The organism is Agrobacterium tumefaciens, assembly GCF_009649785.1.
GTDB lineage: Bacteria > Pseudomonadota > Alphaproteobacteria > Rhizobiales > Rhizobiaceae > Agrobacterium > Agrobacterium tumefaciens.
Genome location: NZ_WJOK01000003.1, coordinates 1 through 342,304, shown reverse-complemented (window position 1 = coordinate 342,304; position 342,304 = coordinate 1). Strand labels below are relative to the sequence as shown.

295 protein-coding genes, 1 tRNA gene, 1 rRNA gene and 2 pseudogenes are annotated in these 342,304 nt (G+C 59.1%); 125 read left to right on the top strand and 174 right to left on the bottom strand.

Features of this window, described 5'->3' with window-relative positions; all coding sequences use genetic code 11:
* Nucleotides 1–82: 82 nt before the first annotated feature.
* Together GH784_RS05315 and GH784_RS05310 are read right to left on the bottom strand one after the other, a co-directional pair.
* On the bottom strand, nt 83–601 hold the full coding sequence (locus GH784_RS05315) for a helix-turn-helix domain-containing protein (RefSeq protein ID WP_013761537.1): 519 nt from the start codon (nt 599–601) through the stop codon (nt 83–85).
* 282 nt (nt 602–883) lie between these two features.
* Nucleotides 884–2,008, bottom strand: coding sequence for a glycosyltransferase family 4 protein (locus tag GH784_RS05310; protein ID WP_003510798.1), 1,125 nt, complete (start codon nt 2,006–2,008; stop codon nt 884–886).
* A gap of 515 nt (nt 2,009–2,523) precedes the next feature.
* On the opposite strand from GH784_RS05310, the gene GH784_RS05305 reads away from it, so the two are divergent.
* From GH784_RS05305 to GH784_RS05285, 5 genes are all read left to right on the top strand, one after another.
* On the top strand, nt 2,524–4,050 hold the full coding sequence (locus GH784_RS05305) for an ABC transporter substrate-binding protein (protein ID WP_026330678.1): 1,527 nt from the start codon (nt 2,524–2,526) through the stop codon (nt 4,048–4,050).
* Between the two features lie 233 nt (nt 4,051–4,283).
* Entirely contained in the window at nt 4,284–5,225 is a 942-nt protein-coding gene (locus tag GH784_RS05300) for an ABC transporter permease (RefSeq protein WP_026330677.1), read from the top strand.
* Nucleotides 5,225–6,100, top strand: a complete 876-nt coding sequence (locus GH784_RS05295; protein ID WP_019564634.1) for an ABC transporter permease — start codon at nt 5,225–5,227, stop codon at nt 6,098–6,100. Before GH784_RS05300 ends, GH784_RS05295 begins: the two co-directional genes overlap by 1 nt.
* 1 nt (nt 6,101) lies before the next feature.
* Complete coding sequence (locus tag GH784_RS05290) at nt 6,102–7,325, top strand: amidohydrolase/deacetylase family metallohydrolase (RefSeq protein ID WP_038493995.1); 1,224 nt, start codon at nt 6,102–6,104, stop codon at nt 7,323–7,325.
* Between the two features lie 82 nt (nt 7,326–7,407).
* Nucleotides 7,408–7,902: a RidA family protein gene (locus GH784_RS05285; RefSeq protein WP_019564632.1), complete on the top strand. Its 495-nt coding sequence runs from the start codon at nt 7,408–7,410 to the stop codon at nt 7,900–7,902.
* Nucleotides 7,903–7,908: 6 nt separating this feature from the next.
* Here the strand turns inward: GH784_RS05285 and GH784_RS05280 are convergent, their stop codons facing one another.
* On the bottom strand, nt 7,909–8,745 hold the full coding sequence (locus GH784_RS05280) for an IclR family transcriptional regulator (RefSeq protein WP_038493992.1): 837 nt from the start codon (nt 8,743–8,745) through the stop codon (nt 7,909–7,911).
* A gap of 89 nt (nt 8,746–8,834) precedes the next feature.
* Between GH784_RS05280 and GH784_RS05275 the strand changes: the two genes are divergently transcribed.
* Nucleotides 8,835–10,031, top strand: a complete 1,197-nt coding sequence (locus tag GH784_RS05275) for an aminotransferase class V-fold PLP-dependent enzyme (protein ID WP_065703082.1) — start codon at nt 8,835–8,837, stop codon at nt 10,029–10,031.
* Nucleotides 10,032–10,079: 48 nt separating this feature from the next.
* On the top strand, nt 10,080–11,915 hold the full coding sequence (locus GH784_RS05270; RefSeq protein WP_038493986.1) for an ABC transporter ATP-binding protein: 1,836 nt from the start codon (nt 10,080–10,082) through the stop codon (nt 11,913–11,915).
* A gap of 6 nt (nt 11,916–11,921) precedes the next feature.
* Here GH784_RS05270 and GH784_RS05265 read toward each other — a convergent pair whose 3' ends face one another.
* Nucleotides 11,922–12,551, bottom strand: a complete 630-nt coding sequence (locus tag GH784_RS05265; RefSeq protein ID WP_038493983.1) for a glutathione S-transferase family protein — start codon at nt 12,549–12,551, stop codon at nt 11,922–11,924.
* A 1-nt stretch (nt 12,552) separates the two neighbouring features.
* Nucleotides 12,553–12,918 (bottom strand): ArsR/SmtB family transcription factor, encoded by a 366-nt coding sequence (locus tag GH784_RS05260; RefSeq protein WP_003510774.1) that lies wholly within the window; start codon nt 12,916–12,918, stop codon nt 12,553–12,555.
* Nucleotides 12,919–13,130: 212 nt separating this feature from the next.
* Between GH784_RS05260 and GH784_RS05255 the strand changes: the two genes are divergently transcribed.
* From GH784_RS05255 to GH784_RS05240, 4 genes are read left to right on the top strand one after another with little or no spacing between them, the layout of a single operon-like run.
* The gene (locus tag GH784_RS05255; RefSeq protein WP_038493977.1) at nt 13,131–13,997 is read left to right on the top strand and encodes an ABC transporter substrate-binding protein; all 867 of its coding nucleotides are present in this window, start codon (nt 13,131–13,133) and stop codon (nt 13,995–13,997) included.
* A complete protein-coding gene (locus GH784_RS05250) occupies nt 13,994–15,121 on the top strand; it encodes an LLM class flavin-dependent oxidoreductase (RefSeq protein ID WP_025595728.1) in 1,128 nt (375 codons plus the stop codon). The genes GH784_RS05255 and GH784_RS05250 overlap by 4 nt, the downstream gene beginning before the upstream one ends.
* A gap of 31 nt (nt 15,122–15,152) precedes the next feature.
* Nucleotides 15,153–16,985: a TRAP transporter large permease gene (locus GH784_RS05245; protein WP_038493975.1), complete on the top strand. Its 1,833-nt coding sequence runs from the start codon at nt 15,153–15,155 to the stop codon at nt 16,983–16,985.
* Nucleotides 16,986–17,001: 16 nt separating this feature from the next.
* Nucleotides 17,002–18,000, top strand: a complete 999-nt coding sequence (locus GH784_RS05240) for a TRAP transporter substrate-binding protein (RefSeq protein WP_003510767.1) — start codon at nt 17,002–17,004, stop codon at nt 17,998–18,000.
* A gap of 58 nt (nt 18,001–18,058) precedes the next feature.
* On the opposite strand, the gene GH784_RS05235 is transcribed toward GH784_RS05240, so the two are convergent.
* Nucleotides 18,059–19,570: an aldehyde dehydrogenase (NADP(+)) gene (locus tag GH784_RS05235; protein ID WP_013761523.1), complete on the bottom strand. Its 1,512-nt coding sequence runs from the start codon at nt 19,568–19,570 to the stop codon at nt 18,059–18,061.
* Nucleotides 19,571–19,815: 245 nt separating this feature from the next.
* On the opposite strand from GH784_RS05235, the gene GH784_RS05230 reads away from it, so the two are divergent.
* Complete coding sequence (locus tag GH784_RS05230; protein ID WP_034501960.1) at nt 19,816–20,169, top strand: antibiotic resistance protein VanZ; 354 nt, start codon at nt 19,816–19,818, stop codon at nt 20,167–20,169.
* 28 nt (nt 20,170–20,197) lie between these two features.
* Here the strand turns inward: GH784_RS05230 and uxuA (GH784_RS05225) are convergent, their stop codons facing one another.
* The 7 genes from uxuA (GH784_RS05225) to GH784_RS05195 all read right to left on the bottom strand — a co-directional run bounded on the left by uxuA (GH784_RS05225) (nt 20,198) and on the right by GH784_RS05195 (nt 27,257).
* Nucleotides 20,198–21,406, bottom strand: a complete 1,209-nt coding sequence (uxuA, locus tag GH784_RS05225) for a mannonate dehydratase (protein WP_065703034.1) — start codon at nt 21,404–21,406, stop codon at nt 20,198–20,200.
* Between the two features lie 16 nt (nt 21,407–21,422).
* A complete protein-coding gene (locus GH784_RS05220) occupies nt 21,423–22,469 on the bottom strand; it encodes an L-idonate 5-dehydrogenase (RefSeq protein WP_038493962.1) in 1,047 nt (348 codons plus the stop codon).
* 72 nt (nt 22,470–22,541) lie between these two features.
* Nucleotides 22,542–23,948 carry a TRAP transporter large permease gene (locus GH784_RS05215; RefSeq protein ID WP_003510762.1) on the bottom strand — a complete coding sequence of 469 codons (1,407 nt, stop codon included), beginning with the start codon at nt 23,946–23,948 and terminating at the stop codon, nt 22,542–22,544.
* Nucleotides 23,949–23,952: 4 nt separating this feature from the next.
* Complete coding sequence (locus GH784_RS05210) at nt 23,953–24,525, bottom strand: TRAP transporter small permease (RefSeq protein ID WP_013761519.1); 573 nt, start codon at nt 24,523–24,525, stop codon at nt 23,953–23,955.
* Nucleotides 24,526–24,586: 61 nt separating this feature from the next.
* A complete protein-coding gene (locus GH784_RS05205; protein ID WP_013761518.1) occupies nt 24,587–25,561 on the bottom strand; it encodes a sialic acid TRAP transporter substrate-binding protein SiaP in 975 nt (324 codons plus the stop codon).
* Between the two features lie 61 nt (nt 25,562–25,622).
* Nucleotides 25,623–26,339 carry a FadR/GntR family transcriptional regulator gene (locus GH784_RS05200; RefSeq protein ID WP_013761517.1) on the bottom strand — a complete coding sequence of 239 codons (717 nt, stop codon included), beginning with the start codon at nt 26,337–26,339 and terminating at the stop codon, nt 25,623–25,625.
* A 231-nt stretch (nt 26,340–26,570) separates the two neighbouring features.
* Nucleotides 26,571–27,257 (bottom strand): HAD family hydrolase, encoded by a 687-nt coding sequence (locus GH784_RS05195; protein WP_065703032.1) that lies wholly within the window; start codon nt 27,255–27,257, stop codon nt 26,571–26,573.
* 410 nt (nt 27,258–27,667) lie between these two features.
* Between GH784_RS05195 and minC the strand changes: the two genes are divergently transcribed.
* Genes minC through minE form a run of 3 tightly spaced genes read left to right on the top strand, consistent with a single transcriptional unit; the run spans nt 27,668 to nt 29,506 of the window.
* Nucleotides 27,668–28,396, top strand: coding sequence for a septum site-determining protein MinC (gene minC / locus GH784_RS05190; RefSeq protein WP_003510754.1), 729 nt, complete (start codon nt 27,668–27,670; stop codon nt 28,394–28,396).
* 37 nt (nt 28,397–28,433) lie between these two features.
* The gene (gene minD, locus GH784_RS05185) at nt 28,434–29,249 is read left to right on the top strand and encodes a septum site-determining protein MinD (RefSeq protein WP_003510752.1); all 816 of its coding nucleotides are present in this window, start codon (nt 28,434–28,436) and stop codon (nt 29,247–29,249) included.
* Nucleotides 29,246–29,506, top strand: a complete 261-nt coding sequence (minE, locus tag GH784_RS05180) for a cell division topological specificity factor MinE (protein WP_003510750.1) — start codon at nt 29,246–29,248, stop codon at nt 29,504–29,506. The genes minD and minE overlap by 4 nt, the downstream gene beginning before the upstream one ends.
* A 45-nt stretch (nt 29,507–29,551) precedes the next feature.
* On the opposite strand, the gene GH784_RS05175 is transcribed toward minE, so the two are convergent.
* The 3 genes from GH784_RS05175 to GH784_RS05165 all read right to left on the bottom strand — a co-directional run bounded on the left by GH784_RS05175 (nt 29,552) and on the right by GH784_RS05165 (nt 33,764).
* Entirely contained in the window at nt 29,552–30,454 is a 903-nt protein-coding gene (locus GH784_RS05175; RefSeq protein ID WP_003510747.1) for an amino acid ABC transporter substrate-binding protein, read from the bottom strand.
* Nucleotides 30,455–30,521: 67 nt separating this feature from the next.
* Entirely contained in the window at nt 30,522–31,415 is an 894-nt protein-coding gene (locus tag GH784_RS05170; RefSeq protein WP_060642281.1) for an amino acid ABC transporter substrate-binding protein, read from the bottom strand.
* 30 nt (nt 31,416–31,445) lie between these two features.
* The gene (locus GH784_RS05165; protein ID WP_153793229.1) at nt 31,446–33,764 is read right to left on the bottom strand and encodes an EAL domain-containing protein; all 2,319 of its coding nucleotides are present in this window, start codon (nt 33,762–33,764) and stop codon (nt 31,446–31,448) included.
* Between the two features lie 346 nt (nt 33,765–34,110).
* On the opposite strand from GH784_RS05165, the gene GH784_RS05160 reads away from it, so the two are divergent.
* Complete coding sequence (locus tag GH784_RS05160) at nt 34,111–35,469, top strand: amidase (protein WP_153793228.1); 1,359 nt, start codon at nt 34,111–34,113, stop codon at nt 35,467–35,469.
* 46 nt (nt 35,470–35,515) lie between these two features.
* On the opposite strand, the gene GH784_RS05155 is transcribed toward GH784_RS05160, so the two are convergent.
* Genes GH784_RS05155 through GH784_RS05145 form a run of 3 tightly spaced genes read right to left on the bottom strand, consistent with a single transcriptional unit; the run spans nt 35,516 to nt 38,528 of the window.
* Nucleotides 35,516–36,157, bottom strand: coding sequence for a ThuA domain-containing protein (locus tag GH784_RS05155; RefSeq protein ID WP_003510737.1), 642 nt, complete (start codon nt 36,155–36,157; stop codon nt 35,516–35,518).
* Between the two features lie 17 nt (nt 36,158–36,174).
* Nucleotides 36,175–37,275 carry a Gfo/Idh/MocA family protein gene (locus GH784_RS05150; RefSeq protein ID WP_013761510.1) on the bottom strand — a complete coding sequence of 367 codons (1,101 nt, stop codon included), beginning with the start codon at nt 37,273–37,275 and terminating at the stop codon, nt 36,175–36,177.
* A gap of 53 nt (nt 37,276–37,328) precedes the next feature.
* Nucleotides 37,329–38,528 (bottom strand): ROK family transcriptional regulator, encoded by a 1,200-nt coding sequence (locus tag GH784_RS05145; RefSeq protein ID WP_003510733.1) that lies wholly within the window; start codon nt 38,526–38,528, stop codon nt 37,329–37,331.
* A 196-nt stretch (nt 38,529–38,724) separates the two neighbouring features.
* Between GH784_RS05145 and GH784_RS05140 the strand changes: the two genes are divergently transcribed.
* The 6 genes from GH784_RS05140 to GH784_RS05115 all read left to right on the top strand — a co-directional run bounded on the left by GH784_RS05140 (nt 38,725) and on the right by GH784_RS05115 (nt 45,424).
* Entirely contained in the window at nt 38,725–40,026 is a 1,302-nt protein-coding gene (locus GH784_RS05140; RefSeq protein ID WP_153793227.1) for an ABC transporter substrate-binding protein, read from the top strand.
* A 69-nt stretch (nt 40,027–40,095) separates the two neighbouring features.
* Nucleotides 40,096–41,034, top strand: coding sequence for a carbohydrate ABC transporter permease (locus tag GH784_RS05135; protein ID WP_003510729.1), 939 nt, complete (start codon nt 40,096–40,098; stop codon nt 41,032–41,034).
* Nucleotides 41,027–41,875 (top strand): carbohydrate ABC transporter permease, encoded by an 849-nt coding sequence (locus tag GH784_RS05130; protein WP_003510727.1) that lies wholly within the window; start codon nt 41,027–41,029, stop codon nt 41,873–41,875. The genes GH784_RS05135 and GH784_RS05130 overlap by 8 nt, the downstream gene beginning before the upstream one ends.
* Nucleotides 41,876–41,892: 17 nt before the next feature.
* Nucleotides 41,893–42,966, top strand: coding sequence for an ABC transporter ATP-binding protein (locus tag GH784_RS05125; protein WP_003510725.1), 1,074 nt, complete (start codon nt 41,893–41,895; stop codon nt 42,964–42,966).
* Between the two features lie 146 nt (nt 42,967–43,112).
* Entirely contained in the window at nt 43,113–44,165 is a 1,053-nt protein-coding gene (locus GH784_RS05120; RefSeq protein WP_003510723.1) for a sugar phosphate isomerase/epimerase family protein, read from the top strand.
* 71 nt (nt 44,166–44,236) lie between these two features.
* Nucleotides 44,237–45,424 carry a Gfo/Idh/MocA family protein gene (locus GH784_RS05115; RefSeq protein ID WP_013761506.1) on the top strand — a complete coding sequence of 396 codons (1,188 nt, stop codon included), beginning with the start codon at nt 44,237–44,239 and terminating at the stop codon, nt 45,422–45,424.
* A gap of 119 nt (nt 45,425–45,543) precedes the next feature.
* Here GH784_RS05115 and GH784_RS05110 read toward each other — a convergent pair whose 3' ends face one another.
* From GH784_RS05110 to GH784_RS05100, 3 genes are all read right to left on the bottom strand, one after another.
* Nucleotides 45,544–45,792: a hypothetical protein gene (locus GH784_RS05110; RefSeq protein WP_115062629.1), complete on the bottom strand. Its 249-nt coding sequence runs from the start codon at nt 45,790–45,792 to the stop codon at nt 45,544–45,546.
* A gap of 115 nt (nt 45,793–45,907) precedes the next feature.
* Nucleotides 45,908–47,179: a glycerate kinase type-2 family protein gene (locus tag GH784_RS05105; protein ID WP_115062628.1), complete on the bottom strand. Its 1,272-nt coding sequence runs from the start codon at nt 47,177–47,179 to the stop codon at nt 45,908–45,910.
* A gap of 4 nt (nt 47,180–47,183) precedes the next feature.
* The gene (locus GH784_RS05100) at nt 47,184–47,537 is read right to left on the bottom strand and encodes a DUF1304 domain-containing protein (protein WP_019564609.1); all 354 of its coding nucleotides are present in this window, start codon (nt 47,535–47,537) and stop codon (nt 47,184–47,186) included.
* 228 nt (nt 47,538–47,765) lie between these two features.
* Here GH784_RS05100 and GH784_RS05095 point away from each other — a divergent pair, with 228 nt between their 5' ends.
* Genes GH784_RS05095 through GH784_RS05085 form a run of 3 tightly spaced genes read left to right on the top strand, consistent with a single transcriptional unit; the run spans nt 47,766 to nt 53,234 of the window.
* Nucleotides 47,766–48,530 carry an ImuA family protein gene (locus tag GH784_RS05095; RefSeq protein WP_153793226.1) on the top strand — a complete coding sequence of 255 codons (765 nt, stop codon included), beginning with the start codon at nt 47,766–47,768 and terminating at the stop codon, nt 48,528–48,530.
* Entirely contained in the window at nt 48,445–49,962 is a 1,518-nt protein-coding gene (locus GH784_RS05090) for a Y-family DNA polymerase (protein WP_194842947.1), read from the top strand. Before GH784_RS05095 ends, GH784_RS05090 begins: the two co-directional genes overlap by 86 nt.
* Nucleotides 49,959–53,234 (top strand): error-prone DNA polymerase, encoded by a 3,276-nt coding sequence (locus GH784_RS05085; RefSeq protein ID WP_153793225.1) that lies wholly within the window; start codon nt 49,959–49,961, stop codon nt 53,232–53,234. The genes GH784_RS05090 and GH784_RS05085 overlap by 4 nt, the downstream gene beginning before the upstream one ends.
* 112 nt (nt 53,235–53,346) lie before the next feature.
* Here the strand turns inward: GH784_RS05085 and GH784_RS05080 are convergent, their stop codons facing one another.
* Nucleotides 53,347–54,285, bottom strand: coding sequence for an AraC family transcriptional regulator (locus tag GH784_RS05080; protein ID WP_013761499.1), 939 nt, complete (start codon nt 54,283–54,285; stop codon nt 53,347–53,349).
* A 182-nt stretch (nt 54,286–54,467) separates the two neighbouring features.
* Between GH784_RS05080 and GH784_RS05075 the strand changes: the two genes are divergently transcribed.
* On the top strand, nt 54,468–55,685 hold the full coding sequence (locus tag GH784_RS05075; RefSeq protein ID WP_112192450.1) for an MFS transporter: 1,218 nt from the start codon (nt 54,468–54,470) through the stop codon (nt 55,683–55,685).
* Nucleotides 55,686–55,812: 127 nt separating this feature from the next.
* Here the strand turns inward: GH784_RS05075 and GH784_RS05070 are convergent, their stop codons facing one another.
* The 5 genes from GH784_RS05070 to ytfQ all read right to left on the bottom strand — a co-directional run bounded on the left by GH784_RS05070 (nt 55,813) and on the right by ytfQ (nt 61,147).
* Nucleotides 55,813–56,547, bottom strand: coding sequence for a FadR/GntR family transcriptional regulator (locus GH784_RS05070; RefSeq protein WP_013761497.1), 735 nt, complete (start codon nt 56,545–56,547; stop codon nt 55,813–55,815).
* A 17-nt stretch (nt 56,548–56,564) separates the two neighbouring features.
* Complete coding sequence (yjfF, locus tag GH784_RS05065) at nt 56,565–57,545, bottom strand: galactofuranose ABC transporter, permease protein YjfF (protein WP_003510704.1); 981 nt, start codon at nt 57,543–57,545, stop codon at nt 56,565–56,567.
* Nucleotides 57,542–58,588 carry an ABC transporter permease gene (locus GH784_RS05060; RefSeq protein WP_112192451.1) on the bottom strand — a complete coding sequence of 349 codons (1,047 nt, stop codon included), beginning with the start codon at nt 58,586–58,588 and terminating at the stop codon, nt 57,542–57,544. Before GH784_RS05060 ends, yjfF begins: the two co-directional genes overlap by 4 nt.
* On the bottom strand, nt 58,585–60,108 hold the full coding sequence (locus tag GH784_RS05055) for a sugar ABC transporter ATP-binding protein (RefSeq protein WP_153793224.1): 1,524 nt from the start codon (nt 60,106–60,108) through the stop codon (nt 58,585–58,587). The genes GH784_RS05060 and GH784_RS05055 overlap by 4 nt, the downstream gene beginning before the upstream one ends.
* A gap of 79 nt (nt 60,109–60,187) precedes the next feature.
* Nucleotides 60,188–61,147 (bottom strand): galactofuranose ABC transporter, galactofuranose-binding protein YtfQ, encoded by a 960-nt coding sequence (gene ytfQ, locus GH784_RS05050; RefSeq protein WP_003510698.1) that lies wholly within the window; start codon nt 61,145–61,147, stop codon nt 60,188–60,190.
* Nucleotides 61,148–61,667: 520 nt separating this feature from the next.
* On the opposite strand from ytfQ, the gene GH784_RS05045 reads away from it, so the two are divergent.
* A complete protein-coding gene (locus GH784_RS05045; RefSeq protein WP_003510695.1) occupies nt 61,668–63,479 on the top strand; it encodes an IlvD/Edd family dehydratase in 1,812 nt (603 codons plus the stop codon).
* 270 nt (nt 63,480–63,749) lie between these two features.
* Here GH784_RS05045 and GH784_RS05040 read toward each other — a convergent pair whose 3' ends face one another.
* The 7 genes from GH784_RS05040 to GH784_RS05010 all read right to left on the bottom strand — a co-directional run bounded on the left by GH784_RS05040 (nt 63,750) and on the right by GH784_RS05010 (nt 70,243).
* Nucleotides 63,750–63,944, bottom strand: a complete 195-nt coding sequence (locus GH784_RS05040) for a hypothetical protein (RefSeq protein ID WP_013761494.1) — start codon at nt 63,942–63,944, stop codon at nt 63,750–63,752.
* 158 nt (nt 63,945–64,102) lie between these two features.
* Nucleotides 64,103–65,221 (bottom strand): pyridoxal-phosphate-dependent aminotransferase family protein, encoded by a 1,119-nt coding sequence (locus GH784_RS05035; RefSeq protein WP_153793223.1) that lies wholly within the window; start codon nt 65,219–65,221, stop codon nt 64,103–64,105.
* A gap of 3 nt (nt 65,222–65,224) precedes the next feature.
* Entirely contained in the window at nt 65,225–66,010 is a 786-nt protein-coding gene (locus GH784_RS05030; RefSeq protein ID WP_153793222.1) for an ABC transporter ATP-binding protein, read from the bottom strand.
* Complete coding sequence (locus GH784_RS05025; RefSeq protein ID WP_153793221.1) at nt 66,007–66,810, bottom strand: ATP-binding cassette domain-containing protein; 804 nt, start codon at nt 66,808–66,810, stop codon at nt 66,007–66,009. Before GH784_RS05025 ends, GH784_RS05030 begins: the two co-directional genes overlap by 4 nt.
* Nucleotides 66,807–67,637: an ABC transporter permease gene (locus GH784_RS05020; RefSeq protein ID WP_153793220.1), complete on the bottom strand. Its 831-nt coding sequence runs from the start codon at nt 67,635–67,637 to the stop codon at nt 66,807–66,809. The genes GH784_RS05025 and GH784_RS05020 overlap by 4 nt, the downstream gene beginning before the upstream one ends.
* Complete coding sequence (locus GH784_RS05015) at nt 67,634–68,623, bottom strand: ABC transporter permease (protein ID WP_111828843.1); 990 nt, start codon at nt 68,621–68,623, stop codon at nt 67,634–67,636. The genes GH784_RS05020 and GH784_RS05015 overlap by 4 nt, the downstream gene beginning before the upstream one ends.
* 9 nt (nt 68,624–68,632) lie before the next feature.
* The gene (locus GH784_RS05010; RefSeq protein ID WP_111828844.1) at nt 68,633–70,243 is read right to left on the bottom strand and encodes an ABC transporter substrate-binding protein; all 1,611 of its coding nucleotides are present in this window, start codon (nt 70,241–70,243) and stop codon (nt 68,633–68,635) included.
* A gap of 375 nt (nt 70,244–70,618) precedes the next feature.
* On the opposite strand from GH784_RS05010, the gene GH784_RS05005 reads away from it, so the two are divergent.
* Together GH784_RS05005 and GH784_RS05000 are read left to right on the top strand one after the other, a co-directional pair.
* Nucleotides 70,619–73,327: a DNA translocase FtsK gene (locus GH784_RS05005; RefSeq protein ID WP_111828845.1), complete on the top strand. Its 2,709-nt coding sequence runs from the start codon at nt 70,619–70,621 to the stop codon at nt 73,325–73,327.
* A gap of 91 nt (nt 73,328–73,418) precedes the next feature.
* Entirely contained in the window at nt 73,419–74,495 is a 1,077-nt protein-coding gene (locus GH784_RS05000) for an Ldh family oxidoreductase (RefSeq protein WP_038493899.1), read from the top strand.
* A 45-nt stretch (nt 74,496–74,540) separates the two neighbouring features.
* Here the strand turns inward: GH784_RS05000 and GH784_RS04995 are convergent, their stop codons facing one another.
* The gene (locus GH784_RS04995; RefSeq protein WP_013761485.1) at nt 74,541–76,535 is read right to left on the bottom strand and encodes a putative bifunctional diguanylate cyclase/phosphodiesterase; all 1,995 of its coding nucleotides are present in this window, start codon (nt 76,533–76,535) and stop codon (nt 74,541–74,543) included.
* Nucleotides 76,536–76,851: 316 nt separating this feature from the next.
* Between GH784_RS04995 and GH784_RS04990 the strand changes: the two genes are divergently transcribed.
* The 6 genes from GH784_RS04990 (at nt 76,852) to GH784_RS04965 (ending at nt 84,430) form a co-directional block, all read left to right on the top strand.
* Nucleotides 76,852–77,898, top strand: coding sequence for a class I SAM-dependent methyltransferase (locus GH784_RS04990; RefSeq protein ID WP_013761484.1), 1,047 nt, complete (start codon nt 76,852–76,854; stop codon nt 77,896–77,898).
* A gap of 143 nt (nt 77,899–78,041) precedes the next feature.
* On the top strand, nt 78,042–78,866 hold the full coding sequence (locus GH784_RS04985; RefSeq protein ID WP_019564590.1) for a bifunctional allantoicase/(S)-ureidoglycine aminohydrolase: 825 nt from the start codon (nt 78,042–78,044) through the stop codon (nt 78,864–78,866).
* Nucleotides 78,867–79,041: 175 nt separating this feature from the next.
* Complete coding sequence (locus tag GH784_RS04980; protein ID WP_194842946.1) at nt 79,042–80,547, top strand: sensor domain-containing diguanylate cyclase; 1,506 nt, start codon at nt 79,042–79,044, stop codon at nt 80,545–80,547.
* Between the two features lie 263 nt (nt 80,548–80,810).
* Nucleotides 80,811–82,334 carry a sugar ABC transporter ATP-binding protein gene (locus tag GH784_RS04975; RefSeq protein WP_003510667.1) on the top strand — a complete coding sequence of 508 codons (1,524 nt, stop codon included), beginning with the start codon at nt 80,811–80,813 and terminating at the stop codon, nt 82,332–82,334.
* Nucleotides 82,335–82,385: 51 nt separating this feature from the next.
* Nucleotides 82,386–83,387: an ABC transporter permease gene (locus GH784_RS04970; protein ID WP_111828846.1), complete on the top strand. Its 1,002-nt coding sequence runs from the start codon at nt 82,386–82,388 to the stop codon at nt 83,385–83,387.
* Nucleotides 83,388–83,476: 89 nt separating this feature from the next.
* Nucleotides 83,477–84,430: a substrate-binding domain-containing protein gene (locus tag GH784_RS04965; protein ID WP_003510665.1), complete on the top strand. Its 954-nt coding sequence runs from the start codon at nt 83,477–83,479 to the stop codon at nt 84,428–84,430.
* Nucleotides 84,431–84,637: 207 nt separating this feature from the next.
* Here GH784_RS04965 and GH784_RS04960 read toward each other — a convergent pair whose 3' ends face one another.
* Entirely contained in the window at nt 84,638–85,531 is an 894-nt protein-coding gene (locus tag GH784_RS04960; protein ID WP_003510664.1) for a LysR family transcriptional regulator, read from the bottom strand.
* A gap of 537 nt (nt 85,532–86,068) precedes the next feature.
* Here GH784_RS04960 and odc2 point away from each other — a divergent pair.
* The 7 genes from odc2 (at nt 86,069) to GH784_RS04925 (ending at nt 92,928) form a co-directional block, all read left to right on the top strand.
* Complete coding sequence (gene odc2, locus GH784_RS04955) at nt 86,069–87,202, top strand: ornithine/lysine decarboxylase (protein WP_003510663.1); 1,134 nt, start codon at nt 86,069–86,071, stop codon at nt 87,200–87,202.
* Nucleotides 87,203–87,395: 193 nt separating this feature from the next.
* A complete protein-coding gene (locus tag GH784_RS04950; RefSeq protein WP_013761478.1) occupies nt 87,396–87,965 on the top strand; it encodes a GNAT family N-acetyltransferase in 570 nt (189 codons plus the stop codon).
* A 201-nt stretch (nt 87,966–88,166) separates the two neighbouring features.
* Nucleotides 88,167–89,408 carry an MFS transporter gene (locus tag GH784_RS04945; RefSeq protein ID WP_111828847.1) on the top strand — a complete coding sequence of 414 codons (1,242 nt, stop codon included), beginning with the start codon at nt 88,167–88,169 and terminating at the stop codon, nt 89,406–89,408.
* 88 nt (nt 89,409–89,496) lie between these two features.
* Nucleotides 89,497–89,898: a MarR family winged helix-turn-helix transcriptional regulator gene (locus GH784_RS04940; protein ID WP_003510658.1), complete on the top strand. Its 402-nt coding sequence runs from the start codon at nt 89,497–89,499 to the stop codon at nt 89,896–89,898.
* A gap of 98 nt (nt 89,899–89,996) precedes the next feature.
* Nucleotides 89,997–91,292, top strand: a complete 1,296-nt coding sequence (locus GH784_RS04935) for an MFS transporter (protein WP_111788571.1) — start codon at nt 89,997–89,999, stop codon at nt 91,290–91,292.
* A 281-nt stretch (nt 91,293–91,573) separates the two neighbouring features.
* Nucleotides 91,574–92,272, top strand: coding sequence for an OmpW/AlkL family protein (locus GH784_RS04930; RefSeq protein ID WP_112492903.1), 699 nt, complete (start codon nt 91,574–91,576; stop codon nt 92,270–92,272).
* A 212-nt stretch (nt 92,273–92,484) separates the two neighbouring features.
* Entirely contained in the window at nt 92,485–92,928 is a 444-nt protein-coding gene (locus GH784_RS04925; RefSeq protein WP_003510652.1) for a glyoxalase superfamily protein, read from the top strand.
* Nucleotides 92,929–92,976: 48 nt separating this feature from the next.
* On the opposite strand, the gene GH784_RS04920 is transcribed toward GH784_RS04925, so the two are convergent.
* The 4 genes from GH784_RS04920 to ugpB form a co-directional block, all read right to left on the bottom strand.
* On the bottom strand, nt 92,977–94,038 hold the full coding sequence (locus tag GH784_RS04920; RefSeq protein WP_013761452.1) for a sn-glycerol-3-phosphate import ATP-binding protein UgpC: 1,062 nt from the start codon (nt 94,036–94,038) through the stop codon (nt 92,977–92,979).
* Complete coding sequence (ugpE, locus tag GH784_RS04915) at nt 94,038–94,886, bottom strand: sn-glycerol-3-phosphate ABC transporter permease UgpE (protein WP_003510648.1); 849 nt, start codon at nt 94,884–94,886, stop codon at nt 94,038–94,040. Before ugpE ends, GH784_RS04920 begins: the two co-directional genes overlap by 1 nt.
* A gap of 10 nt (nt 94,887–94,896) precedes the next feature.
* Nucleotides 94,897–95,778 carry a sn-glycerol-3-phosphate ABC transporter permease UgpA gene (gene ugpA / locus GH784_RS04910; protein WP_003510646.1) on the bottom strand — a complete coding sequence of 294 codons (882 nt, stop codon included), beginning with the start codon at nt 95,776–95,778 and terminating at the stop codon, nt 94,897–94,899.
* A 68-nt stretch (nt 95,779–95,846) separates the two neighbouring features.
* Nucleotides 95,847–97,157 (bottom strand): sn-glycerol-3-phosphate ABC transporter substrate-binding protein UgpB, encoded by a 1,311-nt coding sequence (gene ugpB / locus GH784_RS04905; RefSeq protein ID WP_025595901.1) that lies wholly within the window; start codon nt 97,155–97,157, stop codon nt 95,847–95,849.
* Between the two features lie 355 nt (nt 97,158–97,512).
* Here ugpB and GH784_RS04900 point away from each other — a divergent pair, with 355 nt between their 5' ends.
* The 3 genes from GH784_RS04900 (at nt 97,513) to GH784_RS04890 (ending at nt 99,426) form a co-directional block, all read left to right on the top strand.
* Complete coding sequence (locus GH784_RS04900) at nt 97,513–98,619, top strand: CobW family GTP-binding protein (protein WP_149915987.1); 1,107 nt, start codon at nt 97,513–97,515, stop codon at nt 98,617–98,619.
* Entirely contained in the window at nt 98,616–98,894 is a 279-nt protein-coding gene (locus GH784_RS04895) for a hypothetical protein (RefSeq protein ID WP_076845917.1), read from the top strand. Before GH784_RS04900 ends, GH784_RS04895 begins: the two co-directional genes overlap by 4 nt.
* Nucleotides 98,895–98,988: 94 nt before the next feature.
* Nucleotides 98,989–99,426 carry a YqaA family protein gene (locus tag GH784_RS04890; protein WP_076845918.1) on the top strand — a complete coding sequence of 146 codons (438 nt, stop codon included), beginning with the start codon at nt 98,989–98,991 and terminating at the stop codon, nt 99,424–99,426.
* 83 nt (nt 99,427–99,509) lie between these two features.
* Here the strand turns inward: GH784_RS04890 and zigA are convergent, their stop codons facing one another.
* Entirely contained in the window at nt 99,510–100,715 is a 1,206-nt protein-coding gene (gene zigA, locus GH784_RS04885; RefSeq protein ID WP_003510636.1) for a zinc metallochaperone GTPase ZigA, read from the bottom strand.
* Between the two features lie 358 nt (nt 100,716–101,073).
* On the opposite strand from zigA, the gene aztA reads away from it, so the two are divergent.
* From aztA to GH784_RS04840, 9 genes are all read left to right on the top strand, one after another.
* A complete protein-coding gene (gene aztA, locus GH784_RS04880) occupies nt 101,074–101,889 on the top strand; it encodes a zinc ABC transporter ATP-binding protein AztA (protein WP_076845920.1) in 816 nt (271 codons plus the stop codon).
* On the top strand, nt 101,882–102,748 hold the full coding sequence (gene aztB / locus GH784_RS04875; protein WP_003510628.1) for a zinc ABC transporter permease AztB: 867 nt from the start codon (nt 101,882–101,884) through the stop codon (nt 102,746–102,748). The genes aztA and aztB overlap by 8 nt, the downstream gene beginning before the upstream one ends.
* 30 nt (nt 102,749–102,778) lie before the next feature.
* The gene (gene aztC / locus GH784_RS04870; RefSeq protein ID WP_065661668.1) at nt 102,779–103,762 is read left to right on the top strand and encodes a zinc ABC transporter substrate-binding protein AztC; all 984 of its coding nucleotides are present in this window, start codon (nt 102,779–102,781) and stop codon (nt 103,760–103,762) included.
* A gap of 423 nt (nt 103,763–104,185) precedes the next feature.
* Nucleotides 104,186–104,878 (top strand): FadR/GntR family transcriptional regulator, encoded by a 693-nt coding sequence (locus tag GH784_RS04865; protein ID WP_003510624.1) that lies wholly within the window; start codon nt 104,186–104,188, stop codon nt 104,876–104,878.
* Nucleotides 104,875–106,047 (top strand): PLP-dependent transferase, encoded by a 1,173-nt coding sequence (locus tag GH784_RS04860; RefSeq protein WP_003510623.1) that lies wholly within the window; start codon nt 104,875–104,877, stop codon nt 106,045–106,047. Before GH784_RS04865 ends, GH784_RS04860 begins: the two co-directional genes overlap by 4 nt.
* Before the next feature lie 37 nt (nt 106,048–106,084).
* Nucleotides 106,085–107,344, top strand: a complete 1,260-nt coding sequence (locus tag GH784_RS04855) for an ABC transporter substrate-binding protein (RefSeq protein ID WP_003510621.1) — start codon at nt 106,085–106,087, stop codon at nt 107,342–107,344.
* Nucleotides 107,345–107,496: 152 nt separating this feature from the next.
* Entirely contained in the window at nt 107,497–108,441 is a 945-nt protein-coding gene (locus GH784_RS04850) for a carbohydrate ABC transporter permease (protein ID WP_003510618.1), read from the top strand.
* A 3-nt stretch (nt 108,442–108,444) separates the two neighbouring features.
* Nucleotides 108,445–109,275, top strand: coding sequence for a carbohydrate ABC transporter permease (locus tag GH784_RS04845; RefSeq protein ID WP_003510396.1), 831 nt, complete (start codon nt 108,445–108,447; stop codon nt 109,273–109,275).
* Nucleotides 109,276–109,279: 4 nt separating this feature from the next.
* Nucleotides 109,280–110,356: an ABC transporter ATP-binding protein gene (locus tag GH784_RS04840; RefSeq protein ID WP_025595914.1), complete on the top strand. Its 1,077-nt coding sequence runs from the start codon at nt 109,280–109,282 to the stop codon at nt 110,354–110,356.
* Between the two features lie 10 nt (nt 110,357–110,366).
* Here the strand turns inward: GH784_RS04840 and GH784_RS04835 are convergent, their stop codons facing one another.
* The 7 genes from GH784_RS04835 to GH784_RS04805 form a co-directional block, all read right to left on the bottom strand.
* Nucleotides 110,367–111,365, bottom strand: a complete 999-nt coding sequence (locus GH784_RS04835; RefSeq protein ID WP_013761442.1) for an ABC transporter ATP-binding protein — start codon at nt 111,363–111,365, stop codon at nt 110,367–110,369.
* 12 nt (nt 111,366–111,377) lie between these two features.
* A complete protein-coding gene (locus tag GH784_RS04830; protein WP_003510506.1) occupies nt 111,378–112,202 on the bottom strand; it encodes a carbohydrate ABC transporter permease in 825 nt (274 codons plus the stop codon).
* A gap of 12 nt (nt 112,203–112,214) precedes the next feature.
* Nucleotides 112,215–113,087 carry a carbohydrate ABC transporter permease gene (locus tag GH784_RS04825; protein WP_013761441.1) on the bottom strand — a complete coding sequence of 291 codons (873 nt, stop codon included), beginning with the start codon at nt 113,085–113,087 and terminating at the stop codon, nt 112,215–112,217.
* A 172-nt stretch (nt 113,088–113,259) separates the two neighbouring features.
* Nucleotides 113,260–114,573 carry an ABC transporter substrate-binding protein gene (locus tag GH784_RS04820; RefSeq protein WP_013762306.1) on the bottom strand — a complete coding sequence of 438 codons (1,314 nt, stop codon included), beginning with the start codon at nt 114,571–114,573 and terminating at the stop codon, nt 113,260–113,262.
* Between the two features lie 143 nt (nt 114,574–114,716).
* Nucleotides 114,717–115,670, bottom strand: coding sequence for a sugar-binding transcriptional regulator (locus tag GH784_RS04815; protein WP_003518080.1), 954 nt, complete (start codon nt 115,668–115,670; stop codon nt 114,717–114,719).
* Nucleotides 115,671–115,931: 261 nt separating this feature from the next.
* Entirely contained in the window at nt 115,932–117,782 is a 1,851-nt protein-coding gene (locus tag GH784_RS04810; RefSeq protein ID WP_065705826.1) for an ABC transporter ATP-binding protein, read from the bottom strand.
* Nucleotides 117,783–117,830: 48 nt separating this feature from the next.
* On the bottom strand, nt 117,831–118,994 hold the full coding sequence (locus GH784_RS04805) for a M20 aminoacylase family protein (protein ID WP_003518084.1): 1,164 nt from the start codon (nt 118,992–118,994) through the stop codon (nt 117,831–117,833).
* Nucleotides 118,995–119,299: 305 nt separating this feature from the next.
* Here GH784_RS04805 and GH784_RS04800 point away from each other — a divergent pair, with 305 nt between their 5' ends.
* The 3 genes from GH784_RS04800 (at nt 119,300) to GH784_RS04790 (ending at nt 123,009) form a co-directional block, all read left to right on the top strand.
* On the top strand, nt 119,300–121,009 hold the full coding sequence (locus tag GH784_RS04800) for a peptide ABC transporter substrate-binding protein (RefSeq protein ID WP_003518085.1): 1,710 nt from the start codon (nt 119,300–119,302) through the stop codon (nt 121,007–121,009).
* Between the two features lie 76 nt (nt 121,010–121,085).
* Nucleotides 121,086–122,096: an ABC transporter permease gene (locus GH784_RS04795; RefSeq protein ID WP_065705823.1), complete on the top strand. Its 1,011-nt coding sequence runs from the start codon at nt 121,086–121,088 to the stop codon at nt 122,094–122,096.
* The gene (locus GH784_RS04790; protein ID WP_013762302.1) at nt 122,089–123,009 is read left to right on the top strand and encodes an ABC transporter permease; all 921 of its coding nucleotides are present in this window, start codon (nt 122,089–122,091) and stop codon (nt 123,007–123,009) included. Before GH784_RS04795 ends, GH784_RS04790 begins: the two co-directional genes overlap by 8 nt.
* A 36-nt stretch (nt 123,010–123,045) precedes the next feature.
* Here GH784_RS04790 and GH784_RS04785 read toward each other — a convergent pair whose 3' ends face one another.
* From GH784_RS04785 to GH784_RS04720, 14 genes are all read right to left on the bottom strand, one after another.
* The gene (locus GH784_RS04785) at nt 123,046–123,396 is read right to left on the bottom strand and encodes a ribbon-helix-helix domain-containing protein (protein ID WP_003518088.1); all 351 of its coding nucleotides are present in this window, start codon (nt 123,394–123,396) and stop codon (nt 123,046–123,048) included.
* A gap of 71 nt (nt 123,397–123,467) precedes the next feature.
* Nucleotides 123,468–124,034, bottom strand: coding sequence for a DJ-1/PfpI family protein (locus tag GH784_RS04780; RefSeq protein ID WP_019566944.1), 567 nt, complete (start codon nt 124,032–124,034; stop codon nt 123,468–123,470).
* Between the two features lie 95 nt (nt 124,035–124,129).
* Nucleotides 124,130–125,527 carry an amidase gene (locus tag GH784_RS04775; protein WP_065658495.1) on the bottom strand — a complete coding sequence of 466 codons (1,398 nt, stop codon included), beginning with the start codon at nt 125,525–125,527 and terminating at the stop codon, nt 124,130–124,132.
* Between the two features lie 53 nt (nt 125,528–125,580).
* On the bottom strand, nt 125,581–126,402 hold the full coding sequence (locus GH784_RS04770) for an ABC transporter permease (RefSeq protein WP_013762300.1): 822 nt from the start codon (nt 126,400–126,402) through the stop codon (nt 125,581–125,583).
* Nucleotides 126,399–127,349: an ABC transporter permease gene (locus GH784_RS04765; protein WP_003518092.1), complete on the bottom strand. Its 951-nt coding sequence runs from the start codon at nt 127,347–127,349 to the stop codon at nt 126,399–126,401. Before GH784_RS04765 ends, GH784_RS04770 begins: the two co-directional genes overlap by 4 nt.
* A 229-nt stretch (nt 127,350–127,578) precedes the next feature.
* Complete coding sequence (locus GH784_RS04760; RefSeq protein WP_003518093.1) at nt 127,579–129,114, bottom strand: ABC transporter substrate-binding protein; 1,536 nt, start codon at nt 129,112–129,114, stop codon at nt 127,579–127,581.
* 186 nt (nt 129,115–129,300) lie between these two features.
* Nucleotides 129,301–130,203 carry a LysR family transcriptional regulator gene (locus GH784_RS04755; RefSeq protein ID WP_013762298.1) on the bottom strand — a complete coding sequence of 301 codons (903 nt, stop codon included), beginning with the start codon at nt 130,201–130,203 and terminating at the stop codon, nt 129,301–129,303.
* A 67-nt stretch (nt 130,204–130,270) separates the two neighbouring features.
* Nucleotides 130,271–131,020, bottom strand: a complete 750-nt coding sequence (locus GH784_RS04750) for an ABC transporter ATP-binding protein (protein ID WP_003518095.1) — start codon at nt 131,018–131,020, stop codon at nt 130,271–130,273.
* A complete protein-coding gene (locus tag GH784_RS04745) occupies nt 131,017–131,853 on the bottom strand; it encodes an ABC transporter ATP-binding protein (protein ID WP_003518096.1) in 837 nt (278 codons plus the stop codon). The genes GH784_RS04750 and GH784_RS04745 overlap by 4 nt, the downstream gene beginning before the upstream one ends.
* The gene (gene nikC, locus GH784_RS04740; RefSeq protein ID WP_003518097.1) at nt 131,850–132,782 is read right to left on the bottom strand and encodes a nickel transporter permease; all 933 of its coding nucleotides are present in this window, start codon (nt 132,780–132,782) and stop codon (nt 131,850–131,852) included. The genes GH784_RS04745 and nikC overlap by 4 nt, the downstream gene beginning before the upstream one ends.
* On the bottom strand, nt 132,779–133,846 hold the full coding sequence (locus tag GH784_RS04735) for an ABC transporter permease (protein WP_003518099.1): 1,068 nt from the start codon (nt 133,844–133,846) through the stop codon (nt 132,779–132,781). Before GH784_RS04735 ends, nikC begins: the two co-directional genes overlap by 4 nt.
* Before the next feature lie 18 nt (nt 133,847–133,864).
* Nucleotides 133,865–135,505: an ABC transporter substrate-binding protein gene (locus GH784_RS04730; RefSeq protein ID WP_003518100.1), complete on the bottom strand. Its 1,641-nt coding sequence runs from the start codon at nt 135,503–135,505 to the stop codon at nt 133,865–133,867.
* 50 nt (nt 135,506–135,555) lie between these two features.
* On the bottom strand, nt 135,556–136,611 hold the full coding sequence (locus tag GH784_RS04725) for a dipeptidase (RefSeq protein ID WP_003518101.1): 1,056 nt from the start codon (nt 136,609–136,611) through the stop codon (nt 135,556–135,558).
* A 205-nt stretch (nt 136,612–136,816) separates the two neighbouring features.
* A complete protein-coding gene (locus tag GH784_RS04720; protein ID WP_035252713.1) occupies nt 136,817–137,524 on the bottom strand; it encodes a phosphoribosyltransferase in 708 nt (235 codons plus the stop codon).
* Between the two features lie 208 nt (nt 137,525–137,732).
* Here GH784_RS04720 and GH784_RS04715 point away from each other — a divergent pair, with 208 nt between their 5' ends.
* The gene (locus GH784_RS04715) at nt 137,733–138,905 is read left to right on the top strand and encodes a M20 aminoacylase family protein (RefSeq protein WP_065705843.1); all 1,173 of its coding nucleotides are present in this window, start codon (nt 137,733–137,735) and stop codon (nt 138,903–138,905) included.
* Between the two features lie 74 nt (nt 138,906–138,979).
* Here GH784_RS04715 and cml read toward each other — a convergent pair whose 3' ends face one another.
* The 9 genes from cml to GH784_RS04670 all read right to left on the bottom strand — a co-directional run bounded on the left by cml (nt 138,980) and on the right by GH784_RS04670 (nt 149,029).
* Nucleotides 138,980–140,170 (bottom strand): CmlA/FloR family chloramphenicol efflux MFS transporter, encoded by a 1,191-nt coding sequence (gene cml / locus GH784_RS04710; protein ID WP_025595074.1) that lies wholly within the window; start codon nt 140,168–140,170, stop codon nt 138,980–138,982.
* A gap of 213 nt (nt 140,171–140,383) precedes the next feature.
* A complete protein-coding gene (locus GH784_RS04705; RefSeq protein ID WP_065705821.1) occupies nt 140,384–142,177 on the bottom strand; it encodes an adenine deaminase in 1,794 nt (597 codons plus the stop codon).
* Nucleotides 142,174–143,094: a nucleoside hydrolase gene (locus GH784_RS04700; protein WP_003518107.1), complete on the bottom strand. Its 921-nt coding sequence runs from the start codon at nt 143,092–143,094 to the stop codon at nt 142,174–142,176. Before GH784_RS04700 ends, GH784_RS04705 begins: the two co-directional genes overlap by 4 nt.
* Nucleotides 143,095–143,096: 2 nt before the next feature.
* Nucleotides 143,097–144,122 carry an ABC transporter ATP-binding protein gene (locus GH784_RS04695; RefSeq protein WP_003504741.1) on the bottom strand — a complete coding sequence of 342 codons (1,026 nt, stop codon included), beginning with the start codon at nt 144,120–144,122 and terminating at the stop codon, nt 143,097–143,099.
* Complete coding sequence (locus GH784_RS04690) at nt 144,115–144,894, bottom strand: ABC transporter permease (protein ID WP_003504740.1); 780 nt, start codon at nt 144,892–144,894, stop codon at nt 144,115–144,117. Before GH784_RS04690 ends, GH784_RS04695 begins: the two co-directional genes overlap by 8 nt.
* Nucleotides 144,891–145,718, bottom strand: a complete 828-nt coding sequence (locus GH784_RS04685) for an ABC transporter permease (protein ID WP_003504739.1) — start codon at nt 145,716–145,718, stop codon at nt 144,891–144,893. Before GH784_RS04685 ends, GH784_RS04690 begins: the two co-directional genes overlap by 4 nt.
* 169 nt (nt 145,719–145,887) lie before the next feature.
* A complete protein-coding gene (locus GH784_RS04680) occupies nt 145,888–146,910 on the bottom strand; it encodes an ABC transporter substrate-binding protein (RefSeq protein WP_003518109.1) in 1,023 nt (340 codons plus the stop codon).
* A complete protein-coding gene (locus GH784_RS04675) occupies nt 146,907–147,974 on the bottom strand; it encodes a LacI family DNA-binding transcriptional regulator (RefSeq protein ID WP_153793218.1) in 1,068 nt (355 codons plus the stop codon). Before GH784_RS04675 ends, GH784_RS04680 begins: the two co-directional genes overlap by 4 nt.
* A gap of 128 nt (nt 147,975–148,102) precedes the next feature.
* Entirely contained in the window at nt 148,103–149,029 is a 927-nt protein-coding gene (locus GH784_RS04670; RefSeq protein ID WP_003518111.1) for a LysR family transcriptional regulator, read from the bottom strand.
* A 96-nt stretch (nt 149,030–149,125) separates the two neighbouring features.
* Between GH784_RS04670 and GH784_RS04665 the strand changes: the two genes are divergently transcribed.
* Complete coding sequence (locus GH784_RS04665) at nt 149,126–150,313, top strand: acyl-CoA dehydrogenase (RefSeq protein ID WP_003518112.1); 1,188 nt, start codon at nt 149,126–149,128, stop codon at nt 150,311–150,313.
* Nucleotides 150,314–150,401: 88 nt separating this feature from the next.
* Here GH784_RS04665 and GH784_RS04660 read toward each other — a convergent pair whose 3' ends face one another.
* Nucleotides 150,402–152,504, bottom strand: coding sequence for a TonB-dependent receptor (locus tag GH784_RS04660; RefSeq protein WP_065705816.1), 2,103 nt, complete (start codon nt 152,502–152,504; stop codon nt 150,402–150,404).
* A gap of 271 nt (nt 152,505–152,775) precedes the next feature.
* On the opposite strand from GH784_RS04660, the gene GH784_RS04655 reads away from it, so the two are divergent.
* Complete coding sequence (locus GH784_RS04655) at nt 152,776–153,552, top strand: IclR family transcriptional regulator (protein WP_065705812.1); 777 nt, start codon at nt 152,776–152,778, stop codon at nt 153,550–153,552.
* 2 nt (nt 153,553–153,554) lie between these two features.
* On the opposite strand, the gene GH784_RS04650 is transcribed toward GH784_RS04655, so the two are convergent.
* Entirely contained in the window at nt 153,555–154,856 is a 1,302-nt protein-coding gene (locus GH784_RS04650; RefSeq protein WP_065658487.1) for an NtaA/DmoA family FMN-dependent monooxygenase, read from the bottom strand.
* A gap of 200 nt (nt 154,857–155,056) precedes the next feature.
* Between GH784_RS04650 and GH784_RS04645 the strand changes: the two genes are divergently transcribed.
* The 7 genes from GH784_RS04645 (at nt 155,057) to GH784_RS04615 (ending at nt 163,203) form a co-directional block, all read left to right on the top strand.
* Entirely contained in the window at nt 155,057–155,872 is an 816-nt protein-coding gene (locus tag GH784_RS04645) for an ABC transporter ATP-binding protein (protein WP_065658486.1), read from the top strand.
* The gene (locus GH784_RS04640; RefSeq protein WP_065705810.1) at nt 155,869–156,882 is read left to right on the top strand and encodes a FecCD family ABC transporter permease; all 1,014 of its coding nucleotides are present in this window, start codon (nt 155,869–155,871) and stop codon (nt 156,880–156,882) included. Before GH784_RS04645 ends, GH784_RS04640 begins: the two co-directional genes overlap by 4 nt.
* 11 nt (nt 156,883–156,893) lie before the next feature.
* Nucleotides 156,894–157,958 (top strand): FecCD family ABC transporter permease, encoded by a 1,065-nt coding sequence (locus GH784_RS04635; protein ID WP_019566927.1) that lies wholly within the window; start codon nt 156,894–156,896, stop codon nt 157,956–157,958.
* A gap of 23 nt (nt 157,959–157,981) precedes the next feature.
* A complete protein-coding gene (locus GH784_RS04630) occupies nt 157,982–158,935 on the top strand; it encodes an ABC transporter substrate-binding protein (protein WP_019566926.1) in 954 nt (317 codons plus the stop codon).
* A gap of 232 nt (nt 158,936–159,167) precedes the next feature.
* Nucleotides 159,168–160,007, top strand: coding sequence for a siderophore-interacting protein (locus GH784_RS04625; protein WP_038495885.1), 840 nt, complete (start codon nt 159,168–159,170; stop codon nt 160,005–160,007).
* A complete protein-coding gene (locus tag GH784_RS04620; RefSeq protein WP_038494938.1) occupies nt 160,000–160,278 on the top strand; it encodes a phosphopantetheine-binding protein in 279 nt (92 codons plus the stop codon). Before GH784_RS04625 ends, GH784_RS04620 begins: the two co-directional genes overlap by 8 nt.
* Nucleotides 160,279–160,347: 69 nt before the next feature.
* Complete coding sequence (locus tag GH784_RS04615) at nt 160,348–163,203, top strand: condensation domain-containing protein (protein WP_111802269.1); 2,856 nt, start codon at nt 160,348–160,350, stop codon at nt 163,201–163,203.
* Between the two features lie 286 nt (nt 163,204–163,489).
* On the opposite strand, the gene GH784_RS04610 is transcribed toward GH784_RS04615, so the two are convergent.
* Nucleotides 163,490–164,836, bottom strand: a complete 1,347-nt coding sequence (locus tag GH784_RS04610) for a condensation domain-containing protein (RefSeq protein WP_111795975.1) — start codon at nt 164,834–164,836, stop codon at nt 163,490–163,492.
* A 50-nt stretch (nt 164,837–164,886) separates the two neighbouring features.
* On the bottom strand, nt 164,887–169,326 hold the full coding sequence (locus tag GH784_RS04605) for a non-ribosomal peptide synthetase (protein WP_111795976.1): 4,440 nt from the start codon (nt 169,324–169,326) through the stop codon (nt 164,887–164,889).
* Nucleotides 169,327–169,407: 81 nt separating this feature from the next.
* On the opposite strand from GH784_RS04605, the gene GH784_RS04600 reads away from it, so the two are divergent.
* The 10 genes and pseudogenes from GH784_RS04600 to GH784_RS04555 all read left to right on the top strand — a co-directional run bounded on the left by GH784_RS04600 (nt 169,408) and on the right by GH784_RS04555 (nt 181,820).
* A complete protein-coding gene (locus GH784_RS04600) occupies nt 169,408–170,583 on the top strand; it encodes an isochorismate synthase (protein ID WP_065705798.1) in 1,176 nt (391 codons plus the stop codon).
* An 18-nt stretch (nt 170,584–170,601) separates the two neighbouring features.
* Nucleotides 170,602–172,221: a (2,3-dihydroxybenzoyl)adenylate synthase gene (locus tag GH784_RS04595; protein ID WP_065705796.1), complete on the top strand. Its 1,620-nt coding sequence runs from the start codon at nt 170,602–170,604 to the stop codon at nt 172,219–172,221.
* 73 nt (nt 172,222–172,294) lie between these two features.
* Nucleotides 172,295–173,164 (top strand): isochorismatase, encoded by an 870-nt coding sequence (locus GH784_RS04590; RefSeq protein ID WP_025595093.1) that lies wholly within the window; start codon nt 172,295–172,297, stop codon nt 173,162–173,164.
* Between the two features lie 13 nt (nt 173,165–173,177).
* A complete protein-coding gene (dhbA, locus tag GH784_RS04585) occupies nt 173,178–173,933 on the top strand; it encodes a 2,3-dihydro-2,3-dihydroxybenzoate dehydrogenase (RefSeq protein WP_013762274.1) in 756 nt (251 codons plus the stop codon).
* Nucleotides 173,934–173,963: 30 nt separating this feature from the next.
* On the top strand, nt 173,964–174,677 hold the full coding sequence (locus GH784_RS04580) for a 4'-phosphopantetheinyl transferase family protein (RefSeq protein ID WP_065705795.1): 714 nt from the start codon (nt 173,964–173,966) through the stop codon (nt 174,675–174,677).
* A 129-nt stretch (nt 174,678–174,806) separates the two neighbouring features.
* The gene (locus GH784_RS04575; protein ID WP_025595095.1) at nt 174,807–176,720 is read left to right on the top strand and encodes a PhoX family protein; all 1,914 of its coding nucleotides are present in this window, start codon (nt 174,807–174,809) and stop codon (nt 176,718–176,720) included.
* A gap of 163 nt (nt 176,721–176,883) precedes the next feature.
* Nucleotides 176,884–177,279: a (R)-mandelonitrile lyase gene (locus GH784_RS04570; protein ID WP_003518141.1), complete on the top strand. Its 396-nt coding sequence runs from the start codon at nt 176,884–176,886 to the stop codon at nt 177,277–177,279.
* Nucleotides 177,280–177,498: 219 nt separating this feature from the next.
* Nucleotides 177,499–179,130, top strand: coding sequence for a SulP family inorganic anion transporter (locus GH784_RS04565; protein ID WP_376909215.1), 1,632 nt, complete (start codon nt 177,499–177,501; stop codon nt 179,128–179,130).
* A pseudogene (locus GH784_RS04560) lies at nt 179,114–179,730 on the top strand (ParB-like protein). The gene GH784_RS04565 and the pseudogene GH784_RS04560 overlap by 17 nt, the downstream one beginning before the upstream one ends.
* Nucleotides 179,727–181,820 (top strand): mechanosensitive ion channel domain-containing protein, encoded by a 2,094-nt coding sequence (locus GH784_RS04555; protein ID WP_065705791.1) that lies wholly within the window; start codon nt 179,727–179,729, stop codon nt 181,818–181,820. Before GH784_RS04560 ends, GH784_RS04555 begins: the two are co-directional and overlap by 4 nt.
* Before the next feature lie 24 nt (nt 181,821–181,844).
* On the opposite strand, the gene purU is transcribed toward GH784_RS04555, so the two are convergent.
* The 6 genes from purU to GH784_RS04525 form a co-directional block, all read right to left on the bottom strand.
* The gene (gene purU / locus GH784_RS04550; RefSeq protein ID WP_065705836.1) at nt 181,845–182,729 is read right to left on the bottom strand and encodes a formyltetrahydrofolate deformylase; all 885 of its coding nucleotides are present in this window, start codon (nt 182,727–182,729) and stop codon (nt 181,845–181,847) included.
* Between the two features lie 90 nt (nt 182,730–182,819).
* The gene (gene glyA / locus GH784_RS04545; protein ID WP_019566911.1) at nt 182,820–184,088 is read right to left on the bottom strand and encodes a serine hydroxymethyltransferase; all 1,269 of its coding nucleotides are present in this window, start codon (nt 184,086–184,088) and stop codon (nt 182,820–182,822) included.
* A 17-nt stretch (nt 184,089–184,105) separates the two neighbouring features.
* A complete protein-coding gene (gene soxG / locus GH784_RS04540; protein ID WP_065705789.1) occupies nt 184,106–184,660 on the bottom strand; it encodes a sarcosine oxidase subunit gamma family protein in 555 nt (184 codons plus the stop codon).
* 13 nt (nt 184,661–184,673) lie between these two features.
* The gene (locus GH784_RS04535) at nt 184,674–187,664 is read right to left on the bottom strand and encodes a sarcosine oxidase subunit alpha (protein WP_153793217.1); all 2,991 of its coding nucleotides are present in this window, start codon (nt 187,662–187,664) and stop codon (nt 184,674–184,676) included.
* Complete coding sequence (locus tag GH784_RS04530) at nt 187,661–187,981, bottom strand: sarcosine oxidase subunit delta (RefSeq protein ID WP_065705784.1); 321 nt, start codon at nt 187,979–187,981, stop codon at nt 187,661–187,663. Before GH784_RS04530 ends, GH784_RS04535 begins: the two co-directional genes overlap by 4 nt.
* An 11-nt stretch (nt 187,982–187,992) precedes the next feature.
* Entirely contained in the window at nt 187,993–189,246 is a 1,254-nt protein-coding gene (locus GH784_RS04525; RefSeq protein WP_003518155.1) for a sarcosine oxidase subunit beta family protein, read from the bottom strand.
* 100 nt (nt 189,247–189,346) lie between these two features.
* Here GH784_RS04525 and GH784_RS04520 point away from each other — a divergent pair, with 100 nt between their 5' ends.
* Nucleotides 189,347–190,378: a GlxA family transcriptional regulator gene (locus tag GH784_RS04520; RefSeq protein WP_019566906.1), complete on the top strand. Its 1,032-nt coding sequence runs from the start codon at nt 189,347–189,349 to the stop codon at nt 190,376–190,378.
* A 129-nt stretch (nt 190,379–190,507) separates the two neighbouring features.
* Entirely contained in the window at nt 190,508–191,386 is an 879-nt protein-coding gene (locus GH784_RS04515; RefSeq protein WP_065705782.1) for a hypothetical protein, read from the top strand.
* Nucleotides 191,387–191,394: 8 nt separating this feature from the next.
* Here the strand turns inward: GH784_RS04515 and GH784_RS04510 are convergent, their stop codons facing one another.
* A complete protein-coding gene (locus tag GH784_RS04510; protein ID WP_003518158.1) occupies nt 191,395–192,432 on the bottom strand; it encodes a LacI family DNA-binding transcriptional regulator in 1,038 nt (345 codons plus the stop codon).
* A 139-nt stretch (nt 192,433–192,571) separates the two neighbouring features.
* On the opposite strand from GH784_RS04510, the gene GH784_RS04505 reads away from it, so the two are divergent.
* The 6 genes from GH784_RS04505 to GH784_RS04480 all read left to right on the top strand — a co-directional run bounded on the left by GH784_RS04505 (nt 192,572) and on the right by GH784_RS04480 (nt 198,745).
* Complete coding sequence (locus tag GH784_RS04505) at nt 192,572–193,606, top strand: Gfo/Idh/MocA family protein (RefSeq protein ID WP_060642867.1); 1,035 nt, start codon at nt 192,572–192,574, stop codon at nt 193,604–193,606.
* 12 nt (nt 193,607–193,618) lie between these two features.
* A complete protein-coding gene (locus tag GH784_RS04500; RefSeq protein WP_013762259.1) occupies nt 193,619–194,521 on the top strand; it encodes a sugar phosphate isomerase/epimerase family protein in 903 nt (300 codons plus the stop codon).
* Between the two features lie 68 nt (nt 194,522–194,589).
* Nucleotides 194,590–195,822, top strand: coding sequence for an ABC transporter substrate-binding protein (locus tag GH784_RS04495; RefSeq protein WP_153793216.1), 1,233 nt, complete (start codon nt 194,590–194,592; stop codon nt 195,820–195,822).
* A gap of 114 nt (nt 195,823–195,936) precedes the next feature.
* Nucleotides 195,937–196,839 (top strand): carbohydrate ABC transporter permease, encoded by a 903-nt coding sequence (locus tag GH784_RS04490; RefSeq protein WP_003518164.1) that lies wholly within the window; start codon nt 195,937–195,939, stop codon nt 196,837–196,839.
* Nucleotides 196,836–197,663 (top strand): carbohydrate ABC transporter permease, encoded by an 828-nt coding sequence (locus GH784_RS04485; protein WP_065705780.1) that lies wholly within the window; start codon nt 196,836–196,838, stop codon nt 197,661–197,663. Before GH784_RS04490 ends, GH784_RS04485 begins: the two co-directional genes overlap by 4 nt.
* The gene (locus GH784_RS04480; protein WP_065705778.1) at nt 197,660–198,745 is read left to right on the top strand and encodes an ABC transporter ATP-binding protein; all 1,086 of its coding nucleotides are present in this window, start codon (nt 197,660–197,662) and stop codon (nt 198,743–198,745) included. The genes GH784_RS04485 and GH784_RS04480 overlap by 4 nt, the downstream gene beginning before the upstream one ends.
* Before the next feature lie 70 nt (nt 198,746–198,815).
* On the opposite strand, the gene GH784_RS04475 is transcribed toward GH784_RS04480, so the two are convergent.
* Nucleotides 198,816–199,481, bottom strand: a complete 666-nt coding sequence (locus GH784_RS04475; RefSeq protein ID WP_065663440.1) for a transglutaminase-like cysteine peptidase — start codon at nt 199,479–199,481, stop codon at nt 198,816–198,818.
* A 258-nt stretch (nt 199,482–199,739) separates the two neighbouring features.
* Between GH784_RS04475 and GH784_RS04470 the strand changes: the two genes are divergently transcribed.
* Together GH784_RS04470 and GH784_RS04465 are read left to right on the top strand one after the other, a co-directional pair.
* The gene (locus tag GH784_RS04470) at nt 199,740–200,756 is read left to right on the top strand and encodes a DUF1402 family protein (protein WP_003518169.1); all 1,017 of its coding nucleotides are present in this window, start codon (nt 199,740–199,742) and stop codon (nt 200,754–200,756) included.
* Nucleotides 200,757–201,057: 301 nt separating this feature from the next.
* Entirely contained in the window at nt 201,058–202,617 is a 1,560-nt protein-coding gene (locus GH784_RS04465; protein ID WP_019566897.1) for a TerC family protein, read from the top strand.
* A gap of 113 nt (nt 202,618–202,730) precedes the next feature.
* Here the strand turns inward: GH784_RS04465 and GH784_RS04460 are convergent, their stop codons facing one another.
* The 7 genes from GH784_RS04460 to GH784_RS04430 form a co-directional block, all read right to left on the bottom strand.
* On the bottom strand, nt 202,731–203,357 hold the full coding sequence (locus GH784_RS04460) for a dual specificity protein phosphatase family protein (protein WP_013762253.1): 627 nt from the start codon (nt 203,355–203,357) through the stop codon (nt 202,731–202,733).
* A 49-nt stretch (nt 203,358–203,406) separates the two neighbouring features.
* On the bottom strand, nt 203,407–204,318 hold the full coding sequence (locus GH784_RS04455) for an inositol monophosphatase family protein (RefSeq protein WP_065705776.1): 912 nt from the start codon (nt 204,316–204,318) through the stop codon (nt 203,407–203,409).
* 65 nt (nt 204,319–204,383) lie between these two features.
* Nucleotides 204,384–205,472 carry an ABC transporter substrate-binding protein gene (locus GH784_RS04450; RefSeq protein WP_035200115.1) on the bottom strand — a complete coding sequence of 363 codons (1,089 nt, stop codon included), beginning with the start codon at nt 205,470–205,472 and terminating at the stop codon, nt 204,384–204,386.
* Between the two features lie 73 nt (nt 205,473–205,545).
* Nucleotides 205,546–206,646 carry an ABC transporter substrate-binding protein gene (locus GH784_RS04445; RefSeq protein WP_035200113.1) on the bottom strand — a complete coding sequence of 367 codons (1,101 nt, stop codon included), beginning with the start codon at nt 206,644–206,646 and terminating at the stop codon, nt 205,546–205,548.
* 64 nt (nt 206,647–206,710) lie between these two features.
* Nucleotides 206,711–207,838: an ABC transporter substrate-binding protein gene (locus GH784_RS04440; RefSeq protein ID WP_019566893.1), complete on the bottom strand. Its 1,128-nt coding sequence runs from the start codon at nt 207,836–207,838 to the stop codon at nt 206,711–206,713.
* A gap of 44 nt (nt 207,839–207,882) precedes the next feature.
* On the bottom strand, nt 207,883–209,016 hold the full coding sequence (locus GH784_RS04435) for an ABC transporter ATP-binding protein (RefSeq protein WP_003518184.1): 1,134 nt from the start codon (nt 209,014–209,016) through the stop codon (nt 207,883–207,885).
* On the bottom strand, nt 209,016–210,869 hold the full coding sequence (locus GH784_RS04430; protein ID WP_003518186.1) for an ABC transporter permease: 1,854 nt from the start codon (nt 210,867–210,869) through the stop codon (nt 209,016–209,018). Before GH784_RS04430 ends, GH784_RS04435 begins: the two co-directional genes overlap by 1 nt.
* A gap of 518 nt (nt 210,870–211,387) precedes the next feature.
* Here GH784_RS04430 and GH784_RS04425 point away from each other — a divergent pair.
* Entirely contained in the window at nt 211,388–212,374 is a 987-nt protein-coding gene (locus GH784_RS04425; protein ID WP_003518188.1) for a LacI family DNA-binding transcriptional regulator, read from the top strand.
* Between the two features lie 48 nt (nt 212,375–212,422).
* Here the strand turns inward: GH784_RS04425 and GH784_RS04420 are convergent, their stop codons facing one another.
* From GH784_RS04420 to GH784_RS04405, 4 genes are all read right to left on the bottom strand, one after another.
* Nucleotides 212,423–214,066, bottom strand: coding sequence for a Na/Pi cotransporter family protein (locus GH784_RS04420; RefSeq protein ID WP_065705774.1), 1,644 nt, complete (start codon nt 214,064–214,066; stop codon nt 212,423–212,425).
* 97 nt (nt 214,067–214,163) lie between these two features.
* The gene (locus tag GH784_RS04415; protein ID WP_065705772.1) at nt 214,164–215,846 is read right to left on the bottom strand and encodes a metallophosphoesterase family protein; all 1,683 of its coding nucleotides are present in this window, start codon (nt 215,844–215,846) and stop codon (nt 214,164–214,166) included.
* Complete coding sequence (locus GH784_RS04410) at nt 215,840–216,448, bottom strand: dual specificity protein phosphatase family protein (RefSeq protein WP_065705770.1); 609 nt, start codon at nt 216,446–216,448, stop codon at nt 215,840–215,842. Before GH784_RS04410 ends, GH784_RS04415 begins: the two co-directional genes overlap by 7 nt.
* 53 nt (nt 216,449–216,501) lie before the next feature.
* The gene (locus GH784_RS04405; protein ID WP_019566887.1) at nt 216,502–217,341 is read right to left on the bottom strand and encodes an inositol monophosphatase family protein; all 840 of its coding nucleotides are present in this window, start codon (nt 217,339–217,341) and stop codon (nt 216,502–216,504) included.
* Between the two features lie 215 nt (nt 217,342–217,556).
* Between GH784_RS04405 and GH784_RS04400 the strand changes: the two genes are divergently transcribed.
* Both GH784_RS04400 and proP read left to right on the top strand, forming a co-directional pair.
* Nucleotides 217,557–217,853, top strand: coding sequence for a PRC-barrel domain-containing protein (locus tag GH784_RS04400; RefSeq protein ID WP_003518197.1), 297 nt, complete (start codon nt 217,557–217,559; stop codon nt 217,851–217,853).
* 185 nt (nt 217,854–218,038) lie between these two features.
* Nucleotides 218,039–219,559 carry a glycine betaine/L-proline transporter ProP gene (gene proP, locus GH784_RS04395; RefSeq protein ID WP_025595114.1) on the top strand — a complete coding sequence of 507 codons (1,521 nt, stop codon included), beginning with the start codon at nt 218,039–218,041 and terminating at the stop codon, nt 219,557–219,559.
* Nucleotides 219,560–219,624: 65 nt separating this feature from the next.
* Here the strand turns inward: proP and GH784_RS04390 are convergent, their stop codons facing one another.
* The 9 genes from GH784_RS04390 to GH784_RS04350 form a co-directional block, all read right to left on the bottom strand.
* Entirely contained in the window at nt 219,625–220,350 is a 726-nt protein-coding gene (locus GH784_RS04390) for an SDR family oxidoreductase (RefSeq protein ID WP_065705833.1), read from the bottom strand.
* 55 nt (nt 220,351–220,405) lie between these two features.
* Nucleotides 220,406–222,016 (bottom strand): FGGY-family carbohydrate kinase, encoded by a 1,611-nt coding sequence (locus tag GH784_RS04385; RefSeq protein ID WP_013762242.1) that lies wholly within the window; start codon nt 222,014–222,016, stop codon nt 220,406–220,408.
* Between the two features lie 25 nt (nt 222,017–222,041).
* Complete coding sequence (locus tag GH784_RS04380; protein WP_065705768.1) at nt 222,042–222,773, bottom strand: SDR family oxidoreductase; 732 nt, start codon at nt 222,771–222,773, stop codon at nt 222,042–222,044.
* A gap of 38 nt (nt 222,774–222,811) precedes the next feature.
* Nucleotides 222,812–223,789 (bottom strand): ABC transporter permease, encoded by a 978-nt coding sequence (locus tag GH784_RS04375; RefSeq protein WP_003518202.1) that lies wholly within the window; start codon nt 223,787–223,789, stop codon nt 222,812–222,814.
* Nucleotides 223,779–225,281, bottom strand: a complete 1,503-nt coding sequence (locus GH784_RS04370; RefSeq protein ID WP_065705766.1) for a sugar ABC transporter ATP-binding protein — start codon at nt 225,279–225,281, stop codon at nt 223,779–223,781. The genes GH784_RS04375 and GH784_RS04370 overlap by 11 nt, the downstream gene beginning before the upstream one ends.
* Before the next feature lie 71 nt (nt 225,282–225,352).
* Nucleotides 225,353–226,264, bottom strand: coding sequence for an ABC transporter substrate-binding protein (locus GH784_RS04365; protein ID WP_013762239.1), 912 nt, complete (start codon nt 226,262–226,264; stop codon nt 225,353–225,355).
* A gap of 96 nt (nt 226,265–226,360) precedes the next feature.
* Nucleotides 226,361–227,245: an AraC family transcriptional regulator gene (locus GH784_RS04360; protein WP_003518205.1), complete on the bottom strand. Its 885-nt coding sequence runs from the start codon at nt 227,243–227,245 to the stop codon at nt 226,361–226,363.
* A gap of 378 nt (nt 227,246–227,623) precedes the next feature.
* Complete coding sequence (locus tag GH784_RS04355) at nt 227,624–228,661, bottom strand: NAD(P)-dependent alcohol dehydrogenase (RefSeq protein WP_065705764.1); 1,038 nt, start codon at nt 228,659–228,661, stop codon at nt 227,624–227,626.
* A gap of 295 nt (nt 228,662–228,956) precedes the next feature.
* The gene (locus tag GH784_RS04350) at nt 228,957–229,547 is read right to left on the bottom strand and encodes a TetR/AcrR family transcriptional regulator (protein ID WP_065705762.1); all 591 of its coding nucleotides are present in this window, start codon (nt 229,545–229,547) and stop codon (nt 228,957–228,959) included.
* A gap of 121 nt (nt 229,548–229,668) precedes the next feature.
* Here GH784_RS04350 and GH784_RS04345 point away from each other — a divergent pair, with 121 nt between their 5' ends.
* The gene (locus GH784_RS04345) at nt 229,669–230,895 is read left to right on the top strand and encodes an MFS transporter (RefSeq protein ID WP_065705760.1); all 1,227 of its coding nucleotides are present in this window, start codon (nt 229,669–229,671) and stop codon (nt 230,893–230,895) included.
* Between the two features lie 84 nt (nt 230,896–230,979).
* On the opposite strand, the gene GH784_RS04340 is transcribed toward GH784_RS04345, so the two are convergent.
* The 6 genes from GH784_RS04340 to GH784_RS04315 are packed head-to-tail and all read right to left on the bottom strand — an operon-like array spanning nt 230,980 to nt 237,035.
* Entirely contained in the window at nt 230,980–231,822 is an 843-nt protein-coding gene (locus tag GH784_RS04340) for an amidohydrolase family protein (protein ID WP_060642853.1), read from the bottom strand.
* A 25-nt stretch (nt 231,823–231,847) separates the two neighbouring features.
* Nucleotides 231,848–232,837, bottom strand: coding sequence for an aldo/keto reductase (locus GH784_RS04335; RefSeq protein ID WP_065705758.1), 990 nt, complete (start codon nt 232,835–232,837; stop codon nt 231,848–231,850).
* Nucleotides 232,834–234,027, bottom strand: coding sequence for a mannonate dehydratase (uxuA, locus tag GH784_RS04330; RefSeq protein ID WP_065705756.1), 1,194 nt, complete (start codon nt 234,025–234,027; stop codon nt 232,834–232,836). Before uxuA (GH784_RS04330) ends, GH784_RS04335 begins: the two co-directional genes overlap by 4 nt.
* A gap of 3 nt (nt 234,028–234,030) precedes the next feature.
* Nucleotides 234,031–235,503 carry a mannitol dehydrogenase family protein gene (locus tag GH784_RS04325; protein ID WP_065705832.1) on the bottom strand — a complete coding sequence of 491 codons (1,473 nt, stop codon included), beginning with the start codon at nt 235,501–235,503 and terminating at the stop codon, nt 234,031–234,033.
* A 19-nt stretch (nt 235,504–235,522) separates the two neighbouring features.
* Complete coding sequence (locus tag GH784_RS04320) at nt 235,523–236,263, bottom strand: SDR family NAD(P)-dependent oxidoreductase (protein ID WP_003518213.1); 741 nt, start codon at nt 236,261–236,263, stop codon at nt 235,523–235,525.
* 22 nt (nt 236,264–236,285) lie between these two features.
* The gene (locus tag GH784_RS04315) at nt 236,286–237,035 is read right to left on the bottom strand and encodes a GntR family transcriptional regulator (protein WP_019566872.1); all 750 of its coding nucleotides are present in this window, start codon (nt 237,033–237,035) and stop codon (nt 236,286–236,288) included.
* Between the two features lie 151 nt (nt 237,036–237,186).
* Between GH784_RS04315 and GH784_RS04310 the strand changes: the two genes are divergently transcribed.
* From GH784_RS04310 to GH784_RS04295, 4 genes are all read left to right on the top strand, one after another.
* Nucleotides 237,187–238,227, top strand: coding sequence for a sugar ABC transporter substrate-binding protein (locus tag GH784_RS04310; protein ID WP_019566871.1), 1,041 nt, complete (start codon nt 237,187–237,189; stop codon nt 238,225–238,227).
* A gap of 139 nt (nt 238,228–238,366) precedes the next feature.
* Nucleotides 238,367–239,407, top strand: a complete 1,041-nt coding sequence (locus GH784_RS04305; RefSeq protein ID WP_019566870.1) for an ABC transporter permease — start codon at nt 238,367–238,369, stop codon at nt 239,405–239,407.
* A gap of 10 nt (nt 239,408–239,417) precedes the next feature.
* Nucleotides 239,418–240,395, top strand: coding sequence for an ABC transporter permease (locus GH784_RS04300; RefSeq protein ID WP_019566869.1), 978 nt, complete (start codon nt 239,418–239,420; stop codon nt 240,393–240,395).
* A gap of 4 nt (nt 240,396–240,399) precedes the next feature.
* Nucleotides 240,400–241,941 carry a sugar ABC transporter ATP-binding protein gene (locus GH784_RS04295; protein WP_153793215.1) on the top strand — a complete coding sequence of 514 codons (1,542 nt, stop codon included), beginning with the start codon at nt 240,400–240,402 and terminating at the stop codon, nt 241,939–241,941.
* 55 nt (nt 241,942–241,996) lie between these two features.
* On the opposite strand, the gene GH784_RS04290 is transcribed toward GH784_RS04295, so the two are convergent.
* The gene (locus tag GH784_RS04290; RefSeq protein WP_065705754.1) at nt 241,997–242,983 is read right to left on the bottom strand and encodes a GlxA family transcriptional regulator; all 987 of its coding nucleotides are present in this window, start codon (nt 242,981–242,983) and stop codon (nt 241,997–241,999) included.
* 140 nt (nt 242,984–243,123) lie between these two features.
* Here GH784_RS04290 and GH784_RS04285 point away from each other — a divergent pair, with 140 nt between their 5' ends.
* From GH784_RS04285 to GH784_RS04260, 6 genes are all read left to right on the top strand, one after another.
* Nucleotides 243,124–244,374 carry a sarcosine oxidase subunit beta family protein gene (locus GH784_RS04285; protein ID WP_003518227.1) on the top strand — a complete coding sequence of 417 codons (1,251 nt, stop codon included), beginning with the start codon at nt 243,124–243,126 and terminating at the stop codon, nt 244,372–244,374.
* A gap of 10 nt (nt 244,375–244,384) precedes the next feature.
* Nucleotides 244,385–244,675, top strand: a complete 291-nt coding sequence (locus tag GH784_RS04280) for a sarcosine oxidase subunit delta (protein ID WP_003518230.1) — start codon at nt 244,385–244,387, stop codon at nt 244,673–244,675.
* Nucleotides 244,672–247,596: a sarcosine oxidase subunit alpha family protein gene (locus tag GH784_RS04275; protein WP_065705752.1), complete on the top strand. Its 2,925-nt coding sequence runs from the start codon at nt 244,672–244,674 to the stop codon at nt 247,594–247,596. Before GH784_RS04280 ends, GH784_RS04275 begins: the two co-directional genes overlap by 4 nt.
* Nucleotides 247,589–248,164 carry a sarcosine oxidase subunit gamma gene (locus GH784_RS04270; protein WP_065663424.1) on the top strand — a complete coding sequence of 192 codons (576 nt, stop codon included), beginning with the start codon at nt 247,589–247,591 and terminating at the stop codon, nt 248,162–248,164. The genes GH784_RS04275 and GH784_RS04270 overlap by 8 nt, the downstream gene beginning before the upstream one ends.
* A 236-nt stretch (nt 248,165–248,400) precedes the next feature.
* Nucleotides 248,401–248,721, top strand: coding sequence for a hypothetical protein (locus tag GH784_RS04265; RefSeq protein ID WP_236768969.1), 321 nt, complete (start codon nt 248,401–248,403; stop codon nt 248,719–248,721).
* 204 nt (nt 248,722–248,925) lie between these two features.
* Complete coding sequence (locus GH784_RS04260; protein WP_013762224.1) at nt 248,926–249,444, top strand: hypothetical protein; 519 nt, start codon at nt 248,926–248,928, stop codon at nt 249,442–249,444.
* Nucleotides 249,445–249,608: 164 nt separating this feature from the next.
* On the opposite strand, the gene nadE is transcribed toward GH784_RS04260, so the two are convergent.
* The 9 genes from nadE to GH784_RS04215 form a co-directional block, all read right to left on the bottom strand.
* Nucleotides 249,609–250,607, bottom strand: a complete 999-nt coding sequence (nadE, locus tag GH784_RS04255) for an NAD(+) synthase (protein WP_065705748.1) — start codon at nt 250,605–250,607, stop codon at nt 249,609–249,611.
* The gene (locus tag GH784_RS04250; protein WP_065705746.1) at nt 250,604–252,136 is read right to left on the bottom strand and encodes a class I adenylate-forming enzyme family protein; all 1,533 of its coding nucleotides are present in this window, start codon (nt 252,134–252,136) and stop codon (nt 250,604–250,606) included. The genes nadE and GH784_RS04250 overlap by 4 nt, the downstream gene beginning before the upstream one ends.
* An 18-nt stretch (nt 252,137–252,154) precedes the next feature.
* Nucleotides 252,155–252,418 (bottom strand): acyl carrier protein, encoded by a 264-nt coding sequence (locus GH784_RS04245; protein WP_003518245.1) that lies wholly within the window; start codon nt 252,416–252,418, stop codon nt 252,155–252,157.
* Nucleotides 252,415–254,367, bottom strand: a complete 1,953-nt coding sequence (asnB, locus tag GH784_RS04240; RefSeq protein ID WP_065705743.1) for an asparagine synthase (glutamine-hydrolyzing) — start codon at nt 254,365–254,367, stop codon at nt 252,415–252,417. The genes GH784_RS04245 and asnB overlap by 4 nt, the downstream gene beginning before the upstream one ends.
* A complete protein-coding gene (locus tag GH784_RS04235) occupies nt 254,367–255,269 on the bottom strand; it encodes a hypothetical protein (protein WP_233285234.1) in 903 nt (300 codons plus the stop codon). The genes asnB and GH784_RS04235 overlap by 1 nt, the downstream gene beginning before the upstream one ends.
* Before the next feature lie 466 nt (nt 255,270–255,735).
* The gene (locus GH784_RS04230; RefSeq protein WP_019566858.1) at nt 255,736–258,525 is read right to left on the bottom strand and encodes a bifunctional aconitate hydratase 2/2-methylisocitrate dehydratase; all 2,790 of its coding nucleotides are present in this window, start codon (nt 258,523–258,525) and stop codon (nt 255,736–255,738) included.
* Nucleotides 258,526–258,863: 338 nt separating this feature from the next.
* Nucleotides 258,864–259,421 (bottom strand): fasciclin domain-containing protein, encoded by a 558-nt coding sequence (locus GH784_RS04225; protein WP_003518253.1) that lies wholly within the window; start codon nt 259,419–259,421, stop codon nt 258,864–258,866.
* A gap of 262 nt (nt 259,422–259,683) precedes the next feature.
* Nucleotides 259,684–260,940, bottom strand: coding sequence for a Zn-dependent hydrolase (locus GH784_RS04220; protein WP_065705830.1), 1,257 nt, complete (start codon nt 260,938–260,940; stop codon nt 259,684–259,686).
* Between the two features lie 19 nt (nt 260,941–260,959).
* On the bottom strand, nt 260,960–261,802 hold the full coding sequence (locus tag GH784_RS04215) for a BtpA/SgcQ family protein (RefSeq protein WP_065705741.1): 843 nt from the start codon (nt 261,800–261,802) through the stop codon (nt 260,960–260,962).
* Between the two features lie 24 nt (nt 261,803–261,826).
* On the opposite strand from GH784_RS04215, the gene GH784_RS04210 reads away from it, so the two are divergent.
* Nucleotides 261,827–262,723, top strand: a complete 897-nt coding sequence (locus GH784_RS04210) for a ribokinase (protein ID WP_065705739.1) — start codon at nt 261,827–261,829, stop codon at nt 262,721–262,723.
* Nucleotides 262,724–262,754: 31 nt separating this feature from the next.
* Here GH784_RS04210 and GH784_RS04205 read toward each other — a convergent pair whose 3' ends face one another.
* From GH784_RS04205 to GH784_RS04180, 6 genes are read right to left on the bottom strand one after another with little or no spacing between them, the layout of a single operon-like run.
* Nucleotides 262,755–263,525: a glutamine amidotransferase gene (locus tag GH784_RS04205; RefSeq protein WP_026331026.1), complete on the bottom strand. Its 771-nt coding sequence runs from the start codon at nt 263,523–263,525 to the stop codon at nt 262,755–262,757.
* 25 nt (nt 263,526–263,550) lie between these two features.
* Nucleotides 263,551–264,618 (bottom strand): phosphotriesterase family protein, encoded by a 1,068-nt coding sequence (locus tag GH784_RS04200; protein ID WP_083211720.1) that lies wholly within the window; start codon nt 264,616–264,618, stop codon nt 263,551–263,553.
* A gap of 4 nt (nt 264,619–264,622) precedes the next feature.
* Nucleotides 264,623–265,627, bottom strand: a complete 1,005-nt coding sequence (locus GH784_RS04195) for an ABC transporter permease (RefSeq protein WP_003518264.1) — start codon at nt 265,625–265,627, stop codon at nt 264,623–264,625.
* On the bottom strand, nt 265,624–266,433 hold the full coding sequence (locus GH784_RS04190; RefSeq protein WP_013762213.1) for an ATP-binding cassette domain-containing protein: 810 nt from the start codon (nt 266,431–266,433) through the stop codon (nt 265,624–265,626). Before GH784_RS04190 ends, GH784_RS04195 begins: the two co-directional genes overlap by 4 nt.
* Nucleotides 266,430–267,383 carry an ABC transporter substrate-binding protein gene (locus tag GH784_RS04185; protein WP_019566852.1) on the bottom strand — a complete coding sequence of 318 codons (954 nt, stop codon included), beginning with the start codon at nt 267,381–267,383 and terminating at the stop codon, nt 266,430–266,432. Before GH784_RS04185 ends, GH784_RS04190 begins: the two co-directional genes overlap by 4 nt.
* Nucleotides 267,384–267,418: 35 nt before the next feature.
* Complete coding sequence (locus GH784_RS04180) at nt 267,419–268,444, bottom strand: LacI family DNA-binding transcriptional regulator (protein WP_065705737.1); 1,026 nt, start codon at nt 268,442–268,444, stop codon at nt 267,419–267,421.
* 527 nt (nt 268,445–268,971) lie between these two features.
* On the opposite strand from GH784_RS04180, the gene GH784_RS04175 reads away from it, so the two are divergent.
* Nucleotides 268,972–269,259 carry a hypothetical protein gene (locus GH784_RS04175; protein ID WP_065705735.1) on the top strand — a complete coding sequence of 96 codons (288 nt, stop codon included), beginning with the start codon at nt 268,972–268,974 and terminating at the stop codon, nt 269,257–269,259.
* A gap of 111 nt (nt 269,260–269,370) precedes the next feature.
* Here the strand turns inward: GH784_RS04175 and GH784_RS04170 are convergent, their stop codons facing one another.
* The 5 genes from GH784_RS04170 to GH784_RS04150 all read right to left on the bottom strand — a co-directional run bounded on the left by GH784_RS04170 (nt 269,371) and on the right by GH784_RS04150 (nt 275,581).
* Nucleotides 269,371–269,640 carry a DUF1488 family protein gene (locus tag GH784_RS04170; RefSeq protein WP_003518274.1) on the bottom strand — a complete coding sequence of 90 codons (270 nt, stop codon included), beginning with the start codon at nt 269,638–269,640 and terminating at the stop codon, nt 269,371–269,373.
* Nucleotides 269,637–269,930: a hypothetical protein gene (locus GH784_RS04165; RefSeq protein ID WP_065705733.1), complete on the bottom strand. Its 294-nt coding sequence runs from the start codon at nt 269,928–269,930 to the stop codon at nt 269,637–269,639. Before GH784_RS04165 ends, GH784_RS04170 begins: the two co-directional genes overlap by 4 nt.
* A 607-nt stretch (nt 269,931–270,537) precedes the next feature.
* On the bottom strand, nt 270,538–272,490 hold the full coding sequence (locus GH784_RS04160) for a putative bifunctional diguanylate cyclase/phosphodiesterase (protein WP_065705731.1): 1,953 nt from the start codon (nt 272,488–272,490) through the stop codon (nt 270,538–270,540).
* Nucleotides 272,491–272,648: 158 nt separating this feature from the next.
* On the bottom strand, nt 272,649–273,329 hold the full coding sequence (locus GH784_RS04155) for a DUF2161 domain-containing phosphodiesterase (RefSeq protein WP_065658436.1): 681 nt from the start codon (nt 273,327–273,329) through the stop codon (nt 272,649–272,651).
* A 308-nt stretch (nt 273,330–273,637) separates the two neighbouring features.
* Nucleotides 273,638–275,581, bottom strand: coding sequence for a methyl-accepting chemotaxis protein (locus tag GH784_RS04150; protein ID WP_025595143.1), 1,944 nt, complete (start codon nt 275,579–275,581; stop codon nt 273,638–273,640).
* A gap of 516 nt (nt 275,582–276,097) precedes the next feature.
* Here GH784_RS04150 and GH784_RS04145 point away from each other — a divergent pair.
* Genes GH784_RS04145 through GH784_RS04130 form a run of 4 tightly spaced genes read left to right on the top strand, consistent with a single transcriptional unit; the run spans nt 276,098 to nt 281,405 of the window.
* A complete protein-coding gene (locus GH784_RS04145; RefSeq protein WP_065705729.1) occupies nt 276,098–277,693 on the top strand; it encodes a peptide ABC transporter substrate-binding protein in 1,596 nt (531 codons plus the stop codon).
* A gap of 53 nt (nt 277,694–277,746) precedes the next feature.
* Nucleotides 277,747–278,670, top strand: a complete 924-nt coding sequence (gene oppB, locus GH784_RS04140) for an oligopeptide ABC transporter permease OppB (protein ID WP_003518321.1) — start codon at nt 277,747–277,749, stop codon at nt 278,668–278,670.
* Complete coding sequence (locus GH784_RS04135) at nt 278,663–279,793, top strand: ABC transporter permease (RefSeq protein WP_003518322.1); 1,131 nt, start codon at nt 278,663–278,665, stop codon at nt 279,791–279,793. Before oppB ends, GH784_RS04135 begins: the two co-directional genes overlap by 8 nt.
* 1 nt (nt 279,794) lies before the next feature.
* On the top strand, nt 279,795–281,405 hold the full coding sequence (locus GH784_RS04130) for an ABC transporter ATP-binding protein (RefSeq protein WP_153793214.1): 1,611 nt from the start codon (nt 279,795–279,797) through the stop codon (nt 281,403–281,405).
* Nucleotides 281,406–281,577: 172 nt separating this feature from the next.
* On the opposite strand, the gene GH784_RS04125 is transcribed toward GH784_RS04130, so the two are convergent.
* Nucleotides 281,578–282,414 carry a helix-turn-helix domain-containing protein gene (locus tag GH784_RS04125; protein ID WP_065705725.1) on the bottom strand — a complete coding sequence of 279 codons (837 nt, stop codon included), beginning with the start codon at nt 282,412–282,414 and terminating at the stop codon, nt 281,578–281,580.
* A gap of 135 nt (nt 282,415–282,549) precedes the next feature.
* Between GH784_RS04125 and GH784_RS04120 the strand changes: the two genes are divergently transcribed.
* Both GH784_RS04120 and GH784_RS04115 read left to right on the top strand, forming a co-directional pair.
* Entirely contained in the window at nt 282,550–283,593 is a 1,044-nt protein-coding gene (locus tag GH784_RS04120; RefSeq protein ID WP_065705723.1) for a fatty acid desaturase, read from the top strand.
* A gap of 20 nt (nt 283,594–283,613) precedes the next feature.
* A complete protein-coding gene (locus GH784_RS04115; protein ID WP_065705721.1) occupies nt 283,614–284,360 on the top strand; it encodes a phosphate/phosphite/phosphonate ABC transporter substrate-binding protein in 747 nt (248 codons plus the stop codon).
* Nucleotides 284,361–284,383: 23 nt separating this feature from the next.
* Here GH784_RS04115 and GH784_RS04110 read toward each other — a convergent pair whose 3' ends face one another.
* From GH784_RS04110 to GH784_RS04085, 6 genes are all read right to left on the bottom strand, one after another.
* Nucleotides 284,384–285,874 (bottom strand): HAL/PAL/TAL family ammonia-lyase, encoded by a 1,491-nt coding sequence (locus GH784_RS04110; RefSeq protein WP_065705719.1) that lies wholly within the window; start codon nt 285,872–285,874, stop codon nt 284,384–284,386.
* Between the two features lie 79 nt (nt 285,875–285,953).
* Nucleotides 285,954–286,697, bottom strand: coding sequence for a histidine utilization repressor (gene hutC / locus GH784_RS04105; protein ID WP_035252724.1), 744 nt, complete (start codon nt 286,695–286,697; stop codon nt 285,954–285,956).
* 104 nt (nt 286,698–286,801) lie between these two features.
* Nucleotides 286,802–287,716 carry an ABC transporter substrate-binding protein gene (locus tag GH784_RS04100; protein ID WP_003518329.1) on the bottom strand — a complete coding sequence of 305 codons (915 nt, stop codon included), beginning with the start codon at nt 287,714–287,716 and terminating at the stop codon, nt 286,802–286,804.
* Nucleotides 287,717–287,777: 61 nt separating this feature from the next.
* Nucleotides 287,778–288,455: an ABC transporter permease gene (locus GH784_RS04095; protein ID WP_065705717.1), complete on the bottom strand. Its 678-nt coding sequence runs from the start codon at nt 288,453–288,455 to the stop codon at nt 287,778–287,780.
* Nucleotides 288,452–289,102, bottom strand: coding sequence for an ABC transporter permease (locus tag GH784_RS04090; protein ID WP_019566836.1), 651 nt, complete (start codon nt 289,100–289,102; stop codon nt 288,452–288,454). Before GH784_RS04090 ends, GH784_RS04095 begins: the two co-directional genes overlap by 4 nt.
* Complete coding sequence (locus GH784_RS04085; RefSeq protein ID WP_019566835.1) at nt 289,099–290,211, bottom strand: ABC transporter ATP-binding protein; 1,113 nt, start codon at nt 290,209–290,211, stop codon at nt 289,099–289,101. Before GH784_RS04085 ends, GH784_RS04090 begins: the two co-directional genes overlap by 4 nt.
* Nucleotides 290,212–290,714: 503 nt before the next feature.
* Here GH784_RS04085 and GH784_RS04080 point away from each other — a divergent pair.
* A complete protein-coding gene (locus tag GH784_RS04080; RefSeq protein WP_003518333.1) occupies nt 290,715–290,918 on the top strand; it encodes a cold-shock protein in 204 nt (67 codons plus the stop codon).
* Nucleotides 290,919–290,979: 61 nt separating this feature from the next.
* Here the strand turns inward: GH784_RS04080 and GH784_RS04075 are convergent, their stop codons facing one another.
* From GH784_RS04075 to GH784_RS04000, 17 genes are all read right to left on the bottom strand, one after another.
* A complete protein-coding gene (locus GH784_RS04075; RefSeq protein ID WP_236768968.1) occupies nt 290,980–292,737 on the bottom strand; it encodes a putative bifunctional diguanylate cyclase/phosphodiesterase in 1,758 nt (585 codons plus the stop codon).
* A 66-nt stretch (nt 292,738–292,803) separates the two neighbouring features.
* Complete coding sequence (locus tag GH784_RS04070) at nt 292,804–293,790, bottom strand: GlxA family transcriptional regulator (protein ID WP_003518336.1); 987 nt, start codon at nt 293,788–293,790, stop codon at nt 292,804–292,806.
* 299 nt (nt 293,791–294,089) lie between these two features.
* A complete protein-coding gene (locus GH784_RS04065; RefSeq protein ID WP_035252727.1) occupies nt 294,090–294,395 on the bottom strand; it encodes a putative quinol monooxygenase in 306 nt (101 codons plus the stop codon).
* 138 nt (nt 294,396–294,533) lie between these two features.
* Nucleotides 294,534–295,139: a nucleotidyltransferase family protein gene (locus tag GH784_RS04060; protein ID WP_233284964.1), complete on the bottom strand. Its 606-nt coding sequence runs from the start codon at nt 295,137–295,139 to the stop codon at nt 294,534–294,536.
* A gap of 32 nt (nt 295,140–295,171) precedes the next feature.
* Nucleotides 295,172–296,131, bottom strand: coding sequence for an XdhC family protein (locus GH784_RS04055; RefSeq protein ID WP_065705713.1), 960 nt, complete (start codon nt 296,129–296,131; stop codon nt 295,172–295,174).
* Nucleotides 296,121–298,319 carry an aldehyde oxidoreductase molybdenum-binding subunit PaoC gene (gene paoC, locus GH784_RS04050; RefSeq protein ID WP_003518345.1) on the bottom strand — a complete coding sequence of 733 codons (2,199 nt, stop codon included), beginning with the start codon at nt 298,317–298,319 and terminating at the stop codon, nt 296,121–296,123. The genes GH784_RS04055 and paoC overlap by 11 nt, the downstream gene beginning before the upstream one ends.
* A 5-nt stretch (nt 298,320–298,324) precedes the next feature.
* Nucleotides 298,325–299,275, bottom strand: coding sequence for an FAD binding domain-containing protein (locus GH784_RS04045; RefSeq protein ID WP_003518347.1), 951 nt, complete (start codon nt 299,273–299,275; stop codon nt 298,325–298,327).
* Nucleotides 299,272–299,910, bottom strand: a complete 639-nt coding sequence (gene paoA, locus GH784_RS04040; protein ID WP_003518348.1) for an aldehyde dehydrogenase iron-sulfur subunit PaoA — start codon at nt 299,908–299,910, stop codon at nt 299,272–299,274. Before paoA ends, GH784_RS04045 begins: the two co-directional genes overlap by 4 nt.
* Before the next feature lie 218 nt (nt 299,911–300,128).
* A complete protein-coding gene (locus tag GH784_RS27090; protein ID WP_173995255.1) occupies nt 300,129–300,305 on the bottom strand; it encodes a hypothetical protein in 177 nt (58 codons plus the stop codon).
* Between the two features lie 193 nt (nt 300,306–300,498).
* Complete coding sequence (locus GH784_RS04035; RefSeq protein ID WP_141566664.1) at nt 300,499–300,807, bottom strand: hypothetical protein; 309 nt, start codon at nt 300,805–300,807, stop codon at nt 300,499–300,501.
* Between the two features lie 112 nt (nt 300,808–300,919).
* Nucleotides 300,920–302,518, bottom strand: coding sequence for an MFS transporter (locus tag GH784_RS04030; protein WP_065687457.1), 1,599 nt, complete (start codon nt 302,516–302,518; stop codon nt 300,920–300,922).
* The gene (locus GH784_RS04025) at nt 302,515–302,958 is read right to left on the bottom strand and encodes a DoxX family protein (protein WP_065705711.1); all 444 of its coding nucleotides are present in this window, start codon (nt 302,956–302,958) and stop codon (nt 302,515–302,517) included. Before GH784_RS04025 ends, GH784_RS04030 begins: the two co-directional genes overlap by 4 nt.
* Before the next feature lie 173 nt (nt 302,959–303,131).
* A complete protein-coding gene (locus GH784_RS04020) occupies nt 303,132–305,114 on the bottom strand; it encodes an amidohydrolase (RefSeq protein WP_013762172.1) in 1,983 nt (660 codons plus the stop codon).
* On the bottom strand, nt 305,114–305,401 hold the full coding sequence (locus GH784_RS04015) for a XapX domain-containing protein (RefSeq protein WP_003519470.1): 288 nt from the start codon (nt 305,399–305,401) through the stop codon (nt 305,114–305,116). The genes GH784_RS04020 and GH784_RS04015 overlap by 1 nt, the downstream gene beginning before the upstream one ends.
* 62 nt (nt 305,402–305,463) lie before the next feature.
* Entirely contained in the window at nt 305,464–306,153 is a 690-nt protein-coding gene (locus GH784_RS04010; protein ID WP_013762171.1) for a hydrolase, read from the bottom strand.
* A gap of 723 nt (nt 306,154–306,876) precedes the next feature.
* Complete coding sequence (locus GH784_RS04005) at nt 306,877–307,794, bottom strand: LysR family transcriptional regulator (protein WP_003519232.1); 918 nt, start codon at nt 307,792–307,794, stop codon at nt 306,877–306,879.
* Between the two features lie 57 nt (nt 307,795–307,851).
* Nucleotides 307,852–308,784, bottom strand: a complete 933-nt coding sequence (locus GH784_RS04000; RefSeq protein ID WP_003519234.1) for a VOC family protein — start codon at nt 308,782–308,784, stop codon at nt 307,852–307,854.
* Nucleotides 308,785–308,904: 120 nt separating this feature from the next.
* On the opposite strand from GH784_RS04000, the gene GH784_RS03995 reads away from it, so the two are divergent.
* Nucleotides 308,905–309,804, top strand: a complete 900-nt coding sequence (locus tag GH784_RS03995; protein WP_003519235.1) for a LysR family transcriptional regulator — start codon at nt 308,905–308,907, stop codon at nt 309,802–309,804.
* Here GH784_RS03995 and GH784_RS03990 read toward each other — a convergent pair.
* The 3 genes from GH784_RS03990 to GH784_RS03980 form a co-directional block, all read right to left on the bottom strand.
* Nucleotides 309,791–310,501: a gamma-glutamylcyclotransferase gene (locus GH784_RS03990; protein WP_025595163.1), complete on the bottom strand. Its 711-nt coding sequence runs from the start codon at nt 310,499–310,501 to the stop codon at nt 309,791–309,793. The genes GH784_RS03995 and GH784_RS03990 overlap by 14 nt on opposite strands.
* 75 nt (nt 310,502–310,576) lie before the next feature.
* Nucleotides 310,577–311,557, bottom strand: a complete 981-nt coding sequence (locus tag GH784_RS03985) for an alpha/beta fold hydrolase (protein ID WP_013762167.1) — start codon at nt 311,555–311,557, stop codon at nt 310,577–310,579.
* Between the two features lie 187 nt (nt 311,558–311,744).
* Nucleotides 311,745–312,536: an alpha/beta fold hydrolase gene (locus GH784_RS03980; protein WP_013762166.1), complete on the bottom strand. Its 792-nt coding sequence runs from the start codon at nt 312,534–312,536 to the stop codon at nt 311,745–311,747.
* A 144-nt stretch (nt 312,537–312,680) separates the two neighbouring features.
* On the opposite strand from GH784_RS03980, the gene GH784_RS03975 reads away from it, so the two are divergent.
* Nucleotides 312,681–313,148, top strand: coding sequence for a MarR family winged helix-turn-helix transcriptional regulator (locus GH784_RS03975; protein ID WP_003519242.1), 468 nt, complete (start codon nt 312,681–312,683; stop codon nt 313,146–313,148).
* A 21-nt stretch (nt 313,149–313,169) separates the two neighbouring features.
* On the opposite strand, the gene GH784_RS03970 is transcribed toward GH784_RS03975, so the two are convergent.
* A complete protein-coding gene (locus GH784_RS03970; RefSeq protein WP_065705709.1) occupies nt 313,170–313,949 on the bottom strand; it encodes an SDR family oxidoreductase in 780 nt (259 codons plus the stop codon).
* Nucleotides 313,946–314,269, bottom strand: coding sequence for a nuclear transport factor 2 family protein (locus GH784_RS03965; protein WP_013762164.1), 324 nt, complete (start codon nt 314,267–314,269; stop codon nt 313,946–313,948). Before GH784_RS03965 ends, GH784_RS03970 begins: the two co-directional genes overlap by 4 nt.
* A gap of 47 nt (nt 314,270–314,316) precedes the next feature.
* Here GH784_RS03965 and GH784_RS03960 point away from each other — a divergent pair, with 47 nt between their 5' ends.
* Complete coding sequence (locus tag GH784_RS03960) at nt 314,317–315,270, top strand: LysR family transcriptional regulator (RefSeq protein WP_112155600.1); 954 nt, start codon at nt 314,317–314,319, stop codon at nt 315,268–315,270.
* Between the two features lie 71 nt (nt 315,271–315,341).
* Here the strand turns inward: GH784_RS03960 and GH784_RS03955 are convergent, their stop codons facing one another.
* Genes GH784_RS03955 through GH784_RS03945 form a run of 3 tightly spaced genes read right to left on the bottom strand, consistent with a single transcriptional unit; the run spans nt 315,342 to nt 317,915 of the window.
* Nucleotides 315,342–316,313 carry an alpha/beta fold hydrolase gene (locus tag GH784_RS03955; protein ID WP_065705705.1) on the bottom strand — a complete coding sequence of 324 codons (972 nt, stop codon included), beginning with the start codon at nt 316,311–316,313 and terminating at the stop codon, nt 315,342–315,344.
* A 24-nt stretch (nt 316,314–316,337) separates the two neighbouring features.
* Nucleotides 316,338–316,856, bottom strand: a complete 519-nt coding sequence (locus GH784_RS03950) for a Dps family protein (RefSeq protein WP_003519251.1) — start codon at nt 316,854–316,856, stop codon at nt 316,338–316,340.
* A 39-nt stretch (nt 316,857–316,895) separates the two neighbouring features.
* Complete coding sequence (locus tag GH784_RS03945; protein WP_065705703.1) at nt 316,896–317,915, bottom strand: cupin domain-containing protein; 1,020 nt, start codon at nt 317,913–317,915, stop codon at nt 316,896–316,898.
* 332 nt (nt 317,916–318,247) lie between these two features.
* Here GH784_RS03945 and GH784_RS03940 point away from each other — a divergent pair, with 332 nt between their 5' ends.
* From GH784_RS03940 to GH784_RS03920, 5 genes are all read left to right on the top strand, one after another.
* Complete coding sequence (locus GH784_RS03940; protein ID WP_236768967.1) at nt 318,248–319,855, top strand: ATP-binding protein; 1,608 nt, start codon at nt 318,248–318,250, stop codon at nt 319,853–319,855.
* Nucleotides 319,848–320,489 carry a response regulator transcription factor gene (locus GH784_RS03935; RefSeq protein ID WP_003519256.1) on the top strand — a complete coding sequence of 214 codons (642 nt, stop codon included), beginning with the start codon at nt 319,848–319,850 and terminating at the stop codon, nt 320,487–320,489. The genes GH784_RS03940 and GH784_RS03935 overlap by 8 nt, the downstream gene beginning before the upstream one ends.
* A 91-nt stretch (nt 320,490–320,580) precedes the next feature.
* On the top strand, nt 320,581–320,952 hold the full coding sequence (locus tag GH784_RS03930) for a response regulator transcription factor (RefSeq protein WP_003519258.1): 372 nt from the start codon (nt 320,581–320,583) through the stop codon (nt 320,950–320,952).
* 28 nt (nt 320,953–320,980) lie between these two features.
* Nucleotides 320,981–321,286: a UBP-type zinc finger domain-containing protein gene (locus GH784_RS03925; protein ID WP_065687461.1), complete on the top strand. Its 306-nt coding sequence runs from the start codon at nt 320,981–320,983 to the stop codon at nt 321,284–321,286.
* Nucleotides 321,287–321,343: 57 nt separating this feature from the next.
* Complete coding sequence (locus tag GH784_RS03920; protein WP_019566813.1) at nt 321,344–323,017, top strand: FAD-dependent oxidoreductase; 1,674 nt, start codon at nt 321,344–321,346, stop codon at nt 323,015–323,017.
* A 96-nt stretch (nt 323,018–323,113) separates the two neighbouring features.
* Here GH784_RS03920 and GH784_RS03915 read toward each other — a convergent pair whose 3' ends face one another.
* Together GH784_RS03915 and GH784_RS03910 are read right to left on the bottom strand one after the other, a co-directional pair.
* The gene (locus GH784_RS03915) at nt 323,114–324,229 is read right to left on the bottom strand and encodes an FAD binding domain-containing protein (protein ID WP_065687463.1); all 1,116 of its coding nucleotides are present in this window, start codon (nt 324,227–324,229) and stop codon (nt 323,114–323,116) included.
* Between the two features lie 10 nt (nt 324,230–324,239).
* Nucleotides 324,240–325,463, bottom strand: coding sequence for an MFS transporter (locus GH784_RS03910; RefSeq protein ID WP_065705702.1), 1,224 nt, complete (start codon nt 325,461–325,463; stop codon nt 324,240–324,242).
* 156 nt (nt 325,464–325,619) lie between these two features.
* Here GH784_RS03910 and GH784_RS03905 point away from each other — a divergent pair, with 156 nt between their 5' ends.
* Nucleotides 325,620–327,905, top strand: a complete 2,286-nt coding sequence (locus GH784_RS03905; protein WP_065705700.1) for an FdhF/YdeP family oxidoreductase — start codon at nt 325,620–325,622, stop codon at nt 327,903–327,905.
* Between the two features lie 218 nt (nt 327,906–328,123).
* Entirely contained in the window at nt 328,124–328,705 is a 582-nt protein-coding gene (locus tag GH784_RS03900) for a TetR/AcrR family transcriptional regulator (RefSeq protein WP_065705698.1), read from the top strand.
* Between the two features lie 40 nt (nt 328,706–328,745).
* Here GH784_RS03900 and GH784_RS03895 read toward each other — a convergent pair whose 3' ends face one another.
* The 4 genes from GH784_RS03895 to GH784_RS03880 all read right to left on the bottom strand — a co-directional run bounded on the left by GH784_RS03895 (nt 328,746) and on the right by GH784_RS03880 (nt 332,871).
* A complete protein-coding gene (locus GH784_RS03895) occupies nt 328,746–329,750 on the bottom strand; it encodes an NADP-dependent oxidoreductase (protein ID WP_065705697.1) in 1,005 nt (334 codons plus the stop codon).
* Between the two features lie 111 nt (nt 329,751–329,861).
* Complete coding sequence (locus GH784_RS03890) at nt 329,862–330,686, bottom strand: oxidoreductase (RefSeq protein WP_003519271.1); 825 nt, start codon at nt 330,684–330,686, stop codon at nt 329,862–329,864.
* A 253-nt stretch (nt 330,687–330,939) separates the two neighbouring features.
* Complete coding sequence (locus tag GH784_RS03885; protein WP_111782736.1) at nt 330,940–332,034, bottom strand: alkene reductase; 1,095 nt, start codon at nt 332,032–332,034, stop codon at nt 330,940–330,942.
* Between the two features lie 48 nt (nt 332,035–332,082).
* Nucleotides 332,083–332,871: an SDR family NAD(P)-dependent oxidoreductase gene (locus tag GH784_RS03880; RefSeq protein WP_003519273.1), complete on the bottom strand. Its 789-nt coding sequence runs from the start codon at nt 332,869–332,871 to the stop codon at nt 332,083–332,085.
* A gap of 112 nt (nt 332,872–332,983) precedes the next feature.
* Between GH784_RS03880 and GH784_RS03875 the strand changes: the two genes are divergently transcribed.
* Nucleotides 332,984–333,532 carry a TetR/AcrR family transcriptional regulator gene (locus GH784_RS03875; protein WP_003519274.1) on the top strand — a complete coding sequence of 183 codons (549 nt, stop codon included), beginning with the start codon at nt 332,984–332,986 and terminating at the stop codon, nt 333,530–333,532.
* Between the two features lie 48 nt (nt 333,533–333,580).
* Here the strand turns inward: GH784_RS03875 and GH784_RS27355 are convergent.
* The 3 genes and pseudogenes from GH784_RS27355 to GH784_RS03865 form a co-directional block, all read right to left on the bottom strand.
* Nucleotides 333,581–333,730, bottom strand: a pseudogene (locus tag GH784_RS27355) (IS3 family transposase); the annotation flags it as partial.
* Nucleotides 333,731–333,902: 172 nt separating this feature from the next.
* Nucleotides 333,903–337,013, bottom strand: a complete 3,111-nt coding sequence (locus tag GH784_RS03870; RefSeq protein WP_065705694.1) for an efflux RND transporter permease subunit — start codon at nt 337,011–337,013, stop codon at nt 333,903–333,905.
* Nucleotides 337,013–338,125, bottom strand: coding sequence for an efflux RND transporter periplasmic adaptor subunit (locus tag GH784_RS03865; RefSeq protein WP_065705693.1), 1,113 nt, complete (start codon nt 338,123–338,125; stop codon nt 337,013–337,015). The genes GH784_RS03870 and GH784_RS03865 overlap by 1 nt, the downstream gene beginning before the upstream one ends.
* A 98-nt stretch (nt 338,126–338,223) precedes the next feature.
* Here GH784_RS03865 and GH784_RS03860 point away from each other — a divergent pair, with 98 nt between their 5' ends.
* From GH784_RS03860 to GH784_RS03845, 4 genes are all read left to right on the top strand, one after another.
* Nucleotides 338,224–338,811 carry a TetR/AcrR family transcriptional regulator gene (locus tag GH784_RS03860; RefSeq protein ID WP_003519277.1) on the top strand — a complete coding sequence of 196 codons (588 nt, stop codon included), beginning with the start codon at nt 338,224–338,226 and terminating at the stop codon, nt 338,809–338,811.
* Nucleotides 338,812–338,975: 164 nt separating this feature from the next.
* A complete protein-coding gene (gene fabF / locus GH784_RS03855; RefSeq protein ID WP_025595181.1) occupies nt 338,976–340,259 on the top strand; it encodes a beta-ketoacyl-ACP synthase II in 1,284 nt (427 codons plus the stop codon).
* Between the two features lie 57 nt (nt 340,260–340,316).
* Nucleotides 340,317–341,321 (top strand): cell division protein FtsZ, encoded by a 1,005-nt coding sequence (gene ftsZ, locus GH784_RS03850; protein WP_013762144.1) that lies wholly within the window; start codon nt 340,317–340,319, stop codon nt 341,319–341,321.
* Between the two features lie 103 nt (nt 341,322–341,424).
* The gene (locus tag GH784_RS03845) at nt 341,425–341,643 is read left to right on the top strand and encodes a hypothetical protein (protein ID WP_236735685.1); all 219 of its coding nucleotides are present in this window, start codon (nt 341,425–341,427) and stop codon (nt 341,641–341,643) included.
* A 203-nt stretch (nt 341,644–341,846) separates the two neighbouring features.
* On the opposite strand, the gene GH784_RS03840 is transcribed toward GH784_RS03845, so the two are convergent.
* A tRNA-Met gene (locus tag GH784_RS03840) sits at nt 341,847–341,923 on the bottom strand.
* Between the two features lie 288 nt (nt 341,924–342,211).
* A 5S ribosomal RNA gene (rrf, locus tag GH784_RS03835) occupies nt 342,212–342,304 on the bottom strand; the annotation flags it as partial.

The window sequence follows — 342,304 nt, the reverse complement described above, 5'->3', positions numbered from 1 at the left end:
ATGAAATACTAATCGTGTATCGGAAGTATTGAATGAGGTTAAAAATCTGTCTATTGTGGCAGTTGTATAAATATGCTTAATATTAAAAACTTGAAGATTCGTATTTGCCGAGTCCCGATCCTGGTGTTGTTATACGCTCCCTGAAGCGTAGCAGAAGTACGGGTAAAATTGCCTCTACCATCTGGACGTCGCGAATGTCCGATATGGTTTTGGCCAGTTCGTTATAAATAAGCGCGGCCTCCGTTATTGTAGACCGTGTAGGCGACTTTTGGCGACACTCCGCGAAGATCGTCTCGACCCGGTCGCTGATTTTTTGCAGCAGGGCAACGTCGTAGGCAAGAGTAGGTGCCGCTGGCGCCGTGTCAAACATGTCGCCCATACCGGCCACGAGCCAACTTATATTGATGCCGAACCGCTCACGATAGAGCGCCAAAACGCCAGCGTCGGGAATACGGTCGCCCCGTTCATAGTAACCAAGCATTGCAACTGTCAGGCCTAGTGCCTCAGCAAATGGCTCACGCTCGTCAAATTTCAGTGCTTCGCGGACCTCGGTCAGCCGTTTTCCCAACGGCGTCTTTGGCTCGACGCGTTTCCTGCTCATAATTCCGCATAAATATCACGATTTGGTATTTACTAGATACCAATTTGTGATATTCCTCTGTTTGTACAAAGACCAAATCACTCATGAGGTAAGGCCGGTCAGGGCCGCCTCGCTCACAACGAGGAATCATTATGCACGGCGACTGCATTGCGGACAAGGCGACGGCGAGCCTGCGCTGGATAAGAGAAGGCCGGTGACGCCACTCGCTTTACCTATGAGTGTCTCTGTCGACGTCAATAGAATATATCCAATATGGATATATTCGACCTTGAAAATTGCATGTCAGGCCCGTTCGGCCAGCGCAAAATTCACGGTATCGGCAAATTCTCGCAGGAAGCGTTCACTTGAAAAGCGGGCGGCGTTGTCGACACAGGCGTTCTTGTCGAAACTGTCGGAGTTATCGACAAACTCCTGCACCGCAGCGCAGATGGCTTCAGGCGTTTGCTCGCGGAAATAAAGGCCGGTCGGCTGATTGGAGGCGCCGAGAGGAACAACGGTCTCTAGTACACCGCCTTTTCCATAGGCGATGACGGGTGTTCCCAGCGCTTGCGATTCAACCGGGACGATGCCGAAATCGTCTTCGGCGGCAAATACGAATGCCTTGGCTTCCGCCATGTATTTGTGAAGCTCGTCATTGCCGACGAAACCGAGGATCTCGACATTGGGAGTGGCGATTTCCTTGATGCGTTTCATGTCCGGGCCGTCGCCGATGACGACCAGTCGTCTATCGGGCATTTTTGCAAAGGCTTCTACGATGAGGTGGACCTTCTTGTAAGGCACCAGCCGCGAAGCCGTGACGAAATAATCGCCTTTCAGGTCGGAAGGGGAGAGATGGGAAGTATCCACGGGCGGATAAATAACCGTAGAGTCGCGTCCGTAGCATTTGCGAACCCGGCTGCGAATGAATTTGGAATTGACCGTCATGAGATCGACGCCATTGGCGGTGCGGATGTCCCACATGCGAATATAGTGAAGAACGGCACGGGCGATCCACGAGGCGAAACCGCGACTAAGCTTCGATTCTTTCAGGTACTGGTGCTGGAGATCCCAGGCGTAACGGATGGGGCTGTGAATATAGGAGACGTGAAACTGGCCGGGTCCGGTGATAACGCCCTTGGCGACGGCGTAGCTTGAGGAAATCACCAGATCGTAGCCGCTGAGATCAAATTGTTCGACGGCCAGCGGCATCAGCGGCAGATAGGAGCGATATTTTTTACGAGCGAAAGGCAGTTTCTGGATGAAGGAGGTGTTGACCGGCCTGCCACCGAGAAAGCCCCGGTCTCGATCGCTCATGAAATCGACAAGGCAATAGAGATCCGCGTCAGGATAGATCTCAAGAAGGTTGTGAAGCACTTTTTCGGCCCCACCTCTGTCGGTGAGCCAGTCATGCACGATTGCCGTCTTCATGATTTCCTCAATAATTTCAACGTAATAAAAATTTATAACCCGCCCCGGAATAAAGCTCGGCGGTTTAGAATATCTGGTCTGTCTGCAGCCCTTAAAAACACGGCTGGGAAGGCGAATAACGTAACGATTAATAAGAATGCGAGATTATGTCTGTCGTAATCTGGTCTTGGTCTGATCCTCAATAGCACTTTGTTCGCAAATGCGAAATATCAAAGCCTCTTAATTCCTCCTCTTCGTTTTCCAGTTGAAAGCCAGCCGTAGTTTCCGCAGTTCCGGCTGGCAGCAGCGGTGTTTGCCGCGCGCCGTGTTTCGGGCGAAATAGCCTGTTTTCCATCGACTTACGTTCCGTTTCCGCCTCTTGCGAAGGCCCGTCTTCCATTTCGCCTGTCTTGGAAACCCTTCCTCGCACCGCATTGTCATTGACAAGGCGTCTTATCGAGTTATTCTGTTATAAAGATTGCTATAACATAATAATGGAACTCATAAGGTCGGAACCAAGAGCTGGGAGCTTAACAATGAGACGTAAACTTGCATTTCTCGCCACTGCTGCTTTGATGCTAGCGCCGGGCGTGATGATGGCTGCGGAAAAGGGCGGTGTCATCAATGTCGCCACGATCGGCGAGCCGCCGACACTCGATCCCATGGCCTCGACGGCCGATCTCGTAGGTATTGTCACGCAACATATTTTCGAAACGCTCTATACCTTCGACAAGGGGTGGAAGGTGACGCCGCTTCTGGCGGAAAGCCTGCCTGACATCAGTGCGGACGGCAAAACCTACACGATCAAGCTGCGGAAGGGCATCAAGTTCCATGACGGCAGCGATATGACCTCGGAAGATGTCGTCGCCTCGCTTGGCCGCTGGATGAAGATCGCATCACGCGGAAAACAGGTCGCCGGTTTCATCGACAATATCTCCGCGCCTGATGCCGAGACGGTGACAATCACCCTCAAGCAGCCCTATGCGCCGCTAACCTCGCTGCTTGCTTTCAACAACTCCGCAGCCATCATTCTGCCCGCTGAAAAGCAGGCTGAGCCGATGACAGAATTTGTCGGCACCGGCCCTTATATGCTGAAGGAACGCAAGGCGGACCAATATATCCAGCTCGTCCGTTTCGACGGCTACAAGTCTCGTGACGGTGAAAGTGACGGATATGGCGGTGCGCGCCATCAGTATCTCGATGAAATCCGTTTCGTTCCGGTTCCCGATCCGAATACCCGTGTCGAGGCCGCTGTTTCCGGCCAGTATGACTACGTCGATTCCATTCCGGTGGAATCCTTCGCCAAGGTGAAGTCCTCCTCGGCCTCGCAGCCGTTGATGCTGAAGCCCTTCGGTTATCCGGTCTTTGTATTCAATACCAAGGAAGGTTTGTCTTCCAAGCTTGAGGTCCGCAAGGCGGTGACCGAAGCGTTGAACATGGAGGACATGCTGGCGGCGGCGTTCGGCAGCACGGATTTCTATGCGCTTGATGGCGCCTACTATCCGTCCAATTTCTCCTGGCATTCGGAAGAGGGCGTCGAAGGCAATTATAATGTCGGCAACCCGGAGGCCGCAGCCGAAAAGCTGAAGGCCGCCGGATATAATGGCGAGCCGTTGCGCATCCTCACCAGCCGTCAGTATGAGTTCCACTACAAAATGGCGCAGGTGGCAGCGGAGTATCTGAAGCTTGCCGGTTTCAAGGTGGATATGCAGGTGGTGGACTGGGCGACGCTGACGCAGCGCCGTGCCGACCCGAAGCTCTGGGATATCTACATCAGCCACAGCCCCTTCCTGCCGGAGCCGGCGCTGATTGGCGCGCTTTCCACAGGTTCGCCGGGCTGGTGGGACACGCCGACGCGCAAGGCGGCGGTGGACGCTTTCACCTCGGAGGCTGATCCGGAGAAGCGCGTTGCTCTCTGGGCCAAGGTGCAGAAGACGATTTATGACGAGCTGCCGCTCATCAAGATCGGCGACTTCAACGCCGTGGCGGCGAAGTCCAACAAGCTTGATGGCGTCGATCCGGCTCCCTGGCCCTATTTCTGGAATGCTTCGGTTACGAAGTAAGACCGCTCCGCACTCCGTGACCCCGGACTGAATCCGGGGTCCAGCGCGATCAAGTCTTTGACCGCAAGAGGACGCCTTCACCACGCAGACGCGCGGTGGCTGGATGCCGGATCGGATCCGGCATGACGGAGGCGGGAGTTTTCCAGCCATGAGCGCCGGGGTTACCGGCACTCGTCGACAACTCTGTTCAACCGCGTGAGAGCGGCCCATCACGCGCTTCGGAGCATTCATACGTGATACGGTATATTTTCCAGAGACTTGCCGGAATGATCGTGGTGATGTTTCTCGTCGTCACCATCGTCTTCCTCATCCTGCGCGTCACGCCCGGTGATCCGGCGGCGGTGATGCTTGGGCCGGATGCCTCGGCACAGGACATTGCGGAATTGCGCACCAGACTTGGCCTAGATCAGTCGCTTGGCGTGCAATATGTCTACTATATCGGGCAATTGCTGCGCGGTGATCTCGGCCAGTCGATCTTCCTCAACATGCCGGTTGGATCGGCGCTTCTGGATCGGGCGGAACCGACCTTCTTCCTGACGATCTTTTCGCTGTTGATCGCCAGTGCCATCGCGCTTCCCATCGGCATCTATGCCGCTTACCGGCGCGGTTCCTTCGTGGATCAGGCAGCGACAACCATTGCGATGCTGGCGGCGAGCATTCCGAGCTTCTGGCTTGGCCTGATCCTCATGCAGTTCTTCGCCGTCCGGCTCGATATGTTCCCGGTGTCGGGATATGGCGGTCCGGGCGCAAGCTTCCTCGAGCGCATGTATCACCTGACCTTGCCAGCCATCGCACTCGGCCTCGTTTCTTCCGCCCTCATTCTGCGCTTTACCCGCGCCTCGATGCTTGATGTTCTCGGCGACGACTATGTCCGTACCGCCAGAGCCAAGGGCGTCAAGGAACGCCGGGTGGTGATGAAACACGCGCTGAAGAACGCACTCATCCCCATCCTCACCGTGCTTGGTCTCACCGCCGCCGTGCTGATTTCCGGCGCGGTCGTTACGGAAACCGTGTTTGGCCTGCCGGGCGTCGGCAATCTCGTCGTGTCAGCCGTGTTGAGGCGCGATTATCCGGTCATTCAGGGCGCGCTTCTCGTCATCGCCGGGCTTTACGTCCTCATCAATTTTGCCATCGACATGCTGTATCTGCTGGTCGATCCGAGGGTTCGTTACTGATGGCCGATATCACCTCCACCGCCCAGCCGGCGCGCAACCCGACCATCCTGTTCATTCGGCGTCTGTTGAAGCGCAAGACGGTCGCAGCCGGTCTGATCGTGCTGCTCGTCTTCGTGCTGCTCGCCGTTTTCGCGCCGATGATCGCGCCTTATTCGCCGTCGAAACTGTCGATCGTCAACCGTCTGAAACCGCCGAGCGAACTCTACTGGTTCGGCACCGACGAGTTCGGCCGTGACGTTTTTTCCCGTACCATCTTTGCGGGAAGGCTGTCGCTTCTGGTGGGGGCCGCCGTGGTGGCGCTCTCGGCGTTGATCGGCATCACGCTCGGCCTGCTTGCCGGTTTCTTCCAGAAACTGGATACGCCGATCGCGCGACTGATCGATGCCATGATGGCGTTTCCGGATATTTTGCTGGCCATCGCGCTAGTGGCCGCACTCGGGCCGTCGCTGACGACGGTAATCATTGCGCTTGCCGTCGTCTATTCGCCTCGCCTTGCCCGCATCGTGCGCGCCTCGACGCTGGTTATCCGGGAATTGCCGTATGTGGAGGCGGCCAAGGCGCTCGGCATCTCCACCTTCCACATCATGACGCGGCATGTGCTGCGCAATCTGATCTCGCCGATCCTCGTGCAGTGCACCTTCCTTTTCGCCAGCGCCATGTTGGCCGAGGCCGGCCTTTCATTTCTGGGGCTGGGTGTCAGCCCCGAAATTCCGACCTGGGGAACCATGATCTCCGCCGGCCGCCAATATATCGGCCAGGCGGACTGGATGACCTATTTCCCCGGCTTTGCCATCATTCTTTCCGTGCTCTCGCTGCAAATGGTCGGCGACGGGCTGCGGGACATGCTCGACCCAAGACTGCGAAGGGATTTGTAATATGACGTCCGGTGAACAGGCAAAAACGCCTTTTCAAGCTCCCATTCTTCTCTCCAATGTGAAACCCGTCGGCTTCGAAAAGGGGGCGCCACAGGCCCAGACCGATATCCTGATCGGCGGCGATGGCAAGGTCGTGGCGGTTGGGCCTGCCCTTCAGGCGCCGGCGGATGCGCAGCGCATCGACGCAAAGGGCGCATTCGTCTCGCCCGGCTGGGTGGATCTGCACGTGCATATCTGGCATGGCGGCACCGATATCTCCATCCGCCCCTCAGAATGCGGGGCCGAGCGCGGCGTGACGACGCTGGTGGATGCCGGTTCGGCAGGGGAAGCAAATTTCCACGGTTTTCGCGAATATATCATCGAACCATCGAAGGAACGCATCAAGGCCTTCCTCAATCTCGGCTCCATCGGGCTTGTCGCCTGCAACCGGGTGCCGGAACTTCGCGATATCAAGGATATCGACCTCGACCGCATCCTTGAATGTTATGCCGAGAACAGCGAACATATCGTTGGCCTCAAGGTGCGGGCGAGCCATGTCATTACGGGTTCCTGGGGTGTTACGCCGGTCAAACTCGGCAAGAAGATCGCCAAGATCCTGAAAGTGCCGATGATGGTGCATGTGGGTGAACCGCCTGCGCTCTACGATGAGGTGCTGGAAATTCTCGGTCCCGGCGATGTCGTGACCCATTGCTTCAACGGCAAGTCCGGCTCCAGCATCATGGAAGACGAGGACCTGTTCAACCTCGCGGAGCGCTGCGCGGGGGAAGGCATCCGGCTGGATATCGGCCACGGCGGTGCATCCTTCTCCTTCAAGGTGGCGGAAGCGGCGATCGCGCGCGGCCTTTTGCCCTTCTCGATCTCCACGGATTTGCATGGCCATTCGATGAATTTCCCCGTCTGGGATCTGGCGACGACCATGTCGAAGCTGCTTTCGGTCGATATGCCCTTCGAAAATGTCGTCGAGGCCGTCACCCGTAATCCGGCCTCCATCATCCGCCTCGACATGGAAAACCGCCTCGATGTTGGCCAGCGCGCGGATTTCACGGTTTTCGATCTTGTCGATGCCGATCTGGAGGCGACCGATTCCAACGGCGACGTTTCGCGTCTCAAGCGGCTGTTCGAGCCGCGCTATGCGGTGATCGGTGCGGAGGCCATTGCCGCCAGCCGCTATGTCCCGAGAGCGCGCAAGCTCGTGCGCCACAGCCATGGCTATTCCTGGCGCTGAACCGACTGGAGCGGCGGGGAGGGATGCTCTCCGTCTTCCGCAAAGAATAGGGATACCCGTCCCGGTATTATGAGGAATTCGCGTGAAACAGTCTTCGCTTGAGGCAGATGGGCGTCATTCGCCCTACGACCGGCTTGCCGCGCTCGGCATCTCGCTGCCGCCGCCACCGCCGCCGATCGCCAATTTCGTCACGCATGTGGTGGAAGGCAACATGCTCTATCTTTCGGGGCAAGGCCCGAGGGAGGAGAACGGACACCTGTACGCCGGCAAGGTCGGAGCCGAGATCGGGCTGGACGAGGCGTACCAGCATGCGCGTTTAACCGGCATCAATCTTCTTGCCGTCATGCATGAGGCGCTTGGGGATCTGTCGCGGGTGAAGAAGGTGGTCAAGCTGCTCGGCATGGTCAATGCCGTCAGCGATTTCCGCGATCATCCAAGCGTCATCAACGGTTGTTCGGATCTCTTCATCGATGTGTTCGGCGATGCGGGGCAGCACGCCCGCTCCGCCGTGGGGTTCGGTTCGCTGCCGGGCAACATCACCGTCGAGATAGAAGCCATCATCGCCCTTAGGGATTGAGGCCGTTCAATGGTTGCGCCAGCCCATCAGCTTCTCGATCCTTTCGGCCGAAACCCTGACCTGTTCGGTATAGTGGTTTTCGTCCGCCAGCACCTTCTGTTCCGGCAGCACGATGGAGATCGTTGCCACGCATTCTCCATTGGTGTCGCAGATCGGCGAGGCGATGCAGGCAACAGCGTAGTCGGATTCCGCAACCTGTATCGACAGCCGGTCACGGAACGCCGTGCCTGCCGATTGAGAAAGCGCTTCCGGGTTGATTTCCGCACGGCCGGTGGGCGACGTGCGGGCGCAGCGTTTGAAAAGCTCGACGCGCTCCTCTTCCGGCAGATGGCCAACGAGCAGGCGGCCGGATGCCGTCCAGTTCAATGGAACACGGGTGCCGACGCGCGAGGCAACCTGGAAATGGCTGGGGCCATCCGCCATGGCGAGCACCAGCATATGGTCACCGTCGCGACCGCAAAGCTGCACCGTCTCACCCGCATGGCGGCACAGATCATGCATTTCGTGGGTGGCGACACCCATGAAATCCAGCGAACGGGCATAGGCAAGGCCGTAGTGATAAAGCCGTGCGCCGAGCCATATGTTACCGTCGGCGTTGCGCGCGAGCATGTTCTTTTCGACCAGATCGTCAACGATCACATAGACGGTGGAAAGTGGCGCCTTGATCGCCTTGGCAATGGCGTAAGCGCCAGCTGGCGATCCGGTTTCGTAAAGGTAATCAATCACCTGAAGAGCGCGATCAATGCCGCTGACACGCGAGCGCTTGGCCACCTTCGCGCCCGGGTTTTCCTCGGTCGCGGACAAGGCGTGTGAAGACAATTCGTCCAGTTTATGGGCGTCCAATTTCGGGCTCCTCATGAATTTTGAGAAGCTATTACATTATTATGGCATATATGTCGATGCCTATCGCATCGCAAAGACAGGAGAAAGACATGACCGAGGATATCAGAAGCAGGATCGGCCTTCGCCCGGTCATCAACGTCTCGGGCACCATGACGTCGCTCGGTGCTTCCATCGTCGTTCCAGAGGCGGTTGAGGCCATGGCGGCGATCCTGCCGCAATTCGTAGAGATCAACGATCTGCAGCGTAAGGCAAGCGCGATCATCGCGAGACTGACGGGCGGCGAGGCTGGTTTCGTCACTGCTTCCTGCTCTTCCGGCATCAGCCTTGCTGTTGCCGGCGCCATCACCGGCAACAATCTCCTGGCCATCGAAAAGCTGCCTGATATCGCACCGGAAAAGAATGAAGTGCTGGTGCAGATGGGGCATGTGGTGAGCTACGGCGCGCCGGTGGATCAGGCGATCCGGCTTGGCGGCGGCAAGGTGGTGCTGGTCGGGCAGGCCACATCGACCCATCGCTTCCACATGGAAAACGCCATCACCGAAAAGACGGCGGCGGCGGTCTATGTCATCTCGCACCATGTCGTGAATTATGGCCTGCTGCATCTTTCCGAATTCGTAGAGATCGCCCATGCCAAGGGTGTTCCGGTAATCGTGGATGCGGCGTCCGAATATGATCTGCAGCTGTTTCTGGCCACCGGCGCAGATATTGTCCTCTATTCCGGCCACAAGTTTCTCGGCGGCCCCACCTCCGGCATCGTGGCCGGAAGTAGGGAACTGGTGCGCAACGCCTTCCTGCAAAATATGGGCATTGGCCGCGGCATGAAGGTCGGCAAGGAAAGCATCTATGGCGTTATGGCGGCACTGGAAGCCTGGGAAAAGCGCGACCATGCCGGCATCCGTGAGCGCGAGACCGGATATCTCAATCTCTGGAAGGAAACGCTGGATGGCCGCCCGGGCGTGACCGCGCTCATCGAGCCGGATCCGACCAATAACCCGCTCGACAGGCTGCGCGTGATCATCGATGCCGAAGAAGCGCATATCACTGCCTGGGACCTGACGACGGCGTTGGCCAGGGGCAATCCTCCCATCATCACCCGCGACCAAGAGGTAGAGCATCGCTATTTCTATCTCGACCCATGCAATCTGCATCCCGGACAGGAAACCATCGTGGCGTCTCGTCTGGCCGAGGAACTGGACAAGGCGCGTGCCTCCAACGAGGTGATTGCAACACCTTTCGAAGACCGGAGCCGACACCGCTTCGACGGCATGCTGCGCTGGCCGGACTAGGCTTGACCGCTTGCGCCGCCAAAACCTAACGACAAGAAGGGAACGATCATGACCATGCCGCAGGCCGCACCCGTTGGTGCCGAAGATGCCGTGCTTTCCGTCCGCAATCTCACCACGTCCTTTCACGTGGATGGCGGCTGGAAACCCGTGGTTCGTGATATTTCCTTTGATGTCGGGCCGGGTGAAACGGTCGCGATCGTCGGTGAAAGCGGTTCGGGTAAAAGCGTCACCTCCCTTTCCATCATGCGGCTGCTGGATCGTGAAAGCAGCAGGGTGGAGGGTGAAATCCTGCTTGGAGGGCGCAACCTGCTGTCCCTCTCCGAAGATGCCATGCGGCAGGTGAGGGGAAACGAGGTCGCCATGATCTTTCAGGAGCCGATGACCAGCCTCAATCCGCTGTTCACCATCGGCGACCAGATTTCCGAGGCCTTGTTATGCCACCAGCCGATGTCGAAAATCGACGCGAGGGCGGAGACGGTTCGGCTGCTCGAAAAGGTCCGTATTCCTTCAGCCGCATCGCGTTTCGATGAATATCCGCATCGCTTTTCCGGCGGCATGCGCCAGCGCGTGATGATCGCCATGGCGCTTGCATCCCGGCCGAAGCTGCTGATCGCCGATGAGCCGACGACCGCACTCGACGTGACCATTCAGGGCCAGATCCTTGACCTCATCAAGACGCTTCAGGAGGAGGAAGGCACGTCGGTTCTGTTCATCACCCATGACATGGGCGTGGTGGCTGAGATCGCCGATCGTACCGTTGTCATGTATCGCGGCGAGCAGGTGGAAGTTGGCGCGACCGCTGATATCTTTCATCGCGGCAAGCATCCCTATACCCGCGCGCTTTTGTCCGCCGTTCCGGTTCTGGGTTCCATGACGGGTGAGGAAAGACCGCTCAGGTTTCCCATCGTCAACACCACCACAGGCGAAACGCAGCAGCCGGCGCGGCCGGGCGATACCGTCGATTCGAGTGCCCAGCCGGTGCTCAAGGTAGAAGGGCTGACCAAGCGCTTCGATATTCACTCCGGCCTTTTGGGACGGCTCAGCGGCCGCGTGCATGCGGTGGAGAATGTGTCCTTTGATCTCAGGGCCGGCGAGACATTGTCGTTGGTCGGCGAAAGCGGTTGCGGCAAATCGACCACCGGGCGCGCCATCATGCGGCTGATCGAGCCGGATGCCGGCTCAGTGATGGTTAATGGCGAGAATATTCTCGCCCTCGACAAATCAGGCATGCGCGAGATGCGCAAAACGGTGCAGATGATCTTTCAGGACCCCTATGCCTCGCTCAACCCGCGCATGACGGTGGGTGCGGCGATTGCCGAACCGTTTCTGGAGCACCGCATGGGAAGCGCCCGCGAGGCGAAGGATGTTGTGGCCGATATGCTGGCGAAGGTCGGCCTTTCGCCCGATATGGCGGCGCGCTACCCTCATGAATTTTCCGGCGGCCAGCGTCAGCGCATCTGTATCGCCCGCGCGCTTGCGCTCCAGCCGAAGGTGATTGTCGCCGATGAGAGCGTTTCGGCGCTGGACGTTTCGATCAAGGCGCAGGTCATCAACCTGATGCTGGATCTGCAGCAAAGCCTCGATCTCGCCTTCCTGTTCATCAGCCATGACATGGCGGTGGTGGAGCGCGTCAGCCACCGGGTAGCGGTAATGTATCTCGGCGAGATCGTTGAAATCGGCCCACGTGCGGCGGTGTTTGACAATCCGCAGCATGATTACACCCGCAAGCTGATGGCCGCCGTGCCGGTGCCGGACCCGGAACGCAGAAACACCCGGCGAAATGCCGCGAATGACGAGCTGAAAAGCCCGATCCGCGCGATCGATTACGTGGTGAAACCGCGTGAGTACCGTGAGGTCTCGCCCGGCCACCTTGTCGCCTGCTAAAGCGGGTTAAAGACCAGGTACGTCTGATGTCGCGAAAGGCACGCGGTAACCGCGCCGGAAGGTTTCGCGCTGTCCGAACTGGCGATACCATTGCTGTACCTCCGGAAAATCGTCGAGGTCAATTTTATGGCGCGCGAAACGCGAGACCCATGGCCAGATGGCGATATCGGCTATGGAAAAATCACCGGCGATGAATTCCCGGCCCGTCAGGCGCTGGTTCAAAGTGCGGTAGAGGCGCTCCGTATCCGAGGCGAAACGCGCCTCGGCAAAGGGTGCATGTCCGGTATTGTAGGTCAGGAAATAATGGGCATAACCGAGTGTCGGGCCAAAATTGGCGGCCTGCCACATCAGCCATTCGGTGACTGCCAGCCGCGCAGCAGGGGAGGCAGGCAGAAGACGCCCGGCCTTTTCGGCGAGATAGATCAGAATCGCGTTCGATTCCGCTAGAACTGTGCCGTTATCGCGGTCGATGATTGCCGGTATTTTCGAGCCGGGATTGACGCGGGTATAGTCGGCTGAGAATTGTTCGCCTTTTTCAATGTCGATGGCGTGGCTGATATAGGGCAGGCCGAGTTCCTCCAGCGCAATCGAGATTTTCAGGCCGTTCGGGGTGATCCAGGTGTAGAGGTCGATCATGCTAATCGAACATCGCCTCATCTAGTGGCAAAGCTCGCCTGCCTTTCTTGCCGGTCACATCAGAAAGATCAGTATAAAGACCGCGCAATGTCGCAACGAGTTGGATGATGCGCGGATCGGTGACGCGATAAATCACCTGTTTGCCTTCCCGCGAGCCCTCGATCACACCGGCATCGCGCAATTCGGCAAGCTGCTGGGAAAGTGTCGGTTGCTGAATGCCGAGTTCATATTCCAGTGCGGAAACGGAAGCCTCCGTTTCCATGAGATAGCAGACGATGGCCAGGCGATTGGCGTTGGCGACAAGCTTTAAAAGCTCGCTCGCCTCCACCACGCTGCGGCAGATGAGATTGGAAACCGGTTTCGTCACGACTACAGGTCCATTTTTCAAACTATAAAAAAGTAAATTGTATTGCGATAAATTTCAATAGTTTGATTAGGCCGAGTTTGACCGCGTCAGGAAATTTTTTAAAATCTACAGGATTGATAGATTTCTCTTTCGCTTTCCCGCAGAGGATCGCCAAAACGTTCCTCGAAAACATTCTATAAAAAAGTAGATTGATTAAGAAATGAGGTGTCGACATGAAAATCGGGGTCCATCCCAACAATCTGCATTTGCGGCTCGCCCGGCTCTGGCCCGGCGCGTTTGATGAATTCGATCCGGAATTCGTGCCCTACCGCGAGGGGCGCGATACCGCAGCGCTTTTGGAAAAAGGCGAAATTCATTTCGGCGGCACGGGCTCGACGCCGCCAATCGAGGCGGATGCGCGGGGGCTTTCCGCAGCTTATATCGCTGCCTCGGCACCACGCCCCGCAAACGGCGCGATCCTCGTGCGGCGCGACAGCCCTATCCGCTCTGCGGCCGACCTTTCGGGAAAACGCATATCGCTGATTGACGGGTCTTTTCATACCTATCTTCTTGCGCGTAGCCTGGAAGGGGCGGGGCTTGGCCTTGCGGATGTAATACGCATCGAGAGCGGTGACAGCGATAGCCTGCGCGATCTCGTGGAAGGCCGCGTCGATGCCTGGGTGACGATGTCGCCACGGCTCGAAAAAGCCCTGACCCATGACGGGATCAGTCTTCTGGTCCATTGCGGCTCCACCATTCCCAACCGTTCGCTGTTCTGGACGCTTGCGCGTCACACTGTGGCGCTGGAACAACGCGATGCGATTGCCGCCGAACTGGACCGCGTTGGCCGCGCCGTCATGGCGGATATAGACAGAGCCGCGGCCCTTCTTGCCGCCGAGCCGGGCAGCGAAGGCGATGCGCAGTCCTGGGCAAAGGTGCTGCGCTCACGCGATCTTTCGGTGGTGCCCGCCGCCGAAAATATCCTTGCCGAACAGCAGGAGGAGGCCGATACGCTTTACAGGCACGGCCATTTCTCTCTACCGGTTCTGACCGGGCAGAGACCGGCCCCACAATCAGCCAGCGCGGGAGGCGACAGATGAACGTTTTCTGGTACATGTGCGCGCCCGATGGCGCCTATCCCTGGCAACCGGAAGGATCCCGCAAGGTTGATCTCGGTTATTACAAGCAGCTTGCTCTTGCTTATGATCAGCTTGGTTACACAGGCGCCCTCTTTGCCACCGGCGCGCATGATGTGTGGGTTCTGGCTGGCGCGCTGCTTTCCTATACCGAGCGGCTGAAGTTTCTGGTCGCGATTCATCCGGGTCTTGTCGCGCCAACGCTGCTCGCCAAGATGGCGGCGACGCTTCAGGAATTTTCGCGCGGACGCCTGCTGATCAACGTCGTCTCGGGCGATGCCAAGATGCTCGGTGCATATGGCATGACCATGCCGCATGACGAACGCTACGATATGGCGGATGAATATCTGCAGATCTGGCATCGTCTTTTTGCCGGTGAGACGGTCGATTTCAAGGGCCGCCATTTCCAGACCGAAGGCGCAAAGTTGGCACTGCCGGTGGGGCAAGGCATAGAGCCACCACCGCTATGGTTCGGCGGCTCTTCGGACAAGGCGATCGAGGTTGCCGCCAAACATGTCGAGACCTATCTTTCCTGGGGCGAAACGCCCGACCAGATCGGCGCGAAGGTCGATCTCGTCAAGGCGCGGGCGGAGAAACTCGGCCGTGAGCTAGAATACGGCATTCGCCTGTACGTTATTGTCCGCGATACGGATGAAGAGGCATGGGCCGCCGCCGCCGATCTTTACGGGCGCATGGACGAGCGTGCCATTGCAGCCAACCAGCGTTTCGTCGGCAAGACCGATTCCGTCGGCCAGCAGCGCATGACGGCGATGCATGGTGGACAGAAGCCTGAGAACCTGCGTGATCTCGAAATTGCCCCCAATCTCTGGGCCGGCATCGGTCTTGTCCGGCCGGGACCGGGCACCGCAATTGTCGGCTCGCCCGATACGGTCATCCGCACGCTGGAGGCCTATAAAAAGGCGGGCGTGAATACCTTTATTCTGTCAGGCATGCCATTGCTGGAAGAGGCCTTCCGTTTCGGGGAAAAGGTTCTTCCGCGTCTTGATGTATCGCGGGAAGTCTCGTCAGCCAAACAATTCACCTGGTCGACTTTGTTCGACCGCGACCTCTCGGCAAAGGCATCGTAAACATGGCCTTCCGGGAGTGGAGAAAAAAGACATGACGGCTGGTCCGGCACCAACGATTGCACAACGGCGCATCGGCCCTCAGCGTGCGGCGGAGCGGACGCTTGCCGTTCTGGACAAGGCGCTTGGCGCGGTCGCCGCCGCAATCCTTGCGACTCTTCTCGTGGTGGTGCTGGTCAATGTCACCCTGCGTTATCTGTTTCACACCGGCTTCATCGGTGCGGAAGATCTCGGCATCTGGCTGCATGTGGCGATGATCGCGGTCGGCGCGCCGCTCAGTCTCAAAAGCGCGCTTGCCATGCGGCTCGATGTTTTCGTGCGGTTTTTGCCTGAGCGGTTCCATGCCGCCACCGAAGTTCTGGCGGATGCCTTCTCCTTCATCGCAGCACTGATCCTCGCCTTCGGTGGCGTTGAAATCGCGGCGATGCTGGGTGGTACGTCTCCGACGCTCGGTCTGCCGGAATGGGTGCGTTTTGGCTTTCTGGGTGCAGGCGGCGCGTTGATCCTTCTTTACCTGGCGCTTCAGCGTGTCAGTGAGGGCAAGACATTTGCCGTTCTAGTGTCTCTCACCATTGCAATTGCGGCCTATGTCGGCCTGCCGGAAGTCTTCGTAGATACGAGCCTGCCGCCCAGCCTGTTTCTGGCGCTGACGGCGGCGGTGGGGCTGGTGCTGGCAGCACCGCTCGCCCATGCCTTTCTCGCCGCAGCCTATGTGGCGATCGCCTTCGGCAGTACCTTGCCGGAGCCGGCCATCGTTTCCTCAACGGTAACAGGCATGTCGAAATTCCTGCTGCTCGCCATTCCCTTCTTCCTGCTGGCCGGAAGCCTGCTGACGGAATCGGGCGTTGCCAACCAGCTGGTTCGGTTCGCCGCCTCCATGGTTGGACACCGCCGGGCAGGGCTGGCGCAGACGACGCTGTTGACCAGCGTGCTGTTTTCCGGCGCATCCGGCTCCTCTGTCGCCAACGCCGCCTTCGGCGCTTCAACGTTCCAGCCGGAACTGGTCAAACACGGCTATCCGCCGGCGCAGGCGGGCGCGATCATCGCTGCAACGTCGGTGCTCGACAATGTCATCCCGCCCTCCATTGCCTTTCTCATCCTCGCAACGGCTACCAACCTGTCGGTGGGTTCGTTGCTGGTTGGCGGCTTTTTCGCCGGCGGGCTGATGGCGATCTGCCTTGCGGTGGCTATCCATTGGAGCGTGCGCAGCGTCGATACCCTGCCGCGCGCCACGGGCACGGAACGCTGGCGCTCGGCTATCGCCGCCATACCCGCCTTCGGTCTCGGCGTCATCGTGGTGGTCGGCATCCGCATCGGCGTCGTCACTACCACGGAGGCGGCCGCACTTGCCGCACTCTACACGCTGCTTCTCGGCTTCGGGTACCGGCTGGGCGCGGGGCGTATCTTCTCAACTTTCCGGCAATCAGCCGGTGAGGCGGCGGCCATCGGTCTCCTTATCGGCACGGCAGGCCCCTTCGCCTTTCTTCTGGCGGTCGATAATGTCTCCGGCCTCGTCACGGATTTCGTGACATTGCTTGGCGGCAGCAAGATCGCGGTGCTTCTGCTTTCCAACCTCATCCTGCTCGTGGTGGGGCTGGTGCTGGATATCGGTGCGGCCATCCTTCTGTTTGGACCGATCCTGTTGCCCGCGGCCGTTGCGGCCGGTATCGATCCCATCCATTTCGGCGTCATTCTCGTGGTCAACCTGATGATCCATGGCCTAACACCACCTCTCGGCATGCTGATCTTCGTCGTCAGCGGTGTCACCCGCATTCCGGCGACAGCGCTATTCCAGGCCGTCGTTCCCTATCTCCTATCCCTTCTCGTTTCCCTCGCCATTCTGTGCGCCTGGGCCATTGTCTTCTAAATCCGGGGTTTTATTCATGACTATTATCGATCGTCGCAATCTCCTGAAACTCTCCGCTGCGGGTGCGGCAGCACTTGCCACGCCCGCCTTCGTGCGCAACGCAAATGCCAGGACCCGCAACATTACGGTCGCCTCCCTGTTCGCGGACGACAAGCCGGAGACGAAAATCTGGGTGAAGATCAGCGAGCTGGTGGAGGCAAAGCTGCCCGGCCGTTTCCGCTTCAACATCGTCAAGAGCGGTGCGCTGGGCGGCGAAAAGGAAGTGGCGGAAAATATCCGTCTCGGATCGGTTCAGGCGAGCCTTTCCACGGTCTCTTCGCTCTCCGGCTGGGTGCCGGAACTGCAAATCCTCGATCTGCCCTTCCTGTTCCGCGATGCAGACCATGTGCGCAAGGTGGTGACGGGCGAGACCGGCAGCGAGCTGAAGACCAAGCTTGGCGCGCAGCAATTCGTGGCCGTAGACTTCATCAACTACGGTGCGCGCCATCTCCTGACCAAGGAGCCGGTAACCCGGCCAGAGCAGCTCAACGGCAAGAAGATCCGCGTCATCCAGAGCCCACTGCACACCAAGCTGTGGAGCGCCTTCGGCACCACGCCGGTCGGCATTCCCATCACCGAGACCTATAATGCACTGTCAACCGGCGTAGCCGACGCCATGGATCTGACGAAGTCCGCCTATGCCGGGTTCAAACTTTACGAGGTTGTACCCTACATGACCGAGACCGGCCATATCTGGGCATCGGGCGTGGTTTATTATGGTGCGGCTTTCTGGAACCAGCTCGATGACGAAGAGAAGAAGGCCCTGACCGAAGCATCAAGCGAAGGCGCGCTCTATTTCAACCAGCTGATCGTCGAGGACGAGGCGAAGTCTGTGGAGCTTGCGATTTCGAAGGGCGGCAAGGTGTTGCAGCCGGAAGCCTTGGATGAGTGGCGCAAGGGTGCGCAGGGCGTCTGGCAGGATTTTGCCGGCACTGTCGGCGGCATCGAGAAAATACAGGCGATCCAGTCGGCCTGATACCGATGCACTATTGTGAATGGGGAGGGCGCAGGAGCGCCCTCCCCATTTTTTTTGATCAGCGGATATCCTGCGGCAGAACGTCCGAAGGAATATTCTGGTAGGAAACAGGGCGCGTGAAGCGGCGGATCGACATGGTACCGACCGAGGTCGCGCCGAAGTTCGTGGAAGCCGGGTAGGGGCCGCCGTGAACCATGGCTTCGGAGACTTCAACGCCGGTCGGGAAGCCGTTGGCGAGAACGCGGCCGGCCTTGCGCTCGAGGATCGGCAGCAGCTTGCGGCCGAGTTCGGCGTCACCTGCGTCAAGATGCATGGTCGCTGTCAGCTGACCTTCGAAGCTCTTTGCCACTTCGATCATTTCTTCAGCGCTGTCGACCGTCACGATCAGGCCGAGCGGTCCGAAGACTTCTTCGGCGAGCGCGTGGTTGGCAACCCAGTCCTTGCCCGAAACGCGGAACAGGTAAGGCGTTGCGTTACGCAGATCGCAGGTGGTGGTCAAAACGTCGCGCACGCCGTTGCCAGCTGCGATGCGGTCGCGACCGTCACGATAGGCAGCGGCGATACCGTCGGTCAGCATGACCTGCGGGCCGACTTCGGAAAGGGCCGCCCGTGCGGTTTCCGACACAGCATCCGCCTGCGAGGCAAGCACCACGGCAATGCCGGGATTGGTGCAGAACTGGCCAGCACCCATGGTGAGCGAACCTGCCCAGCCCTTGGCGATGGCTTCACCGCGCGCGGAAACGGCTTCCGGCAGCAGGAACATCGGGTTGACGGAACCGAGTTCGCCGAAGAACGGGATCGGTTCCGGACGCTGGGCGCAGAGATCGAACAGTGCGCGGCCACCGGCGAGCGAGCCGGTGAAGCCGACTGCCTTGATGCGCGGATGCTGGACGAGCGCGGAACCGACATCGCGGCGGCCGCCCTGGATCAGCGAGAAGACGCCGGGATGCAGATTGTGCTTCTTGACGGCGGCGAGAACGGCCTCGGCAATGATTTCACCGGTGCCGGGATGGGCGGAATGGCCCTTGACCACAACCGGGCAGCCGGCTGCGAGAGCGGCGGCGGTATCACCACCGGCGGTCGAGAAGGCGAGCGGGAAGTTGGACGCACCGAAGACCGCAACGGGGCCGATCGGACGCTGCATCAGACGGATATCCGGGCGCGGCAGCGGCTGGCGATCCGGAAGCGCTTCGTCGTGGCGGCGGTCGAGATAGTCGCCCTTGCGGATATGCGATGCGAAAAGGCGAAGCTGTCCGGTGGTGCGGCCGCGTTCACCCTGCAGGCGTCCTGCGGGCAAGCCGGTCTCGGACGTGCCGATTTCAGTGATGGCGTCGGCGCGGGCCTCGATCTCATCGGCGATGGTGTCGAGGAATGCGGCGCGCTCTTCGCGGGTCGTGTAGCCGTAGCTCCAGAAAGCCTCTTCGGCTGCTTCTGCGGCCGCATTCACCAGATCGACGGTGCCGACCGAAAAATCAAAAGCTTCGCCATGTGCAGGCTCGCTGCGGAATTTCGCTTCCGTGGCGACCCATTCTCCTGCAACCAGATGTTTGCCGTGCGGCTTGAAACTCATTGTGCTCTTCCCTGAAAATCTGATCCTGTGTGGAAAATCCACCCGATACCGTAAAACCGGACCGAAGGGCGACAGCCTGAAAGGCCATCAGCCGCGATCCTTGTCCGGTTGCTCTCTGCCTTAGCCCGAGTAAGGCTTCAGCGAAAGCCGGTTTGTGCAGTATCTGTCCAAAAAGTGTGATTTATTGGGCGGTGGAAGAAAAAGACGATCTTCCGTTTATGCGCGCAGCGCTCTATTGTGACGCCATGATGACAAATAGACTTCCGAAATACATCGCCTGGTCGGTTCTGCTGCTGATCGTGATCGTTACAGTTTGCCCGATCGGGCTTCGGCCGCATACGCTGACGACCGTCGGCATCGACCGCGCCGCCGCCTTTGCCTTCTGTTCGGCTGCCTTCGTGCTGGCCTATCCGCGTTACTGGCTTGCCATCATTGTCGCGGGTGTCGTGGCGGCTTTCGGCATCGAGGCGCTGCAATTTCTGTCGCCCACACGGCATCCGCATATGACAGATGCAGTTGTGAAAGCCGTTGGCGCCATTGCCGGTGGGCTTGCCGCCTTTTCGTATCTTCAATTCAGGACGCGATTGACCGCAAGCTAAGAGGCTGCCGGCGGCCAATCGTGACGGCTTAATTAGCCTGCTTCGCCAATCCGAAACGGCCATGCGACAGCGTGCGCTCGATGCCGCGAAGCTCTGCCAGCCCCTTCAATCGGCCGATGGCGGGATAACCCGGCTGCGCCCCGCGCGTCAGGTCATCAAGGATTTCCTGGCCATGGTCGGGCCGCATCGGAATGGTGTGGTCTGCACGGCCCTCCGCGCGACGGCGGGATTCTTCCGACAGAAGTGCTGCGATAACGGCGACCATATCCGTTCCACCTTCCAGATGCTCGTCCTCGAAGAAGGAGCAGGGCACGGTGTCCGTGTCGCGCGTGACGTTGCGCAGATGCACGAAATGGATGCGGTCTGCAAAACGGCTGGCGATGAAGGGCAGGTCGTTATCCGCCCGCGCGCCGAGCGAGCCGGTGCAGAGCGTAACGCCATTGGCCCGGCTGTCGACTTGCGAGAGCATATGGGCGTAGTCGGACTCCGTTGAAAGAATACGCGGCAGGCCGAGCAGCGGCCATGGGGGATCGTCGCCGTGGGCGCAGATGTTGATGCCGACCTCTTCCGCGACCGGCGTCACTTCTGACAGAAAATCGATCAGGTTCTGCTGCAGTTTTTCGCGGTTTATGCCGTGATATGAGCGCAGCTTTTCGAGAAGCTGGCTGAGCGTGTAACCATCCGCCGAACCCGGCAGGCCCGCGCCGATATTACGTCCGAGTGCGGCGATCTTCGTATCCGGCATGTCGGCGAAACGTTTTGCCGCTTCCTCGATCAGCCACTCCGGATAATCGGTCTTTGCGTCGGGGCGTTTGAGAATGTGAATGTCGAAGGCGGCGAAATCGGAAAGGTCAAAACGCATGGCTTTTGCGCCGTGCTTCGTTTCCCAGCGCAGATCGGTGCGGGTCCAGTCCAGCACCGGCATGAAATTGTAGCAGACGGTGCGAATGCCCGTGGCGGAGAGGCGGCGCAGCGTCTCCTGCCAGTTGGCGATATGGTTTTTCCAGTCGCCCGTCTGGGTTTTGATCTCCTCGGAGACCGGCACGCTTTCCACCACGTCCCAATAGAGCCCACCGGCCTTGATCGCCTCATGCCGCTTGGCGATTTCATCCACCGGCCAGACATCGCCGGTGGCGATGTGGTGCAGCGCGCTTACGATGCCTTCCGCCCCTGCCTGAGCCGCATCCTGAACCGTGACCTTGTCCACCGGGCCGAACCAGCGCCATGTATATCTCATTTTCTGTCCTCAAATATCATTCTGCGGAAAATGTCAGCTGCACCTTGCAGGCGGCGGAGCGGTCTCCAGCCTGCTCGAATGCGGATTTCGCTTCTTCAAGCGGGAAGCTGTGGGAAATGATCGGCCGCACATCGATCCCGCGCGTGGAGATCAGGCGGGCGGCAATGGCGAATTCGTCGTGGAAACGCTGCGAGCCGCGCCAGAGGATTTCCTTGCCCACCAGCGCATTGAGCGGAATGGTTATGTCACCGGTGACGCCCACCTGCACGACAGTGCCGCGCGGACGTACACAGGCGAAGGCGGCGCGAAGCGCAGGTGCCGCGGCGGAGCAATCGAAAACGACGTCGAAATACCCCTTATTGTCCTGATAGGGTAAAAGTGCTTCTGCGTTTTTCGCGACATTGATGGTGCGGTCCGCCCCCATGGCGGGCGCGCGCTCCAGCGCCGCATCGGTCAGGTCGGTGGCGAGAATGATGCCGGCACCGGCATGGCGGGCGGCGGCAATCGTCAAGAGGCCGATCGGCCCGGCGCCCGTTACCAGCACCTTGGCGCCGGTCAGATCACCCGCTTGTGCGACGGCATGCAGGCAGACCGCAAGCGGTTCGGTGCAGGCGGCTTCGGCGGGCGAAGTGGTGTCTGAAAATGTCGCGCATTGTTTTGCGGGAACAACGAGCCGATCACGGAACATGCCCTGTTCGTGCGGCAGGCGCATGGCGCTGCCCATGAAGCGCATATCGAGGCAATGGATCGGTTGGCCCTTCAGGCAGAAATGGCAATGGCCGCAAGGCTGCGAGGGATTGACGGCGACGAGTTGGCCGAGTGCGAGCCCGCTGACGCCTTCGCCCAGCGTATGCACCCGCCCCGATGCCTCATGGCCGCAGATGATCGGCTCGCGCACCCGCACAGGCCCGAAGCCGCCGTCCTGATAATAATGTAGATCGGAACCACAAATGCCGCCCGCCGCCATGGTCAGCAGCACTTCACCGGGGCCGGGCGCCTGCATGTCCTGCGTTTCAACGCGGATATCTTCACGGCCGTATAGACGTGCCACGCGTGTCTGCATCACCGTGCCTCTCATCGTATGTGTATTGGATGAATGAAACCCGCGCGGCTAGCCGCGCGGGCATTGCGTCGATTAGCGGATTAGGCCCATCTCGGTCGGCAGCCACAAGGTGATTGCCGGGATGAAGGTGATCAGCAGCAGCGCCACGAACAGCGGCACCAGCCATGGCAGAATGGCGACGGTGGTGCGCTCGACGGAGAGTTTCGCCACGCGTGAGAGCACGAACAACACCATGCCGAGCGGCGGATGAAGCAGCCCTATCATCAGGTTGAGGGTGATGATGAGGCCGAAATGCACCGGATCGATATTGAACTGCAGCACCAGCGGCAGCAGGATCGGCACGAGGATGGTGATTGCCGCGATCGTGTCTAGGAAGCAGCCGACGAACAGCATCAGCAGGTTGACCAGCAGGAGGAAAATCCACTTGCTGTCGGTGATCGTCAGGATCGCCGCCGATAGCAACTGTGCTGCCTGGCTCACCGTCAGAAGCCATGCGAAGATTGATGCCGCCGCAACGATGAAGAGAACCGATGCCGTGGTCTCTATCGTGTCGAAGGTCGATTTTGCCAGCGACTTGAACGTCATCGTCCGGTAACGGACAAGTCCGAGGAACAGAGACCACAACACGGCTGCGACAGCCGCCTCCGTCGGCGTGAACCAGCCCATCGTCATGCCGCCGATCAGGATCACCGGCGTCATCAGGGCCATCACGGCAGAGAAGTCGAAATACCAGTCGCAGGCGAGCAAGACCACCAGCACGATCAGGATCGACAGGTTGAGCGACAGGCCAAACAGCGTCAAGAGATAGATGCCGAGCGGGACCATCATGACGACGAGCACTTCAAGCGAAGCGCCGAAGATGGTTCTGAGGTTGAACGGCGTATCGGAACCCCAACCCTTGACGTAGGCGAAAACGGCAACGGTGATCATCATCAAAAGCGTCATGACGACGCCCGGAACGATGCCGGCCATGAACAGTGCGCCGATCGAGACGTTTGCCATCATGCCGTAGATGACGAAGGGCAACGATGGCGGAAAGATCGGCCCGAGCGTTGCGGAAGCGGCGGTGACGCCGACGGCCGCTTCGACCGGATAACCATGATCCTTCATTGCCTTGATTTCGATGGTGCCGATGCCGGCGGCGTCGGCGAGGGCCGTGCCGGACATGCCGGAAAAGATTACCGAGCCGATGATGTTGACCTGTGCCAGACCACCTTTCATCCAGCCGACCAACGCCACGGCAAAGGAATAGATGCGTCCCGTCACCCCCGCCGTGTTCATGAGATTGCCGGCAAGGATGAAGAAGGGAACGGCGAGAAGCGGGAAGCTTTCCACGCCCGCAATCAGACGCTGCGCCGCGATGATATCTGGCGCGACATTATACGAGACGATGTAGAGAAGCGATGCCGTGGCCATTGAAATGGCGACCGGCAGGCCGATCAGCATCAACAGAAGAAACGAGCCGATAAGAATAAGCATATGTTCAATCCCCCGCGCTCTGGAATTCTTCCGGCCGTTCCAGAACGGAATAGCCACGCTGCATATTGGCGATGAAGACCTGCACCGAACGGAAGAACATCAGGACGAAAGCGGCCAGAACCGTATAGAAAACGATGTTGCGCGGCAGGGCGACGGTGACCATTTCCTCGTCCGCGACGATTTCCAGATACCGCCACATCAGCCACGAGGTGTAGGCGAAGAACACGATGCGCAGCACGTCGACAAGGATCGACATGACGCGGGCAACCTGCGGCGGAACGTAGTGATAAAGCACATCCACCTGGATGTGGCGTGACATGCGCACGCACATGACCGAACCTAGAAACACCACGCCAATCAGGCAGTTGACGGCGATTTCTTCCGTCCAGGCATAGCTGTCGTTAAGCACGTAACGGGTAAAGAATTGAAGGAACACGCAACCTGTCATCAGCCAGAAAAGGCCAAGCGTAACCCAGTCCTCGAAGGCGTAGACCTTCAGGTCGACTTCGGGCGGCGCCTCGTCAAACGTGTGGGCGAGTTCTTCAGGCGTGACCTGAGTATGAATTTCCTGCGACATTGAGATATCCCGTCTGGAGAGAAAGGGCGGTGCGGCAACGGAGGCCGCACCGGATCTTGGCTCACTTGACGGCGCGAATGGCTTCCCAGTCGGCCTTGTCGTAACCGAAGTCCTCGAACTTCACCTTCTCCATGACGTTCTTCTCAAAGTCCGCCTTGTCCACCTCTGCGACGTTCAGGCCGCGCTTTTTGAACTCTTCCACGAGGCTTTTTTCGCGTCCTTCGATTGTCTTCGTGGTCCGCACGGCGGCTTCCTGCATGACGTCCGTGAAGATTTTCTTGTCTTCATCGGAAAGCTTGGACCACAGGTTCTTCGAGATCACCGTGTTGAGGTGGTCGACGATGTGGCCGGTCAGCACGATGTTCTTCTGCACTTCGAAGAACTTCTTTGCCTCAATGGTGGTCAGCGGGTTTTCCTGTGCATCGACCGTGCCGTTCTGAAGCGCCAGATAGACTTCTGCGAATGCGATCGGCGTCGTGTTGGCGCCGCAGGCGCGTGGCATGGCGAGATAGGCCGGAACGTCGGGAACACGCATCTTCAGCCCCGCCATGTCGGCGCAGTTGGCAATCGGCTTGTTCGACGTGGTGTGGCGCGTGCCGTAATAGCTGACGGCGGCGATGTGGTTGCCGGTCTTGTCCTCGTAACCCTTGGCAAGACGCTTGAAGATATCACTCTTGGTATAGGCGATCAGATGGCTCGGGTCGCGGAAGATATATGGAAAATAGGTGACGCCGATCGGCTTGAAGTCACGTGCGGCAAAACTGGAGCCGGAGATGATGATATCCACCGTGCCGATCTTCAGGCCCTGGTTGATATCCGCTTCCTTGCCGAGCTGCGAGGCGGGGAATACATCCACCTTGTAGCGGCCGTCGGTGCGCTTGGCGATTTCTTCCGCAGCCCAGACCGAATCCGTGTGAAACGGTTCGGAGGTCTCGTAGACATGCGCCCATTTCAGCGTTGTTTGCGCCTGTGCCGCCAAAGCCGAAAGCAAAATGGCAGCGGTTGCGCCCATCAAAGTCGACAATCTGATTTTCATTCTTAACTCCTCCCGAATTAAAGCCAGATTTCTGTTTTTCCCGTCGCCGGTTTCGGCGCGGTCACTCTTCTCCGATCGTTTCCTCCCCGAAACTCTCGGAAAATCTCTTTTGCGACAGCGTCAGATGCTGGCGCATCGCCTCGCGTGCGCCTTCCGGATCGTTCGCCGCGATCGCGTCGCGGATCACCCGGTGTTCCTGAACGGCAAGAATCCATGTGTGAGGACCCTCGAAATAGCTGGCGAGCTTTTCGAAATAGGGCGAAAGGCTGCGCTCGTCATAGATCAGGCCGGTAAAGCGGTTCAGCGCCGAGTTGCCGATGATGTCGGCAATGGCGGTGTGGAAGGCGCGGTCCAGGTTGAGGGCCTGCGGCGAATTGTCGAGCGCCCCGGCCATGCGTTCGATGATGTCGTCCAGCCTGGCGATGCATTCAGACGTGGCAAGCCGCGCGGCCTCCTCGGCAATAGCGCTTTCAATGATGCAGCGCGCCTGCAGGATTTCGAATGGGCCGTGCGCGTCCGGCACGGGTGACTTTGCCTTGTTAGCCGTTCGCGACGTGTTCACATACACGCCCGAACCCATGCGGATATGGATATGGCCTTCCACTTCCAGAACGATCAGTGCTTCCCGCACCGTCGGGCGGGACACGCCAAAACGTTCCGCCAGATCGCGCTCCGCCGGCAGGCGCTGACCGTCCGTCAGTTCCCCGCTCTCGATAAGCAAGCGAATTTGTTCCGCGACCAGCCTGTAGAGGCGGCGCGGCTCCAGAGCCACAAACATGATGTCCTCCCAGCGCGAAAGTCTCCCCCCTTCGCGCAAGCGGTAAGATGGTCTTACCAATTTTATTAGGTAGGATTTATGCGGTGCTGTCAATTGGCCGGTAGAGGAAAACTACACGGCGAAAGACTGGGGACCGGTGCAGCAGGCTCGGCGCAATGGATTGGATTTTACGAAACGTGATTGATCCTCGGGGCAGACCCGAGGATGACACCGCATGTTTGGGTTGGCTTTTCAGCCCTTGTTACTTGTGAGCTTCAAGCCGCCGCCGTCGCCGATAGTGACGTCCAGCTCACCGTACCCACCGATCGAAAGGTGCGGCGTTTCGATGGGATGCGAATGAGTGGCGTTAATGACTACGACCGTTGCGCCCATGCTTTCCCCCGCCAGAATGCCGGCGGGCGCATCTTCGAAGACGACGCAGTCTTCAGGTCCGACGCCGAGCTTCGCAGCAGCCTTTCTGTAACCCTCCGGGTCAGGCTTGCCGTTCACAACGTCCTCGGCGCAGATCATCACTGGAGGCGGTGTGAGGCCTGCCGCAGCCAACCGGAGTTCGGCAAGGGCGCGGGCGGCGGAGGTGACGATGGCCCATTTTCCGGCCGGCAGTTTCCCAAGAAATGCGGCTGCCTGCGGAATCTGGAGGATGCCGTCAACATCGTCCATTTCCTTTTGCAAAAGCATATCCGCCTGTTCCTGGATATCGAGGCCGGGAACTGCCTCGCGACGCACAACCTCGGATGCGCGCATGCCATGGATGCGCTGCAGGAAAGCCTCCGGCTCTATGCCGTTGTCTACGGCCCATTCGCGCCAGACCCGCTCCACCACCGCAATGGAATTCAGCAGCGTTCCATCCATGTCGAACAGGAAGGCGCCATATTCGCGCGAGGAGATCTGGGCGGTCGCCGGGACTTTGCTGTGCATCGCATTCTTCCGTTGGATGTGTCGGGTTGGCCTCGTGTCTATAGCATCGGCAGGCATAACGGAATCGTTTTTCCGCTCATCAAGCAAATGGCGACCCATCCGCCAGTGGCAGACATCGTGCCGGAATCGGGCAGTTTGCACGGACTGCGACTCGGGGCATGGTCAGGCAGGGGAGGCGGCGTCCGCATACGGTCATGCGGGCGTCAGGTTGCAGCAAGGATCAACTGCTATTGTGAGTTTTCGAAAGAAGTCAAAGTTCGCAAAATCAAAAGCTAAACGGAGCTTATGAATGTTGTGCATGAGATTTTTCGCAGCGGAATTCTCTTAACGAAACCGTCGTTTAAGGGGCGTTGTTAACCATTTGTTAACCATATTCGAGGTACCTAATTGTCAACGATTTGTTTACCAAGATGACCAAAGTGCTAACAGACCAGCGTTCGATCCGTATCAAAGGCCGCTCCTTCCTCGCGGTCGTTCTGTCCCCTGAAGCTCCGCTCGATCAATGGCTGGAACGGCTGGATGATCTTGCTGCACGTTCAGCCGGGTTCTTCCTGTCGCGTCCGGTGGTTCTGGATGCGTCTGAGCTGTCGCTGGACAAGGCAGGGCTGAAGGCTCTGCTGGCAGCGCTGACGGAACGTAATGTCGGCATCATGGGGATCGAAGGTGTTCGCCCCTCGATGATCGAGCCGGGCATGCCGCCGTCGCTGAAGGGCGGAAAGCCCGCTTCAGATGTCGAGGTCGAGCCCGTCGCCATTGCCGCCGAATTGCCCGAAGAAAAGCCGCGCGCTTCGGGCGAGGTTCGGGCCGTGGTCCAGTCGCTGGTCATCAACGAGCCGGTGCGCTCCGGCCAGTCGATCATGTTCCCCGAAGGCGATGTGACCGTCATCGGTTCGGTCGCCTCGGGTGCGGAAATCATCGCGGGCGGGTCGGTGCATATTTACGGGGCGTTGCGCGGTCGCGCCATGGCCGGTTCGCTTGGCAATGTTTCGGCGCGCATCTTCTGCCGCAAGCTGGAAGCGGAGCTACTGGCAATCGACGGCGTCTACAAGGTTGCCGAGGACATTGACGACAAGCTGCGCGGCCAGCCCGTTCAGCTGTGGCTGGAAAACGATACGATAAAGGCCGAAAAACTTGGCTGACGACATAGAGAAAACAACACAGGAACAGGAGAGCCGTATGGGGAAGGTAGTCGTTGTTACTTCCGGCAAGGGCGGGGTTGGCAAGACCACCTCGACCGCAGCGCTTGGCGCCGCATTGGCGCAGAACAAGCAGAAGGTCGTGGTTGTCGATTTTGACGTCGGACTGCGTAACCTCGATCTCGTCATGGGTGCTGAACGCCGGGTGGTCTACGATCTCGTCAACGTCATCCAGGGCGATGCCAAGCTGACGCAGGCGCTGATCCGCGACAAGCGCCTCGAGACGCTGTTCCTGCTGCCCGCCTCGCAGACACGCGACAAGGACAATCTGACGCCGGAAGGCGTGGAATGGGTAATCGCCGAGTTGAAGAAACATTTCGACTGGGTCATCTGCGACAGCCCGGCCGGTATCGAACGCGGAGCGACGTTGGCCATGCGCCATGCGGATGTGGCCGTCGTGGTCACCAATCCGGAAGTCTCCTCGGTGCGTGACAGTGACCGCATCATCGGCCTGCTCGATTCCAAGACGCTGAAGGCCGAACGCGGCGAGCGCATGGAAAAGCACCTGCTTCTGACGCGCTACGATTCGGCCCGTGCCGAGCGCGGCGACATGCTGAAGGTCGACGACGTTCTGGAAATCCTCTCCATTCCGCTGCTCGGTATCATTCCCGAAAGCACGGATGTGCTGCGTGCTTCCAACGTCGGTGCACCGGTTACGCTCGCGGATGCCCGTTGTGCACCTGCCATGGCTTACTTCGACGCTGCCCGCCGCCTGTCAGGCGAGGACATTCCGGTGGTCATTCCGGGCGAAAAGCGGGGTATCTTCTCCAAGATCTTTGCTAGGAGGGCTGCATGAGCATTTTCGGCCTATTCCGTAAACAAAAGTCGGCACCGCTTGCGCGCGAGCGACTGCAGGTGCTGCTTGCCCACGAAAGGGCGTCGTCGGGAACCGATCTCGTCGCCGTCCTCCGGGAAGAAATTCTCGCCGTCATCGCCAAGCATGTGCAGATCGATAACGATCGGGTGCATGTGAAGATGGATCGTGACGAGCACGTCTCCATACTGGAGATCGATGTCGAGATACCGTTGAGCGCCGACCTGCGCGCCGCGTGATGTTTTCTCCGAATACCGCCGCCCCTTGCAGGGCGGCGTTTTTCTTTACTCGGCCGTCGTATCGACCGGCATTCTAAATGCCTCGGCCAGATCGTCGGGAAGCGGGCGCTTGAGGTTTATGCCGTTCGGCGGGATCGGCGCGTTGAACCACTTGTCGTAGATCGCGTTGATTTCGCCGCTTGCATAAATTTTCCCAAGGGCTTCGTTGACGGCGTTCTTGAAGGCGGTGTCGCCCCGTCGGAGCATCAGGCCATAGGGTTGTGGTGGGGCGAGATATTCGTTCGAGATGGAATAGTCTTCTGGCTTGCCCGTTTCAGCGACGAAGGACCTCAGAAGAATATCGTCCATGACGAAGGCCGAGGCTCGATCTTCCGTCACCATGTCGAAACTGCCTTCCGTACTGTCATTTTGCAGGACGGCGATGTTCAGTCCCAGTTTGCGGTTAAGCACATTCAGCTGACTGATATTGATCGTTCCCGTCGTCACCACCACGGTTCGTCCGGCAAGATCGCTGACGCTTGTCATGTTGCTTGATTTCAGCGCGACATAACGCGTGCCGGTGATGAAGTGGCTGTAGGAAAACCACACTGCCTTGCGTCTTTCCTCCGTATTCGTGCTCGCCACGCATTCCATGTCGATTGTGCCGTCATTGAGAAGCGTGATGCGGTTGCTGGGGGTGCGCTTGACGAAATCGATTTTCAATTCCGGCAGGCCCAACTTCTTCTTGATGGAATCCGCCACCTTCAGGCACAGTTCGATGCTGTAACCGATCGGCTCCGGACCAATTCCCATATAGGAAAAGGGAAGATTTCTGTCGGCAAAGCCGAGCCGGATGGTGCCGGTTCTGGCAATGGTTTCGAGTGTAGGCGGTTGGGTCTCGTCGGCGGCTGCAATGGTGGGTAAAAGACTAAAAACCCCAAGCATGAGCCACAATGTCGATCTCTGCATCGCGCATCTCCAGCCAAAATTATCTGTCAAAACATTTTCATAAAATAGAGGTGGGGTTTTTACTCCCTCAGTCCCGGTATTCGCTCGGATGGTCATAGGCTTGTTTTAACGAGGCGGTCATCGGCAGGTTCAGGTTCATGCCATTGGGCGGAATGGGTTTGGTGAACCATTTTTCGTAAAGGCCGTGAATGGTGGGACCGGTGAAGATCTGCCGCAGGCTTTCGTTGACCGCCGCCTTGAAGGCCGGGTCGTTGCGCCGAAACACCAGGCCGTACGGTTCGGGTGCGCTCAGCGTTTCGTCCGAGAGCGCGTAGAGGTCGGGATTCTCCGATGTTGCCGCCAGCGCCGCCAGCAATATGCCATCCATGACGAAAGCAGAGGCCTTGCCGGCAACGACGAGTTCGAAGGCTTCCTCATTGGTTTTTGTGGGCATCACCGAGATATTTAGGTTCTTTTCGCGGTTCACCGCATTCAGCTGCTCGATGTTGACCGTGCCGGAGGCGGATGTGACGGAGCGTCCGGCCAGATCGGCAAGGCTCTTCAGATTGTCCTGTTTACGGGAGAGAAATTGCGTCGCGGTCATGAAATTCGGATAGGAGAAATCTACCATTTTCCGGCGTTCGCTGTTGTTGGTCGTCGCCGCGCATTCAATATCGATCTTGCCGCTACGGACGAGAATGAACCGGGTTGCGGGCGTGGCCTTTACATATTCAATGTCGAGTTTGTCCAGCTTCAGTTGCGTGCGGATGTCCTCGCTGATCGCGCGGCAAAGATCAGTCGAGAAGCCGGTCACTTCTCCATCCGGCAGCTGATAGGAAAACGGCGGTTCGGCCTCACGATAACCGATGCGGATTTTCGCGGTCTTGGCAATCTGCCGAAGCGTATCGCCTTCGCCGGCGGCCTGCACCGGAGTTGTGGGGATAAAGCATGTGAGGAAAAGGCAAAATACTGAAATGCGCATTTTATGTCCTTTTGGCTGTCAGCCGCGTTCTCAAATCGCTTTTTGTGGCGGGTAATAGGTTTCCTGCATCGGTCGCCCGACGTCGCTATATTCGTCGTTTCCGGTTTGGGCGATGACGGCACGGTTCTTGAGTATCCGGGCAAGCGGCGCCGGCTCGGCAAAATAATAGCCCTGTGCCTCGTCGCATCCGGAAAGCTTGAGGGCCTCGACCTGTTTCTTGTCTTCCACGCCCTCGGCGGTGACTTTCAGGCCGATCTGTTCTGCCATGTCGATGATGGTGTTGACGATGGCCGAGCACATTGGATTTTCCGGCAGGCCGGAAACGAATTCGCGGTCGATCTTGATCTTGTCGAAGGCAACATGCGTCAGCGTGCTCAACCCGGCATAACCGGTGCCGAAATCATCAAGCACGAGGCGGACGCCCATTTCCTTCAGCAGCTTTAAAGCCCTGGCGCTGTTGTCGCGCTCCAGCATTGCCGTTTCCGTCACTTCAAGCTCGAGCCGCTCGGCCGGGAAGCCGGAGGCTTTCAGCGCGCCGTCAACGATCGGGACAATATCGTCATTGCAAAGCTGCACGGCGGAAAGATTGACGGCAAGTCGGATATCCCTGGGCCAGGTCATGGCGTCCATGCAGGCCTGCGCCAAAACCCATTCGCCCAGAGGTTTGATGAAATTGTTTTCTTCGGCAAGCGTTATGAAGCGATCCGGCGTGATGATGCCAAGCTTGCTGTGCCGCCATCTGGCAAGGGCCTCGTAGGCGACAATGCGGCCGCTCTCCAGATTGACCACGGGCTGGTAATACAGCTCGAATTCGTGGTTTTCGAGCGCGGATTTCATGTCTATTTCGAGCGCGTGCTTGTGCTGCGCCGCCATGTCCATGCCAGGCTCGTAAAAGACAAAAAAGCCGCATCCCATGGATTTCGCCCGGTAGAGACCAAGGTCCGCATGTTGCAGAAGCTGGGTGGCGGAGTTGCCGTGATCGGGCGCGCAGGCGATGCCGATGCTGGTATCGACGCTTATATGGCTACCTTCGAGGCTGAAGCTGCGCGAGACCGCATGGACCACGCGCTTTGCCAGCGCGCCCGCATCCTCGCGACAATTATCGCTCACCGCTTGTATGATCGCAAATTCGTCGCCGCCGAGCCTGCTCACCATGTCGTTTTCACCGAGCACGGAGGAAATCCGCGAGGCCACGGCCACCAGCAGTGCGTCGCCTGCCGCGTGTCCCAACGTATCGTTGACGGCCTTGAAGCGGTCGAGATCGAGCAGCATGACGTTGAACGGCTGGCCTGACGTGGAAAGATGTTCGAGACGGTTCTCCAGCGTCTTCATCAAGAGCACGCGGTTGGGAAGCCCCGTCAGCGCATCGTGATGGGCCATATGTTCCAGTTGCTGCGCCATGTCGCGGATCTGCCTGAGCCGTCCACGTTCCAGAACGGCCTCCCGCAGGGTTTCGATGGCGGTGGCCATGTCGCCGATCTCGTCCCGTCGATCCTGAAACGGCGTGACGACATCGGTTTCCTCACGGGCGATCCTGAGTGTCGCCTGCACCAGCGCCGGAACGGGTTTCAGAAAATGCCTGGCAATCAGCGTCACGAGAACGCCGGTGACGGTCAGAACAACGATCAGGGCGACGAGCGAATTGTAGATGAGCTTGCGCTGCGCGCCATAAAGCGCGTCCGAACCGCCGATGCTGACGGCGACCGCGCCAATCGGCTTTTTCGTTTCCGTGCTGATGATCGGCAACAGGCCGATATAATGGCTGGAATCGCCAATCGTCGCAAAGCCGGTGGCAAAACGCGCGGCGACCGCATCTCTGGAGAAGATGGGATCGGTGGCAATCGGTTTTTCGGCGTCGTCGGCGGCGTTGTCGAAGGCCGCCGCGATTTGACGGAATCCGGAATCGGCCTCATCGTAGCGGAAAAGCCAGACGGCATTCTTGGTCTGCGCACCGATGAGGGCGAGAACGTCGCTGGGGTTGAAGCCGGTAACGAGGATGGAAGCGTCGTCGCCAATCGGCTTGTCGGTCAAGATGCCGTTCACCTGTCCGTCCGTGTCGGCGGTGACGCTGACATAGGTATAGATGCTGCGCAGGGTGGCGCTGGCAATCTGTGAATTGACGCGGGCCTGGTTGAGCCATTGCTCGCTGGCGGCGGCAACGAACATGTACCAGCCGACGAGCGCCCCGATGCTGTAGGAAAAGATCACGCCGCCGAGAAATATCAGGGTTATCTTGCTGGCGAGCGAACGCCGCCGCGAAAAGCGGCCCGGCACCGGCTGCGTCGTTGAGCGAAGCGTGTCACCGGTTTCAGTCTGTCTATCTATCCCCCGATAGGCAGTCTCTTCCATTCGCGATATTCCCCCGCGATGTCGCGTTATGATTGTTTTATGGAATTTTTATAGGGCATGTATTTCAATGGTGTCTGCTAAATAATTCAACAAAGTTTAGATGCGATTAAGAATTAATCCGTCTTTTTATAGTCGCCGCTTATATAAGGCGCCGAAAATATGTACCTCAGGTTGAAATATTCGATGGCTTGTGATGGGACATCGACGCCAAATACGCCGATGCATTGGGGCCCCTTTTCGCGCTCATCAACCGGGCTTTATGGTTGCAAGGGTACCGCGATTGACCTTGCCAAGCTGCCGATAAACGGCATGTTGTGCGTAACATGCCGGTTTCAGGGAACATATCATGGCTCACAAGGGCAAAAACATCGCGCAGCTTTCCATTCTCATCCAGAGCGGCCATCTTGATCCGCGCGCCTTGGCGGAAGAGACCCTTGATGCAATCGGGAAATCGGAAGACCGGGCGATCTTTGTCGGCTTGACGGCGGAGCGGGCCATGGCGGAGGCGGAAGGCGCCTTGAAACGCATTCGCGAGGGTCGATCCTGCGGCGTGCTCGACGGCATTCCAGTGGCCTGGAAGGACCTTTTCGATCTCGAAGGCACTGTGACCACGGCTGGATCGACGGTGCTTTCGAATGATGCGCCTGCGTCCCGTGACGCGGATGTGGTGAGCGCGCTGAAGGACGCCGGGATGGTCTGCATCGGCCGTACCAATATGAGCGAGTTCGCGTTTTCCGGCCTTGGCATCAACCCGCATTACGGAACGCCGCGCAATCCCGCTTCCACGGATGGCCACCGGCTGCCGGGCGGCTCTTCTTCCGGCGCGGGTGTCGCGGTTGCGGCCGGCCTGGTGCCGGTGGCGATCGGTACGGATACCGGCGGATCGGTGCGCATTCCCGCCGCCTTCAACGGTGTGGTGGGGTACAAGGCGAGCCGCGGCCGTTACTCGATGCGCGGCGTCTATCCGCTGGCTAAAAGTCTCGATTCGCTCGGCCCACTCACTCGCACTGTGCAGGACGCCGTGTGGGTAGATGCCGCCATGCGTGGCAAGGCGGCTTTTGACGCGGCGCGTACGCCTCTGTCCGGCTTGTCGCTCGTCGTGCCGGAAACAGTGTTTTTCGATGGCATCGAGGAGGGCGTCGCGGTCGCTTTTGAGCAGGCAGTAGAACGGCTTTCCCGCGCCGGCGCTTCTGTACGGCGGCAGGCATTCCCGGTCTTTTCGCAATTATTCGATCTTATCAAGGAAAAGGGTGCGCTGGTAACGGCGGAAGCCTTCGCTCTGCACAAGGCGCGGCTGGAAGGTGCTGATGCGGCTCGGATGGACCCGCGCGTGGTTGCGCGAGCAAGACTGGGCGCGAATATCTCCATGCCGGATTACATCGCCATCATCGAGGCGCGCGAACGCATGACGGCGGCTCTTTCGGGCATGATTGGCAAGAATGAGCTGCTGATATCGCCGACATTGCCTCATGTCGCGGCCAAGGTCGCACCGCTTGTGGAGAATGATGAGACCTTCTTTGCAATGAATGCCAAGACCCTGCGCAACACCCAGATTGGCAACTTCTTCGATCTCTGCGGCGTTTCCATTCCCTGCGGCACGGGCGAGGCGGGCATGCCCGTTGGCCTGCTGCTATCAGGCCTGCACGGCACGGATGACCACGTTCTGGGTGTGGCGATGGCTGCGGAAGAAATTATCCGGGGTTGATGATAGGGAAAAGGCGGCCTTGTTTGGCCGCCTCTCAATGCACGCTTCAACGTGCCGCCCAGTTGGCGCCGCGGCGGAACATGGTCTTCATCTGCGGCACGGAAAACTCCTTGGCCTGATGACCGAGCGCCGAATAGAAGACGCGGCCCTTGCCGTATTTGCGTTTCCAGACCACCGGCATCACTACACCGTCGATCCACCAGGCGTGGTCGCCGGTGAATTTTGTCGTCGCCAGCACCTCGTTGGAGGGATCGACATGCATGTAATATTGCTCCGATGTGTAGGGGAAATCGGAAATTCCCTCCATCAACGGGTCGTCGGGGCGGGTGATGTTGACGTGATAGTCGATGATATTGCCGGGATGGGCGACCCACTGGCCGCCGATCATGAACTGGTATTCGACGCAGTCGCGGAAACTGTCGCCTGCACCGCCATGAAAGCCGGCAATGCCGACGCCGTTTTCGACGGCGGCGGTGAGGTTCTTGATCTCTTCCTTCTCGATCTTCGACATTGTCACGATCGGCACGACAAGGCTCAGGTCATGCACGGACGGATCTGCAAAAGCCTCCGTGCTGTGTTCGACATAGACCTTGAAACCATCCTCTTCCAGAATATCCTTGACGATTGTGGCGCATTCCTGCGGCTCGTGGCCGCTCCAGCCGCCCCAGACGATGAGTGCTTCGCGCATTTATTTCCTCCTCGGGATTATTTGCCGAGCTGGCCGTCGACCAGCGAAGTTTCAAGGGGAGCAGGGCGCTCCACCTCGGTGGTGATGGAAACGGTGGTGCCGCTGTCCGATGCCGTCTGGAAGGCTTCCATGACCTCCAGCACGTGCAAGGCAAGATCGCCATTGGCGCGGTGCGGGCGGTTTTCGCGGATCGCATGGGCCATGTCGGCCACGCCGATGGAGCGGTAGTTGCCGTCAGCATAGGGCGAAGACAGTGCCTGCGGCTCGAACTGGCCGCCCTTTTTCAGCAATTGCACCTCACCGCCGAAATGATTGGGGTCGGGCACGATCAATGTGCCTTCCGTTCCGTAGATTTCCAGCGGTACATGTTTGTGGCCCGCCACATCAAAGCTCATGCCCACCTGCACCACCGCGCCGTTCTTGAATGCCAGCACGCCGGAAACATGGGTGGCGACATGGACTGGGATTTTCTCGCCATTCTTAGGTTCGCTGGTGATGAGGCGTTCGTTGCGCGGCGCGATGGCGAAACCTGCCACCTTGGCGACCGGGCCGAACAGGTTGACGAGATCGGTGATGTAATAGGGTCCCATATCCAGCATCGGCCCGCCGCCGACTTCGTAATAAAAGGCGGGGTTGGGATGCCAGCGCTCATGGCCGGGGCACATGAAGGTAGCCGTTCCGCCAACCGGCTGGCCGAGCACGCCTTCGTCTATCAGGCGGCGCGCGGTCTGGTGCCCGCCGCCGAGGAAAGTGTCCGGTGCCGAACCGATGCGCAGGCCCTTTGCCTTTGCCGCGTCCGCAAGCCGTTTACCCTCCGCGAAATTGATGCCGAGCGGCTTTTCCGAATAGGCATGTTTTCCCGCCTCAAGTGCGCGCAGGCCCACCTCCACATGCGCCTTGGGAATCGTCAGGTTGACGATGATTTCCACGGAGGGGTCAGACAGAAGTTCGTCGATACTTCTTGCCTGAAGGCCGAACTCGTCTGCCCGCGCTTTCGCTGCCTCCTCGTTCATATCCGCCAGTCCGCGAATGTCGAGAATGGGAAACGACGCCATCGCCTTGAGATAGGCGCTGGAGATGTTGCCGCAGCCGATGATGCCGATGCCGACCTTGTTCATGTGATTTCCTCCCGTAAATCAGAAATGCCTAAGCCCACTCTCAACCTTGCCGGCTAGAGCGCCGGCCCTGTGGTGTTCCATGGCGATTCGTAAAGCTCGTAAAGTGCGACGGCTGCCGCCCCCTGCGCCCACAGTTCGTCGCTTGCAACGTCGAAAACCAGCTCTGCGACGCCTGCCAGCGATGGCGGCACGGCGGCGTTGTAACTGTCGCGGATGCTGGTAATGAAGGGCTCGCCGAGCTCGAGACTGGAGCCGGTGATGATGACCCGTGGCGGCGCAAACAGCGTGACGATATTGGCAAGCGTCAGGCCAAGGGCTGCACCGGCGCGCAAGGCTGCCGCTATAAGATCGTTGTCTTCCGCCGCAATCAGCGCATGGGCATGCTGCATGCCGCGACCAAGCCGGATAGCTTCTGCAAAACGCCCGTCCACCGGGCGGGAACCGAGAATGGCGTTCTCGCCCGCCTGGCTCGCCAGCCGCACGGTTCCTTCACTGGCAAGGCCGATCACGAGGTCACCGAGATTGTGGCTGAGGCCGCCTGCACCACGAAACAGCTGGTTTTGATGCATCACGCCAAGCCCGAGTGTCTGCTCGAGCGAGATCAGCACCATGTCCTCAAGATCGCGCGCATGGCCGAACCAGTGATGGGCAAGCGTGATGGCGTGGGCGTCGCTTTCGATGATGGTGGGGGAATTCAGCCGTGAGGTCATTTCCTCGGCAAAATCGACGTTTACTTCCCGCAGGATAGGGCTGCTGCGGATCCTGCCGGTGCGATGTTCGATGACGCCTGGCAGGCCAAGGCAGACCATGTCCACATCTTCCAGCGACAGTCCGGCATCGACCACGCAACGCCTCACCCCGTCTTCCACCAGATCGGCAATGACGCCGATCGGTTGGCGGTCTACACGGATCGGCAGGGCGAGGGTGGACAGCACGTTGCCGCAAAAATCGGTGACGACGAAGACCATGCGGCTTGCCGCAATCTTGGCGCCCACCACGCGCGCCGCATCCGGGTTCAGCTCCAGCATCACCCGCGGCCTGCCGCGTGCGCCCTCCGTGCGGATATCGCCGATATGGCGGGTAAGGATAAGCCCGTCATCGAGCAGCGATGCGGTGATCGCCGATACGGTGGTGGTGGAAAGCTGCGTTCTTTCGCTGATTTCCACCCGGGAGATCGGTCCGTGGCGGCGGATGCTGTCCAGCACGCTTAGCCGGTTGATCGCGCGCATCAGTTCTGGGTCTGCGGTCTTCATGGGGTCCTGCTGCGATCAATGCCGGTTCGAAAACCAATTTATGTCGGATTGCGGATTAAATAACGGTGTCAGGGAGGGGTGTGTCAAGCCATTCGCTCAAAAAATCAGCATGGCGCCTTGACAATGAGCGAGTGCTAAGGTGAATTAATCCGCATTGGGGAATAAATGAGGAAATCCCCGAGGGAGGATCACGATCATGACGATTAGGCACGCAGGCGCAAGCCTGGGCGGCAGGCTGATAGGCTTTGCCACAACGACAAGCATTGCTCTCATGCTCGGCGCCGCAAGCGCCTCGGCCGCAACGGTCGTTAAATGGATGCATGTGGAGCTGGACCCGAAATCCGTGGCCGTCTGGGAGGAGATTGCCAAGGAATATGAGGCCAAACATCCTGACGTGGACGTGCAACTGCAGTTTCTGGAAAACGAGGCGTTCAAGGCAAAATTGCCTACCCTGCTGCAGTCCAACGACGTTCCCGATTTCTTTTATAGCTGGGGTGGCGGTGTTCTTGAAGAGCAGTCCAAAACCGGTGCGCTGAAGGACCTGACGGAAGTTTTCGACGCCGATGGTGGCAAGCTGCGCCAAGCCTATAGCGCGGCCGCAATCGATGGTCTGTCGTTTGACGGCAAGGTCTGGGCCGTGCCTTACCGCGTCAGCCTCGTCAGTTTCTTTTATAACAAGGAGCTGTTTGCCAAGGCGGGCGTAAAAGCGGAAGACATCAAGACCTGGGACGATCTCGGCGCCACCGTCAAGAAAATCAAGGCAGCGGGCATCGTTCCGATTGCCGGTGGCGGCGGCGAAAAATGGCCGATCCATTTCTACTGGAGCTATCTCGTCATGCGCAATGGCGGGCAGACCGTGTTCGACGCCGCCCGCAAGGGCGAGGGTGAAGGCTTCATGGATCCCTCCATCATCAAGGCGGGCGAGCAACTGGCCGAGTTCGGCAAGCTCGAACCCTTCCAGCCCGGCTATCTCGGCTCCACCTGGCCCCAGGCGCTCGGCGTCTTCGGTGATGGCAAGGCCGCGATGATCCTCGGCTTTGACAATACTGAAGCCAACCAGCGCAAGAATGCCGGTGACGGCAAAGGCCTTGCGGCAGAGAATATCGGTCGCTTCGCCTTTCCTGCCGTCGAAGGTGGTGCTGGCAAAGTCACCGACACGCTGGGCGGTCTGAATGGTTGGGCAGTCACGAAAAACGCTTCCAAGGAAGCGATCGATTTCGCGGCCTTCCTGACCAGCAAGGAAAGTGAAGAGAAGATGGCGGCTGCGGGCATGATCCTGCCGGTTGCGACGGGTGCGGATGGAGCGGTCAAGAACCCGCTGCTGGCAGATTCGGCCAAGCAGCTTGCAAGCTCTACCTGGCACCAGAACTTCTTCGACCAGACACTGGGCGCTGCCGTTGGCCGCGTGGTCAACGATGTCTCCGTCGAAATCGTTTCCGGCCAGATGAGCGCCGAAGAGGGCGCCAAGCAAATTCAGGATGCTTTCGAGCTTCGCTGATTTCGGTTCCATGACGGCGCCGCGCGGGACGCGGCGCCGCAGTATCTGCCTGAATGAAAGCGGATAGAGATGACGGATATTTCCATGACTTCTGCGTCCATACCGGCGCGCGGCGCGTCGAAGACGAAGCGCAAGCAAAGCTCGGTCGCGCATGACCGTGCGCTGACCCTGCTGGTCTTCCTTCCGCCCGCATTGCTGCTCTTTACCCTGTTCGTCATCCTGCCCATGGGCGAGGCGGCATGGTACAGCCTTTACCGCTGGAACGGTTACGGCACGCCGACCGATTTCGTGGGCTTGAAGAATTTCCAGGTCCTGTTCGGCAATGCCGCCTTTTCGCAGGCTCTGCTCAATAACGGCCTCATCATCCTGATTTCCGTGCTGATCCAGATCCCGCTGGCGATCTGGCTTGCCATGATGCTGGCGCACCGCCTTCCGGGCGTCGTTGCCTTTCGGCTGGTTTTCTTCCTGCCCTATGTCCTTGCGGATGTCGCGGCCGGCCTGATCTGGCGCTTCGTTTATGATGGCGATTACGGCCTTTTCGCTGCCATCTCCAATTTCTTCGGCTTCGCCAACCCTTACGTCCTGGCCGACAAGGATGTGGCGATCTACGCCGTGCTTGGCGTCATCGTCTGGAAGTATTTCGGTTTCCACATGATGTTGTTCATCGCCGGCCTTCAATCCGTCGACAAGAACGTGCTGGAAGCTGCCGAAATCGACGGCGCCTCCGGCTGGCAGAAGTTTCGATACGTCACCTTGCCGATGCTCGGCTCAACGGTGCGCCTGTCCGTCTTTTTTGCGGTGATCGGCTCGCTACAGCTGTTCGACATGATCATGCCGCTCACCGGCGGCGGTCCGTCCAACTCCACGCAAACCATGGTCACCTTTCTCTATACCTACGGCGTCATGCGCATGCAGGTGGGGCTTGGCAGCGCGGTGGGTGTCGTTCTCTTCGTTATCTGCGTGACGCTCGCCTTCGGTTACAAAAGGATTTTCATGCGCCATGACTGAACCATCCACTTCCGTCCGCATGCCGCTGCAAACAAAGCTCTATCTTTATATATCGCTGAGCCTGATCGCGGCCATCGTGCTCATCCCGCTTCTGACGACGGCGCTTGGCGGCTTCAAGACGCTGGGGGATCTGCGCGTCAACCCGTTCGGCTTGCCAGCCGAGTGGCAATGGGCCAATTACGGCGATATCCTCTTTGGCAAACGCTACTGGCTGCAGATATTCAATTCGCTGGTGATTGCGCTGTTGACGGTCTTTTTGACGCTGACCGTCTCGGCCATGGCCGCCTTCACCTTTGCGCATGTGAAGTTCTTCGGCTCGTCTTTCCTGCTGAATTACTTCCTGCTGGGACTGATGTTCCCGGCGGCGACCGCCATCCTGCCGCTGTTCATCCGCATCCGCGATCTCGGTCTGCTCGATACCTATTGGGGCGTGGTTCTGCCGCAAGTGGCTTTCGGGCTCGGCATGAGCATCCTTCTGTTTCGCAATTACTTCCGCAATCTGCCGGAAGAGTTGTTTCAGGCCGCTTTCGTGGATGGTTGCGGCTATCTGCGCTTCTTCTGGCACATTTCGATGCCGCTCTCACGACCCATCGTGGCGACGGTTGGGATCGTTTCCTTCGTCGGCAGCTGGAACAGCTACATTCTGCCGCTGATTATGCTGAACTCGGAATCGAAATATCCCTGGCCACTCGGCATCATGGTCTATCGCGGCGAATTCGGCACGGAATGGCAGCTCGTGCTCGCCTTCATCACGCTGACGATCCTGCCGACCGTCATCGTCTTCTTCCTCGCACAGAAACACATCATCGCGGGCCTGACGGCCGGTGCCGTCAAATCGTGACTTGAAAGGAGCAAAACATGGCTTCCGTCGAACTTAGGGATATCCGCAAGTCCTATGCCTCGCTCGATGTCATTCACGGCATCTCGCTCGATATAACCGATGGCGAATTCATTGCGCTGGTCGGGCCTTCGGGCTGCGGCAAATCTACCCTGCTGCGCATGATCGCCGGGCTGGAGGAAATCACCGATGGGGATATCCTCATTGGCGGCACCGTCGTCAATTCCATGACGCCGCGCGAGCGCAATATCGCCATGGTATTCCAGTCCTATGCGCTTTATCCGCATATGACGGTCGCCGAAAACATGGGCTTCAACCTGAAGCTTGCCGGGCAGCCGAAAAACGTCATCGATGAGCGCGTTGCGGAAGCCGCCCGCATGCTCGATCTCGGCAAGCTTCTGGACCGCAAGCCCTCGCAGCTTTCTGGTGGCCAGCGCCAGCGCGTCGCCATGGGCCGCGCCGTGGTGCGCAACCCGGCCGTCTTCCTGTTCGATGAGCCGCTGTCCAATCTGGATGCCAAGCTGCGCGTGCAGATGCGTAGCGAAATCAAGGCTCTGCATCAGAAAGTAGGTACGACCTCCATCTACGTCACCCATGACCAGATCGAGGCAATGACGCTGGCCGACCGGGTGGTGGTGCTCAATCACGGCCGTATCGAGCAGCAGGGCACGCCGCTCGAACTTTATAAGACACCTGCCAATCTCTTCGTTGCAGCCTTCATCGGCTCGCCGGCCATGAACCTCATCGAAGGCGTGGTCGACGGCGAGGGCGATCAACCTGCCGCCCGGCTGAAGGACGGGACGGCGATCCGCATTGCCGCCTCAAGAAATGTCAAGCGCGGCCAGTCGGTGACGATTGGGTTGAGACCGGAACATATCGGTTCGACCGTCGGCGGCGATATTTCGCTGTCCGGCAGGACGGTGTTGGTCGAGCCGACAGGCGCGCAGACGCATGTGGTCTTCGAACTGGCGGGCGATCAGGTTACGGCGGTGGTGGATGGCGAGCAACTGGTCAAGGTCAACACCCCCTTTGCCGCCACCGTGCATCACGAGCGTGTGCATGTGTTCGACAGGGCAAGCGGTCTGGCGCTTTAGACGTGTTTCGTTTTTTAGTGGAATAACGAAATTCTCTCGATCCCCGGCATTTGGGGCTTGTCTGAAAATTATGAGCGGTTAGCTTGGCAAATTGGGAGCCAAAGCGGTTTTACCGCTGAACTGTATCGATACAGGAGGAGATTTTTATGAAAACGATCAAGGGACCGGGTCTTTTTCTCGGTCAGTTTGCCGGTGATGCTGCGCCTTTCAATACATGGGACGGCATTACCAAATGGGCGGCAGAAAAGGGTTATGCCGGCGTGCAGGTTCCCACCTGGGCCGGGCAGTTGATCGATCTGAAAAAGGCTGCGGAATCCAAGGATTATTGCGATGAATTTGCGGGTGTCGCCCGCCAGAACGGCGTCGAGGTAACCGAGCTTTCCACCCATTTGCAGGGCCAGCTGGTTGCCGTTCACCCCGCCTATGACGAGGCCTTCGATGGTTTTGCAGCACCTGAAGTGCGCGGCAATCCCAAGGCTCGCCAGCAATGGGCGGTGGAACAGGTGAAGCTTGCCCTGAAGGCTTCGAGAAATCTCGGCATCAACGCACATGCGACCTTTTCAGGCGCTCTTGCCTGGCCCTTCATCTATCCGTGGCCGCAGCGCCCGGCCGGTCTGGTGGAAACCGCCTTTGACGAGCTGGCAAGACGCTGGACGCCGATCCTTGATTACGCCGATGAGCAGGGCGTGGATGTCTGCTACGAAATCCATCCCGGCGAAGATCTGCATGATGGCGTGACTTTCGAGATGTTCCTGGAGCGTGTGAAGAACCACAAGCGCGCCAACATGCTCTACGACCCGTCGCATTACGTGCTGCAATGCCTTGATTATCTTGACAATATCGACATCTACAAAGACCGCATCAAGATGTTCCATGTCAAGGACGCTGAGTTCAATCCGACCGGCCGCCAGGGCGTGTATGGCGGTTATCAGGGTTGGGTCAACCGTGCGGGCCGCTTCCGCTCGCTGGGTGACGGGCAGGTGGATTTCGGTGCGGTATTCTCGAAAATGGCTGCCAATGATTTCGACGGATGGGCAGTGGTTGAATGGGAATGCGCGCTGAAACATCCTGAAGACGGTGCCCGGGAAGGGGCCGAGTTCGTCAAGCACCATATCATCCGCGTCACGGAAAAAGCCTTTGATGATTTCGCATCTGCCGGCACCGATGATGCGGCCAACCGGCGCATGCTTGGGCTTTAAAAGCATTTCCAGGAAAAGTGTGAAGCCGTTTTCCGTGTGGGAATGCGCTTAGAAAATGCCGAGGAGACATTATGGCTATTGAAGGAAAGACAACCGACAAGGCGAACACGCGGATTCGACTGGGCATGGTGGGTGGCGGTTCGGGTGCATTTATCGGCGGCGTTCACCGCATGGCCGCGCGGCTCGACAACCGCTTCGATCTCGTGGCCGGGGCCTTGTCCTCGACACCGGAAAAATCCCTCGCCTCCGGCCGCGAACTCGGGCTTGCTCCAGAGCGTTGCTATGGGTCATTCGAAGAAATGGCAGAGAAGGAAGCGCTTCGCGAGGATGGTATCGAGGCGGTAGCGATCGTCACGCCCAACCACGTACATTATCCTGCGGCGAAGGCGTTTCTGGAACGCGGCATCCATGTCATCTGCGACAAGCCGCTGACCTCCAATCTGGAGGATGCCAAAAAGCTGAAGGACGTGGCGGACAAGGCGGACGCGCTGTTCATCCTCACCCATAACTACACCGGTTATCCTATGGTGCGGCATGCGCGTGAACTGGTGGAAACCGGTGCGCTCGGGAACATCCGTCTGGTGCAGATGGAATATCCGCAGGATTGGCTGGCTGAGCCGTTGGAGCAGACCGGTGCGAAACAGGCCGTCTGGCGCACCGATCCGGCGCAATCCGGTGTCGGCGGCTCCACAGGGGATATCGGCACCCATGCCTATAATCTCGGCTGCTTCATTTCCGGTCTGGAAGCCGATGAACTGGCAGCGGATGTACATACCTTTGTGGAGGGGCGCCGTCTGGACGACAATGCGCATGTGATGCTGCGCTTCAAGCCAAAGGACGGCAAGCAACCAGCCAAGGGCCTGCTTTGGTGCAGCCAGGTGGCTGTCGGGCATGAAAACGGACTGAAGGTCCGCGTTTACGGCGACAAGGCAGGCATCGAATGGACGCAGGCTGATCCGAACTATCTCTGGTTCACGAAGCTTGGCGAGCCGAAACAGCTCATCACCCGCGGCGGTGCTGGCGCCGGTGCTGCGGCCGCGCGTGTCACGCGCATTCCCTCGGGCCATCCGGAAGGATATCTCGAAGCCTTCGCGACCATCTATACCGAAGCGGCCCACGCCATCGAAGCCCGCCGCACCGGTTCGGAGCTCGACAAGGCGGTCACCTATCCGACCGTCGATGACGGTGTCAAAGGCGTTGCTTTTGTCACCGCCTGCATCGAATCCGGTAAGAAGAATGGCGGCTGGGTGAAGCTGTAAGATCGACATGGCGTCGCGGCGTATTTCTTCCCCCTGCGGGGGGAGAAGGGCCGGATGAGGGGGCAAGCTCTCGGCGTATCTCTGCCTGCTTTCCCCTCACGACCCACCTGAAGACGCGATCAATTTGCGCGTGTCATCTGCTGCTGCATCCGTTCAGTCACGGGGCAACCGTCCTGTATTCTCGTCCAGGACGAGACGTTGAGTTTCATTTCGCAGCGCGCGAGATAGGAGCTGCCATCGACCCTGAGGCAGGATGTCTGGCCGAGTTCGAACATGACACCGCGATTTCGGCATTTGCAATTATGGGCATCCGCCAAGGTGGGGATCAGGGCCAGGGCTAGACCAATTACGAGCACTCCAAAACGCATGGCTGAGGCTCCAAAAGACAGGCCACCAGATTATACCTGTCCGACGGTATAGTCAAAACAGCCACCCTCAACGATGCGCACCGCACGGCCATAACAGGCTCGAGCTCTCCCGCTTTCACCCGATCAAAATCGCCCTGATATCATTCACATTCGTCAGCGTCGGACCGGTCACGACAAGGTCGCCAACCGCCTTGAAGGCGGTGTAGCTGTCGTGTCCCACCAGCGACTGGCGCGGATCGGTACCAGCGTTGCGCATACGCGCAAGCGTATCGGGCGTCACCAGTGCGCCTGCCGCATCCTCAACGCCGTCTATGCCGTCGCTATCGCCAGCAATGGCCCAGATACCGCCTGCACCCTTCAGCGTCAGCGCAAGGCTCAGTAGAAATTCCGTGTTACGCCCGCCCTTGCCGGCCAGCCCTTTGCCGATCGTCACCGTGGTTTCTCCGCCGGAAAGCAGCACGGCCGGGCCTTTGACTGGCAGGCCCTTGCGGCTGGCGGAGAGGGCGATACCCGCCATCACCGCGCCGACATCCTTTGACTCGCCCTCCAGCGAATCCCCGAGGATGAGCGGCGTAAGGCCAAGCTTCACCGCCTCGTCCGCCGCCGCCTGTAGGGCGAGCGAGGGTGTCGCGATCAGCCTGATGTCCTCTTCTATATCGCCTGCCTTCGGCGTTTCCTCCCTCTTTTCCAGCACTTTGCGCACATTCTCGGGAAGATCGAGCGCATAACGGGAGACGATTTCCCGCACATTGTTGATATCGCTCGGATCGGCAACCGTGGGGCCGGAAGCGATTTCGGAGGGATCGTCGCCCGGTACGTCTGAAATCAACAGCGAAACCACTCTGGCCGGTTTGGCGGCCAGCGCCAGTCGTCCGCCCTTGATGCGGGAGAGGTGCTTGCGCACGGCATTCATCTCGGAAATCGTCGCACCGCTGGCAAGAAGTGCGCGGTTGACGGCCATCTTGTCCGCAAGCGCCATGCCTTGTGCAGGTGCGACCATCAATGCCGAACCGCCGCCGGAAATTAGCGCGATCACCATGTCGTCTGCGGTCAGCCCTTCAACGGAGGCAAGAATGCGTCTTGCCGCTTCCGCACTCATGTCGTCGGGCACGGGATGGGAGGCCTCGATGATTTCGATGCGCCCGGCCGGAACGGCATGACCGTAACGAGTTACGACGATACCGGAGAGGTTCACATCCGCCCAGGCCTTATCAAGCGCTGCGGCCATGGCAGCCGAGGCCTTGCCCGCGCCGACCACCACGCACCTGCCCTTGGGCGGGGAAGGAAGATGATGTTGCAGCACCTTTGCGGGATCTGCACTCGCCACTGCCGCCATAAATATGCGGTTGAGGGCGTCTTTTGCGCGGAGGTCGTTCCATGCGGTCATAGGTTCATACTCCGATCCAGAGGAAGCCGAGCGCAAACAATGCCGGCAAAGCCTGAATGAACAGGATTTTCATATTGGCGGTAATGGCGCCGAAAATGCCGGCTATCAGGACACAGGTGAGGAAGAAGACCTTGAAACTCAGTCCTTCATCGCCCTGCGTGAGCCCATAGATCAATCCGGCTGCCAGAAAACCATTGTAAAGCCCCTGATTGGCGGCAAGCACCTTGGTCTGTCGCGCAAAATCCGCAGAAAGGGCGAAGGCCTTGCGGCCGGCCGGCTTTTCCCACAGCAGCATTTCCAGAATGGTGATGTAAACATGGATGGCCGCAACCACGGCAATCAGAATGCTGGCGATCATCGGCGGTTTCCTCCAAACCCTGATGTCCGGCGCGTCAATTATCCGCAAAAAGGGAGAGGCGACCGGACAATCCGTTTTAACGGGGGTACACATGGCCGCAAGGCCATAATCCCTCTCTTCCCGCGCAAACCTGTTGAAGAGCCACACAGCATTGCTTGACTCTTTGCTGAAATAAGAACAAAACAGGAACAATAAAACTGAAAAACCGGAATTGAAACCTGTCATGCCATGCAAAAGCGCGCGGAACAGTTGCTCGTTGTCGAAGAGCTGCGTGAAAGGCTGGAAAGGATCGGTGGCGGTCCTCACCGCCTGCACGAGGCCTTGCCTTTTGGCGTGGATGCCATCGATCACCATTTGCCTGGAGGCGGGCTGAAGCTCGGTTGCCTGCATGAGGTGAGCGGCGGCGGTAATGGCGCCGCCGATGGTTCGGCAGCGGCGCTTTTTGCGGCCGGTGTGGCAGCAAGGCTGTCCGGCAAGGTCTTATGGTGTGTTACCCGCAGGGATCTGTTCATGCCGGGATTGACGCAGGCGGGCCTGTCGCAGAACCGGGTCATCATCGTCGAATGCCGCGATGAGAAAGGCGTGCTCGACTGTTTCGAGGAAGGCTTGCGCTGCAACGGTTTTGGCGCCGTGATGGGCGAGCTTGCGAAGTTGCCGATGAATGCCTCGCGACGGTTGCAACTGGCGGCGGAAACCTCTGGTGTCACGGGCATCGCCATCCGCCGCTTCCGGCGCCCCGCCGATGCGGCGTTGTTTGGCGAGCCGACGGCCGCTGTCACCCGCTGGCGTGTCTCTGTCCGGCCATCTTCGCCCCTGCCGGTGCCGGGGGTGGGCAGGCCACGCTGGTTTCTGGAACTCTTGCGATGTCGCGGCGGCGAAAGCGCTGCATTTGAAGTGGAAGCCTGTGATGCAAAGGGTCGTCTCGCTTTACCTGCCGACATGGTCGACGGATCGCTACCGGCGTCTTTCGGGGCAGAACGCGCCGCCGGTTGAAAAGCCGCTGGTCATGATCGGCCGTCAGGGCAGCCGCCGCCTGGTGCTGGCGCTGAACAAGGCAGCAAAGGCGGCGGGCATCCGGCCCGGCACACCCGTCAGCAAGGCGCAGGCTTTGGTGCCGGGTCTCGTCGTCGAGGATCTGGATGCGGCGGCGGATGCCCGCGCCTTGCAACAACTCGCTTTTCATTTCCTGCGTATCTATGCCCCGATCGTCGCCGCAGATCCGCCTGATGGGCTGGTTCTGGATACGGCAGGTGCGGACCATCTGCACGGCAATGAGACGCTGATGTTGAGCGGCATGGTGAACCGCCTGCATGCCGCAGGCTTCGCCGCCCGCGCTGCCATTGCCGATAGCTGGGGGGCGGCCCATGCGCTTGCCCGGTTTGGCCGTGAGGAGATCGGCATCGTATCGCCGGGCGGGCAGCGGGCGGCGATCAGCGGGCTGCCGCTGGCGGCGCTCAGGCTGGAGGAGCGTATCGTTTCCGGATTGAAGGTGCTCGGTTTTCGCACCATAGGCGAACTTGCCGAGGCTCCACGGGCGCCGTTGACCCTGCGTTTCGGCCCGGAAGTGGTCAGGCGGCTCACTCAGGCTTTTGGCGAGACTGGCGAACCTATCGAGCCGGTGCGCATTGCCGAACTGGTGGAGGTGCGCCGCGCCTTTCCCGAGCCGATCGCGGCGGCGGAGACAATTGCCCGCTATGTGCAAAAGCTGGTTGCTGAGCTTTGCGTCTCGCTGGAAAAGCGCGGCCTTGGCGCACGTCGCGTCGATCTGCTGCTGCACCGGGTGGATAGCGGCTTGCAGGCCGTGCGGGCCGGCACCTCCAGACCGGTGCGTGATGTCAAACAGCTTGTCCGGCTTCTGACCGACCGGATCGACACCATCGATCCCGGCTTCGGCATCGAGTTGATGGTGCTGACCGCCACCCATGCCGAGCCGCTTGTCGCCGCGCAGGCCCGGTCCTCGCTTCTGGAGGAAGGGCGTGCGGAAATCGCCGATACGGTCGATGTCATCCTCAATCGTGGCCACAGGGTCTATCGTTATGCGGCGGTGGCAAGCGACGTGCCGGAACGTTCTCTTGCCAGCGTTTCGGCGCTGGCACCTGAGGATACCCTCGGCTGGCCTTGCCACTGGCCGCGCCCGGTCAGGCTTTTTGCAAGGCCGGAACCCATCGAAACTCTGGCGCTGCTTCCGGATCATCCGCCGCGTTATTTTATCTGGAAAGGCGTGCGCCATAATGTGCGGCGCGCTGATGGGCCGGAACGGGTGTTTGGCGAATGGTGGAAACGCGACCGCGAAAAGGCCGCCGTGCGCGATTATTTCACTGTCGAAAACGAAAGCGGCGAGCGCTTCTGGATTTTCCGCTCAGGTGATGGCGAACATACCGAGACGGGCTCACAGGGCTGGTTCATCCATGGGGTCTTCGCATGAGCACGCCGCGCTATGCCGAGCTTCAGGTGACCACGCATTTCTCCTTCCTGCGCGGTGCAAGTTCCTGTGATGAACTGTTCGAACAGGCAAAAAATCTCGGTATCGAGGCACTCGGCATCGTCGATCGCAATAGCCTTGCGGCCATTCCCCGCGCTTATGAAGCGGCCGATAATCATGGCATCCGGCTCGTCATCGGCTGCCGGCTCGATCTGGATGACGATCTTTCCGTGCTTGTCTATCCCATGGATCGCCCGGCTTACGGGCGGCTTTGCCGGCTGCTTTCCGTCGGCAAGAAGAGGGGTGGCAAGGGTAAGTGTCGGCTCACATGGGACGATCTCGTAGCTTATGGCGAAGGCCTTATCGTGGTGCTGCTCGCCGATCTGGCTGACGATCTCTGCGCGCTTCGCCTGCGCCGGTTGAAAGCTGCTTTTGCTGACCGGGCCTATATGGCGCTGAGCCTGCGAAGACGACCCAACGACCAGATGCGGCTTTTCGAATTGTCGAATATGGCTGCAGCCGCTGATGTGCCGACTGTTGTTACCAATGACGTGCTGTTTCATGTGCCCGAGCGTCGCATGCTGCAGGATGTCGTTACCTGCATCCGGCACAATTGCACCATTGACGAGGCGGGTTTCCGGCGCGAGCGACATGCCGACCGCTATATGAAGCCGCCTCAGGAAATGCACCGGCTGTTTGCCCGCTACCCGGAAGCACTGGTCCGCAGCCTCGAAATCGCGAAGCGTTGCACCTTTTCGCTGAAGGAGCTGGTCTATCAATATCCTGAAGAGCGCAGCCTGCCGGGGCTGACGGCGCAACAGGCGTTGGAAAAGCTCGTCTGGGAAGCGGCGCCGGGGCGTTATCCGGATGGTCTGCCGGAGAAGGTGGAAAAGGCGCTGCATCATGAGTTGGGGCTTATCGGCAGGCTGGAATATGCACCCTATTTTCTGACGGTAAATGCCATCGTCCAATTTGCACGGGGGGAAAATATTCTCTGTCAGGGGCGCGGCTCAGCCGCCAATTCGGTGGTATGTTATGTGCTCGGCATCACCGCCATCGATCCTCTCAAGGTTGATCTACTGTTCGAACGTTTCGTTTCGGAAGAACGGCGCGAGCCGCCTGATATCGACGTGGATTTTGAGCATCAAAGGCGCGAGGAGGTCATCCAGTGGGTTTATAACACTTATGGTCGCGACAAGGCCGCGCTGTGCTCGGTCGTCACCCGTTATCGCGGGCGCGGGGCGCTGCGCGATGTCGGCAAGGTTCTGGGCCTGCCGGAAGATTTGACCAAACTTCTGTCCTCGCAGGTCTGGCGCTGGAGCGAAGGGGTGGGCGAAAAGCAGGTGCAGGAACTGAACCTCAATATGGAGGACCGCCGCCTGAAGCTCGCCTTCGAGCTGGCCAACCAGCTTGTCGGCACGCCGCGCCATCACAGCCAGCATCCGGGCGGCTTCGTTCTGACCCATGACCGGCTGGACGAGTTGGTGCCGATCGAACCCGCCGCCATGGACGACCGGCAGATCATCGAATGGGACAAAGACGACATAGATATCGTCAAATTCATGAAGATGGATTGCCTGGCGCTCGGCATGCTCTCCTGCATGAGACGCGGTTTCAACATGCTGGAGGAGCGCACGGGCGTTAAATACGATCTCGCCACTGTCCCACAGGATGATGACCCTACCTATGCCATGATCCAGAAAGCCGACACGCTGGGTACCTTCCAGATTGAAAGCCGGGCGCAGATGTCCATGCTGCCGCGGTTGAAGCCAAAGATATTTTACGATCTCGTCATTCAGGTCGCCATCGTTCGTCCCGGTCCCATTCAGGGCGATATGGTGCACCCCTATCTTCGTCGCCGTGACAAAAAAGAAGAAGAACATTATCCCAAAGAGGAGCTGAGAGGCGTGCTGGGCAAAACGCTGGGTGTACCGCTGTTTCAGGAGCAGGCGATGCGCGTCGCCATCGAATGCGCCGGTTTTTCACCCGGTAAGGCGGATCAGTCGCGTCGCGCCATGGCGACCTTCAAGAATGTCGGCACCATCTCCAAATTCCGTCAGGATATGATCGATGGCATGGTGGATCGTGGTTATGAGCAAGAATTCGCCGAACGCATCTTCAAGCAGCTGGAAGGGTTCGGCAGTTATGGTTTTCCAGAAAGCCATGCGGCCTCCTTCGCGCTGATCGCCTATGCCTCCTCATGGCTGAAATGCCATCATCCCGATATTTTCTGTACGGCGCTTCTCAATTCGCAACCCATGGGGTTTTACGCCCCGGCGCAGATTGTGCGTGATGCGCGCGATCATGGCGTGGAGGTGCGCCCGGTTTGCGTCAACAACAGCCGGTTTGATTGCACGCTGGAGCCCACGGGCAAGAAGAATGCGAATGGTAAAGAGCGCTACGCCGTGCGGCTTGGCCTGCGCATGGTGAAGGGGCTTTCCAACGATCATGCAGCAAAAATCGTCGCCTGCCGTCAGGATCGCGATTTCGTTTCCGTGGACGATCTCTGGCGGAGGGCAGGTGTTCCCGCCGCTGCCCTAGTCTGTCTCGCCGAAGCCGATGCCTTTCTGCCGTCGCTGTCGCTTTCCAGACGCGAGGCGCTGTGGGCCATCAAGGCGTTGCGGGATGAGCCGCTGCCGCTTTTTGCTGCCGCTGCCAGTCGGGAAAACGCTGTGGTGGATGAGCTTTCCGAACCCTCCGTCGCGCTGCGGCCCATGACTGATGGCGGCGAGGTGGTGCAGGATTATGGCCATGTGGGGCTGACCCTGCGCGAACACCCCATGTCCTTCCTGCGGCGCGATCTTTCCCGCCGGCGCATCGTCAGCTGCGCGGAGGCGGTGCGCGTCCGTGATGGCACGTGGCTGGAAACGGCGGGGCTGGTTCTGGTGCGCCAGCGCCCAGGCTCGGCAAAGGGAGTGATCTTCATGACTCTGGAGGATGAGACAGGTATTGCCAATGCGGTTCTGTGGGTCAAGACCTTCGAAAAATACCGGCGCGTGGTGCTTTCCGCCGGCATGGTCGGTATTTACGGCAAGATCCAACGGGAAGGCGAGGTGGTGCATCTGGTCGCCCACCGGCTGACCGATCTGTCAGAGGCGCTGGCAAGCGTGGGTGAGCGCAACCACCCCTTTCCTCTGCCGCATGGGCGCGGCGACGAGTTCCACCACGGTATTCCGCCGGACGATCATCGCAACATCAGGAAACGTCCACCGCCTGCTACCCACTATGGAGATGAGTTGGAGAGGATAAAGGTCATTTCCCGCAATTTCCATTAGAGCATTTCCAGTAAAAGTGCGTAGCGGTTTTACGTCCAGAAAATGCGTAAAAACAAAGAGATAGAGCGCGTCAAAAGTTCCTGTTTAAACCGGACGTGCTCTAAGATGCGCTCTATGCCGCATCTTCCAGACCAGAGGTATCCTTCCTGCGGAACTGGCTGGGCGGCGCGCCGATCACGCGTTTGAAGGCGCGGCTGAAGGATGCCTCGGAATCGTAGCCGAGCTTTTCCGCCGCCAACGTGACACGCATACCCTCGCGCAGCCACAGTCGCGCCTGATGCATGCGTATGCGAACGACATAACGGGCTGGGCTTTCACCCACCACACGGGTGAAGCGTTCTGCAAAACTCGAGCGGGATGCACCCATCAGGGAGGCAAGCTCTTCCACGCTCCAGTCTTTCTCGGGGGTAAGGTGGATCGCTGCAAGCACCCGTCCGAGTTCGGGATTGCGCACGGCGGCAAGCCAGCCGCTGGAATCGCCGCAACCATATTCTACCCATGTGCGGATCAGTGTTGCCGTCAAGACATCGGCAAGCCGCGCCAGAATGCCACCGGCACCAACACGGTTCAGTTCCACTTCGCGCGCCATGGCTTCCAGGAGATGCGGAATGGCCGGATCGCTTTTGGCGAGATCGCTGGTCAGCATCACATCCGGCATCAGTTGCAAAAGCGGATGCAGATTATCCATGTTGAAACGCATCGAGGCGGTAAACGCTACCGTGTCGCCGCCGGCACCGGCACATTCCATGTCGAAAATGCCCTGACATACTTCCTTTTTACCGAACCGGTCGAAGAGGGCAGGTGTTACATCCTCGCCGCTGCCCAGCACATGGGCGTGGCCACGGGGAAGAAGCACTGCATCGCCGCACGTAAGCGTCAGCCATTCTCCGGAAGGTTTGCGTAATTTTGCCTGGCCCACGCCAATAAAATGAAACCGCGCCGCCTCCTGCTCGGGAAAGGCCGTCGCCCAGGGCGTTGCCATGCGGCAGCGGCCATATTCCACGCCGTCAAGCCGCAGACCACGCAGCATTTCCGTCAATGCATCATTCATGGCAACTCACAAATTCGGACGTTTGGTTAAGGAATGCGGATTTTTTAGCATGGAAACGCCGAGCTGTCACGCGTAGCTTACGACCATCGATTTGTGAGGCGACTCACCGGGCTCCCACCGGCTTCATCGTTTTGCCATTCCGTTTCAGGGCTCGTTCCCAGAATGCGCATCAGGAGATTTTCATGAATAACCGAACAATCAACGAACTTGAATATGCGCCACACAGACAAGAGCCGGATGCGAAGTGGGCGGCGGTGGTTTCGCTTTCGCTCGGTGTCTTCGGGCTGGTAACGGCGGAATTCCTGCCGGTCAGCCTTCTGACGCCACTGTCGACCGATCTCTCCATCAGCTCCGGCATTGCCGGCCAATCCATCACCGTCACGGCACTGGTCGCAGCGGTTGCCGGTCCTGGCGTCGTCATCGGCACGCGCAGCATTGATCGCCGGTGGACCCTGCTTGGCCTCACGACGTTGCTGATCATTTCCAGCACATTGGCCGCTTTTGCCAACGGTCTTTTCATGCTGTTTACATCGCGCGTTTTGCTCGGCATCGGCCTTGGCGGCTTTTGGGCCATGTCGGCGGCGCTGGCGCTAAGGCTTGTTCCGCTGGATAAGATGCCGCGCGCCATGGCCATCATCCTAACCGGCGTTTCGGTTGCCACCGTTTGCGCAGCCCCTGTCGGAGCGTGGATCGGCGCGACGCTTGGCTGGCGTGCGGCCTTTGTCGTCGCCGGCGTGCTGGGTGTCATCGCACTTGTCGTGCAGTTGCTCACCGTTCCCTCGCTGCCGCCGGCCGGTGCGCCCGGCCTGTCCACCATGTTCCGGCTATTGCAGCGCCCGCAGGTCAGGATCGGCCTTCTGACGACGCTATTCATCGTTGCGGGTCACTTCGCCGGCTTCACCTATGTTCGGCCTTTCCTAGAAGATGTTCCGCAGCTTGGCGTCGAAGCGATCTCGCTCGTTCTTCTGGCTTACGGCGTGGGCGGTTTTTTCGGTAATCTCTTCGGCGGCTTCCTCGCCGAGAAGAACACGGCATGGGCCGTGACGTTTGCCGCCACCCTGATTGCCGCATCCGCTTCCGTGCTGGTGATTGCCGGTGCATCTCCCGTTGTCGCTGGCTTTGCCATTGCCTCCTGGGGTTTCGCCTTCGGTGCGCTTCCTGTCAGCGTACAGAGCTTCATCACCCGCGTCGCCTCAGATGAGGCCGAAAGTGCGGGCGCGTTGCTGCTCACCACCTTCCAGATAGCCATTTCCAGCGGCGCTGTTCTGGGCGGACTGCTGATCGACCTTCAGGGTGCGACCATGGTCTTCGTTTTCGTCAGCATTGCAGCACTCCTCGGCGCATCGCTCATGGCATCGCGCCGTGGCGTGGTGCCGCATATTGAAGCGTCGCAGGGGTAAGATACTTGCCGGAAGAAAAAGGGCCCGCATCCGTGCGGGTCCGAATTTTATGATGAAAAGCCACCCCCTCCGTCATGCCGGCATCAGGCCCGGGGTGACAGAAGTGATGTCGATAGGCTTTTCGCCTTCAAGGCGTCTTGATTGCCTTTCGCGTCCGGTCCTTGCCGACCTCGATTACATGGCGCATGGCTTTCACGGCGGCGTCCGCATCACGGGCGGCGATGGCGTGCACGATCCGCAGATGGTTTGCGGCGATCTCGGCGATGGTTCCGGGCGACGAGGCCGGGGATGAAAGCTGGAATGAGATCGCAAGGGCGGCCTCGATCAGCCCGCTTGCCGAACGCATGAAGGGATTGCCGGACATGTGCGCCACGGCGAGGTGGAATTCGAGATCGACCTTGGCGATGGTTTCCGGCGTATGCTGCGGATTGTCGAACTTGGCGGCAATCACATAAAGGGAAACGATATCGTCATTCGATGCCTGAAGCGCGGCAGCTGCCGCTGCCGCCGGTTCGAGCGCGAGGCGGATTTCCGCCAGATGTGTCACGAATTCCTGGTCTATTCCGGCTTCGCAGCGCCAGCCCAGCACATCCGGGTCAAAGAAGTTCCAGCTCGAACGGTCGAGAACGCGGGTGCCGACCTTTGCCTTGGGTTCGACCAGCCGCTTGGCCGCCAGCGTCTTCATCGTCTCGCGCAATACGGTGCGCGAGACCCCGAAACGGAGAGACAGTTCGGCATCGTTAGGCAGCAGGGATCCTTCCGCAATCCTGCCCGAGACGATGGCGCTGCCGAGTTCGGAGACCACATGCGCGTGGCTGTTCCGGCGTTTTCGCCCGCTTATCGTCGTTTCGAGCAGCCCCAATAAAGCCTCCGTGTTGGTTATGCCGGATGTGGTCCGGCCAGTCTCCTGTTTGAATACCAGATGATTGCGCGCTGCAACACGATGAAGACAAAAAGCAGCACGCCAATAACGATTTTGGTCCACCAGGATGACAGGGTTCCGTCAAAAACGATGTAGGTCTGGATCAACCCCTGGATCAGCAGTCCGACGAAGGTTCCCGCCACCAGCCCCATTCCACCCGTCAGAAGCGTTCCGCCAATGACAACAGCTGCAATAGCGTCCAGCTCCACGCCCACCGTCGCCAAGGAATAACCCGATGAGGTGTAGAGTGTGTAGACGATGCCGGCGAGGCCGGACAGGAACCCGGAAAGTGCGTAGATGCCGATTGTCGTTGTACCGATCGGCACCCCCATCAGTTCGGCCGATTGCGGGTTACCGCCAAGTGCGTAGACATTGGCGCCGAAGCGGGTGCGGCTGGCAATCAGCATGCCGGCGGCAAAGACGAGAAGCATGACAATAGCAAGTGCTGTCAGCCTGCCGCCGCCGGGAAAGCGGAAATAAAATCCCTGTATCGCATCGATGAAGGGATGCGAGATCGGTACGGATTGCGTCGAGATCAGATAGGCCGCGCCACGCGCCAGGAACATACCCGCCAACGTCACCACGAATGGCGGGATCGACAGGAAGCGTATCATCGCCCCCATCAGGCAGCCGAACAGCGTTGAGATCACGAGCACGATGGCGAAGGCCAGCAGCGGGTGAATATTATAGGTGCCGACCATGACAGCCACGAAAACGCTGGTGAAGGCGATGACGGAGCCGATGGACAGATCGATGCCACCCGACAGGATCACGAAAGTCATGCCAACGGCAGCGATGCCGAGAAAGGCATTGTCGGTCAATAGATTGCCGATCACCCGTGTCGACAGGATCGCTGGATATTGCAGCACGCACAGAAGATAGGCGATAAGGAAGATCGTCAGTGTGGTGAGGAACGGAAGATTGCGGCTGTGGATCATCGCGCGGTACCTTCCTTGGTCATTCCGTTAGCCGTGGCCGGTTTTGCGTGTGGCTTTGGCGTTTTGACAAAGCCCAGGACCGCCATGATTGCCGGCGATTGCAGTGTGAGCACCACCATGATGATGCCAGCCTTGATGATGAGGTTGAATTCTGGCGGGAAACCGGAGACCAGAATGCCGGTATTGATGGTCTGGATGATGAGCGCGCCGATCAGCGATGCGGTGATGGAGAAGCGGCCGCCATTCAGCGATGTACCACCGATCACCACCGCCAATATGGCGTCCAGTTCCAGCCACAGCCCGGCATTGTTGGCATCCGCGCCGCGAATGTCGGCGGTCACGATCATGCCGGCGATGGCCGCGCAGAGACCGGAAACGGCGTAGACGAAAAACAGCAGGAAGCGTGCCCGCACACCGGCAAGTGCCGCCGCGCGGCGATTGATGCCGGTTGCCTCGATCAGAAAGCCGAGCGCGCTCTTGCGCACCAGAAGGCCGATTACCATCGCCGCCGCCAACCAGATGATGACGGGCAGGGGAATGCCTGCGAAGGAGCCGGAGCCGATGGCGGAAAAGCTGTCGTCGTTGAAGGTGAGAATGACACCTTCGGTGATGAGCTGGGCGATGCCGCGCCCCGCCACCATCAGGATCAGCGTGGCGATAATCGGCTGGATGTCGAGAAGGGCGACCAGCACCCCGTTCCACAGGCCGCAGGCAATGCCGACAGCAAGCGAGATGGCGATGACGGTTGGGATGGAATGGCCGTTGCTGATGAGTGTTGCCGCCACCGCGCCACAAATGGCGATAACAGCACCGATCGACAGATCGATGCCTTTGGTGGCGATCACCAGCGTCATGCCAATCGTCAGGAGCGCCACTGGTGCGGCACGCACGAGAATATCCATCAGACTGCCGTAAAGCCTGCCGTTCTGGAACGAAACATGCAGGAAGCCCGGCGAAACGATTGTAATCGCTGTCAGAATGACGAAGAGAGCGATCAATTGGGGAGCAAGCCTTTTCAGGCGCCTTGTCACAGCCACCATCATGCCGCCTCCGTTCTGGCCGCATCCGCAATTGCCCGCATGATGTTGTCGGCCGTCACCTCGCCGCCCTTCAATTCGCTGACATGCCGGCGGTCGGACAGCACGACGACCCGGTGGGCAACGGCGGTCAGTTCTTCCAGTTCAGACGAGATGACGACGAGCGACATGCCCTCGGTGCAGAGTTTTTCGATCATTTTGAGGATTTCCGCATGGGCGCCGATATCGATACCACGGGTCGGCTCATCGAGGATCAGAAGACGGGGATGGGTTGCAAGCCAGCGCGCCAGAATGGCTTTCTGCTGGTTGCCGCCGGACAGGAATTTTATCGGCCGGTCAGGATCGGCCGGGCGGATGTCCAGCGATTTGATGAAGCTTTCGGCCAGTTCCGCCTTCTGCCGGCGCGAAAGCGGTCGCGCCCACCCCTGGCGGGCCTGGAGAGCCAGAGCAATATTGTCGGTCACGGAAAAGTCGCCGATGATACCGTCAGTCTTGCGCTCCTCCGGGCAGAAACCGAACCCGGCCGTGATTGCGGCTTCAGGCGAAGAAAGAGCGATGGTCTTTCCGTCTATCGTGGCCTTGCCGGTATCGGGCTTGTCGATGCCGAACAGCAGAAAAGCCGTTTCCGTTCGTCCCGACCCCAAAAGACCGGCGACGCCGACGATCTCTCCCGGCCGAATGCCGAGGTCGAAGGGGGCGATGCTGCCGCGTTTGCCGTACCCCTCGAAACGGATCGGCGGTTCGCCCTCGGCAACCGTGTCGTCAGTTGCCTGATGCTCGTGGGTGATGTGCTGAAGCTCGCGGCCCAGCATCATCGCAATTAGTTTGGACCTCGGCAGGTTGCCGATGTCGCGCGTGCCAACGAGGCGGCCGTTGCGCAGAACCGTGACACGGTCGGCGATATCGTAGACCTGGTTTAGGAAGTGGGTGATTATGACGATGCCGATGCCGCGGGCGCGCAATTTTCGCAGCACGCCGAACAGCATCTCGACCTCATGGGCATCGAGGCTGGCGGTCGGCTCGTCCAGCACCAGAACCTTGCCGGAAAGATCGACGGCGCGGGCAATGGCGATGATCTGGCGGATAGCCACGGAATAGCTGGAAAGCAGGGCGTTGACGTCGATCGAAAGCCCGTATTGGGACAGCAGCGCCTGCGATTGTCTCTGCATCGAGGCTCTGTCAATGAGCACGAAGCGATGCGGTTGGCGGCCGAGAAAGAGGTTTTCGGCGACAGTCAGATTTTCGAGAAGGTTTACTTCCTGATAGACGGTGCCGATACCGAGGGCCTGCGCTTCGCCGACATTGGTGGGCGATATCTCGCTACCTTCCAGAAAGATGGAGCCGCTGTCGCGGTGGTAAACGCCGGTCAGTATCTTGATGAGTGTTGATTTCCCCGCGCCGTTTTCGCCGAGAAGCGCGTGAATTTCACCGCGCCCGAGCGAAAAATCGACGCCGTCCAGCGCCGCTATCCCGAGAAAGGATTTACCGATGGCGCGTGCTTCCAGAAGTGGTGCCGTTTCGGACATTGCGCAGGCCCTGCATGAAAGAAGCTGTGACGGAGCGGCACGCATGACATGCCGCTCCTTCCGAAGATAAGGGGGTCTATTAGTAACCCAGACCCTTCTTCGCCTCGTAGACCTTCATCGGGTCGTCAGACGCTGTGTAGAGCTTGGATTCGGTCTGAATCCACTTCGCCGGTGCCTTTTTGTCTTTCAGATAGGCTTCGAGAGCGTCGAAGGCAGGACCGGCCATGTCAGGTGTCAGTTCCACCGTCGCATTCGCTTCACCGGCGGCCATGGCCTTGAAGATGTCAGGTACGGCATCGATGGACACGACCTTGATGTCGGATCCCGGCTTCAGGCCGGCTTCCTTGATCGCCTGGATCGCGCCGACGGCCATGTCGTCATTGTGAGCGTACACGGCACAGATATCCTTGCCGCCGCCTTCGGCCTTGATGAAGCTTTCCATCACTTCCTTGCCCTTGGTACGGGTGAAGTCACCCGTCTGCGAGCGCACGATTTTGATGTTCTTGTGCGAAGCGATGGCTTCTTCGAAGCCCTTCTTACGGTTGATGGCGGGCGAAGAGCCGGTTGTGCCCTGCAATTCGACAACCTTGCAGTCCTTCGCGCCGACATCCTTGACGAGCCAGTCGCCGGCAACCTTGCCTTCGTGAACCTGATCCGAGGTGACCGCGGTCAGGTAAAGATCATCCGGCGCTTCGATCTGGCGATCGAGCAGGATGACGGGGATTTTTTCTTCCTTTGCTTCCTTCAGCACGGCATCCCAGCCGGTTGCGACGACAGGTGCGATCAGGATCGCATCGACGCCCTGCGCGATGAAGCCGCGAACGGCCTTGATCTGGTTTTCCTGCTTCTGCTGTGCGTCGGCGAATTTCAGCGTAACGCCGCGCTTTTCGGCCTGCTGCTTGGTGACAGTGGTTTCAGCGGCGCGCCATCCGGATTCGGAGCCGATCTGCGAGAAGCCTACGGTCAGCGATTGTGCGGAAACACTGGATGCAAGGCATGCGGAAACGGCGACAGTGATTGCCGCAAGAGCTTTTCTCATCTTATCCTCCCAGAAATGATGTCAGCGTGACAACGTCACTATGAGCATATAGTAATACTCTTGAAAAGGGGTTTTTTAGCGGATTTCCAATTCACGTCATGCCGATTTCGTGGAGGTGCAGCATTAAACAATTATAAATCAATGGCTTATTGTGTGTATTCTAATTTCTGCGCCGCGCAAAACTCGCCCGCAATATAGTCTGATCCGGCTTGACAGGCCGCGCCGCTATCTAATAGTAATACAAATAAGCAAGTCAGGTCGTGACGGAATGTGGGGCCTCGGGTCAGTTACAATCCGGCAAGGCAGGGAGGGAAGAGGCCATTGCGCAACGTCGGTATGGTCGTAAACACCGAAAAATATTCGGCTAAAGCTGAAGAACGGCTCCAGGTCACTCGTCTGGCGCTCGTCTGTCGGTTATGCGTGCTTCCGAGAAGCTGATTCCATTTTCCTTGCGCACAACATAAGCTTGTCGCATTTCGTAATATTTTACCGTTGGCCACTTCCGGCTGGAGACCGCATCATGACCAAATCCGACAATCTGCCCGCAACCCAAGGCAAGCTTCGTTCGCGCGCGTGGTTCGATAACCCCGCAAACGCTGATATGACCGCGCTTTATCTCGAGCGTTACATGAACTTCGGTCTCAGCCAGGCCGAGCTTCAGTCCGATCGCCCTATCATCGGCATCGCGCAGACCGGCTCGGACCTTTCGCCCTGCAATCGCCACCATCTGGAGCTGGCGCATCGCCTGCGCGAAGGCATTCGTGAAGCGGGCGGCATTGCCATTGAATTTCCGGTGCATCCGATCCAGGAAACCGGCAAGCGCCCGACGGCGGGTCTCGATCGCAACCTCGCCTATCTCGGCCTCGTGGAAGTGCTTTACGGCTATCCGCTCGACGGCGTTGTTCTGACCATCGGCTGCGACAAGACCACGCCTGCCTGTCTTATGGCGGCGGCCACCGTCAACATTCCGGCCATCGCCCTTTCCGTCGGCCCCATGCTGAACGGCTGGTTCCGTGGCGAGCGCACCGGTTCCGGCACCATCGTCTGGAAAGCGCGTGAACTGCTGGCCAAGGGCGAGATCGATTATCAGGGCTTCGTCAAGCTCGTCGCTTCTTCCGCACCTTCCACCGGCTATTGCAACACCATGGGCACGGCGACGACGATGAACTCGCTTGCCGAAGCACTCGGCATGCAGCTGCCCGGCTCGGCCGCTATTCCGGCGCCTTACCGCGACCGTCAGGAAATCTCCTATCTCACCGGCCTTCGCATCGTCGAAATGGTCAAGGAAGACCTTAAGCCTTCCGACATCATGACCAAGGATGCCTTCATCAACGCCATCCGCGTCAACTCGGCCATCGGTGGCTCCACCAACGCGCCGATCCATCTGAACGGCCTTGCACGCCATGTCGGCGTTGAACTGACGGTCGATGACTGGCAGACCTACGGTGAAGACGTGCCGCTGCTCGTCAACCTGCAGCCGGCCGGTGAATATCTCGGCGAGGATTATTACCATGCCGGCGGCGTTCCGGCTGTCGTCAACCAGCTGATGACCCAGGGGCTCATCATGGAAGACGCCATGACCGTGAATGGCAAAACCATCGGCGACAATTGCCGTGGTGCCATCATCGAAGACGAAAAGGTCATCCGTCCCTATGACCAGCCGCTCAAGGAGCGCGCCGGTTTCCGTGTTCTGCGCGGCAACCTGTTCTCCTCTGCCATCATGAAGACGAGCGTGATCTCGGAAGAATTCCGCAAGCGTTATCTCTCGAACCCGAACGACCCGGAAGCCTTCGAAGGCCGTGCCGTGGTGTTCGACGGTCCGGAAGATTACCATCACCGCATCGACGATCCGTCGCTGAAGATCGACGCCAACACCGTTCTCTTCATGCGCGGTGCCGGTCCGATCGGTTATCCGGGTGCGGCGGAAGTGGTGAACATGCGTGCGCCGGACTATCTCTTGAAGGAAGGCGTCAATTCGCTGCCCTGCATCGGTGACGGCCGCCAGTCCGGCACGTCTGGCAGCCCGTCCATCCTCAACGCTTCTCCGGAAGCAGCGGCAGGCGGTGGTCTGGCGATCTTGCAGACGGGTGACCGCGTTCGTATCGATGTGGGTCGTGGCAAGGCCGACATCCTTATTTCCGGCGAGGAACTGGCCAAGCGTTACGAAACGCTCTCCGCCGAGGGCGGCTTCAAGTACCCCGATCACCAGACGCCATGGCAGGAAATCCAGCGCGGCATCGTCAGCCAGATGGAAACCGGCGCGGTTCTTGAACCGGCCGTGAAGTATCAGCGCATTGCCCAGACCAAGGGTCTGCCGCGCGACAACCACTAAGGCAGGGCCGTTTACGGCTCTTTGATGGAAAGGGCTTTGCCCTTTCCATCGTCATGCCCGGACTTTGTCCAGAGCATCTGCAAATATTTGATTTTTCGAGATTTTGTAAATCCTTGGGTCAAGCCCGAGGATGACGTCGCATATGTTTAAAGTGTACTGCACGGATCGACTGTTTCACCGTGTTTGAGGCTACGCTGAACACATTTCGGCTCAAGGCCGCAGGACGGGAAAACGACGTTTCGACCGCCCCGTCAGCCTGCGCTTAAAAAATTAAATCACAGGATAAAGCGACCAGAAGAACAGTTCGTATTCCTGATCACGGTCGTCATCGTTGGACTGGTCGTCCGGTCTGCGTGGCGTCCTGTCCTGCAAATCCTTCTCGACCCGCTCGTTTATGGCGGGCGTTCTTCGGCCGATGCCAAAGAGGTCAAAGGAGAGCATGTTGAACCCTGCTACCATGGCCATTTCCCTTCTTCACGCGAGTTAACAGTCCGTTAAGTTTCGCGCGTTGCCATGATTTCGTCAAGATTGGCCAAGGAATTTGTCTACCATTTTTAACAACAATGGCGTGACTGACGTTCCGCCAGCACCCGATTTCGCGCAACGAACGTTTATCGGCGCTGTCAGAGACCCTTCGAGGAGGTGCCGGAATAGCTTTTTTCGGCCGCTTCCAGCGCGGAATCGGTATCTGCGGCATGGCCGAGGCTTCTCAGGGCGCTTGAAACAGCGGTTATATTGGCTTGCACCGAATCCGGATTGGCGCGCCGGCCGGTGTGATTGAGCCTTATCAGCCGTTCCGCACCGGGACCGACACCGCCCGAGACATCCGCACCTTGCTCCCTGGACGCAGCCGCCAGAAATGCGCCGGCATCCACCGTGTCCGGCAAGATCGCTGTCGAAACCAGAGCAGACGCGGCAGTCTCCTCCACCCACGTCGACATGCCAAGGGCCTTGATGCCGTTACGAGTGGCTGTCGCCGCTCGTTCGTGGCGTTCATTGGCGGATGCCAGACCCTCTGCCTCTATCCGGTCGAGTGCCGCCTCCAGCGCATAGAATTCCAGCGGCGCAGGTGTTCCCGGGAGCGCGCCGCGGCCGGTATCGAGCCAGAGTTTCTTCTGGTCGAGAAGTGAAAGCATGGAGTTCTCAGGTGCATTGCCATGTGAAAGAAGTTTCCAGGCACTTTCGCTGACGGAGATGGCGGATAAGCCCGCCGGGCCTGCCAGCGCCTTTTGCGGGCCGATGACCGCAATATCTATGCCGAGCTGGTCAACCTCGAAGGCATGGCCGCCGATGGAAGCGACGGCATCGACGACCGTGACGATGCCTCTGTCTTTGGCGAGCGCGGCAATGGCGGGCAGGGGGTTGAGAATGCCGCTTGCGGATTCCGCGTGCACGATAGCGAGAAGATCAAAACCTGGCCCTTCGTCCAGCGCTCTCTCGACCTCGTGAAGTGATATCGGCTTTGCCGGAGCGGTGGTCAGGTTGCGAACCGTTGCGCCACCACGCTCCAGCCAGCCCCCAAACCACGCGCCATAGGGACTAGTGACGATATTGAGCGCTCTCAGACCAGGCCGCGCGAGGCTGGTGGCCGCAGCTTCAAGCGCAAGCACTGCTTCCGCCTGTACCAAAAGCACATCGTTATTCGAGCCCATCAGCGCCGCCAGCCGGTCGGCGAGAGCGGCGTAACGGTCTGCTGGAAAGGCGGGCGGGTCGAGCAGCAATGCGTAATCCGGGGCAGGCATGTCTTATCCTTGCGTGGTGGTGGTCAGGCGCGGCGCAGCCTCGATCAGGGTTCTGGCAGTCGAGGATTGCGGCGTGGAAACGATGTTTGCTGTCCTGCCGATCTCGACGATCCGACCCGCCTCCATGATGGCGACGCGGTGGCAGACGGCGCGGATGACCGCGAGGTCGTGGGAAACGAAAATACAGGCGACGGCCGTCTCTCGCTGTATTTCGACCAGCAGTTCGAGAATTTGCCTGCGTACGGAGACATCGAGCGCTGAAACGGCCTCGTCCAGAATGAGAAGGGATGGTTTGAGCGCGATGGCTCTGGCAATTGCCACGCGCTGCCGCTGGCCGCCGGAAAGCTCGAACACCGAGCGGTCAGCATAGCTGGCGGGCAGCCCGACTCGCTCGAGAAGGCGGCGGATTTCTGCCGGGCGTTCGCGTCGTTCGACGATGCGATGAATACGAAGCGGTTCGCCTATGGCATCCTCGACGCTGGCGCGCGGGTTGAACGCGCCATGCGTATCCTGAAACACCATCTGCATATGCCGCCGCGCCGCGCGCAGTTCGCCGCCATCAAGCGCCAGCCAGTCGCGAGTTTCAAAACGGACCGTGCCTTCGTCGGCCGGGATCAGCCGCATCAGGATGCGTGCCAGTGTGGATTTTCCGCAGCCGGAGGGGCCGGCAAGCCCAAGCGTCTCGCCGGGCTGAAGCGAAAAGGATATATCGGACAGTGCTTCCACCGTGCGTGCGCCGGTCCGGTAGGTTTTCGAGAGGTTCTCTACGCTCAGAAGGGCTTCGTTCATGATGCGGCCTCATTGATCAGAGGCGGTGTCGAAAGGTCGAGATAGTCGGAGAGCAGTGCGCGCGTATAGTCGTGCGCAGGCGCGGATAACACCCGCCTGGTGGTGCCGTGCTCCACCAGCCGTCCGGCATGCAGAACGGCGATCTCGTCGGCAAGGCCGGAAGCAAGACCAATATCATGGGTGATGAAGACCAGCGTTCTTTCTTCTTCACGCACCAGCCCATCCAGCAGTGCGGCAATCGCGGCCTGGCTTACCGTGTCGAGCGCGCTTGTCGCCTCGTCGGCGATCAGGATTGCGGGGTGCGCGGCAATGGCGGCTGCAATCGCCACACGCTGTCTTTGCCCGCCGGAAAGCTGGTGCGGATAGGCGCCGAGGAGATGGGTGGGATGCGGCAACCGCACCCGTTCCAGAAGATCGCGGGCAAGATCTCGTGCCTGCTTCCATGAAAGGCCAAGATGCCGGACAGCGCCTTCCGCCACCTGTTCACCGATGGTGAGAACCGGGTTCAGCGTCGCACCGGTATCCTGGAAAATATAGCCGATATCGCGACCCGGCTGCGGCCTGTCTGTGAAAAGACCGCTGTCGCGGCTCCAGGAAATATCGCCGGAAACCCGTGCGCTCACAGGCAGAAGCCCGGCAATTGCCTTGGCGAGCGTCGATTTGCCCGAACCGCTTTCGCCGATGATCGCCAGCCTTTGTCCCTGCCGGATCGTCAGCGAAATATCCCGCAGCGCCGGTCCGTCGCCGGCCGCATAGCGGACGCTGAGATCGTCGATCCTGCAGAGTGCATTGCCGCTCATGGCGTTTCTTTCCTCGTCGCCATCGCTTTGTTGATTCCCTCCGCGAGAAGATAGACGCCGAGAACCGTGACCAGAAGACCGATGCCGGGGATGACGGAGAGAAACGCCGCCGAGCGCAGGACGTTGCGTCCTTCCGCGATCATCGAACCCCAGGTGACGATATTCGGATCGCCGAGGCCGAGGAAGGACAATGCCGCCTCGGTTAGGATAGCGGCGGCGACGATGATGGCGGCGAGCGCCAGAACCGGCGGCAGCGCATTGGGAAGTATTTGCCGAAACGCGATCTCCAGCGGATGCATGCCGATGGCGCGGGCGGACTGCACATAATCCCGCTCGCGGATACTCAACACCTGCGCCCGCATCAGCCGTGCTGGATCCGCCCAGGCGCCAAGCGCAATCGCAAGGATGACGATGGGCATGGATGGGCCGATGGTGCTGACGAAGGCGAGCGCCAGAAGGAAATTCGGCACGATCTGGAAGGCGTCGGTAACACGCATCAGCGCCTCATCTACGAGGCCACCGGCAAATCCGGCAATTGTGCCGACGACGGTGCCGATCATGAGGGCGGCAGCGGCAGCGCCGATGCCGACGAGCAGGGATGCCTGCGCACCGTGGGCAAGTCCCGCCAGTACATCGCGGCCCAACCGGTCGGTGCCGAGGGGGGAGGCGGCGTCGGAGAAGGGCGCGATGAGCGGCTCACCGACGATCGACAGCGGGTCACCGGGAAACAGGAGGGGAGCGGCGACCGCCGTCACAGCTAGCAGTGTCAGGATGATGGCACCTGCCGCACCTTCGAAACTGCGCAGGAGCCGGAGAGTGAAACTCATGTCTGTTGCTCCCCGCTGCCGATGCGCGGATCGAACACGGCATAGAGAATATCAACGACGAGATTGATCAGGATAACGAAAACGGCGCTTGTCAGAATAATGCCCATCAAGAGCGGTGTGTCGCGGCCGCTGACGGCTTCCTGCGCAAGCCGGCCAAAACCGGGAATCGCAAAAACGCTCTCGATCACCACGCTGCCGCCGAGCATGGTAGCCGCTTGCAGGCCAAGCACGGTGACGAGGGGCAGAGCGGCGTTGCGTGCGACATGGCGCAGCACGATCCGCCGTCTCGAAAGCCCCTTGGCCTTGGCGAAGAGCACGAAATCCAGCGGCCAGACCGCCGCCATGGCAGTACGCATGACGCGCAGGAAAAGAGCCAGATAGATCAGCCCGAGACTGGCGACCGGCAGGACAAGATGGCGGGCAATATCGAGCGCCCGTACAAATCCCTGTTTTCCGGATGCGATGGTTTCGATGCCGGATGTTGGCAGCCACCTCAGTTGCACGGCAAAGACGATGGCGAGCACAAGGCCGAGCCAAAAGCCCGGCGTGGCGTAAAGCGCCAGCGACAGGGCCGAGAGTACCCGGTCGGTCAACCCGCCGGGACGGGCGCCTGCCAGGATGCCGAGCGCGGTGCCGATGATGAAAGCAAGCGAGGTGGCACTGCCCATCAGGAGCAGCGTGTTCGGCAGCCGTTCGAGGATCAGCCCCAGCACCGGTCGGTCAAACGCAAGCGACCAGCCGAAATCAAGTCGCAGCACCGAGCTGGCGTAAAGCCAGAAGCGGGCCAACACCGAACCGTTCAGACCATATTGCTCGCGCAGGGCATCCCGCAGTCCGGCGTCGCCGCCGCCGATGGAGACGAGATAGGCGTCAACCGCGTCACCGGATGCGTTTTCAAGCAGCACGAAGGTAAAGACCAGAACGATCAGCAGCACTGGAATGGCGCTGATCACCCTTCGCCGTAGCAATGTCGCCGCGCGCCTCACGGCGCTTCCTCAGGTGCCGACCACCGTATCCGCCCAGTTGGAAACGGCCCAGCGTGGATTGCTCGCGACGTGTTTGACAGTATCGCGCGCAACCGTGATGAAACCCCATTCGGCGACATTGATCAGCGGCAGATCGGCGGCGACCTGCTTCTGGAAATCCTTGTAGAGTACCGTGCGGGCTGCCGTATCCACGGTTTCCGCCGCCTTGTCGATCAGTGCATCGAGCGCCTTGTTCTCATAGCCTCCCTGATTGGAGAAGCCGACGCCGGCTGGAATACCGGAGCGAACGAGAATGGTGGTGGAGATCGCCGGATCGCCACGGAAGACCGGGGGCGCGATGGCGAGATCGAAGGCATGGTCGGTATAGACGGCCTTCTGGTGCGCGGCGGCATCATTGTTGACCAGCTCGGCATCGATGCCGATTTCCTGTAGCGCCTGGCGAAGATAGGAACCGAATTGCTTGGTTTCATTGAAGTAAGGCGCCGGCAGAAGCTTCAGTGAAAACCGCGTTCCGTTCGCTCCGCGTGCATAACCCGCCTCGTCCAGCAGGGCGTTCGCCTTGGCGACGTCGAAATCGTATGTCTCGACGTCTCCCGTGTAAAACTGGGGTGCATTTTTCGGTACGGGGCCGGTCGATGCTGTGGCGTAACCGAGGAAGACCTTGTCGATGACGAATTTCTTGTCGATGGCGTGGGCGATCGCCTTCCTGACCTTGAGGTCGGCCAGCTCCTTGCGGCGGTGGTTGATTTCCACGACGAGCTGATAGGTGAGGGCTTCGTAACCCTCCGGGATGACCTTGATGCCCGGCTCCTTCGCGATGCGGGCAAGATCGGCAAGCGGCACGGCGGAAAAGGCTGCGAGGTGGATTTCTTCGGCTTCAAGCGCAGAAGCGGCGCCCGCCCGGTCGGGCAGAACGCGATAGATGATCTCATCTAGTTGCGGCTGGTTCGTGCCCCAGTAATTGGGATTGCGGGTCAGGCGGTAATATTCGCCGGGCTTATATTCCGCAAAAACGAAAGGTCCGGTGCCGACTGGTTTCGTATTGGCCGGATTGGTGGCGATATCGCTGCCTTCATAAAGATGTTTCGGCACGACGCTGGTGACAACCGGCAAAGCGTTGCGGATGAGCTGGAAGGGTGTCGGCTTGGAGAAGCGGAAAATGGCCGTGTGGTCATCAGGCGTATCCACTTTTTCAAGATTGGCAAAGACCAGCCGCCCAAGGTTTTGCAGCGGCTTCCAAACCGAAAGTGCGGAAAAGGCCACATCTGCGGAGGTGAAGGGTTTGCCGTCATGCCAGGTCACGCCTTCGCGCAGCTTGAACGTGGCACTCAAACCGTCCTCCGATCCATGCCATTCCGTCGCAAGCCTTGGTTCCAGCCCGTCCCTGCCATTGAAGGAGGCTTCCGCCAGCGGCTCAACGATCTTGCTCGAGATATAGAACACGCCGTTGGAGGCAACGATGGCCGGATTGAGGTTCTTCGGCTCCGAATCGGCCGCAACGATCAACCGCCCACCGGGCTTTGACTGCTGCGCGGCGGCAATGCCCGCAAGTCCGGTGGTTGCGGCAAGAAGGAGCGAGGTCTTGAGAAGCGAGCGGCGGGACAGGTGGACAGGCGACATGAGGTTCACTCCGGAATGAGGGCGGGCGGGCCTTTCCGCTGGGCCGCGGCCTGCCCGATCTTAAGACTGCAACCGCAGCAGTGTCCACGTTAATTCACGGGCTTTACAGCAATGATTTTACGTTGCGCGACCGCTTGCGGAAACAATATGCTTCAAGGCACCACTCCCCTTTTCTTAAGCCGCGCCCGTTGCCGTAAAACGGCGATGAAAAACTGATTTAACGCAATAAATATAGAGGCTTGGAGTGCCGATTCCTTGCTGGTGCATGTCACGTCTCACCTGTGCCTCAAGCGAAATTCTGCCTGCGTGACCCGGTTTGGAAAGGGGTAATTAACCTTTATTTTCTATTTCAGGGAGACCGAAATATGTACGTTTATGATGAGTGTGCACGCTGCCATGAGCTTCTCCCGATCCAGATTCCAGAATTCGTCCAATAGCGTAGGGGAGGGGAGCGATAAGGCTCGTCATGCCGGCGGCAAGGCCGTTGCCGGTCAGGAGCAGGCCGCGGCAATGAAGGCGGGTGTTGTGCCCCGGCCGAATGCCGATGTCAGTGCTGCCGACGCCATCGAAGGCCGCGCTGAAATGCCGGGCTGGCAGAATGCTTTCGTGCTTGGCCCGAATGTGCGTTTCACCCGCACGCCGGAGAGCGCCTTTAGCCGGCGCATGCCGGTCGAGACGCCGCATCTTGCGGAAGAGGAGGCACCCGCCGACATCCTGTCTGAAACTGCCGAGCCTGAGATGGTCGTGCAGCCGGAGGCTACTGTACAGGAGCCTGCACTTGCGACGGTGGTAAAGTCGCCGGAGCCGCGCATTCAACCGCCACGCATGCCGTTTTTGCCGCAGCCGCCGGATGCGCGGGGCGCAAGGGCGCTGACCTACAAATTGCGACTGGAGCTTGCGCGCAAACAGGCGGAAGAAGCCGCTGCAGCAGCGCTGATGCCGCCTCAGCCGGTTGATGCAGCCGCCGTCTTCGAAGCGCCGGTACCGGGAACCGATTCACCTGTTCAGCCGCTGCCCGCCGCGTCGGTCGCATCTGCCGAACAGGTTGCAACGCCGCAGGCATCCATTCCCGCCTTTGCCGCCCATCTGCCGGATGAGCTTTTCTGGGAAGTGATGACGCTCGATCTGCCGGATGACGCCGGCGAAGGCCTTCCCGCATCTGCGCGCACCGTTCTCGCAAACCCGTTGCTGACAGCGCCTGCGATTGCCCCGACGCTGGCATCCGCATCTCCGGTCGCACCGGCAATCCGGCTTTCGGCCGTACCGCCGGTCATCAGGATTCCGGGTGGTTCAGCGATCAGGCTTTACCGCGAAATCGGCGTGCATCATCCTGCAATTGCAGCCCCAACTCAGGTCGTTGAACAAGAGATCGCTTCGCAGCCGGTCGTGGAGACGGTCGCAGTTGCTGAGCCGCAGAGGCCTGTTGAGCAGGTTCAGCTGGCCGAAAGAATCGTTGCCGAGCCGCGTTTCACGCCCCGCGCGCCCATCCAGGCCTCGCAGCCGATGTTCCGGGAAGCGCCGGTCTTTGCAGACGGCGAATATGAATACCCCTCCATCGATCTTCTGCAGCAGGCCCGCGTCCAGCAGACCACGACCATGACGCCAGAGGCGCTCGAGCAAAGCGCCGGCCTGCTGGAAAGCGTGCTGGAGGATTTCGGCATCAAGGGCGAGATCATCGATGTGCGCCCCGGCCCAGTTGTGACGCTTTACGAATTCGAGCCCGCCCCCGGCGTGAAGTCCTCGCGCGTTATCGGCCTGTCGGACGATATCGCCCGCTCGATGTCGGCACTCTCGGCGCGTGTCGCCGTCGTGCCCGGCCGCAATGTCATCGGTATCGAGCTTCCCAATCCGGTGCGCGAGACGGTCTATCTGCGCGAGCTTATCGAAGCGACCGATTACAGCGAGACCCGCCAGAAGCTGGCCCTTTGCCTTGGCAAGACCATTGGCGGCGAACCTGTCATCGCCGAACTGGCGAAGATGCCGCATCTGCTCGTTGCCGGTACCACCGGTTCGGGCAAGTCGGTCGCCATCAACACCATGATCCTGTCGCTGCTCTACCGGTTGAAGCCGGAGGAATGCCGGCTGATCATGGTCGATCCCAAGATGCTTGAGCTTTCGGTTTATGACGGCATTCCGCATCTTCTGACCCCTGTCGTCACTGATCCGAAGAAGGCGGTCATGGCACTGAAATGGGCCGTGCGCGAAATGGAAGACCGCTATCGCAAGATGTCGCGTCTCGGTGTGCGCAATATCGACGGTTACAACGCAAGGGCCGCTGCCGCCCGCGCCAAAGGGGAGACGGTGTTCTGCAACGTGCAGACCGGCTTCGACCGCGCAACCGGCGAAGCTGTCTACGAGCAGGAGGAAATGGACCTCACCGCCATGCCCTATATCGTCGTCATCGTCGACGAGATGGCCGACCTGATGATGGTCGCAGGCAAGGAGATCGAAGGCGCGATCCAGCGTCTTGCGCAGATGGCGCGCGCTGCCGGTATCCATCTCATCATGGCCACCCAACGCCCCTCGGTCGATGTCATCACCGGCACGATCAAGGCCAACTTCCCCACCCGCATTTCCTTCCAGGTGACCTCGAAGATCGACAGCCGCACCATCCTTGGCGAACAGGGTGCCGAACATCTGCTCGGCCAGGGCGACATGCTGCACATGATGGGTGGCGGCCGCATCTCCCGTGTCCACGGTCCGTTCGTGTCGGACGAGGAAGTGGAAAAGGTCGTGGCGCATCTGAAGACCCAAGGTCGGCCTGAATATCTCGGCACCGTTACGGAAGACGCCGACGAGGCTGACGACGAGGCGGAAGAGGAAACGGCGGTCTTCGACAAGACATCGATGGGCGACGACGATAGCGACGATCTCTATGAAAAGGCCGTTAAGGTGGTGATGCGCGACAAGAAATGCTCCACCTCCTATATCCAGCGCCGCCTGTCGATCGGATACAATCGTGCCGCCTCCCTGGTCGAGCGTATGGAGCAGGAAGGCATTGTCGGTCCCGCCAACCATGTCGGCAAGCGCGCCATCATCGCCGGTGAGCGCGACACCTACGAGGCGATTGGCGGCGACGACTGATTGATCCATTCGGGGCGCGATATTCGATTGCAAAAACGCGCCCCGTGACTAGCTTGTGCGGCATGGATTCTGGAATCGGGAGGTTCCCCTGATGTCGCACAGCAATGAAAATGTCACCGTCCTCGCAAGGCTGGATGAACTGGAGCGGTTTTGCCGTTCCGTTTTCCTGGCTGTCGGCACCGATGATGAAACCGCCGATGCGGCGACCCGCGCCATGATGCATGGCACACGGCTGGGCGTAGACAGCCACGGCGTTCGGCTTCTTGCTCACTACGTCGCAGGACTTGAAGGCGGGCGTCTCAATCCGCGGCCGCAGATCAGCCGCGTGTCCGGCTTCGGCGCAGTGGAGACGATCGATGCCGACCATGCCCATGGCGCCCGCGCTACCTATGCGGCCATGGACAGCGCCATGGCGCTTGCTGGGAAATTCGGCATCGGCGCCGTTGCGATCAGGAATTCCTCGCATTTCGGCCCCGCTGGCGCTTACGTGCTGGAGGCGGCGCGGCAGGGGTATATCGGCATTGCCTTTTGCAACTCCGACAGTTTCGTGCGCCTGCATGACGGCGCGATGCGTTTCCACGGAACCAACCCCATTGCAGTCGGCGTGCCGGCAGCCGATGACATGCCCTGGCTTCTGGACATGGCCACCAGCGCCGTGCCCTATAACCGGGTTCTGCTTTACCGCAGCCTGGAACAGCAATTGCCGGAAGGAGTTGCGTCTGATGGCGACGGTATCGACACGCAGAACCCCAATGCCGTTGAAATGCTGGCTCCGCTGGGCGGTGCCTTCGGTTTCAAGGGAGCGGCGCTTGCGGGAATGGTGGAAATCTTTAGCGCCGTTCTCAGCGGCATGAAGCTCAGTTTCGATATCGCCCCAATGTCGGGGCCTGATTTTTCCAAGCCGCGCGGGCTTGGGGCCTTCGTCCTGGCGTTGAAGCCGGAAGCCTTCCTTGAACGCGAAGTGTTCGACGAGGGCATGAAACGCTATCTCGAGGTACTGCGGGGATCGCCAGCGCGGGAGGACTGCAAGGTCATGGCGCCGGGCGATCGTGAATGGGCGGTAGCGGCAAAGCGGGAGAGGGAGGGCGCACCTGTCGATCCCGTCACGCGTGCTGCGTTTTCGGAACTTGCAGCAAAATTCTCGATCATTCCGCCCGCATATCACTAAGACGGGGCCTGTCGGTGACGGTGGCTTGCCGCCGCCATCGCATCGTCAGGCGGGGCGCTGTAGCATTTTGGGCTGCGGGTAGGGGGTAGTCGCCACGTTCAGCCTTTCGGCGACGACCGGGCGTCCGATATAATAACCCTGCGCATAATCGATCTCTAGCTGGCGCACGAGCCTCAGTTGCTCTTCCGTCTCCACGCCTTCGATCAGGATCTTGTGGCCGCGATTGCGGATGAGACGGATCATGTCCTGCAACATCGCCCGGCCGCGGGGTGTCTTGCTGTCATGCAGGAAGGAGCGGTCAATCTTTACGGTATCGAAATCCGTCATCCGCAGCCAGGAAAGGCCCGCAAATCCGGTTCCGAAATCATCCAGCCATATATTGATGCCGAGCGTCTTCAGATCGTTCAGACAGCGTAATACATCCGAATGCATCTCCATATCCAGACCCTCGGTGATCTCGAAGGCCAGCCTGCCGCCGGCAATCCCAGCCTCAACGAGGATCGCTGCGACCGAAGTGGCAAAACCAGGGTTCTTCAGCTGCATCGGCGATACGTTGACGCTGACCACCGATACCTTGTCATCGGCCAGTATCTGCCGGCAGGCGGTCTTTATGGTCCAGAGACCGAGCTCCATTATCGTGCCGGTGCGTTCGGCAATCGGGATAAAGGTGCCGGGCGAAACGGAGCCACCGTCGAGCAGGCGAAGCCGCATCAACGCTTCGGCTCCCGCCGTCTCGTTGGTCGATATGTTGAGGATCGGCTGATAAACGAGAGAAACGAGGTTTTCCGCGACAGCGATTTTCAGAAGTGCGGCGATATTTTCGGTTTCGTCGCTGGTCTGCGGATCGTCCGGATCGAACAGCTTCATGCAATTGCGGCCATTGGCCTTGGCGATATAAAGCGCCCGGTCCGCCTCGTTGATGATCTTTTCGAGCTTGCCATCCGGATTGGGACGGGTGAAAGACGCGCCAATGCTGACGGTGACTATGAAGGTTCCGTCCCGACGCTGATCGTGCGAAAGCGACAGGTCTTCGACGGTGTGGCGGATGGTTTCGGCAAGCTCACCCACCTGCTGTCTGGACTTGAACGGAGCGAGTACTATGAACTCCTCACCGCCATAACGGCCGATGGAGGCGCCATGGTCGATAATCGCGTCCTGCAGGGCGTTGCCCACCGTCACGAGGCACTTGTCGCCTTCCTGGTGGCCGTAGCGATCATTGTATTTCTTGAAGAAATCCACGTCGATCAGAAAGACGGCGAAACCTTCCCCCTTCTTGCTCCAATTGTCCCACAACAGGCGCAGATGCTGGTCGATGGCGCGGCGGTTCTGCAGGCCTGTCAGGGAATCGGTATTTGAAAGCCGCAACAGCGCCTGCCCGCGCTCGTCCGCCGCTTTCTGCTGGGCCTTGGCTTCCAGTGCGTTGAGAAAGACGTGGTAGCGTTCCCGGTTCAGGTTCCAGTTCACGTAAGAGGTGAAGACGAAGCAGGAGATATAGAAGGTGCCGAAAGCGAGCTTGTAGAACGCATCTTCGGGAAACTGCGTCGCCGCCAGAAAGTAGGTGACAAGAATGATGCCCGATGACACGAGCGAAAGATGGAAGCGGAAGGTGAAAAACAGATTGGCGCCCATCATGAAGATCGCCCCGAAAACCATGTAATAGGACATGTTTTCGAGATTGTCGGTCAAGAGCGAGGGCACAAGCCAGCCAATATAGCCCATGACGAGCGCAGTGGCGCAGGTGAGGTCAAGTGCGGCGGTGCTCGCGCCCATGCGCAATTGAATTTCGAGCGTCAGCAGGGACGTCAGGACGACGATAACTCTTGCGATTATGGTGTAAAAGGCGACGTCGGGCACCAGAATGATGTCGGTAATGGCAAATAGCAGATAGATGAAAACAGCCGTCCACAGGCCCCGCCTGATCGAACCCCGGCGGCTACGCTCACCTTCCTGCTGGTAAAGGGCAAGAAGTTCATCAGAAAACCGGGCGTCCGGCCGCCGATATTCTTGCTGTCCACTCACCTCGCCTAACGTGTGCTTCATGCACTTTCCCATAGTGTTGCGTATACTTTATCAAGTAACTGCTTATTCGACCTTTGCGTGTACTTTCACGCTAAGCGCGATTTCCTGCCGATTTCTCTCCATGCGGGCGGAAACATGAAAAGCAAGAGCGCATCATACGCTCGCAACATTAAGTTTCACTAAATCGCGTATCCGCTTTCTCCTCCGGTCCACGAGTGTGACCAAAAAAATACGCTAATAAACTAATGTATCCCTACACTGCTCAAAAATCGAAAGCGAGTGGCCTTCCGTCTCCCAGAAACGTATAGTTAACAATGTGTTAATACTGGAGGCTGAAGTGAGGCAGGTAAAGAAAAGAAATCTGGACGGGGCAAGTCTGATCACTCCTGATACTGTCGCAAAAGAGATTTTTGCGCGGAAAACGGAAGCGTTCGATGAGCATTTCGCAGTTGCGAAAGCAGAGATCGCGATCATTCTCGAATTGGCACAACAGCAGTTCGAAAATGGTGTTTCAGCACATGAGATAATACATCGAACGGCAGGCGCACTGCATGGCCTGCGCGAAAAGCTCCACTCAAGCGTGTGGGCTGAACTGATTCCTCTGGTGCAGAATCACTCCGTGTCGGACTATTTTCTGGAAGATCCCTTCACGCGCTGGTCGTTCGAAAAGCCGCGGGGCTATTCGGGCGATGCGCAGCTTCTCGACTTCATCTACGGTCACGACAGCGTTGCGGATAAGGTGAAGAACGCAACGCCGCTTGGCGCGGCTCTCTACGATTATACGAAGGACGCCAGTTCCTCGGTCGCTGTCCGCGAGCGGCGGGATTTGCTGACCCGGTTTGTTGACGAGGCTGCGGCCCGGCATGGAAGCGAAACGGAAATCCTCACCATTGCATCGGGACATCTGCGCGAGGCGGATGCATCCGTGGCCTTGAAAGAGGGCAAGATCCGGCGCTGGGTGGCGCTCGATCAAGATCCCCTGAGTGTCGGTTCCGTTGCCCGCGATTTCAACGGCAGCTGCATCGAGGCGATTGACGGTTCGGTGCGTGACATCGTCCTGCGTTCGCACGAGCTCGGCAAATTCGATCTGGTATATGCCGCCGGTCTTTACGATTACCTGAATGACAAGGTGGCGATCAAACTCACGCGGCGCTGCATGGAGATGCTGAAGCCCGGCGGAATGTTCCTCTTCGCCAACTTCTCCGAAGACATTGTGGTCGATGGTTACATGGAGACCTTCATGAACTGGGCGCTGCTGTTGCGTTCGAAGGCGGATATGTGGCGGATCGTCAACGCCAGCGCCGATCCCGCAAGTATCGAGGCGGAGGTATTTTTCGGCGAAAACCACAATATCGTCTATGCCACGATGCGCAAAAAGGCCTGAGCCCAACCTCGTTTCGCATGTCCGCGCGAAATAGGCCGCCCGCATTTTACCATGCGGGCGGCAAGCCCTGTGCACGCCAATAATTATTTGATTAAACGTCGCTACAGGCCTAAGAATTCGCGCGAAATGCGTTGCAGAATGGAATGGCTGAAATGAAGAAATATTATTCGGATATGGGCGGTCTGCCGGGTCAGACGGAACTGCTGTCTAGCAAGGCTGTTTTCAAGACTGCCTATGCGGTCATCCCCAAAACCGTCATGTCCGATATCGTGACGAGCGTGCTCCCGCACTGGACAGGGACCCGGGCCTGGATCATCGCCCGACCGATGACCGGTTTTTCCGAGACTTTTGCGCAATATATCGTTGAAGTGCAGCCTGGCGGCGGCAGTGAGCGGCCGGAGCCGGACGCAAGGGCGCAAGCGGCGATCTTTGTCGTTGATGGTGAAATGACCGTGGAGTTTGAGGGCGTGCAGCATGCATTGCGGACCGGCTCCTTCGCCTTCCTGCCCGCCGGCTCGCGCTGGCAGCTGCGCAATTCCGGCACGGCACCGGTCAAGTTCCACTGGGTCCGCAAGGCGTTTCAGGCGGTGGACGGGCTGGAGCCGCCGCCGGCGATCTTCACGCATGAAGATGAACACGCTCTGTCGGCGATGCCCGATACGGACGGCAAATGGGCGACTACCCGGTTTATCGATCCCGACGACGTGCGTTACGACATGCACCTCAACATCGTCAGCCTGGAGCCGGGCGCTACCATTCCTTTCATGGAAACCCATGTCATGGAGCACGGTCTTTACGTGCTGGAAGGAAAGGCGGTTTACCGGCTGAACGAGGATTGGGTGGAAGTGCAGGCGGGTGATTTCATGTGGCTGCGCGCTTTTTGCCCGCAGGCTTGCTATGCAGGCGGGCCGGGCCGTTTCCGCTACCTGCTCTACAAGGATGTGAACCGCCACGTGAAGCTCTGGTAACGGGCGGAATCTTGGCGAAACCGAGATTTATCGCGCAATCCGTTGGCTTGCGCGATAAAGGCTTGCGTTGGATCGAATATCCCTAATAAATCCAGATATGCGGTCAGTCATCGCTGTCTCGCACGATTTCGGCATTCGGCATCCGCCCTTATTTATCCTGAAGAAGACTGCCCGTATGATTGAAACGATCGATACCAATATCTTCAATCTTGCCCCTGTGGCGATGTGGATCGAGGATTTCAGCGAGGTGAAAAGCCAGTTCGATATCTGGCGGGCGCAGGGCGTCGAGGACATCCGGGCGTTTTTGCTGGAAGATCTGTCGCGGGTGGCGGCGTGCTCGCAGAAAATCCGCGTTGTGCAGGTTAATGCCAAGACACTTGAACTGTTCGAAGCGCGGGACAAGGCGCATCTGATCGATAATCTGCACCGGATTTTCCGCGATGACATGCTTGAAAGCCATGTGAACGAGCTTTCCGAGCTTTGGGCTGGAAAAACCGAATTCATCAGCAACGCCGTCAATTACTCGATTGGCGGAAAGCGGCTGGATATCCAGCTGCGCGGTGCGGTCATACCCGGCTACGAACAGACACTCGGGCGGTTGCTGCTGACCACAGAGGATGTGACGGAACGTGAGGAGGCTCGCCGCAAGGAGCTTTTCAACCGCCGTTATGCTGAAGGCATGTTCCAACATTCGCCCGTTTCCCTCTGGGTGGAGGATTTCAGCCGGGTTCGGCGTCTGATCGAGGAGGTCAGGGAACGCGGCATCATCGACTTCCGGGTGTTCATGGATGTGCATCCCGAATTCGTGCGCCAATGCATGAGTGAAATCCGCGTGATCGACGTCAACCGGGCAACACTGGACCTGTTTTGTGCACCGGACCGTCAGGTTCTGTTGCAGCAGCTTGGCGATATTTTCCGTGGTGAAATGGAAAAGCCCTTCCGCGAACAGCTGATGGAGCTGTGGAACGGCAATCTTAACCATCATCGCGAAGTGGTGAACTACGCGCTGGATGGTTCAGAGCGGCACGTGCTGCTGCATTTCTCCGTTTTTCCGGGCCACGAACGCGACTGGTCACTGGTGCAGGTGGCGCTGACTGATATTACGGCGCGGAAAAAGGCGGAAGCCTATCTCGAATATCTCGGCAAGCACGATGTGCTGACCAAGCTGCACAATCGCGCCTTCTATTCGGACGAAATGAACAGGCTGGAACGCAGCACGATCCGGCCCGTTTCGGCCATCGTCATCGATCTCAATGGCCTCAAGGACGCCAATGATAAGCTAGGGCACGACGCAGGCGACGCGCTGTTGCGGCGCCTTGGCGAAGTCCTGAACGGTGTCGTTACCGCGCCGAACCATGCTGCGCGCATTGGCGGTGATGAATTCGCCATCCTTTTGCCCGGCGCAGACAAACAGATCGCCGCGGCGATGGTGGATACCATTTACGAACTGCTGAAGATCAACAACCAGTTCTACTCCAATGCGCCGCTTAGTCTTTCGCTGGGCGTGGCAACCAGCGAAGCCGGCGAGACGATGGAATCGCTGGTGCGCCGTGCCGACATGCATATGTACGAGCAGAAAAACGCCTATTACGCCGCGATGCGCAACAGGTCTGCCGACAACAGCGATACAACGAAGGCCTCCCCGCAACCGGAAGCCAGCTCACTGAAGCGCCTTCTCTAGCCACAGGCATCTCGTGGGTGCCTTGCCTCACTGAGGATTTCCAACGCTCTGCGGGACCATGGCCGCCTGTTTTTTAGCCTTTTGGCGCCATCGTCCTGGTCAAATTTGAGTGTATTCTAAAAGACCAGCGAAATTTGCTTTACGTACCTCAAAACGGACGTTAGCTTCTTCCCAAGAGCTTTGGGAGGAGTTCGTGCATGATGATTTCAAGTAAAATCGAGGGGCAAGATCCGTTCATTCGCACCGGGTACCGGTGACGACACATGGCTTTTGCTGAGGAATCTCCAGATCAGGTCCTTATACGGACTGTCGGGTTGTCCAAGTCTTTCGGTCCCGTCCAGGTTCTGAAGGATATAGAGATTGCCGTGCGCGCCGGTGAAGTTCACGCCATCATTGGCGAGAACGGGGCTGGCAAATCGACGTTGATGAAACTGCTTGCGGGCAATGAGAAGCCTTCGAGTGGGGAAATCAGGATCGATGGCGAGGCAGTTACGTTGAGCGGACCTGTCGACGCCGAACATCGCGGCATCGTTCTCGTGCATCAGGAAATATTGCTGGCCCCGGATCTGACGGTGGCTCAGAACATCTATCTGGGCCGCGAATTGTGCAAAGGCCCGATGATGGACGACCGCGCCATGCGTGCCGGCGCCCTGAGGGCTATCGCCGATCTCGGCGGTACGATCGATCCCGATGCCGTCGTCGGCAGCCTGTCGATTGCCCAGCGCCAGCTGGTGCAGATAGCCCGCGTTCTGCTCGTGCCGCATCGCGTCGTCATTTTCGACGAGCCGACCGCAAGCCTCACGCCCATTGAAACCGATGCGCTGTTGAACGTTATCAGGGACATAAGGGCAAAGGGCGTGGCCGTGCTCTATATTTCGCACCGCCTGCCGGAGGTGAAGGAGATTGCCGACCGTGTGACCGTTCTGCGCGATGGCAGGTTGGTCGGCTCCCACCCAATATCGGCGCTTGAGCCCGCCGATATGGCGCGGTTGATGGTGGGACGCGATGTCGCCAAGCTCTATCCGGACAGGAACGCCGGCGGCGAGCACGAGCCTGTCTTACAGGTGGAGCATTTCACCGTTCCCGGCTATGCGCAGGATGCCGGTTTCAGCCTGCGAAAGGGCGAAATCCTCGGTTTTGCTGGTCTCGTCGGCGCGGGCAGAACGGAGCTTATGGAGGGCGTGCTTGGCCTGCGTCCAGGGCGGGGGACGATCCGCCATCTCGGAAAGCCTGTGCATTTTGCAAAGGCGGAAGACAGTCTGAAGGCCGGTATCGTTTATCTGAGCGAGGATCGGAAGGGCAAGGGATTGCTGCTGACGAAGGACTTGCGGGTCAATCTCACACTCGCCTCGCTGAGGAAATTCAGCCGCCTGTTCCAGATCGATATCCGTCGAGAGAAGGCAGCGCTCGATGATGCGGTGCGTGATTTCGATATTCGCACGGGAAGTAAGGACTTGCTCGCGGGCCAGCTGTCCGGCGGTAACCAGCAAAAGCTGCTGCTCGCCAAGATGATGCTGCTCGATCCATCGATCGTCATCATCGACGAGCCAACACGCGGCATCGATATCGGCACCAAGGAACAGATCTACCGTTTCATAGCAAAGCTTGCAGACGAGGGCAGGTCGATCATCGTCGTGTCCTCGGAGATGCCGGAACTGATCGGCATCTGCGACCGCGTCCTTGTAATGCGCTCCGGCAGGATCGTCGGCGAGGTGACGGGGGAACGCATGACCGAAAACGATATCGTGGCACTCGCGACTGGCGTGCACACGCAGGAATTCGCCTGAGGGCTGATGTCCCGGCAGATTGGCCTGAAGAAAAGACAATTGAGGGGAAATATGACTGAGGCCGCACTTGATAACGGCAAAACGCCGAAGACCTCGAAAGACTGGGACCTGCGCGCCGTTGCGCCCTTTGTGGCGCTGGCTTTGCTGCTGGTTCTCGGCACCGTCGCCAATCCGAATTTCATCGGTATCGACAATCTGCTGAACGTGGTTACCCGCAGCGCCTTCATCGCCATCATTGCGCTCGGCGCCACATATGTCATCACATCCGGCGGACTTGATCTCTCCGTCGGCGCGATGGTGGCTTTCGTTGCCAGCCTGATGATCCTGTTCATGAACAGTGGCGTTATTGCCAATCCGCTGGTGATGCTACTGGCCGCCATGGCGCTGGCCATCGCCATCGGCGCCGCTTGCGGGCTTGCAAACGGCCTCATCACCACCATCGGCCGCATCGAGCCCTTCATCGCCACGCTTGGCACCATGGGCATTTATCGTGGGCTGACCACCTGGCTGTCGCAGGGTGGCGCGATCACGCTGCGCAACCCGGAAATCCAGACGCTTTATCGCCCGGTCTATTTCGGCAATGTGATCGGTGTGCCGGTGCCGGTCATCGTCATCTTCGTCACTGCCGCCATCGCCGCTTTCGTGCTTTACCGTACTCGTTACGGTAGGCATTTGACGGCGGTAGGTTCCAGCGAGGATGTGGCGCGTTACTCCGGTATCTCGGTCGTTCGCGTCCGCACGATTGCCTATGTGGTTCAGGGGCTTTGCGTCGCCGTTGCCGTCCTGCTTTACGTGCCGCGTCTTGCCTCCACTTCGGCCACTACAGGCATGTTGTGGGAGTTGCAGGCAATCACCGCCGTCGTCGTCGGCGGCACGGCGCTACGGGGTGGTGTGGGCCGCATCTGGGGTACGATTTGCGGCGCCTTCATTCTGGAAATCGTGGGCAACATCATGATCCTGTCGAACTTCGTCAGCGAATATCTGATCGGTGCCATTCAGGGCGCGATCATCATTATCGCCATGCTGGTGCAGCGTTCGCTCAGCCGCAGATAGCCGGACGATCGATGAGACATCTGGCCGCGCAATCTGGGGCATGCGCGGTTTAAACAGGAGGAACGCCCCGGTCTTGGGAGGAAGAGACTATGCGTAGAAAATTCATCGGCGTGGCATTTGTCGCGCTGGCTGCCGTTCTTGCGGGTTCTGCCCATGCGCAGGAGAAGAAGGTAACGATCGGGGTATCCATTCCGGCGGCCGACCACGGCTGGACGGCGGGCGTCGTTTACCATGCCGAACGGGTGGCAAAGCTTCTGATGAAGGAGCATCCGGGTCTGAACGTCATCGTCAAGACCTCGCCGGATGCCGCCAACCAGGCAAACGCGCTTCAGGATCTTGCCGTGCAGGGGCTGGACGCACTGGTCGTGCTGCCGTCTGATCCCGATCCGCTCGTCAACGCCATCAAGGAGATCAAGGACAAGGGCACCTTTGTCGCGCTCGTCGACCGCGCGCCGAGCGTCAACGACAATTCGATCCGCGATCTCTACGTTGCGGGTAACAATCCGGCACTCGGACAAGTGGCAGGCGAATACATCAAGAAAACCACGCCTGATGCGGAAGTGGTGGTCATTCGCGGTCTGCCGATCCCGATCGACCAGCAGCGCCAGGATGGTTTCGACAAGGGAATTGCCGGCTCCAGCGTCAAGGTTCTCGACCGCCAGTACGGCAACTGGAACCGCGACGACGCCTTCCGCGTGATGCAGGACTACCTGACCAAATACAAGAAGATCGACGTGGTCTGGTGTCAGGACGACGACATGGCGGTTGGCGTGCTGGAGGCAATCCAGCAAGCGAAACGCACCGATATCAAGTATATCGTTGCTGGCGCCGGTTCCAAGGACATGATCAAGCGCGTAATGGACGGCGACAAGCTAATTCCGGTCGACGTGCTCTATCCGCCGGCGATGGTGGCGACCGCCATGCAGCTTACGGCTGGTCATTTTTACGATCAGGTGCCGGTTGCTGGCGAGTATATTCTCGACGCTACGCTCATCACCAAGGACAATGCCAAGCAGTTCTACTTCCCGGATTCGCCGTTCTGATAAGCGGTTTCCGGCTAAGCAACGCCCGCTGAAAGGCAGGCGTTGCATCCGCACTCCTGCACCCCGGACCAGATTCGGGGTGCAGCGCGATCAGGTCGTTGATCGTGATAGAGGCATTCATGGCGCGGGCGCGCCGCGGCTCGACGCCGGATTAAATACGGCATGACGAGGGGAAGGTCGGCGGAAACTATACCGCTCCCCCGCTCTTCATCCATTTTTCCTGAACCACGCCGAGAGATAATCCACGAAGCTGCGCACTTTGGCGGGAAGGTAACGGCGGTGGGGGTAGACGGCATATATGCCGCGGTCTTTGGAAATATAGTCGTCGAACAGGGTCACAAGCTCGCCGGACTGGATGAAGGGTCTTGCAATAAAGTCCGGCACCATGGCGATGCCAAGCCCTGCGCGGGCGGCCCGGAGTGTCGCCTGCGGGCTGTTCACCTCGATCGGTCCACTGATGGTAACGGAGTTCGAGCCGCCATCCGCTTCAAGATAACGCACGGTGTTGTGGAAGCGGGTGTTGGTGTCGATGATGAAGGGCACGCGGGAAAAGTCCTGCGGACCATTGAGCGGGCCGTGTCTGGCGACAAAATCCGCCGTTGCTACTGCATAGACCCGGAAATCGGAGATCTTGCGGGCGATGAGGCCTGAATCTTCCAGACGCGTTATGCGAATCGCAAGGTCGAACCCTTCCTCGATCAGATCGACGAATCGGTCATCGGCGACGATTTCCAGAGACAGTTCCGGATTTTCCTTGGCGAAATCGATGAGGCTCTGGCCAACATCGGCGTCGATGAAGGTGCGCGGAACGGATATTCTGAGCTTGCCCTTCAGGTCGGCATTCTTCTCGCGCACCAGATCGGCGAGGTTGTCGATCTCCTTCAAAATGTCAGAGGCGGTGCGGTAATACGTATGGCCGGCCTCCGTCAGCGAGAATTGCCGGGTGGTGCGGTTGAGAAGCAGTGCACCGAGATCATCTTCCAGTTCCCGGACATATTTGGACAAAAGCGCCTTGGAACGCCCGGTCTTGCGGGCAGCGGCGGAAAAACCCTCCGCTTCGACAACGTCGATAAAGGCGCGGATGCGGGTGAGCGTGTCCATGAGAATCCTCCGGTTCGTTCCATATAATTGAACGCTGAGGCGTGACTGTTCAACCCGTAAAATGGTTGCCGAAAAAATCCGCTATATGGTGAAAAAATCCTCTTGATTATGACGGCGAATATTCTTATCTCCCGTGCTGCCCAAAGTCGCACGTGCCCATGTGTGTCCGCCGAGTCCTCGATGTGGTGAGGAGTTCGGTAAGGTACCTGGAACTAACCCCTCCAGTCGCTATTCCGGCCAACCGGGAAATGCGAGGACATATGAAGCAACGACGGTGCGGGCCTTTCTGGTTCTCTGCCGGCTTTCCATCAGCCGGGGTACTGAAGAGGCACACCATCATTGCCTGAAGTGCGGTCGGGTCATTCCCTCCAATCGATGGCAGACAAAGCCGAATGATGCTCTGGCAGGGCGTCATTCATATTTGCGCCTTGAGCGTATGCTATCGATTCTGCGCCTCCACCGGCTGATTCGTATGCATATCTCGAGCGTCCTTTGTCCTCCGGATTTTCCGGAGCCGGTTTTATAGGGAATATATCGATGACGACTGCACGCATTCTCGATTTCATCAAGACCCGACGTCCCGAAGGCCCTTGCCTCGTCGTCGACCTCGACGTCGTGCGCGACAATTTCAACGCGTTCCGGCATTCCCTGCCGAACAGCGCGATCTACTATGCGGTCAAGGCAAACCCGGCTCCCGAAATCCTGAAGCTGCTTGCTTCGCTCGGCTCGAACTTCGATTGCGCCTCCGTGGCTGAAATCCAGATGGCGCTTGATGCAGGTGCAACGTCCGACCGGATCTCGTTCGGCAACACCATCAAGAAGGAACGCGATGTCGCCCGCGCTTACGCGCTCGGCATCGATCTCTTCGCCGTCGACAGCCATGAGGAAGTCGAGAAGGTTGCCCGTGCCGCTCCCGGCGCACGCGTCTTCTGCCGCGTGCTGACGGACGGTGAAGGTGCCGAATGGCCGCTGTCGCGCAAGTTCGGCTGCGTACCGCAGATGGCTGTTGATGTTCTGGTCTACGCACATCAGCTGGGCCTCGAATCCTACGGCGTTTCCTTCCATGTCGGTTCGCAGATGATGAATCTCGACGCATGGGATGCAGCGCTGGGCGATGCCAAGCGCGTTTTCGCTTCGCTGTCCAAGCAGGGTATACACCTGCAGATGGTCAATATGGGCGGTGGTTTCCCGACCAAGTACCTGCGCGACGTTCCTGCTGCCGAAGAATACGGCCAGGCTATCGACACGGCGCTGCGCAAGCACTTCGGCAACCAGATCCCGAAGACGATCATCGAGCCGGGCCGTGGCATGGTGGGTAACGCTGGCGTCATCAAGGCGGAAGTTGTTCTCGTGTCGCGCAAGTCCGACAACGACAACCATCGCTGGGTGTTCCTCGACATCGGCAAGTTCGGCGGTCTCGCCGAGACGATGGATGAGGCTATCCGCTACCCGATCCGCACCGAGCGCGATCAGGACGAGATGGAGCCTTGCGTTCTGGCCGGTCCGACCTGCGACAGCGCCGACGTGCTGTACGAAAAGAACATGTACCCGTTGCCGGTCTCTCTGACCATCGGCGACGAGGTTCTGATCGAAGGCGCAGGTGCCTATACGACGACCTATTCGGCGGTTGCCTTCAACGGTTTCGAGCCGCTGAAAGCCTACGTCATCTGATCCGAACGCCGCCCGCTGAGTAAGGCGGCGTCTCGAACAAGCTTCCGTTCCGGCTTTGCCGATTGTGCTGTTGCGCAAATCCCTGCTTGCTGCTCCTCTTCCAGCCGAGGAAAGCGTGTCGGCGGGCCGGAACGGCTCCACCATTTTTGATCAAGGGCCGCGTGTGGGCGGTTGTGTGATGGAGGGCCGAGAGATGGCCGCTCTTCTGAATTCGGTACGTGCATTTTTCACCCCGCAGACATTTCATGTCGATCAGGAAAATCCGGGCGATGTCGTTGCCCGTGAAAACCTGCTCGATCGCGCCATGGGCGCTGGCCGCCGCCGCAAGTCTTCCGAAAAGCTGCGCGCCGGCCGCGTCCCAGCGGAAGGTCTGGCGCTCGTTGCCCGTGACGAGGACGGCCATGTCATCGGCACGGTGCGCCTGTGGAATGTCGAAGCTGGCATTTCGCGCGAAGGCCGCGCTGTCGAAGCGCTGTTGCTTGGCCCGCTTGCGGTTGATGCTGCCCATGAAGGCAAGGGCATCGGTTCGGCGCTGATGCGTGCGGCAATCTCCGAGGCAACCAAACGTGGCCATGGTGGCATTCTTCTGGTGGGCGACGCCGCCTATTATGAGCGCTTCGGCTTTTTTGCCGATAAGGCCCAGCACCTGATCATGCCCGGCCCGTTCGAGCGCAGCCGTTTTCTGGCGCTTGAACTCAAAGCCGGCTGGCTGGAAGGTGCGGCTGGTATGCTGGTTGCAAGCGGCCGCAGGCTCTCTGCCTGAGACGATATCCGTATCTAATGCCCCGGCTGAACGGCCGGGGTTGATCCGGCTGAAATTGGATTGCTGCAAAATGTTCTTTTATGCAAAGCTGCGGGTTCGGACGTGATACCGGTTCGGGCGGCGACAAAGTTGCATTTGGCTTTTTTGGACATTGCATCGGATATGTCTGCACCCGCGTGATTTCAAAAGCGGAGATCAGCTATGCAGGCAGCTTTACTCAGAACGAACCGTGACTACCGTCTTCTGTTTTCCGCGAGCGCCGTATCCAATCTTGCCGATGGCATTTCGATGGTGGCGATACCTTGGCTTGCAACCCTGCTGACCAGCGATCCGCTCTTGATCTCTATGATTGCGGTGGCGCAACGGCTGCCCTGGCTGCTGTTCGCGCTTCCCGTCGGTGTCTGGACGGATCGAAGTGACCGGCGCCTGCTTATGGTGCGGGCCGATGTGGTTCGGCTTGCGCTGATGATCTGCGCGGTCGGCATGATCTCCACCACTGCAAACCTGCCGTCACCGGCAGAATCGGGATCGGCGGCTATTTTTTCACTGGCGGTAATCGCTTTCCTTCTCGGTTGCGCTGAGGTCGTGCGGGACAATGCAGCCCAGACGATATTGCCTTCACTTGTCGCACCGAGCGATCTCGAACATGCTAATGGTCAGATGTGGAGCGCCGAAGAGGTCACTGGCCAATTCATCGGCCCGCCACTGGCAGGCTTGCTGATTGCCGCGGGCATTGCCATTCCCTTTGGTCTGGATGCCAGTTTTTACGCGGTTTCGGCGGCATTGGTTTGGCTTATCGTGCTGCCTCCACGCAAACCGTCCAGCATAGCCTCTTTCTGGCCCGCATTGCGAGAGGGGTTTGGCTGGATGCGGCGCAATACGATGATCCTGCGGCTTGCCATCATGCTGGGGGCAGTCAACGCCGTATTCGTTGGAGGAATGACGGTCCTCGTTCTCTATGCGCAGGAGGTGCTCGATCTTTCCGCGACAGCCTATGGCGTGCTGTTGACGTGCGGCGCGGTTGGCGGTGTTCTTGGCGGGCTGGCTTCGCCGTGGTTCGCCCGTAGACTGGGCGCGAGGACAAGCCTCGTTCTGGCGCTATGCACATTTGCGCTGTTCAATCTGGTGCTCGGCCTTTCGAGTTCCGCGCCACTGGTAGCAGTCGGCCTATTTCTCGAGGCTGCGGCGGGTATGTTGTGGAATGTGGTGACCGTGAGCTACAGGCAACGGCTCATTCCGGACGAGTTGCTTGGACGCGTCAATTCCGTCTATCGGTTTTTCGGTTGGGGTGCGATGTCGTTCGGCGCATTTGCCGCTGGCGTTCTGGTCACCATTGCCGAACCGGCCTTCGGCCGCATCGAGGCGCTGCATATGCCCTATCTGATTGGAGCCGCTGTTTGTGCGGTTCTGGCGGTCTACGGTCTTCTCCGGCTGCGTTTCTGAGGTGCCGCGGCGCTGTAGTCGGTCATTGTCCCTGCATGATCTTATAGTGCCTCTTGCATTTGGCATTTTGCGGGTATATACCCGAAAAATGCCAAACGATAGTTGTCACTGCATCCTGCTGCGCAAAGCATCCCGTAAGGTCTCGTCCTACTACGATGAGGCGCTGGCGCCGCTTGGCGTCAATATCGGCCAGTTCAGCCTGTTGCGGAACATCAACCGCATGGCGCCGGTGTCGCTCACCGATCTCGCCGCGCGGGTGGAACTGGACCGCTCTACCGTTGGCCGCAATACCAAGGTGCTGGCCCGGATGGGGCTGGTGGCCATCGGCCATGGCGAGGATCAGCGCGAAGCGATGCTGACCGTGACGGAGCAGGGGCAGGAGATACTGAAAACAGGCGCGCCCCTCTGGGACGGAGTACAGGACGAAATCGAGGCCAGGCTTGGCCCGGAAAAGACCGCTCAATTGCAGGAACTACTCGCAGCCCTGTAATTTTTTTGATGATAAAACGGGTATCTGCCCGCAATATAGGGTATATACCCGTAAAATTTCGGCCGCTGGCCGCTGGCCGCTGGAAAGGGATTTTGAACATGCTCTCCACACGCCTTGCCAGCTGGATGGCCAACAGAAACATACATTATGGCTGGCTTGTTGCCGCAACCACCTTTTTGACGATGCTGGCAACCGCCGGCGCGATGGGATCGGCCGGGGTGATGATCCAGCCGCTGCATCAGGAGTTCGGCTGGGACATTGCCGATATTTCATCTGCCATGGCGGTCAGGCTGGTGCTCTTCGGCCTGCTCGGGCCCTTTGCCGCTGCCTTCATGAACCATTTCGGTATTCGCCAGGTCGTGTCGACGGCCCTTGCGCTGATCATGGGCGGCATCGTCGCCTCGTTCTTCATGACTGAGGTGTGGCAGCTGTTGCTGTTATGGGGCGTGGTGATCGGTGTTGGCACCGGCATGACGGCACTGGTGCTGGGCGCGACCGTGGCATCGCGCTGGTTTTCAAAGCGCCGGGGACTGGTGATCGGCCTGATGACGGCCAGTAACGCCACCGGCCAGCTGGTTTTTCTGCCTTTGCTCGCGGCACTGACGGAGGCCTATGGCTGGCGCACCGCGCTGACGCTATCCGTTGCGGTGATTGCGATCGCCATGATTCTCGTGCTGCTCTTGATGCGTGACCATCCCGCCGATGTCGGCCTGCCAGCCTATGGCGAGACGGTGGTGGTAAAACCGCCGAAACAGGACCACAAGTTTCTTGCAACACTGGCATCCCCGATACTGACGTTGAAGAGCGTGTCCGGAAACCCGGTTTTCTGGGTGCTTTTCGGAACGTTCTTCGTCTGTGGACTTTCCACCAACGGCCTTATCCAGACACACTGGATTTCCATTTGCGGTGATTTCGGTATGGCGGCGGTCACGGCGGCCGGCACGCTGGCGGTGATCGGCATTTTCGATTTCTTCGGCACCATTTTTGCCGGCTGGCTCTCTGACCGTTTCGACAATCGCTTCCTGCTCTTCTGGTTTTACGGTCTGCGCGGGCTGTCCCTGATCTATCTCTCCTTCTCGGGCTTCAGCTTCGTGGAGCTTTCGGTCTTCGCCGTGTTTTACGGGCTGGACTGGGTGGCAACCGTGCCGCCAACGGTGAAGCTTGCCGCTGAGAGTTTCGGCCGCGAAAAAGCGGGCCTGGTTTTCGGCTGGGTGTTTGCGGGGCATCAGTTGGGGGCCGCCACCGCTGCCTTTGGCGCAGGTTTCTTCAAGAGCGACTTCGACACATACATGCCCGCACTGCAGATTGCCGGCGTGATGTGCATGATCGCTGCTGTCTCGGTACTGCTTCTCAAAAAGCCTGGTTCCGCGACTTTGGCACCGCAGGCCGCCTGAGATTGCAAAGGAGAAGGCTTGTGAAACAGGCCAACTTCCGACTGCCGGGCCCGCTATTTTGACCGTTGTCATGGCTATCCGTTGCGTATTTGTCACACCAAGCACCGGCTAGCTGCCCTGGCTTATCGTTCGCCTTTCGGTTTGATCCATCTCAATCCGCTCACCTCTCCCTTGGCGATAGTGGCCGTAGCGGCTGCGGCAAGCGAGGATTCGCGAATGCCCGCCGCCATCAGCCGGTTTCCCGGGCTTGCCCGGCTGCGGCGCGCGATAGGAGAGATGGAATGACGAACAGGAAGAAAAAAACCGCCTTGCTTGCCAGTGTGACGGTGAGCGTCGCGGCGATGCTGATGTCGGCCAACGCGATGGCGGCAGATCTGGCCCCGCCGGCACCAGCCCCCACCGCTGAAGAGGCGATTGCGGCGGCGAGCCCATGGATGCTGCGCGTGCGTGGTCTCGGGGTCATTACCCATGACAGCGGCAGCGTTGACGGTGTGCCGGGTGCAGGTCTCTCCTATTCGGATACGGTCATTCCTGAACTCGACATCAGCTATTTCTTCACCCCGAATATCGCTGCCGAACTCATCCTCGGCACCACATACGCCAAGATCAACGGCGAGGGTGTGCTGGCCGGCACGCCGGTGGGCAAGACATGGTTGCTGCCGCCGACGCTGACCCTGCAATATCACTTTACTGATTTCGGCGCCTTCAAGCCCTATATCGGCGCGGGCGTGAACTATTCGATGTTCTACAACCAGTCCGAAAAAACCGGCTTCAGCAATCTTGATGTCAAGAACAAGTTCGGCGCGGCCGTGCAGGTGGGTTTCGACTATATGCTGGACGAACATTGGGGCGTGAACTTCGACGTGAAGAAGATTTTCCTGAAGACCGACTGGACCGCAGAACTTGGCGGCACGCCAATCAGTGGCAAAGCGAAACTCGATCCCTGGTTGATCGGTGCGGGTATCACCTATCGCTTCTGACCCCTTGGCCTCGCGCCGTCGCTGCCTTTGACGGGCGGCGCTTTCTGAGCTATATGGACGGCCACGGGCAGAAGAGCCCCGGCCGTCCGCAGGCGTTTACGCCCTTGGTGAAGCTCTTTTTGGAATAACGGTCATCCCCATGTTTTGCATGTCGTCGATGGCAACGCGGACCCCTTCGGAAAAATACGGCATGCGCATGTTGGAGAACCGTTATGAACGTGTCCAAACCGCTTCCCGCGCTTGAGGGATTGAAAGAGCAGGCAAAACGGCTGCGCGCAGCCCTTGAAGGGCAGGGGCAGGCAATCACCCATTCAAAGGCGCTTGAACTCATCGCCGCGCAATATGGCTTCCGCGACTGGAACACCCTGCATGCCACGGCGGGAAACCGTCCCGCATTCAATCCCTATCTTCTTGGTTCGCGGGTGGAAGGCCTCTATCTAGGCCAGCCCTTCGTGGCCTCCGTTCTGGGCGTGCAAACGCTAGGCGGCGACCCGGAACGCTACCGGCTGACCCTGCATCTCGACGATCCCGTGGATGTGGTGACCTTCGAAAGCTTCTCGGCTTTCAGGCAGCGTATCCACTGCAATATCGATACGTCCGGACGCACGGTGGAGAAAACCTCCAACGGTAGGCCACAGGTTGAGCTGGTCTGGTAGTCCGAGCACCCGCCGAGAGGCGGGTGTCTCCTTGTCCTTCGTAAGACCCTAAATCCGCTTCCCCGCCGCATCGAACAGATGGAAGTCCTTCGTCTGGGCGGCAATCCGCAGGTTCTCGCCGATACCAAGCTGCGAGCGGCCGGGAACGCGGAAGACGATGGTGGTGCCGTCTGTGAAGGAGCCATGCACGTAGCTTTCCGCGCCCACCAGTTCCACGGCGTCCACCCGCACGGTGCCAGTGAAAGCGGCATCGGGAGCTTCTGTTTCCGCGAGCGTGATGTCTTCCGGACGGATGCCCAGTGTTGCGGTGGTTTGCGGCAGCGCGCCTGATCCATTCACCGACCACCCGGATGCACCGTTAGCCGATGGGGTGCCGTAGGGCAGGAGGTTCATGGAGGGCGAACCGATGAAGGTGGCGACGAAGGTGGTGGCCGGTTTTTCGTAAAGCTCGATCGGAGTGCCGATCTGCTCGATGCGGCCGGCATTCAGCACCACGAGGCGGTCGGCCAGCGTCATGGCTTCCATCTGATCATGGGTTACGTAGACGCTGGTGGTGGCGAGAGAACGTTGCAGGCGGCGGATTTCGACGCGCATCTGCACGCGCAGCTTGGCATCGAGGTTGGACAGCGGCTCATCGAACAGGAATGCGGCGGGCTTGCGCACGATGGCACGGCCCATCGCCACGCGCTGGCGCTGGCCACCCGAGAGCTGGCGCGGCCTGCGCTCCAGATATTGTTCGATTTCCAGCGCCTTGGCTGCCTCGGTGATACGCCGGTCGATCTCGTCCTTCGGCGTGTTGCGGTTCTTGAGGCCATAGGCGAGGTTCTGCCGCACCGTCATATGCGGGTAAAGCGCGTAGTTCTGGAACACCATGGCAATATCTCGGTCTGACGGTTCGAGATCGTTGACGACGCGGTCGCCGATGACGATCTCACCGCCCGATATGCTTTCCAGCCCGGCGATCATGCGCAGCAATGTTGATTTTCCGCAGCCGGAGGGGCCGACCAATACGATCATCTCGCCATCGGCTATATCCATCGATACGCCCTTGATGGCGTCGACATTGCCGCCGTAAACCTTGCGGACGTCTTTCAGCGCAATTTTTGCCATTACTTCTCGGTCTCCACCAAACCTTTGACGAACCAGCGCTGCATCAGCACCACAACGATAATCGGGGGGATGATGGCGAGGATCGCCGTCACCATCACATAATTCCAGGGCGTCGAAGCGTCGGTGAAATCCACCATGCGCTTGAGGCCGATGATGATCGTGTTCATCTTGGCGTCGTTGGTCACGAGCAGCGGCCAGAGATACTGGGTCCAGCCATAGATGAACAGGATCACGAAGAGAGCGGCGATATTGGTTTTCGACAGCGGCAGCAGAATATCGCGCATGAAGCGGAACGGCCCTGCATTGTCGATACGAGCCGCCTCGACCATTTCGCCGGGAATGGTCAGGAAAAACTGCCGGAACAGGAACGTCGCCGTCGCGGACGCCATCAGCGGAAGCGTCAGTCCCGCATAGGTATCGATAAGCCCGAGGTCGACGATGACCTTGTATGTGGGCAGGATGCGCACCTCGACCGGCAGCATGAGCGTGATGAAGATCATCCAGAAGAAGCCCATGCGAAATGGAAAACGGAAAAATACGATTGCGAAAGCCGACAGGAAAGAAATGACGATCTTGCCGATGGCAATGGCGAGCGCCACCACGAAGCTGTTGAACAGCAGCCGTTCAAGGCTGACGCCGACCACTCTTTCGACGCCGCCGACCATGGCATCTGTATAGTTTTCACCAAGATGGTCGCCGGGCAGCAGCGACATCGGTGGGCGAATGATGTCATTCGACGTCATGGATGACGCGATGAAGGTGTAGTAGATCGGGAAGGCCACGATGATGATGCCGAGAACCAGCATCAGATGGGCGATCACGCGGGCGACCGGGCGATTTTCAATCATCAGGAAATCCTCAGCCGTAGTGCACGCGCTTCTCGACGAAGCGGAACTGGAAGGCGGTCAACGCAATGACGATCACCATCAGGATGACGGATTGCGCGGCGGAAGAGCCGAGGTTCAGGTTAACGAAGCCATCATTGTAGACCTTGTAGACCAGTGTTTCTGTCGCCTTGGCAGGGCCGCCGCCAGTAACTGCGTGGATGATGCCGAACGTATCGAAGAAGGCATAGACGGTGTTGACGACCAGCAGGAAGAATGTTGTCGGCGCCAGCAGCGGGAAAACGATGGTCCAGAAGCGCCGCGAACCGCGTGCGCCGTCAATGGAGGCCGCCTCCAGCAATGATTTCGGAATTGCCTGCAAGCCTGCGACAAAAAACAGGAAATTGTAGCTGATCTGCTTCCATGCGGCGGCTGCGACCACGAGCAGCATGGCCTGATTGCCGTTGAGCAGCGGGTCCCACATGATGCCGTTGCGGCGCAGGATATAGGAGAAGGTTCCCATGGCCGGATTGAACATGAACAGCCAGAGCATGCCAGCGACGGCGGGTGCCACAGCATAGGGCATGATCATCATGGTGCGGTAAAAACCCTTGCCGCGCACCACGCGGTCTGCCGCCGTTGCCAGAAGCAATGCCAGCCCCATCGAGACGAGTGCGGTCAGGACGCTGAAAATGACCGTGACGTGCAGCGCGTTCAGATAGCTTTCATCCGAAAGTACGGCGGAAAAATTGGCCAGCCCGACGAAATTGCTGTTCAGCCCGAAGGCATCCTCGCGCATGGTCGACTGGTAGAGCGCCTGACTTGCGGGCCAGAAGAAAAAGATCACCGTCAGGATGATCTGTGGCGCGACCAGCAGATAGGGCAGGATCTTGTTGGGGAATACGACGCTTTGCACGGCGATCTCCTGATGAAATGGGAATACCGCCCGCACCGGGTGAGGATGCGGGCGGGGGCAGGGATCGTTTAGTTGCCGGTTGCCTGCTTGATGGCCGCATCACCGCGCGTGACAATCTTGTCGAGTGCGGATTTCGCGTCCTGCTTGCCGGCCAGCATCGCCTCGAACTCTTCGTTCATGATGTCGCGGACCTGCGGCAGGTTCACGAGGCGCACGCCCTTGGAGTTTTCTGTCGGTGGCTTGCCCATCATCTGCAGAAGTGGCGTTTCGCGGCCGGGATTCTTGTCATAGAAGCCGGATTTCTTGGTTTCCTCATAGGCCGCGATCGTTACCGGCATGTATCCGGAGACCTGATGCAGACGAGACTGGATCTTGGTCTGGGAAAGGAAATGGAAGAACTCGGCCACACCTTTATATTCGGCATCGCTCTTGCCGCCGAAGACCCAGAGGCTCGCGCCACCGGGAATGGTGTTCTGCGGACCATGACCCTCGTAATAGGGAAGCTGGCCGATACCGTAATTCATGCCGGTCTTGATGATATCCCCAAGGCCGCCGGAGGATTCGGTAAGGATGCCGCATTCGCCGGACATGAACAGCTGCTTGGCTTCCGAAGTGCGCCCGCCGTAACGGAAGGTGCCGTCTTTCGCAAGGTCGGCAATGGCCTGGAAGTGTTCGACGAAGAGCGGCGCGTTGACGGCAAGCTTCACATCGGTGCCGCCCAGCCCGTTTTCATTGCTGCCATAGGAGACGTTGTTCCATGCGGCAAAGTTTTCGGTCTGGATCCAGGTCAACCATGTTGAGGTGAATCCGCATTGGGCAGCGCCGCTTGTCTTGATCTTCTTGGCAGCTTCGAAAACCTCCGGCCAGGTCTTCGGCGGATTTGCCGGGTCAAGGCCTGCCTTCTGGAAGGTGTCCTTGTTGTAATACAGGATCGGTGAGGACGAATTATAGGGGAAGGACAGCATGGTGCCGTCAGGCTTGGAATAATAGGCGACGATGCCGGCCAGATATTCGTCCTTGTTGAAGGTGTAGCCGCCCTCCTTCAGTACTTCCGCCACCGGTTTGATTGCGCCGGCAGCACCCATCATCACGCCGGAACCGGCGTCGAAGACCTGAATGATCGCCGGCGGCTGCTTGGCGCGGAAGGCCGCAATGCCGGCATTCAGGGTTTCCGGATAGGTGCCCTTGAAGACGGGCATGATCTTGTAGTTTGTCTGGCTATCGTTGAACTCTTTCGCGAGCGCGTCCACGACCTCGTTATTGGCGCCGGTCATGGCATGCCACCACTGAATTTCCGTCGCGGCGAATGCGTTCGATGTGACAAAAAACGAAAGCGCAGATGCCGCAGCAAGACGGTAGCTGAGTTTTTTCAAGGCGATTCCTCCCATTTTAAAAACAGTAAAAGATACAGCCCCTTATTGCAGCCTATCCTCCTCGATATAGCTGCGGGCGAGCTTTTCTGTATTAGCGGCCTGATTTAAAGCGAACTCTAATGAAAATGCAATAGATGGTGGAACGAAAAAAACGAAAGTGAACGAAACGGTTTTATTATTCCATTTTGGGTCCGCTTTGGTTTTTTCGTGTGCTTGTGGGCATGGCTCGGGACGGGATACCGGAAGCAGTCTGCGGATGCCATGTTCAAGAGCAATTTCTAACAAGAAGTATTGATATGTTATTACATTACGTATTAAATCTCTCCAAGATTTGCTGCTTGAAGGTGCGGATGTGTTGGGAATGAAGCGGAAGAAGGCGGTTGCACCAGAAGACGTCTCGTCCGTCACCCCATCCACCGGAACGGTGCCTGTCACACTGCTTACCGGCTTTCTGGGGGCGGGCAAGACCACGCTTCTGAACGAGCTTCTGAGCGAACCGGAAATGCGTGGTGCCGCCGTCATCGTCAACGAATTCGGTTCGGTGCCCATCGATCACGGCTTGGTCCGCACCGGTTCGGAGCGTTATTTCAGGACCACGACCGGCTGCATCTGCTGCACCGCCACCAGCGATATCCGCACCTCGCTTTACGAGTTGCATCTGGCCTTTCTGGAAGGGTTGGTGCCGGAAATATCGCGTGTCGTCATCGAAACCACTGGCCTTGCCGATCCTGCGCCGATCATCAACAGCCTGATTCCCGGTGGTACGCCTGCCGCCGGCCTGCGCGACCATATCGTCGCCCGCCACTTTCATCTCTCCGGTGTCGTTACTGTTTTCGACATTACCTCCGGCCAGGCGATGCTCGACAGTTTCATCGAGGGCTGGAAACAGCTTGCCTTTGCCGATCACATTGTTTTGACCAAAACCGATCTCACTGACGGGGCGGCGAGGGGCTGTGAGAGCCTCTCCGATCTCAATCCTGCCGCGCGTCTGCATGACCGCAACGCGCGCGACTTCAATCTGATGTCGCTGTTTGCGCCGGCGGATTATTCCTTGCGTAACAAGCCGGAAGACGTAACGGGTTGGCTTGCCGCCGACAGGCTGAGCCTGCATGCGGCGCACGTGCACGATATCAATCGTCATGGTGCGGGGGTCGAGGCGTTCGATTTGACGTTCGAAGGCGCTTTCGATCCGCAGGCGATCGTCACCTTTCTCGAACTCGTCACCAGCAACGTGCATTCCGGCCTGCTGCGGCTCAAGGGAATTTTCGGTGCGACGGATGATCCGGACCGTCCAGTGGTCGCCCATGCCGTGCAGCACCGGCTTTATCCGCTGAGCCGTCTGGAAAGCTGGCCGGATGGCAACCGTGCAACACGTGTTGTCCTCATCGGCATGGATATGCCGCAGCAGCCGATCCGCGATCTTTTTGAGGCATTGGCCTCGCAGGCAGCAAGAAGGGTTTTCCGATGACGGCAAGAGCAAATCCGCTTGCACGCAGCGGCTCTGCGATAGTCTCTAAGGCCCGTCTTGTGAAACACTGGACGCGGGAACTGCTTGCCCTCCGCGAAGACGAGATCGTTTCCGTCAACGAGATTGCCTGCGTACAGCCGGATTGCCCGCCGAAGGAAACGGTAATCCTCGTTTTGTCCGCATCCGGCGAAACCCGGCAATTCTCAGTTCACCAGGCGCTGCTGGATATAGAGCGTGATGATATCGTCAGATCCGTCGCCGCCAATCCGCCGTAAGGCCATCTGTATCGAACGCCGTGGCGCTTGACGACAGGTGCCGTCATCCGGCACTTCAGGAGCAGCGGGATTCGCTAAATGTGAAGGGTACGGAATGGCCGATCTGGCGGTATATGCGGGTTTGTTTCTGACGGCTTTTGTCGCGGCAACCATCCTGCCCATGCAGTCGGAGGCCGCACTTGCCGGCCTGATTATTTTGAAGTCCCAGCCGGTCTGGCTGTTGGTTACTGTTGCCAGTGCCGGCAATGTCGCCGGATCCCTCGCCAACTGGCTGCTCGGCCGTGGCATCGAACGCTTCCGGCATCGGCGGTGGTTTCCTGTGGGGGAAGCCGCGCTGCAACGTGCCCAGAACTGGTACAGGCGTTACGGCAAGTGGTCGCTGCTGCTCAGCTGGGCGCCGCTGATCGGCGATCCGCTGACGGTTGCGGCCGGCATCATGAAGGAGCCGCTGCCGGTTTTTCTTCTGCTTGTTACCATTGCCAAGGTTGGGCGTTATCTCGTGCTGACGCTGGTGACGCTGAATTTTCTTTGAATTGCGTTGCCGATACCTTCTCCCCGACGGGGAGAAGGCGAAAGAGGCATCCACTCGTCAAAAAGGTCGGAGTTGAGAACCAATCAAGCCGCCTGCCGGTCCCAGCTGGCGAAGGGGTCGGGCAGGTGTCGCCATGCGTCCGGGGTGAAGGCATCTGTGTCGATCAGGCACGCATCGAGCTGCGCGCGGATGCGCGCTTCGCTCATGGGATCGGAACCGATGAAGACGATTTCCTGCCGGCGGTCGCCAAAGACCGGGTCGAGATAGGGCTTCATCATGTCGAGGAACTGCTGCTCGCGCGGCCATTGCTCGCTCGGCACGGCGGACCACCAAAGGCCCATCTTGCCGGTGCGCACCAGTGCGCCGGCCTGGCTTATCTCCCCGACATAAGCTGGCCGCGTGGCCAGCCAGAAGAAGCCTTTGGCGCGCACCACACCGGGCCAGGCGCGGTCGATAAAACGTTGGAACAGCACGGGATCGAAAGGCTTTCTGGCGCGGTAAACGAAGGAGCGGATGCCATATTCCTCGGTCTCGGGAATGTGGTCCTTGAAACCGTGCAACTCCTTGAACCACAGCGGGTGTTCTTCGGCCTTGGCGAAATCGAAGCGGCCGGTGCCCAGCACCTCCTTCAGTTCCACCTTGCCGAAATCGGCCTCAATGAGTTTCGCATCCGGGTTCAGCCCGACGATGATCTTGCGGGCGGCGTCCCGCTCATCCGGCGTGGCAGTGCCGATCTTGTTGAGGACGACGACATCGGCAAATTCGATCTGCTCGACCAGGAGGTCTACGATGGTTCGGTTGTCCCCTTCGCCCGCCGTCTCACCACGGTCGGCAAGAAAGTCAGAGGAACCGTAGTCGTTGAGAAGATTGGCGGCATCCACCACCGTCACCATCGTGTCCAGATGCGCGACATCGGAAAGGCTGCGACCGTTTTCATCGCGAAAATCGAAAGTGGCGGCCACTGGCAGCGGCTCGGCAATGCCGGTGGATTCGATCAGCAGATAATCAAACCGGCCCTGCTCGGCGAGCGCGCGTACCTCATTCAGAAGGTCGTCGCGCAGCGTGCAACAGATGCAGCCATTGGTCATTTCCACAAGCTGTTCCTCGGTGCGCGAAAGATTGGCGCCGCCATCTCGCACAAGTGCCGCATCGATATTGATCTCGCTCATGTCGTTAACGATCAACGCGACCCGCAGACCGTCGCGGTTGGCGAGAATATGGTTGAGAAGCGTTGTTTTTCCGGCACCAAGAAAGCCGGAGAGGACAGTGACGGGAAGTTTTTTCGACATGCGGGCCTCGTTTTATTAGCGGTGGTAGCGTGGGAGTCATCGTCGTCACGACTTGCGGTAGAGAACGACGGGGCTAGTGGTCACATCGCTTGTTGCTTGTAACGTAATAACATTACATAAGCGCAGCGTGTCAACTGGCTTTAGAAAAATTGCTTGCCGGATGCTTCCTTCGGCTTGTCCCGGGAATCCAGAACCTGGCACGACCATACCCCCGAGGTGATCCTGGAGGTTTCGTCCAATGTGAGATGGAACCTACCTTTCCGATAGTTAATGTTATTTCATTACATATTCGTTTGACGAATGTAATAACATTACATATGAGGGGGTCATCAAATGACATCATGCCCCGGAGGGATCGATGAACGATCCGTGCCTTGCCTTTAAAAATCTGACACTCGGATATGCCGGCCGCGCGGCGGTGCATCATCTGGATGGCGATATTGCCAAAGGGTCGCTCACGGCGGTGATCGGCGCCAATGGGTCGGGAAAATCGACGCTGATGAAGGGCGTCGCCGGCATTTTGAAGCCACTTGGCGGTGAATGCCGGGTTACTCCAGGCGTTTCCGTCGCCTATCTACCGCAGCAGTCTGAACTCGACCGTTCCTTTCCGGCACAGGTGCGCGATCTGGTCGCGCTTGGTCTCTGGCCCAAACGCGGCCTGCTCGCTCGCCATCGCCAGTCGGACCGGGCGGCCATGGCCCATGTGCTGGAAGCGGTCGGACTTTCTGGCTTTGAAAAACGCAATATCGATTCACTCTCCGGCGGCCAGATGCAACGCGCCCTTTTTGCCCGCGCCATGTTGCAGGATGCGCAACTGATTTTGCTGGATGAGCCCTTCAACGCTGTCGATGAGCGCACCGTCGCCGACCTCATGGTGCTGATCAAAGCATGGGTTGCCGAGGGGCGCACGGTTCTGGCCGTTCTTCATGACTACGAGCTGGTGCGTCAGCATTTTCCACAAACACTTCTGCTTGCCAGACGGTTGGTGGGCTTTGGCCCGACACGGGAGGTTCTAAGGCCCGAAATGATGCAGCAGGCACGACGGTTTCACGAGGCATGGGACGGCGACGCCCCATGGTGCGAACCCGCAGCAGCGACGGTGAACGCCGACCTGGCGGAAAAGCCGCAGGATTTCCCCAAACACCCGCAGGCGCATTCGCATATCCATGTCTGATTTCTTCATCGAGCCATTCATCCAGTATGTCTTCATGCAGCGTGCGCTTGCCGGTGCCTTGATCCTTGCTGTCAGTTGCGGGCCGGTCGGGGTGTTTCTGATGCTGCGCCGCATGAGCCTGACGGGTGATGCCATGTCGCACGCCATTTTGCCGGGGGCGGCGGTGGGCTTTCTGTTTTACGGGTTGGAGATTTTGCCGATGACCATCGGCGGGCTGGTCGTCGGTCTTCTGGTGGCACTGGGTGCCGGTGCGGTTTCGCGCTTCACCATCCAGAAGGAGGACGCCTCGCTTGCAGCCTTTTACCTCATTTCTCTGGCGCTCGGCGTGCTGCTCGTCTCCTGGCGCGGCTCCAGTGTCGATCTCATGCATGTGCTTTTCGGCACGGTGCTGGCACTGAACAATGAAGCGCTCGGCCTCATCGGCGGTATCTGCGTCGTAACGCTGACGGTGATGATGGTTTTCTGGCGCGCGCTGCTGGCGGAATGCCTCGATCCCCTGTTTCTGCGCTCGGTCAGCAACTGGGGGAGCCCCGTGCACTTCCTCTTCCTCGCCATCGTCGTCCTCAATCTGGTCGGCGGGTTTCAGGCGCTCGGAACCCTGCTTTCGGTTGGCCTGATGATGCTGCCCGCTGCCGCCAGCCGCTTCTGGTCCAATCGCGTCGCGCCAATGTGCTTCATCTCGATCGGCATCGGCATGGTCTCGTGTTTTGCAGGCCTGCTTCTGTCCTATCACGCGTCGTTGCCATCAGGTCCGGCGATCATCCTGTCCGCAGGCGTCATCTATGTCCTGTCCATCGTCGTCGGCACACGCGGTGTGCTTCGCGATCTTCTCGGTTCCGGTCGTCACAGAACGGCCTGAAAACAGCGTTTGAAAAAAGGAGAACCCTTCATGTTCCAAACCCTACGTCTTGCTACCTGCGTAAGCCTTCTCTCCCTTTCCCCGGTCCTGATGGCGCAGGCTTCTGCGGCTGAACTCAAGGTCGTGGCCAGCTTCTCGATCATTGCCGACTTCGCGAAGAATGTCGGCGGCAACCGCGTCGAAATCACCACGATCGTCGGACCTGACGGCGACGCGCATGTCTACGAGCCGCGCCCGGCCGACGCCGTTGCTGTCAGCAAGGCGGATGTTGTGCTGGTGAACGGCCTTGCATTCGAAGGCTTCCTGAAGCGGCTGATCGATACCAGCGGCACAAAGGCGCCGGTGGTGGAACTGACCAAGGGCGTGAAACCCCTCAGGATTTCCGACGAGCCAGCCGGTCACGCACATCCGGAAGCCGAGGAAGAGGCGGGTCACGACCACAAGGCAGAGGAAGCGCATGACCATGAGGGACACAATCACGGTGAATTCGATCCGCATGCCTGGCAGTCAATCAAGAATGCGGAAATATACGTGAAGAACATCGCCGGCGCATTTTGCGAGGTCGACAAGGCCGGTTGCGCAACTTACACCGCCAATTCACAGGCCTATATCGCCAAGCTCGCGGCTTTGAACGAGAAGGTGAAGACCGAGATCGCCGCCATTCCGCCGGAAAAACGCAACATCATCACCTCACATGATGCCTTCGGTTATTTCGAGCATGCCTATGGTCTCGAATTCCTGGCGCCGGAAGGTATCTCGACGGATTCCGAAGCGTCTGCCGCCGACGTCGCCAAGCTGGTGGATCAGATCAAGCACGACAACGCCTCGGCGATCTTCGTCGAAAACATCACCGACAAGCGGTTGATGGACCAGATTGCCAAGGAAACCGGCCTGAAAGTTGGCGGAACGCTTTATTCCGACGCGCTCTCGACAGCCGACGGCCCGGCCGCAACCTATATCGATATGGTCAACCACAACATCGATACCATCAAGGCGGCCGTGCTTAGCCAGTAAGAAGACAAAACGGGCGAGGGTGGCACCAGCCACCCTCAGACACCTGACTAACGTATCCCCACACTCGATGTCATCCTCGGGCCCGTTCCGGGGATCCAGTCACGTATCGTAAAATCAATAGCTGGCAGATGCTCGCGATAGGCCCGAGCGCGACGGAGGAGAAGTTTTTTCCTTCTGTCCTAGGCCCCACGGTCGATTGTGCCGTCTCGCAAATTTTGCCCAGCCGGTAAGCCTTCTCCAGCGTTACCAACGCCCAAATCTCTAATTTCCTTCTATTTTTCCCGGAATACGCGGTTCAACAGGGATGTGATCTCCCTGTTTAGGCTGCTTGCGTTCCCCGTTGACAATCGACCGACCGTTTGAAATGGTAAGATGTCAGACCAATTCAAAGGGTAACTCTTGGATAGATCCAGCCGCGAACTAATGCAGCCTATTCCACCCAGCGACCGTGTGCGCCAGGTCGAGGCGGCACTCTCCGATTACGTCGAGAGGGCGGGACTGAAGGCTGGAGATCGGTTGCCGGCCGAGCGAGAGCTGATGGTGGCGCTGGGTGTCGGCCGTTCCACCATTCGCGAGGTCATCCGTAAGTTTCAGGCGCTGGGCGTTATCGACAGCCGCAAGGGCAGCGGCAATTATCTGCTTAAGCCGATTTCCGCCGCAACCGTGCATATGCCTATCTCCATCGATGCCGAAAGCCTGCGCGATGCGTTGTTGATGACGTTGGAAGTCCGGCGTGGCATCGAGGTTGAGGCCTCGATGGCTGCGGCGCGCCGGCGCACGGTGGAGGATATCGCCACGATGGAAGCGCGGCTCGATGAGATGGAGCGGGTGCATCTGGCTGAAGGCACGTCCGGCAAGGCCGACCTTGCCTTCCACCTCTCCATCTATGACGCCACGCATAATTCGCTGTTCAAGCAGCTGCTCGAGCAGATGCGCGAAGGTTTCGAACGTTTCTGGCTGAAGCCTTTCGACCGGCCGGACTTTGCAAGCCGCTCCTTCCCTTTTCACCGCACGCTGTTCAACGCCATCGCCGCCGGCGATGCGGAGACCGCCCGTGAAGAAACACTGAAAATCCTCGCTGTCGTCGAGGAGGATATCAAGGACATGTCGAAATGAACCAAGGCAACGATCTCTTCGATCCCGCCTCTCTGATCGTCGCCCATGACGAGACCCACGCTTTCGAAGCTGTGGTCCCGCCGCTTGTGCAGACTTCGCTTTTCACCTTTTCCAGCTACGACGAAATGGTTTCCACCTATCGCGGCGAAAAGGTGCGGCCGGTCTATACGCGAGGGCTCAACCCGACCGTCAGGATGTTTGAGGAAATGCTGGCAAAGCTTGAGGGCGCGGAAGATGCGCTTGGCTTCGCCAGCGGCATGTCGGCCATTTCCTCCACCGTTCTCTCCTTCGTTTCGCCGGGTGACCGCATCGTCGCGGTGCGCCATGTCTATCCCGATGCGTTTCGCCTGTTTGGCACCTTCATGAAGCGCATGAATGTCGAGGTGGTCTATGTCGACGGCCGCGACGAGGCGGCGGTTGAAAAGGCTATGCCCGGCGCGAAGCTCTTCTACATGGAAAGCCCGACCAGCTGGGTGATGGAGGCCCATGATGTCGGTGCGCTCGCCGCGATCGGCAAGCGCCATGGCGCCGTCACCGTCATCGATAATTCCTGGGCAAGTCCTGTCTTCCAGCAGCCGATCTCGCTCGGTGTCGATCTCGTCGTGCATTCGGCGTCGAAGTATCTCGGCGGGCACAGCGATGTGGTCTCCGGCGTGGTTGCCGGTTCAAAGGCAATGATCGACCGCATTCGTGCAGAGACCTATCCCTATCTCGGTGGCAAGATGTCGCCCTTCGATGCGTGGTTGCTGATCCGCGGCTTGCGCACCCTGCCGCTGCGCATGAGGGCGCATCAGGCATCGGCGTTGGATATTGCCAGCCGCCTGCAGGCGCTCGATGTGGTGGAAAAGGTTTGCCATCCTGGATTGGCGAACCGCCTGCCGCCCGGCCTCAACGGTACGTCTGGCCTGTTTTCCTTCATTTTCAAGGAAGGGGTGGATGTGCGCGCTTTTGCCGACCGCCTCAAACTTTTCAAACTGGGTGTTTCCTGGGGTGGGCATGAAAGCCTGATCGTCCCGGGTGAAGTGGTGCTTGAACAGAAGGCGCAGCCAAACTCCGCCCACACGTTCGGCATCAGCGCGCGTTCCGTGCGCCTGCATGTCGGACTGGAGGGCACAGAAGCGCTCTGGAACGATCTCGAACCCGCGATCAAGGCGGCCTCGGCCGTCTGACGCGTCTCAAAACTGACGACAAAAAGGGGAGAACGACATGAAAAAACTGGTAGCAGCAGCAATCTTCACCGCCCTGATGACCGGAACGGCGCTGGCGGATACGACCTTGAAACTGGTCGAGGTCATTACAAGTCCCGAACGGACGGAAACGCTGAAGGGCATCGTCTCGAAGTTCGAAACTGCCAATCCCGGCACCAAGGTGGAGATCATCTCGCTGCCCTGGAGCGAGGCCTTCCAGAAATTCGCCACGATGGTCTCCGCCGGAGATGTGCCTGATGTCATGGAAATGCCCGACACCTGGCTTTCGCTTTATGCCAATAACGGCATGCTCGAAAGTCTCGAACCCTACCTCGCCAAATGGGAATACACCAAGGGTCTGAGTGAACGCACGCTGGAACTCGGCCGTGATGTGAAGAACACGGCCTATATGCTTCCCTACGGCTTTTATCTCCGGGCCATGTTCTACAACAAGAAACTGCTGGAACAGGCTGGCGTGAAGGAGCCGCCGAAGACGCTCGACGAATTCGCCGATGCCTCCAAGAAGGTCGCAGCACTTCCCGGCAAATACGGTTATTGCCTGCGTGGCGGGCCGGGCGGACTTAACGGCTGGGTCATGTTCGGCGCGTCCATGGCGGGATCGAACGAGTTCTTCACCAAGGACGGCACCTCCACCTTTGACAGCCCTGGCTGGGTGAAGGGCCTGACCTATGTGATCGATCTCTACAAGAACGGGTTGGCGCCGAAAGACAGCGTCAACTGGGGCTTCAACGAGATCGTCGCGGGCTTTTATTCCGGCACCTGCGCCTTCCTCGATCAGGATCCGGACGCCCTTATCGCCATTGCCCAGCGCATGAAGCCGGAAGATTTCGGCGTCATGACCATGCCGAAGGGACCTGACGGCAAGACCTTCCCGACCATCGGTTTCGCCGGCTGGTCGATCATGTCGGCATCCGCCAACAAGGACCTCTCCTGGAAACTGGTCGAGACGCTGGAAGGGCCGGAAGGCAATATCGAGTGGAACAAGAAGACGGGTGCGCTGCCGGTGCACAAGTCGGCGGAGAAGGACCCCTTCTACGCCAGCGAGCAGTTCAAGGGCTGGTTCGACGAACTGGCGGACAAGAACGCCGTGCCGACGAAGATGCCGACCTATCTTGAGGAATTCGCATTCTTCAAGGATTCGCTTGTTATCAAGACATCGCAGGAAGCGCTTCTTGGTGATATCTCACCGGAAGACCTCGCCAAGCAATGGGCTGACTATATGACGAAGGCGCAGCAGAAGTTCCTCGCCTCCAAATAAACCACACGGTTGGCCGCGCGAGATTTGAACCCGCGCGGCCGTTCTTGCGGGCTGTCACAAACGGCAGGCCCCATTTCAAAACGTGCGGACCGGCTGGCCAGAAGCGTTAGAAAAACCTGTCCGCCCCGCCGTCCGATCAGGAGCGATCAATCATGTCCTATGCCCATGGCGCCGGACCCGTGGCCGCGCGCAACCGCGCCGGCAAGCCGGCAATGCAGCGTTTTGCCGACTGGGCCGAACCCTGGCTCTATAGTGCGCCGGTTCTCGTGCTCATTGTTGCCGTCATGCTGGTGCCGCTGGTGCTCGGCCTGTCCTATGCGTTTCGTGACGTGCAGCTGCTCAATCCTTTTTCCGGCGGTTTCGTTGGCTTGAAACATCTGGAGGCACTGTCGCAGGATGCGGCCTTTTACCGGGCGCTGAAAAATACGCTGTGGTGGACGGGGGCTTCGGTATTCCTGCAGTTTTTCTTCGGTCTCATTTTGGCGCTGCTGCTGGACAAGCCGTTCGCGGGCAGGGGGCTGGCCCAGGCGCTGGTGTTTCTTCCATGGGCCGTGCCAACCTTTCTTGCCGGTCTCAACTGGGCGTGGCTGTTCAATCCGGTCATAGGACCGCTGCCGCACTGGATGGTCTCGCTCGGGCTTCTCTCCGCGCCCAACAATATTCTTGCCGATCCGCAGCTTGCCATGTGGGGGCCGATCATCGCCAATGTCTGGTGGGGCATTCCTTTCTTCGCCATCACATTGCTTGCCGCACTTCAGGCGATCCCGCGTGATCTTTACGAGGCCGCTTCCATTGACGGGGCAAACCCGTTGCAGCGCTTCACCTCCATCACCCTCCCATTTCTCGCACCCACCATCGCCATCACCGTTTTGCTGCGCACCGTCTGGATCGCCAATTTTGCCGATCTCATCATCGTCATGACCAATGGCGGACCGGCAGACCGCACCCAGATCGTTGCGAGCTACATCTTCACGCAGGCCTTCCGGCGGCTCGATTTCGGTTATGCCTCGGCCATCGCGCTGGTACTTCTGGTGCTGCTTCTGGCCTATTCCATGCTCATCGTGCTCCTGCGCCAACGCCTTATCGAGAAGGACTGACCGATGACATCAAGGATATTCCTCACCCTTGCCCATCGCCTGGCGATCCTCGCCTATATCGTCTTTGCGCTGTTTCCGCTGTTCTGGCTGCTCAAGGTCTCGGTCACGCCGAATGACCTGCTTTATAGCGAAGGCGTGCGAATGTGGCCGTCGCACGCGACGCTCGATCATTATCGATATGTCATAGAAAACAGTGCCTTCCCGACATTTTTTAAGAACAGCGTCATCGTTGCCGGCTCCACGGCACTTGCCGTTACGGTGCTCTCGTCACTGTCCGGTTATGCGCTGTCGCGGTTCCGCTTCAAGGGCAAATACTGGATCGTGGCGCTGATGCTGATTACCCAGATGTTTCCGCTGGTCATGCTGGTCGCGCCGATCTTCAAGATGCTGTCGCCGCTCGGCCTCACCAATAGCCTGACGGGTCTCGTCATCGTCTACACCGCCTTCAACGTGCCGTTTGCCACTTTCCTAATGCAGTCATTCTTCGACGGTATTCCCAAGGATCTGGAAGAGGCGGCGATGATCGACGGGGCAAGCCGCTTCACGGCATTCCGCCAGATCATCCTGCCGCTGACATTGCCGGGCATCGCCGCGACGCTGGGCTTCGTCTTCACCGCCGCGTGGAGCGAGTTGCTGTTTGCGCTGATGCTGATTTCGGGCAACCAGAGCGCCACATTCCCGGTCGGGCTGTTGACCTTCGTTTCAAAATTTTCCGTCGATTTCGGGCAGATGATGGCGGCGGGTGTTCTGGCGCTCATTCCGGCCTGTCTCTTCTTCCTGCTCATTCAACGTTATCTCGTGCAGGGCCTGACGGCCGGCGCGGTGAAAGGATAATCCCATGGCTTCCATCGAGCTGAAGAATGTCGGCAAGACCTATGGCGACCTTGCGGTCCTGCACGGGGTCGATCTGAAGATCGAGGACGGCGAATTCATCGTCCTCGTCGGCCCATCCGGCTGCGGAAAATCGACACTGCTGCGAATGATTGCCGGTCTGGAGGAGATTTCAGCGGGCGAATTGACCATCGACGGTGAGCGCGTCAACGACCGCAAGCCGAAGGACCGGGATATCGCCATGGTGTTCCAGTCCTATGCGCTTTATCCGCATATGAGCGTCGCCGACAATATGAGCTACAGCCTGCGCCTGCGCCGCAGCACCAAGGAAACAATCGCGGCGGCCGTGGCCGGTGCTTCGGCGAAACTCGGTCTCGATCCCTATCTGGCGCGCCGTCCGAAAGCGCTTTCCGGCGGCCAGCGCCAGCGCGTCGCCATGGGCAGGGCCATCGTGCGCCAGCCTAAGGCTTTTCTGTTCGATGAGCCACTCTCCAACCTCGATGCACGGCTTCGCGAGCAGATGCGGGCCGAAATCAAGCGCATGCATGCTGATCTCGGCGCCACCTCGGTTTATGTCACCCATGACCAGATCGAGGCGATGACGCTAGCATCCCGTATCGTCGCGATGAATGCCGGCCATGTGCAGCAGATCGGCGCACCGCTCGATCTCTACGATCGCCCAGCCAATCTGTTCGTCGCTGGTTTTATCGGTTCGCCGGGCATGAATTTTCTGGAAGGACGGCTCGGGCGTGAGAATGGCGGTAGTTTCGTCGTGCTCGGCGATGGCACACGCCTCGAACTCGGCCGCGACGTGAAGCTTGCCGATGGTGAGCCGGTCACACTCGGTATCCGGCCGGAACATGTCACCGTCTCGCCTGCGGATGGTGCTGTCGAGGCGACCGTCGATCTCGTCGAGCCGACGGGTCTCGGCATCATCCTGCACCTGACCGTGCATGGATTGCCCTTCAAGCTGTTTTCGTCTGATCGGGCGCTGTTGCAGCCGGGCAAGTCCATGCGGGTCGGTTTCCCGCAGGAACGGCTTCATGTTTTTGACCGAAACGGTGTCAGGATCGACGAGGCCTGAACTTAAGGCGTCATATCGCGATGCCCTTGTCATCGAACCTGTGGATTTTGGCATCATCTGGTGTGATGAAGACGGTATCGCCGTGTTTGCATTCGAATTCACCGTCGGTTCTGGCAGTGATGGGGCCGATGCCGGGGACGTCGAGGTGGAGGAAGGTGTCGGAGCCGAGATGCTCGGCAACCGTGACCTTGCCCTGCCACAGGCCGGTTTCTTTCGACAGCGTCAGGTGCTCGGGCCGCACGCCGGCGGTGGTCGCACCCTTTTGCCGGGCGTAGTCGCCGGTCACCAGGTTCATGCGCGGCGAGCCGATGAAGCCGGCGACGAAGAGGTTGGCGGGCGAGCGGTAAAGCTCCATCGGCGAGCCGACCTGCTCGATATTGCCGCGGTTGAGGACCACGATCTTGTCGGCCATGGTCATGGCCTCCACCTGGTCGTGGGTGACGTAGATCATCGTCGTCTTCAGCGTGTTGTGCAGCTCGGAGATTTCCAGCCGCATGGTACCGCGCAGCGCCGCATCGAGGTTGGAGAGCGGTTCGTCAAACAGGAACGCCTTCGGTTCGCGCACGATGGCGCGGCCGATGGCCACGCGCTGGCGCTGGCCGCCGGACAGTTGCGAGGGCCGGCGTTCGAGATAATCGGTGAGGTTGAGGATGCGGGCGGCATCGTCGACCTTCTTGTCGATGACAGCCTTGTCGAGCTTGGCCATCTTCAGCGGGAAGGCGATGTTGTTCCTGACGCTCATATGCGGATAGAGCGCATAGGACTGGAACACCATGGCAAGGCCGCGCTCGGCCGGGGCCTTTTCGGTGGCGTCGTTGCCGTCGATGACTATTCTGCCGCCGGAGACGTCTTCCAGCCCGGCAATCAGGCGCAGCAGCGTTGACTTGCCGCAGCCGGAGGGGCCGACGAAGACGACGAACTCGCCGTCATGGATATCGAGATCGATCGACGGGATGACTTTTGCCTCGCCGAAGAGCTTGGACACGTTCTGAAGGGAAATGCTGCCCATTATTGTCGTTCCTTATTTCACGGCGCCAAAGGTGAGGCCACGCACGAGTTGTTTCTGCGAGAACCAGCCGATGACGAGAATGGGGGCGATCGCCATCATCGAGGCGGCCGAGAGCTTGGCCCAGAACAGCCCCTGCGGTGAGGAGAAGGAGGCGATGAAGGCCGTCAGCGGTGCCGCATTGGTGGTCGTCAGCCGGATGGTCCAGAAGGATTCGTTCCAGGCAAGAATGACGTTCAGGAGCAGCGTCGAGGCAATGCCCGGAACCGCCATTGGTGTCAGTACATGCACGATCTCGTTCCAGAGCGAGGCACCATCCATGCGGGCTGCTTCCAGGATCTCGCCGGGGATTTCGCGGAAGTAGGTATAAAGCATCCACACCACGATCGGCAGGTTGATGAAGGTGAGCATGACGGTCAGCCCAATGCGGGTATCGAGCAGGCCGGCATTGCGGAAGATCAGGTAGATCGGCACCAGCACCGCCACCCCCGGCATCATCTTGGTGGAGAGCATCCACATCAAAATGTCCTTGGTGCGTTTGGTCGGCGAGAATGCCATGGCCCAGGCGGCGGGAATGGCGATCATGAGCGCGATGATCGTCGAGCCGAGCGACAGCACGACCGAGTTCATGAACGGCTTGAAGTAATCGCGCTGGGTCTGCACGGTGATGTAGTTTTCGAGCGTGCCCGAGGGAATGAGGCTGAAGCCTGCGATCGCCTCCGGCTCGGTCTTGATCGAGGTGAGGAAGGCGTAAAGGATCGGGAAGAACAGCAAAAGCGCCACGGCCCATGCCGCGATGGTGAAGCCGATCTTTGCGCGTGTCGTTGTCTTGCGGGCCATGATCGCTTCTCCTTAACGGTCGAGGTTCTTGCCGACGGCGCGCATCAGGAAGATGGCGACGATATTGGCGAGCACGACGGCGATGATGCCACCGGCCGATGCGCCGCCGACGTCGTAGCCCAGAAGCGCCGTGCGATAGATGAGGAAGGCAAGGTTGGTCGAGGCGTAGCCGGGGCCGCCATTGGTGGTGACGAGGATTTCCGCGTAAACGCCGAGCAGGAAGATCGTCTGGATGAGGATGACGACGGTGATGGCGCGGGCAAGATGCGGCAGCGTCAGGTAGATGAAGCGGTTGATGAAGTTGGCGCCATCCATCTCGGCCGCTTCCTTCTGCTCGCCATCGAGCGACTGCAGGGCGGTGAGCAGGATCAGCGTGGCAAAGGGCAGCCATTGCCAGGCGACGATGATGATGATGGAGAGCAGCGGAAACTGCGCGAACCAGTCGACCGGCTGCAGGCCGAAGAAGCGCGACAGATCGGCAAGCACGCCGTAACCGGGATGCATGATCATGTTCTTCCACACCAGCGCCGCAACAGGCGGCATGACGAAGAAGGGCGAGATGATCATGATGCGCACGATGCCCTGACCGAAGATGTCCTGGTCAAGCAGAAGCGCAATCGCAATACCGCCGATGACGGTGATCAGAAGCACGCCGCCGACGATGGCAAGCGTGTTGAAGATCGACTGGAAGAAGGCCGGATCGGTATAGAAATACTGGTAATTGAACAGGCCCGCAAAGCTGACATTGGCAGGGTTGAGCAGATTGTAGTTCTGGAACGAAAACCACAGCGTCATCGCCAGGGGCACGATCATCCACACCAGCAAAAGCAGCACCGAAGGCGCAAGCATAACCCGCGCCAGACCGCTCGTGTTTCGTGTTGCCATTGCACTAACCTCCCCATGGGCTCGGGCATCACGAAATGCCCCCGGCATATCCGGAAGAACCGGCTCATTCCAGTTTTGATTTGAAAGGCTTAAAGGCCGCCGCGCAGCTCGCGGCTTGCGCCCCCAAGGTCCGCTGCCCGGCATTGGCGCCGGACAGCGATCTTCAGGAGGATTACTTGATGTAACCGGCGCGGGTCATTTCACGCGTCGCTGTCGACTGGGCGCTGGCAAGCGCATCGTCGACACTGGACTGGCCGGCAACGACCGCCGAGAACAGCTGACCGACCGTGGTGCCGAGCGCCTGGAATTCAGGGATCGCCACGAACTGACCGCCGGTGTAAGGCACGGGCTTTACGGTGGGCTTGGTGATGTCGGCGGCATCCATCGCAGCAAGCGTCGGCTTGGCGAAGGCGGCTGCTTTTTCATAGTCAGCATTCTTGTAAAGCGAGGTGCGGGTACCCGGAGGCACGTTTGCCCAGCCTTCCTTGGCAGCGACGAGTTGGGTATATTCCTTGCTGGTTGCCCAGGAGATGAACTTCTCGGCTGCATCCGCCTTCTGCGAGCTCTTCGGGATAGCAAGGTTCCATGACCACAACCAGTTGCCGTGGTTCTTCAGCTCGCCATGCGTCGGGAAGAGCGCATAACCGACCTTGTCGGCAACGGTCGAATCCTTCGGGTTTGAAACGAAGGAAGCAGCCACCGTGGCGTCGATCCACATGCCGCATTTGCCCTGCTGGAACAGCGTCAGGTTTTCGTTGAAGCCGTTGGAGGAAGCACCCGACGGACCGGCATCCTTCATCAGATCGACGTAGAACTGAAGAGCACTCTTCCATTCCGGCTGATCGAACTGCGGCTTCCAGTTCTCATCGAACCAGCGGCCGCCAAAGGAGTTGGTGAGCGCGCTGATGAAGGCCATGTTCTCGCCCCAGCCAGCCTTGCCGCGCAGGCACATGCCGTTGATATCCGTCTTGCGATCGGTAATCTTGCGGGCAGCGTCACCGATGAATTCCCAGGTCGGGTTTTCAGGCATCTTCAGGCCGGCTTTTTCAAACAGGTCCTTGCGATACATGATCATGGCGGATTCGCCGTAGAACGGCGCCGCATAAAGCTTGCCTTCGCTGGAAAGACCACCACGGATCGCCGGCAGAATATCATCCACGTCGTATTTGTCGCCAAGCTTTTCGAGCGGCAGCAGCCAGCCCTGCTTGGCCCAGATCGGCACTTCATAGTTGCCGATGGTCATGATGTCGTACTGACCGCCATTGGTGGCGATATCGGTCGTCACGCGCTCGCGCAGGACGTTTTCTTCAAGCGTGACCCATTCCACCTTGATGTCGGGGTTCTTGGTGGTGAAGTCGGAGGTCAGACCCTGCATGCGGATCATGTCGCCGTTGTTGACGGTGGCGATGGTCAGCGTTTCGGCGGAAGCAAGGGTCGAAAAGGCGAGTGCCGAGCATGCGCCCAGCAAAATGGTCTTCAATGTCATATCTTCCTCCCAGAAGAAATTTATGAGCATTCGCTTTGCTCTGGGGCATTTACTCACCCGCAGCCAAAAAAAGTCAAGCAACATCCTGTGCTGCGGCGCACATGGAAAAATCAAGTAATTGATTTTAATGGATTAATTTTTGCTCAGTGTGTGAGCAAATATTCACTTGTCGCTTCGTCGGTGATGAGGCCGTTCAAAAGACCACCCCTCAGTGCCGCGAGAATCGAGGCATTCTTGCGCGCGCCCTGCGCCATACCGATGACCGTGCAGGTCTCTCTGGACGGAATGGGAACGGAGGCGACGCGCTCGTTGACGGAATGGTCGAGAATGCGGCCGTTGGCATCATACATCCAGCCGCAGATTTCGCCGATCGCACCGCTTGCCATCAGGGCCTTCATCTCGTCGACACCGAGAAAACCATCAACGCAGAGCGGTGCATTTTCTCCCAGTTCGCCGACGCCGACGAAGGTGACATTGGCGGCTGCACCCAGCGCCAGCGTGGAGCGCACCATGGACTGGTCGTGCAGCAGTTCCCGCTCTTCCGCAGACGAGCAGAGAACCGGCAGCGGCATCGGGAAATGCCGCGCCTTGATGGCATCGGCCATACTGAAGATGACGTTGTAATAGGCGGCCGATCCATCCGGCCCGATATTGCCTGTCAGTGACACGATGCGGTGCTGCGGACATTCCATCGGCGGCAGTTGGTCCACAGCCGCCTTCAGCGTACGGCCGGTGCCGATGGCAAGCACGATGGGATCGGCATTTTTCAGCCAGCGCTCGATTTCCGCCGCGCCGGCCTCGGCAATGCCGACCGTGGAGGAAACGCCAGCGGGATCGCTCGGCACCACCTCGATATATCTAAGGTCGAATTTCTGCTTCAGCCGCTCCGCCTTTTCGAGACAGGCGGCGATGGGATGATCGAGCCGGACCTTGATCAACCGCTCGGCGACGGCCAGCGATACCAGACGCTGCGCCGATTGCCGGGATATGCCCATGGCAGCGGCGATCTCGTCCTGCGTGCGGCCCGCGACATAATAAAGCCAGCCAGCACGCGCCGCATCATCCAGCCGTCCATGTGCGTCGTTCCGTCTGGCCATGCCGCCGCCCTCTAAGAATTATGCTCGAGCATTTGCTGGCATTTTTTCAGGCCGCCTGTCAAACGGCGCAGCGACTGAGCGAAGCGTTTGGCGGCACCGGGCACCTCTAAAGAAGATGCAAAACATTTCCTCCGTCATGCTCGGGCCTGTCCCGAGCATCTGCAATGCACCGATTTACGAGACATTGGCAGATCCTCGGCACAAGACCGAGGATGACGTCGTGAACACAGAGGCACCTATCCCTGCGCAGTTTCCTCTATATCAAGCCGCTTCCTGCACCAGATGCCCTGCCGAAACCTCGCGGTAATGGCGTTGCGGCGGAACATAGTTCACAGGACGGATCGGGCTTTTGATCTCGTCCGTTGCCATGTTGCGCCTGATCTGGCGCCGGGCCGGATCCGGCACCGGAACGGCGGACATCAGCTTTTGCGTATAGGGGTGCTGCGGATTATCGAAGACGGCGGCGCGTGGGCCGATTTCGACGATCTCGCCGAGATACATCACCGCGACACGATGGCTGACACGCTCCACCACAGCCATATCGTGGGAAATGAACAGGAAGGCGAGGTTGAGGCTCTGTTGCAGATCGAGCAGCAGGTTACAGACCTGCGCCTTGATGGAGACATCAAGCGCCGACACCGCTTCATCGGCAACGATGACCTTGGGGTCAAGCATCAGCGAACGGGCAATGGCGATGCGCTGGCGCTGGCCGCCGGAAAACTCATGCGGGAAGCGCCGCATCATATCCGGGCTGAGGCCAACCTTCTCCATCAGGTCCGCCGCCTTTTCACGCGCCTGCGCCTTCGGTCCAAGCCGGTGTTCGATGAAGGGCTCCATGATCGCCGTCCCGATGCTCATGCGCGGATCGAGACTGGCGAAGGGGTCCTGAAAGATCATCTGCACGCTGCGGCGCATGGTGCGCAACGTCGTCTTGTCGAGTTTCATCACCTCGTAACCGTCGAGCGTCACGTTACCGGAGGTCGGTTCGATCAGCCGGGTGATCGACCGCCCCGTGGTGGACTTGCCGCAGCCGGATTCACCGACCAGCGATAGTGTCTCGCCCTCAGCCAGATCGAAGGAGACCTTCTCCACCGCATGCACGGCACCGGACTTGCGACCGAGAAGACCGGAGCGGATATCGAAGCGGGTCGTCAGGTCCCGGACCGAAAGAATGGGCGTGCGACCACCGGAAACCGTGTTCCTGACCTCTTCGACCGGTTGGCTTTCGCCGGTCTTGATATCGATGATCGGAAAACGGGCGGGCAGTACCCGCTCTTTCATCGAACCGAGCTTCGGCACCGCCGAAAGCAGGGCGCGCGTATAGGGATGGTTCCCGCGATGGAAGATATCGTCCGTTGTGCCGGTTTCCACCACGTCGCCGCGGAACATGACGATGGTGCGGTCAGCCACTTCCGCCACCACGCCCATATCATGGGTGATGAACAGGACCGACATGCCCTCCTCTTCCTGCAATTGCTTGATAAGGTCGAGAATCTGGCCCTGAATGGTCACGTCGAGCGCCGTCGTCGGCTCGTCTGCAATCAGGAGCTTCGGCTTGGAGGCAAGCGCCATGGCAATCATCACGCGCTGGCGCATGCCGCCGGAAAACTGGTGCGGATAGTCGTCGAAACGGTTCTTCGCATTGGGAATGCGGACTTTTTCCAGAAGCCTGACAACCTCGGCCTTGGCAGCAGATGAGGAAATATCCTGGTGCACGGTCAGCGCTTCGGCGATCTGCTTGCCGATCGGGAAGATCGGATTGAGGCTGGTCATCGGCTCCTGGAAGATCATCGAAATGTCCTTGCCGCGAACCTTGCGCATCTCCTCTTCCGGAAGTGCCAGCAAATCGCGCCCGCCGAGCATGACCTTACCCTCGATGCGGCTCGTTTTCTTATCGAGAAGCCGCATGATCGACAGCGACGTCACGCTTTTGCCCGAGCCGCTTTCGCCAACGATCGCCACCGTCTCGCGGGGCGCAATGTCGAAACTCATATTGCGGACCACCGATTTCCAGCCGCCATCAACGCGGAAGGACGTGGTCAGATTTTGAACCGAAAGAACCGGACTTACCGAACCGCCGGTCTGTTCCATGGATGTTGCCGCCAAAAGCATGCCGATCTCCTGAAAAGCGAAAGGCGGCCATGAAGGCCGCCGGATGTCTTACGCAGCAAGCGCGGTTTCGGCCATCGAGACCCAGTAGCTGATGCCGTAAGGCAGGGCCTCGTCGTTGAAGTCATAGGCGGCATTGTGCAGCCCGGCCGTGTCGCCGTTACCGATGAAGATGAAGGCGCCGGGGCGTGCTTCCAGCATGTAGGAAAAATCTTCCGCGCCCATATGCGGGTTGGGATTGGTGTTGACGGCGTTTGCGCCCGCCACGCCTGCCGCCACGCTGGTTGCGAATTCGGTTTCGTCATTGTGGTTAAAAGTAACGGGATAACCGCGATCGTATCTCACCTCCGCCGTCGCGCCATGCGCCATGGCGGTGGCTGTCGCCACTTCCTTCAGCCGTTTTTCGGCGAAATCGCGGGTTTCCGGCAGCAGGGTGCGCACCGTGCCGGTCAGCGTCACCGAACCGGGAATGACATTGCCCGCTGTGCCGCCGTGGGTAGTGGCGACGGTGACGACCAGCGATTTCAACGGGTCCGTTTCCCGCGAGACGATGGATTGCAGGGCGATGATGATATAGGCCGAGGTCAGCACCGGATCGACGGAAAGATGGGGGGCCGCCGCATGGCTGCCCTTGCCGGTAATGACGATCTCGAAACTATCCGCCGCCGCCATCGTCGAACCCTTGCGGATGGCGAAATTGCCGACCGGAATGCCCGGCTCGTTATGCATGCCATAGACCTGAGAAATGCCGAATTTCTCCATCATGCCGTCGTTCAGCATGGCAAGTGCCCCTGCGCCACCCTCTTCAGCCGGCTGGAAGATGACGGCCACGGACCCTTTGAAATTACGGGTCTCGGCCAGATATTGCGCCGCGCCCAAAAGCATGGCTGTGTGCCCGTCATGGCCGCAGGAATGGGCCTTGCCCGGAACCTTGGAAGCCCAGGGCTTGCCGCTGGTTTCGAGGATCGGCAGCGCATCCATGTCGGAGCGGAAACCGATGGTCGGGCCGTCCCCGTGCCGCCCCTTGATGATGCCCACCACGCCGGTCTTGCCAATGCCGGTTTCGACGATATCGCATCCGAAGGATTTGAGTTTCTCCGCCACGAATTTCGAGGTTTCGAAGACGTCGTAGAGCAGCTCCGGCGTCTCGTGCAGGTGGCGCCTCCAACCGGCTACTTCTTCCTGCATCTCGGCCACACGGTTCAATATCGGCATTCCCATTTTTCCTTTTTTTGTTCCCCGCCGGGTTGTCGGGAACCATATTGCGTTTGGAATTTCTGCTTTTGCAAGTATGAATTTCGCTAGATGAGTGAAAAATAGGCCCGAAGCCAATCGGCTCAAATTTTGTTCATCAATCAGAGTTTGGGGCTTGCATTTCAAAAAAACTGACAATAGCATCATTAGGAACGGAAGAATATTCGTTAGCAAAGTCAAACACTTAAAACAAAAGACTTGCAAATGACGTTGAGGAAAAGCGTCAAACATTCAAACAGATAAAATCTTCAAAGGGGAAAATCACAATGAAGAAGCGCAGCGTTCTCTTTGCCAGCACGGTGGCGGCCTTGGCCATGGCAGGCTCTGCCGCCCATGCCGAGCGTGGCAGTGACGGCGAACTGAAAATCCTTTTCTGGCAGGCTGTATCGACACTCAACCCATATCTTTCCGCTGGCACGAAGGAAGTCTACAGCTCGTCCATGGTGATCGAGCCGCTGGCGCGCTACGACGAAAAAGGCGAGCTGGTGCCGATGCTGGTGAGCGAAATTCCGACGGTCGACAATGGCGGCATCGCGAAAGATCTGCTCAGCATGACGTGGAAACTGAAGAGCGACGTCAAATGGTCTGATGGCACGCCCTTTACCGCTGACGACGTCATCTTCACCTGGAAATATTGCATCGCACCGGACGGCGGCTGCGCGCAGGCGGCACAATATGAAGGCGTGAAGAACGTCGAGGCGATCGACGCCCACACCATCAAGATCAGCTTCAACGAACCGAAGCCCTACCCCTACTCCGCATTTGTTGGCGCACAATCGCCTGTCATCCAGAAGAAACAGTTTGAAAAATGCGTCGGCGCTGCGGCTCCCGGCTGCACATCCGCCAATTTCGGCCCCATCGGCACCGGCCCCTTCGTGGTCAAGGATTTCAAGCCGAACGACGTCATCAGCTTCGTGGCCAACCCCAATTATCGCGATCCGGCCAAGCCCGCCTTCGCCACGGCTACCCTGAAGGGCGGCGGCGATGCAGCTTCCGCTGCACGCGCCGTTCTTGAAACCGGCGAATTCGACTACGCCTGGAACATGCAGGTGGAGCCGGAAATTCTGGCCACCATGGTAGCTGCCGGCAAGGGCAAGCTGGAAACTGCCTTCGGCACGCAGGTCGAGCGTATCAATCTCAACTGGTACAACGCCGATCCTGCGCTGGGTGACAAGCGCTCCACCAAGGAAGGCGGCCCGCATCCGGCCCTTTCCGACCCGGCCGTGCGCCGCGCGCTCTCGCTTGCAATCGACCGCGATATTATCGATGAGGCAGGTTATGGCGAGGCAGGCAAGCCGACCTGCAATATCGTGCCGGCCCCGGAAGCCGTCGCTTCGACCAAGAATGACAGCTGGTGCCTGAAACAGGATCTGGAAGGCGCAAACAAGCTGCTGGACGATGCGGGCTGGGTAAAGGGCGCCGATGGCATCCGCGCCAAGAACGGTGTGAAACTGTCCTTCCTCTACCAGACCTCCACAAACTCCGTTCGCCAGGCCACGCAGGAACTGGTGAAGGACATGTGGTCGCAGATTGGCGTTGCTTCCGAACTGCGCAATGTCAGCGCCTCCGTCTTCTTCGGCGGCGATCCGGCAAGCCCCGACACCTTCCAGAAATTTTTCGCCGATGTTGAAATGTACACCAACAATTTCGACGGTACAGACCCGGAAAAATATCTGGCGGAATGGCTATGCGACAAGATCCCGGCTCCGGCTAACGGCTGGCAGGGCCAGAACATTCCGCGTTATTGCAACCCGGAATTCGACAAGCTGGTGGGCGAACTCTCCAAGACCGCAGACCCTGCCAAGCGCGGTGAGATTTCCAAGCAGCTGAACGATATGCTGACCGAAGAAGGCGCGCATATTCCGCTCATCCATCGCGGCAGCGTCTCCTCGCATTCGCTGACACTCGAAGGCGTTCGCATGAACGCCTGGGATTCGGAACTCTGGAACGTCGCGGATTGGTCCCGCAAAAAGTAACCCGCAAATGCGCGGTCGCCCCTGACGGGGGGACCGCGCTCATTTTGCGAGACCCTGACGGTCTGGAGACTTTCCGATGTTTACCTTTACGCTCCGGCGGCTTGCCTTTGCCGTACCGACGTTGCTCATCATCAGCTTCGTCATCTTCGCCCTGCTCGATCTGGCGCCGAATGATCCGACCGGCGACCTGCCGCTGACCATTCCGCCCGAAGTGCGCGAGCAGATCCGCGCCTCGCTCGGTCTCGACCAGCCCTTCTTCATCCGTTACATGCTGTGGCTGCAGCAATTCTTCATCAATGAACCGCTGAACCTGTTCGAGAAGCTGACAGGCTGGCAGATCGGCGACGGCAGCCGCATGCGTGTGCTGTCCTGGGCAACGCGCAGCCCGGTGGTCGATCTCGTCATCCAGCGCATGCCGCAAACGCTTTGGGTCGTCGGCCTTGCCTATCTCTTCGGCGCGCTTCTGGCGATCCCGATCGGCGTCATTTCCGCCTACAAGCAATATTCGATCTTCGATCAGATCGGCACCTTCGTCTCGATGGTGGGTTATTCGGTTCCCACCTTCTTCACCGGCGTGCTGCTGGTCGTCATCTTCAGCTCCTATCTGCAATGGTTCCCTTCCGTCTACGACACCAATCTGCAGGTGACTGACTGGGGAAGCCTCGTGGCACAGATCAAACAGATGTTCATGCCGGTTCTGGTGCTGACCCTTTACAACGTCTCGCAGATCAGCCGTTTCGTGCGCGCCTCGATGCTGGACAATCTCCATCAGGACTATGTACGCACCGCGCGTGCCAAGGGCGTGAAGGAAAAATCCGTTCTGCTCGTTCACGTCCTGCGCAACAGCCTTATACCCGTCGTCACCGTCATCGCACTCGGCGTGCCGACGATCTTTTCCGGCGCCATCATTACCGAACAGATTTTCCGTGTGAACGGGCTTGGCCAATTGCTGATCACCGCCGTTCAGGGTGCGGATATTCCGCTGGTGCAGACGCTGACCTTCATTTTCGCGGTGCTTATCGTGCTCTTCAACCTGATTGCCGACGTGCTTTACGGCATTCTCGACCCGAGGATCCGCTATGACTGACGCCACCCTCGCAGCACCAGCCGTCGCCGCCACGCCTGTGCAATCGGCACTTGCCGATATCTGGAAACAGTTCCGGGTCCACAAGGGCGGCGTGGCAGGCCTGTTCGTTTTCATCTTTATTTTGCTTGCGGTCTATGTCGGCCCCTATATCCACACTGTCGCGCCCAATGCCATCAATGTGAAGGAACGCAACCAGTGGCCGTCGCTGGCGCATCCCTTCGGCACCGACAATCTGGGCAAGGACATGCTGGCGCAGGTGCTGGCGGGCGGGCGCATCTCGCTTGCCGTCGGCATCACCGCCATGCTGCTGGCGCTGTTTCTCGGCACGCTGGTGGGGGTGCTGTCAGGCTATTTCCGAAGACTTGACGGGCCGCTTATGCGGCTGACGGACCTTTTTCTGGCCCTGCCGCTGCTGCCACTGCTGCTCGTCATTCTCATGCTGTTCCGCGATACGCTGCGTGCCGCTTTCGGGCCGGAAACCGGTATCTTCATCCTCATCGTCTTCGTGATCGGGGTAACCAGCTGGATGCATACCGCACGCATCGTGCGCGGCGACGTGCTGACGATCAAAAGCCAGGAGTTTATCATGGCGGCGAAATCGAGCGGCATGCGCGAATACCGCATTATCCTGCGCCATATCCTGCCGAATGTGTTGAGTTCGATCATGGTCTCAGCCACGCTCGGCATCGCCTCGGCCATCATCACGGAATCGGCGCTGTCCTTCCTCGGCCTCGGTTTTCCGTCCGACTTTCCGACCTGGGGACGGCTGTTGTTCGATGGCGCTAACTTCCTGCAGCTGACGCCCTCGCGCGTGCTGTGGCCTGGACTGGCAATCTCGCTGACGGTTCTGAGCGTCAACTACATCGGCGACGCCGTGCGTGATGCGCTTGATCCAAGGGCGCTTAAGAGCTGAGGCGAAGGGCGCGGTGGCTGCGCCCTTCCCTTTATCTCAGTGATAATTCATCTTTTCCGCGTCGAGAATGCTGTCTGCATCCAGCGCAGCAATCGGAATGTCGCTGCGCGCCGGAATATCGCCGGAAAGCTGCAAGGCCAGATAACGCCCGCAGCAGACTCGTAAAAACGAGGTGAAGTTGCCGAGATCATGCCCGGCATCGATCGATTCATTATAAAGCTTGGCAATGAGCTGCGCGCTGTTCATGCCATCGCGGCGTGAAATCTCGTCCAGAGTCGTCCAGAAGAAGTTTTCAAGTCTGACGCTGGTGACCATGCCATCGATCCGCAAAGACCGGGTATGGCTTTCCCAAAGCGTCGGGTCTGCCTTGATGAAAAGCTTGCACATGGTGTCCTCCCTCAGCAAGCTGCAGAAGATAGACGGGAAACGGGACCGGTAAAAGCCCCATTCCGCCGGCCTTATCTGCCGAGCACCACCATGAATTGCGAAAGCCATGCCGGATGCGCCGGCCATGCGGGCGCCGTCACCAGCTTGCCGTCGGTAACCGCCGCATCGATGGCGATATCGGCATAGGTACCGCCCGCCAGTTCCACCTCGGGGCGGCAGGCCGGATAGGCCGAGCAGGTGCGGCCCTTGAGGACACCCGCAGCCGCCAGCAATTGGGCACCGTGGCAGACAGCCGCGACCGGCTTGTCAGCCTCGAAGAAATGCTTCACGGCGGCAAGCACATCCGCATTCAGCCGCAGATATTCCGGCGCGCGACCACCCGGAATGACCAGCGCGTCGTAATCCGCGACCATGATATCGGCAAAAGTTGCGTTGAGCGCGAAATTATGGCCGCGTTTTTCTGAATAGGTCTGGTCGCCCTCGAAATCATGGATCGCGGTCGCGATCGTCTGGCCAGCCTTCTTGCCGGGGCAGACGGCATGCACCGTGTGACCAACCGCAAGCAGCGTCTGGAACGGCACCATGGTCTCGTAGTCCTCGGCGAAATCGCCGGTGATCATCAAAATCTTCTTCGGCATGCTTGCTCCTCCCATTTCGAATGCCCGGGGCACCGTAACAGGAGGGGTGGAGAAGCGGGTATTATGGCTATACTACAGGGCCGATAAAGACGGGATCAGCGCGCTTTGGGCGGCTCCGGCCAGCGACGAACACCGCCGCCCCAATCCTCGAAGGCGTTGGAAAGCTTGAGAACGAGCAGATCCGCGTAACGCGGGCCGACGATCTGCAAGCCGATGGGCATCCCGGATTTCGAGAAGCCGCAATTGATCGAGGATGCCGGCTGTTCCGACATGTTCCAAGGGACGGTGAAGGCGATATGTTCGAAGGGTCGCTCGGGGTCGTTGGTGGGCGAGGCCCAGTCGGCCGGATAGGAGACGACGGGATTGACGGGTGAAATCACCACATCAACTGACTGCATCAACCGCCCGCAGGCTTTGCGCATTTCCATGGTCTGGTTGAAACCGAAAACGGCACGCGCGCCGGAAACATCAGCGCCCTTCTGCGCCCATTCGTGAATATAGGGAAGGATCGCCGCGCGTCGTTCGTCACTCAGCGCCGCCATATCGCCCCAGAATTTCGCCCGCCAGAAATCATCCAGCCCATCCAGCATGTCCCGAGACAGCACCGGCTCGACCGGGACCACGATGGCACCTGCATCTTCGAACAGCTTTGCGGACGCCAAAACAGCATCCCGCACCTCATCGTCCAGAGCCAAGCCGCAGCCGGCATCCAGCATCAGGCCGATCCTCAGGCCCTTTACGTCGATATCGAGGTCCATCCAGTTGATATCGTTGGGCGGCAGCGCGGTGCCGTCACGCCAGTCCGGGCGGGAAAGCGTGGCCATGGCATAGGCGGCGTCAACGACGGTGCGGGTCATCGGCCCGGCGCAGCGGCCTGTATAATAGGGATCGACGGGTATGCGGCCCTGGCTGGGCTTGAAGCCGAACAGCCCCGTCCACCCCGCCGGTAGCCGCACCGAGCCGCCAATATCCGTACCGATATGCAGCGTGCCGTAACCCGCAGCACCGGCAGAAGCCGCACCGGCACTGGAGCCGCCGGGGTTCTGTGTCGGGTCCCACGGGTTGCGGCTGAGCTTGTGGAAACTGGAAAGACCCGATGACAACATGCCGTAATCCGGGCAGGTGGTTTTGGCGTAAATGATGGCGCCGTCCTCGCGGCAGCGGGCCGCAACTGGCGCGTCTTCCAGAGCCGGCACCAGTTCCACCGCTTTGGTGCCAAGCGGAACTGGCTGGCCTTTGGTGGCGATCAGTTCCTTCAGCGACACCGGAATCCCATCGAGGGCCCCGAGCGTTTCACCTTTTTGCCAGCGCATCGTCGAGGCCAGCGCCTGCTTGCGGGCATCCTCGGGATCATAGGCGTAAAGCGCGTTCACCGTGGGCTCGAATGCGTCGATACGGGCCTCTACCGCCTGCCAATATTCCGATGGCGACAGCTTCTTTTGCCCGTAAAGCGCCAGGATTTCGAGCGTGTTGAGGTGTATGAGATCGGTCATAAGCTTCGTCTCGTCAGAAAACAGATAATATGGGCGATATCGGCTTGAAGCGGTCAGCTGGTATCGCGTGGGTCCAGCAGGTCGCGCAGGCCATCGCCAAGCAGATTGAGGCCGAAGACCGCGAGCGCAATGGCAAGGCCGGGCATGATGGCAAGCCAGGGTGCAGCACCTAGATAGGTCTGCGCATCGGCCAGCATCCGCCCCCAGGTGGCGGCCGGCGGAGGCATGCCGAGACCGAGGAATGAGAGTCCCGCTTCGGTGAGGATGGCAAGGCCGAGCTGGATGGTCACCTGCACGATGATCTGGTTGGAAATATTCGGCACGATATGAAACAGCGTGATCTTGGCGCGGTTCTGGCCGATGCTGGTGGCGGCGGTGACATATTCCCGCGACCATATCTGCAAGGCCGCACCCAGCGTCAGCCGCGCAAAGACCGGCACCATGAAGGTGGCAATGGCGATGATGGCGGTGAACCGCCCCGTACCGATGAACGCGCCGAGCATCATGGCCGACAAAATCGGCGGTACGGCGAAGATGATATCGCAGGCGCGCATCACCAGGGTTTCAGTGAAACCGCGCAGTGCCGCGACCGATACGCCAAGCGCCGTGCCAATGAGCGCGCCGATCGCAACGGCGGCGATGGAGGTGGAGAGCGAATTCCATGCCCCCGCCATCAGCATGGACAGCACATCGCGGCCAAAATGGTCGGTGCCAAGCCCGCCATAGGCAAAGGGCGATTTCAGCTTCTGGGCAATCTGTATCTTCGTCGGAGAAACCGGCGTCCAGACCAGCGAAAGCAGGGCAACCGCGACAAGAAAGAGAGTGACGGCGATGCCAAGGACGAAAGCGGGGCGGCGGCGGATCAGTCGCATCATCGTGCACCTGCCCGCAGTCTTGGATCGATAAAGAGATAGGCGATATCGACCAGAAAATTCATGACGATGACAAGCGCCGAGAAGAACAGCACGACGGACTGCATGACGACGATATCCCGCTGGGTCAACGCCTGATAGGCAAGCCGCCCGAGGCCCGGCAGGTTGAAGACATTCTCCACCAGCACTGCCCCGGCAATCAGGAAGGTGAATTGCAGGCCGATCATGGTGACAACGGGGATCATGGCGTTCGGCACCGCATGTCGCCACAGCGCTACCCGCTCGCTCAGCCCCTTGGCGCGGGCGGTGCGCACGAAATCCTCGTTCATTACCTCAAGTACTGCCGAGCGGCAGACGCGGGTGAGGACGCCTGCCTGCGACAGCGCAAGTGCAATGGCTGGAAGCACAAGCGCGATAAATCCGGCAGAAAAACTCGGACGCCAGCCGGGAAAACCGCCTGATGGCATCCAGCCGAGCGTGGTGGAAAAGACGATGATGAGCAGCAGCCCAACCCAGAAACCGGGAACGGCAATGCCGACATGGGAAAACAGCCCGGCTGCGAAATCCACCGGCCCGTTTCGGCTTCTCGCTGCCGCGACGCCGAGCGGAATGGCGATGGCGACCGATAGGCAGACCGCGAGCAGCGCAAGCGGCAGGGTGACGGCAAGCCGCTCGACAATAAGCCCCGCTACCGGCACGCCGTAGGTGTAGGATTGTCCGAGATCACCCCGGAATACGCCTGCAAGCCAGTGGATGTAACGCAATGGCAAGGGCTGATCGAGACCCATCTGCTTTTGCAGCGCGAGAAGCGTATCCGGGCTCGCCGACGTACCGAGCATGATGGCCGCCGGATCACCCGGCAACAGCCCCATGATGATGTAGATGATGAGCGACACCGCAAACAGCGTGACGATGAGGCTTGCAAGGCGCCGGACGAGAACGGCTAACATCTGGCATTCTTTCCTTGCGTTGTTTCGTTTCGGGATGTGGCGGATGGATTTATTGTCATCCCCGCACACTCTTCCCTCACCCCTGTGCTTGTCACTGGGATCCAGCCGAAGCGTGCCTGCGCGGCGGAAAGTTTCCTTTCAGCCCAACGACTTGGGCTGGCTGGATTTCTGTGACAGGCACGGGAATGAGGTGGTGGGTAGGAATGCGCCTCGCCGTTCACAACAAACGTCACTCTTCCCAATGCACATCCGTCAGCACATTGGACGGAATGGGTTCGTTTTCCCACAACCCCTTCAACTTCTTGTCCCAGACGCCGAGTTTCGGCATCACGAACAAGAACAGCGCCGGCACATCTTCGGCGAGGATTTTCTGGGCTTCGCCGTAAAGCTTTTCCTGCTCGGCCGCATCCGCCGTCTTTTCGACATTGGCGATGACCTCGTTGAAGGCAGGGTTCTTATAGTTGAAATAATAGGGATCACGGGAGTAGATATCGATATCCATCGGCTCAGCGTGGGCGACGATGGTCATGTCGTAATCCGCGCCCTTCAAAACATCCGCCACCCATTTTGCCGGAAATTCCGTGGTCTCGATGGTCATGGTGACACCGATTTCGGCCAACATCGCCTGGAGGATTTGCGAGGTCCGCTGGGCATAGGCCATTTGCGGGGCCTTGATCGTGAAGCTGAAACCGTCGGGGTAACCCGCTTCGGCAAGAAGCGCCTTTGCCTTGTCTATATCGTAAGAATGAACACCGGTCGTATCGATGTAACCGCGATCGTTCGGCGTGTAGTGGCTGCCGATGGCCGTGCCGTAACCCGACCATGCGCCTTCAATCACCGTGCCGCGGTCCACCGCCATCATCAGCGCCTGGCGCACGCGCTTGTCGTTGAAGGGTTTGCGGGCATTGTTCATGCCAGCCACGACCTTGAGTTCCGTATTGCCGACGAAGGTACCGAGACGCGCATCGCCGTCGAAGGACGTCATCAGTTCCGGCGCGCCGAATTCCGGGAAGGCATCGATATCGCCGGATTTCAGTGCCGCTGCCTGCGCCTGCGGATCGGAAACGAAGCGGAAGGTGGCCTTTTCAAGTTTCACCGCCACCGCCTTGTCCCAATAGGCCGCGTTCTTCTCCAATTCCACCTTGTCGCCCTTGGCCCAGTTTGCGAACTTGAACGGGCCGGTGCCGATGGGCGTGGTACGGTTATTGTCAGCGCTCTTCGGCGCAACCATGACGGAGGCCGGCCAGCCGAGCCAGTAGATCAGGCTGCCCGCCGGCTGCTTCAGCTTCAGTACCAGCGTCGCGGCATCCGGCGTTTCTATGCTCTCGATGGCGGTGAAGAAGCGTTTTTGTGGGTTTACCGACGTTTCACCGCGCGCCCTGTCGAGCGAAAATTTCGCAACAGAGGAATCGAAGGCCTCGCCGTCGTGGAAAGTAACACCCTGGCGCAGCTTGAACGTATAGGTCTTGCCATCGGCTGAAATTTCCCAGCTTTCGGCAAGCTGCGGTTTCACCTTGCCGTCGTGGTCGATGGTGACGAGACCTTCGAATATGTTCTGCCAGCTGACCTGACCGATGGCGACGGGTGCCGCAATTGTCGGGTCGAGACCCGTCGGCTCCACTGTCATGCCCAGCGTCAAGGCGGTCTTTGGCGCGGCCGCGGCGTCCGTCATCGAAAGCGGCATCCAGAGCGCCGTCCCCAGTGCAAGCGCAAGCGCGGCGCGCCGCGTAACTTTCAGCGGCTGCGAAAAATAAGTGCGTGGCATCATTGTCCCCTGTCTGGCGGCCGAGGCATTTTTGCCTTTCGAAGACCGCCCGTTGCAAAAAGAGTGTCATGTTGCAGGCGCACACACAATCGTGATTTTTGTGTGCTCCGTGTAGCTGAAATGGCTACACGGAAATACGGATGGAAATCAACCGGGATGGACAATTCTCCAGGCTGACGAATTCCCCTACCCCGCTGTCGCCTCGCGCATGAAACGCTCGATGAAATCGGCAAGCTTGGAGGCGGCGAAGGATAGTTGCCGGTCGGGCGCCACGCAGAGATCGATCTGGGTGTGGATGCCCTTCTTGCCGGAAAGCGGAACAGCAACCATCTGGCCGCTGCGGATTTCACGCGCTACCGACAAGGCAGGCAACAGCGTGGCCGCCGCATGGCCCAGAACAAGTTCCTTCAGCATTTCCAGCGAACTGGTGATAAAGACGGGATCAAGCTCGATACCGGCATCGGCAAACAGCGTATCGAAGGCCTGACGCGCCGCGAAACTCTTGTCCGGCAGGGCAAGCGGCAGGCTGGCCAGTTCCTTCAGCGAGACTTCCGCCTGCGCGGCAAGCGCATGGCCGGTCGGAAAGATAGCATCGTAACTGATACGGGTGCGCGAGCGCACTTTCACGCCGGAGACCTTGGGCGCAAAAAGGCTGACGACCAGATCCGCTTCGGCTGCACCCAGTGCTTCCATCGCCTGGCGCGCGCTGGTGATGTGCACCTCGAAGCGCAACTGCGGATATTTGAGGCTGAACTGCGCCAGCACCGGCGCCAGAAGGTTCGCAACCGTCGCGCCATTGGCATAAACGGTGACCCGGCCGCGCTGAAGCCCCTTCAGGTCATCGATCAGCTGGTGCACATGATCGAGTTCGCGCAGCGTCTTGCCGGCGCGGGCAGCCAGCAATTCCCCCGCCGCCGTCAGCTTCACGCCCCGGCTGGAACGCTCCACCAAAGGCGAGCCAAAATAATATTCGAGGTTCTCGATCTGGCGGCTGACTGCCGTCGGCGCGACATTCAGGTTTTCGGCAGCGGCGCGCATGGAATTGGTGCGGACAAGTTCGTCGAAATACATCAATGCGCGCAATTGCATGGTCGGGATACCCTGTTTTGGCCGACACTGTCCGTCATGCCGGGCTTGACCCGACTATAGCGGCAGCTCAAGCGCGCTTGAAGCCCTCGCTCGCCACCAGCAGCTGCCTGGTATAATCCGCAGTAAACTCGCGGCTTTCCAGCGCTTCCGCCTCCAGCATTTCCACCACCTTGCCGCTTTTCATCACCGCAAGGCGATCGCACATGTGGCTGATGACGCCGAGATCGTGGCTGACCATAACGAAGGTGAGGTTGCGGTCCTTGCGGGCCTGTTCCAGCAGATTGAGGATTTCCGCCTGGATGGACGCGTCGAGCGCCGAGGTCGGCTCATCCAGTAGCAGAATCTTCGGCTCGACGATCAGCGCGCGGGCAATGGCGATACGCTGCCGCTGACCGCCGGAAAGCTGGTGCGAATAGCGGAAGCGGAAACCGGTGCCGAGACCCACCTCATCAAGCGCGCGCGCGATCCGATGCTCGCGATTGTCGAGACCATGGATGACGAGTGGTTCCAGCAGCAGCGCATCCACTGTCTGGCGGGGGTGCAGGGAACCGTAAGGGTCCTGAAACACCATCTGCACATCGCTATAGAAGCTCTTGTCGCGGTGCTTGCTCGAATAGGAGCGACCGGCCACCATCAACGAGCCTTCGTCGAAATGGTTGAGGCCGGCAATCGCCCGAAGCAGCGTCGACTTGCCGGAACCGGACTCGCCGACGATACCGAAGGACTCACCCTCGGCCACATCGATGCTGACGCTGTCGAGCGCGATATATCCGTCGAAATCGACCACCATGTCTTTGATAGAAAGAACCGTGCTCATGCGCGCCACTCCGCCTTGCGTTCCAGAACCGGCAGCGGATGCCGGTGGCCGCCAATTTCCGGCAGGCAGTTCAAAAGACCCTGCGTATAGGGATGCTTCGCCTCTTTAAGATTGGCAGAAGACAGCTCCTCAACGACCTTGCCCGCATACATGACGAGAACGCGGTCGCAGAAAGACGACACCAGCCTCAGATCGTGGCTGACGAAAATCAGCCCCATGCCGCGGTCGCGAACCAGCTTGTCGAGAATATCGAGCACTTCGAGCTGGACCGTCACGTCGAGCGCGGAAGTCGGCTCATCGGCGATCAGAAGTTCCGGGCCGCATACCAGCATCATGGCAATCATGACGCGTTGGCCCATTCCGCCGGAAACCTCGTGCGGGTAAAGATCGAACACGCGCTCGGGATCGCGGATCTGCACCGCCTCCAGCATGGCGAGCGTGCGTTGGCGCGCCTCGCCGGAACCGATGCTTTCATGGGTACGCAGCGTTTCCATGATCTGGCGGCCGATGGGCATGACCGGGTTCAACGAATATTTCGGGTCCTGCAGGATCATGGCCAGGCGCTTGCCGCGCATGAGCCGCCGCTCCTTTGCCGAAGCACCGAGAAGATCGACATCTCCGAAGCGCAACACATCGGCCTCGATGCGCGCACTTTTCGGGGTCAGCCCCATAATGGCGCGGCCGGTCTGCGATTTGCCGGAGCCGGACTCGCCGACGATGCCAAGGCGTTCGCGTCCCAGCGTGAACGAGACGCCACGCACCGCCTCCACCAGCCCGGTGCGGGTGGGGAAGGAAACGCGCAGGTTCTCGACGGTCAGAAGCGGCGCGCTCATTGGTTCGCCTCCTTGGGGTCCAGCGCATCGCGCAGGCCATCGCCCAGAAGGTTGAAACCGAGGCTGACGATCAGGATCGCAATACCCGGCATGGCGGCAACCCACCATTGATCGAGAATGAAGCGGCGTCCGGAAGCAATCATCGCGCCCCATTCCGGCAGCGGCGGCTGTGCACCGAGGCCAAGGAAGCCGAGACCGGCTGCTGTGAGGATGATGCCCGCCATATCGAGCGTGACACGCACGATGAGCGACGACATGCAAAGCGGCATGACGTGTTTCAGAACGATGCGGAACGGCGACGCGCCCATGAGCTTGACCGCCGCGATGAAATCGGAATTGCGGAAGGTCATGGTTTCGGCGCGCGCGATGCGCGCATAAGGCGGCCATGAGGTGACCGCGATGGCGAGCACCGCGTTTTCAATGCCCGGTCCAAGTGCGGCCACCAGCGCAAGCGCCAGAACCAGCTTCGGAAAGGCCAGAAAGATATCGGTGATGCGCATCAGAACGGCATCCACCCAGCCGCCGGCATAACCCGAAACGGTGCCGACGATGAGTCCGATGGGTGCGGCGATGATGGCCACCAGAAGCACGACGAACAGGGTCAGCCGCGAACCGTGGATGAGGCGCGAGAGAATATCACGCCCCTGATCGTCAGTGCCGAGCAGGTAACCTTCTGTCCCCGGAGGCAGAAGCCGGGCATTGCGCAGATCGCCCTGCACCGGATCGTGTGGTGCAAGCACATTGGCGAACAGTGCGACAAGCAGCAGCGCAATGATGATGCCGAGGCCAAGCAGCGCCAGCCGGTTTTCCGAAAAGCGCCGCCAGATGACATAGGCACGGCCTAGCCGTGCCTGCCTGCGCGAGGCAGGCCGGTCGGAGAGCAGCCATTCGCGGCTGTAGGGTTTGAGTGTATCGGTCGAAATCGTCATCGGCTGCGCGTCCTTGGGTCGAGCGTCCGGTAAAGCAGATCGGAGAAGAGATTGATGCCGACGAAGATGGCGCCGATCACGATCGTGCCGCCAAGAACGGCATTCATATCCGCATTCTGCAGGGAATTGGTGATGTAGAGGCCGAGCCCCGGCCACGCGAAGATGGTTTCGGTCAGCACCGAACCCTCCAGCAGACCGGCGTAAGATAGCGCAATCACGGTCACCAGCGGCACGGCGGCGTTGCGCAGAGCGTGAAACCAGATGATGCGCGTTTCAGAAAGCCCCTTGGCGCGCGCCGCAACGATATATTCCTGGGCGAGCTCATTCAGCATGAACGAACGCGTCATGCGGCTGATATAGGCCAGCGAAAAATAGCCGAGCAGCGAGGCGGGCAGGATGATGTGGCGGAACAGATCCCACAATACGTCCCATTGCCGTTGCCAGATCGCGTCGATCAGGAAGAAACCCGTGACCGGCGTAAAGGTGAATTCGTAGACGATATCCATCCGGCCGGGATAGGCGACCCATTGCAACCGGGCGTAAAACACCAGCAGCGCCAGGAGGCCAAGCCAGAAAATCGGCACGGAATAGCCGATAAGGCCGATGACGCGCACGACCTGGTCGGCAAAGCTGCCGCGCTTGACCGCGGCAAGCACGCCGAGCGGAATGCCAAAAACGGCGCCGATGATGGTGCCGAGCGTGGCAAGCTCTATGGTTGCCGGGAAAACCCGCTTGATATCCTCCATCACCGGGTTGGTGGTGAGGACTGAGATGCCGAAATCACCCGACAGCGCCTGCTTCAGATAGATGAAGAACTGCTGCCAGAGCGGCAGGTTGAGGCCGAGCTGCTCACGCACGCGCTCGACCACATGCGCAGGCGCGCGGTCGCCGACGATCGCCAGTGCGGGATCGATCGGCACAACGCGGCCAATGAAAAATGTGACCGCCATCAGCCCCAGAAAGGTGGTGATGACGGTGACGGCGAAGCCGAGAATGGCCTTCGCGCGGGCGTTGGCACGGCGTTTGCCCTGCCTCGCCCGGCTATTTGCTTCAACGATGCTCAAGAGACCGATCCTTCCGGATCATTCCTTGGAGATCGTATAGACATAGTTGGTGTCGAAGCTCGGTCCGAGCTTCAGGCCCTTGAGCTTCGCGGAGTATCCCGCCACTTCCGTCTGCTGGAAGATGATGACGAACGGGCCTTTTTCGAGAACTTCCTTCTGGAGGTTCTGATAGATGGCGGCGCGCTTGGCATTATCCTTTTCCAGAAGTGCCGACTGCGTTTCCTTCGTCAACTCCGGAACGTCCCAGGCGTTACGCCAGGCAAGCGTCTTGTTCTTGCCTTCTTCGGAGTTGTCGTAGTTGATCGTGAAGGTCTCGGCATTCGAGTTCGGGTCGAAATAGTCCGAACCCCACTGGCCGATGTAGATATCGTGCGTGCGGGCGCGATACTTGGTAAGCGTCTGCTTGCCGTCGCCGGGAATGATTTCCAGCTTGATGCCAGCCTGCGCCAGCGTCTGCTGTACGCTTTCGGCAATGCCGGTCACCGGCTGCGTGTTGCGCACATCCATGGTCACGGTGAAGCCGTCCTTCAGACCAGCCTTCGCCAGCAGTTCCTTGGCCTTGGCGACGTCGAGCTTGTATGGGTTCTCGTCAAGCGCGCCGAGCTGGCCCTTTGGCAGGAAGGTCTGGTGGATTTCGCCGATGCCCTTGATGATCGTCGCGCCGATCGCGTCGTAGTCGACGAGATATTTAAAGGCCTCAACGACCTCAGGCTTCTTCAGGTTCTCGTTCTTCTGGTTGAGGCTGAAGTAATAAACGGTGCCCTTGGGCGCGGAGGTGACGGCAAGGCCTTCCTTCTTGGAAACGGCTTCCATATCACCCGGCTCGAGGTTGCGGGCAACGTCGATATCACCGTTTTCAAGCGCCAGGCGCTGGCCGGAGCTTTCCTTCATGTGACGATAGACCACGCGCTTCAACTTCGGCTTCTCACCGTAATAGTTGGGGTTGGCCTCCAGAATGACGGCTTCGTTGGCCTTCCAGCCAAGGATCTTGTAGGGGCCGGAACCGGCATAACCTGTTTTCAGGAACGCATTGCCGAAATCGGTGTCGTATTTGTAATCGGCGCTCGGCGTGACGGGCTTGGCCTTTTCGGTCACCAGCTTCTTGTCGACAACTGCGGCAACGGTCGCGGTCAGAACGTTCAGCACGAAGCTCGGTGCGTAGGGCTTGTCGACCGTCAGTACGAAGGTGTTGGCATCCGTCGCTTTCGCCTTCTCAGTGACGTTGTCGCCCTTGAGACCGAACTGCGTCAGAAGGAATGCTGGCGACTTGTCGAGCTTGATGGCACGTTCAAAGGAAAAGGCAACATCATCTGCCGTCACCGGATTGCCGGAGGCGAATTTCAGGCCGGTCTTCAGCTTGAAGGTATAGGTGAGACCGTCTTCAGAGGTCGTCCAGCTCTCGGCCAGATCGCCGATCACCTTGGAGGTGTCGTTGAGATCGATGGAAACCAGCTTGCTGTAGGTGTTGCCAGTAACTTCAGCTGCCGAAAGCTCGAATGCCTCACCCGGATCGAGCGTGATGATGTCGTCGATGGCGAAACCTTCAACCAGCGTATCGGCCGGCGTGGCGGCAAAAGCGTGCGGCGCAGACAGCATCATCAGCGACAGAGCAGCGCTGGTGCTGAGGATACGCATGGACTTGTTGAGCGATTTGATCATAGGATCTCCCCTTTTGTTATGAGATTGATTTAGTTCGCTTTTATTTGCCTTCAGGCCGGCTCGTGCCAGGCCTGGGATAGGACGCGCAGCCAGTTTTCCCGGCATATTTTAGCAAGTTCTCCATCACCGTAGCCCGCCGATTTCAGCGCCGCAACCAGATTGTGGTTGCCGCTGGCATCGGCAACGCCAACGGGTACCGTCGCGCCGTCGAAATCCGATCCGAGCGCCACGCAATCGACGCCCATACGCTCCACCATGTAGTCGATGTGGCGCACCATGTCGGAAAGCGGCGTGTCGGCAATGTCGCGCGCATCCGCCCGCAACATGGTGACCGCGTAGTTGAGACCCACCAGACCGCCGCTCTCCTTGATGGCATCCATCTGCCGGTCAGTAAGATTGCGGGCGACGGGGGTGAGCGCATGTGCGTTGGAATGGCTGGCGATCAAAGGCTGGTTCGTGGTCTTCGCCACATCCCAGAAGCCCTTTTCGGTGATGTGGGCGAGATCGATGAGAATGCCGAGCCGGTTGCACTCCTTGACCAGCGCAAAACCGGCATCGGTAAGGCCGGGCGCGGTATCGGGCGACATTGGATAGGAGAAGGGAACGCCGTGACCGAAAATATTGTGCCGGCTCCAGACCGGACCGAGCGAACGCAGGCCGGCGGCATAAAAAACCTCAAGCGCATCGAGATCGGCACCGATCGCCTCACAGCCTTCCATGTGCAGCACGGCCGCGAAAATATCCTCGGCAAAGGCCTTGCGGATATCGGCCGTCGAGCGGCAAAGGCGCCAGGCGCCGGCACGGTCAAGCCTGAGCGCGATCGCAGCCTTTTCCATCGCAATATCGAGCGAGGGCTGGCGTTCGAGCGGCGCCGCAAGCGGTGTATCGTAATGACCCTGCGCGTCCGGCTCCTGCAGGACCAGATCGCCGGAGGGAATGTAGATGGCGCAGATGCCGCCGCCGAGACCGCCTGCACGTGCACGCGGACCGTCGATATGGCCTTCGCGGGTACCGTTCTTGAATTCAGCCACCGGATCGCCACCGGCCTTGCTGTTGCGCCACAACCGAAGCAGCACATCATTATGACCGTCGAACACTGCATGCATGTCAAGAAATTCCAGTAAGCGGCAAAACCAAAGGGGGCGGGCAGACGCCGGAATAACACCGCGCGAGAGCAAACCGGCGCATTTTTCGCCGACTGCTATAGTCTGTCAGAAACGATCTTAGGACGATCTCTCACGGCTCCGCAAGACGCAAATTAGGCAACGATGAAATTATCACCACTTGCCTTTTGCCGGGAATTGCGCAACGTCAAGCCTGCCAGCCGCCTACGGCTTTTTTCAGCAGCGGCGTCGCGAAAACACCCCTCACCCGCTCCGGCCATTCCGGCCCGAAAGCAGCGATTTTTTGCACCCAGCGATCCGATTGCAGCATGGCAGCGCCGATTGCCACCGGCTTGATGCCGGATGAGGCGAGAAGCGAAAGACCTGAAATGATGGAACTGCCGCTGGAGATGACATCGTCCACCAGCGCCACCCGCCTGCCCTCGATGAGTGGCAACATGCGCGGATCGATGTAAAGCCGTTTTTCCTGCTTGGTGGTGATGGAGGACATCGGCACCGACAATTCCTCCAGATACCAGAATTTGCGCGAAGTGCCGAGCGGCACATATCGTGAATGGCCGAGGTGACGGGCAACGGCTGCGGCAAGCGTGAGCCCCAGAGTCGGCAGGCCGATCACGACATCTGGCTTGAGGGGGCGAAGCTTTTCCGCCAGGTCGGCGGCCAGCACTTCCAGCACGTCAAAAGAGGCCTGATTGACGATGAGCGAGGCGAGCGCATGTTCGCCATCCGCCAAGGGCCGGATCGGCAGGCAGATCTGCCGCCCGTCATCCAGCTCCGCCGGAAAGAAAGCCGAATGCGGGCCTGTCGTATCGAATGAACGGGGCGGAAGAACATCCTGCCAGAACTCATGCGGCGCGGCGGGGGATGATGCGGCGGGCGATGCGGATTGCGGCATCGGTTTTCCTTTCAGAAGCGGGACGGCAAAAGCGGAAGTGATTTTCATCCGCGCCATCCCCGTTCGGCATATCAGGCATTTCGACAACCGCAGGCATGCGGCGGGTTCATTTCATTGGGTTTTTCAGCTAGAAGGAAACAAAGCAACAGGCATTCGGACAAGCCCACCTATGGCGTGGGTTTTCCCCATATTCAAGGACAAGCTACCCATGAGACTGCTGGACCGCATCGGCGAGGACCTGCCATTCCTGACGGAGCTTCGCCACGACCTCCACGCCCATCCGGAACTGGGCTTTGAAGAGGAGAGAACCAGCGCCATCGTCGCCGATCTTCTCGAAAGGGCGGGAGTGAAGGTGCATCGCGGCTTGGGCGGCACCGGCGTGGTCGGCACGCTGCAGGTGGGCAACGGCACCCGCAGCATCGGTCTTCGCGCCGACATGGATGCGCTGGCCATGCCGGAAATTCCCGACCGGCCCTATAAATCGAAGTTCCCCGGCAAGATGCATGCCTGCGGCCATGACGGCCACACCGCCATGCTGCTGGGCGCTGCGCGTTATCTCGCCAGTACCCGCGATTTTTCCGGCACCGTCCATTTCATCTTCCAGCCGGCCGAGGAAGGCCGTGGCGGCGCCAAGAAAATGGTTGAGGACGGGCTTTTCGACCTGTTTCCCTGCGATGCAGTTTATGGCCTGCACAACATGCCGGGGCTTGGCATTGACGAAATGGCCGTGGTGGAAGGACCGCAGCTTGCCTCTTCCGATAGCTGGCGCGTCACCTTCAGGGGCATTGGCACCCACGGCGCCAAGCCGCATCTCGGCCGCGATCCGGTAACGGCGGCGGGCACCTTCCTCGCTTCGCTGCAAAGCATCGTCGGCCGCGTCGTCGATCCGCTGCAACCTGCCGTCGTCAGCGCCTGCTCGGTGCAGGCGGGTGACCCCAAGGCGCTCAACGTCATTCCCGATATCGTCGAAATCGGCGGCACCGCACGCGCCTACGCGCCTGAGGTGCGCAGCCAGCTTGAAACGGAAATCGGCAGGCTCGCCAAGGGTACGGCGGCGATGTTCGGCATCGAGGCAAGCTATGAATTCATCCGCCGCATTCCGCCCGTCATCAACGATGCCGATGCGACGAAACGGGCGCTGCGAGCCGCCAAGACCGTCTTCGGCAACAAATCCCGCACCGCCTTCCCGCCCTCGACCGCCGGCGACGACTTCGCCTTTTTCGCGGGCGAAGCCCCCGGCTGCTACGTCTGGCTCGGCAACGGCCCGGCGGTGGATGGCGCGCTGCACCACAACACCTCCTACGACTTCAACGACGCGGCAATCGTTCCCGGCGTCGCTTTCTGGGCAACACTGGTGGAGCAGGAACTGGCGGCGGAATAAGGCCGAAAGCCACTTTTTGCATTCCCAAATCTGAAAAGCCGGGCAGCGGCAGACGCGCTGCCCGGCTTTCTCGCTCAGATATTCCGGCGGTTCAACAAATATAGCGCCGTCAGGACAAGGCAGGCCATGATCGATGAATAGGCGATCACCGGCCATGCCGCATCACCCGGCAGAATGACGACAGCCAAGGTGCCCGCTATTCCCACAAACAGACTTTGAATGCAGAAATAGAAGGCGACGGCTGTTCCAGCCATGTGCCCGAACTCCTCCAGCGCGCCATTGGCGGTGACTGAAACCGTAAAAACGATTCCGACCGCCATGACCCACATCGGTACGATAAACGTCAAAAATGACGGAACCGCCCCGACTTCACCTGCAGTGAACAGAAACGCCCCCACCAACAACAGGGCCATGCCCCTCACGAGACTGCCCTGCACACCCCATCTGGCAACGAAAAACTTCGCAAAACGGGTGGTAACGATCATTGCGATTGCGACGGTTGCAAAAGCCAGGCTGAACTCCACCTCGGAGAGACCTGCCCTGCCGATCATGACGAGCGGAGCGGTGGAGAAGAATACGAAAAACGTTCCCATGGCAGTGCTGAACCCAAGCGTATAGGTCCAGAAGCGACCACTGCCCAACATGCGCAAAGGCGATGGGCGTGACATCGTTGCCGTCGCCGGTCGGGTTTCGCTCCAGTTCATCCCTGCGGCAACCGTCGCAATGAAAGCTGCCGCGCCCAGGGTGACGAAGATGGCACGCCAGCCGAATTCATTGGCGATGACCGCCCCGACAATCGGACCGAGTGCCGGGACGAATGCGAGAATGGAGCTGAACGTTCCGTATATCGTCGTTGCTTCTGGACGATCCGCATAGACGTCGCGAACGGTGGCGAAAGTGGCGACCAATGCCGCCGCCGCTCCAGCCGACTGAAGGAACCGGAAAACGATAAAGGCGCTCGCCGTTGTCACAGCTGCGAGGCAGAACGAGGCCACGACGAACAGCAGGGCACCGCCGATCAAGACGGGCCGGCGGCCGATGCGGTCGGAGATGGGGCCAAACACGATTTGCCCAAGGCCGAGCATCACCATGTAAACGGTGAGCGTGAGTTGAACCACCACCGGTGTCGTGCCGAGGGCTTCCGGCATGATGGGGACGACCGGCAGGTAAATATCCATGGCCAGCGAGGCGAGAATATCAAAGGGAGCCATGAGCAGCATTGCTGCCAACAGCGATCTCCCCCAAACGGGAGTTGGAATAGACATTAGAATTGATCCGCTCAAATGAGGACATTTGGCGGCGTCTGCCCGAAGAAACAGGGATCGTTCGACAGAACGCCGCAACAACGAAATATCGTCGTTGCGGCTTACTTATCTGATGACTTCGAGGCACCCATGTTCAACATCCATATAGAGCGACAGGTAAACAGGGGTTGGATTTAGCAATATGCCGGCTTTTTGGCAACGCTCGACCCTGGTTTACCCCACCACCGCAATCACCGGGCTTTCCATCACCCGTCCCGTCAACACATCGGCAATGCCCATATCCGTCTGGTGCGGGCCGATATTGCAGGCGAGCGTGGCGCCGAAGCAGGCCTTGAAGACGAGATAGGGCGGCTGCCACTCCACCACCTTGCCGACAGCGGTGCGTAATTCCTCTAAAGCCTGTGCCACGTCTTCAAGCGGCGCATCGGAAACGAGGCCTGAGAGCGGCAGGGGTAAAAGCGCGGTCACCTTACCCTCAGAGGCGACAGCCATGCCGCCGCCTGTCGCAATCACCGCATTGGCGGCCAGCGCCATGTCTTCGGGATTACCGCCGAAGACAGTGAGGTTGTGGCTGTCATGCGAGACGGTGGTGGCGAAGGCGCCGTTCCAGCGTCCCCAGCCGGTAAGGAAGCCGGTCCTGGTAACTGGCTCGGCTTTGCCGTGGCGGTGGGTGACGGAAATCATCGTGGCGCCTTCGGGGGGAACGACGAAACCATCCTTCACCTCGGCTTCCACCTCGCCCCATTGCGTGAAGCGTGGGCGGTCGATGGTGGCAAGGCGCACCCTTGCGCCCTCGCAGGCAACCCGGAAATCATCGGCTGCGCGCAGCGGCAGCTTCATCGAGCCTTCGAGCGCCGCCGCATCGCAGGCTGGAATGTCGACGAGCATATGCCCGGCTTCCGCAACCGCCCTGCCACCGGCCAAGACATGACGGGGTGAAAAACCACTCAAATCCTCGAAAACGACGATATCGGCACGGCGACCGGCGGCGATGAGGCCGAGATCGGCACGGCCAAGCCTTTGCGCAGCATTCAGTGTTGCGGCGCGCAGCGCCCATTCCGGCTTCAGGCCATAACGGACAAGGCGGCGCACCACATCATCCAGCCCGCCGCCCCGCAACAGATCGTCCGGGAAAACATCGTCAGTGCAGAGCGTCAGCGTCTGCGGCAGGTGGCCGAGCGCATTCAGCGCCTCCACAAATTCCGGCAGCAGATGATCGTGCGAGCCGCGCAGCTCGATGGTCAACCCCGCCCGAAGCTTCGCCATCAAGTCTTCAGCCGAGACCAGCTCGTGATCGGAAGAAACGCCTGCCACCATGAAGGCGTTGAGATCGGCGTCCTTCAGGCCGCGCGCATGGCCACAGATCAGCTTTTCCGAGACAAGACCGGCCTGTACGATGCCGCTCATGCGCGGATCGCGTTCGATGACGCCGCGCATGTTCATGATTTCCGCAACCCCGCCAATCTGCGGCCATGACAGGATATCAGCGAGAATTCCGGCATCGAAATCAGCGCCGCCGCGCTCCAGCCCCGGTGCTGATGGCACTGAGGAGGGTGCAAGCAGAATGGCGCGCAGCGGCAGGTTTTCGATGGATTTCGCCGCCCAGCGCACCCCTTCGACACCATGGACATTGCCGAATTCATGCGGGTCCCAGACGATAGTCGTGACGCCGCGGGCAACCACTGCTGCCGCATAGGCAGCGGGCGTTATCATCGAGCTTTCGATGTGCATATGCGTGTCGATCAGGCCGGGCGAGACAAAGGCGCCCGACGCGTCGACGAGCTGCGCAGCATCGCTGCGGCTTGCCGGTTCGTGAACGCTGGCGATTAGCGGACCGACAATGCCGATATCAGCGGCGCGAATCTCCCCCGTCACCACATCCACCAGCGTTCCGCCGGTAATGAGAACATCGAAAGCCGCATCGCCGCGCGCAGCGGCAACCGCGCGGGCGCGCAGCGCATCGTCGTTAAGATCGACCGGCTCGCGTATCGGGGATTGTGCACTCATCGGGCAGCCTCGCGGCGCAACGCCTCGAGAACCGCAGCCTTTGCCGCTTCGGCATTCACGGTGTCGGCGAAATGCGCGTTGAAGGCGGCAACCTTGTCGGCACGCGGCTCAACCACCGTTCGCCCGCGCGTTAGCGCCGCGTGAAGCTCGACATCGATCCGCGTATGGCGCCAGCCAAGCAGCTCGGAGGTGAAGCCGACAGCGGCAACGGGATCGTAAAGCGCCATGGCCGGTCTGCCGCGTCTCGTGGCGATGCCGATGAAACCTTCCAACAGGTCGGCAATCAGGCCGGCGTTTTTGCCGCCAGCATTTCGGATCGGCAGCACATCGGCTGGCGAGGCGGTGACCTTGCGGCAGGCGTCCAGATCGACCATGCGCAGCGGCAGGTCATGGGAAAGCACGATGGCCAGCGCTTCCGGATCGGCAAAGGCGTTGAATTCGGCAGATGCGGTGTGGTTGCCGCTCGTCACGCCGCCACCCATCCAGGTCAGATCGGAAATTTTCGCGGCAAGATCGGGCCGGGCAAGGCAAAGGGCGGCGATATTGGTAAGCGGGCCGAGCGCGAGGATACGCTTTTCGCCTGCCCCCTCAAGCCAGCCGCACAGCGCAGTGAAAGCGTCGCTTTGCGGCAAAGCGGGGGCATCCGGCAGGCTACGGCCGACGGTCGGAATGCCGCTGTCACCCAGAATGCATTGTGCGGTTTCGAGCGCGCCAAGGACGGGTTTGGCACGGCCCTGATGGAGCGGCATGGACCAGCCGAAGGCGGCGACCGCGCCTGCGGCGTTGCTGCAGACAACATCCAGCGTCGCATTGCCGAAGACCAGCGAAATGCCGTCTATGGCAAGGCCTGCCGATTGCACCACCATGATGGCGGCGATATCGTCAAAGCCCATATCAGTATCGATCCACACACCCATGATCAGCCAAACACCTTGAGGCTTGCCGCCTTTTCGACCGGAAGGTCGAAGGCGAGCGTATCACCGATCGTATGGGCGGTCAGCGCAGCGTCGGTCTCCGCCTTGATGGGACCAAGCAGCGTATCCAGCAGGTACTCACGGGTATTTCCGGCAAAGGATGTGCCGCGCACGGTTCCCTGGAAAGGACCTGAACCAAGGGTGACCATGCGCGGCCGCCAGGCCAGTCCAGATGCTGAAGGGACTGGTCCGGTAAGCGGTGTTGTGCCGTTTTCGGTTTTCAACGCGCCGCCTTCCAGCGCGAAGATATTTTCAAAGCCGACGAAATCCGCCACGAAGGCGGAAACCGGCGCATTATAGATCTCTTCCGGCGTACCGATCTGCTCAATCTTGCCGCCCTTCATGACGACAATACGGTCGGCCAGTGCGAGCGCCTCGATCTGGTCATGGGTGACGAAGATCATCGTCACACCGGTTTCCTTCTGCACGCGCTGCAATTCGGTGCGCATTTCAAGCCTGAGGCGCGCATCAAGGTTGGAGAGCGGTTCATCGAGCAGCAGCACCTTCGGCTCCATGACCATGGAGCGCGCCAGCGCCACGCGCTGCTGCTGGCCGCCGGAAAGCTCGGCCGGCTTGCGCGATGCGAAGTTCGATAATCCCACGGACTTCAGGCCGGAGGCGACCTTGTCATCAAGCGCCTTGCCGTTCATGCCCTTGAGTTTGAGGCCGAAGGCCACGTTTTCGTAAACCGTCAGGTGCGGAAACAGCGCATAGGACTGAAACACCAGCCCGACAGCGCGCTTGTTGGCGGCGACGCGGGTGATATCGGCGCCGTCGAGATCGATGCGCCCGCCCGCCACCGGCATCAGCCCGGCAATGGCGCGCATCGTGGTGGTCTTGCCACAGCCGGAAGGACCGAGCAGCGCGAGAAGTTCACCCTTGCGGATATCGAGGTCGAGATCCTTGACGGCGATGCTGTTGCCGTAGGCGAGCGAGACTTTTTGAAGCGAAAGGTAATTTGCGTCAGACATAACGGGAGAACCCCAGAAAACGTTCGGCCAGGAAGACGATGCCGATGGAAAGGAAGGCGAGCAGCGATGAGAGTGCAGCGACAGACGGATCGAAGACGATTTCCATGTAGCCCAGCATGTCGATGGGCAACGTGCGCACGCCCGGACCCGACAGGAACAGCGACACGGGCACCTGATTGAAACTCGTCACGAAACCGAGGATGAAGGCCGACAGGATACCACCGCGAATATTGGGCAGCACCACACGGAAAAATGCGCCAAACCGCGACGAGCCGAGCAGCACCGCCGCCTCCTCGATATCCGAACGCAGATTGTTGAGGCTGGCCGAAACCACCCGTACCGCATAGGGCAGGATGAGCGCCGTGTGCGCGAGAAACAGGGCAAGCGTGATGCCGATGCCGAAGGGCACGACGAAATAGCGCAACAGCGCCAGACCGACGATGATACCCGGCACGATGATCGGCGCCGAAACGATCGTGCGCACGGTTTCCGCAAAGGGCAGCTTGTAGCGCGACATGGCGTAGGAAGCGGGAATACCGAGGACGAGCGCCGTGAATGTGCCGCCGATGGCAAGGAACATCGACATCGCGAAGCTTTCGCGGAAACTTTCGACGGTGAAGACCTTCGCGATCCATTTCAGTGAAAAGCCCTGCGGCGGAAAGGCGAGCGTGTCGCCGGCCGAAAACGAGGCCGCAACGATGATGAGGAACGGCCCGATCAGGAAGCCGACAACGAGCAGGAGCGTGAGCGGAATGAAGAGCTGCCGGGTCATTTCTTGTTCCTTGCGGTGGCGATGCGCTTCAGCAGGATATTGGCGGCAAAGCTCATGACGATCAGGATGAAGGCGATGACGCTGGCGGCGACGAAATTGTTGGAGACCGTCACCTGCTGATAGAGCAGGGTTTCCAGCATCAGCACCTTGGAGCCGCCGAGAATGGCCGGCGTGATATAGGCCGTGAGCGAACCGGTGAAGACCAGCGTGCCGCCGACAACAAGCCCCTCCTTGGTGAGCGGCAGGATGACCTTCCAGAACACCTGCAGCCAGTTTGCGCCGAGAACGCGGGCGGCTGCGATCGTATCCTTGGGCATATTCTCCAGCGCACTGATGAGGGAAATGATCATCAATGGCAGGAACAATTGCAGAAGGCCGATGAAAACAGCCGTTTCGGAAAACAGTATACGGATCGGCGCATCGCTCAGTCCTACCGCCTGAAGCGCCTGGTTGACGATGCCGGTTCTGCCGAGAATGACGATCCAGGCATAGGTTCGGGCAACCGGCGAGATCATCAGCGGCAAGACGACCAGATTGACGACATGTCCTTTCGCGCCCTGCGACAGATTGACGATGGCGAAAGCCGCCGCATAACCCACCACCGCAGATACAATGGTGACGAGCGCGCCAAGCTTCAGGGTGCGCAGGAAAACCGCCCTGTTCAGCGGATCGGAGAAGAAATCGGCGTAAGCGGACAATGTCCAGCCGTCAGTGGTGTGAAAGCCCTCCGACAGAAGCATGAAGACCGGCACAAGAAAGACCGCCGCCGCGAAAATAGCGGCGGGCAATGCAAGCGCCAGCGCTTCGGCCCGGTTCTGAAACATCGCTTTATTCCCTGAACGGCCTGCGGCCGATTGTTACTGCAAGCGGTCATGGCCAGCTTGCGGAATTGAGAGGTGGAAAAGCGGTCAGGGGACGACCAAACCGCTTTTCCGGGAATGGAGCCGCCCTTTCGGACGTTTTAAATGCCCCATTCCAAACCTTGATAAGGACTTACTGGCCGACCTTGGCGTTCCACTCCGACAGCCACTTGTCACGGTTGTCGAGCGTCACGGCGGAAGGAATGAGCTGCAGGCTTTTTGCGGTTTCGTCGCCATAGGTGATATTGTTCGCCACCTCGTCGGACACCTTGACTTCCTTGTTGGTGGGGCTGTCCACGAGCTTTTCGGCCAGCGCCTTCTGAACGTCGGTCGAGAGCCAGAAATCCATGAACTGCAGTGCCAGATCTTCGTTCTTCGTGCCCTTCGGCACCACGAGCACGTTCATGCCGCCGGTCTGGCCTTCCTTGGGCGTTGCCCAGGCAAGCGGCAGATCGAGCTTGGTAAAGGGCGCCCAGGAGAAGCGGCCGATGGGGGCGGCCCAGATTTCTTCCTGCTGCATGAGCTGCACCAGCTGCGACGATTTCACGTAGAACGTGACGATATCGTCCTTCTTTTCGCCCACGGCTTCGATAGCGCCGGAGAGATCAGGCGTATCCTTGCCGATGGCCTTGCCCAGCATGTAAAGCGCCGGCGGGCCCTGATTGGTAGTGACATTCGGGAAAGCGACGTGGTCGACGATGCCGTCCTTCAAAAGATCGGCCCAGCTATCGATCTTCATCTTGTCTGTGCGGTAAACGATTGACGTGGCGTAGAAATTGACGCCGACGCTCATGCCGTCGCCATTCGGATCCTTGGCGATGTCATAGAGCTTGCCGATATTCGGCACCTTGGCGGCATCGATCTTCTGGATCAGGTCCTTGCGGGTGGCGGAAAGCGCATCCGCCATGGAAACAATGGCGAGATCGACCACCGGATTGGCCTTGTTGGCCTCCATCTTGGCGAGGCGCTCAACGCTGTTGCCGGTCTCGACGACCAGCTTGCAGCCGCATTGCTTTTCGAACGGTGTATAGACCAGTTCCTTGAATTCGTCCTGCGCGAAGGCGTAGACCGAGATCGTCAGCGTCTTGTCCTGCGCCTGCGCGGCACCCATCGTCAGCATCAGGGCGGTGCCCGATGCAAGAATGATTTTTTTCATGGTGTGAGTTCTCCTGCTGTCGTGTTTTTGGCTTCAATCGCATCATGCTTTTTTTCGCCGGTGGAGCCGCGCATGATCAGCGCCATCGGTACTTTCGAGATTTCTGCCGTGACCTCGGCAGCTATGCCGTTTTCGATGCCCGCCTCGCCATCGATCGCGCGCAACAGCGCATCCACGGCCAGATCGGCGATGCGGCGCATATCCATGCGCATCGTCGTCAGCGGCGGCGTCACCACGGCGGAGAAAATCAGATCGTCGAAGCCGGTGACACTCGCCTCTTCCGGCACCTCGATGCCCTCGCGCTGCAATTCAGTGAGCGCGCGCAACGCATGCAGGTCGGATACGGCAGCAAAGGCAGTGAAACCATCCCTCACCTTTTCGGTAAGGCCGAGACGGCAACCCGCACCATCCACCTTTTCAATGGCGTCTACCCACAGCGTCTCTGTGACGCAGGCCTTGCCCAGACCATCGCGAATGCCGCCGCGGCGGTCGTTCTGCACATTTGAGTCGCGGTTCTTGCCGATCAGCACCACCTTGTCGTGTCCGAGGGCTGCCAGATATTCGCCGATCTGCCGGCCGCCATCCCAGTGGTCAGCGGCTACGGTGTTTCCGGGCGTCGAGGGGCTGTCGATCACCGCCACCGGGCAATCGACATCCGCGATACGCGTGCCGCGGCGGGGAACGACGACCATGCCATCCACTCCACGCTCGATCAGCCGGTTGATGGCGTCCGTCTGCATGGCGATCTCGCCGCGGGAGTCGGCGATCAAAACACCATAACCGGCATTGACGGCTGCCTTTTCGATGGCCTGCGCGATCTGTGGGAAGAGTGGATTGGCGATATCCGGCAGCACCAGCCCGAGAACTCCTGACCTGCCGGTGCGCAGCGCCCTGCCCGCGGAACTCGGCACATAACCAAGTTCGCTTGCGGTCTTGCGGATGCGCTCCACCAGTTCCGGCGAAACACGGCCCTTGCCCGACAGCGCATTGGACACGGTTGCAACCGACACGCCGAGTGCCGCTGCTATCGCGCTCAGATTGGTGGCAGGCCGTGAAGACGCCATGATGGTCCGAAAGGGCTGATTAAACGTTTAATCACGATAATCGACCAAAACCGTCGTGTCGAGTCCGGCCAGAGACAAAACCGGGCAAAAATCGAGGCACGAAACCTAAGTGCCCGAAAAAAGTGCGCTTATTTTTCCAGTGGCAGATTGCCAGCCGCACGATAGGCCTCGACCTGCCGTACCAGCCAGTCGCGAAACAGCACGACTGGAACGTGGTTGGCTCGGGATAGCGGCGCGACCGCATAATAGGAACTCGGGCTTTTGGCCTGATGATCGTAGGCTTTCACCAGTTGCCGCGATTTCAGTTCGTTATCGATCAGGAAAAGCGGCATCAAAGCCACGCCAAGTCCGGCGATACAGGCCTGTGCCACGCTGGAAAACTGCTCGAACCGCATGCCCTGCGGCAAGGCAAGCGAATGGCCGAGGCTCTCGAACCAGTGGCTCCAGGCACCCGGCCGCGAGGCCATGTGCAGCAGAGGCAGGCCGGCAATGTCCTCACCCTTTTCGACCGGATGCGCCTTCAGGAATTCGGGGCTGCATACCGGCGCAACCATCTCATGCATCAGAAAGGTGCTTTCCGCCCCCGGCCAATCCGCCTGCCCGATGTGGATCGCCATATCCAGTTGCTCACGCTCGAAGTCGAACTGGCCGATGCGGGTGGCGAAATTGATGGTGATTTCCGGATGACTGGAGACGAAATCAGGAATGCGCGGCAGAAGCCAGCGGGTGCCGAATGTCGGCAGCATCGCTAGATTGAGCGTGTTGCCATGCGTTTTGGTCATGATCTGCAACGAGGCGGCACGTATCTCGCCAAGGGCTGCGGCAATCGATTTCGCGTAAGCACCACCCTCGGTCGTCAGTGACACACCACGCGCGCCGCGCTCGAACAGGCGCACGCCAAGCTGTTCTTCCAGTGACATAACCTGACGGCTGATCGCCCCTTGCGTCAAGGCAAGTTCATCCGCAGCGGCTGAAAAGCTGCCAAGCCGGGCAACGGAATCAAAGGCGGCAAGCGCACTGGTGGAGGGCAGGAGTTTGCGGCTGAGAGACGTCATGAGCCATTACTATATGTAATGCAAAAATGAGTAAACATGGCTTGTGCCATCAGGGGCTAACACGAATAATCCGGCCAGCAAATCCGGAGGCATAACGTGAGCGAACGCGCAGCATTCAATTGGCAGGACCCTTTTCTGCTGGAAGACCAACTGACCGACGACGAGCGGATGATCCGCGACGCCGCCGCAGCCTTCGGCAAATCGGAACTTATGCCGCGTGTGTCCGAGGCCTATCTTTCTGAGACCACCGAACCGGAACTGTTCCGCCTGATGGGCCGCACCGGCCTTCTGGGCGTCACCCTGCCGGAAGAATATGGCGCCGCAAATGCCAGCTACGTGGCCTATGGTCTCGTGGCCCGCGAGGTGGAGCGGATCGACAGCGGTTATCGCTCGATGATGAGCGTGCAGTCCTCACTCGTCATCCATCCGATCTTCGCTTATGGCTCGGACGAACAGAAGAAGAAATACCTGCCCGGCCTCGTCTCCGGCGAGCTGATCGGCTGTTTCGGCCTGACCGAACCGGATGCCGGCTCCGATCCGGGCGGAATGAAGACCCGCGCCGAAAAGATCGCCGGCGGATATCGCCTGCGTGGTTCGAAAATGTGGATTTCCAATGCGCCCATCGCCGATGTCTTCGTCGTCTGGGCGAAATCCGAAGCCCACGACAACCAGATTCGCGGCTTCGTGCTGGAAAAAGGCATGAAGGGTCTGTCTGCACCGAAGATCGGCGGCAAGCTTTCGCTGCGCGCCTCCATAACAGGCGAGATCGTCATGGATGGCGTGGAAGTGGGCGAAGATGCGCTGCTTCCGAATGTTTCCGGCCTGAAAGGCCCGTTCGGCTGCCTCAACCGCGCCCGCTACGGCATTTCCTGGGGAGTGATGGGCGCTGCGGAAGATTGCTGGTTCCGCGCCCTGCAATATGGTCTCGACCGCAAGCAGTTCGGCAAGCCGCTGGCCGGCATGCAGCTTTACCAGAAAAAGCTCGCCGACATGCAGACCGAGATCGCTCTCGGCCTCCAGGCATCGCTGCGCGTCGGCCGCCTGATGGACGAGCACAAAATGGCGCCGGAAATGATCTCCATCATCAAGCGCAACAATTGCGGCAAGGCGCTGGATATCGCCCGCCAGGCCCGCGACATGCACGGCGGCAACGGCATCCAGATCGAGTACCACGTGATGCGCCACGCCCAGAACCTCGAAACGGTCAACACCTACGAGGGCACGCACGACGTTCACGCGCTGATCCTCGGCCGGGCGCAGACGGGCATTCAGGCGTTTTTCTGAGACCTTCTCCGCATCATTTCCTTCATGAAAAAAAGGCCTTCGAAAATCACTTCGAAGGCCTTTTTACTTTTCCGGTTCAGGCAATCGCTTAGAACGTGCCTCTGACACCAATGCCGAACATGCGCGGTTCGGTCATGCTGGCCTCGATGCCGCCAATGCCGCGGTTCTGCTGCATATAGGTCGGCGCACGCTCGTCGAAGACGTTCTTCACGTAAGCGTAGACCTCCATCTCCTCCTGGAACTTGTAGCTCGCACGCACATCGGCGATGGTGTAGGGGTCGATCGCATAGGCAGCCGTGTTGGCCGTATCGGAATAATAACCATCGATATGACGCACCTGACCCGAGACGGTGAACTTGTCGGTCACATCCCAGCTTGCCCCGATGCTGAACATGTAACCAGGCGATTTCGCGAATTCATTGCCTGCATAGCTGGCATTGCTGGAAATCTGGTCGATTTCGGTCTTCAGCACGCCGGCACTTGCCTTCAGCGTCACATTGTCGAGAACCTGATAGTCGGCGCCGACTTCCAGACCATAGGCATGCGCTTTCTGCGCATTGATGGTGTAGGATTGAGTAATGCCTGACGAGATAACGACCGGAATATTGTACTGGGCGTTCTTGTAATCCATGTAGAACAGGTTGCTGTTGAGCGTCAGCCTGTCATCCAGCAACTTCGCGCGGGTGTAGAGTTCGTAGTTCCAGATGGTTTCCTTCTCGAAGGGCAACCATTGGCCCGACGAGATGTTCAGCGATATGCCGCCGGGATTGTAACCACGGCTGATCATGCCGCCAACGGTCCAGTCATCGTTGATCGCATAGGCAAGCGAGGCCTTGGGAAGCAATTCGGAAAAGGTCTCGTCAAAATCAACCGCGACGTTGGAATAGACGGAGCGGCCCGCGCGCTGAATACGATCGGTCTGGTAACGCAGGCCGCCGGTAAGCGTCCACTGGTCGGTCAGACGGTAGCTCAACTCGCTGAAAATGCCGAGATTGTCCTTGGTATCGTCAAATGTCGAAAGGGTTCTTCTGTTTGCCGGGTTCAGAAGATAGAGAATTTCATCGGCCTGCGTATGGGCGTAATAGATGCCCGCGACGCCACTCAGAACGTCTTCCTGGTCACCGAAGGTCACACGGGTCTCGTGGGACACATTCTTCTGATCGATATTGGCGTCGCCATTATTGACCACACCCACCCTGCGGCGCGCGTCTGAGGCGGAAAATTGCGTCTGGTTGAAGAGTTTTACGCCGTTTTCAAAGTCGTAATTGATGTCGAGAATACCGGTGTGGGTATTCTGGCTCCAGCTCGGCATGGTGGTGGTGACGTGGTTGAGATCCTCGAAAGGACGCGACGCCGCTTCCTGACTCGGCCGGTTGGCGGCGTTATAGGAATAAGTCAGCTTGGTCGTCAGGCCCGGAATTTCCGGCGGTTCCCACAGAAGCTTGAAACGCGCGTTGAATTCCTTGAAATCCTGGTTGGTGCCTGCGTGGGCAAAACCGGAATTGATGTAATCGATAAAGGTATCGCGACCCGAATAATCGATTGCCAGACGCGCCGCCAGCTCGTCTTCGATCAACGGGCCTGAGACCGCAAAGGACGCCCGCTTCTGGTGATAATTCCCGATTTCGGCCTGATAGCTTGCTTCCGGCGTAAACGTCGGGTCCTTGGTATTGACGAGAATGGCGCCGGCAATGGCGTTAGCGCCCTGCGATGTGGTCTGCGGCCCACGGAAGACCTCGATGCTTTCGACATCCCAGATGGACGTCGCGCCATAGATGAACTCGTTATAACCGAGATAGTGACCATCGACATTGATCGTGGCGCGCGGCACGGTGCCGGCGAAGAACGCCGTTGCTCCGGTGTTCGGTCCCTGCGTGTCGAGACCGCGAATGATCGGGGCGCTGACATTGTCGGTATAAACAACGTTTGGAATGTCCTTGATCGCGTCTGAGACGGTTGGATCGCCGGTCTTTTCCTTTTTCAGTTCATCGCTGGATTTGACCGAGACGGAAGACGCCGTGTTCTTCATGTCGCGCGCGACTTTTTCGCCGGTCACCACAATCGGCTTGAGAACGGTCGTTCCCGAGGCCTCGACCTGTTGCTCCTGGGCGAAAATCGGCGTCACAAACAGGGCGGCCAGCGTCAAAACGCTGACCCCGCCCATCAAACGGCCGCTAGAACGAAACCCCATAACACACCCCTAATAAACATGAGTATCAAAGTCATATTCAAGTAACGGAAGCGTTATCCGTTTCGCAATAGAGAATGCGTTCCGTATTGTGGACGGATAGGGTTCCGTAACGGGATGTGCCATATTTACAACAAAGTTTATCGACTGGCCGTTGTCATGTAACTCCCCGCCTCAAGGGGAAGGCGTTGAAATAACTCAGAAATCGATTCCGATTTCCGGTCGGATGCGCTAGGCATGTTCACGACATAAATCGGGGAGCGACTTGGACGCCATGGATGACGAGCCGGACAATCTGCCTGAAAACGACGGAGAGAAGCGCTCTGCCCTCATTCAGTCGGTCTCTATTGCTGCCCGTTTTCTCGACCTTCTGGCAAAATCGGACGGGGCGCTTGCACTGGGCGAACTCGCCAAACGCGCCGGCACAGGCCGTTCCACAGCTCATCGTTACCTGCAAAGCCTCGTGCGGGAAGGACTGGTGGCACAGGACCCTGCAACCGGCAGCTACGACCTCGGCCCAACCGCGCTCTCGATAGGCGTCAGCGCGCTCAGACGAATCAATCCGGTCGAAACCGCCGGTCGACAGATGAAAGCACTGGCCTCGCAGATCGGCGCCAGTTGCGGCGTGGCGATCTGGACCGATCGCGGCCCGACCGTGGTGCAGTGGCACAGGAGTGCCAGCTTCTCCATCAGCACCGTGGCGCTGGGGGATGTTCTACCGCTGGATAACAGCGCCTGCGGGCTGCTTTTTCAGGCTTATCTGCCACCGGATAGGACAGCGCCGGTGCGCAAGCTGCAGCCGCCCGCCTTTCGCGGGTCCCGCCCAGACGCTAAAGTCCTGCACGCCATTCGTGAGACAGGCGGGGCGGAACTCAACGAACACCTGTTCTCCGCCCTGACCGGCAAGGCCGCCCCGGTTTTCGACGCACAGGGCGAAATCTGTTGCGTCGTCACCACCGTTTCTTTCCTCGCGACCGCCGAGACCGAGCGGCACTTTCCGCAGCTTCTTGAAGCGGCCGGAAAGGCGACGGCAGAATCCGGCGGCTCGTAAACCTATCCGGCCAGGTGGTCGGCGAAGGTGCTGCCGGAATAGGCGGTGCGGAACAGCCCGGCATCGCCGAGCCTCGGAAGCAGCCGCTCCAGCACCAGCCGCATCGACGCGACCGAACCGCCGGGCACCGCGACAAAGCCGTCTATCGCGCCGGCCGCCACCCATTCGCGGATGCTTTCAAAAGCATCCTCAACCGTGCCGATGATCTGCCAATGGCCCGACCCCATCACTTCCGGTCGCCGCAACAATTCGGCAACGCTCAGCGTTTCCCGTTCGATCAACCGGCGGAGCAGATTGGCATGGGTGCGGCTTCTCGGTGTCTCGGGCGGCGGCGGCAAGTCAGAAGGGGTGACGATCCGCGTGAGCGACCAGTCGGAAAGGTCAAGACCCGTCAGATTTTGAATGGATGCAAATATGCGGCCATGGTTGGCCCTTGCGTGGGTCTCCGCAAATAGCTCCAGCGCCTCCTTCTTGGTGTCCGCCAGATAAAGACTGAGACCCGGCATCAGCTTCACCACATCCGGTGAGCGCCCATGCCGCTCCGCTCTTTGCCGTAAATCCGCCCGAAGCTCGATTGCCGCCTGCATATCCGGCGTCGAGGCGAAGACCGCATCCGCAACGGAGGCTGCGAAATCGCGGCCTTCGGGGGAAGCTCCAGCCTGCACCAGTGGAATACGGCTGGAATGGGCCGGCAGGTTGAGCGGGCCTTTGACGCTGAAGTGCTTTCCTTCATGCGCGATTGGCTGGACCAGCGACGGATCTGCAAAACGCCCGCTCTCTTTGTCCAGCTTCAGCGCCTCGTTGGGAAAGCTCGCCCAGAGCTGCTGTACTACCTGCGTGAACTCGGCGGCGCGTTCATAACGCTCCTGTGGCGATGGCATTTCTTTCAGGCCGAAATTTTCGTGGCCGTCCAGCGCCGTGACGATGTTCCATCCCGCCCGGCCATTGCTCAGCCAGTTCAGCGATTGCAGTTGGCGGGCAATCACATAAGGCGGCAGGAATGTCGTTGAAACCGTGGATAACAGGCCGACATGGCTGGTCTCCCGTGCGATGGCGGCCAGAAGCATGTTCGGGTCCATGCTCGCAAATCCGCCGCCGGTCTCCAGCCCCTCAGTGCGCAGAAACAGCGTGTCGGGCCGGAAGACAAAATCCACATGCGCAGCCTCGGCGCGCTTTGCAAGATCGACGAAATAATCGCTGGAGAAAACCCCGTCTATACCGCTGTCTTGACGCCGCCATGCCTCGCCGCTGAGCCAGGTTGGCGCCAGCGACATGCCGACGTGAAGCTTGAGCGCGACTGACATGAAACACCTCGAATGAAAAAATCATCACGAAATCCGCGATGTGAATCGGCAAATTTCGATTTGTGGAGAATTTTACTATAGTTTAGTGTCGCTTCAAGACCAGCCTGTCGCGCTTGCCGGTACAGAACCCGATTTCCGCAAGTTCGATATGTGAATTCAACAGCTTAGGTAGGACGTGCGTCGAGTCGACGCATGGCCCTATGAATAACAGGAGTTGTAATCCGGTGCTTGATGCCACGGACCTTCATGCGAGTTACGGACACATCGCCGTATTGCAGGGCCTGTCTGCCCGCTTTCAAACCGGCCGCGTCACAGCGCTGGTCGGACCCAACGGCTGTGGCAAGTCGACGCTGTTGAAGACCATCATGGGCTTCGTGCCTTTATCATCAGGCAGGATAAGCCTCGGTGACCGCCTGATCGGCGCGATCGGACGCCGCGAACTCGCCCGCCGCATCTCCTATCTGCCGCAGGAATGCCATTGCCCTGACTATATGACGCTTGGCGAATTGATCGAGCTTGCGGGTTATGCACGTTACGGGCTTGGCGGCGGTCCCTCCGAACGCGACCGGGCGCTTTTTGCCGAAGCGCTGAAGACCGTCGGGCTGGAAGACAAGGCCAGGGCGCAGGTCAACACGCTGTCCGGCGGCCAGCGCCAGCGCGCCTTCATCGCCATGGTGCTCGCTCAGGACACGGAGGTGATCCTGATGGACGAGCCGGTCAACCATCTCGACATGAAATATCAATATGCCGTCCTCAGCCTCGTGCGCGAACTGACGGACAGGCACGGCAAAACTGTTATCGTCGTGCTGCATGATCTCAACCTCGCCTCAACCTTCGCCGACGACGTCATCATGCTGAAAGCCGGACGGGTTCTCGCCTCCGGGCCTGTTGCGAATACCGTCACATCAGCCAATGTGGCCGACGTCTTTGATCTCGAGGCCGACATATTTTCCCGGCAGGGGCGGCTCATCTGCGTGCCGCGGCTGGAGCGGCAGGAACAGGCCATTCCGGCATGACATCTAAAATAATGCTGATCTTTGCCGCCGCGATCTTGCTGGCCGTTGTTCTCGTCACCAACTTCGTGCTGATGACTGGCGACCTGCCACTTGCCGAAATCGCGACGACGCTCGTGCACGGCGAGGCCGAAACCTATGAACAGTCGGTTCTCCTCTATCAGCAAATCCCGCGCTCACTGATTGCGATCTATGTCGGCGCCACCACGGCCGTCAGTGGCTGCGTGCTGCAGGGGCTTGCCCGCAATCCTCTCGCCTCGCCCTCCACCCTGGGCCTGAATGCCGGTGCGACGCTTTTTGTGGTCGCCGGTGCGCTGGTGTTCGATTTCTCTCCCGAAATACAGGGGCTCATCGCGCTTATCGGCGCCGGCTTCGGCTTTGGCGCCTGCTTCCTCGTTGCCCGGCTGGCCGGGCGGTCAAACGATCCGCGCGGCCTGTCGCTCATCCTGTCCGGTGCGCTTGTCTCCATGCTGCTGATCGGCATCACCAATGCCCTCCTTTTGTCAAACCCCACACGTCGCGCCGAATTCCTGAGCTGGGTCGGCGGCAATATCAACCACGTCTATGCCGAGCGCCTCACCGATTTCTGGTGGATTGGCGCCATTGCGATGGTGATGCTCTGGTCGGTTGCCCGCCCGCTGACGCTGGTACTGCTGGGTGCGGAAAAAGCCGCTTCCGCCGGCGTCAACGTCACGCGCGTTTCCCGGATCGCACTTTTCGCCACAATGCTGGCGTCCGGCTCGGCCGTGGCCATCTGCGGTCCCATCGGCTTCGTCGGCCTCATCGTTCCGCATATGGTCCGGCCGCTGGTCGGGGTGAATTTCACGCTCGCTTTGCCCGCTTCAGCCCTTGTCGGGGCGATTCTGTGCGTGCTGGCCGATCTGGGCGCGCAAACCCTGTTCAGGCCGTATGTGGTCAATACCGGACTGTTCATGGACCTGCTCGGCGGCCTCGTCTTCATCGTCATAGTCAAGCGCTTCTATCTTTCACCTTCGGCCAATAAACTGTCATGAAGAGGGCTGTCATGAAAAGGCAATTGGCCACCGATGGCAAAGCGGTCCTGCGGCTGCCGAGCGGGATGCAGATCGGCATCGGCAACCTAAAGGCCGGCCTTGCACTGATCCTGCTGGCGTTGGTGCTGGCCGCCATTTCCATTAGTCTCGGAAATACACAGACCGGTCTCATTGACCTTCTGCACGGCGTTGCCGGCGGGCATTTGAGCGACGATCAGGCCTATGCGCTGTGGACGGTACGGCTGCCGCGCATCCTGCTTGGTTTCATGGCCGGATGGAGCGTTGCGCTGGCCGGGGCCATGCTGCAATCGGTCGCCCGCAATCCGCTTGCCGATCCCGGCCTGTTCGGTCTGAGCCAGGGATCAATGACCACCATAATGCTGCTTCTGGTGCTGGTGCCGGCGGCGCCCAAGACCATGGTGGCGCTTGCGGCCGTCGGCGGCGGCCTTGCGGTAGCTTTCCTGCTCATCGCGCTCGTGGGGCGCGAACGTTCCAGCGGGCTCGCCATCCTGCTGATGGGCATCGCAATCGAATCCGCCCTTTCATCAGTCTCATCAGTGCTTTTGCTCTACACACCAACGGAAACATCGCTGTCGCTTGCAGACTGGATGGCGGGTTCGCTGTTTCAGGCGAGCTGGCCGATCATCCTCGTGTTCGCGCCTCTTTTCGCGGTCAGCCTTGTGGGCATTTTCCTCATCGGCCGGGCGCTTGCAGTATTTGATCTCGGTAACGAGATGGCCATGGCGCTCGGCGAAACGGTCAAACGTTCGCGCCCGCTCGTCATCGTTTTTGCGGTCATCCTCAGCTCCGCTTCCGTCACCGCTGTCGGCCCCTTGACCTTTCTCGGCGTCATCGCCCCGCATCTCGCCACCTTCCTGTCGCCCGCCGTCGGTCGCGCCAGGCTTTTCCTGTCGGGGCTGACGGGCGGCATTCTGGTGGTGACCGCCGATACGCTTTCGCGTGGGCTGGTGGCCGATACGCCGATGCCGATAGGCCTTGCGCTGACGCTGATCGGCGTGCCGCTTTTCATCCTCACGCTGCGCCTGCAGGCGCTGCGCAGAACTAACCGCCACTGAAGAAATTGAACAAAGGGTATGCCATGCGATTTGCCATCCTCGTAGCAGCACTTCTGACCGCCGGAAGCAGCCTTGCCGCAGAGCGAACCGTCACCGATGCCGCCGGCCGCACGGTCTCCATCCCCGAGCAGCCGCAGCGCATTGTCGTCATGCACGAACCGCTGCTGGGCGTGCCGCTGATGGATCTTGGCGCCAACGTGGTAGGCGCCTATGGCCGCAACAGCGACGGCAAATTCGCCACTGCCGTTGATTTCATCGACACCGTTCTCGGTGAAGGCCGCACGAAACCGAAAGGTTTCGGCGCGGTGGGTCAGATCGATCTGGAAAAGCTGAGAGCGCTGCAACCTGACCTGATCGTCGCCACGGAAATGGACAGCGGCAAGGCCGAGCAGCTTTCCACCGTCGCGCCCGTCTATCTGCAGAAGGTAAGCACTGGCCACACCTATGGCTTCAGCGTCGAAGAGAATCTTTCGGGTCTCGTTGGCAGAAGTGACGCTTTTGCCGAGCGCCGGAAGACCTATGACGAGAAACTCGCCACCGTCAAAAAAGCACTCGGCGAAGACGCAAAAGGCAAGACCTATCTCGCAATTCTGCTGACCGACCAGATCAACGCGGTCGGCGATATGTCCGGTGCGGTGCAGGCGCTCGAGGATCTGGGTTACGCACGGCTGAAAATCGACAACGCCACCTCGTCGGGTGGGCTGGGTTCCACCCTGACGATGCCGCTCAGTGCCGAGGCTTTTGGCAAGCTCAACCCTGATCTGCTGGTGGTGATGAACAGCTATAACAGCCCCGCCCGAGGCGAAGCCGGAACGCGCGCCGCACTCGAAAAAATCATTCCCGGCTGGGAACGCTTCGTCAAACCGGCGCGTGACGGCCGGATCATCTTTCTCGATTCCAGCCGGGTCACGACGCCGTCCATCCCAAGCGCGCTGCACACGCTGGACGCGGTGGAAAGCTGGGCAGGCCGCCGTTAAACGCCTTTTCGACAAGCGCAATTCCGGCGCAAACCATGCGCCGGACATAAACTTGAGTTTTTGAAGAAACTTATATTGCGACCGCCGGAACCGCCTGTTATGGTTCGCGCATCTTGACACAACGACGTCGGATCTCCCGCCGGAAAACTCCGGTGCGCGATTGTCCGGCATGCCGATCCGGGACAGCGAAACTGCCGATCCCCATCGGCGATATCCCAGGGAAGACAGCAACATGAGCATTGCACAAAGCATTGAAACCGGCGTTCAGGACCGGACCCCCAAACGCCATCGTTACGCCGTCAAGCTACGCTGCCTTGACGTGGCCCGGGTGGAAAAACTCAGCCGGTCCATGGTGCGCATCGTATTGACCGGGCCTGAGCTTGAAGGCTTTGCCAGTCTCGGTTTTGACGACCACGTCAAGATGTTCTTCCCGCTTCCCGGCGAAACCGAACCTAACCTGCCGGTGATCGGCCCGAACGGCCTCGAATTTCCCGAAGGCGCGCCGCGCCCGCTCGCACGCGATTACACGCCGCGCAGCTTCGATGCCGAGAAGGGTGAACTCGCCATCGATTTCGCCACGCACCATGATGGCCCCGCCAGCAACTGGGCAAAATCCGCCAGGGTGGGTGACAAGGCATGGATTGCAGGCCCGCGCGGCTCGTTCACCATTCCCTTCACCTTCGACTGGCATCTGCTGATTGCCGACGATACCGGCCTTCCCGCCCTTGCACGGCGACTGGAAGAAATGCCCAAGGGCACCCGCGTCGTCGCCCTGATCGAAGTTGAGACGGAGGCTGATCGCCTGGACCTCGCCACGAAAGCTGACGCGTCGATCATCTGGGTAACGCAGGAGGCCGCGGGCGGCGCCGATCACGACGCCCTGACGGAGGCGCTGCGTACGCTTGAACTGCCTGAGGGCGATTTCTTCAGCTGGGTCGCCTGCGAATCGAAAGCGGCGAAAGACCTGCGCGCAATCCTGATCGGCGAGTACGGCGCGAACCCCAAATGGACGCGCGCTTCCGGCTACTGGCGGCGCGGAGCAAGCGGCGTTCACGATCATTTCGATGAATGAACCGGCAATCGCGGCGGCTGGCAAGCTGGAGGCGGACATGATGACGACGGAACTCAAAGCCCATCTCGCCAAGGTTCTGGACGATGAGGTGGGGCATATCGGCCCGAACGCCAACCTGTTCGGCTGCGGACTTCACTCCCTCGCTCTCATGCGCCTGATCCCGCCGCTTTCGCAGCTCGCCGGCACGCGACTTCACTATGACGATCTCGCCCGTCAGCCCACGCTTACCGCCTGGCAGGCGCTGATCGAGCAGTCGCGCGCGGGCTGCTGATCCCCGCAAGAGGGGACTTTCCCCGCCAAGCGCGACCTACCTCAACATTATACTTCCAAGGAGAGGACCATGGCAGCAGATAATTCGCGCATGCTTGCGCGCCGCATCGAACAAACCTTCGACAATGCGGACGAAGCCCCACGGAGCGGATCGCAGCCAAGCCAATATGAGGAGCGGGTCTGGTTCCAGCAGTTTCAGGACCCCGATCAGGTCTTCCGGCATATTCTCACCTACCGCATCGGCGGCGAGAGCGACCTTCTGCGCCTGACATCGGCACTGGAGACGGTTTGCGAGGCATGGCCCGAACTGCGCGTGCGGTTTTCCTTTGGAGAAGACGGCACCCTTGCCAAGAGCGTAGAGGCCCCTTCGGCATCTCTCGTGCAACTGTTTCAGACGGCATCGAAAGACGAAGCGGTGGCCCTTCTGCACGACCTTCAGGCAAGCCCGTTCGACGCGGAAATCGATCCGCCGTTTCAGGCCATCGTGCTCTTGAGCGAAGGAGAGGTACTGCTGGCGCTTCTGGTGCATGGCCTGCTTGGTGAATCCCTCTCACCGCAGATTTTGCTGGGCGCTATTGCCGCAGCCTATGCTGGCGAGGCACCAAAGCCGCTTTCGCCACGCATCACCGAAAACGCCATCGTCAATCCAGTTCCGCTCCCCTGGCTGCAAGGACCGGCCTCCGGCACGCCCGTCGTCTCTCTCCGAAATAACGGGACCAAGCCGGCGAGCCACTGCCACGGCGTCGATCTTCCGGCTGCCCTTCTCGACCCAAACGGCTCGGCCGCACCGGACGCGCTTCTGGCACGCACCGGTGCCCGTTTCGCGCTTTTTCTGGCGACCAATGGCGATCTCGACACTGTTACCCTGCGCCTGCCCCTGCAACCCGGGAACGAGGCCGGCCTGCCGCTTCCGGCAGATGCGGTCGCCCGCGTCTCGATCTCACGTAGCCAGTCGCCGCAGGAGGCCGAAAAAGCCGTGCTGGCTGGGTTGGCCCGACATGGCGAACACAACGACGAGGTTGCCACCTTCACGCTTCAGACCCTGCCAACATCGGCTGAAACCTCATCCGTCGAGCGGCTCCGGTTCGAGCGCCTGCCACTCCCCTCTCTCCAGTCCGGCCTTGGCCTGACGCTCGCTGCTGGCAGCACGGTTGATGGCCACATCCGTCTGGAACTGACCGGCGGCAAGGAGGCCTCGCCGCATGCGACGGCATTTCTGCTGGAGCGTTTCATCGCCCATCTCGAAGGCGGTGCGGATTTTTCCGGCATTACGCATCAAACCTCGTCCGCAGGGCCGGAGGCTGCAGCATCCCTGCCCGCCGCCTCCCGCTCCAGCGACGACGAGACTGCCGCGGCAATTCTTGCCGAATTCCGCGAAGCGCTTGCGTCGACAGACATGGGACCGGATGACGATTTCTTCGATTTTGGCGGCCATTCGCTGATCGCGACCCGCATCATCGGACGCCTTTTGAGCAATCACGGCATCGAGCTGCGTTTCAACGACCTGTTCAGCTATCCCACCGCCGCATCGCTCGCAAAACAGGCGACGCGTCTCGAAACCGCCGCCCCTGCACAGGCGGAAGCAACCGCGACCGGCTCGCTGACGGCACCGCTTTCTCTTGCGCAGATGTCGCTCTGGAAAGCCTATGCCGCCTTCGGTTTCGGCGAGATTTTCAACATCCCCTTCGCGCTCGATTTCCTCGATCCGGTGGATGAGAGCGCTTTCGAATGTGCATTCCTCGATATTATCGAGCGTCATCCCGGCCTGCGAACCCATTTTTACGTCGAAGATGGGACGGTTCTGCAAAAGATCGTGCCGATGCACGACCTGCCCGGCTATAAGTGGTTCTGGACGAGTGAGGAAAGCGAAGGCGTGGACCGGCATACGGAAGCGTCCTGGCGGTTCGACCTTGCCCGCGAATTGCCGATGCGGCTGCGTTTCCTGCGCAATCCCCAAACCGGCGGCCAGGTGCTCTCTTTCCTCTTCCACCATATTGTGCTGGACGAATGGTCGGTGAACCTGATGATGGACGAGCTGACCGAAGCCTATAGGGCAAGAGCCACGGGCAAGGCCCCTGTCTTTGCGAGCAAGCCCGCACCCTTCCATGAATTCGCCAGAAAACAGGTGGCATCCGGCGTCAACGGCGACCACCTTGCCTACTGGACCGATATGCTGCGGGACGCACCGAAAGGCCTGGTCCTTACCGGACAGAACAGCACGCCGACAGATGCTGCACACGACGAGGCGCCGGCGGGCGGCTGGATCGAGTTCAAGCTGGAAAAACACGTCAGCGACGGACTTTACGCCATCGCCAAGCAGAACAGCGCCTCCCTGTTCAACGTCGTTTATGCCGCCATCGCCGCGTCGCTGCGCCATCTGGGCGGGCTGAGCGATCTCGTGGTCGGCACATCGGCGTCCGGGCGCACCGACAGCGGCTATTTCGATACGATCGGCTATTTCACCACGGTCGTTGCCCATCGTGTGCGTTTCCGCGAGGAGATGACGGTCGGCGAACTGATTTCCTCGGTGAAGAACACGGTCAATGGCTCTCTGGAACACAGCGAAATTCCAATCGATCTCGTCGAAGAGGCGCTCGGCATGACGCCCGGCCGCGACCATCTGTTCGAGGTATTCATCCAGATCCACGCCAAGAACAAGCTGAACGGCACGCTTTCAGGGCCGGACGGCAAAACCGTCGAGTTCCGGCAGATCGATCCCGACAAGCACGAATCCATGCTGGGGCTGCAATTCGAGGTAATGGAAGAAACGATTGGCGGCGAACGCTCCATCCGCGTGTTGATGAGCTACCGCTCCGACCGCTACGGCCCCGAGGATGTCGACCGGCTGCGCACGACCACCAGCGGCGTCTTCAGCCGTTTCGCCGAAGCAGGCGCTTCGGGCCGTGTGCTGACCACGCTAGCCTGAGTGCTGGCCAGGCTTCGCAATAAACCCGGCTCCGCATGGCGGCGCCGGGTTTTGCTTTTTAACAAATGTCCGGAAAGCTCTCTTCCGTCATGCTCGGGCCTGTCCCCACTGGATCCTTGGGACAAGCCCAAGGATGACGTTGGGTGGGAGGACAGCATGTCACCCCATCAGGCAGGGTTTTGCATAACGGAGCCGGGTTTATCACATCCGCACCCAGTCACTCCCGACCAAATGCAGAGTGACGGCAGAGAGATTTCCGTCCCCTTCTTGCAGAGCACCCGGCTTCTCAAACCGCCAGACGGAAGGCCGCGGAAACCTCTTCGGCCGGAGCCGCCAGCGCCTCGTCGCGCAGCATGGCATCCAGAAACAGCGGCATCTCCTCGCGGTAACGCGCGAAATCGTCGGCTTCGGTCAGTGCGGAATCCGCGTCGATATGCAGGTTCAGATCACTGCCGTCATCCTCGCCACGGAAGGTCAGGTTGAACCCGTCGCCCGGACCATTGGCGAGAATGTGCCTGATAACGGCAAGCCCTGCAAATACCGGCGCGCTGAAGGGCAGGACGTTGATAAGCGGTGAGAAGAAAAACCGCCGGCCCTTTGATATGTTGCGATCGGCGGCGATCTGTTCGATGCGGTAGCGGCCATGCAGGCGCTGCCGGCGCAGATTGGCGGCATTGCGCGCAAGGAAGCTACCAAGGCTCTCCTGCGGTTCTATTGTCAGATGGAAAGGCAGGATATTGACGAGCATGGCGGGCATATGCGCGCCGACGCTGCCCCAGCGGCTCATGAAGGGCAGCCACAGCGTCAGCACATCGCGATCCGGGCGCGGCAATACGCGGTGAAGATAAAGGCCTGAAAGCAGCACCAGCAGGTCCGGCCAGCCTATCTCCAGTGCGCCGGATATCTGTTGCAGTCTTGTGCTGAAACCTTCCGGCAATCCCGCATCGGCATGCAGGCCGCCGCCACCGTAATCCTCGCAATCCTTGTCCAGCACGGGCAGATCCACCGGCGGCGCGAGATAGGCCGTCCAGAACTCGCGGTCCTTTTCGAAACGGCGGCTTTGCCGGTAAGCGTCCTCTTCGGCAAGAAAACTGGGGAAAGGATGGAAATCCGGACCCGCCTCGCCCTTGCCGCAATAGTGCCCGTAAAGCTGCCCGCAGCGCTGCTCCACCAGCGTCAAACCATAACCGTCGACGACGATATGATGGGCACGGATATACCAGAGGTAGCGATCGTCGGCGATGCGGTAAAGCACCTGGGCGGAGAGCTTGTCGGTTCGAAGATCAAGCCCTGCCTCGACATCCGCGTTCATGCGCCCCAGCGCTTCCTCGAAAGGCGCCGGATGGGCACGGAGATCGACAAGCTCGACCATCGGAGCGTGGAGCGGATCGCAGCATTGCTGCGGCGTCTCGCCATCCTCACCGACGCGAAAACGGATCGACAGAACTTCCGATTCGCGCACGGTGCGCCTGATTGCCTCAAGCAGAGCGCCTTCGTTCACGGCACCGGAAAGCTCGATGTAATGGGCGACGGTAGAGACCGGTTCGTCGGGATGGAAGGAAAACTCCTCCCAGAAATCGAGTTGCGGCTGGGTCAGGGGAAGCCAGCCACTGGCAGGATCGATATGCGCCATCTGTTTTTCCTTGGATTATTCCTGTGATTTTCTGGCCGCAATGATGCGGTTCATGCCGCCGAGGCGGGTAAAAGCGAACTGACCTGTTTGGCGTTTCGGCAACGCAGGAGTTGCTGCGGCGAAAGCTCCACGCCGAAGGCGCTGCGAATTTCGGCCGAGACGGTTTTCAGATGCGAAGGCAAAAGGCCAAGCGCCAGCAAATCGCTGCTCGTGTCCACATTTTCCGGGTTTTTGCCCAGCACGCCGAGATAGATATCCAGCACGCGGCGATCACCCTGATCGGCGACTTTGATTGTTACAGCCGCAGGTGCCTTTGCCGGTTCCGCTGCCGTCAGCAATTCGCGGGCGCGGCGGCGATCCGGCTTGCCATTGGCCGATAGCGGCAGATCGGCCACATTGAGAAAGCGGCCGGGCACATGCGATTCCGGCAGATGCCTGCGGGCGAAATTGCGCATATCGGCGGCGGAAAGCTCAATGCCAGGCATCGGAACATAAAGCACGCCGATAGCAGCCTCCCCCTTTTGCTCGGCACCGTAATCCACCACCAGTACACGCTGGATGGAGGGGTGGCGGATAAGTTCATTTTCCACATCCGGCAGCGAGACCCGCACCCCGCGCACCTTGACGTAACCGTTGACGCGGCTGGCGAACATGATCTTGCCATCCGGCCGGTAACGGCCCCGGTCTCCGGTGCGGAAGGCGCGCACCGCATGTCCACCGGGATCGCTGACCGTGACGAAATCCGTCTGGGTAATGGCACCATCTTCAAGATAGCCGATCGCCACATTCACGCCCACTGTGTGGATGCGTCCGACAACGCCCGCCGGGCAATGGCCGCCCTGATCGTTGAGGATGAAATATCGATTGCTGGGTAGAGGGTGTCCATAGGGTATCGCCGTGGTATCGGCTGCCACGATCTCGTGCCAGATGCTCCAGATGGTCGTTTCCGTCGGCCCGCCCAGCGATATCAGCCGAAGCTCGGGTTTCAGCCGGCGCAACTCCTCGATGACCACGGGCTTGATGTAATCACCGCCCTGCGCAACGAGCCGGAGCGAGCCGAGCTGGTCGCCACGACGGCAGGACAGGAGCATCTCAAGGATCGCCGGCACCGAGCACCACAGCGTAACGCCGTGTTCGGCCACCAACTCGTTCCAGCGGACCGCATCCTTTTCCTCGCCGGGTTCCGGCAGCACCAGCGTCGCACCGGCGGCAAGCGCGCCGAATACATCGAAGACCGACATGTCGTGGTGCAAGGGCGTAACGGAGATAAAGACGTCATTCTCCGTCACCGTCCATTCCGAAAGCGTACTGTCGATGACATTGGCCGTGGCCCTGTTAGAGAGCACGACGCATTTCGGTTTGCCTGTCGTGCCGGAAGTGTAGAGGTAATAAGCGGGTGCTTCGCTTGCTGAAAGTACCGCCAGTTCCGCCGGGTTAACGGGCACGCCGGAGGCGGCTGGCGCTGCGAGAAGCTCCTCGGGACCGACAGCGTCGAATCCTTGCGGAACGGAACGGGCGACGATCATGGCCGGGCGGCAATTGGTCAGCAGATAGTGCAGGCGATCTTCCGGCGAGCTCGCATCGATCGGCACCCAAATGGCGCCGATAAGTGCAGCGGCCAGCGTGACGGCCGTGTGCTCCGGGCTGCGCGGCAGGCACACCGCTACGACATCGCCCCGGCCAATGCCGCGCGTCTTAAGGCCCGCCATCGCCCGCGCCACCGCGTCGCCAAGTTCGTGATAGGAGATGCGCCGTTCGCCGTTGATCAGGGCCGTGCGCGATCCGTCTCCTTCGAAAAGATGCGAGGCGATCCGTTCCAGGAATGGCGGGCAGACGAAGTTCCGCTCGTCGCCATTCAGCCGATAGTGAGACAGGTCGACGATCTCGCGGAAATTCATCGAAAACGTCCCGCTGGCGGTGATCGCGGTAATCGCACGCTCTATGGCGCCGAGAATGCCAGCCACCATTCCGGCATCGATCGCCTGCTCCGCATAATCGATATCGAGGACGAGATCGCCATCCGGGTTTTGCGAAAACCGGAAATCCAGCGCCACCTGTGGTGTCTGGGTCAGCCCGTCCGTCCAACGAAGCGTGGAAGCTTGCGAAAGCGTCGGCCATGAGAGGCCGTTGGTGATGACGACAGGCAGGGCGAGCCCGCCGGGATTGGCGTTGAGAAGGATGCGATTGAGATCGATCCCCGAAAAAGCCAGATGATTGAGGCCCTCAAGCACATCGGTTTGCAAAGCTGCGGCACGCTCCACAAAATCGCCCTTGGCCGCATCCCATTTGACCGCGATGAAGCTCGAGCGATTGGCAAAGGTGCCTTCCACCTGCGGGGCGACGGGAATGCCGACGACGAGGGCACCTTCGTTCAGCCAAAGCGACAGCACATCGAGGATTACCGCCGTCAGCGCAGAATTCTTGAACAGCCGCTCTTTTGCGCCGATCCGTGAAAAGGCGGTAAAGCGTTGTTTTTCCACGGTCAGGCTCTGGCGGCTGTAACGCGAAACGGCAATGGTTTCGAGCGGGGCTTTCCACGGCAGTTGCGAGGGCACTTCCGCACCCTCAAGTTTCTCAGCCCAGTATGCGGCATCCTCGGCACGGGCCGCTGCTACATCTTGCTGCGCGACGGTGGCTGCGACGGCTGATGCGGGCGGCACGACATCATCGAAGAGTTCCGCCGCAAGGCTGGCTATTCCCCGTCCGTCGAGAATGAGGGCGTCGAAGCGCAGGAAGACCGCCACGCTGTCCCCCACCGCAATTTCCGGCAGACGAAACACCGTGACCTGCCAGGGAGAGGCGGCAAGATCGAAATGGGCATGGGAGAAAGCCTGCCGCACGGTGCCGATCCGCTGTTCGGCTTCGGAAGCGGACAGGTGCGAAAGATCAACAATATCAAGGTTTAGCTTCGGCTCATCCGAGATCACCTGCACCAGACGCCGCTCATCGATGTGGGTGCGCAGGCTTTCATGCCGCTCGACCATTGCGGTAAGGCGCGAGCGAAGCAATGCCGGATCGATATTGCCGCGATATTCGCGGAACTCCTGCATCGCCACGCCGCTCAGCGGCAGATGGGTACCGCGACCGAGCAGATAGGCCTTTTGCAAGGCTGAGAGTGGCCGTTCCATGGATTTTCCTTTTGTCTGCGCTGTCGCTTCAGGCGCTTGCAAGCCAAATCGCTCCACGGTCTCGGAAACGAGATCGGGGCTGGCGGCGAGGTGGCGAAGAAGGGCGGTATAGGCGTCGAACAGGGCTCGCAGCCAGCTTTCCGGCAGTGCATCGAGCCGCACATCCCAGTTGATCAAAAGCCCGCCATCGAGCGCTGCGACCTGCGCATCCAGCGCAACTCCAGGCCCCTGCGAGACGGTGTGGATCATCGGGCCGAACACGCGCCCCACATTTTCCGAAAACAACTCGCCCCCGGGCAAATCGACACCCGCGGTAAAGACAACCGGTGAGGTCTGCAAACCGCCGCGCAGGCGGGAAAGGTCGCGCATGACGCTGACCCCGGGATAGGACTGGTGCGCCAAAAGCCCGTTCATCTCTCCGAACAGCCGTCCAAGCAGTCGCTCAAGGCTCTCCTCAGGCCGGATATCAACGCCAAGAATGAGCACATTGGAGAATTCGCCGACGATGCCATCGACCCCTTCCACCCGCGGCGCGCGCCAGAAAGCCGGCACGGAAAGCCGGAACTTTTCCGTATTCGTCGCCTGCGAAAGCACCACTGTAAAGACACCAAGCAACAGGGTCGACGTGGTCACGCCGCAGCGCCGCGCCACCCGTTCCAGACTGCTGCGTTCAGCCGGAGAAAGTCTTGCTGCAAGGCGATCGGTGTGAACGGCGCGTGACGGGTCCTCGGGCAAAAACGGCAATGGCGGTGCCTCCGGAATATCGGCAATATGTTGCCGCCACCACAGCCGGTCCCTTTCACGCTGGGCTTTGAGTTCCGGATCGGATGCAAGACGTTCCGCCCAGCTGAAAAACGATGGTGGTGTATCCCCCAATGGCTCGAGTTCGTCCGCGTCGGCTTCATAAAAGCGGGCGAGATCTTCCAGCACGATACGCATACTGGCGGGATCGATGGCCAGCATGTCGGTATCCAAATGCAGCCTGGCGCGACCTGCGGGCAGCAGGCTGAGCGACACTGCCGCCGGCGGGGCAACACGCAGATCGATCTGGCGATGGCTCCACGCCTCACGTTTGGCGGCAAGACGGTGCGCAAGCGCCTCATCATTGAGAGCCGCCATGTCCTCCACGTCGAGGCGGAGCGGCCGGCCGGCGGGGTCCGCCGTCTGTCGCCCTTCCGCATCAATCCTGAGGTTGAGCATGGGGTGACGCCGGCAAAGCCTTTCGACCGCGACGGCCAGTCTTTCCGCCTCCAGCCCCCTGCCTTCGAACTCGAGATAGAGATGCGGCGTAACTTTTCCGAGTATCCCGTCCGCCTCTCGGCCGACCCAGTAGGCAACCTGCATGGGGGTTAAATTTAGCATGTGAATTTGCACCGATTGACAAAACATGATTATCATAATCAAGTATAAGCCACCGTCAACCACTCGCACAGGAGGCATCCCATGAAAACGGGAGCACTCAGGACGAATGACGTCGATTCCGACGAAATTACTGATTTTGATAGAGAATTTCTGTTCACTTCTGGCTCGGGCGAACTGCGTGCCAGAGGCATTCGCGAAAGGATAACGATTCCTGCCCATGGCGCCGAAGACGCGGGAAGCCCTTTGCAGAAGGCGATAAAGGCCGCTTTCGAGAGGGCGCGCAGGGCCGGACAGGACAATCCCATCGCCATTGGCGCCATCCCCTTCGACGTCAACGAGCCATCCTGCTTATACATTCCCAACAACCATGAGTGGAATCCAAAGGATACCGCTTCGATCTCGACTGATTCGGCCATGCCAGCGCTTGTCGGCCAGAACAGCCTGCCCGATGAAAATGGTTTCAAGCGCGCCGTCGAGCATGCCATCGTCAATTTCCGCCATTCCGATGTCCGCAAGGCGGTGCTTTCCGTCATGCGTGAACTGACCTTCGCCTCCGAGGTCAATGTCGAAAGATTGCTGGCCAGCCTCGCCAAACAGAACCGCGAGGGTTACCAGTTTCGCATTCCGCTGCCCGATGGCGGCGATCTGATCGGCGTGAGCCCCGAACTCCTCATCCGCAAGCAGGGTGAAAAAGTCATCTCGAACCCGCTCGCGGGCTCGGCAAAACGCATGGCTGACCCGGTGGCGGACAAGGCCAATGCAGACCGGCTTTCGGCTTCGGAAAAAGACCATTACGAGCATAGCCTCGTGATCGAGGATATACGCTCGCTGCTTACGCCTTGCTGCACTGAAATCGACGTTCCCGAAAAGCCCTCCCTCATCAACACGGCCGCTCTCTGGCATCTTTCAACGCGCATCGAGGGTCGCCTTGCTGATCCCGAGACCAATGCGCTGCAACTCGCGTGCCTGCTGCATCCCACACCTGCTGTTTGCGGTTTCCCCACCGAGCGTGCCCGCAGGCTTATTCGCTTCGTCGAGCCTTTCGAGCGTGGGCTGTTCACCGGCATGGTCGGCTGGACGGATGCCGAGGGTAACGGCGAATGGGTGGTGACAATCCGTTGCGGCACCGTGCAACGGCAAACCGTGCGGCTGTTCGCAGGCGCCGGCATCGTTGAAGCCTCGGAACCCGAATCCGAGTGGGCCGAGGTGCAGACCAAGCTCAAGACCATGCTGAACGCCTGCGGTCTTTCTGCCTAATTTTCCCAGGGACACACCATGACAATCGAATTTGAACGCTGGCCCGAAGATCTGGCGCGCCGATACCGCGACCGCGGCTACTGGATCGACAGACCGCTCAGCGACATCCTCACCCAGCAGGTGGAACTTCGGCCGGACGCGACCGCGCTGATCTGCGGCGACCGCCGCTTCACCTATGCCGATCTCGACCGGCAATCTTCCAATCTTGCCGGGCATCTGGCTGCCGCCGGGATCGGCAGGGGCGATACGGCACTGGTGCAATTACCAAATATCGCGGAGTTCTATCTCGTCTTTTTCGCTCTGATGAAAATCGGCGCTGCACCCGTCAATGCGCTTTTCAGCCATCGCCGGCTGGAAATGACCTCCTATGCGGAACAGATTACGCCAAATCTGGTGATCGGCTCGCGTTCCCACGAGCTTTTTGCCAATGACACGTTTCTGGAGGCGCTGAAGCTTACCTCTCCGCAGCTTGCCGTGACGCTGCTGCTTGGTGAGGCGGAACCGCAGCGCAGCCTCGAACAATGGCTCTCATCACCCGCCGAAAATGCGCCGCATTACGGCCCTTCGGCAGCCGATGAGGTAGCGTTGTTCCAGCTTTCCGGCGGCAGCACCGGAACACCGAAACTGATCCCCCGCACGCATAACGACTATGACTACAGCGCCCGGGCCAGTGCGGAAATCTGCGAGCTGACGCCGCAGACCCGTTTCCTCTGCGCCATTCCGGTGGCGCATAATTACCCCATGAGTTCGCCGGGTGCGCTTGGCGTGTTCCACGCTGGCGGCACCGTGGTAATGGCGGCCAATCCCGAGCCGCTTGCCTGCTTTGACCTCATCGAAAAACATGGCGTCGACATTGTGCCTCTGGTGCCGCCGGCCGTGGCACTGTGGTTACAGGTGGCGCCCGCCCATCGCGAACGGCTGAAATCCCTCAAGCTGCTGCAGGTCGGCGGCGCAAGCTTTGCTGAAGCTTTAGCCCGTCAGGTGCCGCAGGTGCTGGGTTGCACCCTCCAGCAGGTCTTCGGCATGGCGGAAGGTCTGGTGAACTATACCCGCGCCGGTGATCCCGACCATATTGTCTTCACCACGCAAGGGCGGCCGATCAGCCCGGATGACGAGATCCGCATCGTTGACGAGGACGGCAACGACGTCCCAGAAGGCGAAGCCGGCATGCTGGCGACGCGCGGCCCCTATACGTTTCGCGGATATTACCGCGCCGCCGAGCACAGCGCGCGCGTCTTCGACAACCAGGGTTTTTATTATTCCGGCGATGTCGTTCAGCGCACGCCCGAAGGTTACCTGCGGGTGGTTGGCCGGGTGAAAGACCAGATCAATCGCGGCGGCGAGAAGGTCGCATCGGAAGAGGTGGAAAACCTGATCCTGCAGCATCCGGATGTGACGCATGCCGCACTGGTGGCGATGCAGGACGAACTCCTCGGTGAAAAAAGCTGCGTCTTCGTCGTTTCCCGCAATCCCGCTCTCAAGGCACCGGCCATCCGCCAGCATCTCTCTGCTCTGGGTGTTGCGGATTACAAGCTGCCGGACCGGGTGCGTTTCATCGACACCATGCCGCTTACTGCCGTCGGCAAGATCGACAAGAAACGTCTGCGCGACATGCTCGCAGCGCCAATCCCGGCGTAATTGAGCGTGCACGCCTCAACCATTTGAAAATTGCGTGTCGCCCATGCCGATGCGCCAAACCATCGAGGTCAACATGACGATCCCCACCATTTCCGATTATCCGATGCCGGTCGCAGCAAGCTTTCCGGCCAACAAGACCAAATGGCAGCCGGACGCCAAGCGCGCCGTGCTGCTCATCCACGACATGCAACGTTATTTCCTGCGGTTCTACGAGGCCGACGGCACGTTGATGACAACCCTCATCGACAATCTTGCAAAGGTAAAGGCATGGGCGGTTCAGAACGGCGTGCCGGTCATATACACCGCCCAGCCGCACGACCAGCCTGCCGCCGACCGCGCGCTTCTGAACGACATGTGGGGACCGGGCCTGACCGTGGTCGACCCGGAGTTGCAGAAGGTCGTGGACAAGCTTGCGCCGACGCCCGACGATGTGGTGCTGACCAAATGGCGCTACAGCGCCTTCCAGCGTTCAGACCTTGCCGAGCGCATGAAGGGGTGGGGCCGCGACCAGATCATCATCGGCGGCGTCTACGCCCATATCGGCTGCATGATGACGGCTGTTGAAGCCTTCATGAAGGATATTCAGCCCTTCATGCTGGGTGATGCCGTCGCCGATTTTTCCGAAGCCGAACACCGCATGGCGCTGCAATATGTGGCAACACGCTGCGGCGTGGTGATCGACACTGAAAGCCTTGCCGGCGCGGGAGAGACCACCGATATCAGCGAATGGCTGAAGGCCCGCGTCCTGCAAATGGTGGAGGACGAGAGCGACATCGACCCGGATGAGAACCTGATCTTCTATGGGCTGGATTCGCTGCAGGTGATGAAGCTTGCCGGCGAACTGAAGGAACGCGGCGTCATCGTGGGCTTCGAAGAGCTTGCCCGCGTACCGACGCTTTCTGCCTGGTGGGCGCTGATCGAAGAAAAGCGGCTCGCGGCCTGAGCGGACGGACAAGATGATGCAGAACAGATTTAACGGGCGGCGCGTGCTGGTGACGGGTGCCGCGCAGGGCATCGGCCGCCGCATCGCCGAGCGTTTCACCGAGGAAGGGGCCGAGGTCATCGGCCTTGACCTCATTGCCGATGCAACCGATGCAACCTTCCGCCAGATCACGCTCGACATCACGGACGCGGCGGCAGTGGAGGCGGCGAGCAAGGCGATCGAGAAGGAATGGGGCGGGCTGGACATTCTCGTCAACGCCGCCGGCATCCTCCGGCTCGGCGACAGCGAAAGCCTGACGCCGCAGGATTGGAACGCCTGCATGGATGTCAATGCTGCGGGGCCGTTCTACCTGCTGCGGCAATGGAGCGGCGTCTTCAAGCGGCAGCGGCGCGGGGCAATCGTCAACATCGCCTCCAACGCCGCCGTTGTGCCGCGCATCGGCATGCTCGCCTATTGTGCTTCCAAGGCCGCACTCGTCAGCCTCAGCCATTGTGCAGCACTTGAACTCGCGCCCTATGGCGTGCGCTGCAATGTGGTGTCACCCGGCTCCACCGATACGCCGATGCTGGCCGGCATGCTGAACGATCCCAGCGGCAAACAGCGACTGGTCGCCGGTCTTCCCGAGCAGTTCAAGCTCGGCATTCCGCTGGGCAAGATCGCGCGGCCGGACGACATCGCCGACACGGTGCTGTTCCTTGCCTCCGATCAGGCAGGCCATGTGACGATGCAGCAGATCGTGGTCGATGGCGGCGCCACGCTTGCCGCCTGAGCATCGGTCCGCGTGATGAGGATGACAGATATGGCCAACGCGCCGGCGTTTCACGGCGAAGCTGTTTCCGGCGATCCACCCCAGGCCATCTGGCCTTGGCCGGACGACAGATGCGATTGTCATTGCGTCACCCTTCATTACAGCGCCGAAGAAGGGCGCGGCGGCAAGGTCCCTCCCTTGCCGCCGCAGCTTTTGCGCGCTGCGCCCAGACGCAAGGCGGAATTTATAGCCGGGCGCAGATGTGCTGCCGAAGCCATACGCCGTCTGACCGGCCGCGCCGACTTTCCCGGCATGGGAGAGGATCGCGCCCCTATCTGGCCCGAAGGCGTGGTCGGCGCGATTTCCCACAGCCACGAGCGGGCAATTGCGCTTGCCGGCTCTTCCGAGCGGTTCTGCGGCATTGGCATCGATATCGAAAGGCTTCTGAGCGAGGAGGAAGCTTGCGATATTGCCCCGCAGGTACTGACCGCAAACGAACGCCTCAGTCTTGGAAACGACATCGATCCCTTCATGACCGGGCTGATCTTTTCGGCCAAGGAAAGCCTGTTCAAAGCGCTTTATCCGACCGTCAGACGTTTGTTCTTTTTCGAGGCGGCGGAGTTATCCGGCTATGAAGAGTGCGGTTCAGCATCCCTTCGGCTGACGACCGACATCAGCGGCGAGTGGCGCAAGGGAACGGACATTGCTTTCCACTTCTGCCGCTTCGAAGGCTTTTTGCTCACCCGTATCCTTCTCCCGCATTAAGGGAAAAATACAGAATCCTTTTCTGTGAAGATCATATTTAAAGTCGTTGTTCCCGTCATTTGTGTGAAACACTGAAACGGTACGCACCGTGTTGGAATGATTCCAAACATGCAACGGTGGAGACACGATATGACCGACATCGATACGAGCAAGCTTTCCTGGGATGCGTGGGACGAGCTGCAAAACCCGCCGCCGGCCGAAACCGATTTCGACCGCGTGGTCGAGACCGCGATTTCCCGCCGCGGCTTTCTCGGTGGCGTGCTTGCCTTCGGTTCGGCCGCAGCAGCCATGGGCACGCTCGGCAACCTGATGACCAGCACCTCGGCGGAAGCGCAGGAAGCGGCAGCCGGCCGTTTCCCCTTCAAGCCGGTGGCTGCCGCGACCGACCACACCATTCACGTGCCGGAAGGCTACAGCTGGAAGCCAGTCGCCAAGTGGGGCCAGCCGCTGTTCTCCAACGTGCCCGACCTCGACCCTACCAAGGGTGTCAGCGTTGAAAACTCCGACAAGGTCTTCGGCGAAAATACTGACGGCATGGAACTGTTCATGGTTGGCAATCACCAGCTGATCGCCGTCAACCATGAATATGTAAACCCCGAAACCAACCTGCCGCATGCCGAAAAGGGCAACCCGAAAACGGCCGACGACGTCAAGATCCTGCAGAACATGCAGGGCGTCACCGTCATGGAAGTTGCGGAAGGCACCGGAGGCTGGGAAATCGTTCTCGACAGCCCGTTCAACCGCCGTATTCACCACAACACCCCGATGAAGCTTTCCGGCCCGGCCGCAGGCTCGGACCTCGTCAAGACCGCCGCAGATCCGAAGGGTGTCGACTGTCTGGGGACCTTCAACAATTGCGGCGCCGGCCGCACGCCCTGGGGCACCTACCTCACCTGCGAGGAAAACTTCAACGGCTATTTCGGTACCACTGATGCCGCCTTCAAGCTGCCGGATGACTACAAGCGCTACGGCATCGTCGCCGAGACCCGTTACGCCTATGAGAAGTTCGATGCGCGTTTCGATGTCGCCAAGAACCCCAACGAGCCGCGCCGCGCCGGTTACGTGGTCGAGATCGATCCTTCGGACGCCTCCTCCACCCCGATCAAGCGCACCGCCCTCGGCCGCATCAAGCACGAAAACGCCGCCGTGGTGATTGCCCGTGACGGCCGCGTGGTGGTTTACATGGGCGATGACGAGCGTGGCGAATTCCTCTACAAATTCGTCTCCAACGGCATTTACGTGCCCGGTGGCGACACCTCGAAACTGCTAGACGAAGGCACGCTCTACGTCGCCAGGTTCTCGGACGACGGCGCTGGTGAATGGTTGGCTCTCACGCCTGAGACGACAGGCATGAAGATCGATGAAATCTGCGTCTTCACCCGTCAGGCCGCTTCCAAAGTGGGCGCGACAACGATGGACCGCCCGGAATGGGTCGCCATCAACCCGGTCGCCATCGAAGCCTATTGCGCCCTTACCAACAACAGCCGTCGCGGCGAAATGAAAGACGGCAAGTTGCGCGCCAATGCTGGCGGCGACGCCATGGCGATCAATGCTGCCAACCCGCGCGAAAAGAACGAATACGGCCAGATCGTGCGCTGGTACCCGGAAAACGACGATCACGCGGACGGCAGATTCAAGTGGGACCTGTTCTGCATGGCCGGCAACCCCACCGTTCACAAGGATGCCTATGCAGGCTCTTCGAACATCAACGAAGGCAACATGTTCAACTCGCCCGATGGCATGATGTTCGATTCGACCGGTCTTCTCTGGATCCAGACCGACGGAGAGGACAGCAACGAGGGCAACTTCGCCGGCCAGGGCAATAACCAGATGCTGGCAGGCGATCCGGCGACCGGCCGTATCGAACGTTTCCTGACCGCGCCGAAGGGTTCTGAAGTTACCGGCCAGACATGGTCCGGCGACAAGCGTACCCACTTCGTCGGCATCCAGCACCCCGACGCCCCCTTCCCGGATGGCGAAGGCAAGCTGCCGCGCTCCACCGTTATCGCCATCAAGCGTGACGACAACGCGCAGATCGGCTGACGCTTTGGCTTAGGCGGAACCGGGTCTCGGCATAGCGGAGATCCGGTTCCTGTCACCCGTGACCAAGGGTCGATGCGGCCTGACTGAATTTTCACTCGCCAGTGGACAAGAGAGGCATTACCGCTTCAAATCTCCCCACACGATACCAGTCAGGAGAATGACCATGGAAATATTGCGCGCGGGAACACGGGCCTCAACCAAAGGCCCCGAGGCATGGTTTACCGGCACGGTCCGTATCGATCCTCTGTTCAACCCGTTCGATGCAGAGCGGGTTCAGGGCGCTCAGGTCACCTTCGAACCAGGCGCGCGAACCGCATGGCACACGCACCCGCTCGGACAGACCCTGATCGTGGTTTCAGGGTTTGGAAGGGTGCAGCGCGAGGGTGGCCCCGTGGAAGAAATCCGCCCCGGCGATACCGTGTGGTTCGCACCGGGCGAAAGGCACTGGCACGGGGCGGCACCCGATGTCGCCATGACGCATATCGCGCTTCAGGAAGTGAAAGACGGCAAGGTCGTGGACTGGATGGAGCACGTCACGGACGATCAGTATGGTGGCTGAAGTGGCCTGGCCGAAATGGCGCTCGTCCTGCCTGCCGGACGATCTCCAGCGTTAAGCAACATCCGGAAGAGCCGAAATATTTCGGGGGCGCGATTTTAACTTTGACTCGTATGCGCATTGGGTGAACCTTCATCGCGTCGCGGGAACATGGTGGAGAATCGTGATCTTAACCGGTGGAATTGTCCTTGCCCTTATCACCGCCAATGCGGTTGCAATTCCATGCCCATGACACTCAACCGCCGCGATGTGGTGGCGGGGTTGTCGATTGCCGGCCTGATGTTACCGGAAGCGATCGCCTATTCGGGGATTGCCGGCGTTCCAGCCCAGCACGCCATCCTTGCCGCCATCATGGGCTGCATCGTCTATGCCATTTTTGGCCAGAGCCGTTTTGCGGTCGTCTCGCCCACATCGTCCTCCGCCGCAATCCTGGCGGCAATGCTTGCGACGCTCTCGGTCACACCAGCGCAAAAGATGCTGCTTGTTGCCATTACTGTCGCTCTGGTGGGCCTGCTGTTTCTGCTTGCGGCTGCCACGCGGCTCGGCGCCCTGTCGAGTGTCATCTCACGCCCCGTGCTGCGCGGTTTTGCCTTCGGCCTCGCCATTCTGATCACCATAAAGCAATTGCCGAGCCTCTTCGGGATAAAGGCGCAGTCGGGCGAGCCGCTTTCCATTCTCCTGCAAATCCTCTCCCGCCCGCAGGACTGGAGCCTTGAAAGCATCGCCGTCGGCGTTGTGGCACTCGCCGTGCTGCTTCTCCTGCGCAGGCGCCCCGCCATCCCCGGTAGCCTCGTCGTCATCGTGGCAGGAATTGCCATCTCGATCCTGCTCAACCTTCAAAGTCGGGGCGTCGCCGTCGTCGGCCAGATCGATCTTGCCGGCATATGGGCGGGCCCGTTTTCGGTGTCGCTCGACGATGTCGCGCATGTTGCCCGCTTCGCGCCGCCACTCGTCCTCATCCTCTTTGCGGAATCATGGGGCACCATCCGAAGCTTTTCGCTTCGCCATGGCGAAATTGTCGATTCCAATCGCGAACTCAGAGCATTCGGGCTTGCCAATATCGCCAGCGCCGCCATGCAGGGTATGCCGGTTGGTGCGGGTTTTTCCGCAGGCGCAGCAAGCGAGGCGGTTGGGCCGCAAAGCCGGCTTGCCTCTGCCATCGCCGCAATCGGCCTGGCGGTCTTCAGCCTGCTCGCCGCCAGATGGTTCGCTTTCATCCCGGAAGCAGTCCTTGCCGCCGTGATCGCCGTGGCGCTGTTGCATGCGCTCGACCCCGCGCCCATCATCCGTTTATGGCGGCTCGGCAACGACGCCTATCTGGCACTTGCCGCCGCAGCCGGCGTACTTGCCTTCGGTGTGCTGAACGGCATGCTTGTCGCCGTCGCCCTTTCCTTCGCCGTCTTCGTTCGCCGGCTTTCCTTACCGCATGTCATGCATCTTGGCCGGCTGGGCGATAGCCACGACTTTGTCGACATGGAACGCCACCCGGATGCGAAGGATGTGTCAGGCATGATTATTCTCCGGCCCGCACAGCCGCTTTTCTTCGGCAATGCGGAACCGATCCTTGCCGCCGTTACCAAATACATCGTTGCGCGGCCGGAACTGCACATCGCGATTGTCAGCCTTGAGGAAACATTCGAACTGGATTCCACCGCGCTTGATGCGTTGCTGGAGTTCGATGCAGCGATGCAGCGCAGCAGCATCGTGGTCTATTACGCGCGCATGCACGACCATGTGAAGGATCTGCTGCTTGTCGGCGGCGGATCCGACATGGTGGCGCGCAGCAATTTCAGTGTCGATGATGCCGTGACGGCGGCCATGCATCGGGAGGACAGCCTTGCCACACAATCTTGAACCGCATCTGACCCCGGTTGAAATCACCTCACTCAAACCAACGCAGATGACAGTCGGTCTGCGCGAGGTGGAGGACAAGCGCCGGCAATGGGCCGCCATCCGTGAGGAAAAGGGAGCCGACTTCCTCGGACACCACATGGTACCCGTCGTCCTTGGTCACAAACAACGTCTTTATCTGGTGGACCACCACCACCTCGCTTTGGCCTTGCATGAGGAAGGCGTGAAACATGTCCTGACCAGTATCGTTGCCGATCTTTCCCATCTCGGCCGGCAGGAATTCTGGTCGTGATGGACCATCGCAACTTCGTCTATCCTTTCGACGTGGATGGCGTGCGCCATCCCATCGAAAACCTTCCCAAACGGATCGTCGATCTCAAGGACGATCCCTTCCGCGCGCTGGCCGGCGCGGTTCGCGACGCTGGCGGTTTTGCCAAAATAGACGCTCCCTTCAGTGAATTCCTCTGGGCGGATTTCCTGCGCCGCCGGGTGGGAGACAAGAAGCTGCGACATTCCTTCGAGGACGCTGTGGAGGAAGCGATGCAACTGGCACGCTCGCGCGATGCGCGGCATCTGCCTGGATGGTGTGGAGCGGACCGATGACAACCCTTCCCTCCCTTTTCCGAGTGATGGCGGCTGCCATCGCAGTTTTCGTACTGGGCGCGGCGAGCCTAGCTGCGCAGGAACTACCGCCGCCAGCGAGACCGGCCCCTACGGAACAGACGACAGAGCAGAAAGTCGACCAGTTGCTACAGCTTCTGGGACAGGACGATGTTCGTGCCCTTCTCACACAGAAGCTTGCGGCCGCCGGGACAGAGCAGCCGCCAGAACTGACGCCGCAGAGCCAGTTGAGCGATCTCGACCAATGGGCAAGCAAGCGGCGCGAACACCTAGGCCGCCTCGCAAGGGACCTGCCCGGCATGTCCACGCAGATCATCGCGGCGCTGGGAAGGCTTTGCGACGAGATCAGAAACTACGGTGCAGCCGTCTTCTTGCTGCACGTATCCATCCTGTTCGGTGCGGGCCTTGCCGGCGGCGTTGCCACGAACCGGATCATAGCGATGCAGGCCTCCCGCAGGAACGGCGCGGATATCGGCAAGGAGGCCTCGTCTGTCGTATCGCGGAGGCTTTTGCCCGTCTTCGGCTACGGCATTGCTGCCACCGCCATGTTCCTTGCCATCCAATGGTCACCTTTGCTGAGCGCCGTTCTCCTGCCCTGGCTTGCAACCAGCATCGTGTTGCCGCTGCTTTTTGCCTTCACGCGCCTGCTGCGGCGGGTCGTTGGCCGTGAGGCCTATGCCCGGCGCGATTTCTGGATCGTCCGCTGGACATGGCTCCTGACACTTGCCGGCATTTTCTGGTCCCTGCTCAGGACGCTCGAAAATCTCGATGTCCCGCGTGAAACGCTCGGGCTTCTGTCCTCCGCCATGGTCGGGCTCCTGTTCCTGCTCGCATGCATCTGGATCTGGCGTCGCCCGGTCGGCGATCCGGGTTCGGAGCGGGCAAGGGCAATCGACGTCGCGTTGATCTTCAGCCTCATCATCCTCTTCGGGCTGCGGCTTGCCGGTGCCGGGGTCCTGTTCTGGATCGGGCTTTATGCGCTGGTTCTGCCCGGCCTTGCCTCGACGCTTGGCATCGCGGCGCGAAAGCTGGCAACCGACATCGGCACCTATGGGGAAAGCGATCTTCGCCCGGTACTGGTCGAGCGAGGCGTGCGGCTTGCAATCGTCGGGACTGCCATCCTGTGGCTGATCTTCCTCGTGCGCGCGCATCCGAATTCCCTGCCCGATGGCGCATTGCTGACGTCGATCGTCGTCGGCGTCCTGCACGGGGCGCTGATCCTGCTTCTTGCCGATCTCGTCTGGATCGCGATCAAGTCGATGATCGCACGGCGGCTGGAGTTGAGTACACCCGCCGGCAACCCGATGAGCGGCCAACCGGGTGTGGGCCAGCCGCAAGATGACCGGCTTTTGACCATTCTGCCGATCCTTCGCAACATGCTCGGCATCATCATCGCCGCGGTTGCGGTCATGACGGCACTTTCGGAACTCGGCGTCAATATCGGGCCGCTGCTGGCGAGCGCCGGCATCTTCGGCATCGCCATCGGTTTCGGTTCGCAGACGCTGGTCAAGGACATCATCAGCGGCGTGTTCTACATGATCGACGACGCCTTCCGCGTCGGCGAATACATCCAGAGCGGTTCCTACCGCGGCACGGTGGAATCCTTCAGCATCCGCTCGGTCAAACTGCGGCACCATCGCGGCCCGATTTTCACCGTGCCGTTCGGATCGCTCGGCGCCGTCGAAAATATGAGCCGCGACTGGTCGATCGACAAATTCCTCGTCACGGTCGCCTTCGATACTGACATTGCCAAGGTCCGGGCCATTACCAAGGAGATCGGTAAGGCGCTGAAGGAAGACCCGGAATTCGGACAGTTCCTGATCGAAACCGTCAAGCTGAAGGGCGTCGAGCAATTCGGCGAATATGGCATGACGCTTGGTTTCGGCATGATGCTGCGCGCCGGCGGGCAATCCTCCATGGTGCGCCGCAAGGCCTATTCGATGCTGAAGGATGCCTTTGCGCAAAACGACATCCAGTTCGCCAGCATGGCGGGCGCCTATCCCACATCTACACGAAGCGCGCGGCCACAGGAGCCCGAAGCAAGCGACGGGACGGGGCCGGTGGAAGAATAGGCCTCCGGCAACCGCGCCCCAACCTTAGCCCATTCGTTCGGACATATATTCGCCCGGCGAAGCTGGAAACACCACGGTCTTGTTGCCGTTGAGGAAGACACGGTGATGGATATGGGCATGAATGGCGCGCGCCAGAACCTGGCTTTCCACGTCCCTCCCGAGGCTCACATAATCCATGCCGCTCTGGGCATGGGTGACGCGGATCGTGTCCTGTTCGATGATCGGGCCTTCATCGAGATCAGCGGTGACGTAATGGGCCGTCGCGCCGATCAGTCGCACGCCGCGCTCATAGGCCTGCTTGTAAGGGTTTGCGCCCTTGAAGGAAGGCAGGAAGGAGTGGTGGATGTTGATGATGCGGCCAGACATTTCCTGGCACAGCCGTTCCGACAGAACCTGCATGTAGCGCGCCAGCACGACGAGTTCGGCGCCTGCATCGCGCACCACCTGCAGTATGGCCGCCTCGGCTTCCGGTTTCGTCTCCGGCGTGACGCGAATGTGGTGAAAGGGAATATCCTCGTTCACCACCTGCTTCTGATATTCGAGGTGATTGGAGATGACAGCGACAATCTCCACAGGCAATGCACCAATGTGGGAACGATAAAGCAGATCGTTCAGGCAATGGCCGAAGCGTGAAACCATGATCACGACTTTCGTTTTCCGCGAGAGATCATGGACATCGTATTCCATGTCGAAATCGGCGGCGACGGAAGCGAACCCTGCGACGAGAGCAGCGGGTTCCATCCCTTCCTCCGAAACGAAGCTCAGCCGCATGAAAAAGCGGCCCGTTTCCAGGTCGGTGAATTGCGAACTGTCGTTGATGTTGCAGCCGGACCGCGCGAGATATCCGGACACGGCAGCAACGATGCCGCTGCGTGCCGGGCACGAGACTTTCATGACATAGCTGGTCAAATCCTGCTCCCCTTGATGGATCAGCGATCGGGCACATTGGCGGTGATGCCGCCCTGCCCGATCATGGCTAACGAGACCGATAATAGCGTGTTACGCGCCGTAGATCGGGAAGTCCTCACACAGCGCTGCAACCTCGGCCCGCACGTTCGCCTCAATCTCAGCATTGCCTTCGGCACTGACAGCCAGCGCGTCGATGACGCGCAGGATCAGCACGCCGATCCGCTCGAATTCGGCCACGCCGAAGCCGCGCGTGGTACCGGCCGAGCTGCCGAGCCGGATGCCCGAGGTGACGAAGGGCTTTTCCGGGTCGTTGGGAATGGAGTTCTTGTTGCAGGTGAGACCTGCCCGCTCAAGAGCGATTTCGGCAACCTTGCCGGTAACGCCCTTCGGACGCAGATCGACCAGAACCATGTGGCTGTCGGTTCCACCAGACACGATCCCCAGACCGCCATCCGTCAGCACTCGCGCCAGAGCCTGAGCATTGGCTATGACCTGACCGGCGTAGTCGGCAAAGTCCGGCCGCAGCGCCTCGCCGAAGGCAACGGCCTTGGCAGCGATGACATGCATCAGCGGGCCGCCCTGATTGCCGGGGAAGACGGCCGAATTCAGCTTCTTTGCCAGATCGGCATCGTTGGTCAAAATGACGCCGCCGCGAGGGCCGCGCAGGGTCTTGTGGGTGGTGGAGGTGACGACATGGGCGTGCGGCACCGGATTTGGATATTTGCCGCCGGCGATCAGGCCGGCATAATGGGCCATGTCGACCATCAGCCATGCGCCAACCTCGTCGGCGATCTTGCGGAAGCCTTCGAAATCGATCTGGCGCGGATAGGCCGAGGCGCCTGCGACGATCAGCTTCGGCCTGGTTTCCAGCGCCTTTGCCCGAACCTTTTCCATATCGATCAGATGCGTCTCTGCATCCACCTCATAGGAGACGACATCGAACCACTTGCCCGACATGGTAACCGGCGAACCGTGGGTCAGGTGGCCGCCATGGGCCAGCGAAAGCCCCATGATCCGGTCGCCCGGCTGAAGAAGTGCCAGAAACACCGCCTGATTGGCCTGCGCGCCGGAATGCGGCTGAACGTTCGCAAACTCCGCGCCGAAAAGTTGCTTCAGCCGGTCGATGGCGACCTGCTCGACCTTGTCGACGAATTCGCAGCCGCCATAATAGCGTTTGCCGGGATAACCTTCGGCATATTTGTTGGTCAGCACCGAGCCTTGCGCCGCCAGAACGTCGGCGGACACGATATTCTCCGAAGCGATCAGTTCAATCTGGGTTTTCTGGCGATCGAGTTCCTCGGCGATGGCGTCGGCAATCACCGTATCCGAAACGGCATTATGGGACAGACGGTTGAGCATTGTTTCCTCCTCAAGGATCAGGCGATTTCGGCGGCAAGTTCCTTGCAGCCGGTTTCAAGCAAATGGCCGAGATGCGGCGCGAAACTGTTCCAGATATCCATACGGAAACCATCCGGCGCATCGCGCCACAGCACCACGGTCACGCCATCGAAAATCGTTCTGCGGGCCTCGCCAACCGGAATGGTGTCGATGTCGCGGGCACAGCCGAGTGTCAAAAGCTCGGCGGCGAGCGGCCCCTTGATCGCGAGCGTCACTTCCCTTCCTGAAATATCGACGAGACTATGCGGATGGCCGGCATAAATGCCAGCGCAGGCCGCAATCACCCTGTCGACCGCGCCAACGGGAGCAAGGATCGTCCATTCGTCGGGACCAAGGCGCACGGCCTCGATTTCGCCTGCAGCAGTGCGAGCGCCGATCCGGTCGGGCAAGGTCAGGCCAAGGGCTCTATTGAGCGGGACCAGATCGCCGCGCGCACGCAGCGACAGCCGCCCCTGCGCGGCCAATATGCTGACCCGGGCTGCTTTGCTCTCGGCCAGCGTGCCGGGAACGGGGGAGGAAACGCGCATGTTCATTGTCATCTCCGGGTCAGATCTTCAGGCGGGTGTTTTCGGGATCGACAAAGACCATCCCGGTGATTTTTGCGGCAATCGTGCGTTCGGGCATCGGAATATAGACGGTCTCTCCCATCCGCTCATGGCCGCCCTCGATCAGCGCCAGCGCAATCGGCTGGCCAACCGCATCCGAATGATAGGACGAGGTGACATGACCGACCATTTTCATCGGGATAGGCTGCTTCGGATCGAAGACAATCTGCGCGCCCTCTTCAAGCTTCGAGCGGTCTTCGGTCAGAAGACCGACGAGGTGACGACGGCCCTTGGCGACGAGATCGGGGCGCGCGAGGCCACGCTTGCCGACGAAATCCGGTTTGGTCTTGCCCACGGCCCAGCCCATCGCGGCATCATAGGGCGTGACCGTGCCGTCGGTATCCTGGCCGACGATGATGTAACCCTTTTCGGCACGCAGCACATGCATGGTTTCCGTGCCATAGGCGGTGATGCCGTATTGCTGGCCGGCCTCCCACAGGATTTCCCAGAGCTTGCGGCCAAGCGGCGCGGGCACGTTGACTTCGAAGCCGATCTCGCCGGTGAACGACACCCGGAACAGCCGCGCCGGCATGCCGGCCACCGTGCATTCCGCGCAGGACATATGCGGGAAAGCCTCTTCCGTCAGCTCGACGCCCTCGACCAGCGGAGCGAGCAGCTTTGCCGCATTCGGGCCGTTCAGCGCAATGGTAGACCATTGCTCGGTGGTGGAAGTCAGCCAGACGTTGAGATCCGGCCATTCGGTCTGGAGGTAATCCTCCATCATGTTCATCACCCTTGCCGCACCGCCGGTGGTGGTGGTGACGTGGAAGCGATCCTCGGTCATGCGGCCGATGACGCCGTCGTCGCGAATGAAGCCGTCATCACCCAGAAGCAGGCCGTAACGGCAGCGGCCGGGCGCGAGCTTCGACCACGGGTTGGTGTACATGCGGTTCATGAACTCGACCGCATCCGGCCCGACGACCTCGATCTTGCCGAGCGTCGAGGCGTCGAACATGCCGAGGCTTTGCCGCACCGCCCGGCATTCGCGGCCGACTGCCGCATCCATGTCTTCACCTGGTTTGGGGAAGTACCAGGCGCGCCGCCATTGGCCGACCGGTTCGTAAACCGCGCCATGCTCCTCAGCCCAGCTGTCGATCTGCGTCTTGCGCGTCACCTCGAAATGCTGGCCGCGATGATAACCGGCGAAAGCGCCGAAGGTCGTCGGCGTATAGGGTGGGCGGAAGGTCGTCAGGCCTACTTCCGGCTGGCGTTTGCCGAGCGCTTCTGCCGCGATGTTGAGGCCGTTGATATTGGACATCTTGCCCTGATCGGTCGCCATGCCGTTGGTGGTGTAGCGCTTGACGTGCTCGATGGAGCGCATGCCCTCGCGCACGGCCAGCCGCAGATCCTTTGCGGTCACGTCGTTCTGGTAATCGACGAAGGCCTTGGCCTTGCCGGCATCGCGATCGCTCGGCAATTCCGTCAGCGATACGCCGCTGCCGGTGCGGTCGTGCTCCACCGCATAGTCGCGGGTATCGCCCGTCTTGCCCAGGGCTGCAGCGATCTTCCGGCCCTGCTCGGCGCCATCCTTCAGCACCGCTTCAATGCCCCAAAGCCCGCGCCCGGCGCCGGCAATTGCACAATCCTCATTGGTCATGGCCGGCAGGAAGGTGGTCCGCTGATCGTCCCAGGCAATCTTGCCCTGCGTATGGGAAAACAGATGCAGCGACGGCGTCCAGCCGCCAGACATCAGCAACGCATCACAGGCGATTTCCTGCCCCGCGCCGACCGCGGAGCCATTCACCGGATTGACGCGGACTGATTTCACACGCAACCGGCCCAAAGTCGCCGTCACGGTATGCGACAGCCGCACCGGAATGCCGAGCGCGCGCGCCTCGTTCACCAGTTCCTCGCGCACCTTCGAACGGGTATCGACGATGGCCTGCACCCGCGCGCCTGCGCCATGAAGATCGAAGGCGGCATACCAGGCGCTGTCATGGCTCGTCACCACCACCGGCCTGTTGCCTACCTTGACGCCATAGCGGTTCAGATAGGTCTGGGCGGAGCCCGCCAGCATCACGCCCGGCCGATCATTGCCATGGAAGACCAGCGGTTTTTCGAGAGCCCCCTGCGCCAGCACCACATGGCGCGCCCGCACCCGCCACAGGCGTTCACGCGGCATGTCCTTGGTCACGGTTTCGAGATGGTCGGTCAGCTTTTCGCAAAGGCCGATCATGTTCTGGTGGTAGTAGGCAATCGCCGTCGTGCGGGTCATGACCCTGACGCCGCGCTCCTTCAGCGCCTTCAACTCGTCCGCCAGCCAGTTCCATGCTGGCTGGCCGTCAATCTGCGCCTGCGGCTCGGACAGCAGCGTCCCGCCGGCTTCGGCATTTTCGTCCACTAGCACGACCTTGAGACCATCGACCGCCGCTGCGCGCGCCGCAGCCAGACCCGCAGGACCGGCGCCGACGATCAGCACGTCGCAATGCAGGTTGCGCGAGGCATAGGTATCGGGGTCTTCTTCCGTGGGCGAGACGCCGAGACCGGCCGCCGCGCGGATGAAGGGCTCATAGACCTTGTTCCAGAAGCTCTTCGGCCACATGAATGTCTTGTAGTAAAAGCCCGCCGAAAACAGCATATAGGCCATGTCGTTGACTGCGCCGATATCGAATTTCAGGCTGGGATATTTGTTCTGAGAGGTGGTTTCCAGCCCGCTCCAGATTTCCTGCACCGTGGCGCGGGTATTTGGCTCGAACCGGCCGGAGCCGCGGCGGGTGCCGATCAGCGCATTCGGCTCCTCGGAACCCGCCGCTACAGGGCCGCGCGGGCGGTGGTATTTGAACGAGCGGCCCGTGAGATGTACGCCATTGGCGAGAAGCGCGGAGGCGACCGTATCCCCCTTTACGCCGCGATAGGTCTTCCCATCGAAGGTGAAGCTTACCGAGCGGGCGGCATCCACCCGGCCACGGCCGGAAACGCGATAGGAGTTCATTTCGACACCTCGGAGCTGGCTGGTGCGCTGGATAGGGAGGAGAGATCAGGACGCGGCTCGCCTACGCGATAGGTTGTCAGGAAACGGTCGCTCACCGTGTCGCGCACCGCATTGAAGAAGCAACCGCAGCCATGCAGGTGCCGCCAGCGCTCGAAATGCGGACCCCTGGCGTTTTCGCGGATGAACAGGAATTCTTCCCACTGTTCATCACTCTGAGACGAGGGGTCGGCCGCGCGCACGACATGGGCCTGCCCGGCATAGGTGAATTCGGCTTCGGGCAGCGTTTCATGGCAATAGGGGCAACGGATCAGCAGCATGGGTTAGCTCCTCAGTGCGCCACGGCAGCGGCGGCGGCCTCGTCGATCAGGCGGCCGGAGCGGAAACGCTCCAGCGTGAAAGGCGCGTTGATCGGGTGCGGTTCGTTTTTCGCGATGGTCCAGGCGAAGGTGTGGGCAGCGCCCGGCGTGGCCTTGAAACCACCCGTGCCCCAGCCGCAATTGACATAAAGCCCGTCGACCGGCGTCTTGCCGAGAATGGCCGAGCGATCCGGCGTGACATCAACAATGCCGCCCCATTTGCGCAGCATCCGCATGCGGTTGAAGATCGGGAAGATTTCGACGATGGCGGCGATCGTATGTTCGATCAGCGGCAGGCCGCCGCGCTGCGAATAAGAGGTATACTGGTCCGTACCCGAACCGATCACCAGCTCACCCTTGTCGGACTGGCTGATATAGGCGTGGACGGCATTCGACATGACCACGCAGGGGAATATCGGCTTGATCGGCTCAGACACCAGAGCCTGCAGCGGATAGCTTTCGAGCGGCAGGCGCACGCCTGCGGTATCCATGACAACGGACGTATGGCCAGCGGCGGAAACCGCAACTTTTTTCGCCTTGATGAAACCTCGCGCCGTCTCGACACCCGCGACGGACCCGTCGGCATTGCGGCGAATGGCGGTGACCGGGCAATTCTGGATGATATCGACGCCACGGGCGGCAGCACCGCGCGCATAACCCCAGGCAACCGCATCGTGGCGCGCCGTGCCGGCACGTTCCTGAAGCGCACCGCCCATCACCGGGTAGCGGGCGTTTGGCGATATGCTCAGCGGCGGACAATATTCCTTGCATTCTTCCGGGGTAAGCCAGCGATTGTCGACACCGTTCAAACGGTTGGAATGGATGTGGCGCTTGAAGCTCTGCACATCGTGGACATTATGGGCGAGCATCAGCACCCCGCGCCGCGAATACATGACGTTGTAGTTCAGTTCCTGGCTCAAGTTCTCCCACAAATCGACGGCGTGATCGTAAAGACGCGCGCTTTCGTCGTAGAGATAGTTGGAGCGGATGATGGTCGTGTTGCGGCCGGTATTGCCGCCGCCGAGCCAGCCCTTGTCGATGACAGCGACATTGGTGATACCGTGCTGGCTGGCCAGATAATAGGCCGCACCCAGACCGTGCCCCCCGGCGCCGACGATGACCACGTCATATTCGGCTTTTGGCTGGCTATCGGGCCATTGCTCGTCCCAGTTCTTGTGGCCGGTCAGGGCATTCCGCAGGAGATTGAAGGCATTAAAACGCGTCATGAGCGGGCCTGCTGGTTGGAACTCTCGGTATTCAAAAGCCTACGGAGATTTACAGCGGCCGGGCTGGACAATCGCGTCTGTTTGCGTGAATATTTGCGCCATGAGCTCTCATCGCGCCAAGAAACGCCTCAGCGTCGCCTTCCTGCTCGCCGACCGGTTCACGCTGTCGGCCTTCGCCAATTTCGTCGATGTGCTGCGTCTTGCTGCCGATGAGGCTGACCGTTCCCGGCCGATCCTGTGCGAATGGTCCGTGCTGTCGGCGACCCTTGGCAATGTGCAATCGAGCTGTGGTGTGAAGGTGCAACCGGATACGCGGCTCATCGACGCGGTGCATTACGACTATATCGTTGTTGTCGGCGGATTGATCAGCGACCACAGCGCCCTGCCGCCGGAGGCATTGCGGTTCCTGAAAGACCGTGCGGCAGCGGGCACTCCCCTTATCGGGCTCTGCACCGGCGTTTTCATTCTACATGAAGCCGGCCTGCTGGATGGTTATCGCTGCTGCGTGAGCTGGTTCCATCATCAGGATTTTCTCGACCGGTTCGACGCCGAGCAGATGGTCTCCGACCAGCTCTTCGTCATAGATCGTAACCGCCTGACCTGTTCGGGCGGCCATGGTGCTGCGCATCTGGCGGCGTTCCTTGTGGAGCGCCATGTCGGCCAGTCGGCCGCCATCAAAAGCCTCAATATCATGATGATCGACAGTGCGCTCAGCGGCGAAAAACCCCAGCCCGGCCAGCAGAGCACCAGAACGGCAACCGATCCCCTGGTCAGAAAGGCGATCCTGCGCATGCAGCAGAACATCGAGGTTCCGAGAACCGTGCTCGAACTTGCGCGCGATCTCGGCCTTGGCCGACGCAGCCTCGAACGGCGTTTCCTTGGAGACCTGAAAGCAACGCCCTCCAAGGTCTATCTTGAGCTGCGGCTCGACCGCGCCCTTTCCCTCCTGCGCACCACGCGTGACCCGATCACCCAGATTGCGCTCGCCACCGGGTTTTGCGACGCCCCACACCTTTCCCGCACACTTCGTGCCGAGCGCGGCTTCAGCCCCAGCGAATATCGCAAAACGCAGATTGGCCACACGACAACGGACGAAGAATTCGCAGTCGGCGTGTTGTTGCCGCAACCTTGAGGCTTTGCTGTTCGCCTGCGAAAAGTCGGGCCCTGCAAAAAATAGATCAACGTATTTGATATGGTCAGACTTGCCCGTACCGGTATAAAAGTCCTCGATCCTGTTTAGGGGAGCCGTGGGGGGAATGGGATGAATTCAGAGCGTCGTGGCGTTCTCGCGCTTTTAGGTGGCCTTGTGCTGGGAAGACCGTCTGTCGGCAAGGCCGCGAGCAACCTTCCGGCAGTTGCCCAATCCCGCTCCGAATACAAACCCCGCCATGTCCTTTGTTTTCTCGGCCCGGAAAATGGTCTGGCAGCGCTGCGGCAGAGCGCTCGCGCCGCTATCGATAAATTTGCCGGCGATTTCAGTCTCGATGAGGATTATTCGCAGGATGAACCGGACGACAGGATGGAACGCTCCTTCAATGTCTGCTGGGATCGTGTCGAGCCGGACGCCTATCAGGAGAGTGACGAGGAGGCAGTCGCAGGCCACGGCTCGGTTCTTTATGTGCTTGGCCCGTCAATGGCCGCGGAAACAGCCGTGGCGACCTGCGGTAAAGCCCTGATGTTCGTGCACCACATGCTCGATAGTGGCGCAGTTGCCGTAAAGGGTGAAAGCGCCGGCGTTGCCCATGGTGTGCAGCGGTGGAAGGAACTCTTCGAACAGTCGCGCCGTAACGCGGCAGCAAACGACGCCCTGGCATTCGCCAGAACCTGCCGTCTAGCCTTCGCGCGCCGGCCCATCGGCGGCGATGCCGACGGAATGGGGAGCGTCGGCTTTCATCTGGTCGGATTGCCTGACGTGGAGATACACTTCACCCGAAAAGACCAGCAGCAGCCCTCAACCAATAGCGAGCAGCTGAAGATCGCCGCGCTGATTGACGATATTGCCGATCAAATGACCCGCAACGGGGTTGAAGCGGCCGTGAAGGATCGTCGTGCCGACCTGTCCGATGACACGCGGTATGAGGAGGACGAATATAAATTCAATCCGTTCGGCGTTGCGACCATTCGAGACCACAAGCTTTGACGCCACGCCTATAATGATGCGGGGCCTGGGTCGCTCTCTCCGGCGACAAGCTGCATCGGCCAGACGCAGTAACGCGCCTGATTTGGGTAAAACGGCGCATAGGCCGGCATTGTAGACAGAAGCGTCTGGGCTACCATTACGCCGAGATCGTGCAGGGACATGCGGAAACTGGTCAATCGCGGTTCGAGAAACTGGCCGCGTGGACCATCGCGAAAACCGATGACCGCAAGATCCCGTCCCGGTTTCAGTCCCACTTCCGCCAGACGGCGATAAAGGCCAAGGGCCATCAGCTCATAGATCAGCACAAGCGCGGTTGGCCGCGGCCGCATCTGTAGCCACTCGCTGGCGGCGTGATATCCGCCCTGCTCGCTCGATTTCGCCCGGATGACCAGAGAGGGATCGTAAGCAATGCCGTTCTCCTCCAGTCCGCGCCGGTACCCGTCCATGAAAACATAACCGAGATTGACGTCGCTATCGGGTGCGGCAACCGCAATGGTGCGATGGCCGGCAGCGGCGAGCCGGTTGACGGCACTGCGCGCAACCTCCTCGAAATCGAGATCGATCCACGCATGATCGGCGCTGGAAGAGGTGCGGCCGAGCGTTACGAAAGGCAAGCGGGTCTGCTTTAAAAAATCGACACGCTTATCGACACGGCGGGTCGAGGAAATGATCATCGCATCCACCATGCGGCGCGCCACCATGCGCTTGAGATATTCGTCCGGGTCTTCCTCACCGGGACACGGCAGAACGATAAGATCGAGATTGTGAGCGGAAAACACGCTTTGCAAACCATCCGTCACTCCCATGAAGAAGTTGTCGGAGTTCTCCACCGTCTGCGCGTCGCTGCCGGTCATCAGGCCGATGACGTTAGTCGTCCCCTGCCTGAGGCTGCGGCCTGACTGGTTTGCGACATAGCCAAGTTTTTCCGCCGCCTCCAGAACACGCCGCCGCGTCTCCTCGTTAACGTCGGGCTTGCCGTTCAAGGCACGGGAAACGGTGCCTATCGATATCTCCAGATAATCGGCAAGCTGACGAATTCCTTTCATGCACTCCCCCTCCTGAGCCGGGTACGAAATATGCGTCCCCAATAACGGTATTGACATATCTAACATGATCATCCTAGTGTCGTAAACGTTTACGACGCTCTGCGCAAAGAGGAGTTTGCCCAGAGACCGGGGAGAGAAGATGACATATAATGCCGTTTTATGCGGGTGCGGAGCTATGGCCAAAGGTTGGCTGCGCGCCATTCAATCGACGCCGGACATTCTCGGCGCGATCAAGATAGTCGGGTTCGTCGATCTGAACGAAGACACGGCACGCGCGCTTGCCGAAGAATTCTCCCTCACCGACGTCATCATCGGCGTCGATCTCCGCGATGTTCTCGCACGGACCAAAGCCGACATCCTGTTCGATGTCGTCATCCCGCAGGCACGGTATGCCGTGGTTGAAACCGGTCTTGCAGCCGGGTGCCATGTGCTCAGCGAAAAGCCGCTTGCGGCCTCGATGGAAGAAGCCGAAAAGCTGGTGGAACTGGCGGAAAAGGCCGGAAAAATTCATGCTGTGGTGCAAAACCGGCGCTTTATCTCCGGCATCCGACGGCTGCGCCGGGCCGTGGAAGACGGTATTATCGGTGATTTGACGGCCATTCACTGCGACTTTTTCCTCGGACCCCATTTCGGCGGTTTCCGCGAGGAGATGAAGAACGTTCTTCTTCTCGACATGGCGATCCACACTTTCGATGCGGCGCGTTTCGTCGCCGATGAAAAGCCGCTCTCCGTGTTTTGCGTGGAGAAAAATCCGGCAGGCTCCTGGTACGCCCACGGGGCAAGCGCCAATGCCATATTCGAATTCTCCAACGATGTGGTGTTTACCTATCGCGGCTCCTGGTGCGCGGAAGGCGAAAGAACCAGTTGGGAAGCCCGCTGGCGGCTGATTGGCTCCAAGGGCATGATCCTCTGGGACGGCGAAGACAATTTCTCCGCATCCGTCGCCGGCGAAGAGCCGGGTCTTCTACGCGGATTCAAGACCGTAAACGTTTCCGACAGTATTTCCGAGAAGGATACGCACGGCCACGCCAGCGTCATACTCTCGTTTCTTCAATCCATCCGTACCGGCCAGATGCCGGAAACGGCCTCCTTCGACAACATCAACAGCCTGGCAATGGTGATCGGCGCGATTGAAAGCGCCCGCATCGGCCAGCGCGTTTCCATCGCAGCATAAGGACCGACAGACGTGAGCAATCCGGCAAAATCCATCCGCATCGGCACCATGGTCAGCGCCACCAAGGGACAGGCAGCTGAACGCATCGGGCAGATAGCCGATCTTGGTTTCGAGAGCTTCGAACCGTTCTTCTGGCAGACGACCAACGGCCAGGACCTTGCCGAGCTTGGCAAGCGTTCACTTGACGCGATCGGTGACCGCGACATCACCATCGGCACGCTCGGCATGTTCGGCAATCCGCTGGAGGAAACGGAAATCGACCTTCAGACCTTGCAGGGCTGGAAAGACTGCATCGACAATGCCCATCACTTCGGTGCCACCTGCGTTGCCGGTTTCACCGGCCGCCTGCGCGGAAAGCCGCTGCCCGAGAGCCTGCCCCGTTACAAGGAAATCTGGAGCGAGCTTGCCAAACGCGCAGCGGACAAGGGCGTGAAGATCGCCTTTGAAAATTGCGCCATGGACGGCAACTGGCAAACCGGCGACTGGAACATCGCCCATAATCCGGATGCGTGGGAACTGATGTTCAACGAAACGCCGGACGAGAATATCGGCATCGAATGGGAACCCTGCCACCAGATGGTTTATCTCATCGATCCGCTGCCGCAGATCCGCAAATGGGCGGACAAGATTTTCCACGTGCACGGCAAGGATGCGACCATTCGTTGGGATGTCATTCGTGAGCATGGGATTTTCGGCAAGGAAAAATTCGTCTTCATGCGCACGCCGGGCTTCGGCGACAGCAACTGGACGGACATTATTTCGGAACTGCGCCTGGCCGGCTGGTCCGGCTCGATCGACATCGAAGGCTGGCATGACCCCGTCTATCGCGACGCGCTGGAAATGACGGGGCAGGTACACGGCCTGAACTATCTGAAACATTGCCGGGGCGGCGATTTTGTCGTCGATCCCACCTGAGGAATGGAAGCCTTTGGGAGAAGGCTTCCAGTAATTGCAGAGACGATAACCAAGAGGAGGAGATTATTATGGGTATCGCGAAATGCATGATCGCCGGTGCGCTTGTTCTGGCAGGCGTATCCGCCGGTGCGATGGTGGCGCATGCGGAAGATGTCACCTTGACCCTGTGGTCGCTGGACAGGGACATCCAGCCGGCACCCAACCTCGTGAACGAGTTCAACAAGCTCAATAACGGCATCAAGATCGAATACCGGCAATTGCAGTTCGATGATGTGGTGAGCGAATCCATGCGCGCCTACTCGACCGGCAACGCGCCCGATATCATCGCCATTGACAACCCAAACCACGCCATGTTCGCCGCACGTGGCGCGTTTCTTGACGTGACGGATATGATTGCGAAGTCGGACGTCATCAAGACGGCAAACTATTTTCCGGGCCCGCTGAAATCCGTAACATGGGACGGCAAATATTTCGGCGTTCCGAAGGCGACGAATACGATCGCACTCTATTGCAACAAGGACCTGTTCAAGGCAGCCGGTCTCGATGCGGCAAAACCGCCGCAGACCTGGGACGAGCTTGTGGAAGCTGCCCGCAAGCTGACCAACCCCGCCAAGAATGTTTACGGCATCAGCTTCAGCGCCAAGGCCAACGAGGAGGGCACCTTCCAGTTTCTGCCATGGGCGCAGATGGCCGGCGCCACCTACAAAAACATCAATACCGATGGCGCGGTGAAGGCGCTTGAAACATGGAAGACCCTTCTCAGTGAAAAGCTGGCCTCGCCGGATACGCTGACGCGCAGCCAGTGGGATTCCACCGCCACCTTCAACGCCGGCAACGCGGCCATGGCGATCTCCGGTCCTTGGGAAATCGACCGCATGCTCAAGGACGCCAAGTTCGACTGGGGCGTGACGCTACTGCCGGTTCCGACGCCGGACGCGCCGCGGTCTTCGGCCATGGGCGACTATAACTGGGCGATCTTCTCCAAGAGCAAACATCCCGCCGAAGCCTTCAAGGCCATCGAATTTTTCGCCTCGCAGGACAAGGACATGTTCAAGAACTTCGGGCAATTGCCGGCGCGTTCCGATATTCCCGTTCCGCCCACCGGCAACGCGCTGAAGGACGAAGCGCTCAAGACCTTTATCGAGCAACTCAAATATGCGCAGCCGCGTGGTCCCTCGCCTGAATGGCCGAAGATTTCCAAGGCGATCCAGGACGCTATCCAGGGCGCCCTGTCGGGTCAGATGACGCCGAAGGCCGCGCTCGATCAGGCCGCTGAAAAGATAAAGCTGATCGAAGGCTGATCTGTCTGGGCGGGCGGCCGGGTTCACCCGGCCCCATCCAAGGGGTTCCTCCCGGTGGGGCTGCCTGCTGCTTTATGCAGCGGCGGCCCCGATCGGAGCTTGTGAGGATGTTTCATGAAAAAACTGTTTTCCAGCGTCAGCGACGGTCGTGGTTTCGACCTCATCCTCGTCGCATTTCCTTTGGGCTTCCTGTTCGTCATGGCGGGCCTGCCGCTCATCTACAACATCGTCATGAGCTTTCAGGAAGTCGACATGTTCAGCCTGGGCACCTTCGTGCGCCCCTTCGTCGGCTTCAAGAATTATATCGACCTGTTCCGGCAACCGGAAACATTGCCGATCCTTTTCAACACCGTCACCTTTGTCGTCACCTCGATTGCCGGGCAATTTGCCATCGGCTTCGGTCTGGCGCTGTTCTTCTGGGTTAACTTTCCCGGCGCCACCTGGCTGCGCGGGCTGTTCCTCGTTTCCTGGGTCATGCCCGGCCTCGTCGTCGGCGCGATCTGGAACTGGATATTGTCAGGCGATTTCGGCGTGCTGAATTTCTTCCTGCGGGAAAGCGGCATGATCTCAGGCAATATCTTCTGGCGATCGGACGCGAATTTTTCGCTCTGGGCCGTGGTCATCGCCAATATCTGGCTCGGCACCTCGTTCAACATGATCCTTCTTTCTGTCGGCCTCGCCTCCATCCCCGGCGATCTCTACGAAGCGGCGGAGCTGGATGGCGCGAACGCCTGGCAGCGTTTTTACACCATCACCCTGCCGATGATGCGTTCCACCATCGGCGCGATCATCTCGCTCGGCCTGATCTTCACGCTTCAGCAGTTCGATCTTTTCGCCGCCATCACCGATGGCGGGCCCAACAACAGTTCCAACGTGGCGCAATATTGGGCCTGGGATCTTTCGTTCCGGCAATATGATTTCGGCAAGGGCGCGACGATCTCCGTCATCATGATCGTTTTCGTCATGCTGGCTTCCGTCGTTTATGTGCGCTCGACACGGCATGAGGTGCGCGGATGAGTATCACGACCCGCAACCGGTTGATGCTGGCAATCGCCATCGTGCTTGCCGTCATCTATCTCTTTCCGCTCTACTGGATGTATCTGACCTCGCTGAAAAGCGGCTCGGAGATGTTTGCGAACCCGCCGGGCTTCTGGCCGGCCGATCCGCAATGGCAGACCTATGCCTATGTCTGGGAAAGCCGCAATATGGGCCGTTATCTGTGGAATTCGGTGCTCATCGCTTCAAGTGCCGTGGCGCTCATCACCGTGCTTGGCGTTGGCTGCGCCTATGTGCTGGCGCGCTATCGCAACGTCTGGGTTGATATCGGCCTCTTCCTCATCCTCATGCTGCAGGTTCTGCCGGCGTCCCTTATGATTACGCCGATCTTCGTCGGCTTCTCGCAAATGGGTCTGCTGGATTATCCCCGCCTGTCGGTCATTCTCGCCATTGCGGCGAAAAGCATGCCCTTCTTCGTGGTGCTGGTGCGCGCAACCTTCATGGCGGTGCCGCAGGAGCTGGAAGAGGCAGCGCTTGTGGACGGCAATTCCCGCGTCGGCGCCTTCTTCAACATCGTGCTGCCGCTTGCCAGAAACGGCATTCTCGTCAGCGCCATTCTCATTTTCATGCAGGCATTCGGGGAATTCGTCTATTCGAAATCGATGATCCAGGCGGCTGAATTGCAGCCTGCCAGTGTCGGCCTCAATTCCTTCATGGGCCCCAACACCAGCGAATGGAACAACATCATGGCCTATGCGACCATGTATGTGACGCCCATTCTTGCCCTGTTCATTCTCTTGCAGCGCCGCATCGTTTCCGGCCTGACATCGGGAGCGTTAAAATGACCCTTCAGATCGAACTTTCCGGCGTAAACAAATATTACGGCGCCTTCCACGCGCTGAAGAACATCCATCTTTCCATCAAGAAGGGCACCTTCGTCGCCCTCGTCGGCCCGTCCGGTTGCGGAAAGTCCACCTTGCTGCGTTCGCTGGCGGGGCTGGAAACCATATCGAGCGGCGACATGCGTATTGCAGGCACTTTGATGAACGGTGTGCCGCCGCGCAAGCGCGATGTGGCGATGGTGTTCCAGTCCTATGCGCTCTACCCGCACATGACGGTGGAGGAGAACCTGACCTACTCGCTGCGCATGCGCGGCGTGGCAAAATCGGAAGCCCGCAAGGCGGCAGAGGAGGTTGCAGCCACCACAGGCCTGTCAAAGCTGATGAAGCGCTATCCGCGCGAACTTTCCGGCGGGCAGCGCCAGCGTGTGGCGATGAGCCGCGCGATCATCCGCAACCCGCAGGCATTCCTGTTCGACGAACCGCTCTCCAATCTAGACGCGGCCCTGCGTGTGCACATGCGCAAGGAAATCCGAGCGTTGCACGACCGCTTGCACGCCACCTCGGTCTATGTCACCCATGACCAGATAGAGGCTATGACGATGGCGGATCACGTCGTCGTCATGCGCGACGGCGTGATCGAACAGCAGGGCACGCCACTGGAATTATACGACCGCCCGGTCAATCGTTTTGTTGCTGGCTTCATCGGTTCACCGGCAATGAATTTCATTCCGGCAACGGTCAGCCCGGACGGCGCGGCGCTTCAGCTTCGTTTCAGTGAAGGCGAGCCGCAGCAGTCCATCAAAAACCCGGCTCCCTTATCGCCCGGCAAGCGTGTCATCGTTGGTATCAGGCCGGAACACATCCGATGTCGAACCGCAACCGGCGCGGCGCTGACGTTACCTGTTTCGGCCGTGGAAACCACAGGTTCGGCCACCTTCCTCACCCTTGGCACATCGACCGAAGTGGTCATCGCTATACAGGGACGCAGTGAGGTCAGGAGCGGCGAAGTCGTCGGCCTCGACATCAACCCGACCGACCTGCATTTATTTGATGAAGAAACCGGAGCCGGCCTCGGAGGCCGGTGAAACGAACCATGGGGCATATCCGGACCGGGCGGCCCTTCGGGGCTTTCCGATCCGCAACGAGGTGAAAGCTTCAGCGCCCCATGATGATGTCGAGGATGTTGCGGCGCGCGGTTGCGGAGGTGGCGGTGGCCCGGCCAACCTCGCGGGCGGCGATGGCGGGCGAACCGGAGCCTTCAATATCCACCCACCGACCGGCATGTTCCGTGGATTGACGCTTGAGATAGGTATAGGGCGTTTCGTCCCAGCGAAAGATCTTCGATTTCATATTGTCGAGAATGAAATCTCCGCGGTCCGTTCTTACCGTGAGGATGGCATGGCCATCGCCTTTTTCGTCCCGGACAACGGTGATCAGCAGATCGGAAACCGGGAAACCGGCATCCATAAGCCGTTTCCGTTTCTCCAGCGTGAGGTCCTCGCAGTCTCCCGCGCCGTTATAGGGATACTCCCAATAGTCCTCGTAACCCCACACTTCCATGTCGGAACGCTGGTCGATTTCGATATTGACTGCGCTGTTGATCGAAACAAGGGTAGCCCAGACATCAGGCGTAAGACTGAGCGGCGGCATTTCCCTGACCGGCTGACATTCATCCGTATGCCGCTTGCAGAAATCGTAATGCCCGATGGGCTGCGACGTGAACTTGCCAGTCTGCATCGAAGGAGACGCCTGCACCGGCGCAGCGAAACCCGCGACGGCCAGAATGAAACATGCTTGCAGCAATTTGATGAGATGGGTCATGTTCGTCTCCTGACGACATGACCTACCGGTGGCGATTTGAGTTCACATGAAACAAAATGCTCGACTTTTAACGAACCCGATAATTCCGCTCCCTATGGTCCCGACAAGGAGCGGCGTTGACTGGGATAACGCCGGGGTAGCCACGGCATCTGAACGGCCAGCAACGGTAAAGTGAGCAGCGGGAACTTGCCACGCCGGGGCGGCCTGCCTATGAAGAGGCCGTCACGCAATAGTAATCCATATATTAGAGAACGCTGCATGAGCCTGTTTGCGAAGACCACCCGCGCGGCCGCTGTCATTCTGGCACTGGCCTGCCTGCCCTCAAATGCCGCAGCGCAGCAGATGGTCGTCGTACCTCCCGGAAACCGCTCCGCCCAACAGCCGGAAATACCTCAGGCCTCGGCGATCAGGACCAGGGCGTTTTCCACGACCTATGAGGAAAAATTCCGCAAGACGGTCGATCTTCTAAACAGCGAACCCGGTCTACTCGGCAAGATCAGGAAGGCGGGAGCGGCCTATGGCATCGATCCTATCCACATCGTCGGCGCCATCGTTGGCGAACACACTTTCAACGTCACCGCCGTGGACCGCCTTCAGACATATTACGTCAAGGCCATTTCCTATGCGGAACTCGATATAAAATTCAGCTATCAGGGCGTTGCCCTGAAGACGTTTCTCGAGCGTCCGGAATTCCGCTCCTGCGCGACGCTTGCCACGACATCCGAGCAATGGAGCTGCCGCGATATCGTTTGGGATGCAAGTTTCCGCGGCAAGGTCGTCGATGGCGTGAGCTATGAAGCGATTTCGTTCCAGCGGGCCTTCTTCCAGCCCTTCTATGCCGGACAGACCTTTGGTCTTGGCCAGATCAGCCCGTTGACGGCGCTGCAGGTTACCGATCTCGTAAACAGAACCAGTGGTCTGCCGAAACTCTCCGCCGACAGGCCGAAAGAGATCTACCGTGACGTCATGGATCCTGACCGGAGCATCATCTACATCGCCGCTATCCTTCGAGATTCCATCGACGCCTACAGGGAAAAAGGCTTCGACATTTCCGGCAATCCCGGCATCACCGCCACTCTCTACAATGTCGGCCAACCCCGGCGTCGCGCCGAACGCCTGCGGACGGCCGTGGATGCAGGCGCAAAGAACCTGCTGCCGGTTGAAAACTACTATGGATGGCTTATCAACGAGCGCCTCGACGTTCTGAGAGGCATCCTCGATGGCAAGGCCATCGACAAGCGAACCACCTCGGATATCGGTGAAAAAACGCGATAATGCCCTTGCAGGGAGGATTGCAAATCTGCCTCGCAAAGGATGATGCACGCAAAACGCTTCCCCGACCGCCCGGAATCTGCTACTGCCACGTGCATATGAATTGACTGATAGTGGGATAATTCCGCGATATGCCTGACGAAGGCGACAGTACCGACGATAGTCGACACCGAACGAGGCTGGCTTGCGTAAAGCGAAGCCAGCCTCGTCCTTTCTTGTTTTCTTCAACGAAACGGGTTTCAACCTCGGATGTTCAGTCCGGGGCTTTTTGCTTTCGCGCCCGTTCCCATAAAGGCCCCTGACCATGGAATTCCTCGCAGATCCAAATATCTGGATCGGCCTCGTTACCCTTATCGTCCTCGAAGTCGTCCTCGGTATCGACAACCTCGTTTTCATCGCGATCCTCGCCGACAAGCTGCCGCCGCATCAACGCCACAAGGCGCGGATCGTCGGTCTGTCGCTGGCGCTTGTCATGCGCATTCTGCTGCTGTTTTCGATTTCATGGATCGTGACGTTGACGCGGCCGCTATTTCAGGTCGCGGACTTCTCCTTCTCCGGGCGCGACCTCATCCTCATTCTCGGTGGTGCGTTCCTGCTCGCCAAGGGAACGATGGAACTGCACGAACGGCTGGAGGGCGCGCATAAGCCAAAACAGGGCAAGGTCGTCCATGCCGTCTTCTGGCAGGTGATCGTGCAGATCGTCGTGCTTGATGCCGTGTTCTCGCTCGACAGCGTCATCACCGCCGTCGGCATGGTCAACAATCTCTGGGTGATGATTACCGCCGTCTGCGTGGCCATGGCCGTGATGATGGCAGCATCGAAGCCGCTGATGAGCTTCGTGTCGAAACACCCCACCGTGGTCATTCTCTGCCTCGGCTTCTTGTTGATGATCGGCTTCAGCCTGATCGTCGAAGGCTTCGGCTTCCACCTTCCCAAGGGTTACCTCTATGCCGCAATCGGCTTTTCCGTGCTCATCGAGGCGGCAAACCAGATTGGCAGGCGCAATCGCGAAAGACGTATCACCGCCGGTGATATGCGTGAGCGGACGTCCGATGCCATTCTGCGGCTTCTGGGCGGCCGTGTCGGCGAAGAACAGTCCCTTGGCGAGACAGCCGACGTCATCGCGGCACAGGCGGCACGAAGCGACCTGTTCAAATCCGAGGAAAAGGACATGATCCGCGGTGTCCTTACGCTTGCCGAGCGCCCGGTAGTATCAATCATGACGCCACGGACGGAAATCGACTGGCTCGATGTCGACGCCGACCACGATACGCTAAGGAACCGCCTGCTGGAACTCGACCATTCCCGCCTGATGCTCGCGCAGGGCAAGCTGGATTCGTTCCTCGGTGTCGCCGCAACAAGGGACTTGCTGCGCGATCTTCTGCATGACGGCAAATTGAACCTAGAGCGCTCGCTGCGCCAACCCCTCGTCGTGCATGAAAGCGCCACCGCGTTGCAGGTCATGGAGCAGCTGCGCAAATCCCCGCTCCAGATGGCCGTCATCGTCGACGAATACGGCACGCTTCAGGGAATAACGACGCCTACCGACATTCTCGAGGCTATCGCCGGCGAATTTCCGGATGAGGGCGAGGAATCGCAGATTTCGGAACGGGCAGAGGACGGTTCCTGGCTGCTGGACGGCGCTGTCGACGTGAGACGGGTATCCTATCTGCTGGATATCGATCTGGTGGACGAGGACGATCGTTACTCCACCGTCGCCGGCTACATCCTCTGGCGCCTCAATCGCCTTCCCGAGATCGGCGAACGTGTTTCCGGCGACGGGTTCGAGTTCGAGATCGTTTCCTGCTCGGACAGAAACATTGAAAAGGTCCGGGTCTGGAACACCACGCTTCCCGAGGCGTGAGCTGGAAAAATCCCGAACCCGTTTCGAAATGGCGACGTGACGTGCAAGCCACGGCCCGTCTCCACATTTGCGTCACCAAGCAAGCGGCCGACCGGTGAAAACCGTCCTCCGCTCTAGTGGGCGGCATCGATCGTGGTAATCCAGCCGGCGGCGCGGCGGGCTGCTTCCGCAAGCACCGGTTTCGGCGCCTTGTACCATTCGTTTTCAGGCAGCTCACGCTTCACGCGTACGAAGCTGATGGCATCGTCGAGCGTCGGGAATTCCACCGGCAACGTCATATGCAGAAAGAGCGCAACAACGGCGACGGAACGCGAGCGGCCGCCGCGGCAATTGATCAGCACGCTGCCGCGCTCGCGCCGGGGATAGGACGGCTTGTCGGGCAGTATCTGTTCGAGCGCCGCCCGCAGGATGTAATGGGCCGCAACCATCTGGGTATCGGGATTTCCATCGCCGTCGATCAGGCCGATCTTGTAATAACGTATTTCGCCGGGTCCATAGACGCTGCCTTCATGATCGGAAACGATCTGCGGCTGCTCCACGAAGTTGAAGTCGAGATTGACGGCGCAATTGACGACGGTGGTGATGCCGTTTTCACGCAGAAGCTTCAGATCGCTGGCGCCTTCCTTACCTGAAATGAAGAGATCGACGCCATAAAGAGGATGCCGCTCATAGATGCGGCTGAGCTTCGGCAATTCGCCGGTTTCCTGTTCGCGGGATAGGGTCTTTTCCGGTTGCGGCATGTCTTGTCTCCATCGGCGCCGATGTGGCGGCCGTCATGTCCTTGCTTGTTCAGGCGTTTGCAGCCGTCTGGCTTGGCGAGATCGCTGCCCTGGCTATGCGGCTTGCGGATATGGATCGCGCCACCCGCTGCAATGTCTGGTAATTCGCCCCCTCGCCCGTAGCGATATAGCCGGGGCAGAGAAAATCGGCCGACCCCTCCGCCACCTTCCCCAAGGTCAGCGGCTCGTATGTTCCCCCGGCATTCTTGAGAATGAGGATGGCTGCTGCCACATCCCAGGCGTTGACGCCGAAGCCCGCAGCAGCATCTGTCCAGCCAGCCGCCACATGCGCGATGCTGAGTGCAGCGCTGCCGGGCCGGCGCAGCGTCGAAAAGGTCTCGACAAGCGCACCGAAATTGGAAAGCGCCGCATCCCGCCCATCCAGCCGGAAATCGCGCGAGACCGGATAGCCCGTGATAAGCGTCGCCCGGGTTTCATCTGCGACGCTGCGGGAGCGCAGCCTGTCGCCGTTGAGATAAGAAGCCTCGAGGTCGGCGGAAAACATCTGGTCAGTCACGGGGTCGTACACCACGCCGGCAACGGCTTCCCCACCGATGACGGCGGCAATCGATACGCACCAGAAGGCAAGGCCACGGGCAAAATTCGCCGTGCCGTCAATCGGATCGACATACCATTGCACCTCGCCGTTGCCGATCTGGCCACCCTCTTCGCCCATGATCGCCGAATTCGGCTCCCGTTCGAGAATGACGGCGCGGATCGCGGCTTCGGCGCGTTTGTCGTGAATGGTGACGATGTCGTGGAGATCGACCTTGTAATCCACCGCCATATCAGAGCGGAATGCCACCAGCAGCGGATCGCGCACGGCACGCGCCGCCGCTTCGGCGATTTTCATCAGCCGCACCGAGCGGGAAAGCGCCTCCTCATTTCCAGATTTGTTTTCAGTCGAAGAAGGGCTTTGCATCGGCGTATCCAGTCTATTTTTTTCGCAAAGGAGGGACCGGCGCGGCAGGACCGCGCCAGCCTGGATTATTTCCTGTAGTTGACGCGCCAGACATCCTGCCATTCCTCGCGACGATCGAAATCGTTGAGGCCGGTGGCGGACTCATAACCCATCAGCCTGTCGGCAACCTTCATCAGCCCCGACGGCTCGTCAGCCGGCATCTTGATGTCGATATTGGTCGGCAGCTTGCCGTCCTTCATCTGCGGTGCGATGCCCTCTTCCGTCAGTATGTAGTGGACGAAGAGTTTCGCCATGTTCGGACTTTTGGTCTTGGAGGCGATGAGCCCAAGCTTGATGTAGGTCCAGCCGACCCAGGGATCGAGACCAGTGCAGAGGCCGAGCTTGTAGCCCTTGTCGGCATTGTCGCGGAACTTGGCAGAGCTGAGCAGGCCGAAGAAGGGCTGCTTCTGGCCGGGTGCGCCGACGGCCTCTGCCACCGGGTCATCGCCATCAGTGGCAAGCGGGCCGTTCTGCGCCAGCGCCTTGATCCAGGCTGCGGCCGCATCCTTTTCGATATCCTTGCCAAAATGGGCCTTGTAGGCGGCCGCCACCTTCTCGTTGCCGTGGGCTTCGAGCTGGTTGAACCAGTCCGTATAGGTGCTCTTGCTCAAGGGATCGACCATGGCGACCTTGCCTTTCCATTTCGGCTCGGTCAGTTCCCAGATGTTGGTCACCGGGCATTTATCATAGGCTTCCGTATTGTAAGCCCAGACATTGGCGTTGGTGGAGATTGCCAGCGGGTTCTGGAACTGCGCCGGGATTTTCGCAACCATGTCGCCCGGCAGGTAATTCTCGACAAAACCCGCCGGCAGAAGCTGCGCGAGCGCCGATGGCGCGTCGGTGATCAGCACCACGTCGCCCTGCACATTGCCGGACTGGCTTTCGCGGATGATCATTTCCAGCTGGCTGTTGGCGGAAACCTTCACGCCTGTCGCCTTTAACCCGTATTTGGCGCTGAACTTGTCGGCCATCTCCACGATCTTGCCGGTGCTGTCGTAGATATTGATCGGCTTTTCCTGCTTCGCCGCCGCCAAGATAGCATCGAGATCGAAGGTTTCTTCGGCTGCAGCCCCCATTGCGGATATGCCTGCAACGGCGATGGCTATCGCCGTCATCGGTAAAAATCTGCTTCTTCTCATCGTTCCCCTCCCAAGGAAAAGGCAAGGCAGGCTCGCGCCTGCCCTGCCGTTATTTTTTGTAGTTCACACGCCAGAAATCCTGCCAGCCTTCGCGCTTGTCGAGGTCGTCGGCCGCCGTTGCGGCATCAAAGGCCATCAACTCGTCGAGATGATCGGCTACCCGCGATGGTTCGTCCGCCGGCAGACCGATTTTCGTGTTGCCGGAGATTTTGCCATCGACCGTCTGCGGCGCGATGCCCTCTTCCGTCATCAGATAGTGAAGAAAGAGCTTTGCAGCATTCGGGCTTTTGGTCTGCCCGGCAATCAGGCCGAAGCCGGGATAGAGGAACCCGGAAAACGGTTTGACACCGCTGCAAAGACCGAGCTTCAGCCCCTTGGCCTCATTATCGCGGTATTTCGCCGCCGAGGTGATGACGAAAAAGGGATCGGTCTGTCCCGGAGCGCCGGCCGCATCGGCAACCGTGCTCGAGTCCGTCAGCAGGGGAGCGTTCTCGGCAAAGGCCTTCACCCAGGCAGCCGTCGCGCTTTTTTCACCCGTTTCCAGCTTCTTGCCGTAAAGCTCCTCATAGGCCTTGGCGACATCGGCATCATGATGGGTTTCGATCTGGTTGAACCAGTCGGCATAAAGCGGCTTGTCGAAGAGATCGAGCATGGCAAGCTTGCCCTTCCAACGCGGCTCCGTCAGCTGCCAGATGTTGGTGACCGGGCATTTGTCGTATTTCTCGGTATTGTAGGTCCACACATGCGGATCCGAAACGACCACGAGCGGATCGCGCAGCTTTTGCGGAATATCGCTTTCCATATCCGGTGGCGACCAGCTGGTGGCAATGCCTTCCGGCAGAAGTTCCCCCATTGCGGAGGCGACATCCGTTGCGACGCTGACATCGCCGACGACATTGCCGGCGCGGTGTTCGCGGATCATCAACTCGACCTGAGTTGCCTCGTTCACTTTCTTGCCGCTTGCCTGCACGCCATATTTGGCGGTGAAGGCCTGTGCGGTGTCGACGATCTTGCCGGTCACCGCATAAACGGTGATCGGTTTTTCCTTCTTCGCGGCGTCGATGAGCGCATCGAGATTAAAGGCGTCCTGCGCGTGGGCAGCACCGCCAAGCGCCAGCGAGAAGATAAGGGAAAGGGCTGAAGCCGCCATCCGCCGCCGCCGCTCGCCACCACATCGGTTCTTGGTCATGATATTCACTGTGTCGGTCCCCCCGTTATTTCTTGTAATTCACACGCCAGAAGTCCTGCCAGGTTTCGCGCGCATCCCAGTCTTCCAGGCTGGTGGCCATGCTGTAGGGCAGAACGCGGTCGAGCACGGCGCCGATACCCGAAGGTTCGTCGGCGGGCAGTTTTACGTCTTTGTTGGTGGACATCTTGCCGTCGATCGCCTGCGGCGCGATGCCTTCAGCAGTCATGACGTAGTGAATGAAGAGCTTTGCAGCATTGGGGCTATCCGTGCCCTTGGTGATCAGGCCGACACCTGGATAAAGCCAGCCGATCCACGGCTTCAGCTCCTTGCAGAGGCCGAGTTTCATGCCCTTGTCGGCATTATCGCGAAACTTCGCCGAGCTGATGAGGCCCATGAAGGGCTGCTTCTGGCCAGGCGTGCCAACGGCTTCCGCCGCCGCTGCATCGGCATCGGTCAGCAGCGGCGCGTTGGCGGCAAGTGCCTTGACCCAGGCCGCTGTCGCGCTTGACTCTGCGGTCTCGAGGTCCTTGCCGTAAAGCGCCTTATAGGCCGCCTTCACCTCCCCATCGCCATGCTTAGCCATCTGGTTGAACCAGTCGACATAGGATGCCTTGCCGAGCGGATCCTGCATCGCCACCTTGCCCTTCCACTTCGGGTCGGTCAGTTCCCAGATATTGGAAACGGGGCATTTGTCGAAAAGCTCGGTATTGTAGGCCCAGACATTGGCGCTGGTGACGACGGTCAGCGGATCCTGATATTCTGGCGGAATATTGCCAGCGAGATCCGGCGGCAACCAGCTTTCGACAAAGCCCATTGGAATAAGCTGTGCCATCGCCGCCGGGGCATCGCTTATGATCGAGACGTCACCCTGAATATTGTTGGCCCGCGCCTCGCGGATGACCATCTCCAGCTGCGCTGTTGCCTTTACCTTCGCACCCTCCGCGCCCACGCCATACTTCTTGGCGAAATTCTTCGCCATTTCCACGATTTTGCCCGTGCTATCATAGACGGTGATCGGCTTTTCCTTTTTGGCAGCCTCGATCAGAGCGTTGAGGTCGAAAGGCTCCCCCGCCTTCGCCACGCCGCCAAACGTTGCCAGAATTGCCGTTGCGCACAGGAGACGGCTAAGGCCGCCCGTCATTTTCCGCTTCATACTGCTCCTCCTTCAGCAAGCGATTGTCAGTCTTTTCGTCGTTGTCAGTTGTAGCTACTGCTCCTCAGCACGGCGTCCGCTTCGGTAATTCGTTGCCCTTTTGCGTCGAACACATGCAGGGCGTCGGGAGGCACGTGGAAAAACACACGGTCGCCACTATCGACGCGCGGCAGGGCATGGGTGGTCAGGAACAGCGTGTGGTTCTCGCTCCTCAATTCGAGAATCCAGCTGCCGCCCGTCGGAAGCACGCCGGTCACCGTCATTTCACCGAAGAGGCTGCCCTGCGGCACATCCTCAGACCTTGCCGTGTAACCCATCGCCTCCGGCCGCATGCCGACCGAGGCGATGCCGCGCAACTGCGGATAACGTGTTGCGAAATAAGCCTCCGCATTGTCGGCGATATCAGACACGCCGGGCTGGCCGAAGGTCAGAATATTGATCGGCGGACTGCCGACGAATTCGGCGACGAAGCGGTTGGCCGGACGGTCGTAGATATCGTTCGGCGTACCCATCTGCTGGAGCGTGCCCTCGTTCATGACGGCGATTGTCGTTGCAAGTGTCATTGCCTCCCACTGGTCATGCGTCACGAAGACGATGGTGGTCTTGAACTCCTTGTGCAGTCGCTTCAGCTCGGCGCGCATTTCCAGCCGCAGCCGGGCATCGAGGTTGGACAGCGGCTCATCCAGAAGCAGCACGCCGGGATTGACGGCAAGCATGCGGGCCAGCGCCACACGCTGCTGCTGCCCACCGGAAAGCTGTGACGGATAACGGTCGCGGTACTTGGCAATGTCGAGCGCCTGCATGACGCGCTCGACGCGTGCCTCCCGCTCGGCTTTCGGCAGCTTGCGCAGGCGCAGGCCGAAATCGGTGTTGCGCTCGATGGTCAGATGTGGCCAGAGCGCGTAGCTCTGGAAGACGAGCCCCATTTCGCGCTTTTCCGGCGGCACGAATATGCCGTCATTGACGGAATCTATTACCCTGTCGCCGACACGGATTTCACCGCCGGAGAGGTTTTCAAGACCCGCGATCATGCGCAGCGTCGTGGTCTTGCCGCAGCCGGAAGGGCCAAGCAGGCACATGAATTCGCCGTCGCGGATTTCGAGATCGAGATCGGAAACCGCATTTGCGGAATTCACGCCGTAGTTCTTCTGCGCCCCGCGCAGGTTGATGGTAGGCATCAGCTTCCAAGTCCTTCTGCAAGATTTGTGCGGGTCAGCTTCTGGGCCAACAGGGTACCGAAATAGGCAATGCCGGCGATGATCAGCACCACGGCATTCGCGGCCTGCGTATAGTGGTAGTCGACCAGCCGCAGCGAATAGGTGGTCAGAACATCCGTGCTCGGCACCGCGAGTATCACGAACAGGCTCAAGCCCTTGATGCCCGAGATGAAGGGCAGGAGAACCCCCGTCACCAGCGATCCCTTCTGGATCGGGATGACGATCGAGACCATGCGGCGGAACCAGCCGGCACCGGCGATCTGTGCTGCCTCTTCCGGGTCCTTTCCGAGCTGTGTCATGGCCGAGATACCGGCGCGCGAGGCATAGGGCATCTGGTCGGCAATCAGTGCGAGGATAAGGATCGTCACCGTGCCGTAGAGCGCCGGCATCGGTCCGCGTGGAACCGCAAACAGCGAGAGATAGGCGGCGGCAAAGGCGATGCCGGGCACGAGATAGGGCAGGAACGTGACCTGACGCAGATAGACCGACAGGGCGCGCACCGGCGTGCGGATGACGACGTACCCGACCAGAAGACCGAGGACGCCAGATGTGAGCGAGGCAAGACCAACGATCATCATCGTGTTCTTCGCTGCTGCCCATAAATCGGGGCTTAAAAGAACGCCGGTCTGCAAGGCCACCGTGTTGAGATTGCTGCCGATCCAGTAATCGAGCGTGAAATTGTCGAACGTGAATTTGGCCGGCATCTTCATGACGGTCGAGAGAGCGAGTGTGAGCAAAGGCAGGCCGACGCTGAGAATGAAGACAGCGGCCGCAAAGCCCGTTGCCGGAAGACGCATTTTGCCGAGGCGGCTTTGCCGGTTCATCGACCCCTTCGAGCCGATCGTCACGAAACGGCGGGCTTCGCGAACCAGGCGGGCATCGATCATCAGCGTGATGATGCCGATGAGCATGATCGAGGCGGCAACGACACCGGCAACGCCGGTCTGGCGCGAGGCGATGCTGCGGAACAGCGATGTCGAGAGGACTTCGAACTTCACGGGAAGCCCGAGAACATAGGGTACGCCGAATTCGCCAAGGCACTTTGCAAAGATCAGCACCATGGAAGAGAGCAGCGCCGGGCGCATCAAGGGCAGGATGACCTGCAAAGCCACCTGATAACGATGAGCGCCGAGAATGCGGGCCGAATCCTCCAGCTGCGAGTCGAAGCGGCGCAGCGCCGAGCCGAACAGCAGGATAACGAAAGGTGTGTAATGCAGGGCAAGGATGATGGTGATCGGGAAGCGCCCATAGGCCACCCAGTCCGGCGGTGTCAGGCCCATCGCCTCGAACCAGCCGGGTTGGCCGCCAACGGTGCGGTTCTTGAACAGCGTCGTCCAGGCGAGAGCGAAGGTCCATGCGGGCAGCATGTAGGGCACGATCAGCGCGGTCGCGAACCAGCGGCGACCGAACATGTCCGTGCGGCTGATAAGCCAGGCAAGCACCGTGCCGATAACAAGCGAAAGCGCAATCGCCCCCAAAGCGACGGTGAGCGTGTTGAAGAGCGGATGCCAGAAAAGATCCGTTGCGACGGGCGAGAAGAACGCCCTGTCGAGATAATAGAGCGTGAGGTCACCGACATCCTTGCCAAGACGCCGTTCGTGGCCGAACTGGACACGGACGGCATCCAGAACGATAGAGATGATCGGAACGACGATCAGATAGGTGAAAAGTAACGCCGTTAGCACGCCGATGAGCGTCGTCGGCTCCCTGAGCGCGACCTTGAGGCGATATCGCCAGGCCTGCCATGCCGAAGGCGCGGTCGCCGGGGGACGCCCCAGTGCCTCCGCCTTCGTTGATTCGCTTAAAAGAGCCATTATTCCTCCCCATATGGCCGCAACATTGCTCCGACACGCCGGCAAGCATCTGCCTGCGCGCAACCTGCGGAACAGGCGGCGCGTGCGTCGAACATGAGCAATGCGTCAATGCTTCAGCAGCGGGCACATCAGGCCCGCGAGCAACGATGATCCAGCTCCTCCCGGAAACATCGCCGGCAAGCAAAACGTGGAATAAATATTCCATATAGCGCTTAACCTTGGAATGCATGATCCATCCTAAACGGCATTTTGTCAACGAAAAAATGCACACGTGATCATTGATATATGCCATTGTTTTTAAACGGTTTTATTGAACGTGTTTTGCAAATTTTTTTATCGACGCACAAGCAGTCATTTTTTCCCGCAGAATGAAAATGGAAAGGACGATATATTTGCCGGCGAAAGCGAGAACCGCCTTCCATCAGCAAAAGCGCTTCGCACCTGAAATATTTCGATTGGAATAGTCGACCCTTATGGCCTGTGATATCAGACATGAGGTTTTGCAACGGGGAAGTTGAATGGCGAGAGGGTTCGTGACGGCCGAAGAGGTGGCGAAAAAGGCTGGTGTCTCGCGCTCCGCCGTCTCGCGCACATTCACCCCCGGCGGCAGCGTATCGAAGGCCGTCCGGCGCAAGGTGCTGAAAGCCGCGCATGAGCTTGGCTACCGCGTCAACCGTCTGGCCCAGGGCCTCAATAATGACCGATCCAATCTCATCGGGGTGGTCGGTGCCAATCTCAGCTCGCCGTTTATTTCAAAACAGCTCGACCTCCTCAGCATCGGCCTTCTGCGTCGCGGCTTGCAATGCCTGCTGCTGAATGCGGCCGATGCACGCAAGGATATCGCGCCGCTGATCGAACTGCTTTTCGAGTTTCGCGCCCAGGCCATCGTCGTACTCTCCGGCGAGCCGCCAGCATCTATCGTCGACGAATGCATTGCCAATGGCGTGCGCCTCATCCTCATCAACCAGCGCCTCGACCGGACCGATACGAACATGGTGCTGAGCGACGATTCCCACGGCGCCGATCTCGCCGCCATGCGGCTTGTGGCGGCAAAATGCCGGAAGGTCGCGGTCGTTTCCAGCGGCAGCCAGACACCGGCACAGCTGCGCCGCGCCGGCGCTTTCACCCAGCGCATGAGCATCGAGGGTATCGAGGTCGTTCCATGGTCGGGCGGTCCGACGAGTTATGACAGCGGCTATCAGGCAGGCTGCGAGTTGCTGACGGACAAGACAATAGACGGCGCCTTCTGCGTGACTGATCTGCTGGCACTTGGCTTCATGGATGCAGCAAGGCTAGAGATGGGCCGCCGAATTCCTGAAGACCTGTCGATTGTCGGTTTCGACGATATTCCGCAGGCGGGCTGGAAAAGCTATCAGCTGACGACCGTTGCCCAATCCTTTGACGCGCTGACCGAGAAGGTCCTGACCGCCCTCGACAGCGACGAGCCCGAGACCCGGCTTCAGGTCGTGCCCGTTGAGATGGTCGAAAGGATCACCGCGCGCTAGAAGAGCACTCCTGGGCAAAAACCACAGCGCCGTTTTACTGGCATGGCTTCAACCCGCCTGCTTGATCCGGCTTTCGATCAGGAGACCGCTTTCATCGAGGATCGGATGTGCGACGGCGGCGATATGGGCGTTGATGCGCTTCAGATCGCGCAGCATGTCGAGATGCACTGAGCTTGTCTGGATGCTGTCGGTCAGGCCGTCGCGCAGGCGCTGGAGATGTCGCTCCGATGACTGTTTTTCCAGCCGGCGCACGTCTTCCTTCACCTCCACCAGCCGACGGGCAAGGTCGGCATTGCGGGTGGCGAAAACGGATTGCGCCATGCGGATATTGTCGAGCGTGATGGAGAATAGACGTTCCAGCTCGCTTTTGCCATCATCGGAAAACCTGAGACCAAGATTGATCTTCTTGGCGATTTCCGGGCGGATGCCCTTCTCGATGATATCGCCGATATGTTCGAGATTGATGGCATATTCAACGATATCCATCGCACGTCGCTGATCCTTCTGGCACAAACCGTCCTGGCCCACCTTCGAGACATAGACCTTGATGGCATGCTGGATACTATCGACCCGGCCTTCCAGCGTACTGATATCATTGAGCTTGGAAAGATCGCTGTCGCGCATGGCGTCATTCGCCTGACGCAGCATGCGCTCGATCAGGTCACCAACCAGCATGACCTCGCGGCTTGCACCGGCAAGCGCCGCAACCGGTTGACCCAGATCATGACTGTCGAGATAGCTGCGGCGGCTTTCGGTTCCCTCTTTTTCCGGCAGCAGCGCGGTCGTCATCCGCAGCAACAACGGCGATAGCGGCCATGCGATCGCGGCAACAGCAAGATTGAAAAGGAGATGCGCATCGACCGCTAGATTGGCGTGCGAGAAAGGCGACATGTCGAGCAGTGCCGCGCCGTACCCGGCAAGAGGCAGGGCTGCGACACAGCCGGTGGTCCGGACGATGAGGTTGCCAAGCGCCACCCGGCGCGCCGCGACCGGCGCCTTCAACGTCGCCAGCACCGGCGGAACCGCGCCGCCGAGATTGGCGCCGAGTACCAGCACGATAACGAGGCTTGTTTCAATGCCGCCGCTTGCCGCAAGCGAGAGTATGAGGACGACGATGGCAAGGCTCGATGATGCCAGCACGGCCAGCACCGCGGAAAAGATCAACGCGACCGGCCAGGCATTGCCGAGCATGGAAATGAAGAGGTTAAGCGCCGGCGACTGCCGGATCGGATCCGTCGCCGCGGAAAGAAGATGCAGGGAAAGCAGCATCAGGCCGACACCGGCAAGGGCAGCACCCGCACCCTGCCGCTGCACCGACTTTCCACGCAATAGAATGACACCGGCAAGGATCAGCATCGGCGACAGCCAGCCAAGACCGAGTGCGACAATCCACGCGGTCGTCGCAGTACCCACATTCGCGCCGAGCAGCACGATTTGCGCCATCGCCGGTGCGATCAAGTCTTTTTCAACGAAGGAGGCAACCATCAGCGCCGTGGCTGTCGAACTCTGCAGGGCGATCGTCGCCACGAGACCGGCGATGAAGGAGCGAAACCCTCCCCGTGTACCGGCGGCAAGCCCGATGCGAAGCTTGGCGCCGAAGGCACGCGACATTCCGTCCTTGATCTGCCCAAGGCCGAAAAGCAGCAGCGCCACCGCGCCGAACAGATTGATGCTGACAACGACCGATTCCACTAGATCACCTCGCCTGTCCTGCTTGCCGCCACTCTTCCCCGAGGGGACGTTGATCTGCCCCGTTCACATCGTGGATTGCGTCGAAAAAACCTACGGATCACACCGCAACGGATTGGAGTTGCGGTGTGAGACGGAGCTCCAGATGCCGCAAACCGCCTTCGGCACGGTCGAGAAACAGCCCAAGGGCACCGAAGAAGATTTCGATAAAACTCTTAACCGAACCGTCGTGGTGATCGGGCTCACGGCCGAACCGCTCCGCCAGCATCCGGTAAAGGGAAAGCCGTTGAGGCGCGATATGGACAAGCGCCAGCCCCGCGCCCTGACGCAGGCAATACCAGTCAGCAATAAGCTCGAACATCGGCAGATCGGAGGAAAGCCCGGCATCATGCGAGGCAAGGCTTTTTTCACCAAGCAGGCCGATAACCTCGGATATGGTTTTATCCGCAATCGCCGCCACGATCCCGGCTGGCCACTCCTTGGTGAAATAACGATGCCTGATAAGCGCGCGTTTGTGGCCAAGCAGGAAATCACCATAATTGCCGGCCGCAAATGCGCGGTCCTCATCCTCGCCCGCAAGTGCCATTTCCTGCGCATACCCCCGGCAAATGCGGCTGTTAATCGGCAGCGCGGCCATTTCCACCGTCTCGATGGAAATCTCGTGCTGCTGGGGATGGACGACCTTGAAGGCGGGTGGAAAGGCAACCAGAGACGGCACGGCGATATTGGTGAGCGAGGTTTCCCCTTCCCCACGCCGGGTTACGCCTTCCACATGCAGATGCCCGCTGAAATGGACTTGGAACCCGGCCTCAACCAGCGCATCCTCAACCGCCTTGCGCGGCGTGCGACGCACCACGTTGGTTTCGCCGAACAGCGCACTTTCGGCACCGCTTGCGCCATCGAAGGGATCGAGCGCCGGATAGTGCGAAAAGCCGAGCAAAGTCTTGCCGAGCGCCTGCGCTCTTTTGCGCACATCGGCAATCCAGTCGATGATGAAGGGCTTGCAGCGCAAAAGCGCATTCCAGCCGCCAGAGGTACTGTCGGTGAAAGCCGCTTCCTCACCCGTCTCGAAAGTGCCGTCAAGCGGTTCGAAAATATTGGCGTCGATCATGAGCAGCCAGAGGCCCGGCTCCGGCTCAACCAGATAAGATGCGTCCATCAGCCAGTAGATATTGGTGCCATCGGGGGAACGCACCTCGTAGAGACGATCTTCCGTCGCATCGGAAAGCCCGAACGGTGTTTCCCAATGCAGATAGTCCGGCTGGCGGAAATATCCGAAAGCCCCCATCGGGCCAAGGCCAACGGGGTAGCCTTCGCAATACATCCGGTCGCTGATCACCACCCGATCACCGGCCCGCCGCGCATCGCTTGAAACGGAAAGGCATTTGCCGTTCTCCGTTAGAAACTCCTTGGTATGATGTCGGCCACGCGGGCCGAAAATATCGTGGTTGCCGGGCAGCGCATAAAAGGCGGTGCCATGGGTATCACGATGACGCTCCAGAATACCCTTCAGCGTTTCGGATGTCGCGCGCTGGCCGTCGTCGGTATAATCGCCAAGCAGCACCACATGGCGAATGCCCCGCTGCCGCACTTCTTCGAGTGCAGCATGCAGCGCATCGGCGCTTTCGTTGAAAACACGGGTGGATTCGCGTGTATCCGACCAGCTACGCATGGTGATGCGTTCTCCATCGACCTCTATTCCGGGAAAACCGAAATCGGCCGCCGTGTCATGGAAATGGGCGTCGGCAATGACGGCGACGGAAGGAAGCGTGCGTTTCAGCATGGTTGGACAGTCTTTCTGCCTTCGACCATATCGATCCAGTCGGAAGCGCGGCGGGCAGCAGCATAAAGCATCGGTTTCGGTGTCTCGAACCATTCGTCCGGCCGCAATTCCCGCTTCGTGCGGATCACAGCCAGTGCATCGTCGAGGTTAGGGTAAAGATGCGGCTGCTGCTTGTGCAGGAAAAGCGCGACCAGCGATACCGAGCGGCTGCGGCCGCTGCGGCAATTGACGAGCACATTGCCGCCATCGGGAAACGGATAGGTTTCGCGCTTCGGCATGGTCTGCCGCAATGCGCCGTCGAGAATATAATAGGCCCCCAGCATCATCGTGTCCGGACTGCCTTCGCCGTCGATAAGACCGAGCTTATAATAACGGATGTCGCCATACCCCACCGCGCACCTGTCGCCATCTTCCGCCGACGCCTGCACGAGATTGATATCCAGATTGACGGCGCAGTTGACGACGGTGGTAATGCCGTGCCGGTGAAGGAGCCCAAGGTCGCTCGCACCATCGCTGCCGCCGATATAGAGCGCAACGTTACGCTGGCCGAGCCCTTCCGCAATCAGGCTGATCGCAGGCCGGGCATAAACGGGTCCATCCATCTCATTCCTCCACATGCACCAAGCACCCTTCACGGACGGGCGCTCGTCTAAACTCAGGCCGATACGGCCCGCTGCCGATCCGAAGGCTGCCGCTCTGCCAAAGGTATCTTCGATGCCCGACTGACGCCGCTTGCAACACCGCTGGCTGCGGCCAGCACCGGCCCGCCATCTTCAAGACTACCGATCTCCAGGAAAGGGCAGACGTCGCCGCCAGCTTCGCTGACGAGTAGCAGTCCCGCAAGACAATCCCATGAATTCATGTGCAATTCGAGATAGGCATCGGAGCGGCCATCGGCCACATAGGCAAGCGCCAGCGCACCGGAACCGGCGCGGCGCACATTGGTGCCCATATCGAGCAGGTTCTTGACGACATCAAGATAGGTGGCGTTCGCGATACGGGTCGACCAGCCCATTTCGATCGAGGCCGCATCGAAACGTTCCGTCTGCGCAACCTGGATCGGCTGCCCGTTACGCGTTGCCCCCTCGCCGCGTCGGGCGAAATAAAGTTCATTCAGAGCCGGATTATAGATAGCGCCGATTTCGGTTTGCCCGTTTTCGACATAGGCGATGGAGATGCAGAAGTGCGGAATGCCGCGGGCGAAATTTGCGGTGCCGTCCACGGGATCAACGACCCAGACGCGATCACCGATCACACCGCCGCCCTCCTCGCCGAAAAAACTGTCCTTAGGAAAGCAGGCCGAGATCGCGCCGCGAATATGCGCTTCGGAGGCTGCATCCGTCACCGTCAGAAAGTCCTGCGGGCCCTTCATCGAGAAGCTGCGTGTCGCCTCGCCCTGAAAGCCTTTCAGCACCAGTTCCCCGGCGGAAAGAATAACGCTGCGGCACAGTTCGGCACGGGCTGCCAACGTATCCGGATAAGGCATCAGGTCCATGCGGAATAACCATCTCTCAAAAGATTGAACACGCGTTCATATTGCACACGTGTTCAATCTTTTCAAGCGTGATTTTGCGGCGGGCGGTCCGCTGGAGTTCATACCAGTCTCCTAAGCGTTCAGACAACCGGTTTAGCCCAAAATCCCCCAGACGCGATGGAACGGTTTTGCACTGCGGGAGTTTCCATATCGCAACCCAAGCAGGAGGAAGAAAAATGGATCATGCCAATCACGTACGCCTCGTTGAAACCGAACTGACCCCGTCGGTTCTGGAAGGTGCAACAGTTTATGGCGCAGATGACCACAAGGTCGGCAAGGTCGATCACGTCCATGGCGTCGGCGCGGCAAGCACCGCGATCATCGACGTCGGCGGCTTTCTCGGCATCGGCGCAAAGCCCGTCGCAGTACCGCTCAGCGATCTCGATTTCATGCGCGATGAAGACGGCGATGTCCACGCGATTACCTCGTGGACCAAGGATCAGCTCAAGGAAATGCCTGAGCATCACCACTAATCTTTAAAAAACGCCCGGCTACCAGCCGGGCGTTCTTTTTTCTCCTGTCGGACGACCCCGCCCATACTCCCCATAAGATGAGCTAAGGCCCGATTGTTCTGCCGACCGATGGAACGCTTAAGCGTATCGAGCATTTTCATGGCGCTCAAAAAATTCGGGCGCAATGCAGTTCAGGGGGACAGTGATTGAACAACCAGATACAGGCCACTCCGCTGAGCATCGACGACGTCACCGTCATCGATGACGAGAAGGTCAAAAAAGCAGTTACGGCAGCCGCTCTCGGTAACGCGATGGAGTGGTTCGACTTCGGCGTATACGGCTTCGTCGCCTATGCCGTCGGCAAGGTCTTCTTCCCTGACGCGTCACCCGCCGTTCAAACGGTGGCGGCGCTCGCAACCTTCTCCGTCCCCTTCCTCATCCGCCCTTTGGGGGGCGTATTTTTTGGCGCCATGGGCGACAAATTCGGGCGTCAAAAAGTCCTCTCCCTGACAATCATCATCATGGCCGCGAGCACCTTCTGTATCGGCCTCATCCCCGGTTATGCCACCATCGGCATATGGGCACCCATTCTGTTGCTGTTATGCAAGCTTGCCCAGGGGTTTTCCGTTGGCGGCGAATATACCGGTGCGGCCATTTTCGTGGCGGAATACGCGCCTGACCGGAAGCGCGGTTACCTTGGAAGCTGGCTCGACTTCGGCTCCATCGCCGGCTTTGTGCTTGGCGCGGGGCTCGTCGTGCTGCTCAGCACCGCGATGGGTGAAGCCAAGTTCCTCGACTGGGGCTGGCGCATTCCGTTCTTTCTGGCGGCACCCCTCGGGCTGATCGGGCTTTATCTGCGCCACGCGGCAGAAGAAACACCAGCCTTCACCGAACGCCTGCAGCGCTCTGAAGAAGAAGACCGGCAGTCGCTGAAAGAGCGCCCCATGGTTCCCATCGCCGAGATCGTGAGCCAACATTCCCGCTCGCTGGCAATATGCATAGGCATGGTCCTCGTGACCAACGTCACCTATTACATGCTGCTCACCTACATGCCGACATATCTGTCGAAGACGCTGAATTACAGCGAGGACCATGGCGTCCTCATCATCATCGCGGTTATGGTTGGCATGCTGTTCGTCCAGCCCGCCATCGGGCTTTTGAGCGACCGGATCGGACGCAGGCCGTTTCTGGCGGTTGGCAGCACGGCGATCCTGTTTCTTTCACTGCCGGCATTTCATCTCATCGCCAGCGGACAGGTTGTTCAGATTTTCTTCGGCCTGCTCATCCTGGCGGTCGCACTCAACTGCCTGATCGGGATAATGGCATCCACCCTCCCGGCCCTTTTCCCGGCCCGCATCCGCTACAGCGCGCTGGCTATCGCGTTTAATATTTCGATCATCGTTGCCGGACTCACGCCGACGCTCACTGCATGGTTGGTGGAGGTAACGGAAAATATCTATATGCCGGCCTACTATCTCATGGTCGCGGCCATCTTCGGCATTGTGACGACATTTTTCCTCAAGGAAACCGCCAACCGGCCGCTTTATGGCGACACGCCGAATGCGTCTAGCCGAAAGGAAGCGAAGTCGCTTCTTGCAGAGCAATATCTGCACATCGAGAAAAGCGTCGAGGAGATAGACGACGAATTGCTCAAACTTGAAGAACAGAAGGAAATTCTTCAAGCAAAACGCAACCAGCTGGTTGGCAGACATCCGGATCTGACCTGAGCGGATATCCAGTCCTGGAACAGGATGCGCGGCGATGCATTTGCACCCCGCGCATCCCTTAAACGTCAGACGGCAAGGAACCCGCCATCGATGGGCAACACCGCGCCGGAAATCATGCTGCTATCATCTGACAGAAGCAGTGCGATGCTCTGTGCCACGTCTTCGGCCTCGGCAAAGCGCTGCAGCGGATGGCGAACCATCATTGGTGCGCTCTTGGCCGGATCGTTCCATGCTTCGGCAGCCAGTTCAGTGAGCGTGATTGTTGGTGCGACGGCGTTGACACGGATGCCGTGCGGCCCGAGTTCCTTGGCAAGAACGCGGGTTGCGCCTTCAAGCCCCGCTTTCGAGGCCGCGTAGCAGAGATGATCCTGAAAACCGCGATGACCGGCAATTGACGTGATGTTGACGATTGCGCCACCGCCACCCTTTGCGACGCGGGCGCGGGCGAATTCCTGACAGGCAATGAGCGCTGCACGCAGATTGATGCCGAGCACAGCCTCATAACCTTCGTCGCTCATATCAAGCACGCTTTCGAGCACGTTGATGCCGGCGCTGTTGATGAGAAAATCGCATGGACCCGCCTCGACCATCGCGGCCCGCGTCGACGCCACATCTGCGAGATCGACACGGATCGAGCGTCCGCCGATTTCGCTTTTCAGGCTGTCGAGATCGGACTGGGTCCGGCTGATTGCCACGACCTCAGCACCGCGCGCGGCCATCAGGATAGCGCAGGCACGGCCGATGCCCTTGCCTGCGCCGGTGATGATGACGGATTTTCCGGAAAACTGCATGGAATCCTCTTTATTTTGCGGCCAAAACGGCCGGACGATGGAAGCTTGTGGCGCTTCAGGAATGGTTTGCGGAACGAATGGCGCGCGCCGCATTCTGCAGTGCCAGAAACGCGTCGTAGCGTGACTGGTGCACTTGGCTGAATGCAGCGTCCGGTGCCGAATATTTGGCAATACGCGACATGGCGGGCATTGCGGAAATCAGGTCGGGATAGGCCTTGGCAGCAACCGCGCCGAGCATCGCCGATCCCAGAAGCACCGGCTCCTCGCATTCAGTGAGTTCAACCGAAAGCCCCGTCGCATCCGCCAGCAATTGTCTGGCAAGCGGATGCGCGCCCGCGCCGCCGCTGACACTGATCGTTTCCACGGGAGCGCCATGACGCGCCTGCGTCTCGATGATCTGGCGAAGCCCGTAACCGAGGCCGAGAAGCCCCGCCACGTAAAGCGCGACAAGCGAATCCACCCCCGTCTCGGTGCCGTAACCGGCAATGACGGCACGGGCATGAGGATCGGCGAAGGGCGCGCGGTTGCCGAGGAACTCCGGCACCACGTGAAAATTCTCGGCAATCTTCACGGCAGCGGAAGCAGACGTGGCCAAAGCCAGTGCACGGTCGGCAAGCCATGCAGGTAATGACTTGCCTTCTTTTTCGGAAAGCGCCTTTGCCTCTGAAAATGCCGGGTGCAATTGCACCAGATAATCAATGGCCGCACCGGCGGCGGATTGGCCGCCTTCATTGAGCCATGCGCCGGGAACCATGGCGGAATAATAGGGACCCCAAACACCCGGCACGAAAGCCGGCTCCGAGGTGGTTGTCATGGTACAGGAAGAGGTACCAAAGACGTAACCGAGGCACCGCGAAGCGTCGCCGCCCGCAGCCACCGTGCCGACACCCCCGGCATGCGCATCGATCAGACCGGCGGCAACGGCGGTTCCAGCAACCAGCCCCATGGCTTTTGCGGCTTCATCGGTCAAACCATTACCCAGCGCCGTGCCTGGATGAACGACGCTTTCACCGATACGGCGGAATCCCTGCTCCGCCAGATCGCCAAGCCCGATGCGGGTGAAATATTCCGCATCCCAACGTTCCTCATGGGCGAGATAAGTCCACTTGCAGGTAACCGTGCACGCGGAACGATCGAGCGCGCCTGAGGCTTTCCAGGTCAGGAAGTCCGTCAGGTCAAAGAAGTGCTCGGCGCGCGCATAGATATCCGGCCTGTTTTCGCGAAGCCAGAGCAGCTTGGGCGTCTGCATTTCCGGGGAAATCCGGCCACCGACATATTTCAGAACGGCATGTTCGCCCGCATTGATCCGCTCCGCCTGTTCGACGGCGCGGTGATCCATCCAGACGATGATATCGCGCTCTGGATGATCCGGCGCGCCGACCGGAAGGGTCTCATCCTCAGGCCCGCGCACCACGAGCGAGCAGGTGGCATCGAAACCGATGCCAACCACGGCTGCGGGATCTATGCCGGCGCGCGAGACACTTTCCCGCACGCTGTCGCAAACGGCTTTCCAAACCTCACCACTCGATTGTTCGGCTATGCCGCCGTCTTCACGATGCATCGTGATCGGGCGCTTGGCGGTGGCGAGAAGCCTGCCCGCCACATCAAAGACACCGGCACGGGCAGAGCCGGTACCGACATCGACGCCAATCAGGTAGGAAGCCATTTGCGATACTCCTTGGGAGTGTAGTTTAAACGCGGTCGAAGTTGGTGGGCAGCACCAGCATGTCGCGGATGGTGACGGTGCGCTTGCGGGTCAGCATGTAAACAACCGCATCGGCCACTTCACTCGCGTCGATGAGGCTACCCGATTCCTTGGCGTTGCGAAGATTTTCTTCCGGCCAGTCTGCCAGAAGGGCCGAGACGACCGGGCCGGGAGAGACCTGCGCGACGCGCACACCATGCGGGATCATCTGGCGACGCATGCCCTGCACGAAGCTGGTGATCGCCCATTTCGAACCCGAATAGACCGGTTCCCAATAGGTCGGGAAATGTCCGGCGATCGAGCAGGTGACGATGATGTCGCCGGTCTTGCGCTCCGACATGTGCGGCACGACGGCCTGTACATTCTTCATCACGGCATTGACGTTGAGGTTCAACATCTTGTCGATGGCTTCCGGCGTGGTTTCGGTGAGATCGCCACCGATATAAGTGCCTGCGTTGCAGTAGAGAATGTCGATGTGATCGACCTTCTCAAGGATTTCCGGGATCATGGCATTGCAGCTGTCTGCATCCAGAAGGTTCGTGACCTGCGCGATGGCGCGCTTGCCGAGTTTACCGACAAGTTCATTCAGGGCTTTCTCGTTCCAGTCGACCATGACGACGGTTGCACCGTTTTCCAGTAGCGCCTCGGTGGTGGCGAGGCCAATACCGGACGCGGCGCCGGTGATGACCGCGATCTTGCCTTGCAGCAATTCAGACATTTAATTCTCCTGCTTCTTTGAAGATATGACGTGTGGGCTCAACGCCAGTCGCGCCCGATATAGATGGCGAGCAGAATGATGCCGCCCTTGATGACATCCTGCAGATAAGGGTTGATACCCATGAGATTGAGGCCGTTATTCAGGATGCCGAGCAGCACCGCGCCGATAAGGGTACCAAGAATGAGCCCGCGTCCGCCGGCAATCGCCGTGCCGCCGAGAACCACGGCCGCAATGGCATCCAGCTCGAAACCGACACCCGCATTGGGCTGTCCGCTCATGAGCCGGCCGGTCAGAATGAGAGCTGCAAGCGCTGCCGTCACGCCTGAGATACCATAGACGGCAAGCTTGACGCGCCGGGTCTTGACGCCGGAGAGGCGCGCGGCCAACTCGTTGCCGCCGAGTGCATAGACATGACGACCGAAAGCCGTACGCTGCAAAAGCACCCAGGCCACGGCGTAGATCACCACCATGATGATAACAGGCACCGGCACGACGCCAACGCGACCGACGCCAAACCAGGAAATCCAGCTCGGAATGCCGCTGACGGGATAACCGCCGGAATAGATGAGGCCGAGACCGCGCGCCATTCCCATCGTCGCAAGCGTGACGATGATGGCCGGCATCTTGCCCCAGGCGACAAGTGCTCCGTTGAAGATACCGATGCCAAGTCCGATGAACAGCCCGGCCGGCAAGGCGAGCGACGCAGGCAGGCCGGTATTCACCATCAGGCCGGCAGACAACGTGCCGACAAGCGCCATGACCGCGCCGACCGACAGGTCGATGCCGCCTGTGAGGATGACGAATGTCATGCCCACGGCCAGAATGCCGACGACTGAAACCTGTCGCAGCACGTTCATGATGTTGTTCACGCTGAAGAAATTGTCGCTCGCAAGACCCATCAGGATCGATACGACAATCAGGCCCGCCAGAGGCAGGGCGAGTGGCGAGCGCAGCATGCTGCCAAGGCCGAAACCGCTCGTCTTTTCGGCAATGCCGGTATTTGCATCAAGCGACATGTTCAACCCTCCCGGTGGTGGCGTTTGTCATTATTGTTTCTGAATTGATGTCTGCGCCCTCGACGGTGGCGACGATGCCCCCGGAGCGGAACACGCAGACGCGGTCCGACATGCCGATCACTTCCGGCAGCTCCGAAGAGATCATGATGATAGAATAGCCCTTGGCTGCGAATTCGCGCATCAGCGCATAGATTTCCGCCTTCGCGCCGACATCGATGCCGCGCGTCGGTTCGTCGAAGATCAGGACGCGCATGTCATGGTTCAGCCAGCGGGCGATAACGATCTTCTGCTGGTTTCCACCGGACAGCGTGTCCACGCGGGCATAGGGTCCCTGTGCCTTGACCTGAACCTGCGCCATCGCCTTTTTCGTGTGCTCCAGCTCTTTTTTCAGGTCGATAAACCAGTGAGCCTTCTGGTACTTGCGATAGTTGTTGAGGGAGATGTTCTGCAGGATGGAGAAACTGGTGATCAGACCCTCTTCCTTGCGGCTTTCCGGCAGCAGGCCAATGCCGCGCATCAGCGCCTCATCCGGGCCGGAAAAGCGGGTCTCGACGCCATCGACCTTGATCTTGCGGCGCGAAGCGGAATGCGCGCCAAGCATGGCCAGCACCGTTTCCGTGCGCCCGGAACCGACAAGCCCGGCAAAACCGAGTATCTCACCCTGCCGCAGGGTAAAGCGCGAGACCGGCCCGCCTTTTTTCAGTTGAAGCTCTTCGACCTCGATCACGTTGCGCGCAGCTGTATCGATCTTCGGTTTGGGCGGAAAATTGGCCTCGATGCGCCGGCCGACCATCATCTCCACCAGACGGTCATTATCGACGTCAGAGGTGAGGCAGGAGGCGATGAGTTCGCCATCACGCAGGACGGTGATGCGGTCGCAGATCTCGAATATTTCCTCGAGATGATGGGAAATGAAGATGATAGCGACACCCTGACGCCGCAGCTCGCGCATGACCTTGAAGAGATGCTCGGTCTCGGACGGGGTAAGCGTCGCAGTCGGCTCATCGAGAACGAGAATACGGGCATCGAGTGAAAGCGCCTTGGCAATTTCCACGAATTGCTGCTGGGCAACGGAAAGGCGGTGCACCGGCACATCGAGCGGAACGTCCACGGCCAGACGGCTCATGATTTCGGCGGCACGTTTACGCATCGCACGCTTGTTCAGCAGGCGCAGCGGTCCGCGGATTTCGCGTGCCAGAAACATGTTTTCGACCGCATCGAGATAGGGGATCAGGCTGAATTCCTGAAACACGATGCCGATACCGGCGGCAATCGCCTCGTCGTAATTGGCGAAGCGGCGGTCCTTTCCATCAATGCGGATCGTGCCCTCCGAGGGCTGCAAAATGCCGCACAGGATTTTCATCAATGTCGACTTGCCAGCGCCGTTCTCTCCCAGAAGCGCATGCACCTCGCCGGCGCGCGCCTGCAGGTCAACGCCGCGCAGGACCTCGATCTTGCCGAAGCTTTTTCTTATTCCATTCAGTTCCAGCATTTTACCCTCCTCGATGGTCGGGACATGTCCCGCCCCCACACGAGGCGGGGACGGGACCTGGGGAGGAATTCTTACCAGCTGAAGTCGCCGGCGTTCTTGCTGTCAACGACCATGACGTCGATCGGTACTTCCTTCGGAACGACGCGGGCGCCCCACTTCTGGGCAAGCGCCATGGCAAGGCCAACGCGCACCTGGTCACGCGGGAACTGCGCGGTCGTTTCGATGAAAGGGCCGCCGTCGGCAATTGCCTTCACAGCTTCGGGAGCACCATCAACCGAGGTCAGCTTGATGTCCTTGCCGGAGCCCTGGATCGCAGCGAGTGCACCCATTGCGCCGCCATCATTCACCGAGAAGATACCGGCGAGGTTCGGACGGGACTGGATCATGTTTTCAACGACGCCGAGCGCAACGGAGCGGTCCTGACGACCATTCTGCGTGTCGACAAGCTTGATGTCGGCAAATTCGGCAAGCGCTGCCTTGCAGCCTTCGACGCGCTGCAGGATCGGCACGACCGGGATACCGTCGAGGATTGCAACTTCACCCTTGCCGCCGAGCGCATCACCGAGATGCTTGCAAGACTTGTAGCCTGCGTCACGGTTCTTCGAGCCGACGAAGGTGTCGACCGGGCCGTTTGCGTTGGCGTCGACAGCAACGACAATCACGCCGGCAGCTTTGGCAGCGTGCACGGCGGCTTCGATGCCGGCGCTGTCGGTCGGGTTCAGAAGCAGGATGTCGATCTTCTGCTGCAGCATGTCTTCCACGTCGGAAATCTGCTTTGCCACATCGTGGCCGGCGTCGGTGACGACAACATCAGCGCCGATGCTTGCCGCGGCTTCCTTCAGCGCTTCCTGCATGGACACGAAATAGGGGTTGTTCAGTTCCTGGAACGTCATGCCGATTTTCAGCTTGTCCTGTGCCAATGCCGGAGCGGCCATCATTGCAAGTGCGGCCGATGCCATCAGGAACTTGGATTTCATTCTCATAGTAACTTCCTCCCGTTTGGAAAATCTGGGCAATAAGAGCCCGTTTCCGGACAGTCCTCTGCCCGAATTGGTGAAAAATCCGCGATGTATCTTGGTTTAATCCGCCATGACCGCTGCCTTCTGGGCCGCGAACACCGTACGAAACCTCGATGGCGACATTCCCTTCAGCTTCAGGAAATGCCTGTTGAAATTCGAAAGGTTTGAAAAGCCCACGTCGTAGCAGACTTCCGCCACCTTCACGTCCTGATCCACCAGAAGCATCTGGCAGGCCAGATCGATGCGCAGCTGATTGCGATAGCGCACCAAAGTCGTTCCCGTATGTCGCTTGAAGGCACGGGAAAAGGCACTCTGGCTCTGGCCAACCATGTCGGCCAGATCGATTTCCTCGACCTGTTCGGTCAGGTGCTGGCGCAGATGCGACAAGGCGCGGTTGATGCCGCTATCGCCGATGCCCGTCAGGTCCAGCTCGTAGCTCAGGCTCGCCAGCACCTCGGGCGCCGGCGCATTGACCAGCAGATCGAGAATTTCCCAAAAAATCGCAAGACGCTTCAACCCCTGCGCCTCGATCAAACGCAGTATCAGCGGGCGAACGCGATCGCTGGTCTCATCGTCGAACAGAATGCCGCGGCGGCTGCGGTCCAGAAGGGCGCGAACTACCTCCATCTCGGACATGGAAGCGCAGGCATCCTCGATAAAAGCTTCCGGAAACTGGATGACGAGAGAGCGCGTGGGAACGATCTCGTCCGGCTCGATCTCGCTGATCCAGTTTTGAGGGAGATTTGGGCCAGTCATGATTAGCTGGCCCGGGCCGAAGCGACCGACGAAATCGCCAATGTAGAACGTGCCTGACGTCGCCACGACCAGATGAATTTCATATTCGGGATGGTAATGCCAGCGCACGGTGCGGAACGGATAGCCATGCCGCCAGGCGGCGAAGGATTCGCCCTTGCGGATATGTACCAGTTCCAGATCGGGCTGCATCGATGTTTCCTCCCATCGGTCACGTCCGCCGTATTCGCGGAGCAAAGCCATTCCTCTTTATGGCTCGTCCCAGGCGTTGATGGGGAGCATATGGCCTGCGGCACATTTACTTCCACATCATACCGGGGAAATTACCGATACTTTTTTGACTGTTTTTTGTCAGAAATTGAAGAGTGCCGTGCATCCGCCGACAACTAAGCCAGCGGTTGCGCCCATTTTTTCGCGCAGTTGCACGCCATACGCCCAGAAAATGCGCATCTTAAAGATCGATGTGATGATTTTTTAAAGCTCGACCCGCCGATCACCAGCAGGTCGAGCTTATACTTTTCCGAAGGGTTTTTGACGCCCCTGCATCGGCAGGCGGCTTGCCGGAAGGGATTATTGCGGCATCAGAATTTGCAGCTTCACGTCCGTTTCCCTTGCCTCCACCGCACGATCAAAACCGGCAATGCTGTCTTCGAAGGGAATGGTCGCGGAGATCAGCGGCTTCAGATCGACCTTGCCGGACGCGATGAGAGCGATCGCACGGTCATACACATTGGCGTAGCGGAAAACCGTCTCCACCCGCAGCTCTTTTGCCTGCAAGCCGACGATATCGACCGGCACCGGATCGACCGGCATACCGACGAGGACGATGGCGCCGCCGGGACGTGCGAGTTTCGCCATACCGAGCACGGCGGGTGCAGCGCCAGAGCATTCGAAAACGACATCGCAACCCCAGCCATCCGTCGCATCAGCCACGGCCTGCGACAGGTCACGTTCGCGGATGTTGACGGTCTCGATGCCGTCATAGGCTGCGATGATATCCAGCTTCGGCTGGGCAAGATCGGCAACGATAACCTTTGCGCAACCGCCGGCTAGCGCCGCCAGCGCAACCATCATGCCGATCGGACCGGCGCCCGTCACGATGGCAACATCGCCGGGCTGAATACGCGCCCTGAGCGCTGCCTGCATCCCGATGGCGAAGGGTTCCACCATGGCGCCTTCGGCAAAGGAAACGTTGTCGGGCAACTTGTATGTAAAGGCGGCGGGATGAATGACTTCCGGTGTCAGGCAACCGTGAACGGGTGGCGTTGCCCAGAAGCTGACCGCCGGATCAACATTGTAAATGCCAAGTTTGGAGGCGCGCGACGTCGGATCGGGAATGCCCGGCTCCATGCAGACGCGATCACCCGGCTTCAGATGCGCAACCTCGGCACCGGTCTCGATTACCGTTCCGGAAGCTTCATGGCCCAGCACCATCGGCGCATGCACAACGAAATGGCCGATCTTGCCATGGGTATAATAATGGACGTCCGAGCCGCAAATCCCGACGGTATGGGTACGGATGCGCACATCCTTGGGTCCGAGCTTGCCGGGAATGTCGAACTCCCTGAGCGAGAGCTTTCCTTTTTCTTCCAGCACCAGTGCTTTCATCTCATCCTCCGTAGTTTGCGAAAGGCCTTAGAGCGAATTCAAACAGCGTGATGCGATGCAATTTCGACAAAAGTAAACAGAAATCAGCCGGATCGGCCGGTTTTTCTTCAAGGAGGAAAAACTGTATCGATGAGCCCGCAATTTCTTATCATCCCTGGCGCGCCAACGAGTCTACGGGGGAGAGAGACAGCACGATTCGCTCAGCGCGCTTCGGGGAATATCGCCGGCTCAGGGTTACCCACTCAGCCGGAACGAGATTGACACTGATGTGTACGCAGAACCGGCGACAAGCGGATCAGCGTGTGATCCTCAGCCCTTCCAGAAAGGTGCGGAAACTGTCGACGGCGCGTTTCGAGGTCGTTTCGGGGTCGTCGGAATTCGCGATCCACTGGGCTGCACTGCTGCTCGCCGCATTGATGAAACGCGCACAGGCCTCCGGATCAATGTCGACGATCGTCCCTTCCTGCTTCAGCGCATCGAGACTTCGCGCAACGGCCGAGATACAACCATTGGCATTTGGCCAACGTGAAGGGTCGCCGAGAACGGCTGGCCCATCACGGAACATGATCCGCTGGATTTCCGGCTCCAGAGCCATGAGAATGTAACCGACATTTTCCTCAACGAAACCCTCCCAACGCGTCGCGGCCCTAGACGAGATGTCACAGAGCCTTTTCGTCATCTCGGCGTCGATCTCACCCACAACCGCCAGCAGCAGGCCTTTCTTGTCGCCAAAATGATGATAAAGCGCGCCGCGGGTCAGCCCTGCTTCGGCAGTGAAGTCGTCCATCGAAGCGTCGGCATAGCCGATGCTGCCAAATGCCTTGCGGCCAGCGACCAGAAGCTTCGCCCGCGTCTCGGCAATCATTTCACTGCGAGGTTTGCGCATTTTTTCTCCGAATTCTACATACGTCGCGTATACTAGTTGACATACGCGACGTATGCAATTATTTCATTTGCATACGCCACGTATGTTTGTGGTGGGTACTCCCTAAACAAGGTGCATCCCGATGTCTAATCCATATAGAGAAATTTTCCGGGCTCCGGGCGCCAAAGGCTTTTCCGCCGCAGGCTTCTTTGCCCGTCTTCCGATTGCGATGGCACCGATCGGCATCGTCGCCATGCTTTCCCAGACCCATGGTGAATATTGGCTTGCCGGTGCGGTCTCGGCAACCTTCGCGCTGACCAATGCCGCGGTTGCGCCGCAGATTTCCCGATTGGTGGACCGCAAGGGCCAGAGCAGCGTCCTTGTCCCGGCCACCATCATATCGGTCATCGCCTTTGCTATCCTGATTATCGCGACCAACCAGAGATGGCCTGCCTGGACGCTCTTTCTTTCGGCCTTCCTCGCCGCGGCCATGCCGAGTATTCCCGCGATGATGCGCGCCCGCTGGACGGAAATCTTCCGTGACCGGCCTGAGCTGAACACTGCTTTTGCATTTGAATCCGCCGCCGACGAACTTGTCTACATCGCCGGCGCCTCGCTCTCCGTCGGTCTCGCGGTCTCACTCTTTCCGGAAGCAGGTATGATGATCAGCACCGCCTCGCTGGCACTCGGTACCTTTGCCTTTCTGCTGCAACGATCGACCGAACCCAAGGTACGCAGTTTTGAAAGTGGCAGCAGGCAACATTCGGCTATCCGGCTGCGTTCGGTCCAGATCATCACGGTCGCCCTGATCTTCGTAGGGTCCACTTTCGCCACAGCCGAGGTAAGTGCCGTTGCCATCACCAAAGAACTCGGTCAACCGGAAGCTGCCAGCCTCGTCATCGGCGTCTATGCCATCGGTTCGTTTGTCGTCGGCCTGCTTCTGGGCGCGATCAACCCCAAAATGCCGCTGCAACGGCAATTGCTGATCGCCGTCAGCGTCCTTGCGCTCACCGCGCTGCCGCTCCTCTTTGCAAGCACGACAGTTTCCCTGCTTGCCTTCGCCGTATTCCTCAGCGGCGTTGCAATCTCTCCCATCTTCATCACGGCATTTGGCCTGATCGAGCGCCGCGTCCCGGAATCGATGCTGACGGAAGGCGTGACCTGGGTGATGACCGGCATCGGTATCGGCATGGCGCTCGGCGCCTTCATTTCCGGCTGGGTGATCGATAATTTCGGCCCGAGCAACGGCTTCTGGGTATCGATTGCCGCCACCCTGTCGACAGTCACCATTATCAGCCTCGGTCAGCGCAGCCTTTCTGGAGAGACCAACCGCTCTGCGACGACAACCGCAGCGCAGCCAGCCGAGTAAAGCACAGGCGTATGAAGCGCGCGCCGGCGCGCTTCTTGGCATATCCGGCCGACGCAATGCACAATCGGCATGAAAAGCTGCAAGCTATGTCGCCAAATAAAACAGTCTGGCATTGCGGTGGCCGATCGATGCCTGCTCGTCGGGCGAGAGCGTTGAAAGAAGCTCACTCGTCATACCGATCCATTCCGGTAGACCCGAGCCGAGATCGACCACCGGCCAGTCGCCGCCCCAGACCATTCTCTCAGGTCCGAACAGGTTGATCACGGTTTCCACATAGGGTGTCACGCTTTCCAGCGTCGCGCATCCCGGTGCACAATAGGCGGTGATGCCGGAGAGTTTGACGAAGAGATTGGGCAGCGTCGCCAAGTCGGCCATACGCCCGCTCCACTCCCGAAAATCGTTTCCGGCAATGTCCGGCGTGCCGCAATGGTCGAGCATGAAGCGCACATCGGGGCAGGCCCCGACAAGTTCGGCGGCAATGGCAAGCTGGCGGGAATGAAAACACAGATCGACCGGCCATCCGGCCTTTCCAATCGTGCGCACGTTTCGTCGGTAATTTTCCTCGCGGCTGAGGTCGTCGGGCATAACGTGGAGAATGCGCCGGAAACCGACCACGTTGAGGTGGCGGCACTCCTCCAGCCAGGCTTCGAAACCATTATCCGTTTCCGGTCGGCAACTGGCGATCTGGCCGAACATCGGCAAGCCACCCTCGCCGATCATGCTGGCGATGAGGCGAGCCTCAGCCTGATAGTCGCCGTCATCCACCCCGCTTTCCATGAAGATCGTACCCACTACGCCACATCCCTCGACAAGCGCTGCGTAATCAGCCTGGGTGAAGCTTCCCGCAAGGCTGGGCTCCCCTCGTGTCCAGGCATAACCGAGCTTGCCTCGCAAGATCAGATGCTGGTGAGTATCGATCAGATCCATGGCGTCCTCCTCCCTGTCGTTGCGGTCAATTTTCGAGGGCGAGCGCGTCGAAACCCGCCCAGGCGGCGTCCGGCACGGCCGTTTCGAAAATAGACAGGTTGCGCAAAAGGCTGTCCGGTTTTGCGGTGCCGATCAGGACACTTGCGACATCGGCATTTTGCAGCGGAAAATGCAGGGCAGCGGCCGCAAGTGCAACCCCGTGCCCGGCAGCGTGGAGCTCCATGGCGCGCACCCGCTCCATGACATCTGCTGCTGCTTCACTATAGTTGAAAGTCGCACCCGGCCTTGCACCCGTCGCAAGAATGCCAGAGTTGAAGACGCCGCCGATGACGAGCGAGGTGCCGGTTTCCGCACAACGCCCCAGCAGCTTTGCTGCAGCCGACCGGTCGAGCAGCGTGTAACGACCCGCCAGAAGAATGCAGTCGATCTCGTCTATCTCCATGAGGTTCAGACAAGCCGGAACCTCATTCACGCCAAGACCGAACGCGCCGATCCGGCCTGTCGCCTTCAACTCGTGCAGGGCCTCGATGCCGCTTTCGGTGAATATCCTGAAATGATGGCGATAGGCCTCTTCCCCAAGCGTGGTCTCCTCCAGATCGTGGACATAGAGAATATCCACTGAACCGAGACCAAGCCGGGCGAGGCTTTGCTCATGCGAGCGCATGATGCCATCATAGCTGTAGTCGTATTCCACCACGAAAGGCAGTGCATCGACAAAACCGTAATCCGGTGTCACGCCCGCTTCAGCCGGTTTCAGAATCCGCCCGACCTTGGTGGACAGCACGAATTCGTCGCGTGGTTTCCCCTGAAGAAAATCCCCGAGGCGGCGTTCGGAAAGGCCCTGCCCGTAATAGGGTGCGGTATCGAAATAGCGGATGCCGGCGTCCCAGGCGGCTTGCAGCGTCTCCATCGCATCTTCGCGGCTGACGCTGCGATAGAGATTACCGATACCGGCCGCGCCGAAGGAAAGTTCGCTCAGCGACAGCGCCGTGCGACCAAGTTTGCGGGTTTTCATGCGGCACCCTCCTCGCGGCGAAGCTGGCGCTCAATGGTGCGGATGACGCCGCGGAGTTCGCCGAGCCCCTTCATGCGGCCAATGTAGGAATATCCGGGATTGGTCTTTTTGGTGATGTCATCACCCAGCAGATGGCCGTGGTCAGGCCGCATTGGAATATTGGTGCGGCGGCCAGCCTTGGCGGCGGCCCGCTCCTCGCGCAACAATGCCTCGATGACTCCAATCATGTCCGTTCCGCCATCCAGATGATCGTCCTCAAAGAAGGAACCATCCGGCTCAACGGTCACATTCCGAAGATGGGCGAAATTGATGCGAGACGCGAACTCCCGTGCCATCGCCACAAGATCATTGTCGCTGCGGGCGCCGTAGGAGCCGGTACAAAGGGTGATGCCATTGTTCGGGCTTTCAACGGCCGAGAGAATGGCGCGAATATCTGCAGGTGTCGACACAACGCGCGGCAGGCCGAACAGGGAGAACGGTGGATCATCAGGGTGGATGCCGAGATGCACGCCCACCTCTTCCGCCACCGGCACGACCTCTCTCAGAAAGGCCAGAAGATTGCCCTGCATGGTCGCGCTGTCGACGCCATCGAACGAAGCAATCAGAGCGGCGATGGATTCGCGCGTCTGCACCAGGGCGCCGCCCGGCAGGCCGGCGATGATGTTACGCTCGAGAAGCGACTGGTCATCTTCGCTCATTTGCGCAAAACGCTTTTCGGCTCGCGCCACGAGCGCAGGATCGTAATTTTCAGCAGCACGAATACGCTTCAGGATGAAGACGTCATAGGCGACGAAATCCGCCATTTCGAAGCGCAGCGCCAATCCGGTATTGCGTGCCTGCCAGCGCAGGTTCGTGCGTGTCCAGTCCACCACCGGCATGAAATTGTAGCAGACGACGGGAACACCCGCGCGACCGAGACGGGAGAGTGTATCTTTCCAGCGCGCAATCGCCTTCGGCGCATCGGCATCGCCGCGCTTGATGGACTGTTCCATCGGAATGGATTCGCAGACACTCCATTCCAGACCGGCCGCCTCGATCATCGCCTTGCGTTTGGCGATCTCTTCGGCCGGCCACGCCGTGCCGTCGGGGATCTGGTGCAGCGCCGTTACAACGCCGCTGGCGCCGGTCTGCCGCACATGCTGCAAGGTGATGGGGTCCGATTCACCGAACCAGCGCCAGGTTTCCTTCATATTCTACTCCTCCGAAAAATGCCGTTCGATGGCGCCGAGTGCGCCGTATTGGACGATGTCGCGATAGACCGCCCGAAGCGCCGTTACGAATGCCTCATCCGCCTGCCATTCAGGCCCGAAGACGCGACGGAATGTTAAAAACCGGTCGATGACCGCGTCCTGCTCTTCGCCGTTGCCGGTGGGTGCACTCCATTCGGAAAATGCCGGATCGGCCATGACAATTGCCTCTCCCCGCTCGTTCAGCGCTGCGCAGGACCGTATCCACATGGCAACAGCAAAAAGAGCGGCCGTATTCGGCGCGCCTGCGGCACGTAGCTCCGCAAGCGGCGCGAGAATGCGCTGCGGCACTTTCTGTGAAGCGTCAGAGGCGATCTGGGCGGCGCGATGACGAAGGGCGGGGTTGGCGAAACGCTGGCGCAGACCGGCAACATAGTCCGGTCCGCTGACGGCCGGGCTCAATGTCGAACCAACCTCCCGCCAGTAACGGTCGACGTAACCGCGTACACGCGCATCGGCATAGATATCGGCGATCGTCTCAAGCCCGCTGCATTGGCCGATTGCGGCCATGGCGGTGTGAGCGCCGTTCAGCATCCTGAGCTTCATATGCTCATACGGCTCGACCTCATCAACGATTTCGGCACCTGACAGCTCGATGCCGGGGCGACCGTGCGGAAAGCGATCCTCGATTACCCAGCGGAAGTAGGGTTCCGCAATTACCGGCCAGGCATCCTCGCAGCCGAGACGCGCCGTCACACGCTCGCGGTCAGTTGCGGTGGTGGCGGGCACGATGCGGTCCACCATGACGCAGGGGCAGGAGAGATTTTCCGCGATGAAGGCAGCGAGATCATTATCGGTGAGACCAGCCATCTCCACCAGAAGACGGTGCAGGATGCGACCGTTGGACGGAAGATTGTCGCAGGAGAGCAAAGTCAGCGGCACAGCCCCGGCGGCCCGCCGGCGTCTTGTCGCTTCCAGCAGAAAACCGAGCGCGGAGCGCGGCTTTTGCGGATGCGCCAGATCATGAACGACATCGGGATGGTCACGAAGAAGCGTGCCCGCCGACAAATCGGCGAGGTAACCCTTTTCCGTGACCGTCAACGTGACGATTCTGACCCGCGGATCGGTCATGGCTTGCAGCAGCCGCTCCGGATCCTCAGGAGCGACGATGGTCTCGAGGATTGAACCGACAATCCGCAGCGTTTCGTTTTCACCGTCACGCAGGCAGAATGTATAGAGATTGTCCTGCGGCGCGATGGCATCGCGAGTATCGGGGCTGCGCAGCGAGGCAGCGACAATGCCCCAGCCGGTTTCGCCACGCGCCAGGCAATCGTCGATGAAGACCGCCTGATGGGCGCGGTGAAAAGCGCCAACGCCGAGATGCACGATACCCGGTGTCACCGCTTTGCGGTCATAGGCGGGCAAAAGGACGTCGTTTGGCAGATGCGGCAACGCAAGGGACGAGAGGCGTTCTGTCATGGTCATTTATCTCCGTATCTCAGCCGAATTGCAGGCCGCCATTCATGTCAACGACAGTGCCGGTCATGAAGCCGGACAGCGGCGAGGCGAGGAAACCTACGGTATGGGCCACCTCCTCCGGCTGGCAGAACCGCCCGACCGGAATGGCTGCAAGCTGGCGCTGGCGGTCTTCCTCTGACAGTTGCTCCATGATCATCGGCGAAACCACATAGGCCGGCGCGACTGCATTGGCGGTGACGCCGAAAGGGGCAAGTTCGCGAGCGGACGAGTAAGTGAGGCCCACCAGCGCCGATTTCGAGACCGAATAGGCCGTGCCCGCCGTCAGGCCACCGGACTTCCAGGCATAGGACGAGATGTTGATCAGCCGCCCCCAGCGGTTTTCCTTCATGGCGGGAACGACGGCCTGCGTCAGCAGCAGGGCGGCATCGAGATTGACGGCCATCAGCCTGTGCCAGTCATCAAGCGTGGTCGCTCCCAGCTTGTGCGGCGACAGCACACCGGCATTGTTGACGAGAATGTCTATGACCTCGAAACGGTTGGCGACATCTTTCATGACGGCCTGCAGCGCAGTCGCATCGCCGAGATCGACGGCGACGGGATCACAAGCACCGCCAAACCCCTCCGCAAGCGCCGCAACAGCTTCGATGTCGCGATCGAAGGCGATTACCCTCGCCCCTTGCGCGACCAGCGCCGCAACCACGGCACGGCCGATGCCGCCACAAGCGCCTGTCACGAGCGCCGTCTTGTGTTTCAGTTCCATTCTGTCTCCTCCACGTCCACTATCAAATGGACAAATGCTTCCGCTCTTCTTCAGGCAACTGTTCGTAGATCACGAAAACCATATCCAGATGCGTCACCAGCGCCTTTTCCGCACCTTCGGCATCGCCACGATCGAGAGCATCCACGACTGCCAGATGCTCTTCGATGACGGCGGGCAATCGTTCCGGCTTTGCCCAATAACGATGGAACCGCGACAGGGTCACCTTGGCGGCAAGGATCGCCTGCCAGACACCTTCGCGACCGGAAAACGTGCCGAGCAGGCGATGAAACGCCTCGTCGGCATGGAAGAAGCCGGATGCGTCGTTGGCGGCAATCACTCTTTCCTGCTCGGCGATGACGTCGCGCATCGTACGGCTCATTTCTTTCGTCCACTTCGGCGCGACTTCGCGCAGCAAAGCCACTTCGAGTGAACGGCGGATAAAATGGCTGTCCTGAATTTCGCCAAGCCTGATCGGCGCAACAAAGCTGCCGAGTTGCGGATAGACGTCCACAAGACCCTCTTCCGACAGGCGCTGGATCGCGGCACGCACCGGGGTGCGCGACACCGAAAACTGACGGCAGATCGAGTTTTCACTGATCGGCGCACCGGGCGCTAGGCGGACCTCGACGATCGCCTGACGCAACGCCGCATGAACCTGATCGGCAACCGAGCCATAACGATTGACCACAAGCTCCACGCTTTCGATTCCGGAGCCGGGGGCCTCTTGATGAGAGCCGCGCCCAGTGAAACCGGCAGTGGTGTTTTTCGTCATGAACGCTCCCCTTCAAAAGGCGGTCGTGAAAATCTCATTGCTACTTGGATACAAGTATACTAGTGTCCATGGTGCTTACGCAAGTCGGCTGTTGGGAGAAAGAGCGATTAAGGGAGGTTCCAGTCGCTTTTTTTAAGGAGCAGGCCGTTTCATGGAGGAGAAAAACATGACGTATTTCATGCGCAGCCTCGTCGCTGCCGCAATCATCGGCGCGGGAGCGTGCGGTGTCGCGCAGGCGGCGGACGCCAGCAAGATCGCCCTCGTTCCGGGCGGTCCGCACCCTTATTTCGCCGCCTGGGAACAGGCCGGCAAGGACGCGGCCAAGGACTTCGGCCTGGCTGGCGCCGACTATAAGGTGCCGCAAAAGTGGGAACTGGCACAGCAGAACCAGCTTCTCGAAAGCCTTCTGAGCCAGGGTTATAACGGCTTCCTGATTTTCCCAGGCGATCCCGTCGGCGCGGTCTCGACAGCAGAGGAACTGACCGGCAACGGCGCGAATGTGATTGCTGGCGCCGGATGCTTCAAGGACCCCTCGCCCGCCGCCTTCTGCCTTGGTACCGACACCGGTAATTCCGCTTATCTCGGCACCAAGGAGCTGATCAAGGCGATGGGAGCGGGCAAAAAACGCATCGCTCATTTCACCGGCTTCCTTGTTGACCCCAACACCCAGCTTCGTATCGATGCCGTAAAAAAGGCAGCTGACGAAGCCGGCGCCGAGGTCGTTCAGGTCATCGCCGATATCGACGCGCCGGAACCGGCGGAAGAAAAGATCAGCGCCTACCTGGCCGCCCACGCTTCCGAAGTGGACGGTATCGTGACCACAGCCTGGGTTCCTGCTGTCGTTGCCTCCAACGCACTGCGCAAGATCGGCGACAAGCGTATCCACATGGTCGGCATCGACCACGACGAAGTCGTGCTGAAAGCGATCAAGGACGGTTTCGTCGACGGCACGATGCTTCAGAACCCCTATGGCCAGGGTTATATCGGCGCGTTTGCACTGAGCAAACTTCAGGCCGGCTGCAAGGTGAAAGAAGATGCGCCGTTCAAATCCAATGCGCTGACGACCAAGTTCATCGATTCCGGCACCGCCTATGTCGATGCCGCCAAGGTGGACAACTACATCGATGCCATGCGCGCCGAGACTAAAAAGCTGCTCACCAACTTCGATACGACCTATCTGAGCTGCAACTAATCATGCCTTGAGCAATTGCCGGGCGGCAAACGACCGCGCCCGGCAATCTGCCCCGCCAGAAAATATTCTTTCAGGCGGCAGCGCAATGACCAGGCGACCCGCGCAGGCGCTTCGGGCGAACCAATACCGGGACAGTTTCATGACCGTGAACGATACTTTGCTCACAAAGGGCTCGCAGGAGGGCGACAGACGAATGGGGTCCAGCCTTTCGCAAGGCCGCTTTTTTCTGACCAATGAATTTGGCCTCATTCTGCTGATCGTCGTCTTCGCCGTCATTTTTGGCGTCGCGGCCAGCGGCTTCCTTTCGCCTTTCAATCTGTTCACGCTTGGTCGCAGTGCCGCGATCAACATCATGATCGGCCTGTCGATGATGGCGGTGATCGTGACTGGCGGCCTCAATCTTGCCGTTGGAGCGATCGGCGTCTCGGCGGCCATGGCCTGTGGTTATCTGATCGAGGTGCTTGGCGTGCCGTGGCCGCTCGCCCTCATTGGCGGTCTCGCCACCGGCGCGGCGCTCGGTTTCGTCAATGGCTGGACCGTCATCCGCACGGGGCTGCACAGCTTCATCATCACGCTTGCCACCATGAGCATCTTTTTCGGCGTGATGATCTTCCTGACGCGCGCCGAGGCCTACCGTGGCCTACCGCCGATCTTCGCCGCCTTCGGAAAAATGAAGCTCGCGACCTATTTCTCGCCGCTGCTTCTCGTCACGCTCGCAACGGCGCTTGCCCTGTCCTTTCTCTACCGACGCACCGTTCTTGGCCGCGAAATGCTGGCGGCAGGCGCACGCCCGGAAGCGGCGGAACTTTCCGGCATTCGGGTCGACCGTATCTTCATTGCCTGTCACATGCTGTCGGGCCTGCTTGCAGCACTCGCCGCCCTGATGCTGGTGACGCGCACGGGCGCCGCCATTCCTTCCATGGCAGGCCAGCTTGGGCAGGACTGGCTTCTGCCAGCATTTCTCGGCCCGGTTCTCGGTGGCACGCTTTTGCAGGGCGGCAAGGTTTCGGTGCTCGGCACCTGTCTTGGCGCACTTTTGGTCACCATGCTCACCAGCGGCCTGCTGCTGCTTCAGCTCGGTGAATTCTGGGTCCAGACATTTCTCGGCCTGCTGCTGTTGCTAGCGGTTTTGATGGACAAGGCGCGGCGAAGCTATCTCGCCCGACGTAACCTGGCTTGAGGACTGGACGATGAAGACCGACAACACCCTTCTACGCCTTGCCAGAACCGACTGGTTCGGCCCTCTATTGGTCACGGTGCTGGCAATCGCGCTTATCCGCAGCTTCAGCCCCAACTTCCTCTCTTCCTTCAACATCCAGATTTTGCTTCTTGCAATCGCGGTCAATGCGCTCATCGCCTTTTCCCAGATGATCATCATTGCCATTGGCCAGATGAACCTGTCCGTGGGCGCAATCGGCGGACTGGCGGCAATATCCTTTGCGGGACTGATGCAGGTCTGGGGGCTTCCGGCACCGGTGGCCGCCATTGCTGCGGTACTGATCGGTGTTGTCTGCGGCATGCTCAACGGTCTGCTGATCGCCATCACAGGCATTTCCGCCTTCGTCATCACACTGGCGACCCTGTCGATCTACAAGGGTATCAACCTCGGCATCACCCGGGCGGAGCCGTTCTACGGCGTGCCGGAATCGGTGAAAGCCTTCGGCTCGGCACTGCTCGTTGGCCCGGTTCCGTGGCTCGCCGCACCCACCATCATCATTGCATTCGCGCTGTGGTTCATGCTGCGCCGCCAGCCGATAGGCCGCTTCATCCTTGCCATTGGCGGCAACAGCCATGCGGCAGAGCTTTCCGGCATTTCGATCCGCACGACAATGATTGTGGCGCACGGCATTTCCGGCCTCCTGGCGTCGGTCGCCGGCATTCTGCTCGTATCCCGCCTGCAGATCGGCCAGCCGTCCATTGGCGATGACTGGCTCATCCTGTCCTTTGCCGCACCCGTTATCGGCGGTGCCGTACTGGCTGGCGGGCATGTCAGCGTGGGGGCGACCCTGCTCGGCGTCGTCATCGTTGCCATCATCACGCAGGCACTCGTGCTGTTCTCCATCGATCCGTTCCTCGTGCAGGTGGTGCTTGGCGCAATGATCCTCGCCGCCGTCGGCATCAACCGCCTGCGCGAAACGCATCTCGGCAAAAAGACAGGAAAGGCCTGACATCATGGACAAGCAACCTGTTTTTCAGGCGCGCAACATCGAAAAAGTGTTTCCCGGCGTTCGGGCGCTCAAGGGCGTCAATCTTTCGCTGGAGCCGGGATCGATCCACGCGTTGCTAGGTGAGAACGGCGCCGGCAAATCGACGTTGATCAAGGTCATTACCGGCGTCCACCATCAGAGCAGTGGCCAAATCCTTGTCGATGGGCAGGAAGTACGCTTCGGCAACCCGCGCGAGGCCATTGCCCGCGGCATCGGTGTCGTCCATCAGGAACGCAACCTCATCCCGCGCTTCTCGATTGCCGAGAATATCCACATGGAAAAGCTTGGGGCGCACTATCTCAAACCCATCGACTACGCCGCGCTGAACCGCGACGCACGCCGCTGGCTGCAGGCTCTCAATCTGGAAGTCGATCCGGCGATGCCGGTATCCGAGCTTTCCGTTGCGCAAATGCAGCTCGTGGAAATTGCGAAGGCGCTTTCCCTGCAAAGCCGGGTTCTTTTGCTCGACGAACCCACGACATCGCTGACCCCGAGCGAAACGGACAACCTCTTCCGCATTCTGCGCCGCCTGCGCGATGATGGCGCAAGCCTGGTCTTCTTCAGCCACAAGTTGGAGGAGGTTCTCGACATTTGCGACCGGGTGACGGTGCTGAGGGATGGCGAAAACGCCTGCGAAAGCCGGTCGATGGAAGGTCTCGGACGCCAGGACCTGGTGCGCCTGATGATTGGCCGTGCCGAAGGCGGCGGTGGCTGGCGCAAACGCGCGGTCGAGCACAATCCGCTGGTGCTTGAACTCAAAGGTGTTTCTACCGCAATCGGCCATCGCGATGTCAGTCTTTCCGTGCGCAAGGGTGAAATCGTCGGCCTTTACGGGCTGGTGGGCGCTGGGCGCACCGAATTGGCAAAATCGATCATGGGTAAATTCGCCGTCACGGAGGGCGAAGTCCGGATCGAAGATCGCCCGGCCCGCATCCGCTCCGTTGCCGAAGCCATCCACGAATACGGCGTCGGTTACGTCAGCGAGGACCGCAAGGGTGACGGCCTCATTCTCCAGCATTCCGTTCTCGCCAATGCGGGCGTTCCCATCTGGCGCAAGCTCTCAAACGCATTCGGCGTGCTTTCCGACAGCCGCATCCGTGCGGCGGTCACCCCTTTCCTGCAGAAACTTGAGGTGAAGACGCCGAGCCTGAGCCAGACCGTGGGTAATCTTTCCGGCGGCAACCAGCAGAAGATCAGCGTCGCCAAGTGGCTTGCCGCCGACGTGAAGCTGCTGATTGTAGACGAACCTTCTGTTGGCATCGACATCAAGACCAAGGCCTATCTGCACGATCTGCTGCGCGAGCTTGCAGACGGCGGCACCGCCATTCTCGTCATTACCAGTGACATGCCGGAGATGGTGGCACTGGCCGACCGCATTGTTGTCATGGACCGCTATCGGGTTAAAGGCGTGGTCGAAAACAATGGCGTCTATGCCGATATGAGCGAGGGTATCATGGGCTTGATCCATGATGCGGAGCGCGAAACGGCCCTTTCACGTCAGGCATGACGCACGGCCTTGCCGAAGTGTCATCGCAAAAACCGCACGCTGTTCCGGTAGGGCGTCAGGTACCATCGGACGGCTGCTCGAAATCTCTCCCGGCACGACGCCTTCTGCTGGGCGGGACGCCGTATTTCTGGGTGTAGCAACGGGTGAAATGGGCAGCGGTCGAGAACCCCGTCAGCAAGGCCACGTCAACGATCGAAAGCGAGGTCTGCTGCAGCAGCTCATCCGCCTTTGCCAGCCGAAGACCACGGTAAAAAGACATCATGGACTGGTCGAAATGGCTGGAAAACAGACGGTGGAGCTGGCGAATACTGCTGCCGCACAATTGGCCCAGCTGCTCCGGCGACAGGGGATCCGCAACATGGGTCGTCATGAGTTCAATTGCAGCTTCGAGTACCGGGTGGTGGACGTTGAAACGTTGGCCGGCGCGGCCCAACTGAGGCTCATCGGCCGTTCTCAAACGCGGATGTATGAACCATTCGCTGACATCGCGCGCGAAGGCAGAACCATGGTCTTTCGCAATAAAAGCCCCCATCATGTCAATGGCGGCAACGCCGCCCGCGCAAGTGTAGCGATCGCGATCGATGACGTAGAGCGCACGCTCGATCAGGAGATCGCTGGCATATTCACTAAGCGGATCGATGTGGGTCCAGTGAACGGTAAAACGTCTGCCCGTCATCAGACCGGATTTAGCAAGGATCGCCGCGCCGCCGGAAATGCCTCCGAGCTTGACACCCCGCTGGTTGAGCGTGCGCAGGTTGCGCACAAGTGCCGGATCTTCATAGAGCATGGGATTTCCGCCCGCGACGATGAAGACCAGATCCAGCTTCTCAGACAAAGCCCGCGAAACGGGCGCGGTATCAAAACCTCCGCCTGACGTGGATGCGCCAAACCCGCCATTCGCCGAATAAAACCGGCAATGGTAGAGCGTTTTGCCGGCAAGGTGATTGGCCGCGCGCAGCGGCTCAACCGCCGCAGCCAACGACATCAGCGCATAACCCTCAATGAGTATGAACCCGATCGACATCGACCCTTCGGCGTGCATGACCTGCTCCAAGACAATCCCCAGGGCAAGCTTAGCCGACTTGGCCAAAATGGACAATAATGCGTCCGTCACGGATAAAAAAATCGTGCGGTATCGCGCTATAAACTTGGACAACCGCCCTGTTTTCGAGGAACACAGATTTGCGCTATTCGGCTCTCCAGGTTTTCAAACAGGCCCTGACCGGCCACAAGGGCTGGCGCCCACTGTGGCGGAACCCCGATCCGCAACCTCATTACGATTTCATCATTGTTGGCGGTGGCGGTCATGGACTTGCAACGGCCTATTATCTAGCCAAGACCTTCTCCAAGTCGCGGATCGCCGTTCTGGAAAAAGGCTGGCTGGGATCAGGAAACATCGGGCGCAACACCACGATCATCCGCTCAAACTATCTGCTGCCCGGAAACGAGCCATTCTATGAGTTTTCGATGAAACTCTGGGAAGGGCTTGAACAGGAATTCAATTTCAATGCGATGGTAAGCCAGCGCGGCATTGTGAACCTGTTCCACACCGACGCGCAGCGCGATGCCTACCGCCGTCGCGGCAACGCCATGCTGCTGGCCGGTGCGGACGCGCAACTGCTGGCGCAAGACGATCTCCGCGCTATGATCCCGTTTCTCAATTTCGACAATGCACGCTTTCCGATCAAGGGCGGCCTTTACCAGCGCCGCGCTGGAACTGCCCGCCACGATGGCGTTGCCTGGGGTTACGCGCGTGGCGCCGATCTGGCAGGGGTCGATCTTATCCAGAACTGCGAAGTCCAGGGATTTCGCATCGAGGATGGAACGATCAAGGGCGTGGAAACCAGCCGTGGCTACATCGGTGCCGGAAAGGTCGGCGTCGCCGTGGCGGGATCGACCGGCCGCGTCATGGCCATGGCGGGCATGCGTCTGCCTATTGAAAGCCATGTGCTGCAAGCCTTCGTTTCGGAAGGGCTGAAGCCGACCATACCGGGCGTCATAACCTTCGGAGCAGGCCATTTCTACGTCAGCCAGTCCGACAAGGGTGGCCTGGTCTTCGGTGGCGATATCGACGGCTATAATTCCTATGCCCAGCGCGGCAATCTGCCCGTCATCGAAGATGTCGCCGAGGGCGGCATGGCGCTGATGCCGATGATCGGCCGGGCGCGCCTGCTGCGCATATGGGGTGGCATCATGGACATGTCGATGGACGGTTCACCGATCATCGACCACACGCCTGTGAAGGGCCTCTATCTCAATGCCGGCTGGTGTTACGGCGGCTTCAAGGCGACGCCGGCCAGCGGCTATGCATTCGCGCACCTGCTGGCCACGGATACCCCGCATGATACGGCCAAGGCCTACCGGCTCGACCGGTTCGAAAAGGGCTATGTCATCGACGAAAAGGGCGCCGGTGCCCAACCGAACCTTCACTGAGGCTTGAACAATGCTGATCCCTCACCCACTGCTCGGGCCGCGCGACGCTCAGGAATTCACCTATCTCGGCGATGCCGCCCTGTTGCGTCGACCGGACGGAATGGCCGAGAGCGCTGCGAAAGACTTCAACGATTATGTCTATCTGCGTGACAATCCCGCCGGCCTGCATCGGGAACTGTGGTTTCACGAACAGGGTGATCGCAGCTGGCTCGTGGTCACGCGAAACACCGTCACCCATGAAATCCTCGGAGCGGAACTCGCAAACGAGGTGGCGCTCCGTCAGAAGGCAGATGAAGCATGAGACTGAAGGACGGCTTGATCGACCGCAGCAAGGTGCTGCATTTCACCTTCGATGGAAAGAATTATCAGGGGCATCCCGGCGACACGCTCGCCTCGGCACTTCTGGCAAACGATGTCCGCCTGATGGGGCGCAGCTTCAAATATCATCGCCCCAGAGGCGTGATCTCTGCCGGCTCAGAAGAGCCGAATGCGCTGGTCGAATTGCGCACGGGATCGCGGCTGGAGCCGAATACCCGCGCCACGACGGTCGAACTGTTCGACGGGTTGGAGGCGAAAAGCCAGAACCGCTGGCCGTCCCTGTCTTTCGATGCCCTTGCGATCAATGATCTGTTTGCCGATTTCCTGACCGCAGGCTTTTACTACAAAACGTTCATGTGGCCGAAGGCGTTCTGGGAAAAGCTCTATGAGCCCGCCATTCGCAAGGCTGCGGGACTTGGAAGCCTGTCGATGAAACCGGACCCCGACAGTTACGACAAGGGGTTCCTTCACTGCGATCTGCTGGTCATCGGCGCCGGAGCGGCCGGTCTGGCTGCTGCCCTGACCGCGGCGCGTGCCGGTGCCAAGGTTATTCTGGCGGACGAGGACAATCGCCTCGGAGGTCGCCTGCTTGCAGAGAGCCACCTGCTCGACGGCGCCCCTGCAACCGACTGGATCGGAACGCTAGAGGCGGAGTTTTCAACCCTGCCGAACCTGCGCGTCATGCGCCGCACCACGGTTTTCGGCTCATTCGACCATGGCATATTCGGTGCGGTCGAGCGGGTTTCCGACCATCTTGCCGCACCTAAGGGCGTACGCCAGTCCCTCTGGCGCATCACTGCAAAGCGCACGGTGCTTGCCGCCGGGGCGACAGAGAGGCATATCCCGTTTAAAAATAACGACCGGCCGGGGATCATGCTTGCCGGTTCGCTGCGTGCCTATGCCAATCGCTGGGCAGTCAGTCCGGCAGGCAGGGTCGCAATCTTCACCAATAACGATGACGGCCATCGGACCGCTGTCGACCTGGCTGCGAAAGGTGTCGAGATCGCCGCAGTCATCGATCCGCGCCCGGATGCGCGGGCGCTTGCGGAATACCGCCTGATTGCGGGGGCGACAGTTACCGGCAGCAAAGGCAGGCTGGGGTTGGTTTCCATCGATGTCCGCAAGGATGGCTATGACGAAACCATCGATTGCGGTGCGCTTGGTATCTCCGGGGGCTGGAACCCCAATGTTCATCTTACATCGCACCAGCGCGGTCGCCCGTTATGGGATGACGGGCTACAGGCATTCCTGCCCGGTGACGTACCCTCGCATATGCTCGTTTCAGGGGCCGCGGCCGGCAAAGGCAGCACGGGGGCGGCGCTGATCTCCGGTGCATCCGCTGCCATAACGGCTCTGGAGCAAATGGGGATCGCCGCATCCAGGCCAGCCCTGCCGGAGGCCGAGGATACGCAAATCGGCATCAAGCCCCTGTGGCATGTGCCGGGGAAAGGGCGCGCCTGGGTCGATTTTCAGAACGACGTCACGGTCAAGGACATCAAGCTCGCCCATCAGGAAAACATGCGGCCCATCGAGCATCTCAAGCGCTGGACAACGCTTGGTATGGCAACTGACCAGGGCAAGACATCGAATGCCACCGCATTGGCGATCATGTCCGAACTGACGGGCAAATCGATACCGGATACGGGTACGACGATTTTTCGCCCTCCCTATACGCCGGTTTCGATGGCGGTACTCGGCGGCGGCGACACCGGCGCACATTTCCGTCCGCGCCGCCTGACACCCAGCCATGCCTGGGCTGAAGCGCATGGCGCCGTTTTCGTCGAAGTCGGTCAATGGATGCGTGCCCAATATTTCCCTCAAGCCGGGGAGACCCATTGGCGGCAATCCGTCGACCGCGAGGTTCTGGCCACCCGAAAGGGCGTCGGCATCTGCGATGTGACGACGCTTGGCAAGGTGGATGTTCAGGGCGCCGATGCGGCTGAATTTCTCGACCGTCTCTACTGCAATGCAATGAAGAGCCTCAAGGTCGGCATGGTCCGTTACGGCCTGATGCTGCGGGAAGACGGCCACGCCTATGATGACGGCACCTGTGCCCGTCTGCGTGAGGATCATTATATCGTCACCACGACCACGGCCCAGGCCGGCCCGGTCTATCGTCACATGGAATTCGCCCGCCAATGCCTGTGGCCGGAATTGGATGTGCAATTGATCTCGGCAACGGATGCCTGGGCACAGCTCGCAGTCGCCGGTCCGAACGCCCGCCGCCTTATCGAACGCATTGTCGATGGTTTCGACCTTTCCAACGCAGCCTTTCCCTTCATGGCCTGCGCCGAACTGACGGTTTGCGCGGGATTGCGAGCACGGCTGTTCCGGATCTCGTTTTCAGGGGAACTTGCTTACGAGATTGCAGTCCCCGCCCGTTACGGTAATGCCCTGATGTCCCGGCTGATGGAGATCGGTGCGGATTTTGGAGCCACCGCCTACGGGACGGAAGCGCTTGGTGTCATGCGTATCGAAAAAGGCCATGCTGCCGGAAACGAGTTGAACGGCCAGACGACGGCGCAGATGCTGGGCATGGGCAGGATGGTTTCGGCCAAGAAAGACGCGATTGGTACCGTCATGACTCGCCGCGAAGGGCTTGTCGGCGAAAGCCGGGTGCTCGTCGGCCTGCAGCCGCTTGCGGCAACGGACCCTGTGGTGTCAGGTTCACATCTGTTTACCCGCGGCGCCAGCCAGAATACCGAGACCGATCAAGGCTGGATCACATCCGCCTGCTATTCGCCCAACCTCGGTTTCAGCATCGGTCTTGGTTTCCTTGCCGATGGTGCAAACCGTATCGGAGAGATCGTCGTCGCGGCCAACCCCTTGCAGGGACAGTCGGTCGAATTGCGTGTGGTCTCGCCCCATTTCATCGACCCTGAGGGAGAGAGACTCCGTGCCTGATTTGAAGCCGACAACCGCACTCGGCGCGCAAACTTCGCGGCGCGCCCGCCATGGCACGCTGCGACTTGAGGAAAATTCGGGGCTTGCCCTCGCATCGCTCAGCCTGCGCCGCAACGTCAAAGAACCGGTGCCTTTTGACCTCACCTTGCCGGGTCCCGGAAAATGGGTCCAGCAAGGCACGGTTTCAGCTTTTTGGACGGGGCCGGGCCAATGGCTGATTGAGGCCGCAGACCGGGCCGAAACGGATTTCGCCGCAGAACTCGCGAGCCTTTGCCCTTCCTGTTCCGTGACTGAACAGACCGATGGCTTCGTCGCCTTCGAAATCGAGAGCGACGCAGGCGAGGCGCCGATTGTCGCGCTCATGCAGAAGCTGGTGAACCTCGATCCCTCGGTATTCGGGCAAGGGGCCGCCACGCGCACAGGCATGGAACATATGAGCGTTTTCGTCATCCGGCGCGCGCCGGACCGCCTTGCCATCCTCGGCATGCGCTCCGCTGCGGAAACACTGTGGCATGTGATCGAGACTGCGATCCGTCGTCAGGCGGAACTTCTTGGCGCTGCCGCATAAAGCCGGACTGCAAAGCCACCAGACCGTTTTTTGCCAATCGTCGACGTGTACGGGCGAACTGTGTCGTGTTGACATGGGCGCATCGGGATCATCTCGAACGGTTACCGTTCTGAGCCATCAGTGAATAATCGCTCTGACGACGGCGCAAATCATATTGTCGCAAAAATCGACTAGATGGGCTATCGCCGCCTGTGAAAACGGCCGGACTAGTGCAGCGGAAATATGAGGTTATCGTAGTGACAAGCGACAATGTTCAATATTTTTCGGCAACACTCTATTTTGACGACGGCGCGACCAGAGCCTGGACTACCGGTCTCGAGCATTTCGGCCAAGCGAATTTGCTCTTCGACACGTCGTCGGATAACCAAACGGAGGCTCTTCTTGCCGTATTTGGGCTTGGACATCTCGCCGTCCACGGAAAATGCTTCAAGGCGGGCGAAGCCGTAACCTCATTCGACCTTCTTGCCCGGTTTGAATCCGCCGAAATGGGCGGGCAGCCCATGCTGCAGATTGTCAAACACCAAGCCGGCCAAACTGTATTGAATCGGCCAGGCTAGCAACAACAGAGCATTTTCATTCCCACTATGGAAATGCCGTCTTCCGCCCCGCTTTCCTTGCGGTCGGATGACGAGTTTTGTTCTGGCGAGCTGGGGAAAACGCTTCGCGTATATCGACAGGGCGTGAATTATGGTGCTCCAAGGAATGGCAAAGCCTGACGCAATCTCTTCAAACGCACGACGGGCAAATTCTAAGGGACGCCAATGTTTGCATTCACACCTTTCCTTCGCGGCACCGTCGTAATGTCCGTAGCCATTACTGCGCTTCATGCCGGTAGCGCTTTGGCTGCCGAAATCGATCCCGCATTCTATGATGCGGCCCTGTGCAATCCGCCCTATTCGATGACATCGGCGACCGAAATTTATGATGCCGCCGAAAAACTTGCAAAGGCCGACACATCATCTTTGGGTGCGGCTATCTATAAGCTTCCGAACCAGATCGGCCGCGATGGGTTTGAGAGTGACGAAGTCTTCTTCGCCAATGGTGCAGTCGGTGTTTTGATCAAGGGCCAGCGTGCCGATGCTCTGGCAGCGAAATATGATTTGAAACCGGAAACTTCAGACCTGATGGGTACATCGAGCAAGGGTTATGCCCGGCAGCTTCCGCAGGACCAGCAGCCGCCTGAAGGTCTGGCTGGACCGGGAAAAGTCTCCATTGTGGCGCGCGAAGGTGCGGCACTTGGCGACAAGACCCTGTTGGCGTGCGAATTCGCAGCGGACTGAATGGTGGCGAAGCACTGCCAATCCTAACGGCTTGACTAACAAATGTAATTACCGCCCGCATACCGCTTTCGCAGCTCTTCTGCTGGCGGGCGGCTACATATTCATATCGAGGTTTGTTTCATACGCCAGCCTGATCGCCCAGGCCGGCGCCGCTTGGAACAATCTCAGGATTTCGCCTGAGCGCCCTCATGGAAATGGATAGGGGCGTGGTGCAGATAGTGCGCAACCTTTCGCTTGGCGGCGATATCGGTCCAGACGAACCGGACATTGTCCTCCGTCAACCCGGTCGCCGTGGCGATCTCGGTTGCAGGCACGCCGTGTTCCAGACCGTAGAGGCAGATATCCATCTTGTCGTAAGGAAGCGCGAAATAGAACTCTTCCTGCGTCTGCGGCATGGAATAGGTATCCGTTGTCGGCGGGCGGGAGCGGATTTCCTGCGGGACGCCGAGATGGGCCGCGAGTTGATAGACCTGTGATTTGTAAAGATGGGCGATCGGCTTGATGTCGGCAGCGCCGTCGCCGTTCTTGACGAAGAAGCCCTGGTCGTACTCCAGCCGGTTCGGGGTTCCGAGCACCGCGAAGTTCAGGCGGTCGGCGTGATAATATTCGAACTGCTTGCGCGTGCGCTGCTTCATATTCGTCGCCGCAACGATGCCGAGATAGGCTTTTGCGGAGAGACGAACCTTGCGCGTTTCGCCCGATGGCGAACGGACGACCAGCGAGGAAATATTATAGGCGCCGGTGCTCATGGCGTTGTCGAAGACGATCTTGGAGGCCCAGCCCGGCCCGTATTCAGGAACAACCTCGCGGATGAAGCCATCGCGCCTTTCATAACAACCCATGGCGGCAAGCGAAGGGCCGATATCTTCCAGCACGCAGTCCATACCCAGCTTCGTCGCCAAAGCCTGCCCCAAGCGCAGGCTTTCCGGGTCGGAATCGTTTTCCGGCATGAACAGGCCAATAACATTTGCTGCCCCGAGCGCGTGAACGGCAAGTGCGGCGCAGACGCTGGAATCGATACCGCCGGAAATGCCGAGCACCAGCCCACGCTTGCGCAGGTTGAAACGAAGCGACTGGCGGATTTTTTCGGCGATACGCTCTACCTCCGCCGCCGCATCAAGTTCAAGCGGCGAGAAAGGCAGGCTCTGTGCATTGTTCGTCATCGATTGTTCTCCGTATCTTGAGCAGCGAGGCGGCGACTGACCTTGCCGGTATCCGTCGTCGGCAGGAAATCGCGAAATTCAACCAGTGTTGGCACCATGTGGGTTTCGAGGTGCAGAGCGCAGTAGCGCATGACGTCTTTTGCGGTGATCGCCTCGTCGGATGCGATCACGATCGCCTTCACCGCCTGACCGAAAACCTCATGCGCAACGCCGACGACCAATGCGTCCGAGACGCCCGGCATGGCTTGCAGAACGGCCTCGACCGCCTGCGGCGCAACCTTTTCGCCACGCGACTTGATGATATCGTCCTTGCGGGCAACGAAGGTGAGATAACCCTCGGCATCGCAGGTAAACAGGTCGCCGGTGTGAAGACGCGTCCGGCCCGTTGCGGCATCAACGCGCAGCGCGCGCGCTGTGGCAGCCTCGTTGCGCCAATAACCACGCATGACGTGCGGCCCGCTGACCACGAGTTCGCCGACCTCTGCGGGCAACAGGCTGTCTCCGTCCTCGTTCACCACGGCGATGGCAGTGCCCGGAATGGCGATGCCGACAGAACCGCGTTTCCTGTCGAGGTCTTCCGGCGGCAGAAAGCTGATACGGGTACACTCCGTCTGGCCATACATGCAAAACAGGTGCACATGCGGCAGAAAGGTCCGCAGCCAGTCGCTATGGGTGGGCGATAGGGGTGCAGCGGCAGCGGTGACGTAGCGCAGGCTTTCAAACAGCGCCGGCGGCAGATCGCGCGTCTGCATCATGATGGACAGCATGGTCGGCACCAGCGCGAAGCCCGTTATCCGCTCGTCGCGGATACGCTCGAAAATCAGATGCGGATAGGCGAAGGATTTCTCGATCACCAGCGTGCCGCCGACGAAAACGCTGGAAAGCAGCTGGTTCAGGCCATATCCGAACGAAAGCGGCAATACTCCGAGCAGAATATCTTCCGGCCTATTGCCGAGATAAAAGGTAATCGAACGGACGGCCGCATCCATGTTATCATGTGCCAGCATCACGCCCTTTGGCTCGCCGGTGGAGCCAGATGTATAGATGATTACTGCCAGATCGGTATCGAGCAGGTTTTGCGGCAGCGCGCCTATCGGTTCCTCGAGCATCGCGTCAAAATCGACACTATCGGCCGTTGGGTTCGGCGCGCCGGAAACGATGCGCAACAACGGAGAAGAACCGGCCGCATCCGAAACGACCTTTTCCAGCCGGGCCTCGGCAACCACGGCAAAGGGCGTACAACTGTCCAGAATTTGCGAAAGGCGTGCGGCCTTGGACGATGGGTTGATAGGGCAGGCAACAGCGCCCGCCATCCAGCAACCGAAAACCGCAACCGCCATGCGCCAGCCATTGTCCAGCACAAGAACGACACGGTCTCCCGGGTTTGCGCCTCGCGCTATCAGAGCAGTGGCGAAAGCCTCGCTCATCGTCTTGAGTTCGCCGTAACTCAGGCGCGTCTCACCGGCCACCAGCGCCGTCTTGCCGGCATGGCGCTCCGCACTTCGATGCAGGTAGTGGTCGATACGCAATTGGCGCTTCCCGAAATTTCAGGCGGTCTGCTTGCGACCGATGAAGGCGGCGATGTTGTCGATCGTATCGAGATTGGCCGGTACGATATCGCCGTCGGCAACGCGGACGCCATAGCGTTCCTCGATGAAGCTCACCAATTCGAGAATTCCCGTGGAATCGACCATGTCATTGTCGATCAACGAAAGATCATCGCCAAACGGCCGGCTTTCGTCACCGAACAGAAAGTTTTCGATGATGAAACCGCGAATTTCGGCTTTCATGCCGGTGCTTTCATTGGTCATTTGGAGCTTCCTTCGATTTTTTGCGATGACATTGTGGAATTATGGGTCGTGGCAGCGTGCAGAAGCTGGGTCGAGAGTATGCCGACGAAGGCGGCGTTGTCGCGAAAGCCGGTCGCCTGTTTTTGCCGCACCTTTGTCGTCAGCTTTTCCACCGCCTGGGCATGGAACAGGCCGGTGGTCCTCACTTGACCGGTGGAAAGTACGGTTTCGAGATAGCCGGCATCCGCGAAGGCTTCTGCGTCGGGCGCGCGATAGGGCTGCTTGGGTCGGTTTAATATTGAATCGGGCACCAGCTCGGCTGCCGCCTGTTTGAGGATATATTTTTCCTTCAGACCGCGCAGTTTCGCCTCGGGATGGAGCGCTGCGGCAAAGTCCACCACACGGGGATCGAGGAACGGAAACCGGCCTTCCACTCCATTTGCCATCATGACCCGGTCTCCCTGACTGGACAGAATATAGCCGGGCAAGAGAAATGCTGTCTCGAGGTACTGCGCCTGATGAAGCGGATGCCAGCGGCGGAAATCCTCCGGCAACTGCGCGGCAAGATCGGCCGCAGCGTCGTAGTCGCCAAGCTGCGCTTTCAATTCCGCTGAAAAGAAGATTTTCGCCGCCGCCGTCGAGCGCAAGCGCGGCCGATGGGAAAACAGCGGCTCGTCGGTGGCTTCTGCGCCGAAGGAGAAGAAGCGTGCCAGATAATCCGGCGTCTGCTGTTTCAGCCCCGGAAGGTAGGGATAAAGCCGCTGGAACAGTTTCGGCCGGCGAGCCGATTGCGGCTGGCGGCTGCAAAAGCGCCGTACCCGCGCTTCGCGGAAAATATCGTAGCCAGCGAACAGCTCATCAGCACCTTCACCGGTCAGCACCACCTTCATGCCCCGTTCGCGCACATGCCGGGAAAGCAGGTAAAGCGGCACCGGTGCTGTGCGAAGAATGGGCGTCTGCACGTGCTCCATGACCTCAGGCATGTATTGCGCTATGTCCGCAGTTGAGCACTCCGTGGTTTCGGATGCGACGCCAAGATGCTGGCTCATTGTTTTCTGCCAGATACTTTCGTCGTGCTCCGCACTTTCGAAGGCCAGCGAAAATGTGCGCAGGCCTCGGCTAACGCTTTGCGCAGCCAGGGCAGAAACGAGGGAGGAATCGAGCCCGCCGGACAGATAGGAGCCGACAGGCACATCGGCGCGAAGCCTGATCCGCGTTGCGTCGGCCAGAAGCGCCGTCAGCTCTTCCACCTGCGCGCCAAGGCTTGCCGGCGGTGCTGCGTCCTTGCCGTCAGGATAGGAAAGCTGCCACCAGCGCCGTACCGTGGACGCGCCATCGCGCAGGATCATCAGATGACCGGGCGGCAATTCGTGAATGCCGCGAAAGGCGGTGCGCGGCGGCAACGGGAACCAGAAGGTGAATATCTGATCCAGCGCTACCGGATCGATCTCGGCCGTCATTCCCGGCAACGCCAGAAGGGCCCCGATCTCGGATGCGAAATAAAACGTACCTTCATGCCACGTATAATAAAGCGGCCGGACACCCATCCGGTCACGCGCAAGCACCAGCGTGTCGTTGCGGGCGTCGTGCAGGGCGAAGGCAAAATCGCCGTTGAATTCGTTGAGGCAATCCAGCCCCTTGTCTCGATAGTCATGCAGGATGACTTCGGTGTCGGAGTGGGTGCGGAAATGGTGGCCGCGTGCGGACAGCGTTTCGCGCAGTTCGACGTGATTGAAGATTTCGCCGTTGAAGGAAATGGCAAGATCGTCTTCGACGGTGCGCATCGGCTGCGCGCCATCGGCAATGCCCACAATCGCCAGCCGTGCGTGGGCAAGGCCGACATCGCCGCGCAGCAGGGCTCCATGCGCATCTGGACCACGATGCTTAAGACGCGACGCCATCAGCGCAAGGCGCTCGTTTGCGCGCTCGGCCGGCATGTCGTGTCGATAAAATCCGGCAATTCCGCACATTACTCGACCGCCTGACCAAAGCTGTCACCGATGAGGCGCGTCCAGCTTTCACCGCAAAAGCCGTTGAAAAATGCCGTCCCATCCGTCGCTGCCTTGAGGAGGTCCGCATTGCGCGAATGCACGATGGTGGATGACGCATGCAGAAACGTGCATTTCTTGCCGAGCATCGCCCGCAGCAGTGCCGGCTGGGTGCGACCTCTGATGGCCGCGAGACCACGATCATAGGCATTGCGGATCAGCCGGTCGATCACGATCTGCTCCTGCCCGGGTACGGCCATGATCTGCAGCGTCCGGCCGATGCCCGTTGGATTGCCGTGGTAAAGAAAAAGCCCCACCGCTCTACCGCCGCGGGCCCTCACAATCCGCTGGACTGGTTCGCCGTGCAGACGTTTGCGTTTGGCGTGTTGGAGCATGTGCAACAGGCTTTCCTCGGTCCAAACGGGATGGAGCGGAAAGTGGCCGACGAGTTCCCGTGCCAGACGCGCGAATTCGGTATCGCTCGCGTCGTCGTCGGTAAAGCTGTCCACCTTGTCCGGATGTGATGCGTAATAGGATAATGCTCGCCCATGGCCACGCGCCGAAATGGTGCGGTCGATGATCTTGCTGAACGGCGTCAGCGCGCGGAAAGTGCTGGAGAAACGATCAGCGGCTATTTCCAGCCCGAATGAAGCCGGGCGTAAAATCCGCAGCCAATCGAGACTGTAGGAGGCGAGCAGCTGGCCGCGCATCGTCTTCCACATATCGGCGGAAACGTCGTTGATCGTCTCCCCAAATGTCAGCTCCTGAGGTCCACCCAAAACTTCGCGCAGCAAACGCGCTCCGGCAAAGGGATCGGTCTCACGGTCTTCAGCGACAAAGGAAGAGCAGACAGCGGCCTGTATGTTCCGGCCATTAAGTTCCATTGCCACGGGCAAAACACCCAGAAATCCAGACACGCGCCCATCGTCGCGCACATAGACCTTGGAGTGAATATCCGGATTTATGTTTGAATTTTCGAGAAAGACGGCGCGCAAATATGAGGTCAGATCATCTGTCGCGGCCCCATCTTTCTTCCGCAAAAAACGGTGAAACATGTCAGCCACGGACACGAGATCGTCCGCAATAAATGAGCGTATTTCAGACATACTCGCCGCTTCTTGCCGGATAGATATTTAATCGAAAGTAATTATCATTCCTATTCTGCCGCAGGCGTATTAATCAGAAGTTATGTGCCGGCGTTTTTTCGCGTGATTGTGGCGTTTTGCCAATAATTTGACGGGTAATTTCAACCCTAGAGCGCGTCCGGTTTCAACTAAATTCGGTGGACGCGCTCTATATCTTTGGTTTCAAACGTTTTTCCGGACGTAAAGTTCTACGCCCGGAAATACTTTAGTATTGGACAGACAGGGAATCGATTGGCGCAGCTTTCGGCGGTGCGAACTTGGTCAGATCGATACCTACCACGGCGGCCTTGTATTCCTCAGCGCTCGGTGTGCGGCCAAGGATTGCCGACAGTACCACGACAGGGGTCGAGGCCAGCAGCGATTCACCCTTCTTCTCGGCAGTGTCCTCAACAACGCGGCCCTGGAAGAGACGGGTCGAGGTTGCCAGAACAGTATCACCCTTCTCCGCCTTCTCCTGGTTGCCCATGCAAAGGTTGCAGCCCGGGCGCTCCAGATAGAGGATGTTCTCGTATTCCGTCCGGTTGGCAGTCTTCGGCTTGAGATCATCGAACTCGAAGCCGGAATACTTCTGCAGGATTTCCCAATCCCCTTCCGCCTTCAGCTCGTCGATGATGTTATAGGTCGGTGCCGCGACCACGAGCGGCGCCTTGAACTCGACCTTGCCTTCGGCCTTCTCGATGTTCTTCAGCATCTGGGCGACGATCTTTATGTCGCCCTTATGCACCATGCACGAACCGACGAAGCCCAGATCGACCTTCTTGGTGCCGCCGTAATAGGACACCGGACGGATCGTGTCATGGGTGTAGCGCCGGGAGACATCGGTGTTGTTGACGTCGGGGTCGGCGATCATCGGTTCGTCGATCACGTCCAGATCCACGACGACTTCAGCGAAATATTTCGCATTGTCGTCAGGGGCCAGAGCGGGCTTTTCGCCCGAGCGGATTTCGGCAATACGCTGATCTGCCTTGGCGATCAGGCCCTTCAGTGTCTGGGCGGCATTATCCATGCCCTTGTCGATCATGATCTGGATACGCGACTTGGCGATTTCCAGCGACTCGATCAGCGTCTCGTCTTCAGAGATACAGATCGACGCCTTGGCCTTCATCTCGGCCGTCCAGTCGGTAAAGGTGAAGGCCTGGTCAGCGAGCAGCGTGCCGATATGGACTTCGATGATGCGGCCCTGGAAAACGTTGTCGCCATGCTGCTTCAGCATCTGCGCCTGCGTCGCATGGACAACATCGCGGAAGTCCATATGCGGCTGCATCTTGCCCTTAAAGGTGACCTTGACGGATTGCGGGATCGGCATGGTCGCCTCGCCCGTCGCCAGTGCCAGCGCCACAGTGCCCGAGTCGGCACCGAAGGCCACGCCCTTGGACATGCGGGTGTGGCTGTCGCCGCCGATGATGATCGCCCAGTCGTCCACGGTGATGTCGTTCAGCACCTTGTGGATCACGTCCGTCATCGAATGATAGACGCCCTTGGGGTCGCGGGCAGTGATGACGCCGAAGTTGTTCATGAAGGACATGAGCTTCGGAATGTTCGCCTGCGCCTTCTTGTCCCAGACGGAGGCCGTGTGGCAACCCGACTGGTACGCACCATCCACCAGCGGCGAAATGACGGTTGCCGCCATCGCCTCAAGTTCCTGCGCCGTCATCAGACCGGTCGTGTCCTGCGAGCCGACGATGTTGACCTTCACGCGCACGTCGGAGCCGGCATGCAGCACCTTGCCGGGCGTGACGCCAACGGCGTTGCGGTTGAAGATCTTCTCCACGGCGGTGAGGCCCTGGCCTTCGATGGAAATTTCCTTGTTGGGCGCAAAGACCGGGGTGGCCTCGACGCCAAGCGTTTCAGCCGCAAACGTCTGGAGCTTCTTGCCGAAGACGATGGCATAGGAGCTGCCCGCCTTCATGAATTCCATCTTCTGCGGTGTGAAGGAGGATGAGAGATCGACCAGTTCCGTGCCGTTCTCGTCACGAAGCTTGTAGTTCTTGGCGTCGATCTTCAAAACGGTGCCGGTCTCAACCGAATATTTCTGCTCCAGAACCGGATTGCCGTCATTGTTGAGGATGGGCTTGCCGTCTTCGCCGAGTTTCTTCACCCAGTTCTTCAGGTTGATGCCGATGCCGCCCGTGACGTCGACAGTGGTGGCGAAGATCGGCGAAATGCCGTTGGTGCCGGCAACGATCGGGGCGAAGTTGACGAAGGGCACATAGGGGCTGGCCTGCTTGCCGGTCCACAGCGCCACGTTGTTGACGCCCGACATGCGCGACGAGCCGACGCCCATCGTGCCCTTTTCGGCGATCATCATCACCCGCTTGTCGGGATGCTGCTTCTGTAGCGCGACGATTTCCGCCTGCGCTTCCGGCGTGATCATACACTGGCCGTGCAGCTGCCGGTCGGAGCGCGAATGCGCCTGGTTGCCAGGGGACAGAAGATCGGTAGAGATATCGCCTTCGGCGGCGATGAAGGTCACGACCTTGATCTCATCCTCGACATCGGGGAGCTTGGTAAAGAACTCAGCCTTGGCATAGCTCTCAAGAACGCCCTTCGCGACGGTATTGCCCGCCTTGAACGCATCACGCAGCCGGAACATGTCGGCGTCATAGAGGAACACCTGCGTCTTCAGCACTTCGCCTGCCTGCTGGGCAAGCCCGGCATCATCGCCAAGGGCGATGTCGAGCAGCGCTTCGATGGAGGGGCCACCCTTCATATGCGACAGCAGTTCAAGGGCGAAAGTGGGCGTGATCTCCGGAACGACAGTTTCGCCCAGAATGATCTGCTTCAGAAAGGCCGCCTTGACGCCGGCAGCGCTCGTGGTGCCTGGCAAGGTGTTGTAAATGAAGAATTTGAGGGCATCCGCGCGATATTCGCTACCGGTATCCCTGATCAAGGCAATGATTTCGCCGGTTAATCCGCCATCGTCGATCGGCTTGGGAGCGAGCCCTTGAGTTTTTCTGCTTTCGATCTCAGCCAGGTAATCCAAGTAAAGGTTCATCGCAATCCCAACGTCATGAGGTGTATGGCGCCGAAACGCAGCGCCACGAAACACTATTGTTAATCGGCCCAGGGTCCTATCGATTTCGAGTACGTCAACCAGGGCCGGAAGGCAAGATAGCGCACTCTGTTTCTGTTTTCGATAACGGAACAGGAGAACATGCGGGCAGGCATACCGTCTGCCGTCGTGCCCCCAGGGATGCGCCCGGCATTCCTCCCCGCGGCCTGCCGTACGCGATGCCGGCAAACCATTGCGTCACCGATAGAAGCAACGTCGAGCACAAAAAAATCCGGCCACCGAGGAGGTGGCCGGATCAGGCATGCAGAAGATAAGAGCAATCACATCTTCGGAAGCAGAACCTTGTCGATGACATGAATGACGCCGTTCGACTGCTTGACATCGGCGATCGTCACATGCGCAACACCACCCGCTTCGTCGGTCAGGGTGATTTTGCCCATGCTTTCCTTCGCCTTGAGGATGCAGCCGCCGACCGTCTTCACATCATGGGTGCCGTTGTCATCCTTGATCATCTTCTCGATGGCGCTGGACATGGCATCGGCCGCCACGACATGACAGGTCAGGATCTTGGTCAGCTGCGCCTTGTTTTCCGGCTTAAGCAGAGTTTCGACTGTACCCTTCGGCAATTTGGCAAAGGCCTCATTGGTCGGAGCAAAGACCGTGAACGGCCCCTTGCCCTGTAGGGTTTCTACGAGACCGGCAGCCTTGACGGCGGCGACCAGCGTGGTGTGATCCTTCGAGTTGACGGCATTCTCGATGATGTTCTTGTTTTCGTACATTGCTGCACCGCCGACCTTTGGATTTTCAGCAAAGGCACCCGAAGCAAGAGTCGAGATTGCCGTCGCAAGGGCGAGCGTACGGATTGCGGACTTGAACATTGAATATTCCTCTTCCCTAATCGCCTCGGCGCGGAAGCGCGCCTCTGAAGGCCTATCGTTCCCGTCTCGGGGAACAGCACAAGTGACGAGAGCGACAGGAGGAAAGTTTCAAGCAAAAGGCAGTTTCATACGATCACTTGCTACAGCGCTGATTCATCTCGGCTTTTTCTCAGCCGAATTACACTCGCGATCGGCCAGCGCGCAGTGATCTGCAAACGGAGCAACCCTAACAAGGGGCGAAAGCTCCCCGCAAACATTCGATTTACAACGCTGCAGTCGGCGCTAGCAGCTGGAGAAGCGAAGCCAAGAGCATGTTGCCACCCGCAATACTATGCTCCTGCTCCACATATTCAGCCTCATTGTGACTGAGACCATCCCGGCAGGGCACGAAAATCATGGCCGATGGCGCGACGCGGTTCATAAAAAGCGCATCGTGGAATGCGCCGGAGAGCATTCTCTTTGTTGCAAAGTCCCGCTCTTGTGCGGCCTGATCCAATACGGCAAGTAATTCATCCGGAAAACTTGCCGGCGGCATGTCGAAAATCTGCGAAATAGTCGCCGAGCAGCCTGTGTCCGCCGCTGCCTGCTGGATAGCCATGCGGATTGTCTGCTCCATGACGCCGATTGTTGTCGGCGAAGGGTGTCTAAAATCGATCGTGAAGCGCACCGTTGCCGGGATCGCGTTCACCGCGCCGGGTTCAAGGACCATTCGGCCAATCGTGAAGCGCGCGGCCGGATCGGCTGGCATGATGTCGCGATAGAGTTCAGCAAGCGCGTTGACCGTGGCTTGCATGGGGTCGTGCCGATATTGCAGCGCCGTTGTTCCAGCGTGGGCGGTCTGCCCTTCGATAATCACCTCCAGCCAGCGCGTTCCCTGTATGCCGGTGACGATGCCGATCGGTAAGCCCTCTTTTTCCAATGAAGGGCCTTGCTCGATATGGACCTCGAGATAAGCGAAAACCGGCGTGCCCAGAGGCCGCATCACGGCAACCGGGAGACTTTCCAGCGTGGCGGAGAGTTCATCTGCGAAAAGCGCACCGTCAGTCGCGCGCATGGTCTCCCAGGCGCTTGGAATTGAACCGGCGGCAAAAGCCATGGAGCCCATGCAGCCCGGCGCGAAGCGGCAGCCCTCTTCATTCGTGAACGACACGACCTCCACCGGCCGCTCGGTTTCCACCCCGCAATCTTCGAGTGTTTCCAGAACCTCAAAAGCTGCGAGCGTGCCGAGCGCACCGTCAAAACGACCGCCTGCAGGCTGACTGTCGAGATGACTTCCGATAAGCAGCGGCGACAGATCCGGGTTACGCCCCTCGCGGCGAATGAACAGATTGGCAATCGGGTCCTGAAAGACTTTGAAGCCGCGCTGCAGCGCTAGCTCCGTCAGCAATTGCCGCGCCTGCCGGTCGAGGTCGGTCAAGGCCTGGCGGTTTACGCCACCCTTTGCCGTCGCGCCTATTTGCGCAAACCGGTCGAGTCGATCGATAAGTCGCTGCCCGTTGATCGAAAGAGTTTGCGTCATCATCATTTCCCGTTTGCCCTCAACCCGAAAGCCCTGGCTGCGCCGCCTCAACAAACGATCGCACACGGGCAGGCTCGACAGGGTTCCACCAGACACCGCCCTGTTTTAGCGACGAAGCGACGATGACACCGCTGGTGCGCTTCAGGATTTCAACGATATTGGCTTCCCCAACACCAGAACCGACCAGAAGCGGAAGATGTGTGGCCTGCCCGATCTCTTCGATTTCCGCCATCGTTGCGCTGTTACCGGTTCGCTGGCCAGTAGCGATCACCGCATCCGCATCAAAAAAGGCAAGGTCGCGGGTCAGCTCATCGATGCTACGATCACCCGTGATCGCATGCGCGCCGTGCTTGACGTGGCTGTCGGCGAAAACCTTTATGTGCTCGGCCCTGAGCAGGGATCGATAACGCATCGCTTCCGCCGCACGCCCTTCCATGAAACCCTCGTTGGCGACATAGGCATTGGCCCACTGGTTGACGCGGATGAATTTCGCTCCGCCCGCCATGGCAATGGCGAAAGCCGGGATCGGCGCATTGGCAAGCACGTTGATACCGAGCGGAACGCCAGTCGCCCGCGCGACCCGGTCAGTCACCACGCTCATGAAGGCAGGTGTCTCATGACCGATATCCTCCGGCTTGGAAAAGGGAATATCGCCATGGTTTTCAATGAGAAGACCATGCATACCGCCTTCGATCAAAGCCTCGGCATCGCGCATGCAGACGTCGTAGATGGCATCCATGGCCGCGCCACGATACCGTGGTGCTCCGGGAAACGGCGGGCAATGCACCATACCGATCAAGGCCTTGTCACGACCAAAGATTTCCTGGATGGCGTTCGCCCTATTGTCGGATATGATCTGCATGCCTTGTCCTCTCGAAAGTTTTTCATGCGTGCCTTCGTCATCGGCAATATCGCGCTCGACGAAACCTATTCCGTTTCCGCCCTGCCGGAAGCCGGGGCTTCGATTTTTGGCCGGCAGGCCTTCCGCGATCTTGGCGGAAAAGGCTGCAATCAAGCCATTGTCATGGCCCGATGCGGGCTCGATACCACATTGACTGCTGCTGTAGGTACAGATGACAGGTCTGCGACCATCCGCGCCCGCCTTGCAACCGAACCTCTGACCGCCGACCTCATTGGCATGGATGGGCAGACCAGCGATCTCTCCATCATCTTCAATACGCCCGATGGTGAAAACAGCATCGTCACGACCACTGCCTGCGCACAATCCCTGAACCCGGAAGACGTGGCCGGAACCCTTGGTACAGCCAGCCCCGGCGACCTTCTCGTCGTGCAAGGCAATCTGGGTGAAACAACCACCCGTCTCGCACTGTCGCAGGCAAAGGCAACGGGAATGATCACCGCATTCAATCCGTCACCTCTCCAACCCTGGTTTGAAAGTCTCTGGCCGCTCACGGACATCGCTTTCCTCAACCGCGGCGAAGCGGCAGCCCTGACCGGGGATACCGGCTCGACAGCGATAAAATTGCTCATTTCAGCCGGTGTCCGCCAGGTCATCCTCACCCTTGGCGGCGAGGGCTCGATGCTCGGCACGACAAACCAATACCTGACCGTGCCCGCCGAAAAAACTGGCGTTGTCGACACGACGGGTGCTGGCGATTGCTTCATGGCCGTCACGCTGGCCTCCGCCGCGTTGAGAAACGTCAGTGTGGATGAACGGGCGTTGAGGCATGGCGCAAAGGCATCTGCGCTGACCGTCAGTCGTCGGGGCACGCTTTCAGCCTTTCCCGATATCCTTGAGCTCGCGGATATTTTGTCCAACTGACGATCCTCTCCACCGATACATGCCGCCGCGCTCAGCGAGCTTCTGTCAGCCAGCCCAGAATGTTTTTCCACAAACGGCCGTAGCCCTGCCATTCGCAGAAGGCGGGAGAGAGCCAGTGCGGACCAATGTCGGATGTCCACGCCGCTGTCCGACCCTTTCCAAAAACGCCGGTGACCAGAAGCGGATGACCGCCCTGCTCCGCAGGCAGGCGGGCGACCACGTCCACATCCGCGCGCTCGCGCACCTCTACCTCATTGACACCGAGGAGAAGCGGCCATTCGCCGGAAAGACCCGCAACGGTGGGATGATCCGGCATCAGAATGTCGGCCGTCGATCCTTCCGGAATTTCAACGCGGTCATCCCATGGCAGGCAGGTCACGGGAAGCGTATCTTCCACGGGGGTGCGACGCCACCGGGCCTTGCCATCGATACCCTGGAACGAGAAATATCCGCCAACCATCAGCAGGCCGCCACCCTTTTCGACCCATGCCTTGAGAAGCTTCAGACGGTTTGGAACGGTTTTCGAGTGCAGCCAAACCGCAGGCGGCAAAAGCAGCGAATTGGCACCGATGTCAGAGAGGATGATCGCGTCATACGCATCCAGCCCCGCCATATCGAAGGGAAGTTTCTCGACAGCATCATGCGCCGTCAGGTAGGTCAGCTCGTATTCACTACCTTCGAGCGCCTTTACCAGAGGTTCCGCGCCCAAGTGAAAGGTGACGCTGCCGAATTGGTCGAAGCCCTTGTAGTGAGTGGCGGAGCTGACCCAGCTTTCGCCCACGAGAAGTATCTTCTTTGTCATGTTTCGTTCCATTTCTATAGGTTCGTCACGTCTTCGCCTGGAAGACCGAGCGCGGGTTATCCCGCATGAGGGTTTGCAAGGTGAGGTCATCCAGACCATGCCGCTTCAATCGCGGCAGGAAATGCTTGAGGATATAGGCGTAACCATTGCCGCCATACCGCGTCAGCATCATCTTCAGGAAAACATCGTGGGAAAGCAGAATGCGGTCCAGATATCCGCGCTCCACCAGCTGGACGATGGCTTTGGCCGCTTCGTCGTCACTCGGGCATTGGACCTGCTGATCGGCATAGAAGAAATCCATGCCGATCATGTCGTATTCGATGAAGGCACCGCGGCCGGCAAGTTCTCCCTGATAGCCAAGGTCATCATGCGACGGGTTCATGTGACACAGAACGGTGTGACTGACATCCGCGCCTTCCTGCTCGACTACATCGAGAACCCTATGACCCAGCCTTAACCAGCCCGGAAGATGCACCATGAGGGGCAAACCTGTACGGGCCTGCGCCCTCGCCGCACCCCGCAGCGATTTTTGCTCCTCGGGGGTGAAGTCCGAGGACACACCGATCTCTCCGATCAGACCGATTTTCACGCCAGTTCCGTCGACGCCCTGAAGCGCCTCGTGAACGATTTCATTGGCGATATCGTCGATGCTGAGCGCTGCCACTTTCTCAGGATGGGAGGAGGCCAGATAATAACCCGCCCCCATCACGATGTTGAGCCCGGTCGCTTCGGATATCCGCCTGAGGGCAAGCGGATTTCTGCCGATACCCTGGCAGGTCGGCTCCACCACTGTATGGCCGCCCTGAGCGGCGAATTCATGCAGTTCTTTAATCGCAAGCGGCTCATCATCCAGCGTGATGTTGTGCTTGTTGACGAAGGGATCCTGGCGAAGTTCGCCGAGGATTTCCTGGCAGACCAAGCCCTCTGCCAGATATTGCCGCTCCGGCGTTTTCGGGGCGTGCCACCAGCAGCGGCAATCGTTGAGAATATGCTCGTGCATCAACGTCACGCCGAGCTTTTCCACCGGGACGGGGCCGGCAACCGTCATGAAATTGCCGGAGCGAATATGGCCTTTCGAGAGTTCATCCACCATGGCCTCAACCCTTTTTTCTGGAACCCAAGCGGAAGTTGGTGGTGAAGATGCGTGTGTTCAGCCAGATAGCGGCAAGAATGATCGCGCCCGTGACAATCTGTGTGAAAAAGGGCGAAATATGCATCAGGATCAGCCCATTGCCGATCACGGCAATGGTCATGGTGCCAAGCACGGAGCCGAGAATGGTTCCGCGTCCGCCCATCAACGATGTACCGCCAAGCACAACCGCTGCCACGACTTGCAGCTCAAAGCCGACAGCAGCATTGGAGGAACCCGAGCCGAGGCGTGAAGCGATCAGCAGCCCAGCGATTGCGGATGCCACGCCTGCCACCAGATAGACCGATGCAAGGATCCATTTTGCCGGCATACCCACACGACGGGCAGCCTCCAGATTGGAGCCTACCGCCACGACCCGGCGTCCGTAGCGGGTGGACGAAATGACCACATAGGCCACGACAGTGATGAGGATACCGATCAGCGCCGGCACCGGGAAACCGAACAGGTCTCCGCGACCGAGAAAAAAGAAGCCGGGCGCATCCGGAATAGGCACCGAATACCCTTGGGTGATATAGAGTGCGACCCCTCGAAGGATGGACAAGCCTGCGAGCGTAACGATGAAGGCCGGAATGCCCTGATAGGCAATGAACCAGCCCTGCAAGAGACCGAGCACGGCGCCGAGCATGAGCATGGCGACCAGCACCAGAGGCCAGGGATAGCCCGCCGCCATGAGGATGGCACCGACGGCGTTGATCAGCGCAACCATGGAGCCGACCGACAGGTCGATGCCGCCGGTGATGATGACAAGCGTCATGGCTACGGAAACGATGAGGATGGGAGCGGCCTGACGCACGACGTTCAGCAGGTTGCCTGCCGTTAGGAACGTATCCGTGCTTACGGCAAAGAACAGCATGCAGGCGATGAAAAAGGCCGTTATGGACAAGACCTGCGCGTTTTCGGCGATGAAATCGGCGACGGGTGAGCCCTTGGCGCGTTCAGTGTAGACGGTCAATGGCGACCTCCCACGATCAGTTTGACGAGGTCTTCGAGGCTGGTTTCGTTGATCTGCCGTTCGGCGACCTTCGTTCCCTCGTACATGACGGCGATGCGATCACACACGCGGAACAGATCCTGAAGACGATGAGTGATGAGGATGACGGACACGCCCTTGGCCTTGACCCGGTTGATCAACGCCAGAACGGCCTCCACCTCTGCCACGGCAAGCGCCGAAGTGGGTTCGTCCATGATCAGGACCTTGGGATTGAAGGACGCCGCACGGGCGATTGCGATTGCCTGCCGCTGTCCGCCGGAGAGTTTTTCCACCTTGGCCGTCAACCTTGGAATACGGATTTCCAGCGCGTCCAGCATCTTGCGGGCCTCGGCCAACATCGTCTGCCGGTCGAGGAACGGACCCTTGGTGATCTCGCGCCCAAGAAACAGGTTGCCGATCACGTCGATATGGTCACAGAGGCTCAAATCCTGAAAGACCATCTCGATATTGCGATTGCGCGCATCGGCGGGACCGGAGAAACGGACCTCTTCCCCCTCGAGCGTAATGGATCCTTCATCCGGAATGTAGGTTCCGGAAATAACCTTCGTCAGCGTCGATTTTCCAGCCGCGTTGTCACCGACAAGGCCCAGGCATTCACCGGGATAGATGTCGAGATCGACGCCGCGCAGCGCCTGATGTGAACCGAAGGTTTTTACGATACCGCGAAGCGAGACGCGCGGTTCTTGCGCCGCACCGGAGAGATGCTGGGGGAGAATATCTCCCCCAGCGCCGGTGACAGCGGTTGGGTGCTGTCCGCCGGCGATCATTTGAAGACCGCCCGGTAGGGCTCGACATTGGCCTTGGTAACGATGGTCACGGGCACGGCAATCGTCTTTTCGACACTGCCACCATCAGAAACAGTCTTCAGCGCCTTGACGGCCGCAGCACCCATGGCCGCCGGGTCCTGCTGGATGACACCCGCGACATAACCGGCGTCGATGCCAGCGATCGCCTGCTTGGTCAGATCCCAGCCGAAGACCTTGATGTCCTTCTGCTTGCTCTGGCTTTCGACGGCAGCGACGGCGCCGAGAAGGGCCGGTTCACCCGTTGCGTAGATTGCGGTCATATCCGGATTGCCAGTTATGAGGTTTTCCGCCGCGGAAAGAGCCGTATCCTGCACGTTCTGTCCGTCAACGACGCCAGCCGCCGTGATGCCGGGCTGATCCTTGAGCGTGTCCTCAAAGCCCTTCTGACGGATATTCTGGATGAAAGAGTTGAGGGCCCCGACGACGCCGATCTTGGCCTTGCCGCCCATGTCTGACTTCACATAGTCGACGAAGAACTTGCCCATGTCGGCACCAGCCTTGGCATTGTCGACGCCAATCTGTGCCTTCTGAGGCCCTTCGGGCAATATTGCGTCGATAGCGACCACTGGGATGTTCGCTTCGGCGGCCTGCTTTACCGCAGGCATGATGCCGTTGACATCGATGGCGACGACCGCAATCCCATCGACCTTCTGCTGGATATAGGTCTCGATGGCGCTGTTTTGCGCTGCCGGATCGTTATTGGCATTGAAGATGACGAGCTTGACGCCCGCTTCCTTTGCCGCCTTTTCCGCACCCTTGTTCATGTCGTTGAAAAAGATGGCCTGCTGGTTGATCTGCACGAGGGCTATCGTCTTTTCCGCGGCACCGGCAATGCCGGCGGAAAGCGTCGCCCCGGCCAGAACGGTGGCGGCAAGGGCTGCGGAGAAATATCTGCGTTTGATTATTGTCATTTGCGTTCTTCCTCTGTTGGTTTTGTCCGTCGCAATTATTGTTTCGACGGCGGCGCAACGGAGCTCCGCACGACGATTTCTACGGGAAGCAGCTCTTCCGGATGGGCCGGAGTTTCCTGTTCCCAATTGGTTTCGGCGAGCAACGACAGGGCGCGCTGGCCAATGGCCCTGACCGGCTGGCGAATGGCGGTAAGCGGCGGATCGAACAGATGCAGCGGGCCGACATCGTCGAAGCCGATCATCGATACGTCCTGCGGAATGCGCACACCCTGCGCCCGCAAGACTTCAATCATCCCGATGGCGATTTCGTCGGAGCTGGCGAAAATTGCCGTGGCGGGACGGCCTTCGGAAAGAAAACGCAAGGCCGCCTCGCGACCGAACTCCGCGGTATAGTCGCCGCAATAACGCGTGATCGACGGCTCGGAGCCGCAATGTGTCCGCAACGCTGCCTCCAACCCAAGGAAACGCCGCTGCGTGCTGAGCATCTCTGCCGGGCCGCCGACATAAAGCACGCGTTCGTGGCCATATCCAGCAAGGTGTTCGCCGGCCAAGCGGCCGCCCTGTTCATTGTCACAGAACAGCTTCGGCACGGATGCCCCACTGACGTCTTCATCGACCACAACGACTTTGCCGGTGGCGCTGATAAGCTCGGCAAGCTCGTCCGTATCGGGGTGGTTGGTAACGAAGACCAGCCCGTCGACATGGTTGCGGGCAAGAAGCCGCAGATAGGACAGTTCGCGTCCCGGCCGGTTCAACGTTGCGAAAAGCGATACGGCAAGACCGCGTCTGTCTGCCTCCTCTTCCACTGCTGCAACCAGCATGCCGAAGAACGGGTTGCCGATATCGGGAACGACGAGACCGATCGTATCGGAGCGCCCACGGCTCAGACGCCGGGCATGCGGGTTAGGAACATAGTTGAGCTGGCGAATGGCGTCTTCGATGCGGGCCTTCGTGTCCGCAGGCAATTCCAGCGAGCCGTTGAGCAGCCGCGACACCGTGGCGACGGAAACACCCGCGGTGCGGGCAACATCCTTCAGACTGGTCGCACGATTTGGCGCCATCATTCTTCCCGTTCCTGTTCCCGTGGGCCTTTGGCCTCTTGATAGGCTTGTAAAGCGATTTACTAAACCGGTTTACAAGGAAATCCAAAACTTGCCCCCTGTCAAGATCATTTGGTGAGGCATTCGAATTTTGGCATATCGGAGACTTTTGCGGCCTTCCGACGGAGAAGGGCAATCGCGAGACGAGTGACGGCGCTCCTCGCCTTCACATAGAGGTGTCTTCGATCAGCACCTCTGATTATCAGGATTGTTTCATTGCTAAACGAGTGAAACGGGTCCACTGTGTTTGTTCCAGCAGCTATAGTACGGGCGCTGCTGTTTAAGGGTTGAATACCCTGGCCCCGACAAAGGAGGACGCCATGTCTTCCATATTCCACCAACCGACAAAACAGAATCTCGCAACGCTGGCTGGCTACGTCTTGTCTGCGGCAAGTGTGGCGCTGATCGTTTACATCCTGATCGGCGCGTAGTTGCGATAACCGGCTGTAACTGTGCAGGTTTTAACGCAACGGAAAGCGGTGTTGGACATGATCGAAAGAACCACAGAGACCGAAATCACATTCACGCATCCGTTCCGTCTGCAGGCCCTTTCGGAACCCTTGGGAGCGGGCACTTATCGCCTGGTCATAGACGAGGAATTGATAGAGGGCCTCAGCTTCACGGCGTACCGCCGCGTGGGAACCCATCTAGAGATTCCCGCAATCGCTGTCGCCATGAACCGCCGCCAGTTCCTTCAGGTGTCACCAACTGAAATCGATGATGCATTGGCTCGCGACGTCGCAACCGCAGACGCCGGCCCGCGCGCCATTCCATGATCCCGCAATGGTCGCGCATTTGCTAGAGTGCGTAGCAGTTTTAAGCCCGGAAAATGCGTAAAAACAAATAGCGAGAGCACGTCAGACAATTTTGTTTAAACAGGATGTGCTCTAGCCGAAGTCGGAAGGCGTCAGGACGTTCAAATTGCGCCGGTACTTGGCATACACCTTCTTGGCAGCCTCGTAGATCGGCGTGCGCATTGCGTCAAAAGACGAAAGGCATTGGGCTTCCGACATGCCCGTTGCATGCACGCCGCCCTTGGCGAGTGCAGCGGCTTCGACAAAAAACCGGATTTCGAACATGCCGTCATGGCCGAAAAACCGCACAGCTTTACGCACATCGTCAAAACTGCGGGCCGAGTTGGGGAAAGCCAGTGTCATGCTTCACACCTGCTGCGTTCTTCCCTTCGCAAAACGTTACGACGATTGAGTGAAAGCATACCATCGGTTGCTTCCGATATGCTGAGTTCAGTCAGCCTGCGGCCACCCACCCGTACCGGCACACCGGTGAATACATGATATATGGTCCAGGTTTGATCCCTCTCGATCCTTCTTCCATATTGGTAGTCAAGCGTATCGGCGACGGAAGTCCCGCCTTCGTTCTCCCAAACTTCGATCCTGAGCGCCTGGCGTCTTTGGTCGTTATAACTATTCATGGTCTTGCCTTTCATCCGAGGCTTCAGCGCGGCTTTGATCCGCGTGGAGCTGGTTTTATTCTACATTGCAACTGCTGCGTTCCTGTCTCTCGGTCGAAAGTCCCTATCGATCGGGGTGGTGCTTGAGCCAGACATCCCTAAGGACTAGATGCGTTGTCGTGTCCGGGTGGTACCAAGAAAATCCAGGAGCGAAACGACCAGATGCCATGAAATGGCACTGGAGAAATGCAGATGGTCTGCGTTGTGCAACTGATGGCAGCGTAAGCGCCCGTCAACCTGCATGCTCGTGACGCAACAGGTGACATCTCGGTGATTACCGCAAAGAAATACGGCACCGTCAGCGCAAACATTCACTAAAGGACAACGAAGAAGAGGCGGTGCCTCTCTGACACCGGGGAGCCGTGCTGCCAGCACAACGAAGCTTATACTGCGCCAGGATTGCGCGGAAAACAAGGCGGACGCTAAAACCTGCCGGGCAGACAAAGCAAACACGTCTATTCAAAGCACGCATTTCTACGCCACGATAGAAGTAGCCGAGCCCTGTTTTCCTGTCCTTCCCCGGATCAACATCAGCAGGCAGGCATCGCAGCCGGAAAATCGGGCCCGAAAAACCCAGGCCACTTCAGGCTGACAGGATCATGCGCTTTTTTTCCTGTCCGGAAAGAAACTCACGGACATCCTGTTCTCGTAGTGGCGCCGCATAGATATAACCCTGCACCAGCGTAGCACCGAGACCTTCAAGGGCCGCGAGTTCCTCCCGTGTTTCGACCCCTTCCACCACGCATTCCAGCCCCATGTCGCGGCTGAGCGTGAGCAGCGATTTCACGATTTTGTAGCTGGCTGGCTTTTCGTGCAGATCCGTGACGAAGCTGCGGTCAATCTTGATCTTGGTGAGGGGCAGAGCGTGCAGCCGTGTCAGGCTGGAATAACCGGTGCCGAAATCATCAAGCGAAATGCCGCAACCGAGCCGCCGCAGCATTTCGACCGACTGCCTGACCTGTTCGAAATCATGCGCAAAGGCCGTTTCGGTAATTTCTAGGTCAATACGTGTTGCGTCGAAGCCGCTGTTTTCGATGATGCCGATCAATGACAGCACGCCTTCGCAGGAATTGAGGTCATGGGCGGAGAGGTTGAAGGACAGTCTAAGGGATGGCTCCCATGCCGATGCGGAAACGAGAGCGGCTCGAAGAAGAGGCCGTGTCAGCGAGCTGACGATACCGGCCCGCTCGGCAATGGCGAAGAACTGGGCAGGCGGGACATGCCCAAGGACCGGGCTGTGCCAGCGCGCCAGTGCTTCAAAGCCCGCAGCTCTTCCATCGCGTATGTCGACGATCGGTTGGAACACGACTGAAAGCTCGTTTTCTATCTCTTTCTGCTTGAGAAGATGTTCGATACGGGCTTCGATATTGATCTGCTTTTCGTGCTCCGCATCGAAGAGGACGGCATCGCCGCGCCGGGTTTTCTTGGCGTGATACAACGCATAGTCCGCACGGTCGAAAAGTTGCTCAAGCCTCAAAGCGAGGCACGGAAATACGGCTATCCCCATGGAAGCAGCGACATGCACCGTTCCCTCGGGCAGATGATAGGGCGCCCTCAACCGTTCCGAGATCACGTTCGCATTTACGACGAGTTGCGCATCATCGGGTATGATTGGGGCAACGATCGCAAACTCATCTCCCCCAAGGCGGAATGCCTTGCTGGTCGTCAGAGTTTCGGTGAGACGTTTGCTAACGTTGACGAGCAGCCTGTCGCCCACGGAATGGCCGTAAAGGTCGTTGACCGGCTTGAACCCATCAAGATCGATAACGCCAAGCGCCAGTCGCGTTCCCGCCACCCTTGCTTTTTCGATTTCGGCTTCCAGATGGGCGAAAAAGGCGCGGCGGTTGGGCAGTTCCGTCAGGCTGTCGATATTGGCAAGCAGCAGGTTCTCATTGTTCAGCGCTTCCGTGCGCTGCTGCGAAACAATCATGCGCTCGAAATTGCGGTAGTTGGTCAACAGGATGGACATCATGCCAGCGCAGACCAGAAGGACATTGATGGCAATGGCGATGAATGTCGGTTGCCTTGAGGCCAAAAAGAAGATGATGAAGGCGCCGTTGACGATGGCCGTGACCATGAACGCCGCCGAACGCACATACATCAGACAGAAGATGCAGGAGATAACGGTAATCGCCATGTAGAAGGCGACATGGGACTGCGTATAGGCGTCCCCATAAGGCACCAGCAAAAAAGACCAGAGCGTGAATATAATGGCGATACCGGCTGCCAGGCGATTTGTGCGCTGAAGCGCTGCATGGGCCACCTTCGGCGGGGGATCGATACCGCGGGTTCTCCACCAGAATGCAACCCTGACGGTGCAGCCGAGTGTGAAAAAAGCGGGAATTCCAATGGTGAGCCAAAACGGCGCCAGTTGCAGATGTGTAGTGGCCAGCGCCCATGTACTTGAAATCAGTATCAAATACATCATCGGCATCTGCCGGGTGAAAGCGCGATATTGTGCTTTCAGCAGGTCCGGATTGTCGGACCGGACAGACATAAAATACAGCAATTTCTGTTTGGCGCTAAGTATGTTCATTTGCACGACTCATCGAGTACAGAGTCGGTTATTTATCAAGTCCGTATTACATCATCGGAAATACACAAGGTAAATCAAGAGGAAATGAAATCAACTCCAAGGTGTGCAGTCATGTTTTTACATAATCTGCGCAAATAAGCTCTATTGCTGAATAGAAATCAGCTGGGTACGACGATCGTTGCCGGCGTTTCTTGTTGCGGCCATCGCTGTAGCGCCTCCTGTCCGGCAGGGGTCAAGCCATAGACGCCTCTATCCAGACGTTCAAACCAGCCATAGACGTTTGCAAGCAAGATCTTTCCGGCATCTGGTATGCCGGATCTGACCTGACGCACGCGCAGCGGCCCTGATGCCAACGCCAAAGCGCAGCCGAGTGCCTGTTGGCGGTACGCGGTCATGATTGGTGCGCGAGTGCTTCCACCCACCGCCGGATCTCCGCGTCGCCTCTTGTGTTCACGTATCAATCGCGAACGCCGTTTTGGGTTGGTTCGCGGCATCGGTGATATGGAACTGACGATGACGCTGACGTCGCCAACATCGGAAATGCCGAGCATGCCGATCCCGAGCCTGCGGCAAAGGTCGCGGTAACGTTTGTCAGCCTCGCGGCCCTTGCCCTTGGCTGAGACCCGTGCCGCAATCCAGACCTCGTCTGCCATAGCCGCGCGATCAACCGCCTGCAAAATAAGCTCCAGATTGAAGCTCAGTTTCAGCTCGCAGATGACGACAACAGGCGGATCGTTATCGCTCAAGCCCACGAGGTCGCAACTGCCAACCTCGCCTTTGACAGTGTAGCCCGCTTCCTCGAGGAAACTTTTGACGGGCAGATAAAGCGAAGTTTCCATGTACCCGCAGATTAAAGTGATGAACCAGGCCCTAGATATATCGATCCGCCTGCGCAGAACAACCGCTATAACCACCAATACGGCTGCAAGTTGTCGGTGATGCGGGCAATCGCCAATAGTACCGGAATGATCAACTGACACTTCTCCCCAGAGCGAAGCCTTTTTGGGGGAGATACGATCAAAAATCGTCACGGATTCGTTGTGCGATCGGCAAGACACCGGCGATCAGAGTCCAATCGCCGGTGCAAGTGTTTAAAACAATGCTTTCAGTCTCTCATCAGACGTCAGGCGTGAAAGACGCGCATTTATCAAAACTCTTCCCAGTTGTCCGGCGATGTGCTCAGGGCAGCATTGCCGGAGAACGCAGCTTTAATCTTTCCGCCGAGTGCACGCGCAGGAGAAACTGCAGGCCTGTCGGCGGACGAGGCTGCGCGAACCGGTGCGGAGATGTCGCTATAACCACCTTCTGACAACTTGAACCGAGCGAGCAGTTGGTTGAGCGACGAAGCCTCGCGTGCAAGCCCGTGGCTTGCCGCCGTGCTTTCTTCCACCATGGCAGCGTTCTTCTGGGTGTCCTGGTCCATCTGGTTCACAGCCGTATTGATCTGCTGGAGACCAGAGGATTGCTCCTGTGCCGATTCCGCGATCGCCATCACGTGACGGTTGATTTCCTGTACTTCCGTGACGATGAGTTCGAGTGCCTTGCCCGTTTCGCCAACCAGTTGCACACCCTGCTGAACCTGACTGTTCGATGTCGTAATGAGATTCTTGATCTCCTTGGCGGCACCGGCGGAACGCTGGGCCAGTTCGCGAACCTCTTGGGCAACAACCGCAAATCCCTTGCCCGCCTCACCGGCACGGGCAGCTTCCACGCCTGCATTCAGCGCCAGAAGGTTGGTCTGGAAAGCAATCTCGTCGATCACGCCGATAATGTTGGAAATCTCATCAGCGGATGCAGCAATTTGCTCCATTGCGGTGACAGCTTTCTGCACCACTTCTCCCGACTGTTCCGCACCGACTTTTGCGCGACTGACAAAATGGCCCGCTTCTTGCGCCCGTTTGGTCGAGTCTTTCACCGTCGTGGTGATCTCTTCCAGTGCAGCAGCAGTCTCCTCGACGGCCGCTGCCTGCTGTTCCGTACGCTTGGCCAGATCGTCGGCTGCGGCCCTGATCTCGTTCGCGCCGGAGTCGATGCCGCGCGCGTTCTGCGCCACCTGGTTCAGAGTCGATTGCAGCTGTTCCGCTGCCCTGTTGAAGTCGCCGCGAATACCGTCAAGGCTGGACACAAACGGCTGAGCGATCCGGTAAGTAACGTCGCCCTGAGCGATCTTCGAAAGGGCAGCAGCAAGGTTGTCGACGGCGAATTGCACGTCGGCAGCTTCTTTTGCCTTCTGTTTCTCGCGCTCTATCCGGTCCTGCTCTGAAGATGACCGATGGTTTTCCGTTTCATTCTCAAGCCGGAGGCGCTCGATGGCGTTCTCGCGAAATGCCTGAACAGCAGCGGCCATCTGGCCGACTTCATCCTTGCGGTCCATACCTTCGATTTCGCTGGCTGTATCGCCTGCCGCCAACGACCCCATCCGCTCGCGAAGCCGCGCAATCGGAGTGGTAATGCCACGCGAAGAAATAAGCAGTCCGAGCGCGATCAATGCCAGGGAAACAAGTGCTATGCTGACCAGAGCTGTCCAGATTGTCGTGTTGGTGCTGGCCGTGAGGCGCTCTCTCCCATCGTTCATCACCTGGATCAGTTGCTCGTTGCCCGCACTGATTTTCGGTGAGACTTCAGTTATTTTTCGAAGGACGTTAAGCGCCATCTGCTGAGCTTCAGCATTTTTTCCCGCCTGCATGAGAGCGATGACCTGATTGCCGATTTCCTCAACCTCGGCAACGCCCTTGAGGATATCACGAGCGGCATCCGTCCGGGCCGGCACCAGCTGCATGATTTTATTCTGCCGTTCTTCCAGTTGCTTCCGGTCGGCCTTGAATGTTTTGACAGCGGCCTCGAAATCACTGCTGGTCGAGTCATTGAGGCTGGCGCGAAGCATCTGCATGCCGAGTGCATTGAGATTGCCGCTGGTTCGGGCGTTCAGCACCGCAGCAAGCGCCTCATTGGCGATGAAATCGCTGTAAACATTGTCGGTATTTTTATACTGCAAGCTGACGTAGCTGATTCCGGAAAGCGACATCAAACTCATCACTGATATGACGAATAAGACCTTTGTTTTTATTTTGGTATTCTTCAGGAAAGACATGAATAGCCTCAGGGCAAGCGCTCCTCCAGCTGTCCGCGCAGGAAGCCAGAGAAACAAACAACGGAACATCGCGGGTAGCTGTGCCCCTCCTCATAGGGCGACAAGCGGATATCCGCTCCGGGCCGCCAAAGGCTGGGCGCGTTGGATCCACTCGTTCTACCAGCCCCGCCGATGAAACTTTGGAACCTGCGTATTTTAGATTTCACAAAATTACTAAATGAAGTGTTACCCGGCATATGCAAACGATGACATGTGTGATGCCGTAAACTTACTCGGGCTTTTGGCGGCATCGGTATTTTCACGAGGATATCGATGGGGCCGACGGCTTCCCGCATCGATTTAACCGTCCGGAGGTCGCGTCACGCGAGGCAATGTCCAGCGTGCGGGCCATGGCTTTGCCCTTATTCTGTTCGATCAGCAGTCACGGTGTATGCATAAACTCACAATTTATTGTGGTTGCCCTTCGGAGCAATTTGGCCTTGTTTGTAGACTCACACTCTTCACGGGAGGGAAATTATGTCGATAAAAACAACAACTCGCGCCACGCTGCTGGTAGGATCGCTTCTGATTGGCGCAAGTTCCGCACTTGCAGAAACAGTTCTTCACCGCGGCAATTCCGGGGAGCCTCAGACGCTCGATCAGGCACAGACCTCGATCAATATCGAAGCCTTTATCCTCAAAGACCTTTATGAAGGTCTCACCATTTACGATGCTGCCGGCAAGATCGTTCCCGGTACGGCGGAAAGCTGGACGCTGTCTGAGGATGGCACCGTCTATACGTTCAAACTGCGTGCAGATGCGAAGTGGTCGGATGGCACTCCGGTAACGGCTGGAGATTTTGTTTTCTCCTATCAGCGCGTCGAAGACCCGAAGACCGCAGCAAAATATGCGAATATTCTTTATCCGATCAAGAACGCCGAGAAAATAAACAAGGGCGAAACTTCGGTTGACCAGCTTGGCGTCAAGGCCGTGGATGACAAGACCCTTGAGATCACACTCGAGCGCTCAACACCGTTCTTCCTTGAACTCCTTGCCCACCAGACAGCTCTGCCGATCTCGAAGGCAAGCTTTGACAAGAACGGAACCAACTTCGTAAAGCCGGGCGTCATGGTCTCGAACGGTGCTTACAAGCTTGAAGCGCATGTTCCCAATGACAGCTTGACGGTGGTCAAGAACACCAACTTCTGGGACGCATCGAACACCAAGATCGATAAGGTCATCTTCTACCCGATCGACGACCAGGCCGCATCCGTTCGTCGTTTCGAAGCCAAGGAAATGGACCTCGCCTACAACTTTTCCGCGGACCAGATCGACCGTCTGCGCAAGGCCTATGGCGAACAGGTTCACGTTTCGCCGACGCTTGCGACCTATTACTATACCTTCGACACGCGTGAAGCGCCGTATAACGATGTCCGCGTCCGTCAAGCCCTGTCCATGGCAGTCGACCGCGATTTTCTCGCCAAGGAAATCTACAGCGGTTCGCAGGTTCCCGCCTACTCCATGGTTCCTCCGGGCATGGACTCCTACGGTGAGCCTGCGAAAGCAGAGTTTGCGACGCTGTCGCAACTCGATCGTGAAGACGAAGCCGCCAAACTCATGAAGGAAGCCGGTTACGGCGAGGGCGGCAAGCCGCTTTCCGTCGAAATTCGCTACAACACCAACCCGAACCATGAGCGCGTCGCCACCGCTATTGCGGACATGTGGAAAAATACCTTTGGCGCCAAAGTGTCACTGGTGAACCTCGACGTCGCCTCGCATTACGGCTACCTGCAGGAAGGCGGCAAGTACAACGTTGCGCGTGCAGGCTGGGTTGCCGACTATGCGGATGCGGAAAACTTCCTCGCCCTTTCGGTATCCTCCAACAAGACCTTCAACTACTCGAAGTTCAATAATGCCGAATATGATGCGCTGATGCAGAAGTCCTATGACGAAAAGGATTCTGCTGCGCGCTCCAAACTGTTGCACGAGGCAGAAACCATCCTCATGAAGGAACAGCCGGTTGCTCCGCTTCTCACACAGGCGGACCTGTGGCTGGTTTCCAACCGCGTGAAGGGTTGGGAAGACAATGCTGCTAACGAACACCTCAGCCGCTTCCTGAGCGTTTCCGAATAAGCAGTGCTGGCACGGTGGCCGAAACCACCGTGCCATGTCGGAGCCTGAAAATCATGATTTCATTTATCCTGCGCCGTTTGGCGAGCGCCGTGCCGACATTGTTCATCGTCGTCACGATTTCGTTTTTCCTGATGCGTTTCGCACCGGGCGGTCCGTTCAACCTCGAGCGGCCCCTGCCCCCGCAAACCATGGAAAACCTGATGAGAACCTATCATCTGGATGAGCCATTGTGGCGCCAGTATCTCATCTATCTCGGCAACGCCGCCACCGGCGATTTCGGTCCGAGCTACATCTACAAGGACAACACCGTCGCCCAGTTGATCGGCAAAGGCCTGCCCTATTCGCTGGAGCTCGGTTGCTATGCTCTTTTGCTGGCGTTGGTCGGCGGCATTCTTGCCGGCACCTTTGCCGCACTCAGGCAGAATAGCACCTTCGATTTCTCCATCATGTCCATCTCGACCATCGGCATCACCGTGCCGAACTTCGTCGTCGCACCTGTCCTCACGCTTATCTTCGCCGTCTTGCTGGGGCTTCTGCCCGCAGGTAGCTGGGGTGATGGGTCGCTACGCTATCTCATTCTTCCGATGATCGCGCTCGCCTTGCCGCAGCTTGCGGTCATCGCGCGTCTGACGCGCGGTGCAATGATCGAGGCTCTGCGCATGGACCATATCCGCACCGCCAGGGCCTATGGCCTTCCGGCTCGCAGCGTCGTGGTGATTCACGCCATGCGCGCGGCGATGCTGCCGGTCGTTTCATATCTTGCGCCTTGCGCTGCAGCGCTGCTGACGGGCTCGGCGGTCATCGAGACGATCTTCACCATTCCCGGTGTCGGCCGCTACTTCGTTCTTGGCGCCATCAATCGTGACTACACGCTGGTCATGGGAACGGTCGTTCTCATCGCCATTTTCGTCATCCTGTTCAATCTCGTGGTCGATATTCTCTACGGCCTGCTCGATCCGAGGGTCAGACATGACTGATATCTCCGGCAATATCGCCCCTCAGCCATCGGTGAAAAGCCGAAGCCTGTTCCAGCTTGCAGCCCTGCGTTTCAGACGAAACAAGGCCGCCATGGCTGGCTCCATCATGCTTGTGCTGATCACACTTTTCTCATTTATCGGCCCACATTTCCTTTCACACACCTATGATCAGGTGTTTTCGTCCTACGTCTCCGTCGCGCCAAGCCTCGAGCCGCGCCCGGACGTGAACAACCTCCAGAGCGTCATGGAAGGTGTGGCAGGCCGTGCGCGCGTCGAACTGAAGGAGTTTGCCGTCGAAGGGCAGACCTTCACGGCAACGGTTACCTCCAGCAGCCCGATTGACCCGCGCACGACACGTTATTTCGACCGCGCCAACGAATTCGAAAACACGAAAGTCGTTGCTACGGAAGATGATGGTCGAACGCTGAAGTTGGAAGGCGATGTCAATCGCGAATACTTCTTCTTCGGCACAGATTCAAACGGTCGCGACATGCTGGCTCGCGTAATGCTGGGCGGCCAGATCTCCATTGCCGTCGGCGTTCTCGCCAGCCTGGTTTCGCTCGGCATCGGCGTGCTTTACGGCGCTACGGCGGGTTACATCGGCGGGCGCGTCGACAATGTAATGATGCGTTTCGTCGAGATCCTCTATTCGCTGCCCTTCGTCTTCCTGGTCGTGGTTCTCGTGGTTTTCTTCGGGCGTAGCTTCATCCTGATCTTCCTTGTCATTGGCGCAGTGGAGTGGCTGGATATGGCGCGTATCGTGCGTGGCCAGACGCTTGCCTTGAAACGGCGGGAATTTGTGGCGGCAGCTCAGGCCTTGGGTTTGAGCGACTGGCAGATCATCCGCCGTCACATCATCCCCAACACCATCGGTCCCGTGGTCGTGTTCGTGACGGTCGTTGTCCCGAAGGTCATACTTCTTGAAAGCTTTCTCTCCTTCCTGGGGCTTGGTGTTCAGGCACCACTCACGAGCTGGGGTGCGCTCATTTCCGAAGGCGCCAACAATATTCAGTCGGCCCCGTGGCTGCTGATATTCCCGGCAATCTTCTTCGTGCTGACGCTTTTTTCGCTAAACTTCGTAGGCGACGGATTGCGTGATGCACTCGATCCCAAGGATCGTTGACATGAATACGACATCTGAAAACATTCTCACCGTCCGCAATCTCAAGGTCGATTTCGCCACGCCAGACGGCACCGTCAAGGCCGTCAAAGGTGTCGATCTCCACGTAAAGCAGGGTGAAACGCTCGCTGTCGTCGGGGAATCCGGCTCCGGCAAAAGCCAGACCATGATGGGCATCATGGGCCTCTTGGCTTCCAACGGCGTCATTCAAGGCTCGGCGCAATATCGTGGACGCGAGTTGGTAGGCTTGCCGGTCAACGAGCTGAACAAAATCCGCGGCGCGAAAATCACAATGATTTTCCAGGAGCCGATGACCTCGCTCGATCCGCTTTACAGGATCGGCGCGCAGATCGCCGAGCCAATCGTCCATCACCGGGGCGGCGGCAAGAAGGAAGCGAGGGCACGCGTTCTCGAACTTCTGAAACTTGTCGGTATTCCGGACCCGGAGCGGCGCATCGACAGCTACCCGCATGAGCTTTCCGGCGGCCAGCGCCAACGCGTCATGATCGCCATGGCGCTGGCAAACGAGCCGGATATTCTGATCGCGGATGAGCCAACCACCGCGCTCGACGTGACAATCCAGGCGCAGATCCTCGATCTTCTGAAGTCGTTGCAGCAGCGCTTCGGCATGGCAGTGGTGCTGATAACGCACGATCTCGGTGTCGTCAGGCATTTTGCCGATCGTGTTGCGGTTATGCGCCGAGGCGAGATCGTTGAAACCGGTCCGACGGAAGAGATCTTCGAGCGCCCGCAGGCGGACTATACGAGGATGCTTCTCGATGCCGAACCCAGCGGCCACAAGCCGCCGGTCGGCAAAGAAGCGCCGGTCGTTCTTTCTGGCCAGAACGTCACGATCGATTATGTGATCCCGGGCGGCTTCCTTTCGAAGTCACGGGCTTTCAGGGCCGTGGACAGCGTTAATGTCAGCCTTCATCAAGGGCAGACGATCGGCATCGTCGGTGAATCCGGATCAGGCAAGTCCACGCTCGGTCGCGCGCTTCTGCGCCTTGTCACTGCAGAGGGCCGCATTTTCTTCGGCAAGACGGAAATCACCGGACTTGGCCGAACGGCAATGAGGCCATTGCGGCGGCAGCTGCAGCTTGTGTTCCAGGATCCGTATGGATCTCTTTCTCCAAGGCAGACTGTTGGAGAGATCATCACTGAGGGTCTCTTTGTGCACGACCCACAGCTCAGCCGCGCGCAGCGCGACGAGCGAGCGATAGAAGCGCTGAAAGAAGTCGGCCTCGATCCCGCCGCCCGCAACCGCTACCCGCACGAGTTTTCAGGCGGGCAACGTCAGCGTATCGCAATTGCCCGCGGGATCATCCTCAAACCAGATGTCGTCATTCTCGATGAACCTACATCTGCGCTGGACCGATCCATTCAAGGACAAGTCATCGACCTCTTGCGTAATTTGCAGAAAACGCACAACCTTTCCTACATCTTCATCAGCCACGACCTCTCTGTCATCAAAGCCATTTCGGATTATGTCATCGTGATGAGAAACGGGAAGATTGTCGAAGAGGGAGAAACGGACGCGATATTCGAGCGGCCGGCGGCTGAATATACCAAAACACTGATCAAATCCGCGTTTTCGGCCGAAGTAACATCATAGATTACAGCCCGGCACTGCCGGGCCTTTTCTGGCGCCGTTACAAAAGATCCGGTTTGTGGAGGAGGTCGTTATTTCGCGGCCATGGCGGCCTTCCTCTCCTGTTCAATCCCGACCATATCGCCACGTAGCAAGCAGGTTCGATGATGTGCGAAAGCTGGTACCCGTCACAGGACTAAGCGACTTCCAAATTCATCACAAAATCCGCGGTTTCATGGGCATGAATGCGGGTAAAACGTATCAGCTCGTCGAAGTGACGTTGCATCTTACGGATGGCTTCAGCGTTGTTGAGCACAAGATACATGGCGCCGACGAAAAGTGCTGCCCGTTGCGAACCGAAGATCGTATAGGGCACGGAAAAGCGTTCTTTTTCATTGAACAGAAACAGCCGGAATGATGGGTATAGCTCGCTGATAAGTCCCGACATATGTTTGAGTTGTTCGGCACGTGTCTCGCGGTCCAAACCGCTCCACATACCGCGCCCCTGCGCAAAAGCTTCCAGCGTTTCGAGCGGCATGCAAACTTCCATGTCGGTACCAGGCTGGCGATTATAATCGAGTCGAAACGCCGTTTCGCTGGCCTGCGCCATCACACTCTGATGCGCGCCCATGGCCTCGAAAGCGATGATCTCGGGTGTGCGAAGCAGATCGGGAATGCGTGCCGGAACATAACGGATTTTGGTGCCTGCAGCTTCCGCATGCCACTTCATCAACAGCGTATCCGTATAATCAGCACCGCCCTCCTCGATCTCGAAACTTGGCCGCAATTCCCCCATCAACCCCTGATCATGGGAAAGACCGAGTAGCCAGTCGAGCGAGACGGAATGTCGCTCGGCGATATTCAGCAGCGTCTCCACACGCGGAAGCCGCGCCGAATCACCGGAAAGCAATTGCGAAAGTGCTGATCGATCAATGCCAATGGCGGCGGCAAAAGACGCCTGGCTGTTTTCTGACCTGTTCACCAGCTGGATCAGGCGGGCACGAAACAATTCTGCGAGCGCGCGTTTGTCCATAATTCACCCGTTTGTTTATAATTATCACCATAATGCTTAAACTATTATCAAAATCAACAGTTGGTCACCATAAACCCGTTGTGGCTGGCTGAGACTGATGCGACCCTACGGTGACAGGGGCATCAAGAGTATGAAATGACAGACATATTGGCAAAGAAGACGGCGCGGCTGACTGGCATTCGCCGCAGAAGAACGCGTGACCGAATTGAATGGCCAACAGTCTCGCTGTTGGCGGTCTGTTACGGTCTCTGGATTTTCGCGGGATATTTTCTGTATCCGTTGTTTCCAATCGTTTCTCTGGTGCTCATGGGCATTGCAGTTGCCCTGCACTCCTCGCTCCAGCACGAGGTTCTGCATGGGCACCCCACGCGCAATGCACGACTGAACGAAGCTTTGGTCTTTCTGCCGCTCGGGATTTTCTACCCCTATCGCAGTTACAAGCGCACGCATCTGCAACACCATGCAGACGAGCGTCTGACCGACCCATTCGACGATCCGGAAAGCTATTACCGGGCCATGGGCGACTGGCAAAAGATGCCGTCGTTCCTCAAGGTCCTGCTGGGATGGAACAATACGTTCATCGGGCGTCTGGTCATCGGCCCTCCGTTGATGGTTGTTGGTTTCACGATATCCGAATGGCGCAAGATCGCGCAGGGTGATCGGCGGGTGATCTATGCCTGGACCCTGCATCTGGCCGGACTTGTTCCGACACTGCTGGTCATATCCCTGATTTTCGGCGTTCCAATCTGGCTCTATGTTAGTGTGGCGGCCTATCTGGGCATATCCATCATTGCCATTCGCTCCTATTGCGAACATCAATGGTCCGAACAGCCGGATGGGAGAACGATCATTGTTGAAAACTCCATCCTGGCTCCACTGTTTCTCTATAACAACCTGCATTTCGTGCATCACAAAATGCCGACAGCCGCCTGGTATAAGTTGCCCTCCCTCTACAGCGAGAGGCGGGCGGAGTGGCAGAAGATGAATGACGGATATGTGTTCAGCAATTATTTCGAGGTGTTCCGCGCTTTCGCCTTCAAGGCCAAGGAACCGGTGGCGCATCCTGTCTTGAGACGGGACGAGCAAGTTTTAATCGCGTCACCCGTCGTGCCTGCCGCTCTGATTTTTTCTGACCATGCGATGCAGGAACAAGACGTGAGACTGGAAATTCCATCGTGACATGGATCGCGGCACTGCCAATGTATGACTGGCCCGAACTGCGCAATGAGACGGACAAGCTGTGGGCCGATATGCGCACCCGTTTTTTAGCAGAGGGTATCGACGCTCCCAAAGGCCTCACCAGACGCAACGGCGATATGCCGGCGGTTCCGGGAGGTATTCGTGGAAAGGACGGCGCCATCATTGCCGCAGACCCTGCCACGCTCGATCCCGATGCATTGGATCTTGCGGTGCTCTGGCGGCATCCGGCTCTGCTGATATCCGGCACCTGCTGGGGCCCAATGGAGTTTGGCCTGCAGGATCATGTGCAGGTGATTGGACAGAGCGATTATAATGGCATCAAGGGTGGTGCAGGCGAGTTCTATTCCAGCGCCATCATTGCCCGCATAGCAGACGGTGGAGAGGGTGCTGAACCTTCGAAAACCGGTGAGGCCGCTTTGCCGAAAGGATTTCTTAGCGGGAAAATACTGGCATTCAACGAGCACAAGTCATTATCCGGCTATCTCAGCTTGAAACGCGATCTGGAAGCAGAAGGCGCGGGCCTCGATCTGTTTGAAAATTGTCTCGAAACCGGTGCGCACCGCGCTTCCGTCATCGCAGTGGCCGAGGGCCGGGCGGACATTGCCGCGATCGACTGCAAATCCTGGATGCTTGCGCAACGGCATGAACCGGCCGCCCGGAGCCTTCACGTTATCGGCTGGACTGCACGGCGCAAAGGCCTGCCCTTCATCCGCGCCAAGGGTATCGATCTGCCTTTCACCATGTAAGGCACGAGCCTTACGGCTTTCAATCACATATCCGGTGGCGAGAAATCACGCAGGAGCAGCCTTGCCTTTTCCATGTCCGCAGACAGGGGCCGGTCATCCGAATAGGGCTGGAGGTGCTCGCGAAGCAGATTGTAGACCGCATTTGTTCCGGCTGCCCGCCCGGCAACATTTTCCAGGAAATCATGGGCCTGCACCCCGGCCATCCATTCGATGGCCAGAATATATTCTGCATTGTCGAGAACCGCGAGCAGCTTGTTGGCGGCTGCCGTGGGATGAGAGAGGAAATCCTCCTGTAATCCCGATGTCAGCCCTCCATCTGTGGAGGCAGGCGCGGAAAGACGTCTGCTATCGCCGACAAGGGCTACGGCCGTATATTGCGCGATCATGAAACCTGAATGGCTTCCGGCATCGGTCGCCAGAAATGGCGGCAGACCACTCACCAGAGGATTGACCAGCCTGTCGATACGGCGCTCGCTCATGGACGCAATCTGTGCAATGGCGATGGCGAGACTGTCTGCCGCCTGCCCCAATGCCGGGGCAACGGCATGCGCCTCCGACGAGACGATGGGCTGCTCGGGCGTGCCAAGGATCGCGGGATTGTCGGTGACGGAGGCGAGCTCTCGGTCAACGATGGAGGCGCAGGCATCGAAGATGTCGCGTGCAGCACCATGCGCATGCGGCACGGCACGCAGGCTTAGCGCGTCCTGTGTCCGCCTGCCATGAGCGGCGGCAACCAGCCCACTGCCTTCAAGCCGGGATCGCAGAGCGGCCCCGACGGCCGCGATTCCCGTCGAGGGACGCAGCGCGAGAACCGTCTCGTCAAAAGCGTCGATCTGGCAGCCTGCTGCTTCAAGCGTCAGCGCCGCTATGGCATCGGCCCAATCTAGCAGGTGATTGGCCCGCGCGAGTGCCATGCAGGAAAGACCGGTCGCACAGGCTGTACCATTGACGAGGCTCAGCCCTTCCTTGGCACCCAGCACGATGGGTTGAAGTCCCATTGCCGCCAGGGCATCTCGTCCACTCATAACGCGCCCGCCGAGCCGGGCCTGGCCCTCTCCGATCAGAACAAGCGCAACATGCGCGTTGTGCACCAGATAGCCCGCCGATCCGCGGGACGGCACGTCGGGAATACAATCCTGTTCCAGAAACGTCGACAGATGCGAGACGATCTCGCGTCGGACACCGGAGTGCCCATGGGCGAAATTGGCGATCTGCGCCGCCATGATTGCCCGAACTTCGCGAGGATCCAACAACGGGCCGACACCGCAGGCATGGCTGAGAATAATGGAGCGCGACAGCCGACCCTGCGCGGTGCGATCCACCACAGTGTCCGACAGTGCACCGACCCCGGTATTGATGCCATAGGCACGCACACCGCTTTCGACGATGCTGTCAACGATCTGGCTCGCCCGGTCAATCCGCAGATAGGCCGCGTCTGACACACGCAGTGCCTCGCCCTTGCCGATATGGGCCACATCGCGCCAACTCAATCCATCATCCAGTAGAACAGTCATGACGTTTTCCTATGATGCAGAAACGGCTGCGAGGAGCGGGAATTTTCCATTTTGAATACTGCCGGCGTTGGCCCGTGTCTCAATTACTGCTGTAAAGACGATAGCGGCTGCCGGGATAAAGGAGGCGGACAGAAGACACGATCCCCTTTGTCGACCATGTGCGACGACGCACGAGCAGGCATGGTTCCGTCTTGGAAATCGCCAGCAGCTTGCATTCCCAGGGCTGTGCGCTGACCGCCTCGATATGCTGCTCGGCTTTCACGATCGGTGCCACTCGCGTGAGATAACCGTTGGGTGTTACGAGGTTGAAATCCTGTTTGATGTAATCGGGCGCGCAGTCCGAATTGACGAAACGATCCTCGATTTGCATCGGCACGCCGTCTTCCGCATGCACAATGATCGAGTGCGCAGCAAGGCTGCCAGCCGGAACAGCGAGCGCTTCGGCAAGATCTGGATCGCAGGTTTCGATTTGAAGAAGTATGACCCGCGCGCTGTGAACACCGCCGTTGCGTGTTATTTCTTCGGCAATGTTGGGTACGCTCTGGAACTGCGATGTGCGCTTCTTGGACGCAACGAACGAACCTTTGCCGCGTACACGCACCACAAGCCCTTCGTCGGCCAGCTCACGCAAAGCGCGGTTGGCCGTCATACGGCTGACACCGAGAATATCGACCAGTTCGTTTTCCGATGGAACACGTTGACCGATCTTCCACTCACCCGCCTCGACGCGACTGCGGACATAGTCCTTCAGCTTTACATAGAGTGGTGAACTCTGGTCTTCGGTGCCCTGCGCGTCATGAGCGTTCTCAGATATCGGTGACATCACTTCCCGGAAAATCTTTCTGTCGTGATCCATAGCTATGACGTCACCAATACGCAGGGTTGTCGGCAAAGGGCGGGGCAATGCCACGCCCTTTGCCGATAGATTCAGTTCAATTTGTGTTCGGCCAGCCAGTCGCCCGCCACGACATCGAAACTGTCGTGATTGGCCAGACGACCGTTCATAACGACGAGATCTTTCGTCGTCAGGGCGGCAGAAACAGCATCGAGAGTGCTTGTCACAACGTCGCTAACTTTCGGTGTGGCAATCACTGGTACGATGTTCTGGGCGGGAAAGAGGTTCTTGACGTCTTCAAGCACGATGAGATCGTTTGCAGCGATGGCCGGATCGGTCGAGAACAGGTTTGCAGCATGGACCTGACCGTTGATGAGTGCCGAAAGGGTCAGCGGGCCACCGACGTCAAGCGATTTGAACGACTGGAACTCGAGGCCATAAAGTTCCTTCAGACCGATAATGCCTTCCTTGCGCGTTTTCCATTCCGGTGGACCGCCAAGTACGAGCTGCGAGGCTACGGGTGCGAGATCGGCAATCGTCTTCAGCTTGTATTTGTCAGCGGTCGCGCGCGTCACAGCCACGCTATCGGAATCCTGTGCTGCGGAGGGTGTCAGCATCGAGACGCCTTTCGGCAGAGCCGCCTTGAGCGCTGCGGCCACATCGCTTGGCGAATGGGCTGTGGCGTTCTTGTCGAGATAGCTCAGCGTCGCACCAGCATACTCCGGCAACAGATCGATTGATCCGTCCAGCAACGCAGGGATATAGACTTCGCGGCTACCGATGCTCAACTTCGTTTCGACGGCAACACCCTTGGCGGCAAGGGCCTTGGCGTAGATCGTCGCCAGAAGCTGGCTTTCGGGGAAGTCGGCGGAACCGACGATGATTGTCGTCGTATCGGTTCGCGGAGTGGCTGGCGCGGCCAGCGGATTGCTTTGCGCCAATGCCGAAGCAGCGGAAAGTGCCATGAGCGCAAATGCGCTGGCGGCAGTGATGATCCTGAATGCCATGCGAGCTTCTCCTTTATGTTGAAACAGTCGTAGAATAGAAAACCCGGTTATTTTCGAACCTCTAACGCTTCGCTCGACGCGTCAGCCCTGGTGATACGGTGACCCTCGATATGACGCCGATGGTCAGATCCACGGTCAGGGCCAACGCACCGACGAGAACGGCACCTGCGGCCATCTGATAATAATCATTCTGCGCCCGCCCATCGATGATCAGGCGACCGAGACCACCAAGAGAAACATAAGCGGCGATGGTTGCGGTCGAGATGATCTGAAGCGTGGCGCTGCGCAGACCGGAAAAGATCAATGGCAGAGCGCAGGGCAGTTCCACATCGAACAGAATATCGAGCGGACGTTTCCCCATGCCTCTTGCAGCATCCACCGCAGCGGGATCCACCGCCGCGATACCGGCGTAACTGCCGGTCATGATCGGCGGCACGGCCAGAAGCACGAGCACGATAAGGCTGGGTACGATAAAAGCCATGTCGGATGCGAAAACGGGGCCAAAAACAATCACAAGAAGTGCGATCAGGCCGAGGCTTGGAAGGGAGCGCAGCGCATTTGCGAGACCCGCGATGAAGACGACACCGCGTCCCGTGTGTCCCACATAAAGCCCAACCGGCAAGCCAATCAGACAGGCGAGAAAAAGGGCCGCAAAGCTATAAGCCAGATGCTGACCGACGAGAACGATGACACCATCACTCCCTGTCCAGTGAGCTGGATCGCTAAACCATTCGATCATCGCGCCGCACTCCCAGGCTGCCACGGCGTCAGGCGACGTGAAATGAACAGAACAAGCCCGTCCAGCAAGGCTGCGAGAAGCACGCAGAGTACGATGCCTGCTATGATCGGCGTCAGGAACCGCAGTTGAAGCCCCTGCGTGAAGAGCAGACCAAGTTGCGGCGTTCCAACCAGTGCCGCTACGGAAACGATGCTGACATTGGAAACCACGGCCACACGCAATCCGGCGGCAATCACAGGGACCGCGAGAGGTAGCTCCACCATCACCAGACGCGCAACCTGTCTGTAGCCCATGGCATTGGCCGCCTGGAGGACGTCTGGCGAAACCGATTCCAAACCATCGTTCACTGTTCGCACCAGAAGCGCCAACGCGTAGATCGTCAGCGCGACGACGACGTTTAGCGGATCGAGTATACGGGTGCCGAGCACCAGCGGCAGCAGTACGAACAGCGCAAGCGACGGAATTGTGTAAAGAAGTCCGGCAACCCCCAGCAGGGTCGACCGGAATAAACCGGCCCGCTGCGCAATCCAACCGAGCGGCAGGGCAAGAAGCAGGCCGATCACCACCGGGATGACCGAAAGGCCGAGATGCCAGATAAAAAGCTCGAAAATCCGCCCGGATTCCCGGTAGAGCCAATCAAACCTCATGGCTGACCTCCGAAGCGACCGACCCGCGCGGCTTCGATGGCTTTGGCGACATCAGAGAGTGTGACGGTGCCGACAAGCTGGCCCGTTGACCCTACGATGACCCCGCGGCCGGAGGGCGAACTCAACGCTGCATCTAGCACATGGCGCAAACTGCTACCTTCCGGCGCCAGCGTACCGCTGAGATTGAGATCTCCCTCACGCAGTGGCTGCCTGAGACCCTGCGCATCGGCCCATCCGATCGGACGATGTTCGGCGTCAGTCACCAGAACCCAGCGATCCGTTGCAACGCCACGAAGGCTGTCCGGTGTTGCGCCGAGCAAGGCTGTCGGCTCCGCACCGAGAGGGACTGCACCATCAAATTCGGCGAAACTCAGGAAGCGATACCCTCTGTCCCGGCCGATAAAGTCCGCCACGAAGGCATCTGCCGGGCGCGCCAGCAATTCTTCTGGAGTGGCGATCTGCGCAAGCGTTCCGCCGGCACGCAAAACAGCAACCTGATCGCCAAGCTTCAACGCTTCGTCAATATCATGGGTCACCATGATGATGGTCTTGCCAATCTCACGCTGCAAGCGAAGAAATTCGTCCTGCAACTGTGTGCGAACGACGGGATCGACAGCACTGAAGGGTTCGTCCATCAGCATGAATTTGGGATCGGAAGCGAGTGCACGTGCAACGCCGACGCGTTGCTGCTGGCCACCCGAAAGCTGCCACGGATAACGATCGGCAAAGGCGGCGGTCAGCCCTACACGCTCAAGCAACTCATGCGCCGTGCGCAGTGCTTTTTCCTTTGGCGCTCCGTTTAGCCGCGCAGTGGTCGCTATGTTCTGAACAACGGTGCGATGGGGGAAAAGCCCGGCATGCTGGATGACATAACCGATACGACGACGCAGCAGTGCCACGTCCATGCCATCTGTCGGTTCGCCGTCAAGAAGGATCGACCCGGACGATTGTACGATCAACCTGTTGATCATCCGCAAGGATGTGGTTTTCCCGCACCCCGAAGGGCCGACGAACACGGTCAGTTTGCCGTTTGGCGCCGTCAGGGACAAACCGTTTACGGCAGTAGCCGCGCCCGCATATTGCTTGGTGACGTTGTCGAAGACGATCATGCAAATCTCTCCTGCGCTCTGTCTGCGCCTTCAGGCTCGGCAACTGTGATGACTGCCTAGGTTGTCTATACAAGCACGCAAATAGCGCGTCCGCAAGATAGATCGATGAAAATATCCGCAACACTGGAAAAGACTAAAATTTAAGCATTTTGACCGCTATAGAGACGTTGTATGCACATAGAGCAAGCGATCTCGGCGGCCGCAACTCTTTACGCCTTCAAACCGCGCTGCTTTGCCGATCAAGATCAGGCCCGCTCAACGCGACAAATTTGTTCATAAGCACCTCGTTGCTTCGATTTTTGTGCGCGGGAGCAGAATGGAAATACGAATTAATTCGTGCTGAAATTCAACAGATCGCGTGCTGATCGTGACTGAGACCGCAAAACAGGCGTTTTTGAAAGCCACTCATCCACGGCGACTTGTCTCGAGAAGGCCATAAAGCCTTGTGGCCACCGCCATCGAACAATAGTATTACCGCGTCGTATTCAATTAACGAGGATAACATGGCAACAGGTACCGTCAAATTTTTCGCACAGGACAAGGGCTTCGGCTTCATCACTCCGGACAACGGCGGCCCGGACGTCTTCGTCCACATCTCCGCCGTAGGGTTTGGTGGTTCTCTTCAGGATGGCCAGAAGGTCAGCTACGATGTGGGACAGGACCGCAAGACTGGAAAGTCCAAGGCCGAGAACGTCAGCCTCATCTAATCAGCGTCTCTTGGCTCCGCGATTACTCGCGGGGCCAAATCGGTCCTGACTCCCGCTGACCTTAGACTGTTTCCACCCCGTCGCTCCCGATCCGTGCCAAGCCGGCTGCAAAAACTTCGGCGTCGATGGGACGGCCGAAAAGGTAGCCTTGGCCGACCGGACAGCCCATTTCGCGAAGCATTTTGCGCTGGGCCTCGGTCTCCACGCCTTCTGCAACCACAGTTAACCCAAGGGCGCGTCCAAGATCGATAACGGCCTGGACAATCACCCTTCTGGACGGCCTCGTTGCGAGTTCGCTGATAAAGGTGCGGTCTATCTTGATCTCGGTAACCGGAAAGGTTTCGAGCGATCGCAGGTTTGAATAGCCCGTGCCGAAGTCATCGACGGAAAGGCCGACGCCGCTCTGTCGCAGCCGCTGAAATGCGTCCATCACGCCGGGTGTATCGCTGAGAAACATGCTTTCGGTGATCTCAAGCGTCAACCATGCCGGGTCGGCCTTGGTCAGGCACAGGACCCGATCCAGCATTTCGGCCATGTCATGCTGCAGGAACTCCCCGGCGGATACATTCACCGCAAAGCGCAAAGCCTTGCCGCGATGCGCGTTAATGCGCCGTGCATAAGCTGCGACGGTCGTCAGACTTCGTTCGGTCAGATCAAGCAGCAGACCTGATCGCTCGGCAGTCTCGACGAAACTTCCGGGGAGCTGGCTGCCAAACAGAGGATGATTCCAGCGTATCAGAGCTTCCGCACCCACCCACTCGCCGGTTGCAAGGTCTACCTGGGGTTGGAAGTGATACACAAATTCGTCATTCGCGACCGCGACCTTCAATTCGCGAGTCATTCGCACGCGTCGGCTTGCCTGTTCGTGATCCGAGTCTCGAAACCGTCGCGGACCACCCAGAGGGGCGGACTTGGCGGCCCACAGGGCGATGCCGGCATTGCGGATCAGCGAAATGGGTCTCGCCCGAGGCTGGCCCACCGCATAGCCGATGGCGAAACGCAGTGAGACACTTGCACCTGGCACGACGAAGTCAGCGGCAAGCGAAGCGAATACCGCTGCCACGATAGTATCCGCACTTGATCCATCCGTGAGCTCAAAAGCCAAAGCGAACTCATTGGCGCCCATGCGTCCCACCTGGGCAGCGCCCACGTCCCGCAGCCGCCGCCCTGTTTCATAAAGCAGGGCATCCCCGATTTCGAAACCGTATCCCGTGTTGAAATCGTGAAAACCGATCACATCCAGCTTCACGACCAAGGGCGTCGCTTTGGCATTGGTTGCGAAACGCTCCTCGGTAGCCAGGATAAATGCTTGACGGTTCAGGCAACCCGTGGTCGCGTCGAGGTTCGCGACACGATCCAGCGCGGTGTGCGCCTGGCGAATCGCCGAGACGTCGCGCAGTATGCCGACGTAGAATAGTTCTTCGCCCACCCAGGCAGGCCGGAGACTGAGACTGTTCCAGAACGCCGACCCGTCCTTTCGATAGTTACGCAGCGTTGAGTCCAGAGGCTCCGCCGCATCGATCGCAGCGCGAATGTGGACGACCTCTTGTTGGTCGCGCTCGTTGCCCTGCAAATAGCGGCAATCTTTCCCGACGACCTCGTTCCGAGCGTAGCCAGTCAGATGCTCGAAGGCCTGATTGACATAGAGCAAAGGCGAATTGGCGCCCAAACGCTGTGCGATCGCGATCCCATCGGTTAGTTCTTCGACCAGCGTCGCAAGAATTGGCCTGATAGCGTCGGAGCTGAGAAGCGCATTGTCCGAAATGACCGGCGCGGGCTGCATGAGGTGCGACTGCATGCGTTTTTCGAATTCTTCCATGACAAGAACCATGGACGGCGAACACGGGCGGGGCAACCCGCAGCCGAGGCGGTTCCAAGACAAGCGTCAGCCGTTTTCGGACAAACTGATTCTCGCGCCATCGCCGGACGTCCGAAAGCGATCACGGTAGTCGGACGGCGTCACTCCAGCGTGCGAAACAAAGGCACGGCGCATCGCGCGTGTCGATCCAAAACCACTTCTCGCTGCCACCAAAGCGATTGGCAGGCGGCTCCCCTCCAAAAGGAAGCGCGCAACGTCGATACGGGTCCGGTCGACATAGTCTGATGGCGATATACCGACCTCCTGCGAAAAAACACGCGTAAAGTTCCGCACACTCATGGCCGCGATCTTCGCCAAGGCGCTGACAGAGAGGTCAGCCGCCGGATGGTTCAGAACATATTGCTGGACGTTGTGTAGACGGCTGCGGTCGATAGCCTGTGCCGCCAGATGCACGCTGAACTGCGACTGATCGCCTGGTCGCTTCAGAAACACGACGAGTCGGCGAGCAACGTAGAGCGCAATCTCCCGGCCCAAGTCCTCCTCGACGAGGGAAAGGCCGAGATCTATAGCCGCGCTGGAACCGGCCGACGTGATCATCGCGCCATCACGGACAAAAACCCGGTCGCTTTCCACCCGCGTCTCGGGGAAGCGCTCGGCCAACAGTGACGCGAACTGCCAGTGCGTCGTAACACGCCGGTCTTTCAGTAGACCTGCCTCGCCAAGCACGAATGCCCCTGTGCAGACGGAGCCATAGCGCCGCGCCTGAGCCGCGATTTTAACAATCCAGTCGACAACACGCCCGCCCGGACTTTGCGGAACTCCGACGCTGCCGGCTACAAGCAATGTATCGGGGCTACCAAGGTACGCATCGAAAGCGCAGTCGGTCAGGATTTTTAGCCCCGATGCACAGCGGATCGTCCCCTCGTGCCCTGCCAAGACAGCAACTTCGTAGAATAACTTTTCAACACGGGCATTTGCTTCGGCAAACACGTCCATTAGCCCTGCAAGCTCCAGAGAATGCACGTCCTTTGGAACGAAGATCACGATCCGCATGAGAGTATCTTTCCCTGCACAAAGGACTCAAAGCTCTCGACGAGAATCTACGCGCCGACGCCGGTCTATGTGGCGACGGTTGCACAATGCTGAAGGTCCGTCAAAGTCAAAGGTATTAGCTCGAAGCGACGGAAGAACTCTGCACGCGCTGACTTTGTTCGAACTGCCGACCACTAATGGATGCTTTTATGGTTGCTACCGCAATCCCAGCCGCCAGCCATTGGTGAACGAGATATTATCTCATTTTGTTGCCGATCTGAGCCCATCTGTTCGACATTATGAGGTCCGAATAGTCTGGGCTATGAACGCTTTTCGGCGAGGATAGACAGCATGTGTATCTGCGGCGGCTTGGCGAACAGGTCCCCTGCCTCTGCCTTCGCCATCAAGGCTGCAGCGACTTGGCCATTTAAGTGCGCATCCCTACCGTCCTCATCGTCGAACGTATCGAAGATTGCAAACGAAGTTGGGCCTCCCTGTATCGCATACCAGGAAATCGTGCCGGGCTCTGCATTGACCAGCGGTAAGGCTGATCGCAGAAACTCGGCGACCTCCTGTTCTTTGCCGGGCATTGCCTCGAGCGGAACGTAAAGCGCGAATTTGGTCATGACCACCTCCATGGGCACATCATTGTGCCGCAACTGAAGGAACGCGTTAAGCACGACAAATGTTCGGTGATGGACAATAAAAAGGGGTGTCGATGTAAAAATGCGATCCACGCCTCTGCACACATGAGGTTTCGATGATCAGTCGATTTCTGGATGGCCACCTAAAGCAACGAGCTGCTCTGTGTTGTCTATGTCCACCTTGGCGCTTTCGCCAATCTCTATGTCGATGACGTCGAGACCAGATTGGGTGATTATCTTGCGCGCGCCGCTGTCGCCTATAAGCGCCATGAGCTGCGGGAATGCGGCGCGAGGAAAGACAACCGGGTTTCCCGGATTTCCTTCGCACACCGCGCGAATAATCGCCTTTCCGTTTCTCTCCGCAAAAGCGCCGATGAGTGCGTCAATATCCGCAGGTTCAAGCAACGGCATATCCGCAAGCATGATCATAATCCCGTCGGGAGCTTGCAACGCGGCGCGCTGGACGCCGAGCACGATCGAGCTTGCCATTCCGTCACTGAAGTTGGAATTTCTCGCGATGATCACGTCGAGCCCTGCAATTTCGGCCTCGACGTCCGAGCTTCGGTATCCGGTCACAACAACCACAGAACGACTGCCGGCCCCAATAGCTGCCAATGCGGCCCGACGAACGAGGCTGGTTTCCCGAAAACGCGCAAGAAGCTTGTGCCCGGCACCCGCCATCCTGCTCGATCGTCCAGCGGCCAGGACAACCACGGCAACTGACACTCGTCTATCTCCTGCCGCTTCCACACCGAACCTCACGCATAAAGGGACAAGCGGCTTGCCGCGATGTCGGCAAGGATGGACAGGGCAAGGGAGTTCGCATCGCGGGTTGGCCCGAAAAGTCCGATCGGTGCCCTTATCCGATCAGTATCTGCCCGGGAGAAACCGGAGCTGACAAGGAAATCGACCCGTCTACGGTGTGTACGGGTGCTCCCCAAGGCGCCGATGTAGAATGCGGGTGACCGTAACGCGGCTTGCAGAACGGCCTGCTCCGCATCAAGGTCGTGATGGAGAAGAACAACAGCGGTGTACTGATCGATATCGGGCACAACTTTTTCGTTCGCTGTGCAGGCCACCACCTCGTAGCCGGAGGATTGGGCTATATCAGCGACCCTCTCGGCCTCTATACTTTGACCGGAAATCACGACACGCGTGCGCGGCCGATAGACCGTGAAAAAGCGGTCGTCGGCGCAACCGGCCCGCGATGGCGGTTCGACGATCTCGAGCTGTTGGGTCTGCCTCGTGTAGCGCAGGCCCGTGGTCCGGCGCTGATGAAGCTGTTCAAGAACGCCGCTCAACATCTCGGTATTTTGCAGCACGTGGATCGACACTGTAATCCCACCACCGCACGGCAGGGAAATGTCGAAAAAGGGGGAGCCTAATCCGAACTTCACCTCCCTATCTCTGTTCTCGCCCATTGCGTCGAGCGCCTCGGAAGCGACAGCCGCCTCAATGCAGCCCCCAGACACATAACCACAAAAACGACCATCGGCCGCAACGGCGACATGGGAGCCAAGCGCGCGCGCCGCTCCCCCGCGAATTTCGACAAGGGTGGCAAGTGCCACCCTCCCCTTTGCAAGCTCCCTTATCGCAAAGCCAAATATTTCTTCCGTATCATCGGTGAGCAACGACCTGACCGGCGTCGGCTTTGTCGCAGCTTGGATATCCTCCTGAGGACAGATATCCGTGAGGGCGGCGATGTCGTCATGCAACATCCGGCAGCCCGCCTATGATCTTGTCGAGCGTCACAGGATAGTGACGCACCCTCACCCCGGTGGCATTGTAGATTGCGTTGGCGACAGCTGCAGAAACCCCGCAGAGACCAAGCTCGCCAACGCCCTTGGCCTTCATCGGCGACGACATGGGGTCTGCTTCGTCCATGAAAATCACTTCCTGATGGGGAATGTCGGCATGCACCGGAACTTCGTAGCCAGCCAGATCGTGGTTGACGAAGAAGCCTTGCTTCGTATCGACCGCCAACTCCTCTGACAGCGCTCCACCCACACCCATTGTCATGGCACCAATCACCTGGCTGCGCGCTGTTATCGGGTTCAGGATCCGTCCGGCCGCACAGACGGCCAGCATGCGTCGAATGCGCGTTTCACCCGTGGCCACGTCAACGCCGACTTCCACGAAGTGGGCACCGAACGTTGACTGTTGATGGGCTTCGGAAAGATCGCCCCATTCCATTCCATCCTCGCCAACAAGGCCGTTTGGCGCAGCCGCCTCCGTAAGCGCTACCGAACGGTTTCCAGATCGAACCTGTCCGTTCTCGAACACGACGTCATCAGTGTTAAAGCCGAGTTTCTGCGCCACCGCCTCACGAAGCTTCACGCAGGCTGCGTAGACGCCGGAGGTAGAACAGTTCGCGCCGAACTGCCCGCCCGACCCCGCCGAAACCGGAAAGCGGGAATCGCCCAGCTGAACGGCTACTCGATCGACCGGCAGGCCCAACATCTCAGCTGCTGTTTGTGCGATGATGGTATAGCTGCCGGTCCCGATATCGGTCATATCGGTTTCAACCGTTGCAATACCGTCCACGCCGAGCCGAACCCTTGCTGCGGATGGGAGGAGAAGATTGTTTCGCAAAGCGGCTGCAACACCCGATCCGATAAGCCAGTTTCCTTCTCGTCGGGAACCCGGCTTGCCGCGCTGGTTCCAGCCAAACCGTTCCGCCCCGAGCTTGAGACAGCCGACCAGGTTCCTTTGGGTAAAAGCGCGCTCGGGCTTCTCAGGATCGACCTGAGTGTCGTTGAGTATCCGAAACTCGACCGGATCGACGCCCACCTTTTCAGCTATCTCGTCTATGGCGATCTCGAGGGCCATCAACCCCGGCGCTTCGCCGGGCGCCCGCATCGCATTGCCTTCGGGCAAGTGAAGCGTGGCCAGTCTCATGGCAGTCATCCGGTTCTCACCCGCGTAGAGCAGTCGTGTCTGATTGACAGCCGTTTCCAGCTGGCCCCCAGGCTGGTCACCCGACCAGCTTTCGTGAGCAATCGCGGTGATTTTGCCGTCCTGTGTCGCTCCAATGCGAATACGCTGGATCGTCGCCGGCCGATGCGTCGTGTTGTTGGCTATGAACGGACGGGGAAGCGCAACCTTGACCGGACGTCCAGTAGCCTTTGCTGCAAAGGCAGCGAGCACCGCGTCGGCCCGCAAGAAAAGCTTACCCCCGAAACCCCCGCCTATGAATGGCGACATCAAATGGATATTGTCCTTGTCGATACCAAGTGTAGTCGCCAGATCGGATCGCCACCAATCAATCATCTGGCTGGACGTCCAAACGGTCAGTTTATCGCCATGCCACGCAGCGATGGACGCATGGGGCTCCATCATGGAATGTGACTGATCTGGAGTGGTATAACTTTCGTCGAGAGTGACCGGTGCGCTCTTGAAGGCTCCCTCGAAGTCACCGACTGCCGTGTCGGGCTGCTGCTTCTCGTCGGGCTTGACCGCACTGTCCTTGGCCTTCTTGAGATCGAAGCTCCCGGGCGCAGTTTCATATTCTACTGTCACAAGCGAAGCTGCGGCGCGCGCCTGCTCGAAGGTTTCTGCGACGACCACTGCCACCGCCTGGTGATAGTGCTGGACTTCATCGCCACCAAAAAGATTGGCTGTGTTGAATTTACCCTTCTCGCGCTTGCCCACGTCCAAGGTGGTGACAACCGTCAAAACGCCGGGGGACCGCTTTGCGGCGTCGGTCGATATCGACCGGATACGGCCCTTCGCAATCGCGGCACCGACCGGATACCCGTAGGCGTAAGGAATATTCGGATCGTGCCATTCGTAGGCATACATTGCTCGGCCCGTCGTTTTCTCTTGGCCGTCAATGCGTGGGATAGGCTGACCGACGACTTTCATCCGGTCGATGGGATTGTTGATTGCAGGTGTGTCGAATTTCATGGTCGTTATCCCCTTGCCTCTGCGATCACCGCACCGATCGTTCGTTCCACGAGGGTTATCTTGAAGCGATTTTGCTCCGTCGGGCGAGCGTCGCCGAGAAGTGCCGCGCTTGCGGCTTTTGCACCGCTCTTCAGCTCCCGGTCACCTGAGCCTGTTCGCCAGGGTTTGTGAGCGACGCCACCGACAGCCACGCGGCCGGTGCCATCCGGCTGGATCACCGCAGCGACGGATACGAGCGCAAACGCGTAGGAGGCCCGATCGCGCACCTTGCGATAGATATGCTTGCCCCCAATTGGCTTCGGCAGCGTGACCGCAGTTATGAACTCGCCCGGCTCCAGGACCGTCTCGATGTGTGGGGTATCGCCGGGAAGCCTGTGAAAGTCTGCGATCGGGATTGCGCGGCTACGGCCGTCGCCATTGACCGTTTCGACGGTTGCGTCGAGCGCCCTCATCGCAACAGCCATGTCGCTGGGATGAGTGGCGATACAGGATTCGCTGCTTCCAACGACTGCATGCTGTCGCGAAAAACCGCCAAGGGCCGAACATCCGCTTCCCGGCTGCCGCTTGTTGCACGGTTGGTTGGTGTCATAGAAATACGGACAGCGCGTGCGCTGTAGGAGATTGCCCGCGGTGGTGGCCTTGTTTCGCAGTTGACCAGACGCCCCGGCGACCAGGGCGCGGGTAAGCAAACCATAGTCGCGACGGACAGTCTCGTCGCTTGCCAGATCGGTATTGCGGACCAGAGCCCCTATGCGCAGACCGCCATCAGAGGTGGTTTCGATCTTGTCGAGACCAACTCCGTTGATGTCGATGAGATGCGCCGGGTGCTCGATCTCCAGCTTCATCAAGTCCAGGATATTTGTCCCGCCGGCGATGAATTTGGCTTCCGGATTGGCTGCTGCCGCTTTCGCTGCCGCCTGAGCCGTTGTGGCTCGCTCGTATGTGAAGGCTCTCATGCTTCGATCCCCCCGACTTCGGCAATTGCATCGAGAATGTTCGAGTAGGCGCCGCATCGACAGATGTTTCCGCTCATTCGTTCCCGAACTTCTGCCGCGGTGACTTCCACCTTTGCGGAAATGTCTGCAGTGGCGTGGCTTGGGATATTCGACTTAATTTCCTCCAAGACCGCCACGGAGGAACAGATTTGTCCGGGAGTACAGTAACCACACTGAAAACCGTCGTGTTTGATGAACGCGGCTTGCATGGGATGCAGGTTTCCAGGCTGTCCGAGGCCCTCGATGGTGGTGACCTCGTCACCGTCGTGCATCACAGCCAACGTCAGGCACGAATTGATCCGGCGTCCATCCACCATCACGGTACAAGCGCCGCACTGTCCGTGATCGCAGCCTTTCTTTGTGCCGGTTAGATGAAGGTGCTCGCGCAAGGCGTCGAGCAAGCTCGTGCGATTGTCGAGTTCGAGATCATGCATCTCGCCGTTCACTTTGAAGGAAACACTTGTCTTGAAATTCATTTCTTCCCCCGAGGACTGTGCTGCGGCTCCTTTTGCCGCAACTCCCGTGACAGCAATTGCCGCCGCCGAGGAAACAAGTAAGTCCCGCCGCGAAAGTTCCAAATGTGAGTGATCTCTCATCTCCAGCTCCATTCGTTGTTGATGGCCTGGCGCACTCGGAGAAACGCCATATCTCAACATAGGGAAGCAAAAGAAGATGATTAGATGCGCCTTTTCGCTAACACTTATTAGCGAGGCTCATAAATCGGCATACGCGATCCATGGGGCAGCCACCGTCAGCCGCCCACTGTCACCCAGGCCGTCTTTCGAGAGATGGAGTAGACCACGCGCTCATAAAACTAACGCATCTGGCAGAGTTGCGACAATTGCGACCCCGTCCAGCGCCTCGCGAGTTCGCTGGCATCCACCGTGCCGGGCAGCAGCCTTCCCAGCTCACCGCCGATCTGAATTTGAGCATCGGTGATTTTGCATGCTCTTTCGTTGACTGAAACGATCACCGCAATCTCCGACTGCATCGGTGGCATCTCGAAAAGCGCGTCGGGAGGGCTTTCGCAAGTAACTATGGCCGTAGCTCTGAGAGTGGAGTTTTGATCCACGCCACGGCAAAGTTCTGCGGATTGCACGCGGAAACTGCGAGTTTGGTTGGGCCCGGCTGGGAGCTGCTCACAAACCTGTGCTGAGGAAACTGCCCCTGCAATGAGCGGCCATTCAGGCCGCCCAACCAGAGAAAAGCAATTTGCGAAAACGGGGGCGGTTGAGGCGACGAGCGACGCCATACATACAAACAGCGCTGGGATAGGATGTTTCACGGTGCCACGCTCCTCCACGTCTTTCAGACAGTTGTAAAGCTGGATTGCGGCTTTTTCGCTTCGAATGCAGCAGGAGCCGGTTAATCGATCCGTATATGCGCCGTTTGGTCAGGCTTTTCTGGCGGGGAGGATGGGCGAGAAAACCAAATCGATTGGCGCGATAGCGCTCGTGTTTTGAGATGCCGCTTGCATGATGGCCGACATCCATCTGGTACCTTATCACGACAACGGATGAATGAGAAAAGTTTAGTCGGCTCCAAGTTTCCTGCGTCAAATGGCATAAAAAAAGGGCGGCCAGAGCCGCCCTTTTTATGGAATATTTACGCCGCCCCTGGCCGATTGATCGTCAGGAAGTGACGAACGACGGGTTTGTCCGGACCAACATGGTAGGTCAGAACCTTTCCCTGCACGTCTGCATCGGCGTTGGAAACCCGCTTGTGCTGGCGGAGGTGCTCAGCCCAGGATTCCACCATGAACCACTCGACGATCTTTTCCGGATCGGCGGAATCTTCCGTCACACCCCACCCATAGGCACCATCGCGGCGGCGTTCTTGAGACAGGTGGTCGAGAGCACGCAGGAAGGCTGAACGATGCTGTTTCTCGACCTTGTACTCGATGAGGATCAGGACAGGACCACGGTCATGAGCAACAGGCTCGGCGACCAGCGGTTCCGGCCAGTGGTTGGACGGCACCATGTCGGCGTCACCAGCCGGGAGCTTTACGCGGTGCATGATGAACCCTGCAACGAGCAAGCCAGCTGCACCGATAAGCAATGTCGTCTGAATTCCAACGGCTTCGCCCACAGCACCCCAGCCGAGGCTGCCCGCCGTCATGGCTCCGTTGAATACGGTCAGATAGACAGCGAGGCCACGCCCACGCACCCAATTGGGCAGAACAGCCTGGGCTGCGCCGTTCAGGGTCGTAAGGGCGGTGATCCAAGCACCACCGAGGAACAGAAGAGCGATAATGGCGACGATCTTCGGCGGGGCGAGCGAAAGGACACCCATGACAACTGCGGTGATCACCGCTGCGCCAAGAAGCAGACCATCCGAGCTCAGGCGTTCGCGTAGCCTCGGCATGACCAATGCTCCACCGATCGCACCGGCGCCGACCGCACCAAGCAGAATACCGTAGAAGCTGGCATCACCACCCAGCAGTTGACGGGCAACCAGCGGAAGAAGTGCCCAGACGGCACTGGCGAATGCGAAGAAGATGGCGGCACGAAGAAGGACGACATGCAGGGGGCGGCTTGAGCGAGTGTAACGTAGGCCAGCCCTGAACGCACCGAAGAAGTTCTCTTGTAGAGCGTCGTTGGCGTTTTTGGCACGTGGCCACCACACCAGAGCCGCGATAACGAAGATGTAGCTTGCAACGTCTGCGCCATAGGTGATCCCCGCCCCGAACGCTGCCAAAAGCAAACCGCCAGCAGCTGGGCCGATGGAACGAGCGATATTGATGCCGAGAGAGTTGAGAGCGACAGCGCTCTTCACGTCCTCGCGTTTCACCAGTTCAGGAACAATCGCCTGCCAGGTCGGGCCCATCAACGCGGCACCAACGCCGCCGAGGAAGGTCAGGCCGATCAGTGCGCTCACGGAAAGCATGCCTGTCTGCGAGAGGACCATCAGCGAGATACTTACGGAGGCCAGCAGGAGCTGGACCGCAATCAGGAACTTGCGGCGATCCAGAATGTCGGTGAGAACGCCTGCCGGAATGGCAAGCAGGAAGATCGGCAATGTTCCGGCCGCCTGAACCATGGCGACTGCAGCAGGCGATGCCGAGAGGTCCGTCATCAGCCATGAGCTTGCGACATCGCGCATGAAGCTTCCGGTATTGCCGAGAACCGTTGCAATCCACAGGACCGCGAAGACGGGCTGTGCGAGAGGAGCAAAAGTGCCCCCGGATGTTTTCGCGGCGCTCATTTACCCGCTCCCTTTGCAAGGTCGGCCGCTGCAACGAAGATGAATGCACCGGCCAGACCGATGTGTTCGAAGAAGGCGTTCGTTGCCATCATGCGGTCCATGCCGGGCGCCATTTCCCAGAAGCGAAGAGCAATGAACGTCGCGAGAAGCGTAAAGCCTGCAAGTGCGAGTGCGCCTGCCCAGCGCAGGAAGCCCGAGACCACCATCGCGGAGGCCGTAAGCTCGAACACGATGACGACGACGGCAAAGAGAGCGGCAGGGTGCAGACCGAAATGATTCATCTCAGCAAGCGCGCCATTGAAATCGAAAATCTTGGTGAGTGGACCCTGGATGTAGGCAGCGCAGAGAGCAAGCAGCGATACAGTTCTCGTAATGGGAGAGCCGACGACGCGTGCAAGTCCGCTCGAGGCCGAATTCGATATAGGGGATTGGTAGGTCATATCCTGCTCCTTTTTGGTCGCTGACGTGATCGAGCGGCCGCGTTTGATGGAGCGATATTGGCCGGTGATCGCACTGCCAACAATTGCAGCAATAGTTTCGATTTAATTGCCAATATTGCAATTATGGGGTCGGATCGCTTGGGCGAACAGAAGTCGCCCAAGCGAGGGCACGATCAGACTGCCCAGCAAGAGCAGCCAAGAGCGCCGAAGAAACCCTTGAGGTCGGCGATCGGAAGTTTCGAGGTCCAGGCTCCCGCATGGTCGTGACCATGCACGCCGCAATCGCTGGCGCAGCCACAGGTCGAGATAGCCGTGCGCCTTAGAGACCGCGCGCCAGCACCTTCCGGCTCGCCCCATGCCGCATATCCGCCGAACTTGCGGACTGGAGACCAGTCGGGCATTGCAGGCGGCACGTCGTTCTCGTCGAGCGTTTTGAAGTCACCCGCTCCATAGACGATTTTGCCGCCAACCATGGTCAGCTCCGATACCAGGAACGAGATCTCGTCTTCGGCGCAGGAGAAGAAGTCCTTGTCGGGAACGACAAGGTCGGCGAACTGGCCTTTCTCGATACGGCCTTTCTTGCCTTCTTCATTCGAAAACCATGTGACTTTTTCAGTCCACATCCGCAGAGCCGTCTCGCGATCAAGGCAGTTGGCACGCGGATAGAGTTGCATGCCACCTACCGTCTTGCCGGTCACCATCCAGGACAGCGAGACCCAGGGATTGTAGGAGGCGACGCGGGTCGCATCCGTGCCGGCGGAAACGTTGACGCCCTTGTCGAGCATCTTTCGGATCGGTGGGGTCGCTTCGGCAACGCCTTGGCCATATCGCTCGACAAAATATTCGCCCTGATAGGCCATGCGATGCTGGGTTGCGATGCCGCCACCAAGAGCCGCAATGCGGTCAATAGACCGGTCCGAGATGGTTTCGGCATGGTCGAAGAACCAGTTCAAACCTTCAAGCGGAATGTCCTTGTTGACCTTCTCGAAGACATCAAGCGAACGGGAGATTGTCTCGTCATACGTGGCGTGCATGCGCCATGGCCAACGGTTCTCGGCCAGAACGCGCACCACTTCTTCGAGTTCGCCTTCCATTTCCGGCGCCATTTCCGGACGTGGCTGGCGAAAGTCCTCGAAGTCCGCCGCGGAGAAGACCAGCATTTCTCCGGCACCGTTGTGACGGAAATAGTCGTTGCCCTGCTTGTATTTGACCGAAGACGTCCAGTTGAGAAAGTCTTGCTTTTCTTCCTTGGGCTTCTGGGTAAAGAGATTATAGGCCAGACGCACCGTCATCTGGTTCTCGTCAGAGAGTTTTTGAATGACCTCGTAGTCATCAGGGTAGTTCTGGAAGCCACCGCCTGCATCAATCACACCCGTTACGCCAAGACGATTGAGCTCACGCATGAAATGGCGGGTGGAGTTGACCTGATAGTCGAGAGGCAGTTTGGGTCCCTTGGCAAGGGTGGAATAGAGAATGCCGGCATTAGGCTTGGCCAGCAACAGACCAGTCGGATTGCCGTTGGCATCACGGGTGATTTCGCCACCGGGTGGATTGGGCGTATCGCGGGTGTAACCGACGGCGCGCAGTGCAGCACCGTTCAAGAGCGCGCGGTCATAGAGGTGCAGCAGAAATACTGGGGTATCTGGCGCGACTGCGTTGATCTCCTCAATCGTCGGCAGACGCTTCTCCGCAAACTGGTGTTCGGTGAACCCGCCGACAACACGCACCCATTGCGGGGCTGGCGTTATCGCCACCTGGCGCTTGAGCATGTCCATTGCATCTGCCAGCGAGCGCACGCCGTCCCAGCGCAATTCCATATTGTAGTTTAGCCCGCCACGCACAACGTGGGTGTGGTTATCGATGAGGCCGGGCAGAACGCGCTTGCCCTTGAGATCGACGATCCTGGTGTTGGAACCAGCAAGGGACATGACCTCGCTGTCCGAACCGACTTCAAGAAACAGTCCATCCTTGATGGCGACCGCGGTCGCGTTTGGATTGGTGCGGTCAAGGGTCGTGAAACGACCGTTATGGAGGATCAGGTCTGGGTGCATGGTATCTATTCCGGTCTGGTTGGGATCGGCGGCATTGGCCTTTGAGAAGAGGTTCGAAAACGCCAGGCTCGAGGCCGCTCCAAGGAAGGTTCGGCGCGTCGTCATCAGCTCCGCTCCTCCAAATTGGTTTGCGAACGATGGGCAATCTCCGGAGAATTTCCGCCCTTCGGCATGTGACCGAACATGTGGGGCTTCACCTGCTGGAGCCAGGAAACCGCTGCCGGCTCCTTGCTCCAGAGCGATTTGGCGAGCGGGATGATCTGCTCACCGACGAGAATGCCGAGCAGGCCGACAAGCGCGATAACCGGCGGAGCAGGCGAACGCACGTTGAGCAGGCTGTAGACGATGCCGACCAGCAGACCCGCGCCAAGAGACAGAAGATAGATTTTCATGAGAGTCATCCTCGTTAAAACGGACAACCGCTCCGATGCGTCACCGGAGCGGTTGATCTGGCTTACTTCGCGGGGTTCGGGCCGATGCGCTTCCCATGGCTGACGCGTTCGGCACCGCCGTGGACGTGGGTGACTGCGTAATCGATGCCCATGCCGTAAGCGCCGGAATGCTCCTTCACAAGTGTGGTGACCGCATCGTAGGTTTCCTTGCGAGCCCAGTCGCGCTGCCATTCGAGCAAGACCTGCTGCCAGGTGACGGGTATGACGCCAGCCTGCACCATGCGGTCCATTGCATATTTGTGCGCATCGGAAGAGGTGCCGCCGGAAGCGTCGGCGACCATGTAGATTTCGTACTCCGGAACGTCATGCAAAGCAGAGAGTGCAAAGGTCGTGTTGCAGACTTCGGTCCACAGACCGGAGACGACAATCTTCTTGCGGCCGTTGGCAGCATTCTTTGCCAGCGCATCGCGTACGTTCTGATCATCCCAGGAGTTCATCGAGGTGCGTTCAAGGATGTCATTCTGCGGATAGACGGCCAAAAGTTCGGGGAAGGTGTTGCCGGAGAAGCTCTCGGTTTCAACCGTGGTAATCGTGGTTGGCACGTTGAAAATCTTGGCAGCCTTGGCCAAGCCAACAACGTTGTTCTTCAGGGTCTGGCGGTCGATAGACTGAACGCCGAATGCCATCTGCGGCTGCTGATCGATGAAAATGAGCTGGCTGTTGGCGGGGGTAAGAACTTCAAGCTTGGACATGTCAATTCCTCTTCGGTTGTTTTGGACCGCGAATGCGGCCGGTTATGAAATGAGCAGGACCTTTCGGTCGGATGCCGTGCCCAGGGACAGAGCTTCCAATACCGTCGGGAGGTTGAAACCGATGCTTTCTGTCGCTTGCTGCCTCGGCTGCTGATAGAAAAGGTAGCGCGACTTGCGACCCCGTAGAATTGCAATATTAATTGCGAATGAATTGCTTTTATCGCAACAATAATCTCTCGATCCGGCTGAGCTGCGGACTTCGCACGGGGCTGCGATACGCGGCCACTCGTTCCGAAAACTTCTGAAGGAAATTTGATGCGCAGAGTCGGCCTTGAAGACCTCTGCAGCGTCCTTGGTTTCGCTGCTCGGTGGGAAGCGATTTGGCTGAATTTGCTCTGCGCGGCACTGCCAGTGAACAACGGTTGCGCGGTGTGGGAGCCGCGTAATCCTTGGCAGTCTGCCGTTAAGTATTGACGCGACAAGATGGCGGGTCACCGTTGGCATTGACGCCCCATATCGCGATCACGTTGCCTTATACTTGATCTGAACAACCGTTATTCCAAATTGCAGGTGGGTTCGTGCGACCAAGGAGCCAAGCCTGTCACAGCCTACTCCCATTCGGGATAGAGCCACGGGCTCACATCAGCCGTGGGATATCGTCAAAGGAGAACGTGGAGAAGCCCGCCGTTGTGGAGTAACTATCCATGGATATGGATAAAGCTATCAGGACGTGGCGATGCCCTCATCGTAGGCAGAAAACACGCCCGCAACCCAGTCTGCAAATACCCGATACTTCACGCTCGGAAACCGGCCCGCTGGCCTAACTATGTGAACAGGATAACGTGGTGGCGCCCAATCTTGCAGGATGGGGACCAGTGCGCCGCGAGCGATGTGGGCGCGTGCCAAGAATTCAAATGTCTGCCCAATACCCAGCCCCGCTAATATTCCGTGCAAATGCGCAGTCGCATCACTGGTGGAGAGCTTGATCGGGCTGTAGATTTCTATTTTCTCGTCACCATTCATCAATCGCACTGGTGCGGCCTTCAGGCTGCGCGCGAAAAAGTACTGAACGAAAACATGATCACGCTGCAGATCCGATGGCGAAGCTGGCACGCCGTATTTTTCGAGGTACGCCGGGGTGGCGCAGGTTACTATCTCGACGCTGCATAGTTTCTTCGCAACAAGAGATGCGCTGGGCAGATCTCCGGCACGAATGACGCAATCTATTCCCTCTTCAACGATGTCGGCCTGACGTTCTGTCACACCAAGGTGCAACTCGATCTCTGGATAGAGCGCGTAAAACTCTGGCAACCGAGGGATCAGAATCGTATTGGCGAAGGTCCCTCCTACGTCAACACGAAGTTTTCCCCTGGTGGCAAGGCGCCCGCGGGTCGCCTCGTTGTTCATTTCATCGAAATCGGCGATCAGCCGGAGGGCGCGCTCGTAATAAGCAACGCCCTCGGGTGTCACCGTGAGTGAACGTGTCGTTCGTTCCAGCAATTTGAGGCTCAAGCTGGCCTCAAGATCCTGAACAAGCTTGCTCACGGTGGACCGTGGCGCACCCATCGTGCTGGCAGCCTTCGCAAAGGATCCGGCCTCGACGACGCGAACAAAGGCTCTGATTGCTCCCAATTGATCCATTGGCATTTCTCCATAGAAGCCCGATCAGTTGCCACAGACACCAGTGAGCGGGGGTTGTTAGGCAGTCAGCGGCTCGAGATTTGCCTGGATCTGGTCACGGAACGCTTCATACCGGCTCGGCAACTTAAGCGCCTCGCCCAGATGTGCCGTGTCCTCGTCCCGGTCAAACCCCGGCTCGTTCGTGGCAATCTCGAACAACACGCCGCCTGGTGTGCGGAAGTAGATTGCCCAGAAATAATCGCGGTCAATGACGGGCGTAACCTGATAACCGGTGTCCATCAGTGCCTTGCGAACTTCGAGTTGCTTTTCGCGGTTTTCGACGGCAAAGGCGATATGGTGAACCGAGCCGGCGCCCTGACGGGCAAACGACGTTTTCGGCAGTGCTGCGACATCAATCGTATCGGCGCCGTTTCCATTGGGAATGATAAAGCGGGTCACGTCACCTTCCTTCTCGGCGCGTTGATACCCCATGAAACCCAGAAGCTCTTCTGTCGCGGCAGTATCGTGCAGGCTGAACCGGGCGCCGGCAAAACCGCGGATAGCTGCATCGCCCGGAATGCCGTCCGCCAGCCACGGCGCGCGGTTGTCATCGGCAGATTCAATCAGCGCCAGACTGTCGCCGTCCGGACCCATGAATTGAAGTCTGTTGGCGCCAAAGACGGTGTCAGTTTTCAAGCCATCGACACCGTGTGCGGTAAACCGATCCTGCCAGAATTTCAATGCGCCCTTTGGCACGGAGAACTGGGTTTCCCCGACCTCACCAACACCGGGACGACCCAGCATCATGTTCGGGAAAGGGAAGTAGGTCATGACAGTGCCGGCGGAGCCGTTCTCGTCACCATAATAAAGGTGGTAGACGTTCGGGTCGTCGAAGTTAACGGTCTGCTTGACGCGACGCAGGCCCAGTGTGTCGGTGAAGAAGCGATTGTTCTGACGCGCATCCGAAGCCATTGAGGTTACGTGATGCAGTCCCTTGATATCCTTGATCATGTCCTTGCCTTTCAATGTCGCCGTTAGTGTTTGGCTGTTGACGAATATCTAGACCGATTGATCACGCCAGAGAATTGCAATATTCATTTCGACTGCGTTGCTCTTTTTGAAACAATCCCAATGAACGATTACAAAGCCCTGCGAACCTTCCTCCTTGCGGCCGAAAAGCGAAATTTCGCCCAGGTTGCCCGCGAACTCGACATGACGCCGGCTGCAGTCACAAGGGCTATTGCGGCACTTGAAGCCGAACTCGGCGTTCAGCTGTTTGTCCGTACGACCCGGCAAGTGTCGCTGACAACAGACGGTGCGATCTTCGCCGCCCAGATTCAGCCGGCGGTGAAGACGCTTGAAGAAGCGCGCCGCGACGTGATGAACGCTCACAAAGCCGACGAAGGGCGTCTCAGGATCAGTGCGCCGACGTGGTTTGGCAAGGCGGTGCTCCCACCGATCCTCTCCGGCTTCAAAGAGCGGTACCCGAAAATGGGCTTCGAGATATCACTGTCCGACGGACTGGTGAATATCGTTGATGATGACTACGATCTGGCGATCCGCATCTCGTCTCAGCCATCGGACAAGTTCACGATATGGAGGAAAATCCGCGTCGTGCCGCGCATTCTGGTTGCGGCACCGGGAAGCCGGTTTGTCGAGATGCAGCATCCGAACGAGCTGACGCCAGACGATTGCCTCGCCTATAGCGGCGAAAGCCGGCGAGAGAACTGGGTGCTCTCGGACGGCGGCTCGAGCATGACGATATCGGCAGGGCGCGCCTTCAGCGCCAATAATGGTGAGGTTCTGGCCGACATGGCCGCGGATGGAGCAGGCGTTGCCATGCTGCCGAACTTTCACGTCTCGGAACACCTCAAGAGTGGGCGCCTCGTGCATGTCTTCAAGGGCTGGGCCCCACCCGATCTGTGGTTGACCCTCTACTACCCGCCCTATCAGGCTCTGCCTCCCCGCATTGCATCCTTCTCCAAATTCTTCGAGGAGCAGGTTGCGGCGCAGATGGTCATGCTTGATTGATATCCCGGACTGTCCCGCCACAGCGTCCTTGCTGTGCGGAGATCTCGGCCGCGACCCGCGCCTGTAACTGCCAGAGGTTTCGATCGCGAATGCCCTCTGCCTGAAGATCGACGATCGTGTTGTGCAGATACTGGGCGCAGGAACCGCCCTCTCCGCAGGCGCTGGCGATCAGTTTTGCCGTCGTTTCCACCGGTAGCGGCGCCGTCAGACCCGCGCGCTTTGTGCTCGCCCAGAATGTCAGAGCCTTCTGGATGCCGTCAGGCGTTTTGACCTTTACCCAGCGCACCATGTCGATGACTTCCCGATACCTGATTTCGCGGGCGACGAGAGCTCGAAGGTCGTCACGCCGCCGCTCGGACGAGAGTTGCAGGATGACGCCGTCGCACTGTCCACCACGCTCAAGCGCCATCATCAGACCTGGCTGTGCGCTCGTTGCCCGCCAGCGCTCGATTTTCAGGGAAAACGAACGATGCCAGCCATGGGCGGTGGCACGTCGCCTGCCGGCTGGCTTGAACTCAGGATTCCAGATCAGGGAACCGTATGCAAACACCCAGATCGGATCGCTATCGGCTTCACGCTCGATAGCGGCAACCAGAGCGTCAAGTTCTGTTTCAGATAGCGGCGTCCAGCCCGGCTCCGGGCCGTCGTCACGGACGTCTCTGATGGTCAGGGCTACAAGCTCGGGCGTCAACTGCATCGTCGTCTCGATCGGTAGTGCGGCAAGGATTGCATCAGTGGCCGTGGCAGGTTCCGCCACGGCCACCTCTTATCGTCAGGATCGAATGAATGCCAGAAGATCGGCGTTCAGGACATCGGCATTCACGGTCAGCATGCCATGCGAGAAGCCGGGATAGGTCTTCAGCGAACCATTCTTCAGCAGCTTGGCGGACTTCAGTGCAGAATCCGCGATTGGAACGATCTGATCGTCTTCGCCGTGGAGAACGAGCGTCGGCACCGTGATTGCCTTCAGATCTTCCGTCTGGTCGGTTTCGGAGAAGGCCTTGATGCCATCATAGTGCGCCTTTGCACCGCCCATCATGCCCTGGCGCCACCAATTCTGGATTACGCCTTCCTGAACCTTGGCGCCATCGCGGTTAAAACCGTAGAACGGGCCGGCCGGGACATCGCGGAAGAATTGCGCCCGATTGGCCGCCAGCGCCGAACGGAAGCCGTCGAACACTTCGATCGGCAGGCCTTCGGGATTGGCTGCGGTCTTCAGCATCAGCGGCGGGACTGCCGATACCAGAACGGCCTTGGCGACACGACCGGCCGGCTGACCAAACTTCGCCACATAGCGCGCCACCTCGCCACCGCCGGTGGAATGGCCGATGTGGATTGCGTTCTTCAGGTCGAGCGCTTCGACGACAGCGAAAGCGTCGGCGGCATAGTGGTCCATATCATGCCCTTCGGAAACCTGGGCAGAGCGTCCGTGGCCACGGCGATCATGGGCAACGACCCGGTAACCGTTGGCGAGGAAGAACAGCATCTGGGCATCCCAGTCGTCAGACGATAACGGCCAGCCGTGATGGAAGACGATGGGCTGAGCATCCTTGGAGCCCCAATCCTTGTAGAATATTTCGACGCCGTCCTTGGTGGTGATAGTACCCATGGTCTTGTTTCCTTCGATTGATGTGTTGGTGGGGGCAGCGTTTGCTGCGAAGGTGAATACGGGTGAAATGGCCATCGCCGCTGCGGCTGCACCAACTGAAAGCAGTGCGCCACGGCGCGTTATGGAAAAGTCGTTCTGGGTCATCTCACGTCCTGCAAATGTATGGTTTCGTGTTTCAGGCGACGCCGTTGCTCGTCTGATGCGTGGATATTGCTACCAAGTCGCGGGCATAACAATTGAACTAATAATTCATAGTTTGTTGTGAAATTCGCAATGATACATTCCGGTCGTTATCGGGACAGTGCGGATTGTCCCGATAACGCGGAATCTATCATTTCTGCTTTGCCGAGACGGCCTTGGCGGCAGCATCGATGGTATCAGCGACGACCGTCGGCTGCGTCATGAACAGGGCGTGGCTTGCTGAGACCTTGGTGATCTTGGCTTTGATGCGTTCGGCCATATGGATCAGCATTGCCTGGTCGAATGCCTTGTCTTCGGTAGCGATCACAGCCCAGCTGGGCTTGGTACGCCAGGCAGCATGTTCGAGCTTCGTGCCGAACGCCGACATGTTGATCGGGACCTGAGCGTCCCTCATGAACGCAACATCGGCATCGCTAACGTCATGAGCAAAACCAGCCTTGAACTTTGCCGGGCTTACATATCCAAAACCATCCTTCGTGGTTTCGATGACGAATTCCGATGCGGGAGCAAACCCCTGATATTGCTGGGCTGTCGTTTCGCCGGCATCTGGTGAGAGCGCAGAGACATAGACGAGGCCAGCAACCTTTTCATCAACGCCCGCTTCTGTAATGACCGTGCCGCCCCAGGAATGTCCGACCAGAATGACCGGACCATCCTGCCGCTCGAGAGCACGCTTTGTGGCGGCAACGTCGTCTGCGAGCGAAGTCAGGGGATTCTGGACGATAGTCACGCGGTAACCACGCTTTGTGAGATTGTCGTAGACACCCTTCCAGCCAGAGCCGTCAGCAAAAGCGCCATGGACGAGTACGACGTTTTTTACGGACTGGTTCTGGGAAATCGTGTCGGCAGCGTTTGCCGGCAGTGCGGCAGACAATGCGGCGGCGGCAATTGCAGAAAGGGCGGTTGCGGACTTGCGTGTCATGGCTTCTTCCTTTTTTGTTTTGCGATAACTGTTATCGCGATACACATAAACTGACAGATGCTGACCCCTCCGTCAAGATAATTCTTATCGCGATATTTATTTTTGCCATATGATTGGCTATATGTATGTGTGAAGGAGCCTAGAATGACCATACGTCACAACAATCCACCGCCCTTGCACGACCAGCTGTGCTACGCAATTTATACTGCCGGCATTGCCATCCAGCGCGCTTACAAGCCCCTTCTGGATGAGCTGGGGCTAACGTACCCGCAATATCTCGTGCTAAACGTGCTTTGGAGCGGAGATGAGCAAACCGTTGGCGCCATTGCAAACGCCCTCGCATTGGAATCGAGCACACTGACGCCGCTCTTGAAGCGCCTTGAGACAGCCGGCTTGTTGCGCAGGACCAGAAACCTCAGCAATGAGCGGCAGGTGGTGATCGCGTTGACCGAGGAAGGCCGCGCATTGCAGCACAGGGCCGGCTGCCTCAGCGACACCTTGCTTGCAGCTTCAATGCAAACTCCAAAGGAGCTGGCCGATCTGAACCACGACGTCCGTCATCTCCGCGACGCGATCTATTCACAGATCGGCGGGTGGGACGCGCCCGCCTGATCTGCAGGCGCATCTCGGAACCTACGCTGTCGGCACCGTACCCCCATCAATTGTGTATTCGGTACCAGTAATCGAAGCCGCACGGTCGGAAGCGAGGAAGGCGATCAGGTTTGCGACCTCTTCCGGTTTTGCCGGGCGGCCGAGCGGAATGCCGCCCAGTCCATCCATGATGATCTTCTTGCCACCCTCAAGGTCAGTTCCGGCCTGCTTCGCCAGGCGCTCTGCAAGGTGGACGGAGGCTTCCGTTTCGATCCAGCCCGGCGAAACCCGAACGACGCGCACACCTTTGGGCGACACTTCCTTCGACATCGCCTTGCTATAGGTCGAAAGTGCCGCTTTCGCTGCGGCATAGGCTGTTGTCGATTCCGGAAGTGGCAGGACTCTCTGGATGGATGTCACATGCACGACGACGCCGCTTCCCCGGGCGACCATATCCGGGACCAGTTGCCGATCCAGCCGGACAGCCGGATAAAGGTTAAGCGACATTTCCTTGTGCCAGTCATCCTCCGACAGGGCAGAAAAGCCGCCGCCCGATGCTGAGGAGCCACCCAGCATATGGACGATGACATCGACGCCGCCAAGCCGCCGCCGCGTGGCCTCTGCGACGATTTCACATCCCTCTTCGGTGCTCAGGTCCGCATCTACGAACAATTCTTCCGACATGTTTTCCGGACGGGCACGTGCTGTCGTCAGCACCTTTGCGCCGAGTTCGCGAAACAGGCTGACGGTCGCAGCGCCAGCACCCTTGGTTCCAGCCGTAATGAGTGCGCGTTTGCCTTTCAGATTGAGAAAGTCGATCATGACCGGATCTCCAGCCTGACGATCCTGTCGTCCTTGATCGTGAAGGCATGGATTAGCATCACCGGACTACCGGGAAACTTGCCACTCACCCTCGCCCGCACGAGTGTCTTGTCACCGTCAATCGTGGTTTCCACAGGTTCGGCAACGTATTGAGCCGATCTCTTGGCGGCCACCCACCATTGACGGATGGCGGCAGTGCCCTGATAGCGGGCATTCTCGTCCTCGACCACCGCATCGACATCAAGCGTTTGCAACAGCCCGTCGGCATCGTTGCGGGTGTCAGCGTCAAAATACATATTCACAACTTGGGGCATATCCATCTTATTTCTCCTTGTGAGGTGCCCCTAAGTTAGTGCTCTACCATTGCATGGATAAGTGGGATAAATATGCACGTGATGTTGAACAGATCGGGATAATGGAACAGTTAAACCTTAGGGAACTCGAAGCAGTCATCGCGATCGCCAGGCGCGGGACGTTTCGCGCAGCGGCTATCGATCTCGGTATGTCCACAACTGCGCTCAGCCACACCATCGGCAGGCTTGAGGCGGGGCTCGGCGTACGATTGTTCAATCGCACCACGCGCAGCGTCTCGCTGACAGATGCCGGCAGGCTCTTTGTACAGCAGGTTGCGCCTTCGCTTCAGGACCTTCATGCCGCTCTGGAAACGGTGCGCTCTCAACGCGAGACACCGTCTGGAACGATACGCATCAATGCGGCACCGTTTGCAGCACGCGCCATCATCTCACCGCTCGTGCTTGAGTTCCTGCGTCGCTATCCCGAAATGAATGTCGATCTGGTCACGGAAGGAAAAATGGTTGATATCGTCAATGACGGTTTTGATCTGGGCGTCAGGGTGGCAGGTCTCGTTCCCAGCGACATGATTGCCGTTTCGCTCGGCCGGCCACAGCGACACGCTGTTGTTGGTTCTCCGGACTATTTCGCGCAACATCCCAAACCCGTGGTTCCTCCGGATCTTCTCAATCACAGATGCATTCGCGTTCGCTTGCCGGACGGCTCACTGTTTCGATGGCGGTTTGAAAAAGACGACGAGCCGGTGCAAATCGATGTGCGAGGCCCGATCACACTTGATGAAGCGGGCCTTGTGAGGACTTCGGTGCTGGAAGGTACCGGCCTGGGCTATACCATGGAAGAGGAAGTGCTTTCCGAGATCAGGGCCGGGCGCCTTGTCCGGGTTCTGGAGGACTGGACACCACCGTATCCGGGGCTCTGCCTGTATTATCCCGGGCGCCGAAATCTGTCGGCTGGAGTGAAAGCGTTTCTTGATCTGGCCCGCGAGCTTTCGCGACGAGCGGCTGACTAACCCGCTGACCCCGCATTTGTAGTGGCGGCCCTTTGGGGAGCCGCCACACACGTCTTGGGATAGGGAAACAATCAAGCCTTGATGAAGGCCAACAGGTCTGGATTGATCACGTCGGCATGCGTGGTCAGCATCCCGTGCGGGAAGCCCTTGTAGATCTTCATTGTGCTGTTCTTGATCAGCTTGGCCTGAAGCTCTACGGCGGCCTTGTAGGGAACGACCTGGTCGTCATCACCCTGGGTCACCAGCGTGGGAACGGTAATCGCCTTCAAGTCTTCGGTCTGATCTGTCTCCGAAAACGCCTTGATACCTTCATAGTGCGCCACGGCGCTGCCCATCATCCCCTGGCGCCACCAATTGTCGATCACACCCTGCGAAACTTTCGCATCCGGCCGGTTGAAACCATAAAATGGGCCCGACGCAACATCGAGGAAGAACTGCGCGCGATTGGCTGCCAGGGCGCTACGGAACCCATCGAAGACTTCCATCGGCGTGCCATCAGGATTGGCTGCGGTTTTCAGCATCAGCGGCGGAACGGCGCTGACGAGGACAGCCTTTGCCACGCGGCCCTGTGGCTGACCATGCCGTGCGACGTACCGAGCGACTTCGCCGCCGCCTGTGGAGTGGCCGATATGAACGGCATTGCGCAGGTCAAGATATTCGGCGACGGCGGAGGCATCGGCAGCGTAATGATCCATGTCGTGACCATTGCTCACCTGGCTGGAGCGTCCATGGCCGCGGCGGTCGTGGGCCACAACACGATAGCCCTTGCTGAGGAAGAACAGCATCTGGGCATCCCAGTCGTCTGACGACAGCGGCCAGCCATGGTGGAAGACGATCGGCTGTGCATCCTTCGGACCCCAGTCCTTGAAGAATATCTCTACGCCGTCTTTGGTGGTGACAAAATTCGTGGTCATCGATGCAATTCCTTCTGGGTTACGGGAAATTTTCTTTTCGGAAGCCATCGCCGGCATGGCCAAGGCCAGAGAAACCGTGGTGCCGGCCAACAGGACCTGCCGACGGGACAGTGAAAGTTCGTTGATCATGGGCCTCTCCGAAATTTCGCGCGCTCATTCGGCGCCGCGGGTGCTTTCGAACAGGAACCAGGCACGGCGCTCTGCCTCATCCACCCAGTTTTCGATCAGGCTGGCGGTTGCGATGTCGCCATGGTCTTCACAAAGATTGTGTGTCGCCTTCATCAGCGAGACGAGTGTGAGGTTATCGTCGCGAAGCTCGGCCAGCATATCCGCCGGGGTCACGAAATCGGCGTCGTTGTCGAGAAGCCGCTGCAACCTGGAAATATGGCTGATCGAACGAAGTGTGGTGCCGCCGATCTTGCGGGCTCGCTCGGCAATGTCGTCCGTCATGGCGAAGATCTGCTCGCCCTGCTCGTCCAGCATCAGGTGGTAATCACGGAAATGCGGACCGCTCATATGCCAGTGAAAATTCTTCGTCTTGAGATAAAGCGCGAAGACATCGGCCAGCAGCGCCGTCAACGCGCCGGAAATATCGGCGGTTGCGTTCGTGCCAAGGGCAGTCGGTGTTGCAAGAGGCGACTTGCGATGTTTTTCAGCGAGGGTGCGGTTCATGGTAATCTCCATTGGGTTTGGGTTTCAGGATTCAGGGATTCAGAGCCGTGCAACGATCAGCGGATCGTCGATATCGACAGGAAGAGGCAGGAGGGCTTGCTCGGAAAGGCCCAACTGGCTAGCGATCACACTGCGTGAATAACCGGCCGCCGCTGCTCGGTAACCGATATCTTGTGGCGCGCTGCGACTGAAGAAAATCAGGATATGCAGTGTGCCACTGCCGGTGTTTTCGATGTGATGCGGGTAAGCCGGCGGCACGAAATAGGCGTCACCCGGATGGATCGAATAAGTGTCAGCGCTTCCATCGGGATCAAGGACTGTCATCTGACCGGTCCCTTCGAGCACATAGCCCATTTCGGCGGTCTCGGGGTGCCAGTGCGGTTCGCGCAGGCCAATCTCGCTGATGCGGACAGAAAACATCGAAAGACCATCGAGAACAGACCAAGCCGGAGCCTGCGCGGTCCTTGCAGAGCCCGCCGGCGACGATACGTGCAGCGCTGACTCCTCGACGCGGAATTTGAGCCTGTTTGGATGAAGCGCCTGCTTTTCAATGGCTGGCTGGGCCTGCGGGTCAAATATCTCTGTGTTCGCGTTCAGCCTGCCAAAACTCGGCGGCTTTTGCGGTTGCCACTCGAATGTGCTCAGCAGCACCGCGTCGGACATCACGTCGAAGGCGCCAGACAGGCTGAAATCTTCCGGATCCTCGTTCGAAAAGGCAAGGATGAACTCCGCGTCCGTCTCACCGGTATTTTCAATTGCGTGAACCATGCCTGACGGAACGAAGAACATTTCGCCAATGCCGATAAGAAAGACATCGCGGCTGCCATGATTGCCGACGACAGTCACCAGTGCCTGGCCGCGGACACAGTAGCCTAGTTCATTGGCATTCGCATGCCAGTGAGGCTCCCTGATCGCGTGTGCCGTGAGCACCAGCCTGCGTATTGAAAGGCCTTTGAGGATTGGCAGTTGATCGCGACCAAGGCGCATGATCGATCCCGCCGGGCTTTCGAAGGCTGCAGGCCGGTCCTTGAGAGAAAGAACATGTTTTGAAATCTGCATCTTCAGCTCCTGCCCACATCGTTTGTTTGACGAGATGGTTGTAGGCGAGGATCTGGTCGCGCGGTATCCAATGCTTGGTTAGTCGGACTGACACCTAAGTATAGTGGCTCGCCTGCCGAACCGAGGCTACAAATTCAGGCCCTCCACTGAAGAGATGCTGGATGCCAATGCACCCTGAATTTTCAAGCGCGCCCTTTCACATGGATGTCGCGATCCATCTGAGGCCATCCCAGTCCTGGAATGGCCTTTCTTTTTTGCGCGGTTATGAGATTGAGTTTGCATAGGAATATTGGAATTGCCATTTGCGTTTTGGCAGCAGGGATGGCTTGATAATGCGGTCGATCTCAACGTGGGAAATCTCCTTGCATTCGCTGGTCCTGGTAAACCCGGAAAGACGGCTGCCGGCGCGCTTTGAACTTTGCGTGCTCGTCTGCGCATTTTTGCTCGCAGCGCTGATCTTCTATCTCGATACCTATACCGACATTCACAGCGCGCTTGCCACGCTCTATGTCATCACCTTGCTTCTGTCGGCAGAAACCCTGACAGAAAAAGGAACGATGCTGGTGACCGGTATCTGTATCAGTCTGGCGGCAGTCTCGTATCTTGCAGCTCATGGGCTGCAAACCGACCTCGCCGCAACCCTACGCCTGGCGGTCGCGGTTGCTGCAATGTTGATCACCTGCGCCTTGATCATCCGCAATCAGCGCGCGCGCCTCAATCTTGTGAAATTCAATGCCGCCCTGCAGAGCAGCGAAGAGCGCTACCGGACGATTTTCGAGCAAAGCCGCGTTGCACTTTGGGAGCGCGACTATTCGCAGGTCCGCGCCATGCTGATGGCGTTGAAAGCAGATGGTGTCAAAGACCTTAGTGCTCACGCTCGGGAGAACCCGGATTTTCTGGAGCAATGCATCGTCAGCGTCCCTACCGTTGCCGCCAACGCGGCGGCACTTGAATTGCTGGGTCATGTGGGCAACAACAATCCCGGCGCCATGCGCCGCTATATTGCCCAGGACGACGCCACCTTTCTCGATCTCATCGCGGCAATTTTCAACAACGAGACGCATTTCGAAGGCAAGGGCAGCATCATCACCAGCGATGGCACCAGCAAATTTGTGCTGCTGACCGTTGGCTTTCCTGAAGATCCTGCCAATTTCAACCGTGTCATTGTCGGTATGTTCGACATTACGGAACGGGAACTCGCCCAGAAAGCACTGTTCGAGGCCCAGGCGGAATTGGCATTGGCGTCGCGCGCGGCAACCGTCGGTGCGTTATCTGCCTCGCTCGCGCACGAACTCAATCAGCCGCTCGGCGCCTTGGTGGTCAACGCCCAGACCCTGCAGCGCTGGCTGGATCGCGACCCGCCGGATCTGGCAGCCGTTTCCCGCTCAGCTGAGCGCATCGCTCGTGACAGCCAGCGTGCCAGCGACATCATTCAGAGCGCAAGATCAATGCTTGGTAACCGCCCGCCCGATATCGAGTCGGTTTCGCTGGCCGATCTCGTCACGGAGACACGCGCGCTGATGGAGAGCGAGCTGGTCAGAAATGGGGTCATTGTTGAAATAGCTGAAGCAAGCGATGTGCCCACCGTCAACGCTGTGCGGATAGAGCTGCAGCAAGTCTTGATCAACCTGATCACCAATTCCCTTCACGCCATGGCCGAAACCCCGGAAGCGATGCGGCGGATATCGGTAACGATCGAGCCTGGGGATGGTCAAAGCGTGATCATCAAGGTTCTCGACACAGGTCCCGGGCTCAGTCCGGACGTTCTCAAAAACCTGTTCAAACCATTCTGCACGACCAAACCAACCGGGCTTGGCATGGGCCTTGCCATCTGCCGCAGCATGCTCGAAGCCCGCGGCGGCACGCTGTCTGCCAGCAATCACATCAATGGTGGCGCATTGTTCGAAATGATCGTCCCGATGGAGGCAACCCATGAATGATGCGAGAAAGTCCGGCAAACCGCCGAACGGCGATACGCCGGTTGTCTACGTCGTCGATGACGATACTGCGATACGCGAGGCTTTGGTCGATCTGTTCCTGTCAATTCGAACAGAAGCAAAATCCTTTGAAAGCGCCCAGGACCTGCTCGAAAATGCCGATCTGGACCGACCTGGCTGCATTCTTCTCGACGTTCGCCTGCCCGGTGCGAACGGCCTTGATTTTCAGCTCCACCTGGAAAAACTCGGCAACCGAATGCCGATCATCTTCATGACGGGTCACGGTGATATACCAATGACAGTCCGTGCCATGAAAGCAGGCGCCATCGACTTCCTGACCAAACCTTTTCGGGACCAGGACATCCTCGACGCCGTCTCGGTCGCTTTTCAGAAAGATCGGGAAATGCGCCAGCAATCTGCTGCAAATGGCGCCGTCGTGGAACTGGCCAAGACATTGACCCGCCGCGAGCATGAGGTCATGACGGCTGTCGTGCAAGGCCTGATGAACAAGCAGATTGCGTTCAACCTCGGGATCAGCGAGATCACGGTCAAGCTGCATCGCGGCAATGTCATGCGCAAAATGGAGGCGCGCTCCGTAGCCGAACTGGTGCGCAAGGCGGAACTGCTAGGCCTTTGAGGCCAAAACCTAGACCCTTGTATGGTGCAATGTTGTGTCTCGATGGCGCATATAGAAGCCAGTTGATTTTAAGAGGCAAGGCCCAATCAAATTGTCCAAAACACCTGTCATAGCCATCGTTGACGACGATCGGTCGATCCGCGAAGCCCTTGACGATCTCGTTTTGTCCTGCGGTTACGAGAGCCGGCTGTTTTCGTCTGCGGAAGACTTTCTGGCCCGCGGTGATCGCGTCGCGATCGACTGCATGCTGGTCGACGTTAAAATGCCAGGCTTAAGCGGCATCCAGATGCAGGACGTGTTAAACTCGCGTGGTGATCAAAAGCCGCCGATGATCTTCATGACATCCTATTGCGACGAGCGAACGAGAGCAGCGGCAATGGATGGCGGTGCATTCGCATTCCTTGGGAAGCCAGTCGATTTCAACCAGCTTATACTGTGTCTTGAAGAAGCACTGAAGCACTGAAATTTCCAACACGTTCAGGAGTGGAACCATGTCTGATCAATGCTCGCACCTGCCGACGATCCGATCGGTCAAGCCCATGTCGCTTGGCTGCGAGGAATGTCTCGAAACTGGCCAGATATGGCTTCATTTGAGGCTCTGCCGCGAATGTGGTCATGTCGGCTGCTGCGATCAGTCCCCCGGCCGCCACGCGACCGCGCATTTCCACACCACCCGCCACCCCATCATCGAGGGCTATGACCCGCCGGAGGGCTGGGGCTGGTGTTATGTGGACGAAACCATGGTGAACCTGCCTGATCAGACACCGCAACGCGGGCCGATACCGCGATATTACTGAACTTCGCCGAAAAATCGGCGGTGACCTGCGGACGACATTTCCAGCTGGAGGTAACAGATGGCAGATCTCAGCGCGCGCCTGGACCAGATGTTTCCGGTGCTCAACCCCCATCAGGTCGAGACGGCCAAGCGTTTTGCCAGCGGCGAGCCAAAAGATTTCGCCCGTGGTGACTTCGTCTACAAGGTAGGAGACCACGCAGCGCCCGCCTGGCTGGTGCTGAAGGGATCGATGGACGTGTTTCGCCACGAAGGTCTTTCCGGCGAGGCGCCGATCACGACGCATGGAGCAGGCCAGTTGTCTGGCGAAGTCAACCAGCTGTCGGGTCGACCGACACTTGCCGGGGCCCGCGCCGGGTCCGAGGGCTGCACGGCCATTCCCTTTGATGCCGCCCATTTGCGGGCCTTGGTGATCGGATCGGCCGATGTCGGCGAAATCATCATGCGCGCCTTCATCCTGCGCCGCGTCGGTCTGATCGATGCAGGCGCAGGTTCTGTTCTGATTGGAACCGCTGGCAATGCCGCGCTCTCGCGCCTGCAAGGATTTCTAGCCCGCAATGCCTTTCCCCACATCGTGCTTGATGCTGCCATGGAGGGTGAAGGTAAGGCGCTGATCGAACGTCTGGGTATTCTCGCCTCCGACCTTCCGCTAATGGTCTGCCCCAACGGCACCGTGCTCAAGAAACCGACCGATGCGGAGGCCGCAGCATGTCTCGGCATGACGCCGGACCTCAAGCCCGGAAAGCTCTATGACGTCGCTGTTGTCGGCGCTGGACCGGCGGGCCTTGCCACCGCCGTCTATGCCGCTTCGGAAGGGCTCGACGTCCTTGTCATCGACGAACACTCGATTGGGGGGCAGGCCGGCGCTTCGTCTCGGATCGAAAACTATCTCGGCTTCCCGACGGGCATATCCGGACAGGCGCTGGCGGGACGTGCCTACAATCAGGCCCTCAAGTTCGGGGCGGAAATGGTTCTTCCCGTCGCTGTCAAAAATCTGATCCCTCCGAAAGATGACGCCGGTGTGCTGGCGCTCGAACTCGACGGTGGAAAATCGGTGACGGCCCGCAGTGTCGTCATCGCATCCGGCGCTCGCTACAGGCGACCGGACATCACCAACATTGACGGTTTCGAGGGCAACGGCGTTTCCTATTGGGCCTCGCCGATCGAGGCAAAACTTTGCGCCGGCGAAGAGATCGTCCTGGTTGGCGGCGGCAATTCGGCAGGCCAGGCCATCGTCTTTCTGGCGCCTCAGGTCAAGACACTTCATCTGGTCGTGCGGCGCGCACTCGAAGATACGATGTCGCAATATCTGATCGACCGTATCAAGGCCCTGCCGAACGTCCAACTGCACATGCATTGCGAAGTGGACGCGATCAATGGCGATAACGCCACTGGCATTTCCTCCGCAAGACTGCGCAACCGCCTGGATGGAAGCGTGAACACCTTACCGCTTCATCATCTCTTCCTTTTTATCGGCGCGGATCCGAACGCTGGCTGGATCAGCAGCCGGGTGCAAACCGACGACAAGGGCTTCATCGTCACTGGGCAATCCTTCGATGAGCATTGTCGTTTTTCCCGCAAGCCATTGCCTCTCGAAACCAGCCTGCCAAATGTCTTTGCCATCGGGGATGTCCGTGCCGGATCGACCAAGCGGGTCGCGGCAGCAGTTGGGGAAGGTGCCGCCGTCGTCTCGCAAATCCACGCCGCACTAAGCCTAATGAAGCCCCCAAACTGAAGCATCCGACCTTTCTCAAAATTAAAAACCCGCTGGCAGAAGCCAGCGGGTTAAAAATATCGTTCTTGAGTACCGTGACAGACAGCCGGTCGATACTCAGATAGCCGACGCACCGAGTTGCCTGCCATAAGCAACGATTTCTCGGCCAACCGCGATGCGATCGTCCTCGAACCGCTGCAAGGCACTGGGAAGGTCAACCTCGGACTCCAGGCTGTTGCTCAACGCCATGACATCGCCCGCTGCCTTCGACACGCCCATCGCGGTGTGCGGACGCGCGACAAAGGCGGCGTCGCCGATGAGGACGACCGAACGGCCCGTCATGCGGGGCGACTCGTAGTCGAAAATGCCCTGGATAGAGGGGCTTGGCTCCGCCTCGACCGCCTGGGCGAATTGCGGCGGAAGCATCTGCAGCGCATCGACGCGCAACGCCTCCAGACGGTCGCTCGACAAGCCACCACGCGGCAGCGAAAATGCATGCGTTCGCCCATCCAGATCGGTGAACGTGTGGGCAAGTTCGCTTGCTGGCACTTTGCGATACCAGACCCAGTTATATCGGCGATTGCCGATGTCCATTTCGCCCTTCGAGCCCGGGACAAGATAACCGAGCGCATGTACGCCAGGCCTGACATGAAAGGCAAACCGGTCGAGAAGCAGATTTGCTGCCGTTGGAAGCCTCGTTTCCAGGATCAATCCACGCCATGCGACATAGCCGGAATAGCGGTTTTGCGTGTCTCCGGGATTGACCGCTGCGCGCACCACCGAACCAAGGCCATCGGCACCGATAACCAGATCGGCATTCACCCGCGTGCCGTCACCAAAAATCAGCTCCGCGCCACTCTCGCCATCCAGCACTTTGACGACATCCCGACCCAACACATAGCTTCCTGAAGCGATGCGGGAAGCGACAGTTTCGAACAGATAGTCCCAGGAGATCTGGGTCTGGGGCGCCTTAATGGTCTGGGCGATACGGCCGTCCTGATCGAGATAGATGCGTTCCTTAGCCACCACGCCGATACGGGCGACATGCTCGCAGCCAATCAGCCGGAGAATGTGCAGCAGGTCCCTCTGACCGACGAGGCCAGCTCCCCGACCTGCAAGACCGCTCTTCGATCGCTCGTAGATGCGAACATCGTGGCCAGCCTGTTGTAACATGATGCCAGCGAAGAGGCCGGCAAGAGAACCGCCGACGATTCCTATACGTAGCTTTTCCATCGTTCCGCCCTCAGTTTCCGACAACCGTCGACAAATACCGGCGATGATGAAATATTTTCACCGCGAAGGCTGCGAGGCCAAACGCCGCGCCGAGAAGGCTGACGACGAGCCAGCCGCCCTGCCCCCAGGCCAGTGTCGCCATCGCCGAACCTGTGGCACCCCCCAGAAACATGCCAGTCATGAAGACCGTGTTGAGACGGCTACGCGCATCGGCATCCAGGGCATAGATGATGTGCTGGTTAGAAATCAGCGCGCTCTGTATGCCGAAATCAAGCACGATGACGCCCACAACCAAAGAAACGATCGATGCCCAGAGCCCGAAGATAAGCCAGGCGGCGATCGTCAATCCGGCGCCCATCCAGACCACGAAATGCGGTCCCCGTCTGTCGGCAACAACTCCTGCCAGAGGCGCTGCAAATATGCCGACCGCACCGACGATCCCAAACAGACCCGCGACATCCGCACCGAGCTGAAATTCTGGCCCCGCCAGATAGAGGGCGAGGATGGTCCAGAAGGCCGTGAACGACGCGAACAGAAACGCCTGGATGACGGTCGCTGCCCTCAAGGCCGGGTGGCGTTTCCATAGCTGGCCGAGCGACCGGAGCGCCTGATGATATCGCAAAGTCGAGGTTGGCCGATGATGCGGAAGGACCGCAAACATGAGGCCCGCGGCGAGCAGGGCGAGCGGTACGCCGATCCAGAACATTTCCCGCCAGCCAGCGTGTTCGCCCACAAAGCCCGAGAGGGTGCGGCTGAACAATATGCCCGACAATACGCCTGCCATGACGGTGCCGATTGTGGCGCCGCGCTTTTCGGGCGCGGCCAGCGATGCCGCAAAGGGCACGATCTGCTGGGCGACTGTCGAGCATGCTCCAACCATGACCGATGCTGCAACCAGCATCCACGCCGTCGGCGCTAGTGCAGCCAGCGCGAGCGCGGCGGCAAGCACCACGAATTGCCCGATGATCATCCGGCGGCGATTAACGAGGTCGCCGAGCGGCAGTAAAAGGAACAACCCCAGTGCGTAACCGAGTTGCGTTGCGGTGGGCACCATGCCGGTAACTGGCTGCCGACTGAAATCCGCTTCGATAAGCCCGAGCATCGGCTGATTGTAGTAGATGTTCGCGACGGCAATACCGCCCGCGACGGCCATGGCCAGAAGCGCCACTTGTCCGATCGCATCATTGTGGGTGGCGCTTGCCGCCCCGGCTTGCATCTGTCCTGTCTTTTCCATGATACTGTTCCACCGCCAATCTTGATCTGGGCAAAATATGCTCAATCTCGTTGGCAGCACATTCGATAGACGTCTACCTGGACCTATACATCGGTCTAGGTTCGTACTGATGCGTTCGATGCTAGATTTATTGAAACACGCTGAAGGGAGACTGTGATGAGCGAGAAGCGGCCGGATGGGATAGAGCATTACAAAGCGCCAGCAGGTGGCTGGGGCGCACTAAAAGCCGTTGCCAAAACCCTTGCTCACCAGCAGATCATCGCCGAGGGCGCGGCGACATTGTTAAAGGCAAACCAGCCCGAAGGCTTCGATTGTCCCGGCTGCGCCTGGCCCGATCCGAAGCACACAAGTTCATTTGAGTTTTGCGAGAACGGAGCAAAAGCGATCACCTGGGAATCGACGGCCAAGCGCGTTGGCCCCGATTTCTTTGCCGCTCATTCGGTGACTGATCTCTGGCAATGGACCGACCACAAGCTTGAAGATCAGGGGCGCCTGACCCATCCGCTGATCTATGATCATGCCAGTGACCGCTACGTGCCGATCGAATGGGATGCCGCATTCGCGCGTATTGCCTCGGAGTTGAACGCCCTTCCCAGCCCTCATATGGCCGAGTTCTACACGTCCGGTCGTGCCTCCAACGAAGCGGCGTTTCTCTTTCAGCTCTTCGTTCGCGCCTATGGCACCAACAATTTCCCCGACTGTTCCAACATGTGCCACGAAGCGACCAGCGTCGGTCTGCCCCTGTCGATCGGTGTCGGCAAGGGCACTGTAACGCTGGAGGATTTCGATCATGCCGACGCGATCTTTTCGTTCGGGCACAATCCCGGCACCAACCATCCGCGCATGATGACGACATTACATGAGGCCTCCCGCAGGGGTGTGCCGATTGTCGTCTTCAATCCACTCAAGGAGCGGGCGCTGGAGCGGTTTGCAGCCCCGCAGGATCCGATCGAAATGGCGACGATGTCATCCACGCCGATCGCGTCTGCCTATCATCAGGTTCGTACCGGCGGCGATCTTGCCGCACTCAAGGGCATGATGAAGCGCATCTTCGAGCGGGACGCGGCCGATATCGAAGCTGGCGGACCCGGCGTCATCGACCGCGATTTCATCGCGGCGCATACGATTGGCCTCGAAGCCCTGCAAGCCGATATCGAACAGACTCAATGGTCGGAAATTATCGAGAAATCCGGCCTGTCACTGGAAGCGCTCGATAGCGCCGTGGATGTCTACCTCAAGGCGAAAAACGTCATTCTCTGTTATGGCATGGGCATCACACAGCATGCCCATGGCACGGCCAATGTGCAGCAACTCGCCAATTTCCTGATGCTGCGCGGCAATATAGGCCGGCCAGGCGCCGGTATCTGTCCCCTGCGCGGCCATTCCAACGTTCAGGGCGATCGGACCGTCGGCATCACTGAAATTCCCAACGAGGCTCTTCTTGCTGGCATGGAGAAAGCCTTCGGTTTCCGCCCGTCTGGTGAAAAGGGCCATAATGCCGTGGAGGCAATCGAAGCCATCATTGAGGGCAGGTCGAAAGCGTTGGTGTGTCTTGGTGGCAATCTTGCTGTCGCCATGTCCGATCCTGAAGCGACGTTCGCGGGCATGCGGAAACTCGATCTGGCCGTTCATCTTGCGACAAAGCTCAATCGCTCGCATCTGCTGCTGGCAAAGACATCGATCCTCCTGCCGGTTCTGGGCCGAACGGATCTGGATATTCAGGCGACAGGGCGCCAATCCGTCACGGTAGAGGATTCCATGTCGATGGTGCACGCGTCGCGCGGTTTCCTCAAACCGCCAAGCGATGAGTTGCGCTCGGAACCCTGGATCGTTGCCGGCATGGCCAAGGCGACGCTTGGTAACCGACACGACATCGACTGGGACGGCATGGCCGGCGACTATGAGCAGATCCGCGACAAGATCGAAATCGTCTTTCCCGATTTTCATGATTTCAATACGCGCGTGAAAACGCCCGGAGGCTTCCGGCTCACTGTCGCGGCTTCTGATCGTGTGTGGAATACGCCGTCCGGTAAGGCCGAATTTCTCGTCGCACCGGGACTTGATGAGGACACACGCTTGCACGACCCCGAAGCCCTTGTGCTGACCACCTTGCGCAGTCATGACCAGTACAACACCACCATATACAGCCTCGACGACCGCTACCGTGGTGTCTACGGCCGCCGCGACGTCATCTTCATGAACCAGCGGGACCTTGAAACGCGGGGACTAAGAGACGGAGACCTCATCGATGTCGAAGCAATTTGCGGGAGTGGCGCCAAAACCGCTACCGGATTTACCGCCGTTGCCTACAATATTCCGCCCGGCTCGGTAGCAGGTTATTACCCCGAAATGAACCAGGTCATTGCGCTCGCAGACTACGACAGGAAATCCGGCACCCCAGCATATAAGGGCGTTCCAGTGAGGATACGCCGATCCACGTAACCGAGCTTTATTTTACTAACAATTCGGGCCAGCTTCCCAGAAACAGAAGCTTCGTTGCAGCAAGCGACAAGATGTCGGCGGCGAAGGACGGAAAATTAGGTAGCCGATACGACGTGTTCCTTGTGTTGAGCGCATTATTAATGATAATCGTCAGCAATACTCTCAATCCATGATGATATCCAACATCATGGAGACGGCGCCGTCGAAAGGGTTCGGACATGCGGATCACCAAGGAAAAGAAGCAGGGAAATCATGACCGGATTGTTGCGATTGCATCCGGGATGTTTCGCGAACGAGGGTTCGATGGCGTTGGCGTGGCTGACCTGATGGAGGGTGCGGGCCTGACCCATGGTGGATTTTACAACCACTTCGTCTCGAAGGAGGCGCTCATAGCAGAAGCCTCCGCCAAAGGGTTTTCCGAAACGTTGGCACGCTATGCCGGGTATGATTTGGGCGAGATGATCGACGCCTACATCTCGCGCACGCATCGTGATGCGCGTGGCCAAGGCTGCACGGCCGCCGCACTGAGCGGGGAAGCAGCGCGGCTGCCAAACGAAACCAGAGCTGTTTTCGGCGAAGGCATCGAGCGCCTTGTTGACGCACTGGAGAGCAATCTTGCGGCGAACCAGCCCGCCGGCTCAAATGCCCGCACGCAAGCCATCAGCATTATGGCGCAAGCTGTCGGGGCCATCGTGCTATCGCGGGCCTGCCCGGACGCATCGGCCCTGGCGGATGAAATTCTTGATATTTGCCGCGCCGATTGCCGGGCCTCTGTCGAAAATGGCGGGCGGGAGCAATAGGGCCGCAGCCAAGCGACCCCATCTCCTGCAAAATACGAACTCAGTCTGCGACCTTCACAACGACCTTGCCCCTGGCGCGCCCGGTCTCGACATGGGCCAAGGCCTCCGCCGTCTGAGCAAAGGGAAATACCTTGTCCACGACCGGACGGATCACGCCAGCGTCGATCAGCTTGGCGATCTGGGCAAGTTGTTGCCCTTCCGCGCGCATAAAAAGGAAGGAATACAAGACGCCCCGGCTTTTCGCCTTCTTCAGCACGCCCCGGCTCAGCATCAGTACCACCAAGCGCAGGAACAGGTTCAGCCCCAGAGATCTGGCAAAGGGAACATCCGGCGGCCCCGAGATCGATATCAACCGACCACCCGGTTTCAGAACATTCAGCGACTTGGCCAGCGTCTTGGCATCCTGACTGTTCAGCACCAGATCATAACCGGATAGCACCTGTTCGAAATCCTGCGTCCTGTAGTCGATCACCACATCGGCGCCGAGGCTTTTGGCCAGGTCAATATTCGCGGCACTGGTCGTGGTGGCCACCGTGGCGCCGAGATGCTTGGCAAGCTGGATGGCAAAGGTCCCAACCCCACCGGAACCAGCCTGAATGAACACTTTCTGGCCGGGCTTGACCTTGCCGACCTCCACCAGCGCCTGCCAGGCAGTCAGTCCAACCAGCGGTATCGATGCGGCCTGCTCCATCGAAAGGCTCGCGGGCTTCAGCGCTACATCGGCGGCGTCAATTGCGATGAACTCTGCAAAGGTACCGGCCCGGTGATCCCTCGGACGGGCGTAAACCTCGTCCCCAGCCTTGAATTGCTGCACATTCGCGCCCACGCTTACAACCGTTCCGGCTAGATCGTGACCCAGAATAAAGGGCGGGCGATAGGGCAGGAACAGCTTGAACTCGCCGTCCCTCACCTTGGAATCCAGAAGGTTGATCGCCATGGCCTGAATGCGAACCAGAACATCATTCGCGCCCATCCGGGGCTCGGGCATGTCTGCCAGACGCAATGCGCCCTTCTTTTTGTATTTGTCGACAACGAAGGCTTTCACGGACGTTCTCCAGTGTAAAAATATTATCGGCTCAGATGGCTAAAAAAGCCAAGGCTTTCAGCGCGAACTGAGCATGTTGTTGGAAGGCCCTGCCGTGGCCGTCATTCTCGCTCACGCGATGTTGAATTGCTTGCGCAAGGTTCGATCAAACAGCGCGCGCGGCAGGAAACGCCGGGCAAACGAGGTCTGCCGGGCCGCCTTGCCGGAGGGGTAGCGCAACCGCGGTGCCTTGTCCTGTGCCGCCATCAGGATGGTGGCCGCAACATCATCCGCCGTGTCGCCGGTCGCCATGGCCAAGTCAAACGCCGTGCGGTATCTGGCCAGTGTCTGGCCATAGGCTGCAACCGGACGGTCGCCTTGCGGAGAATTGGCCTCGATCGAGGTTTTCGTTGCCCAAGGCTCGATCACGGCGACACGGATGCCGAACTGGCGAACCTCATGGTCCAGCGATTCCGAATAGCCCTCAATGGCGTGCTTGCTGGCCGAGTAATAGGCTCCAAAAGGACCGGGTATTAAGCCCAGGACAGAGCCGATGTTCAATATCCTGCCATAGCCCTGTTGGCGCATCATCGGCAACACGGCATTGGTCACCCGAACGACACCCAGAAAATTGGTTTCGAACAGCGAACGAACCTGATCCACCGAGCTTTCTTCGGCCGCCCCGGACAGGGCATAACCGGCGTTGTTGACCAGAAGGTCGATACGGCCAAGTTCCTGATGTGCCAGCGCCACGGCATCCGAGACAGACAAATCGGAAGTCACGTCACAAGCAATCATCCGAATGCCATCACGTATCTCGCCGGGTGCGGCCTTACGACTCGTGCCAATCACCCGGTAGCCTGCCCGGGCCAGAGCCGTGGCGGCCGCCTTGCCAATCCCACTGGAAGCCCCGGTCACAAAGGCGGTCTTCTGTCTCTTGGTTGCAAACGTCGCCATAGCGTCTTTCTCTCTTTTCGGTATCACCATGGATTGCCGCCAAGGCATATGGTTTTACGACACTAATTTTATGATGATTGCCGTCATCATTGATAATTTTAATGATGTATATCATCATTAAAGTCAAGCTTGCCTTTCATGTGGTGAGGGAAAGGGTAACCCTTCAGTGTCGGGACCCGGCACCAATCCGCAAAGGATCAGGCACAGCACACTGATTTGATGGGGCCGCACCAGCGAGCGACCCCAAAAGTAGTCAACGCCCGGCAGCTGCCGCCAAAGAGGGGTAATCGATATAACCCGCAGCACCGCCACCGTAGAGCGTAGCCGGGTTTATCTCTGCCAACGGCGCATCGCTTTTCAATCGCTCAACCAAATCGGGATTGGCAATGAACGGCCGGCCGAATGCGATCAGATCCGCCCGACCCTCGGCAAGATGCGAAGTCGCCAGCTCGAAGTCATAGCCGTTGTTTGCGATATAGGTCTTGCTGAAGCGACGGCGCAATGATCCGAAGTCGAATGGCGCGACATCGCGCGGCCCACCTGTGGCACCCTCGACGACATGAATGTACACGATGCCAAGGGCTTCGAGCTGATCGACGATGTAATCGAACTGCGCCTGCGGATCAGTACTCGAAATGCCATTGGCGGGCGAGACCGGCGAGATGCGGATGCCGGTGCGTGCAGCGCCGATTTCCTGGACAACCGCGGCCGTGACTTCCAGCATGAGGCGCGCACGGTTTTCGACAGAGCCGCCATAGGCGTCTGTGCGAACATTGGCACCGTCCTTGGCGAACTGATCAAGCAGATAGCCGTTGGCCCCGTGGATCTCGACACCATCGAAACCAGCCTCGATGGCGTTGGCTGCTGCCTGACGGAAATCGTTGACGATCCCAGGAAGCTCTTCCAGTTCAAGGGCACGGGGTTGCGAAACATCCACGAAGGCATTGTTGACGAACGTCTTTGTCTCGGCGCGGATGGCTGAAGGGGCAACCGGCGCTGCGCCGTTCGGCTGGAGATCAACATGGCTGATGCGACCGACGTGCCAGAGCTGGAGGAATATATGGCCACCCTTCTCGTGCACCGCACTGGTGACCTTGCGCCAGCCTTCGATCTGCGCCTGGGTATAGATACCGGGCGTATCCTGGTATCCCTGCCCCTGCTGTGATATTTGCGTGGCTTCGGAAATGATGAGCCCGGCCGAAGCACGCTGGCCGTAATATTCAGCCGTCAGGTCACCTGCGACAAAGCCCGAACCGGCGCGATTGCGCGTCAGGGGCGCCATGACGATCCTGTTGGAAAGGGTCAAGGAGCCAAGCGTATAGGGTTCGAAAAGCGTCTTTTTAGTCATGATTTGCCTATGTGTTGCCGCCGCAGCGGTATGGGTTGCGCGGTCTGCTCAAGCGACGGTGCGGTACCGTTCGGCTGGCAGCGCATTGCCGAAGTTGGCCAGCATGGTCTTGCGCGCAGCTTCAAAGGCTTCCCACTGACCGGCATCGGGAAGCGGCGGGATGGTCACCGGCTCGCGACGGTCGAAGCCGACCAGAGCCGCATCCACAAGATCGCCCACCTCCATGACGTTGTTCAGTGCGTTGACGTCGGCGCCGACATGGTCCCAGATTTCGGTTCGAGTCGTGGCGGGAAGAACAGCCTGAACGTAGACGCCCTTCGGTCCAAGCTCGAGGCTAAGCCCCTGAGACAGGAAGAGGACAAAGGCCTTGGTTGCGCCGTAGACCGTCATGCCGAACTCCGGCGCCAGACCAACCACGGAGCCGATGTTGACGATTGCACCCTCACCTTTCTTGACGAGTCGAGGAGCAATTGCGCTGGCAAGGCGAACGAGTGCAGTCGAGTTGAGTGCAACAAGCCGGGCCATGTCGTCGGTGCTCTGCTCGATGAACGTTCCACCGATGGCCGTTCCGGCATTATTGACGAGGATGCCGATGCTGTCATCGTCGCGCAGTCTCGTCTCTACTTTCGCAAGATCGGCGAGTTGCGTGAGATCCGCCTGGACGATGTCTATGGCCACGCCGGTTTCCTGTCGCAGACGGCTTGCAACGGCCTCCATTCGCGCCACGTCACGGGCGACCAGCACGAGATCGTGGCCGCGCCGCGCAAACCGATCGGCATAGGTTGCACCAATACCGGTGGAGGCGCCGGTGATGAGGACTGCAGGATTTGTGCTCATAGGATTGCTCTTTTCTGTGATGGAACCTATATTCATGACAATCGTCATGATTGGATTTAAATATGATAGCCATCATGTAAATGTCAACGACCATGTTGGGAGAATTGTGAAAATGAAGGTCAGCCGAGAACAGATGGCGGAAAACCGTCGCCGGATTCTGGATGTCGCCAGCCGGCTGTTTCGCGACAAGGGGTTCGATGCCGTCAGCGTTGCGGAGGTGATGAAGGCAGCCGGTCTTACTCACGGCGGCTTTTATGGACATTTCAGTTCAAAAGACGATCTGGTCGCGGAGACCCTTGCCCACGCCCTTGCTTCAGATAGCGTCGGAGGAGGCAATTTCAGCGATTTCGTCAAATCCTATCTTGCGCCTCGCCATCGCGACAACGCTGCCGGTGGCTGCCCAACCGCCGGTCTCGCTGCAGCAATTCGCCACCAGACGCCGCCGGCGCGCTCCGCCATGACAGAAGGCCTTCGTGCGCAGATCAGCCGGATCGAAAGGGCACTCCCGCAACTGGACCCGGCAGATCGCCGGCGCACAGCGATAGGAAGCTGGGCGGCCATGGTTGGGGCGGTCATACTCGCCCGGGCAATCGACGATCCGGAACTATCGGACGAGATTCTGGAACAGACGCACGCATGGATCGATAACAGCATCAGTTAGTCCGCAAAAAACGACGAAGCGTACCGGCATGACCCTCCCACGGAACCTTCATCCAAATGCGATTGGAGGTTCTGCGTTTTTCAACATTCCATTTGGCGCGGTGTGGCAAATCGGTGGGAAAGCGAAGCTTTGATCTCCCGCAGCATTGGAGCCGGGCGCAGTGATGATCCCGGCATAGGCTGCCGGGGTCTGGTATCCGTGCTACTAGTCCGGGCGGAAGATCGGTCCGGATGTGGATAAGATGGAAAATCCCAGCCTTTCAACGGTGCTCGGCCAGATGGTGTGAGGCCACGCATTGTTCGGCTCCTGCTGCCCTTAAATGCCGCCGTCACATCACGCTTCAGGTTTGAGCCGGCACGCATGGACGCCCCTACTCTGCCGCGAGCGCCAGTGGCTGCCCTACGTGCTCGACCGTCTCTTTTTCGGCACCCGCCTTGGGTGGCTTGATCCGGAACCAGACAGCATAGAGAGCCGGAAGGAAGAGCAGGATCATCACCGTGCCTGCTGCCGTTCCACCGATCAGGGTATAGGCCATCGACCCCCAAAATACTGAGTGGGTCAGAGGTATGAACGCCAGGATCGCCGCGAGAGCCGTCAGGATCACGGGTCGTGTCCGCTGCACTGTCGCTTCGATAACGGCATGATAGTCATCAAGCCCCGCCGCCTGGTTCTCCTTGATTTGCTCTGTCAGGATAAGCGTGTTGCGCATCAGGATACCCGCCAGTCCGATCAAGCCGAGAATGGCGTTGAAGCCGAAAGGCTGATTGAACAGGAGCAGGGTCGGAACCACCCCGGCAAGACCAAGCGGCGCTGTCAGCATCACCATTGTCATTGTCGAGAGACTGCGAACCTGCAGAATGATGACGATCAGCATGGCAGCAATCATCACCGGGAAAACCTGAGCGAGTGCCGTATTCGCCTTGAGAGACTCCTCGATGTTGCCGCCCATCTCGATACGATATCCAACGGGAAGCGACGCGATGAGTGGCTGCAGAGCTTTCATAACCTGTTGGGAAACCTCCGGAGGCTGCGTCGCCTCGTTGATATCAGACCTGATCGTGATGACAGGCGTGCGGTCACGACGCTTCAGGATAGGTTCTTCAAACCGGATTTCGGAGTGCCCGAGTTGATCCAGCGGAACCTGACGGCCATCCCTGCTCATCAGAGAGAAATCGGCAAGACGTGACGGATCGAGGCGGTTTTCGCCAGCACTGCGAGCGACGACGGGCACGTTGCGGATATTGTCGCGCACCTGCGTAACGGGGATGCCGGAGAGCAGCATCTGCAATTGCTGGGCTGCCTCCGATGGAGAAAGACCAATCAGATTGAGCCGCTCCTGGTCGGGCACAAATCGCAGAACGGGTGTTCGGTTGCCCCAGTCACGGTTGGCTTGGCGAACATCGGGGATAGTCTTCATGATCGCCAGAGCCTGCTCAGAAATCCTGTAGAGTTCATCCTGATCGGGACCCATGATCCGGAACTCGACCGGGAACGGCGTGTAAGGACCAAACACAAGCTGGGTGACGCGGATGGACGCTTCAGGAACAAGACCCTCCGAAATAGCTGCACGAAGGCGATGCTTCAGTTCTTCACGTGCGTGGGCATCGGGTGTGAGCACGACGACCTTGGCGAAGGCAGGGTCAGGTAGTTCCGGTGCCATGGCAAAGAAGAACCGGGGTGCGCCCTGCCCTACGTACGACGTGACGATATTGGTCTCAGGCTGAGTTTGCAGCCAGTCCTCGACTTTCTTCACCGCAGATGCCGTCGCCTCGATGCTTGTGCCCTCGGGCATGCGCACCTCAACCAGCACCTCAGGCCGATCCGATGTCGGGAAAAACTGTTGTTTCACGCCGCCCATTCCAACGACCGAAAGGGCCATGGAAATGCCGACCACGGCGCAGACCATGAACTTATGGCGGACAGCGAACTCGATGACGGAGCGCAGACGGCGATAATTCGGCGTGTCATAGATGGCGTGATGACCGCCCTCGACCGGCTTGATGTTGGGCAACATCTTCACACCGAGATAGGGCGTGAAGGTGACGGCGACGATCCAGGATACGATGAGCGCAAAGCCCACGACCCAGAAGATGTTACCGGCATATTCGCCTGCGGTCGACTTGGCAAAACCCACGGGCATCAGCCCGATGATCGTGACCAGCGTGCCGGACAGCATCGGCGCTGCCGTATGGCTCCAGGCATAGGCGGCCGCCTTGATGCGGTCCATGCCCTCCTCCATCTTCACCACCATCACTTCGATGGCAATGATGGCATCGTCAACTAGAAGGCCAAGCGCGAGGATCAAAGCGCCAAGCGTGATGCGGTCGAAGAAGCGCCCGGTCTCCAGCATGATGAGAAAGACCACCGCAAGGGTGAGTGGCACAGCAAGAGCGACAACAATACCAACGCGCCAGCCAAGTGCCACCAGACTGACAAACAGAACCACGCCAAGCGCCATCGCGAACTTGAGCATGAACTCGCCGACGGCTTCATCGATGTTGACGGCCTGGTCGCTGACTTTGGTAAGCGTCATCCCCAGCGGCAACGTTTGCGCAATGGCGGCAGAGCGAGCCTCAAGCGCCTTGCCGAGATCAAGACCGTTCCATCCCGCCTGCATCACCGCACCCAGCATGATTGTCGGTTCACCCTCGTGGCGGATGATATACGTGGCGGGATCCTGATAACCGCGTCGCACCTCTGCAAGATCGGAGAGCTTCAGGGTTCGTCCAGCAGCAACGATCGGCGTGTCGGCAATCGCCTGCACACTGTTGTAAGCTCCGTCGAAGCGGATAAAGACCTGTGGGCCTCGTGTGTCGATTGAACCCGCAGGCGTGACCGTGTTCTGTCGCTGCAACGCAGAAGCGATATCCTGCGCGGATATGCCGAGTGTCGCGAGCTTCGCATAGGAGAACTCGACGAAAATCTGCTCGGGGCGCTCACCGACGATGTTGATTTTCTTGACGCCAGGCACGTGCAGGAGGTCCTGGCGGATGACTTCCGCTTGCCGAACGAGATCGCGCATCGGCATTCCCTTTGCCTTCAGGGCATAGAGGCCGAAACTCACGTCAGAATATTCGTCGTTGACGAATGGGCCCATCACGCCCGGGGGGAGATTGCGGGCTTCGTCGCCAAGCTTCTTGCGCGCCTGATAGAACTCTTCTGCAACCGCACTTGCCGGCGTGTTATCCTTGAGGGTGACGGTCAGGAAAGCGTAACCTGGCCTCGTTGTGGTCTCGACGCGGTCGTACCAGGTCAGTTCCTGAATACGTTTCTCAAGCGGCTCGGCGACCAGGTCCTGCATTTCTCGCGCTGTTGCACCCGGCCAGACTGACGTGACCGTCAATGTCTTGATGGTAAAGGACGGATCCTCGGCGCGCCCCAGCTTGACGAAAGCGTAGACGCCGGCTGCGGCCAGCAGCACGATAAAGAACAGGGTGATAGCGCGTTCGCGAACCGCGATGGCTGACAGGTTGAAGCGCATTAGTTTTTCACCTCTTGGCTCGAGGCAATCCTGACGGTCGCACCATCGTCGAGAAGATGCGCGCCGAGGGCAACGACCTGCTCCCCGGTGCCGATCCCCGTGACAAATGCCGTCTCCTCGCCAATCTGCTGAACTTTAATCGGGGTGAACTTCACCTTTGACGTGGCGCCGTCGACGATCCACACACCTGTGCGATTACCGTCGTCCAGAATGGCGCCGACGGGCACGGTGACTTCCGACTGGCGTTCGGCATCCGGTGTTCTGATTGTTACAGTGGCGCCAAGCGGTGCTGAGGCCGCATCACCCTCAAGAATGTAACGCGCTTCATAGGTTCTCGTTTGAGGATCAGCCGAATCGGAGATTTGTCGCAGTCTGGCGTTTCCACTAAGCCCGTCGCTTCCATAAACACTGGCCTGTGCTTCCGATCCCACCTTAGGTCGCAGTGTCTCAGGCAGCCAGACGACCGCCTCGCGAGGGCCGGCCTTTGCGAGTTGAACAACCGTCTGGCCGGCGGCGACCACTTGTCCCGGATCACCGAGAGTTTCGACGACCGTTCCATCCGAGTCAGCAACAAGAGTGGTGTAGGTTGCCGCATTCTCGGCAACCTCCGCTTCCGCCTCGGCCGCCGCAAGCTGTGCCGTCGCTGTATCGAGAGCCGCCTTTGCCTGTTCGTAACGCTGGGGCGTGGCCGCCAGGCCATTCTTGACCAGTGCCGCATAGCGCTTCTCATCGGCTTCCGCCTGAAGCAGAATAGCACGCGCTGATATGACCGAATTCCGCTTTGCTGTCAGTGCAAGCTGAAGATCGGTCTCATCAATGCGCATCAGCGGTTGGCCCTGTTTGACCTGCTGACCGACATCGACCAGCCGCTCCACGATTTTACCGGGAACGCGAAATCCGAGATTGCTTTGAACGCGCGATGCGACCGTCCCGGTGAATGACCGGTCGGCCCTGCCTGTCCTTTTCGCCTCCGCAATCCTTACCAGTGGTGAAGCCGTCCTTGGGTCTGCGACCTCGGCTTCCCGTTTTGGGGTTTCAGAAACGAGGAAAAAGGCGGCGGCCCCAGCCGCTGCGACAAGACCCACGACAGTCAGGACATGTTTGCGTTTCATTGTAAGTTCTCTTCTTGACCAGCGGTGCAAATGATTTAGATTGCGATCTAAATCTATGTGCGCTATAAATGTCAAACGAAATCTAACCGGAGGTCGATATGAGAGTGAGCCGGGCACAAGCCGAGGAAAATCGGGAGACGGTGATCAACGTTGCCAGCCGTCTGTTTCGCGAGCACGGATTCGATGGCATTGGCCTGAAAGATTTGATGAAGGGTGCAGGACTCACCCAAGGCGGGTTCTACAAGCAATTTGCATCGAAGGACGATCTTGCAGCCCAGGCTTCGAGGCGCGCGATGGAAAGCGCTACACGCAGATGGTCTGAAGCGGCTGCGGACAGTTCCGATCCTCTCGAAGCAGTGATGGCGTTCTATCTGTCCAAGGACCACCGTGGAGAAAAGGCAGAAGGCTGCCCCCTGGTGGCACTGGGGTCGGACGCTACTCGGCAGAGTGAAGAAGTCAGGCGTCCATTCGAGGATGGGATACGCGCTCACTTCGAGGTGCTCAATGAACTGCTTGATGACACCAGAAGCTCCAATCCCAGCGGCAAAGCGATGGCGATCCTGTCTCTCATGGTCGGCGCCGTTACCCTGTCGCGGATCATGGAAGACGAGAATACGTCTCAAGGAATCCTCGACGCAGCGGCGGAGGAAATCAGGCGCATCGCAGGCGCTGATCATGCGGCCTGAGGATCGCGCTCGGTAGCTAGGGAAAACAAAAGCCAAACGCAGTCGCCGCGTCGGGTTCGGGCGGATGCGATTTAGGCACTGCATATCCGGAGAACAGGCCCTGACCGCACCGTCGGTCGGTATGCCGAAGGCATGCCAATTTAAACGAAGAACAGGTGTAAAACATGCGTCGTATCGTTGTCACAGGAATGGGAGCTGTCAGTCCCCTTGGAGCGAATGTCGGTATCTCCTGGTCGCGCCTGCTCGCGGGTCGAAGTGGCATTCGACGGCTGGGTGACGACGTGGTGGCGGACCTTCCATCGAAAATCGGGGGCATTGTCCCCTCATTGATGGAAGATCCCGAGGGCGGCTTCGATCCCGACACCATTGTGGCTCCGAAGGACCAACGCAAGGTCGACCGTTTTATCATATTTGCACTGGCAGCCGCGGAAGAAGCGCTTGCACAAGCAAACTGGAAGCCGACCTCGAATGAGGAACGGCTGAGGACCGCGACGATTATCGCGTCCGGTATAGGCGGCTTTCCTGCGATAACCGAAGCGGTCCGCACCGTCGATCAACGCGGTGTCCGTCGCCTTTCGCCCTTCACCATACCGTCGTTCCTGGTCAATCTCGCAGCCGGGCATGTCTCAATCCGTCATGGCTTCAAAGGCCCTCTCGGTGCACCGGTAACCGCGTGCGCCGCCGGCGTTCAGGCAATTGGCGATGCGGCGAGGCTTATTCGATCAAATGAAGCCGAAATTGCGATATGCGGCGGAACAGAAGCCTGCATGAACATCGTCAGCCTCGGGGGTTTTGCAGCCGCCAGATCTCTGTCGACTGCTTTCAACGAAACACCAGACAAGGCATCGCGCCCCTTCGACACATCACGCGATGGCTTCGTCATGGGCGAAGGAGCGGGCATGCTTGTCATTGAATCCCTGAGCCATGCGCTTGCTCGCGGCGCTACACCAATTGCCGAACTCGTCGGATACGGCACGACAGCCGACGCTCATCACATCACGTCAGGACCAGAAGACGGGAACGGTGCCAAAAGAGCCATGGAGATCGCCATTGCGCAGGCAGGCATTTCCCCCCGCGAAATAGGTCATCTGAATGCCCACGCCACCTCGACCCCGGTCGGAGACCTCGGCGAAATCAGGGCCATCAAAAGTATCTTTGGTTCCGAGAAGACTGTCGCTGTCAGCGGGACGAAGTCAGCAACAGGACACCTACTTGGCGCGGCTGGAGGATTGGAAGCAATCTTCACCATTCTAGCACTCCAGCATCAGATTGCGCCGCCAACTCTCAACCTGAATGCTCCGGATCCGGAAGCCGAAGGCATCGATTTTGTGGCGAACCACGCGCGCCAATTAGACGCTGAATTCGCAATATCCAATGGTTTCGGTTTTGGCGGTGTCAATGCGAGCGCAGTGTTCCGGCGGTGGCCGAAGGCAAACGGCGCTGGCTGAGGATCAGCGTCGCGCCACCACACGCTGAAACTGTTTTCGCTTGGGACTTGAACGTCAATGAACCAGACCTTGGGCACGACACCGGACATACTGCACCTCAAACCGAGGATTGCCGTTATAGGCGTCGGCGGCGGTGGTGGTAATGCGGTCAACAACATGATGGCGCAGAAGCTGCAAGGGGTAGAATTCATTGCAGCAAACACCGATGCGCAAGCTCTCTCCATGTCTAAAGCCCCACGAGTTGTTCAACTCGGCCTGATCGCGACTGGCGGGCTTGGGGCCGGATCACTCGCCGAGATCGGACAAGCGGCGGCCGAAGAAACGATCGACGAAATCATGGACCATCTGACCGGGATGCATATGTGTTTCGTGACCGCGGGCATGGGGGGCGGCACTGGAACGGGCGCCGCGCCTGTTATAGCTCGAGCTGCGCGGAAGGCCGGAATACTGACGGTCGGCGTGGTAACCATGCCATTCGCATTTGAGGGCATACATCGAATGCGAATGGCCCAACACGGGGTAGAGTGTCTAGCCGAAAGCGCGGATGCCGTGATCGTGATCCCAAATCAGAACCTTTTCCGGGTGGCAGATGCCACAACGACGTTTGCTGAGGCTTTCGAAATGGCGGATCGGGTTCTTTATGCAGGCGTCAGCTCCGTCGTCGATCTGATTGTCAGGGAAGGGCTTATCAATCTCGATTTCGCCGACCTAAGGTCAGTGATGCGCGGTATGGGCCGAGCTGTGATGGGCACGGGAGAAGCGGCAGGCGAAGGCCGTGCAAGAGCTGCCGCCGAAGCAGCGATTGCTAATCCGCTTTTTGACGACACATCGGTCAAAGGTGCCAAAGGGCTCCTCGTCTCGATTTCCGGTGGACCGGACATGACGCTGTTCGATGTGGACGAAGCAGCCACGCGCGTGCGCGAAGAGGTCGACGCTAACGCCGATGTCGTGATCGGCGCGACGTTCGACGATGCGCTTGCGGGTCGACTGAAAGTGTCCGTTGTCGCGAGCGGATTGCGGCAACCGGCAGAGGTGACCTTTCTTGCGGAGCGCACGGGGTGAGCCTGCTCCTTTGCACCCTCGAGCGAGCATGTCCTTGAAGACTTGAGAGTGCCTGCGTGTCTGCTACCGCCCGGCCCAAGATAGGGCGACATAGAAAATTCCAGTGAAATCGATCGAGAGAAAACAGCACATGCTGAAGCACTTCTTAGAAAAATGGCGTCTATGGGAAGAAGCATTCCTCGGTATCGATGATTTGCAGGGGGACTATCTCCTCTCCTTGGAAGAGCGCGTGGCTCGGCTCGAGGCAGCTACGGAGGCGCTAGATAGAAAACGCCTGCCTGCGACCTTGCCCAAATCTGCCGAAACAACGCCACGTCGGTGACGCGGAAACCCTGATCACAAAGTGAATGCCGCTCTGAGCGCTTGAAGTGCTTGTTCCGGCTCGTGTTTTACAAAGGCCTAGGTGCACGCTACCAGAGCCCCACGTGGCTATACCGCCAGCAAGTCATTTGCGGTATCCAAGGCCCTAAACGCAAGGTGCCCTCCGGGATGGGAGGGCTTTGTTGTTGATAGTCTTGAAGATATTGGTTGCGGGGGCAGGATTTGAACCTGCGGCCTTCAGGTTATGAGCCTGACGAGCTACCGGGCTGCTCCACCCCGCGTTACCAGCGTAAATCCCTATTGGATTTATCGCGACCAGCGTAAATCCCTATGGGATTTATCGCGACCAGCGTAAATCCCTATTGGATTTATCGCGACTGCATCACAGGGACGCTGTGATGTATAGTTCCGGAGCAAATTGCCGAAGGCGATTTGTCTCCTTTAAGGGACGCACGTTGCGTTTTCCTTATGTTTTCATGTTCCGCAATGCAAAAAGGCCGCTTTGAGCGGCCCTTTGTATCGGCTGGGCCGAAGAGTTTGCTTGAGAAGATATTTGTTGCGTTTTGCAGACCTGGCAGCGACCTACTCTCCCGCGTCTTGAGACGGAGTACCATTGGCGCTGGGGCGTTTCACGGCCGTGTTCGGAATGGGAACGGGTGCAG

What these genes read in the sequence shown, in the direction of transcription:
- minD (WP_003510752.1), top strand. Translation starts at nt 28,434, where the DNA reads ATGGGGAAGGTAGTCGTTGTTACTTCCGGCAAGGGCGGGGTTGGCAAG.
- GH784_RS04470 (WP_003518169.1), top strand. Translation starts at nt 199,740, where the DNA reads ATGAGCCTGTTTGCGAAGACCACCCGCGCGGCCGCTGTCATTCTGGCA.
- GH784_RS04595 (WP_065705796.1), top strand. Translation starts at nt 170,602, where the DNA reads ATGACAATCGAATTTGAACGCTGGCCCGAAGATCTGGCGCGCCGATAC.
- GH784_RS04155 (WP_065658436.1), bottom strand. Translation starts at nt 273,329, where the DNA reads ATGGAAACTTCGCTTTATCTGCCCGTCAAAAGTTTCCTCGAGGAAGCG.
- GH784_RS04130 (WP_153793214.1), top strand. Translation starts at nt 279,795, where the DNA reads ATGAATACGACATCTGAAAACATTCTCACCGTCCGCAATCTCAAGGTC.
- GH784_RS04765 (WP_003518092.1), bottom strand. Translation starts at nt 127,349, where the DNA reads ATGTTAGCCGTTCTCGTCCGGCGCCTTGCAAGCCTCATCGTCACGCTG.
- GH784_RS04555 (WP_065705791.1), top strand. Translation starts at nt 179,727, where the DNA reads ATGACAACCCTTCCCTCCCTTTTCCGAGTGATGGCGGCTGCCATCGCA.
- GH784_RS05290 (WP_038493995.1), top strand. Translation starts at nt 6,102, where the DNA reads ATGACGTCCGGTGAACAGGCAAAAACGCCTTTTCAAGCTCCCATTCTT.
- GH784_RS04340 (WP_060642853.1), bottom strand. Translation starts at nt 231,822, where the DNA reads ATGGATCTGATCGATACTCACCAGCATCTGATCTTGCGAGGCAAGCTC.
- GH784_RS04245 (WP_003518245.1), bottom strand. Translation starts at nt 252,418, where the DNA reads ATGACCAATGAAAGCACCGGCATGAAAGCCGAAATTCGCGGTTTCATC.
- GH784_RS04675 (WP_153793218.1), bottom strand. Translation starts at nt 147,974, where the DNA reads ATGGCGTCTTCACGGCCTGCCACCAATCTGAGCGCGATAGCAGCGGCA.
- yjfF (WP_003510704.1), bottom strand. Translation starts at nt 57,545, where the DNA reads ATGATCCACAGCCGCAATCTTCCGTTCCTCACCACACTGACGATCTTC.
- GH784_RS03880 (WP_003519273.1), bottom strand. Translation starts at nt 332,871, where the DNA reads ATGAGCACAAATCCTGCAGTCCTCATCACCGGCGCCTCCACCGGTATT.
- GH784_RS04120 (WP_065705723.1), top strand. Translation starts at nt 282,550, where the DNA reads ATGACAGACATATTGGCAAAGAAGACGGCGCGGCTGACTGGCATTCGC.
- GH784_RS04110 (WP_065705719.1), bottom strand. Translation starts at nt 285,874, where the DNA reads ATGACTGTTCTACTGGATGATGGATTGAGTTGGCGCGATGTGGCCCAT.
- GH784_RS04260 (WP_013762224.1), top strand. Translation starts at nt 248,926, where the DNA reads ATGTTTGCATTCACACCTTTCCTTCGCGGCACCGTCGTAATGTCCGTA.
- zigA (WP_003510636.1), bottom strand. Translation starts at nt 100,715, where the DNA reads ATGTCGAAAAAACTTCCCGTCACTGTCCTCTCCGGCTTTCTTGGTGCC.
- GH784_RS04460 (WP_013762253.1), bottom strand. Translation starts at nt 203,357, where the DNA reads ATGCCGCAACCGGAAAAGACCCTATCCCGCGAACAGGAAACCGGCGAA.
- GH784_RS04850 (WP_003510618.1), top strand. Translation starts at nt 107,497, where the DNA reads ATGTCCTATGCCCATGGCGCCGGACCCGTGGCCGCGCGCAACCGCGCC.
- GH784_RS04280 (WP_003518230.1), top strand. Translation starts at nt 244,385, where the DNA reads ATGCTGATCCCTCACCCACTGCTCGGGCCGCGCGACGCTCAGGAATTC.
- GH784_RS04845 (WP_003510396.1), top strand. Translation starts at nt 108,445, where the DNA reads ATGACATCAAGGATATTCCTCACCCTTGCCCATCGCCTGGCGATCCTC.
- GH784_RS05310 (WP_003510798.1), bottom strand. Translation starts at nt 2,008, where the DNA reads ATGAAGACGGCAATCGTGCATGACTGGCTCACCGACAGAGGTGGGGCC.
- GH784_RS04965 (WP_003510665.1), top strand. Translation starts at nt 83,477, where the DNA reads ATGCGTAGAAAATTCATCGGCGTGGCATTTGTCGCGCTGGCTGCCGTT.
- GH784_RS03960 (WP_112155600.1), top strand. Translation starts at nt 314,317, where the DNA reads ATGGATAAGTGGGATAAATATGCACGTGATGTTGAACAGATCGGGATA.
- GH784_RS04785 (WP_003518088.1), bottom strand. Translation starts at nt 123,396, where the DNA reads ATGTGCAAGCTTTTCATCAAGGCAGACCCGACGCTTTGGGAAAGCCAT.
- GH784_RS04205 (WP_026331026.1), bottom strand. Translation starts at nt 263,525, where the DNA reads ATGACAAAGAAGATACTTCTCGTGGGCGAAAGCTGGGTCAGCTCCGCC.
- GH784_RS05205 (WP_013761518.1), bottom strand. Translation starts at nt 25,561, where the DNA reads ATGAAAATCAGATTGTCGACTTTGATGGGCGCAACCGCTGCCATTTTG.
- GH784_RS04720 (WP_035252713.1), bottom strand. Translation starts at nt 137,524, where the DNA reads ATGCCGCAATCCGCATCGCCCGCCGCATCATCCCCCGCCGCGCCGCAT.
- GH784_RS05035 (WP_153793223.1), bottom strand. Translation starts at nt 65,221, where the DNA reads ATGCCTGCCCCGGATTACGCATTGCTGCTCGACCCGCCCGCCTTTCCA.
- GH784_RS04440 (WP_019566893.1), bottom strand. Translation starts at nt 207,838, where the DNA reads ATGAAGCGGAAAATGACGGGCGGCCTTAGCCGTCTCCTGTGCGCAACG.
- GH784_RS05000 (WP_038493899.1), top strand. Translation starts at nt 73,419, where the DNA reads ATGTCGCACAGCAATGAAAATGTCACCGTCCTCGCAAGGCTGGATGAA.
- GH784_RS05275 (WP_065703082.1), top strand. Translation starts at nt 8,835, where the DNA reads ATGACCGAGGATATCAGAAGCAGGATCGGCCTTCGCCCGGTCATCAAC.
- GH784_RS05210 (WP_013761519.1), bottom strand. Translation starts at nt 24,525, where the DNA reads ATGTCGCAGGAAATTCATACTCAGGTCACGCCTGAAGAACTCGCCCAC.
- GH784_RS04610 (WP_111795975.1), bottom strand. Translation starts at nt 164,836, where the DNA reads ATGGCGCATATCGATCCTGCCAGTGGCTGGCTTCCCCTGACCCAGCCG.
- GH784_RS04925 (WP_003510652.1), top strand. Translation starts at nt 92,485, where the DNA reads ATGAACGTGTCCAAACCGCTTCCCGCGCTTGAGGGATTGAAAGAGCAG.
- GH784_RS04580 (WP_065705795.1), top strand. Translation starts at nt 173,964, where the DNA reads ATGGCCAACGCGCCGGCGTTTCACGGCGAAGCTGTTTCCGGCGATCCA.
- GH784_RS04100 (WP_003518329.1), bottom strand. Translation starts at nt 287,716, where the DNA reads ATGGCATTCAGGATCATCACTGCCGCCAGCGCATTTGCGCTCATGGCA.
- GH784_RS04400 (WP_003518197.1), top strand. Translation starts at nt 217,557, where the DNA reads ATGGATCATGCCAATCACGTACGCCTCGTTGAAACCGAACTGACCCCG.
- GH784_RS04200 (WP_083211720.1), bottom strand. Translation starts at nt 264,618, where the DNA reads ATGGTGGATGAACTCTCGAAAGGCCATATTCGCTCCGGCAATTTCATG.
- GH784_RS04800 (WP_003518085.1), top strand. Translation starts at nt 119,300, where the DNA reads ATGAAGAAGCGCAGCGTTCTCTTTGCCAGCACGGTGGCGGCCTTGGCC.
- GH784_RS04345 (WP_065705760.1), top strand. Translation starts at nt 229,669, where the DNA reads ATGTCTAATCCATATAGAGAAATTTTCCGGGCTCCGGGCGCCAAAGGC.
- GH784_RS04685 (WP_003504739.1), bottom strand. Translation starts at nt 145,718, where the DNA reads ATGTTTCAGAACCGGGCCGAAGCGCTGGCGCTTGCATTGCCCGCCGCT.
- GH784_RS05030 (WP_153793222.1), bottom strand. Translation starts at nt 66,010, where the DNA reads ATGAACGAAGCCCTTCTGAGCGTAGAGAACCTCTCGAAAACCTACCGG.
- GH784_RS04900 (WP_149915987.1), top strand. Translation starts at nt 97,513, where the DNA reads ATGAAGCGGAAGAAGGCGGTTGCACCAGAAGACGTCTCGTCCGTCACC.
- GH784_RS04670 (WP_003518111.1), bottom strand. Translation starts at nt 149,029, where the DNA reads ATGACGTCTCTCAGCCGCAAACTCCTGCCCTCCACCAGTGCGCTTGCC.
- minE (WP_003510750.1), top strand. Translation starts at nt 29,246, where the DNA reads ATGAGCATTTTCGGCCTATTCCGTAAACAAAAGTCGGCACCGCTTGCG.
- GH784_RS04300 (WP_019566869.1), top strand. Translation starts at nt 239,418, where the DNA reads ATGAAGACCGACAACACCCTTCTACGCCTTGCCAGAACCGACTGGTTC.
- hutC (WP_035252724.1), bottom strand. Translation starts at nt 286,697, where the DNA reads ATGTCACCGATATCTGAGAACGCTCATGACGCGCAGGGCACCGAAGAC.
- GH784_RS04320 (WP_003518213.1), bottom strand. Translation starts at nt 236,263, where the DNA reads ATGGAACTGAAACACAAGACGGCGCTCGTGACAGGCGCTTGTGGCGGC.
- GH784_RS05230 (WP_034501960.1), top strand. Translation starts at nt 19,816, where the DNA reads ATGATGACAAATAGACTTCCGAAATACATCGCCTGGTCGGTTCTGCTG.
- GH784_RS04310 (WP_019566871.1), top strand. Translation starts at nt 237,187, where the DNA reads ATGGAGGAGAAAAACATGACGTATTTCATGCGCAGCCTCGTCGCTGCC.
- GH784_RS04575 (WP_025595095.1), top strand. Translation starts at nt 174,807, where the DNA reads ATGACCGACATCGATACGAGCAAGCTTTCCTGGGATGCGTGGGACGAG.
- GH784_RS04415 (WP_065705772.1), bottom strand. Translation starts at nt 215,846, where the DNA reads ATGCTGAAACGCACGCTTCCTTCCGTCGCCGTCATTGCCGACGCCCAT.
- aztC (WP_065661668.1), top strand. Translation starts at nt 102,779, where the DNA reads ATGTTCCAAACCCTACGTCTTGCTACCTGCGTAAGCCTTCTCTCCCTT.
- glyA (WP_019566911.1), bottom strand. Translation starts at nt 184,088, where the DNA reads ATGCTCAACCGTCTGTCCCATAATGCCGTTTCGGATACGGTGATTGCC.
- GH784_RS04445 (WP_035200113.1), bottom strand. Translation starts at nt 206,646, where the DNA reads ATGGCGGCTTCAGCCCTTTCCCTTATCTTCTCGCTGGCGCTTGGCGGT.
- GH784_RS04030 (WP_065687457.1), bottom strand. Translation starts at nt 302,518, where the DNA reads ATGAGCGCCGCGAAAACATCCGGGGGCACTTTTGCTCCTCTCGCACAG.
- paoC (WP_003518345.1), bottom strand. Translation starts at nt 298,319, where the DNA reads ATGAAATTCGACACACCTGCAATCAACAATCCCATCGACCGGATGAAA.
- GH784_RS03910 (WP_065705702.1), bottom strand. Translation starts at nt 325,463, where the DNA reads ATGGAAAAGACAGGACAGATGCAAGCCGGGGCGGCAAGCGCCACCCAC.
- GH784_RS05165 (WP_153793229.1), bottom strand. Translation starts at nt 33,764, where the DNA reads ATGGAAGAGACTGCCTATCGGGGGATAGATAGACAGACTGAAACCGGT.
- dhbA (WP_013762274.1), top strand. Translation starts at nt 173,178, where the DNA reads ATGATGCAGAACAGATTTAACGGGCGGCGCGTGCTGGTGACGGGTGCC.
- GH784_RS03920 (WP_019566813.1), top strand. Translation starts at nt 321,344, where the DNA reads ATGGCAGATCTCAGCGCGCGCCTGGACCAGATGTTTCCGGTGCTCAAC.
- GH784_RS05075 (WP_112192450.1), top strand. Translation starts at nt 54,468, where the DNA reads ATGAATAACCGAACAATCAACGAACTTGAATATGCGCCACACAGACAA.
- GH784_RS04035 (WP_141566664.1), bottom strand. Translation starts at nt 300,807, where the DNA reads ATGGATGTCGGCCATCATGCAAGCGGCATCTCAAAACACGAGCGCTAT.
- GH784_RS04650 (WP_065658487.1), bottom strand. Translation starts at nt 154,856, where the DNA reads ATGTCAGTCGCGCTCAAGCTTCACGTCGGCATGTCGCTGGCGCCAACC.
- GH784_RS04565 (WP_376909215.1), top strand. Translation starts at nt 177,499, where the DNA reads ATGCCCATGACACTCAACCGCCGCGATGTGGTGGCGGGGTTGTCGATT.
- nadE (WP_065705748.1), bottom strand. Translation starts at nt 250,607, where the DNA reads ATGACGAACAATGCACAGAGCCTGCCTTTCTCGCCGCTTGAACTTGAT.
- GH784_RS04225 (WP_003518253.1), bottom strand. Translation starts at nt 259,421, where the DNA reads ATGTTCAAGTCCGCAATCCGTACGCTCGCCCTTGCGACGGCAATCTCG.
- GH784_RS05085 (WP_153793225.1), top strand. Translation starts at nt 49,959, where the DNA reads ATGAGCACGCCGCGCTATGCCGAGCTTCAGGTGACCACGCATTTCTCC.
- GH784_RS04635 (WP_019566927.1), top strand. Translation starts at nt 156,894, where the DNA reads ATGAAAAGGCAATTGGCCACCGATGGCAAAGCGGTCCTGCGGCTGCCG.
- GH784_RS04750 (WP_003518095.1), bottom strand. Translation starts at nt 131,020, where the DNA reads ATGAGCACGGTTCTTTCTATCAAAGACATGGTGGTCGATTTCGACGGA.
- GH784_RS04405 (WP_019566887.1), bottom strand. Translation starts at nt 217,341, where the DNA reads ATGGACCTGATGCCTTATCCGGATACGTTGGCAGCCCGTGCCGAACTG.
- GH784_RS05305 (WP_026330678.1), top strand. Translation starts at nt 2,524, where the DNA reads ATGAGACGTAAACTTGCATTTCTCGCCACTGCTGCTTTGATGCTAGCG.
- GH784_RS04215 (WP_065705741.1), bottom strand. Translation starts at nt 261,802, where the DNA reads ATGCAGATCATATCCGACAATAGGGCGAACGCCATCCAGGAAATCTTT.
- asnB (WP_065705743.1), bottom strand. Translation starts at nt 254,367, where the DNA reads ATGTGCGGAATTGCCGGATTTTATCGACACGACATGCCGGCCGAGCGC.
- GH784_RS04170 (WP_003518274.1), bottom strand. Translation starts at nt 269,640, where the DNA reads ATGACACTGGCTTTCCCCAACTCGGCCCGCAGTTTTGACGATGTGCGT.
- GH784_RS05245 (WP_038493975.1), top strand. Translation starts at nt 15,153, where the DNA reads ATGACGGCTGGTCCGGCACCAACGATTGCACAACGGCGCATCGGCCCT.
- GH784_RS05020 (WP_153793220.1), bottom strand. Translation starts at nt 67,637, where the DNA reads ATGAGTTTCACTCTCCGGCTCCTGCGCAGTTTCGAAGGTGCGGCAGGT.
- GH784_RS05270 (WP_038493986.1), top strand. Translation starts at nt 10,080, where the DNA reads ATGACCATGCCGCAGGCCGCACCCGTTGGTGCCGAAGATGCCGTGCTT.
- GH784_RS04055 (WP_065705713.1), bottom strand. Translation starts at nt 296,131, where the DNA reads ATGTTGCATGACGACATCGCCGCCCTCACGGATATCTGTCCTCAGGAG.
- GH784_RS04015 (WP_003519470.1), bottom strand. Translation starts at nt 305,401, where the DNA reads ATGAAAATCTATCTTCTGTCTCTTGGCGCGGGTCTGCTGGTCGGCATC.
- ytfQ (WP_003510698.1), bottom strand. Translation starts at nt 61,147, where the DNA reads ATGAGAAAAGCTCTTGCGGCAATCACTGTCGCCGTTTCCGCATGCCTT.
- GH784_RS03935 (WP_003519256.1), top strand. Translation starts at nt 319,848, where the DNA reads ATGAATGATGCGAGAAAGTCCGGCAAACCGCCGAACGGCGATACGCCG.
- GH784_RS03870 (WP_065705694.1), bottom strand. Translation starts at nt 337,013, where the DNA reads ATGCGCTTCAACCTGTCAGCCATCGCGGTTCGCGAACGCGCTATCACC.
- GH784_RS03980 (WP_013762166.1), bottom strand. Translation starts at nt 312,536, where the DNA reads ATGACACGCAAGTCCGCAACCGCCCTTTCTGCAATTGCCGCCGCCGCA.
- GH784_RS05010 (WP_111828844.1), bottom strand. Translation starts at nt 70,243, where the DNA reads ATGTCGCCTGTCCACCTGTCCCGCCGCTCGCTTCTCAAGACCTCGCTC.
- GH784_RS03975 (WP_003519242.1), top strand. Translation starts at nt 312,681, where the DNA reads ATGACCATACGTCACAACAATCCACCGCCCTTGCACGACCAGCTGTGC.
- GH784_RS04065 (WP_035252727.1), bottom strand. Translation starts at nt 294,395, where the DNA reads ATGACCAAATTCGCGCTTTACGTTCCGCTCGAGGCAATGCCCGGCAAA.
- GH784_RS04450 (WP_035200115.1), bottom strand. Translation starts at nt 205,472, where the DNA reads ATGACGGCGATAGCCATCGCCGTTGCAGGCATATCCGCAATGGGGGCT.
- GH784_RS04950 (WP_013761478.1), top strand. Translation starts at nt 87,396, where the DNA reads ATGGCCGCTCTTCTGAATTCGGTACGTGCATTTTTCACCCCGCAGACA.
- GH784_RS04570 (WP_003518141.1), top strand. Translation starts at nt 176,884, where the DNA reads ATGGAAATATTGCGCGCGGGAACACGGGCCTCAACCAAAGGCCCCGAG.
- GH784_RS05135 (WP_003510729.1), top strand. Translation starts at nt 40,096, where the DNA reads ATGACGGATATTTCCATGACTTCTGCGTCCATACCGGCGCGCGGCGCG.
- GH784_RS04790 (WP_013762302.1), top strand. Translation starts at nt 122,089, where the DNA reads ATGACTGACGCCACCCTCGCAGCACCAGCCGTCGCCGCCACGCCTGTG.
- GH784_RS04190 (WP_013762213.1), bottom strand. Translation starts at nt 266,433, where the DNA reads ATGATCGCCGGCGGACAGCACCCAACCGCTGTCACCGGCGCTGGGGGA.
- GH784_RS05150 (WP_013761510.1), bottom strand. Translation starts at nt 37,275, where the DNA reads ATGAACAAGGTCGGCATCGGCATCATCGGCTGCGGCAACATCTCCAGC.
- GH784_RS04655 (WP_065705812.1), top strand. Translation starts at nt 152,776, where the DNA reads ATGGATGACGAGCCGGACAATCTGCCTGAAAACGACGGAGAGAAGCGC.
- GH784_RS05110 (WP_115062629.1), bottom strand. Translation starts at nt 45,792, where the DNA reads ATGCGTTTTGGAGTGCTCGTAATTGGTCTAGCCCTGGCCCTGATCCCC.
- GH784_RS03990 (WP_025595163.1), bottom strand. Translation starts at nt 310,501, where the DNA reads ATGCAGTTGACGCCCGAGCTTGTAGCCCTGACCATCAGAGACGTCCGT.
- GH784_RS05240 (WP_003510767.1), top strand. Translation starts at nt 17,002, where the DNA reads ATGACTATTATCGATCGTCGCAATCTCCTGAAACTCTCCGCTGCGGGT.
- GH784_RS05060 (WP_112192451.1), bottom strand. Translation starts at nt 58,588, where the DNA reads ATGATGGTGGCTGTGACAAGGCGCCTGAAAAGGCTTGCTCCCCAATTG.
- nikC (WP_003518097.1), bottom strand. Translation starts at nt 132,782, where the DNA reads ATGACGATTTCGACCGATACACTCAAACCCTACAGCCGCGAATGGCTG.
- GH784_RS04535 (WP_153793217.1), bottom strand. Translation starts at nt 187,664, where the DNA reads ATGAACTCCTATCGCGTTTCCGGCCGTGGCCGGGTGGATGCCGCCCGC.
- GH784_RS05145 (WP_003510733.1), bottom strand. Translation starts at nt 38,528, where the DNA reads ATGAAGACCGCAGACCCAGAACTGATGCGCGCGATCAACCGGCTAAGC.
- GH784_RS03885 (WP_111782736.1), bottom strand. Translation starts at nt 332,034, where the DNA reads ATGACTAAAAAGACGCTTTTCGAACCCTATACGCTTGGCTCCTTGACC.
- GH784_RS04840 (WP_025595914.1), top strand. Translation starts at nt 109,280, where the DNA reads ATGGCTTCCATCGAGCTGAAGAATGTCGGCAAGACCTATGGCGACCTT.
- GH784_RS03875 (WP_003519274.1), top strand. Translation starts at nt 332,984, where the DNA reads ATGAAGGTCAGCCGAGAACAGATGGCGGAAAACCGTCGCCGGATTCTG.
- GH784_RS05235 (WP_013761523.1), bottom strand. Translation starts at nt 19,570, where the DNA reads ATGAGTTTCAAGCCGCACGGCAAACATCTGGTTGCAGGAGAATGGGTC.
- GH784_RS04755 (WP_013762298.1), bottom strand. Translation starts at nt 130,203, where the DNA reads ATGCAATTGCGCGCATTGATGTATTTCGACGAACTTGTCCGCACCAAT.
- GH784_RS04275 (WP_065705752.1), top strand. Translation starts at nt 244,672, where the DNA reads ATGAGACTGAAGGACGGCTTGATCGACCGCAGCAAGGTGCTGCATTTC.
- GH784_RS03950 (WP_003519251.1), bottom strand. Translation starts at nt 316,856, where the DNA reads ATGAACCGCACCCTCGCTGAAAAACATCGCAAGTCGCCTCTTGCAACA.
- GH784_RS04960 (WP_003510664.1), bottom strand. Translation starts at nt 85,531, where the DNA reads ATGGACACGCTCACCCGCATCCGCGCCTTTATCGACGTTGTCGAAGCG.
- GH784_RS04480 (WP_065705778.1), top strand. Translation starts at nt 197,660, where the DNA reads ATGACCCTTCAGATCGAACTTTCCGGCGTAAACAAATATTACGGCGCC.
- GH784_RS04630 (WP_019566926.1), top strand. Translation starts at nt 157,982, where the DNA reads ATGCGATTTGCCATCCTCGTAGCAGCACTTCTGACCGCCGGAAGCAGC.
- GH784_RS05100 (WP_019564609.1), bottom strand. Translation starts at nt 47,537, where the DNA reads ATGATCGCCAGCATTCTGATTGCCGTGGTTGCGGCCATCCATGTTTAC.
- GH784_RS04700 (WP_003518107.1), bottom strand. Translation starts at nt 143,094, where the DNA reads ATGGGTGTGTGGATCGATACTGATATGGGCTTTGACGATATCGCCGCC.
- GH784_RS04745 (WP_003518096.1), bottom strand. Translation starts at nt 131,853, where the DNA reads ATGAGCGCGCCGCTTCTGACCGTCGAGAACCTGCGCGTTTCCTTCCCC.
- GH784_RS04365 (WP_013762239.1), bottom strand. Translation starts at nt 226,264, where the DNA reads ATGAGAATGAAATCCAAGTTCCTGATGGCATCGGCCGCACTTGCAATG.
- GH784_RS04090 (WP_019566836.1), bottom strand. Translation starts at nt 289,102, where the DNA reads ATGAGGTTTGATTGGCTCTACCGGGAATCCGGGCGGATTTTCGAGCTT.
- GH784_RS05130 (WP_003510727.1), top strand. Translation starts at nt 41,027, where the DNA reads ATGACTGAACCATCCACTTCCGTCCGCATGCCGCTGCAAACAAAGCTC.
- GH784_RS04115 (WP_065705721.1), top strand. Translation starts at nt 283,614, where the DNA reads ATGTATGACTGGCCCGAACTGCGCAATGAGACGGACAAGCTGTGGGCC.
- GH784_RS04490 (WP_003518164.1), top strand. Translation starts at nt 195,937, where the DNA reads ATGAAAAAACTGTTTTCCAGCGTCAGCGACGGTCGTGGTTTCGACCTC.
- GH784_RS04890 (WP_076845918.1), top strand. Translation starts at nt 98,989, where the DNA reads ATGGCCGATCTGGCGGTATATGCGGGTTTGTTTCTGACGGCTTTTGTC.
- GH784_RS03940 (WP_236768967.1), top strand. Translation starts at nt 318,248, where the DNA reads ATGCGGTCGATCTCAACGTGGGAAATCTCCTTGCATTCGCTGGTCCTG.
- GH784_RS04075 (WP_236768968.1), bottom strand. Translation starts at nt 292,737, where the DNA reads ATGGAAGAATTCGAAAAACGCATGCAGTCGCACCTCATGCAGCCCGCG.
- GH784_RS04485 (WP_065705780.1), top strand. Translation starts at nt 196,836, where the DNA reads ATGAGTATCACGACCCGCAACCGGTTGATGCTGGCAATCGCCATCGTG.
- GH784_RS03955 (WP_065705705.1), bottom strand. Translation starts at nt 316,313, where the DNA reads ATGATCAACGAACTTTCACTGTCCCGTCGGCAGGTCCTGTTGGCCGGC.
- GH784_RS05155 (WP_003510737.1), bottom strand. Translation starts at nt 36,157, where the DNA reads ATGCGCGAAGCACTCATCGTCTGGGGCGGCTGGAGCGGCCACGAGCCG.
- GH784_RS04620 (WP_038494938.1), top strand. Translation starts at nt 160,000, where the DNA reads ATGAATGAACCGGCAATCGCGGCGGCTGGCAAGCTGGAGGCGGACATG.
- GH784_RS03890 (WP_003519271.1), bottom strand. Translation starts at nt 330,686, where the DNA reads ATGGCGACGTTTGCAACCAAGAGACAGAAGACCGCCTTTGTGACCGGG.
- GH784_RS05220 (WP_038493962.1), bottom strand. Translation starts at nt 22,469, where the DNA reads ATGCAGACACGCGTGGCACGTCTATACGGCCGTGAAGATATCCGCGTT.
- GH784_RS04335 (WP_065705758.1), bottom strand. Translation starts at nt 232,837, where the DNA reads ATGAAAACCCGCAAACTTGGTCGCACGGCGCTGTCGCTGAGCGAACTT.
- GH784_RS04725 (WP_003518101.1), bottom strand. Translation starts at nt 136,611, where the DNA reads ATGCATGCAGTGTTCGACGGTCATAATGATGTGCTGCTTCGGTTGTGG.
- GH784_RS04495 (WP_153793216.1), top strand. Translation starts at nt 194,590, where the DNA reads ATGGGTATCGCGAAATGCATGATCGCCGGTGCGCTTGTTCTGGCAGGC.
- GH784_RS04935 (WP_111788571.1), top strand. Translation starts at nt 89,997, where the DNA reads ATGCTCTCCACACGCCTTGCCAGCTGGATGGCCAACAGAAACATACAT.
- GH784_RS04425 (WP_003518188.1), top strand. Translation starts at nt 211,388, where the DNA reads ATGGCGAGAGGGTTCGTGACGGCCGAAGAGGTGGCGAAAAAGGCTGGT.
- GH784_RS04150 (WP_025595143.1), bottom strand. Translation starts at nt 275,581, where the DNA reads ATGTCTTTCCTGAAGAATACCAAAATAAAAACAAAGGTCTTATTCGTC.
- GH784_RS04455 (WP_065705776.1), bottom strand. Translation starts at nt 204,318, where the DNA reads ATGCAAAGCCCTTCTTCGACTGAAAACAAATCTGGAAATGAGGAGGCG.
- GH784_RS05140 (WP_153793227.1), top strand. Translation starts at nt 38,725, where the DNA reads ATGACGATTAGGCACGCAGGCGCAAGCCTGGGCGGCAGGCTGATAGGC.
- GH784_RS05125 (WP_003510725.1), top strand. Translation starts at nt 41,893, where the DNA reads ATGGCTTCCGTCGAACTTAGGGATATCCGCAAGTCCTATGCCTCGCTC.
- GH784_RS04820 (WP_013762306.1), bottom strand. Translation starts at nt 114,573, where the DNA reads ATGACATTGAAGACCATTTTGCTGGGCGCATGCTCGGCACTCGCCTTT.
- GH784_RS04810 (WP_065705826.1), bottom strand. Translation starts at nt 117,782, where the DNA reads ATGCTTTTGGCGGCAACATCCATGGAACAGACCGGCGGTTCGGTAAGT.
- aztB (WP_003510628.1), top strand. Translation starts at nt 101,882, where the DNA reads ATGTCTGATTTCTTCATCGAGCCATTCATCCAGTATGTCTTCATGCAG.
- GH784_RS04360 (WP_003518205.1), bottom strand. Translation starts at nt 227,245, where the DNA reads ATGCAGCCCGATCTGGAACTGGTACATATCCGCAAGGGCGAATCCTTC.
- GH784_RS04690 (WP_003504740.1), bottom strand. Translation starts at nt 144,894, where the DNA reads ATGACCCGGCAGCTCTTCATTCCGCTCACGCTCCTGCTCGTTGTCGGC.
- GH784_RS04805 (WP_003518084.1), bottom strand. Translation starts at nt 118,994, where the DNA reads ATGCCGATATTGAACCGTGTGGCCGAGATGCAGGAAGAAGTAGCCGGT.
- GH784_RS04515 (WP_065705782.1), top strand. Translation starts at nt 190,508, where the DNA reads ATGAATTCAGAGCGTCGTGGCGTTCTCGCGCTTTTAGGTGGCCTTGTG.
- GH784_RS04175 (WP_065705735.1), top strand. Translation starts at nt 268,972, where the DNA reads ATGATCGAAAGAACCACAGAGACCGAAATCACATTCACGCATCCGTTC.
- GH784_RS04920 (WP_013761452.1), bottom strand. Translation starts at nt 94,038, where the DNA reads ATGGCAAAAATTGCGCTGAAAGACGTCCGCAAGGTTTACGGCGGCAAT.
- GH784_RS03915 (WP_065687463.1), bottom strand. Translation starts at nt 324,229, where the DNA reads ATGGAAAAGCTACGTATAGGAATCGTCGGCGGTTCTCTTGCCGGCCTC.
- ftsZ (WP_013762144.1), top strand. Translation starts at nt 340,317, where the DNA reads ATGAACCAGACCTTGGGCACGACACCGGACATACTGCACCTCAAACCG.
- GH784_RS04985 (WP_019564590.1), top strand. Translation starts at nt 78,042, where the DNA reads ATGGCTGAAATGAAGAAATATTATTCGGATATGGGCGGTCTGCCGGGT.
- GH784_RS03985 (WP_013762167.1), bottom strand. Translation starts at nt 311,557, where the DNA reads ATGACCCAGAACGACTTTTCCATAACGCGCCGTGGCGCACTGCTTTCA.
- GH784_RS04930 (WP_112492903.1), top strand. Translation starts at nt 91,574, where the DNA reads ATGACGAACAGGAAGAAAAAAACCGCCTTGCTTGCCAGTGTGACGGTG.
- GH784_RS04095 (WP_065705717.1), bottom strand. Translation starts at nt 288,455, where the DNA reads ATGATCGAATGGTTTAGCGATCCAGCTCACTGGACAGGGAGTGATGGT.
- GH784_RS03865 (WP_065705693.1), bottom strand. Translation starts at nt 338,125, where the DNA reads ATGAAACGCAAACATGTCCTGACTGTCGTGGGTCTTGTCGCAGCGGCT.
- GH784_RS04855 (WP_003510621.1), top strand. Translation starts at nt 106,085, where the DNA reads ATGAAAAAACTGGTAGCAGCAGCAATCTTCACCGCCCTGATGACCGGA.
- GH784_RS05255 (WP_038493977.1), top strand. Translation starts at nt 13,131, where the DNA reads ATGAAAATCGGGGTCCATCCCAACAATCTGCATTTGCGGCTCGCCCGG.
- GH784_RS04350 (WP_065705762.1), bottom strand. Translation starts at nt 229,547, where the DNA reads ATGCGCAAACCTCGCAGTGAAATGATTGCCGAGACGCGGGCGAAGCTT.
- GH784_RS03995 (WP_003519235.1), top strand. Translation starts at nt 308,905, where the DNA reads ATGAACGATTACAAAGCCCTGCGAACCTTCCTCCTTGCGGCCGAAAAG.
- GH784_RS05265 (WP_038493983.1), bottom strand. Translation starts at nt 12,551, where the DNA reads ATGATCGACCTCTACACCTGGATCACCCCGAACGGCCTGAAAATCTCG.
- GH784_RS04680 (WP_003518109.1), bottom strand. Translation starts at nt 146,910, where the DNA reads ATGAAAAAAATCATTCTTGCATCGGGCACCGCCCTGATGCTGACGATG.
- GH784_RS04695 (WP_003504741.1), bottom strand. Translation starts at nt 144,122, where the DNA reads ATGTCTGACGCAAATTACCTTTCGCTTCAAAAAGTCTCGCTCGCCTAC.
- GH784_RS04860 (WP_003510623.1), top strand. Translation starts at nt 104,875, where the DNA reads ATGAACCAAGGCAACGATCTCTTCGATCCCGCCTCTCTGATCGTCGCC.
- GH784_RS04895 (WP_076845917.1), top strand. Translation starts at nt 98,616, where the DNA reads ATGACGGCAAGAGCAAATCCGCTTGCACGCAGCGGCTCTGCGATAGTC.
- GH784_RS05200 (WP_013761517.1), bottom strand. Translation starts at nt 26,339, where the DNA reads ATGTTTGTGGCTCTGGAGCCGCGCCGCCTCTACAGGCTGGTCGCGGAA.
- GH784_RS04645 (WP_065658486.1), top strand. Translation starts at nt 155,057, where the DNA reads ATGAATAACAGGAGTTGTAATCCGGTGCTTGATGCCACGGACCTTCAT.
- GH784_RS04180 (WP_065705737.1), bottom strand. Translation starts at nt 268,444, where the DNA reads ATGGCGCCAAATCGTGCGACCAGTCTGAAGGATGTTGCCCGCACCGCG.
- GH784_RS04590 (WP_025595093.1), top strand. Translation starts at nt 172,295, where the DNA reads ATGACGATCCCCACCATTTCCGATTATCCGATGCCGGTCGCAGCAAGC.
- uxuA (WP_065705756.1), bottom strand. Translation starts at nt 234,027, where the DNA reads ATGAAGGAAACCTGGCGCTGGTTCGGTGAATCGGACCCCATCACCTTG.
- GH784_RS03965 (WP_013762164.1), bottom strand. Translation starts at nt 314,269, where the DNA reads ATGGATATGCCCCAAGTTGTGAATATGTATTTTGACGCTGACACCCGC.
- aztA (WP_076845920.1), top strand. Translation starts at nt 101,074, where the DNA reads ATGAACGATCCGTGCCTTGCCTTTAAAAATCTGACACTCGGATATGCC.
- GH784_RS05105 (WP_115062628.1), bottom strand. Translation starts at nt 47,179, where the DNA reads ATGACCGCATGGAACGACCTCCGCGCAAAAGACGCCCTCAACCGCATA.
- GH784_RS04430 (WP_003518186.1), bottom strand. Translation starts at nt 210,869, where the DNA reads ATGGCTCTTTTAAGCGAATCAACGAAGGCGGAGGCACTGGGGCGTCCC.
- GH784_RS03925 (WP_065687461.1), top strand. Translation starts at nt 320,981, where the DNA reads ATGTCTGATCAATGCTCGCACCTGCCGACGATCCGATCGGTCAAGCCC.
- GH784_RS05080 (WP_013761499.1), bottom strand. Translation starts at nt 54,285, where the DNA reads ATGAATGATGCATTGACGGAAATGCTGCGTGGTCTGCGGCTTGACGGC.
- GH784_RS05115 (WP_013761506.1), top strand. Translation starts at nt 44,237, where the DNA reads ATGGCTATTGAAGGAAAGACAACCGACAAGGCGAACACGCGGATTCGA.
- GH784_RS05160 (WP_153793228.1), top strand. Translation starts at nt 34,111, where the DNA reads ATGGCTCACAAGGGCAAAAACATCGCGCAGCTTTCCATTCTCATCCAG.
- GH784_RS05195 (WP_065703032.1), bottom strand. Translation starts at nt 27,257, where the DNA reads ATGCACAGCAAAGTCCCGGCGACCGCCCAGATCTCCTCGCGCGAATAT.
- GH784_RS04230 (WP_019566858.1), bottom strand. Translation starts at nt 258,525, where the DNA reads ATGAACCTTTACTTGGATTACCTGGCTGAGATCGAAAGCAGAAAAACT.
- GH784_RS05175 (WP_003510747.1), bottom strand. Translation starts at nt 30,454, where the DNA reads ATGCAGAGATCGACATTGTGGCTCATGCTTGGGGTTTTTAGTCTTTTA.
- GH784_RS04835 (WP_013761442.1), bottom strand. Translation starts at nt 111,365, where the DNA reads ATGGGCAGCATTTCCCTTCAGAACGTGTCCAAGCTCTTCGGCGAGGCA.
- GH784_RS04010 (WP_013762171.1), bottom strand. Translation starts at nt 306,153, where the DNA reads ATGTCCAAGCTTGAAGTTCTTACCCCCGCCAACAGCCAGCTCATTTTC.
- GH784_RS05025 (WP_153793221.1), bottom strand. Translation starts at nt 66,810, where the DNA reads ATGAGCGGCAATGCACTCTGCAGGATCGACGATCTCAGCGTCCGCTAT.
- GH784_RS05295 (WP_019564634.1), top strand. Translation starts at nt 5,225, where the DNA reads ATGGCCGATATCACCTCCACCGCCCAGCCGGCGCGCAACCCGACCATC.
- GH784_RS04385 (WP_013762242.1), bottom strand. Translation starts at nt 222,016, where the DNA reads ATGGCTTCCTACCTGATTGGCGTCGATGTCGGTACCGGCTCTGCCCGT.
- GH784_RS03860 (WP_003519277.1), top strand. Translation starts at nt 338,224, where the DNA reads ATGAGAGTGAGCCGGGCACAAGCCGAGGAAAATCGGGAGACGGTGATC.
- GH784_RS04945 (WP_111828847.1), top strand. Translation starts at nt 88,167, where the DNA reads ATGCAGGCAGCTTTACTCAGAACGAACCGTGACTACCGTCTTCTGTTT.
- GH784_RS27090 (WP_173995255.1), bottom strand. Translation starts at nt 300,305, where the DNA reads ATGCAGTCGGAGATTGCGGTGATCGTTTCAGTCAACGAAAGAGCATGC.
- GH784_RS04045 (WP_003518347.1), bottom strand. Translation starts at nt 299,275, where the DNA reads ATGAGAGCCTTCACATACGAGCGAGCCACAACGGCTCAGGCGGCAGCG.
- GH784_RS04615 (WP_111802269.1), top strand. Translation starts at nt 160,348, where the DNA reads ATGGCAGCAGATAATTCGCGCATGCTTGCGCGCCGCATCGAACAAACC.
- GH784_RS05090 (WP_194842947.1), top strand. Translation starts at nt 48,445, where the DNA reads ATGCAAAGGGTCGTCTCGCTTTACCTGCCGACATGGTCGACGGATCGC.
- odc2 (WP_003510663.1), top strand. Translation starts at nt 86,069, where the DNA reads ATGACGACTGCACGCATTCTCGATTTCATCAAGACCCGACGTCCCGAA.
- GH784_RS04025 (WP_065705711.1), bottom strand. Translation starts at nt 302,958, where the DNA reads ATGACCTACCAATCCCCTATATCGAATTCGGCCTCGAGCGGACTTGCA.
- GH784_RS04625 (WP_038495885.1), top strand. Translation starts at nt 159,168, where the DNA reads ATGAGCATTGCACAAAGCATTGAAACCGGCGTTCAGGACCGGACCCCC.
- GH784_RS05095 (WP_153793226.1), top strand. Translation starts at nt 47,766, where the DNA reads ATGCAAAAGCGCGCGGAACAGTTGCTCGTTGTCGAAGAGCTGCGTGAA.
- GH784_RS03945 (WP_065705703.1), bottom strand. Translation starts at nt 317,915, where the DNA reads ATGCAGATTTCAAAACATGTTCTTTCTCTCAAGGACCGGCCTGCAGCC.
- GH784_RS04970 (WP_111828846.1), top strand. Translation starts at nt 82,386, where the DNA reads ATGACTGAGGCCGCACTTGATAACGGCAAAACGCCGAAGACCTCGAAA.
- GH784_RS04185 (WP_019566852.1), bottom strand. Translation starts at nt 267,383, where the DNA reads ATGACAATAATCAAACGCAGATATTTCTCCGCAGCCCTTGCCGCCACC.
- GH784_RS04410 (WP_065705770.1), bottom strand. Translation starts at nt 216,448, where the DNA reads ATGGATGGACCCGTTTATGCCCGGCCTGCGATCAGCCTGATTGCGGAA.
- GH784_RS04980 (WP_194842946.1), top strand. Translation starts at nt 79,042, where the DNA reads ATGATTGAAACGATCGATACCAATATCTTCAATCTTGCCCCTGTGGCG.
- GH784_RS04315 (WP_019566872.1), bottom strand. Translation starts at nt 237,035, where the DNA reads ATGACGAAAAACACCACTGCCGGTTTCACTGGGCGCGGCTCTCATCAA.
- GH784_RS03970 (WP_065705709.1), bottom strand. Translation starts at nt 313,949, where the DNA reads ATGATCGACTTTCTCAATCTGAAAGGCAAACGCGCACTCATTACGGCT.
- uxuA (WP_065703034.1), bottom strand. Translation starts at nt 21,406, where the DNA reads ATGAGATATACATGGCGCTGGTTCGGCCCGGTGGACAAGGTCACGGTT.
- paoA (WP_003518348.1), bottom strand. Translation starts at nt 299,910, where the DNA reads ATGAGAGATCACTCACATTTGGAACTTTCGCGGCGGGACTTACTTGTT.
- GH784_RS04165 (WP_065705733.1), bottom strand. Translation starts at nt 269,930, where the DNA reads ATGAAAGGCAAGACCATGAATAGTTATAACGACCAAAGACGCCAGGCG.
- GH784_RS04475 (WP_065663440.1), bottom strand. Translation starts at nt 199,481, where the DNA reads ATGACCCATCTCATCAAATTGCTGCAAGCATGTTTCATTCTGGCCGTC.
- GH784_RS04375 (WP_003518202.1), bottom strand. Translation starts at nt 223,789, where the DNA reads ATGTCGCTTGATGCAAATACCGGCATTGCCGAAAAGACGAGCGGTTTC.
- GH784_RS04825 (WP_013761441.1), bottom strand. Translation starts at nt 113,087, where the DNA reads ATGGCAACACGAAACACGAGCGGTCTGGCGCGGGTTATGCTTGCGCCT.
- GH784_RS04995 (WP_013761485.1), bottom strand. Translation starts at nt 76,535, where the DNA reads ATGAAGCACACGTTAGGCGAGGTGAGTGGACAGCAAGAATATCGGCGG.
- GH784_RS04355 (WP_065705764.1), bottom strand. Translation starts at nt 228,661, where the DNA reads ATGAAAGCACTGGTGCTGGAAGAAAAAGGAAAGCTCTCGCTCAGGGAG.
- cml (WP_025595074.1), bottom strand. Translation starts at nt 140,170, where the DNA reads ATGTCTATTCCAACTCCCGTTTGGGGGAGATCGCTGTTGGCAGCAATG.
- GH784_RS04815 (WP_003518080.1), bottom strand. Translation starts at nt 115,670, where the DNA reads ATGGCCAGACGGAACGACGCACATGGACGGCTGGATGATGCGGCGCGT.
- GH784_RS04000 (WP_003519234.1), bottom strand. Translation starts at nt 308,784, where the DNA reads ATGATCAAGGATATCAAGGGACTGCATCACGTAACCTCAATGGCTTCG.
- GH784_RS04370 (WP_065705766.1), bottom strand. Translation starts at nt 225,281, where the DNA reads ATGCTGGAACTGAATGGAATAAGAAAAAGCTTCGGCAAGATCGAGGTC.
- GH784_RS04525 (WP_003518155.1), bottom strand. Translation starts at nt 189,246, where the DNA reads ATGACGCGTTTTAATGCCTTCAATCTCCTGCGGAATGCCCTGACCGGC.
- GH784_RS04705 (WP_065705821.1), bottom strand. Translation starts at nt 142,177, where the DNA reads ATGAGTGCACAATCCCCGATACGCGAGCCGGTCGATCTTAACGACGAT.
- GH784_RS04465 (WP_019566897.1), top strand. Translation starts at nt 201,058, where the DNA reads ATGGAATTCCTCGCAGATCCAAATATCTGGATCGGCCTCGTTACCCTT.
- GH784_RS05170 (WP_060642281.1), bottom strand. Translation starts at nt 31,415, where the DNA reads ATGCGCATTTCAGTATTTTGCCTTTTCCTCACATGCTTTATCCCCACA.
- GH784_RS05315 (WP_013761537.1), bottom strand. Translation starts at nt 601, where the DNA reads ATGAGCAGGAAACGCGTCGAGCCAAAGACGCCGTTGGGAAAACGGCTG.
- GH784_RS04290 (WP_065705754.1), bottom strand. Translation starts at nt 242,983, where the DNA reads ATGCACGCCGAAGGGTCGATGTCGATCGGGTTCATACTCATTGAGGGT.
- GH784_RS04605 (WP_111795976.1), bottom strand. Translation starts at nt 169,326, where the DNA reads ATGCTAAATTTAACCCCCATGCAGGTTGCCTACTGGGTCGGCCGAGAG.
- GH784_RS05215 (WP_003510762.1), bottom strand. Translation starts at nt 23,948, where the DNA reads ATGCTTATTCTTATCGGCTCGTTTCTTCTGTTGATGCTGATCGGCCTG.
- GH784_RS04640 (WP_065705810.1), top strand. Translation starts at nt 155,869, where the DNA reads ATGACATCTAAAATAATGCTGATCTTTGCCGCCGCGATCTTGCTGGCC.
- GH784_RS04435 (WP_003518184.1), bottom strand. Translation starts at nt 209,016, where the DNA reads ATGCCTACCATCAACCTGCGCGGGGCGCAGAAGAACTACGGCGTGAAT.
- GH784_RS04660 (WP_065705816.1), bottom strand. Translation starts at nt 152,504, where the DNA reads ATGGGGTTTCGTTCTAGCGGCCGTTTGATGGGCGGGGTCAGCGTTTTG.
- GH784_RS05005 (WP_111828845.1), top strand. Translation starts at nt 70,619, where the DNA reads ATGATGAGTGTGCACGCTGCCATGAGCTTCTCCCGATCCAGATTCCAG.
- ugpE (WP_003510648.1), bottom strand. Translation starts at nt 94,886, where the DNA reads ATGATTGAAAATCGCCCGGTCGCCCGCGTGATCGCCCATCTGATGCTG.
- GH784_RS04380 (WP_065705768.1), bottom strand. Translation starts at nt 222,773, where the DNA reads ATGTCTGAATTGCTGCAAGGCAAGATCGCGGTCATCACCGGCGCCGCG.
- GH784_RS04005 (WP_003519232.1), bottom strand. Translation starts at nt 307,794, where the DNA reads ATGGATCAATTGGGAGCAATCAGAGCCTTTGTTCGCGTCGTCGAGGCC.
- GH784_RS04145 (WP_065705729.1), top strand. Translation starts at nt 276,098, where the DNA reads ATGTCGATAAAAACAACAACTCGCGCCACGCTGCTGGTAGGATCGCTT.
- minC (WP_003510754.1), top strand. Translation starts at nt 27,668, where the DNA reads ATGACCAAAGTGCTAACAGACCAGCGTTCGATCCGTATCAAAGGCCGC.
- GH784_RS03905 (WP_065705700.1), top strand. Translation starts at nt 325,620, where the DNA reads ATGAGCGAGAAGCGGCCGGATGGGATAGAGCATTACAAAGCGCCAGCA.
- GH784_RS04210 (WP_065705739.1), top strand. Translation starts at nt 261,827, where the DNA reads ATGCGTGCCTTCGTCATCGGCAATATCGCGCTCGACGAAACCTATTCC.
- GH784_RS04085 (WP_019566835.1), bottom strand. Translation starts at nt 290,211, where the DNA reads ATGATCGTCTTCGACAACGTCACCAAGCAATATGCGGGCGCGGCTACT.
- GH784_RS04940 (WP_003510658.1), top strand. Translation starts at nt 89,497, where the DNA reads ATGCCAAACGATAGTTGTCACTGCATCCTGCTGCGCAAAGCATCCCGT.
- GH784_RS04795 (WP_065705823.1), top strand. Translation starts at nt 121,086, where the DNA reads ATGTTTACCTTTACGCTCCGGCGGCTTGCCTTTGCCGTACCGACGTTG.
- GH784_RS04715 (WP_065705843.1), top strand. Translation starts at nt 137,733, where the DNA reads ATGAGACTGCTGGACCGCATCGGCGAGGACCTGCCATTCCTGACGGAG.
- GH784_RS04235 (WP_233285234.1), bottom strand. Translation starts at nt 255,269, where the DNA reads ATGGAACTTAATGGCCGGAACATACAGGCCGCTGTCTGCTCTTCCTTT.
- GH784_RS05055 (WP_153793224.1), bottom strand. Translation starts at nt 60,108, where the DNA reads ATGTCCGAAACGGCACCACTTCTGGAAGCACGCGCCATCGGTAAATCC.
- GH784_RS05045 (WP_003510695.1), top strand. Translation starts at nt 61,668, where the DNA reads ATGACCAAATCCGACAATCTGCCCGCAACCCAAGGCAAGCTTCGTTCG.
- GH784_RS04070 (WP_003518336.1), bottom strand. Translation starts at nt 293,790, where the DNA reads ATGCGGATCGTGATCTTCGTTCCAAAGGACGTGCATTCTCTGGAGCTT.
- GH784_RS03900 (WP_065705698.1), top strand. Translation starts at nt 328,124, where the DNA reads ATGCGGATCACCAAGGAAAAGAAGCAGGGAAATCATGACCGGATTGTT.
- GH784_RS04390 (WP_065705833.1), bottom strand. Translation starts at nt 220,350, where the DNA reads ATGCAGTTTTCCGGAAAATCCGTCATCATCACCGGCGCAGGCAAGGGC.
- GH784_RS04760 (WP_003518093.1), bottom strand. Translation starts at nt 129,114, where the DNA reads ATGCCACGCACTTATTTTTCGCAGCCGCTGAAAGTTACGCGGCGCGCC.
- GH784_RS04305 (WP_019566870.1), top strand. Translation starts at nt 238,367, where the DNA reads ATGACCGTGAACGATACTTTGCTCACAAAGGGCTCGCAGGAGGGCGAC.
- GH784_RS04325 (WP_065705832.1), bottom strand. Translation starts at nt 235,503, where the DNA reads ATGACAGAACGCCTCTCGTCCCTTGCGTTGCCGCATCTGCCAAACGAC.
- GH784_RS05120 (WP_003510723.1), top strand. Translation starts at nt 43,113, where the DNA reads ATGAAAACGATCAAGGGACCGGGTCTTTTTCTCGGTCAGTTTGCCGGT.
- GH784_RS04160 (WP_065705731.1), bottom strand. Translation starts at nt 272,490, where the DNA reads ATGAACATACTTAGCGCCAAACAGAAATTGCTGTATTTTATGTCTGTC.
- GH784_RS05250 (WP_025595728.1), top strand. Translation starts at nt 13,994, where the DNA reads ATGAACGTTTTCTGGTACATGTGCGCGCCCGATGGCGCCTATCCCTGG.
- GH784_RS04780 (WP_019566944.1), bottom strand. Translation starts at nt 124,034, where the DNA reads ATGCCGAAGAAGATTTTGATGATCACCGGCGATTTCGCCGAGGACTAC.
- GH784_RS04530 (WP_065705784.1), bottom strand. Translation starts at nt 187,981, where the DNA reads ATGCTGCTGATCCGTTGCCCCTATTGCCATGAAACGCTGCCCGAAGCC.
- GH784_RS04830 (WP_003510506.1), bottom strand. Translation starts at nt 112,202, where the DNA reads ATGGCCCGCAAGACAACGACACGCGCAAAGATCGGCTTCACCATCGCG.
- GH784_RS05040 (WP_013761494.1), bottom strand. Translation starts at nt 63,944, where the DNA reads ATGGCCATGGTAGCAGGGTTCAACATGCTCTCCTTTGACCTCTTTGGC.
- GH784_RS04600 (WP_065705798.1), top strand. Translation starts at nt 169,408, where the DNA reads ATGAAAACGGGAGCACTCAGGACGAATGACGTCGATTCCGACGAAATT.
- GH784_RS04080 (WP_003518333.1), top strand. Translation starts at nt 290,715, where the DNA reads ATGGCAACAGGTACCGTCAAATTTTTCGCACAGGACAAGGGCTTCGGC.
- GH784_RS04865 (WP_003510624.1), top strand. Translation starts at nt 104,186, where the DNA reads ATGCAGCCTATTCCACCCAGCGACCGTGTGCGCCAGGTCGAGGCGGCA.
- GH784_RS04520 (WP_019566906.1), top strand. Translation starts at nt 189,347, where the DNA reads ATGAGCTCTCATCGCGCCAAGAAACGCCTCAGCGTCGCCTTCCTGCTC.
- GH784_RS04730 (WP_003518100.1), bottom strand. Translation starts at nt 135,505, where the DNA reads ATGATCAAATCGCTCAACAAGTCCATGCGTATCCTCAGCACCAGCGCT.
- fabF (WP_025595181.1), top strand. Translation starts at nt 338,976, where the DNA reads ATGCGTCGTATCGTTGTCACAGGAATGGGAGCTGTCAGTCCCCTTGGA.
- soxG (WP_065705789.1), bottom strand. Translation starts at nt 184,660, where the DNA reads ATGAACATGCGCGTTTCCTCCCCCGTTCCCGGCACGCTGGCCGAGAGC.
- GH784_RS04775 (WP_065658495.1), bottom strand. Translation starts at nt 125,527, where the DNA reads ATGACCGATCTCATACACCTCAACACGCTCGAAATCCTGGCGCTTTAC.
- GH784_RS04020 (WP_013762172.1), bottom strand. Translation starts at nt 305,114, where the DNA reads ATGACGACGCGCCGAACCTTCCTTGGAGCGGCCTCGAGCCTGGCGTTT.
- GH784_RS04975 (WP_003510667.1), top strand. Translation starts at nt 80,811, where the DNA reads ATGGCTTTTGCTGAGGAATCTCCAGATCAGGTCCTTATACGGACTGTC.
- GH784_RS04220 (WP_065705830.1), bottom strand. Translation starts at nt 260,940, where the DNA reads ATGACGCAAACTCTTTCGATCAACGGGCAGCGACTTATCGATCGACTC.
- oppB (WP_003518321.1), top strand. Translation starts at nt 277,747, where the DNA reads ATGATTTCATTTATCCTGCGCCGTTTGGCGAGCGCCGTGCCGACATTG.
- GH784_RS04135 (WP_003518322.1), top strand. Translation starts at nt 278,663, where the DNA reads ATGACTGATATCTCCGGCAATATCGCCCCTCAGCCATCGGTGAAAAGC.
- GH784_RS04770 (WP_013762300.1), bottom strand. Translation starts at nt 126,402, where the DNA reads ATGATGCGACTGATCCGCCGCCGCCCCGCTTTCGTCCTTGGCATCGCC.
- GH784_RS04505 (WP_060642867.1), top strand. Translation starts at nt 192,572, where the DNA reads ATGACATATAATGCCGTTTTATGCGGGTGCGGAGCTATGGCCAAAGGT.
- GH784_RS04510 (WP_003518158.1), bottom strand. Translation starts at nt 192,432, where the DNA reads ATGAAAGGAATTCGTCAGCTTGCCGATTATCTGGAGATATCGATAGGC.
- GH784_RS04295 (WP_153793215.1), top strand. Translation starts at nt 240,400, where the DNA reads ATGGACAAGCAACCTGTTTTTCAGGCGCGCAACATCGAAAAAGTGTTT.
- GH784_RS04125 (WP_065705725.1), bottom strand. Translation starts at nt 282,414, where the DNA reads ATGGACAAACGCGCGCTCGCAGAATTGTTTCGTGCCCGCCTGATCCAG.